We start from the raw sequence: 457879 nt of genomic DNA, 5'->3' as shown, positions 1-457879 counted from the left end.
ATCCAGCGGGAGTTTTTGAATCATCGACACCGCAGCAGGCGAACAGAGGGTCGTTAACACCAGAAAACCAACGAAGCCAGCCAGCGCCGCAGCGCCATCTTTATCTTTCGACATGCCGTAGGCGACACCCACAGCGAACAATACGCCCATATTCTCAATAATGGCGGAGCCGGATTTAATAAAAAACGCCGCCAGCGCATTTTCACCGCCCCAGCCTACAGGATCGATCCAGTAACCGACCCCCATCAAAATCGCTGCCGCGGGCAGCGTGGCGACCGGCACCATCAGCGCGCGGCCAACCTTCTGTAAATAGCCTAAAATACTCACTTTATTCCCCCTATGAGCTCAACGTGAGCCCACTGAAACAGTTGTTTTTTATTGTGCAACGAACCCAGAACTGACGCTTATTTTTCCACTACCTAACGAAGTGTCTGCAAAATTAATTCGCCTCGCAAATTAAACGCGCCTTTTCTGTGATAAAAATCACTAACTATCGTCATCGTTATTCCTCAATACTGGCAAAGGCGAAAAACTTATTTTAAGATCAAAAATATCAAAGCGGATTGCTCCCTTCTTATGACGAAACCAGGTTACGCTTAACGCTGAGCCAGAAGGCGCACCGCCAGTGCTTTTCATTAAACTTTGAGGTGAACAATGAGACTGATTCCCCTGGCGACAGCAGAACAGGTCGGAAAATGGGCCGCCCGCCATATCGTCAACCGCATCAATGCATTTAATCCCACCGCAGATCGCCCCTTCATACTTGGCCTGCCAACCGGCGGCACACCGCTTACTGCCTACAAAGCTTTGGTTGAAATGCACAAAGCGGGCCAGGTCAGCTTTAAGCATGTTGTGACCTTCAACATGGATGAATATGTGGGCCTGCCGAAAGATCACCCGGAGAGCTACCACAGCTTTATGCACCGTAATTTCTTCGATCACGTTGATATTCCGGCTGAAAACATTAACCTGCTCGATGGAAACGCGCCCGATATTGACGCAGAATGCCGCCGTTACGAAGAAAAAATTCGCGCTTACGGCAAAATACACCTGTTTATGGGCGGCGTGGGCAACGATGGTCATATCGCCTTTAACGAACCGGCATCGTCGCTGGCATCGCGCACCCGGATTAAAACATTGACCCATGATACCCGTATAGCGAACTCGCGCTTCTTCGACGGCGATGTCAATCAGGTGCCGAAATATGCCCTGACCGTCGGCGTCGGCACGCTGCTCGACGCGGAAGAGGTGATGATTCTGGTGCTGGGCAACGTCAAGGCGCAGGCGCTGCAGGCTGCCGTTGAGGGTAACGTTAACCATATGTGGACCATCAGCTGTCTGCAGCTGCATCCAAAAGCGGTTATCGTCTGCGACGAGCCGTCCACAATGGAACTGAAAGTAAAAACGCTGAAATACTTCAATGAGTTAGAAGCGGAAAATATTAAAGGTCTTTAAGTTTGTTTCCGCTTCGCAGACAACTGCGGAGCGGCACTCATCGTTAACCGGGGGTTGTTATGTATGCTTTAACCCATTGCCGAATCTTCACCGGCCATGAAATGTTGGATGACCATGCGCTTGTTGTAGCCGATGGCCTGATTGAACGCCTCTGCCCACAGGCTGAGCTGCCAGCGGATATTGAACAGCGATCGCTGAATGGTGCCCTCCTCGCCCCTGGTTTTATTGATGTGCAGCTCAACGGCTGCGGCGGCGTACAGTTTAACGATACGGCTGAAGCCGTCAGTATCGAGACGCTGGAGATCATGCAGCGCGCTAACGAAAAATCCGGCTGCACCAGCTATCTGCCGACGCTTATTACTACCAGCGATGACCTGATGAAACAGGGCGTGCAGGTGATGCGTGACTATCTCGCAAAATACCCAAACCAGGCGCTGGGCCTACATCTGGAAGGGCCATGGCTCAACATCATCAAAAAAGGGACGCACAATCCGGACTTCGTGCGTAAACCTGATGCGGCGCTGGTCAATTTCTTATGTCAAAACGCGGATGTGATCACAAAAATCACCTTAGCCCCCGAAGTGGCAGGCTGCGAGGTGATCCGCAAGCTGGCGGACGCGGGGATTGTGGTTTCCGCTGGGCATTCGAACGCCACGCTGAACGAGGCGAAAGCGGGTTTCCGCGCCGGTATCACCTTCGCCACCCATCTTTATAATGCTATGCCGTACATCACTGGACGCGAGCCGGGTCTGGCGGGCGCAGTGCTTGATGAAACAGATGTTTACTGTGGCGTGATTGCCGACGGGTTGCATGTCGACTACGTTAATATTCGCAATGCGAAGCGGCTGAAAGGAGACAAGCTCTGTTTGGTCACCGATGCTACCGCGCCCGCAGGTGCAGATATTGATCAGTTCATTTTTGCTGGCAAAACAATATACTACCGAAATGGGTTATGCGTAGATGAAAACGGAACGCTGAGCGGCTCGGCCCTGACGATGATCGAAGGGGTGCGTAACCTGGTCGAGCATGTCGGTATTGCGCTCGATGAAGCGCTGCGTATGGCCACGCTCTACCCGGCTCGCGCCATTGGCGTTGACAAAAAGCTGGGCACTCTCGCCGCTGGCAAGGTGGCGAACCTGACCGCATTTACGCGTGATTATGACATTATCAAGACCATCGTTAATGGTAACGAGGTCGCCACTGCATAAAGAGACGGTATGACATCAGGCGGACAAGCTCAAATTGGTAACGTTGACCTCGTAAAACAGCTTAACAGTGCGGCGGTTTACCGCCTGATTGACCAACACGGCCCCATCTCACGCATACAGATTGCCGAGCAGAGCCAGCTTGCTCCCGCCAGCGTGACCAAAATCACGCGTCAGCTAATTGAACGCGGGTTGATCAAAGAAGTCGATCAGCAGGCCTCCACCGGAGGCCGCCGCGCTATCTCCATCATTACCGAAACCCGCAATTTTCAGGCCATCGGCGTGCGCCTTGGACGCAACGACACCACCCTTACGCTCTACGATCTGAGCAGCAAGGTGCTGGCCGAAGAGCACTATCCACTGCCGGAGCGCACCCAGGAGACGCTGGAGCACGCCCTGCTCAACACCATCAACCAGTTTATCGACGCCAGCCAGCGTAAAATCCGCGAGCTGATCGCCATTTCGGTGATCTTGCCGGGGCTGGTCGATCCGGAGAGCGGCGTCATCCGCTATATGCCGCATATTCAGGTGGAAAACTGGGCGCTGGTTGACGCGCTGGAAAAACGCTTCAAATTGACCTGCTTTGTCGGACACGATATCCGCAGCCTGGCGCTGGCCGAGCACTATTTTGGCGCAAGCCAGGATTGTGAAGACTCCATTCTGGTGCGCGTGCACCGCGGTACCGGCGCGGGAATCATCTCCAGCGGCCGCATCTTCATCGGCCGCAACGGCAACGTCGGCGAGATTGGTCACGTGCAGGTGGAGCCGCTCGGCGAGCGCTGTCACTGCGGTAACTTCGGTTGTCTTGAGACCATTGCCGCCAATGCCGCCATTGAGCAGCGGGTCCGTCATCTGTTACAGCAGGGTTATCAGAGCCGCCTGAAAGAGGAAGATTGCTCAATCAAGGCTATCTGCAAAGCCGCCAACAAAGGCGATGCGCTGGCTTGCGAAGTGATTGAGTATGTCGGACGACATCTCGGCAAAACCATCGCTATCGCCATTAACCTCTTCAACCCACAGAAAGTGGTTATCGCCGGTGAGATTGTTGAAGCGGAAAAAATTCTGCTGCCCGCCATTGAAGCCTGTATCAACACGCAGTCACTGAAGGCGTTTCGCAAAAACCTGCCGGTGGTTCCCTCCACACTCGATCACCGCTCTGCGATTGGCGCCTTCGCGCTGGTGAAACGGGCGATGCTGAACGGCCTGCTGCTACAGCGGTTGCTGGAAAACTGACAGGGTTTATAGTTAACACTTATTTTTTTATCCGGACACTCCATGACCATTCAGAATGTAATCTGCGATATTGATGGCGTGCTGATGCACGATAACGTTGCCGTTCCTGGCGCCGCCGAGTTTGTTACCCGCATCCTTGAGAAAGAGATGCCGCTGGTATTGCTGACTAACTACCCTTCTCAGACCGGTCAGGATCTGGCTAACCGCTTTGCCTCTGCGGGGATTGATGTGCCCGCCAGCGTTTTTTACACCTCGGCGATGGCAACGGCGGACTTCCTCAAGCGCCAGGAGGGCAAAAAAGCCTATGTCGTCGGCGAAGGGGCGCTGATTCATGAGCTCTATAAAGCCGGCTTCACCATTACCGACATCAACCCGGACTTCGTGATCGTCGGCGAAACCCGCTCCTACAACTGGGAGATGATGCACCGCGCGGCCTTCTTCGTCGCCAATGGCGCACGTTTTATCGCTACCAACCCGGATACGCACGGTCGCGGCTTCTACCCCGCCTGCGGCGCGCTCTGCGCTGGTATTGAGAAGATCTCCGGCCGCAAGCCCTTTTATGTCGGCAAACCGAGCCCGTGGATCATTCGCGCCGCGCTGAACACCATGCAGGCACACTCGGAGCAGACGGTGATTGTCGGCGATAACCTGCGCACCGATATCCTGGCTGGCTTCCAGGCCGGTCTGGAGACCATCCTGGTGCTCTCCGGCGTCTCGCGGCTGGACGATATCGACAGCATGCCGTTCAGGCCATCCTGGATTTACCCCTCGGTCGCCGAAATTGACGTTATCTGAACGTAACCACGCCTTTGAGCGTGGTTTTTCATTTTTGCTTTACCAAAAACTCGCTTCGTCTAATAAATACCGTTTAATTTTGAAGAATCATCAATAATCCAGCGCAATATATACGCAATTTTCAGCATTCATTAATTACCGTTGCACTTTTTCATTTCCTGCCGCTAAAAGGCTTGCGCCCTGCCCGTCTTTTGCGGCATTTTGGCTACAAGCACACAACATTAAAGCAATGCCCTCAAGGTTAACGGAGAACTCTATGTGTTCAATTTTTGGCGTACTGGATATCAAAACCGACGCAGGCGAATTGCGTAAAAAAGCGCTCGAATTATCCCGTCTGATGCGCCACCGCGGCCCGGACTGGTCCGGCGTTTATGCCAGTGATAAAGCGATTCTTGCTCATGAACGTCTGTCAATTGTCGACGTCAATGCCGGTGCGCAGCCGCTCTATAACGAACAAAAAACGCATGCGCTGGCCGTTAACGGTGAAATTTATAACCACCAGGCGCTGCGCGCAGAATACGGCGACCGCTATGCCTTCCAGACCGGATCCGACTGTGAAGTAATCCTCGCCCTCTATCAGGAAAAAGGGCCAGCGTTCCTCGACGAATTGCAGGGCATGTTTGCTTTCGTGCTTTACGACAGTGAACAGGATGCGTATCTGATTGGCCGTGACCATATCGGTATCATCCCGCTCTATATGGGTCATGATGAGCACGGCAACCTCTATGTTGCCTCTGAAATGAAAGCGCTGGTGCCGGTCTGCCGCACGATTAAAGAGTTCCCGGCGGGTAGCTATCTGTGGAGCAAAGAGGGTGAAATCCGCTCTTACTATCAGCGTGACTGGTTCTCCTATGACGCTGTAAAAGATAACGTTACCGATAAAGACGCGCTGCGCCAGGCGCTGGAAGATGCGGTGAAGAGCCACCTGATGTCCGACGTGCCGTACGGCGTGCTGCTCTCCGGCGGGCTGGACTCCTCCGTTATCTCCGCAATCACCAAAAAGTTCGCCGCTCGCCGCGTGGAAGATCAGGAGAAATCAGAAGCCTGGTGGCCGCAGCTGCACTCTTTCGCCGTCGGCCTGAAGGGCGCACCAGATCTGAAAGCGGCGCAGGAAGTCGCGAACCATCTTGGCACCGTGCACCATGAAATTCACTTCACCGTGCAGGAGGGTCTGGATGCGATCCGCGATGTGATCTATCACATTGAAACCTATGACGTCACCACCATTCGCGCTTCGACGCCAATGTACCTGATGTCACGCAAAATCAAAGCGATGGGCATCAAAATGGTGCTCTCTGGTGAGGGTTCTGACGAAGTCTTCGGCGGCTATCTCTATTTCCATAAAGCGCCGGATGCGAAGGAGCTGCACGAAGAGACGGTGCGTAAACTGCAGGCGCTGCATATGTTTGACTGCGCCCGCGCCAACAAAGCGATGTCTGCCTGGGGCGTGGAAGCGCGCGTACCGTTCCTCGATAAGAACTTCCTCGACGTGGCGATGCGCATTAACCCGCAGGATAAGATGTGCGGCAGCAACGGTAAGATGGAAAAACATATCCTGCGCGAATGTTTTGAATCCTACCTACCGGCAAGCGTGGCCTGGCGTCAGAAAGAGCAGTTCTCCGACGGCGTAGGCTACAGCTGGATCGATACCCTGAAAGAGGTGGCGGCGCAGCAGGTGACGGATCAGCAGCTGGAAACTGCCAGCTATCGCTTCCCGTACAACACGCCGTCTTCGAAAGAGGCCTATCTCTACCGTGAAATCTTTGAAGAGCTCTTTCCGGTAGCCAGCGCTGCCGAGTGCGTGCCGGGCGGTCCATCCGTGGCCTGCTCTTCGGCTAAAGCGTTCGAGTGGGACGAAGCGTTCAAAACCATGAACGATCCATCGGGCCGCGCTATCGGTGTGCACCAGTCGGCCTACTGATGAGCGATGGTTATGCATACAGGCCCTGCGGGGCCTGTTGTTTTTGTGTGGCTGATTTCACGCAGAAAATCGTTTTTTGTTGAATAAAGCAACATGCTGTTCGCAACCTAACCAAACAGTCACATTCCAGCAATTTTCGATGAAAAAGGTGTTGACGCTCTCAGGCTCAATACGCATAATGCGCCCCGCAACGCCGATAAGGTAACGCGAAAAAAAGATGGCTACGTAGCTCAGCTGGTTAGAGCACAGCACTCATAATGCTGGGGTCACAGGTTCGATTCCCGTCGTAGCCACCATCTTTTTTTGCGGGAGTGGCGAAATTGGTAGACGCACCAGATTTAGGTTCTGGCGCCGCAAGGTGTGCGAGTTCAAGTCTCGCCTCCCGCACCATTCCCAAAGAAGCGTTGCACGGATGGGGTATCGCCAAGCGGTAAGGCACCGGTTTTTGATACCGGCATTCCCTGGTTCGAATCCAGGTACCCCAGCCATCTCTTCTTCGACTCCTGCGTGTTAACGCGTTAGTCGTTGGGGTATCGCCAAGCGGTAAGGCACCGGTTTTTGATACCGGCATTCCCTGGTTCGAATCCAGGTACCCCAGCCAGTCGATGACTGGGTAAGCAGTAAAATTTGGCTACGTAGCTCAGCTGGTTAGAGCACAGCACTCATAATGCTGGGGTCACAGGTTCGATTCCCGTCGTAGCCACCATATTCAAGGCGTAATGCTCAGGCATTAAACCGAAAAAGATTTGTTGGGGTATCGCCAAGCGGTAAGGCAGTGGATTCTGATTCCACCATTCCGAGGTTCGAATCCTCGTACCCCAGCCAACTTCAAAGACGTCTGCTCCGGCAAGCGCACTTTTGGGGTATCGCCAAGCGGTAAGGCAGTGGATTCTGATTCCACCATTCCGAGGTTCGAATCCTCGTACCCCAGCCAATCAAAACAAAAAAGCTCGCTTCGGCGGGCTTTTTTGTTTTTTGCCTCCTGACAATCAGTAGCTGTTAAACGCCTGAATGGCATGTTAATTTGAGCCATCTTCCTCCCGTCGGGTGCGCCTCATGAATTATCAAACGACAGCGCTGTGGTTCTACTCCCCCTATCACCTGCTGCTGCTCTTCGCGGTTATTGCCGCCACCTTTCTTGGGCTGAGCGCGCCAATCCTCTATTTTCTGGTTATCGGGGTGCTGTTTCCGGTGCTGGTCTCGATGCGCCTGCATATCCTGAGCGAGAACGGCCAGGCGACATTGATGAAAGAGCGCGAGGAGTGGATGGTCTACGTGCAGGGGATCCCGGTGCATGAGAAGCGCGCCTCGCTGAAAAATCCCTGTTTCTCCACGCCTGAGCGGCTGCGCCAGTTTTTTATGCGCGGTTTTATCGCCAGAGCGCTGATCCAACTCGCGGCCATCGCGATGTTGATCGATCAGGCTCGCGCCAATCCGCTGGTGAGTTATGAAGGGCTGGCGGCAGGCATAATGCTGATTCTGCTACTGATACCGCTCTACCGCACAGCGCGCGCCATTAGCGACGTGCATGCAGAAAAATGGGCATTGCAGGAGATTGACGCGGCGACAGGCTATCAGGCCTATTTCGTTGACAACAAACAGGTGAAGACGGCACTCGACAGGATGCTCGCAGTGCCGTAACGGTGTGCGCGAGCGAAGTCTCGCTCGCGCTTTCTTACAGGCCTAAGGCGTATTTTAGCGCCTGGCGTTTCAACCCTCCGGCGCGCTCTGCCGCCATCAGGCCAATATTGCGTAACACGCGCAGCGGCCCAAGATCGTTACTGAACCCGGCATAAAAGAGATCCATCCCGCTCTGCATAATGAAGTTATCCGCCCTGCGCCGCGCCTGGTAGCGTTGCAGCACTTCGCGGCTGGCCCAGGCTTCGCCGTGGCTGCGGGCGCGTGACAGCACATCCAGCAGCGCATCCACATCACGATAACCGAGATTCACCCCCTGCCCCGCCAGCGGATGAATGGTGTGCGCCGCATCGCCCACCAGCGCCAGCCCCGGCTGCACATATTGCAGCGCATGGCGACGCACCAGTGGGAATGACGCCGCAGAGACCGCTTTGACGCGCCCCAGCCGCGGTGGAAAGTGGCGGGCGATCTCCTGCTCCAGCTGCGTCATGGAGAGGGCTTGTAACTGGCGAATGCGCGCTGGCGTGTCATACCACACCAGCGACGCCCAGCGATCATAAAGCGGTAAAAAGGCGTGCGGCCCGTTTGGCGTAAAGTGCTGCCAGGTTGACTCACCCGCATCCTGCTCACACTCGACGCTTATCAGCATGCAGGATTGATCGTACTGCCAGGCATGAATGCCAATCCCGGCCGACTGGCGCACCCAGGAGTTAGCACCGTCCGCGCCAATTAACAGCTGTGCCGTTAACGTATCGCCATTTTTAAAAATAATGGTTTGGCGGCCATCACGGGCTTCACGCCCGCTCAACGTCTCTGTGCTCAGCGTCACCTGCGGATGCGCCTGCAGCGCTTGCCATAATGCGTACTGCAACACGCTGTTTTCTACCATGTACCCGAGCAGCGGCAGCTTCAGCTCGCGGGCGTCAAACAGCACGTGGGCATTTTCCCACTCCCATGTCTCCAGCTGCCGGTAAGGGTGGCAACGCATCGCTTCGATGCTCTCCCAGACGCCCAATCCACGCAGCAGTTCGACCGAGGCGGCGCTAATCGCCGAGATGCGCACATCCGGCGGTGCGCTGGCATCAAAGGGGGATGGGATCTGTTTATCAACAACTGTGACGGCAAAACCCTGTTGCGCAAGCCCTAACGCCAGCGCCCCGCCGACCATACCGCCGCCAACAATAGCGACCTCTGTGGAGTGATTTGTCATGGCGAAGTGTCCTTTTAGATGAATGGCCTAAGTCTACCGGATTTTTGCGCCCTTGCCCCCCGTCAACCGTCATACTGGTCAGGGCGCAACCAAAGCATTACAATACGCGGCCTGCAATCCTGGCTTATACCCGTCATACTCCGGGTATACGAACTTACGCAAGAGCAAGTCGATGACAAAAAAACTCCATATTAAAACCTGGGGCTGTCAGATGAATGAATATGATTCATCAAAGATGGCCGATCTGCTGGATGCCACCCACGGCTATCAACTGACCGAGGTTGCGGAAGAAGCGGATGTGCTGCTGCTCAATACCTGCTCAATCCGCGAGAAAGCCCAGGAGAAAGTTTTCCATCAGCTGGGCCGCTGGAAGCTGCTGAAAGAGAAAAACCCGGAGCTGATTATTGGCGTCGGCGGCTGCGTGGCCTCACAGGAGGGCGATCATATTCGCCAGCGCGCCCACTATGTCGACATCATTTTTGGGCCACAAACCCTGCACCGTCTGCCGGAGATGATCAACTCCGTGCGCGGCAACCGCAGCCCGGTCGTCGATATCAGCTTCCCGGAAATTGAAAAATTCGATCGCCTGCCGGAACCGCGCGCCGAAGGCCCGACCGCCTTTGTCTCAATCATGGAAGGGTGCAACAAATATTGTACCTACTGCGTGGTGCCTTATACCCGTGGCGAAGAGGTGAGCCGTCCTTCCGATGACATCCTGTTTGAGATTGCCCAGCTGGCGGCGCAGGGTGTGCGTGAAGTGAACCTGCTTGGCCAGAACGTTAACGCCTGGCGCGGTGAAAACTACGATGGCACAACCGGCACCTTTGCCGACCTGCTGCGGCTGGTCGCCGCGATTGACGGCATCGACCGTATTCGCTTTACTACCAGCCACCCGATTGAGTTCACCGATGATATCGTTGATGTCTATCGCGATACGCCGGAGCTGGTGAGCTTCCTGCACCTGCCGGTGCAGAGCGGTTCCGACCGCGTGCTGAACCTGATGGGGCGCACTCACACCGCACTGGAGTATAAAGCGATCATCCGTAAGCTGCGCGCGGCACGCCCGGACATTCAGATCAGCTCTGACTTTATTGTCGGCTTCCCGGGTGAAACCACCGACGACTTTGAAAAGACCATGAAGCTGATTGCCGACGTCAATTTCGACATGAGCTACAGCTTTATCTTCTCAGCCCGCCCGGGTACGCCAGCTGCCGATATGGTTGACGATGTACCGGATGAGGAGAAGAAGCAGCGTCTCTATATCCTGCAAGACCGTATTAATCAGCAGGCGATGGCCTGGAGCCGCCGCATGCTGGGTACCACGCAGCGTATTCTGGTGGAGGGCACTTCGCGTAAGAGCATCATGGAGTTGTCCGGTCGTACCGAGAACAACCGCGTGGTGAACTTCGAAGGCACGCCGGAGATGATCGGCAAGTTTGTCGATGTCGAGATTGTGGATGTCTACACCAACTCCCTGCGCGGCGTGCTGGTGCGTACCGAAGAGGAGATGGGGCTGCGCGTGGCAGAATCCCCGGCCTCGGTTATCGCCCGTACCCGTAAAGAGAATGAGCTTGGCGTAGGCACGTATCAGCCGTAAAACCTCAGGCCTGCCATTTCTGGCAGGCCTTGCTTTTCCCCGCGATCACCCCAACATGCTGTCTGATGCTTGCGACTTCTGGCTATGCCGTAAATACTTGCCAGAGAGGCGCTATGGCGACACATATCAAAGAGGAACAGTTTGAACATAGATACGCGTGAAATCACCCTTGAGCCAGCGGACAACGCACGTCTGCTAAGTCTGTGCGGCCCGTTTGACGACAACATCAAACAACTGGAGCGGCGACTGGGCATCGAAATCAACCGCCGCGATAATCACTTCAAACTCACCGGACGCGAAATTTGTGTCAACGCGGCTGCCGATATTCTGCGCACGCTGTATGTCGACACTGCGCCGATGCGCGGCCAGACCCAGGATATCGAGCCGAATCAGATCCACCTGGCGATCAAAGAGGCCCGCGTGCTGGAGCAGAGCGCCGAGAGCGTGCCGGAGTATGGTAAAGCGGTCAACATAAAGACCAAGCGCGGCGTTATCAAGCCACGCACGCCGAACCAGGCGCAGTACATCGCTAACGTGCTCGATCATGACATCACCTTCGGCGTCGGCCCGGCGGGTACGGGTAAAACCTACCTTGCGGTCGCAGCCGCCGTGGATGCGCTTGAGCGCCAGGAAGTGCGGCGTATTCTGCTGACTCGCCCGGCGGTGGAAGCGGGTGAAAAACTTGGCTTCCTGCCCGGCGATCTCAGCCAGAAGGTCGACCCTTACCTGCGCCCGCTCTATGATGCGCTGTTTGAGATGCTCGGCTTTGAGCGCGTTGAGAAGCTCATGGAGCGTAACGTCATTGAGGTCGCCCCGCTCGCCTATATGCGCGGTCGTACCCTGAATGATGCCTTTATCATTCTCGATGAGAGCCAGAACACCACCATCGAACAGATGAAGATGTTCCTGACGCGTATCGGCTTCAACTCGAAAGCGGTGATCACCGGCGACGTCACGCAGATTGACCTGCCGCGCAGCACCAAATCGGGCCTGCGCCACGCTATCGAAGTGCTGGGAAATGTTGATGAGATCAGCTTTAACTTCTTCCACAGCGAAGATGTGGTGCGCCACCCGGTGGTGGCACGCATTGTTATCGCTTATGAAGCCTGGGAAGAAGCGGAGCAGAAACGGAAAGCAGAACTGGCCGCCGAGCGTAAGCGCGAAGCCCAGGATCAGGAGCAGAAATGAGTCAGGTGATCCTCGATTTACAGCTGGCGTGCGAAGATACCACCGGCCTGCCGGATGAAGCGCAGTTTCAGGCGTGGCTGGATGCGGTGATCCCGCAGTTCCAGCCGGAAGCGGAAGTCACCATCCGGCTGGTCGACAGCGCGGAGAGCCACGAGCTGAACCTGACCTATCGCGGGAAAGATAAGCCGACCAACGTGCTCTCTTTCCCGTTCGAAGCGCCGCCCGGCATCGAAATGCCGCTGCTGGGCGACCTGATCATCTGCCGCCAGGTGGTTGAGCAGGAGGCGATCGAACAGGTTAAACCCCTCGAAGCCCACTGGGCGCATATGGTGATCCACGGCAGCTTACACCTGCTGGGGTATGACCATATCGAGGATGAGGAAGCGGAAGAGATGGAAGGGATCGAGACAGAGATAATGCTTGCTCTGGGCTATGAGGATCCGTACATTTCCGAGAAGGAGTAGTCTGTGCGCCAGTTCGCTGGCGCATTGGCACAAAATGCCGTCCGGCGCTGAGTTTACGCGTGACGAGCGACAATTCAACCAACATGAGAACCCACACGACGCCATGAGCGACGATAACTCACACAGTAGCGACAACACCAACAGCAAAAAGGGATTCTTCTCCCTTTTACTCAGCCAGCTCTTTCACGGCGAACCGAAAAACCGTGATGAATTACTGGCTCTGATCCGAGACTCCGGGCAGAACGAGCTTATTGATGAAGATACGCGCGACATGCTCGAAGGGGTGATGGATATTGCGGACCAGCGCCTACGCGACATCATGATCCCCCGTTCACAAATGATCACCCTGAAACGCAACCAGACGCTGGACGAGTGTCTCGATGTCATTATCGAGTCCGCCCACTCGCGTTTCCCGGTCATTAGCGAAGACAAAGATCATATCGAAGGGATTCTGATGGCGAAGGATCTGCTGCCGTTTATGCGCAGCGATGCCGAAGCATTCAGCATGGAAAAAGTGTTACGCCCGGCAGTGGTGGTACCGGAAAGCAAGCGCGTTGACCGCATGCTCAAAGAGTTCCGTTCCCAGCGCTACCACATGGCTATCGTTATTGATGAGTTTGGTGGTGTCTCCGGTCTGGTCACTATCGAAGATATTCTTGAGCTGATCGTTGGCGAAATCGAAGATGAGTATGACGAAGAAGAGGATATCGATTTCCGCCAGCTGAGCCGTCACACCTGGACGGTACGCGCGCTGGCGCCGATTGAAGACTTTAACGACACCTTCGGTACCCACTTCAGCGATGAAGAGGTTGATACCATTGGCGGTCTGGTGATGCAGGCGTTTGGTCACCTCCCCGCGCGCGGCGAATCTATCGACATTGATGGTTACCAATTCAAAGTCGCTATGGCAGACAGTCGACGTATTATTCAGGTCCATGTCAGAATGCCGGATGATTCTCCGCAACCGAAACTGGATGAGTAATGTAAATGGTATTTGCCGCCTTGTTTGAGCGCCAGCGCGTCCGTCTGCTGCTGGCGTTACTGTTCGGAGCCAGCGGAACGCTGGCTTTTTCACCTTATGACTTCTGGCCCGCCGCGCTTCTCTCCCTGATGGGCCTGCAGGGCTTAACCCTCAACCGCCGTCCGTTACAGGCCGCCTGGATTGGCTACGCCTGGGGGCTTGGCCTGTTTGGCAGCGGCGTGCACTGGGTCTATGTCAGCATCGCGCAGTTTGGCGGCATGCCTGGCCCCATCAACGTCTTTATCGTCGCGCTGCTGGCGGCCTATCTCTCGCTTTATACCGGCCTGTTTGCCGGCCTGCTCTCGCGCCTGTGGCCGAAAACCAGCTGGCTGCGCGTGGCGGTTGCCGCCCCGGTGGTGTGGCAGATCACCGAGTTCCTGCGCGGCTGGGTGCTGACCGGCTTCCCATGGCTACAGTTTGGCTACAGCCAGATTGATGGTCCGCTAAAAGGCCTGGCACCGGTGCTCGGCGTCGAGTCGATTAACATTTTGCTGATGGTGGTGAGCGGCCTGCTGGTGCTGGCGCTGGCAACGCGTAACTGGCGTCCGCTGGTCACGTCGGTTGTGCTCTTCGCCCTCCCCTTCCCGCTGCGTTTTATTCAGTGGTATCAACTGCTGCCGGATCGCACTACCCAGGTGACGATGGTGCAGGGCAACATTCCGCAGTCGATGAAGTGGGATGCGGGCGAGCTGCGCAATACGCTGAAAATTTACGCCGGAGCGACAGAGCAGGTGCTGGGCAAGTCGCAGCTGATTATCTGGCCGGAGTCGGCGATCCCGGATCTGGAGATTAACCAGCAGGGCTTTCTCAGCGAGATGGATAAAACCCTGCGGGCGAACAATGCCACGCTGATCACCGGCATTGTTGATGCGCGCCTCAATCAGCAGAATCGCTACGACACCTACAATACGGCGATTACGCTAGGGACCGGCAGCCCGTACAGCTATCGCTCAACGGATCGCTACAACAAAAATCACCTCGTGCCGTTTGGTGAGTTTGTACCGCTGGAGTCGATTCTGCGCCCCCTCGCGCCCTTCTTTGATTTGCCGATGTCCTCCTTTAGCCGCGGGCCTTACGTGCAGGCACCGCTTTCGGCTCATGGTTTAAAACTGACGGCGGCGATCTGCTACGAGATTATCCTCGGCGAGCAGGTGCGGGATAACTTCCGCCCGGATACCGACTTCCTGCTGACCATCTCCAACGATGCCTGGTTTGGTAAGTCGATTGGGCCATGGCAGCACTTCCAGATGGCGCGGATGCGTTCGCTGGAGCTGGCGCGCCCGCTGCTGCGCAGCACCAATAACGGCATTACCGCCGTGATTGGGCCGCAAGGTGAGATCCAGGCGATGCTGCCGCAGTTCACCCGCGAGGTGCTGACGGCGAAAGTCACGCCTACCAGCGGATTGACGCCATATGCGCGGATGGGTAACTGGCCGGTGTGGATTATCACGGTGCTGCTGGGCTTTGGCGCGCTGGTGATGAGTCTGCGTCAGCGCCGCCGTTAGTTTTTCGCCGCTGTTCGCCGGATGGCGCTGCGCTTATCCGGCCTACAAAATTTCGCACGTCACCGTAGGCCGGATAAGGCGTAAGCCGCCATCCGGCAGTGACCTCATATCTTTGCCGGATGGCGCTGCGCTTATCCGGCCTACAAAACTTCGCGCTTCACTGTAGGCCGGATAAGGCGAAAGCTGCCATCCGGCAGCGACCTCATACCTTTGCCGGAGGGCGCTGCGCTTATCCGGCCTACAAAATTTCGCACTTCCCCGTAGGCCGGATAAGGCGTACGCCGCCATCCGGCAATTTCTTCTGCATCCATCAAACTGGCATGCCGCTTGCTTATATCTACACTGTGACGACCAAATCTGCCCGTGCGTAAACGGGTCGCACCGGCAGGGATCGGTCGCAGCACTATTCTGGTGCAATGTGAGATTTTTGCCTCTAAACGGTGCGGCGCGCCTCGCAAAAATAAACAATACCGCAGCAAATTCTTTACATTAAGCCAGACTAAATGTAACAAACACACACGACACTGCACGAATATGTAGCAGCACATAACAACAACACAACGGGTATCACTGTGCTTTACGCACTGACGATAAAGGAGTCTGGATATGCAATTACGTAAACTGGCCGCCGCCATGCTGGTGATGGGAATTTCCGCCGGTCTGGCACATGCCGAAGAGGCGAAGTCTGCCGACGCAGCGGCTCAGCAATCGACGCTGGATAAAATTGCCAAAAACGGCGTTATCGTCGTCGGTCACCGTGAATCTTCCGTACCGTTCTCCTATTACGACAACGCTCAGAAAGTTGTCGGTTATTCACAAGACTACTCTAACGCTATTGTTGAAGCGGTGAAGAAGAAGCTCAACAAGCCGGATCTGGCGGTTAAGCTGATTCCTGTCACCTCGCAAAACCGTATTCCGCTGCTGCAAAACGGCACCTTCGATTTTGAGTGCGGCTCCACTACCAACAACGTCGAGCGCCAGAAACAGGCGGCCTTCTCTGACACCATTTTCGTGGTTGGCACCCGTCTGCTGACCAAAAAAGGCGGCCCGATCAAAGATTTCGCCGACCTGAAAGGCAAAGCCGTGGTTGTCACCTCCGGCACCACCTCCGAGATCCTGCTTAACAAGCTGAACGACGAGAAGAAGATGGATATGCGCATCATCAGCGCGAAAGATCATGGCGACTCCTTCCGTACGCTGGAGAGCGGCCGCGCGGTGGCCTTTATGATGGATGATGCCCTGCTGGCCGGCGAGCGCGCGAAGGCGAAGAAACCGGACAACTGGGAGATCGTCGGCACGCCGCAGTCGAAAGAGGCTTACGGCTGTATGCTGCGCAAAAACGATCCGGAATTTAAGAAGCTGATGGATGAGACCATCGCGCAGTATCAGACCTCCGGCGCGGCGGAAAAATCCTTCGATAAGTGGTTTAAAAACCCGATTCCACCGAAAAACATGAACCTGAACTTCGATCTTTCTGACGACATGAAAGCGCTGTTCAAAGAACCGAACGACAAAGCTCTGAACTAATTACAACCATTAGGGGCGGGTTTACCTGCCCTCTCGATTGTCGAAGCTGCACGGACAGACTATGCGTTGAGTGGCCGTTCCCCACTCAGCGTGAACATTCGCACTTCACACAATCTTCGAGGGTAGCGCTGCTACCCTTTTTTTTCCGGAGTAGATTTATGTCCATAGACTGGAACTGGGGGATCTTCCTGCAACAGGCCCCGTTCGGCAACACCACCTATCTTGGCTGGTTATGGAGCGGTTTTCAGGTCACCATCGCGCTGTCGGTGACGGCCTGGATCATCGCCTTCCTGGTCGGCTCTCTGTTTGGCATCCTGCGCACCGTTCCCAACCGCTTCCTCTCCGGGATCGGCACTTTATATGTGGAACTGTTCCGTAACGTACCGTTGATTGTGCAGTTCTTTACCTGGTATCTCGTCGTGCCGGAGCTGTTGCCGGAAGATATCGGCATGTGGTTTAAGGCGGAGTTGGACCCCAATATCCAGTTCTTCCTCTCGTCGATGGTCTGCCTGGGGCTGTTTACCGCAGCGCGCGTCTGCGAGCAGGTGCGCGCCGCAATCCAGTCGCTGCCGCGCGGGCAGAAGAACGCCGGCCTGGCGATGGGCCTGACGCTGCCGCAGACCTACCGCTACGTGCTGCTGCCGAATGCCTACCGCGTAATTGTCCCGCCGATGACCTCGGAGATGATGAACCTGGTAAAAAACTCGGCCATCGCTTCGACGATTGGTCTGGTGGATATGGCGGCGCAGGCGGGCAAACTGCTCGATTACTCTGCCCACGCATGGGAATCTTTTACCGCCATTACCCTCGCTTACGTGGTGATTAATGCCGTGATTATGCTGGTGATGAACCTGGTTGAACGCAAAATCCGCCTGCCGGGCAATATGGGAGGCAAATAACGATGTATGAGTTTGACTGGAGTTCAATCGTCCCTTCCCTTCCCTATCTGTGGGCAGGATTGCTGGTGACGCTGAAAATCACCGCCATCGCAGTTGTGTTCGGTATTGTCTGGGGCACGCTGCTGGCGGTGATGCGTCTGTCGACCTTTACGCCGCTGCGCTGGTTCGCAAAAAGCTACGTTAACGTCTTCCGCTCGATTCCGCTGGTGATGGTGCTGCTGTGGTTCTACCTGATTGTGCCGGGTTTCCTGCAAAACGTGCTGGGCCTGTCGCCAAAAACTGATATCCGGCTTATCTCGGCGATGGTTGCCTTCTCGATGTTTGAGGCGGCGTACTACTCGGAGATTATCCGCGCCGGGATCCAGAGTATCTCCCGCGGGCAGTCGAGCGCGGCGCTGGCGCTCGGCATGACACACTGGCAGTCGATGAAGCTGATTATTCTGCCGCAGGCGTTTCGCGCCATGGTGCCGCTGCTGCTTACCCAGGGCATCGTCTTATTCCAGGACACCTCGTTAGTGTATGTCCTGAGCCTGGCGGATTTCTTCCGCACGGCCTCCACGATTGGCGAGCGTGACGGTACGCAGGTTGAGATGATCCTGTTTGCCGGCGCTGTCTATTTTGTTATCAGTTTGAGTGCTTCGCTGTTGGTCAGCTGGCTGAAGAAAAGGACCGTCTAATGATTTCCCTGAAAAATGTTTCGAAATGGTATGGCCACTTTCAGGTGTTGACCGACTGCTCCACCGAAGTGAAAAAGGGCGAGGTGGTAGTGGTTTGCGGCCCGTCGGGTTCCGGTAAATCGACGCTGATCAAAACCGTTAATGGCCTTGAGCCGGTGCAGAAAGGCGAGATCCTGGTTAACGGCACCAAAGTGAATGATAAGAAAACCAATCTCGCGGAGCTGCGCTCCCATGTCGGGATGGTGTTCCAGCACTTTGAGCTCTTCCCGCACCTGTCGATTATCGAAAACCTGACGCTGGCGCAGGTAAAAGTGCTGAAACGCGACAAAGCGGCGGCACGCGACAAAGGGCTGAAGCTGCTGGAGCGCGTTGGGCTGACGGCGCACGCCAATAAGTTCCCGGCGCAGCTCTCCGGCGGTCAGCAGCAGCGCGTGGCGATTGCCCGTGCGCTCTGCATGGATCCGGTGGCGATGCTGTTTGATGAACCGACATCAGCCCTTGATCCAGAGATGATCAACGAAGTGCTGGACGTGATGGTCGAGCTGGCTAATGAAGGAATGACGATGATGGTGGTGACGCACGAAATGGGCTTTGCCCGTAAAGTGGCGAACCGCGTGATCTTTATGGATGAGGGGAAAATCGTCGAAGACTCGGAGAAGGATGCCTTCTTTAACGATCCAAAATCGGATCGTGCAAAAGACTTCCTCGCCAAGATCCTGCATTAATCCCCCTACGCCTGCCCGCATGCTGTGGGCAGGCGCTGGCTGTTAAGGTTCAAACGGACGGCGTTGAAATTGATCGTGGCCGCATTTTGGGCATAACGGCAGCACATCCGGCGTATAGACCGCGAGATGGAAATGACACTTCTCGCACACCAAATTTCCCAGCCCTACGACTTCTCCGCTGTGATAGACACCGTGATGGTTCAGATCCTGAAACACCTCCCGCCACTCCAGCTGGGTTTTATCGGTGATATCTGCCAGCTCCTGCCAGATGCTCTCTTTGATCACCCGCATAAAGACGCCATCGGTGACCTCACTCTGGCTTTCGTTGTAGCTGCGGGCGAACTCTTCCAAATCGCGACGAATGGCGCGCATTAACTCATCCGTCTCGGTTGGCGTTAACTCACCCGTTTGTGTGACCCTCAGGCGAGCCTGTTCAACCAATGCGTCAATATCGCGATCGCCATTACGCAGGCGCTCGGTCAGTGAAGCGACCAGTTCACGGTAAAATTGCGCAACCTTGTTCATCGTTTCGCCTCCGGTTAAGTGATTCATTTTAATGATAGACGTTAATTTCCTCCGCCTCTGCCGGGCCGCCTGTTGCATGGTGAAAAAGTGATGTGGCGCAGAGAAGGGCTATTTCGACGGCGCTTTTCGGAAAGGCTGTTTTGAGGCTGGCGTTTGGGCTATGCTATGCCGACTAAAAACCACCTATTAACGCTACATTTGTAGCTGTAGCAAAAACAGGACTACTGGCTGCCATGCAAGAGCAATACCGCCCGGAAGAGATAGAATCCACCGTACAGCGTCACTGGGAAGAAAAGCGCACATTCGAGGTCACCGAAGACGAGAGCAAAGAGAAATACTATTGCCTGTCGATGCTTCCCTATCCTTCTGGCCGCCTACACATGGGTCACGTCCGTAACTACACCATCGGCGACGTGATCGCCCGCTACCAGCGCATGCTGGGTAAAAACGTGTTGCAGCCGATCGGCTGGGACGCGTTTGGTCTGCCGGCTGAAGGCGCCGCGGTGAAAAACAAAACCGCCCCCGCGCCGTGGACCTACGACAATATCGCCTACATGAAAAACCAGCTCAAAATGCTGGGCTTCGGCTACGACTGGAGCCGTGAAGTGGCGACCTGCACCCCGGAATATTACCGCTGGGAGCAAAAATTCTTCACCGAGCTCTATAAAAAAGGGCTGGTCTATAAAAAAACTTCCGCGGTCAACTGGTGCCCGAATGACCAGACCGTGCTGGCCAACGAACAGGTGATCGACGGCTGCTGCTGGCGCTGCGATACCAAAGTTGAGCGTAAAGAGATCCCGCAGTGGTTTATCAAAATCACCGCCTACGCCGACGAACTGCTGAACGATCTGGATAAGCTGGATCACTGGCCGGATACCGTAAAAACGATGCAGCGTAACTGGATCGGCCGTTCTGAAGGGGTGGAGATCACCTTTGATGTGCAGAACAGCGACGAGAAGCTGACCGTTTACACTACCCGCCCGGACACCTTTATGGGCGTGACCTATCTGGCCGTTGCCGCTGGTCACCCACTGGCGCAGCAGGCTGCCCAGAATAACCCGGAGCTGGCGAGCTTTATCGAAGAGTGTCGCAACACCAAAGTCGCGGAAGCCGAAATGGCGACGATGGAGAAAAAAGGCGTCGATACCGGCCTGAAAGCGATTCATCCGCTGACCGGCGAAGCGATCCCGGTCTGGACAGCGAACTTTGTGCTGATGGAGTACGGCACTGGCGCGGTAATGGCCGTTCCGGGTCACGATCAGCGCGACTATGAGTTTGCCAGCAAATACCAGCTGAACATTAAGCCGGTTATTCTGAATGCCGATGGCAGCGAGCCGGATCTCAGCGCCCAGGCGCTGACCGAAAAAGGCGTGCTGTTTAACTCCGGCGAGTTTGACGGCCTCGACTTCAACGCCGCCTTTAACGCCATTGCTGACAAGCTGGCAGAGAAAGGCGTCGGCGAGCGTAAAGTGAACTTCCGTCTGCGCGACTGGGGCGTCTCCCGTCAGCGTTACTGGGGCGCGCCAATCCCGATGGTGACCCTTGAAGATGGCACCGTGATGCCGACGCCAGAAGACCAGCTGCCGGTGATCCTGCCGGAAGATGTGGTGATGGACGGTATTACCAGCCCGATCAAAGCCGATCCGGAGTGGGCGAAAACCACCGTTAACGGCCAGCCTGCGCTGCGCGAAACGGATACCTTTGATACCTTTATGGAGTCCTCCTGGTACTATGCGCGCTATACCTGCCCGCAGTACAACGAAGGGATGCTGGACCCGAACGCGGCAAACTACTGGCTGCCGGTTGATATCTATATCGGCGGTATTGAACACGCCATCATGCACCTGCTCTACTTCCGCTTCTTCCACAAACTGATGCGCGATGCGGGCATGGTCACCTCTGACGAACCGGCTAAACAGCTGCTGTGTCAGGGCATGGTGCTGGCAGACGCCTTCTACTACCTCGGTGAAAGCGGCGAGCGTAACTGGGTGTCGCCGAAAGAGGCGATCGTCGAGCGTGACGAGAAAGGCCGTATCGTGAAGGCGACCGATGCTGCGGGCCATGAGCTGGTCTACACCGGTATGAGCAAGATGTCGAAGTCGAAAAACAATGGCATCGACCCGCAGGAGATGGTAGAGCGTTACGGCGCGGATACCGTGCGTCTGTTTATGATGTTCGCCTCCCCGGCTGATATGACGCTGGAGTGGCAGGAGTCCGGCGTCGAGGGGGCGAACCGCTTCCTGAAACGCGTCTGGAAACTGGTCTATGAACACACTGCCCGGGGCGTCGTTGCGCCGCTGGATCTGGCCGCGCTGAACGACGATCAGCAGGCGCTGCGCCGCGATGTGCATAAAACTATCGCCAAAGTCTCTGATGATATCGGCCGTCGTCAGACCTTCAATACCGCCATCGCGGCGATCATGGAGCTGATGAACAAGCTGGCGAAAGCGCCGCAGGAGAGCGAGCAGTATGGCGCTCTGATGCAGGAAGCGCTGCTGGCCGTGGTGCGTATGCTCAACCCGTTCACCCCGCATGCCAGCTTCACGCTGTGGCAGGAGCTGGGCGGCGAAGGCGACATCGATCACGCACCGTGGCCGGTTGCCGACGAGAAAGCGATGGTAGAGAACACCACGCTGGTGGTGGTTCAGGTCAATGGTAAAGTGCGCGGTAAAATTACCGTCGCCGTCGATGCAACAGAAGAACAGGTTCGTGAACGCGCAGGCCAGGAGCACCTGGTGGCGAAATATCTTGAGGGCGTTACCGTACGTAAAGTGATTTATGTACCGGGCAAACTGCTCAATCTGGTCGTTGGTTAAGCGCGGGAGGAAGCGTGCGATATCTGGCAACTCTGTTCGTAACCCTGGCGGTGCTGGTCACCGCCGGATGCGGCTGGCATCTGCGCAGTACTACACAGGTGCCACCGGAAATGAAAACGATGATCTTTAACTCCGGCGATCCAAATGGGCCGCTGAGCCGCGCTATTCGTAGCCAGCTGCGCCTGAATGGCGTGACGCTGCTCGATGACAGCACGCTGCGTCAGGATGTGCCGTCCCTGCGTCTCGGCTCGGTGTTAATGGGACGCGATACTGCTTCCGTCTTCCAGAATGGCCAGACCGCAGAGTATCAAATGGTGCTGACCGTACGCGCAAGTGTGCTGATACCGGGTCACGATATCTACCCGATCAGTACTAAAGTGTACCGTTCGTTCTTTGATAACCCGCAGAAGGCGCTGGCAAAAGCGGCTGAGCAGGAGATCATTACACAAGAGATGTATAACAAAGCCGCAGAGCAGCTGATTCGCCAGTTGCCGAGCGTGCGTACGGCGGATGCAAAAAATACGCAAAATAGTGAGGTTTCCTCAAGCGTGGCGCCCGCCCCGGCAACGCCAGGTAGCTGATGCTCAGGCTCTATCCGGAACAACTCCGCGCGCAGCTCAATGAAGGGCTGCGCTCGGCTTATCTGCTGCTCGGTAACGATCCGTTATTGCTGCAAGAGAGCCAGGATGCGGTGCGGCAGGTTGCCGCCACGCAAGGCTTCACTGAACATCACACCTTTCCGCTCGAAGCCAACACCGACTGGGATGCAATCTTCTCTATTTGCCAGGCGCTGAGCCTGTTCGCCAGCCGACAAACCCTGCTGTTACAGCTGCCGGACAACGGCCCAAACGCGGCGATGAACGAACAGCTGGCAAAGCTGGTTGGCCTGCTGCATCAGGATCTGATTCTGATTGTACGTGGTAATAAGCTTACCAAAGCCCAGGAGAACGCCGCCTGGCTTGCCCAGCTTAATACGCACGTGGTGCAGGTTAGCTGTCAGACGCCTGAGCAGGCGAACTTGCCGCGCTGGGTCGCGGCACGGGCAAAACAGAACAAGCTGGAGCTGGACGACGCCGCCAACCAGCTCCTCTGCTACTGCTACGAGGGCAATCTGCTGGCGCTGGCGCAGGCGCTGGAGCGGTTAACGTTACTGTGGCCTGATGGCAAGCTTACCCTGCCCCGCGTTGAGCAGGCGGTTAATGATGCCGCGCACTTTACGCCGTTTCACTGGGTAGATGCCCTGCTGGCCGGAAAGAGTAAGCGCGCGCTACATATTCTGACCCAGCTGCGGCTGGAGGCGTGCGAGCCGGTGATCCTGCTACGTACCGTGCAGCGCGAGCTGTTGCTGCTGGTCACGCTGAAACGCCAGATGACGCAGATGCCGTTGCGCGCGCTGTTTGATAAGCATCGGGTGTGGCAAAACCGCCGCGGCACCACCACGGAGGCGCTAAACCGGCTGAGTGCCGATCAGCTGCGCCAGGCGGTGCATCTGCTGAGCCGTATTGAGCTAATCGTCAAGCAGGATTACGGTCAGTCAGTGTGGGCTGAGCTGGAGGGGCTCTCTCTGCTACTCTGTCACAAAGCCGTCGCTGACATCTTTATTGATGGTTGATATGAAACAGTTACAAGCGCTGTTTGGCGGCACCTTCGATCCTGTCCATTACGGTCACCTGAAACCGGTGGAAGCGCTGGCCGGTCTGATTGGCCTGTCGAAGGTAACGATTATGCCTAATAATGTGCCGCCCCATCGCCCGCAGCCTGAAGCGGACAGCCAGCAGCGCAAAACCATGGTCGAGCTGGCAATCGCTGATAAACCGCTTTTCACGCTTGATGAGCGCGAACTGCTGCGCGATGAGCCCTCCTACAGCGCCGATACGCTACAGGCGTGGCGGCAGCAAGCTGGCGAGCAGGCTCCGCTGGCATTTATTATTGGTCAGGATTCACTCCTCACCTTCCACAGCTGGCATCGCTACGACACCATTCTTGATAACTGCCACCTGCTGGTCTGCCGCCGGCCGGGTTATGCCCTGACGATGCGCGAAGAGGCGCAGCAGCGCTGGCTGGATGCCCATCTGACAACCCGCGTGGAGGATCTGCACACCCTGCCCGCTGGTAAAATCTATCTCGCCGAAACGCCGTGGTTTGATATCTCCGCCACGCAGATTCGCCAGCGGCTAGCGCGCGATGAGCCGTGCGACGATCTGCTGCCCGCCGCCGTGCTCGACTACATCCATCAGCAGAACCTCTACCGCTAACCGCGCTATAAACAGGAGGAGTGTATGCGACTCTGGTTAATACGCCACGGTGAGACCGAAGCGAACGTGGCCGGGCTCTACAGCGGGCATGCCCCGACCCCCTTAACGCTAAAAGGCGTTGCGCAGGCGCAAACTCTTCACCAACTCCTCCATGCCGTGCCGTTCGATTATGTGCTTTGCAGCGAGCTGGAACGTGCGCGCCATACCGCGGCACACGTGCTGGCCTCGCGGAAGATAGAAGTCCACACCACGCCGCTGCTCAATGAGATGTTTTTTGGCGACTGGGAGATGCGCCACCATCGCGATTTAACCCACGACGATCCCGAACGCTACGCCGCCTGGTGTACGGACTGGCAGCACGCCGTGCCCACCAATGGCGAAGGTTTTCAGGATTTCTCGGCGAGGATCGAACGCGTGGTGACGATGTTGCAGGATCTGAACCAGACACATAAAAATGTGCTTATCGCCAGCCATCAAGGGGTTCTCAGCGTGATGATTGCGCGTCTATTGGGTATGCCCGCCTCATCGCTGTGGCATTTCCATATCGCTCAGGGATGCTGGAGCCGGGTAGATATGCGTGACGATTTTGCCACCCTGCGGGTGCTAAACAGCCGCGCGGTCTGGCATCCTGACGAGAAGTAGCCGCTTTTTCATCCATCTTTTAAGCCGGAGTGATTCGGTGATTGACAGCACCCCGCAGGCTGCTATTCTCCGCGCGCAGAAATTGTTTTACAAAATTGGCGATGCAATCGCGCGGCCAGGATGGGATGATAGCCCACTTTTCATGTCGCGAAGCCTGGACTTTTGTCCCGACATTCGCCGTCTTTCAGGTATAATGTCAGGCTGTTTATGACCAGTACATTTTTTACTCACCCAGGGGGAACACTTGCAGGGTAAAGCACTCCAGGATTTTGTTATCGACAAAATTGATGACCTGAAAGGTCAGGACATCGTCGCCATTGACGTTCAGGGCAAATCGAGCATTACCGATTGCATGATCGTCTGTACCGGCACTTCAAGCCGTCATGTTGCCTCTATTGCGGATCACGTGGTTCAGGAGTCCCGCGCGGCGGGCATGCTGCCGCTGGGCGTAGAGGGCGAAAGCGCCGCCGATTGGGTGGTGGTTGATCTGGGCGACGTGATGGTCCATGTCATGCAGGAAGAGAGCCGTCGTCTGTACGAGCTGGAAAAACTCTGGAGTTGATGCGTGAAGCTGCAACTCGTCGCCGTCGGCACAAAAATGCCGGACTGGGTACAGACAGGTTTTACTGAGTATCTGCGCCGCTTTCCAAAAGATATGCCGTTTGAGTTGGTGGAAATTCCCGCCGGCAAGCGCGGCAAAAATGCGGATATCAAGCGGATCCTCGATAAAGAGGGTGAATTGATGCTGGCCGCCGCCGGCAAAAACCGCATCGTCACCCTTGATATCCCCGGCAAACCGTGGGATACGCCGCAGCTGGCGCATGAGCTGGAACGCTGGAAGCAGGACGGACGCGACGTCAGCCTGCTGATCGGCGGCCCGGAAGGGTTGTCTCCCGCCTGCAAAGCGGCAGCTGAACAAAGTTGGTCGCTCTCAGCGTTGACTCTTCCTCACCCGCTGGTGCGTGTGCTGGTTGCCGAAAGCCTGTATCGCGCATGGAGTATTACGACCAACCATCCTTATCACCGTGAGTAACGAGTTTTAGGCGGATTTAGCAGCGGATGAAATTACAGAACTCTTTTCGCGACTATACGGCTGAGTCCGCGCTGTTTGTGCGCCGGGCAGTGGTCGCTTTTACGGGTATATTGCTGCTTTCCGGCGTGCTGATCGCCAACCTGTATAACCTGCAAATTGTCCGCTTTGCGGACTATCAAACCCGCTCCAACGAAAACCGCATCAAACTGGTGCCCATCGCGCCCAGTCGCGGCATTATTTACGATCGCAACGGCACGCCGCTGGCGCTGAACCGCACCATCTACCAGGTGGAGATGATGCCGGAAAAGGTCGATAACGTGCAGCAAACCCTCGACGCGCTGCGCGATGTGGTCGATCTGAACGATGATGATATCGCCAACTTCAAAAAGGAGCGCGCGCGCTCGCACCGCTTCACCTCGATTCCGGTGAAAACCAACCTCACCGAAGTGCAGGTGGCGCGCTTCGCCGTCAACCAGTACCGCTTTCCCGGCGTGGAAGTAAAAGGCTATAAACGTCGCTTCTACCCCTATGGCTCTGCGTTGACGCACGTAATCGGCTATGTTTCGAAAATCAACGATAAAGACGTCGAGCGGCTGGATAAAGATGGCAAACTCGCCAACTACGCCGCGACCCACGATATCGGCAAGCTCGGCATCGAGCGCTACTACGAAGATGTGCTGCACGGCCAGACCGGTTATGAAGAAGTGGAAGTGAACAACCGTGGCCGCGTGATCCGCCAGTTGAAAGAGGTGCCGCCGCAGGCGGGACACGATATCTATCTGACGCTCGATCTTAAACTGCAACAGTATATTGAAACCCTGCTCGCTGGCAGCCGCGCCGCAGTGGTCGTAACGGACCCGCGCACCGGCAGTATTCTGGCGCTGGTCTCGACGCCAAGCTACGACCCGAACCTGTTTGTTGACGGGATCTCGAGCAAGGATTACTCCGGGCTGCTCAATGACCCGAACACGCCGCTGATTAACCGCGCCACCCAGGGCGTCTACCCTCCCGCCTCCACGGTTAAACCCTATGTCGCGGTTTCAGCGCTCAGCGCCGGGGTGATCAACCGTAATACCAGCCTGTTCGATCCCGGCTGGTGGCAGCTTCCGGGTTCCGAAAAACGGTACCGCGACTGGAAAAAATGGGGTCACGGCCATCTGAATGTCACCAAATCGCTGGAAGAGTCTGCCGATACCTTCTTCTACCAGGTTGCTTACGACATGGGCATCGACAGGCTCTCCGAGTGGATGGGCAAGTTCGGTTACGGCCACTACACCGGTATCGACCTTTCGGAAGAGCGCTCCGGCAACATGCCAACCCGCGAATGGAAACTGAAGCGCTTTAAGAAACCCTGGTATCAGGGCGATACCATCCCGGTCGGCATCGGCCAGGGGTACTGGACCGCTACGCCTATCCAGATGAACAAAGCAATGATGACGCTGATTAACGACGGTATCGTAAAAGTGCCGCATCTGTTGATGAGCACCGTTGAGGACGGTAAAAAAGTGCCGTGGAAGCAGCCAACGCAGCCGCCGGTGGGTGATATTCACTCCGGCTACTGGGAAATTGCCAAAGATGGCATGTATGGCGTAGCAAACCGCCCTAACGGTACCGGTCACAAATACTTTGCCAACGCGCCTTACAAAGCGGCGGCGAAATCGGGTACCGCGCAGGTCTTTGGCCTGAAGGCGAACGAAACCTATAACGCTCACCGTATTGCCGAGCGTCTGCGTGACCATAAATTGATGACCGCTTTCGCCCCGTATGATAATCCGCAGGTCGCCGTTGCCATGATTCTGGAAAACGGCGGTGCAGGCCCGGCCGTGGGTACCATCATGCGACAGATCCTCGACCACATTATGCTTGGCGACAACAACACCGAATTGCCGGCGGAAAACCCCTCCACAGCCGCGGCAGAGGACCAATAATCATGACGGATAATCCGAACAAAAAATCGTTCTGGGATAAGATCCATCTCGACCCAGCGCTGCTGCTGATCATCCTCGCGCTGCTGTTTTACAGTGCGATCGTTATCTGGAGCGCCAGCGGCCAGGATATCGGCATGACCGAACGTAAAATCGGCCAGATTACGATGGGGCTGGTGGTGATGGTGGTGCTGGCGCAGGTGCCACCGCGCGTCTATGAAGGCTGGGCGCCCTATCTCTATGTCTTCTGCGTTATCCTTCTGATTGCGGTTGACGCCTTCGGCGCCATCTCCAAAGGGGCGCAGCGCTGGCTCGATCTCGGCGTGGTGCGCTTTCAACCCTCGGAGATTGCCAAAATCGCCGTACCGCTGATGGTGGCGCGTTTTATCAACCGCGATGTCTGCCCGCCGTCGTTGAAAAATACCGGCATCGCGCTGGTGCTGATCTTTGTCCCTACCCTGCTGGTGGCGGCACAGCCGGATCTTGGCACCTCAATTCTGGTGGTGCTCTCAGGGCTGTTTGTGCTGTTTCTTTCCGGCCTGAGCTGGCGGCTAATCGGCATTGCCGCGCTGCTTGTTGCGGCTTTTATTCCGATAATGTGGTTCTTCCTGATGCATGATTATCAGCGCCAGCGCGTGATGATGCTGCTCGATCCGGAAACCGATCCGCTCGGCGCGGGCTACCATATTATTCAGTCAAAAATCGCCATTGGTTCCGGCGGCCTCAGCGGCAAAGGCTGGCTGCACGGCACCCAGTCGCAGCTGGAGTTCCTGCCGGAGCGCCACACGGACTTTATCTTCGCCGTGCTGGCGGAGGAGCTGGGCCTGGTGGGGATTTTGATCCTGCTGGCACTCTATCTGCTGTTGATCATGCGCGGGCTGTGGATCGCCGCGCGAGCGCAAACCACCTTTGGCCGGGTGATGGCCGGCGGTTTGATGCTGATTCTGTTCGTATATGTGTTCGTAAATATTGGTATGGTAAGCGGTATCTTGCCGGTGGTAGGCGTTCCGCTGCCGCTGATCAGTTACGGGGGTTCCGCCCTCATCGTACTCATGGCCGGGTTTGGTATCGTAATGTCGATCCATACCCACAGAAAAATGTTGTCCAAGAACGTATAAGAGGTGCGCAATGCATAAGCTTTGGCCTGGGATCTGTATAGCAGCAGGGTTACTGGCGGCCTGTACGAGTAATGATAATCAGCAGCAGACGATGGTTGCGCCGCAGCCTGCGGTCTGCAACGGCCCGGTGGTGGAGATTAGCGGCGCGGAGCCGCGTTATGAAACGCCTAGCGCCACGGCGAATCAGGATTATGAGCGCGACGGTAAACGCTACACCATCGTGCAGGATCCCTCCCGCTTCAGCCAGGCGGGCTTTGCCGCCATTTATGACGCCGAACCGGGCAGCAATCTTACCGCCTCCGGTGAAGCGTTCGACCCGATGCAGCTCACCGCCGCGCACCCGACGCTGCCGATCCCGAGCTATGCGCGCATTACCAACCTGGCGAACGGGCGCATGATTGTGGTGCGCATCAATGACCGTGGCCCATACGGCAACGATCGCGTTATCTCGCTTTCGCGCGCCTCTGCCGATCGTCTCAACACCTCCAATAACACCAAAGTGCGCATCGATCCGATTATCGTCGCGCAGGATGGTTCGCTCTCCGGTCCGGGGATGGCCTGTACCAAAGTGGCGCAGCAGACCTATGCCCTGCCGGCGCGCCCCGATTTGAGCGGAGGCAGCATGAGCGCTGCGCCGCAGGCGAATGAAGCCCAACCGATGCAGCCGATTGCCGCACAGCCGGGCGACGCTCAGCCAGCGGAAGCACAGGCTAACGTGCAGCCGATCAGTAACGACACGCTGAAAAGCGACGATCCGACCGGCGCCCCGGTGCGCAGCGGTGGTTTCCTCGGCGCGCAAACGCCGCTCGCCTCTGGCGTGCTGGAGAGCAGCGAGGCCGCGCAGCCCGCAATGAACACCAATACTCAGCCTGTCGCCACCACGCCGGTTAACCAGAGCGAGCCGGTCACGCAGACGGCCGCGCCCGCTACCCGTAACTCTCCGGTAACGGCACCTGGCTCGGTGCAGGGCACCGTTCACAGCGCGACACCTGCAGCCAGTGCGCCTGCTGCTGCTGCAGCGGCCAGCGGAAGCTATGTGGTGCAGGTAGGAGCAGTAAGCGATCAGACCCGCGCGCAGCAGTACCAGCAGCGTCTGGCGCAGCAGTTCTCCGTGCCGGGCCGCGTGACGCAGAATGGCGCGGTGTGGCGTATTCAGTTAGGGCCATTCAGCAATAAGTCTGAAGCCAACGCCTTGCAGCAGCGTCTGCAGAGCGAAGCGCAGTTGCAATCCTTTGTGACGCGCGCTCAGTAGTCAGGAAAGGTGTCTGATTTTGTCAATTTGTGTAAGTGTGATTCACACTCTCACGCGCAAAGTCAGATGCCTGCCGGTATAGCTTTTGCTATAGTAAGGCACTTTTTTTTAACTCCATCACGGATGTCGTTGTTCGACCATGAAGACCACTTTTTCCGCTCGTTTCGTGCAGCGCCTGGCGCTCACCACGGCGCTGACCGCAGCTGCCCTCTCCGCTGCGCATGCCGATGACCTGAACATTAAAACCATGATCCCAGGCGTTCCGCAGATCGATGCGGAGTCCTATATCCTGATCGATTACAACTCTGGCAAAGTGCTGGCGGAACAGAACGCCGATGCGCGTCGCGATCCGGCGAGCCTGACCAAAATGATGACCAGTTACGTTATCGGCCAGGCGATGAAAGCGGGCAAGTTCAAAGAGAGCGACCTGGTGACCATCGGTAATGACGCCTGGGCAACCGGCAACCCGGTGTTCCGCGGCTCCTCGCTGATGTTCCTGAAACCTGGCATGCAGGTGCCGGTTTCCCAGCTTATCCGTGGTATTAATCTGCAGTCGGGCAATGACGCCTGCGTGGCGATGGCCGACTACGTCGCCGGCAGCCAGGACGCATTTGTTGGCCTGATGAACAGCTATGTTAACGCGCTGGGACTGAAAAACAGCCACTTCCAGACCGTGCACGGCCTGGATGCTGAAGGCCAGTACAGCTCCGCCCGTGATATGGCGCTGATTGGCCAGGCGCTGATCCGTGATGTGCCGAATGAGTACTCTATCTACAAAGAGAAAGAGTTCACCTTCAACGGCATCCGCCAGACCAACCGTAATGGCCTGCTGTGGGATAACAGCCTCAACGTTGACGGCATCAAAACCGGTCACACCGATCGCGCCGGGTACAACCTGGTGGCTTCGGCAACCGAAGGCCAGATGCGTTTGATCTCTGCCGTAATGGGGGGGCGTACCTTTAAAGGGCGTGAAACCGAGAGCAAAAAACTGCTCACCTGGGGCTTCCGCTTCTTTGAAACCGTCAGCCCGCTGAAAGCCGGGAAAGAGTTCGCCTCTGAGCCCGCCTGGTTCGGCGACAGCGATCGCGCCTCACTGGGCGTGGATAAAGATGTCTACCTGACCATTCCGCGCGGTCGTATGAAAGACCTGAAAGCGAGCTATGTGCTCAACACCAGCGAGCTGCACGCGCCGCTGCAGAAAAACCAGGTAGTGGGGAGCATCAACTTCCAGCTGGATGGCAAAACCATCGAACAGCGTCCGCTGGTGGTGCTGCAGGAGATCCCGGAAGGCAACTTCTTCGGCAAAATCATTGATTACATCAAATTGATGTTCCACCACTGGTTTGGCTAAAACGTGCGCACTTGAAAGTGTGATCTCTGCCCCCATATACTGAACATCTCAAAAAACTCCTGCCCCTGCGGCAGGAGTTGTTATTTTTTACGCCGGAGCTGACATGAAAACCAATCTTAAAGAACTGCTTGAATTCCCGACACCTTTTACTTACAAAGTGATGGGTCTGGCGAAACCTGAGCTGGTTGATCTGGTGGTTGAAGTGGTACAGCGCCATGCGCCAGGTGATTACTCTCCGCAGGTAAAACCGAGCAGCAAAGGCAATTACCACTCGGTCTCGATTACCATCAATGCGACACATATTGAACAGGTTGAAACGCTGTACGAAGAGCTTGGCAATATCGAAATTGTTCGCATGGTGCTGTAATCATTAATGACGTTACCCGGAGCCATTCGGGTAACGTTTTCGCTGTGATATACTCCCCGCACTCTTTTCTCCGCCGGAGATGCCGTTTTGTCTCAGGACATCATTCTTATCCGCAATCTTGGTTTGCAGCCTTACGCGCCTGTTTCACAGGAGATGCACGACTTTACCGATCGTCGCGATGACGACACACCAGATGAGATCTGGCTGGTGGAACACCCGCCCGTATTTACTCAGGGTCAGGCCGGAAAAGCCGAACACGTGCTCGCCGCGGGCGATATTCCGGTCATTCAGAGCGATCGCGGCGGCCAGGTGACTTACCACGGTCCGGGCCAGCAGGTGATGTATGTGTTAATTAACCTCAAGCGTCGAAAAATTGGCGTGCGTGAACTGGTCACGCTGCTGGAAAACACGGTGATCAATACCCTGGCGCAGCTCGGTATTGTGGCGAATGCACGTCCGGATGCGCCAGGCGTTTATGTCGATGGGAAGAAGATCTGCTCGCTCGGTTTGCGCATTCGTAAAGGCTGCTCATTCCATGGCCTGGCGCTCAATATTGATATGGATCTGGCACCCTTCATGCGCATCAACCCCTGTGGTTACGCCGGCATGGAAATGACGCAGGTCAGCAAACTTGTTGAAAACGCGAGTGTGGAGAAAATAAGGACGATTCTTATCCAGCACTTTTTAGCGTTACTAAACAATCCGCCTCATCAATATATGAGCGCTTAATGTATGATGTATCACGGCCCGCAATTTGTGCGGGTCGTTATTTATTTGCCCTGTTAAGGCTTTACAATAGAAGCCATATTCTCTATTTTCAACCTGCCTGACCGTTCTGGCTAATATGCGTTACCATGCTTCGCCAGACTTTGTACATATGCTTCAGGCCAATTGTTTCCCGACTCCATTGCCCGGCATCGCGATGAAAAATCTACGTAATGATGAGACGAGACAGGACGTTAACTCAGTTTGCTGTTAAACAAATAAAACAAATTCAACTATCATTCATATTGCGAATGAAAACGGAGCACAAGCGTGGATAATAAAAGCCTGCCGGAAAAGCGAATAACAGTGCGTCCCCAGGATGATAAGCCGCAAGTCTTCCGAACCCTGCGCAATATTGATCTCAATTTATTGACCATTTTTGAGGCGGTATATGTTCATAAAGGGATCGTTAACGCCGCGAAAGTGCTGAACCTGACGCCGTCTGCTATTAGCCAGTCAATTCAAAAGCTGCGTTCAATATTTCCCGATCCGCTTTTCATTCGCAAAGGCCAGGGCGTCACGCCAACCGCTTATGCCGCCCATCTGCATGAATATATCAGCCAGGGGCTGGAATCGATTCTCGGCGCACTTGATTTAACCGGCAGCTACGATAAGCAGCGCACCATAACAGTGGGCACTACGCCCTCTATCGGCGCGCTGGTGATCCCGGTAGTTTTTCAGGCGATTAAAGAGAGCGCTCCGCATCTGATGATGCGCAACATTCCGATAAATGATGCCGAGAGCCAGCTCAGTCAGTTCCAGACCGACCTGATCATCGATACCCACATTGCCAGCTCACGTACCATCAATCATCACGTTCTCTTTTCCGACCGTTTGATGCTGGTGTGCCGCAAAGATCACCCTTGCCTGAATGAACCGGTTAATGAGCTGGCATTACAGAAATATGAGCACACGCTGTTGATGCTTGAGGGGCAAAACCTGGGTGCGCTGCGCCAACGGATGCAGGATCTCTTCCCTGAACGACAGATCTCTTTTAGTAGTTACAATATGTTCACAATCGCAGCATTGATTGGTAACAGCGATCTGCTCGGGCTAATGCCTTCCCGTTTATATGACCTTTTCCGCCAATGCTGGCCACTGGTCGAGATCCCCTTCCCGCCGGTTAACAATGAGCGGCTGGATATTTCGCTCTATTACAATAAGTTGAGCCTGCGCGACCCGGTGCTGGAGAGCGTGGTAGATGTGATCAGACGGGCGTTTTAACGCGCGCTAGCGCCAGGAAAGGTGATAAAAGGCCTGCGGACATAAAGCACAAAACAACAACTATTTCACAATTTGGCAGCGCGTCAGGCTGCTTTATCCCCGCCAGAGATGGTATACTGCGCCTACGTTAATTCAAAAATAGTTGATAAATACAACTTCTCCTTGAATTGAAATGCCTTCTTCGTCACCCGCAACTGGAACACGCACGCTATGAGTAAACCCATTGTGATGGAACGCGGTGTAAAATATCGCGACGCCGATAAAATGGCGCTTATCCCGGTAAAAAACGTGGCAACAGAGCGTGAAGCCCTGTTAAGAAAACCGGAATGGATGAAAATCAAACTCCCGGCCGACTCCTCCCGTATCCAGGGTATCAAAGCTGCCATGCGCAAAAACGGGCTGCACTCTGTTTGCGAAGAGGCCTCCTGCCCGAACCTCGCTGAGTGTTTCAACCACGGTACCGCCACGTTTATGATCCTCGGTGCCATCTGCACGCGTCGCTGCCCCTTCTGCGATGTGGCACATGGCCGTCCTGTTGCGCCGGATGCGAACGAACCGCTGAAACTCGCGCAGACTATCGCCGATATGGCGCTGCGTTACGTGGTGATCACCTCCGTTGACCGCGACGATCTGCGCGACGGCGGCGCTCAGCACTTTGCTGACTGCATTACCGCGATTCGTGAGAAGAGCCCATCGATCAAAATTGAAACGCTGGTGCCGGATTTCCGTGGCCGTATGGATCGCGCGCTCGATATTCTCACCGCCACGCCGCCAGATGTGTTTAACCACAACCTCGAAAACGTGCCGCGTATCTACCGCCAGGTGCGTCCGGGCGCGGATTACAACTGGTCGCTGAAACTGCTGGAGCGTTTTAAAGAAGCGCATCCGGAGATCCCGACGAAATCGGGCCTGATGGTCGGTTTAGGCGAAACCAATGCGGAAATCATTGAAGTGATGCGCGATCTGCGCCGCCATGGCGTCACCATGCTGACGCTGGGCCAGTATCTGCAACCGAGCCGTCATCACCTGCCGGTGCAGCGCTATGTCAGCCCGGATGAGTTTGAAGAGATGAAAGAGGAAGCGCTGGCGATGGGCTTTACCCATGCCGCGTGCGGTCCGTTCGTCCGCTCCTCTTACCATGCGGATCTGCAGGCCAAAGGGATGGAAGTGAAGTAACACTTACTTACACTGAAAACAGAAAAACCGGCCTGAGAGCCGGTTTTTTTTCGCCTGTCGTGGCGGATTACTCTTTGTGAGAGAGTTTCTCTGCGGTAACGACGTCAGCGTCTTTCTTCGCGGCATCATCATCGTTCATGGCTTTTTTGAAGCCTTTGATCGCTGCGCCAAGATCGCCGCCCAGTGTACGCAGTTTCTTGGTTCCAAACAGCAGAACCACTAACGCGGCCACGACCAGCAGTTTAGTAATACTAATCTCACCCATAGATACCTTCTTTCATAAAACAGGCTGTAAAAAGCACCGTTGATAACCCGACACCATTAACGGTCATTCAGTGCGCGCACACAATAGCAATCTGTAACGAGATGAATCAAGCACTGATTAAAAAAACATCACAACAATTGAGGATGCGCAAAACGGCGATTGCGCAACACGGGCAGCTTCTCCCGCGTTTGTGCCACACGCTCAGCAGACGCTTCGGCAAATATTAGCCGGGCCTCTTCAGCTGCTGCCGCAAGCGTAACACCTTGCGGATCGACAATCCGGCTTTGGCCAATATTCTTGTTGCCGCACTCGCCGGCAGCCACTACATAGCACGTAGTGTCGAGCGCCCGCGCGGCAAGCAGCGTTGCCCAGTGCATCTCTTTTAGTGGCCCGCGCACCCACGCGGCGGGCAGCACCAGCAGTTCAGCCCCCTGCAACGCCAGCGATAATGCCAGCTCAGGGAAACGCAGATCGTAGCAGGTCATCAGACCGACCAGCATGCCCTCCACCTCAATCAGCGGCGGCAATGCGTTTCCGGCATCGACCCGCGCGGACTCCTGCATGCTAAACGCATCATAAAGATGCAGCTTGGCATACTGCGCGATGACCTCCCCGCCGCGCAATACCACCAGCGTATTAACCGCTCTACCCGCCGTCGACGGAACATGCACAGTAAGTATGGTGGTCAGGGTGTTGCGGCGGCTCTCCTCGCAAAGCAGGCTGATAAAGCCCTCATCAAGCCGCTGTGCAGATTTCACCGACATGTGCGGGTCTTTATCATCCCGCGCCAGTAATGCCTCTGGCAGCACCAGCAGTGATGCTTGCTGACGCGCAGCCTCCGCCATCAACTCTACACACGTTCGGGCGTTAGTTTGCCACACCGGTGTGACAGCAAATTGTCCGGCAGCAACAATCATCACGTTTCTCCTTACAGTATTGCCATAGCCAGTTTCCCGGCACAACGGTAAACTCGCCACATTCATTTATCAGATAGCAGGATAGCTCAGTGTTACAACTCCTTTTAGCGGTTTTTATCGGCGGCGGCACGGGCAGCGTGGCGCGCTGGATGCTGAGTATGAAACTCAACCCGGTTCATCAAATCATTCCGCTTGGTACGCTGACGGCTAACTTAATTGGCGCATTTATTATTGGCGCCGGGCTGGCGTGGTTTAACCGTATGGCGCATATCGATCCCGTGTGGAAAGTACTGGTGACCACAGGCTTTTGCGGCGGATTGACGACCTTCTCCACCTTTTCGGCGGAAGTGGTCTTTTTACTTCAGGAAGGGCGCGCAGGGTGGGCGCTGCTGAATATCGCCGTTAACCTGTTGGGATCGTTCGCTATGACCGCCCTGGCGTTCTGGCTCTTCTCAACCGCTAACGCGAACTGAAGGCAATAAAAAACCCGCCTTGCGGCGGGTTTTGGAATTCTTGCTGTACGCGCTGATTAAACAGGCATTACGTTAGCAGCAGATGGGCCTTTGGCACCGTTAGTGATTTCAAACTCAACGCGCTGACCTTCAGCCAGAGTTTTGAAACCATTGCTCTGGATTGCAGAGAAGTGTACGAACACGTCTTTGCTGCCATCTTCCGGAGTAATGAAACCGAATCCTTTGGATTCATTAAACCACTTAACGTTACCTTTAATCTTAGACATCAAAATTACCTTTACATGAAAAAACGACACAAATGCTGTGTCGGGTATCAGTACAACAATTGTCGCGAGTTTTGTCCAGTCGTTATTCGCGAAAAAGTGATAAATGTCGCGAACTTTTTTTCCAATGACGCTTTATTCCGCGTTTTTAGCGTTGTTTACTCTTTGTTCGCTAGCACGCGACAAACCGATCAAAACTGAAAGCGCATCCAGGCGAAGTAAACGTTACCGTTGTTATAAGTGCCGGGGATGTAGGTCATCTGAAACGTCGCCGGTCCATAGCCGATTGAGGCCAACGGCAGCAGCACCGGGATCGGGATGTACTTCCAGTTATCGCGCGCGGTAACGCCGGCGGTGTAACCGAGACCAAGATGGAAGTTCTCATCCGCCAGCGGGCGCCAGGTCTTTTCCCAGCCGTAGCCGCCAATCGGCTCCCATTTGTTAAAGGAGTCTTTAAACGCCATCAGGTAAAGCCCGTGCCAGTTTCCTTTCTCATCCCAGCGATCCTGACCAAAGCCTGCGCCCCACGGACGCTCGTTATAGCGATCGGTTTTATCCTTGTCATAGGCAAAACGCGCATGCCAGGTAATGGCAGGCACATAGAGATCGTAGTTATCTGGCTGCTGCCACGTTTGCTTAACGTTGTCAGCGAAAACGGTGTACCAGGGTTTGTCTGCTGCGTGAAGTGTTGAAATCAGTGAAAGCTGGCAACACAAAAAGACAGCGAAATATTTAAATTTTTTATAAACAGCCACAACAGGTTTTCCATATTACAAATCAACTTCTATTTTCCGACACCTTACCTTAATCGTTCCTTAACGAAATTAGTGTTGTTCTTAAACCTGCCAGGAAGAGTCCCATTTTATGTCTAGTTACAAAACTTAATAAAGTATCAAGCGCCCCGTTGCCGGGGCGCATATTAAGGTCAGCGCTTTCGATGCAGCAGATAATAGAGCGCAGGAATCACCAGCATTGAGAGCAGCGGTGCGGTAACCATCCCACCAATCATCGGTGCCGCGATACGGCTCATCACCTCTGCGCCGCTACCGCCGCCCCACATGATCGGCAGCAGCCCGGCCATAATGGTTGCCACCGTCATTACTTTCGGGCGCACGCGTAATACCGCCCCCTCATGTATTGCGAGACGCAGTTGCTTATTCGGCATAGCGGATTCAGTGATGCGATATTTCTCAAGCGCGTGATTGAGGTAGAGCACCATAATAACCCCAAACTCCGCCGCCACGCCGGCCAGCGCTATAAAACCCACCGCGCCAGCCACCGACAAGTTATATCCCAGCAGCCAGAGCAACCAGACGCCGCCTATTAATGCGAAGGGCAATGTTCCCATAATTAATAAGACATCGCTCACCCGTTTGAAGGTAATAAACAGCAGAACAAAGATAATCATCAGCGTCACTGGCAGAACAATTTTCAACTTCGCCGTCGCGCGTTCGAGATACTCAAACTGCCCGGACCAGCTGAGCGTGACGCCCTGCGGCAGCTTCACCTGCTGCGCAACACGCTGCTGCATCTCCTCTACCGCTGATTTCAAATCGCGCCCGCGCAGATCGACATAGATCCAGTTCGACAAGCGCGCATTTTCGCTCTTCAGCATCGGCGGCCCCTCGGTTATCACCACCTCTGCCAGGTCGCCGAGCGCAATCTGGCTGCCGCTGGCGGTGATCACTGGTAATGCGCGCAGATCGTCGACATTCGCCCGAAGATCCCGAGGATAACGCACATTGATGGGGAATCGCTCGCGCCCCTGTAACACCTCGCCAATCTTCTCGCCGCCGACCAAGGTTGAGACCAGAGACTGCAACTCCTGCACCGGGACGCCATAGCGCGCGGCCTGCTGGCGATTGATGTTGATATCAACATAGCGGCCGCCCGCCAGACGCTCCGCCAGCGCGGAGGTGACGCCCGGCACACTTTTTACCACCTGCTCAATCTGCTGCGCCACGCGCTCGATATCGGCAATATTATTGCCGTTCACCTTAATTCCCACCGGGCTCTTAATGCCGGTCGCCAGCATGTCGAGGCGGTTACGGATTGGCGGCACCCAGACATTAGCGATGCCCGGCACGCTGACGGTTTTATCCAGTTCGTCGATCAGTTTTTCCGGCGTCATACCGGGCCGCCACTGCGTGCGCGGCTTAAAGCGGATGGTGGTCTCCAGCATGGTCAACGGTGCAGGGTCGGTCGCGCTCTCCGCCCTGCCCGCCTTACCAAATACGCTCTCCACCTCGGGCACGCTTTTGATCAGACGGTCCGTTTGTTGCAGCAAGCGCCCCGCTTCACGGGCGGAAATGCCCGGCAGCGTCGAGGGCATATAGAGCAGATCGCCCTCATCCAGCGGCGGCATAAACTCACTGCCAAGGCGGCTGAGCGGCCAGGCGGTCGCCAGCAACAGCAGCAGCGCGATGGCGAGCGTCGCTTTCGGCCACGCCAGTACCCTATCCAGCAGCGGTTCATACAGGCGGATCAGCACGCGATTAATCGGGTTGGCCTTTTCATCAGGGATCTTGCCACGAATAAAGAGCGCCATCAGCACCGGCACCAGCGTAATGCCAAGCCCTGCGGCGACGGCCATCGCCCAGCTTTTGGTGAATGCCAGCGGCGAGAACATGCGCCCCTCCTGCGCCTCCAGCGAGAAAACCGGAATAAACGACAGGGTGATGATAAGCAGGCTGCAAAAGAGCGCCGGGCCGACTTCCACCGCCGCCTGCTCGGAGAAGCGCCAGTAATCACCCCGCGCTGGCAGGCATCCTGGGTTATCGTGCCGCCACTGCTCCATCACTTTGTGCATATTCTCAATCATCACAATCGCTGCATCGACCATCGCGCCGATGGCAATCGCGATTCCGCCAAGCGACATGATATTGGCGTTGATCCCCTGGTAGTGCATGACGATAAACGCGCCGAGAATGCCCAGCGGCAGCGAGACAATCGCCACCAGCGCCGAGCGAAAGTGGAACAGGAACAGCGTGCAGACCAGCGCGACAACAATAAACTCTTCAATCAGCTTGTGGGTCAGCGTGCCGACGGCACTCTCAATCAGCGTCGAGCGGTCGTAAACCGGGACAATCTCCACGCCCGCGGGCAGCGTTTTTTCTATCTCAGCAAGCTTCGCTTTGACCGCATGAATAGTCTCCAGCGCATTCTTGCCATAGCGCATAACAATCACGCCGCCCGCCACTTCGCCTTCGCCGTTATACTCCGCCACGCCCCGGCGCAGCTCCGGCCCGAGGCGCACGGTCGCGATATCGGAAAGCATCACCGGCACGCCGTCGCGGCTGGCGATCACCGTCTGGCGAAAATCCTCCGGCTGGCGCAAATAGCCGCTGGTGCGCAGCATAAACTCCGCTTCGCCCATCTCCAGCAGCGCGCCGCCGCTCTCCTGATTTGCCGCCTGCACCGCGCTTACTAACTGCTGATGGGTGATATTGAGCGCGCGCATTTTTTGCGGGTCCGGCACAATCTGGTACTGGCGCACCATCCCGCCAACGCTGGCAACCTCGGCAACATTGGGCATAGTTTTCAGCTCAAATTTCAGCGTCCAGTCCTGCAGGGCGCGCAGATCGGCGAGGTTATGCTGACCGCTGCGATCCACCAGCGCATACTCATAGATCCAGCCGACGCCGGTAGCATCCGGCCCAAGGCCCACCTCCACCCCGGCGGGCAGCGATGCCTGAATCTGACTCAGGCTCTCCAGCACCCGCGAGCGCGCCCAGTAGAGATCGGTGTCATCGTCAAACAGCACATAGACATAGGCATCACCAAACATCGAGTAGCCACGCACGGTATTCGCCCCTGGCACCGAGAGCATGGCAGTGGTCAGCGGATAGGTCACCTGATCCTCAATCAGCTGCGGTGCCTTGCCCGCATAGCTGGCGCGAATAACCACCTGCACATCCGAGAGATCGGGCAGGGCATCGAGCGGCGCCCGTTGCAGCGACCAGATGCCCCAACCGGTGAGGAGAAGTGCCGCCAGCAGAACCAGCAGGCGGTTACGTAATGACGCACGAATCACGGCAGCAATCATTTCGTCGCCTCCGGCATAAGATGGGTAATGACCGCGCCCACCTCATCATTCAGCGTGAAGCTGAACATCACCTTATCGCCCACCTTCACCTGCGGATCGGGATCTGTAAGCGTAAAGTCCATCGTCATCGCTCCCCAGTTCAGCTCAGGGATCGGTTGATGGCTGAGGGTGATAGTGCCGCTATCAAGCGCCTGCACCACGCCCATGCTTCGATATTCCGGCGTTTTTGGGACAGAAGATGGCTGCTGCGGCAAAGCACTGCGCAGGCTCGCTTCGGAGTCGATCAGGAACTGGCCGGAAGTAACCACCTCATCGCCCTCCTGCAACCCGGAGAGGATCTCCCGCCAGCCCTGCGCCCGCCGTCCGGCCGTCACATTTACCGCGCGGAAATGCCCCTCGCCGCTTGCCAGCAGCACGCGGCTGGCGCGCCCGCTTTCGATCACCGCCTCTTCCGGGATCGTCAGCACCGCAGGCTGCTGTGCTCCTTCCGGCTGGGTGACGGTAAGAAACATGCCGGGTTTCAGCTTCTGTTGCGGGTTTTCCAGCACGATGCGCGCTTGCAGCGTGCGCGTGGCGCTGGCGAGCTGCGGCAACAGTTCGCTGACGCGACCGTGGAATCGCTCGCCCGGCCAGCTGTCGCTGATCGCTTCCACCTCGCTGCCAACCGTCAGCGCCTGCGCCTGGCTTTGCGGATAATCGACCACCAGCCAGACCGGATCGAGGCTCGCCAGTTCAAACAGCGTTTGCGTGGCGACGACTTGCGCCCCTTCTCGGGTATCGAGTTTAGTGACATAGCCGTCGCGCGCGGCGCGAACGATCAGCCGGGTCTGCGCTTTGGCGCTGCGCTCCACCGCGCGAATCACCTCTTGCGGCATAAACTGCAGCGCCAGCCGTTCACGGGCAGCACGCGTCAGTGCGCTGTCGCCGAGTTGGCGCACCGCCAGATACTCCTGCTGCGCGCTGGTCCACTGCGGGATCCAGAGCTGCGCCAGCGCCTCGCCCTTTTTCACCCACTGCTGCGGCGCGCGGACAAAGAGTTTCTCCACCACGCCCGCCGCCGGTGAAGGTACGATTTGCATCGCGCGTTCATCAGTAGCCACGGTGGCAAACGCGCTGAAAGCGCTGGCGAGCGCTCGTCTCTCCACCCTGGCGGTGGTCATGCCGAGGTTTTGCTGCTGTTGAGCACTGACGCGTACACCGCCGTCAACGGGCGCATCATCGGCATATTTCGCCACCAGCGGCATATCCATAAAGGGCGATTTGCCCGGTTTATCGAAGCGCTGATCCGGCACCATCGGGTCGTACCAGTAGAGCACTTTGCGCGCCTGTGGCGGCTGGCTGTTTTCAGCGGGCACGCTCTGCTGGCGACCAGTAAGGTAACCGGCGCTGGCCGCCACGCAGGCAGCAACCGCCACGGCTAACAGCGTTCTTTTCATCACATCACCTCCTGCGGGATAAGCCAACGAATCGCTGCCCACTGCTGCGCCATCGTTTTTTCGGCCTGATTGATCGCCAGTTCACCGTCGAGCACGCTGCGGCGCGCCTCAAGCAGCGCCGGGAGATCGGTCTGCCCGGCGCGGTACTGAGCCGCTAACAGCGAAGCACGGCTGCGCAAAAGCGGCAGCACCTCATCCCGCTGGCGCTGCCAGAGGGTTTGCGCGGCGTTGTACTGGGCAATCAGGGTGTGAAGTTCGGCGAGATGCTCACGCTCGGCGAGTGCCAGTTGGTCATTAGCCTGCAAAGTGCGGGAGACGTCGGCGGCGTGATCTTTATCCTGGCGGCGGGACTGAAACAGCGGCAGGTCGACGGTAAACATCACCCCGGCCATATCTTCATACCCCTCGGCACGCCGCCCATACCACACCTCTACTTCGACATCAGGCAGGGCGGCAATCGCCGACTCTGCCGAGCGGGCTTTGGCGCGGTTGGCAACGCTTGCGGCAGACAGGATGTCGGGATGCTGGCGAATGGCCTCTTCCAGCGTTTTCTCATCGGCGGGCAGACGCTGATAGCGAGGAAGCGCGCCGCTGACGGCGGTAACCGGCTGCCCGGTCAACTGCATCAGCCGGGTTTGTGCCAGCTGTACATCCCGCTCGGCAAGAGTGACTTTATCACGCATCGCGCTAAGGCTAATTTGCAGGGCGAGTACGCTGTCCGGCAAAGCGTTTCCTGTGCCGACGCTGGCGCGTTGCGCACTCTGTTGACGCTCTGTTTCCGCCACGAGTTGCCGGGCGCTATGCAGCGCCTGCTGCGAAAGCGCCAGCTCAAGCCACGCCTGGGCGGTATCACGCTGGAGCGCTGCGCGCACGACGTGGGATTTGGCCTCGACGCTGCGCGCTTCGGCCAGCAAGGTGTCGGCCTTGCGATCGCGTTTTTCCGCGCTGACATACTGCTGCATCACGCCAATGCGCTGCATGGTCATCCCTTCGCGGGTCAAACGGCGGTCGTTACTGCCCTGCACCGGCACATTCTCAATGCCGAATTTGAGTTTGGGGTCGGGCAACTGGCGGGCGGAATCGGCCATCGCATCCAGCGCCAGGGCTTCGTTACGGTTGGCAGAGAGCTCAGCAGAGTAGCGCTCTGCGGCGGCAAGGGTTTGTGTCAGCGTCAGTGACTCCGCCTGCGCGGCGGAGCAGATGAGCGCAAGACAAACCCCGCCGAGCCGCAGGCTCAGCGAGTATCGTTTCATGGTGACTCCCGCTTACGGTAACGGCGTAATGGCGATGAGGGTGTAACCCTGCTCGCTCTGACTAAAGCTGAAGCGAACGTTATCGCCCACCTTCACCTGCGCCAGCGGATGCTCCGGCGTAACCGTGAATTGCATGGTCATCGGCGGCCAGTGCAGCGCGGGAATAGCCTGGTGGGCGATAGTAATCGCCTGCGGGGTCATTTTTTTAACAGTGCCCTGGCTTTGATAAACCTGGGCCGGCATCGCGTGGTGGTGCGCCATGTCGTGCGGTTGCGCGTAAGCGCTGAGGTGCGGGAAAAGCAGGGTGCCTGAGAGCAGGCAGAGAAAATAATTACGCATAATAAAACTCCTGTTAAACATTAATAAGATTTAAATCAATGTGTTAACAGGTCTCTATTCACGAAAACGGCAGAAGCGGATGGTTGCCGGAGGGCCAGCGGCAGGCGGGGTTAATACCCAGCTGCGCGAAGTGATAGCAGAACAAACAGGTTCGGCAATCGCCAGCGTCAGCGTGGCGGGCAGCGCCGCCAGCGAAGGGTAATGGCTCTCTTTTTGCACCTGATCGGGCACGCAGTGCTTCTCGCAGAGCGGCGCTTTCATCGCGTGGGCTTTGGGCGCGTTATCATCCATCGCCAGATGGTGCAGATGCTGCTGCGCCATTGCCTCACCCGGAGCAGGAAGCGCGCAGCCGTGGGAGGCAATCGCCAGCTGGCTCTGGATCAGCAGCCAACCCAATGCGATAAGCAGCATTAATAAATGCCGCTTAATAAAGCGCAATCGGTGGAGCCAGGCTGCGTGCATAACATCGCCATGGGTGAGTGAAGGTAACGGCGAGTATAAGCAGCCCTGTTTTTATTTTTAAAGCCTTTTTTAGTGAAATTTGCTGTCAAATCAATCTGAAGCGAAAAACGCCAAAACAATTAACCAACCGTTATCACGAATAAAACATAACTGCCGAAATTCATTAGCCTGAATTATCGTTTCGCCCGCATTTATTTTTCTGATTTATAACAATTCACGTAATATTGCGCGCAATGCAGCGCTTTGTTGATTTTAATCAGCTATCACGCTGCCGTTATTCGGCACATTGCGATGCAGCCTTTTGCTTACTTTACTTTTATTTGTCCAACCTCCGGGACCCCATATGATTTCAACCCTGATTGAGCTATTGATCGGCGTCGTGGTAATTGGCGGCGTCGCCCGCTACATCATTAAAGGCTACTCTGCCACCGGTGTGCTGTTTGTCGGCGGGCTGGCGTTATTGATCGTCAGCGCGCTGATGGGCCACGCAATATTACCCGCCAGCGCCACCAGCACCGGTTATCGCGCTACCGACATTGTCGAATATATAAAAATCCTGCTGATGAGCCGCGGCGGCGATCTCGGCATGATGATCATGATGCTGTGCGGTTTTGCAGCCTACATGACGCACATCGGTGCTAACGATATGGTGGTTAAGCTGGCCTCGCGCCCGCTGCGCTTTATCAACTCGCCCTATATCCTGATGATTGCCGCCTATTTTGTCGCCTGCCTGATGTCGCTGGCGGTCTCTTCAGCAACGGGCCTCGGCGTGCTGCTGATGGCCACCCTCTTCCCGGTAATGGTTAACGTCGGCATCAGCCGCGGCGCGGCGGCGGCGATTTGCGCCTCCCCGGCGGCGATTATTCTCTCGCCCACCTCCGGCGATGTGGTGCTGGCCGCGAAAGCCGCAGAGATGCCGCTGGTTGATTTCGCCTTTAAAACCACCCTGCCGATCTCTATCGCCGCGATTATCGCCATGGCCATCGCCCACTTCTTCTGGCAGCGCTACCTCGATAAGAAAGAGAATATTGTTAGCGAAATGCTGGATGTGAAAGAGATCACCACCCGTGCGCCTGCGTTTTACGCCATCCTGCCCTTTACGCCGATCATCGGCGTGCTGATTTTTGACGGCAAATGGGGCCCGGAGCTGCACATTATTACCATCCTCGTGATCTGTATGCTGATTGCTGCGGTGCTGGAGTTTCTGCGCGGATTTAATACGCAGAATGTCTTCAGCGGGCTGGAAGTGGCCTGGCGCGGCATGGCCGATGCCTTCGCCGGTGTGGTGATGTTGCTGGTTGCCGCAGGCGTCTTCGCCCAGGGGCTGAGCACCATCGGTTTTATTCAGAGCCTGATCTCCATTGCCACCTCGTTCGGTTCCGCGAGCATTATTTTGATGCTGGTGCTGGTGATCCTCACCATGCTGGCGGCGATGACCACCGGTTCCGGTAACGCGCCGTTTTACGCGTTTGTGGAGATGATCCCAAAACTGGCGCGTGAGGCGAGCATCAATCCGGCCTATTTATCGATTCCAATGTTGCAGGCTTCCAACCTCGGACGCACCATTTCGCCGGTCTCTGGCGTAGTGGTCGCCGTTGCCGGGATGGCAAACATTTCGCCGTTTGAAGTGGTAAAACGCACCTCCGTGCCGATTCTGGTCGGCCTGGTGGTGGTGATTGTCGCCACCGAAATCCTCGTACCTGGCGCAGCGGTTCACTAACCCTGCCGGGTTTCAGAAGTTGAAAAAGCGCCTGCCCGGCGCTTTTTTTATGGTTTAATAACCTATGGCAATTATCTGGACCCATATATCAGGAACTGAAATGTTTAAAAAGGGACTCTTCATCAGCACAGGCATTGCCGCGCTACTCTTCACTTCTGCCTATGCCGCACCGCTGCAACCGAAGCAGTATGGCGATTTTGATCGCTACGTGCTGGCGCTCTCCTGGCAGACCGGCTTTTGTCAGAGCATGCACGACAACGGGCGCGACGAGCCTGACGAGTGCCGTCTGCAAAAATCCCCGGACGATAAAGCCGATAACCTCACCGTGCATGGTTTATGGCCGGGCCTACCGAAATCGATCGCCGCGCGCGGCGTTGATAACCGCCGCTGGATGCGTTTTGGCTGCGCCACGCGCCCGATCCCCAATATGCCGGAAGCGAAAGCCAGCCAGAAGTGCGCGGCGGCAGAGACCGGTCTATCGCTGGAGATGGCGGATAAACTCAACGCGGCCATGCCCGGCTCCGGCGGTAACTCCTGCCTGGAGCGCTACGAATACGCCAAGCATGGCGTCTGTTTCGGCTTCGATCCCGATGACTATTTTGGCGCGATGGTGCGTCTGAACCATGAGATCAAAACCAGCCCGCTTGGGGTATTCCTTGCCAATAATTACGGCAAAGCGATCACCCGCACCGCCTTTGATGCTGCCGTTGCCGAGGCTTACGGTAAGCAGAGCGTGAAAGCGGTGAAGCTCACCTGTAACGGTAACCCGGCCTACCTGACCGAGATGCAGGTTGCCATCAAAGCCGAAGCGATTAATGCGCCGCTCTCTGGCCGCTCGCTGCTGCCACAGCCGCACCCCGGCAACTGTGGGGATCACTTTATCCTCGATAGCGCGGGTTACTGATCGCTGTGGAATAATCATAATTGAGGCAAATGTGCGCCTGGTCACTTCACAGTATGGGGCCGGGTTAGTATCATCAGCTTTAGACAAACCCTCGCTGCCCGTCGGCGAGGGTTTTTCTTTGGATCAATCACCTGACACGGAGTAAGAGATGTCCAGACCTGCCATTATCATTAATGAGCGAGACGCTGAGCGCCTCGACCGCTTGCTGGAGCAGCCTGCACATGCCAGCCTTGCGGTCGCGGATGCGCTGAATGAGGAGTTGGATCGCGCCAATATGTGCGCGCCAGAAGCGATGCCGCATGATGTGGTGACGATGAACAGCACGGTAAAATTCCGCGAGCTGAAAAGCGGTGAAATCCGCGTACGTACGCTGGTCTACCCGGCGCAGATGACAGACAGCGCTACGCAGCTGTCGGTACTGGCCCCGGTGGGCGCGGCGCTGTTAGGTTTACGTGTTGGTGATTCCATTCACTGGACGTTGCCAGGAGGCACCACCACCGACCTTGAAGTGCTGGAGCTACTCTACCAGCCCGAAGCCGCTGGCGATTTCATGCTCTGATCCCCGCCCTGCTTTGTTTTGCAGAGGATGCGCCCGCATCCTCTTTCCGGCACCCGACAGTGTGCAGATTTGCCACCCAGGCAGCAAAATCCCCCCTCTCTTTGTGCTTCAATTCCTGGGACATAATCCACAGGGAGACACGTTTATGTACCAGACAATCATTATGCCGGTCGATATTTTCGAAATGGAGTTGTGCGACAAAGCCGTCCGCCACGCGGAATTCCTCGCCCAGAGCGAAGGTGTTATTCACCTGCTGCATGTGTTGCCCGCTTCTGCCAGCCTGAACCTGCACCGTTTCGCCGCCGATTTACGCCGCTTTGAAGAGCATCTGCACAAGGAGGCGCAGACCCGCCTCGAGAGTATGCGAAGCCATTTCTCCATCGATCCTTCGCGCATTCATACCCACGTGCGCTTCGGCAGCGTGCGCGATATGGTTAATGAGCTTGGCGAAGAGCTGCATGCGGATATGGTGGTGATCGCCTCGCGTAACCCGTCTATCAGCACCCATCTGCTCGGCTCCAATGCCTCCAGCGTAGTGCGCCACGCGCATATTCCGGTGTTGGTGGTGCGGTAGACGCGGCCTATTGCCGGATGGCGGCTCCGCCTTATCCGGCCTACAAACGGCGGCGATCCCCGCAGGCCGGATAAGCGCCAGCGCCATCCGGCAAAATGAGCGCACCGAATCATCCGGGTAAAAAAAAGCTGCCTTGCGGCAGCTTTTTATATGCAGGTGACTCTTACTCTCTTATTTTTGCTTACGCTTTGGTACGGATCAGGTAATCAAACGCGCTCAGTGACGCTTTGGCACCTTCGCCGGTAGCAATAATGATCTGTTTGTACGGCACTGTGGTGCAGTCACCCGCCGCGAACACGCCTTTCACGCTGGTTTCGCATTTGGCGTCGATGATGATTTCGCCCATGCGGTTGCGCTCAATCGCGCCTTCCAGCCAGGTGGTGTTCGGCAGCAGACCGATCTGCACGAAGATCCCCGCCAGCGCAACCTGATGCACATCGCCGCTCACGCGGTCGCGGTACTCAAGACCGGTCACTTTGGTACCGTCGCCTTTCACTTCGGTGGTCTGCGCGTTCAGAACGATATCGACGTTCTTCAGGCTGCGAACTTTATCCTGCAACACCTGATCCGCTTTCATCTCCGGAGCAAACTCCAGCAGCGTCACGTGTTCAACAATCCCGGCCAAGTCGATAGCCGCTTCCACGCCGGAGTTACCGCCGCCGATCACCGCCACGCGCTTGCCTTTGAACAGCGGGCCGTCGCAGTGCGGGCAGTAGGTCACGCCCTTGGTGCGATACTGATCTTCGCCCGGCACATTCATGTTGCGCCATTTCGCGCCGGTCGCAATGATGACAGTACGCGCTTTCAGCACCGCGCCAGAGGCGGTTTCAATCTGATGCAGGCCGCCTTCAACCGACGCCGGAACCAGCTTGCTGGCGCTCTGGCTGTCGATCACGTCAACATCATAATCGGCAACGTGCGCTTTCAGGGCACCCGCGAACTGCTGGCCTTCGGTTTTCGGCACGGAAATGTAGTTTTCGATATCAACGGTATCGAGCACCTGGCCGCCGAAGCGTTCGCCCATCAGACCGGTACGAATGCCTTTACGGGCAGAGTAGACGGAGGCCGCTGCGCCCGCCGGGCCGGAGCCGACAATCAGTACATCGTAAGCGTCACGTTTGTTCAGCTCTTCCGCCGCACGTTTTTCCGCGCCGGTATCAATTTTCGCCACGATCTCTGTCAGCGTCATACGACCCTGACCAAACTCCTGACCGTTAACGTAGACCGCCGGAACGCCCATCACGTTGCGATCGGTGATCTCGTTCTGGAAAGTACCGCCATCAATCGCCGTGTGCTTGATGCGTGGGTTCAGCACCGACATCAGGTTCAGCGCCTGCACCACGTCCGGGCAGTTGTGGCAGGAGAGCGAGTAGTAAGTCTCGAATTCGAAGTCGCCGTCGATATCGCGGATCTGCTCCAGCAGCGCCTGCGCCTCTTTCGACGGATGACCACCGGTCCACAGCAGTGCCAGCACCAGCGAGGTAAACTCATGCCCCAGCGGAGAGCCAGCAAAGCGCGGGCCAGTGTGCGAGCCTGGGTTGGTGATCAGGAACGAGGGCTTACGCACCGCCAGGGTGTTGTCCTCTTTAAAGGTCACTTTGTCAGAGAGCTCGGCGATTTCGCCCAGCAGCTCTTTGATCTCATTCGATTTTTCGCTGTCATCCAGCGTCGCGATCAACTCAACAGGCTTGGTCAGTTTCTCAAGATAAGCCTTGAGCTGGGTTTTCATTGTGGTGTCGAGCATGTCGGTATCCTTCTCTTAAAACATCATCATGCAAGCTGCCTCATTGGAGCCGCCTGGATGCAACTTGAATCATGGTGTGTGGAAGAAAAACGGGTGCATTGCACCCGTTTTACGCCGGGTGGCGCTACGCTTACCCGGCCTACGTTTTGCAGACCGGAAGAGACTTTGCGCCGCCGGAAATTTAGATTTTGCCTACTAAATCTAAGGAAGGAGCCAGGGTCGCTTCGCCTTCTTTCCACTTAGCCGGGCACACTTCGCCTGGGTGAGAAGCAACATACTGAGCCGCTTTGATTTTACGCAGCAGGTCAGATGCGTCACGGCCGATGCCTTCAGCGGTCACTTCGATAGCCTGGATGATGCCCTGCGGGTCAACGATGAAGGTACCGCGGTCTGCCAGACCTTCGTCTTCACGCATGATTTCGAAGTTACGGGTCAGGGCACCAGTCGGGTCGCCGATCATCGCGTATTTGATTTTCGCGATGGTGTCAGAGCTGCTGTGCCATGCTTTATGCGTGAAGTGGGTGTCGGTGGATACAGAGTAAACGTCAACGCCCAGTTTCTGCAGTTCTTCGTAGTGGTCAGCCACGTCGCCCAGTTCGGTCGGGCATACGAAGGTGAAGTCAGCCGGGTAGAAGAAGAAGACGCTCCAGCGGCCTTCGGTATCTTTCTCGGTTACTTCGATGAATTCACCGTTTTTGAACGCCTGGTTTTTGAAAGGTTTGATCTTGGTGTTAATTAAGGACATCTATACTTCCTCCGTGTTTTCGTTGGGGTATAAGTTAACGAACTTTGCTTACGACGGCTAATGCGTTTGCATTATCAAATCAATAAGCGTTAGCTAACAAACGCCAACGAACAACTCTGTGAACAGACATTAGCCAAAAGTAAAAAGGCCACCGGTACGGGTGGCCTCAATATCTGAAATACCCGCGGGTGACTTCAGTGCCAGCACGCTGGCTGTGCGATACGCCTGCCATCTGTCGACGGCAAACAGGGTTGATTACACCACTCCCCTGCGACTTCGACAATCATTATTCCCTGTCTCTTGCCTATGGCTGTGATAGGTTTAGCCTTTGTTAAGTTTACCCACTGAATTAATAAGGATTTTTATGCTCAAGCGCCTGTTAATGCTCACCCTGCTGCCGCTGACCCTGCACGCCGAAGAGCTGCCCGCGCCGGTTAAAGCCATTGAAAAGCAAGGCATTACCATCATTAAATCTTTTGACGCGCCGGGCGGCATGAAGGGCTATCTGGGTAAATATCAGGAGATGGGCGTCACCATTTATGTCACGCCGGACGGTAAACACGCCATCTCGGGCTATATGTATGACGACGCGGGCACCAATCTTAGCGAAAAGTTGTTCAATCAGGAGCTCTATGGCCCGGCCGGACGCGAACTCTGGAAGCGGATGGAGAAAGCAGAGTGGATCCTCGACGGGCAAAAAACCGCGCCGCGCGTGGTGTATGTCTTTGCCGATCCCTACTGCCCCTACTGCAAACAGTTCTGGCAGCAGGCGCGCCCATGGGTGGAGTCCGGCAAGGTGCAGATCCGCACCTTAATGGTCGGCGTGATCAAACCGGAAAGCCCGGCGGCGGCGGCGGCGATCCTCAGCGCGAAAGATCCGGCCAAAAGCTGGCATGAGTATGAGCAGTCGAACGGCAAAATGACGCTGGCGCTGCCGAAAACTATCCCGCCGGCGATCATGCGCTCGCTCAATCTCAATCAGAAAATCATGGACGATCTCGGGGCCAACGCCACCCCCGCTATCTACTATATGAATGAAGAGAATGTGCTCCAGCAGGCGGTCGGCCTGCCGGATGCGGAAAAGCTCAAAACGATTATGGGCGAGAAGTAAGCCGCTACAGCGTGCAGAGGCGCTCTGCCGCCGCCAGCAGCGTCGATTCCTGTTTCGCAAAGCAGAGGCGAATCAGCTTATGCGGGAAGGGATCGGCGCAGAACACCGACAGCGGAATCGCCGCCACCCCCACCTCTTTGGTCAGCCACTGGCAAAACGCGACATCATCGAGATCGGAGATGGCGCTGTAATCCGCCAGCAAAAAGTAGGTCCCTTCGCAGGGCAAAATCTCCAGCTTGCTCTCACGCAGGGCATTCACCAGCACGTCACGACGCGCGCGGTAAAACTCCGGCAACTCGCGGTAGTGCTGTGGCTCGGCACGCAGCATATCAGCCAGCGCCAGCTGCGCCGGGGTGTTCACCGAAAAGGTTAAGTACTGGTGCACTTTGCGCAGCTCGGCGCTGATGGCGGCGGGCGCAATGCAGTATCCCACTTTCCAGCCGGTCATATGATAGGTTTTGCCAAAGGAGGACACGGCAATGGCGCGCTCGCGCAGCTGCGGATGCTTCAGCACGCTGGCATGCCCGCCCTCGGCAAAGCAGATATGCTCGTAGACTTCATCGCTCAGCACATAAATTTCCCGATCGGCAATTTCCTGCCACAGCGCGGCAAAATCCGCCTCCTGCCACACCGTCGCCGACGGGTTGTGCGGCGTATTAACAATCACCAGCCGGGTGCGATCGCTGAGCAGCGCGGCAAAAGCCTGCCAGTCAACGCGAAAGTGCGGTGGTTGCAGGGCGATGCGCTTCAGCACGCCGCCAGAGAGTTCAACCGCAGGCGCGTAACTGTCGTAACTTGGGTCGAAGCAGATCACCTCATCTCCCTCGCGCACCAGCGCGGTGATCGCCGCATAGAGCGCTTCCGTCGCCCCGGCAGTGACAGTAATGTCGCTGTTCACGTCTGGCTGATGGCCATAAAGCGCCGCCGTTTTCTCGGCAATCGCTTCGCGCAGCGCCTGCACGCCGGTCATCGGCGCATATTGATTTGCGCCCTGCGCAACGTGATACGCCAGCCGCTCCTGCAAATAGCGCGGGCCGTCAAAATCCGGGAAGCCTTGTGACAGATTAATCGCCTGATGCTGCTGGGCGAGCGCGCTCATTTGCGTGAAGATGGTAGTGCCTAAAGCGGGGAGTTTACTCTCAGGAATCAAAGGGTTATTGCGCATCTTTTCGTGCCTGCTGTCGAGACTCAAGTTGCCGCCACTATAACACGATGCTAGTATTTGGCAATCAAGACGCTTAGACGTCTATATCACAACGATATTCCTGATAAGGAAACGCGATGACCGACAACCTGCAACTCCAGCAACTTGTTTCTGCCTGCCACTGGATCGGCGCCAAAGGGTGGGCACCCGCGACGGGCGGTAATATGTCCCTGCGCCAAAGTGCCGAATGGTGCTGGCTGAGCGAGTCCGGGAAAGATAAAGGCAGCCTGACGCCGGAGGATTTTTTGCAGGTCTCCATCGCCGATAACCATGCGCCATCCGGGCGCAAACCCTCCGCCGAAACCGGTCTGCATACGCTGATTTACCGTCTTTACCCTGACGCTAACGCAGTGCTGCATGTGCACACCGTCAACGCTACCGTGCTGTCGCGGGTGGAGAAAAGCGCCGCGCTGCAACTAAGCGGGTATGAGATGCAGAAATCCCTCAGCGGGCAGCAGACGCACCTCGATAGCGTGCCGATTGCCATTTTCGATAACGATCAGGATATCGACGCGCTCGCCGGGCGCATCGCCGCTTATGCCGAATCAAACCCGTTACGTTATGGTTTTCTGCTGCGCGGCCACGGGTTAACCTGCTGGGGGCGCGACGTCGCCGAAGCGCGCCGTCACCTCGAAGGGCTGGAGTTTTTATTTGAATGCGAATTGCAGCGCCGACTGCTGGAGAGATTATGATCCGCGCGATTGTCACCGATATAGAAGGCACCACCAGCGATATCCGCTTTGTGCACAACGTTCTCTTCCCCTACGCCCGCGAGCGGCTGGCGGGTTTTGTCACCGCGCAGCAGTACCAGGAGCCGGTCAGCACCATTCTCGATAATCTGCGAGAAGAGATTGCACAGCCGAACGCCACCAGCGCCGAGCTTATCGAGGTGCTATTTTCATTTATGGATGAAGACCGTAAATCGACGGCGTTGAAAGCATTGCAGGGCATTATCTGGCGCGATGGCTACGTGAACGGCGATTTTACCGGTCACCTCTACCCGGACGTGCTGCCCGCGCTGGAGAACTGGAAGGCGCAGGGCTTTGATCTCTATGTATATTCCTCTGGCTCCGTTGCTGCGCAAAAACTGTTATTTGGCTACAGCGACGAAGGTGATATTACTCATCTCTTCAGCGGCTATTTCGACACGCTGGTGGGTGCGAAGCGCGAAGTGCAATCCTATCGCAATATTGCCGCACAGCTCGCGCTACCGCCCTCTTCTATTCTCTTCCTCTCCGACATTCATCAGGAGCTGGACGCTGCCGAAGAGGCCGGTTTTCGCACCACGCAACTGATTCGCGATGATGATGACGCAGCCAGCCATCATCACCAGGTTAACTCATTCAGCACCATCAAGCCGGAGCAGATCCCCTCATGAGCGCACTGACGATTTACACCGACACCGATGCCAGCACGCCGGTATGGCACAGCACCGACGCCACAGAGATTCAGCAGAAGCTGAATGCGAAAGCGGTGCGCTTTGAGCGCTGGCAAGCCGAACGCGATTTAGGCGCTAACCCAACGCCGGAAACGGTGATTAACGCCTATCAGCACGCTATCGACAAGCTGGTGGAGGAGAAAGGTTATCAGAGCTGGGATGTGATCAGCCTGCGCGCTGACAACCCGCAAAAAGAGGCGCTGCGCAGCAAATTCCTCAGCGAACACACCCACGGCGAAGATGAAGTGCGTTTCTTTGTCGAAGGCGCCGGGCTCTTCTGTCTGCATATCGGCAACGAGGTCTACCAGGTGCTGTGCGAGAAAAACGACCTTATCTCCGTTCCCGCCGGCACACCGCACTGGTTTGATATGGGTTCAGAACCGAACTTCACGGCGATCAGGATTTTTGATAACCCCGAGGGGTGGATCGCGCAATTTACCGGTGATGCGATTGCGGACGGGTATCCGCGATTGGCTTAGTTACTTCTTTAGCTCTTTAGCTCTTCCTTTTAGGAAGAGCTAAAGAGCATTAAATTTTTCAAAAAATAGTTAACCTTACTATTTTCACCTCACTATTAATTATTAGCCTTCTTTAAATGCTAACTAACTTTAACATATATAATATATAAAACATTTTTAGTTTCGTTCATTATATTCTCACTGGAATTACCTTGCAAAATAGTAAAGAGAAAAATACTATTAATTACCCATTGATAGTATGGGTATGATTAAAAAATCATTATCTGTTCCATCAAAATACCTATTCCACTAATAATAAAACAACTTAAGGTAAATCATGAAGATTCAGATAGATGTTCAAAACCTCAAGCTACCGCCAGTAAACACAGAAGAAATGTTGAGAAAGATAGGAACCGGAAAAGCAATAATTTTTACCGGAGCAGGCTTTTCTAAAAAAGCACATAACACTTTACATGAAGAACCTCCGCTAGCTCGCGAGCTTTCAAAGAAAATAGGATCATTAGCTAATTTAGGCGATAATAATGAAGATTTAATGTATACGTCTCATCTGTATTTAAAACATGGTGATAGACTCGCCCTCCTAAAGTTGCTCAAAGATTCATTTGTATTGATGGATGTTGATCCTTCGCATGAGAAAATATGCTCTCTACCATGGCGCAGGTTCTATACAACAAATTATGATAATTCCATTGAACTTGCATGCCGGAATATAGGTAAAAGAGTAGACTCTCTCGATATCGAAGCGAAGCCGAAAGATTATATATCTCAAGATGGATTATGTGTTCATTTAAATGGTCTTATTGAAAATGCAAAAGTTGATGACCTTGAATCAAAAATAAAGCTTACTAACTCTTCTTACCTTTCCCCTCAGTCTTTTATTAGCTCTCAATGGAATTACATTTTCAAAAGGGATCTCGAAACAGCAAGCGCGATTATCTTTGTGGGATATTCAATGTATGACATGGATGTACAAAGACTGCTATATCAAACTGATAATTTAATTGATAAGACATATTTTATTGTTCATAACGAAGCGACATTCCAAGAAACATTCCTATTGACAGATTTTGGACATGTTCTCCCTATCGGAGTTGAAGGATTCTCAAGTTTAATCGCTGAAAAATTTGTTCAGCCTAATCCTCAAGACGAAGGTGTACTTCTTGAATGTTTTACAGCACGTGAAGTAAAGCATGTTAATGAAACCATAACAGATACAGAGATTAGAGATTTATTACTTTTTGGAAAATTCAACGAATCACAAGTAGATACTACCTTAAGTAATAATTATCAAGATTTTTTCCTGATTGAACGTGAGTTACTTAAGGACACAATAAGATTAATTGAAAATAAAAACAATATACTTGTGCATAGCGAACTAGGTAACGGAAAGACAATATTCCTGAACCTGCTATCTTCTACTCTAACCCAAAAAGGCTATACTGTTTATAGCTTCAATGAAGCTAGTGAATATGATGATGAGCTAGCGGAAATTGAATTGATTGTAAAGGCACGTAAGCAAACAATAATAATAATTGAGGGCTATAGTCGGGCTGAAAGATTATTGAGACATATAAACATAAACTTTCCAGATGAGTTAACTTTAATCATTGCAGACAGAAGTGCAATTGCTCTAAGAATGACTCAGTTTATAAGTACGCTTGAATTAAAGTTTGCTGAAGTGAGTCTTGATCAATTAACCAATACTGAAATATCAAATTTCATCGATTTACTCGACAATCAGGGTTTATGGGAAGAACTAACAGCGCTGCCATATGATATCAAATTTAAGAAAATAAAAGATGAATATAACGGCCAAATATCAGGCATATTACTCGGCCTATTAAAAAGCCCATCTATACATGAGAGAATAAGAAAGATAACAGATGAATTATTCGAAAACCAATTATTCAAAGATACGATTTTTGCTATAGCACTTTGCGATATAATCGATACACATAAAACATCTTCTTTAATTTCCGAGATATCAGGAAACGACAGTATTTATAAGATGGAATTAAGAAACAATATTTACTTCAAGTCATTGTACCGCTTTGTAGAAAATGGCAACGCCATTGAAACGAAATCAAGCTTAATGTCTTTAGCTATTATTAATAACTGTTACAGTGAATCATATGTCAAACATAAACTATTAAATGTTGTTAAAACATTTGATAACTTAAGAAGCATCTCTCATGAGTCTAATAAGCTTTTCAAATCATTACTAAGGTTTCATGTATTAGAAATACTATTACCTCAAAAACAAAAGGCTCTTGACAGCTATTATATGGAGTTAAAGAAAGTTTGTCCGTGGCTTAAAGACTCGCCTCATTACTGGGTTCAATATGCAATGTGCAGAATTTCTATTGGTGACACTGAATCAGCTCAAACTTATTTGAATGATGCATATACCCTAGCCAGGTCGAAAGATGATTATCATACTGAAAATATCGATACTCAGCAAGCAAGGCTATACCTAGTAAAATGCATTAGAGAACCAGACGGCAACAAAAGTTTTGAACTTTTTATAAATGCTCATAACATTTTAATAGGTTTACCTGATAACGGATATAAATATAGGCAAATAATACCATACAAAGATGTGTATGACTTTAAATTCAAATTGTTTAATAAAGGCAATAAAGTTACATTCGAACATTCTTGCAAAGCTTTGTTGAAACAGATAAATCTAACAGACCATAATTCTGATGACTTAACATTAATAAAAAGAATTTCATTCATTAATAAAAGTAAGTTTATCCTTGAGGATATTATAGAGAAAATTTCATCTACTCGTTTGTAAATAATTAATATCTCATGGCTAATAACCATGAGATATTAACCCACCGAAATTCGCCGTCACCTAAATAATTTATAAAGTTCAATCCAATTTAATTGCCCGTCGATCCAACTCTCTTCGAAGTAATCTCTTTATCCATCCTGCCTTGTTATCATCGCCGTCCTCTTTCATGGCAATGGCTAGTCTTTCGGACAGTTCAGGATCAAGACGAAGTTGTACAACATGCCTTTCTTTTTGGTTGCCATTGGTTGACATTGGTTTTCATCTCTGTATATTAAAAAAGCTGGTGTTCAATGTACACCAAAGCATGGAAGTTAAAAAGCAACGCCTCGAAGTGCGGGAACACTACCGAGGCGTCTAACCACACCATTACTGGAGGTAATGCTATGGCTGTTGCCAATCGTATCATGTACGGATATCTAAAGCCCAACCCCTTATCCGCTAACGCTTTTGCTAGCCTTTCTCTTTCCCATCGCCTTGTTGTACCGGAGGTGCAAAATGCTGCCTGACACAAACATTTTATCCTCGGAACTCCGCGACCTTTTTCTCAAACTTGATGCGTCACATTTGAGTGAGGAAGAAGCGATGGAGTTGTCGTTTTGTTGTGAAGAGAGCATCGCAGGGCTTTGCCATGGACTGCATTTCTTAGGCAAAACCTTTGTCTCTTTTGCTGAGAACGACACATTGCAATTCTCACCAGAGAGCTTGTGCCAAATCGGACATAGCATCCGTACGGCCGCGAGCTTGCTCCCGGCATTGATGGAGCTTAACCGCTCAGCAGAGCGACAAATTCTGACTGGCGAATTACAAGCTTAAGCGTTGATACCGATTCCATCTGCCATTGACTTGGAAGGTGGAGTCTTTCTTTCTAATCATCGGCATTATTTACTTGAATGGATTTAGTTTTAATTAGAATAGTTCCCACCTGGAATTAGAAGTATTTTATATTTACGTTACTGAAATAAAGTTCAGCATTAGTTAAACATTAAAAGAAACCGCACCTAAGATGTAGGATATATCTAAAAAACACATATAGCATTACCTCGATATATTATATAAAGCAATTTTAATCGATTTATTTATGCCCGCTAACCCTTGTATTTAATCATTATTCCTCCGCAATCCGTGCCCAGATCAAAAAAGGCTTAGAAGACCTCTCTTTTTATAATGTTCTGGCTGAAGGTTTCACTTTAGTCGCCGATAAAAATAGCATCCGCGTTGGATATGGATTGCACCTGAGGCCGTTATGACTATTTTAAGAAAATTAATTATTGTTTTTGCTATCACCTTTATTGCGATGCTTGTGCTGGGCGGATTAAGCATCAGGGCATTAGATAATGCGCAAACGCGTTTTGATTATGTTGTGTCAAATAGTCTGCCGAGCATCAGCAAGCTGAGCGAAGCGGTGCAGCACCGCGAAGAGGCAAGACGGCAGATCCTGATGTCGTTGCTGGTGCGCGACGAGGCGGTGTTTACCAAACATATGGCGCAGGCTAAGGATGAGCTAAATAAAACCCGCCAGATCTTTGATGAATATCAGGCCAATCTGGTCAGCGATCCCGTCGACGGTCAACTACTGAAAAAGACACGTGATATTTTTGATGATTATGTGCAAAAGACCGATGCCATGGCTGATGCCTACCATAATCAGGGCATTGAAGCGGCGCGTCTGATGGTCTCTGACGGCGGTGTTACTGCCAATGCGTCAGTGGCATTAAGTGCCGGTTTAAAAGAGATGCTGGCGCATAATTACAGTATTGCGAAAGAATATGCCGAAAATAACCATACGCAATATATCAACACTTTCTGGCTGTTAATTGGCACGATTGTCTTTCTGGTTGCGCTGGTGGCGGTCTTCGCCTCGGCTATTTTACGCTACTTAAGTAAAGGCTTAAAAAGTTTGCAGGATAGCATGGGATTAATCAGCCACTCCCTCGATTTAACCCATAAAGTGGCGCTGGATAATAACGACGAACTCGGGGCGACGGCGAAAAGTTTTAATGCGCTGATGGATAAAATCCGCCACGTGTTAGCCAGCGTAAAAGATGCCAGTAATGAAGTGGATACCGCCGCCAGCGAGATCGCCAAAAGCAATGATGACCTCTCCTCGCGCACCGAGTCGCAGGCATCTTCACTGGAGCAGACCGCAGCCAGCATGAATGAGCTGTCGGTAACGGTGAAACACAATATGGACAACGCCAAAGAGGCGAATACCTATATCGGCCGCGTGCAGACGATGGTTAATGAGAGCCACCGAGAACTCAGCTCGCTGCAAAAATCGATTGATGATATTTCGGCTTCTTCCGCGAAGATCTCAGAAATTACAGACATTATTGATGGCATTGCCTTCCAGACCAATATCCTGGCGCTGAACGCCGCCGTTGAAGCCGCCCGCGCGGGTGAGCAGGGTAAAGGTTTTGCGGTGGTCGCAGGCGAAGTGCGCTCGCTGTCACAGCGCTCATCCGTTGCGGCGCGCGATATTCGTGGTCTGATTGATGAAGCGATTAAGAATGTCGGCCAGGGGGTGAATTACGCCGCCAATGTCACCACGCGCATGAACGATGCCCTCGGCGCGGTGGATGAAACCACGGTGCTGATAAACCAGGTGAATAACTCATCTACTGAGCAGAGCTACGGCATTGAGCAGGTAAACGTCGCCGTCAGCCAGATGGAAGGCAACCTGCAACAGAACGCCGCGATGGTGGAAGAGATGGCCACCGCCGCCAACTCCCTCAGCCATCAGGCCGGTAAGCTGTTGAATGATGTGAATGCCTTTAAGCTATAACTTAATAATTGTTAGATGGGGGGCAAGAACTTGCCTCCAATCTGACAAGCCATTAAACGAAAACATCATTCTCGATAAATATCAAAAAATCGCCTCAACTCCGTCATCATAGTGATACCCTTTACCACAGATACTCATTGTCGATGCTATAGAGTTAATGTAGCGTCGACAGCAAGTCTCTATCAATAATGCTAAGGAAATCTGTTGTATGTAAACGGCAGGCCATAACTACCGGCCCTGCGATGGTAAAGGATATAAATATGTCATATCACTCTCCTCGCGTATTTCGCCTTAACGGTTCTGTAGGCGAATGTGGAACGAATAATCCAGAAGACGTCAAGCTACTACAAAGTATGATCATTGATGCTGGATATAACGATATTTCAGATCAACCGATCCGACCGAATGGCCGATGCGATAAAGAAACTCAATACGCAATCCATTGGTTACAGCGCCTGCAAAACATGGCTCCCTCGGGATTACTACATCCAATGGAGACTTGGTTTTATGGCATGTTCATGAATGCAATTACACCACATTGGCGTCCACGGCATACAACTGGTCCCCTTCATGTTAGAGAAGGGCAACTAACATTTGATGCAGAAGGCGTTGATTACATCACCGCTGTAGCACCTTTTCGTCAGCCTCAACAAATGCCAAATTTTTCACGAATCTTACATTGGCCGGGTTCCGCCTCAGGTGTCACCATTGGGCGCGGATATGACATGAAGAACCGTAGCGCAGGGCAAATACAGATAGAAATGCGGTTAGCGGGGATCGAGGAGTATAAGGCTATAATTTGTTCGAAAGCAGCGCATCTCGCGGGAAGAGAAGCTTCAAATTTTGTTAAGGATTATGGAACATTTGTTGGTGAAATTACGCACATACAACAAATACGTCTATTCGAAACAATTTATCCAGATTACTTAAAACTATCTGCCTATTACTATAAGAAATATACCACTGCCAAATTTTACATACCGGATGCCATACAATGGGATAGGATGGATAAACAAATCAAATCTGTATATGTTGACATATCATATCAAGGTGTTGAAAACATTAGAACTTTGACAGCTTGCGTAGCTCATAACGATAAAAAAAGATTAATAGAGTTTATTCGAAACAGCACCTTCTATATGTCTTATGAATCGAATAGAAAAAGGATTAATTATCTCAAATGAACCATAAAAAAGTAATACTTATCGCATTATCAATATCGGCTTTCAATGCCGAGGCTGTGAATTTCAAATTAAGTAAAGATATTCAGCACTGTCTTTCATTACCAGCTTATGGCAACGAAAAAAACCAAAGTCAATGCAAAGATGAATTAAAGGCTAAATCCGAAAGAAAATTAAATGAAAAAATAACAAAGATTCACTTAATGATAAATACGGACTATGATACTCCTTATCATCTAAATGATATCGAAGGCAGTAAAATCAAAGACGTTTTCTGGGAAAAATTTCTTAAGTCTCAGAAGCTTTGGCAAACCTCTCGTGATGAACTTTGTGCTGCATCATCTACTTTAGTCGGTGAGTGGGCAACGAGCCAAGATGATATAAAGACGCAGTGTATTCTCGCCCAAAACAAGGATCGCGAGGAATTCTTAGAAGAGCTATACCTCAAGTAATAAAATAATTTAAAGAGTAGGGTTATAACGGATAACCCTACTCTTTGTAATAAAAATATCTCATTCAAACACGCATCAAATTAACGATGATGAAACTAAATTGTATGCAGTCTGAGCATACCGAACGATATTGTTTTTTACGCGTGATGAATATTATCCGGTAGCGAATGTTTTGCTTGCTCAAGCATTGCCCAGCTTAATGCCCGGGAAGCACTCTCCTCCTCCGGAGGCAGTAATGTCACCGCGCCAACGCTGTCTCTGCCAATCTCTGCCAGCAGATCAAAAGGTTGTTTAGAGGCAGCGTGATAACGCTTCACGATGCGATCGCGCACACGCGGGTTATCGGGGAGCAGGTTATCAAAGTAGTTAAAGACGGCGTCAGAGGTGATGGCACCAAACTGTAGCGGTAATGATAACGAGAGAGGCCGTGCGCGTTCGCTTTGCAGCCAGCCCTCATCATATTTGAAGGTATGCGCGCCGTTGCTTTGCTTCGTCAACTCGCCGACGCGTTCGTTATTCATCCATGTACTTAACTTGCGCATTACCACTCCAGATCCTGTTGATGGAGGTTATCGACGCCTGCTTCCTTTTTCTCTTGCAAAATTAACGACATCTCAAGGGACTGGAGAATTTTAAACAGGGTCGTCAGCGTGGTTTTATCGGGGTTATTTTCGAAGTTCGAGATCGTGGCCTGCTTGATACCAATCCGTTGGGCCAGATCATTTTGCGTCCAGCCATTTTTCTGCCGGATAAGCTTCATGGCATTGGCAAGTTGTACCGGGCTGTAGATCGCTGGCGTGGTCATAGGCTTCTCGTTTTTCGCAGATTATCCGCAGTAAGGGATAAACAGCGTTTTATACCCTGGAGGGGATATTGTCAACGTCACCATTATCCCCTCTAAGGGATATTTCCTGCATTATCCCTTAGTGGGGATAAACGCCTTTTCACCCCGCATGCTGCTGGCGTCGCAGCTGGCTGAGCTTGCGGTATTTCTGCGGCGGCATGCCGACATACTTCTGAAAGGTGCTGTAAAAGCGGCTGCTGGAGCCGAACCCGGCGGTGAGCGCGATATCAAGGATCGTTTTATCGGTATCGCTCAGCAGCGCACGAACGTGGTTGATGCGCATGGCGGTGATGTACTGCTTCATGGTCAGCTGCATCACGCGCTGAAAAATGCCCATCGCATAGTTGGGATTGAGCTTCACATGCTCGGCGATGGCGTTAATCGTCAGCACCTGATCGTAATTGACCGCAATAAACTCCAGCATCTGGCTAACGTAAAACTGCGCATGGCGCGAGACGCTGTTTTTATGGGTGCGCGAGGTTTTATTAACGAGGATCGGCTGCCAGCCGGAGAGGCTAAAGCGCTTAAGCATCAGGGCGATCTCCTCAATCGCCAGCTGGCGCAACTGCTCGTTGTCGCTGTTGAGTTCATGCTGCCAGCGCTGCACTTCAAACGCGCTCAGCTGCTGGGCGGCGAGGGATTTGATCACCATCCCGTGAGTAACGTGGTTAATCAGTTCACGATCCAGCGGCCAGGAGAGAAACAGGTGCATCGGCAGGTTGAAAATCGCCATCTGCGTACAGTCGCCGGGGCGCGTCAGCTGGTGCGGGGTACAGGCCCAGAACAGGGTGATATACCCCTGCTTGATGCGCACCACCTCGTTATTAATCAGGTACTCGACGTCGCCATCAAACGGCACGTTCACTTCCACCTGGCCGTGCCAGTGGCTGGCGGGCATCGCCAGCGGCGCGCGCAGCTCAATCTCCATGCGCTGATATTCGGAGTAGAGCGACAGCGGGCCGCGCGTGGTTTTCTCATCCCCGCTGCACATATCTGCTCTGATAAGTTCTTTTGCCATCGATCCTTCCCGCATCATCACTTTCGCGCTTCACCGCGCCCTCACCTGCTTTAGTTTAGTGAAAGCCGTTGCCATTAACTCTGCTTAAGCGCCCATTTTCTCCCGGAAACTCAGATCGCGCGCGGCGCATTACGCGATCTGAGTTTTCGGGAATCTCCCGCCGGGAAGAAGGCAGATGGCGAAAGTCTCCCGTGCCACGCTCAGAACGTACAATCACATCAGGGAGAAAGGTTCATGTCTGCACCAAAAATCACCTTTATCGGCGCCGGTTCTACGGTATTTGTTAAAAACATCCTCGGCGACGTGTTCCAGCGCCCGGCACTGAAAAATGCACAGGTAGCGCTGATGGATATTGATGCCACGCGCCTTGAAGAGTCGCACATCGTAGTGCGCAAACTGATGGATTCGGTCGGCGCTTACGGGAACATCACTTGCCATACAGATCAAAAAACGGCGCTAAAAGGGGCCGACTTTGTGGTCGTCGCGTTCCAGATTGGCGGCTACGAACCCTGCACCGTCACCGATTTTGAAGTGTGTAAACGCCACGGTCTTGAGCAGACCATCGCCGACACCCTCGGCCCCGGCGGCATTATGCGCGCCCTGCGCACCATCCCTCACCTGTGGCAAATTTGTGAGGATATGACCGAGGTCTGCCCGAACGCCACACTGTTGAACTACGTCAACCCGATGGCGATGAACACCTGGGCGATCTATGCCCGCTACCCGCATATCAAGCAGGTTGGGCTGTGCCACTCGGTGCAGGGCACCGCGGAGGAGCTGGCGCGCGATCTCGATCTCGACCCGGCGTTGTTACGCTACCGCTGCGCTGGCATCAACCATATGGCCTTTTACCTGTCGCTGGAGAAAAAGCAGCCGGATGGCAGCTATGTCAGCCTCTATCCCGAGCTGTTGCAGGCCTATGAAGACAAACGCGCACCGAAGCCAAACATGCACGGCAACCCACGCTGCCAGAACATTGTGCGTTATGAGATGTTCAAAAAGCTCGGCTACTTCGTTACCGAATCCTCGGAACACTTTGCTGAATATACGCCGTGGTTTATCAAGCCGGGACGCGAGGATTTACTTGAACGCTACCAGGTGCCGCTGGATGAGTACCCGAAACGCTGCGTCGAGCAACTGGAAACCTGGCAGAAGGAGCTGGCGGAGTATAAAACCGCCGATCGCATTGAGGTGAAAGCCTCGCGGGAGTATGCCAGCACCATTATGAACGCCATCTGGACCGGCGAGCCGAGCGTAATCTATGGCAACGTGCGTAACGATGGCCTGATCGACAACCTGCCGGAAGGGTGCTGCGTCGAAGTGCCCTGCCTGGTCGATGCCAACGGCATTCAGCCGACCAAAGCGGGTAAATTGCCTGCTCATCTTGCGGCGATGATGCAGACCAACATCAATGTGCAGACGCTGCTCACCGAAGCGGTGCTGACCGAAAACCGGGATTATGTCTATTACGCCGCGCTGATGGATCCGCACACTGCGGCTGTGCTTGGTATCGACGAAATCTATGCGCTGGTGGATGACCTGATCGCAAGCCACGGCGAGTGGCTGCCCGCGTGGCTGCATCGCTAAGGCATTCGCCGGGCCGCGCGCCCGGCGGTTTTGCAACCCTTCCGACACTGAAAGAGGCAATCGGTACCCTATGAGTATTTCAATGACAACAAAGCTCAGCTACGGATTTGGTGCATTTGGTAAGGATTTTGCGATCGGCATCGTCTACATGTACTTGATGTATTACTACACCGATATTGTCGGCCTGTCGGTCGGCATGGTCGGCACGCTCTTTCTGGTGGCGCGCATTCTCGACGCGCTGGCCGACCCGATTATGGGCTGGATAGTCGACTGCACCCGCACGCGCTGGGGCAAGTTCAAGCCGTGGATTTTAGTCGGCACGCTGACCAACTCGCTGGTGCTCTATATGCTCTTCAGCGCCCACCACTTTACCGGCACCACGCAGCTGGTGTGGGTGTGGGCGACCTATCTGCTGTGGGGTTTCACCTACACGATTATGGATGTGCCGTTCTGGTCGCTGGTGCCGACCATCACTCTGGACAAGCGCGAGCGCGAACAGCTGGTGCCCTACCCACGCTTTTTCGCCAGCCTCGCCGGTTTTGTTACCGCAGGGATCGCACTGCCGTTTGTGAACGCCGTCGGCGGAGCGGATCGCGGGTTTGGCTTCCAGATGCTGACGCTGGTGCTGATCGCCTTCTTTATCCTCTCGACCATCGTCACCCTGCGCAACGTGCATGAGGTCTACTCCTCTGACAAACAGGGCGGTGAACAGAGCGCGCCAATGAACCTGAAAGCGATGCTGCAACTGATCGTTAAGAACGATCAGCTCGCCTGCCTGCTGGTGATGGCGCTGGCCTACAACACCGCCGCCAACGTCATTGAAGGCTTTGCGATCTACTACTTCACCTACGTAATTGGCGATGTCGACCTTTTCCCCTACTACATGTCCTATGCGGGCGTCGCGAACCTGCTGATCCTGATGCTCTTCCCGAAGCTGGTGAAACTCTTCTCACGCCGCGTGCTGTGGGCGGGGGCGTCGGTGCTGCCGATTATCAGCGGCGGCGTGCTGCTGTGGATGGCGCTGCTGGGCCAGACCCACGCATGGGTGATTTTGCTGGCGGGCGTGCTGTTCAGCATCGGCAAAGCCTTCTTCTGGGTGTTACAGGTGATTATGGTTGCCGACACCGTCGATTACGGCGAATACAAACTCAATGTGCGCTGCGAGAGCATCGCCTACTCGGTGCAGACGCTGGTGGTGAAAGCGGGCGCGGCCTTCGCGGCCTACTTTATCGCCGTGGTGCTCGGGGTGATTGGGTATGTGCCGAACGTGGCGCAGTCCGCCAGCACCTTAATGGGCATGCAGTTGATTATGCTGGCGCTCCCCGCCTGCTTCTTCGCCATCTCGCTGCTGGTCTACTTCCGCTTCTACAAACTCAATGGCGATATGCTGCGCCGTATTCAAATTCATCTGCTGGATAAGTATCGCCATGTCGGCAACGCTAATGCACCGCAGACGCCGCCGGTGGTGGGCGACCGGGTGCAGGCGTAAGTGCGCGTTATTGCCGGATGGCGGCTAACGCCTTATCCGGCCTACGCACTTAACCGACATATAATACACCTCCCGTAGGCCCGATAAGCGCAGCGCCATCGGGCATTGCACCGGGCGTTATCCTACCAACGCCTCCCGTAGGCCCGATAAGCGCAGCGCCAGCGGGCAATGCACAGGACCTTATCCGACCAACGCCTCCTGTAGGCCCGATAAGCGCAGCGCCATCGGGCAATGCACCGTGCCTTATCCGACCAACGCTCCCGTAGGCCCGGTAAGCGCAGCGCCATCGGGCAATGCACCGGGCCTTATCAGGTGATCATTTCCCTGCGGGTTGTCACTTTTACGCAACAGGTTGTCAGCTGCGCGGGCGCGCGCATCCGCTGCGGTGTGGAAACTAAAACCACACCCTGTGGAGAGACGAAAATGTTAACGACCCCTGCTGAAAAATATCATCCCCATGCCCCACTGCCGCTGCGCGATCGCCGCTGGCCGGATAACACGCTGACCCACGCGCCGCGCTGGCTGTCGACGGATTTACGCGACGGCAACCAGGCTCTTGCCGAGCCGATGGATGCGGCACGCAAACTAAAATTCTGGGATCTCTTGCTGGAGTGCGGCTTTAAGGAGATTGAGGTCGCCTTCCCCTCTGCCTCGCAAACGGACTTTAGCTTTGTGCGCCAGTTGATTGAGGAGCAACGCATTCCTGAAGATGTCACCATTCAGGTGTTAACCCAGGCGCGTGACGATCTGATTCGCCGCACCTTTGAATCCTTGCAGGGCGCGCGCCGCGCGACCGTACATCTCTACAACGCTACCGCGCCGGTGTTCCGCGAGCAGGTTTTCCGCCAGAGCAAGGAGGAGATCGTCACGCTGGCGGTCAACGCGGCGCGGCAAATCCGCACGCAGTGCGAAGCCGCACCAGAGACGCAGTGGGTGTTCCAGTATTCGCCGGAAACCTTCTGCTTTACCGAAGCGGAGTTCGCGCTGGCGATTTGCGAAGCGGTGGCCGATGTCTGGCAACCGGACGAAACCCGGCCAATGATCATCAACCTGCCGGCCACCGTTGAGGTGAGCATGCCCAATGTCTATGCCGACCAGATTGAGCACTTCTGCCGTCACTTCTCGCGCCGCGAGCAGGTGTGCATCAGCGTACATACCCATAACGATCGCGGCACCGGCATTGCCAGCGCCGAATTGGCGCTGCTGGCAGGCGCAGAGCGGGTTGAAGGCTGCCTGTTTGGCAACGGCGAGCGCACCGGCAATGCCGATCTGGTGACGCTGGCGCTCAATCTCTACACCCAGGGCATCGCGCCGGGCCTTGAGTTTAGCCAGATGAAAAAGGTGGTAGAGGTAGTCGAAGAGTGTAACCAGTTGCCGGTTGCGCCGCGCCACCCCTACGCCGGTGAACTGGTGTTTACCGCCTTTTCCGGCTCGCACCAGGACGCGATTAAGAAAGGATTTGCCGCGCGGCAAAACAGCACGGCGGACGTCTGGCAGGTGCCCTATCTGCCGCTCGACCCGGCGGATATCGGCTGTAGCTACGAAGCGGTTATTCGCGTCAACAGCCAGTCGGGCAAGAGCGGCGCGGCCTGGCTGCTGGAGCAGAACCACGGCCTGGCGCTGCCGCGTAAGCTTCAGCAGGCGTTCAGCGGGCATGTGCAGCAGGCGGCGGACAGCGCGGGCAAAGAGATGTCGCAAATGGCGATCTGGAATCTGTTTCGCCAGACCTACGGCCTGGTGGATCAGCCGCCGCTGGCGTTAATTGAGTATGTCTGCACCAACCAGCCGGGGCAGCGCACCATCCTGCACGCGGAGATCCGCTGGCATAACGAGACGCTGAAGCTGGATGGGACGGGCAACGGTTTTCTCTCGGCGGCGTTAACCGCGCTCTGCCGCAGCCTGCGCGTTGAGATCAATATTGAGAGCTACCACGAACACACGCTCGGCAAACACAGCGACAGCCGCTCGGTGGCCTATGTCTGCTGCGCCAACGCGCGCGGCGAGCGCGCATGGGGCGTCAGTATCGACAGCGATATCACCCGCGCCTCACTGCAGGCGGTGCTTAACGCCGCACAGCCCTTTATCACTGGGTAAAGTAGTCGCCGGGCGGCACACCCATCACCCGGCGAAACATGGCGCTAAAGGCGCTGGGGGTGGCATAGCCGCACTCCAGCGCCACCTGCGTTACCGGCTCGCCGTTCGCCAGCCGCGTCAGGGCGATCAGCAACCGCGCGCGGCGCACCCACTCGCTAAACTGCAACCCGGTCTGCTGATAGAAGTGGCGCGCGAGCGTACGCCCGCTCATATTCACCTGCCGCGCGGCGTGCTCCAGCGTCCACGCCTGCGTCGGCGTTTGCCGTATCGCGTCGCATAAAGGCTTTAAGCGCGCTGAGGTCGGCTCCGGCAGGCAAAACGGCAGCGTATTCATCAGCCGGATCTCATCCAGAATCAGCTCATAGATGCGCTCGGAGCGGCTGCCGGGCTGGTAACTCACATCCAGCCGCAGCGCCTCGACCATCAGGGCGCGCAGCAGATCGTTGACGCGCACCACCTGGCACACCACCGGTAAATCGGCCCTCGCCAGCGGCTCGACAAACACCCCGCGCGCCTGCACATCGCCCTCAATAAAGAGCGTGTGCACCACCTGCGCCGGGATCCACACCCCGCGTCCGGGCGGCACGATCCAGATCCCCTGCTCCGTCTCCACGCGGATCACGCCGCTCAGGGTGTGGATCAGCTGGTCGCAGGGGTGCGAATGCCACGGCTCATGCTCCCCGTGCCGGTAGTCATGGGCGTAGGGGATCAACGCGCGGTGGGAGAAATCGAGTGCAAATGTCTGTTTCACGGCGTGACCGTTGGCGATTTATCAGGAAGCTTTACCATAATCACCGCTGCCCACGCTGTCACCTACTTAACCCGGCAGAGCGGGCAGTTGAGGCAATACTCCACCGGCTGTGAGGCTTTGTAGTAAAAACAGCAGGTGCGGCGAAAACGAACCGCCTCGCCAGCGCCATTGCGCTGCGCCGGGCGGCGAAAACGCTTAAGCGGGTTCCCGTTCAGGCCGAACAGCGCCGGGTCGGCCTCAGCAATCAGCCAGGCGAAATCATCTTGCTGACGCGCGGCCTGCGCCTCATTCAGCCCCTCCATGCGCCCTTCATAGAGCGAGTAGACCCGCACCGCGCAGTTCTCCCAAAGGATTTGCGCAGGCAGGCCGCTCACCGCTGAAAGCGCGTGCCAGAGCGGAGCGATAACGTCGCGAAACAGCCCGCCGACCACCTTTTCGCGCCACGCGTCCCGCGCGCCGGGTGCATAGCCGCTAACGGTAAGCGCGGCGGGCAAGGAGGAGGTCCACAAGCCGTTGTCATGGGCATACTCCAGACGGCTGGCGTCGAGGGAGAGATGCAGCCCTTTATCAAACACGCTCATCCCATAGAGCACGTTTCCGGTCAGCAGAAAGGAGAGCCTTTTTGCCAGCAGCGACGCGGCGATGGCGCGATCCGGTGCGCCAATTAGCGGCATGATCCTATCGAGCACGTCGGCGCAAATGTCGGCGTTAAGCATCTCGCCGCTCACCACGCTGCATGCATCGGCCTCCTCCAGCGCGCGCAGGCGAAACGCCTTATGCAGATAAGCGAATTCGTCAGGGTTCAGCATGGTGATCACCTGGAAACGGAATGCACATCGGCGTATGGAAAAAGGGATCGGCAATGATGCGACAGCGCAGATTAAAGACGTGGCTGACCAACGCTTCCGTCATGATCTGCTGCGGCGCGCCCTCGGCAACAACCTGCCCTTCGCGGATAGCGACCAGATGATCGGCGTAGCGGCAGGCGAGATTGAGATCGTGCAGCACCATAATGATGGTTTTGCCCTGCCGCCGATTCAGATCGCGCAGCAGTTCGAGGATCTCCACCTGGTGCGCGAGATCGAGCCAGGTGGTCGGCTCATCGAGCAGCAGCGTATCCGTAGCCTGCGCTAATGTCATCGCAATCCACACCCGCTGGCGCTGGCCGCCGGAGAGTACTTCCACCGGACGGTGCTGCAATGCCGTGGTCGCGGTTAAGCGCAGCGCCTCATCGACATGATGATCGTCCTCAACGGACCACTGACGCAGCCAGTTTTGATAGGGAAAGCGCCCGAGGCTCACCAGTTGGCGCACGGTGATGCCTTCCGGTGCCACCGGCGTTTGCGGCAAAATCGCCAGCTTGCGCGCCACTTTTGCGCTGGAGGTGGCGTGAATATCCATTCCGTCGAGAGTGACCGCGCCAGATTGCGGCGTGATGAGGCGCGCCATCGCTTTCAGTAGCGTGCTTTTGCCGCAGCCGTTGCTGCCAATCAGTACCGACACTTTGCCCGTCGGCAGGGTTAAATCGAGCCCGTCGATCACCTGCCGCTGCGCGTAGCTGACGCTCAGTTTTTCCGTTATCAGAGACACAATTTCCCCATGGCTTACGAACGCTGCCTTATCAGCAGCCAAAGAAAGAGCGGCGCGCCGGCCAGCGCGACAAAGATCCCGGCGGGCAGATCGGCGGGGCGAAACAGCGTGCGCGCCAGCAGATCGGCGGCCACCACCATACTGCCACCGCTGCACGTCGCGACATACGCCTGGCTGAAGATGCCCTGCGCCACCACGAGACGAGCAAGATGCGGTGCCACCAGCCCGACAAAGGCCATCGCCCCGACCTGCGCCACCGCGCTGCCGGAAAGCACCACGCAGGCCAGCAACAACAGAAGGCGAATCGCATTTACCCGCACGCCCAGCCCGGTTGCCAGCGCATCCTCAAGCTGGAGCGCCTTCAGGTAGCGCAGCAGAACGACCAGCAGCGGGATCGCCCACAGGTAGAAGAGAAGCAAGTGCAGCACCTTCGGCCAGCTGGCGGCATAGACGCTGCCGCTCAGCCACACCCACGCGGAAAAGGTAGTGGTCAGCGGGCTGAAAACGAGGATCAGCGTCACCACCGCGCCCGCCAGCGCCGAGACACCCACTCCGGTCAAAATCATGCGCAGCGGCGTTAACCCGCGCCGTGCGCTTAACAGAAAGATCAGCCCGACGGCACAGGCCGCACCGCCCATTGCCGCATACGGCATGCCCGCGCTGCCGTAACGCAGGCTAAAGAAGGTGAGCCATAGCAGCGCACCAGCGCTGGCACCGGCGGTGACGCCAAGGGTGTCCGGCGAGGCGAGCGGGTTGCGCACCAGAGTTTGCAAAATCAACCCGGCAAGCCCCAGCCCGCCGCCCGCCAGCAGCCCCAGCGCCACACGCGGCAGACGCAGCTCATGCAGAATAAAATGCTCTGCGCTGTTATCTGCCAGCACCAGCAGCTTCAGGGTGTGCAGCAGCGGGATCGGCACATCGCCGACGCTCAGTGCGATAAGCACAATCAGCGCGGTAAGCAGCGTCGAGCTTGCAAGGATCAGCAGCTGGCGGCGCGAGTAGAGACGGGCAAACGCGCCGCAACGCAAGAGTTGGCTATCCGGCATGCGGCCCCCGGCGCTGCGCCAGCAGGATGAAAAAGGGTGCGCCAAGCAGTGCCGTCATCACTCCGACCGGCACCTCTTGCGGCAGGATCACCACCCGCGCGGCGATATCCGCCGCCAGCAGCAGCAACGCGCCCAGCAGCGCGCAGGCGGGGAGCAGGGTGCGTACATCGCTACCAAAAAGTTGCCGGGCGATGTGCGGCACAATCAGCCCGACAAAACCGATATTGCCCGCCAGCGCCACCGCACAGCCCGCCAGCCCGACCACCAGCACGCTCGCCAGCAGCCGCACGCGGGCGATGTTCTGCCCCAGCCCGCGGGCAATCTCTTCACCCGCGTTGAGTACCCCCATCTGCCCGCCGCAGAGCATGGCGACAATCAGCAGTAGAGCGCCCGGCAGCAACATCGGGTAGAGATGCGTGAGATCGTTGCCCGCAAGGCTCCCTGCCAGCCAGAAGAGCATAGTGTCGAGGCTCTCCTGATCCATCACCAGAATCGCCTGGGTAAACGCGTTGCACAGGGCGGTGATCGCCACACCCGCCAGCACCAGCCGCAGCGGGTTAAGCTGGCCGCTGCTTCTCTGGCTGGCAAACCACACCAGCGACCCGGTAATACACGCCCCGGTAAATGCCAGCAGCAGCGTGACCCACGCCTCGCCAATGCTGAACAAGGCACCTGCCAGCACAATCAATAGCGCCGCGCCGGCATTGACGCCAAACAGCCCCGGCGAGGCGAGCGGATTACGTGTTAGTGCCTGCATCAACGCCCCCGCCACCGCGAGGAAGGCACCGACGGCCGCCGCCAGCAGCGTGCGCGGTAAGCGCGAGGTGTGGATAATCACATCCCGCGCAAGGGTGCTATCCGGCTGCCATAGCGCGCGCGCAATCTCGCCCGGTGTATAAATTTGTGTGCCAACCATTACGCTGAGTGCCGCCATCGCCAGCAGCAGCGCAAAGCAGAGCAGAAAGCGCCCCTTCATGCCCCCTCCCCGCGCAGCGCGGCGTCGACATCATCAAGCATGTGATTCGCGCCAAGAATGCCGCCTGAGAGACTCCACGGCACGCTGTCCACCGTCCAGAGCAGCTGCGCCTTCACCGCCCGCAGCTGCTGCCAGAGCGGGTGTGCGGTCAGTGCCTGATAGTGGCGCATAATCGCCGCGCTCTCGGTGCGCAGCAAAATGAAGAAGAGATCGGCATTGAGCAACGGGATATTCTCGAAGCCGGAGAAGCGCAGCGAGGTGCTGCGCGCCTGTTGCGCCGCGCTGTTCCAGCCAAAACCCAGTTCGCTCATCACCGAGCCGGGAAAGCTGGCGGCGACGTAGCTGCGAATATGGTCCGGGCGCACTTCGATAACCGAGACCGTCGGCGGTGCGGCAAAGCGCTGCGCAATGCGCGCGCGCAGGATTGCCACCCGGCGCTGCCACTGGCGCAGCAGCGCGCTGGCACTGTCGGCAAGGCCGAGCCTGTCGCCAACCACGCTGAGCGTTTTTTTGAATTCAAAGACATCATCGAGCAGCGCTACCGGGGCGATTTTCGCCATCAGCGGCGCGACATCCTGGTGGCGAAAACGCGAGGCGAAGATGATATCGGGCTTCAGCAGCACCATCTTTTCCAGCTGCGGCTGTGTCTCCAGCCCCAGTTGCGGCACGTTTGAGAAGCGCGTGCGCAGGTAGCGATAAACCGGCTTTTCCGCCCACGACTCCACCATACCGCAGGGCGTCACGCCGAGGGCGGCCAGGCTGTCCGTCGCCCCCTGAAAGAGTGAGATGGCGCGCGGCAACGCGGGCGGCGCGGCAAACAGACCAGGGGCGATGCCATAAAGCAGCATCGCTTGCAGGCCGCGCCGCCGGGAGAGTGAGATATTCAGGCTATTCATCCGTTACTTTGCCGCTCCCGCGAGGGGAGCGGCGACCATCAGAAGTTGAGGCTGTAACCGAGTGTGGCCGTGCGGCCTCGCCCGGCGAAGTAGCGATCCGGATCGACGGAGGCGCTTTGCGAGTAGTAGGTGACGTACTGCTTGTTAAGCAGGTTGGAGATGCCAAGGCTCAACTGGCCGTAGGGCAGCTTGTAGCCCACCGCCGCATCGACAATCGCATAGCCGGAGAAATCCTTCTCCTCGTCGTCGAACTTTTTACTCAGCGCCCAGTTAGCCTGCAGGAAGGTGCTCAGTTCAGTGTTCCAGTTCGCCGACCAACTGGCGATGATGCGATCCGGGGCGATATTAAGCCCATCGAGTTTGGCATCCAGGCTGCCATTGTCATCGCTGTCGTAGCGGCCGCGCATATGCGACCACGCCAGCGTCAGCTTGTGGTCAGCATTCGGCGCGTAGCCCGCGCTCACTTCAACGCCATCGATCTCGGTCTTTTCACGCCGCGCGACAAAGGCGTCGTTTTGCAACTCGACGCGGCTGCCCAGTTTGGAGGTGGATTTGTAGTAGCTGGCCTCAAAATCGAACGGAGCCTGCTGGACGCGGAAGCCCACTTCGCTGTTTTTGGTAATGATCGGTTGCAGGCTGTTGTAATCACTCAGCTTCACCCCCGGTGTGTCGATACCGCGCAACACGCGGCCGACATCCGGCACGGTAAAGCCTTCACTGTAGCTGGCAAACAGGCTCAGCGGCGTGACCGGCGTCCAGACAATCCCGGCGTTGTAGAGGGTTTCATCAAACGACGGCGTGCCCCCTTCGACCGTGACGCGATCGTTGGCCCACACCGTCTGGTAGCTGTCGATCTTCAGGCGCGCATATTCGTAGCGAATGCCGCCGCTCAGTTTGACCGACTCCACCGGCGCGTACTCCAGTTGCAGGAAAGGCGAGAGATCGGTGTAGTTGATCTCCGGCACATAGGTGCGCCCGGTGCTCCACAGATCCTGTTTTGAGTTATCAAACAGCGTGTCGAAACCCACCGTCGCCTTAATGCGATCGTCCCAGATATCATCTTTCGTCAGGGCGATTTTGCTGCCGTACTTATCGGTATAGGCGCGGCTCTGATCGTAGAGCGTGCCAATGGGCGCAATCTGCGGGTCCTGGAAGGAGGAGGAGTTGGTCGCGCCAAACAGCGCTTCGTAGCGCTGATAGTAGGCCAGCGCGGTCAGCTTCATACCGGCAAGATTGTAGTTGTCGTAGGTGGTGCCCACGGTCCAGACATCGTTATGCGGCGCGCTGCCTTCCGGCGTGCCTTTGCGTGAAGTGGTCAACCTGCCCGCATCGCGATCGCCGGTAACGCTGACATAATTATCCTTATTTTTCAGCCGGTAGCGGTTAAGGCTTAACTGCACGCGCTGGTCGTTATCGAGCCAGTAACCCACTTTCGCCAGCAGATCCCACGCGCGGGAATCCATTAAGTCGCCCTGGGTGTTATCCACGCCAATGGCGTGATTATTCGCATCTTTGAACAACCCCTGGTCTTCATAACTGAGGGCGAAGAGGTAGTCGAGATACTCCTCGCTGCCATTGATGCTGTAGTTGGTTTTGTAGGCCAGGGTATCGTGATTAAGTTCAGAGGTCGGCGTGGTGGTTTCGATGCTGAAGTGCTGGTTGGCGGTGCCCGGCTTCGCCCGTTTAGTGATGATGTTGATCACCCCACCCGTCGCGCCCACGCCGTTACTGGTGTTGGCCCCTTTGATCACCTCAATGCGCTCAATCATGGAGGCATCGACGGTGTGCATTTCACGCCCGGTCGGGCGCAGGGGGTTGGATTGCGGAATACCGTCAATCATCACCAGCGGCGTACGCCCGCGCAGGGTCTCACCGCTGCCGGACATCTTCTGCCGCGACGGCGAAAACGACGGCAGCAGGTTGCTTAAGATCTGCGAAGTATCAGAGGTGAGCTGGCGCTGCTGGGCAATCTCCTTTTCAGTGATCACTTTGATCACCTGCGGGGAGTCGTTGCGCGAGCCGTCGGTGCGCGTCGCGGTGACAACCACATCTTCTTCACTGCTTGTCGCATCCTGCGCATAAAGCGGCGACGCGATGACCAGAGTAAGCGCGCCGTATAAAGGGGAAAATCGCATGCAAACAACCCTCAATGTAATTTCTCGCCGCACGGGCGAAGATCATCCGTAACAACATCAAATAAGAACAATAAGAAACAATTTGAGACCGATTATCATTATCAATAACTCAATGTAAAGTGAATATTCCCACTGCGAAACTTATAACTATGCAGAATGCGTTATGGCGCACAAGGCTGCTAACAAACCGCCGTTTCACATTATTTTGTCTACCCTTGATCAGGCACGTTCTGTGGCTTGAGTCGTGGTCACTTCCCGATCCCCCGTTCACTAAGGAAGACCAATGCAAACTACCTCCGGACCATCGCGGGTCGCCATTGCGCTCTATGAACTGTTAAACCCCCTGCCGCTCGGCTTTTTCACCGCCGCGTGGATCTTCGATATTCTCTACCTCAAATCCTTTCAGATTATGTGGACCGACGCGGCAAGCTGGCTTATCGCCATCGGGCTGGTGCTGGCGATTGTGCCGCGGCTAATAAACCTGGTGCAGGTCTGGTTCACCCAACGCCCGCTGGCGACGGCGGCGGTAAAAATCCACTTCTGGCTCTGGCTGCTTGCCATTGTGCTGGCGATTTTTAACGCCTTTGTCCATAGCCGCGACGCCTACGCCGTGGTGCCGCTGGGAGTGATCCTCTCCACCGCCGTGGTGGCGCTGCTGCTGATTGCTAACGTCCAGCTTGCCCTTCGTACCCGCAAAGGAGTGATCGCATGAGAATCCACCGCCAAACACTCCTCGCCTTGACGCTCACCGCGCTGCTGGCCGGCTGCGATCAGGGTGCGAGCCTCGATCCAGCTAAACAGGTGGGGCCAAACCCTGAACTGCCAAAAGCGCAAAACTTCCTGATGCCGCCGATGCAGGTGCCGGAAGGGGTAGCATGGAAAGAGGGCGAGATGCCAAAAGTGGCGCAGGGGCTGAAGATTGAGAAAGTCGCCGATGGCCTGCAACACCCGCGTCAGGTCTATGTGCTGCCAAATAACGATGTACTGGTGGCGGAAGCTAACGGCCCGGCGAAGCCAACCACCCGTCCGAAACAGCTGATTATGGGCGTGGTGCAGAAAGCCTCCGGCAAAGGCGGCCCTGGCGGCAACCGCATCACCCTGCTGCGCAATGTTGACGGCAAATGGCAGAAGCACACCTTTATTGAAAACCTGCACTCGCCGTTCGGTATCCAGCTGATTGGCAACACCCTGTGGGTGGCGAATGCCGACAGCCTGGTGAAATTCCCCTATCAGGAGGGGCAAACGACCATCACCGCGCCGGGCGAAGTGGTAACAGAGCTGCCGGGCGGGCCGATTAATCATCACTGGACCAAATCCCTGCTCGCCAGCCCAGACGGCAGTAAGCTCTATGTCGGCGTTGGCTCCAACAGCAACATCACCGAGAACGGTATCGGCGCGGAATATCGCCGCGCGGCGGTGCTGGAAGTGGATGCGACAACCGGGGCGAGCCGCATTTTCGCCAGCGGCCTGCGTAACCCAACTGGGTTGCAGTGGGAACCGGAAAGCGGTGCGCTGTGGGCGATCGTTAACGAACGTGACGAGATTGGTTCCGATCTGGTGCCGGATTACATGACCTCGGTGCAGGATAAAGGCTTCTACGGCTGGCCTTACAGCTATTTTGGTCAGCATGTGGATGAGCGCGTCCAGCCGCCGCGCCCGGATCTGGTAAAGCAGGCGATTAAGCCTGACTACGCGCTCAGCTCTCATGTCGCCCCGCTCGGCCTGCTCTTCTACACCGGAGAGAATATGCCGCAATATCGCGGCGGCGCGTTTGTCAGCGAGCACGGTAGCTGGAACCGCAAGCCGCTCAACGGCTACCAGGTGGTGTGGGTGAAGTTTGAAAACGGCAAACCGGTCGGGCAACCGCAGCCGGTGGTGAGCAGTTTTCTGACCGATGACGAGAAGCAGGTACGCGGTCTGCCGGTCGGCCTGGCGATGGATAAGCAGGGCGGCGTGCTGATTGCCGACGATGCGGGCAACACCATCTGGCGGGTCAGCGCGCGCTAAGCTTGTCGCTGCCTGCCGCCTCGCTTATAACATAGCCTCAACATTTTTAAGGAGAGGCGAATGGAGAGCAGGTTGCAGGCAGCGATTGCGCTGCGAAAAGCGGGCGAGCATGAGCAGAGCCGCGCGGCGTTAAAGATACTTGCCGATGAACCAGCGCTGCGCGCGCAGGCGTTGCTCAATATCGCCTGGTCGTTTGATAACCAGGGCCGCGAGCGGGATGCCGAAGGCTATTACCTGGCGGCCATTGAGGCTGGTCTTGGCGATGAAGATGAGTTTGAAGCGCGCTTTGGCCTTGCCTCAACCTGGCGCTGCCTGGGGAAATATCCGCAGGCAAAAACGGAGTTTGAGGAGATTATCGCCCGCTGGCCGCAGGCAACCGAAGTGCCGCCCTTCTATGCGCTCTGTCTGCACAACCTCGGCGAGCATGACGCCGCGCTTGCGGTGCTGCTGGAATCGATTGTACAAACCCCAGACGCCCGCACGGCACCCTACGCCGACGTGCTGCGCCGCTACGCGCAGAACCCGCATCATCGCTGGTAACAAGTGGATGCCTGTCAGCGTCTGGCTGTCAAAGGGGGCACGCAAATAAAAACCTGCCAAATTTGCAGACTTTCCATTTAAGGCAGCTATGTGTAGATTACGCGCACGCTTATTGTTTCCGCTTCCGTTGCCTTCGTGGCAAGAGATCATCTTGTGCTTTATACCTACACGACTTATATCCTTGAATATTTACTCTATTTCAGCATCCTCGTTGCAACGGTTACGGCTACATCTTCCCTTATCGGTATTAAACCACCCGAGCAAAAATACCTGGCGCTTGATGGCCTGCGCGGTGTCTGCGCGGCACTGGTGGCGATATTTCATCTCTTCTGGCGAAATGGCGGCGCAGCAGATGATTACTGGTCGCTCGACTATATCTCTTACAGCCAGATTAAAAGCGCGATTTTCATGACCGGGCAACTGCCCGTCGGTATTTTCTTTATGCTTTCCGGTTTTCTTTTTTTTAAGAAAGCCCTCGCCCCGACCTTTAATTATCGCGGGTTCGCTCTTTCACGACTGGCACGGATCTACCCGCCGGTGATCGCCACGCTGGCGCTTATCTATGCCGCCACGTTTATTATGCATCCAGCTAGCCATACGCCACCGGGCGCGTGGTTTATCTCCTCGCTGCCCTTCCTGTTCGAACCGCCTGCCGCCGTGATCAACGGCACCACGCTGCAAATCGCCACCTCGGGCGTTTTCTGGACACTGGTGTGGGAGCTTCGCTTGTACCTTGCAATCCCTCTCTTATACCTGGTCATGCGCCATATTAAGTACCCGACGCTCTTCGTCATTTTCTTAATAGCGCTGGTCATGGGCGGAAAGTATCTGCTCGGCAGTGACGAACGACTGGCGTATGTGATCTATTTTCTGGTGGGCTTTTTGGTGGCCACCATCAAGTCGGATAAACGCCCGGCGGATCTCATTTGTCTGGCGCTGCTTATTGCCGCCATCGTCTTTACCCGCCATGCCTATAATCCGACGACCGCGCTCTATATGCTGGTGGTCTTCTATACCGTAAAGTGCGGATGCGACTATTTCGGCCTGCTGACCTCTCTCCCGCTACGTATGCTCGGCACCTGTAGTTTTTCGCTCTATCTGGTGCATGGCATTACGCAAACTGTCGCGAAGCACTATCTCTACAGCGCCGGTCACTATATTTGGCAGGTTTGCGCATTGGTGGCGGCAGGCGTGATTGCCCCTGTGATGTATAAATGGGTTGAGAGCAAGTGCATGTGGAAATCTGCACCGGCTTCACAACGGCATCCCTCAAACTAAACCGTCAATAATGACCTGTTTCATACCCTGCGAACAGGGCTCCACCCTCCCGCGCACGCCGTACACCTGAGCCAGCGTATCTGGGGTGATCACCTCCCCCGGATCGCCGTCGGCCACCAGCTGGCCCTTTTTCAGGATCAGCACATGATCGCCGTGGCGCAGCGCGATATTGATATCATGCACCACCACCACGGTGACGATATTGCGGCGCTGGGTTTCGCGCTTCACCAGATCCATTACGTGGAATTGATAATTAAGATCCAGCGCGCTGAGCGGCTCATCGAGCAGCAGCAGCGAGGGCTGGCGGATCAGCGATTGCGCCAGGCCGACCAGCTGTTTCTGCCCGCCAGAGAGCTGATCGAGATAGTGCAGCGCCAGGTGCTCAATGCCCAACTGGCGCAAGAGTGTCATCACCTGCGCCTGCTGCTCGGCGCTGTGCAGCCCGCCGGAGGCGCGCTGCGCGACGATAATCGACTCCAGCACATGCAGATGCACGCCCGCCGGCAGCGACTGCGGCAGATAGACCACCTGCTCGGCGCGTCTGGCGAAGGGCTGAGTGAGCAGATCCTCGCCGTCGAGGCGCAGTTCGCCCTCGGCTCTATTCAGCCCGGCCATCGCGCGCAGCAGCGTCGATTTGCCGCTGCCGTTCGGCCCGAGCAGAATGGTCACTTTGCCGCGCGGCAGAGCGCCGATCGCCAGATCTTCAATAATCTGCTGTTTGTGGTAGCCCGCGCTGAAGCCGCGCAGAGATAAACCGGACTGCGGGTTCATACACTCCCCCGGTGGCGCACAATAATGGTGATAAAGAACGGCACGCCGACCAGCGAAGTGACGATGCCGACCGGGATGATGACGCCATCAATCAGGTTTTTGGAGACAATCGACGCCAAAGAGAGCACCAGCGCGCCCGTCAGCGCACTGCCCGGCAGATAGAAGCGGTGATCTTCGCCAAACAGCATGCGCGCAATGTGCGGGGCCACAAGGCCGATAAAGCCAATCGGCCCGACAAACGCTACCGACAGCGCCGACAAAATACTGATGCGCAGTAGCGTCGTCAGCCGCAGGCGGCGCACGTTAATGCCAAAGCTGATGGCACGATCTTCGCCTAAGCGCAGGGAGGTGAGCTTCCACGAACTGAGCATCGACAGCGGCATGATCACCACCAGCGCGAGCAGCAGAATGCCGAGCTTATCCCACGAGGCGCGGGCAATGCTGCCCATCGTCCAGAAGACCAGCCCCTGCAACGTATCCTCATTGGCGACAAATTGCAGCATCGACACCAGTGCGTTAAAGGTGAAGACCAGCGCAATCCCAAACAGCACCACGCCGGAGGTCGCCACCTGCGTCCAGCGAGTGATGCCATCCAGCAGCAGCGCCGCCAGCAGCGCGAAGATAAAGGCGTTAGCCGAAATAAACCACTGCGCCGGGATGCCGGGAATACCGATGCCGAGCACAATCGCCAGCGCCGCGCCAAAAGCCGCCGCCGAAGAGACGCCAAGCGTAAACGGGCTAGCGAGCGGATTATTGAGGATGGTCTGCATCTCGGCACCCGCCAGCCCCAGCGTTAAGCCAACGACAATTGCCATCAACGCGTAGGGCATGCGGATATCCCAGACAATCACCCGTGTGCCGGCATCCACACTCTGCGGATGCAGTAACGTTTGCCCCAGCACATCCAGCGACAGGCCGGAGGGGCCGAGGGTAAAATCGAGCAGCATGGAGGCAATAATCAGCCCCGCCAGCAGTGCCAGTAAGCCGACGCGACGGCGGACTATCGCGCGGTAGTTGTCCATCAACGCGCCCGCGTCAAGAGTGGTGCTCATGCTGTTTATTTGCCCTGTTGCCAGCTGTAAACAAAGCCGTCATCGGGCAATGTGGTGAAGTTTTTAATGATGTGGTGGTAAGTCGCATCGGGATCGAGATCGGCAAACGCCTGCGGATAGATATCCTTCGCCAGATACTCCATGCCAACGATGTTGTAGGGGTGGTTGTAGAAGTGGTGATAGACACCATACACGTGCTTCTGCGCCACCGCCGGGATCTGGCTGATACCAGTGCGACTCAGCAGCACTTGAGCCTGTTTGTTCACCTCATCTGTCGATGCGTTCAGACCAAGCGGCAGCACCTGGCTATTGCCGCGTTTTGAGCCGGTCATGATATAGACATCCGGCTTAGCGCTGATAAGCTTCTCGAGAGAGATAAAGCCGGTGGCGCCCGGCAGCAGCCCGGAGCCAAGATTGGTTGCGCCTACCGCTTCAACCAGATTGCCCCAGCCGCTGTGGCCATGGGTGAAACAGCAGCTGTCCGCCCGGCCCGCCAGCGCTTCGACAAACACTTTCGGCTTCGGGGAAATGGCGGCGGTTTTCTGCGTAATCGCCTGCTGATGCTGGCGATAGTAAGTGGTGTAGGCTTCGGCGTTGCTTTCACGATTAAGCACTTTGCCCAACAGATCGATGCTTGGGGCGGTATCTTTCGCCGGGTTTACGTTATAGTCGACAAACACCACCGGGATTTTCAGCGCCGTCAGCTTGTCGAGCACGCCGCTGTCTGCCAGCGACGGCTTCGCGCGCAGCTGGGCAATCATCAGGTCCGGCTGCTTCGCCAGCACGCTTTCGAGGTCGACATTTCCTTTGTCGCTAAAGCCCATATCGAGAATGGAGGTCGCTTCCGGCCAGCGGGTTTTCAGCATCTTCCAGCTTTCAATATCCTGCTTTTTCGCCAGGTTATTCCACGCCACCAGCCGCTTAAACGGGTTATCGCGATCGAGCAGCGCCAGGGTCATGATGTCGCGGCCATCCTGCAAAATGACGCGCTGCGGCTCATGATCAAGCGTGACTTTACGGCCGCTGAAATCAGTCACCGTAAGGGGATACTGCGTGGCCTGCACAACAACGGGCAGCGCAAGCAGCGCACCGAGAAGAAGCGTACTGCGGATTTTTCCATGCATGAAAAAGGTGTCCTGATGGTAATGAGAATTTTATACTTTTGATAATTATTATCATGTTTAGCTCAACAAAACCTATACGGATTCAACAAATCCACCCGTTTCTTAACATCCTGATTCTCTTTCTCTTTTTCTGACATATTTTCTTACGGGTTTAAACGCGGCGATGCTTTACCCTCATGCTTTGCGTTATGCCGGACCTGCTGCCATGAAATACTCTCTCTTCCTGCTATTGATGTTTATTGCCACCGCTCGCGCCGACGATGCGGTGAGGCTAAACTGCCCGACCCGCGGCGCGCTGACCGTCTCCTTTTTCGACTACAGCCTGACCACTATGAAATGGGGCGACCATTTTCAAATCGCGGCGGGGAAAGAGAAGGCGCGTACCAAAGCGGGCGTGCCCTTCTGGAGCACCACCTTTCGCAACGGCGACAGCCTGGCCTTCTTCCCCGATTCGCACCAGTACTATCTCTTTTACGCTGGCGACGAAGAGCCGGAGCAGTGCAGCGAGATAGGCAGTTTTGCCTACCCGGCGATCACCCCGCCGCGATATGAAAAGGGACGCGATGAGGTTGCAACGCAGACTCAGGCCAACAGAAGAGATGATGAAGTGATTTTGCAGCACCCGTTTGCGTGATGCGGGAGTGTTGCCGGATGGCGGAGATTTTGCCGGATGGCGCTAACGCTTATCCGGCCTACGCGGTTTCAGCGGCTCCCTACCCGTAGGCCGGATAAGCGTTTACGCGCCATCCGGCAATGATGTTTCAGCGGCTCCCTACCCGTAGGCCGGATAAGCGTTTACGCGCCATCCGGCAACGTTCTATGCACTGTGCGTAAAAAGATCCGCGACCTTGGTGACCACGCCGCTATCGAGCACCCAACCGCTGATAAGCGCGGCGGGCGTAACATCAAACGCCGGGTTATAGACCTGCGCATCTTCCGGCGCCCACTGCACCTCGCCAAAACTCCCCGCCACACCGGTCACTTCCGTGGCGGCGCGCTGCTCAATCGGGATTGCTTCACCGTTCGGGCAATGGGGATCGAGGGTGGTTTGCGGCGCGGCGACATAAAACGGCACGTTGTGAAACTTCGCCAGCACCGCCAGCGAGTAGGTTCCAATCTTGTTCGCCACATCGCCATTGGCGGCAATCCTGTCCGCGCCGACCCACACCGCATCCACCTCCCCTTTCGCCATCAGGCTGGCGGCCATCGAATCGGTAATTAACTGGTAAGGCACGCCCAGCTCGCCAAGTTCCCAGGCGGTAAGCCGACCGCCCTGCAACAGTGGACGCGTCTCATCCACCCACACATTGCTGATATTGCCCTGCTGATGCGCCAGCGCAATCACGCCGAGCGCCGTACCGACGCCCGCCGTCGCCAGCCCGCCGGTGTTGCAGTGGGTCAAAATGCGGCTGCCGGGTGTAATCAGCGCGGCCCCCGCCTGGGCGATGTTGTCGCAGAGCTGTTTATCTTCTTCCACCAGCCGCAGCGCTTCCGTCATTAACGCGTCAGCGTAACTCTCCTGCGCCAGCGCCTGCTTCATGCGGTCGAGGTTGTTCATCAGATTCACCGCCGTCGGGCGCGCCGCGCGCAGGGTTTCCAGCGCCTGCGCCAGCGATTCACGGCTCTCACCGCGGGCGGCCAGCAGCGCCAGCAGCAGGCTGGCAGAGAGGCCAATCAGCGGCGCACCGCGCACGCGCAGCGCGTGAATATGGCCGACAAGGTCCTCTACCGAATCGGCAGCAAGCCAGCGTTTCTCCTGCGGTAACGCCTGTTGGTCGAGAATATATAAACGATTTTCGGCGATGCGCAGGCTGGTGGTCTGTAATGACGGCATATCGTTAAATCCCTGTTGCGTTAATGTGGCGTATTGTGTCAGGATGCAAAGCGGATGTATAGACGTCTAAATGGCTTAAATTGCAAAAAGAGGATCGAGGCAATGTCGCAATACCGTACCTTTTCCGCCCCTGATGCCGTGGCGTATGCACAACAATTTGGCGGTCTTCCCGATCCTTCCGAACTGGTTGACGCGCAGGAAGTGGGCGACGGTAACCTCAATCTGGTCTTTAAAATTTTCGACCGCAGCGGCACCAGCCGCGTCATCGTTAAACAGGCGCTGCCCTATGTGCGCTGCGTCGGTGAGTCCTGGCCGCTGACGCTCGATCGCGCACGCCTTGAAGCGCAAACGCTGGTCGAGCACTATCAGCACTGCCCGCAGCATACGGTCAATATTCTTCATTTCGACCCGGAGCTGGCGGTGATGGTGATGGAAGATCTCTCCGATCACCACATCTGGCGCGGCGAACTGATTCGCAATGTCTATTATCCGCAGGCGGCTTCGCAGTTAGGTGAATACCTGGCGCAGACGCTGTTTCATACCAGCGATTTTTACCTCCACCCGCATGTGAAAAAAGCGCAGGTGGCGAAATTCATTAACCCGGCGATGTGTGAGATCACCGAAGATCTCTTCTTTAACGATCCCTACCAGATCCACGAGCGCAATAACTACCCGGCCGAGCTGGAAGCGGACGTCGCCGCCCTGCGCGAGGATGCGCAGTTGAAAGTAGCCGTCGCGTCGCTCAAGCACCGCTTCTTCTCCCATGCTGAAGCCTTACTGCATGGCGATATTCACAGCGGCTCAATCTTTGTCGCCGACGGCAGCCTGAAGGCGATTGACGCCGAGTTCGGCTATTTCGGCCCAATTGGTTTTGATATCGGTACCGCCATTGGCAACCTGCTGCTCAACTACTGCGGCCTGCCGGGCCACCTCGGCATTCGCGATGCCGCGGCAGCGCGCGAGCAACGACTGATCGATATTCAGACCCTGTGGGCGACCTTTGCCGAGCGCTTCCAGGCGCTGGCAACAGAGAAGACGCAGGACGCGGCGCTGGCGCAGCCGGGCTACGCCTCGGCATTTCTGAAAAAAGTGTGGACCGATGCGATCGGTTTTTGCGGCACGGAGCTTATTCGCCGCAGCGTCGGCCTGTCGCACGTGGCGGATCTCGACACCATCAACGATGAGGAGATGCGCCACGCCTGCCTGCGCCATGCTATTTCCCTTGGCAAAGCGCTGATTGTGATTGCCGATCGCATCGATAGCGTCGATGAGTTAATTGCCCGCGTGCGGCAATACTCGTAAGCCCGATAACGAAGCGCCCTTCGGCGCTTCACTCACCCCAGATACTCAATAATCGACAACCCGCCGTTGTAGTCGGTGCTGTAGATGATCCCCTGCGCATCAACAAACACATCGCAGGACTGGATCACGCGCGGGCGACCAGGGCGGGTATCCATCATTTTTTCCGGTGCCGCTGGCACCAGTGCGCCGGTCTCAACCGGGCGATAGGGGTTGGAGATATCGTAAGCGCGCACACCGGCATTCTGGTAGGTGGCGAAAATCAGCGTTGAGCTGACAAAACTGCCCGGGCGGTTCTCATGCAGGTTGTGTGGGCCGAAGTGCGCCCCTTTCGCCACATAATCGATCTCATCCGGCTGCGGGAAGGTCGCAATGCTGACCGGGTTGGCGGGCTCGCGAATATCAAACAGCCAGATCAGCTTCTCGCCATCCTCCTGATTGTCCAGCACCGCTTCATCCAGCACCACCAGCAGATCGCGATCCGGCAACGGCAGCGCGGTGTGGGTGCCGCCGCCAAAGGGTGGGCTCCAGTTGCGGTGGCTGATAAGCGTCGGCTGGGTGCGATCTTTCACATCCAGCAGCGTCAGGCCGCCGTCGCGCCAGCTACCGTAGGCGGTATCACCGGCAATGATCGCGTGGTGCAGCGCGTAGCGTTTGCCCTCCTCCCACCCCGGCGTTTCACCTGCGGCCTGGTTCATACCCGGCAGCCACCAGCGCCCGGCCACCTCAGGTTTGCGCGGATCTTTGAGATCGATGGTCAGGAAGATGTAGTCGGTAAAGCCGTCGATCAGTGCAGAAACATAGGCCCAGCGCCCGCCCACATACCAGATGCGGTGAATACCGATGCCATTGAGCGACAGGAAGCTGATCTCGCGCGGCTTATCCGGCGTGGAGATATCGAAAATGCGCAGCCCGGCGCTCCAGCCTCTATCCTGCACATCGCTTACAGTTTCGCCGACCGAGCGAGTGTAGTAGACCTTTTCATCAGCAAAGCGGGCATCGGCAAAGAGATCGCGGGCGTTGATCACCAGCAGCAGGTCGTCGTGGGCTTGCAGATGCACATTCCAGGTGCCGGGCGGCGCGGCGACAAAGCCTGCGGGTTTCGGGTTTTTTGGGTCGCGGACATCCACAATCGAGAAGCCCTGCGACACCATATGGCCGATATAGGCAAAGCCGCGGTGTACCATCAGCTGGACACCGTCCGGACGGCCGCCCTGGTCGCTGTGAGCGATCAACCGCATATTGCGGCTATAGTCCGGGCGTGGAAGTTCAGTTGCCATGATTTATCCTTGTTAAAGATCGGCGCACTGCCGGATGGCGGCGTTGCCTTATCCGGCCTACGGGCTCGGCACAATAGCTTAATGCGATACGCCGTTGTAGGCCGGATAAGCGAAGCGCCATCCGGCAAACGGGTTCGGCGCGATAGCTTTTTGCGATATGCCGTTGTAGGCCGGATAAGCGTTAGCGCCATCCGGCAAACGGGTTCGGCGCGATAGCTTAATGCGATACGCCGTTGTAGGCCGGATAAGCGTTAGCGCCATCCGGCAATCAATACCGCACCGGCCGACAAAACCGGCGCGTTTTGAAACTATTTATTCTTCGCTTCCAGCGTCGCAAACCACGGCGCGATAAAGTCCTGCGTCTGGCCCCAGCCGGGAAGGATTTTGCCGAGCGTTGCCACATTCACCGCACCAGGCTGGCTGGCGAGCAGCGCCTGCGGAATGGCGGCGGCTTTAAAATCGTAGGTCGCAGGCGTCGGTTCACCGGCAATCTTATTGGCGATCAGGCGCACATTGGTGGCACCAATCAGTTTTGGGTCCACCGCCACGCTCACCTTCCACGGGCTGCCCGCTTCGCGCATCAGTTGCAGATCCTGGTTCGAGACATCAATGCTGTAGAGCTTGATCTCGGTGCGCCCATTCTCTTTCAGCGCTTTATAGGCTCCCTGGCTGAAGGCATCCCAGGTGCCCCAGATGGCATCAATCTGCCCTTTTGGGTATTTCGCCAGCACTGCGCCCACCTTGTTAGCGGTATCGCCCTGCACATCGGAGGAAACGGCACCAATCGATTCCAGCTCTTTAATGCCCGGGTTCGCTTTCAACAGCTCGGCATAGGCCGCCTGGCGGCGCTCCATCGGTGGGAAACCGGCGACCCACAGTTTGATAATGTTGGCTTTGCCGTTGAAATCTTTCACCAGCTCGCCGAAGGAGAGTTTGGTCAGCGAGGCATCATCCTGCTGCGTCACGGTAACGCCCGGAATTTCGCCCTGCACGGCGGTATCAAACACCGCCACTTTGATCCCGGCAGCGACCGCTTTTTTGATCAGATCCGTTGAGTAGGGATCGCGCCCCTGCGAAAGAATAATGCCGTCATACTTCTGGCTGATCGCCTGGTTAACGAAGTCCTGGAATTTGGCATCATCGCCGTTGCTTAAAAAGGTGCTGATTTTAAAGCCAAGTTTTTTACCCTGCTGCAACGCACCGGCGACAAACTGGGTGGTGTTGTCATCAGAGCCGAGGTTGCGGATCAGCGCAATGCGCACCGGGCCGTTATGGTTGGCGATGGCCTCCGGAACCGGCGCAGGTGTTGCGGCGTGGCCCGGCAGCGCGTTCAGCAATCCCAGCGCCAGCAGTGAAAGTGCTATTTTTTTCATCTCTGTTTTCCCCTGAAAGTTAACGACGCTGGAAGTAAGTCAACGCAAGAGCACCGGCCAGCACCAGCCCCTTAATAATGTCCATCGCGTAATAGGGCACCGACAGCATCACCAGCCCATTCGAGAGCACGCCGAGGATCACCGCCCCGACCAGCGTACCCAGCGCGTTCGGTTTCCCCGATCCCGCCAGCGAGAAGCCGATCCACGCCGCAGCAACCGCATCCATCAAATACCCGCCGCCTGCGTTCACCTGCGAGGAGCCAATGCGCGAGGCGAGCAAAATCCCGCCAAGCCCCGCCAGCAGTGAGGCAATCACATACGCCGCCACTTTGTAGCGCGTGGTACGAATGCCGGAGAGGCGCGCCGCTTCCGGGTTGCCGCCAATGGCGTACATCCGGCGGCCGTGGGTGGTCAGCGAGAGGCCAAGCTGCGCCACCACGGTAACCACCAGCATAATGATGACAATGGTCGGCACCTGCCCGAGCAGCGAAAACGCCGCCGGAATGGTCCCTTCCGCCATATCGCCGCTCGGCAGCACCATGTTTTCAGTAATCGACCCGCCGTAGCTGTAGGTCATCGCCACACCCTGAATAACAAACAGGCTGCCGAGCGTCGCCAGCATGTCGGGAATGCGCAGTACCACAATCAGAAAGGCGTTAAACAGGCCGACCAACGTACAGAGCGCCAGCGTCACGAGGATCGCTTCGGTGGTATCGAAGCCGTGCCAGACAAAGAGCGAGATCACCAGCGCGTTGGCCAATGACGCGGTGGAACCGACGGAGAGATCAAACCCGCCGATGGTCAGCGAGATCGACACACCAACGGCAATCACCGTGACGATGGCGATCGAACGCAGGATATTGATGATGTTATTGGGATCGAGGAAGTTGTCCGAGGCGATGCCAAAAATAGCCACCAGCGCCACCACGGTGAGCAACATGCCCCACTTATAAAGGAAATCGAAAAATTGCTGCCGCGGGGATGCCGCCGCACTGACTGAAAGGGCCTTACTCACGGGCCGTTCCTCCGGTGGAATAGTAAAGGAGTGTCTCTTCGCGGGCATCCTCGCCCTGCACTTCTGCCACAATGCGCCCATCCCACAGCACACAAATCCGGTCACACAAACCCACCAGCTCGGCGAATTCGCCCGACGCGTAAATCACGCCTTTGCCCTCGCGTGCCAGCCCGTCGATCAGCTGGAAGAGGTCGGTTTTCGCCTTCACATCGACGCCTTTGGTCGGCTCGTCAAAAATCACCACGTTCGCCTGGCCGCGCAGCCACTTGCCAATCGCTACCTTCTGCTGATTACCACCGGAGAGGCGGCGCAGCGTCTGGCCTGGCCCACTGGCGCGCACGCCGACGCGGGCAATCACCTCTTGCGCCCAGCGCCACGCCTGGTGATGGGCAAAGATCCCCCAGCGCGAAAAGGTGCGATCCGCGCTGACGGCGAGGTTCATGCTGACCGACTCATCGATAAAGATCCCCTCTTTGCGCCGCTCTTCCGGCACCAGCGCCATGCCGCGCGTCACCGAATCGGCCGGATCGCGCGGACGCCACGGCTGATGGTTCAGCTCACCGCGTGTAACACGACTTTTGCTCGCGCCAAACAGGGCTTTGCACAGCTCGGTTTTACCCGCGCCTGCCAGGCCAGCGATGCCGAGGATTTCGCCTTTACGCAGCCGCAGCGAGATATCTTTCAGCAGCCCCTCGTCGTGCAGGCCATCAATACTGAGCAGCAGTTCGTCGCTGTGCGGCGGGCGCGCCGGCGGGTAGATATCGCTCAACTCATGGCCGAGCATCTTCTCGACAATCTCTTCGCCGCTGAGCGTCGTCATCGGCCCGGATTCGACCAGCCTGCCGTCGCGCAGCACCGTCAGGGTGTCGCAAATCGCTTTCACCTCATGAATGCGGTGAGAGATAAACACCACGCCAATCCCCTGCTGCTGCAGGCGTCTTACCACTGCGAACAGGCGCTCGCTCTCCTGCTGATCGAGCGGCGCGGTTGGCTCGTCGAGGATCAAAAAGCGGCAGTGATGGGAGAGCGCCCGCGCCAGCAAGATGTGCTGTTTTTCCGCCAGCGTGCAGCTGTCGATAGCGCGGGTGACGTTAAACTCAACATCGAGCTGTGCCAGCGCGTCGCGCGCCTGGCGGCGGATCTCGCCCCAGCGAAAGCGGTGCCCGCTCTCTGCCAGCTTATCCAGCATGATGTTCTCGGCGATGCTCAGTCCCGGCACCAGCGCAACGTCCACTTCCTGCTGCACAAGGTGAATGCCGAGCTGTTTCGCATCGCGCGGGGAGCGGATCGACACCACCTGGTGGTTAATGGCGATCTCCCCTTCGTAATGATCATAAGTGCCACACAGCACTGCCATCAGGGTCGATTTGCCCGCGCCATTTGCACCGGTTAAGGCATGGACTGAACCGCCCCGCAAAGTGAAGTCGACATTCGACAGGGCGTTGAAGCCGCCAAAGGCGAGGCGCATGCCACGCATTTCGAGGAGGTTGCTTCCCATAGCGCGTGAATACCTGCGATTAATAGATTGATTTAGCGAATTTTTCACAGCCTCGCTTGACTGGCAACGACAGAAAAGGCATAAGTTAAAGCGAAATAATATTAGCCATCCGGATGTCCAGACATAACATCGGGTTAGCGATCACTTTTAAGGACACCTCATATGAGCAGCACCGATATCCGCGTTGTACCCGGCCCCGCCAACTACTACTCCCACGCAGACAGCCTTGCGCGGCTGGAGGATTTTTACTCCGCTGAGCAGCTTTCCCGCGCGGTGTGGATCTACGGCGAGCGCGCCTTTGCCGCCGCAAAACCGTTTCTGCCACAAGGGTTTAACGCGCCAGGTGCCACGCATCTGCTGTTTAAAGGCCACTGTAGTGAGCGAGATGTGGCGGAGCTGGCTCAGCAGGCGGGCGCGGATCGTAGCGTGGTGATTGGCGTTGGCGGCGGCGCACTGCTGGATACGGCAAAAGCGGTAGCGCGCCGTCTCGGCTTGCCGGTGGTGGCGATCCCGACCATTGCCGCTACCTGCGCGGCGTGGACGCCGCTTTCAGTCTGGTATAACGATGCCGGTCAGGCGCTCCATTTTGAGATCTTTGATGACGCTAACTTTCTGGTGCTGGTCGAGCCGCAGATTATCCTTAATGCCCCGGCGGAGTACCTGCTGGCGGGCATCGGCGATACGCTGGCGAAGTGGTATGAAGCGGTCGTGCTCGCGCCGCAGCCTGAAAACCTGCCGCTAACGGTACGCCTTGGCATTAACAACGCGCTGGCGATCCGCGATGTATTGCTGGAGAGCAGCGAAGCGGCGCTGGCCGATAAGCAGCGTGGGGAAGTGACACAGGCGTTTCGCGATGTGGTGGATGCGATTATCGCCGGTGGCGGCATGGTCGGTGGGCTTGGCGAGCGCTATACCCGCGTGGCGGCGGCGCATGCGGTACATAACGGGCTGACGGTGCTGCCGCAAACGGAGAAGTTCCTGCACGGCACGAAAGTGGCCTACGGCATTCTGGTGCAGAGTGCCCTGCTCGGCCAGGATGAGGTGCTGGCGCAGCTAATTTCTGCCTATCAGCGTTTTAACCTGCCGACCACGCTTGCGGAGCTGGAGGTGGATATTCATAACCGCGTCGAACTGGATAAAGTTATTGCCCATACCCTGCGCCCGGTGGAGTCGATCCACGCTCTGCCAGTGGCTGTCACCGCCGGCAAACTTTATGCGGCGTTTGAGAAGGTGGAGTCGTTTGCGCGGTAAATTGCAAACCGCAGCAATCACCCAGGCCGGATAAGCGGTACGCACCATCCGGCATTATCTCCGCCACACCACTGCCGGATGGCGGCTACGCCTTATCCGGCCTACGGTAACGAAACCGCTGAAACGGCGTAGGCCGGATAAGCGGCACGCGCCATCCGGCAATGGGGTTTGCATGTGGCTTTGGTGGAATGATCCCGTTCACCAGGCGCTGGGGTCAACACCGCCGCTGAGAGACCGCAAATAAAAGCAAAGACGGTATCGCTGGAACTGCGTTTTTGTAGGCCGGATAAGGCGAAGCCGCCATCCGGCAATCGGTGGCGCGGGATCTGGGGTCACGCGGTATTACGGTGAAGATGGTGAAACCCGGCTCGACGGACAGCGATATGAACCCGGCGGATGGCGCGCAGGCGGATGAGCAGCATAGTTTTACGGCGTTAGGCCATTACGGCGAGCCGCAGGATATTGCCGAAGCGGTAGCGTTTCTTGCCAGCCCGGCGGCGAAGCACATTACCGGCGCGGATATTGTGGTGGATGGCGGGACCAACGCCTGACGGCAGGCAAGAAAAAGGCGGCATATTTTGCCGCCTTTTGTCGTTAACAGCAGCGAGCGCCGCCTTTGCCACCGTAGCGCGCATCCTGCCGCTCGCGGAAAAACTCCTCGTAGGTCATCGGCGTCTGATCCGGGTGCGTGACGCGCATATGCTCAACGTAGTTGTCATAATCCGGCACGCCAATCATCATCTTTGCCGCCTGGCCTAAGTATTTGCCCGCTTTTGAGAGCGTATCGAACATATCTGCTCCTTCGCTTAATGCGCGTTTTTAGCGCGCGCCACAACCTGATCAACGTTCTCCGGCATCGCTTCATACGGCGTCTCTTGCGCCGTCGGATGATCCGCTTTCAGCGCCGCCAGCGCGGTCCTCAGCGAGTAGAAGGCGAGAACCACCACCACGACCATAAAGAAGAGCGTTAACCCGGCATCGAGGCGGTTGTTAAACACCAGCTGCGCCAGCTGTGACTGAGTATACTGCGCCGGAATGTTGCCGCTGTCGATCATCGCCTGGAACTTGTTAGCAATCGCCAGAAACCTCACTTTGTTGTCCGGACTGAAGGTTTTCTGCCAGCCGGCGGTCAGCGTACAGACCAGCAGCCAGGCCGTCGGCACTAACGCCACCCACGCATAGCGCTGGCGCTTCATCTTAAACAGCACCACCGCGCAGAGCATTAGCGCCATACCTGCCAGCATCTGGTTAGCGATACCAAACAGCGGCCACAGCGTATTAATTCCGCCCAGCGGATCGACTACCCCCTGGTGCAGGAAGTAGCCCCACGCCAGCACGCAGAGTGCGGTAGCAAGCAGGTTGGCGGGCAGCGATTCGGTGCGTTTCAATGAGGGTGAGATGACCCCCAGCAGATCCTGCAACATAAATCGCGCCGCGCGGGTTCCGGCATCCACCGCCGTCAGAATAAACAGCGCCTCAAACAGAATCGCAAAGTGATACCAGAAGGAGACATCCATCAGACCGCCGAGCGCGCCGTGCAGAATATAGGCCATGCCAACCGCCAGCGTCGGTGCCCCGCCCGCCCGCGAGATGATCGACTGCTCGCCCACTTCATCAGCAATCTGCCGCAGCGCATCCGGCGTAATGGTAAAGCCCCAGTTGCTCACCACCTGTGCCGCAGAGGCCACCACATCGGTAGTACCCGCCGGGGCCAGCACCGCCATCGGGCTGTTCATCGCAAAGTAAACGCCCGGATCGATAATGCAGGCCGAGACCAGCGCCATGATCGCCACAAAGGACTCCATCAACATGCCGCCGTAGCCGATAAAGCAGGCCTGCCCTTCGCTGGCGAGCATCTTCGGCGTGGTGCCGGAGGAGATGAGCGCGTGGAAACCGGAGACCGCGCCGCAGGCGATGGTGATAAAGAGGAACGGGAAGAGATTGCCAGTCCACACCGGGCCGGTGCCATCAACAAATTTGGTTAACGCGGGCATCGTCAGCGTCGGGCGCATAATCAGAATGCCAATCGCCAGGCCAATAATGGTGCCGATTTTCAGAAAGGTGGAGAGGTAGTCGCGCGGGGCCAGCAGCAGCCACACCGGCAGCACCGAGGCGACAAAACCGTAACCGACCAGCATCCAGGTGAGCTGCACGCCGGTAAAATCAAACCACGGTGCCCAGGTCGGGCTTTCGGCGACCCAGCCGCCGGAGATGATGGCAAACACCAGCAGCACCAGGCCAATCACCGACACTTCGCCAATGCGCCCCGGGCGCAGGTAGCGAATATAGATGCCCATAAATACCGCCAGCGGAATGGTGAACGCCACGGTATAGGTGCCCCATGGGCTGTGGGTCAGGGCTTTGACGACAATCATCGCCAGCACCGCAAGGATAATCACCATGATCATAAAGGTCGCTACCAGCGCGATCACGCCGACGGTCGGCCCCATCTCTGCCTTCACCATCTCGCCAAGGGAGCGCCCGTCGCGGCGGGTGGAGATAAAGAGCACCATGAAATCCTGCACCGCACCGGCTAACACTACGCCTGCGAGGATCCAGATCATGCCGGGCAGATACCCCATCTGCGCCGCCAGCACCGGGCCGACCAGCGGCCCTGCGCCTGCAATCGCTGCAAAATGGTGACCGAACAGCACTTTTTTGTCAGTCGGTACATAGTCGAGGCCGTCGTTGTAGCGCACCGCAGGCGTCATGCGCGTCGGGTCAACCTGCAGCACATTTTTGGCGATATAGAGACCATAAAAACGGTAAGCAATGAGGTAAATACAGACGGCTGCGACCACGATCCAGAGTGCGTTGATCGGTTCGCCGCGATGCAGAGCGATGTAGCCGAGGGCAAACGCGCCAACAAGCGAGAGCGCGCCCCAAACAAGGTATTTCCCTGGGTTGTTCATAGCGGTTATCCGTTTGAGAGACAGAGGGATGTTACATTTTGTTTCTATATCAACTCAAAGAACTTAACAACTTTGAAACACAGGAAAGAGGGCCTGCCGCACGGCATTTGGCTGATTGTGTTAACGGGATCGCAAGAATGCCCTCCTGAGCCGGAGGGCGAAGGGTTAGCCAAGTACTGCGGTGCTGAGGCGGCAGGTTGCGCAGCGCCGCCCCTGCTCATCAAATACCACAATCTCCCAACTCTGATTCTGGCGGCCAAGGTGCAGCGGCTGGCAAACGCCGCGCACTTTGCCATGCGCCACCGCGCGGTGATGGGTGGCGTTCAGTTCGGTGCCAACCACGCACTGCCCGTCGCGGGTCATCATAAAACCGGCCATCGAACCGAGGGTTTCCGCCAGTGCCGCCGACGCGCCGCCGTGCAGCAGGCCAAACGGCTGGTGCGTGCGGCTATCGACCGGCATCTCCGCTTCGAGAAAATCATCCCCAATGCGGGTGTAAGTAATCGCCAGATGTTCAATCAGGGTGTTATCGCTGGTGGCGTTCAGCGCCTCCAGCGTTAAGTGACGTTTCCAGATCATCACGCCCCCAGCGTCGAACCGCCATCCACCACAATATCCTGTAGCGTGATGTGGCTGGCGAGATCGGAAGCGAGGAACAAAATGGTATTCGCCACTTCCTGTGGACGGGCGATTTTCCCCAGCGGAATACCGAGCTTAAACTGCTCGCCAAAGCCGCGAATGCGCTGTTGCTCCGCATCGTTGCTCACCCACAGCGTGCGCTGCATATCGGTATCGGTCGACCCCGGAGAAACGATATTGCAGCGCACATGGCTGGCGGCCAGCTCAAGCCCCACGGTCAAAGCCAGGCTTTTCAGCGCCGCTTTCGACGCGCCATAGGCGCTCATGCCGATGCGTGGCGTGTGCGCGGCGTCAGAGCAGACGGTGACAATCGCGCCACGCTGCTGGCGGCGGAAGTGCGCCATCGTCTGGCGAAAGAGGTTAAAGGCACCGCCGACGTTAACAGTGAACGTCTGCTGCCACGCCTGGTCAGAGAGCGCATCCGTTGCGCCCATATGCAAAACACCCGCAGCATTGACCAGCACATCCAGCGGCGCGTTGTTCGAAAGCAGCCGTTCGCAGACGGCGGCGACCTGCGCGGCGTCGGCGATATCCAGCGTCTCGCAGGCAAACGGGTAAGCCTCGCCGTTAAAGGCGAGATCGAAGCCGGTCACCTGTGCGCCCGCCTCAACGAAGGCGAGCGCAGTGGCATAGCCGATCCCCTTCCCTGCCCCGCTCACCCAGACGCTGCGTCCGCTGAAATCGAGGCGCGCCATCACTGCCCCCCGCGCGCGAGCAGCGCCCACCAGGCATCAATGGTCGGGTTTTTCGCCAGCATGACAAAGTCGATATCGCCATGCACTTTGCGCCAGCGGGCGGCGAGCGCCATCATGCGCACCGAGTCGAGGCCGTAATCAATCAGGTTTTCGTCATCCAGCGGCTCGTCGGACTCATCCAGCAGCGGCAGGATAAGTTCACGCAGCGCCGCTTTGCTTGTCGGCAGCGGCAGCAGCTCTTGTGTCAGCACCACGCGACCGGAACGCCCGGCGACATAGTTGAGCGACATTAAGTGCTCTTCGCGGCTGAAATCCGCCAGCGCATCGGCCACCATAAACGGCTTGATATCGCGCATAAAGGCGTCGGTGGCGGTGGTCATACAGCCAATGTGCGAATAGACGCCGGTGATCAGCAACTGATTGCGGCCAGTCTCTTTCAGCATCTGCTCCAGCGGCGAGCGGTGAAACGCGCTGTAGCGCCACTTCACCAGCACGGTGTCGGCCTCGTCCGGTGCCAGTTCGCTGACGATCTGCTGCTGCTCCGGCGAGCGGGTCAGGCCCGGCCCCCACATGTCGTTCAGCAGCGCACGGTCTTCATCGCTCTGCTCTTTCGGCTGCGCGGTGTAGTAGACCGGAATATTGTGCTGCTTGCAGAAGTGACGCAGTGCGGCGATGTTCGCCACCACTTGCTGCATCATCGGACAGTTATCGCCCCAGAAATTAACAAAATAGTCCTGCATATCATGGATCAACAGCGCCGCACGGGCGGGCTCAAACGACCAGTTCACTTTATTGTCCGGGATATCAGCCGCTGCGGGCAGCGCGTAGCCCTGTAGTTTTGGGATTGCCATCTTCTCTCCTTTACGCCGGGATGCGTTGTGCTAACCACTGGCGTAACTGTTTCTTGTCAACTTTTCCTACCGGCGTCAGCGGCAGCGCTTCAAGGCACTCAACGCGATCCGGCAGCTTAAATTCCGCCACGCCCTGCTCGCGCAAAAAGCGGCGGATCGCCACCGCGCGCAGCGGAGTTTTCACCACCAGATAGGCGCAGCTCTTCTCGCCGAGCAGGCTGTCCTCCATGCTGACGAGGGCAGCGTGGATCACCGCGTCATGGCGCAGCAGCAGATTTTCGATCTCCTCGGCGGCAATCTTCTCGCCGCCGCGGTTGATCTGATCTTTTTCCCGCCCCTGCACGGTGATGTAGCCCTGCTCATCAATGGCGATGAGATCGCCCGAGCAGTAGAAGCCCTCAGCATCAAAAGCGCTGGCGTTGTGCTGCGGGCTGTTGAAGTAGCCGCGGAACGTATAGGGGCCACGCGTCATCAGGCGTCCGGTCTGGCCTGCGGGCAGCGGGTTGCCGTTCTCATCCGCAACCCACACTTCATCATCCGGCGACATCGGCCGCCCCTGGGTGTTGATGATGCGCTCCAGCGGATCGTCGAGGCGGGTGTAGTTCACCAGCCCTTCGGCCATGCCGAACACCTGCTGAAGCTGGCAGCCGATCTCCGCCGGTATGCGCGCCGCCAGCGTCGCTGAGAGCCGCGCGCCACCTACTTGCAGCAGTTGCAGCGACGCCAACTGGGCATTGCTGCCCCACTCGGCAATCGCCTGCAACCAGAGGCTGACCGCCGGGGGCACCAGCGCGGTGACGTTAACCTGATGTTTTTCAATCAGTGGGAAACAGAGCGTAGCGCTCGGGTCGCTCGCCAGCACCACACAACCACCGGCGAGGAAGACGCCGAGCGCGCCGGGCGAACTTAACGGGTAGTTGTGCGCCGCCGGTAAGGCGCAGAGGTAACGGGTTTGCGCCGTGAAGTGGCAAATCTCATTACTGCGCACAATGCTGTAGAGATAGTCATTGTGCGTGCGCGGGATCAGCTTCGGCGTGCCGGTGCTACCGCCAGAGAGCTGGAAGAAAGCCACTTCATCCGCCGGGGTTGGCGTAGCGGTAAAGTTATCTGCCGGGCGGGCAATCGCCTGCTCCAGCGACTCGCTACGTAGCAAAATAGCGCGCAGCGAGGAATGTTCGTTTTCCAGCGCGCGGAGGAAAGCGTCATCGGCAAACAGCCCGTGGGCGCGATCGGCAATCAGCAGCGCGGGTTTGATTTGCGCCGCGTAGGCGTTGAGTTCGCTGCGCTGATGGCTGAAGAGCGCATTCACCGGCGCGACGCCGATTTTCAACAGGGCGAAAAAGGTGATGTAAAACTCGGCGACATTGCCCAGTTGCACCAGCGCGGTGTCGCCGCGCGCAATGCCCATCGACTGTAATGCGCAGGCGAGATTGTCCGACGCAGCATGCAGTTGGCGGTAGCTCAACTGGCGATCGCCGTCGATTACCGCAATCGCTTCGCTGGCAGAATGGCGAGCCAGAATGTCGCTCAGCGGCAGATCCTGCCAGTAGCCCTTTTCACGGTAACGACGGGCGAACTCTTCTGGCCAGCGGCTAAAAGGAATGGTCACTGTGGCTCCTTAATGCAGACCGAAGGCGTTTAACATGGTGGTCAGTTTGACGCCGGTTTCACGCCACTCTGCGAGTGGCGATGAGGCAGGGACAATCCCGGCTCCGGCAAACAGGCGAACGTTGTTGTCGCGGATACGCGCGCAGCGGATGGTAACCACCCACTCGCCGTTTCCTTCCGCATCGCACCAGCCGACAATGCCGCCAAAAAGTTCGCGATTAAACGGCTCAAGCTCGGCGATGATTTTCTTCGCAATCTGGTGCGGGAAGCCGCTCAGCGCGGGTGTCGGATGGAGCAGGCAGGCGAGCGTCAGGGCGTTTTCGCCCTCTTTTGCCGTACCCTCAATCGGCGTTGCCAGGTGCCACAACGTCGGTGTATTCACCAGCTGCGGCGACGATGGCAGCGTCAACATACGGCTGCGCGGCTGCAGCACTTTTTTCATCGCCTGCGTCACCAGTTCGTGCTCATGGCGATCTTTTTCGGAGGCCAGCAGTTTATTGCCTGCTTCGCGATCGAGCATGTCATCGGGCTGACGGCGGGCCGAACCGGCCAGCGGCAGAGAGCTAAAACGATCGCCCTCTTTACGCAGCAGCAGCTCCGGGCTTGCGCCAAGCAGCGCGCCGCCATCCGGCAGCGGAACGTGGAAGTTGAAGCTGGCGGGGTTCTGCGCAATTAAGCGCTCGAGCAGCACGCCGCTATCGACCGGGCGGTCTGTTGCGATCTCAATCAGGCGCGAGAGCACCACTTTTTCCACTTCTGGCGTCGCGGTGCGTGCAGATGCGTTCGCCACCATCTCCATAAACAGATCCTGCTCCGGCACCGCTTTTTGCGCCTTCACATTCGGCATCGCGCCACTGTTGAAGTAGCGCGCAGCGCGCTGTTTTTCCGGGCGGGAGAAGCTCTGCCAGCGTTGAGGGATAAAGAGCGCCGAAGGCAGCGTGGTATCAAACGGGATAGCGCCTACCATGATTGGCCGCGCGATGCCCTGCGCTTTGGCATCGGCAAAGGCCTGCGCCATTTTTTGCTGGAAGGCGCTCTCTGGCGCATCGCCCCCCGCTGCTGGCTCTGAGAAACGCGCAACACACCCCAACGTGGTGAAACTGCGGTACGGCGACATAAAGAAAAATTGATCGGCGGCCAGTGTCGTTGCAGACAGCTGGATCTCTTCAGCCAATGACGTATCCATATCATCCTCCGGCAATGATAAATGTATTAAGAATGATTATCATTTTTGTTTGGTGCAGTAAGATAAAAAGTTATTGCCGGTGATGTCAACAGCAGAATCTCCTCTCGCACTGCCACAACTTGCATCCGTGACGCTCAACGATGAAAATGAGAAGCATTAACTTCAACAGAAACAGGACTCACGTTGTGAATTTTCTTAGCTGGTGTCGTAAACACGCTCTGTTAGTGGGCGTTTTCGTTTTAGGACTTAACTCAGCCTGCGCCGCCGACTGGCCGCGCCAGATAACCGACAGTCGCGGCGTGCATCAACTTGCCAGCGCGCCGCAGCGCATTGTTTCCACAAGCGTTACCCTCACCGGCTCGCTGCTGGCGATTGATGCCCCCGTGGTCGCCAGCGGCGCCACCACGCCAAATAACCGTTTCGCCGACGATCAAGGCTTTCTGCGCCAGTGGGGCGACATTGCTAAACAGCGCAACGTCGCGCGTCTTTACATCGGCGAAGCGAATGCCGAAGCCGTTGCCGCGCAGATGCCGGATCTGATTTTGATCAGCGCCACCGGCGGCGACTCCGCGCTGGCGCTCTACGATCAACTCTCGACTATCGCGCCGACGCTTATTATCAATTACGACGATAAGAGCTGGCAGGCGCTGCTTACCCAGCTTGGCGAGATCACCGGCCACGAGAAGCAGGCCGCCGCGCGCATCACTGAGTTCAGCCAGCAGCTGGCGGCGGCAAAAGCACGCATGAAACTGCCGCCGCAGCCGGTCAGCGCGCTGGTTTACACACCCGCCGCGCACAGCGCGAACCTCTGGACCCGCGACTCCGCGCAGGGCCAGTTAATGCAGCAGCTCGGTTTTGCCCTCGCGCCGCTGCCGGCGGGCCTGCAGGCAAGCCAGAGCCAGGGTAAGCGCCATGATATCGTGCAGCTCGGCGGCGAAAACCTGGCCGCCGGGCTGAATGGCGAAGCACTGTTCCTCTTTGCAGGCGACCAAAAAGAGGCCGACGCCCTGAGCGCTAACCCGCTGCTGGCGCATCTTCCCGCAGTACGCAATAAGCAGGTTTATGCGCTGGGTGCAGAGACCTTCCGGCTCGATTACTACAGCGCAACCCGCGTGTTGCAGCGCTTGTCTGCGCTGTTTGGCTGAGGGTTGTTGGCGCAGCCTTTATTGCCGGATGGCGCTGGCGCTTATCCGGCCTACGAAATCCTCACCCTTTGCCGGGTGGCGCTGACGCTTATCCGGCCTACGAAATCCTCACCCTTTGCCGGATGGCGCTGACGCTTATCCGGCCTACAAAATCCTCACCCTTGCCGGATGGCGCTGGCGCTTATCCGGCCTACAAAATCCTCAGCATTGCCGGATGGCGCTGCGCTTATCCGGCCTACAAAGTCTTCAGCATTGCCGGGTGGCGCTGCGCTTATCCGGCCGACGCCCGCCCACTTTGCCGGATTACGTGCGTGACTTATCCGGCCTGTGAAGGCAGCCCGTTGAATCAAAGGGTGATCAGATCGCCGTAACGCTGGAGCTGCGGTGACGTTATCACCACCGCAGCATTTTATGCGCCGGGCTGAACCTGTCGGAAACGGCGCAGCTCGCCGAGTATGAGAACCAGCACTAATCCCACTATCGCTAATGCCAGCCCGCTCAAGCTCGCCGAGGCGGCGGGCGTCAGCATCGATCCCATCGCACCCAGCAGCGCCGCGCCGATGGCGTCGCCTGTGACGTTTTGTGCCGTCCATAAGCCGTTAATGCGCCCGAGCATCGCTTCCGGGGTCTGGGTTTGCAGCAGGGTGTATTGCAGTAGCGAACTCACCGCCGTCAGCCAGCCGCAGAGCGCGAGAAAGAGCACGCCGAGCGGCCAGACGGGCATCAGGCTAAAAAGCGCAATGGCGATAAACGCGCCGACGCTGGTCAGCAACATGATGATGCCGGGCCGTTCGCTGTGCGCCAGCCTGCCGCTGGTCAATGCGCCGATGGCCGCCCCGAGCGGCAGTGCGGCGTACAGCACGCCAATCTCTGCCGCCGACATCTGCCAGCTCATCGCCAGCGCCGGGTAGAGCACACGCACGGCGCTGGCCATCGTCAGCAGACCGCCGAGCAGCGCAATGCCGCCAATTAAAGGGTTACGCAGCAGAAAGTGCAGCGCCGTGGTAAGGGATTTAAGCGGGTGTTCACGCGGTTGCGGCGGCGGCGGGAGCGCGGGCAGCGTCAGCAGCGGCAACAGGGTGATAAAGGTGCCCGCCGCCGCCAGGCCGTAGTTCCACGCCACGCCGCCGGAGGCCAGCAGCAGGCCGCCGACCATCGGCGAGATCACCGAGCCGACGCGCACGGTGAGCATGGTGATCGCCCCCGCCTGCATCAGATTTTCCCGCCCGACCAGCGCAGGCGTTGCCGCCAGCAGCGCCGTTACGCCGAGCGCGCCGAAAAAGCCATCCCATACGCCAAGCAGATAGATCGCCGACAGCAACGGCGCGGGTAACAGAGCATTGAGAAAGAGGCCAATAAAGCCGATACCGCAGGTGGAACGCGCCAGCAGAATCAGCTTTTTACGTTCAAAGCGATCCGCCAGCACGCCGCCGAGCATCAGGCCGACAAACATTGCGCCGCCGGTCAGCGTTACGGCAAGCCCGACCTGCCAGCTGGAGTGGGTCATCGCCTGGATCTGCACCGGCACAGCCACGCCCAGCAAGCCCAGTGATAAGATGGAGATAAAACGCGCAAGGAAAACGGCGCGATAAGCCGGATGTGTCCGCAGCAGGCTGAGATTCAGCAGCCAGGAGTGTTGCTTCATTACAAGACCTTGTATTCCATACTTTCTGTGTCCAATCTCAGGCTGCGCATGGTAACATAACAAAACAGGATCGATAACGATAATTACTATCATTATCAAAATTGGGATTTTTATGTCGTTTTCCGCTTCTCCGGCGCGCGTATTGGTTCTCGTCGGGCTATTGATACTGCTTATATTTGCTGCGGCACTGAGCCTGTTTATTGGCGCAAAACCGATGCCTGCCGCGGTCATCACCGACGCCCTCTTTGGCGCTTGTCACAGCGCAGATTGCACCATTATTCGCGATGCGCGCCTGCCACGCACGCTGGCAGGCTTACTCGCCGGCGGCGCGCTCGGCCTTGCCGGTGCCCTGATGCAAACCCTGACGCGCAACCCGCTGGCCGACCCGGGTCTGTTAGGCGTTAACGCAGGTGCCAGTTTCGCCATTGTGCTCGGCGCCGCGCTGCTGGGTGCAACCACGCCCACGGAGCAGCTGCTGTTCGCCTTTTGCGGCGCTTTCGCCGCCTCGCTGCTGGTGGCGTTTACCGGCAGCCAGGGCGGCGGCCAGCTTAGCCCGGTGCGCTTAACGCTGGCGGGCGTGGCGCTCACCGCCGTGCTCGACGGTCTCTCCAGCGGCATTTCACTGCTCAATGCTGATGTTTACGACCAACTGCGTTTCTGGCAGGCCGGCTCCCTTGATATTCGCACGCTGGCAACCCTGCGCGTGGTGCTGATCCCGGTGCTGCTGGCGGCGGGCGTCGCCTTGATGTTGAGCCGCGCGCTTAACAGCTTGAGCCTCGGCAGCGATACGGCGACGGCGCTCGGCAGCAGAGTGGCGCGTACCCAGTTGCTGGGCCTGCTGGCGATAACCGTGCTCTGCGGCAGCGCCACGGCGGTCGTCGGGCCCATCGCCTTTATCGGTCTGATGATGCCCCACCTTGCGCGCGGGCTGGTTGGAGCCGATCACCGCTGGTCGCTCCCGGTGACGTTGGTTGCCACCCCTGCTCTGCTGCTGTTTGCCGATATCATCGGCCGTGTAATTGTGCCGGGTGAGCTGCGCGTTTCGGTAGTGAGCGCCTTTATCGGCGCGCCGATGCTGATCCTGCTGGTGCGCCGTGTGCGCGGAGGCGGCTTATGATCGCTCCCTCCCGCCGTTTAGTGGCCAGCTGCCTGCTGATGGTTATCACCGCCCTGCTGCTCGCAGCCTGGGGGTTGCGTAGCGGCACGGTGATGCTCACCTTCTCGCAGGTGTTGGACGCGCTAAGCGGTGCTGCGCCGCGCGCGATGCAGCTGGTGGTGATGGAGTGGCGCTTGCCGCGAGTGTTAATGGCGCTGGTGGTTGGCGCGGCACTCGGCGTCAGCGGCGCGATTTTCCAGTCCCTGATGCGTAACCCGCTCGGCAGCCCGGATGTGATGGGGTTTAACACCGGGGCGTGGAGCGGCGTGCTGGTGGCGATGGTGCTGTTTGGTCAGCATCTGACGGCGATCGCGCTGGCAGCGATGGCGGGCGGCATTCTTACATCGCTGGTGGTGTGGCTGCTCGCCTGGCGCAACGGGATTGAAACCTTTCGCCTGATTATTGTTGGGATTGGCGTACGCGCGATGCTGGTGGCCTTCAACACCTGGCTGCTGCTGAAAGCGTCGCTTGAAACGGCGCTCTCCGCCGGGCTGTGGAACGCCGGATCGCTCAATGGCCTGACGTGGGCAAAAACGCTGCCGTCGGTGCCAATTATGCTGGTGATGTTTTTTTTCGCCGCCCTGCTGGCACGGCGCATGCGACTGCTGGAGATGGGCGACGATAGCGCCTGCGCGCTGGGCGTCAACGTTGAGCGCTCGCGTCTGCTGCTGATGCTGGTGGCGGTGGCGCTTACCGCAGCCGCCACGGCGCTTGCCGGTCCCATCTCCTTTATCGCACTGGTGGCTCCGCATATTGCCCGCCGCCTGAGCGGTACAGCGCGCTGGGGGTTAACCCAGTCGGCGCTCTGCGGCGCGCTATTGCTGCTGCTGGCAGATATGATTGCCCAGCGCGGCTTTACGCCTTATCAGCTACCGGTTGGCGTGGTCACCGTCAGCCTCGGCGGTATCTACCTTATCGCCTTGTTAATTCAGGAGTCCCGCAAGAAATGAGCGCCTTATCTCCCCGTCTGCGCGGCGAAACGTTAACCCTGGGCTACGGCAAAAAAGTGGTTGCCGAGCAGCTGAGCGTCGCCATTCCGGATGGCCATTTCACTGCCATCATTGGCCCGAATGGCTGCGGCAAGTCGACCCTTTTACGCACCCTCAGCCGCCTGATGACGCCGAGCGAGGGGCATGTCTACCTGGATGGTGAGCAGATCCAGCGTTTTGCCAGCAAAGAGGTGGCACGACGCATTGGGCTGCTGGCACAAAACGCCACCACGCCGGGTGACATTACGGTGCAGGAGCTGGTGGCGCGCGGGCGTTACCCGCATCAGCCGCTCTTTACCCGCTGGCGTAAAGAGGATGACGAAGCGGTGAAGCGGGCGATGAAAGCCACGGGCGTGGAGAGCCTGGCGCAGCAGAGTGTTGATACGCTCTCCGGCGGGCAGCGCCAGCGAGCGTGGATCGCTATGGTGCTGGCGCAGGAGACGGCGATTATGCTGCTTGATGAGCCGACCACCTGGCTTGATATCAGCTATCAGATCGATCTGCTGGAGCTGCTCAGCGAGCTGAACCGCGAGCAGGGGTATACGCTGGCGGCGGTGCTGCATGATCTGAATCAGGCCTGCCGTTACGCCACCCATTTGATTGCGCTGCGCGACGGGAAGATTGTGGCGCAGGGCGCGCCGAAAGAGATTGTCACCGCCGGGTTGATCGAGGAGGTGTATGGGCTGCGCTGCATGATCATTGACGATCCGGTGGCGCATACCCCCCTGGTGGTGCCGCTGGGGCGCAGCGGGTTATAAACGCGTGTTTGGTCGCTGAAATATTGCCTGATGGCGGCTTCGCCTTATCAGGCCTACAAAAACAGAGCCCGCTGAAACGGCGTAGGCCGGATAAGCGGTACGCGCCATCCGGCAATGGGGTTTTCATGTGGTATTAGTGGAATGATTCCGTTCACCAGGCGCTGGGGAGTTTCATTAATCTTTCATGCGGTGAACGGGATAAGGGAAGCGGCCGCGCTCCCCTTATCAATCCCCGCGGCCCCGCGAGGAAATCGGTGCTGCGCACTGCACTCACCTCCCGCGTGCCTGACTGCGGCCGGCTCGACTCGACTTACTCGTTCCATACTGGAACGAGTCCCTGTCTCGGTTCGCCTCTGTCCGCCATCCATGGCGTCCAGACCTTGTCATTCACGCTTCGGTTCGCCGATTTCAGCGGGGACACAACCCCTCGCTGTGAAACCGCAGATAAAAGCTACACCGGTGTCGCTGTCGGCGCGTTTTGGTAGGCCGGATAAGGCGTAGCCGCCATCCGGCAATCGGTGCCGCAGAATATGCCGGATGGCGCGTAAACGCTTATCCGGCCTACAACGTTTTTACCTCTCTAACAGCGCACTCAACACTGGCCCTATCTGTTCGAACGCCTGCGGCGAGATGATATCGACATGGGCGCAATCCTGCCGATACACCGCCAGCTCGCGCACCCAGGGTGCCCAGGCGCGTTGCGGGTCGGTGCCCGGCGCCAGGGTGCGCTCGGCGACAAACAGCGTGGCTTTACCATCAAACGGCACGCTGCGCGCAGTAGTCAGCAAGCGCACCGCATCAGCGTAATTCCCCTCGATCTGCGAGAAGAGCTCGCTGGAGGCCTGCCCCTGCTGCGCAGCAAGAAAGGCCTGTCGCTCACGCTCAATCTCCGCCAGCACCGCAGGATCGAGACCATTCGCCTCTTTCTCTGCCCAGTTTTGCGTCTCCGGCGGCCAGGTATCGAGCAGCCCGAGGAAAGCCACCCCTTCGCCGCGCTGGCGCAGCCGCGCCGCAATGCCGTGCGCCAGCGTTCCGCCAAGGGAGTAACCGAACAGGTAATAAGGCCCATGCGGCTGCTGTGCCAGCAGCGTTGCTAACTGGTGTTCACAGGCCTCATCCAGCGTTGTCGCTTGTTGTAACGGTCCATCCGGGCGCGGAGACTGAATGCCGGTAATCGACCAGCGCGGCGCAAGATAGCGTGCCAGCACGCTGAACTGCCAGGCAAAACCGGAAGCTGGGTGGAAGCAGAAGAGCGTCGGCCCCGCGCTTTCGCGCAGCGGCAGCACCGCTTCCAGCCCGAGCCGCCCGGCCTGCTCATTTGAGAGCGGCTGATCCAGCAGCGCCGCCAGCTTCTCTACCGTCGGCGCGACCATAATCTGCCCCGGCGTCACCTGGCGGTCAAACTCGCGGCTCAACTGCGCGGCAAGCCGCATCGCTAACAGGGAGTGGCCGCCAAGGGCAAAGAAATCCGCCTGCGCATCATTCACTTCGCAGCCCAGCAGTGCGGCAAAAGCCTGCGCCACCTGCGCTTCCATCCCGGCATTGAGCGGGCGACCGCCCTGCTCTGCCTGCAACGCGGGGAGCGGCAGCGCTTTGCGGTCGAGTTTACCGTTCGCACTGAGCGGCAGCGTGCTCACCTGCATTAACAGCACCGGCACCATGTGCGCCGGTAGCTGCGCGCGCAGCTGCTCCAGCAGTGCAGCCGTATCCAGCGGCTGACCGGAGGCGGAGACGAGGTAGCCAACCAGCTGACGATCATCCCCCCCGCTCGCCGCCGCCTGATTAAAGACGCAGGCATGGGCCACCGCCTGAGCAATATCCGGCAACGCCAGCATTGCCCGGTCAATCTCGCCCAGCTCAATGCGCTGACCGCGAATTTTCAGCTGATCGTCGCTGCGCCCCAGGTACTCCACCGCGCCATTTTCCAGCCAGCGGGCGACATCGCCGGTGCGATACATGCGCTCGCCCGGCGCAAAGGGGTCAGCAATAAAGCGGCTGGCGGTCAGATCCGGGCGGCCGAGATAGCCCTGCGCCAGCTGAATGCCGGTGAGATAGAGATCGCCCGCCACGCCGAACGGCACCGGGCGCATCATCGCATCCAGAATGCGCAGCCCCGTGTTCCACACCGGGTAACCAATCGGCACACTGTTGCCATGCACCTGCGCCAGCGTCTCGCCATACGCCGGATAGAAGCTGACATCCACCGCCGCCTCCGTCGGGCCATAGAGGTTATGCAGCGCCACGCCGGTTAAGGCTTCCCACTCGCGGCAGAGGTCGGCGGGCAGCGCTTCGCCGCTACAGAAGACCTGCTTCAGCGTGCGGCAGCTCTGCTGCGCGCTCTCCGGCGTCAGCGAGGCAACAAAGGCCGCCAGCATCGACGGTACAAAGTGGGTCGTCGTTACTCCCGCTTCAGCAAAGAAAGCCTGGAGTGCCTGCGGATCGCGGTGCGCCTCTGGTTCAGCCATTACCAGGCTGGCCCCGGCGATAAAGGGCCACCAGAATTCCCAAACAGAGACGTCAAAACTGCACGGCGTTTTTTGCGCCACCACATCGTCAGCGCTAAGCGGATAGGCCGCCTGCATCCACAGCAGGCGGTTGACGATGGCGGTATGACCGACCATCACCCCTTTTGGCCGCCCGGTGGAGCCGGACGTAAAGATGATATAGGCCGTCTGCTCCGGGCGGGCCAGATTAAGCGGCTCAGCACCGTCGCACTCCAGCGGCGCGTCATAGCAGAAGTGCGCCAGCCCCGGAATATCGGCGAAGCGCGCATGCTGATCGTCTGTTGTGATCAACAGCCGTGGGCGGGCATCCTCCAGCATCATGCGCAGGCGATCGTCGGGGTAGCCGGTATCGAGCGGCAGCCAGGCGGCACCCGCTTCAACAATGCCATGCAGCGCGAGCGTGAGGAAAACCGAGCGCGGCAGCGCAACCGCCACACTGTCGCCAGGCTGCACGCCCAGCGCCCGTAGCCGGTTTGCCAGCGCGACGACCTGCTCGCGCATCTCCCGGTAGCTGAAGCGCCAGCAGGCATCGGATAACGCCTGGGCATCGGGCGTTTTCGCTGCCTGCTGTGCCACCAGCTCGCTCAGGGTTGTCATGGGTAGCGACACGGCGGTGGCATTGATCTGCGTGAGTTGTTGCCCCTCTTTTGTGGTTAACAGCTCCGCATCGCCACAGCGCAGCGCCGGGTTGTCGGCAAACTGCTGCAACAGCTGCGCAAGGCGCGCAATGTGAGTGTTGAGCGTCGCTTCGTCGTAGCGGCTGCGGTTCGCCAGCACCTCCAGCGACAGCCCGCCCGCCTCATCCGGAAAGAGTGCGATCTCCAGATCGTTCACCGGCCCGGTGGCCAAGGTGTGGGTAATGCCCTGAATGCCGTCGAGCCTGAGCTGGTAATCAAACAGTTTGACGTTCAGCACCGGGCCGAACAGCGGATCACTTCCCGCTGCACGCCCGGCGTCGCGCACGATCTGCTCTGCGTCATAACGCTGATGGCGGCGCATCGATTTCAGCGTCCGGGCGAGCGCACTTGCCAGCTCCGGCAGGGTTTGCGTGCCATCCAGATGCACGCCCAGCGGCAAAACATTGAGCACCGGGCCGGTTGCGGTGAGCGCTGCCGATCCCATGCGGCGCATAAAGATAAACCCGGCGGCGTAATCGGTGCGTCCACAGAGCCGACCCAGCCAGAGCGTCACTAACGCCAGCGCCAGATCGGCGGGGGGCGTGTTTGCCATCGCCTGGCTCAGGCAGCGAAAAGCGTCGCTCTCCATGGCGACATTGAGGCGCAGAATATCGGTGGTTGCCGCACGCCCTGACAGCGGCTCGCTGGAGAGGGACACCGGCGGCGGAAGCGCGCGCCGCTGCTCTGCCCAGAAAGCGGCGTCGCGCGTAAAGGCATCGCTGCCCTGATAGCGTTGATACTCTTCCACGACCTCAGCAAAAGGGGTAAAGGGTGAGGCGGGAGTGGGTTCGCCACGACGCCACGCCGTATAAATGGCGGCAATCTGGCGGGTAATGGCAGGGAAACTGAAGCCATCGACCAGCAAATGGTGATAACGCTGATACCAGTACCAGCGCCGCTCACCAACGCGCATCAGCTGGTGGTGCACCAGCGGTTCGCCACTCTCCACGCGCAGGTTTTGCGCCAGATCGGCCTGCATTAGCGCCAGCGCGGCGCTGTGTGCATCGTCCTGCTGGCGCAGATCGGTAATCGCGGGCGCGGCAAAGGTCAGCGTCTCATCGACCCACTGCCACACTTCGCCGTTATCTTCGGTGAAACGCATGCGTAGCGTGTCAGCCTGCATCAGGCCGGTGACAATCGCCTCGCTAAGCTGTGCGGCGTCAATATCTCCCTCCAGCTCAACATAGTGCGCCACGCTCCAGGCGTTGGGCAGCGAGGAGAGTTTTTCTGCCATCCAGATCCCCGGCTGGGCAGCGATCAGCGGTAAACGTTTGCTCATCTTCCGCTCCTTATTGCGCGTGGGGGTGCGCATAGTGCGCCGGGGTTAAGCTCTGCCAGTGTGCGGCAAGCCAGTCGGTACAGGCTGACTGCGATTGCGGCTCGCAGAGGATGTGCCAGCCTGCGGGCAGCGCGCACTGCGCGGGCCACAAACTGCACTGCTGCGCGCTGTTTTGCAGAATATAAAACCGCCCTTGCGGATGATCGAAGGGGTTGGTGAACTCCATAGCAAACTCCTGTCGTGGAAAAGCGCCCTGGCGTTACCGCGGCTGCCAGAGGGTGATTAACCCCGCCGTCAGCCCGCCGCGCCAGCAAAGCGCATCATGTCCGCCGTCAACCTGACGCCAGAAAACCGGCTGCTGTATGCCTTGTAAGAGGGAAAAAAGGGTCTGGTTGGTGCGAAAAATCAGCGGCTCGCGCACCCCGGCTTCCAGCACAATGCGCAGCCCCTGCGGGCCTATTTCACCCTGTTTGAGTTGTTGGATAAGCAGCCCCTCACCCTCGCCGCCGCGATGGGGCCACCAGTAAGAGCCGGACTGGCTCAGCACGCAGCCAAAGCGCGCCGGCCAGTGCAGCGCGGCATAGAGCGCCGAAAGCCCGCCGAAGCTCTGCCCCGCCACCACCGTGCGATCGGCGCGATCGCTGAAGGGCGCAATCTCCCGCACCAGCGGCAGTAGCTCCTCCTGCACCGCCAGCCAGAAGTCAGGATTACAGGGCAGCTCGCGGCTACGATGAGTGTTATCGATGGTGTCAATCAGCACATAGACCGCGGGCGGCAACTGGCGGGCGTGAGTCAGCGCGGCCAGCGCAGGCCACACTGGCATGCTCTCGGCCCAGAACTGGCCGTCGAGCAGGATCGCCAACGGGCGTTCAGCCCCCTGCGCCTCGCCGGTGGCATAGACCCAAACGCGGCGGCGGTTTTGCAGCCGCGGACTCTGCCAGTGCAGTAACTTAGGAGGGATAAAAGAGGTATCGGTTGCCTGCCAGCCGGGCTGGAGCGGGGCGTCGGGCATCTCCAGCGCCGAAACCGGATGGCCGCGCCCGCCGCGCCAGCTCTGCGCATTGAGCGGGTCGGCAATGGCGCGTGGCAGCAGTTTGCGCCACCCTTCACGCAGCGCCGCGCGATCCGGCGGCACGCTGGCAAATACGGTATCAGCGAAATCGTTATCCTGTTCAGACGGGATCAGGCAGTAGCTGCCGCGCCAGCCCGCTTCCAGAGTGGTTTTCCAGCACCAGACATCGCTTCCGGCGATGCGTGCCAGCGATTGCGGCTGCGCCTGTTGATGGTGATCGGTCACGCCAGTGATGTAGATCCAGACCCGGCGCAGGCGCGAAGCCTGCTCTGACCCCGCCGGATCGCGCCACCAGAAGGTCACTTCATAGCGCCCGTCGGCGGTTTTCACCCACTCCGGCCCCTGTTTTGACGCCCACCAGGCATCGCTTCCCGTCGTTGACGTCACGGTTTAACCCCAAATCGCTGCGGACTTATCTTTGTCGCTCAAAATTTATAGATAATATTATTGATAACTATTCTTATTTGCAATAGCGTATTGGCGCGCTGTGGGAAGCGCGTCTTTCACCTAACTCTGCCAGCCGCAGGCCTTTTTTCTCAGGATTGAGAGGATCGCCGCGCGCGGGCTTCATCACTGCCGTCTCCTCTCCCCTGGGAATGGAGAGTTACGGGGATACGGCAAAGGAACGCAGGTAACATAATGAATAAAAAGATGAAATCCCTGACCTTACTGGTCAACCTCGGGATCTACGGCGCGGCACTGCCCGTGATGGCGGCGGAGGAGAAAACTGGCGACGCCAGCGGCGCAGACACCATCGTCGTGACGGCGGCACAGCAGAATCTTCAGGCGCCCGGCGTGTCGACCATTACCGCAGATGAGATCCGTAAGAACCCGCCCGCCCGCGATGTGTCGGAAATTATCCGTAAGATGCCAGGCGTGAACTTAACCGGCAACGCCACCAGCGGCCAGCGCGGTAACAACCGTCAGATCGATATTCGCGGTATGGGCCCGGAAAACACCTTGATTCTGGTTGATGGCAAACCAGTCACCAGCCGTAACTCGGTGCGCTTAGGCTGGCGCGGCGAGCGCGACAGCCGCGGCGACACCAGTTGGGTGCCGGCAGAGATGATTGAGCGCATCGAAGTGATCCGCGGCCCGGCCGCCGTGCGCTACGGTAACGGTGCGGCGGGCGGCGTGGTGAATATCATCACCAAAAAAGATAGCGCCGACGAATGGCATGGTTCATGGAACGCCTATTTCAACGCGCCGGAGCATAAAGCGGAAGGCGCCACCAAACGCACCGACTTTAGCCTTAGCGGCCCGCTGGGCGATGATGTCAGTTTCCGTCTCTATGGTAACCTGGCAAAAACCCAGGCCGATGCCTGGGATATCAACCGTGATCACCAGTCTGAACGCACCGGGATTTACGCAGATACCCTCGCCGCCGGGCGTGAAGGCGCGATCAATAAAGATATTAACGGCGTGGTGCGCTGGGATTTCGCGCCAATGCAGTCGCTGGAGTTCCAGGCAGGCTACAGCCGCCAGGGCAACCTCTATGCGGGCGATACACAAAACACCAACAACGACAGCCGGAGCAATAACTACGTGCGCGAGAATTACGGCAAAGAGACCAACCGTCTCTATCGTCAGAATTACTCCGTCACCTGGAACGGCGGCTGGGATAACGGCATCACCACCAGCAACTGGATCCAGTATGAGCACACGCGCAACTCGCGCCTCGGCGAAGGGTTGGCCGGGGGAACGGAGGGGCTGTTCAATAGCAATAAATTCACCGATATCGATCTCTCCGATGTGATGCTGCACAACGAGGTTAACCTGCCGCTGGATCTGCTGGTTAACCAGACGCTGACGCTGGGCACCGAGTGGAACCAGCAGCGGATGAAAGATCTGGGATCCAACACTCAGGCTTTCCAGGGCGGGCCAATTAGCGGTCTGAACGGCACCAACCGTAGCCCCTACTCAAGCGCTGATATCTACTCCATTTTTGCCGAAGATAATATGGAGCTAACCGACAGCACCATGCTGACCCCGGCGCTGCGTTTCGATCACCACACCATTGTCGGCGATAACTGGAGCCCGTCGCTGAACCTTTCGCAGGGTTTAGGCGATGATTTCACGCTGAAGATGGGCATTGGTCGCGCCTATAAAGTGCCGAGCCTCTACCAGACCAACCCGAACTACATTCTCTACAGTAAAGGCCAGGGGTGTTACGCCAGCGGTAACGGCGTGGGTTGTTACATGATGGGTAACGACGACCTGAAAGCGGAGACCAGTATCAATAAAGAGATCGGTCTTGAGTTCAAACATGATGACTGGCTGGCCGGTGTGACCTGGTTCCGTAACGATTACCGCAATAAGATTGAGGCGGGTTACTCTCCGATGGCGCAAACGGCGGCGGGTGCGACCAAAACCGATATCTACCAGTGGGAAAATGTGCCGAAAGCGGTGGTTGAAGGGCTGGAGGGTACGCTGAACGTGCCGGTTTCTGAAACGGTGGCCTGGAGCAATAACTTCACCTATATGCTGCAAAGCAAGAACAAAACCACCGGCGAGCGGCTCTCCATCATTCCGGAATATACGCTCAACTCAACATTGAGCTGGCAGGTGACACAGGATGTCTCTCTGCAATCGACCTTTACCTGGTATGGCAAGCAGCAGCCTAAGAAGTATGACTACAAAGGCCAGCGCGTGACCGGATCCGCCACTAACGAAGTGAGCCCGTACAGCATTGTCGGCCTCAGCGGCACCTGGGACGTGAACAAAAACGTCAGCCTCACCGCGGGTGTTGATAACCTGTTTGATAAGCGCCACTGGCGCGCGGGCAATGCCCAAAGCACCGGCGGCAATACTGGCTATATGTATGGCGCGGGTGCAGAAACCTATAATGAATCGGGCCGTACCTGGTTTATGGGCATCAACACCCACTTCTGATGACAGCCTGAGCGGCTAAAAAGAAGAGGCCCCGCCATTACTGACGGGGCCTTTTATTACACTTTACCTGGATGTTGAATATCTGACACTGTTATACCCCGCCCGGCGCTTATCTCCGGCACTCACTCTGAGGTGGTGTTAGCTCTTTGCTGGGGTAAACCCACATTAAGCTATCGGAAAATTCCTAACAAGAGAAAAATAATACCTGTGCGTGAATATATGATTTCGATCATACTTTCTGGCTGCTGTTAACGAGAGGCGTGATAGTCATCACGTTTATTTTTCACCCAGTTGTCAACCGCTATATAAGGGTAGAAGTGAGAGCGCGGCTAACCATACACTTTGCCCATCTCTCAGCACGATCGCCGCAGGTCTGCTTATTTTTTGCTTGAGTTGCCTGGAAATAGAGCAGCAGATATTATTTCGCACTGCGGAATTTGACTTAAATTCTGCAGAAGTTTACAAAAGATATCGCCTTTCCCCTATCCGGCTTGCGTCTTTGCGGTTTTCGTCCAGGCTTCCCTTTCAGGCGCTGGAAAAATAGCACAGGTTCGCCCGGTTCAGGTTTGCGCGCCACCGACGTTTCTATAATTTGCAGGCATCTGTGAGTGGAGTATCGAATGTTCTCTTTTGTCGCCCGCCAGGCGATTTTTGATGCAAATATGAACACAGTCGGCTACGAGTTGTTGTTCAGGGACAGTATGACCAACCGGTTTCCTGACGTCACACCGGAGTATGCGACTGCGCAAATTATTGTTGAACAGTTTCTTGGCGCACCGCTGGGGCGGTTAAAAGAGTACAGTGCGATTTTCGTCAACTTCCCTTATGAACTGCTGGTGCAGGGAATGGCGGAAACGCTGCCAAAAGATCGGGTGATTGTTGAGATCCTCGAAACCGCCGAGCCGACGCCGCTGCTGCTGGAGAGCATCAAAAAACTCTCCGCGCAGGGTTTTCGCATTGCGCTGGATGATTTCGCGCTCGGTGATACGTGGAATGATTTCCTGCCCTTCATTCACATTATTAAATTCGACGTGCGCAACAATACGCCTGAGGAGATCGGCGGTTATATTCAGGGAAAAGCGCATTTACTCCGTAATACTCTTTTTCTCGCCGAAAAGGTGGAGACGCAGCAGGAGTATGAGCGCTACAAAAACCTCGGCTGCACTCTGTTTCAGGGCCACTTCTTCAGCCGCCCGGTGATCCATGCAGCGAACAAGCTGATCCAGAATCAGGCAATCACCCTGAGACTGATGAAAGAGGTGAATGCCGATAAGCCCGATTTCGCCCGTATCGAGGCGCTGCTAAAACAGGATCTCGCCCTCTCCTTTAAGCTGATGCGCTATGCGCAAAATATTGTTTTTAACGCACGCGGAATTAAAAACGTCCGCAGCCAGTCGTTAAAAGATATTATTTTTTATCTCGGTGCCAATGAGCTGCGCCGCTTCGTGCTGGTCTCCTGTCTGACCTCGGTGAATAAAGAGGAGATTGGCGAGATCTACCAGCAGAGCCTGATTCGCGCCAGATTCTGCGAGCTTGCGTCGTCACACTCGATTACGCGCCACTCGGCAGATGACGCCTTTATCGTCGGACTCTTTTCGCAACTCGACAGCATTTTTGAAATGCCGATGGCTGACCTGATAAGCCAGATCGATATTTCCGACAATGTGATGATGGCGCTGAAAGCGCAAAAAGGGCCGCTCTACCCCTATTTGCAGCTGATTGAGCTATATGAAAACCATCAGTGGGAAGAGGTCAGCGCGTTGGGCCATCGCCTCGGTTTTCACCGCGGAACGGTGGCAGAGCTGGTCAAAACCGCGACCGAATGGACGCAGGCAATCCCGTCAAACTACCGCTAATTTTAGTTTCTGCGTCAAAAGGCCGATGTAATTAGCAGAACGCATCCCTTTGGACGAACATGATGGAATCACTCTCGGTATATGGCTACCGTCTCGGCAACAATCATGAGGTGGAGTATCTGCCGTTTAAAAAACGCCTCATTAACTACGCGTTGCCGCGCAAGGCTGACTATTTACGCGCCACCATGGCGAACCTGCTTAGCTTTCTGCTGACGCACGCCGTGGGCCGCGTGGTGGCAGACAGAACGCTGCAAACGCAGGTGTGGGAAAATAATGGCCTGAGCTGCTCAAGCCAGCGGCTGTGGCAGGTGATGAATAACCTGAAGCGCAAACTGGCGGCGTTTGATCTGCCTGAGGATTTTATTCTGCGCGTGGAGGGCAAAGGCTACCTGATCCCCGAAGAGCGCGTGCTGCAACTCTACTGTCGCCGAACCTTTTTTACCGCCTGTGAAGACGCCTCGTGCGCGGGGGTTATGGATTAATTGCCATCAAAGCCCCCTATTTTTATCCGCCTTATCTGCCCATTTATGCTAACGTTGTGCCGCCGCAGGCAATGCGGCGCTCCCACACTCCCCTGCTGGCAAAATTGAATGAGGTTTTATGAGAATTGGTATCGCGTTTCCCGTGCTGGTATTTATTGTCGCCGTGGTATTTCTGACCTGGTTTATCGCGGGCGGCTACGCTACGCCGGGCGTTTAATATTCGGCTATTTCATTCAATACACCGCATCACTCACCGCTCAACCACTTTAATTTGTGATCCTGCTCGCCTTTTGACGGGTGTAGAATGCCCGGCACGCAAGTTCACCGGAGCGGTTAATGAATATCATCGAAATCATCATGTCGGCGGGTCGGGTATCCGTAGATGTCGCCCTCTATACCCTGCTGCCGATCATGGTGGTGATGCTCATCATTATGAAGTACCTCGAGGAGAAGGGTGTGCTGGACGCAATTGTCCGCATTACCTCCCCGGCTCTCAAACCTTTTGGCATTAGCGGGATGGGCATATTTGCCCTTATTCAGCTTAACTTTGTCAGCTTTGCTGCTCCGCTCGCCGCGCTGGCGATTATGGAGCGGCGCGGAACCTCGGATCGTCATCTCGCCGCGACGCTGGCCATGGTGTTTGCCATGGGACAGGCCAATGTCTTCTATCCTCTCACGCCCTTCGGCCTGCACTGGGGCGCTGCGATTGGCATTTCGCTGATTGGCGGGCTGGCGGCTTCATCATTTACCTATTATCTTGCCGGGCGCAAGCTCTCCGGCGCTACGCTGCGCGATGAAGAGGGTGAGCTGTCGCAGGAGAAGCCGCGCGCCGGGCTGATTGCGGTGATTAACGGCGCGGGCGCAGATGCGATTCGTTTATCGCTCGGCTCGTTGCCGATGCTGCTGCTGTCACTGACGGTGGTCGGGATCTTAAAAGCGGCGGGCGTGGTGGAGGCGTTAACCGCCCTGCTGACGCCGCTGATCTCCTTCTTTCACATCTCACCGGTCTATGTGTTGCTGACGCTGACCAAATGCCTGGCCGGCGGCACCGCTTACTTTGGCGTTGCGTCTGAAATGGCGCAGCACGGGCAGTTGACGGCGGCGCAGATTAACGCCTCGGCAGGCTTTCTGGTGCAAACCCTGGATCTCCCGGGGATCGGTATTTTCCTCGGAATCGCCAGCCGCTTTGTCCGCCTCTTCCGCTTCGCGCTTGCAGGCGCGATTGTCGGCATTCTGCTACGTACGCTGCTGCACGCGCTGCTCTTTTAGGAGGCCAGCGCCTCGCCGCTGCGCATTGCGCTGTAGAGCGAGCAGAGCGCCTGCAGACTTTTAGTACCCGTGCGTTTCATCAGGCTGTTACGCTGCACGCTGATGGTGGTGGGGCTGACGCCACGGATGCGGGCAATGTCGTCAAGGGAGTGGCCACCGAGGATCAGCCGCATAATTTGCTGCTCGGCGCGGGTAAATCTGAAGCTGTCGTGGCGATATCCCGGTGAATGATTCTGCCTGCAGAGCATGCTCATGACGTTCAGCGCCTGCCGCAGATCGTCAACACTCACGCTCTCTGCGAGGCAGAGTTTAACCAGCCCCGGAAAGAGTAACGTCAGAGAGTCAAAATGACGCTCGGCGGAGATAAAAATCGCGTAGTGCGTCGGCGGTCGGGAAAAAAAGAGCCCGTACATCTCGACAATATCCATCCCGGCGGTGACATAAATAGCCAGCTCGCGGCTCCGATATGGCTCGCCTCTCTCTTTATGCAATTGCCGGATGATTTGCTCAATGCCAAAGATGAAAAGGCGATCTTTGCCGTAGATTGTCATAGTGCAGCTCCAGAGGTAATTATTTTATTTCCCTGCGAAGCGCGCAGGGTATTTTTTCCTGAGTGTTAAGGATGTCCTGAATCAACGCAATATAGCTTTTTCACTTCGTTTAGGCTTTGTTTAAGTTTCCGGAGTGTGAATCCCGACGCTACTTTTTTTCCTGCAGCCTAGAACTTAAGCCAGGAATAAATTTACTTTTCCTGCGGTCATCCATAAAAAAACCTGAAATAAAAAAACGAGTTAAAATAGATAAACCATTGTTATTTATAAACTTAAAAAGACCAGGATTATCTTTAAAAAAACCAAAAAATAAAAACAACCATGCTTAACAAATGTTCGATCGCAGTCTCAAAACGCTATTTCAAAATGTGTAAAAGTGTGTTCCAAGAGATACTTATTAGAGAGCGCGTTTTACAGATTTTATCTCTGAAGAGCGCTTACACTTTTAACACCGTATTTTGTGTGGTGAATCCCCCTCAGCGGCGGGGTCATGCTGATATACGTCACGCTCAGTAACGTTTCATTTTTATGGACGGATTGGGGTTATTGGCCCCCAATTCACCGGGAGGCACCCGGCACCACACCACTTAATGGTGAACAGAATGACGCATTTTATGCGGCAATCATTAATTCATCATTATATTAAAGAGCATTATTAAGCTTGCTAATAATCCCGGCTCACACCCGGCTGTTTTACTCGAACCATGTTTATTAAAACCGTCTGCGTTACTGCAGAGAACATCTTGCACCTTTGAGAAAAATAATAGGGGATTGTATGTTGCGCACATTATTAATAGCCACATTGCCTTTTATCACTCTTGCTACCCACGCCGTCACCTTTGATTATCGCCACGAAATGAATGACAGTGGAGGAAATAATCACAAAGACCGCTTGTTAATGTCTCACCGCTTCGCTAACGGCTTTGGCCTGTCGCTGGAGGGGAAATGGAAAGGATCGCAGGATAAAGATAAGGCCTACCATGAGACCCTCAGTAACGGCACCGAAGTGGTGGCCAGCTATGTCTACAAGATCAACCCCACTTTTCAGCTTGAACCGGGGTTCTCGCTGGACAGCAGCTCATCGGCTAACAACTACCGCCCCTATCTGCGCGGCAAAGTAAACTTCGACAGCGATGTGAGCGCGACCCTGCGTTATCGTCCCTATTTCAAGCGTAACTCCAATAATATCGGCACTAATAAACAGACCAGCGAGAACGGCTACAACCTGACGGCGGCGATCTCCTGGAAGTTGTTTAAAGATTATCAACTCGATTATGAACTCGACTATAAACATGCCACCTCTGCGGGTGTGTTAATTGCGGATAACGAGAATTACGACTGGACGCATGATGTTAAACTCACCTATAAGCTGGATAAAAACTGGTCGCCTTATGTTGCGATTGGTAATGTCTCTGGCAGTAAATATACCGATGAGCGCCAGACACGTTATCGCGTCGGGGTGAAATATAATTTCTGATAGCCGCATCGCTAAATTAAGGGTTTCTTCTGAAACTCTTATTTTCATAAGGAATAGCCTAATGATGAAAAATAGCAGTGTAGCGCTTGCGGTTGGCATCGCGGCGTTATTCTCCTCGCAGGCGCAGGCACAAGAAAATGTGCGGCTGGAGAGTGTGAAAGCCTTCGCTGATGCGGTTATCGCTAAAGCCAGCGATAAACACCATCCGGATGTTCCCCTGTTGGCCGATGGCGTCGATCCACGCACCGGCAAGCAGCTGGAGTGGATCTTTCCGGATGGCAGAACGGCGGTATTGTCGAACTTCTCTGCGCAGCAAAATTTTATGCGCGTGCTGGTCGGGCTGAGTGAGTTAACTGGCGATCCGCAGTATAAGAAACGCGCGGAGGATAATGTCCGTTACTACTTCCAGCATTATCAGGATGAGAGCGGATTACTGCTGTGGGGCGGGCACCGTTTTATCGATCTCAACACGCTGCAACCTGAGGGGCCGAGCGAAAAAGAGCAGGTGCATGAGCTGAAAAATGCCTATCCCTGGTATGCCCTGATGTTCTCTGTCGACAAGGCGGCGACGGCGCGTTTTATACGCGCCTTCTGGAATGCGCATGTTTATGACTGGAAAATACTCGAGACCAGTCGCCACGGTGAATATGGCAAACCCATGGGCAAATTATGGGCCAGCGAGTTCGAACAGCAGCCCCCCTTTTTCGCCACCAAAGGGCTCAGTTTTCTCAATGCCGGTAATGACCTGATCTACTCCGCCTCTCTGCTCTATCAATATGAGGGCGATCAGGGCGCGCTGACCTGGGCAAAAAGGCTGGCAGAGCAGTATGTCCTGCCGCGCGATAAGAAGACCGGGCTTGGCGTTTATCAATTCACCCAGGCGCTTAAACGTGCGGAAACCACCGATGATAGCGACACCAACTCGAAGTATGGCGACCGCGCGCAGCGTCAATTTGGCCCGGAGTTTGGCGCGGCGGCGCTGGAGGGGAATATGATGCTGAAAGGCAGAACCAGCACCCTCTACTCGGAGAATGCGTTAATGCAGCTGGCGCTGGCAAAGTCGCTGGGCAATAAAGGGGATGATCTCAAAAAATGGACGCTGGATGGTCTGAAGGCTTTTGCTCATTACGCCTACGATGAGAAAACCAATACTTTTCGGCCAATGCTGGCAAACGGCACCGATCTCTCGGGCTATCACCTGAAACGTGACGGTTATTACGGTAAAAAGGGCAGTGAATTGAAGCCCTACCCGGCGGGCAACGAGTTTCTGCTCTCTTATGCCCGTGCCTGGACGCTGGCGCAGGATGATGAGATCTGGGGAGTGGCGCGCGGCATTGCGCGCGGTCAGGGGCTTGGCGATATTGGTGAACCGGGCGGTAAAAACAGCCGGCTCAATCTGCAGACGCAAAATAGCGAGCCGTACACTATTTTCGCGCTGATTGATTTGTCGCAGGCAACGGGTGATAAAGGCTATCTCACGCTGGCAGATAAGGTGGCAGACAATATTTTAGCCAGCAAAAGGCTGAACAACTTCTTCATCGACGATCGCCGCTATGTTTACGCCAATATCGACAACATTGCCCCTTATGCGCTGCTGGCGCTCGAAGCCACGCATCGCGGTAAGCCTGACGCCGTTGCCCCCTTTATTAATGGCGCAGGCTTCACCGAAGGCGCCTATCTGATGGCGGATGGCAGCGTGCGCTACTCCACCCGTGATGATGAGCTATTTAAGTTACAGGCAGGCGAGCAACTGAAGCCGAACGGCAAAAAATAGAGGACTCTGCTTCTTCTCCCCTGTGCGGGCCGATTGGCTACAAATGCAGCAGGTGTGCTATTTTTGGCAGGGGCAAGAAGGGAGGACAGGGTATGAAGTTCAATGATGAGCACACGGGACTCATTGGATTAGCCATTGGTGCAGCGGTGATTGGCCTGGTTGCAGCGCGTCAGCCTCTCAATCGGGACAATATTGTGCGTGAAATTGAGCGTCAGGGACGCGATCGGGGAGATGGCGTTGAAGAAGAGGTTTTCCTCAAAGCCGCGCAACTGGTCAGTAAAGGCGTGTAGCCACGCCCTCTAAGCACACCAGGCGAGTTTGTCACAGCGGCAAACTCGCCTGTTTATTGCTATTTCACCGTACCTTTCACACCGTGCGGCTCAGCGCGCTGATACTGCGGCGCAATATTGACGGCTCCACCCAGTTTTGCGGCAGCGTGCCACGGCCAGCGCGGGTCATAAAGCATGCCGCGCGCCAGCGCCACCAGATCCGCCTCGCCTTGTTGCAGAACCGCTTCCGCCTGCTCTGCTTCGGTGATCAACCCCACGGCGATAACCGGCATCTTTGTCCGTTCGCGCAGCGCTTTAGCAAACGGCACCTGGTAACCCGCTTTGACGCTGATCTGCTGTAGCGGCGAAAGCCCGCCGCTGGAGACGTGCACATAGTCTCCGCCGGCCGCTTCGATCTGCTCGGTGAGCGCTGCGGATTGCTCGATATCCCAGCCGCCCTCCACCCAGTCGGTGGCCGACAGACGGATCCCCACCACCACGGAAGCCGGTACCGCTTCGCGCACCGCGCGGAATACTTCTACGGTGTAACGCAGGCGATTTTCAAGGCTGCCGCCATACTCATCGTCGCGCTCATTTGAGAGCGGGGAGAGGAATTGATGCAGTAGATAACCGTGCGCCGCATGGATCTCAATCACTTCTACGCCAAGCTTCACCGCGCGCAAAGCGCTGTCGACGAAATGCTGCTTGACGCGCGCCATATCCGCTTGGCTCATCGCCTGCGGTGGACGTTCTGTTTTCTCATAGGCCTGAGCGGAAGCGGAGAGCGTCTCCCATCCCCCCTCTTGCAGCGAGAGCTGGTTACCGCCCTGCCACGGCGCACTTGTTGAGGCTTTACGCCCGGCGTGCGCAAGCTGAATACCAATTTTTATTGGCGAATAGCGGCGAATGTCCTCCAGCACTACGCGCAGCGCCTCTTCGGTAGCATCATCCCACAATCCAAGATCCTCAGGCGAAATGCGTCCTTCCGGCTCAACAGCGGTCGCTTCGATAATGAGCAGCCCGGCCCCGGAGAGCGCCAGGTTGCCGAGATGAATGCGATGCCAGGCGGTCGCTCTACCTTCATCAGCCGAATACTGACACATCGGTGCGATTACAATACGGTTATCCAGCGTCACACGCCCCAGGGTCACTTCTGAAAATAGTTTGCTCATATCTCATCCTTTTCCGGCTTTGATCACTGCGCAACAGAAGGCATGCGCGCGCAGTAAAGGGAAGAAACTGTCAGCCAATTACCTTAGCTTGTCTTTGGCGGGATGTGCCGTTAGCAGCATGCAGATCGCTATTCAACTAAACACTGTTTTGGTTAACGCCATGAAAGGTAAGTTGAAAATAATTTTCCGCTTGTGTGATAAAAACACGGCAACAGTACAACTTTTGCATGGGCGATAGCCTGTCGCGAAGAAGGTTATTATTGCAGTGCGCCGTTTTCGACCACTGGCATAACCTGAAGTTAACGTGAAATTTTCTCAGCCTTCGCGTAATGCATATAGAGATTTTTATCGCAATAGTGATGAAAGTGCGCCGGGCAAATATCTTTACCCCGACCGCCTGCAGAAATAACGCTGGCTACGGCACATTAACCTGAGGCGTTTCTCTGCGAAGAATGATCTGAAAGTGAGAATTTGCTTCTAACTGAGAATATTCTCAGTTATGACCGATATAAGTGAAACTTTCTGTCGCTTATTGCGACGTTGTTGAACAAAGTTCATGCTTAATGTTTAAGTGATGCTACAGCGTGACTGAAATCGCCGCACCTCTTACCTATAAGCTATTTTCTTAGTAGTGCTTAAGCTTCCACCAGGGCTTAAGTTAAAAATAACCCTTAAATGACCCGGCCTTTATCACAGCGCAATCTTACTAAATTTCTTAGTACAACAGAGCAACCCAACATCAAGGGTTGCAATTTCCTACGGCTATTTGATAAAACATATAATCCTAAGTTGATTTTTATCTCATTATCACTAAAAATTAATTCCGATCGATTTTCATTTACCCGCACACGGAGTGACATCATGTCAGAAGCACTTAAATCGTTAAATAACATTCGCACCCTGCGAGTTCAGGCACGTGAAGTTACACTCGAAACGCTGGAAGAAATGCTTGAAAAATTGTCCGTGGTTGTAGAAGAGCGCCGCGAAGAAGAATCTTCCTTACGTAAAGAGCAGGAAGAAAAAGAGGCTAAACTAGCGGCATTTCGTCAGAAATTGATGGATGAAGGTATCGACCCAACCGAACTTTTATCCTCATTGAAAGGTCAGACGACTAAAACCAAATCCGTTCGCGCACCGCGTCCTGCTAAATATAAGTATATTGACGAAGACGGTACTGAAAAAAGCTGGACTGGCCAGGGCCGTACGCCGAAGGTCATCGCTAAAGCACTGGAAGAAGGCAAAAAGCTGGAAGACTTCTCCATCTAAGATGGCAGGGCGATAATAATATCGCCCTCTTTTTTTGTCTGCTTTGCAACATCCTCATTTTCTTTGCAAATAGTGCATTAAGCCTGTTTTTACCAGGGCTATATTTAAATATAATGCCTGCAAGAATAGGCCTCCCTCCTTGCCGTATAAGCGTTATACCGATAATGCCGAACTGCGTTCACCGCTGCGCGAGCGCGGCTTTTCGCTGACATCTAAAGTGCGCCAGGCCTCGCTATTAGTGATGATGACGGGAGTCACCGTGTCATAACCTTCAGCAGCGATAGCCAGAAGATCGAAAGTCATTAACAGTTGTCCCTGTTTTACTGCCTCTCCCGCTTTTACCTGGACCCAAAAATAGTTTCCAGCCAATTGCACGGTATTAATGCCGACGTGAATCAGAATCTCAGCCCCGGCGTTAGAGCGGATCCCTATTGCATGCCTACTGGCGTATGTGTTGGAGATATAACCATCCACCGGTGAATAAACGTATCCCTCATCGGGAATAATCGCGAAACCGGGCCCGACGCTGCCAGTAGAAAAGACGCCATCATTGACGTCGGCAAGTGAGATAAGCTCTCCTGAAACCGGGGCTATAATTTGCTCCGTAATATCTGAAACCGGTTTCGGTGGAGGCGGAAGAGGCCTTACTGCTATATTTTCTCCCGCCGAAGATTCGCCCTGGCTTACCAGCAGCGCTCCCTCTTCAAACCCTGTTAGCAGGATTAATCCCAGACTGCCTAAAAATGCGAGGCTGCACGCAAGAATAAAGGTGATAACGCCTTCGCCATAAAAAACCGGGAATGTCAGCACGCCGGGCAAAGCCATTGCGATAGCGAAACTTTTGCCATAGCCAACCATGGCGCCGCCAAATGCCGAGACCATCAGAACGCAAAAAAACATTTTCTTACGTTTTAATGTTACGCCATAAATAGCCGGCTCGCTGAGACCAAAAAGCGAAGGGATAATTGCGGCCCCAGTCAATGCTTTCAATTTACTGTTACGGGTACGCAGATTGACCGCCAGCAACATAGCGGAGCAGGCAAATATTGCCGGGCCGCAGGCCGCCAGCAAAAAACTTTGCCCCATCACCGAAATATCATTAATAAAAAGCACAATAAATGCCTGGTGAAGGCCGAGCATCAGCAGCAGCGGCCATGCTGCGGCCATTAATGCACAGGTAAAAATGGGGCTGATGCTATAAAGCGCGCTAAATAGCGCGCTAATTCCCTGGCTTATGCTCACACCAACCGGAAACAGGATCAGCAAGATAAAGGGTACGACAATAAGAATTAGCAAGCAGGGCGTTGCTATCGCGCGTTTCGCCGCACCACAATAGCGGTCAATGGCCTGCTCAATACGCGACAGTAACCAGACGCCGGCGATAACCGGAATCATTGAGCCGCTATTGTTCATTATCCTGAGAGAAAGGCCAGGAAAAGCCTCCGTTTGCCCGGTTGTAGGTAGCCCCATGCCTAGCGGAGAGAGAGAGGCGCCTGCCATCGCGACGGCAATAAAAAGATTAGCCTTAAATTTGCGCGCGCAGAGGATAGCGAGAAAAATGGGCAGAAAGTTAAAAGGGCTTTCAGCAATGGCAAACAGAGTAGCAGCACTTTGCCTGTCACGGTTCAGCCATCCGGCATCCACACTCATGATAAGAATACCTTTCAGGATCCCTGCGGCCATCATCACCCCGAGAAGGGGCATCGTTAGATCGGTAAGATCATCGACCCACTTCATTAACCGCGCGCAGCCTGCCCTTTTATACTGCATGCTCTTTTGCTCATTGCTTAACGAACCGCAACGCACGCTCAGGGCGTGGAAGACTTTCTCTACGCGATTGCCAATGACGACCTGTAACCGATCCTCTTCACTGACTACAGTGAGCACGCCATCCAGCGCCCTGAGCTCCGCCAGTTTCGCCTTGCGGTTATCAATAATGGTGAACCGTAAACGTGTTGCGCAATGGATTACCGATATGACGTTACTTTCGCCCCCCACCAGCCGCAGAATATTGTCTGCCAGAACATTGCAATTCATTCTTCTTCTTCCGTGTTATCAGACAACCTAAATATGTCTTTTGTCGCCGCTGTCCATTGAGGAGAGAGCAAAAAGGCCATCGCAGTACGGCGATGACCATTTTTAGTGTTTGAGGGCTATCAACTTAAATCGGCTCGCTCAAACTGGCTCCATTGCTATGGATCACATCGCGGTACCAGTAAAAGCTTTTCTTACGCTGACGCACCAGGCTGCCGTTACCGCCATCGTCGCGATCAACATAGATAAAACCGTAGCGTTTTGACATCTGCCCAGCGCTGGCGCTGACCAGATCTATCGGCCCCCAGCTGGTGTAACCAAGCAGTTCAACACCATCTTCAATCGCCTTACGAACCTCTACCAGGTGCGAGTGGAGATAGTGAATGCGATAGTCGTCTTCGATCGAACCATCCAGCTCAGGTACATCTTTCGCCCCGAGGCCGTTTTCCACAATAAAGAGTGGCTTACGATAGCGATCGTAGAGTTCGTTGAGCAGAAATCGTAGCCCCTGAGGATCGATCTGCCATCCCCACTCCGAGGCGGATAGGAAAGGGTTGGGGATCATATTGAGAAGAGTGCCATGACCGCGCTGGTAGAGATCGGGACGTGCGGCGGAGCAACCGCTCATGTAATAGCTGAAGGAGACAAAATCGACTGTCTCTTTAAGATCTTGCCTGTCCTGTGGCGTTATGCAGAGCGTAATACCATTTTCACGGAAGTAGCGCGCAATCCATGCCGGGTATTCGCCTCGCGCCTGAACATCGCCGAAGAAAAGCCACTCGCGGTTCTCCTGCTGCGCTTGCAGGAGATCTTCAGGTTTACAACTAATGGGATAGCGTATCGCCCCTAGCAGCATGCAGCCGATTCTCGCGTCCTCAATAATTTCATGACACGCTTTGACAGCCCGCGCGCTGGCGACCAGTTGATGATGAAGCGCCTGATAAATCTCCTGCTTGCTGCGCTCCCCCATCAAACCTACGCCGGTAAAAGGGGCGTAAAGCGCCATATTGATCTCATTAAAGGTGAGCCAATATTTCACTTTATGACGATAGCGGGTAAATACCGTGCGAGCGTAACGTTCAAAAAGATCGATAACCTGCCGCCCGATCCAGCCGTCATACTTTTTCACCAGGCCAAAGGGCATTTCGTAATGTGAAAGCGTGATCAGTGGCTGAATCCCGTGCTGCGCCATCTCATCAAAAAGACGATCGTAGAACGCCAGCCCCGCTTCGTTGGGTTCTGTTTCATCGCCGTTAGGGTATATTCGCGCCCAGGCAATAGAGGTGCGCAGGATGGTAAATCCCATTTCAGCGAAGAGTTTTATATCTTGCGGATAGCGGTGGTAAAAATCGATGGCAATATCTTTGAGGTTGCCGTTTGTGCCAGGGCGCACTGCAATCTCACCATCGATTCCCCTGGGCTGCAGATCGGCGGTCGAGACGCCTTTTCCACCCTGATTCCATGCACCTTCGATCTGGTTTGCGGCGACCGCCCCGCCCCATAAAAACCCGTCGGGAAATACCATTTTCATCGCTTCTCTCTCCTTGTTGTCATAGCGCCTCGTCGTGGAACGCCGAACGACAGGCGAAAAAAAACCTGATTCCCTTAACGCCTGGCAGGCATTAAGGGGATCAGGTTTCGCTCGGTTTATTGATGACGACCCGGGTGGACTCTTATAACGAATCCCATTATCTGGCTCAAGCGCTCAAAACGTGAATTGTGATGATAATCAAGGATGAGGCGGAGATATAAATGAGGATAAATTGATGAAGTCGCCCATCCGGGCTGCTTCATCAATGCGGGATAAAACGTTAATCTGCTTCCAACGCGTCCTGAATAGCATCTGCAAGGGTAGCGACTTCTTGCGAGACATTACGTAAATCCATCTGGCTGCGAATGCCGGCATTTGCAGTAGTTGCGGAGACAGCCGCTTTCGAAATTTCCAGTGCTGCCTGCACGGCTAATAACCGTTTTCTGTTTTCCAGCGCATCATTGCCGGTTGCGCCATCAAGATCAAAATATCCTTCTAACACTGCTTCCTCCTCAGGTTTCGTGCCCAGTGGGGGGATATAACACCACCAGAGGCGGCAGGATGCAATCACATCCCATTTAAGATATGAATAAAATGCCGCTGAACGGGTTGAAAGGGAAAAAAAAGCCGCTCGGGCAGAGCGGCGCAGAAACATTATCAGGGTTAATAGGGGGTAATGATGATAGCTATTCAAATCATAGCGTTAGATTAAAAAGCCTGCTCAATATTGGGATTTATCCTGGGCTCATCTGCGTGTCTTCGCGATCGTAAAAAGTAATGATATCGAGCTATGCGCAGCAGAATCGTGTATGGTTGCCGGCCATTCATCAGGAAAAAATCTATGTCACAACGCAAAGATTCTAAAAACCGCCGTAACTACCTCGTAAAATGTTCCTGCCCTCACTGCTCACAACATTCCGAACACAGTTTTTCCCGCGTCCAGAAAGGGGCGATGTTAATGTGCCCGCACTGCAGCAAGATTTTCCATCAGGATAAAAACGCCCTCGCTCAGGCGACGAGCTGAGCGTGCCATCACCCCAGGTGATGGTAATAAGGCCCGCGCGGGCGGGCCTTAACAGTTGATTAAGAAAGAAACGTAACAATTATGCCTGGTGCTCAATCACCTTCTGACTATTCTCAATAGCGATTTTACGGGGTTTTTCACTCTCCGGGATCTCCTGATAAATGGAGACCTCTAAAATGCCGCTCTCTAATTTCGCATTGCTCACTTTGGCATGCTCAGGCAGCGAAAAGCTGAGGCGAAAATCCGCACGCCGTATGCCTTTATAGATCCAGCCCTGCTCCTCCTCAGAAGCCTCTTCACTGCGCTTACCGGAAATATGTAGGTTGCCACCCACCGTCTCGATCTCCAGCTCCTCCTCTTTCCAGCCAGGCACGCTGACATGCAACAGGTAGTTGTTGGCATCGACTTTTTTCAGATCATAGGCAGGTGTTGCCGCCACGGGCGTATTGCCGGTGAGCTGGCTAAACAGTGAATCAATACGATTAAAACGATCGGCAAAAAGTGAGTCTGAAAAGCCAGGGAGAGCTGACAAGGTTCTGAGTGCCATAAGTTAACCTCCTGAATAATCGATTCAAAAGTTCAAGTTACAGGCAAGCCTTGCTTGTCCGCTAATAAAAATAATGTCGCAGGCACGTTTTTCAAGAGTGAATAAAAAATTTTTTTGCGGCTACGCGGAGGATAGCTGGCGCTCTATATAGTTCATCGCCGGTGTAGGGAAGCCCATTAATCCCTCCTATGCGCAGGTTCCGATATCGGTTGTCTCCGCCGTCTGTCGCCTTGTCATCGAAGCCCGCCTGATTACGCTCAATCCAAGAATTGGCTTCTTCCCGACTTTCTTGTGATAAATGTTATGTTACCGCACCTTTATGTTTCAACAATACGATTTAATGTTATAATTCACGATTTGACGAATCCATAGCGCAATGAATAAATTATATTCAATACAAATACTTAGAGGTTTAGCTGCTGTAGCTGTAGTTATAGACCACGTTACTCACTACATGCATAAGTCATTCAGCGGAGAATCATGGCTGTTTTCTTCGAACATTTATAATGTTGGCGGTCTTGGTGTAGATCTGTTCTTCTGTATAAGTGGCTTCATTATGGTTATTACTACACATAATAAGCCGAGCGGGGTTTCTCAATCAATTTCATTTCTGAAAAAAAGATTTGTGAGAATATATCCTACTTATTGGTTTTACTGTATTCTTACTCTTGCACTTCCCTTCATTCTATATGGTAAAACCGATCTAATATCAAAGTACGATCCATTTTTTTTATTACAAAGCTTCTTGCTTCTTCCAGCAAAGATTTCTGAGAATTCCTTTAGCCCATTCATTGGACAGGGCTGGACATTGCAGTATGAATTATATTTTTATTTAGTTTTTGCACTCGCGCTTTTGGTATTTAGGGGATGGAAGGTTATAGTCTCGTGCTCTTCTATAATTATAGCCTTACTTATCATTTCAAAATACTTAATATTTAATGAATATATTAATTATCTTACTTCAAATGCAATTGTAATTGATTTTATAATGGGTATGATCGCAGCGAATTTGTACATTTCACTAAGTTACAAAGGAGTTTCCATACCTCCAATAATCGGTAGCATAGCATTATTTGTTACAATCATTCTGATATCTTTCAATGTTATTTATAAATCACCAATTGACAGGGTAATGCTTTTCGGCGTTCCTTCATTTTTTATTGTAACTCTATTCTCACTGGTAAGAGTAAACTCTGAAAAATTCATTAATAAAGTTCTCGTGCAAATTGGCGAAGCTTCATACACTATTTACCTTGCACATATGATATTTATCTGGACTGCAATAAAATATACAAAAAGCCTAAGATGGATCAATACTGACTTGGCTATTACACTTGTTGTCTTTATAATTTGTTTCATTTCCTACATAATGTACATGGTCGTGGAAAGAAAATTAACACTGGCTTTTAATAAGAAAAAAAACAACTAATCGCGCAGCATTTATTAAAGATAATTAATTGCCGAACTTAATCATTAGATTGAGTACAGACATAATTAATTATAGAGCAGATATAGATTTTTTAAGGGCTTTAGCTGTTCCACTGGAAGTTTTTTATCATGCAAAACTTTCAGTTTCCGGAGTTTATCAAATGACATAACATTTAGACAAAAGTTTTCACATTTGAACTATTGTTCTTCATTGAAGATTAGGTAGAGAGTACATTAAGCTCTTAAAAAAACCGCCACAGTAAATCTATGACCGCGATAGTGCGTCCCTAGATATACCTTTCATTGTGAACACTATCGACTCACACATTACATACAGAATGATGTTCACACAAAAGAATCAGTTTTTTATCTAGGGCTAAATGTTAAAATACCTGTTGAGCTAATAACAAATGTGAAATTTCCTCATGGCGTTTTACTACTAAAATTTTCTATTTAGGAAATGCCTGAATATTTCATATTAACAATACCTGGAATGTGAAGGCTGAGGTATCATAAGTAATAGTGTGATCCTCTAATTCGTCAATAAGTTTGATACAAGCAGAAATGGATGACCTTCTTTGATAGAGCATTTCATAGACAGAACACTTTGTTATAACGGAGTTGTAAACCTGGCACGTAATTTTTCCCGCGGCGGGATTATTAAGGTCTCCAGAACCATATGATCTAGGTCCGAATATAGATATTGCTGTTACTGCAGGTTTATTTAAGGCTAGTATTTTAGATGCAGTTGCTGGCAAATCATTCTGTCTAAAAATATTAGTTACATCGCCAGTTGTAGAATTGACATCAATGAGCCTAGAAGATAGCCCATTACTATCAATAAGCAGCCCCCTAGACTGTGATCTCTCATGCAAAGAGTACCTGCCCTGAATCAAAGCTCCTAAATGACTAACTGAAGATAATGGCGTGATACCAAAATACGTTCCCATATCCACTCCCAACCCTGACATCGACGTTCCCTGATAAATTCCAATATAAACAGATCCGTTAGCAATATTTATATCGACTAATACCTTTTAGGTTTCTCAATTTCCAAAGAACCATCAGTAACGTTTATATTTCTATAATTTGAGAATGTGTTATTTACTCTCAGGCCACTGGATGGGGTCAGCTATCCGCATAAAGCAATAAGGTTATTGCCACCTACGTCCGTATAGCTAACATTATTGAATAACATTGCTTTTTTACCCCTCTCAAAGAAGGTGTTAGTTCTTCTAATGCTTACTTAAACTCCATTGTTGACTTTCAAATGATTTTCGCGGGTTGGTATATTAGTTCCTGAATGCATTAGGTTTTCAGAATATACCAGACCTTCTAGCTGCTTAGCAATTAAACCGACCAACTTCAGGAGCCACCCCCTATTATTTGTAAGTTTTGAGCCATTATATGCGTACTTATTGGCATCGCTATGCTTTAACTCAACCATTTCACCAAAATCAATTACAGGCATATTGACAATTATTATAAGTCCAAATGTATGGAAGCCAGTTGTGTTATTCGCCACCCCCTTAATAACTGTGTCTACGTTTGTCGCCATGATGTAAAAAAAATCCATGAAGCGGCCTTTTTTATTTGAAAACCATAATCACCACCCGGCGTTATAGTTTTGAGTGAAACACCATCGTTTTCCTTAATGTATTGCCAGTTATATTTATGATTAGCTTTAAGTAATTAGTGCTCCAGACCCATATATCACATAACTTCCTGACTTTAATTGTCTCTCTACCAAAGTCTAGATCACAACTAATACCTAATGCGACACCAGTGTTAACACATGTATTTGTAGCCTCTAACAGAATAGCTGAGGCATTTATCTGATTATATTTCAAGCCGAAATCACGGGCGTCAACTATTGTCCTGTTATCGAGAATTTCTTTGACCGTCTTATCATCGTATCCAACCATTCCCGCACCTGAAGATGAGGAAAGTATTGAACTTAATGCTGAGCTCCCAACACTCCCTTATGCTCCAACGCCAGTGCCTCCGGTGGAGTTTGGCGTTGAGTTAGCAGGTACATTCTTGGATAGTGCGCCATCCCATCGATAAAATTCATTATCGGTTTCGTCTTTTGAAATCTGATTAGGAAGGGTGATTATGGCCCCCCTCTTGAAATGTACCCAGTGGTATCCAGCCACACTGAGCGATTGCCTGCTGCGCCAGCCAGCCAGGCAGCCAGCCAGGCCTTCTATGGTGTAATGCTCATTCCCGAACCGGTCAATATAAGTGTTTACCAGCGAGGTAACGAACTCATCAATTTTCCCGGCGTTGAATTTCAGATCACGCGAGGTCTCACTCGGAACTGGTAAGTTTGTCGGTGTAGTAGCCATATTTTTTCCATAAAAAACCCGGCTCATTGGCTGGGTTGGATGGTTGGAGGAAAGACTTATGGGTAAATCAGATCTTTATATTCAGTCAGCGTCAGGGAAGTAGTTCCGCCTAGATTTGTTTTTTTCTCGGCTATCGTCCATGAGTCAAGTCGAGTTCTGCTTGGGTGGCTATTACATACCGGGACGGAGACTGCACCGTATAACCGTCAAAGATATTGAGCTGAATGGCTGGTATGGATGCAGAAAAACCGAAGTCTGTATCTGAACGTGGATAAGCTGGATATCGCGCAGTGGTGTTCCCCAACGAGTCGGTGATAACAACCCACATCCCACTGTCAAAGGTGATCCGCTCACTTGTATCGAAGTTGTTACCGGAGCGGGCGATAATGTAGCCTTCCTGCTGGTTGATATCGTACGTGTCGGTGAAGATGATCATGTCGCCAGGATAAACATAGTCCCCGTCGGCAAGTACCTTTCCCGACATCCGCAGGCGGGAGAAAAGCAACTTCCTCACCTCCAGAAGAGCCCTGTCACGCGCCTGAGCCTCATTTCGACAACCGTTCAGCGTTATCTTTAGTGGCGTTTGCGCAGCGGCCTCAACAATTCCCGCTGCTGTAATGCGGTAACGAAGGTAGTTTTTTTATTGGTTAGCGGGCTGACATACTCCACTTCAACGCCGTCATACTGGCCCGGCATACGCATGTCATATGTGAGCCTGAACTCTTCTCCCTTCTTATTTGATCGGTTGAAGAGCGCTGCTGGCGTGGTGCGTTTCTCTTCACGACTGAACGTCAGAACACCGTTATCCCAGAAGGCAATGACGCGAGCTGCGTTGCAGATCATCTCCACGCGCGCGCCGAGAGAGACATCCTCATCGTCAAAGGTGTAATCGAAGTAACCGAGTTCAGCCGGCGTAATGCTCCCAGCGATTCGATAGAGTTCATACAGGTCGATCGTTTTCTCGGGTTGTTCCCCCATGACCAGCCATGTATGCGGGACAGCATCAGCGAAATTGCGCGAAGGGCGCAGTGTATAATCCACCATCCTTGTCGCCAGGTCGTAGCTGATGGTGTGGCGCTTCACCAGCGCATTGTATTTCCTGTCACGAACGCCAGTGGCCTGCTCCGTCGCCTGAACCGTAACCCGGACGAAAGTATCGTCAGCATGCACCTGATTCTGCAGAATCCGCACAGAGTGAATTTCGGCGATCTGCAGGCTATTGCTGTCGCTGGAGTTGTTGGCTTTGAGAATGGTTACAGAGTACCGACCAAACCCGCCGGATGGCGTCACCTTCACAGTCTTGTAAATGACGTCAGATCTGCCGCGGCTGTTAAAAAGATTCCTGTCAGGGTCTGCGTAGTGCCCGGAACCTGGCTGTTATCGTCATACACACTCCAGAGCGTTATTTTGTAATACGCTCCCTCTCCGTCCCCAAGTTGAGCCATGAAATGAATCCACAGCTCACTGCCCGCCAGCGGCGAGAAGAACGGCCCCGCCGCAAGCGCCTGGTTATCATTGAGAATAAACTTGGTGGTGTTAACAGTGGCGTTTGCCGGTGTGTTATTGACATCCGTACCGGTGAGGCTATTGAAATAAAATGTGTAATATTTAACCGGATTCGTCACTGAACCGTCATCTGCCTGAGTGACGTTGATAAGGTCTACCGAAACCTTAATATCCTTTGTTACGCTTCCACTTGCCGTGCCATAGGTAACGTTGACCAGCTCAGGCTGGCTACGTTTCATCTTTCCGGTGAAGGTTTCTTTTGATGTGGTGGTAATGGTGATTTGGTAGGTGTCGGACATGTTATTGCCCTTATGGTTATGCCATTACGATGGGGCTGCCCATTGTGATGGCAATAAAAAACCGCCCGGAGGCGGCTTTGAGGTACGCAGAGTTAGTCGATCATGATTCGGAGTTGGTATAAGTTTCTTATTGGCTGATCTCACTTTTATCTAAAACGAGCTGGTGAACCCTGCCGCTGGTAAGTTCAAAGCCCACGACAACATGTCTTGAAGCACCAGAATTACTTTTTGATAAGGAGGTAAGCAAATATTCGACGATGTAAGGCGTATCAGGTGTAAATGAGTAGAATGTCGGTGGGATGCACAGACTCCCATTTCTGACCTCAAGAGAGGGGTGTTCGCGATACCATCTTTCTTTATGAGGCGTTTTTCTTGGGGCAATAATTATAATAGAAGGTTGAAAATCTTCAGATTCTGGCACGTTAAAACACACGTCATTTGAAATCAGTTTTACTTTTGTTGTTTCACTCGGGGTTAATCTGTCACCTTGTCCAGGGCAGCCACTCAGAAGGAAAATAGAAAACAACCATGCTTTCGAGAATTTAAACATTCGGAAAACCCCTCAGCGTATGTTTGTACCGCCCACTAACAACGGCCTCGTCAAGCTCGCCATCATACGATACGACATCATAGTTTTTACCCCTTAACACCAGCCATTGAGCGTAGCCAAATGTCTCTAAGAAAAATGATCAGCAATTATTTGCGCTTGCTGCTCTAACGGGTACTGTCTGAGGGTTCGTTTATCCAGTCCATACCGATAGCTTACGGCCCAACGGAAAAGACCACGAAGCTTTACATACATTCCTTTCTCACGCTGCCAAACGTGGCTCATTTCATGGATGAAAAGGTATTGCATATCAGCAGCTGCTTTAGAAAAATCGTCCTGGTACCAGTAACGAAAATAAAGTTCCCCATTCGGGGCCAGCGCTGCGTATTGGTTTTGCATCCCTAAAGGCAAATAACTGTCATGATGAATCCAGACTTTATGATATTGGATAGAATCGCCAAACACAGACTTAGCCAGTTTTATCTCACCCAGCCTCAACAATCGTAAGCTACCCTCTTCTTGCGCTTGCTGCGCCATATAAAACTCCTGTTAATGGCCTTACAGAACCAGTAGATGACATTATCATAATGTCATTAAAATCAGACGCATTGTTGAGTTATCCGCAGAACATGCAGAAATGCTGTAGTTGGATATGTCATGGTCGATTCCTTTCAGGAAGATAAACCTGTCGCACAGAACAACCGTCACCCGAAAGGCCGCAATGATGCCATCGGTTGTTCTCAGGCTCAGCTTTCTGAAAGGCTCGGGTTAGTGTTTGCGCGTGCGAGGCGCATAAAAAAGCCCCGCAGAAATTGAACGTGAAAAATGGGTTGATGACCGGGCGAGAGAATTATCGCCCTCTTCCCGGAAACACCGGCACAACTCGTCACCTTCTCTATCCCACCAGCAAACACGCCTTACGCCGGTCTCAGCCACAATAACGCAACCGAAGCTTATAACGACTTCGTGACGGCTGTTGATTACGCCCAGGCGGATTACGAGTGGGAACACCGCACCGGCTACTGGTTAATGACCTCAATGGCGAAGGCTTGCTCATTGCCTGGCGCGCTGAATGGATGAGCCGTGGCGTTCCGACCGGCAAATGGGAATGGATATTCCAAATTGAGGGCATTCAACACGCCGACATTCATATCGTGGAATGGTGTGAATACCCAGAACCTACCCTGTGACGCAAATTAAAGGCGATTCACTGAGTCGCCTGTTGGGTGCTAAGCACCGATAAGAACTATCTATCATTCCTTGATGTTTGCCGCCTGCGGGCGGCTTCTTTTTGCCTGGAGTAAACCATGGTTTCTGAAAAGCAAATCACTGCGCAGCAGGCGGCGGAATTCCTGATCGTGTCTCCTCGCACTATTTACCGGCTGATTGATTCCGGTCAATTGGCCGGGCAGAAGATCGGGAACAAATACCGCACAACCGATGCGGCTTGTATTGCGTATTTACACGCCCGGCGCGATCCTGTTGCAGCGAGCGCGGGTGAACATAAAGGAGAAGTTTTATGTCAATCACCCTCAGGGGCGGCGTCTGGCACTGTCATTTCGTTACGCCGTCAGGGAAAAGAATTAGACGATCTCTTGGTACGGGGGACAAAAAGCAAGCGCAGGAGCTGCACGATAAGTTAAAGGCTGAAGCGTGGCGGGTAGATCAGATTGGTGATTTACCGGCGAGGACGTTTGAGGAGTGCTGCATCAGATGGCTGCGCGAGAAGGAAGATAAACGGTCACTTGACGATGATCGGACAAAGATAGAGTTTTTCCTGCAGCATTTCGCAGGGCGTGACATCTCCACCATTACTGCTGAACAGGTTAATGATGCGGTCTCGAAGATGATCAACCGCCGGCATCTTCGTACCTGGCAAACGCGCCGGGATTCTGCTTTGCGGAAAGGAAGGGAGCCGCCTCCATACGTAGCGAAGCCGGTGAGCCAGGCAACAAAGAGCCAGCACCTGTCATTCATGCGCGAATTACTGCGTGCTGTGGCGTATGTCTGGGGCTGGATTGAAATCAGTGTAACCTGCTGATTTTAAATGCCCTACAGGATTCAATATAGACATATAATTATTTGATTTTTAATATTAAATATAAAATTCACTTTATCAAATACCCCCAGATGTACCCCCATAATATTAAAGCTAACGTTGATCGCCAGTAACAGGGTACAGAGTTATGATGTAGAAATATGCGTATCCACACAAAACCGCTTGTTCCGGTTATTCCATTTGCATATTTGGAACTACTTCATCTCAAAACGCATAATGCCTATGTGGTCGCACGAAAATGAATAACGTGTGATCAACGGCTCACCCTCTCAACGTGTAGTACTCGATGGGTGAGCTACCTGTGCAAAATTACATCACAGGGCAGTAGTCAAACTCCCCAGTCCTGGCATCGTTGATGATGTAGGTGATCACCCCTTTGAATACCAGGCGGCCGTCGTAATCATCACTGGTCATCGGGTAAGTGATTTCTGGTCGATCCAGCTCCTCCAGCCTCGGTCGCGGGTGAAGCCGCAATCGCAGCATACGCATCTGCTCATCCAGATGGCACATCACTATCGACCCGTCTAACGGAGTGACCGACATGTCCAGAATCAGCAAAGCCCCCTTCTTTATTGATTCGCGCCGGGACTCGGCGCCGGCGCGCAGGAAGTATGTCGCGGAAGGTACACGAATCAGCTCATGGTCGAGAGATATCTTTTCATCCATGTAGTCAGTAGCTGGCGAAGGGAATCCCATCACAGACCTCCGTTCGGGTTGTACATCATGAACGTGCGGAGCTCTCCCTCTTGTTGAGAGATATCTTTGAAGGTGCTGACGTGTCCCTCAATCCACTGGTTAGCCTCGCGCGGCGTCCAGTCCCAGTTAAACGTGAGCAAAACCTTCAAAAAATCTGCCGTGGTTACCGTTCGCCGTCCGCTCGGCTCCATCACTATGGCCTGCCTGAATGCTGTCTCAATATCGTCTCTTCTTGGCATGATATGCACCTTCATTAATACTGTTTATATACACAGTATTTTGAATTTCAGAGCTTATCAAGACGAAGCGGCAAGAAGATTTGTCAACGGCTTGAACCGTCGGTAATTTTTCTTAAGTTAAATCGTCTTTCGACTAAAATTAAAACAGCCCCGTAGCCTGCACCAGACAGGCACGGAATGTAACTGCCCCGTCGCCGGGGCTTTTTTACGATCCCTGCGGGTTCAAAGTTTTAATTTCTGCTTCAAGCTCGCTGACGCGCCGCAGAAGTTGTTGCACGACAGGCACCAGGTAAGCCGCGCCGATTTCACCGGGATCTATCATCTTCCCGTCCTGAATTACAATGTCGCTGCCATCCAGCCCTGGAATCGTCAGAGACGTAATTTCAACCAGTTCCGGATCCAGCGCTTCAATGTTCTGGGCTCTGAAACCAACTTTTATCTGCTCCGGTCGCCACTTGAACGCATATCGTATCGGTCTCACTTCGCTGATAAATCTAATCGCCTCTTCTTCCGTAATTTCCCGGACGATATTTTTTACTCGCTCGTCGGACGCCCCCGGGGAAATAGTGCCGTAAGTGGTTTTGATTGCACCATCACTGTTACGGAATATCCATACCCGATCTGTGGAAGATCCATCGGTAGAAATCATTATCGGTCCTGAAGCGTTGAAAGATCCGTCATCACCTACCAGGTAGCCGTATGTGGACTGAATATTCCAGTTATTTGTGGCATTTCCGAGCCGGGTAAGGTTCAGGTTAAAAGGTTTCACTGCCGTGCCCAGAGCGCCACCCAAATCAAGTTTAACTGATGCCCCTCCAGACAAGCGTGAATTGATGGAGCCGCGGGGAGCGATTACTCCGGAAAAACTTGTAACATCATTATTATCACCGGCAGAGGCCGCACCTAAATTTACGCGCGCATCCGTACTGCTTTTTGCACCTGTACCACCAAGTGAAACGGGAACTGTCCCCGTACTGTCCACTATGCCCAGGTTTTTGCGCGCATCATCTGCCGATTTTGAACCGGTTCCGCCCTGCTGGATACTCAGTGCAGTGGTCAGCCCGCCCAGGCTGGTGATGTCAGTGTTAGCCCCCTTCTTCGCCAGCGTCTTCTGGCCGGGAACGGTGACAGGCTGACCGTTAATGGTGATGGTCACATCTCCACTGCCGTTCATCACGTCAGCAAAGCCGCCCATGTACCGCTGGTACATGCTGAACGTCTCGGCAATATCCTGTGCCAGGCCATCCACGCTCAGGCTGTCGCTCAGCAGAATGGCGAATTTAGTACCTGCGGGAATAGCCGGGCTGGCTGCCGGTGATACCGTGAGGGTGGTCGCGTTACCAATGGCTGTGATCTGGAATACCTGCACGGGGCTGGTCATGACCAGTACGGTGCAGCCATTACGGATGAGTGAGCCAGCCTGGGTGAAATTTGTGCCTGTGCCGGTCAGGGTGTTGCCGCTGACCGCGATGGAGCCAGTTGTGTAAATCATGTTTTCTCCGGGCATGGCGCCAGAATACGGCGCGCGTATAAACGATCGATAAAGTCGATCAATCAGGAAATATTGATCTGTTTAATCTATTTAGCGCCTGACCAGGCGGCCAATAGAATGGATTCACATCCATACTGTTCAGGGAATAAAGATGAAAATAATTAACGCTGCGGCGGTTGTGCTGGTTTCGTTAATGGCATCAGGCTGCGCCAGCAACACGCCGCCGCTGTGCTATAACGGGGCGGTGGTGATGAAAAGCCGGGTGGCGGTACCGGTATTCGGCATAAGAAAACCGGTCAGCACCACCGAATATCTCTCCGGCGGCAGCTTTGGTTATCAGTGGGTTGAACGGAGTGCTTTCACGGATACATCGTCCTGCGACAGGCTGCCGCTGACGGAGTGATAATATCAGGCCAGGCCAAGGGCATATCTGTAGTACTGGTCATAGAACTGCGTGTCGATATACCCCACCCCGCCACATGCCCACCCTTTCATTCGCCTGCCCTCGTCGGGACTGCTGATAAAGGTGCTCTGGAATACTTTTCCCACCTGCACCTTATACCGGGTCCCGTCATTTCCCGCTGATGCACACATAAAGTTGCTGTACCCCGTCGGATAAGCCGGGTCCTGCGGCACGAAGATATGCGCCGTGACGCTGGACGACACCGCCAGCGGCGTATCACTGGTGATATCCCCGTTTGTGAGCGGAATAACCTGAAGGGGAAGGCAGTTGCTGTGCCAGACCATCTGCCCGTCGCGGTAAAGATAGAACCCGTAATCCGGAATGTTCGCGAGAATATTTGAAAACACATACACCCGGCATCCGGTCTGGTTGCTGCCGTCCGTGGGAAACTGCAGTGCGTGATACCCGCTGACCGTGGCGGGCTTCCACCAGCAGATATCCATTGCCGCTCCGGTATGCCGGTGAAAGCACATGACCGGGTTACCCGCCGGAACCTGCGTCTGCACGGTCCGCGCGCCGGCCGGCACATCTATAATCTGGCGCAGGCACAGCGGCACATAATTCGGGGCCAGCTTGACCGTCCTCACCCCGTTCAGGTACTGGAAGAGCTGAAAGCCAAAATAGTCACTCTGCGTGCCCGCCACCGGGCTGCCGTACACAATCAGGGTGACGGCATTATTAACGTTCCACGACACGGTTAATCCACTGACACTGACGCTGTAGGTTGCCCCGGTTAACTGCCCTCCCATAAAGTCATTCACGATGGCATACGTCAGTTCCACCCCGGCCAGGGAGTAGGTTTTACTCCCGGTACCGGTGATGGTGATGACATCCAGAACATAACTGGCCGCCATGGCGTTGATGGCGTCAAAGCTGGTACCCGCAATAAACATCTGCATTATAAGCGTTGCCCCATAACGGCTGCCGGCCGGTTTTGTGCGTCAAAAGAAATGATGCGGTTGTTCGTTATCTGCATGCGTCCCTGGCCCGATACGGCGCCGTTGACCTCAAACGTTCCGTCCGCCTTCATGATGGTTCCGGTCTTCCCGGCCACATAGTTGGCGGAATACCACGATCCCACCCGGGCGAGGGTGATTGACGCGTAATTGATAAAGGCTTCGTTGATGAAGGTCTGCCCGTTCTGCACCACGAACGGGAGGCTTACCGTTCCGCCTGCCTGTGTCATGACAGCGAACCGATCTGCCAGAAAGAGCACCTGCGACTGCATGCCCGCCGGTGTGTTCTGCACGCCGATCCCAATCCCGGCGGCATACTGACGCCCGTTCGCATCCACCCCCACCTTGATGCTGTACATTGCATTCAGATTCCCGTTGATGTCAGCCACTGCCTGGGCATTCTGGACGATTGCCGCCTGCTGACCGTTTAACGTCACTGACAGCGAGTTGATTCTTGTCGCGGAGACCTGTGAAAAATCCGCCATGGTTCTGGCAAAATCAGTGGCATTTGCCGTGCCGCCGCCCGCGCTGGCATCCAGCATTCTGAGCGACTCGGCAACGGCCTGGCTGGCATCCGCCATCACGTTGTCGACACGCTCAATCCCGGCCTTGTTGTCGCCGTACTGCACACTGAGCAGATTCCGGGTGTTGACCTGCGCCAGCGTGTTGGTGATCAGCGCGATGGAGTTGCTCTGTATTCCCCCTCTGATGTCACTGCCGTCTATGCCCGCGATCTCTGCCGAAATCTCCTCAAAGCGCGAGGCGGTAGACGAGTCCAGATCCGTCACGGTCTGCGTCAGCGCTGTGACACTGGCCCTGTTCTCTTCCGTCTGCGCGGTAAGCTGATCGACAGCTGTCGCCCGTGCCTCGGTTTCGTTTGCCAGCGCCTGGCGCACCTCGGTGATGCCGGCGGCGTTCTGAGCTGTCTTTGCCTCCAGGCGGATCACATCCGTAACGCGCGCCTCGGTCTCGGTGGCAATCACCTCGCGCAGCTGTTCGAACCGCGCCGAGTTAGCACCCTGCTGGGCTGACTGACGTACCACCACATCAGCGATCGCCAGGGCATTACCGATAATGGCTTCTGCCGTCTGGCGGTTTGCGCCTGCCGCCGCAGCCAGGTCAGCGGCGTTCTGCTTCACTGCCTCTGCCAGGTCTGCGACCGCCTGGCTGCTCTCCACGGCGTTCTCGATGAGGTCTTTGAACAGGTCGGTGTCCTTGATTTGCGCGAGCACCGCCTCTGTAATGTCGGTCACATCGGTGCTGGACTGGCCGCGAACCCAGTCGGTATAACCGGACTCGTTGCCGGTCCTGTCCACCAGCTGGGCGCGGTACCAGAAAATCTGCCCGGCCTTAAGCCCCATCTGCTGATACCTGCGCAGCGGATAAGGCACGTCGGCCAGCAGCATGGCATCGTCTTCACTGCCGGTCAGGCTGTACTGAATTTCCGTCTTAAGCGTGTCGTCCGTGTTTGCCGGGAATCCCCAGGTAAGCTCAATGCCAAACACCACATTTTCGGAGGCGGTAAAACCCACTGGTTTCGGCGGATTGCCCACTTTCCCGGTGAGTATGACCTCGGCAGATGTCGCCCATATCGACGACACATCGCTGGCGTTCACCGCACGCACCCGCACCAGATAGCGCCCGGCGTAGATACCCGGCACTTCAAAACCGAGAGAGGAGGTGCGCGGTACGCTCACCCAGTTGCCGCTGTCACGGCGCCATTCTGCCTCATAGGCAATTGCCCCTTTTACAGAATCCCAGGCCACACGCATGGTGGTGATCGCGATGTTCTGGCTGACCGTCGAGTAACTGTCGACAACGATATTTTCCGGCGGCGCCTGCACGCCGGGCGGAATGACGCTGACCGGCCTTTCATCGAGCCGCGCGCCGTTATCGACCGCGGCGTAAATATCCGGGCTGTACGTCGCTCCAGTGACCTCGAAAGTGCCGTCATCGTTGTCACGGGTGCCGGTCACGCGAAAGAGCGCGATAAACAGATCGTCAGCATCCACTCCCCAGCAGCACTCCGCCTCAGGCGTTTCGCTGTAGGCCGTGGTGACGGTGACGATATTGCCGTTAACCGCCTGCACGGTCCGGGCCTGCGCCACCCCTGACGGCAGGTTGAGAAAGAGCCGGTTGCCGGCGCTGACATCCGCGGCACGGTCGAGCGTGATATTACGACCGCTTACCGCGCTGACCCTGCCGCCAATCACTCTGCCTGCCAGCTCGTTCGCGGCCACGCCAATCACCTCACCGACAGGGGGAACATCCATACCCGTGCTGAAGGTCACCACCTCACCGATGCCGTTGGTGAGCAGCGCCCAGCGCCCGCGCCGGTTTGCCTCTGACTGCCGGGTGCAGCCGATGGCCGTCATTTCGAGCTGGCTGTAATCAAAGCGCATCGCCAGATCTTTGTCATAAACGACTTCGGGCGTGTCTTTGTAGTGATTCGCCGGATCTGACCAGTTAACCAGCGCGGCGGTGTTGCGGGTGGTTTCGCTCGGATCGGCGAAGGTAAACTTTCCGTCGACCACACTGGCGTGGTTATAGATGTGCCAGATATCGCGGGGCATATCGGCCAGCACATACAGCTTGTTGTCGCCCCAGTAGGTCATGCCGCGGAAGATACCGGCAAGGTCGCGCAGCACCGTCCACGCGTCATTGCGCTCCTGAATGTAGACGTTGCAGCGAAAACGCGGTTCCGTGCCGCTGCCACCTTTGCCATCCGGTACCGGCTGATCGCAGTACTGCGCGATGCGGTACAGCTCCCATTTATCAATCTGGGTTGCATCAATCCTCTGACCAAGCCCGAAGCGCTCATTCAGCACGATGTCGTAATAAATCCACGCCGGGTTATCGGTCCATGCCCATTTAAACCCGCCTTCCCAGGTGCCGGAGTAGGTTCGCGTGTCAGGGTCGTAAGTATCAGGCACGCGAATAATGCGCCCCTTCGGATTGCACACGACCTGCGGGATGCCGTTCGGGAACTGCTTCGCATCAAATTCAATGTAGAGCAACGCCGTGTTAGGGTATCGCAGCTTCGCATCGATGATTTCGGTGACCGCCTCAACGCGCATACTGTCCACAACATTTATCGTCGTTGAGTCAGGCGTTATCCGGCGCACGCGCAGCTGCCAGCCGGTGGTGGCTTTTGGCAGGTCGATACGGTGACTGCGCTCATAGAGGGTGGTGGTCTTGTCATCGACAGCGCCGTTGACCACCGTCACATATGTGCCGCCGTCGGCAGACAGGTCGATCGCATACTCAACGCGGGTACCCACCTTATCGCCGTTGTCTTTCTGGTTCAGCAGCGAGGGCCAGCCCAGGCGGATGCGCAGGGCTGAAAGCTGGGTATTTGAGACAGAGCGGACATACGGCACGGCAGCTTTGAGTTCGTAGGCGACCTGCAGCTCATTCTCAACGCCGGGAAAGCCCTGAATATAGCTCTGGTCCTGAGTGCCGGAGCGGAACTCATATTTTACGTTGTTGAAGTTGTAACTGCCGTCGGCATTCTGCAGCGGGGTATACGATGACGCATCGCCAAGATAAATGCTGCGCCCGTCCAGGCCGCCGGCGAACTCCCCCTCGCCGAGCGCGACAAGGATTTTCGCTCTGGCTATCGACTGAATACTGTCCGGGGCTTCTACCGGCGTGCGTGTCTTGGTGCCACCGCCCTTGCGCCCTTTAATCACTGTGTTCGTCATATCGCGCCCATAAAAAACCGCCCGCAGGCGGCTTAAAGTAATCACGTACCGGCTTACTGCTGATCTTCTGCATAAATGCCGGCTGAAATGATGGCTCCCCCGATCTCACGCTGGCCATAGAGCAGAGGGACAGGGTTGCCGCTGGCGGTGGTGTTGACCGGGCCGCCGAACGCATAGGAAGGCTTGTTATCCGGATCCTGACGCATCCTCATCCCCGCCACCTGCGGCGACAGCAGCTGAACCACGCCGCCCAGCGCCATCGATGCGCCGACCAGCGCAACATTCAGCGCGACCCCTTTACCAATAAGCCCGGCCCCGGCAGGGCCAAGGGCGATACCTCCGGCAATCAGGGCAGCCCCGAGCACCGCCTGGAAGATGCCGGCACGCTTGCTGCCGCGGATCACCGGGATAATGCGCAGCTCATCGCCCGGACCGAGAAGCGAAAACTCTTCCTGACCGATGTTCCGGCGATCGCGAAAGATAACGAAGTCGAGTCCTCTGGCACGCGCCTCGCGGAGATAATCCTCAAAGCCGTCCACCGTGCTGGACAACGCCCTGAAAACCTCGCTGGCAGAGGACAGCGCCCGGCGGTGAGTGCGCCCGAAACGCTGCGCCATCGACCCGCTCAGCTTGATAACGGTTCGCTTTTCCATTACATCAGATCCCTGTACCGTAAAACTTTGATGGTGCGGTCACGGTAATAGCCGCCATACGGAATGCGCTGGCTGAGCTGCCCGTACAGGTGGTGCAGCAGCATGTTGCCTTCCAGCAGGACGCCGGCATGATTCGGCACGCTGGCCTGCACCTGCATGATGACCATATCGCCGGGCCGGGAGGGGCCGTCAAACTCCCTGAATCCGCAGTCGTGCCAGTTATCCATATAGAGGTTTTCGCCCTCCTCCCACCAGTGGCGATCGACGCTGTAGTCGGGCAGCGCGATACCGTGTTCAGTGCGGAAGTAATCCCGGATAAGGGACCAGCAGTCAGCATGCCCGAGAACAAACTGACGTCCGGTCAGCGGGCGATCGCCGCGCGGCATGATGGTGCGGATATCGCCTTCAGGCCATGAAGCAATCACCCACGGCACTTCGGTCGCGTCGCACATCAGCATGTCGAGTTCACTCGGCTGCGTCGTGGCACCGTCGCCGGGGTGGCTGTGCACCACAGCAACCACCGTGCCCTGCTCTTCGGCTGCCGCGTAATCCTCCGGTGACAGTTCAAACTGCTCCTCCGGGGAAGTAGCCAGATTGCGACAGGCGACATACTTCTCAACCCGTCCCTTCTGGATCACCACACCGCAGCATTCAGCCGGGAACGCCTGCGCCGCATGCGCCAGAATCGCGCTGATTGTCTTGTCCCGCATGTTACCCCCTCAGAAGTGATGCGCCTGGCATCCCGCCAAAATCGACTTCGTTTTCGGCCCCGAATCGCGGCTTGCACCCGGTGGACAGCAGACCTGAACACACGTCTTTCGAAGGATCGTCGACCGGGTTACCGTCCTTATCAAACCAGCCATTCTGCCCGGCATAGGTACAGCCGCTCCCGGTTTTGTACCAGCCGCGCATGCACCAGGTGCACATGGGCTGGATCTGGCGCGTGGGAATAAGCTGCCCCCGCAGATCTGCCGGGCTGGACAGCTCAAACTCCACAGTTTCATCGTCCGAACTGGATTTACGGTCGATGTAGTAGACCTGCCTGCGCTCCTCTGTCGGGTTAGCGGCAGGATTACCGCCGGCGAAATTACGGGCATCAAGGTAATGGGCAAATGTGTCGTGGATGATCACTTTTGCCTTCGCCATTCCCTGAAAGCGGCGACAGAGCGCACCTATCGTTCCGGAGATATTTGCCACGGTCAGTGTAGGGCGGGCGCTCTGCCCGTCGCTGCTGACGGACAGGCCGGTCAGTTCAAAGGGCCACGCACCGTACTCCAGCCCCTGCCACCAGACCGATTTCGGCTGGAGCTTCGACGCATCGCCGCCCGCAGCAATGATCTCGGCCTCTGTGTGAGGGAGGGTTTCGTTATGAAACCGCAGAATGCCGGCGCCGAAGGCCTCGCCGTCAACCTCGATAAGACGGACGCGGCTGCCCGGCTCCAGCTTCTGGACATCAGATGAAATGCTCATGGATGGTATGCCTGAATGAATGTGGTGCTGAGGGTGTAAAGATCTGCGCCGTGTGTGGCAATCTGAATAGATTCAGACCGCCATAACCCTGCGGGCTCCAGGGGCGGCTTCCAGATGAAGGACTTCCAGCCGGCATGCCGCTTCAGAAACGCCTTTATGGTCAGGATATAGGCTTCATCGCCGGTAAAACTCACGCTCCATTGCGGGGTAACCGGGTTGATGCCGTCCCCGGCCACCTGCGTATAGTTATCCCCGAACTGCGCCTTACGGGTGCGGAAACTGGTATCAGCCTGCGCGGCCACCTTCGGGCACCAGGAGAAGGTCTCAACTGCCATGGTTACGCTCCTTTCAAAAGCCGCCACAAAGGCGAGCCCGGCATGCTGGCCTGCTCATTAATCACCGTCACGATTGCATCCTTGAGTTGCCTGCCGGCAGTGGCGGCTGCTCCCTGCCCTGCCGTGGACTGCGCACCGCCATTGATGTTGATATCGCCAAACGACACGGACGGGCCACCGCCGGAAAACTGCGGCGCGCCGACTGCGCGAACGCCGAGCGAACCATCCGCCGCGCGCGTGAGCGGCATAATTGCCTCCGGACCTGCTTCGCCAAACACCCCGCCCCCTTTCGCAAAGGCAAAGAGCTGTGGGGTCTGGTAGACACCACCGCTGTAGGCACTGAGGGAGGGTGAGTCGTAGACGCCACCTTTGGCGTTGAAGGTGAAGTTTGACGCAGCGCTCTGTATGGCCGTCCCGCTGCTGGCCGTTGCGGCAGATGAAGCACCAAAGCTGAAGAGTGAGCCGAGAGAGCTCGCGGCATTCGCGACCATCATATTAACAAGGACGGTCTCGATAATTTTCAGCACGTTCATGCCCCAGTCTTTCCAGCTGTCGAGATTTCCGTTGAGCATGTCGGTAATGGTGGTCACTGCCCCGCCCATGGCCTGCTTCATCCCGTCCGCAGCCATCGCGGAATAGTCGGTCGCCTCATCCACCCAGTTCGCGTAGCCCTCAGACATGCCTGTCAACCAGTCACCGCGCTGCGCATCGGAAGCGGTGTAATACCCCTCCTGGTCGCGCAGCCGCTCTTCCAGATAGCGTTTGTTGAGTGCCAGCCCCTGCTGGTAGAAGGTTTCATCTATATCCCCGGCCTGCCGCTGCCGGAGCAGATCGGTATTCTTCTGCTCAAACTCCTTGCGGATATTAAACTGCTCCTGCATCCGCTCACGGAACCGGGTGCCCTGACCGTAACCGATGAGCTGTGCATCATTGGCCGCCCGGGCGCTGGCGTTGCTGTCGCCGAGATTCGCCTCGTAATTACGCAGCAGCTCGCGAAGTTTGACCTGATCGATTAACGCAGCGTTGCGCATCAGTTCAGCCTTCTGCGCCTTGTCCAGGGTGGACAGTTCACCTTCAACCACCTGGTATTTCACTCTGGCAAGTTCGGTGCTCTGGCCCTGCAGGGCGATCTGCTCCTTCTGCTGCTTAATCATCCTTTTATAAGCATCAGCGGCCTTTTCTTCATCCGTCTTTGGCCCTTTGGGCTGTTTTTTGTTGGCCTCGTTATTGCGCCATTCTTCAAGCCCGTTATTGATGTACTCAAGGCGGTTGGTCTGGAATTGCGGATCAGCCGTCAGGCCGAGTTCATCAGCAGCATAGCCAAGCCGTGCGCGCTCTTTTGCCTCGCCTTTCAGGCGGGACAGGGCCAGTTCGCGCCGGCTTTTTTCGAGCGCATCGGTCTGTTTCTGCGAGGCTTCAGCCTGAGGAACACGCAGGGGTGCCAGTGTCATTCCCTGACGGGCCATCAGTAACTGATTGCCGAGCCCGAGCAGCTGGTTAAATGTTTGATGCTGACCGTTCATCATCAGCAGAGACTGATAAGAAGCATTCTGACGCCAGGCCTGTTCACGTATCAAATCATTTCGGCGGCGGTCAATCTCTTCCAGCACCTGCTGAATACTGGTTGATTTCTCCCGCATCAAATTAAGCTTATTTTCTTCAACGGTTAATTGGTCGGTAAGAATGGCGAGCGCTCTAACTATATTCAGATCATTCTCTTTAGTAATCCCGGGTTGAGCGCGTGCCTTATTCAGATCATCGATTTGTCTTTTTACCGCTGAAATAGCTTTTTGCTGCTCTCCAATTAAGCGATTTTCCTCAACTAACGCATCAATAGTTTTACCGCGATTTTCATCTGCTTCAGGTAAACTCATTGCTCGCGTTTTTTGGCTCACCTGATCAATAGTTCTGGCATATTCCTGTGCCGACTGCCGGGCCTGCTCCTGAGACTGATACATTGCATACCAGGCTCCCGCACCGAGCATAACGAGCCCCGGAACACCACCTATCAGGCCAAGCGCGCGCCCCATCAGTCGGGTTCCTACAGAGGTGACACTATTCAAGTTATTTTGAGTACTTACGCGGTTAGCTATATTACGATCTCGCGCCGCCTCAGCGCTTGCGAGGCGTCTTTCCGCGGCTGTCTGCGCATCATTATTTCGGATTACAGCAAGTCCAGAACGAGCTCTTTCAAGCGCGGCTCTGGCCCTGACTCTCTCTGCAGCCGTTCCGCTAGCGATAGCAGTCGTTAAACGTGACTCAGCGGCAGTAACTCTGGCTTCAGCTGCAGCTATTTTTTCCTGCTGCGCTGCCTGAACATCAGCGCTCTTTGCTCTCTGTAATCCTTGCTGCGCCCGATAGACATCAGCCCTTGAGGCAGCCACAGCAGACTGGGCCGCTTTGTCCTGTGCTACAGCAAGGGCAACTTCTGATTTTGCGGCAGAGATCAGCGCTGAAGTTGCGCTTGTAGCACTTGTGACAATACCACCTAAATATTTCGCAAGTCCCACACCAATCAAACCACCAGCGACGGTGGTGATAGTGGACATATTATCAGCAACATCATTCAGCGCCCCGCTTACTGCTGACGACGTTAATGAATCCAGCGTACCTGCGACACCATTAAGGCCGCCCGATAAAGCCTGAGTTGCACCCGTTGCCTGATTGATACCGCCAACCCATGCCATAAAGGAGTTTGTCACTTTTTGCAGGGAGCCTGACACGGTTTCAGGCATGGAGCCAAATTCGCTCTGCAGGGTTCCAAGCTGGCTCACTAATGCGGGGACAACCTTGTCGATCGTTAATTTTCCCTGATCTGCCATCCCCTTGAGGTCTTTTCTGGCAACGCCCATTCCAGCAGCAAGAGCGCGAATGACTCGATCACCCGCCTCGTTTACAGCGTTAAACTCTTCCCCCCTCAGAACACCCTGGGCCAGTGCCTGACTAAACTGGGTGATTACTGAACCAGCCTCCGCAGTACTGGCGCCCGAGAGCTTGAGGCCCGTGCTTACTGCCTCAGTTACCTTCAAAACTTCATCTGAGCTGTAGCCGAATTCACGCATTGAAGCGGCGGCACGCGCAAAAAGAGCAGCATTATCAGAAAATGCGGTGCCCGTTCGCTGGCTGATCTCCATCAACTGCCGCTGCGATATCGCAAAATCGTCAGCTGATGAGGATGCCTGTTGAAGGCGAGCATTAACTGAGTTCCACTCATCTGCAATCTGGACGATTTTACCCGTTGCAAAAGCAGCTGCTGCTGCAGCGGCGGCTTTACCTGCAGAGGCAAATCCATCAGTGAGATCTGACAATGCCCTTTCACTTTCTTTAGCGGCAGCTGCGGCTTGCCGCCCTCCGTTTTGCATTGTTCGATAGTAATCTGCACCCATGCGCGAAGCTCGGGTGATCTCAGACTGGAATGAACTGGAATCAGCAGAAATTTTTATAATTAGCTCGCGCAGGGTTGCCACTATTAACTCTCCATAAATAAAAAAACCTGCCGCAGCAGGTTTTATAGTTGATAATAATTACTTTTAATTTGCGTTTTTATCAATAAAGTCTCTTAACTCTTCAGATTTTTTACATTGTTCATCATCAACTGTCATAAAGGTTTTTTTAGAATTCTCGCAAAAATAATGATAATCATCATTAGCCTTTACATACCCCATAACTTTATTAAAACCTTTTATGCATAAATCAGGTTCTGAATGCTCAGAGCAAATAGTTTTTGTAAGTTCATGCATCTCTTCACCAGATAATACAGTGCTAGCTTGTGCTGAAGATGCCATAAAAAGAACAGCCACTAATACTTTTTTCATTATATCAATCCATTAAATAAAAGATTTATAAATATTAGTGTCTTAAATATTAAATGTCACTTAGTTGCCTCTGTAAGCGCCTCCTCAAGCCCGGCAAACGGATCCTTGTCTGTTTGCTGCTCTTCTCCCCCCCACTGCAGAATGGCATCAGTTAACGGCACTTTTGCACCCTGCGAGCCATATACGGCCGAGACGATCTGCGCCGCCTGAATATCCCCGCGGATATCGCCGACCGGACTTATCCTGTCGTATTCAATCCACATCAGCATTTCACTGGCCGTCATGCTCTGCCTGAGTTCTGAAAGCGTGCGCCCCATACGGAGCGCAAGCGACATCAGGAATTTAACACCGGGGGTGGCGACTTTTCCCGGGCATCATCCCCGGATGCGATCAGATCGAGTGCCTGTTTAAGCAGACGGGAATGCACGGGGCCATAGATGGCACGCACTTCCTCTTCATCGTCCCGGGTAAAAACCTGCTGCTTGTCCTCGTCGCAGAGCACATCGAGAAAAAGCGCGACATCAGCGCGCAGGTTACGGTTCGCGCGCTCCGACACCGAAAGCTCTTCAGCCCTGATATCGGTTCCGGCGATCTCCTGCCAGCGCAGCCAGGCTTCACCGGATGGCTCGCGCAGAACAACATTCACACCGCCCCATTCGGGCACAGTGACGGTTTTATGACGAAACCCGGAGTGTTTCGCCAGGGCAAGCTCTTTAATGGACATGATTTTCCTTACGAACCGGGTTCGATGTTTTCAGGTTTGCCTTTCAGGCGCAGAGAGAAGGTGGCCGCGACCACGCCGTTGGTACCGGATGACCAGGTGTGCTGACGCACTTCAGCCAGGAAACGGAAGCCTTTACCGGACGGGAAGATCACCTGAAAGGCATACGTGGTGTCGTTGTCATATGCGTCACGCAGTGCATCCTGCGCCGCATTTTTGAAGAAGTTACCGGACAGCGAAATCTCCGACTGAGCGGGCAGGCCGTTGATGTTCTCCTGTTCGGTCGAGCACAGGGTGGTGACGTCGATGTCCTGTTTCTGGCCACCGGTGAACTGGACCTCTTTGAGCGTGCAGCTCAGATCAAGATAGTCGGCACTTGCTATCGTATCTTTCGTTGCCGGCAGCGAAGAGATCAGGATCTTCGTTAACTGCGATTTTTCATAAAGTGCGGACATAGATGTCTCCGGATATAAAAAAACCGCCTCGCGGCGGCCTGGGGTTGAGTGGGTAGGGATTACTGAAGTACGTGGACTTCTGCCGTTGCACGGCGCAGGCCTGTTTCGGGCTCGTAACCGCCGGTCTTGCTCATGCGGGTGAATCCCAGCGGCGTCAATGCGGCGATCGCCTGTTCACGCAACGCGCGGGCTTCATCCACTGAAGACGCGTAAACATCCACCTGCAGGGCTGTGTCTTCCTCCGCCGGACCGCAGAAGGTGTCGCCATAGGTCTGAACCACCAGCGTGAATGTGATCCACGGCGGCGCAACTGCCGGTTCACCCTGGGTGTTAAGCGGAACCACGCCGGGGTAAACCTGTCCGTCGGCCAGCGCGCCGATCAGCGAGTAAACGTCGGCCTCGGTCATTTTGAAAGCACCCTGTCGATCGCCGCATTGGCTTCGGCGAACGCGGCGTTTACCGCATCCTCTTCACGCGCCTCATAGGCAGGTCTGACGAACGGCACGGGCGGCATGGTCGAGGTACCCATTTCGATAAAGCGCCAGTAGTAGGCATTACGCGGATCGCTGGCTTTCATCGTCTTGTCGCTGGCGCCGGTGCGCGGGTTGGTACCGCGTATATGAACACCGGAAGAGATCGCCCCGTTGCGCTCACGCTGCGTCAGTACGACGATATTCTTTTTGAGTTTCCCCGTTTTCACCGGCGCGCGGCTTACAGCTTCATCTTTGAAAATGGTTGCCCCGGCACGCGTGGCATCGCGCATTACCTTGCGGTTTTCCGCTTTGCTGAGCGTGGCGAGATCTTCCGACAAATCGAGCAGGCCGGAGAAATCAAGGTTAGTGCCGATCATGGTTTTACCCCCTGCTTGCAGAGTATTTCCAGTCGTGTTCCGTTACTGTTGGGTACGGGTGTACCAGAAACATCAAGAATCACGCCTTTAAGCGGTCCACTGGTGCATAAAAGACGAGACGCTGCTGTAATGTCGGATCTAAAACGCATCCAGACACGAACAGTGGCCTCAGCCTTTTCGGCACCGGAAGCTATTAACTCCCTTCCGCTGATTGCCTTTATTTCAGCCGGGCAGCCCACAGCAATGTCGTGCCATTCTTCTACTGGCTGACCAGATGGCGTTCTCCCTTTAGTTGAGTTCTGTATCGTTACTCGGTGGCGAAATCTTCCGGGTTCCATCAGCTGCCGCCCTCCAGAGTTGCTTCAGCTTTTCCACGCCAGTTGCGGTGAATGAACATCATGCGTTCAGCGGCGGCGTTTGTATAAAGCTGGGTCTCGCTCTGCGCGGTGCGGTGTTCGAACATGTCTGCAAAGCTCAACAGGACGGCAGCTTTAACGGCCGCGGGAATATCAGAAGCAATCTTCCAGGCAGGCTCATCGCACCAGCGGTAACAGTAATCGAAAGCAGCCTGGGCATAGAGGGTAATCAGATCATCACGGTCATCCTCTTCAAACTCAATCTGCTGCTTAAACAATTTAAGGCTAATCACGTCCAGAACATCTATCGCCATAGGTTTAAAGGGCGGGTTGCCCCGCCCCCTCCATCATGAGCCTGAAGAGAAAGTGCCCTTGATGATTGCTGTCGGGCGATAGTGCGCCAGCGCCAGGCGCTCTTCACACAGGATGGTAAGCATGTTTTTCACGAAGTTATCACGGTCTTCGCGGCTGACCTCCACAGTGGCATCCATGCGATCCCACACCTGAGATGCCATATCGAAACCACCAACGGTGAAGGTACCGGCCGCCTGCGCCTTGGTCGGGACAACCGGAAGGCCCCACATGATGTTGCTGGTGAAGGCCTGAGGTCCACCGAACAGATAGCGACCTTCGCTGTCCTTCAGCAGCGCGATGTTGTGCCAGTCGCGCGGGTTCAGGACGATACCTGATGCGCTGAATTCGGACTCGGTCACCTGGTAAATAGCATGAGCGATAATGTCCGCGCGGGTGTCACCTGCAGCATTGAGCCCGGTGTCGTATGCGGTTGCTACTTTGTTCAGGCCTTCGAGGTTATCACCGCTGCCATCACCATTGAGCAACTGGCCCTCTTCCTTAAGTGCCAGTCCGTACATGAGACGGTTGTTGACGTATGACTGCAGCATAGGCGCATCGTCCATTACCTGACGCGATGCCTGTACCCAGTGAGCGATAGTTTTAACGTTCGCAGTCTGTTTGCTGAAGGTGATATCCGATTCAGGCTTGAGCGCCTTCTCGGCCACCACGTCGGCGTTATTTGTAAACACCTCTTCGCGAACGTATTCCAGGGAATTACTGGAAATGCGGCCCTGAGCTAACAGGTCACGGATGGTCAGGCGGCGCAGGCCCGGCATGATAATGCCCGGCACCTGCATCGGCTGGATCAGGCTACCTGCTGATGCCGCATCGCTGCCGAGGGATTTGTTAAAGGTTTTCGCTTCGAAGCTGCCTTTGCTGCCATTCCAGGACTTCTGCAGTTCTTCCGCCGCGCGCTCGGAGAAGGATTTCTTTTCCCCCGGATTTTCTGCGCCCGATGCCAGCTTCTGCTCCAGATCGAAAAGGCGGGTGCCGGATTTGGTCAGTTCTTCCTGTACTTTTACCAGGTCGGCCTGCAACTGTTTCGACACCACGCCGGTGCTTTGGATTTCAGCTTTCTGAGCTTCGAAAAGCTGTGACATTTCCTGCTGAGATTTTTCGATAGCTTGTTGAATTTGAGCGAGTTCAGACATGATTAATTACCTAAATTAGAAGGAAAAGATTTAATGCTCTGAAGAAGAGCGTTGATTTCTGCTTCGTTTTTGTCGCCCCCGGACTCGCTCCGAATCGCTGACTTAAACCGGGCTATCAGCCCAACTGCCTGTGATTTGGTGAGCCCAACTGAATCCCTCAGCCAGTTCTCCACATCACGAATCGTTTCAATGCCATCGAGGCTTTTCATAGCGGCGACACCAGCCAGTTCGTTGGCGGGGAACGTGCAGACGCTGATTTCTCGCAACGCCTGGATATTTTTGAAAATGCGACCGGTCGGCATAATGGTGTAATCATCTTTAGCAACGGAAAAACCGACAGACATACCTTCAACCGTGCCGTGCTGCATTGCTGCTTTCAGATCTGTGGCCCCGCTGTGTCCTGGAGTAAGTTGACCTCGCACATACAGGCCTTTCTCGTCCTCGGCGAGGCTGTCCCACTTCCCAACCGGTAATTCCCATGTTTTATGGTTGAAGAACATTGCCACTTTTCGTGTCTGGTTAGTCAGCGCGCTTTTAAAGGCACCGGGCAGGATGATATCGCCGTCAGAATCGGTGTTATTGAAAACCGAAGCGTACCCTTCGAAAATGCCCTGCTTCCCGTCACCAGTGAACTTGATTTCTGTCTCGTCGAAAGACAGCGTTTTTACGATCTCAGGCATCGCGGCCCCCATAAAAATTAAACCCCGTCATTGCGGGGCTCTTTGTTGGTTCCTAAATCGGTGATTGGCACATATTGCGATTGCCGCATTGCCACATCGCCGCCCGGCAATGGCGGAAGGTTGTCAGTTCGTCGCATCTCGTTGATGGTGCGAAGGCCGGCCTCTCCCATAGCCTTCATGAACGCGGCGCGGGAAGCAGAATCACCTCTCAACAGGCCGTCAAGGTTATGCTCAGCGTGAAAACGACCAACGTCTTTGGCCTGAATTAGCCATCGCTGTATGCTGTTTTCCCAGCGGGAGATATAGGGCTGTAGCGTATATTGCAGGAAACCAAGATTTTGTTGCTCTATGCCAGAGCCCCAGCTCGTTGACTTCTCAACGTCCCCGACAAGGTGGGGCGGTACACCAAAGAATCGTGCCAGTTCGCTGACCTGAAACTTCCTTGACGCCATCATTTCTGCATCCTGAGGCGTTACGCCAATTGCCGAGGTTGAAAACCCCGCTTCAAGAATCCAGAGGCGTTTTTTAACCGGGCCGCCGGCAATCTCTTTGAAATTATCTTCGACCTGAGATCGCTGCTGCTCAGTTAACACTTTTTCGCCGGTTGAGAGGATTTGCGGAGACTTAGCGCCATTAGCAAAGAAATCTCGCTGCTGGTCCTCCATCGCCACTGCCACACCTGCCGATTTACAGGCAAAAGCGATGGGTGACAGGCCGACCAGACCGGTAAAGCCGAAGCCTTTAAGGTGAAAAATCTCTCTCTGGGAAAAGTTGGCGTATTCGCTGTCGCGCTGATAGCGATAAACCACCTTTTTACCGTCAAGTTTTACATCCATATTGGCTGACTGGAGCGGGAGAAGGCTGATTACGTCCCCCGCGCTGTTCCGGTCCACCAGCGCATAAGCATTACCGTAAAAACAGAGCTGCATCGTCATAGCCTCCCTGAATTCCTGGGCGGTCATGTACTGATTCGGCGAGTAGCGCAGCAGTCGCGCCAGCGGATTGCTCAAATCAACTTTTTTACGGTTGTCGTTCTGGTCAGTTTCAAAAACGTCAAGCGGGAGGCATGAGGTGAGCGTTGAAATCAGGCTCACGCAGCGCCACACCGTCGAAATTTGTAGTATCCGTTCATCGTTAATGGATGAATCGCCCAGGTGCCCGTGTGCCGAAACGGGCCCCGTCTGGGAGCCCTGATTTGGGGTGACTAAACGCCCGCCGACAAACCAGGACTGCAGCCTTGCCCACCAGCCATTATTGGTTCGCAGGTCAATCGTGTATTTAGGTTCTTCCATCACATGCTCAGCGGTCGGAAAATGAAGTCATCGAAGTCACCACCCTGCTCGGTAACTTCCCCATTAGCAGCACCAACGGACATCGTCATTGCGACCATGCCATCAATACGGCCCGTTGCTTTGGATTTGTCGAGCTTACGGTTGCCAGCAGCATCTTTCACCACCACCGCATTCACGGCGCACATCGTTAATACAGGGTGCATGCCATGCCTGACGCGCCCGTTAAGCATCAGAGACTCCAGCGTGTCTACAGCTGGCCCCATATCCTTAAAGCCCTGGCCAAACTCGATCAGCGGGAGGTTCAGGCCAATGGCATCAGCATCTTTCCTGAACTGGTCAATTCGCCAGCGGTCAAAAGCCATCGAGGCAAGGTCGAAATCACCGATAATTTCAGCGATACCCGCAACGACGAATGAGTAATCCACCGAAGCGCCTGGTGTGGTGCGCAGCAACCCCTCTCTCACCCAGACGTCATAGGGTGCGCGGTCCGTTTTGGTTCGCTCTTCAAGCGTCTTTTGAGGTGTCCAGAAGAAGGGGAAAACATCCCAGACACCATCATCCGCTTCACCAGCGATAACCAGCGCCGTTAAGTCGTTCCTGGCTGACAGATCCAGCCCCGCGTACCACTTCCTCGGCGTATTAATTGGCATCTCCCCGCAAAGCTCCCACACGTTGCGGGAGATAAACGGCGATACGGTAGACACGCGCTGATTGAGGTTGAGGTTTCGGAAGGTGTTTTCGAAGCTTGGCATTCGGCCTGCTTTCTCGGCCTGGCGTGCCATGTCTTTTTCTGATCTGAAGGTTCCCAGCGCCGGGTTCGCAGCCAGCCAGGACTCGCGTTTACTGATATCGGCGTCTTTTGGCGCTTCGTAAACGTGGCAGACGATGTGCGGATCTTTCGATCTGATAGCATCATCAATCCAGATGCTCAGCAGGTCTGCATCGTTTGCCGCCTGCGTGCTGATAACGATCAGCAGCGGGTTTTCGTGCGCCCCCTGCGCGGTAGTTATTGCATCGATAAAATCATCTTGCGGCCCTTTCACCTGTCCTGTTTCATCAAGAATGGCCAGAATAGGCGACAGACCATGAGTGGTCTTACCCTCAGCTGATAAGGCCTTGTATTCGACGTTACAGGGCAAACCAATCAGCTTTTTGCCGCTTGGCGTAATATGCACAATCTCCTGCAGCTTGGGGTTCAGGTTAACCATCTTCACTGCGAGGTTAAAAACGATGGCCGCCTGTTCCCGGCTGAGTGCACCGCTGACAATCTGGGTGTTCTGCACCGCTTCAGGCCCCACCAGGTGAGCCAGCAAGATTCCGGCAATTAAACCTGTCTTACCGTTTTTTCTGGCGAGACTAAGGATCGCCATATCGGTTCCGGCAGGATTGTCGTAAAGATCCAGGATGAAATCTTTCTGGAAGGGATCCAGCCGCATTGGCTGGCCAATAAGCTTGCCTTCCGGCACGATGCAAAAGCGCTCGATGAACGCTATTACACGCTCACCTCGCGTCATAGTCTTTTATCCATGCTTGGGAAAGGCGATCAGGTTGTCGTCCTGGTTCTGATGCTCGTTTTTGGTATTTCGTGCATCACGATCGTTCTGATTGCGTTTCTTCTGGTCCCGGCTTTCACCATTGGTGGCGTGAGAGTGAATCTGGAGGTCACGGCGCTGGGCCAGAATAGTTCGCTGCAACTCCGGGATTTGCTTGCGGAGATCTTTAATGAGCGCCTCATTCCGTTCTTCGCCGCGTATGCGCTCTTCTTTACGCAAATCCTTACGCAAAACGGTGATATAGAGCTGATTATTTGCCAGTTCTACAGCGGCAAGCAGGTCTGCTGGCGTCCAGCTGTCCAGAGCTTTCGATCTGATATTGTCATGCCAGAATGGTTCGGCTTTTTTTTCCAAACCTGCATGGGACGGCGGATCAATGGTGTCCACTGCTGCATTTTTCATGGACTGAACCGCCGCCGTCGAACTGTCGGAACGCGTTCGTTTATCTGCCATATGTCAACACCTTAAAACTAAAAAAATCGGGTTAGCGTTAAAATCAAACTTTGGCGGCGGTCATTTGGGGGAAAGAATTTGAAGATTTACTCTCCCCCTCACAAAAATGAGAATCATTATCATTTATAATTAGTTCAAAATGAAATGATTTCACTTGGTAACATTTTCAGGCTCACCGCACTGAAGCTCTGCGCCAATCAAACCAAGCGCCACGGTTGCCTCACCATCCGGATAAGTTGCAATCATTTCACGAAAAGCCTGCTCAGCTTTCTTCACTTTGGCCTGGCTCTCTTCAGGCAATGAAGCAATGAGCCCCTTGAACATCAGGACTGTCTGTTGGTCTTGTGTCATCACTTGCTCCAGTGAGAGGCCGGGTCGAGAGGATAGCCGCTGGCATCACAGCCAATGACTGAACCGCTCTTCTCCATCCTCTGTTTAGTTGAATCATGATGCGCTTTGCAGAGTGGCTGCCAGTTCTCTTTACTCCAGAAGAGGAGCTGTGCTTTAGATATTTCCAGCGCGTTGCCGGACCTGAGCGCATCTTTGAGTTTGTGGGGTTCGATATGGTCAACAATCGTTGCTGGTGTTATGCGCCCCTGCTGCTCGCACATCACACAGAGCGGGTGCTGCTGTAGGAAACGAAGTCGGGCCTTATCCCATCGACTGCCATATACACGAGGTTCTTTCATATAGCATCCAGGAAAAAAATTGTAGTCTCCTCATCTAAGAATTATCTTAGCTATTCCCTATACAAAGGAGGTAGAAATGACAAGTTACACAGTTCGCGTCGAGCTGCATGATGCTGATGGTAGCGATTACGATGATCTACATGATGAAATGGCTAAGCAGGGTTTTTCAAAAACTATTTTTTTGAATGGTGTGGAGCACGATCTCCCAACTGCAGAATACTCATTGATCGAAAAAGGTACTACTTCGAAAGCTGTTTTAAATAGAGCTGTAGCAGCTGCCAAGGCAGTACAGCCAACCCCCAAGCCTTCAATCGTCGTTACGGAAACTGAAAAGCCACGAATGACTTCGGGATTGCCTAAGACTAAATAATTACAGCCCGAGTGAGGTCGGGCTTTTTTAAGCCAATCTCCAAGCCCGTCTTCGCTCTATTCTTGGCTCGTTGTCCGGGTGATGCTCAACCGTCGGCAGGTCAGCGTGATCCACCAACGAGTAACACGGGTAAATCACCCTTGCACCGAATGCCTCACCGACGGCGTAATCTGCTGCCAGGGTTTTATTCCATGCTCTGAGGATGCCAGGCAATCGGCTCGGTGGGGGGCTATAACATACGCCGTGAACCAACCTGTTTAGCACGATGTGATCTCCGCGCACACGATCGGCATCCACCAGCATTCCGGCTATCTCTTTTTGATATTGTGGCGGTCGGCCAGTACCGAGATAAAAACTCAGCAAGTCGTCGGGAAAGCGCGCTAGCCAGTCACTCACCTTTTCCGCAAACTCCAACACCGGCAGCGCATCATCTTCCAGCACTACCACCCGACATGATTGCCCTTCTGCCCACTCAAGTGCACGGCGGTGATTCCAGTTGGCACCCCTGTCGTGCTCGTCAACCAGCAGGTGAGCGCCAAGAGAGTCAGCAAGCCTTTCGGCCTGCTCTCGCCGGGCATGGTGCGCGACCACAACATACTTAATTTCCATCGGTTTTTACCTTTGGCTTTGGCCTGCACTCACTACAGAATTTCAAAGAAGGCTTAACGTTCTTTCCGCAGCGATGGCATTCAGGAGGGCTTCGGGGACTGCGAGGGGCGAATACAAAAATCAAGAGAGCTATCACTGCCAGGATAAAGCTGATTGCCGTTCCCATTACTGCCTCACTTGTGCTTCCAAAAGGCGCACTCCTTACCGATGCCATTAGATTTGAAAATGGTGTGCACCTGCGGCCCTGTCACGATGCGATCGCCAAAGCGTTTAGCCACAATGCCAAACGCCAGCATATCGCCGACCGCTGCCGTTGCTTTCTCCGTCTTCCAGAAGCGGTGACACTCCAGCAGGTAATACAGCCGCACTATGCCGTGCGCAAACTCCATCACGTCAGTGCGCAGGCCGCCAAGCAGGCCGGCATTCAGCATCACATCGTCGCGATGCTCGTCGAGGAAGTCCTGATAGATTCGCTCCGGGTGGTGCTGGCGTGCCCAGGCATCGGCGTAGGTCTTTGGTTCAGAGCCGACATACACCTTGCCCGGCACCATATCCGACCACGGCTCGCGGATCATTTCGACATCGGTACCGTCAGTACACCAGACGAAATGATACTCAGGGTGATCGCGAAGGTGCTGCCAGATATGAAGCCAGCGCCGGAAGTAAACGTTCATCTTTACGGCAGGAGCGCGACAAAGTTCGACATCTGCCGGTGCGTTAGCCAGCTCATCAGCCAGCACAACCCGTTTGCAACCGCGCAATGATGCAGCCCACTTCGCCAGCAGGTCAGGTGAGGCAGTCATTCTGGTACCGCGCTGCGGGTCAGGCTCACTGGTCAGCAGCGTGGTGATCACTACATTGCGTTGAGGGCGATACGGGGCGTAGCCGGTATATCCGGTGTCCCGCCGTTCATTGTGAATCCTGACGTTGCGCTTAACCTGCTCTTCCCGATCCGGGCGTGGCACCGAACGCTCCACCAGCTCATGCTCATCGAGGGAATGAATCAACTTTTCAGAACCGACCACATCAGCGAACGCCCACGACGTTAGTCCGGCATTGTGGATGCGCAGGGCGAGATCGCTGTGCTCATACATGCCGCGGCCGTAAATCGGGTCAAATCCGCCGACACGCTCGATGGCGCTGCGATGGTAATAAAGCATCACGCCGCGCTGGCCGGTGTAGGCAATATGCTGATCGTCGCGATACAGCACCGCGATATCGTTAAGCTTGCGGGCGCCAGCCAGATCGAGGAACTGATAACTTAAGTGCGGCTCGGGTGACTCGATGTAAGGCAGCCACCAGCCATCAGCAATCGGCCATGCGTCATCGTCCCACAGGAAGAGATGCTCACACCCGGCATCCATCAGCGCGGTAAGACTGGCGTTCTTCGAGGCCACAATACCCAGCGATTTATCGTGCCGGATCAGGTTAACGCCAGCTGGAACCACCGCTGGTGGCTGTGAACCGTCATCAACGGCAACCACCAGCGCGCCGGCAGGGAAATGTCGAAGATGATGCTCCAGCGCCTGGCTGAGTACGCCAGCGCGATTATGTGTTGAAATGGCTATGCCGATACGGCTGGTGGTTGGCGCGCTGGCAGGTGCATACGGGACACCATCAATGATTACATCCATGATGGCCTCCGTCAGCCTTTATTCATAGCCCGCCAGATTGATCCGCCAGGCTTCAACATTAAGTTGATTCGCTCGTCGACGGCTTTGCTAATGGAATCACTTGCCGCCCCACAGTCAGGAGCAACTGAGTGAATATTAATACTGATATTGTTTTTCGGCTCAGAACGCGTGGATTCCTGTTTGGCTTTATATTCAACAACCGGCTCAATTTTCGTCGCCTGGATTTCGCCCCCTTTGAAGAAAGCTTCCTGGATGAAAACTTGTCCATTACTGACCGTAAATGGGGAGAGCTCTTCGAGAGCATCACGCATACTTTTAGCCAGCCGCTGACGCTTGAGGTATTCCTCGATCTCCCGAACTTCTTCAGGCGTGCGAAGTTGAATTCCGAAGGTCACAGCGAAACGGTCGGCTAAAAACTTAACCTGCTGCTGATTACCCTCAATGCCAACTTTCATGCCAGCGGAATGATTTTTACCAGGTTCCTCAATTTCATAGTTCATATTGAGGAACGGTGACGACGCGGCCAGTGAGTCCTGAACATGCTGAACGATGTCTTGAGTGTCAGAAGATGAAGCCCCTTCTAACCAGTCGCTGGCATTCCACGCCGGGCCGTTGCCATCTTTGTCCAGAGGGCGCATGCGAACGTGGATTTTCTCACCCGCTCTGAGCCCGGAGATAACCTTGGCCATAACGGGCCACTCGATAATCTCCACGACCGGAATTCTGTTCTCTCGAACATATTGCAGCTCCACACGGCCAAACCAGAAATAGTTATCAGGCCAGCGCCATTCAACGCGAACAGCAAATACGTACGGATGCGTAGAGATATGCGGTAATTTTTGTTCCATGATTTCTACCTTTTAGATGTGAGCCTGTCGCATGGGACAGCCGCCCGAGAAAGCAGCTTTCCCCAGGCTCACGACTGAAAGACTCTCGATTGTTTAGCGCATGCGAGGCGCGATTAAAAACCATACAGACCGACCACCAATGCCCACAGTGTGATTGTGATAAAATTGAACCTCTAAAACAAAACACCACATACGGAGCATCTATGTCTGAGTTCGGAAATGGCAGCGATCAAGAAAAAATTGATCTATATGCTGAAATTGCAGCTTTAAAGCTGATCGTAAAAGAGCTTGTTCACTTGGCTGGTGAAGATCATCTTAAAGAACTAAAAATGCGAGTTGGCGGAGAATCAGTGCATGAATTACTTGCACCACATGGCTCAGAAGCGATCTCAATCAAAATGAAAGCGCAACGTATAGCAAAAAGCCTTATTGATAGAGTCAAATGGGAAAAGAATAATATCTAATCTTGAAGGGCTCAGTTATGAGCCCGTTTTAATTTAGACATTGTTCTTTGATGTATTCCTGTAGATAGCCAACCTGCTTCGTCACTGTGGCGATCCGCTCTCTGAGGGTGAATATCCTAAGATTTTTCCCAATACCAACCGCTTACGCTTGCTGTATCAGGATATTGTGCAAAATTTAAAGCACCCCAACGTGGCTCCTACCCACCACAGGGGATAGCTCAGGGATGAGCTCGTCGTAGTTTCAAAACGTGACCGTTCAAATCAAGCATGTATTTATTGCGGCCCTCACCTGGAGGGCTTTTTTTATACTCGCGCGACGCACAGCCAACCTGGCAACCACTTAACAACTCGTAACCCTCAACTTACCTCGGGCTTCGATGCCTTGAAATTCCCCCTAAATCGAATTGAAACGACGATTCAATATAAGTTTACATTTACTTAAATGGTGTTTAAGAAAATAAACTACTGCCTCTACCCAAAAAGGGTTAAAGGACTATTATCAACTCACTTGTAATGAAGGGCATTTGCCCTCCCTTCCGAAGTGCTGGATTTCATTTCGGAGGGGACATTTTTTCAAGCCCACCCGCAACATTCTGCCTGCTCTCTTCAATCTGCCGGATGGCAGCACGATCGATATTGCACTGCCCCACCAGCCCGTATAACTGCGCACTGAGTTGAACGCTCTCACCGAACGTCATTCCGTCCGGCGGCTCAGGTGCATCAATACGGGAGGTCAGCTCTGCCGGCAGGCTGATTTGCGGCTGGCTTATTGTCCGGTACTCCACCAGCGGCTTTGGCTGCGTCACGCAGCCGGTCAGCAGCATCAGGGGGGACAGGAGCAACAGCACACTTGTCCGAAGCAAGGTAACGCTTGATTTCATTCTGTAGTTTCCGGTTCTGCTGTGCTGTAACGGCGCGCTGCTCTGCGACCTGAGACATCACCAGGTTCTGCTGCCTGACGGCGGCAACCAGTTCGCCCACGCTAGCGGCGAGGCCATCATTTTTCGATCGCAGATCGTTAATCTGGTCGTCTTTGCTGTTAGCCAGCTTTTCCAGCCGTTCATTAGTGGCTGTTAGCTGGGCGTTACGGGCATTCAGTCCCCACAGCGCAACGCAAATCAGGCCGATAACGATGATGTGCGAATAGTTCTTTATGAAGTTGATCGGGTTCATGTCAGAAACACCTCTCTTTCACGCTGGCGGCGCGGCAGAAGAATATCCGGATCGTTACCGGAGCGTTTCCACATCAGGAAAGCATCGGCCGCGCCGTGATGTTCATGGACATTGAGCCTCTTAAGGACGGTGGAATCTTCAAAAGCCTTTTTGCCGATATTGAAGACCAGACTGCATAGCGCGTCATACTGATTCTGGGTAAGCGGCACCTTAACGCTGGCGTTAATAGCTTTCTCAACCCCGGCGATATCAGACAGTAGCAACGCCGTAGATTTATCTTTGCTGATGGTCAGTGCCGGAGTGATCGGGCGGCCATCCACCAGACCGGTATGACCGACGCCGATCGTCAGAACGCCTTTGGTGTCGCGATACGCTTTCAGGCGCTCGCCTTCTTCGCGCTTAATCAGGGCAATACCGTCAGGACTGATTTTCACTGTTATCTCCCGTTCTGCGGCTGATCCACCCGCGCAGCTTCTCGCTTATATAGTCATTGCCGACATACCCGATGTACACCGCGAAAACCTGAGCGGCTGTATCAGGCACGTTCCAGTTAAGAACTCCCCCGACCACCTGAAGCGTCGGCGCGGCGAAGAATGCCAGCGCGCTGCACGACACGGCGTCAAGAACACGCTTACTCCATGAGGACTGTGCATAGGCGCTGCGCAGCAAAGAAAACATGCCCGCCACGCCCGCATATCCCCATTCTGTTTTGTGGCTGTATAGCCAGGCGATAAGACCTGCCCAGAAACCAGCGTCTTTGTCCGGCATACGTTTCATCTCCACCTCCGCCTGTATAGGGTCGGTGCTGTGTGTGAGTAAAAGGGTCAGGCCATCGGGCTGCATTTAACAACTTGACGTAATAGGTTGATTCCTGCGATCCAAAATCCGGGAAAACCCACATTGGCAAGCCGAGAAAAAATCCATATCTATGGCATGGTTTTGATGAAATTTTGCGGTTTTGATGATTAAATATTGTTCGGAGAAAAGTATTTAATCCCAACTACAGGAAGGGCATATATGATATTTATAAAGAAAGATAAAAGCTTTGAAAGAGTCGATAATTGGGAGGATATAAAAGCTCGTCAAAATTTTCGCCCCAAGTTGGATCTAAAAAATCAGCAACTATCAGATGTGTTCGGTTATTACGACGATCTTCCAGATGAGATACCCTGCGGGAAAGCAAGTTGTCGTGCAGGACATAAAAAAGGGTTCCTAGTAATAACTGAAGATGGTTTTGAAACAAATATTGGTCACATATGTGGAACAAATGCATTTGGCGTAGAATTTGAAGAACTGGCGAGAGATCTCGAGCACAAAGCAGACTTTCACCGATACTTGACTGCGTTGAAAGAAGCAAAAACTAATATTTTTAGATTCTACCAAATGAAAGCCAAGCTAGAAGCCAGTTCGCCACCGTTGGTCTGGTTGGCACATAAAATTCTGGATATGAAAGATCCAAAAGTTATAGGGCGCGCCGCTCATCAATCTCTTAAGAGGATGGCGGGTTCTGGAGATGGGCGCGTCCACTTGGCAAAGATCAAAACCAAGGAAGAAACTGAACTTTTAGATGTTATGTCGCAAAAATCAGTCGATAATGAAAGCTCAACCAGTTCAAAACCATCATTCAAGGATGAAGTTATCGGTGTAGTGCGTTTTCCTGAAAGTTTGCTAAACGATTACGATATTGCTTTGATTTTCGAGCGTGACATTATTCTTGTTTTAGATGAACTAAATAAGTGCAATCCCGACAAAATCTCAGAAAAAAAAGTAATGCAACTCGGATTAAGAGTATTTCGCTTGGGTGAAAGATTCAAATTCATTGAGGATAGATTCGAAAAAGCTAAGATATTTGTTACTAAAGAGAATCTTAAACCTTTAAACATCCAAATTAATATGAAAAAAGCTGTCAGTAATAAAGATAAATCTCTTTTTAGTAGCTTTTACAAAACACTCCCATAAAGAAAAGCCCCGAAAGGGGCTGTCGTACTCTGAAAATGACTAGGCGCAATTTCGCATGATTAGAATCATACAGGGCAACTTTATGCAAAGTCAACACTAACGTGCAAAAAGGTGTCGACATTTGCTCCGATCACGTTAATAAGCTGTTGCCTTATCGAATTCTACAGCCGCATGTCGCTCACCTTCATTCAACGCATCAACTAATCGTTCATAGAATGGCTTCCAGTTGCGCGACCATGAGGATTGATGAAGATCAGGGAGGTTCTTAAGAATGGCGCGGTGTACCGTCGCAGAGGAGACCGCAGAGAAGCCATTGCCTGAGCATCGCTCGCAGGTTTTAAAGACCGGAGCGCCGCGCTCGCTTGTGGCCTTGCGGTCAAGTACCTCGCCTTTACCGCCGCAACGACAACGCGCACTTATTATTCCCTTACCTTCACAGGTTTCGCAAACCGCCGGGATATACTCTGTTATCTCTGTCCATTTCTCCCAGTCAGACGGGCGGGCCGCACGCGAACGACAAGCCCAGTAAGGTGCTTTTCCCCAGGGGTAAGACACCTTGCGGGTAATCTGCATGCGGGTTGTTCTTCCAGTACCGCTGCAGGTGGTGCAGGTGCTGCTGCTGGCTGCTGAACGGGCATACTCAGCAAAGGCAAACTGTGCCAGCACCTGCATGCACCAGCCAAACTCGCCACCAGCTGCTTTACGCACATTCTTCGGGGCAACTTCCATCGCGTGCCGCACCAGCGCCTGCACTGCGATTTGCTCATCCGTTTTGCTGATCCCCGCCTTTCCAAAGAACGCAGCAAGACCGAAGCGCGCGCGGCTGCTGGTGGTGCCAATCGCTGCCATTACATCTGTACCGGTCAGCCTGTCAGGAGAGGTGCCTTTAACGCTGTCGCTGATGTTCATGCCCTGAGGGCTGAAGTGTTTAAGTGATACTTCAAGTTTCATTCCATAGCCCTCTCGTTCTTTGAAATTACAATCTGCCCTTTCTCACCCCAGCGCTTTGTTACCCGCACATCCCAGATATGCGCATCATCGGTAAACAGCGCATCCATGAGCGCCTTAATCATGTTGTCGACATCCGGTTTTTGCTGGTGCGCCTGACCACTCATCGCAGCGCGTTTCTTCAGGCTCCAGCTGGCGGGCATGGGAATGACAAAAGTGATATGTCCTCCGGACTCCGGCATAACCAGTCCATGCAGGCGAACCTCATCGCAAAAGGCCCGGTAACGCAGAACCGCATCCCGCTTTTTCCATTTATCTGCGCGGGTCATGCGTGGCTTACCCATCGGAGTGATATTAAAAATCTTCATATGCCGGGTGGCTCCCTTTCGCATAGCGACGCGCCTGAGCCCTGACCGGCGGCGCAGACCGGGCTTTTGCCTCATCCTGATCGATCGGCAGGAAATGGCCGTTGAAGAACCGGCGGTATACAGTTCCCAGCTCACCGTTGCGCTGCTTGGTAATATTGATCTCGGCAATGTTTTTCGCCGGGGATTCGGGGTTATAAACCTCGTCACGGTAAAGCATCATGATCAGATCAGCGTCGGCCTCGATTTCGCCGGAGTTTTTAAGGTCAGAGTTCATCGGGCGTTTATTGGGGCGCGATTCAACGCCGCGCGAAAGCTGGCTCAGGGCGATAACCGGTGTTTTGTTTGCTTTTGCCAGACGCTTCAGGCCTTTCGACACATCACCGACTGCGAGATCGTACCGGGCGGCGCTCTGGATTTTGATAAGTGCCAGATAATCCACCACCACCAGCGCGATTTCAGGATGGGCAAGTTTCCAGCGGGTTGCCGTCTGGCAAATTTGCTCAACAGTCAGATCGTTAACGTCGACCATCCAGATGTTGCGGCCCGTAAGGTGGCCCACACCGTTCGTAAGCCGCGCCCAGTCTTCATCTTCAAAGCGATCGGCGGCCTTAAGGCGTGAAACAGGCATACCGCCCGCCGCTGAAACCATGCGTTCGCCGATCTGAATGTTTGCCATTTCCATGCTGAAGAACAGCACACCATGCCCCTGAGCAGAAACCTTATCAATGATGTCCAGCGCCAGCTCGGTTTTGCCCATTGACGGCCGCGCGGCGATAAACACCAAGTCGGTGATATCGATCCCGCCCGTTTTCGCGTCGAGGTCGTCAATACCGGTAAGCAGGCTGCGCCCCTCTTCCGTGCCCTCCATGCGCGCTTCAACACGCGCCAGAACCTCAGGAAGCAATTCATCAATGTGAACAGGGTTAACGGTGTCGGCGCTGACATCGATTAACGACATCACCTGCCTGGCAGATTCGAGGGCAGCGACCGCGGCATCACCGGTTTTCGCATCCCGGATGCCGGCAAGTGCTTCTGTCATGGCTTTTTCAGCGTCGCGAACAGCGGCATTGCGGGTCAGCATGGATACGTACGAGATAAGTGCTGATTTAGCCCAGGCAATACTCGACGATGCCATAATCGTGGCGCTCAGATCCGGGAGTACCTCGCAGAGCAACAACGGGTCAATTACCCCGCTGCGCGCCTGGCGACAGATTCCCGCATAGATTTCCCGATACTGATGAACAGAGAACACGCTCCCCGGTACGCGGGAGAGAATATCCAGCACTTCGGGATCTGCACCGCGCAGGAAGATAGCGCCGATAACAGCACCCTCCAGATCGTCATTTCGCCAGACCTGACTCATGCTGCGGCCCCGCGGTTACTGCGGAAACTTTCCCAGCTGAAAGCCAGCTTGTTAATGCCCCCGTCCGTGACCCGGTCAACGATGCGTTCGCCGATGGTTTCCTTCAGTTGCTCAAATGTGAGGTTGCTGATAAGAATCGTCGGGAGGATGCTTTCGTAGCGGGCGTTGATCACCTCCTGGAGGATGGTCATCTCTGTAGGGCTGCCGAACTGCACCCCTACCTCGTCGATGATGAGCAGGTCCAGGGTGGCAAAGTGCTCGATAACCTGTTCCTCACTGCTTTCGGCATTGTGGCGCCAGGTGCTTTTCACCGCACGGATAAGGCGCATGACATCGGTGATCTCCACCTTCGCCAGGTGATCGCGGATAATTTTCTTTGCCAGCGAAACGGCTAAATGGTTTTTGCCGGTACCGCATGTGCCCGTCATGACAAGCCCGGTGCCCGCCTGCAGACGCTCTGGCCATGTGGCGGCATACCGCTGGCAGGCAGCCAGATTTTTCGCCGCGCTGGGGTTAATAGCCTGGTAATTGCCAAACTCACAGGCTTCGAAGCGGCGCGCAATGCCGGCATTGTCCAGCAGGTCGCACACGCGCAGTTCCCGCAGCGCGGCTTCTGCCTGGACAATCTGATCCCTGATGCACGCCGGGCAGGGCGAGTGAACGACGTTTTCAGCGCCACGCAGGGATTTTCCGGACAGCGCCAGACTTTCGTAATCCCCGTGGATGGCGCATGACACCGTGGTAACCCCACCCGCTTCCCAGCTGCCCCACCGCCATGGTTTTTTATGCTCCACGGCAAATTCGAGTTCTTCGGTTAATGCGTCGCGCTTCGCCTGCAGGCTGTCTTTTTCTTCGCGTTGTTTGATAGTCAGCATGTTGTTTCCCCTGAAATTACCAGTTGCAGTCTGAGTCGCCGTAGTTCTGTTCACCGAACCCGGAGACCGGAAGTGCGTTGCGGCGACCACCTCCGTTTATGGATGGTGCCTGCCATGACTCTTCGAAATGACGATCGGGACCGAAAAATGTTGCTGCCTGTTTGACGAATTGCGACCCGGCATTGCCAGTGGCGCTGACGTATGCCGCATAGCGCGTTACGCCTGCCTGCATGTCTGCCGGGCTTACGCCCTCTTTCAGACGTGCTTTCCACGCCTTGAATGCTGCGGCTTTGGGATTGCCACCAGCGCGTTTTGGGTATGCCTGCCAGGCTTCTTCGAATGTAGGAGAATAATCAGTACAAGATTTCACCTTCGGCGTGTCGGCTTCAGCCGATGCACCGAGAGATTTATTCTCTGTATTAATCTTCTGTGTAGTCTCTTGGTAATCTACTGTATGAATGGATGCGGAATTTCCACGTAACTGTTCGTTGGTTTTCCCCACACCTGCATGCTGGTTTTCCACATCACTGTTTGCGGAATTTCCGCATCCTTGGTTGTTGGTTTTCCCCACACCTGCATGCTGGTTTTCACCGACAAGAAGCTCTTCCAAACGCTCCTGATTTACTCTGAAATATAATTTCGCAGGGATGCCGCGCTTCGCTTCTTCCAGAACGCCACAAGTAACCAGTTTTTTACGAGCGCCTTCCTGCTCGTAACGGGTCAGCCCTGTCTCTTCCTCGAGTTCAGCCTGGGTTTTATAAAACCATTGCCCTTCCATACGGTTTTGCCAATAAACAATCTGGGACAGGAGCAAAGCCCCGGTTATACCAACCCCCAAACGCACAAAGGACCGCTGAAAAGCAATCGGACGATCAACGAGCTGTAAGAATTGACTCACTGAATTATCCTCCCAAATTGCTGTTAACAGTTGCTGGTTCTCGATGCATCACTTGCTATCCTTGATGTGCGGAACGGGAAAAAGTCTTGGTTTATCTGGCCTCAGTTCATGTGCTGGAATCCCAGTCACGTCAGCTACGTCAAGAACATAATCGGTACCGACCCTACCAACCTTTTTCCAATAGGAAACGGATGGCTGTTTAACACCAACAGCTCTCGCTAACGCGTGAACACCGCCAGCTATATCGATAGCTTTCTCTACTGCCGTTTTAGTCATTTAGATGCCCCCTCCGAATTGCTATTAATCAATAATAGCAATAGCTATTAACGCGAGCAATAGACATACTTATCATTTGGACATAAAATGCAATAGAGGAGACTATGAGATGAACAAAAACGAATTACTTACGTTGGGCGAAAGACTCAATTACGCAATGTCTCAAGCAGGTATGAGCCAAGGTATGCTGGCTAAGCAAGCAGGAATGGCTCAGCCTACTATTTGGCGAATAGCCACAGGGAGGGCGAATGGTTCGTCCAAGATACTTGATATAGCGAAAGCCCTGAACGTTAGGCCAGAGTGGCTTGTAAGCGGTGAAGAGCCAATGACTGCTGATGATTATTCAAATAAACCTGAGAATAAAAAAAATGAAGACCATCCAGGGGAGAATGGAAGTGACAACACGCCAGTCAGTGAAGACGAAGTTGATGTGGTGCTTCTGAATGATATTGAGTTTGCAGGTTCAGATGATCACCTTGTCAAAGATGGCGATAGTGGCCATAAGGTTAGGTTCTCGAAATCTACCCTTCTCAGAGTAGGCGCTGATCCAAGTGGTAGCAGTATAGTGTGCTTTCCGATTAGAGGCGGCAGCATGGAACCAGCCATGCCTGATGGAACTACCGTTGCAGTCAACTTAGAAGATAAAAAAATCGTTGATGGAAAGATTTATGCCATAAATGAAGATGGGTGGAAAAGAATTAAACTTCTATACCGTACTGGTCCAGATACAGTCAGCATAAGAAGCTATAACAGCGCTGAGTTTCCTGCCGAGGAGAAATCATTGCAAAACCTTGAAATTATTGGACGAGTATTCTGGTACTCAGTACTATTGTGAGTCCAAATCCATAAAAAAACGCCGCGCAAGCGGCTTTTTTTTATTATTAAATTCATGTAATTACGTCAACATCTCATTTCAATAGCAAATTTAATAGATTAATCTATTGATTCAGCCAATAGCATTGTCTATTATCATTTCATCGGCAAAAAACGGAGCCTTGAAATGACAACCTCACCAAAAACCAAAAAGTTTTATCAGCTCGTAGATATTGATGATTTTCGTTATAGCAATAATTGCTCAGGTATCGATTATGGTGATTTAGCTTGTGACTGTGACACTAAAACAATTTCAATTCTCGAAGCCATAAATTATATTGGCCTGAGCATATTCGCGCTTGCAGAAGATGCTGGCGTAGATAAAGAAAAGATTGGAAAACTTTCCTGCATCATCGCAGACCTTGCAGAACTTGGGATTGCAACAAATAAGATATCACATTCAGCCTCATATCTTTCTGGTTTAAAGGATTGTGATCATGGCGCATGAAATGTCTTTAGAACAAGCTAAAGAGAAGGCCTATCAAGCAGAAATTATTTGCCACATGATGCAACTGTACCCAAACAAAATGGATGCACTGAGATTGAAGCTGTAGCCTCTCTGCTTAGCACGTTAACTGGCGACGTATGCGCCTGGCTCATAGAAGAGCAAGCTCTTAAAGATAAAAAATAAATAATATTAATTCAAAGGATTTATTTCAGCTTAATTGCTGTGGAATCTCACAATCTTTTTTATGTCGTTCATCATGAAAAAAAGATGCTTTTAAGACAGCAAAAATGATGTGCAGCGCCGGCTATTGGGTTATCGCAAATTTATATTTAAAGAAAGCATATGGGAGATAACAAATGATTCAGCAGCGTCAGAATATTATGAACGTTAAGATTCAGGCAGAGCAACTTAATTTCCTTATGCAGACAATCCATGCTCACCATGAGCAGTTTGACTGCTTTCAACTTAATGCGCTTTTAGGTCTGGCTTACGATATTGCTGGCTCAGTTTTCGACTGGACAGACAAAGAAGAGCAAATCGTTCTGGCGAACGATGAAGCAGAAAGGAAAGGTAAAACGCATGGATAATTTAATTTCGACTTACCACCGTCGGATATTAAAAGCCGCCCTGATTCGCCACCAGAGAAAAACTGGCAGCACCTGCATTGTTATCAGTCTTCCTAAAGGCGGTATAGCCACGCTGGAGATTACTGAAATTGTTCTGGATGGGCTTCTTGTTCGCTTCGAAAAGATAGCCCGGAAAGAGCATGGAAGCGTCGAGGGCTATAAAGCTATCCGCGATTTGTACCGGAATGCAGTTGATGTGAATGGTCATGGCGAATACCTGACAGAAAGCGGAAAGCTGCTGGTTGATGAGCTTGTGGCTGAGCTGGTCGAACACGCGAAGAAAACAGCGGCCATCACACAGGAGCATTCATGACACTTACTGCGATCCGAATCCCTGAATGGGTTCACGAAAGGGCTGTGAGTGTGCTGCGCCAGCACCGCGCAGGGCGGATCCGCCCCCGCCGCATGCACAAGACAGGCTATCTGAGCCTGAATGTGAATCTCCGCTGGCGCCTGCTTTCCCGCGACGGTGGCCAGAACTGGGAAGTGATGAGCCACGAACGCTATTCAAAACTGAAGGACAGAAAATGACTGACAAACGCATCGCCAGCGCAATCGACCTGGCATTACAGCAACACGACACCCCGGCTGGTCCGTTGTTCGTGGCACGCCGTCACGGCCGCATCAAAAAATGCTTCACCCGCAATACGGCGATCCGCTATCTGGCTTTCTTCATGACCACCTGGGCTTTTGAGCGCTCCGGTTTTCAGCAGCGTCACCCGCGGGTACGCATTGATCGTGACGATATGGAGGTCTGGCGTGACGGTGAGACAAAGCCAGAGTATATGGCAGCCCACAAGCGTTGTGTACGCCGTCTGCGCCGTATTCTGGCTCGAAAGCGTGACATGGAAAAGTGGTGCCAGCAGTGGGATGCCATGCATGATCGCTACGTGAAAGATGTTGAAGCCCTTCAGTCCAGCAAACCGTTTTGAGGATCACGCGATGTTTGACAAAAATTTAGTCCTGAAGCAACTCAGAGCGGTGTACGGGATGGAAACAGAGTAATTGGCTAGAGAAACGCGGATAGGAAGGTGAACGAATAAAAATATGGGGTGGCGCAAGCCACCCCATATTAACGAGACTATAAAACGCCTTCATGCTCGAGTGCCTTGCGGGCGATTTCCCCCACTAAATCTACAAGTTCATGCAACAGCGTCGCCTCTTTCCCAGTAGTGGATAAATATCCTGCAGCAACTGCAAACGCCCTGATTCTCTCAAGTTCATTAACAGGATTGAGTTTTTGCTTATCGCACATTAATGAATCTCCTTATCACGACCGCTACAGATTAAATCAAGCTTCAACTGACTGAGGCTCTCAACCAGCGATTCCGCTTTTTCAAGCAGTACCAAGTCGTCCTGACGTTTACGTAAACGACGGCCAGCGTCACTTGAGTCTTCATCTGAGACCTTACGAGCTCCAGCCACAATTGCTTGCAGTTCTTGCACTGAGTAATTGAGATAGCCATGAGCTTGGCGATCTAACTCTTCCATGTAATCGTAGACCTTAGCCTGCAGTTCGTAGCTATAACTCATTGCCATCAGGCAGGCCTCGCGTTTAGGGAAGTTGTAGCAAGATTGGCCTCGCCCTTTGCCATCAATGTAATCTCCAAAAAATTTTGGAGATTGAGCTTCACCCAAGACTTTTGGCACTTTCGCCATCAAACTGTCGTGGCGAAGCTTGCGATATTTCTTGCATGGGAATGACATTCCCTCCTCTTTAGCTTTCATCTGCCGCTCAGCATTGATGTAATCGACCATTTCCAGACTACTCATGGTTGGCGTAGAAATGCCGTGCTGTACAATTTTAGGTTGAGCGAGATCCTCCCCAGTAGGGGCATATAATTTAATCATGATAATTTACCTGTCTTTAATTCGCTGATAACTGCCGCGACAATCAGATCTTAACCAGATGCTAATTAAACGACACGCAACAAATGCACATAGAGTGTTCTTTATCAGGCAACCTCCTTGCGCGATTCTTCGATGCGCTGGTTAATCCAGTTATCAACTTCACTTTCGACAAAGGCAATTGCGCGAGAACCAATTTTCACGGAGGATGGAAATTTACCTTGTCCCATAAGACGATAAATCCAGGCTTTGCTGTAGCCAGTGCGCCTCTGCACTTCATGAAAACGGATTAGAGATGGTTGTGACATGTAACCCCCAGTATCACTAATGCGCCTTGGTTAGACGCTGGTAGACAACGGTTAAAGGTTACTTTTGTAGACATCACGACTTCGGAATATTCCAATACACACATGGAATATTCCATTTTTCATTTCTTATCGAGATCGACGCCCCGGAGCCATTTATCGATGGTTTTTCCTGATGGAAGTTTAAGCCCGAGCGTATCGAAATCCTTATTGATTTCACTTTGACTGTTATCAAAATGCTTTCGGGGGTTGTTTACAATATCCTCATCTTTATAGCAAAGATAAAGTAATGATTTAATTAGTTTAGCCATTGACGTTAGCGTTTTATTCCCAACATCTTTTGTCAAAACATTTTTAATACGGGCTGATTCATCAGTCAGGCTAAAGAGATCAATCTTCATTCCACCATTCATTAGAATATCCAACTCATCTGCCATTATTACAAAATCATCTGATGAAAAACTTTTCGCCTCATAAAAACAAGGCCCACTCACATCAAATCCTTTTGTTGATAAATCCCATCCTTCGGTGTTTGTATTCAAGTTATTTCGCGGATGTATAAGTTGAGAAACATCAGCTTTTTTAGATTTCTCAAATGCAGGTAATGTTAGCTCAGTATGTGCGATCGCAAACCATCCATTAACATACTCGGCCCAGCACGGATTACCATCCTCGGCAGTGAAGAAATAAGCATTAGAATCCATAGTTATAAGATTATATCTAGAGGAATAATGCATAGTAAAACTTTCTTGATTGTCGTTTAACTCATCTAATAAACTATCAGATAGTGAGGCGTAAAAATAACAATCGCTACCAGCTTTATTGCTGTCCTCATAATGTACGCAGAGTTGTAATACGCCTATTGCTGCATAGTGCAAAAGGTCTTCTATTTCACAACCCGATTTTTTAGCTGCCTGCTGAAGTGTATAATACTCCCTCTTTGGTAATGCCATATACAGCCACCTCGCGTCCTCTTTTTTTGGTGGCTATGCCAACCCGCAGAGGTGTACGGATATTAGAAGAACAGCCTATACATAGCCATTACCTTTGAATGAATTATCGTCTACTGGAGTATACATGTCCATAGTGAACTGTATACATAACCAGCCTTTGTCTAGCCTGACAAACAATCACGTTTATGCATTTGTTCCAACCCGAAAAATCCCCTCCAACTTAAATGTGTAAATATATCTAAAAAACAATGATTTACATTTTTAAATCTAAATATGGAACAAGTGTAATTATTGGAACAACTATTTTTCATCTCAAAGAGTAAAACTCTCAGCCGGTGATTTTATCAGCCAACTCATCCAGATAGTCTGCATACCACTGAAGCATTTCGCGTCGCCCGTCAATGTACTGAGCATGGTTATATGTTCCCCGAATAGTGTTCTTGTCGGCATGAGCGAGTTGAGATTCAATCCATGCGGTATTAAATCCTTGCTCATGAAGAATGGTACTCATGGTATGGCGGAAGCCATGGCCCGTTGCTCTCCCATCGTAACCTACCCTTTTTATGACTTGGTTGATACTAGCCTCACTCATCGGCTTTCCAGCGTCATTGCGCCCTGGGAAAACATATTTACCGCGCCCGGTGATACTTTTGACTTCTAATAGCATAGCTTTAACCTGGCTCGTGAGAGGTACTAGGTGAGGACGGCGCATCTTCATGCGTTCCTTGGGGATCTGCCAGAGATTATTTGAGAAGTCGAATTCCTTCCACTCCGCGGCACGTAGTTCAATGGTTCTGACGCCGGTATACATCAGCAGAAAAGTGGCAGTCCGGGTTATTTTACTTCCACTGTAGCCCATGAGGGCTTCGATAAACCCGCCGAGTTCATCCCATTGTAAATGGGGGTAGTGCTGTTGCTTCGGTGGTTTGAGAGCTCCTGCCAGGTCCGCAACTGGGTTGTTTTCTGCACGGCCGGTGATGATTGCATATGTGAAAATTTGCTTACAGGCTTGTCGTATTTTTTTGAGTTTATCGAGCACGCCCCTTTCTTCCAGCTTCTTCAGCACAGCCAACATATCAACAGGTTTGATATCAGTAATGGCTCGCTTGCCGATATAAGGAAAAATATCTTTCCTTAGGGACTCAAGGATGTCGTCGGCATAACCAGATGACCAGTTTGTTTTTTTATGTTTATGCCATTCAAGAGCGATCAGTTCAAAGCTGTTCTGCATTGCTACAGCTTTTGCGTTCTTGATGGCTTGTTTCACATCAGATGGATCGCTGCCGGCAGCAATGACACGCTTTGCCTCATTACGTTTATCGCGCGCATCAGCCAGGGTGACATCAGGGTACACACCAAGAGCCAGCAGTTTTTCTTTACCTGCATAGCGATATTTGAGTCTCCAGTATCGAGAACCATTTGGGTTTACCAGCAGATACATTCCTCCACCGTCAGAGAGTTTATAGGGCTTGTCCTGAGGTTTGGAAGTGCTTACTTGACGTGCTGTGAGCTTCACTCTGGGGGTATCTCATTTTATTGAACAAAATATACCCCCAAATGTACCCCCACATAACAGTAGATTTCAAGATATGTTAATAGACAATGGGAGATGATAAATAGTTGAGGAATAGCGTGGAGACTGGATTTACTGGACTTATGGAGACGTGAGTAGAAGAAAGGATGGTACGCCCTACAGGGTTCGAACCTGTGACCTACGGCTTAGAAGGCCGTTGCTCTATCCAGCTGAGCTAAGGGCGCATTACGCGATGCCACCACTTTACGGTGGAAACGCCTGGAATTATACGGTCCGCACCAGGTGAGTCAATGTATTTTAGGCTGGTTGCCTGCGAAGTGAACGCGCCTGCGCGTTTTCGCGGCAATCCGCAAGTTTATGCGCCATTACGCCTACGTCCCCGCCTTAATCCTGCCCCACTTCTTGGGAAATATCCCAGATGGCTTTAAGTATCTGTACCTGTTTCTGCATGAATCAGATTGTAAAAATGTTGCTCTTAACAGGGCATAAAGCAGGACATGCAGCATGCGTTTGCTGCTGGCAAAGCCTGAATGGACAGGGCGTTTAAGCCGAAAAATAAAATACGTTGGCGAGGGAAAAATGCGAAAACGTATCCGTAGAGAAAAACATCGCAGCGATAAACCGACGCATCGGGTTCTACCTTACCGGGGCGCAACGCCTCCCCTTTTTGATACGCTGGAACAACTTGTCCAGCAACTCAATTTTGCACTGCCGGAATATATGATTAGCCAGACGCTAATCTCTACCGATCACTACTTAAGTTATGCCTGGCGCTGTTGTCTCTTCTCCGGCAAACGAAACGCAGTCTTTCCATCACTGGAGATGGCCAATCATCAGCTTTGCGAACCCTATCTTTCCCACTTAATTGTTGATATGGAGACCCTGACAACCTCCCGGCTGGAGGCGCTGGAAACCCTGCGGCAGCCTAATTTATGTAATCGCGGTTTGCATATCTATCTCCTCGCCTCAAAAGACGATCCGGCGCAAATGAGTTTTCTGCGCGCAGCGGGCCCTTTTCATGTTATAGCCCGTGACCTCTCCGTTGTTCCGTTCCGCCAGGCACTGTTGGTGCCTCCTGAAAGGAGTATTCACGCTCCGCTCTTTCCAGCAACGGAGTGGAAAATTCTCTCTTCCCTGGCGCGAGGATTAACCATGAAACGCATCGCCCGACAGCTCAACCTCCCTTATCATCGCGTTGTTTACCGACTCAATACCCAGCTTAGGTTACTTGGCCTTCCCGACAGACAAAGTCTTATTCATCTACTTCATCGTCTGACCCTCAACAGGCATCACCAGACGCTATGAATGGAATCACTCTTCACCTTATCTCATGGGTAAAACGGGATAGGAAAGCGCATCTGTTCAGGCATTTGTTCACAAGGCAATAACAATTAAAACTAATCCTGGAGCCAGACAGAGCGGATACCTTTCTTTGGTATCCGCTCTGCACAATGCTTTGCTCATACTTGCTGCGGAAAATGCCACTCATCTTTTTAACAGGCAGAAAACAAATAGCCTGATATTTTGTTTTGCTCGCCGTAAAAATTATAATTCACTAAAACAAGAAAAGTTGATAACAGATAGATTCAAATATCTTTTACGCTCTTTTATCTCTTAGAATTTCCTGTCGGCGAATAACTCACGCTAACTCATAAGACCTCTCCATACATATTTACCAGGTATAATTGATCTAGCGCATTAACCCGCACGCCTTTTCTCTTGCGTTAACACGGAATAGATTATTTCCCCCCTTCGCAGTCTGCGAGGGAAAAAGTCTGGCAGACAAGGATGCTACCGGTTTTCCCATGAAAATTATCTTCGTCACAGAAAACGTCAACGGCAATTACTCTTCTTAACGTCTGTGGCACACCTGCGTAGACGAGGCATAAAAAACAATCAGAGGCTAAAATAGATGAAACCGGCTTCCGTCATTATTATGGATGAGCATCCTATCGTCAGGATGTCGATAGAAGTTCTGTTGCAGAAAAACCAAAATGTGAAAGTCGTTCTAAAAACAGATGACAGCCGCAGCGCGCTCGATTTTATTCGCGCTAATAAAGTGGATCTGGTTATTCTGGACATTGAATTACCGAAGACCGATGGATTCACTTTATTAAGAAAAATCAAAGCAGTACGTGATGATGTCAACGTGCTTTTTCTCTCTTCAAAATCAGAGTCGTTTTATGCCGCACGCGCGATCCGCGCAGGCGCGAATGGTTTTGTCAGCAAAAGAAAAGATCTCAATGATATTTATAATGCGGTAAAGATGATTCTTGCCGGATACTCTTTCTTTCCTTCCGAAACGCTCAATTACATTAATCACCCTGGAAAACGTAAAGGGGAAACTCGGGATATGCCGCTCTCGAATCGCGAAGTCACGGTATTACGTTACCTGGCGAACGGTTTTTCAAACAAAGAGATTGCGGAACAATTGATACTCAGCAACAAAACAATCAGCGCCCATAAATCAAACATCTTCTCCAAACTCGGCGTGCATACCATCGTTGAGTTGATTGATTATGCCAAAGCACATGAACTGTTATAAAAAAAGGCCGCAGTATGTGCGGCCTTTTTAATCAATCGCGTTAAGAGAAAGCTTAATAATAATTAATGGTAAACATAGCATCTGATTTAGCGATGCCAGGCATGGGGTTATTCACCAGCGCAACGTAATTGGCAAAAAAATGTAAAAGCGAATTGCCATTACGATCCACCATTACCGCCTGGCTGGGAGCCTCAAGATCTAAAGGCGATAAGTCGTGGTCACGCAGTTGGATGGCCACCTGCTGCGCCATTTTACTGTCGCCGATCGCCAACCATGCCGGATTGCTGGCGGCTTTTCCTGAAAAGGTGACTGAAACACTTCCTGGCGGGCACCCCTTCAAGGCTAATGAAAAAGCGACCGGCATGGAGATATTCCCCGCCATCTGCAGCTTTCTGACTGACCAGCGCCCTAACGAGACCGTTTTGTGGCTATCGCTGCTTTCTATAGCACACCCTCCATGAATGACCGTGGCCCGGAGTTCAATATTGCTTTGCGCATGTACCGCGCTCATCCCGCAACCGAGCAGGAAAATAAGGTGTAAAAGGCGAGTCATCGCGGCTCCTCAGTTATATTCAACACGCAAAAAACCACGGGCGCTAAATGGCCCTTCCGCCGGTTTCTGGCCTGTAACGCTGACGGGCCACGCGCGAATGGCGACGTGCGCCGCGGCATTTTTATCAAGTTCAAGGGGGACCAGGCTAAAAATATTATTAGGCTTAAACGGTTGTCCCCACTCATTGGCGACCACGAAGCCCAAATCTGGATTATCCGAGACGAGGATATGACCTTTCGCTCGCTCAGCTTCAAGTCGCAGCGAAATGTATGCCCGGGCATGAACATTCGTACAGTTAATAGAAACCGTTCGACTTTGCGGTGTCACGCCGCGCGGGCGATTCCCCGCTCCGGCCTCGCTAAATAACCCAGCGCGAATATCACCAAAATCAAACTCAACGACCTGGCCGGCATTCACTTCGCAGCGCTGCGGCACCTCTACCACGCCGCCAAGGCTAATGGTATAGACCGGTGAAGTCAGCGGATCGTTTATGTCGGTGGTAACGTAGACGGTAAAGAGTGTCTGCTGCGGTATCGTCACCCGGTTCATAAAGCGCTCGGTCACCCGCAGCTTGAGCAGCAGTTGTGAATCCATTACGCCGAATGGCAGCTGCTTCGCCACATTCTCCTCCTGCCCCATGCGGATATAGTTCTCCGGCGGATAAAATTCGCCGGCGTAGCTGTCGCGGATACGCATCGCCGCCTGCAAATGGGGGGAAATTTGTAGATAACGATAACCGTGCGCGGTGAACTCCATCGGGAAACGCGTCACGTAGCTGCGGTAGGTATGGGTTTGTCGGGTTCCCGCAGGACAGATCGCCCGGACGCCGATCCAGGCTGATTTCTCCGATCGCGTAACCACTTTATACAGATGGTTATTGCTGCCATCGAAGCTGTTCGACAAATCGTAATGAATATCGGTAGGTGTGCCTGCGGCGTTATGACAACTGGCGGCGAAGGCCTGCGTTGCCACAAGCCATAACACCCCGGCAAAAAGAGAGCGCATGACGTTTATCCTTTGGTGTCACAGTGTGCGTTGATGAGAGTAATGGGCTGTTTCAGGCTTGCTTCCGGTAATGTGTAAGGGGCGACGCAGCGTTCATGCTCCCCCTCCCCCCACTGCACCAGCAGCTCGCCACGCAGCGGTAACCCACTCAAGAAAATTTGCCCCTCCTCGCCCACCATACTGCTGACACCACTGTCGCGTTCGCGCACCAGCGATCCAAAGGGTACCGGCCGGCCGCCACGCATCACCGTAAGCAGTGCCCGTACACCAATGCGTGTTGTAAAGCTGGCGCGTACCAGCGCACCCTGGGTCGGGACAACGCTGCCGACGTTACTCTCAATATCGATGTGATCGTTCAACGAGCCAGTATCCAGCGCAACGCGATTATGGCGATAGACAGTGGCATAGGGTACGACGGCATAGCCGCGCCAGTCGGTGGTAATCGCGGTATGGTTTTCAATTCTTACCCCTTGTGCGCCCGGAGCGCTGACCAGCACGTTGGTATCGCCAAGCGGCTGGGCAAAGGTAAGCCCATCGGCATGAAGCACTGCGCCGCCGCCGAACTGTCCGTTGTACTCTTGCTGCGCTCTGTCGTAGTTGTAACCAAGATCGAGCCTGCCCCAGGGGGCCTGCCAGTGGAGGTTGGCGCTACCGCTATATCCGCTGCTACCGCTGCCCTGATTGAGGTTATAACTAAGATTGCCCTCTTCCAGTAGCGTGCCGCCAATGCCGGTCTGCCAGCTAGTCTGCCCGCTGCTGCTGTGGTTGAGGTTGGCGCTGGCGTAGGTATTTCCCACCAGCCCTTTAGCGCGCGGGCCTAAACCTAATGCACTAAAGGGGACAGAGAAATTGAGCGCTGCGACGCGTTCCGCCCGCCTGTCGCTGGAAGCGTAGCTCCACGACCACGACAGGGCGTAGCTGATCCCTCGCCAGCCATCCGCGTAGCCAAGCTGCAGCCAGCGTCGATCGGGTGCTTTATCCCAATATGTCTGTTGAATACCGGAGAAATAGAGCGACCCGTAATCGCTGAAATTATGGGTAATGTTGGCCTGTAAGCGCCGTTTTTTATTTGCGCTATCGTCTCCCGACACTCTCTTTTCACCGCCAGCGTTTTTACTGAACGTATAAGCCACCTCGTCAAGCGTGTGAAAACCACGCGTCGAGTAGCGCCACGCCAGAAGCTGAAAGTGCGTACCCAGTTGATTGAGGGATTTGGCATACATGAAGCGCAATGAGTCGCCCTGCCGTTTCCGATTGTTAGCCAGGCGGCTGCGCGCATGGGTAAAATCGAGAGAGAGTGCTCCCAGATCACCCAGATTAACGCCTGCCCCGCTGGCGAACGCAGTGTAATCATCGGCAAGCTGCGTACCACCATAGAGGGTATACCCATCTGCCAGGCCCGCAACGACTGTCCCCTGCGTAAAAAAGGGCGAGCTGTAACGCCTGTTCCCACTGCGGTAGCGTCCGGCCACCACGTCATATTTTATCCGGCCTTCGCGCTGCAAAAGCGGCAACGTTGAGTAGGGCACGCTATATCGCTGCTCGCTGCCATCTTTCTCCTCCAGCACGACCTCAAGATCGCCACTGGAAGAGGTGGGGTTCAGATCGGTAATCGTAAACGGCCCGGCAGCAACACTGCTTTGATAGATGACATAGCCATTCTGCCGAATGGTGACCCTCGCCGGCGTTCGCGCAATGCCACGCACGGTAGGCGCATAGCCTTGCTGGCTCTCGGGATACATGGCGTCCGCAGAAAAGAGACGCAGACCACGAAAGCCCACGCTATCAAACAGCATATTCTGCGTATTGCTGTCACCCAGCACCAGTTCGCTTTTTAGCGGCACAATCGCCCGTTGCAACCAACTGTCTATATTTTCCCAGCGCTGCCTGCCGCCCTGCACCCTGCGCCAGGCCCCGTTATTACGCAGCCGCCACGAACCATAATTCAGCCCGCTCTGTAGCGCGAAAAAGTAGCTGTCACTCCGCGTACTATGGCTGCCGCTGAAGCTGTAATTAAACAAGGCAGCGGGGATGCCTTCATCCCATGCCTCTGGCGGAATGTGGTCACGGGCGCGGATATGCATAGAGGCCTGCGGTAAACCGATATCAAGCCGCATCGTGGAAAAGGTAAAAGTGGTCTGTGCGCCGGGAATCGCTTCACTAACGTCGATACACTCTCTTCCACCCGGTGAGTCAGGAGCGGAAAGCGCGGTCATATTTACCCCAAGACGTTCTAACAACGCATTTGAGAAACAGGGTGTCAGCCCTCCGGAGGCCTTACCTGCTTCGCTCTCTGCTTCCCGCTCGAAGCGGATATCCTGTGTAGCGATAAACTCGTCGTTGCGCCAGATATCAACGCGATAGCTACCCGGGCGCTGGTAGCCGTTTTCCAGCAGAGTTAAATCGGCCACTGAGGCGGGATCGTCTGATAAAAAAGCCGGATTAAAATAGCGCTCAGCATAGAGATCTGCCGGGCACAGCGCGGCCAGCATCGAGAGCGCAAACCGACGCGGAGGAGATTTTATGGTCATAATGGTTTACCACCCGCCGCCCCTTTATTGCAGGCTAACGGTTCTGACTGCCGTAACGGCACCGTAATCATTGACTGTCTGAAAAGTAAGAACGCCCCGGCTTTCGGACGGCAGCGCCATCTGTGTGCTATTTTTTGGTGCCACCATGACGTTATTTAACTTCCGCTGGTTGAGATGCACATTCACTAGCGATAAATAAAAGGGCGACGCGTTGGTGATTTTTAGACTATTTCCCTCGCGGTTAAAGCTCAGCGCCGCCGGAGCCTCTCTCACCGAATCGGTGAGCGTTGAGGGGCGCACGAAGAGCTTGATACGCGACAAAATCGCCAGATGCAGCACGTTTTTGCCCTCGATGCTCTCTTTTTCCACCGCAGGGATCGCTTTTACGTTAAGCCAAAACAGCGATTCCCGATCAGTGGGCAGCGGTGGGCCGACATAAATAATACGCAAGGTATTTTCACTGTTCGGTTCACTCACAAATAAAGGGGGCGTGACAACAAATGTTTTCACCTTCTGCCCCTGGTCATCATCAATCCAGGAATTAATTAAGAACCGGGATTTTTTATCGCTATTATTCACCGCGAGAGAGGTTTGTTTCGCCCCGGCAGGATAAATAACCCGAGTAGCACCTAACGAAATCCCACCATCAGCATTTACGGCATACGGCGTAATAAAAAGAAAGATAGCCGCAACACCACTTTGCAATAATTTGTGCATGGTCAGTATTTATAAAAAAGTAGTCAAGACAAAATTAACAGATGTCCACAAGAACTCGTCCCTGAGAATGTAGCCTCCTGTCCCCCATTTCTTATTCGTACTTTATAATAAACATCGTATCAGCATTTGCCGAACCCGGTGTCACCTGCGCCGTAGTTGCTTTATAACGTGCGGCAAATTGCAACGTATTGCTTCCGGCAGCCAGGTTTCGCGCCACAGAATAAGTTGCCCCGTCAGGTTTCAGCGTATTGGAGCTGCTATCAAGGATCTCAATAGCAACTCCCTTCGCGCTGGTACTGCTGTCGCCGGCCGTAAGCGCTAACAGCGTTGGATCAGCCTCATCAGCCTTACCTGAAAACGCCACAGATGCCTGTGTGGCAACGTTGCGATCGCACTCATTTACGGAGAGGGTGAAAGGCACCAGCGGGGTGGTATCACCGACATTGCTAAACAAGGTCGTGTGGTATTGCCCCATGGCAACGGTCTGGCTGCTCGACTGCACGCTAATTGCGCAGGCAATCTGTACCAGTTCACCTTCAAAATGAATATTCCCTCCCGGAATAGACACTGGCCCGCGGGCCTGAGCTAAACCGGAAAACAACATCAGGCTCGCTGCAAGCGAAATAACTATGGGTTTGGTTTTCATATAATATCCTTATAATTCGCCTGGCGATGTTCATCATCCTGTTGAATTTCGCCAATGACTGAAGGCATTTAATGCCCGAAAGATATTCTCTTCCGTGAAAATATTTACGAAATATTCCTCATTTCGCGTGCCCCCCTGGTCAAGTAAAACGAATTAAAGTTATTTAATTATCATTATTACTTGCTGCCCTATTAAATTAGCCCGATGGCAAAATTTAAAATAGATACAAATGCTGCATTTCCCCTAAGTGGTTTCTTAAGAAGAACTAAGAAATAGCCTTGCCATATTTTATTAGCGGTCGCCGAAATAGTGACACATACCGCATACATGCAGGTCTGCCGGTAGGTTTCTTAAGGGTGATGAGTTGTTTCTATTTTGTTAATTGAAGCCCAGTACCCTTCACCGCTTGCTGCTTCGCAAGTGAAAACCGCAAACGGTAACTGACAGCGCGGCGTGCTTCTGACAGAATAGCGCGCATCCCCTTTAGTCAATTTAACAGATGGAACCCTCTCTCTGATGGCAGCAAAAATTATTGATGGTAAAACGATTGCGCAGCAGGTGCGCTCTGAGGTTGCTGAAAAAGTTCGTGCCCGTGTGGCGGCCGGTTTTCGCGCTCCGGGCCTGGCCGTCGTTCTGGTTGGTAGCAACCCGGCCTCGCAAATTTATGTCGGCAGTAAACGCAAAGCGTGTGAGGAGGTGGGTTTTATCTCCCGCTCTTACGATCTGCCGGAAACCACCAGCGAAGCCGAGCTGCTGGGACTGATTGACGAGCTCAACGCCGATAGCGCAATCGATGGCATTCTGGTGCAGCTGCCGCTGCCTGCGGGCATTGACAACGTAAAAGTGCTGGAGCGTATCGCGCCTGATAAAGACGTGGATGGTTTTCACCCTTACAATGTCGGGCGTCTGTGTCAGCGTGCGCCGCGTCTGCGCCCCTGCACGCCGCGCGGGATTGTCACCCTGCTTGAGCGTTACAACATCGACACCTTCGGCCTGAACGCCGTGGTGGTCGGCGCGTCAAACATTGTTGGCCGCCCGATGAGCATGGAGCTGCTGCTGGCCGGTTGTACCACTACCGTAACGCACCGCTTTACGAAAAATCTGCGCCACCATGTAGAAAACGCCGATCTGCTGATCGTCGCGGTGGGCAAACCGGGCTTTATCCCCGGCGAGTGGATTAAAGAGGGCGCAATTGTCATCGATGTTGGCATCAACCGGCTGGAAAACGGCAAAGTGGTTGGTGATGTGGTGTTTGAGGAGGCCGCCGCGCGCGCCGCTTACATTACGCCCGTTCCCGGCGGCGTCGGTCCAATGACCGTGGCAACCCTGATCCAGAACACGCTGCAGGCGTGTGAAGAATATCACGATGTAAAAGGCAATTAAGATGGCAACATTTTCCCTTGGTAAACACCCGCACGTTGAACTGTGCGATCTACTGAAACTGGAAGGCTGGAGCGAGAGCGGCGCGCAGGCGAAGATCGTTATCGCCGATGGTTATGTGAAAGTCGACGGCGTGGTTGAAACGCGTAAGCGTTGCAAAATTGTCGCCGGGCAAACCGTCAGCTTCGACGGCCAGAGCGTCACCGTTACCGCGTAATCCTCTCTGCCCGATGGCGCTTTGCTTATCGGGCCTACAACTCCTCTGCTTGCATCCTGCGGCGATTCTGCCCGCTGCCGCTTTGCTTATCGGACCGACAATCTCCGCATGGTGATTCGATGCGCGCAGGCCGGATAAGGCGCAGCCGCTATCCGGCAGTGCGCATCCAATGCCTATTTACTACCCCGCATCGATAACGGTTAATTGCCGATCGACCTCAAAGAATCACCAAATCCTCTGGCTGAACCACAAATTTCTATTGCGGCATTTTAAGAGTTATCTCACGATGAGTAGAACGTTCTACTAAAACGTTCTACTTACAAAAATATCGCGCAAAAGGCGCATCTTCGGGGGACATCAGCATGAGTCTGGTATCAGGGTTGGTTAAATCGCTCTCTAAATTGTCGATGATTGGTCGCGCCTTAATGCTGCCCATCTCGCTGCTACCCGCTGCGGGGCTGTTACTGGCCTTCGGCGATAAATTTCACCTGCCGTTAATGATGAATGCTGGTGGCGTCATCTTTGACAACCTGCCGATGCTCTTCGCTATCGGATCTGCGGTCGGGCTTGCCTCGGAATCGGGCATTGCCGCACTGTCTGCGGCTGTCTCGGTATTTATTACCAATATCACTATTGGCACCATGCTCGGCATAACGCCGGAGATGGCATCCCAGGGCGGCAAATATGCGATGGTGGTCGGCATCCCGACCTTACAGATGGGTGTCTTTGGCGGCCTCATCTGCGGTATCCTTGCGGCGTGGTGTTACAACCGCTTCCATACCCTGCAGCTTCCCGAGTTTCTCGGCTTCTTCTCCGGTAAGCGTTTTGTCGCTATCGCCACCGCGTTTCTCTCATTCTTGCTGGGCCTGCTGCTGCCGTATGTCTGGCAACATATTCAGGCCGGTATTGATGCGCTCTCGGTGGTAGTCAACGGCGATAACCAGGCGGCATCAACCTTTATCTTCGGTCTGGTCGAACGCGCGCTGATCCCGCTGGGCCTGCACCACATCTGGTACCCGTCGTTCTGGTATTCGTTTGGTGATTACACGACCCAGGCAGGCCAGCTGATCCACGGCGATCAAACTATCTGGTTCAAGATGCTGGAAGAGGGTGTGAAATCCTTCAGCAGCGACAGCTACCACGACGCCGGTAAGTTTATGCAGGGCGAGTTTCCGCTGATGCTGTTTGCGCTGCCGGCGGCCTGTCTGGCGATGTACCACGAAGCGCATACACGCAACAAAAAGATCGCCTTCGGTATTCTCTTCTCCGCCGCGCTGACCTGCTTCCTGACGGGCATCACCGAGCCGGTCGAGTTCACCTTTATCTTTGTGGCACCGATCCTCTACGTCTTTAACGCCATCATGGCGGGTCTGGCCTATATGTCGATGTACCTGCTGCATGCGCACATTGCCAAATCCTTCTCCGCCGGCTTTATCGACTACCTGTCGTTCGGCATCCTACCGTCGTTTAACGGCTATCAAACCAACTACCTGAATGCAGTGATTGTCGGTATCCCAATGGCGGTGATTTACTACTTCACCTTCCGCTTTGTGATCCGTCGTTTTGATGTCAAAACGCCGGGTCGCACGGACGTGACAGCAACGGCAGATGATAAAACCGACAGCGAACTGGCGGGTGAAATCATCGGCCTGCTGGGCGGCGAGCAGAATATCGCCTCCGTCGGATCCTGCATTACGCGCCTGCGTCTGGAGGTGGCGGATAGCCAGAAAGTGGATAAAGATGGGCTGAATAATCTTGGCGCGCGCGGCGTGGTGTTTGTCGGCGACAGCGGCATCCAGGTCATTTTTGGCGCAAGGGCACAATTTATCGCCCAGAGCATGTCCACACAGATCGGCAAAGCATAAGATAACGGCCTGGCACGCACCGGCGTGTCAGGCCCGGCTGAACAGTGTAAACGACAGGGAGCAGCGTTGAAGAAAGTCAGCATTATTGATGTGGCAAAGCACGCGGGTGTCTCCGTTTCCACGGTCTCGCTGGTGCTGCGCCAGAAAGGGAAAATCTCCGACGCGACCATCGAAAAAGTGCAGGTAGCGATTGCCGCACTCGGGTATGTGCATAACGTCGCGGCGGCGAATCTGCGCGCCAACACCTCCAATCTTATCGGCCTTATCCTGCGCGACTTCAGCGACAGCTTCTCAATCAAAGTGATGGCCAGCATCGTGCAGGAGCTGGAAAAGCACGGCTTTATGGTCTTTCTCGGCCAGCCGCTGAATGATGGCGATCACCTCGAGCGCAGCCTGCTCTCCTTTCAACAACAGGGTGTGGCTGGCGTGATTTACCTCTCGTGTGATACGCGGTCACTCACCCTGCCCGCACAACTGCAACAGTGCGCGCTGCCGCTGGTGGTGGTCTCGCAATCGCTACTGGAGGAGCCTTGTGATCTGGTGATGCGCGATAACCGCCAGGCCGCCGCGCTGGCGACCCGTTACCTGATTGAACGCGGTCATCGCAATATTGCCTATATTGGCGGTATTGAGGGAGATGTGATCCGCCAGCAGCGGCTGCTCGGTTTTCGCCACGCAATGAACCAGCACGGCCTGATGCTGCGCGATGGCGCGACGCCCGCCTGCCGCGGCGACACGGAAGCGGCCAGCCGCGCCACCCGCCAGCTGCTGGAACAGCACAACACCATCACCGCCCTGCTCTGCCACTCGCCCGATGCGATGATTGGCTCAATAAGCGGCATTCATCACACCGGGCGCACCGTCGGGAAAGATCTCTTTTTAACCCAGCAGGTGGCGCTGGTCGGCTTCGAAGATATGCTGCATATCAACCTCACCTCACCGGCGTTTACCTATGTCTCCTCCGCCAGTGAAGAGAGCGGTCGCCAGGCCGCCGGGCTGATGATGCGCAAGCTCAAGGAGCCGCAGTTACAAACGCAGCGCATTACCCTCTCCGGGCAGCTTGTCGTGCGCGAATCTGCCTGACACACAAATCAGGCGTGAAGCGTGCAAATTAGCCGCTATAATCCCTTTTTTCTCAGGGAGATGCTCTATGCCAACCATCATTACGCACGCTGCTGTTCCGCTCTGCCTCGGGCTTGGCCTCGGCAGTAAAGCCATTCCACGGGGTTTGCTGCTGGCGGGAATGGGGCTTGCCATGCTGCCGGACGCCGATGTGCTGGCGTTTAAATTCGGCGTCGCTTACGGTGATGTTCTGGGCCACCGCGGTTTTACCCACTCCCTGCTGTTCGCCTTCGTCGCCCCGCTGCTGGTTGCCTGGCTCGGGCATAAGCGCTTTAAGGCCAGCCTCATGCGCTGTTGGGCTTTCCTCACCGTCTCCCTGCTGTCGCACAGCCTGCTGGACTCCATCACTACCGGCGGGAAAGGGGTTGGCTGGCTCTGGCCGTGGTCGGATGAACGCTTTTTTGCGCCGTGGCAGGTGATCAAAGTCGCGCCGTTCGCCCTGTCGCGCTACACCACGCCCTACGGGCACCAGGTGATCCTCTCAGAGCTGATGTGGGTATGGCTGCCGGGCGTGGTGGTGATGGGATTATTGTGGTGGCGCAGACGGTAAGGTCGCTCAGTAAAAAGAAAAGCCGCCATCCGGCACAGCGCGGATGGCGGCTTCGATAAACGGACAGCGCGAGCGCCTGTCCGGTCAGAGATTACTTACGACGCCAGGTGGTGCCCTGCGGGCCATCTTCCAGCACGATGCCCATCTCGTTCAGGCGATCGCGCGCGGCATCAGCCGCCGCCCAGTCCTTCGCTTTACGCGCATCCAGACGCTGCTGAATAAGCTGCTCAATTTCCGCGACTTCGCTCTCATCCGCCTGCGCACCGCTCTGCAGGAAGAGATCCGGGTTCTGCTCCAGCAGCCCCAGCACGCCCGCGAGTTTACGCATATGCGAGGCCAGCGCGTTTGCCGCATGGGCATCTTCCGTTTTCAGGCGGTTCACCTCACGCGCCATATCAAACAGCACCGAGTAAGCTTCCGGCGTGTTGAAGTCATCATCCATCGCTTCAATAAAGCGCGCTTCAAAGGCTTCACCGCCCTCAGGTGCCACCGAGGCATCGGTTCCGCGCAGCGCGGTGTAGAGACGCTCCAGCGCCGAGCGGGCCTGCTTGAGGTTCTCTTCGCTGTAGTTGAGCTGGCTGCGGTAGTGACCCGACATCAGGAAGTAGCGAATGGTTTCCGCATCGTAATACTTCAGCACGTCGCGCACGGTAAAGAAGTTACCCAGCGATTTGGACATCTTCTCGCGGTCAACCATCACCATGCCGGAGTGCATCCAGTAGTTAACGTACTCGCCATCATGCGCGCAGGTCGACTGGGCGATTTCGTTTTCGTGGTGCGGGAACATCAGATCCGATCCGCCGCCGTGAATATCAAAATGCGACCCCAGCTGTTTGCAGTTCATCGCCGAACACTCAATATGCCAGCCCGGACGCCCTTCGCCCCACGGTGACGGCCAGCTCGGCTCGCCCGGCTTGGACATCTTCCACAGCACGAAATCCATCGGGTTGCGTTTGATATCTGCCACTTCGACGCGTGCGCCCGCCTGCAGCTGATCGAGATCCTGGCGTGAAAGCTGACCATAGTTCGGATCGCTTGGCACGGAGAACATTACATCGCCATTATCCGCGACATAGGCGTGACCGCGCGCCAGCAGGCTCTCGGTGATCTCAATAATTTCGTGAATATGGTGCGTCGCGCGCGGTTCGCTATCCGGGCGCAGAATATTGAGGGCGTCAAAATCGGTGTGCATCTCGGCGATCATGCGATCGACCAGCGCCACAAAATCCTCACCGTTCTCATTGGCACGTTTGATGATTTTGTCGTCGATATCGGTGATATTGCGCACATACTTCAGCTTATAGCCGATGAAACGCAGATAGCGCGCGACGACGTCAAAAGCGACGAAGGTACGGCCATGACCGATGTGACAGAGATCGTAAACAGTGATACCACACACGTACATGCCGACTTCCCCGGCATGGATAGGTTTGAATTCCTCTTTTTGGCGCGTCAGTGTATTAAAAATTTTTAACATCGAAGATTCCATGTAGACGTGTGTGGGCGTGAAAACCGTATATATTACCTGTAATTCAAACCCGAAGCAGCTCACTTTGCAAGGTGATCCCGCCTCGCGCTTATGCTATAACAAGCCACTATATCTGACCCACATCCGGGTCTACGCACCACACTATCAGAACAGGATGCAATAATGGTTACTTTCCACACTAATCACGGCGATATCGTAATCAAAACCTTTGATGACAAAGCGCCTGAAACAGTTAAAAACTTCCTGGACTACTGCCGTGAAGGTTTCTACAACAACACCATTTTCCACCGTGTGATCAACGGCTTTATGATTCAGGGCGGCGGTTTTGAACCGGGTATGAACCAGAAAGTGACGAAAGATCCGATCAAAAATGAAGCCAACAACGGCCTGAAAAACACCCGTGGCACGCTGGCAATGGCGCGTACCCAGGCTCCGCACTCCGCCACCGCACAGTTCTTCATCAACGTTGCGGACAACGACTTCCTGAACTTCAGCGGTGAAAACCTGCAGGGTTGGGGCTACTGCGTCTTCGCAGAAGTGGTTGAAGGGATGGACGTGGTCGACAAGATCAAAGCGGTCTCTACCGGTCGCAGCGGCATGCACCAGGACGTTCCGAAAGAAGATGTGATCATCGAAAGCGTGGACGTCAGCGAGTAATTCGTGGCAACACTCTTTATCGCAGATCTGCATCTGCACACTGAAGAACCGGCGATCACCGCCGGTTTTCTCCATTTTTTAGACGGCGTTGCCCGTCAGGCCGATGCGCTCTACATTCTGGGCGATCTCTTTGAAGCCTGGATTGGCGACGACGATCCCAACCCACTGCACCAGCGCGTCGCAAGCGCCATCCGCGCACTCGTGGACAGCGGCGTCCCCTGCTATTTCATTCACGGTAACCGTGATTTTCTGCTCGGCAAGCGCTTTGCCCGTGAAAGCGGCATGCAGCTTCTTCCGCAGGAAAAGGTGCTCAACCTCTATGGACGTAATGTGCTGATTATGCACGGCGATACGCTCTGCACCGACGATGCAGGCTACCAGGCTTTTCGCGCCAAAGTGCATCAGCCGTGGCTGCAAACTCTCTTTCTCGCCCTGCCGCTTTTTATACGCCATCGCGTGGCGGCAAAAATGCGCGCCGGCAGCCGTGCCGCCAACAGCAGCAAATCGCTGGCGATCATGGATGTCAACCAGCAGGCCGTTATCGAGGCGATGGAAAAGCATCGCGTTCAGTGGCTGATCCACGGTCACACGCACCGCCCTGCCGTTCATCAACTGACCGCGAATGATGCGCCCGCCTGGCGCGCTGTACTCGGTGCCTGGCATAGCGAAGGGTCAATGATACGCGTCAGCGAAAACGACGTAGAGTTAGTGCAATTTCCCTTCTGAAATGCCCTCTGCTCACCCCTCGAATCCGGCAAACTTCACTGCGCAACCGTTTTCCTTGCCTTTTTTCCATGCTATTCTCTCTGCCCTCTGAAGTAGTCTGAAGCACACCCACAGGAGTTTTGAGACGCATGTCTTTAAGCAACCAACCGGCGCGCATCGCCATTGTTATGGGTTCTAAAAGCGATTGGGCCACCATGCAATTCGCCGCAGAAATCCTCGATACCCTGAATGTCCCGCACCATGTTGAAATCGTCTCTGCCCACCGTACGCCCGACAAACTGTTCAGCTTTGCCGAACAGGCGGAGCAAAACGGCTTTCAGGTGATTATCGCAGGCGCCGGCGGCGCGGCGCATCTGCCGGGCATGATTGCCGCCAAAACCCTGGTGCCGGTGCTGGGTGTGCCGGTACAGACCGCGGCTTTAAGCGGTGTCGATAGCCTCTACTCCATCGTGCAGATGCCGCGCGGTATTCCCGTCGGGACGCTGGCGATTGGTAAAGCGGGCGCGTCAAACGCGGCGCTGCTGGCCGCGCAGATCCTTGCCCAGCATGATGCAGAACTGCATCAGCGCCTGGCCGACTGGCGCCAGGGGCAGACGGATGAAGTGCTGGATAACCCGGATCCACGGGGTGCGGCATGAAACAGGTCTGTATATTGGGCAACGGCCAGCTTGGGCGCATGCTGCGCCAGGCGGGCGAGCCGTTAAGCATTGCCGTCTGGCCGGTCGGGCTGGACGACGCACCGGAAGCGGTGCCGTTTCAGCAGAGCGTGATTACCGCCGAGATTGAGCGCTGGCCGGAAACCGCGTTAACCCGCGAGCTGGCGCGCCATCCGGCGTTTGTGAACCGCGACGTTTTCCCGGTGATTGCCGATCGCTTCACGCAAAAACAGCTGTTCGACAAACTCAACCTCGCTACCGCACCGTGGCAGTTGCTGGCGGACAAAAGCGAGTGGCCGGGCGTGTTCGGGCGTCTGGGCGAGCTGGCTATCGTGAAGCGCCGCGTTGGCGGTTATGACGGTCGCGGCCAGTGGCGTTTACGCGCAGCCGATATCGATCAGCTGCCGGATGAGTGCTACGGCGAGTGCATCGTTGAGCAGGGGATCAACTTCTCCGGCGAAGTGTCGCTGGTCGGTGCCCGCGCCCACGATGGCAGCACCGTCTTTTATCCGTTGACCCACAACCTGCATCAGGATGGGATCCTGCGCGCCAGCGTGGTCTTCCCGCAGCCGAATGCCAAACAGCAGCAGCAGGCGGAAGCGATGCTATCGGCGATTATGCATGAGCTGAACTATGTCGGCGTGATGGCGATGGAGTGTTTTGTAACCCCTGGCGGGCTGCTGATCAATGAGCTGGCACCGCGCGTGCACAACAGCGGCCACTGGACGCAAAACGGTGCCTCAATCAGCCAGTTTGAGCTGCATCTGCGCGCAATTGTCGATTTGCCCCTGCCGCCGCCGGTGGTTAACAGCCCGTCGGTGATGATCAACCTGATCGGCAGCGATCTCAATTACGACTGGCTGAAGCTGCCGCTGGTGCATCTGCACTGGTATGACAAAGAGGTGCGCGCCGGGCGTAAAGTAGGCCATCTCAACCTGAATGACAGCGATACCGGCCGCCTCAGCGCGACGCTGGAAGCGCTGGTGCCGTTACTGCCCCCCGAATACGCCAGCGGCATTGCCTGGGCGCAGTCGAAGCTGTAAGGGTAACAGCTGCCGGATGGCGGCTTGCGCCTTATCCGGCCTACATTCGTGATGCTGATGGTTCTGTAGGCCTGATAAGCGAAGCGCCATCAGGCAAAATCCCCCTGCCCCCACACCGTAGGCCGGATAAGCGCAGCGCCATCCGGCAAAAATCCCCACAATCGTCACATTCAGGCGTAAACTCGGCAGCAGTTTTTACAGAAGGACGCCCGATGAACGACGCCACCGATTATCTCGCCATCCTGCGGGATCACACCCCTCTTATTGATGTTCGCGCCCCGATTGAATTTGCCAAAGGCGCGATGCCCGCCGCCATCAACCTGCCGCTGATGAATGACAGCGAACGCGCTGCCGTTGGTACCTGCTATAAACGCGACGGCGCTGAAGCCGCGTTGCGGCTTGGTCATCAACTGGTTAACGGCGACACCCGCGAGCAGCGGATCGCGGCGTGGATCGCAGCCAGTAAACGCGCCCCAAACGCCCTACTCTGCTGCGCGCGCGGCGGTCAGCGTTCGCACATTGTGCAGCAGTGGCTGCATGAACGGCAGATTGACCTGCCGCTAGTCGCAGGCGGCTATAAAGCGCTGCGCCAGGCGGCAATTGAAGCGACTCAGGATCGCATTCAGCGCCCGCTACTGCTAGTCGGCGGCTGTACCGGCAGCGGCAAAACCCTGCTGGTACGCGAGCACCCTAACGGAATCGATCTCGAGGGGCTTGCCCACCACCGCGGTTCATCGTTTGGCCGTACGGCTAAGGCGCAGCACGCGCAGGCGACGTTTGAAAACCACCTGGCGGCCGCGCTGCTCAACGTGTCGCCGCCATTCTGGCTGCTGGAGGATGAAGGCCGGGCGATTGGCGCAAACCATCTGCCCGAAGCCCTGCGCGAACGCATGGCGCAATCGCCGGTGGTAATAGTCGACGATCCGTTTGAGCTGCGCCTTGAGCGGCTGCGCGAGGAGTATTTTGTGCAGACCCTGCAGGCTTTTATTGACCGTGACGGTGAAGAGGCAGGATGGGAGGCTTATGCGGAGTATCTGCGCCACGGGCTGTTTGCCATTCGCCGCCGGCTCGGTTTACAGCGCTATGAGCAATTGACCGTGCATCTGGAAGCGGCACTGGCTGAGCAGCATCATAGCGGCACCACAGAGGCGCATTTCGCCTGGCTCGCTCCGCTGCTGGAGGTCTATTACGATCCGATGTATCGCTACCAGCTGGAGAAACGCGCGCCGATCGTCCATTTTCGCGGCACATTCAAAGAGGTGTCTGCCTGGCTGGCGGCGCAGTGAAGCGTGCCGGATGGCGCTAACGTTTATCCGGCCTACATATCGTGATGTCTATGGGTTTGGTAGGCCTGATAAGCGAAGCGCCATCAGGCGTTTGCCGCACCGAACCCGATTGCCGGATGGCGGCGATGCCTTATCCGGCCTACATACCGTGATGCCGATGGGTTTTGTAGGCCTGATAAGCGAAGCGCCATCAGGCAGTTGTGGCAACCGTGCACAATGCCAGACCGATTGCCGGATGGCGGCGGTGCCTTATCCGGCCTACATTCCTTGCTGCCGATGGATTTGTAGGCCTGATAAGCGAAGCGCTATCAGGCACACTTCCTGAGGTCTTAATGCCGGTCGCGTTTATCGGCGCGTTTCGCCAGCCAGTCGCCAATAACCTGCACAATCTGCACCAGAATAATCAGCGCCACGACGGTGACGATCATCACCTGGGTTTCATACCGGTAATAGCCGAAACGGATCGCAAGATCGCCGACCCCGCCGCCGCCGACAATCCCCGCCATTGCCGAATAGCCAATCAGACTGACCAGCGTAATGGTTAAGCCGCGCAGCAGCCCGGCGCTCGCTTCCGGCAGCAGCACGGTGCAGATAATGCGCAGCGGGCTGGCACCAAAGGCTTCCGCCGCCTCAATAATCCCCTTATCCACTTCGCGCAGCGCACTGTCCACCAGCCGCGCATAAAAGGCGATGGCCGCCACCGATAATGGCACCGAGGCCGCAACAGGCCCAATGGTGTTACCGAGCAGCCACTGCGTCAGCGGCAGGAGCAGCACCAGCAGAATAACAAATGGCACCGAGCGGATAATGTTCACCAGAATGGAGCTCAACAGGTAAACCGCGCGGTTTTGCCAGAACAGATGCCGGTCGGTGACAAAAATCAGGAAACCGAGCGGCAGGCCGCCAATAATCGCCAGCACCGTTGAGATACTGAGCATCTGGAACGTCTCGCCAAACGCGAGGCTTAAATCAGCCAGTAAATCATCCACGGATCACCTCCACCTGCGCCGTCCGGCTGCGAATGTACGCCACGGCATCGCTGACTGCCTGCGGATTTTCCGCCGTCAGCTGTACCACTAAAATGCCCAACGCACGCTCGCCGATATACTCGATTTTGCCGTGCAGGATATTGACCGCCACGCCAAACTTTACCGCCGCATCCGAAAGCACCGGCTGCTCGGCAGAGTCGCCAATAAACAGCACCTTCAGCAGCTGGCCTGGCAAATGTTCATGCAGACGTGCGGGCAGCGTCAGGTTAAGGGTGTGCGACACCAGTTGCTGCGTAAACGGGTGCTGCGGATGGGCAAAGATATCAAACACGTCGCCCTCTTCCACCACTCTGCCCGCCGACATCACCGCCACGCGATCGCAGATAGTTTTGATGACATTCATCTCATGGGTGATCAGCACAATGGTGATCCCCATCCGCGCGTTAATCTCTTTAAGCAGCGCCAGAATGGTGGCAGAGGTTTCCAGATCCAGCGCGGAAGTTGGCTCATCGCAGAGCAGCACATCCGGGTGGTTGGCGATGGCACGCGCAATGCCGACGCGCTGCTTCTGCCCGCCGCTAAGCTGCACCGGATAGCGATTCGCTTTATCGCTTAAGCCTACCAGCGCGAGGATCTCCGCCACGCGTGGCGCAATTTTACTCCGCTCCCAGCCCGCAGCCTTCAGACTGAAGGCGACGTTTTGCGCCACCGTGCGGGTGTGCATCAGGTTGAAGTGCTGGAAAATCATGCCAATGCGCTGGCGCGCCTGGCGCAGCGTCACGCCCTCTAAATCAGAAATGGTGACGCCGTTAATATTGACCCGCCCTTCGCTTGGGCGTTGCAGAGCATTAAGCGTGCGCAGCAGGGTACTTTTCCCCGCGCCGCTGGTACCGACAATGCCGAAAATCTCTCCGGCAGCAATGCGCAGCGAGACCGCCTCCACGGCGCGCGTCGCGCCGCTGCCACCGCGCCCGGCCGGAAAATCGACGCAAACGTTATCTAGTTCAATCATGCCAACCTCAAACGGCAAAAAACAAAAGGCAGGCCGCAGCCTGCCTGGGCACATATCCGCTGTTATTGTTTATCCGCGCTCTGCATCCAGTCGGGTTTCTGGAAAGCGGCAAAGATATTTTTCGGATCGTCAATCACGGCGCGGTAAGCCGGGGATTTCACCGCCGTCACGATATCTTTCGCGAAGGGCTTGTCGGCATCGTCACTGCGCACGGCAATGATATTTTTCAGGTTCTCGTCGAGCTTCTCTTGCTTGATTGCCGAAGAGAGATCCATCCCGGCGGCGACCGCAAAGTTGCCATTTACCAGCGAGGCGGTAACGCCATCAAGCGTACGCGGCAATTGCGCGGCTTCCAGCGGTTTAAACACCAGCCCTTTCGGGTTGCTGGCGATATCGCGCTCCGAGGCTTTGGTCGGATCGATAGCCTCTTTGATGGTAATCAGCCCCAGCGATTGCAGGAAGCGCAGCCCGCGCGCCAGGTTAGTGGGATCGTTTGAGAGGGTAATGATGTCGCCCTTCTTCAGCTCATCGAGGCTTTTGATTTTGTGCGAGTAAAAACCCATCCCGGCGGTCGGCACGGCGATCAGCTTACTGAGCTTGAGGCCTTTATCGGCGGTGAATTTGTCAAAATAGAGGCTGTGCTGAAACAGGTTGGCGTCGATGCTACCGTTAGCCAGCGCCATGTTTGGCTGCACGTAATCGCTGAATTCGCGCACCACAACTTTGTAGCCCTTCTCTTTCAGCGAAGGGGCAATCGCCTGTTTAACCATATCGCCATACGGACCCGGCGCGACGCCGAAAACGATGGTGTGTGGATCGCTGTTGGCCTGCGCGAAAGGCAGACCGCAAACCAGAAGTAGTGCGCCAAAAAGCGCGCGTAAACCGAGACGAGGTCCCATATATTCTCCCTGATGGTAATGATGTGCTGTGTGACGCGGCGTGCAGTGCGTCGCGTTCGGTGTGCGCCTTATAGATAAGACCGGGGAATAAGATGGCACAAAGCCAGCGCAGCGGTAATTGAAAAAAATTCAACTTGTCAGGAAGAAGGAGGGGAAATGCCGGATGGCGGCGATGCCTTATCCGGCCTACGTGGGTGCATTTCCGTAGGCCTGATAAGCGAAGCGCCATCAGGCATTTATGGCAACCGTGCTCGGTGCCAGACCGATTGCCGGATGGCGGCGATGCCTTATCCGGCCTACGCGGGTGCATTTCCGTAGGTCTGATAAGCGAAGCGCCAACAGGCATTTATGGCAACCGTGCTCAGCGCCAGACCGATTGCCGGATGGCGGCAATGCCTTATCCGGCCTACGCGGGTGCATTTCCGTAGGCCTGATAAGCGAAGCGCCATCAGGCATTTATGGCAACCGTGCTCAGCGCCAGACCGATTGCCGGATGGCGGCGATGCCTTATCCGGCCTACGTGGGTGCATTTCCGTAGGCCTGATAAGCGAAGCGCCATCAGGCATTTATGGCAACCGTGCTCAGCGCCAGACCGATTGCCGGATGGCGGCGATGCCTTATCCGGCCTACGTGGGTGCATTTCCGTAGGCCTGATAAGCGAAGCGCCATCAGGCAGTTGCGGCCTGCGCATCAGAAGCAGGCCGACAGGTCGCGGTTAGAAATCGTAACGCAGACGAACCAGGTTCATATCACCCAGGTTGTCGGTGCTGGAGGTGAAGACGTGTTCGTAATCGACACGGAAGCCGTAATCCAACTGCACGGTCACACCCACACCATTATCGATACGCTGATAATTACGACCGCTGGTGAACTCCAGACGGTCACCCATCACGTACGGCTGAATGTATTTCACCGCGTACTGTGCGATCGGGAACTTATACCCGGCAAAATACTCAACGCCCCACGCATCGCCCGCGAAGTAGTTATGCACATCCTTCTTCTTGGTCAGCATGAAGTTTTGATACCAGCCGCCGCCGAGGGAGAAGGTCCAGTTATCCGGGGTCCAGCTCAGCGCGGTGCCAAGGATGTTCTGATCATAGGTTTTGCTGTCGCCGGTAGAAGGCTGACGCATATCCGCACGGGTGTAGTTCCACGCCGCGCCCCAGGTCAGATCGTCGGTCAGGTGATAATCGAGACCCAGGGAGCCGCCGCTCTTACGTTTGTAACGGTTGCCGTCGGTCGCCAGGTAATCATCGCTGAACAGGTAAGAAGCATAGATATCCGCGTCACCCTCGGTTTTCTTATATTTCAGCATCTTGCGTGAACGATAAGAGCCGTCGTAATCGCCTTTAATGCCGTTACCCGGTGCCTGCGCCAGCATGTCGTAGTCCCAGATATCGGTTTTCGCGCCGACAACATCATAGTAAACGCTGTTCTGCTGACCGAAGGTTAACGTGCCCCAGGTCTGGCTTTTCAGGCCGGTGTAGAGCATACGGCGCGTGGTGTTGTGCGCAGTTTCCGCGTAGTGATTATCCCAGTCGAACAGTTTCGGGATATCAACGCCCAGCTCGTAGTAGCTGACCCAGCTGATGTCATCGAACAGGTAGTAATCCGCCGCGAAACGGAAGCGGGAACCGCCGTCAAAACCGTTACGTTTAAAGGCATTTTTGCCATCGTTACCGGTCATATTCTGGAACTGCGGGCGAATCGAGCCGCCGACGGTGAAGTTCAGGCGGCTAAGGGGATCACCCGCCTGCGGGTTTTGTTTCAGAACAGTAATTTCTGCTTGTGCTGTGAAAGACGCCAACGCCACTGCTGCGCCAATGGCTGTCGCCAGGGCGCTTGTTTTTATTTTCATGGTTTTTCCTTGGGAATTGATACAACTAACTGTTAATTAGCGCGGGCATAATATCCCTTATAAGATTCTGGTGGGCGAGGTTTTTTTAATGTTTTGTGCTACTAAACAGCTGCCGGCTGATTGTTTACACGTTGAAACAGAGCGACACCGATTGAATTATCGGTGCCGCTTTTTCAGGCAGGATTAACCACTAAATTGACGGAACAGCGCTTTGCCCTTTAGTAAACGGCTGCCTAACCAACCGCCGCAGAGGGAGAGCAGCAGCGCACCGCAGAGCGGCAACGTGAGCCACAGCCGCCAGTCGGGCTGCCACGGAAAGTCAAACACGCGAGTTTGCAACAGCGCCAGCGCCGTTTCCGCCCCGATGGCGGCGACCAGCCCGGAGACCAGCCCGAGCAGCGCAAACTCACACCACAATGTGGTGCGCAGCAGCCTTTTGCCCGCGCCAAGCGTGCGGTAGACCACCAGCTCCTGGTGACGCTGACGCATGCCGACCTGCACCTGCGCCAGCAGCAGTAGCACGCCGCAGGCGGTCACCAGCACCACCATCACTTCCAGCGCGCGGCTCACCTGCTCCAGCACCTGGCCGACCTGTTTTAAGATCGCGCCAATATCGAGCAGGCTGACGGTCGGAAAGGCGCGGTTAAGCTGCGTTAACATGCCGTTGTTCCCCTCCAGCCGGAAGCTGGTGAGCCAGCTTTGCGGCTGCCCGTCGAGCGCACCCGGCGGGAAGATAAAGAAGAAGTTGGGCCGCAGGCTCTCCCAGTCCACCTTGCGCAGGCTGGAGATTTTGGCGCTGAACGCCTGCGTATCGCCAGTGAAGGTGACCGTATCGCCCAGCTTCAGACCAAGCCGCTCAGCCAGCCCCTCCTCCACCGACACTTCACCCGTTTTTGGCGGCCAGCTGCCCGCAGTAAGCGGGTTGTGGTCCGGCCGCTGCTGCTGCCAGGTGAGGTTAAGCTCGCGATTCAGCGCCTCGTCGGCGTTGCCCTCCGTCGACTGGCCATTAATCTGCGTCATCCTCGCCCGCACAATCGGGTAGAACGCGGCTGGGATCACCTGATGCTCAGCAAGGAAGGTTTTCAGCGGCGCGATCTGCTCCGGGGCGATATTAATCAGAAAGTAATTCGGGCTTTCGGCCGGTAACTGCTGCTGCCAGCGATCGAGCAGGTCGCCGCGCAGCACCAGCAGCATCGCCAGTAACATAAATGAGAGGGAGAAGGCCGACAGCTGGCTGAGCGTCGACCAGGGCTGGCGCAGCAGGCGATTCACCGCCAGGCGCAGCGGCAGCGCTTTCAGGGTCAGGCGCTTCAGCACATTAAGCAGCAGCCAGCCGACCACGCCGCAGAGCAGTGCCAGCACTACCGCCCCCGCCAGCACCGCCCACAGCAGCATGCTGCCGCCCATCAGCCAGGCGAGCAGCAACACGGTGATAATCGCTACCGCCGGAAGATAGAGTTTGAGCGGCCAGACATTCGCCACCGCGTCGCGGCGCAGCACTCGCAGCGGCTGCGTCGCCAGCAGCAAACGATAGGGACGCAGCCCCACCAGCAGCGAGATCACGACAATCGCGCCGATGGCCCACAGCCAGGGCCAGTAGCTTGCGGGCGGCAGCGCGGCGGGCAACACCGGCTTGAGAAGGAGCATCAGCACCTTTTCAAACAGTAACCCCAGCGCGCCGCCGGTGATCACCGCCAGCCCAAGCAGCAGCGCCCACTGGCCGACAATCAGCTTTTGCAGCTGCGTACGACCGGCGCCGAGGGTTTTCAGAATCGCTACCAGATCGTAGCGGCTGCGGCAGTAGTGGCTCATCGCCACCGCGACGGCGGCAACCGCCAGCAGCAGCGTCAGCAGCGCCGATAACAGTAAAAACTGCTGCGAGCGCTGTAGGGATTTACCCAGCGCGCCATCATCCTGCTCCAGCCCGTACCAGCGCTGATCCGCGCCAAGCTGCGGCAGCAGCCACGTCTCATACTTCTCTAACTGCGCCGGCGTGCCGGCAAACTTCACCCGCCAGCTGACGCGGCTGCCTGGCAGGACGGCGCCGGTTTCTGCGACATCCGCGCTATTCATCAGCAGGCGCGGCGCCATCTGAAAGGGGTTAAAGCCGGAATCGGGCTCCTGCGTCACTTCGCCAGCGATGCGCAGCGTGGCGTCGCCCACCTCAATCGTGTCGCCCGGTTTCACATTCAGCAGCGCCATCAGACGCGGGGCGAGCAGCGCCGTGCCCGGCTGCGGCTTCAGCCCGGCAGGCTGCGTTTCCAGCTCGCCATAGAGCGGGTAGCGGCTATCCACCGCTTTCACACTGGCCAGCTGCGGCGTGTCGCCGGCAAACGTCATGGTGCTGAAGCTCACCTGCTCACTCACTTGCAGGCCGCTTTTACGCGCCTCCTCCAGCCAGCCAGGCGGAATTTCATGGGAGCTGCGCAATGCGCGGTCGCCCGCCATAAAATCGCGGCTCTGTTGGCTTAAGCCCTTCTCCATGCGATCGCCGATAGTGCCGAGCGCCAGCACACAGGCTACAGCGAGGCTTAGCGCCATCCAGACAATCAGCAGCGACGGCGAGCGCCATTCGCGCCAGAACCAGCGGGCAATCATGCTTCCTCCTGCAGTTCGCCGTTGACCAGCCGCAGGCGTCTGTCGCAGCGTGCCGCCAGCTGCGCATCATGAGTCACCAGCAGCAGCGTGGTGCCGTAGTGTTGATTCATTGAGAAGAGCAGATCGGCGATTTTGTCGCCCGTTTGCCGATCGAGATTGCCGGTCGGCTCATCGGCGAAGAGTACCGCCGGGCGACCGTTGAAGGCGCGGGCCAGCGCCACGCGCTGCTGTTCGCCACCGGAGAGCTGTGCGGGAAGATGGTCGAGGCGTTTGCCCAGCCCCAACTCCTCGAGTAATGCTTTGGCGCTGCTGCGGCTTTCGCTGCTCTTCTCGCCGCGAAGCAGCGCGGGCAGCTCCACGTTTTCCAGCGCGTTAAGGGTCGGGATCAACATGAAAGATTGAAAAACGAAGCCGACATTTTGTGCGCGTAACTGCGCGCGCGCCTCTTCGTCCATCTTGTGTAACGGCTTGCCGAGCAGGTGCACTTCGCCGCTGCTGCCATCATCCAGCCCGGCGAGAATAGCGAGCAGCGTCGACTTCCCGGAACCGGACTCGCCAATCAGCGCGATGGTTTCAGCTGGTTTGACAACCAGCTCAACTCCGGTAAGGATTGAAAGCTCCTGCTCCCCCTGACCGACGGACTTCTTAAGATGATGAACTTCAACAATGTTTTCCGCTGGCATTTGCCCTTCCTGTTTTTGCTTTTGTTAACCTTTCGCGCCGCGGCGGCGGACACGCTACTGATTCTTGGCGACAGCCTGAGCGCCGGCTATCGGATGGCGGCTACGGCGGCCTGGCCTGCGCTGCTCAATAGCAAGTGGCAGCAGCAGCCTGTGGTGGTGAACGCCAGCATCAGCGGCGACACCTCGCAGCAGGGCCTGGCGCGCCTGCCTGCGCTGTTAAAAGAGCATAAACCACGCTGGGTGCTGGTCGAACTCGGCGGCAACGATGGCCTGCGCGGTTTTCCACCACAGCAAACGGAGCAGACGCTGCGCCAGATTATCGAAACGGTAAAAGCGGCTGATGCGAAGCCGCTGCTGATGCAAATACGGCTGCCCGCCAACTACGGTCGTCGTTATACTGAGGCCTTTGGTGCCATTTACCCGAAGCTTGCCAGCGAGCTGGATGTTCCTCTGCTGCCCTTTTTTATGGAGGAAGTCTATCTGAAACCGCAGTGGATGCAGGATGATGGTATTCACCCCAATCGCGATGCCCAGCCGTTTATTGCCGACTGGATGGCCACGCGACTGGCTCCTTTAGTTAATCACGCCTCCTGAATGTTCAGGCGCGTCCCCAGGTAAAGTTATGCAAAAAACGGTCTTAATAACAGGATGTTCCAGCGGTATTGGTCTGGAGAGCGCCCGCGAGCTAAAGCGTCAGGGGTTTGACGTGCTGGCCGCCTGCCGCAAAGCCGACGATGTTGCGCGGATGGATCAAGAGGGATTTACCGGCGTTTTGCTCGATCTTGATGACGCCGCAAGCGTGGATCGCGCGGCGGATGAGGTGATCGCCCTGACCGGTAATCGCCTCTATGGCCTCTTCAATAACGCCGGTTACGGCGTGTATGGGTCCCTTGACTCCATCAGCAGAGAACAGCTGGAGCAGCAGTTCTCCAGCAACTTTTTCGGTACGCACCAGCTCACGCTACGCCTGCTTCCGGCAATGTTGCCCCACGGCGAAGGGCGCATTGTGATGACCTCGTCGGTGATGGGGCTTATCTCCACGCCCGGTCGCGGTGCCTATGCCGCAAGTAAATATGCGCTGGAAGCCTGGTCAGACGCGCTGCGCATGGAGCTGCGCCACACCGGCATTAAAGTAAGCCTGATTGAGCCAGGCCCCATCCGCACGCGTTTTACCGACAACGTCAACCAGACGCAGCGCGATAAACCTGTCGAAAACCCCGGCATTGCCGCGCACTTTACCCTCGGCCCGGAGGCGGTGGTCGCCAAAGTGCGCCATGCTTTTGAGAGTAAACGGCCGAAATTGCGCTACCCCGTCACGCTGGTGACCTGGGCGGTCAGCCTGCTGAAAAGAGTGCTGCCCGCACGCATGATGGATAAAATTTTGCACGGATGAGTTGAAGGCGCGTGTCGCGTCCCCATCTCATTCTTACTTGTTTAAACAGAGAAATTGCCATGTCCGTACAGAATATCGTCAATATTACCGAAGCGAACCTGCAACAGGTGCTGGAACAGTCCGTTGCGACCCCGGTGCTGTTCTATTTCTGGTCCGAGCGCAGCCAACACTGTCTGCAATTGACGCCGGTCCTGGAAACGCTGGCCGCGCAGTACAACGGGCAGTTTATTCTGGCGAAAGTGGATTGCGATGCCGAGCAGATGGTCGCTTCGCAGTTTGGCCTGCGCGCCATTCCAACGGTCTATCTCTTCCAGAACGGTCAGCCGGTTGATGGTTTCCAGGGCCCGCAGCCGGAAGAGGCGATCCGCGCCCTGCTCGACAAAGTGCTGCCGCGTGAAGAGGAGCTGAAAGCGCAGCAGGCGATGGAGCTGATGCAGGAAGGCAAGCATGCTGAGGCGCTGCCGCTGCTGAAAGAGGCGTGGCAGCTCTCTAACCAGCAGAGCGAAATCGGCTTCCTGCTGGCGGAAACGCTGATTGTGTTAAACCGCGCTGACGAAGCGGAAGCGGTGCTGAAAGTGGTGCCATTGCAGGATCAGGACACACGCTATCAAGGGTTGATTGCGCAGATCGATCTGCTGCGTAAAGCGGCCGACACGCCGGAAATCCAGCAGTTACAACAGCAAGTGGCTGATAACCCGGCAGATGCGGCGCTGGCAACGCAACTGGCGCTGCAGCTGCATCAGGTCGGGCGTAACGAAGAGGCGCTGGAACTGCTGTTTAACCACCTGCGTAAAGATCTCGGCGCGGCCAACGGCGACGCGCGCAAAACGCTGCAAGAGATCCTGGCTGCGCTCGGCACCGGTGATGTGCTGGCCTCGAAATATCGTCGTCAGCTCTACTCACTGCTCTACTGATCACCCTGCTAAATTTGGCGATCGGGCTGCTTTCATCGCCAATTCGGGCTAAGATGGCATCAAATTAAACAGGAGGTTTTTTTGATGCCAATCGTCATTATCGTTCTTATCGTCGTCGCGCTGGTTGTTGTCTTTTCCGGTATAAAAATTGTCCCCCAGGGCTTCCAGTGGACCGTGGAACGCTTTGGTCGTTTTACCCGCACACTGCAACCGGGTCTTAGCCTTGTCGTGCCGTTTATGGATCGCATTGGTCGTAAGATCAATATGATGGAGCAGGTACTCGACATCCCTTCCCAGGAGATCATCTCCAAAGATAACGCCAACGTTACCATTGACGCCGTCTGCTTTATTCAGGTTATCGATGCGCCGCGCGCCGCCTATGAGGTGAGCAATCTGGAGCTGGCGATCGTCAACCTGACCATGACCAATATCCGTACCGTGCTCGGCTCAATGGAGCTGGACGAGATGCTCTCGCAGCGCGACAGCATCAACACCCGCCTGCTGCACATTGTCGATGAAGCCACCAACCCGTGGGGCATCAAGGTAACGCGTATTGAGATCCGCGATGTGCGCCCGCCAGCGGAGCTGGTCTCCTCAATGAACGCGCAGATGAAAGCGGAACGTACTAAACGTGCCTATATTCTGGAAGCTGAAGGAGTGCGTCAGGCTGAGATCCTGAAAGCCGAAGGCGAGAAGCAGTCGCAGATCCTGAAAGCTGAAGGGGAACGTCAATCTGCCTTCCTGCAGGCGGAAGCGCGCGAGCGTTCGGCGGAAGCGGAAGCCCGCGCCACGCAGATGGTCTCTGAAGCGATCGCCTCCGGCGATATCCAGGCGGTGAACTACTTCGTGGCGCAGAAATATACCGAAGCGCTGCAGCAGATTGGTTCCGCCAATAACAGCAAAGTGGTGATGATGCCGCTGGACGCCAGCAGCCTGTTGGGTGCCATCGGCGGTATTGCTGAGCTGGTGAAAGATAGCGCCAACGAGCGTAAAAAATGATCGCCGAACTGCTGATTGAACATACCTACCTCGCCTGGCTGACGCTGGGTGGGTTGCTGCTCGCCGCCGAAATGCTCGGCGGCAATGGGTATCTGTTGTGGAGCGGCATTGCCGCCGTCGCTACCGGTTTGCTGGCGTGGGTCATCCCGTTTAGCTGGGAGTGGCAGGGGGTGCTGTTTGCCCTGCTGACGCTGCTGGCCGCCTGGCTATGGTGGCTGTGGTTGTCAAAACGGGTGAAACAGCAAAACCCCGCCGACGCCTCGCTCAACCTGCGCGGGCAACAGCTGCTCGGCCGCCGTTTCACGCTGGAGAACGCGCTGGTCAACGGCCGCGGGCATATGCGCGTGGGCGACAGCTCATGGCCGGTCTGTGCCGATGGCGATCTCGCCGCCGGTACGCGCGTCGAGGTCATCGCCATTGAAGGTATTACGCTGCGTATCACCCCCGTAAGCGACTAACTTAACGCAAGGATCCCGGCTATGGGCCCGCAAAAACAGCTCGCGCTGGGCATCCTGCTCGCGCTTGGCGCCAGCGCATCCGCGCTGGCCTCTTCCGATATTGATGATTGCACGTGGGGCAGCCCCGGCTGCTACCTCGCCACGCCGCCTGTGATCGCTATCCACGCGGATACCCGCGACAACCTGCTGCGCCTGTTGGGCGATAGAAAAGGTCTCTATCCGCTGCGCCAGCCAATGCCAACGGATATTACCCGTAGCCGCGACGTTTTCTTCGGTGTGCATCATGATGACGTGCCGCCTACCGCCGCGACAGAAGCCTCAACGCTTGCCGCCACCCTGCGCCAGCAGATGAACGCGCTGGGCATCGCGAGCGACAACACACTGCCGCCCGCCCTGCTGCGCCTGATTGCCGAAGGCGGCGACGCGCAAACCGCTCCGGCGGTTGATGACGCGGGCAACGATGGTGAAACCCGCTTTGTTTCACAAAATAACGAGTCGCTCTCGGCCTTCTTCGCTGCCCTGCTTGAGGATAACTCCCTGACCGCGCCGCAGCGCCAGGCGCTGGCAACCGCACGCATCGCCGCCAGTGAATCTTCGCAAACCGAAGAGGCGATAAACGCCCTCGCTTTCCCGGAAAATTCAAGCGCAGCGGGTTTTCGCACCTATCTTCAGGCCACCAACAGCTTCTATGCCGGTGATTATGCCGCCGCCGAACCGCTTTTTACTTCGCTGACAAAGAGCACGCAGCCATGGCTTGCCGAAACGGCAAGTTACATGCTGATGCGTAATGCCCTTAACGCCAGCAGCGAAAACGCCAATGGCGAGTATGGCGACTTTGATGTCGCGAAAATTGATAAACCCCACGCTGAGCAGGCGCGAAGCGCAGCGGAGGGTTACCTCAAGCAGTGGCCGCAGGGGCGTTACGCCGCCTCGACGCAGGGGATGCTGCGCCGCATTGACTGGTATCTTCAGCAGTGGGACAGCCTCGCGGCGCGCTATGAAAAAGCGCTCTCTGCCGCCGCCAGCGGCGATGCGCTGGTGACGTTAATCAATGAGAGCGATAACAAGCTGCTGAGTAAGGATGTTAGCTGGGGAGGCGATGCGTTTGTCAGCGCGCCAAATGCCTCGCTGATGACCTTTATTGCCGCCCTGCGCTGGATGCGCGAATCGCCCTGCCGTGAAAACACGCCCTGTATCGATAAGGCCTGGCTTGAGAGCCATAAAGCGGAATTCGACAACAACCAGCGCGGCGCGCTCTGGAACTACCTTAATCTGCAACTGGCTTACAGTTCGCAGGACTACGCCACGGTGGTCAGCGGTATCACTCCGGCAAAAACGCTGGCGGAGCATGACATTCTCGCCTTTAGTGAACAGGTGTTGTATGGCGATGCGCTGATGGCGCAGAAAACCTGGCCCGAGGCGCAAAGCCACTGGCTGCGCCTGCTCGATTTAAGCCGTGACGCCGAACAGCAGCAGTTGCTACAGGCCAAACTGGCGGCCACGCTGGTGGCAAGTGATAAGGTTGATGAGATCTTCGCCGCCAAAAGCCGGGTGACGAACCTGCGTTTTCGCTCGCTGGTGCTGAAAACCAAAGCCTCGCGCCCGCTGCTATTGGCGCAGGCTGAAAACGGGCCGAATAGCGAAGAGCGCACCATCGCCCTGCACACCTTGCTGATGCGCGATTTGACCGCCGGAAACTACGCCGACTGGTTGCAGGATAAAAAGCTGATCGCCGCCGTTACGCCGCCGGTCACCGACGAGGCGTTTGCGGATGTCGATCTGAAAATCTTTAACTGGCAAGGCAGCGATGAGACAAGCCGCTATACCTGTGCGGCGCTGGAGAAGACCGTCACCGCCCTTAGCAAAACGCCAACGGATGGACATGCGCTGAACTGCCTCGGCGAATTCTTCCGCACTACCCAGGCGAGCGTTTCGCTGGGAGGCGAACGCGGCGGCAATGATGCCCTCGACAATGCGACGGCAATGAAAGCGCTGCCCGGCGTGCCGCAGCGGCTGGCCGCCTATCAACAGGTAATTAACAACCCGAAAGCGGAGCCGGAAGATAAGAGCTATGCCCTCTACCGCGCAGTGATGTGTTATGCCCCGTCGGGTTATAACGATTGCGGCGGCGATGACGTAGAGAAATCGGTGCGCAAAGCCTGGTTCCAGCAACTTAAGAGCCGTTACCCTGGAAGCGTATGGGCCAACGAACTCAAATACTACTGGTAATCGTCCTTGCAGCCCTGCTCTCTCCGTTAAGTCTTGCGAAGGCAGAGGATCGGGCGTTCTGGCTCTGGTCCGGCGTACGCCCCGGCGAGGCGCTGCGCCAGGCCGATGTGGTCTATCTCCATCAGGGCGAGGTGGTGATCCACAGTGGCAAAGCCGTATTTGAACGCAAAGGGCTGCCCGTTAACCGGCTCGCCTTTCCGCGCATCTGGTTAACGGTGCGCTTTGCCACCCTTGATGTACCGGATACGCTGTTGCTGCGCCTTAACCGCCTGTTAGCGCGCTGGCAGGCGGCGGGAAATGAGGTCATTGGCCTGCAGATCGATTTCGATGCCGCCACCTGGCGGCTCGATGAGTACGCCCGCTTTCTGCAACGGCTGCGGCACACGCTGCCCGCGCACTATGCGCTGGGGGTAACCGGGCTGCTGGACTGGGCGAAAACCGGTAGCGTTGCCACGCTGAATGCCTTGCCGGTGGATGAACTGGTCGTGCAGAGCTATCAGGGACGGCGCACGGTGGCAAACTTTAGCGATTACCTGCCAGCACTCGCTGGCCTGCGCGTTCCGTTTAAATTGGGCGTCGTGCCGGGCGGGATTTGCGATGAGCGCGCGATTGAGAAGCTTGCAGACTCGCGCTGGTATCGCGGCACGGTGACCTTTCTGCTTAACCCTTCACGCGGTGATGACAGCAGCCCGAAAGGTTGTCGATAATCGGGCAGTCAGCCCCTTCGTCACCTGGGCAGGCCTCCGCCAGTGTCAACAACTGAGTGCGCATCGCCTGGAGCTCGCTGATATGGCGTTCAATCTCGGCCACTTTCTGTAGCGTGCGGGCTTTCACATCGGCGCTGTGGCGAGCGGGATCGTTAAACAGATTCACCAGCTCACCGCACTCTTCGAGGTTAAACCCCACCTGGCGCGCCTGGCGCAGCAGCGTCAGCTCATTAAGATGTTGCTGGTTGTAGCTGCGATAGCCGTTTTCCCCGCGCAAAGGCGGCGTTACCAGCCCCTTTTGCTCATAAAAGCGGATCGCTTTACTGGTTAAACCGGTCTTTTTTGCCACATCGCTGATATTCATGATCTTCCCCATCATTTACGCAGTCTCAGAGGGCGGCAAATAGTGCGACGCCTGTTATGAGGCCGGAAAATAATATTAATCCCTGAAATCATGCAAAACAAATATATGTCTGTTGTAAATATTTTTATTTGTCGATCCGCCGCTTCGCTATACCATAGCGCGGGATTTTCAAATAATGATAAAAGTTCGACACACAGGAGTTGTTTATGAGTGATATGGCTTTTTGCCGCGGTTGCGGAAAGGAGATACATAAAGAAGCAGTTGCATGTCCGAGCTGCGGCGCGCCGCAGAGCACTGCTGGCAAGAAGAGCCGCATCTCCGCTGCGCTGTTCGCCTTCTTCCTTGGCGGCTTCGGGGCACACAAATTCTATTTAGGTAAACCGGGACAGGGCATTCTTTATCTGCTGTTCTTCTGGACCTGTATTCCGGCAATCATCTCCTTTATCGAATTTATTATTTACCTGTGCAATTCCGACCAGGAATTCGCCCGTAAATATGGCTGAGTCTTAACCGCCAAATGATGTCAGACCCCGCTCAATGCGGGGTTTGTTATTTCTGGCGGCCGGATTGCGCCTGCCCCGCTATTTTGTACCAACGTAGCCTTGACCTTCCCCTCGCGGGAAGGTTTAAGCTTGTTACGTGTTATCAAACGACTCATCCCTGAGGAGAATGCTTATGTCTCAAACCATAGAGCTAAACCTGGATGGCCTCTCCTGCGGCCATTGCGTTAAACGTGTAAAAGAGAGCCTGGAAAAACGCCCCGATGTTGAGGCGGCCGATGTCACCATCGAGCATGCCCAGGTGACGGGCAGCGCTAGCGCCGAATCGCTGATTGCGACAATTGAAGAGGCCGGGTACGGCGCGAGCGTCAGCCACCCAAAGGCTAAACCGCTGGCAGAGTCATCACTCCCGTCGGAAGCACTGACAGCGGCCACTCCAGAGCTTCCGGCAGCAGACGCGCTTGATGACAGCCAGCAGCTGTTGATCAACGGCATGAGCTGCGCCAGCTGTGTCTCCCGGGTACAGAAAGCCTTACAGGCGGTTCCGGGCGTCACGCAGGCACGGGTAAACCTGGCGGAGCGCACTGCGCTGGTGATGGGCAGCGCGCCCGCCGCACAATTAGTTAGCGCTGTCGAGCAGGCAGGCTACGGCGCGGAAGCGATTGAAGATGATATTAAACGGCGCGAACGCCAGCAGGAGACGGCGCTCGCCACCCTGAAGCGCTTTCGCTGGCAGGCGATTGTCGCCCTGCTGGTCGGCGTGCCGATCATGCTCTGGGGGATGATCGGCGACAATATGATGGTCACCGAGGCCAACCGCTCACTGTGGCTTGGCATCGGCGTGCTCACGCTGGCGGTGATGGTGTTTGCCGGGGGGCACTTCTACACTAGCGCGTGGAAAAGCCTGCGTAACGGCACCGCGACGATGGATACGCTGGTTGCCCTTGGTACCGGTGCGGCCTGGCTCTACTCGATGAGCGTCAATATCTGGCCGCAGTGGTTTCCGATGGAAGCCCGTCACCTCTATTACGAAGCCAGTGCGATGATTATCGGCCTGATTAACCTCGGCCATATGCTGGAAGCGCGCGCCCGCCAGCGCTCATCAAAAGCGCTGGAGCGGCTGCTCGATTTAACCCCGCCAACGGCGCGGGTCGTTACCCCTGAGGGCGAAAAAAGCGTTCCGCTGGCTGAGGTGCAGCCGGGCATGACGCTGCGCCTGACCACCGGCGATCGCGTACCGGTGGATGGTGAGATCCGCGAAGGCGAAGGGTGGTTTGATGAAGCGATGCTGACCGGCGAGCCGGTGCCACAGCAGAAAGGCGCGGGCGAGACGATTCACGCCGGCACAGTGGTGCAGGATGGCAGTGTCCTGTTTACCGCCAGCGCCGTTGGCAGCCACACTACGCTGTCGCGCATTATCCGCATGGTGCGCCAGGCGCAGAGCAGCAAACCGGAGATCGGCCAGCTCGCTGACCGTATTTCAGCGATATTTGTCCCGGTGGTCGTTGCTATCGCCCTGTTCAGCGGCGCCATCTGGTACCTCTTCGGCCCGGCACCGCAGATTGTCTATACGCTGGTGATTGCGACAACCGTGCTGATTATCGCCTGTCCCTGCGCCCTCGGGCTGGCGACACCAATGTCGATTATCTCTGGCGTCGGGCGTGCGGCGGAGTTTGGCGTGCTGGTGCGCGATGCCGATGCATTACAACGCGCCAGCACCCTCGATACGCTGGTGTTTGATAAAACCGGCACCCTGACGCGCGGCAAACCGGAAGTGGTGAGCATCACCGCGCTGGAGGGGGATAAAACGAGCGCCCTGCGTCTGGCGGCGGCGCTTGAGCAGGGCTCCAGCCACCCGCTGGCGCACGCGATTCTGGAAAAAGCCGCAACTGATGCGCTGCCGGAAGTGAAGCAGTTCCGCACCCTGCGCGGGCTGGGCGTCAGCGGCGAGATTGATGGGCAGCGCATGCTGCTCGGCAATCAGGCGCTGCTGGCGGAGCAGCAGATCGATACGCGCGCGCTGGATGAGGAGATTGCCGCCCAGGCCAGCCGTGGCGCGACGCCGGTGCTGCTGGCGGTTGAGGGCAAAGCGCGAGCGCTGTTCGCCATTCGCGATCCGCTACGTGACGACAGCGTGCAGGCGCTGCAACGCTTGCACCGCGCCGGTTACCGGTTGGTGATGCTGACGGGCGATAACCCGACCACGGCAAATGCCGTTGCCAAAGAGGCGGGCATTGATGAGGTGATTGCCGGTGTATTGCCGGATGGCAAAGCCGAAGCGATCAAACAACTTCAGCAGCAGGGCCGCCAGGTGGCGATGATTGGTGATGGCATCAACGATGCTCCGGCGCTGGCGCAGGCCGATGTCGGCATTGCGATGGGCGGTGGCAGCGACGTGGCGATTGAGACCGCGGCGATCACGCTGATGCGCCATAGCCTGCTCGGCGTGGCCGATGCGCTGGCGATTGCTAACGCCACGCTGCGTAATATGAAGCAGAACCTGCTCGGGGCGTTTATCTATAACTCCCTTGGCATCCCGATTGCCGCCGGTATTCTCTGGCCGCTGACCGGCACGCTGCTCAACCCGGTGGTCGCCGGCGCGGCGATGGCGCTCTCCTCGATTACCGTGGTGAGTAACGCCAACCGTCTGCTGCGCTTTACCCCGCGCGACTAAGCCCCGCCCCGCCGCTACCTGCGGCGGGGTTTACACCCTCCCGCTTCGCGCGTTAGCATGCCTTTTTACTCTCAGGAAGCGCGTATGAGCCTGTTTCAACGATTGAAAGCTTTTCTTCTCGCGCTTCGTCAGCGCCGCTACCCCTGGCCTGCATTAGACGTTGAGTTGCCCGGTGATCGGCATCTTCACCTGGTCGGCAGCATTCATATGGGCACCCACGGCATGGCACCTCTGCCCGCCGCGCTGCTGCAAAAAGTGCGCGAGGCCGATGCGCTGATTGTCGAAGCGGATATCGCCGGTTCCGATTCGCCGTTTGCTAACCTTCCTGACGCCGACCCGCTCGACACTCGCCTCAGCCCGGCGCTGATCGACGCGCTGGAGAGCACGCTGGAGAGCCTGTCATTAAGCCGTGCGCCGTTTGAGACGCGCCCGGCCTGGCACATTGCGCTGGTGCTACAAGCGACGCAGGCGCAGCGGCTCGGCCTACGATCCGACTACGGCATCGACTACCAGCTGCTTCAGGCCGCGCAGCGTTTTAACGTGGCGATCATGGAGCTGGAGGGCACCACCAGCCAGCTCGATATTTTGCGCCACCTGCCGGATGACGGCAGCGAACTGTTGCAGGACACCCTTACCCACTGGCATGAGAATGCGCGCCTGTTACAGGTGATGATGAGCTGGTGGCTGGAGAGCCCGCCGCGCGACGAAAACCTGAGCCTCCCCTCAACCTTTAGCCAGCCGCTGCACGATGTGCTGATGCATCAGCGTAACCGCGCATGGTGCGACTATCTGTTCCGCCTGCCGCCGGGGCGCTATGTGGTGGCCGCGGGCGCGCTGCATCTCTATGGCGACGGCAATCTTCCCGCGCTGTTAGCAGAAAAAATGGCCCATTAGCGCAAGATGCTACTATTTTCCCGGGCGGCTGCAGGCGTATGCTTACAGCGTGAAAACGCTTGATAAGAAGGATTATTATGACGCCCGCCGTAAAATTACTGGAAAAAAACCGCATCCCTTTTCACCTCCACAGCTATGAGCACGATCCTAATGAGACCAACTTCGGCGATGAAGTGGTGCGCAAGCTGGGGCTGGATGCCGACAGGGTGTATAAAACGTTGCTGGTGGCGGTCAATGGCGATATGAAGCAGCTGGCCGTGGCGGTAACGCCGGTGGCCGGGATGCTCGATTTGAAAAAGGTGGCTAAAGCGCTGGGCGCGAAAAAGGTCGATATGGCAGACCCGATGGTGGCGCAGCGCACCACGGGCTATCTGGTGGGCGGTATCAGCCCGCTCGGGCAGAAAAAACGCCTGCCGACGCTGATCGATGCGCCCGCGCAAACCTTCGACACCATCTATATCTCTGGCGGCAAGCGCGGGCTGGATATTGAACTGGCGGCGAGCGATCTGGCAAAACTGCTTAGTGCGCAATTTGCCGATATCGCCCGCCGCGAGTAAGGCGTTACTGCCAGCTCACTTCGCCTTTCGGTTCGTAAGCATTCACATCCAGCGGTGAGTTGTTCTGGATGAACTCTTTCAGCACTTCAGCGTCGATAAAGCCGGTATTCACATAGCCGGCTTTATCATCCAGACGCGGGTAGCCATCGCCGCCGGTGGCATTAAAGCTCAGGGTTGCCAGACGGTAGCTCTTCGCCTCATCCAGCGGTTCGCCTTTGATCTTCACGTCGCTCAACTGGCCGCCCTTCGCCACAAAACTGACATTGGCAAACTGCGGGTAGGCGCCGGAATCAGGCTTCATCTGCGCTACTGCCGTCAGGTAATCAAGCAGCTCTTTACCGCTAAGATTGACGTAGGCGACGGTATTGCCGAACGGCTGCACTTTCAGCACGTCTTTATAGGTGATATCGCCCGCTTCGATGCTGTCACGCACGCCGCCGCCGCTCATCACCGCCAGATCCGCGCCGGTGCGCGCCATCTGTGCGGCAAGAAGAACCCGCGCCAGGTTGGTCTGCACAAAGCGCACTTTGCTGCGATCCCCCTCAAGACGGCCCGTGGTGCTGCCAATTTTCACGCCCAGCTGCGCTTTACCTTTGTTCTGGAACGGCGTCAGCAGCGAGAGCATCTGCGCGTTTTCGGCAATTTCCGGCGTGTAGAGCACACGTTCGCTCTTGCCGTTGTCGTAGGTCACCTTCTTCTTCAGGTTGACGGGAATGAGCTGGTAGCGCACCAGTTTCATCTCGCCGTTACGGAACTGGAAATCCGCGCGACCGACATATTTGCCCCACTCATGGGCCTGCACAATCCAGGTGCCGTTTTGCTGATCCGGTGCGCACGGCGTGCCGGGCACATAATCGACCTGTTTTTTATTCTCGGAGGCCATGCAGACCGGATCCTGTGAGTGGCCACCCACAATCAGTGCCAGCGCCCCTTTCGGCAGGCTGCGCGCCATTTCGACATCGCCCGGCGCGTTGGAGCCATGCTCGCCGTTGTCGTAATGCCCCATATGGGTAGTGGCGATAATCACATCCGGTTTTTCATTCTGGTTCAGTTCATCGATCACCAGCTTCGCTTCTGTAGCCGGTTTGCGGAACTCGATATCGGTGAAGTACTCCGGGTTGCCGATTTTGGCAGTGTCGTCGGTGGTCAGGCCGATAACGGCAATTTTCAGCCCCTCGCGGTTGAAGATCATCCACGGCTTGAAGAGACGCTGATTGGTGCTCTTCTGGTAGATATTGGCGGAGAGGAAGGGGAATTTCGCCCACTTCTCCTGCTGGCGCAGGACGCTCATCGGATTGTCGAACTCGTGGTTACCGACCGCCATTACGTCATAACCAATAAGGTTCATGCCGCGAAAATCGGGCTCGGCGTCCTGTAAATCGGACTCCGGTACGCCGGTATTGATGTCGCCGCCTGACAGCAGCAGTACGCTGCCGCCCTGCGCCGCCACCTCTTTACGAATGCCGTCCACCAGCGTCTTCTGCGCCGAGAGGCCATATTCGCCATACTCGCTGCGCCAGAAGTGACCGTGGTGGTCGTTCGTGTGCAGGATGGTGATGTTATAGGTTTTATCCTGCTCGTAAGCCTGCGCCGGCAGGCTTAATGCGCCCAGCGCCGCCAGCAGGCTCACCGTAATGCTCTTCTTTAACACGCTCATGCTTCTCTCCCTGACCCCATTGGTGAAAGGAGAAAATACAGCGCTCGTCAATAATAGACAAATAAGTTCTGGTCACTCTGCCATGCAGGTTTTGTTACGCGTCTTTTTTATTTCCCACCTCGCCCCTTACTCTGCAATAAAGGAGTACAAACTCATTATTGTGGGTGCAAGATCGCAACAAGCGCAGCGATGCGCGGTTGTAGGAAATGAGTAGGCCAAAGGGAGACTTCCACCTGCTTGCGCAGGATGATGACCATATTCACTCACCATTATGCTCTCTTCCGCGCCTTTCTAGCCAATGAAAGCCCTGATTTTCAGTATCGCTTATCCTTTAAAACTGCGTCAGCGCCCTTAGTTATGTTATGGCAGAGCCGGTTGGCGATTTTTTTCATCCAAATTGCTGTTTTCTTCATAATTCAACAATTATTAACAAACGCGGCGGGCAAAATTGTCATAAACTGTAACTCAGCTATCGGTCGACGACCGTGGGATCCACGCATCAACGAAAGGAGACGGAATGCATCACGCCACACCGCTTATTACCACCATTGTCGGCGGGCTTGTGCTCGCTTTTATCCTCGGCATGATTGCCAACAAACTGCGCATTTCCCCTCTGGTGGGTTACTTATTAGCGGGCGTGTTATCAGGGCCATTTACGCCAGGTTTTGTGGCGGACACCAAACTGGCACCTGAACTGGCGGAGCTTGGCGTGATCCTGCTGATGTTCGGCGTCGGCCTGCACTTCTCCCTGAAGGATTTAATGGCGGTAAAGGCCATCGCCATTCCCGGCGCGATCGCACAGATAGCCGTGGCGACGCTGCTGGGTATGGCGCTCTCTGCCGGGCTTGGCTGGTCACTGATGACCGGCATCGTCTTTGGTCTTTGTCTTTCAACCGCCAGTACCGTGGTGCTGCTGCGCGCCCTTGAGGAGCGGCAGCTGGTGGATAGCCAGCGCGGGCAGATTGCCATCGGCTGGCTGATCGTTGAAGACCTGGTGATGGTCTTAACGCTGGTACTACTGCCCGCGGTGGCTGGCATGGTGGAAAAAGGTAACGTCGGCCTCGCCTCGCTGGCGGTGGATATGGGTATCACCATCGGTAAAGTGGTGGCCTTTATCGCCATTATGATGCTGGTTGGTCGCCGCCTGGTGCCATGGATCATGGCGCGCAGCGCCGCGACCGGCTCCCGCGAGCTGTTTACCCTTTCGGTGCTGGCGCTGGCGCTCGGTATCGCTTTCGGCGCGGTTGAGCTGTTTGATGTCTCCTTCGCTCTTGGTGCCTTCTTTGCTGGCATGGTGCTTAATGAGTCGGAGCTGAGCCACCGCGCGGCGCACGATACGCTGCCGCTGCGCGACGCCTTCGCGGTGCTCTTCTTCGTCTCCGTCGGCATGCTCTTCGATCCGATGATCCTGCTCGATCAGCCACTGGCGGTGCTGGCAACGCTGGCAATTATTGTCTTTGGTAAATCGGCGGCGGCTTTCCTGTTGGTGCGCATGTTCGGGCACTCGCCGCGCACCGCATTAACCATCGCCGCCAGCCTCGCGCAGATTGGAGAGTTCGCCTTTATTCTTGCCGGGCTGGGGATGGCGCTGGATCTGCTGCCGCAAGAGGGGCAAAACCTGGTGCTCGCCGGGGCGATCCTGTCGATTATGCTCAACCCGATCCTGTTTACGGTTCTGGAGAAGTATCTCGACAAGACCGAGACGCTGGAAGAGCAGACGCTGGAAGAGGCGACGGAAGATGAGAAGCAGATCCCGGTCGATATCTGCAACCATGCGCTGCTGGTCGGCTTTGGCCGCGTCGGCAGCCTGCTCGGCGAGAAACTGATTGCTCAGGGCATTCCATTGGTAGTGATTGAAACCTCACGCACGCGGGTGGATGAGCTGCGCGAGCGCGGTGTCCGCGCGGTGCTGGGCAACGCGGCGAATGAAGAGATTATGAATCTGGCGCATCTGGATTGCGCCCGCTGGCTGCTGTTAACTATCCCGAATGGCTACGAAGCGGGTGAGATTGTCGCCACCGCGCGCGAGAAGTGCCCGAATATTGAGATTATCGCCCGTGCCCATTATGACGATGAGGTGGAGTACATCAGCGAGCGCGGTGCAAACCAGGTGGTGATGGGCGAGCGCGAGATCGCCAATACGATGTTGAATATTTTGGCGAGTACGCCAGCGGGAAATGAAGCCGCTGAAACCGCGTAGGCCGGATGAGCGTGCAGCGCGCCATCCGGCATTATTACCGCGGCATCATTGCCGGATGGCGGCTTCGCCTTATCCGGCCTACAGAAACGCGCTTTCATCGACACCGGCTTTGTTTTTATCTGCGATATGACAGCGGGGGGTTGTGTCCCCGCTGAAATCGGCGAACCGAAGCGGGAATGACAAGGTCTGGACGCCATGGATGGCGGACAGAGGCGAACCGAGACAGGGACTCGTTCCAGAATGGAACGAGTAAGTCGAGTCGAGCCGGCCGCAGTCAGGCACGCGTGAGGTGAGCGCAGTGCGTAGCACCGATTTCCTCGCGGGGCCGCGGGGATTGACAAGGGGAGCGCGGCCGCTTCCCTTGTCCCGTTCACCGCATAAGAGGTCAATGAAACTCCACAGCGCATGGTGAACGGAACCCTTCCACCAATACAACATGCAACTTCTGTTGCCGGATGGCGCTGGCGCTTATCCGGCCTACGCCGTTTCAGCAACATGGGCACAATTACGCGGCTTCGTTACTGGCCTCTTCCTTAACGCTCCCAGTACGCCTCTTCGAGGCTATCTTCCCGCTCCGGCAGGCCGCGGGTTAAGCGCGGGGAGTGCTGGTTCAGCACCTGGTAACTCACGCGGTTGGCGTATTTACACACCTGCGCCAGCGACGAGTAGGTCAACCAACTGAAGTTATGCTTACTGGAGTTCGGCACATTGTTGCGGTGATAGTTATTGGCGGTAATGTCATGCAGCAGCGCTGCCAGCGCGCCATCGCCTGCGCCGTTGGTATTCATGATCTTCTCCGGCCCGCCCATATAAGGCGCGATATGGGAGTAGATGCGCAGCGGATGCTCGCAATCCTTATGGCGGATCGCACGGCTAAACTCATACTGGTTAAATTCGGCAATCGCCCCCGGCAGCAGCGGGTGCTGGGTTTTGCGCTTCGCCTCATCTTCGGTAAAGCCCGCCATATATAAGCCGACCGGCCCGGCGGTGCAGAGCACCAGATCGACCCAGTCCAGCGCTTTATCCGCCGCCATCAGCGGATCGCTCTCACCGGTCAGAGCGTGCCCCTCCTCTTCATTCATCGCCAGGATCGAGACGTTCTCTTTGAGGAAGTCGCGCCACCACGGCACATTGTCAGCGATAACGTATTTGGTCCCCAGCGTCAGCACCACCGGCACGTTGTGCTTTTTGGCATAGGCCACCGCCTGCATGGTCGCCTGCGGCATCGGTTCGCCGGGTTGACAGCGCACTAAATAGGAGGAGAGCACCAGCGCGGAGGCCCCGGCAATCACCTCTTCGGGAATACTTTCCGGGCGCAGCTGGTTCATATGACCGGGGCTGATGGCGAAAGTGCGCTCACCGCTGTCGCTGACCAGCGTAAAGCAGCGGCCAATTGCACCTTCAACGCCCTGCAGGTAGTTGAGATCGGTTCGGCTGGAGGTATTGCAGAGATAACGGTAGGCGTAACTGCCGATCTGCACGTTATCGCACATCACGCCCAGCAAAACCGAGCGGTCATCGGCCAGCACCGAGTAGTTATGCAGCGTGTTGCCAATGGTACCGCCGGCAAACTGGTGGGTAATCAGGTTATTGCTCACCAGCTCCTGATAGAGCGCTTCGGCGACATCATCGGCGATCACCAGCGAATGGCCCGCACTGAGGCCGAAACGTGCGATAAACGCATCATCCACTTTCGCTTCGATATCCACCAGCGTCTGGTCGATACCGACCACCCAGCTGGTGCCGGTTTCGCTCTCAGGCTGAATTTGCTGCAGTAAGGGGTCGCGGGCGTTGACGGGGAAATAGTGTTTGGACTTACGTTTACCGGGAAATTTCATCTTTGTGCTACGTGCAATACATTCGGGCCGTGCATGGTATCACACTCGGCCCGCGCAGCGATCAGCGATATTTGGCCGTTAAGTTGACCATCATCTCAATATGCTCCGGTAAATCATTCAGCGCAGGAATGTATTCATACTTTTCGCCCCCGGCTTCGAGGAAGAATTCGCGGTTCTGCACGGCGATCTCCTCCAGCGTCTCCAGGCAGTCGGCGGCAAAGCCCGGTGACATCACCTGAATGTGCTTCACGCCCTTCTCACCGAGCATTTTCAGCGTCTCATCGGTGTAGGGCGTCAGCCATGGTTCGCGGCCGAAGCGCGACTGGAAGGTCATCATCACCTTCTCCGGCGGTAGATCGAGAGCGGAAACCAGCTCACGCGTGGTGTCGCGGCAGCGCTGCGGGTAGTCATCTCCCTGCGAGGCGAAGCGCTGAGGTATGCCGTGATAGGAGAGCAGGAGCAGATCCGGCTCACCATGCTGCGCAAAGGAGGCACGCACGCGGTTAGCTAACGCCGCGATGTAGTCTGCGTTATCGGCGTAGTCGCGAATAAAGGAGATGCCCGGAATAAAGCGTTTTTTGCCGAGAATACGCGCCAGCTCATCCCAGACAGCAGCGACCGTCGAGCAGGAGTATTGTGGATAGAGCGTAAGCACAACGATATGTTCAACGCCCTGCGCCATCAGCGCTTCAACCGCGCTCTCCAGCGACGGCGAGCCGTAGCTCATGCCGAGCGCCACAGGCACATCCGGCAAGCGAGCGGCTAAGGCTTTTTCCTGCCTGCGACTGTAGACCATTAAGGGTGAACCCTCTTCCATCCAGACGGATTTATAGAGCTTCGCCACGCGGGGAGAACGAATAGGCAGGATCACGCCGCGTAATAGCGGCCACCACAGCAAGCGGGGCGCATCGACCACGCGTCTGTCGCTTAAGAACTGCCGCAGATACCGTTTGACGGCCTGGGGGGTGGGTGCATCGGGGGTGCCGAGATTGGCCAACAAAATGCCCGTTTTTGCCTGACTCATTCGCGCCTCTTAACCATTTAACTGGTTGATTATTGTAGCCGAAAAGCGGGTAAACGGAACCAATTGCTGTGATTGATAGTTTCCCCCGACACATAGCCGGGGGAAATGGAAATTACCCGAGGATCTTTTCCAGTTCAGCGCGTACGTCGCTAACCGCTTTGGTGCCGTCAACTTTAACGTACCGGGTGTTACCCGCTTCCGCTTCTTTCTGATAGTAACCGATCAGCGGAGCCGTCAGCTGATGGTATTCGACCAGGCGCTTACGCACGGTCTCTTCCTGATCGTCTTTACGGGTGGTCAGCTCTTCGCCGGTCACATCATCTTTCCCTTCCTCTTTCGGCGGGTTGTATTTGATGTGGTAAACGCGGCCAGAGGCAGCGTGAACGCGACGACCCACGATGCGATCGACAATCAGCTCGTCCGGTACGGCGAACTCCAGTACGAAATCGACATTGATGCCGGCTTCTTTCATCGCATCCGCCTGCGGAATGGTGCGCGGGAAACCGTCCAGCAGGAAGCCGTTGCGGCAATCTTCCTGGGCGATACGCTCTTTCACCAGCGCAATAACCAGCTCGTCGGTGACCAGCTTGCCGGCGTCCATGATATCTTTCGCCTGTTTACCCAGCTCGCTGCCAGATTTTACTGCAGCACGCAGCATGTCACCCGTAGAGATTTGCGGAATACCGTATTTCTCCATGATGAACTGCGCCTGAGTTCCTTTACCTGCGCCCGGAGCGCCCAGCAGAATAATACGCATTGCGAAAATCCCCTCAAATGTTGGTTCAATTTTTCAAAAGCGCTAAAAGATACCATCAAGAGGAGGCAGGCTCAAGAAAGGCGCGGACGCTGAAACGGTAATGCTACCTTTTTCTTAAGCAGGAAAAGCGGGAATAAAAAAGGGAGGCGCGGTGGCCTCCCTGATGCTGCTTACGAAACCAGCAGCTGGTTCATGCGGCGGATAAACTGGTTTGGATCTTCCAGCGTACCGCGTTCGGCGAACAGCGCCTGGTCCAGCAGCAGCTCAACCCACTGGTTAAACTGCCCTTCGTCCTGGGTATCTGCCGCACGTTTCACCAGCGCGTGATCCGGGTTCAGTTCGAAGATGTATTTCACTTCCGGCGCGCTCTGGCCAGCCGCAGCAAACAGCTTCGCCATCTGCGTGCTCATCTCATCAGCATCGGTGACCACAACTGCCGGCGTATCGGTCAGACGGTGAGTCAGACGCACCTCTTTCACGCGCTCGCCGAGCAGGGTTTTCACGCGCTCAACAAACGGCTCCAGCGCTTTTTCCGCTTCTTTGGTGGACTCATCCACTTCGTCAGCCAGCTTATCCAGCGAGGCATCGGCTTTCGCTACAGACTGGAACGGCTTACCGTCGAACTCGGTCAGGTAGCTCATCATCCACTCATCAATGCGGTCGGAAAGCAGCAGCACTTCGATGCCTTTCTTACGCAGCAGCTCGAGGTGAGGGCTGCTCTTCGCCGCGGCGTAGCTGTCGGCGGTGATGAAGTAGATCTTCTCCTGGCCCTCTTTCATGCGCGAGACGTACTCTTCCAGCGACACGGTCTGTGCAGAGGAGTCGTTATGCGTGGAGGCGAAACGCAGCAGTTTGGCGATGGTTTCCAGGTTGCCGCTGTCTTCGCCGGTCCCCTCTTTCAGCACCAGGCCGAACTGCTGCCAGAAGGTCTGGTATTTTTCCGCGTCATCCTTCGCCAGTTTTTCCAGCATCTGCAGCACGCGTTTGGTCAGCGCGGTACGCAGGCTGCGGGTGACGCTGCTGTCCTGCAGAATTTCACGGGAGACGTTGAGCGGCAGATCGTTGGAGTCGACCAGCCCGCGTACGAAACGCAGGTAGTTCGGCATAAACTGCTCGGCTTCGTCCATGATAAACACGCGCTGAACATAGAGTTTCAGGCCGTGCTTGTGATCGCGGTTCCACATATCCCACGGTGCCTGCGACGGGATATAGAGCAGGCTGGTGTACTCCTGCTTCCCTTCGACGCGGTTATGGCTCCAGATCAGCGGATCGCTGTAATCATGGGAGATATGTTTGTAGAACTCGTTGTATTCGTCATCTTTGATTTCAGACTTGTTACGCGTCCACAGCGCCTGGGCCTTGTTGATCTTCTCCCAGGTGACAACGGTTTCGCCGTCTTTCTCTTCCTGTTTTTCAATCTCAACCGGTAGCGCAATATGGTCGGAGTATTTGCTGATGATGGAGCGCACGCGCCAGTCGTTGAGGAAATCATCCTCCCCTTCGCGCAGATGCAGGGTGATCTCGGTCCCGCGATCGGCCTTGGTGATATCGGCTACGGTATATTCGCCCGCGCCTTCAGACTCCCAGAACACCCCGTTTTCGGCGCTTTCACCCGCCGCGCGGGTGCGCACGGTCACTTTGTCGGCGACGATAAACGCCGAGTAGAAACCAACGCCAAACTGGCCAATCAGCTGGCTATCTTTCGCCTGATCGGAGCCCATCGATTCGAGGAAGGCTTTGGTACCGGATTTGGCAATTGTCCCCAGATGGTCAATCACTTCATCACGGTTCATACCGATACCGTTATCGGCGATGGTCAGGGTACGCTTCTCTTTGTCGAAGGAGACGCGCACGCGCAGGTCGCCGTCGCCTTCATAGAGATCGGGTTTGGAGAGCGCGCGGAAACGCAGTTTATCCGCCGCATCCGAGGCGTTGGAGATAAGCTCACGCAGGAAGATTTCTTTGTTGGAATAAAGAGAGTGGATCATCAAATGCAGAAGCTGTTTTACTTCTGACTGGAAGCCACGTGTTTCTTGTCCTTTCATTGGGAAAACCTCAACAATGCCATTTACAAGGTGGAAAAAGCGTTGAGGGAGAAGTGGGGATAGCGGTGGGGAATTTCAAGCGGAGGCAAAAATTTCTGCCCCCGTCTGGTTAAAAACGAATCTTGTGACGCCCGGCCAGAGAGTGGGAAAGCGTAGTGCCATCCACCATCTCCAGCTCGCCGCCCACCGGCACGCCGTGGGCGATACGGCTGGCTTCCACGCCATATTGCCCGCACAGCTCGGCAATATAGTTAGCGGTCGCTTCCCCTTCCACCGTCGGGTTGGTGGCGAGGATCACCTCCTGAATCTTTTCAGATTCGAGGCGCTGCTCCAGTCGGTCAAGCCCGATATCATCCGGCCCGATACCGTCCAGCGGCGACAGATGCCCCATCAGCACAAAGTAGCGACCAGAAAACTGACCGGTCTGCTCAATGGCGTAGATGTCCGCCGGGCTTTCCACTACGCAGATTTGACCGTTCTCCTGACGTCGCGGGTTGGTGCAGATGTTGCACACCTCCTGCTCGGTAAAGGTGCGGCAATCCGCGCAGTGACCAATCTCCGACATCGCCCGGGTAAGCGCCTGCGCGAGGCGCATGCCGCCGCTGCGATCCCGCTGCAGCAGCATAAATGCCATGCGCTGCGCCGACTTCGGGCCGACGCCCGGCAGCGCGCGCAACGCTTCCATAAGCTGCGTTAACAGCGGACTGGTCTGCATCAGAACGGCATCTTAAAGCCTGGCGGCAGGGACATACCGGAAGAGACAGAGGCCATCTTCTCTTTCTGCGTCTCTTCAATCCGGCGTGCAGCATCGTTGAATGCAGCGGCGACCAGATCTTCCAGCATCTCTTTGTCGTCTTCGAGCAGGCTCGGATCGATCTCCACGCGACGGCAGTTATGCGCGCCGTTGATGGTCACTTTCACCAGACCCGCGCCTGATTCGCCGGTCACTTCCAGCTGCGCGATCTCTTCCTGCACTTTCTGCATCTTTTCTTGCATCTGCTGGGCCTGTTTCATCAGGTTACCCAGACCGCCTTTTCCAAACATAGGCTTCTCTCTTTAGCTGTGGTGACTGACCAGGGTGATAAGTCACATTCAGGGTTGAAAACGGGAAGTATCGCTCTTCCTGTCAAAGGGGGCGGATACTCTCTTCATCCAGATCCGCATCGAAAAAGCGCTGCAGGGTCTGGATATTACTATCCGCAATAATTGACTCGCGCGCCTGCGCGAGCTTCTCTTCATAGATGGCCTGACGCCACTCCAGCGGCGTACGCACCGCCGGATTATCATCTTCAATAATAGTCAGTTCAACCGTCGAACCGTGCAACTCACTGAGCGCCTCGCCGAGCGTCTTTACCGCGCCAGGTGAATGGAGATGGCGCTGGGCGCTGCGAAGGTGCAGAGTGATGCGTGCCCCCTCCTGCTCTTTCCAGGCATTCAGCGCCACCTGCTCGACCAGTTTAGGCAATTTCAGCAGACTCACCTCTTTTGCCCACGCATCGCGCTCGATCGCCTCTTCCGCGAGCTTCTTCGCCAATTCCGGCGTTTTCTCGTGCTCAAGCGCCTTTTTCAGCGCTTTTGGCGTGGCGATGACCTCTTTTACCGTCTCAACGACGGTGGTCGCTTTCCAGCGATAGGCCTCTTTTTTCACCGGCTTTTTGTCGGCCGTTGCCGCCGCCGGACGGGACTGTACGCGCTCGGTGACAGAGGCGAGCCTCTCCAGCGCAGCGTTACTCACCGGCCGCGCGCGGGTTGCGGCTGCCGGTTCACTCTTTTTTGCTTTGTCTGCTCCCTGCGCCTGCTGCAGCTGTCTGCGCGCCGCCAGCACCTGGCTGGTGGCGGGCGGCAGCGGAACATCTTGCTGGGGGGCGGGCTGCGCCTGCGGTGCAGGGGCGACCTGCTGCGGTGACATCACCGCCGTCGGCGCGACGGGCGTAAACGAGGCCTGCTGCGCTTCTGGCGCAGGCAGCGGCGCGCGCGGGTGGAACGCCAGCGCGCGCAGTAAGGTCATCTCCACGCCCATCCTTCTGTCGGGCGCGAAGGGTAACTCTTTGCGGCCAATCAGCAGCGTCTGGTAGTAGAGCTGAATATCGGCAGGCGGCACGGTGCGAGCGAGCTCGCGCAGACGGTGCTCCACCGATGCCATATCGCTGCCCAATGCCGCCGGAGTGAGCTGAACCATGGCAATGCGGTGCAGCAGGCTCTGCATCTCCAGCAGCAGCGCGTCCCACTCGCCGCCGCGCGAGGCGGCATCATGGACCAGCGCCATAGCCCGCTCGCCGTTAGCGGCGATTATCGCTTCCACCAGTGAGAGCGCCTGATCGTCATTCAGCGTGCCGAGCATTGCGCTGACTACCGCCGCGGAAAGCTGGCCGTTGCCGCTGGCAATCGCCTGATCGGTCAGGCTCAGGGCATCGCGCAGGCTGCCGTCGGCGGCGCGCGCCAGCAGTTGCAGTGCGCGCGGCTCGGAGTCGATCTTCTCGTCAGCAAGAATATGCTCAAGCTGGGTGCGGATCTGGTCGACATCCAGTGCTTTAAGATGGAACTGCAGGCAGCGGGAAAGGATCGTCACCGGCAGTTTCTGCGGGTCGGTGGTCGCCAGCAGGAATTTGACGTGGGCGGGCGGCTCTTCAAGGGTTTTCAACAACGCGTTGAAGCTGTGACGCGAGAGCATGTGCACTTCGTCAATCAGATAGACTTTGAAGCGGCCACGCGCCGGCGCGTACTGGACGTTGTCCAGCAGATCGCGGGTATCTTCCACTTTGGTGCGCGAAGCGGCGTCGATCTCAATCAGATCGACAAAGCGGCCCTGCTCGATTTCACGGCAGTTATCGCAGACACCGCACGGTGTCGCCGTAATACCGGTTTCGCAGTTAAGCCCCTTCGCCAGCAAACGGGCAATAGAGGTTTTTCCGACGCCGCGGGTGCCGGAGAACAGATACGCATGATGAATGCGTCCTGATGTTAAGCCGTTCGCCAGTGCGGTCAGCACATGCTCCTGGCCGACGACGTCAGCAAAAGTTTGCGGTCGCCATTTTCGGGCTAAGACCTGATAACTCATTGGCAGGCTCTGAAACGCTGGAAGGTGGATTCACGAGGGGTAATGCTAACACAGCATCGGCTGAGAATGCACTTCATCCCTCAGGCGTGAGGGATGAAGGTACGCGGGATCAATGCCCCGGGAACGAAACCAGGCTGTAGCTAGTAACACCCTGTTTTTTCAGGCGCTCTTCGCCGCCCAGGTCGAACAGATTGATAATGAACGCCGCGTCGGTGACTTCGCCACCCAGACGGCGGATCAGCTTCACTGTCGCTTCGATGGTGCCGCCAGTTGCCAGCAGATCGTCGACCACCAGCACGGTGTCGCCAGCCTGGATCGCATCGACATGGATCTCTAACTGATCGGTGCCGTACTCCAGCTCATAGCTTTCGGCAATGGTTTCACGCGGCAATTTACGCGGCTTACGCACCGGCACAAAGCCAACGCCCAAGCCTAACGCCACCGGCGCGCCGAACAGGAAGCCACGCGCTTCGGTACCAACAACTTTAGTGATCCCGGCATTTTTGTAACGCTCAACCAGCAGTTCAATGCTGAGGGCGTAGGCCTTCGGGTCTTCCAGCAAACTGGTGACATCACGGAACAGGATGCCCGGCTTCGGGTAATCCTGAATGCTTTTGATGCTGTTTTTAAGAAATTCAAGCTGCTGCGCAGTCGCTGTCATGGATATTTGCCTGATAGAAACGGTATTACTCACGGGACATGTGAGAAAGGCTCAATTGGCCTCTGATTAAACTTTAACCAGCCCACCCCGTGCTCGAAAACGCTCGAATTTACTGGCAGTGAGCGAGAATTGCAACTGCCATCGCAGCGCATTAGGTTTTTTGTTGCTTTGCATCAACCACCGGTATCCGCCACAGGAAAATCAGCAGACAGGCGAGGATGATCAGCAGCAAAACGCGCACCCACATCATCTTCACAAAATAGAGCGAGATGGCGAAGGTCAAAAGCGTAATGCCAATCGCCCGCGGCTTGGCGCCGGGCGGCATGGCGCAGTATTGCTGCCAGTGCCGCAGATAACCGCCAAACCAGGAGCGGTAGAGCAGCCAGTGATGAAAACGCGGCGACGAACGGGCAAAACACCAGGCGGCCAGCAGAATAAAAGGGGTGGTCGGTAAAACGGGCAGAACGACACCCAACGTGCCGAGCACTACCGCCAGCCAGCCAATGATGATTAAAATAGTGCGTTGCATAGTGCTAATCGTTGCCGGAATAAGCGGCTAATGTACCATAATCGCCGTGAAAAAGAGGGAATGAGAGATGAAAAGCGATGCGCTTTTAGAGAGGCTGGAGCAGCAACTCGCCCGGTTACGCCAGCAGGCCGCGCCGCTGGCGGATCACTTCACCGTCAGCGCCCGTTTTGATCGCCACCTTTTTCAGACAAAAGATACGCGCATGCGTGCTTATCTTAATGAGACCGATAAAAACCTGGCGGCGCTGCGCGAGACGGTGGCGCGCAACCATCTGCCGCAGGCGCTCTGGCTTGCGGAGCATTTAAGCGCGCAAATCGCCGCGCTGACGCGGGAGAGCGCCGTCTGGCCGCTGCGCCTGTGGGATAACGCCTCGCCCGGCATTACGCGCTGGCAGCGGCGGCGCTTGCAGCACCAGGAGTATGAGCGCCGCCTGCAGGCGATGAAAAATGAGCGTAACGCGCGTTTAGCGTCGGTCACTACCCTGGCCGAGCAGCAGAAGCTGCATAAAGAGGTGGAAGCGCTCGATGCCCGGCTCGGCCGCTGCCGTAAAGCGCTGGAGAATATTGAACGCGTGCTGGCGCGCTTAACCCGTTAACCAAGGAGAGAAGATGTCGCTGGAAAATGCCCCGGATGAGATCAAGCTGGCGGTCGATCTGATCATGCTGCTTGAACAGCATGAGATCGCCCCCGATCTGGTGTTAAAAGCGCTGGAGATCGTCAAACGGGATTTTGAACACAAGCAGTTACAGCAAGCAGCCCCCCTTCCCTGAGGAAGAGGGGCTAGCCATTACGGCGCTTCAGGGGTCGGATCGTCGCCCTTTATCTCGCGCTTCACTTCCGTTAACTCATCACCCTTCTCATTGTGCAGATGCACTTCGAGCTGGTTAAAGGCGATATTGATGTCGTTTTCCCGGCACATGCGATCGATAGTGCGGTTAAGCTCATCCACCGTATAGCTGCGGTCGCGCAGTTCACGCACATAGAGACGCAGCTCGTGATCCAGCGTGCTCGGGCCGAAGGTGGTAAAGAAGACCGCCGGTTCCGGGTCGTGCATCACTTTCGGGTGATCCATCGCCGCTTTCAGCAGCACCTTCTTCACTTTCTCAAGATCGGAGCCGTAGGCCACGCCGATACGGATCACCACGCGGGTGATGGTATCGGAGAGCGACCAGTTGATCAGCCGCTCGGTCACGAAGGCCTTGTTCGGGATAATCACCTCTTTGCGGTCGAAGTCGGTGATGGTTGTCGCACGGATGCGAATCTTGCTGACCGTGCCGGAGAAGGTACCGATGGTAACGGTATCGCCGATGCGCACCGGGCGCTCAAACAGAATAATCAGGCCGGAGACAAAGTTACCGAAGATCTCCTGTAACCCAAAGCCGAGACCGACCGACAATGCCGCTGCCAGCCACTGTAACTTATCCCATGAAACGCCGAGCGATCCGAAGACTGTGAGCGCCCCGACCGCGATAATGACATAGTTCAGAATAGTGGTGACGGCGTAGGAGGAGCCCTGGCGCATATTGAGCCGGGACAGGACTAACACCTCCAGCAAACCCGGTAAGTTGCGGATCAGCGCCCAGGCCACCACGAAGGCGATAATCGCAAACAGCAAGCTGCCGAGGGTGACGCTCCTGGTCACAGCCGCTCCCGCTTCGGTGCCGTTGTAGTGCCACAGTGTAATGCTGTCGAGGTAGGCGAAGACGGTGATCAAATCTGACCAAATTGCCCAGAAGACGACGCCAAACAGCGCCACCATCACCAGCATGGTGATACGCAGTGTCTGCTGGTTAACCTGCTCCAGCGCAATGGTCGGCTCTTCCGGCGGCTCGGCGCCTTCCGCGCCCTCTTTCACCATATTCTGCCGACGCGCCAGCGCGCGGCGATAGGCGATACGCCGCGCCGCCACGCTCAGCCCGCGCAGCACCGTCTGGTAGAGCAGATTCCAGATAATCACCAGATAGACGGTTTCAATCCAACGCCCGGCAAGGCGCAGCGTGGTGTAGAAATAGCCGGTGGCGGTGAGCACCATTAAGGCAATCGGCACAATCGCCAGCACCGTAACGGTGACCAGCCGCAGCGCGTGCGACTCTTTGTCATGCCAGCTTTCGCGGAACATCGGCCACACCAGCGCGGTGATCACCAGCAGGTTCAGCAGAATGACAAACTGCCCGAGCACGTCATCCATCAGATGCAGCGGCGACAGCTCAGAGACGACTGACCAGAAGTGGAGCGGCAGCAGCGCCAGACTGATGCGCACAATTTGCCGCCGCCAGTGGCTGGTCAGTTGAGCAGGCATGCCAAAGTGGCTGACGGCAACGCCCTCTTTCTCCAGCACTTTCCAGCACAGGCCAAAGACCAGCCAGAAGAGCGCCAGCTTCTTACTGAACGCCCACAGCAGCTCGCTGATATTGAGCTGCATGGTCAGCAGAATCAGCCCCGCCGCCAGAATCAGCAGGCAGACCGGCAAGGCGCGGATCAGATCGATAAGGATCGCTTTTGGCGTATGCAGCTGGCTGTCGCTGCGTAGCTGCCCAACCTGCTCCGCCAGCTTCGCCTGGTACTTTTTCAGCCAGCGCAAACGCCAGCGAATAAGCCCGGCAATCAATAGCAGCGGCAACCCGGCGAGGAACGCGATCGCCACCGCCGGCAACGCCTTTTCCCAGTTAACGGTAATGTGGGTGCCCTTGATCTCATCGCGCAGGGTCTGCGGGAAGGCTTTGATCCACTCCCAGTCCATCGGCTTGTTGCTGTTTACCCAGAAGATTTGCTGGGTCAGGATCTCCTGCAAGCTTTTCGACACGCTCATCAACTGCTGCTGATTGACCTGCAGGTTAATGGCCATCATCAGCTGGTTGCCGAGCTGCTTGTTCAGTTGATCGAGCAACTCACGGCGCATATCGACCACCTGCAGTAGCGCGTCGTGCACTTCATCGTTAACTTCGCTCTGGTGGCCCTCTTCCAGTTTGGCGACGAAGTTCTCGTTCTGGAACAGCGCGTCACGCTTCTGGTTGATGTCGAACTGCTCCAGACGCAGATCAGCAATGCGGTTGGTCATGTCCTCCAGCTCATCGGCTGAGGGCAGCGTCTGCTGTTGCTGATAGAGGATGCGCGACAACAGCAGGCTCCCCTTCAGCACCGAAATTTGTTCTTTAATATTGCGCTCGGATTGCAGGGCGCGATCGAGCCAGTTCTTCACTTTGATATTCTGCTGCACCAGCGCGTTGCCGCTTTCGGTGGCTTCAATAAGCTTCTGGCTCAGCTGGTGGTTAATCTCCAGCTCCTGGCTCACCAGCGGGTTCGCCTGAATACGCGCGGTATCGTCCGGCGTCACCGCCTCCTGCGCCGTTTTTTCTGTCAGCGTCAGACGCTTGCTGTTAACCGCTTCCTGCAATAGCTGGAGCTGGTGTTCGAGGCGATTACTGTTTGCGGTGACGTAATCCCGCTGCTTCTGCAGCGTATCCTGCAAGGTGGTATTACCTTCCAGGCTTTTGCGCAGCTGTTCAATCTGCGCATTAAGCAGGGTTTGCTGGGCCTGTAACAGCGTTTGCTGCGTCGGGCGCAATGCGCCTTCACCGGCGACCGTGCCGTTCAGGCGGTTGCGGATCTGCTGCAACTGCTGCGAGGCGCTGTACATCGCGTTCTGCACGCGCTCCGGCTGCGTCTGTAGCGACACCAGTTGGCTATTGTAGTTGGAGAGATCGTTCTGCGCGGTTTGCAGATCTTCAAGCAGTTGCGAAACGCGCGACTCCAGCTGACGTAATGAGAGCGTGGCAAGGGTTTTGCGCGTCTCCTCATCGCTGTCTTTATCATTCAGCGCGTTGAGGGCATCGGTCGCCTGGCGCAACTGTTCCGGTGCCTGCGCCACTTTTTGCTTCAGCAGCGCGGTCTCCTGCTTGACGCGGTCGATCTTATCCAGCGTATCCAGAGTCTCGTTGAGATCCTGAATAACCTGCTTCTCCTGCGCGGAGTGTTCTTTTTGTTTATTGAGTGCGTCGAGCTGATTTTGCACTTCATTGCGCGAAGGCAAATCACTTCCGCTCTGCGCGGACGCCGCCAGGCTTGAGAAGCTAATAAAAAGAAGAAACAGTGCGGCGGCAAATGCTGCGAACGGGTTGGGTGTGCGATTGATGTGCAACATAATTTGAGCGATCGTTGTCTGTTCGGGAAAGCGGCCGGGATAGCCACGCGCGAAGAATATCACGCACGCAGACAACTACCTAGAAGAGTGAGCGGCCTCCAGGAGAAATCCTGGCGGCCGGCTTATGCTTTGAGAGCAGGCGTTTCGTCGCGTAGCGTCGGGCAGAACTGGCACATCTCCAGCAGGATAGCGACGTAGGCGCGCGCCTCTTTTTTCAGATCGAAAGATTGCGGCGCAAAGAGCCAGTTTTCCATAATCCCGGAAACATAGGCGCGCATCAGCACCGCCACGCGGCGCGTTAAAAGATTAGCGGGCAGCAATTTTGCCTGAATACATTCGGTGAGCGTGGTTTCGATACGATCGTAGCTCTCCAGACATAAATCGCGCTGCGCCTCCTGCACCACCGCCATTTCGCCGACAAACTCGCATTTATGGAAGATGATCTCCATCATCAGGCGACGCCGCTCTTCGACAACCGTGGCTTCAAGGATATAAACCAATATTTCTCTTAATACTGAGAGTGGATCGCCAGGGAATTTTGCCCGATACTCAGTTTCAAGATCTCCAATACTGGACTCCGACAGTTCCCAAATTTCATTAAACAAATCTGACTTGTTTTTGAAATGCCAGTAAATCGCGCCGCGAGTTACTCCTGCCGCCTGCGCAATTTCAGCCAGCGAAGTTGATGAAACGCCCTGCCGGGAAAACAGCCGCATGGCGACATCAAGAATGTGTTGTCGCGTCTCAAGCGCCTGTTGTTTGGTTTTTCGTGCCATATGTCGGTGAATTTACAGGAGTCAGATTTACATACATTTGTGAATGTTTGTACCATAGCACGACCATAATATAAACGCAGCAATGGGTTTTTGGGCCTTTGATCCATTGATCAATTTGAAATCGGACACTCGAGGTTTACATATGAACATAAACAGAGGGCTAACGCCTCTGGCGGTCGTTCTGATGCTTTCGGGCAGCTTAGCGCTTACAGGATGTGACGATAAACCTGCGCAACAGCAGCAGGGAGCCGGCCAGGCGCCGGAAGTCGGCGTGGTAACGGTGAAAGCGGAACCTCTGCAAATCACCACAGAACTGCCGGGTCGCACAACTGCTTATCGCATTGCTGAAGTCCGTCCGCAGGTTAGCGGCATTATTTTGAAGCGCAACTTTACCGAAGGCAGTGACGTCGAAGCGGGTGTCTCGCTCTATCAAATTGATCCAGCGACCTATCAGGCCGCCTACGACAGCGCGAAAGGCGATTTAGCCAAAGCGCAGGCGGCGGCGAATATCGCCCAGATGACCCTGAACCGTTATAAGAAACTGTTGGGCACTAAGTACATCAGCCAACAAGATTACGACACGGCGCAGGCGGACGCGCAGCAGGCTAATGCTTCAGTTATCGCCGCGAAAGCTGCGGTCGAGAACGCGCGCATCAACCTGGCTTACACCAAAGTCACTTCTCCGATTAGCGGCCGCACCGGTACCTCTACCGTTACCGAAGGTGCGCTGGTGCAGAGCGGGCAAACTACTGCGCTGACTACCGTGCAGCAGCTTGACCCGATCTATGTCGATGTCACCCAGTCCAGCAACGATTTCCTGCGCCTCAAGCAGGAGATGGCGAACGGTTCACTGAAGCAGGATAACGGCAAAGCGAAAGTGGAACTGGTCACTAACGACGGCGTTAAGTATGACCAGTCCGGTACCCTTGAGTTCTCGGGCGTAACCGTCGATCAGACCACCGGTTCTATCACTCTGCGTGCCGTGTTCCCGAACCCGGACCACACGCTGCTGCCGGGTATGTTCGTGCGCGCCAAGCTGGAAGAAGGGGTTAACCCGAACGCCCTGCTGGTTCCGCAACAGGGTGTGACCCGTACGCCGCGCGGTGACGCAACGGCGATGGTAGTGGGCGAAGGCGACAAAGTTGAAATCCGCAATATCACCGCGACCCAGGCCATTGGCGACAAGTGGCTGGTTACCGATGGCCTGAAAAGTGGCGATCGCGTGATCATCGAAGGGTTACAAAAAGTCAAACCTGGCGTGCAGGTCAAGGCCCAGGAAGTGACATCTGACAAGAAAGAGCAAGCCCAGGCCAACGGCCAGTCAGAGCAACCGAAGTCTTAACTTAAACAGGAGCCGTTAAGACATGGCTAAGTTTTTTATCGATCGCCCCATATTTGCGTGGGTTATCGCGATTATCATCATGCTGGCGGGGGCGCTATCGATCCTCAAATTGCCGGTGGCGCAGTATCCAACGATTGCGCCACCTGCGGTTCAGATCACCGCGTCTTACCCAGGTGCTGATGCGAAAACGGTGCAGGACACCGTAACGCAGGTTATCGAACAGAACATGAACGGTATCGATAACCTGCTCTACATGTCCTCGACCAGTGACTCCTCTGGTACGGTCCAGATCACCATCACCTTTGATTCCGGTACCGATGCGGATATCGCGCAGGTTCAGGTGCAGAACAAGCTGCAGCTGGCGATGCCGCTTCTGCCGCAGGAAGTGCAGCAACAGGGCGTGAGCGTTGAGAAATCGTCCAGTAGCTTCCTGATGGTACTCGGGATGATCAGTACCGATGGCTCAATGACGCAGGAAGATATTGCCGATTACGTGGGCGCGACCATTAAAGATCCGGTCAGCCGTACCACCGGCGTGGGTGACGTTCAGCTGTTCGGCGCGCAGTATGCGATGCGTATCTGGATGGATCCGAACAAGCTTAATAATTTCCAGCTCACGCCAGTAGACGTGATTGCGGCTATTAAAGCGCAGAACGCCCAGGTCGCGGCCGGGCAGTTGGGCGGTACGCCGCCGGTGAAAGGGCAGCAGTTGAACGCCTCGATCATCGCGCAGACCCGTCTCACCTCGACCGACGAGTTCGGCAAAATTCTGCTGAAAGTTAACAGCGATGGTTCGCAGGTTCGCCTGCGCGACGTGGCGAAGATTGAGTTGGGCGGCGAAAGCTATGACGTTGTCGCGCGCTTTAATGGTCAACCCGCTGCCGGCTTAGGTATCAAACTGGCGACCGGTGCGAACGCGCTGGATACCGCAGAAGCGGTCCGCGCCACAATCGCCGGCCTTGAACCCTTCTTCCCGCACGGTCTGAAAGTGGTTTACCCGTACGACACCACGCCGTTTGTTAAGATCTCCATTAACGAAGTGGTTAAAACGCTGGTTGAAGCGATCGTACTGGTCTTCCTGGTAATGTATCTGTTCCTGCAGAATTTCCGCGCGACGCTGATCCCGACCATTGCGGTGCCGGTGGTGCTGCTGGGTACCTTTGCCATCCTTAACGCCTTCGGCTACTCGATAAACACCCTCACCATGTTTGGTATGGTGCTGGCGATAGGCCTGTTGGTGGATGATGCCATCGTGGTGGTGGAGAACGTCGAACGTGTGATGATGGAAGAGGGTCTGCCGCCCAAAGAGGCAACCCGGCGTTCGATGGATCAGATTCAGGGCGCGCTGGTGGGTATTGCGCTGGTGCTGTCGGCAGTATTTATTCCGATGGCCTTCTTCGGCGGCTCTACCGGCGCAATCTATCGTCAGTTCTCCATTACCATTGTTTCCGCGATGGTGCTGTCGGTGATTGTCGCGTTGATTCTGACGCCGGCGCTCTGCGCCACCATGCTGAAACCGGTCGCCAAAGGCGATCACGGCGAGCATAAAAAAGGCTTTTTCGGCTGGTTTAACCGCATGTTCGATAAGAGCACGCACCACTACACCGACAGCGTGGGCAATATCCTGCGCAGCACCGGTCGTTATCTGCTGCTCTATATCGTTATCGTTGCGGGCATGGCGGTGCTGTTTGTCCGTTTGCCGAGTTCGTTCCTGCCTGATGAAGACCAGGGCGTGTTTCTGACCATGGCCCAGCTGCCTGCCGGCGCGACGCAAGAGCGTACGCAGAAGGTGCTGGACGAAGTGACGAAATACTACCTGGAGAATGAGAAAGCCAACGTTAACTCGGTCTTTACCGTTAACGGCTTCGGCTTCTCCGGCCGCGGGCAGAACACCGGTCTGGCGTTCGTTTCGCTGAAAAACTGGGATGAGCGTGCGGGTGACGAGAACAAAGTCCCGGCAATTGCCGGTCGTGCCAGCGCGCACTTCTCGCAGATTAAAGATGCGATGGTCTTCGCCTTTAACCTGCCGGCGATTGTTGAGCTGGGTACCGCTACCGGCTTCGACTTCCAGCTGATTGACCAGGCCAACCTCGGTCACGATAAGTTAACGCAGGCGCGTAACCAGCTGTTCGGCGAAATTGCGCAGCATCCGGATCTGCTGGTGGGTGTCCGTCCGAACGGTCTGGAAGACACGCCGCAGTTCAAGATTGATATCGATCAGGAGAAGGCGCAGGCGCTGGGCGTGTCGATTAGCGACATCAACACCACGCTGGGCGCAGCCTGGGGTGGTAGCTACGTGAACGACTTTATCGACCGCGGTCGCGTGAAGAAAGTTTACGTTATGTCGCAGGCGAAATACCGCATGCTGCCAAATGATATCGGCAACTGGTATGTCCGCGCGACGGACGGTCAGATGGTGCCCTTCTCCGCCTTCTCAACCACGCACTGGGAGTATGGTTCACCGCGTCTGGAGCGTTACAACGGTCTGCCATCAATGGAGCTGTTGGGCCAGGCTGCACCGGGCCGCAGTACCGGTGAAGCTATGGATATGATGGAGCAGCTGGCAAGTAAATTGCCAACCGGCATCGGTTTCGACTGGACCGGCATGTCCTATCAGGAACGCCTCTCCGGCAACCAGGCACCGGCGCTCTACGCCATCTCACTGATCGTCGTCTTCCTCTGTCTGGCGGCGCTCTACGAGAGCTGGTCGATTCCGTTCTCGGTAATGCTGGTGGTTCCGCTTGGCGTTATCGGTGCTCTGCTCGCGGCGACCTTCCGCGGCCTTGGCAACGACGTTTACTTCCAGGTGGGCCTGCTGACAACCATTGGTTTGTCGGCGAAGAACGCGATACTTATCGTCGAATTCGCCAAAGATCTGATGGATAAAGAGGGCAAAGGGCTGATTGAAGCGACGCTCGAAGCGGTGCGTATGCGTCTGCGTCCTATTCTGATGACCTCACTGGCGTTTATCCTTGGCGTTCTGCCGCTGGTTATCAGCTCTGGCGCAGGTTCAGGCGCGCAGAACGCAGTAGGTACCGGCGTAATGGGTGGTATGATCACCGCGACCGTGCTGGCCATCTTCTTTGTTCCGGTATTCTTTGTGGTGGTTCGCCGCCGCTTCAGCCGCCGCAGCGAAGATGTTGAACATAGCCACAAGGTTGAACAGCACTGATCCTCTCTGCTGATATAAGAAAAGGCCGCGCACAGCGGCCTTTTCATTTTTTAACTGTTATGTTTATCAACTCATCGGATCATTAAACACGTTATTGTTTATCTGATTAATTTATGCATTAACCATAAGGCATATAATCACTGTGTATTTTCGAAGCCGCGATATTTTCCAGTATTAATCTTAATTTCTCTTAATGTTACTTTAAGTCAGAAAAATCCTGGCAGGAAAATATTCTTATAACAGGAATAATCCATACTATGCTAACTTAATGAAAGGTAAGGCACTACTATCACTTTCTCTACCTATTGAGCCGTTTCGCATCGTTACTTTTCTCTGTACACGGGCGCTTTTTCCGCAGGAAAAGATATTATTTGTAATTTTTCGTGATAGCTCAATGAAATCCTATTCATAGTGGCTTATAGTTATATCAACGAACATAAATCAGCATTTGTCTCTGGTCAGAGCAGAAGTTCCCATCCTGAAACAGCCTTTGGTTAGTAAAAAAATTACCACTCAGAAGGGGATGCGTTATGGACGAATACTCGCCGAAAAGGCATGATATTGCGCAGCTTAAATTTCTCTGCGAAACGTTGCATCATGACTGTCTCACCAACCTCAAAGAGAGCCATCATGGGTGGGTTAACGATCCAACATCAGCCATTAACCTGCAGTTAAATGAGCTGATTGAGCATATCGCAACGTTCGCGCTGAATTATAAAATTAAGCACGATGAAGATAATAAACTGATTGAATTGATCGACGAATACCTTGATGACACGTTTATGTTGTTCAGCAGTTACGGTATTAATACACACGACTTACAGAAATGGCGTAAAACAGGTAGCAAGCTGTTTCGCAGTTTCGTCAATGTAAGCAAGGCTAATCCAGTAAGTCACTCTTGTTAATTTTTCAACACTAAGGTGAAGACATGTCCGAAAAACCATTAACAAAAATTGATTATTTGATGCGTTTAAGGCGCTGCCAATCAATTGATACGCTTGAACGCGTTATTGAAAAAAATAAATACGAACTCACCGACGATGAGCTTACGGTGTTTTATTCAGCCGCCGATCATCGCCTGGCAGAACTGACCATGAATAAGCTTTATGACAAAATCCCCTCGTCGGTGTGGAAATTTGTTCGCTAATTCTTCTCAATGTTAAGAGATGTTATTTCTGCCACAGTCAATCGTTCAACCTCCGTACCAGGTACACTCTAAAAAATGAATGATGAAAAACAGAAAATGATCGCCGGTCTTCCCTACCGAGCGGGCGATGAGACTCTGCGTGCCGACCGGCTGCGCGCGCGACAGTTGCTGCACCGTTACAATCACTCCAGCCCGGATGAAAAAACAGAGCGTAAAGGGATTCTTGCCGATCTGCTCGGGCAGAGTGAAGGGGCTTATATCGAACCGACTTTTCGCTGCGATTACGGTTACAATATTTTTCTCGGCAAAAACTTTTACGCCAATTTTGACTGCGTAATGTTGGATGTCTGCCCAATTCATATCGGTGATAACTGCATGCTGGCGCCGGGCGTTCATATATATACGGCGACGCACCCGCTTGATCCTGTCGAGCGAAACAGCGGCGTGGAATATGGTAAGCCTGTTAACATTGGTCACAATGTATGGATTGGCGGACGCGCAGTGATTAATCCGGGCGTTACCATCGGCGATAATGCAGTGATTGCCTCCGGTGCGGTGGTGGTGAAAGATGTGCCTGCGAATGTGGTAGTAGGCGGCAACCCGGCACGCATCATTAAACATCTGGCTGAAGTAACCGTACAGTAACTGTTATCTTTTTTTGTGGCAAAACTGTTACTTTTTTCACACTGGACGGCAACTTAAAATAGCGTGTCCACCTGCAAATCAGTATCAATAAAGGCCCAAGATGACAGAAATACAGCGGCTGCTCACCGAAACGATTGAAGAGATCAACCAGCGCGAGAAACGGGACAACCGACCGCGCTTCAGCATCAGTTTTATTCGCAACCATCCGGGTCTGTTTATCGGCATGTATCTCGCCTTTTTTGCGACCCTGGCGGTGATGCTGCTATCTGAAACCCTTATCGGCTCCGTCTGGCTGCTGGTGGTGCTTTTTATCGTGCTAAACGGTTTCTTCTTCTTTGATGTTTACCCGCGCTATCGCTTCGAAGATATCGATGTGCTCGACTTCCGCGTCTGCTACAACGGCGAGTGGTACAACACGCGCTTTGTGCCGCAGAGCCTGATCGACGCCATCCAGAAGTCGCCGAAAGTGAGCGCTGAAGAGAAAGCCCAGCTGGAAAAGATGATTACGCGTAAAGGTAATCTGTCGTTTTATGACATTTATACCCTCACCCGCCCGGCGTCTGCGCAACCCACCGCGTCTGTAGCTCAGCACTCTGCCGGTTAAGCATGCAGCTGCCGCGCGTAAAAGCGCGGCACGCTTTTTCCTCCTCCCTCTTTTTCAGGAATATCTCTCCTTTGCGATTTGTGGTCTGATAAAAACCGACCGCCACCCGCCTTCTCAAGGAGAGCCGATGAACCAGCTCAATCAATATCAACAACCTATCGGCGAGGCCGTGCCCAACTGGCAACCCCGCCCTTTCCCGCAACGTCTCACTTTCGAAGGCCGCTTCTGTCGCCTCGAACCGCTCACCGTCGATCATGCCTCCGCGCTGTTTCAGGCGCACCAGCAGGCTGAAGATAACCGAAGCTGGACCTGGCTTACCCGCGAGCCGGAAAAAAACGAAGCAGAATATCGTCACTGGGTTGAGAGCAACTGCGCGCTGCGCGATCCCATCCAGTTTGCGGTGATTGATCTGCGCACGGGCAAACCAGTCGGCAGCCTGGCACTAATGCGTATTGATACCGAGAATGGAGTGATGGAGGTGGGACACGTGCATTTTTCGCCGCTGCTCAGCCGCACGCCAGCCTCAACGGAAGCGCACTGGCTGTTAATGCGTTACGCCTTTAGTACGCTCGGCTATCGCCGCTATGAGTGGAAGTGCCACAGCCTGAATGAACCGTCGCGGCAGGCGGCGCTGCGGCTCGGTTTTCAGTTTGAGGGACGCTTTCGCCAGGCGATGGTGCGTAAAGGGCATAACCGCGACACGGACTGGTTCTCTATTATTGATGGCGAGTGGCCTGCCGTCGACCTGGCGCTGCAACGCTGGCTTGCCGCCGATAACTTTACCGCCGACGGCAAGCAGCGCGCTTCGCTGGCATCGCTTCGCGCTTAGCGTCTCTTCTTCTTACCCTGCACCGCTTTAAAGCGCGGGTTCGATTTGCAAATCACATAGATGCGCCCCTTGCGCCGGACAATCTGGCAGTCAGGGTGGCGTTGCTTTGCGCTGCGTAATGAATTGAGTACCTGCATGGTTTACGCCTTCTTATCATTAAAGAACCGGCCATAGCGCTGTTGGAATCGCGCCGCGCTACCCTCGTTGGAGATCACTTTCTGCTTGCCGGTGTAATAAGGGTGCGATGCAGAGGAGACCTCAATCGTGACATAGGGGTAGGTCACCCCATCCAGTTCAATTTCACGATCTGTTCGGATCGTCGAGCCCACTTTGAAGTATTCGTTAGCACTGGTGTCGTGAAACACCACGGTGCGGTAATGGGGATGGATATCAGGTCGCATAATTCACTCATCCGTTTTGTTATAACATAACAAAAGTCTATCGAAGATGTGCCACCATTTCAAGCAGCGCGTGTGCCGTTTAGTTGCCCCGCGTAAGCAAAATGTCAGACAGTTTGGCAGAGCAAACGGTAGAGGGAGTCAATGGGTGGGGATGATGAGCGGAAGCGAGGGCGTGAAAATATCGGTGCGCCGCCTGGCGCACCGACGTTAAGCTATTTTTGCGCCTCTTTCGCCAGCAGCAGCGTGGTGAGCGCAAAGGAGAGCACCAGCGCAATTGCTACGCCGGAGAGCGCAAAGATAAAGTAGGGGCCAATGTAGGCCGGCAGGCTGAAGATGCTCGACAAAATATAGCCGTAGAGCCGCACGCCGAAGAAGGCGATAAACGCCGAGGCCAGCGAGCTGGCAACGGTGGCGGCAATAAAGGCTTTTTTGTAGCGCGTTAAGACACCAAACAGCGCCGGTTCGGTAATGCCGAGCAGCGCAGAGATGGCCGCCGACAAGCTGACGCTCTTCTGCTGGCGATCTTTACTCAAGCGCCAGATGGCGAAGGTTGAGCCAGCAATCGCCATATTGGCCATAAACATCATCGGCATCAGCATGTCATACCCGCGATCGCTGAAGTTTTGCAGCGCAATCGGCGTCATGGCGTGGTGCATGCCGGTGAGAATGGCCACCGGGCGAATCGCCCCCACCACCAGCCCGGCGAAACTGGCCGAGATACTGAACAGCCCTTCAATAAACAGCGCCAGCCCTTTGCCGAGCCAGATGCCGATGGGGCCAATCACCACCAGTGCTGCCAGCGCACCGAGAAACAGCGTCAATGTTGGCGTAAAGACGGTTTTCAGCACCTCCGGCATAATGCTGTCCACCCAGCGATGGATATAGCTGAGCGCCAGCACCGAGAAGATCACCGGGATCACGCTTGCCGAATAGTTAAATACCGAGACCGGGATAGCGTTAAGCAGCCAGAAGGCGCTGACCGCCCCCTCCTGATGCGCCGCCAGCGCTTTCGCTGCCTCGATAAGCGAAGGGTACATCAGGCAGGCCGCGACCGCTGCCGCCAGATATTCATTGGTCTTGAATATTTTTGCCGCCGAGACCGCGAGGAAAAAGGGCAGGAAGTAGAAGACGCCGCTGGCAATCAGATCGATAACGATCACCGTATCGCTTTTCGCCGAGATGACGTTGAGGGCAATCAGCCCGGCCAGCAGCCCTTTGATCATCCCCGCACCGGCAATGGCGGGCACAATCGGCCCGAAGACGCCGGAGACCGTATCCATAAACAGCGACACCAGGCTTTTGCGCCCCTTCTCTTTCGCAGCCGGCGCTGCGGGCGCGTCGCCCAGCGCGGCAAGAAGCTGTTCGTACCAGCTATTGACCTGCGGGCCAATCACAATCTGGAACTGGTCGCTTTGCAGCTGCGCGCCCAGCACGCCGGGCACTTTTTTGATCTCCGCCTGCTCCACTTTATTGTCATCCACCAGCGAGAAACGCAGGCGCGTCATACAGTGCCAGACGTTATGAATATTATCTCGCCCGCCCACCAGGCGAATAATATTGGTGATGGCTTCTTGCGTGCCCATAAAAACTCCTGCCGGATGTGGTGTTGTTTTAGTGATTGCTACCAAGGGTAGAGAAATGCCGGGAGCAAAACAAACCAATAAAATATGAAATCCGTCACACTTTGCCACCAGAGAGCACTCAATAACGCAACAAAGCGCAAATTGGTCAGGTTTTTAATTCTATTAAGAGGTCAAAGCTGACCAAAATATTTATTCGAAAAAAGCGTTTACCTCACGGCAAAATTAAGGTGAAGATAGTGACCATTCCCCGCTTATATTTCGCTGTAAAGGAGTTCCCGTGACGCCAACGCTTATCCAGAGTATCGACTGTTTTATTACCCGCCCCGACAGGCATAACCTGGTCGTGGTGCGGGTAACCACCGATAAAGGTGTTATCGGCCACGGCTGCGCGACCTTTCAGCAGCGCCCGCTGGCGGTTAAAACGGTGGTGGATGAGTACCTGAAACCGCTGCTGACTGGACGCGATGCCAATAACATTGAAGATCTGTGGCAGATGATGAACGTTAATGCCTACTGGCGTAACGGCCCGATCCTCAACAACGCCATCTCCGGCGTCGATATGGCGCTATGGGATATCAAAGGCCAGCTGGCCGGAATGCCGCTCTATCAGCTGTTGGGCGGAAAGTCGCGCGATGCCATCGCCGCCTACAGCCACGCCAGCGGCGAAACCCTCGACGAACTCTTCGCCTCGGTCGATAACCTTGTGGCGCAGGGGTATCGCCATGTGCGCTGCCAGCTCGGTTTTTATGGCGGCACGCCTTCGCAGCTGCAAACGCCGGACAACCCGACGCCGGGCGCCTATTTCGACCAGCAGGAGTATATGCGCAACACCGTTGCCATGTTTAAAGCACTGCGCGAGAAGTATGGCGATAGCCTGCATATCCTGCATGACGTGCATGAGCGCCTCTTCCCGCAGCAGGCGGTGCAGCTGGCGAAGCAGCTGGAACCCTGGCAGCCCTACTTTATTGAAGATATTCTGCCGCCCGCGCAGAGCGGCTGGCTCGATCAGGTGCGCCAGCACAGCAGCGCGCCGCTGGCGATGGGCGAGCTGTTTAACAACCCGGCGGAGTGGCACGATCTGATTGTGAACCGCCGCATCGACTTTATCCGCTGCCATATTTCACAGCTCGGCGGCATCACCCCGGCGCTGAAGCTGGCGGTGCTCTGTCAGGCCTTCGGCGTGCGCCTGGCCTGGCACGGCCCGGGGGATATGACGCCCATCGCCGTGGCGGTCAACACCCATCTCAATATCCATCTGCATAACGCCGCGATTCAGGAGTACATTCCGCGCTCCGCCACAACCGATGCGGTCTTCCCCGGCGCACCGCAAGTGAAAGCGGGTTTTGTCTATGCGCCGGAGAAACCGGGCATCGGCGTTGGGTTTGACGAAGAGGAGGCACGCGCCTGGCCCGTCACCTACCGCCCGCACGAGTGGACGCAGAGCCGTCTCACCGACGGCACTATGCACACGCCGTAACTCAGCCGCCGCCCTGGCGGAAGGTCAGGTTTTCGCGGTTATGCGGGATGACATAGGTACAGCTGTAGTTGATATCGATAATGTCGCTGATCTCGTAGACCTGGCCGCCTTCGAGAATGCCGCGGTTGCTGATATGCATCGCCGGGCTGCCCTTTTTGCAGCCCAGCAGCGCGGCCTGCTCGCGGCTGACGTTCACCGCCCGGTAGGTGGTGAGCAGGTGGGAAATTTGATACCCCTTGCTTAATACATACTGTTGCAATGAGCGCTCAATCACCTGCTGATTGAGATCGGCAAACCCCTCGACCGGCATACGTGAAATCTCAATCTGCACCGCCTGTTCATCAACAAAGCGCAGGCGACAAAACTGCCAGATAAAGCTCTCATCGTTCAGGCCAAAGATCTGCTGCTCATCGCGGTTCGGCCGCTTCTTATGCAGGCTTATCATGCGAAAGCGGATCTGATCGAAACGCTTCTCGGTGATGGAGTTGTAGACCAGTGGGTTGTTGCGCGCCTGCTCATTAATCCAGATGCCGGAGCCCTGCACGATGCGCACCACGCCGATGCTGGCAAGCTTCTCCAGCGCCTGGCGGATGGTGAAGCGCGATACGCCATACTCCTGCGCCAGCTGCCGCTCCGGGGGGAGTTTGCGCGGGCCTGGCGCGCTGTTCTGGTAAATTTTGCTGAGCAGATCCTGCGTGACGAACTCTTTTTTCTTCATCCACCCCTTCCCAACGTGAACCGCCACCGGCGCATGTTATAGCCTCAGACCGGTAAAGATACCCGATGTCGTGCGGGAACAACATGCCCGGCGCGGAACGGGCGTCTATGCCTGCTGCCAGCGCAGGCGATAACGCACCCGCTCCTGCTGCAAAATAAACTCCGGCGAGACGCTCGGGCTCCAGGAGTCATCCCCGCCGACGCCCATATGGAAGGCGTCGAGGTGCAGCCAGCACCCCGCCTCTTCGCGCAGCAGATGGTGGTGCGTCGTCTCCCGCAGTTGAGTGTCGCTGTAGCAGCCGAGGGAGAAATGGAACTGCCCCTCCAGCTGATGCGCGCCGCACTGCAACAGCCGGGTGTCGCAGCGCAGGCCATTTTCGCCGGGGAAGATATAGGGCGTATGTAGCGCCGCCAGCGGCTGCGTCCAGCGCCCCTGGCAGGCCGCGAATTTGCGGTCCGGGTAGTTTTCATGGGGGCCAAGACCGAGCCAGCTCACCTCTGCCGGACTCTCGGCAAGCTGGCACACCAGCCCGATGCGCGCCGGCGGCGGAATATCATTTGCCACCTGCACCGCAATATCCGCCTGCAGGCCGCCCGTGGCGTCGATACGCCAGTTCTTATCGCTGATAAAGGCGCTTTTCCCGGCACCGCTCCAGCGGTGAATCGTGCGCAGCGTCACCTCTTGTGCACTCTCCTGCACCTCAAAGCTCAGCAGCTCGGCGCGCAGATCGTACATCCCCGCCGCTTTCCAGCGCTCCACCCAGGCATTGGGATCGATGCGCGTCACTTCACTGACGCCGATATCGTTATCGAGCGGTGCGCGGGTAAAACAGTCAGTCACCGGTGTCAGCAGCGTCTTCTGCCCGTCGCGCCACCACTGCACCAGATTGCCGCTTTGGCGGCAGAAGGCCCAGCGCTGGTTGCCCTGCGTAACGGTGTAAGTTTCATCATTAACCTCGAGCATCGGGCGCTCGCCCTGTTCATCAGATATCGCAAAATAGAGTGGTGCAGGTAAGCGCCACTGATCCCAGGCGCAGCGATGCCAGGCCGCAGACCAGGCCGTCGCTTCGCGCTGGTAAACCTCGACGTTGAGCCACACTTCGCCCGGCGCAGCGGTCAGCTCCGGCAGGTCCAGCGTCATCTGCACTGTGCCCTGCGGCGCAATAACCAGCGCGGTTTCGCCCTGCGCCAGCACCTCGCCGTCCCGCTCAACGCGCCAGCGCAGCACTTCGTTATCGCTGGTGCGGAACAGGTATTCGCTGGTCACTTCCATGGTCAGCGGTGAAGCGCTGAGCAGAGAGAACTGGAAAAACTGCTGCGCGCGCTGCGCTTCGAACAGCACCGGGTGCGGGGTGCGATCCGGGAAAACCAGCCCGTTCATGCAGAACTGTCGGTCATTTGGCGTATCGCCAAAATCACCGCCGTAGGCCCAGAAAGGCTGCCCATCTTCGCCAATTTTTGTCAGCGCCTGGTCAACCCAGTCCCAGACAAAACCGCCCTGCAAACGCGGCGCGGCGCGAAACGCCTGCCAGTATTTGGCGAAACCGCCAAAGCTGTTGCCCATCGCATGGGCATATTCACAGAGGATCAGCGGCCGGGTCTCCTCCGGCAGGCCAATCCACTTTTTGATCGACCACTTCGGCACTTCAGGAAAAGGTTGATCCTGGTCGACGCGGGCATACATCGGGCAGATGATATCCGTCGCTGCGCTGTTCGCCCCGCCCCCCTCGTACTGTACCGGGCGCGTTGGATCGGTGCTCTTCAGCCAGCGGTAAAGCGCATCGTGATTCGCGCCATGTCCAGACTCATTGCCCAGCGACCAGAGAATGATCGACGGATGGTTGCGGTCGCGCTGCACCATGCGCGTCACGCGCTCGCTCATCGCCGGGAGCCAGCGCGGATCGTCCGCCAGGCGGCTCATCGGCACCATACCGTGCGTTTCAATATTGGCCTCATCCACCACATAGAGACCGTAGCGATCGCAGAGGCGGTACCAGAGCGGGTGATTAGGGTAATGGGAGCAGCGCACGGCGTTGAAGTTATGTTGCTTCATCAGCTCAATATCGCGCCGCATGGTCGCTTCATCGACCGCCTGGCCGTGCTCCGGGTGATGCTCGTGGCGGTTAACGCCGCGGATCAGCAGCGGCTGGCCGTTAAGCTTCAATAAACCCTGGTGGATCTCGACGTGGCGGAAACCGACGTCGCAGGCTTCAACTTCTACACAGTTACCCTGCGCATCGAAAAGCGTCAATGTCAGGCGATAGAGGCTCGGCGTCTCCGCGCTCCAGAGCAGCGGCGACTCAACCGGCAGCGTCAGGCTCAGTCGCTCCGCCCAGTTGCCGCGCTCATCGACCACCGCGCTGCCGGGCGTCTGTTCGCCAGAGGCGATCTTTTCGCCATTGCGCCACAGCACTGCCGTCACGCGCGATCCGGCAAACTCCCCGGCCAGTTCCACCGCCACCTGCAAGGTTGCGCGGGTAAACTCAGCGTTGAGCGCGGTGGTGTAGTGATAATCAGCAATATGCAGCGCCGGTTTATGTTGCAGCGAGACGTCGCGGAAGATGCCACTCATGCGCCACATATCCTGATCTTCGAGATAGCTGCCGTCGCACCAGCGCAGCACCATCACCGCCAGGCGGTTCTCGCCTGCGCGCAGTACGGCGCTAAGATCGAACTCCGCTGGCAGGCGGCTATCCTGCGAGTAACCGATCCACTGCCCGTTGCACCAGAGATGGAAAGCGGAGTTCACGCCGTCGAACACAATTCGCGTCTGCCCCTCGGCGATTGCCTCTGCGTCCACGTTAAATGTGAGCGAGTAACAACCGGTTGGGTTCTGCTGCGGAACAAACGGCGGGTTAACGGGGATCGGATAGGTCACGTTGGTATAAACGGGCGTATCGAAGCCCTGCATCTGCCAGTTGGAGGGAACCGGCATCGCCACGGCATCGGCGCAATCCTGCTCGACCCAGCTCTCCGGCACCGCTTCCGGCGAGGCGAAAAAACTAAACTGCCATAATCCGTTTAACGAGCGATGCGCTGTTGAGTCCCCTTCATCGCGCGCGACGGTTTCATCGCGCCAGCTGCGCATTGGGGCATGCGCCGCCAGGCGATGCCACTGGGTAACAACCGGGTTTTCCCAGTCGCGGCGGGAGAGTAATGAAGCAAGGGTAGATGGCATAACAACCTCTTTTGCGAAGCGCTCACAATTTTCAGCACAATGGCGCAAACCGGGCCACAGGTAAAGGCGCATATCGGCTGAAAGCGAAGAGGATCACAAAAGCTTAGCGGCGATCGAGTAAAGCCACCTGCTCCGCCAGCTGTTGCAGACGTCGGGCCAGCGCTTCACCGCTCTCTTTTTGTTGCGAAAGCGGCGCACTGGAGTGGCGCTCGACCAGATGGACCGGCAGGCGCATCTGGTAAAAATCGTCGCCCTGCGCCTGGCTATCCAGCAGCCACTCCACGCTACGCGCGCCCGCCTCTTTGAAGGCCTGGCGCACGGTGGTGAGCGGCGGCGAAAACCAGGCGCTGTCGTCGGTATCGTCATACCCGACCACCGAGATCTGCTCCGGGACGGCAATACCTTTCGCTGCGCAGGCGCGCAGTACGCCAAGCGCCATCTGATCGTTTGCCACCAGCACCGCCTGCGGCAGCTGCGGCCCGGCGAGTAAGCGCTGCGCCTTTTCAAATCCGGAGGCGGCGCTCCACTCTCCGTGCGCGCAGGCGAAGGGAGACAGCTTTACTTCCTCCAGCGCCGCCAGCCAGCCGCTAAACCGGGCGCGCGCCGAGACCGAGCTCTCTGGCCCGCCGAGCAGCGCAATGCGCTGGTGCCCCAATGCGCGCAGGTGCTCAACCCCAAGGCGCGCGCCCTGAAGGGCGTCAAATACCAGGCTGTTGACCAACGCCGTGTCGCTAACATCAAGGAACAGCACCGGCACCGGTGCAGCCTGCGCCGCCAGCTGCTGTGCCAGCGCATCGTCGAGCGGGACGTTAATCAGCACCCCTTCAACCCGTTGCGCCAGTAGCTCCTGCAATGCCGCCGCACAGCTTTGCCCATCGTGCTGTTCAACCATTGAGATCATCACGCTGGCCCCCGCCTGCCCGGCGCGGCTCTTGACCGCCGAAGCGATTTGCGACGGCGCATGCAGCGCCAGATCGGTAGTCATTAAGCCAAGAGTTTTGCTGCGTTTTCCCGCCAGTTGCTGCGCGCCGCGGTTGGGCACGTAGTGCAGCGCCGCCATCGCCGCCTGCACCTTTTCCCGGGTACGCGTGGAGACATGGGCCGCATCGTTGATCACGCGGGAGACGGTCTGGTAAGAGACGCCGGCATGGCGAGCGACGTCATAGAGAGTGATGGTTTTCATAAGCTTCCGGGCCACTGCGAATTGTATGCAGTATACCTACTTCATCGCGCGTTGCCTGCGCGCGGATGCAGGAAGCAAAAAGAAATAACGACGAGCCAGAAACGGCTCGCCGCAAACATCCTCCTTGATGCTTTATTGAGATGGTTGCTCTTATTATTTGAACCATCATCACACTTTTATTTGCAATTAAAGTGATGGTTTCATGACAAGTGCGTTACTGCTGACGGGGAATGGGAAATCCTTTTAGTGAAATAATAAAGCTGTTCCCTTCTTTTTTAATTTTAGCGCCAGCGTCACACCAGTCCGATGCAATACGAAAGAACTCATCTGTGCCAATATTCCAGTCCAGACGAACTTGTTTGACAAACCCCGAGCGCAGCAGCTCGCAAGCTTCACGGTAACTGTGGGCGATGGAAAGCAGTTGTTGGTTCATTTTCTTTTCTTCAGAAGTTTGCGTAGTGCTTTGATTTCTTTGGTTGTAAGTGGCGTTGCGCTCTCTTCTTCCGTGTGCTGGCTGTCGACTTCTTCCTCTGATACGCTCTCCTCTTCTACTGCCTCAAACGCCAGCAGGAGAAGCTTTTGCGCCGCCGAGCCTAAATTCTCATTATTGACTTCGGCATAATGGCGAAGTTTCTCTTTTAACGCTTCATCAATTCTTACGTTTAATACAGCGCTGGTCATGATTATCCCTTCTGGTGTGAATAAACACGCTAATTAATACACGAACTTAGGTAACCGATCCACAAATATATTTCAGGAATATAACAAGCCAAAATACCCCATAAATAATCTGCACGAGAAAGATGACATAAATATTAAATTAATATTTCATTATTATGACAATTTTAATATATGGATGAGAAATTACTTAGAGGAGATAAATAATTGACAGCCCGGGTGGGCTGTCAAAGCAGGTATCAGCCGTACAGGCGGTTCCAGTCGTCGCGGGTGATCTCCCACAACTCGGTCTCTAACTCGCCCGCCACATAGTGGCCCGGTTGACGGCGAACCAGCCGCATACCGCTGCTGTGCGAGATCTTTCTCGACCGATCGTTGGCCACCGCTTTCGGCGCGCGCAACACCTCACGGTTCAGGCCATTGAACCAGTAATCAGTCACCGCGTGGCACGCTTCGCGCATATAGCCCCTCCCTTGCCACTCCGGTGCCAGCCAGAAACCGCGGTTGTTATCCGGCGTGTCCATCAGGCAGATAACGCCCATTAACTCCCCCTCATCCTCTTTGCGCCGCAGCGTCCAGAACCAGCCCTCACCGGCGCGGCTCGCCGCCAGCGCGACGTTGTCGACATAGTGTTGCGCTGCCCCTTCCGGGTAGGGCCACGGTACGCTGGCAATCAGGTAACGGACGACCTCCCAGCGCGGAAAAATGCGCTGGATCTGTTCAGCATCGGCAGATACCAGCGGTAGCAGGCGTAATCTTTCGGTCTCCAGAATGGGTGTGGTCATAGGCTCCTCCCTTTAGGCCGAAAGGGTCGGCCTGTGATTGCCCAGCATCCCGTAACTTCACCTGCCTGTAAACCTGACAGAAATGGCTAGGCGGCCGGTTTTACTTCTGCGACGGGAACAGGGCGCGGTGCGAAGCGAAACCACGGCAGGCAGAGCTGGATCAGCGGCCCGATGGTAAGCGCATAGAGTACCGTGCCGACGCCGAGCGTGCCGCCCAGCAGCCAGCCAATCAGCAGCACCGAGAGTTCAATCACGGTACGGATGCTGCGCACCGACCAGCCGGTACGCGCATGCACGCCGGTCATCAGCCCGTCGCGTGGGCCGGAGCCAAACCCGGCCCCGATATACATCGCGGTGGCGATGGCATTGACCACAATGGCACTGGCCAACAGCGCGCTGCGCGGCAGCAGCTGATCCAGCGTCGGGATCATCGCCAGCGCGGCATCGGCTGCAAGGCCTATCACCACCACATTGCTGATCGTGCCGAGCCCCGGTCGCTGGCGCAGTGGGATCCACAACAGCAGCACCAGCGCGCCGGTGGCGATCATTACCGTGCCGATATCCAGCGACAGCAGTTTTGCCACGCCAAGGTGAAAGACATTCCACGGATCGGCACCGAGATCGGCGCGCACAAACATGGCGGTAGAGAGACCGTAAAGGGATAATCCGAAATAGAGTTGCAGTAATCGACGCAGCATAATTCTTCTCCGCTTGGACAGGCTTTCATCTTCCCCGGAAATGGACTTATGATTAATGTCCAGTTTTCAGATAGTGGACTGCTTATGTCATCCCGTCGCTTTGGTAGCCAGTCGTTGCTGCGCCTGTTAGGCCACTGGCAGCAAGCCTCATCCCGCACCCCGCTCTGGCGTCAACTTGCCGATGCACTGCGCCTGCTGATCCTCGACGGCAGGCTGGCACTGGAGAGCCGCCTGCCTGGTGAGCGGGAGCTGGCGAGCACCCTCGCGGTGAGTCGCACAACGATTGCCAGCGCGCTGGCGCACCTGCGCGAGGAGGGCTACCTGGAGAGCCGCCACGGCAGCGGCTCGCGGGTGATCCTGCCCGATAACCGCGCGATACCGACGCGCAGCACCGCTGGCGCGGCGCTCGATCTCTCCACCGCTGCGCTCAGCGCCGGGCCGGAGATCCACCAGGCTTATAGCCATGCCTTAACGGCGATAACCCCCTATCTTTCACGCACCGGGTATGGGCAACTGGGCGTGCTGGCGCTGCGCGAAGAGATTGCCGCACGCTATACCGCGCGCGGTTTACCGACCCATGTCGATGAAGTGATGGTGGTGAATGGCGCATTGAGCGGGCTGGCGCTGGTGTTGCGTATGCTCACCGGGCCTGGCGATCGCGTGGTGGTCGATCACCCCACCTACCCGCTGGCGATCGCCGCGATTCAGGGAGCGTCGTGCAGGCCGGTTGGCGTCTCGCTGCCGCAGCGCGGTTGGGATGCCGACGGTTTTGCCGCCACGCTGGCGCAAACCGCGCCGCGCCTTGCCTACCTGATGCCCGATTATCACAATCCGACCGGGCGCTGTATGGATAGCGCGACGCGGGAAGCGATCGCCACCATTGCCGCCCGCACGCGTACCACGCTGGTGGTGGATGAGACGATGGTCGATCTCTGGTATGAAAACGCCCCGCCGCCGCCGCTCGCCGCATTTGATAAACATGACTCGGTGATCACGCTCGGCTCGGCGGGGAAAACCTTCTGGGGCGGATTACGGCTGGGGTGGGTTCGCGCCTCAGCACGCACCATCGCCCACCTGGCGCAGACGCGCGACTCGCTGGAGCTGGGCTCGCCGCTGCTGGAACAGCTGGCGACGCAGTGGCTGATGGCGAACGAAAGCGATTTTTTGCCGGCGCGCAGGGCGATGCTGCAAGCACGCCGCGACCGCTGCGGCGAACTCATGGCGGATCTCTTCCCCACGTGGCATTTTCAGCCGCCGAAGGGGGGGCTCTCTTACTGGGTCGAGCTGCCTGACCGGCTGGCGACAGCCTTTGCCGCCCGCGCTGAAACCGAGGGTATCCATCTTGGTGCCGGGACGCGTTTCGGCCTCGATGGCGCGTTTGAGCGCAATTTGCGCATCCCCTTCGCACTGGAGTCTACGGTGCTTGAGGATGCGCTACTGCGTATAAAACCGCTTTGGCATGCGCTCAATCCAGCGATGCCGTCGTTTAAGCGCAACGTGGTGTAAGCATCAGGAGGCGGGCGGCATCAGCGGGGCGAGGGCCTCGCTTTTCACCCAGCCGGTGGTGCTTTTGCCTTCGTCATTGACATACTCAACCTGCGTCCACTCTCCCTGGGTTTGCTGCACGCCGACCACATCATCCTGCACAACAAAGGCCTTTCGCCGCGTCTTCTCATCAGGCTGGCGGTAGAAGTAGAGCCGTTCGGTGCGCACCTGCGCCAGCGACTGCCAGGCAGTGTCGCGGGTTTTACTCAGCGGCAGGCCATCATTAATCATCGGCAACATAGCATTGACGCAGCCGTCATGGGACTGCCCGCCGGGCACGGTGAGCGTCACGCCGTCGGCTGTCGCCGCCAGATGCCCCGGCATGACCTCAGATGACCAGGACGCGATTTTCGCATCGCCCTTTGCCGACACCTCTCCCGCCAGCGAAAAAGCGCAGGTGCGCGTCACGCCCACACCGAGCGTTTCGCTGTAGTAACCGGTTATTTTTCCCTGCGGCGAGACCGCAAGCTTCAACGATTCGTAAATGCCGGAGTGCAGCGAGGCGGCCATACCGGACGTCGAAACAAGGAGTGTTAATAAAATGAAGGGATTACGCATAGTGCTGAGTCTCAGGGCGGTAGGTGCAGGGATTCTACACGCTTGCGCGACGCTTCCGGTATCACCAAAAAAGGCTATGGTTGAGAGTACCGTTACCGGCTGGAGAGATGAGATGAGTGAGAAAAAACGGGGGCAGTGCCACTGCGGCGCGGTGGTGTTTAACGTGACGCTACTCGACGGCTTTAATAATGCGCGGCGCTGCAACTGCTCCTACTGCCGGATGCGCGGCGCGGTGGCAGTTACCGCGCCGCTGTCAGGCATTGATATTATTCAGGGCAGAGAGAAGCTTACCGAGTACCGCTTTAACACCGGCGTCGCGGTTCACTTCTTCTGCTCGGTGTGTGGCATCTACACCTTCCACCAGCGCCGCTCCAACCCCGATCAATATGGCGTTAACGCGGCCTGCATTGAAGGCGTATCTCCGTTCGACTTCGCCGAAATCCCGGTCTCCGAAGGGGTAAATCACCCCTCGGATGGCGGCGAGAACAGCGGCGTCGCCGGGTATCTGCGCTACACCCCCGCCGGGAAATAACGCGCTAACTTACTCCCGCAGCCACCAGCCGCACTCATAGGGTCTGAGCGTGCCGGTGGCGGGCAGCTGCGTGCCATCAGCGTAGTTGCTATAGAGCAGACGCCAGCCCGCCTCACGGGGTAAACATGCTTCATTCAGCGCCAGCGGATCGCCGCTGAGATTGGCAACCACCCGCAGGGTTTGCTCCTCATCCTGCCGCTGATAGCACCAGCTCGCGGGCGAATCGGGATCGAGATCCTGATAGTCGCCAAAGGTGAGCACCGGCAGGGTTTTGCGCAGGGAGATAAGTTCCCGATAGGTGTGCAGCACCGAATCGCTATCAGCCATCTCACTGACTACGTTGATCTGCCGGTAGTTATCCGCGACCTCAATCCAGCTTTCGCCATCGGTAAAGCCAGCGTTCGCGCTGTCATCCCACTGCACCGGCGTTCTGCCGTTATCGCGGGATTTATGCGCCAGCACCGCCAGCACATCCTTTTCATCCTGATGCAGGCGCAGGATTTTGAACATATTCAGGCTTTCGACATCGCGGTATTGATCGATGCGGCTGAAGTGCGGATTGGTCATGCCAATCTCTTCGCCCTGGAAAATATAGGGCGTGCCCTGCATGCCGTGGAGCACCATCGCCAGCATTTTCGCCGAAACGGTGCGCAACGCCCCATCATCACCCAGCCGGGAAACGATGCGCGGCTGATCGTGGTTACACCAGAAGAGCGCGTTCCACGCCAGTTTGTGCATCCCGCGCTGCCATTCGGCGAAGATGCGTTTCAGGGCCACCCGATCCGGTGGTGCAAGCCGCCACTTTTCACCCTGCGGATAGTCGATTTTCAGGTGATGAAAGTTAAAGGTCATCGACAGCTCTTTGCCATCCAGCCGCGCATAGCGCTGGCAGTGCTCAAGCCGGGTGGAGGACATTTCGCCCACCGTCATTAACCCGCGCGGCTGAAAGACGTCACGGCTCATCTCTTCAAGAAAGTCGTGAATCGCCGGGCCGTCGGTGTAGAAACGACGACCGTCCCCCTCATCATCATCCGGCAAATCGGGGTGCTTGGAGACCAGGTTGATGACATCAAGCCGCAGCCCGTCAACGCCCTTATCGGCCCAGAAGTGGCAGACCGCCTTCAGGGCGTTGCGCACTTCCGGGTTCTCCCAGTTGAGATCCGCCTGCTGGGCAGAGAAGGAGTGCAGATAATACTGCTGCGTCTCCTCATGCCAGCACCAGGCGCTGCCGCCAAACTTGGAGTGCCAGTTATTAGGCAGCCGACCCTCTTTGCCGTCGCGCCAGATATAGAAGTTGCGCCAAGGGCTGTTACGGTCGCTGGCAGCGGCTTTGAACCACGCATGCTCCGTGGAGGTATGGTTAAACACCATATCCATCACCATCTTAATGCCGCGCTGATGGGCGGCGTCAACCAGCGCCTCAAAATCAGCCATGGTGCCAAACAGCGGATCGATGGCGTAGTAATCCGCCACGTCATAGCCGTTATCCACCTGCGGCGAGAGGTAAACCGGCGTTAGCCAGATGGCGCTCACACCGAGCCACTGCAGGTAGTCAAGGCGACGCACAATGCCCTGAAGATCGCCGAGGCCATTACCGGTACTGTCCTGAAAACTGCGCGGGTAGATCTGGTAAATCACGCCGTTTTGCCACCACGGAACATTACGTTTGCTCATTGCATCGATCCCTTTTTCACACCACCAGCAGCTTGCCCGCTGCCTGCTTACGTTTATAGATAACCGTGGTCAGCACGAGCGGGATCACAATCGCTACCAGCATCGCCAAACCATAAATCGACCAGTATTGGGTTTTCACCGAGAGGATCGCCGGTAAGCCGCCGACGCCAATGCCATTCGCCATCACGCCGCTCAGCCCACAAATCAGCCCGGCGCAGGCACCGCCGACCATGCCGCAGAGCATCGGGAAGCGATACTTCATGTTGATGCCGTACATTGCCGGTTCCGTCACGCCTAGATAGGCCGAGATGGCGGCGGGCACTGAGATCTCCCGTTCGTTAACCTTCTTGCTCACGAGAATAATGCCGACGACTGCGGAACCCTGTGCAATGTTAGAGAGGGCGATAATTGGCCAGACCGGCGTGCCGCCGAGGTTCTGAATCAGTTGCAGGTCAACTGCCAGCGTGGTCTGATGCACCCCGGTGATCACCAGCGGCGCATAGAGGAAGCCAAACAGCGCCGAGCCAATTGGCGCGAACGGCCCGGTCATCAGATGGCTAACGCCCCAGGCGATGCCGTTACCCACCACACGGCCGAACGGCCCGATGATGGTGTGCGCAAGGAACACCGCAATCAGCAGCGAGAGCACCGGTACGACTACCAGCGTCAGGTAATCCGGCACGATGCGTTTAAGCTTCAGCTCAATCCACGCCAGCGTCAAACCGGCCAGAATCGACGGAATAACCTGCGACTGGTAGCCCACTTTATCGATGGAGAACCAGCCAAAGTTCCACACCTCCGGCGTCTGCTGCCCGAGCAGATAGGCGTTCATCAGCTGCGGAGAGACCAGCGTAATCCCCAGCACAATGCCGAGGATCGGCGTGCCGCCCATCTTCTTCACTACCGACCAGCAGATACCGACCGGAATGTAGAAGAAGATCGCTTCGCCAATCAGCCATAAGAAGTCGTAGATGCTTTTCCACACCGGCGACGCTTCGGTAAGCGGCGCGTCGTTAAACAGCGGCAGATCGCCAATCAGATTGCGGAAACCGAGGATCAGACCGCCGCTGATCAGCGCTGGCAGCAGCGGAAAGAAGATCTCCGCAAAGTGGGAGATGAGGCTCTCATGCCACTTCATATTCTGCCGCGCCACGCGCTTGGCACTCTCTTTGTCGGTGCCGCTCACCTGCGTATGCTGCAACAGCAGTTGATACCAGTCGCCGACATCGGTGCCAATCACCACCTGAAACTGCCCGGCGTTGGTAAAGCAGCCCTTCACCATCGGCAGTTTTTCAATCTCGGCGGGTTTGGCTTTTTTCGGATCGTTAAGCACAAAACGTAAACGGGTAATACAGTGACTGACGGTTGCAACGTTCTCTTTGCCGCCGACCAATTCAATAAGTTTATCAATATCCTGGGGGTTACTTTTTATCGCCATCTTTTCTCTTCCAGCAGGTTTGATGAGTGAGCTGTTGTTATTACAACTTTTCGTAAAAACTCTTACTCTGAACCGAGCGATAGAGACCATAGCGGCAACCTACCCATCCGCCTAGTTGGAACGTTCCAATTTTAGCAGACGATCACAAAATAAACGGTAAAACGCAGCGGCACAGAGAGGTGCCTTAGGGGATTCATTAATGCTAGTATCGCCGGGTCCGATCTTCAGGAGGCCCGTGCGGGTATGAGTGATAAAAAGCTAACGTTAAACGACATCGCCAAACTGTGCGGCGTCGGAAAGTCCACGGTCTCGCTGGTGATCAACAACAGCGATAAAGTGAAGAAAGCGACCCGTGAACGCGTTGAAGCGATTATCAAAGAGCAGGGTTACACGCCGTCGAAAGCCGCTCAGGCGCTGCGCTCGCAGCGGGAAAAGATCATCGGCGTGATTGTCACGCGTCTTGATTCCGCCTCAGAGAATCAGGCCATTCGCGCCATTCTTCCGCAGATCTATCAGCATGAATATGATGCGATTTTAATGGAGAGCCTGCTCGATCCCACCCTGCTTGCCGCGCACCTTAATGTCCTGGCGCAGCGCAATGTCGAAGGGGTGATCCTGTTCGGTTTTTCCGGCGTCGATAAGCACCTGGTAAAGGGCTGGAAAGATAAGCTGGTGCTCATCTCCAGCGCCCTGCCGGAGGTGGCGTCGGTGGTCTACGATAACGTCGGCGCGGTCAATGTGCTGATGGAGAAGATGCGCGACGAGGGCCATCGCAGCGTGGCCTATATCGGTGTCACCACTAACGATCCCACTACCGGGAATATCCGTTACCAAACCTACCTTGAGCGGTGTGAAGCGTTTGGCATGACGCCGCACGCGGCGCTCGGCGATTTGAGCTATCAGAGCGGTTACGACCTGGCGAAAGGGTTGCTTACTGCCGAGAGCGGCGCGCTGATTTGCGCCTCTGACACCATCGCCATGGGCGCGATTAAATATATTCAGCAGCAGGGGTGGAAGATTAAAGTCGGCAGTATTGGCAGCACGCCGCTGATGACCTTCCTGCAGCCCGATGTGTTGAGCGTTAAAATGGGCTACCAGCAGGCGGGGCTGAAAGCCTCGCAGCTGCTGCTGGAGATGCTGCACGGAACGCGTACGCAAGAGCATATTGTTATCCCCTGCACCTTCCAGTAGCGGGCAGTGAAAATGACGCCTTCGTCAGACGAAAGCGTCACTTGCCTGGCCTTAACGGTAGACCAGCCCGCCATCAATCAGGATCGCCTGTCCGGTTACATAGTCGGAATCCGGCCCGGCGAGGTAGGCCACCAGCCCGGCCACATCGTCCGGTGTCTCCGCGCGGCCCAGCGCAATGCCCTCAACATACTTCTTATAGGTCTCTCCCAGCGGCGCGCCGGTGATATCGGAGAAGCGGCGGTCAATCTCCTCCCACATGCCGGTGCCGACAATCCCCGGGCAGTAGGCGTTAACGGTAATACCGCGGCTGGCATACTCTTTTGCCGCCGTCTGGGTTAAGGCGCGAACGGCGAATTTGGTCGCCGAGTAGATGCCCAGCAGCGCGAAACCATCATGCCCGGCAATCGAGCAGGCGTTGATGATTTTTCCCTTCTGCTGACGATCGATAAACTTCTTCGCCGCCGCCTGAATGCCCCACAATGTCCCCTGCACGTTGATGCGCATAATGCGATCCACCTCTTCCGGGGTGACATCGGCAAGCGGCTGCACCTGCGCGATACCGGCGTTATTGACGATAATGTCAAAGCCGCCCAGCGCCTCTTCAGCGTGATCGACAGCCGCATAGACCTGATCGCGTTGTGAAATATCGGCGACAAAGGTCGCCACTTTACGCCCCAGCGCCTGCACCTCTTTCGCCACCGCCTCGAGGTTGGCGGCGTTCATATCCACCAGCATCAGCGACGCCCCCTCTTTCGCAAGGCGAAGCGCAATCCCACGTCCAATTCCCTGGCCTGCGCCGGTGACCAGCGCCACTTTATTATCAATCGTCATACTTTCTCTCTTATGGTTTGATTTACACCTGCGCCGCAACAGAGTGTCGCGGCAAACTTCACTACGTATTCATTGATGCAGCGCGCGCCCGTCGGCGGCAAGGATCGCTTCATGCATCGCTTCAGAAAGGGTCGGATGAGCAAAGATCGCCTGGTGCAGGCTCTCCTCCGTCGCCTCCAGCGTATGGGCAATGCCAAATCCCTGAATCTGCTCCGTAACGTCGCTGCCCACCATATGCGCGCCCAATAACTCGCCGCTCTGCGCATCGAACAGGGTTTTGACAAAGCCCTGTGGTTCGCCAAGGGCCAGCGCTTTGCCGTTGGCCTGGTAGGGGAAAACCCCGACGCGGATCTCGCGCCCGTCGGCACGCGCGCGCGCTTCGGTTAAACCGAGGCTGGCCACCTGCGGCCGGGTGTAGGTGCAGCGGGGAATAAAATCAGGGCTGACGGGTGCCGCGACGGACAGCCCGGCGAGCGCCTCAACGCAGCGCACGCCCTGATAGCTCGCTTTGTGTGCGAGACACGGTGCGCCCGCGACATCGCCGATGGCGTAGAGGCCAAAGACGTTGGTGCGACCACGGTCGTCGACCTGAATAAAGCCTCGCGCCATCTCAACGCCGAGCGCTTCAAGGCCAAGGTTTTCGATATTGGGCTGAATACCGGCGGCGCAGAGTACGCGATCGACCTCCAGCGTCTGCTCGCCGTCGGCGGTTTTCAGCAGGCAACTGACGCGCTCGCCGTTGACCGTCGCCGAGCGGATCTGCGCCCCGGTGAAGATCTGCATTCCGCGCTTCGCAAACTGCTGCTGCACCAGCGCCGAGACATCGCGATCCTCCAGCGGCAGGATCTGATCCGCCAGCTCTACCAGCGTCACTTCACAGCCGAGATCGTTATAGAGACTGGCAAACTCCGCGCCGATGGCACCGGAGCCGATCACCAGCAGCGAGCGCGGCAGCGCGGCGGGGTTGAGCGCTTCGAAGTAGGTCCAGATATGGCTTTTGTCCGCCTCGATGCCCGGCAATGGGCGCGGACGCGCACCGGTGGCGAGGATAATGTGATCGGCGCGATACTCCTGCTCGCCGCCGTCGATACCGCGCACCGCCACCCGCCCCTTCTCCAGCAGGCGGCCTTCGCCGTTGATCACCGTGACATTGTGCTTTTTCAGCAGGAAAGCGACGCCGTCGGTTAGCCGCTGCGACACCGAGCGGCTGTACTCCACCAGACGGCGGATCTCAAACGCGATCTCGCCGACGTTAAACCCCAGTTGATCGGCATGGCGCATGGCATGCCCGACCTCAGCGCCGTGCAGCATCGCTTTGGTCGGGATGCAGCCCCAGTTGAGGCAGATACCGCCAAGATGCGTCTTCTCCACCAGCGCAGTGCGCAAGCCTAACTGCCCGGCGCGGATGGCGGCGACGTAGCCGCCCGGCCCGCCGCCGATGATCAGCACATCAAAGCTGTTATTCACCGCACGCCTCCTCGACCAGCATCAGAGAGGGAGTTTCGATAGCGCGTTGCAGGTGCTGCATAAAGGTCGCGCCGACCGCGCCGTCAATCACGCGGTGATCGCACGACAATGACAGGGTGAGCCGCTCGCGTGGCACAATCTGCCCTTCATGCACCACCGCGCGGGACTCCGCAGCCCCCACCGCCAGAATCGCGCACTGCGGCGGGTTGATAATGGCGTCGAACTGGCGGATGCCAAACATGCCGAGATTTGAGATGCAGAAGGTGCCGCCCTGAAAATCCTCCGCTTTCAGCGTGCCCGCTTTGGTGCGTGTCACCAGCTCATGCAGTTGCCGGGAGATGGCACCTACCGTTTTACGGTTCGCTTCGCGCAGAATCGGCGTATAAAGCCCGCCGGGCAGCGCCACGGCGATGGCAATATCGGCGGTGTGAAAACGACGAATGGTCTGCGATGCCTCGTCATACTGCACGTTCATCTCCGGCACGCTCATCAACGCCTGGGCGCAGGCTTTCACCAGCAGATCGTTGAGCGTCACTTTTAGCGACGGCAGTGCGCTGTTCACTTCCCGGCGCAGCGCCTGAATGCGCGTCAGATCGACCTCGCTGACGAGGCGAAAATGGGGCGCGTTGCGCTTGGACTCCTGCAAACGGCTGGCGATAGTGCGGCGCATGGCGGAGAGCGGCTGGCTATCGTACGCCGCGCGCTCCTCAACCGGTTCCGCTGTTCGGGCAACACTCTTCTCACCGCTACCGCGCAGCGCGGCTAACGCTTCCACATCGGCCCGGCTGACGCGCCCGGCCGAACCTGAGCGGCGGCAATCGTGCAGGTTAATTCCTAGCTGGCTTGCCAGACGGCGCGCGATGGGCGTTGCCGGAATCTGGCTATCATCCTGGGTGGTGTGACGTGGTTTGGCCTTCACCGCTGCGCGCGGCTGTAACTCGGCGCTGCCACCGCCTGCGGTAATCGCCGCCTGGAGATCGGCGACGGAGATACGCCCTTCGCGCCCGCTACCACTCACCTTACTCAGGTCGATGCCCTGCTTTTTCGCCAGACGCAGGGCGTGTGGCGTAGCGTTAACCTGCGCCGCATCAGTCTCGCCGCGCAGTGCCGCCGGGATCGCATCCTGCGCGGCGTTTTTTTCTGGTGCAGGTGTTGAAGGTGCTGGAGCGGAGGCAGCTGGCGCGGGTGTCGATGGTGCGCGCTCTGGCGCGGGTTGGGATGCGCCGCTGTTAAGGGTGGCGGCAAAAGCGTCAAGTTCGCTTTCGCTCACCTGCTCGTCAGCCACAAGCGCCAGCACCGCGCCAACCGGCAGCGTGTCGCCTGGCTGAGCCAGCAACCGGCGCAGTACGCCCTCCCACGGCGCTTCCAGCACGTTGGTTATTTTGCTGGTTTCAATTTCACAAATATCCTGCCCCTGGCTGAAGGCGCTCCCCTCCTTAATCAGCCACTGAGCCAGCGTCCCCTCTTCCATCGAGAGCCCCCATTTGGGGATCTCCAGCGTGCGGATTGTGCTCATGGTTACGCCTCCATCAGTTGTCGAACGGCGGCCTCAATGCGATCCACATCAGGGATCCAGAGTTTTTCCAGCGCGGGCGAGAAGGGAACCGGGGTATGCGGCGGAGTAATTAACGCCACCGGCGCTTTCAGGAAGTGGAACGCCTGCGAAGCGATCAGCGCCGCCACATCATGGGCGAAGCCGAAGCGCGCGGCGGACTCATCGACAATCACCACCCGACCGGTGGAGGCAACGGATTCGAGAATGCCCTCCTCATCCAGCGGCGAGACGGTGCGCGGATCGACCACCTCCACGGAGATGCCCTCCTTCAGCAGTTTGTCCGCCACCTGGTTGGCTTTATGCACCATCGCCGAGAGGGCAATAATGGTGACATCCTCCCCTTCGCGGGTGTAGTTGGCCTGGCCCAGCGGCAGGGTATAGCTCTCGTCCGGCACCTCGCCTTTCATGTCGTAGAGCATCTTGTGTTCGCAGAAGACAACCGGATCGTCGTCGCGAATCGACTGGATCAGCAGACCTTTGGCGTCATAAGGCGATGAGGGCACCACCACTTTCAGCCCCGGCGTGGTGGCGAAAATGTTGTAAGGGGACTGGGAATGCTGCGCGGCGGCAGAGAAACCGGCCCCGATCATGCCGCGCACCACCAGCGGCGCTTTCGCCTTGCCGCCGAACATATAGCGGAATTTTGCCGCCTGGTTGTAGAGCGCATCGTGGCTGACGCCGAAGAAATCCATAAACATCAGCTCCGCCACCGGGCGTAAGCCGGTGACTGCCGCACCGGCAGCCATACCGATAATTGCCGACTCGGTGATCGGCGTATCGATCACCCGCGCCGAGCCAAACTGGGTCCACAGCCCTTTGGTGACGCCGAGCACGCCGCCGAAGGCCTCCACTTTCGCCTCTTCCGGCGCGTTGCCGCCGTGGCCACCGCGCAGATCTTCACCGATCAATACCACGCTTTCGTCGCGCGCCATCTCTTGCGCCAGCGCGTCGCGGATCGCTTCGCGGTAAGTTTTGATTGTCATGACGGGCTCCTCAGTAAGAGACGTAAACGTCGGTCAGCAGGCTTTCCGCCACCGGGTAGCCGGCGGCGCGGGCTTTGATCACCGCATCGTCGACCTGCGCTTTCACTTCAGCATCGATCGCCTCCAGCGCCTCACGCGTCAGCGTTCCAGCCGTTTTACTGGCGAAAATCTTCAGCGGATCGTGATCGGCGCGCAGGCGCTCGATCTCCCCCTCTCCGCGGTAAAGCCCTGGATCGCCCTCGAAGTGGCCGTGCCAACGGAACGCTTTCGCCTCAATCACGCTCGGCCCGCCGCCTTCGCGGGCGCGCTTCACGGCTTCAGCCGTCGCTTCGTAAACGGCAAAGAAATCCGTCCCGTCGACGGTGACCGCAGGCAGACCAAACCCGGCGGCGCGCCCGGCGATATCGCGGCCGCCGACAGCGTAGTTATGCCCGGTTGCTTCACCGTAACCGTTGTTTTCAAAGACGAAGATGGCGGGCAGTTGCAGTACCACCGCCATGTTGATGGCTTCAAACACCAGCCCCTGGTTGGAGCCACCGTCGCCGGTAAATGAGACGGCGACGCCGCCGTTATTACGTGTTTTCGCCGTCAGCGCCGCGCCAATCACCAGCGGCGGCGCGCCGCCGACAATGGCGTTCGCGCCGAGCATCCCTTTTGAGAGATCGGCAATGTGCATCGAGCCGCCCTTGCCGCGACAGAGACCGGCGTCTTTGCCGAAGATCTCCGCCATCATCGCGTGGATGTCGCACCCTTTGGCGATGCAGTGACCATGCCCGCGGTGGGTGGAACCGATATAGTCCGTCTGCTGTAAGTTCTCGCAGACGCCGACGGCGATAGCCTCCTCGCCGGTATACAGGTGGATGAATCCGGGAATGTCACCGCTGGTGTTTTCAGTGTGCAGGCGCTCCTCGAATTCACGTATTTCACGCATTTTGCGATAAGCCTTTAACAGCTGTTGTGTGTTCAGCTCCATAGCTCCGTCCTCAGGTTGTATACCCGCGAGCGCCAGCACGGCGACCGGCAGGGGTTGCGGAAGTGGGGTTACTCTATAAGCGGGTCTTAAGGGGGGATAACCCCCCAATTGGGGGGGAGAGCGGGACTAAAAGAGATAAATGCGATAAAGGTCAAGTTCTGGCAGGTTACAGGCTGATGTCAGTTACTTACACTTAGCATCGACTTTCGTGAACAGGGGCAGGCTCGTATGAAATCGTTGACCTCAACAGACTCTCTGCTTGCGGCCAGCTATCGCGAGGAACCTTTCCGCTTCACGCGTCGGCTGCCGCTGATCCTTACCAAATTAACCCCACCGCGCTCGCCGGGCGTGCTGCTTGAGCGTGACCGCCTGCTGGCATGGCTCGATGAGGCCGCCAACGGCGCGCTGACGCTTATCTGCGCCGCGGCCGGTTCCGGGAAAACAACGTTGCTGGCGCAGTGGTATCGCCGTCGCCGGGAGCAAGGCGACGCCATCGGCTGGCTGAGCCTGGAGGAGGAGGAGAACGACCCGGCGCAGTTTGCGCGCTACCTGGTCACCGCCCTGCAACCGCTCTACAGCGGCTGGAGCGAGGCGCTCGAACCCTTTTTGCAGGGCGATATGACCCCGGATCTCTCGGTACTGCTGGCTGAGCTGACCAACCAGCTGCACCGCAGCCCGCATCCGGTGTGGCTAATCCTTGATGATTACCACGCCCTCACCCACCCCACGCTGCACGAAGGCATAAGCTGGCTTATCAATCACACGCCCGATTCGCTGCACCTGATTATCGGCAGCCGCTTTCGCCCGCCGCTGGCCCTGAGCCGCCTGGCGTTGCAGGATGCGCTCAATGAACTGCATGACGAGGATCTGCGTTTCACCCTCGCAGAAGCGCAGCACTACCTCAGCGACGCCGCGCGCACGGCAATCCCTGGCGCGCAGGATATTCAGCGGCTAATGCTGGCTACAGAGGGCTGGGTGGCCGGGATCAAGATCGCCGCGCTGGCACCGGACTGGCACCACGATCCGCAGCGCTTTCTGGCGCGTATTCCCTCCGGCTCGCGCACGCTGGCACGCTACCTCGATGAGGTGATCTTTACCCCACTCCCGGAGACAGTGGTCGATTTTCTGCTGCAAACCGCCATTCTCAACCGCCTCACTCCGGCGCTGTGCGATGCGCTGACCGGGCGCGAGGACGGCGAAGCGATGCTCGGCTGGATCCAGCAGCATAATCTCTTTATCACCGCTCTGGATGAGCACGGCGGCTGGTTTCGCTACCACCACCTGATGCGCGACGCGCTGCTGGCCCGCTTGCAGCAGAGCGAACCGGCGCGCGTACGGCAGCTGCATGAGCGTGCCAGCAACTGGTTTGCCGGGCAGCAACTCTGGGCCGAGGCGGTGCGCCATGCGCTGGCGGCGGGGAAAAGCGGCGCGCGGCATGCCGAAGCCAGCGCGCAGTCCCTCGCCGAAGAGGGGGATATCGACACGCTGGTGCGCTGGATGCACTTTTTGCCGCTGACGCCCGATCCGTCGCGTATCGATCTGCAGCTCAATCTCGCCTGGGCGCTGGCGCACCATTTCCGCTTTCAGGCTTCGCGCGACCTTCTTGACGGCATTGAAGCGATGGCGCACGACGCCGCGCTGTCGCACAGTGTGCGGGTCAAGCTGCGGGTGGTGCGGGCAATTTGTGAAGCCTTTGCCGAGAACATCGAACTGAGCGTTGCGCTGGTGGAGCCGCTGCTGGCGGAGATCCCCTGCGGCGACCGCTGGGTGGATGGGCTGGTGTGCAACATTCTCAGCTACTGCCACCTCGTCAATGCCCGGCCGGGGCAGGCGCTGGCGGTGCAGAGCCGGTTACCGGAGCTGAAGGTGGCGAACCGTAATCTGTTTGTCGATGTCTGGCGCGCCTTTGTCATCGCCCAGGCCCATTTACGCCAGGGCAATCTGGCTGACGCAAAACGGGTGGCGGCGCAGACGCTGCAGGCCGCCGAGGCGCAAACCGGTAGCAACTCCAGCAGCGGCGCAACGCTGGCACCGATTCTGGCGGAGGTCGCCTGGGAGCGCGACGAGCGGCAGGAGATTGACGCCCTGCTGGCGCTGCGTCTCGAGATGATCGAGACCTTTTGCCCGCCAGAGGGGCTGAGCCGCTGCTTTATCGTGCTCTCACGCCTGGCGGCGCTTAACAGCCAGATTGCGGAGGCGAAACGACTTCTCACCTATGCCGGCGAGCTGACGCGCCAGCGCCACTGGCTGCGCGCGCAGGCGGCGCTGCTGGCGGAAACGGTTGAACTGCATCTGCGTGATGAGGCGCTCTCCCCTGCGCTGGAGACGCTGGACGTGCTCCGGCAGTTAGACAGTGAACATGCTGAAATCGAGGCGATCGGCTTCTATCGGCGGGTCAGCGAAGGCCGCATCGCCCTTGCCGAGGGTCATGCCCATCAAGCCGCCGCTGCCTTTGCGGCGCTGGCAGACGAGCAGCAGCAGCGCGGGGAAGCGCTCTCTGCCCTGCGCTTACGCCTGGCGCAGGCCGCCGCCCTCTGGCACGGCGGGGCGTATGAACAGGCGGGTATGGTCTTTACTACGCCACTGCAACAGGCGCTGGAGCAAGGTTTATTGCGCAGCCTGCTCGACCTCCGTTCGGTGCTGGTGGGGCTGCTTGACGAGCTACTCGCCCGCCAGGCAACGCCGGAGGCGCTCAGACGCCAGGCTGCAACCTTGCGACAGCAGGCAGTCGAACGGTTTGGTTTACCGCCGAAACGGCACGATGAGGCGGAAGAGACACGCTATCTCACCGAGCGCGAGCAGCAGACGCTTGAGCTTATCGCCAGCGGTCACTCGAACAAAGAGATTGCCCGCGTGCTGGGAATTTCGGCGGAGACGGTTAAATGGCACTTAAAACAGATGTATGAGAAGTTGCAGGTCAGCAGCCGGATGCAGGCGGTAAACCAGGCGCGGGAGTGGAAGTTGCTGAAAGTGGAGTAGTGCGGCGCGCTGCGTAACAGCGGCTGAAATGGGTGGGGGCCCTGCCAGCTACATCCCGGCACACACGTCCTTTGCCCTGGCTGCTTCCTTCCGGACCTGACCTGGTGAACAAAGTAGCATTGCGGGAGAACCAACAGGGCCCCCATTGAGAGCGAAGGTTGATAACCAACGCGCTGGCGCATTATCCCCATCCGGCAGGGCAATTGCAACCCATAGGCTGACGGATGCTGGTTTCTTGCGCAATCGCCCCTTCACAGGGGGTAAATCGCTGTTTATGCTGCCCCCTTCTCTGCTCAGGAGCGAGTGATGGATACGCAAGACTCTTTTCCCCGTCGGGTATGGCAGATTGTCGCCGCCATTCCGGAGGGTTATGTCACCACCTATGGCGAGGTAGCGAAGCTGGCCGGCTCGCCGCGCGCGGCACGCCAGGTTGGCGGCGTGTTAAAGCGCTTACCGGAGGGCAGCACGCTGCCGTGGCATCGGGTGGTCAATCGTTATGGCGCTATTTCACTGAGCGGGCCGGATCTGCAAAGGCAGCGTCAGGCACTGCTGGCAGAAGGCGTAGTGGTGTCGGGAAGTGGTGAGATTGATTTAAACCGCTATCGCTGGCGCTATGAGTAGCTCCTCCCCCGCAGGAGAGGAGCAACACGCATGCAGATCAGTACTGGGTCGGCGCCGGGGTGGCGTTAGACGGAGTAACCTGGGTTGGTGAGGTTGACGGTACGGTGTTCGGTGTACCACCGCTCTGCTGCAGCGGAACCGCGGTCTGCTGGACCGGAACCAGCGTCAGGTCGACTTTAGTGCCGCCCTGGTTGATAACTGGCTTAACGGAGTCGGTGATAAAGACCATCTTGTTGTCGACGGTGATCGCCGCACTCAGCAGGATACGCGCGTTAGGCTGGATGTCGGCCGGGTTAAAGGGCAGGACAAAGCTGTACGGCGGCTGTTTGCCATCGGTGCGCACAGCTTTCTGCGCCAGCACTTTCGACGGCGCGTCGGCCTGACTGGCATCAGAAACGGTCACGGTTAACACCGCATCCGGCGGCAACGCCACTTTCTGACGGATCCAGACCGTACCGGTCACGCTTGGCTGAGCAATCGCCGCTTTATGGGTGGCGGACGGCGCATTGGGATTAGGTGCCGGCGTTGGAATATCGCCGCCTTTTTGGGCGCACGCCGATAACGCGACTGCGACTGCTAAACCACTTAACATGGGCACGAGTTTCATTGATCTCTCCTTATCTTCAATGCACCTGCAGGCGCAGCGCCTGCCAGATGTGTGGCTAAACCTTCGTAACCTGAACAAGTGTGGCACATATACCCGATATATTCCTGTAAACACCTATTCATTCAGATTATTGCACCCATCGGACCACTGTCTTTTCCAGGTTATACTCAGGCAATATTCGCTACGTCAGCCGCTATTTATTTGGGGAATTGTATGAGTCAGGCGCTATCTAATCTGCTGGCATTATTGAATCTGGAAAAAATTGAAGAGGGGCTGTTCCGTGGACAGAGCGAAGATTTAGGTCTGCGCCAGGTCTTTGGCGGCCAGGTGGTCGGGCAGGCGCTCTATGCGGCGAAGGAGACCGTGCCGGCAGACCGTCTGGTACACTCTTTCCACAGCTACTTTTTGCGCCCCGGCGATAGCCAGAAACCGATTGTTTATGACGTGGAAGTGCTGCGCGACGGCAATAGCTTCAGCGCCCGCCGCGTGGCAGCGGTGCAGAACGGTAAACCGATTTTCTATATGACCGCCTCTTTCCAGGCACCGGAGCCGGGCTATGAGCATCAAAAAACCATGCCCGCCGCGCCCGCGCCGGATTCACTCAAATCGGAAACGGAGATTGCCCGCGATCTCTCACACCTGCTGCCGCCCGGCGTGAAAGAGAAGTTCCTTAGCGACAAGCCGCTGGAGATCCGCCCGGTCGAGTTCCATAACCCGCTGAAGGGCCATGTGGCCGATCCGGTGCGTCAGGTGTGGATCCGCGCTAACGGCGTGCTGGATGAAGATTTCCGCATCCATCAATATCTGCTTGGCTACGCCTCGGACTTTAACTTCCTGCCGGTGGCGCTGCAGCCGCACGGCGTCGGTTTCCTTGAGCGCGGCATGCAGGTGGCGACAATCGACCACTCGATGTGGTTCCACCGCCCGTTTAATATGAATGACTGGCTGCTCTACAGCGTGGAGAGCACCTCCGCCTCCAGCGCACGCGGCTTTGTGCGCGGCGAATTTTATACCCAGGATGGCGTGCTGGTGGCCTCCAGCGTGCAAGAAGGGGTGATGCGTAACCGCAACTAAACCGGTGACGTTATCGCCAAAAGAGAAGCCTCCGCATGCGGAGGCTTTTTTATGCTCAGGAGATACTCAAATTATCAGGCGTTGTAGGCGTTTTCGCCGTGGCTATTGACGTCCAGCCCTTCACGCTCTTGCTCTTCTGGTACGCGCAGACCAACCGTCATATCCGCCAGTTTGTAACCGATAAAAGCAACCACCGCAGACCAGACGATAGTGATGCCGACGCTCTCCAGCTGTACCAAAACCTGATGGCCCATGGTGACGCCGGAGGCGAAGCCTACGCCGCCAAGGGAGGTGGAGGCGAAGATACCCGTCAGGATACAGCCGATAATGCCGCACACGCCGTGAACGCCAAAGACATCACACGGATCATCGACGCGCAGCATACGTTTCAGCGCCGTCACGCCCCACAGACCGGCCAGACCGCACACCAGACCCACGATCAGCGCGCCGCCGACACCGACATAACCGCACGCCGGGGTGATACCAACCAGGCCAGCAATCGCACCGGAGCAGGCACCGAGCAGCGACGGCTTACCGCGCATTGCCCACTCGCCAAAGACCCAGGAGAGGATTGCGGCAGCAGTAGCAACCACAGTGTTCACAAAGGCCAGCGCGGCAATTTCGTTGGCGCTGCTCGCCGAACCGGCGTTGAAGCCGAACCAGCCAACATAGAGGATCGCGGTACCGATAAAGACCATCGGCAGGTTGTGCGGTTTAAACGCCTCTTTGCCGAAGCCGACGCGTTTGCCAATCAGGTACGCGCCTACGAGGCCTGCAATCGCGGCGTTAATGTGCACCACCGTACCGCCCGCAAAATCAAGCGCGCCGTGGGTTGCCAGCAGACCGCCGCCCCACACCATGTGCGCAATCGGCACATAGGAGAGCGTCATCCACACCACCACAAAGATCAGCACCGCAGAGAAGCGAATACGCTCGGCGAGCGCGCCGACGATAAGCCCCACGGTGATGCAGGCGAAGGAGCCCTGGAAGGCGACATGGATATATTGATAGATGCTGCCCATCACATCGGTGAGGGCGATATTTTTCAGCATCACCCAGTTGAAGCTGCCGAAGAAGCTGTTGCCTTCACTGAAGGCGAGCGAATAGCCGTAGACCACCCAGAGAATGCAGACCAGCGCGAAGGTGACCGCCACCTGGGTCAGCATTGAGAGCACGTTTTTGCCCCGGATCAGGCCACCGTAAAAGAGCGCGATGCCCGGAATGGACATAAACAGCACCAGCGCGGTGCAAATCATCATAAAACCGTTATCTGCTTTATCCGCAACGGCCGGCGCGGCAAGTGCCAGGCCCGGCAGCAAAGCCAGCGAGGCAAGGGTAGCTTTTACTGTTTTCATTCTCATTTTTCCGATCCCTATCACTGTGTGTCAGCTATTACAGCGCCGCTTCGTCGGCTTCGCCGGTACGAATACGGATCACGCGTTCGAGTTCGGCAACAAATATTTTGCCGTCGCCAATTTTTCCGGTGTAGGCCGCTTTGCTGATGATATCGATCACCTCATCAAGCTGATCGTCGGCGATCGCCACGTCGATTTTTACTTTTGGCAGGAAGTTGACGCTGTACTCCGCACCGCGGTAAAGCTCGGCATGCCCCTTCTGACGGCCAAACCCTTTTACTTCCGTCACGGTCAGCCCCTGAATACCAATCGAAGAGAGCGCTTCACGCACATCTTCAAGTTTGAATGGCTTAATCACCACGGTTACCAGCTTCATAGATTCCCCTCACTCGACATTCGCAAATGGACGCAGCCAACATGAGGAAGTTATTGCAAGGGGTGTGCCAGAAATGTGAAGGCGCGCGTTTTCGCGTAAGAAATAGACAAAGCCAGAGGCAGTGATGGGCAGCGCAAGCGCACAGGCAGGACAAGCGTGACGGGAAAAAGAAAAACGCACCATGAGAGTGCATGGTGCGTTACATTTTTGCACCACCAGGCGCAGGCGCGCCCCGGGTGCTTAATTTTGGTGCATCAGGCGCTGAGGGACTCTTCCCGCGCGCTCGCCGCCAGCTCTTCACCAGCTAACTGCAGCTGATACATCTGATAGTAGCGCCCTTTCGCTGCCAGCAACTGCTGATGCGTACCGCGCTCAACCGCCTGGCCGCGGTGCAGCACCAGAATGGTTTCCGCTTCGACAATGGTCGATAAGCGGTGGGCGATCACCACCAGCGTAGTCTTCTCGCGGATCGCCGCCAGTGCCTGCTGGATCGCCTGCTCGGTGCCGGAGTCGATATTTGCCGTCGCTTCATCCAGGATCAGGATCTGCGGAGCATCTACCAGCACGCGCGCCAGCGCCAGCAGCTGTTTCTGCCCGACGGAGAGATTATTCCCCTGCTCGCCGAGGCGGGTGTAGATCCCTTCGCTCATGGTGCGTGCCAGATCGGCAAGCTGGACGATCTCCAGCGCCTGCCAGACGCGCTCTTCGCTGATATCCCGTCCAAGGGTGACGTTGGCGAAGAAGCTGTCGGCCAGCACCACCGGGTCCTGCTGCACCATCGCGACGCCTTTTCGCAGCGCGCTGTGACCGAGGGTGGAGAGCGGGCGACCGTCGAGGCGGATCTCCCCTTGGGTTAACGGGTAGTAGCCCATCAGTAGACTGGCGAGGGTGCTTTTACCGCTGCCGGTATGACCGACCAGCGCGACAAAGCTGCGCGGCTCCACATGCAGGGAGATATCCTGCAATACCAACTGATCTTCGCGGTAGGCGAAGGAGAGGTTTTCAATGTCGATCGCTCCGCTGTGCAGCGGCGTCTCGTCGTCGCCGTAGTTCTGCCGTGGCCGGTCCATCAGTTCGAAGACGCGCTCACCGGCGACCACCGCCTGTTGCAGCATCGACTGCTGCGTCGTCAGCTCGATCAGCGGCTCGTTAAGTCGGCCAAGGTAGCTGATAAAGGCGTACAGCACCCCAACCTCCACCGTGCCGACGGTCGAGAAGCCAAACAGCATCAACAACCCACAGAGCACCAGCGCCGAAAAGAGGCTTAGCAGCGGGCGCAGCAGGAAGCCATCGAGACGCAGGGTTTGCATCCGCGCAAGGTAGTGCGAGCGGCTGGCGTCGCTCATGCGCTCACCGAAGCGCGCTTGCTGGCGAAACTGCTGGATCACGCTCATGCCGTTGATGATTTCGTTAAAGCCGTCATTAATATCGGCAAGGTAAGCGCGCATACGCCGCACAATTGGCGTGCTGAAACGCTGATAGATCAACATCACGATAATCACCGCCGGGAAAATGCCCATCGCCACCAGCGCCATGCGCCAGTCGAGGCTGAACATCGCCACCAGCATTGCGCCAATCAGCGCTGCGCTGCGCAGCACGGTGGCGACCACCGTGACGTAGAGATCGCGGATCACTTCGGTGTCGTTGGTCACGCGCGAAATAATCTGCCCTACCGGCTGCGTGTCGAAAGCGCTGAGCGGCTGGCGCAGCGCGGCATCCATCACATCGGTACGCAGCTGTTGCACCACGCCGACCGCCGCCTGGTTAAAGAGCAACGCCTGGGCGTAGTGCAGCCCCGCCGCCAGCAGTTGCAGACCAACATAGGCCGCTGCCAGCCCGGCGATAAGCCCGAGCGGCAGGTAGCTTTTCGCCACCATATTATCGATAAAGTAGCTGATCAGCGCCGGGCCGGAGACCTCGGCAATCGCCGCTACCCACAGCATCAGCACCGCTTTGCTGAGCGGTTTTCGCCACGGTTTGCCGTAGACCAGCAGGCGCTTCAGCGTCGGCCATTGGCGAGAGAAGTTACGCATCCTGGGCCTCCTGCGGATGGTCGTCCAGCGCCGCTTCCAGCTGCTGATACCGGTACATGTCGCGATACCAGCCCGGCTGGCGCGCGAGCTGCTCATGTTGGCCGCGCTGGGCGATATGGCCATGTTGCATAACGATAATCTCACTCGCTTCCGTCAGCGCCGACAGGCGATGCGCGCTGATAATCACCGTGCGCCCTTCGCCCCACTGGCGCAGATTGTGCAAAATCTGGTGTTCGGTGCGCCCATCCACCGCAGAGAGAGCGTCATCAAGAATAAGGATTTCGGCATTCAGCAACAGCGCGCGGGCAATGGAGATACGCTGTTTCTGCCCGCCGGAGAGCATCACGCCGCGCTCGCCCACTTCGGTCTCGTAGCCCTGCGGCAAGCGCAGAATGTCATCATGCACGCTGGCAAGCTTCGCCACATGCTCAATCTCCTCCTGCGTCGCGCCGGGTCTGCCAAGGGCGATGTTATTGCCGATGGTATCGGAGAAAAGAAATGGCGTCTGGTTGACGACAGCCAGACGGCAGCGCCAGCTATCCAGCTTGAGCTGCGTGAGCGGAATATCGTGGAAGCGAATATCGCCCGCGTCGACATCAAAGTGGCGCTGAATAAGCGCCAGCAGCGTACTTTTGCCCGCCCCGGTCGGGCCGCAGATGCCGAGCATCTGGCCTGGCTTAAGGGTTGCGCTCACATTGGTCAGCGCCGCGCTATCGGTTTGTGGATAGTGAAACTCACGGATAGAGAGCGTTAAGGTGCCGCGTTCGTCGGGCACGGTTTCGGTGCCGTCGTTCACCACCGGCGCTTCCGCCAGCATATCGCGGATGCGGCTATAGGCCGCGCTGCCGCGCTCGACGATGTTGAACATCCACGCCAATGCCAGCATCGGCCAGATCATCAGCCCCAGGTACATGGCAAAACTGGTCAGCTCGCCGAGGGTTAAGGAGCCATGGACCACCATCCAACTGCCGCCGCCAATCGCCAGCATATTTGCCATGCCGATGGCGATATAGATGGTCGGGTCAAAGCGCGCATCAACGCGCGCCACACGCATGTTTTTCGCGCCGGTATCCGCCGCTTCGCTGCCAAAAAGCGCCGACTGACGATCTTCCAGGCCAAAGGCTTTGATCATGCGGATGCTGGTCATGCTCTCCTGGGTACGATCGTTTAGGGCAGAGAAAGCCGCTTGTGCGGCTTTGAAGCGGCTATGCAGCTGATCGCCGTAGCGCTTGATCACCAGCGCCATAATCGGCATCGGCAACAGCGACAGCAGCGTCAGCTGCCAGCTGATCTGGGTTGCCATCACGATCAGCACCACGCAGCCCATCACCAGCGAATCGACCAGCGTTAACACCCCTTCCCCGGCGGCAAACACCACGCGATCCACGTCATTGGTGGCGCGCGCCATTAAATCGCCGGTGCGGTGGCGCAGGTAAAATTCCGGGTGCTGGCGGCTGAGCTGCCGATAAAAATCCTCGCGCAGTTCGACGGCGAGCTGATAGGAGGCCCCGAAGAGCCAGACACGCCAGACATAGCGCAGCAGATAGGTGACGACGGCAATCGCCACCAGCGCCGCTACCCACATCCACACCTGCTGATGGGTAAACTGCTTCTGGGTGACGCCATCCACCACGATCCCCACCACTTTTGGCGGGATCAGCTGCAAGATAGCAATAATGATAAGCAAGGCGACGGCACCGAGGTAGCGCTGCCACTCCCGACGAAAATACCAGCCTAACTGAGCAAATAATCGCACGCGGTTACATCCTGAACGTGAATTGCCGACGGTCGGTTAACCGCCGGAAGGGTTATTCAATGGGCAAAGCCGTGGTGTATTTTATCTGTTCCATGGCGAAGCTGGAGGTGACATCCGAGAGCCCCGGCACGCTGTTGACCAGCTTCTTATAGAAGTCATCATAGCGTTTCATATCTGCCACCTGGACGCGCAACAGGTAATCGTACTCGCCAGCCATACGCCAAAAGCCTAGCACTTCCGGGAGCTGTGTCACTTCGCTGACGAAGCGGTTATACCAGTCGCTGCTGTGATGCTGGGTTTTGATCAGCACAAAGGCCGTCAGCCCCAGCCCGAGTTTTTCCGCATCCAGCACCGCCACGCGGCGCAGTAAGATACCGTCATCTTCCAGCTTTTTCAGCCGTTTCCAGCACGGAGTGGTCGTCAGATTAACGGCATCAGCCAGCGCCTGCAAAGAGAGCGAACAATCCTGCTGCAGTAACGCCAGCAGTTTGCGGTCAATTTTATCTAACATCCCCTACTCCGTTAGAAAATTTTTCTCTAAACAGTCTATCGCAAAGGCGAAATGGCAACCTTTTTTTCTTCGCCTTTCGCTAGACTGGGCACAAAATGACAAACGGAACAGCATCATGAACAACAGCTGGGTCAAATACGCGATTAATGAAATCAATGCCGACGCGCAGCGCTCTGCGGATACCCACCTCATTCGCCTGACGCTGACGGGTTTTCCGGGTATCAACCTCTATTTAAAAGATGAAAGCACGCACCCCACAGGCAGCCTGAAGCACCGCCTTGCGCGCTCGCTGTTTCTCTACGGCTTGTGCAATGGCTGGATTAAGGAAGGCACCACGATTATCGAAGCCTCCTCCGGCTCGACCGCCATCTCTGAGGCCTGGTTTGCCCGGCTGCTCGGGCTGCCCTTTATCGCCGTGATGCCTTACTGCACGGCGAAACGCAAAGTGGAGCAGATTGAGTTTTACGGCGGCCGCTGCCATTTTGTCGACAGCGCCTGCGAGATCTACGCTGAATCAGAGCGGCTGGCGAAAGAGCTGAACGGTCACTATATGGATCAGTTCACCTTCGCCGAGCGCGCGACGGACTGGCGCGGCAATAACAACATTGCCGACAGTATTTTCCGCCAGATGAGGAACGAGCCGCATCCGGTGCCGGAAGCGATTGTGATGAGCGCCGGAACAGGCGGCACCTCGGCAACCATTGGCCGCTATATTCGCTGCCAGGGTTACGACACGCGGCTGGTGGTGGTTGACCCGGAGAACTCCGTCTTCTTTGACTACTGGCAACAGCGCGACAGCACGCTGCGCAGCCCGATCGGCAGCAAGATCGAAGGCATTGGCCGCCCGCGCGTCGAGCCGTCATTTATTGCCGATGTGGTCGACGAGATGCTGCGCGTGCCGGATGCCGCCAGCGTGGCGACCGCGCAGTGGCTGGAGACGCAGCTTGGCCGTAAAGTCGGCGCGTCTACCGGTACCAATATGTGGGGCGCGCTACAGCTTGCGGCGCAGATGCGCAACGAAGGGCGCCATGGCTCGATCGTTACCCTGCTGTGCGACAGCGGCGAGCGCTATCTTGAAACCTACTACAACCCGCAATGGGTGGCGGCGAACCTCGGCGATATCGAACCGTGGAGAGCGCAGCTCGCCCTGCTTACCTCAGCGCAATAGCGACAGGCAAAAAAAGCCGGGTTTTATTAATAAAACCCGGCTCGCTGGCAATATCTTTTCATTCGGGGGAATAAGGAAGATGTGGGGTGTCCAGCCAGTGTGTCAAAAAGTGCGACACCGCCTGATTACGGCAGTGCCCGATAACCGGTAAGTGCGGCAGTGCCGCGCGCAGTTGCGGCATCGCGTTGCCCATGATCATGCCGTAGCCGACGCGCTCTAACATCTCTCTGTCATTCATTGCATCGCCAAACGCCATACACTCTTGCATCGTCAGCCCTAACGACGCGCTGAGCACCGCCAGCGCTGCGCCTTTGTTGCAACCCACCGGCAGAACCTCCAGACAGTCCATCGCCGCGAAGCAGATATGCGCCTGAGTACCAATCTGCTCATCAAGCTGCTGTTGCAAACGGCAGAGATCGTCGTGATCGCCAACAAAACTGATCTTGGCAACGTCACCGGCAGGCAAGCGTTTTAGATCAACAATCTGGTAGCCAAAATCGCTGAAGAGATGCGCCTGCAGCGCTTCAGGCAGCGGCTTATTGGTGAGCCAGCCGGAATCATTAAACACATGCAGCGAAGCATGGGTCTCCCAACGGCTATGCAGTACGCATTCAACCACCTGCGGGTCGAGATCCTGACGATGGAGCAGATCGCCCTCTAAGGAGTGGATCCGCGTGCCGTTGCCGGTGATCAGGAATGCATCAAGGCCAATATGCTGCACAACGCGCTGCATCTCCAGCGCGTGCCGACCGGTGGCAAAGGCCAGGGTGATCTCCCGCTCATGTAAACGGCGCAGCGCCGTCAGCGTTTGATCGCCTAAACGATGGTCGGGCATAAGCAGGGTGCCATCCATATCAAAAGCGGCGAGACGCGCCATGATCTACTCTCCAGTTTTGCTGTCGTTAGGTTGTTTTCCAGTATTGCGTGAGATATACGGAAGTAATAGTGAATAGATAAAAATTATTGTTCCGGTTTATGAGATTACTTAATCGCCTTAACCAGTTTCAGCGTCTCTGGTTACCCTCTGCCGGTGGTGATCAAGCGGTAAGCATTAGCGAGCTGGCTCTACGCTGCTACTGTAGTGAACGCCATATGCGCACCTTGCTGCGCCAGATGCAGGCTGCCGGTTGGTTAACATGGCAGGCGCAATCCGGACGCGGCAAACGCGGTGCGCTACATTTTTGCGTGACGCCGCAGCGGCTACGCCGCGAGATGCTGGAGCAGGCGCTCACTGCAGGAGAGCAACACAACGCGCTGGCGCTCGCCGAGCTGGCTCCTGCGGATCTGCGCGCGCTGCTCAACCCCTATCTCGGCGGACAGTGGCAGAACGAGACGCCGACGCTGCGTATTCCTTACTACCGCCCGCTGGAGCCTTTATTACCGGGCTTTCTCGCAGGCCGCGCGGAGCAGCACCTTGTCGGGCAGATCTTTAGCGGACTGACGCGCTTTATCAGCCGCAGCGCGTTGCCGCAGGCCGATCTGGCGCATCATTGGGAGTACAGTGAGGATGGCCTGGGCTGGCGTTTTCATCTCCACACGACGCTACACTGGCACAATGGCGATGCGGTCACCGCCGCGCAGCTGCATGGGCAGCTTGTCGCTCTGCTCGGCTTGCCCGGTCTACGCATGCTTTTCGCCAGCGTCGAGCACATTACGCTCACTCACCCGTGGTGTATTACCTTTCAGCTCCATCGCCCCGATTACTGGCTGGCGCACCGGCTGGCGAGCTACGGCAGCCGCCTGGCGCACCCGGCGCATCCACAGGTTGGCACCGGGCCGTTTCGTCTTGCCGCCTTCAGCGACGAATTAGTACGCCTTGAGAGCCACGATCACTACCACTTAGGGCACCCACTGCTGAAAGCGGTGGAGTACTGGATTGCGCCGCAGCTGTTTGACGAGGATTTAGGCACCAGCTGCCGCCATCCGGTACAGATTGCCATCGGCGAACCGGAGGAGCTGCGCCACCTGCAACCGGTCAGTAACAGTATCAGCCTCGGTTTTTGCTACCTCGCCCTGCGCCCTGGCGCGCGGCTAAGCCCGGCGCAGGCGCGCCGTCTGGTGCAGATTATTCATCACACCTCGCTTTTACAGACGTTACCGCTGGATGAGGGGCTGATTACCCCCAGCCGGGAATTACTCCCCGGCTGGCATATACCCGGCTGGCCTGAAGAGAACGTCGGCCTGCCGGCGACATTGACGCTTATCTACCATCTGCCAGTGGAGTTGCACACCATGGCGCAGCAGCTTAAAGCCTCTCTTGCCGCGCTCGGCTGCGAGCTGACGGTGATTTTTCATGACGGTAAACAGTGGGAAGGATGCAGAGAGCTTGCGGCAGCGGATCTGGTGATGGGCGACAGGCTAATTGGCGAAGCGCCGGAGTACACCCTTGAGCAGTGGCTGCGCTGCGATCCACTGTGGCCGAATCTGCTTGGCAGCATACAGTATGCGCATCTTCAGGAGACGCTAGATGCGGTGCAGCGCGAGGCCGACGAGCGGGTGCGTATTGCGGCGTTAAAAGAGGTTTTTGATGGACTCATGGAGGGGGCACTGCTTACGCCGCTCTTTAATTACCACTACCGCATTAGCGCGCCGCCGGGCGTCGAGGGGATCGAGGTTAACCGCCGCGGCTGGTTTGAATTTACCGAGGCGTGGCTTCCGGCCCCGTGAAGAAGCTGGTCGCTGGATTGCTCACGCGCTACCATACCTTTTTTGTGTAAATGTCAGGAATAATTATGAAACGTGCCGTTGTCGTCTTCAGTGGCGGACAAGACTCCACGACCTGCCTGGTGCAGGCGTTACAGCAGTATGATGAAGTCCATTGCGTGACGTTTGATTATGGGCAGCGTCATCGCGCAGAGATCGACGTCGCACGCGAGCTGGCGCAAAAGCTGGGCGCGCGGGCGCATAAAGTGCTGGATGTGACGCTGCTTAACGAACTGGCCGTGAGCAGCCTGACGCGCGACAGCATTCCGGTGCCGGATTATGAAGAGAGCGCGGACGGCATCCCGAACACCTTTGTTCCCGGGCGTAATATTCTCTTTCTGACGCTGGCGGCGGTGTACGCTTACCAGGTGCAGGCAGAAGCGGTGATCACCGGTGTATGTGAGACTGATTTTTCCGGCTACCCCGACTGCCGCGACGAGTTTGTGAAGGCGCTTAACCACGCGGTCAGCCTGGGCCTGGCGAAAGATATCCGCTTTGAAACGCCGCTGATGTGGATCGATAAAGCGCAGACCTGGGCGCTGGCGGATTACTGGGGCGCGCTCGATATGGTGCGCAGCGAAACCCTGACCTGTTACAACGGCATTAAAGGTGATGGTTGCGGCCATTGCGCGGCGTGCCATTTACGCGCCAACGGGTTGCAGCAGTACCTTGCCGATAAAGCGGCAGTGATGAGCACAATGAAAGCAAAAATCGGATTGAAATAGGCCCGGCCAACAAACCCGCACCAATCCCGTAGGCCGTATAAGCGCCAGCGCCATCCGGCATGATCTTCGCAGCACATTTGCCGGATGGCGGCTTCGCCTTACCCGGCCTACGCGGTTTCAGCGCACCTAATCCCGCTCCCCGATCATTATCTCCAGCTTCTCCCGCAACTCCCCCTCCAGCGCCAGCGCTTTCTGGGTTTTCAGATCGATGCAGACAAAAGTAACCAGCGCATCGGCAACCACCTGCCCCTCCGGCTCTAATGTCACCACCTGGCTCAACACCCCGCTTTTGCCGTTGATTTGCTGGACATGGCTGGTGACTGTCAACAGATCGCCGAGCACCGCCGGACGGCGATAGTTGATATTGATGTTAACCACCACAAAAGCGATGTTGTGGGCGGTCATCCATTGAAAACTCTCATTATGCTCCAGCCCATCCCAGCGCGCCTCTTCAAGAAATTCGAGATAGCGGGCATTGTTTACGTGCTGATAGACATCAAGGTGGAATCCACGAACTTTTATTTGGGTCTGCATAGCGCGTTAACCTTTACTGTTTATAGTTATAGAGACAGAGGCCATACTGGTATGACCTCCTAATTCTGGCAAAAATTAGCGACTACGCAAGCGGCTTACAGTTTTAGGTTGACCAGATTACGCTCCACCAGCTTGCCACCCATCCCCGGCACCTGCTTTAAATCTTCTACGCTCTTAAACGGCCCATACTCTTCACGATAGCTGACGATCGCCTGAGCCTTTTTAAGGCCAACACCCTTCAGCGCCTTTGATAACTCTTCCGCCGTCGCGCTGTTAATGCTGACTTTAATACCACCCTCCTCTTCCTGAGTGGACTTTGCCGCCTCCTGCGCTTTTGTGTGAGAGGCCGGCGCAGCGGCGTTTGCCACCGGCGGTTTTGCACCGCCTGCGGGCGCGGCAAGCGTGGCGGAACTGAATGTCGCACATGCAAACGCCAGGGGCAGTAAAAGAGCTTTGACTCCATGTTTCATACTGTTATCTCCGTTGTGTTAACTCGCAGCGGAGCATAACCAGAGCAGAAAGGGTCGACAAAGGGCAAACAGCAGAAATGGAAAAGGCCGCGAAAGCGGCCTTTATGTGTTGCAGAGCGTTACCTTTTTTTGGGAGAAGCTTCCCGTTACTGCTGCTCTTCTGCGGTATCGCCCAGTTTGATTTTGGCTTCTTTACGCAGGTTGCTCATCAGCGCTTCAAAGGCAATCTGCGCGTTATTCTGCGTCACGCCCTGCATCATCGCTTTCTTCTGAGCGTCCGGCATCTCGCCCGCTTTCACTTCGTCCAGCGCTATGATCACAACATTACGCAGCTGATCGGTGGTGCTGCCGTAAGAGGGTTTATCCTTCGCCGGCAGTGGCAGGTTGAAGGCTGCGGTGGCAACCGGATCCTGTCCGAGGCGTGCCAGGGTTTTCGCTTCGCCGAAGCTCAGGCCTGCCGCTTTCATCGCTTCGTCGCCTTTGCCCGCTTTCAGGGCTTCGACCAGTTTGTCGGCATCCAGCTTCGCCTGCTGCTCAGCTTTATCATGCTTAACGATGTCCGTGACCTGCGCTTTCACTTCCGCCAGCGGCTTAATCGCTTCCGCTTTATGATCGGTAACACGCAGCACAAATGCGCGATCGCCATCAACGGTGATGATATCGGAGTTGTTGCCCGGCGAGCCGTTCTGCCCGACCAGACCACCATTGAAAATCGCATCGCTGACCGGTTTAAAGTTCAGCTCTTCCGGCAGGTTGTCGCGGGTAAACCACTCGGTCTGCACCGCTTTATTACCTGAAACCTGCTCGGCACCGGCCAGAGATTCGTTATCGTTGGTTGCCGCTTCACTCACTTTACGCTGCAGCGCGAACCAGGCATCCAGCGCATTTTCATGCTTCACCTTCGCCGCCAGTTCATCGCGCACTTCGTTCAACGGTTTGATGACGGCAGGCTGAATGTCATCCAGACGCGCTACCAGATAGCCGACGGAGGATTTGATCGGGCCTGAGAGCTGGCCTTTCTCTTTCAGACCGGCGTTTTTCAGCTCATCCGGCGTGGTGGACTCTTCCAGCCAGCCCATGTCGCCGCCGTTACGGGCAGAGATGATGTCGGCGGATTTCGCCTTCGCCAGGACAGCAAAGTCAGCCCCTTTTTTCAGCTCATCGATAACCGCTTTCGCTTCATCTTCCGTTTTGGTCTGGATGACGCTGTAGCGATTACGCTGCGGCTGAGTGAACTCATCCTGATGCTGGTCGTAGTAAGCCTGAATCTGTGCGTCGGTGGCACTCTCTTGCATCGATGCCGCATCAAGCTTGATATAGCTCACGCGGAACTGCTCCGGCGCGATAAAGCGGCTCTTGTTCTGGTCGTAATAGCTGGCGATCTCGTCATCGCTGACCGTCTGTTTTGCCGCCAGCGCATTGACGTCAATCACCGCCTGGCGCACTACGCGCTGCTGAGATACTAACGCCGCCAGTTCGTCGGTCTCGCCCTTGAGCATAAAATCGGTACCGGCAACGGCATTGATCAGCTGCTGGGAGATTAACTGGTTGCGCAGCGCCTGCGCATATTGATCGGCGCTCATGCCCATACGGTTAACGAGGGAGTTGAAGCGATTATTGTCGAACTTGCCGTTTGACTGGAAAGCATCGGTAGCGAAGATGGCCTTTTTTACCTGCTCATCGCTGATATCAAGACCCAGTTTCTTCGCGTATTGATCGAGCAGAGCTTCGTCAATCATGCGATTGAGCACCTGCTGACGTACGGATTTCATGTAGTTTTCATTTGCGGCCAGCTCCGAGAACTGATCGCCCAGCTTCTCGGCCATACGGTTGCGCTCGCTGGTTACCGCGTTTTCAAACTGCGCGCGGCCAATTTCCTGGCCATTAACTTTTGCGGCGTAATTATTGTTACCGCCAATCAGGTAGTTACCCACGCCAGTCAAAATGAATGACACGATAATCAAACCCAGAATGATCTTGAGCACGACGTGATTCGCCGCCGCGCGTAAATTGTCCATCATGGTGTAACAACACTCCGCTGTAGGTGACTGTAGATCTCAGGCAGCGCACGAGGCCCGCTGCATGTAAGCGCGTATTTTGACAAGAAAACGGCGCAATTGTTAGCCCGCATCGTGCATAAACTCGCAGAAATTGATTTTGCGAAAATAAAAAAGGCACATCTCTCGATGTGCCCTTGTATGTTGCCACCCTCCCCGCGTGGGGAAAATCATTAGTTCACGGCATCTTTCAGCGCTTTACCTGCGCGGAAGCCAGGGACTTTGGCAGCAGCAATAGTAATCTCTTTGCCGGTTTGCGGGTTGCGGCCAGTACGGGCAGCGCGCTCTTTAACCGCAAAAGTACCGAAACCAACCAGTGCTACGTCGTCCCCGGATTGCAAAGATTCAGTAACAGAAGCAATTAACGCATCTAACGCGCGTCCGGCGGCAGCTTTAGAAATGTCAGCGCCAGCGGCAATCTTGTCTATCAGTTGAGATTTATTCACTCTTCTCTTCCTCTCTTTATATTTTATATCGCACCACATCCTTCACAGTGCGACCGCGCAGCAGTTATAACAGGCCTCTCATGCCCTTACAACATCAGTTGATGATGACATAGCCAGCCAGCAATCTAAATTAGCTATACAAAAAAAGACTGGCAAGTGCGAAATCACTCACCAGCCTTATATTTCTCTACGCACTTTGCGCGAGGTCACTATTTTGCAGTGGCTACCTGCATGCCAAACGGCGCATTCTGCAAGGCAAGCGTCAGCACTTCTTCAATACGTTTCACCGGATGGATATCCAGATCGGCAATCACGTTTTCCGGAATTTCTTCCAAATCGCGTTTATTTTCGTAAGGAATCAGCACGGTTTTGATGCCGCCGCGATGCGCTGCCAGCAGTTTCTCTTTCAGACCGCCGATCGGCAGCACCTGGCCGCGCAGGGTGATCTCACCCGTCATCGCAACGTCGGCGCGAACCGGGTTACCGGTCAGGCAGGAGACCAACGCGGTGCACATGGCGATACCGGCACTCGGACCATCTTTCGGCGTCGCGCCTTCCGGCACGTGCACGTGGATGTCGCGTTTTTCGTAGAAGTCGCCGTTGATACCCAGCTTCTCTGCGCGCGCACGCACCACGGTTAATGCAGCCTGGATCGACTCCTGCATCACTTCACCGAGCGAACCGGTGTAAGTGAGCTTGCCTTTACCCGGTACGCAGGCGGTTTCAATGGTCAGCAGATCGCCTCCCACTTCAGTCCACGCCAGACCGGTCACCTGGCCCACACGGTTTTCATCATCCGCACGACCGTAGTCATAGCGCTGAACGCCGAGGTAGTCATTCAGGTTGTCGCCGTTGATCTCGATATGCTTCAGGGAGGGATCCAGCAGCAGCTGTTTCACCGCCTTACGGCACAGTTTCGAGATTTCACGCTCCAGGCCACGCACGCCCGCTTCGCGAGTGTAGTAGCGAATAATGCCGATAATCGCACTGTCATCAACCGTCAGTTCGTTCGGTTTCAGCGCGTTACGCTCAATCTGCTTGGTCAGCAGATGGCGTTTGGCGATGTTCAGCTTCTCATCTTCGGTGTAACCGGAGAGGCGGATCACTTCCATACGGTCCAGCAGCGGTGCCGGAATGTTCATGGAGTTGGAGGTGGCAACAAACATCACGTCGCTCAGATCGTAATCCACTTCCAGGTAGTGATCGCTGAACGCCACGTTCTGCTCAGGATCGAGCACTTCCAGCAGTGCGGAAGCCGGGTCGCCACGCATGTCGGAGGACATCTTGTCGATCTCATCCAGCAAGAAGAGCGGGTTTTTAACGCCCACTTTTGCCATTTTCTGGATCAGTTTACCCGGCATAGAACCGATGTAAGTGCGGCGGTGACCGCGGATTTCTGCTTCATCACGTACGCCGCCCAGCGCCATACGGATATATTTACGGCCTGTCGCTTTCGCGATGGATTGACCGAGCGAGGTTTTACCTACCCCCGGCGGCCCGACCAGGCAGAGAATCGGCCCTTTGAGCTTGTTCATACGGCTTTGAACCGCAAGATACTCAAGGATGCGATCTTTGACGCGCTCTAAGCCATAGTGGTCGGTATCCAGCACTTCCTGCGCCTGGCGAAGATCTTTTTTCACCTTGCTGCGCGCATTCCACGGCACCTGCACCATCCACTCGATATAGCCGCGCACCACGGTTGCTTCCGCAGACATCGGCGACATCATTTTCAGCTTCTGCAGCTCAGACTCGGCCTTCTCTTTGGCCTCCTTCGGCATTTTTGCCGCGTCGATTTTACGCTTCAGCGCTTCGTTTTCGTCCGGCGCGTCGTCCATCTCGCCGAGCTCTTTCTGGATGGCCTTCATCTGCTCATTCAGATAGTACTCGCGCTGGGATTTCTCCATCTGCTTCTTCACGCGGTTGCGAATGCGTTTCTCAACCTGCAGCAGATCGATCTCCGACTCCATCATCGCCATCAGATATTCGAGACGTTCGTTGATGTCGGACATCTCCAGCACCGACTGCTTATCAGCCAGCTTCAGCGGCATATGCGCAGCGATGGTATCAGCCAGACGCGCAGGATCGTCAATGCTGTTCAGCGACGTCAGCACTTCCGGCGGAATTTTTTTGTTGAGCTTGATATAGCCTTCGAACTGGCTGATCGCGGTACGTACCAGCACTTCCTGCTCGCGCTCATCAATGGCCGGCGAGTCCAGGTACTCCGCTTTCGCAGAGAAGTGCTCGCCGTTATCGGCAAGCGAAGTAATGCGCGCGCGCTGAAGCCCCTCGACAAGCACTTTTACAGTGCCATCAGGCAGTTTCAACATCTGCAGAATAGACGCCACGGTCCCGACGGTGAAAAGATCGTTTACACCCGGCTCATCCGTTGAGGCTTCTTTCTGCGCAACCAGCATGATTTTTTTATCATGATCCATGGCTGCTTCAAGACAACGGATTGATTTTTCCCGCCCCACAAATAACGGGATGACCATGTGCGGATAAACCACCACATCGCGCAACGGCAATACGGGGATTTCAATGCGTTCAGAACGCTCAGGATTCATAGAGCTCTCTCTTAGTTTAAAGTCCGCCAGGTAATCAAGGTGACGTGACTGTGCCACACGCACCATTAACATGTAATGGAGTATATGGGGATGTTTCCCACACATTCAACGCCGGGAAGTCGGAAAAATAAAAGGGGAGATAAAATCCCCCCTTTTTGATTAACTGACTGTATAAATTGATGAATTATTCGCCAGATGCCTGCTGCGCTTCCGGCTTGCCGTAAATCAGCAGTGGCTTGGTTTGCCCGTCGATAACCGACTCATCAATCACCACTTTCTCGACATCTTCCAGAGATGGCAGATCGTACATGGTGTCGAGCAGCGCGGCTTCCACGATAGAGCGCAGACCACGCGCGCCGGTTTTGCGGCTCATCGCTTTCTTGGCGATAGCGTTCAGCGCTTCGTCGCGGAACTCCAGATCGACGCCTTCCAGGTTAAACAGCGCCTGGTACTGCTTGGTCAGGGCGTTTTTCGGCTCTTTCAGGATCTGAATCAGCGCTTCTTCGCTCAGCTCGTTCAGCGTGGCGACAACCGGCAGACGACCGATGAACTCCGGGATCAGACCAAATTTGATCAAATCTTCCGGCTCAACCTGCGCCAGCAGCTCGCCCTCTTTCGCTTTTTCGGATTTTCCTTTCACCGTCGCGCCAAAACCGATGCCGGAGCCGGTTTCCACACGGTGAGAGATCACCTTATCAAGGCCTGCGAAAGCACCACCACAGATAAAGAGGATTTTGGAGGTATCAACCTGCAAAAACTCCTGCTGCGGATGCTTACGACCACCCTGCGGCGGAACGGCAGCAACGGTACCTTCGATCAGCTTCAGCAGCGCCTGCTGTACGCCTTCGCCCGATACGTCACGGGTGATGGAAGGGTTGTCTGACTTACGGGAGATCTTATCGATCTCATCAATGTAGACGATGCCGCGCTGCGCTTTCTGTACATCGTAGTCACACTTCTGCAGCAGCTTCTGAATGATGTTTTCCACATCTTCACCCACGTAGCCCGCTTCGGTAAGCGTGGTGGCGTCCGCCATGGTGAACGGAACATCAAGCAGACGCGCCAGCGTTTCGGCCAGCAGCGTTTTACCGGAACCGGTCGGCCCGATAAGCAGAATGTTACTTTTGCCTAATTCAACACCGTTGCTGGTGTCGCCATTACGCAGGCGTTTGTAGTGGTTGTAGACCGCTACCGCCAGCACCTTTTTCGCCTGCTCCTGACCAATAACGTAGTCATCGAGATGGTGGCGGATTTCATGCGGCGTCGGCAGCGCGCTGCGCTCGCGGTGCGGCGCAACTTCTTTAATCTCTTCGCGAATAATGTCGTTACACAGATCCACACATTCGTCGCAGATATACACGGACGGTCCGGCGATCAGTTTACGCACTTCATGCTGGCTTTTGCCGCAAAAAGAGCAGTACAACAGTTTGCCCGATCCATCTTTGCGTTTATCTGTCATGAGTAAAACCTCTTTTCTGTTCTTTGCGCCACACGACGACGCAAATGCCATTCCAGGCGCAAAACGTTACTCAGGCATTACGCCGCTTGCACTGGAAAGTATAGCGGCCAATGCGGACTGAGCATTAGTTACGGTGGGTCAAAATCGAGTCGACCAACCCGTAATCAACTGCTTCTTGCGCGGCAAGGAAGCGGTCACGTTCGGTATCGCGCTCAATTTGTTCTAAAGATTGACCCGTGTGATGTGCCATAAGTTCATTCATGCGCCCTTTCACTTTCAGGATCTCACGCGCGTGGATTTCGATATCCGTCGCCTGACCCTGATAGCCGCCCAGCGGCTGGTGGATCATCACGCGTGAATTCGGCAGGCAGAAGCGCTTGCCTTTTGCGCCAGCCGTCAGCAGAAATGCGCCCATTGACGCTGCCTGGCCCATACAGATGGTGCTGACGTCCGGTTTAATAAATTGCATGGTGTCATAGATAGACATGCCTGCCGTGATCACGCCACCCGGAGAGTTAATGTAGAGATAGATATCTTTTTCCGGGTTCTCTGCTTCGAGAAACAGCATTTGCGCCACGATCAGGTTGGCCATATGGTCTTCGACCTGACCGGTCAGGAAAATTACGCGTTCCTTGAGAAGACGGGAGTAGATATCGAAAGAGCGCTCACCGCGGGAGGTCTGTTCAATTACCATTGGCACCAGGGCCATATGGGGTGCAAAGTTGTCTCGTTCGCCGCTGTATGACATTTCCGTCTCCTGGATAAAAAATTAACAAACTTGCTGCACTGATTGTACTTGAGTCAAAGAGGTCTGACTACGACCCCTCACGGACGGATTATCAGCCAGAGTCTTTCCTGCCACCCTCTTTAGTGGGGATGACCACGCATGTTTTCAAGCATAACAATCTTTTGCTGTTACGCTAACCCTGAAACACGCTTTTAGCACAGTTCTGATAAAGCCAGTGCGATAAAAAAAGCCCGCCACCAGCAAGCAGGTGACGGGCTTATTACTTTTAGCTATCGCAGAAAACGATTAAGCCTGTTGGTTCATCAGCTCGCTGAAGGAGGTTGCTTTCTCCGTCACTTTCGCTTTTTCCAGAACCGCTTCAACCGCTTGTTCTTCCAGCGCGACGTTACGCATGTTGTCCATCAGCTCTTTGTTTTTGCTGTAGAACTCGATCACTTCTTTCGGATCTTCATACGCAGAAGCCATCTCTTCGATCAGGCCTTTTACGCGCTCTTCGTCAGCTTTCAGCTCGTGGGTACGAATCACTTCGCCCAGCAGCAGACCAACGACAACGCGGCGTTTAGCCTGCTCTTCGAACAGCTCGCGCGGCAGTTCCAGAGCCTGTTTTTCGTTGCCACCGAAACGCTGAGCAGCCTGGCGACGCAGAACGTCGATTTCGCTGTCGATCAGTGCAGCCGGTACGTCGATGTTGTTGGCGTTAACCAGACCGTCGATCGCCTGAGATTTAACACGGTTACGCACGGCGCCTTTCAGCTCGCGCTCCATGTTTTTACGCACTTCTGCGCGCAGACCGTCCATAGAACCATCTTCAACGCCGAAACGTTTGATGAACTCTTCGGTCAGTTCCGGCAGCTCACGCTCTTCAACTTTCTTCAGGTTAATGACGAATTTCGCCGCTTTACCTTTCAGATTTTCCGCGTGGTACTCTTCCGGGAAGGTCACGTCGATGGTGAACTCTTCGCCCGCTTTGTGGCCTTTGATGCCCTCTTCAAAGCCCGGGATCATACGACCCTGACCCATCGCCAGTACGAAATCGGTCGCTTTGCCGCCTTCGAACTCTTCACCGTCAACAGAACCGGTGAAATCGACAGTTACACGGTCTTCTGCGTCTGCAGCGCCATCTTTCTCTTTCCAGTCTGCCTGCTGCTTACGCAGGGTATCCAGCATGGTGTCAACGTCAGCGTCAGTCACTTCAACGATCGGTTTTTCAACTTCGATGGTGTCCAGCGCTTTCAGTTCAACTTCCGGATAGACTTCGAATTCAACAGAGTAGGTGAAGTCTTCGCCCAGTTTGTATTCGCCCGGAACATAGTTCGGTGCGCCAGCCGGGTTGATTTTTTCCTGGATGATCGCGTCGATGAAGTTGCGGCTCATCAGGTCGCCCAGCACATCCTGGCGAACAGAGGCGCCGTAACGCTGAGCAACAACGGTCATCGGGACTTTGCCCTTACGGAAACCGTCAATACGTACTTTCTTCGCTACGTTGACCAGCTCGCTCTTCACAGCGGTCTCGATGCTGTCAGCAGCGATTGTAATCGTTACACGGCGCCCAAGGCCCTGAGTGGTCTCAACTGAAACTTGCATCTTGTTACCTCAAAAAATCACAGTGCTCGGTCAACTCTACCCTGCGCAGCAAACCTTTCGCTTTGCAGAACCGGGATGCTCTCTCTAATCAGATATACATTCCCTGTCGTCAGAATCACCCCGAAGACATTCCGAAAAATAAGACGCCGCATTATAGCGGCATCGCAGATATGAGTCGAGAACGGTAATAGCGCAACGGTGCGTCATTTTTCACACTTCTGAAGCAATTTTGCTCACAAAGGGGCGCTTCTCGCTCAAATTTCAGACAAAACAAAACGGCCCGCAGGCCGTTTTCACATTAACTGCATGCAACATACTGGAAAAGTTCAGCCTGTTGCAACCCGGTTTTCTAGGCGAGAGTCCCTGCGCCGCGGCAGGCTGGCGAGGTCAGCAGGGTATCCTGGAGCCCTTCCCACTCTTTCAGAGTGTAGGTATGCAGCGCGAGCGCATGAATTTTCGTCGCCAGCTCATCTGCCAGGGTTCCGTAAATCATGCGGTGGCGATTGAGGAAACGTTCACCGGTGAAGCAGTCGCTCACCAGTACCACTTTGAAATGGCTTTCCGAACCCGCAGGAACGTTGTGACGGTAACTTTCGTCAACAACGTCGAGGAAAACAGGCTCAAATGCCGCCTTCAGTTTTGATTCTATTTGATCACGCATCATCATGGCACGCCTCCGACAACGCTGAGATACCAGCTATCCCTTTAAATGTTAGCCGCTTTTACCGTCTCCGTTACAATAAGACAACAAAAATTTAGCCTTCGTCGCGCTTTTTCGCTCAACGGCACAATCTCAAAGGAAAACTGAGCCATTTGGGGCGAGGATAGCGTTTGAAGATGTTCTGTGCGATGAAAAAAAGCACAACACGATGAATTTACATGCGTTGAGGACTTCCTCTTAACAACGGCAATGTTATGATGGCGACAATTTTTCCCAGAAGTTAGAGCCTTGAGAGCCTGAACATGATTAAGAAACTCCTCTTCCCGTTAGTTGCTTTATTTATGCTGGCTGGCTGCGCAACACCGCCGACCACCCTTGACGTCACACCGAAAATTACTCTTCCGCAACAAGACCCGAGCCTGATGGGCGTAACCGTCAGCATTAACGGTGCCGATCAGCGTCCGGATCAGGCGCTGGCGAAAGTCACGCGTGATAACCAGCTTGTCACCCTCACCGCATCGCGCGATCTGCGCTTCCTGCTGCAGGAAGTGCTTGAGAAGCAGATGACCGCCCGCGGTTACATGATTGGGCCGAACGGCGTGGTTAACCTGCAGATCATCGTTAACCAGCTCTATGCTGACGTCTCTCAGGGCAACGTGCGTTACAACATCGCCACCAAAGCGGATATCGCTATCATCGCCACCGCCGCCAATGGCAACAAGCTGACGAAAAACTACCGCGCCAGCTATAACGTGGAAGGCGCTTTCCAGGCGACCAACGAAAAGATCACCAATGCGGTTAACAGCGTGTTGACCGACACCATCGCGGATATGTCCCAGGACACCACCATCCACGATTTCATCAAGCAGAACGCCCGTTAATCTCTCTGCACTGGCCCGGTTCCGCCGGGCCAGCTGAGCCGCCATGTCCAGTCACTACTTACGCATTTTCACGCAGCCCAAATCAGCGATTTTGCTGATGCTCGGCTTTGCATCCGGTTTGCCTCTCGCCCTCACCAGTGGCACGTTACAAGCCTGGATAACCGTCGCAGACATTGATGTTAAAACCATCGGTTTCTTCTCATTGGTCGGCCAGGCCTACGTCTTTAAGTTTCTCTGGTCACCGGCGATGGATCGCTATACCCCCTCCTTTTTGGGACGCCGCCGCGGCTGGCTGCTGTTGACGCAGATTGCGCTCCTGATCGCCATTGCCGCGATGGGCTTTCTTGAGCCTGCCAGCGATTTACGCTGGATGGCAGCGCTGGCGGTGATTATCGCCTTTTGCTCCGCGTCGCAGGACATTGTTTTCGATGCATGGAAGACAGATGTGCTCTCCGCCGAAGAGCGCGGCGCGGGGGCGGCGATAAGTGTGCTCGGTTACCGCCTGGCGATGCTGATCTCCGGCGGCCTGGCTCTGTGGCTGGCCGATCGCTGGCTGGGCTGGCAAGGGATGTACTGGCTGATGGCGGCACTGATGATCCCCTGTATTATCGCCACGCTGCGCGCACCGGAGCCGGTGGGCACGCTGCCCGCACCGCGATCCCTTGAGGAAGCGGTAGTTGCGCCGCTGCGCGATTTCTTCGGGCGCAACAACGCCTGGCTGATCCTGCTGCTGATTGTCCTTTATAAGCTCGGCGACGCCTTTGCCATGAGCCTGACCACCCTCTTCCTGATTCGCGGCGTCGGTTTCGACCCGGGCGATGTCGGGATGGTGAATAAAAGCTTAGGGCTGGTGGCGACGATTATCGGTGCCCTGTGGGGCGGCGTGTTGATGCAGCGCTTAACGCTGTTCCGCGCCCTGCTGATCTTCGGAGTGTTACAAGCGATCTCCAATGCCGGTTACTGGCTACTCTCGATTACTGATAAAGACATTGTGACGATGGGCGCGGCGGTCTTCTTCGAAAACCTCTGCGGCGGCATGGGGACAGCGGCATTTGTCGCCCTGCTGATGACGCTCTGTAACAGCGCCTTTTCCGCCACGCAGTTCGCGTTGCTCTCGGCGCTATCTGCCGTTGGCCGCGTCTATGTCGGACCGCTGGCGGGCTGGTTTGTTGCCAGCTATGACTGGCCGACCTTCTATCTCTTTTCGATCTTTGCGGCGATCCCGGGGCTGGCGCTGCTGCTGCTGTGCAAACGCACGCTAGAGTATACGCAGCGCACGGAAGCCTTTATGCCACGCACCGAGTTCACGGCGCTTTACCGGCTGGCGCTGCGTACCCTCGGCGCAGGCGCGCTGCTGCTTGCTGCCGGCCTGCTGGTTCTGGCCAGCAATGCTCTCGGCCTTACACAGTGGTCTGTCGATAGCCTGCTGCTGGAGGGCGGTGCTCTACTGGCTTTAGCGGGCATCCTCTTTGGCGGGGCGCTGGATCTGCTGGCCCTGCGCAAAACCGACCTGCTTTAGTAGGGCGAAAGAGGCGCTAACGGGTGCCGATATATTTTACATAGCGTAAGTTAGGGTTATTTTTAAGAGAATAACCCTTTTAAAATCAGATAATAAAAATAAAAAAAGCAGAAAAATAAATTTAGCACCGTTATTATTTCGTTCATTAAACAGGCGTATTTTTGTTTTTTGTCCGTTCGCCCTGAATGGACAAAAAATAAAAAATCTTAATTAATTTGTGCCTTATAAAATAAGGTCTATCCTATAACGATTCAGCACTGTTATTAATTGTTGGGTTTCGTATTCGTTCCAATAATGTTTAATAGTTGCTGGGTAATTGTTAATTATTTGTTTATTTGAATGATTGGTTATACCAATTTACCCTCAACGCAGATTGTAATGTCAGGTTTTCGTTATAATCGCTCTCTCTGGCTGTGCGAACGCCGGTTTTACAGATTGTTGCATTCTGTGTGACATATGCGGCAGAACCCAGTAACACCTTACTGACACAAAGCCAATCATGTTTACAGTAACGTAACCTTTCCGTAAAATGCCCGCACACTTTAAGCGCCACCAGATCCCGTGGAATTGAGGTCGTTAAATGAGACTCAGGAAATACAATAAAAGTTTGGGATGGATGTCCTTAATCGCCGGCACTGTATTACTCAGTGGCTGCGATTCTGCGCTTCTTGACCCCAAAGGACAGATTGGTATGGAGCAACGCTCACTCATCCTGACGGCTTTTGGCCTGATGATGATTGTCGTGGTGCCTGCCATCTTAATGGCCGTAGGTTTTGCCTGGAAGTATCGTGCGAGCAATAAAGATGCGAAGTATAGCCCGAACTGGTCACACTCCAATAAAGTGGAAGCTGTGGTCTGGACGGTGCCGATTCTGATCATCCTGTTCCTTGCCGTGCTGACGTGGAAAACCACCCACTCGCTCGAGCCGAGCAGACCACTGGTACATGACGAGCGCCCGGTTACTATTGAAGTGGTCGCCATGGACTGGAAATGGTTCTTTATCTATCCGGAACAGGGCATCGCTACCGTGAATGAAATCGCCTTCCCGGCGAACACTCCGGTGGAATTCAAAGTGACTTCCAACTCCGTGATGAACTCGTTCTTTATTCCGCGTCTGGGCAGCCAGATCTACGCGATGGCCGGTATGCAGACCAAACTGCATCTGATTGCCAACGAAGCAGGTACGTATGATGGCATCTCTGCCAGCTACAGCGGCCCGGGCTTCTCAGGCATGAAGTTTAAAGCCATTGCAACGCCGGACCGCGCCGCATTTGACCAGTGGGTCGCTAAAGCGAAACAGTCTTCTACTACGGTGCCTGATATGGCGACGTACGAGAAAATTGCCGCACCAAGCGAATACAACAAGGTTGAATACTTCTCCAGCGTGAAACCCGATTTGTTTAAAGATGTCATTAACAAATTTATGGGCCACGGCAAGAGCATGGACATGACCCAACCGGAAGGTGAGCACAAGTCACACGAAGGTATGGAAGGCATGGACATGAGCCACGCGGAAACCTCTCACTAAGGGGCCGAGGAAAACGATGTTCGGAAAACTTACACTGGATGCAGTGCCGTACCATGAACCGATTATCATGGTTACGATCGCTGCGATTGCCGTCGGTGGTCTGGCGGTAGTCGGCCTGCTCTCTTACTTCGGTAAGTGGAAATGGCTATGGAATGAGTGGTTGACCTCGGTTGACCATAAACGTCTTGGCATCATGTATGTCCTCGTAGCGGTTGTTATGCTGCTGCGCGGCTTTGCTGACGCCGTGATGATGCGTAGTCAACAAGCGATTTCGTCAATGGGCGAAGCGGGCTTCCTGCCGCCTCACCACTACGATCAGATCTTCACCGCCCACGGCGTGATTATGATCTTCTTCGTGGCGATGCCGTTTGTTATCGGTCTGATGAACCTGGTGGTTCCGCTGCAGATCGGCGCGCGCGACGTTGCCTTCCCGTTCCTTAACAACCTGAGCTTCTGGTTCACGGTTGTGGGCGTGATTCTGGTTAACATCTCTCTGGGCGTCGGTGAGTTCGCACAGACAGGTTGGCTGGCTTATCCGCCGCTTTCGGGAATAGAGTACAGCCCTGGTGTCGGGGTCGATTACTGGATCTGGAGTCTCCAGCTCTCTGGTATCGGTACGACGCTGACCGGTATTAACTTCTTCGTGACCATCCTGCGCATGCGTGCGCCAGGCATGACCATGTTCAAAATGCCGGTCTTCACCTGGGCCTCTCTGTGCGCGAACGTGCTGATTATCGCTTCGTTCCCAATTCTGACGGTTACTATCGCGTTGCTTACCCTGGATCGCTATCTGGGCACCCATTTCTTTACCAACGATATGGGCGGCAACATGATGATGTACATCAACCTGATTTGGGCGTGGGGTCACCCGGAAGTGTACATTCTGGTGCTGCCGGTGTTCGGGGTCTTCTCCGAAATTACCGCCACCTTCTCGCGTAAACGCCTGTTTGGCTACACCTCGCTGGTGTGGGCAACCGTGTGTATTACCATCCTGTCGTTCATCGTTTGGCTGCACCACTTCTTCACCATGGGTGCCGGCGCGAACGTAAACGCCTTCTTCGGTATTACCACGATGATTATCGCCATCCCGACCGGGGTGAAGATCTTCAACTGGCTGTTCACCATGTACCAGGGCCGTATCGTATTCCACTCCTCTATGCTGTGGACTATCGGCTTTATCGTCACCTTCTCCGTAGGTGGGATGACCGGTGTGCTGCTGGCGGTTCCGGGCGCAGACTTCGTACTGCACAACAGCCTGTTCCTGATTGCGCACTTCCATAACGTCATCATCGGCGGCGTGGTATTTGGTTGCTTCGCAGGTATGACCTACTGGTGGCCGAAAGCGTTTGGTTACACCCTGAACGAAACCTGGGGTAAACGCGCCTTCTGGTTCTGGATTATCGGCTTCTTCGTTGCGTTTATGCCGCTGTACGTACTGGGCTTCATGGGTATGACCCGTCGTCTCAGCCAGCATATCGACCCGCAGTTCCATAGCATGCTGATTGTTGCAGCTTGTGGTGCCGCGCTGATCGCAATGGGTATCCTGTGTCTGCTGATTCAGATCTACGTCTCTATTCGTGACCGCGATCAGAACCGCGACCTGACCGGTGACCCGTGGGGTGGCCGTACGCTGGAGTGGGCAACCTCCTCTCCTCCGCCGTTCTATAACTTTGCCGTTGTTCCGGAAATTCACGAACGTGATGCTTTCTGGGAGATGAAAGAGAAAGGCGAAGCGTACAAGCAACCAGCCCACTATGAAGAGATTCATATGCCGAAAAACAGCGGCGCCGGGATTGTTATTGCCGCGTTCGCAACGGTATTCGGTTTTGCCATGATCTGGCACATCTGGTGGATGGCGATTGCCAGCTTCGCAGGCATCATCATTAGCTGGATTGTGAAAAGCTTCGACGAAGACGTGGACTACTACGTACCGGTTGCAGAAATCGAGAAACTGGAAAAACAGCATTTCGATGAGATCAACAAAGCAGGGCTGACAAATGGCAACTGATACTTTGACCAACGCGCACGCCCATGCGCACGAACACGGGCACCACGATGCAGGGCCGAATAAAGTATTCGGTTTCTGGATCTACCTGATGAGCGACTGCATTCTGTTCAGCTGTCTGTTCGCGACCTATGCCGTTCTGGTGAACGGCACAGCGGGCGGCCCGACCGGCAAGGACATTTTTGAACTGCCGTTCGTTCTGGTAGAGACATTCCTGCTGCTGTTCAGCTCCATCACCTACGGCATGGCGGCGATCGCCATGCACAAAGGCAACAAGAGCCAGGTTATCTCCTGGCTTGCGCTGACCTTCCTGTTTGGTGCGGGCTTTATCGGCATGGAGATTTATGAGTTCCATCATCTGATTGCGGAAGGTATGGGTCCGGATCGTAGCGGCTTCTTGTCAGCGTTCTTCGCGCTGGTTGGTACCCACGGTCTGCACGTCACTTCCGGCCTGATCTGGATGGCGGTTCTGATGTTCCAGATCTCCCGTCGCGGTCTGACCAGCACAAACCGTACCCGCATCATGTGCCTGAGCCTCTTCTGGCACTTCCTTGATGTGGTATGGATCTGTGTGTTCTCTGTTGTTTATCTGATGGGGGCGATGTAATGAGTCATTCAACCGATCACAGCGGCGCATCCCACGGTAGCGTAAAAACCTACATGACAGGTTTTATCCTGTCGATCATCCTGACGGTCATTCCGTTCTGGATGGTGATGAGCGGTACCGCGTCACACGCCGCAATTCTGGGGACCGTACTGGTCACCGCAGTGGTACAGATTTTGGTTCATCTGGTCTGCTTCCTGCACATGAACACCTCTTCTGAGGAGCGCTGGAACCTGACCGCCTTTGTCTTTACCGTGATTATCATCGCTATCCTGGTAGTGGGCTCCATCTGGATTATGTGGAACCTGAACTACAACATGATGGTTCACTAAGAGCGGCGAGTATGTTCAAGCAATACCTGCAAGTAACGAAACCGGGCATTATTTTTGGCAATTTGATCTCCGTGATTGGGGGGTTCCTGCTGGCCTCTAAAGGCCAGATTGATTACCCCCTGTTCCTCTACACGCTGGTTGGCGTGTCGTTGGTGGTCGCCTCTGGTTGTGTTTTTAACAACTACATCGACCGTGACATCGATAAAAAGATGGAGCGGACGAAAAACAGGGTGCTGGTCAGAGGGCTGATCTCGCCAAAAGTCTCGCTGGTGTACGCCGCCTTGTTGGGTATTGCTGGCTTTATGCTGCTGTGGTTCGGCGCAAATCCGCTGGCCTGCTGGCTCGGGGTGATGGGGTTTGTGGTTTATGTTGGGGTGTATAGCCTCTACATGAAACGCCACTCCGTCTACGGTACGCTGATTGGCTCTCTCTCCGGCGCAGCGCCGCCGGTGATTGGCTACTGTGCCGTGACCAACGAGTTTGATAGCGGCGCAGCGATCCTGCTGGCGATTTTCAGCCTGTGGCAGATGCCCCACTCGTATGCCATCGCGATTTTCCGCTTTAAGGATTATCAGGCAGCGAACATCCCGGTTCTGCCGGTGGTGAAAGGTATCTCCGTGGCGAAAAATCACATCACGCTCTATATCGTGGCATTTGCTGTCGCCACCCTGATGCTCTCGCTGGGCGGCTATGCAGGTTACAAATACCTGGTGGTTGCTGCCGCGGTGAGTCTGTGGTGGCTGGGCATGGCGCTGCGCGGATATAAAGTGGCGGATGATAAAGTGTGGGCGCGCAAACTGTTCGTCTTCTCGATTGTCGCCATCACTTCGCTCAGCGTGATGATGTCCGTGGACTTTATGGTGCCGGATTCACATAGCCTGCTGACTTACGTCTGGTGATCCAGACCGTCATCTAAAGGGTGCCCCGGCACCCTTTTTTTATGCCCGCAATCCCATTCACACAGGTAATATTTGTTAATTATCCTGGTGTTTACCCCGCCCAGCCCCCGCACTACACTATGTCCGGTTTTCAACATGAGGTGGTAATGAACGATTACAAGATGACGCCAGGCGAGTTGCGCGCCACCTGGGGTTTAGGGACTGTATTCTCCCTGCGCATGCTCGGCATGTTTATGGTCCTGCCCGTTCTGACCACGTACGGTATGGCGCTGCAGGGCGCCAGCGAAGCATTAATCGGTCTGGCAATTGGTATTTATGGCCTCGCTCAGGCCATCTTTCAAATTCCCTTCGGCCTGCTCTCTGATCGCATCGGCCGCAAGCCGCTGATCGTCGGCGGGCTGGTGATTTTTGTCGCCGGCAGCGTGATTGCCGCCCTCTCCCACTCTATCTGGGGTATTATTCTCGGCCGCGCACTGCAAGGCTCCGGCGCGATTGCCGCCGCAGTGATGGCGTTGCTCTCCGATCTGACCCGCGAGCAGAACCGCACCAAAGCGATGGCCTTTATCGGCGTCAGTTTTGGCGTCACCTTTGCTATCGCTATGGTACTCGGCCCGATCATCACCCATAAACTGGGTCTGCATGCGCTCTTCTGGATGATCGCCGGTCTTGCCACGCTCGGCATTGCGCTGACATTGTGGGTGGTGCCAAACAGCACCCAGCACGTGCGCAACCGTGAATCGGGGATGGTGAAAGGGTGCTTCAGCCTGGTAATGGCTAATCCGAAGCTACTTAAGCTCAACTTCGGCATTATGTGCCTGCATATGCTGCTGATGTCGACATTTGTTGCCCTGCCGGGACAGCTGGAAGCTGCCGGGTTTGCTGCAGCGCAGCACTGGAAAATCTATCTCGTCACCATGCTGGTGTCGTTTGTCTCCGTCGTGCCGTTCATTATCTATGCCGAAGTGAAGCGCAAAATGAAGCGGGTCTTCCTGCTATGCGTCGCCCTGCTGGTGATTGCAGAAATTGTGCTGTGGGGCGCTGGCCCGCACTTCTGGGAGATTGTCATCGGCGTGCAGATCTTCTTCCTTGCCTTTAACCTGATGGAAGCGCTGCTGCCCTCGCTTATCAGTAAAGAGGCACCCGCCGGTTATAAAGGCACGGCGATGGGCATCTACTCCACCAGCCAGTTTCTTGGCGTAGCAATTGGCGGCTCGCTCGGCGGTTGGGTCGATGGCTTTTTCGACTCCCAGACGGTCTTCCTCGCCGGTGCGCTGCTGGCGGTGGTCTGGCTGCTGGTCGCCAGCACCATGCAGGAGCCGCCTTACGTCAGCAGCTTGCGTATCGCCATTCCTGATGATGTTGCGGTAGATAGTGCGCTGCAACAGCGCCTACTGGCAATGGAGGGGGTGAGCGAAGCGATGGTGGTGCCGGAGGAGCGCAGCGTCTATGTGAAGATAGACAGCAAGGTGACCAATCGCTTTGAAGTAGAACAGGTGGTTGCGGGTTAAAAAACATGCGCCCTCCCCCGCACGGGAGAGGGCAAGCGATTAATCGCGGAAGTTCTTAAACTGGAACGGCTGGCCTAAATTACCGCCACGTACCAGTGCCATAGCGGCCTGCAGGTCGTCACGAGCTTTACCGGTCACGCGGATCTCTTCACCCTGAATCTGCGTCTGCACCTTCAGTTTGCTCTCTTTGATCAGCTTGACGATCTTCTTCGCCGTTGCGGCATCAATCCCCTGCTTGAGTTTGGCTTCAACAAACCAGGTTTTACCGCTATGCACAAACTCTTCCGGCACTTCCAGCGAGGTACCTTCGATGCCGCGCTTTAGCAGCTTGGCGCGCAGAATGTCGAGCAGTTGGTTGACCTGGAAGTCAGACTCGCTCAGCACCTTGATGGTTTTGTTGGTTTCGTTTAATTCAAATGTCGCTTCAATGTTGCGAAAGTCGAAACGCGTGGCCAGTTCACGGGTCGCATTTTCAACGCCGTTTTGCACTTCGCGCAGATCAATTTCGGAAACAATATCGAAAGATGGCATCTTTTCTCTCCCTCTGTAATTTCAGCGATGCATAATACCCGCACTGTGTATTAACACAATCTTGAATACTGGAAGCTTAGCTGACAGCGCTATACTTATCGCTGTAACACCTGGCGCAGTTGCAGGTGAGGAGGAATAATGAGAATTACCGTACTGGGATGCGGCGCTTTAGGGCAACTCTGGTTAACGGCACTGTGCAAGCAGGGACATGAGGTACAGGGGTGGCTACGTATCCCGCAACCTTATTGCAGTGTGAACCTGGTTGAAGAAGACGGCACGATTTTCAATGAGTCCTTGACGGCTAACGATCCCGACTTCCTGGCGCGCAGCGATCTGCTGCTGGTCACGCTCAAGGCATGGCAGGTATCCGATGCGGTAAAAGGGTTGGCTTCCTCGCTCTCGTCCACTACGCCAGTGCTTTTACTTCATAACGGTATGGGTACCGTTGAAGAGCTCAAATCCCTGCCTAATCCGCTGCTGATGGGTACCACCACCCATGCTGCGCGCCGCGACGGCAATGTGATTGTTCACGTCGCCAGCGGCATCACCCATATTGGCCCGGCCCGCGCGCAGGATGGCGAGTTCAGCTACCTCGCCGACACACTACAAATGGTGCTCCCGGATGTGGCCTGGCACAACACTATTCGCCCCGCGCTGTGGCGCAAGCTGGCGGTGAACTGCGTCATTAACCCGCTGACGGCGCTGCGCGATTGCAAGAATGGCGATCTGCGCGATGCACCGGATGAGATTGCGAAGATCGCCCGCGAAGTGGCGGCGGTGATCGAGCGCGAAGGCCACCACATTGCGGCCGACGATCTGATTGCCTATGTCCATCAGGTGATTGAGAGCACGGCGGAGAATATCTCATCGATGCTGCAGGATGTGCGCGCGATGCGCCATACCGAGTGCGATTACATTACCGGCTATCTGCTCAGACGCGCCCGCGCGCACGGTATCGCGGTGCCTGAGAATGCCCGGTTGTTCGACCTGATTAAACGTAAGGAGAGTGAATATGAGCGCATCAGCTCTGATATGTCTCGCCCCTGGTAGTGAAGAGATGGAGGCGGTCACCACTATCGATCTGCTGGTGCGCGGTGGCATCGCGGTGACCACCGCCAGTGTGGCCAGCGACGGTGATCGCGTCATCACCTGCTCGCGCGGCGTAAAACTGCTGGCGGACGCGCCGCTGGTCGAAGTGGCTGATGGGGATTACGACGTGATCGTGCTGCCCGGTGGCCTGAAAGGCGCAGAGTGCATGCGCGACAATCCATTGCTGGTAGAGACCGTGCGCCAGTTTCACCTCTCCGGTCGCATCGTTGCGGCGATCTGCGCCGCTGCCGGCACCGTGCTGGTGCCCCATGAGATCTTCCCGATCGGCAATATGACCGGTTTCCCGGGGCTGAAGGAGACGATCCCGGAAGCGCAGTGGCAGGATAAGCGTGTGGTATGGGATCCACGTGTCAATCTGCTAACCAGCCAGGGGCCGGGCACGGCAATTGATTTTGGTCTGAAGATTATCGATCTGCTGGTTGGGCGCGAAAAAGCTCACGATGTGGCCTCACAGCTGGTGATGGCGGCAGGGATTTATAACTACTACGAAGCGTAAGCTTTGGGCTTGATTGCCGGATGGCGGCTTCGCCTTATCCGGCCTACGGGTATGTGCGGTCCGTTTGCCGGATGGCGCTGATGCTTATCCGGCCTGCGGATACGTGCGGTCTGTTTGCCGGATGGCGCTGATGCTTATCCGGCCTACGGGTTCGTGCGATCTGTTTGCCGGATGGCGCTGACGCTTATCCGGCCTACGGCTCGTGCGATCTGTTTGCCGGATGGCGCTGATGCTTATCCGGCCTACGGGTATGTGCGGTCTGTTTGCCGGATGGCGCTGATGCTTATCCGGCCTACGGGTATGTGCGGTCTGTTTGCCGGATGGCGCTGATGCTTGCCCGGCCTACGGGTATGTGCGGTTTTTTTGCATGCTATGCGGCAATCGATTTATGGCATGCTGCACCGCGTAGGCCGGATAAGGCGAAGCCGCCATCCGGCACAAACCACGGTGCTATCCTTGGCACAACGCAAAACTACGGGCGATAAACCTTCACGTTGGTAAAGCCTTGCTCGCGCAGATAGAGCGCTTGCAGGCGGCTCATCACGCCGCGCTCACACCACAACAGCCAGGTTTTGCTCTGATCGAGATCGCCAAACCTGGTGCTCAGCTTGTAGAACGGCAGCGACACCACATCTACCCCTTCCAGCTGCAGCGGCTTCTCATCCTGCTCATCGATGGAACGAATATCGAGGATCGCGTCATTCTCGCCGAAGCCGGTTACCGTCTCGACTTCCACCACCTCTTCCGCGGTCTGCTGCGCGATTTCACGAATATCAATATTGCTCGCTTCCGCGACCACTTTCTCAAGGATCGTGAAATCGAAGTTCGCTTCTTCCGCTTCAATCTTCCCTTTAACCGCTTTTACCGTCGGTTTTTTGGAGATCACGCCGCAATACTCCGGCATGGTGCGGGCAAAATCTTCGGTGCCGATTTTACGCGCCAGATCGATGATGTGCTCTTTATCGTGAGAGATAAGCGGGCGCAGGATCAGCGTATCGGAGACGTTATCAATCAAACGCAAATTGGTCAGCGTCTGGCTGGAGACCTGCCCGAGCGCTTCGCCGGTCACCAGGGCCTGCACGCCGTAGCGCTCCGCGACCTGGGACGCTGCGCGAACCATCATGCGTTTCAGTACTACGCCCATCTGGCCGTCGTCGACTTTTTCGAGGATCTCGCCCACCACCGGCTCAAAGTTGATCGCCACAAAGCGCACGCGATGGGAACTGCCGAAGCGGTTCCACAAATAGTGCGCCACCTGACGTACGCCGATTTCATGCGCTGCACCGCCGAGGTTAAAAAAGCAGTAGTGTACGCGGCAGCCGCGACGCATCAGCATATAGCTGGAGACGCCGGAGTCGAATCCGCCGGAGATGAGCGACAGCACATCTTCCTGCGTGCCGATCGGGAAGCCACCAATACCTTCATAGCGGCCCTTCACTAACAGCAGACGGTCGTCTTCAATCTCCAGATGCACGGTCACATCCGGGTGAGTCAATTTGACCTTTGCCGAGGCAACGTGTTGATTAAGGCCGCCGCCGATGTAGCGTTCTGCTTCAATCGAGCTAAACTCATGTTGCCCGCGGCGTTTTACCCGCACGCAGAAGGTTTTACCTTCAATCGCATCGCGATACTGCGCCAGCGCTTTCTCGAATATGTCGTGCAGGGAGGTAAAGGGAACATCTTCCACCTCCAGCACATGGTGAATACCCGGCACGCGGGTCAGCGCATCGCGGATCGCCAGACGCTGATTTTCGTCTTTGGCGCGCACTTCAATATGGTCCCAGTGGCGCACCACGGCGAGCGCCTCATCGTAGTGCTTCAGAACGTTACGAATGTTCCCGGTCAGAATTTTAATAAAGCGCAAACGCACAGATTGGCTTTTGATGGTGATTTCCGGGAACAATTTAATGATAAACTTCATGGCGGCAATGGTTCGTTGGCAAGCCTGCAAAGGCCTGTAGAGGAAAATTTACAGCAGCCCCTACCCGCGGCTGCATCCAGGCGCGGAAGTATATCACCATCGCGAAGATCATGTGCAACGCATTACCATTGAGCGTTATTTGCTATGTGCCCCGACTTCGCTACCATAACGTAGTCGGAATAATAGAAGAGTCAGACATTCACTATGCCAAAGAAAAACGACGCACCCGCTAGTTTCGAAACCGCACTGAACGAACTGGAACAGATTGTCACTCGTCTTGAAAGCGGTGAACTTCCGCTTGAAGAGGCCCTGAATGAGTTCGAACGCGGCGTTCAGCTGGCCCGCCAGGGACAGGTTAAGCTCCAGCAGGCGGAACAGCGCGTACAGATCCTGCTCTCCGATACCGAAGAGGCGCCGCTAACCCCTTTCGCTCCGGATGCTGAATAGATGGATTTCAATCAACAACTGCAGGCCTGCGTTGAACAGGCCAACGACGCGCTGCGCCGTTTCATTGCTCCCCTGCCCTTTCAGAACACTCCGCTGGTTGAGGCGATGCAGTATGGCGCACTCTTAGGCGGTAAGCGCCTGCGTCCCTTTTTGGTGTACGCCACCGGTCGCATGTTCGGCGTCAGCCAACAGACGCTGGACGCGCCTGCAGCCGCGGTGGAGTGTATTCATGCTTACTCATTAATGCATGACGATCTGCCGGCGATGGACGACGACGATCTGCGTCGCGGTCTGCCCACCTGCCATATTAAATTTGGCGAAGCCAATGCCATTCTTGCAGGCGATGCCTTGCAGACGCTGGCCTTCTCGATCCTCACGGAAGCGCCGATGACAGACGTTGCCGCCGAAGATCGTCTGGCGATGGTCGCCACGCTGGCAAACGCCAGCGGCGTTGCCGGCATGTGCGGCGGGCAGGCGCTGGATCTGGCGGCGGAGAATGAGCAGGTCTCTCTGGAAGGGCTGGAGCAGATCCACCGTCATAAAACCGGGGCGCTTATCTGCGCGGCGGTAAAAATGGGCGCGCTGAGCGCCGGGCAACGCGGTCGCGACGCGCTGCCGCTGCTCGAACGCTACGCGCAGTGTGTCGGCCTGGCATTTCAGGTTCAGGATGATATTCTCGATGTGGTCGGCGATACTGCCACCCTTGGCAAACGCCAGGGTGCTGACCAGCAACTGGGTAAAAGCACCTACCCCGCACTACTGGGCCTTGAGCAAGCCCGCACGAAAGCCCGCGATCTGATTGACGACGCCCGCCAGGCGCTGAGCCTGCTGTCGGCGCAATCGCTGGATACGACGGCACTTGAAGCACTGGCGAATTACATAATCCAGCGTGATAAATAACGATATAACACGATGAGTCCGAGTCTCTGATGAGTTTTGATACTGCCAAATACCCGACGCTGGCGCTGGTTGATACCACGCAAGAGTTGCGCCTGCTGCCGAAAGAGAGTTTACCGAAACTGTGTGACGAACTGCGTCGCTACCTTCTCGACAGCGTAAGCCGCTCCAGTGGACACTTTGCCTCCGGGCTTGGCACGGTTGAACTGACCGTGGCGCTGCATTACGTCTATAACACGCCCTTCGATCAGTTAATCTGGGACGTCGGCCACCAGGCCTATCCGCATAAAATTTTGACCGGTCGCCGCGACAAAATTGGCACCATCCGGCAGAAAAATGGCCTGCACCCTTTTCCGTGGCGCGGCGAGAGTGAGTATGACGTGCTGAGCGTCGGCCACTCCTCCACCTCCATCAGCGCCGGGATCGGCGTGGCCGTTGCGGCAGCGAAAGAGAACAAGCAGCGTCGTACCGTCTGCGTGATTGGCGATGGCGCCATTACCGCAGGTATGGCGTTTGAAGCGATGAACCACGCCGGGGATATTCGCCCCGATATGCTGGTGGTGCTTAACGACAACGAGATGTCGATCTCCGAGAATGTTGGCGCGCTGAATAATCATCTGGCGAAGCTGCTCTCCGGCAAGCTCTACTCCACCCTGCGCGAAGGCGGGAAGAAAGTGCTCTCCGGCGTACCGCCAATCAAAGAGCTGCTGAAACGCACTGAAGAGCATATTAAAGGCATGGTTGTGCCGGGCACGCTGTTTGAAGAGCTGGGCTTTAACTATATCGGCCCGGTAGACGGCCACGATGTGCTGGGTCTGGTGCAGACGCTGCGCAATATGCGCGATCTGAAAGGCCCGCAGTTCCTGCATATTATGACCAAAAAAGGGCGCGGCTATGAGCCGGCCGAAAAAGACCCTATTACTTTCCATGCGGTGCCGAAGTTCGATCCGACCAGCGGTACCCTGCCGAAAAGCAGCGGCGGCATGCCGAGCTATTCGAAAATCTTCGGCGACTGGCTATGTGAAACCGCCGCAAAAGATAACAAGTTAATGGCCGTTACCCCGGCGATGCGCGAAGGCTCCGGCATGGTTGAGTTCTCGCGCAAATACCCCGGGCAATATTTTGATGTCGCCATTGCCGAGCAGCACGCGGTCACCTTTGCCGCCGGGCTGGCGATTGGCGGTTATAAACCCGTAGTTGCGATCTACTCCACCTTCCTGCAGCGCGCCTACGATCAGGTGATCCATGACGTGGCGATCCAGAAGCTACCGGTGCTGTTTGCTATCGATCGCGCCGGGATTGTTGGCGCAGATGGTCAGACCCACCAGGGGGCGTTTGATATCTCCTATCTGCGCTGCATCCCGGATATGGTGGTGATGACGCCGAGCGATGAGAACGAGTGCCGCCAGATGCTCTTTACCGGCTACCACTACATGGATGGCCCGAGCGCCGTGCGCTACCCGCGCGGTAACGCGGTCGGCGTGACGCTGGAGCCGCTGGCGAAGCTGCCCATCGGTAAAGGCGTGGTGAAGCGCAAAGGCGAGAAGGTAGCGATCCTCAACTTCGGGACGTTACTGCCGGAAGCGGCAAAAGCTGCCGAGGCGCTCAACGCGACGCTCATCGATATGCGCTTTGCCAAGCCGCTCGATGAAGCGCTGATTCTGCAGGCGGCTACGCAGCATGAGGTGCTGGTGACGCTTGAAGAGAACGCCATTGCGGGCGGTGCTGGCAGCGGTGTTAACGAAGTGCTGATGGCGAAGCGCAAACCGGTGCCGGTGCTTAACCTCGGCCTGCCGGACTTCTTTATCCCGCAGGGGACGCAGGATGAAGCGCGCGCCGAGATTGGTCTCGATGCTGCCGGTATCGAATCGCGCATCAAAAACTGGCTCGTCTGATTCCGCCCTTTTCCGCTCCTGCTATGCTTAAGCCTAATTCGTGACCAGCAGGAGTGGAACCATGCAATACAACACATTAGGGAAAACAGACCTCAAGGTCTCCCGCCTTTGCCTTGGCTGTATGACCTTTGGTGAGCCGGACCGGGGTAAACATGCCTGGACGCTGCCGGAAGAGAGCAGCCGCCCGATTATCCAACGCGCGCTGGAAGGCGGGATTAACTTCTTTGACACCGCCAACAGCTACTCCGACGGCAGCAGTGAAGAGATCGTGGGCCGTGCGCTGCGCGATTTCGCCCGCCGCGATGAAGTGGTTGTCGCCACCAAGGTTTACCATCAGGTCGGCGATCTGGCGGAAGGCCTCTCCCGCGCGCAGATCCTGCGCTCCATTGATGACAGCCTGCAGCGCCTCGGCATGGAGTATGTCGATCTGCTGCAAATCCACCGCTGGGACTACAACACACCGATTGAAGAGACGCTGGAAGCGCTGAACGATGTGGTGAAGGCGGGTAAAGCGCGCTATATCGGCGCCTCCTCGATGCACGCCAGTCAGTTTGCGCAGGCGCTGGAGTTACAGGAGCAGCACGGCTGGGCGCGCTTTGTCACCATGCAAAACCACTACAACCTGATCTACCGGGAAGAAGAGCGCGAAATGCTGCCGCTCTGCTACAAAGAGGGCGTGGCGATTATTCCGTGGAGCCCGCTGGCACGCGGACGTTTGACCCGTCCGTGGGGGGAAACCACCGCCCGTCTGGTCTCCGATGAGTTTGGCAAAACCCTGTATAGCGAAACGGACGCCAACGATGCACAGATCGCCGAGCGTCTGGCGAGCGTGGCGGAAGAGCTGGGCACTTCGCGTGCGCAGGTGGCGCTGGCGTGGCTGTTGAGTAAGCCAGGCGTTGCCGCACCGATTATTGGCGCGTCGCGTGAGGATCAGCTGGAAGAGTTGTTAGGCGCAGTAGAGGTTACGCTGAAGCCTGAGCAGATTGCCGAGCTGGAGATGCCTTACAAACCGCACCCGGTGGTGGGATTTAAGTAGTTCGCAGAGCGGATAGATTGCCGGATGGCGGCTCACGCCTTATCCGGCCTACGCCCAGATGCCAATGCGGCGTCGTAGGCCTGATAAGCGAAGCGCCGTCAGGCATTTCGCCGCAGCCGGGTAGATTGCCGGATGGCGGCTCACGCCTTATCCGGCCTACGCCCAGATGCCAATGCGGTATCGTAGGCCTGATAAGCGAAGCGCCATCAGGCATTTCGCCGCAGCCGGGTAGATTGCCGGATGGCGGCTCACGCCTTATCCGGCCTACGCCCAGATGCCAATGCGGTGTCGTAGGCCTGATAAGCGAAGCGCCATCAGGCATTTCGCTGCAGCCGGTTAGATTGCCGGATGGCGGCTCACGCCTTATCCGGCCTACGCCCAGATGCCAATGCGGTGTCGTAGGCCTGATAAGCGAAGCGCCATCAGGCATTTCGCCGCAGCCGGATGACGTTAAATCAGCCCAATCGGCCAGTGGTGACCAATCAAGTAGAGCAACCCGGCGGCGACAATCCCGGCGACGATATCGTCGACCATAATCCCCATGCCGCCATGCACATTGCGATCGAACCAGCGGATCGGCCACGGCTTCCAGATATCAAAAATGCGAAACAGCACAAACCCAACGGCAACCCACTGCCAGTCGGTGGTGGGCAGCGCCATCAGGGTGATCCACATCCCGATAAACTCATCCCAGACGATACTGCCGTGATCGTGCACGCCCATATCTTTTGCCGTCTGATGGCAGAGATAGACGCCAAGCGAGATCCCCAGCATCACCAGCAGTGAATAGAGCTGCCAGGGCAAAAAGGTCATTAGCCACCAGAAGGGGATCGCCGCAATTGAGCCCATGGTGCCAGGCATAAACGGAATCAAACCGCTACCAAACCCGGTCGCCAGCAGGTGCCAGGGGTTACGCATATTGAGACGGCTTTTGGCAATATCTTTATCTTTAGTGCGCTGCAAAATGGTCGTATCCTTTCCAGTCGAGGGTGACGGCTTTTCCCTCGCGAGTGAAGTAGAGTCCCTCTCCGTCTGCGCCCATCTGCCCAATGCAGGTAAACGGTGCGCCGAGCTGACCAATCGCTACATCCAGCGCGCCGCGGTTCAGCTCAGGTATGGTAAAGCAGAGTTCATAATCCTCTCCGCCGGACAACGCCCAGCGCAGTGCCTGATCCGGCTCGACATGGCGGCGCATGGCGTCCGATAACGGGATCGCATCAAGATCAATCCGTGCGCCAAAGCCGCTCGCTTTCAGGATATGACCGAGATCGGAGATCAAACCATCAGAGAGATCGATGGCCGAGCTCGCCAGGTTACGTAGCGCCTGGCCCTGCAGCACGCGCGGTGTCGGGCGCAGATGGCGCTTTTTCAGGTAAGCCGCATCTTCGCTGTCACTGACGGTTAAACGGTTTTGCAAAATCGCCAGCCCGGCTGCGCTATCGCCAGGCGTACCGGTTACATAGATCCAGTCGCCCGGTTTCGCACCCGAGCGCTTCATCGCGCGGCCTGCCGGCACGTAACCGTGAATGCCGATGGTCATCGACAGCGGTCCGCGGGTGGTGTCACCGCCGATAAGCTGCATATCGTAATAGCTGATTTGCTCAAACAGGCTATCGCTGAAGGCCTGCAGCCACGCTTCGTCCGCTTCCGGCAGAGTTAACGCCAGCGTCAGCCAGGCAGGATCGGCTCCCATCGCCGCTAAATCGCTAAGATTGGAGGCCATCGCTTTCCAGGCCAGATCGGCAGGATCGATATCGGGTAGAAAATGGTTACCCGCCACCAGCGTGTCGACGCTGATTGCCAGGGTCTGTTTTTCGGGGACATTGAGCAGCGCACAATCGTCACCGATACCGGTTTCGACGTCGCGACGTGAGGTTCGTACGCGGTCAAAATAACGGGCAATCAGGGAGAATTCACCGCATGCCATACGTTATTCCTCTGTAGAAAAAAGAAAAAGCCGGGACCGGCGCGCTGAAAGCATCGCCCGTCACCGGCTTGCGGATCACTTCTTGTGGGGACGGATCGCAGGTGCGGCTTTATCCAGCACGCCGTTCACAAACTTGTGGCTGTCTTCAGCGCCAAAGGTTTTAGCCAGCTCGATAGCTTCGTTGATCGCCACTTTATAGGGCACATCATCACGTTTTGAGAGTTCGAACAGCGCGATACGCAATACCGCTTTCTCAACCTGGCCCAGCTCTTCGAGCAGACGGGAGAGGTATGGCTTCATCAGGCCATCGAGATATGCGCTATTAGTCGCCACCCCGTTCAACAGTTCACGGAAGTACACGACGTCAACATCTTTTACGTCCTGTTCCGCCAGGAACTGGTATTCAACATCAGTGATGTCGTTCTGGGACAACTGCCAGGAGTAAAGCGCCTGAACGGCACACTCACGGGCGCGGCGACGAGCAGCAGGTTTCACGTAATTCCCCTTACAAAATTCAAGCCTTGATGGCTTTCAATACATTAATCATTTCAAGCGCGGTCAGTGCGGCTTCCGCACCTTTATTACCGGCTTTAGTGCCAGCGCGTTCGATGGCCTGTTCAATACTTTCTGTGGTGAGCACGCCGAAAGCGACCGGAATGGCGCTCTCCTGTGCGACATGCGCCAGGCCGTTGCTTGCGCCGCCGGCCACATACTCAAAGTGCGCAGTGCCGCCGCGGATCACGGTGCCGAGCGCAATCACAGCATCATATTTGCCGGTTTTCGCCAGCTCGCCTGCGGCCAGCGGCAGCTCGTAAGCGCCCGGAACCCACACGACGGTGATGTTATCGTCCTGCACCTGACCGATACGTTTCAGGGCATCGACCGCGCCTTCCAGCAGACTGTCATTGATAAAGTTGTTGAAACGCGCAATGGTGATGGCGACGCGAGCGTCCGGAGCAGCAACGTTGGCTTCAATAATGTTCATACACTTCCTTCACAGGTTCAGTTCGGCCCCCGCAGGGGGGCGGATTTTAGCATACTATTTAACGCGCTGCTTCCCTTTTACAGCAGGCTTCACGCGTTGGTAAGGTGCAGGCAAACATCAGGGCCAACCTGCCGTATCTCACTGAAATTAAAGCGCGGCGCATCGGCAAGTGCCGTCAATCCCGGCAGCTTGCACAGCCCGCGCGCATCGCTGCCTAACAGTTTAGGCGCAAGATAGACCACCAGCTCATCAACCAGGCCCGCATTCAGCAGCGCGCCTGCAAGCTCCGCGCCCGCCTCAACCCAGACGCTATTGATCTGCTGTTTACCGAGCATCATCATCAGCATCACCAGATCGCCATGCCCATTATGCTCCGGCACGATAATTTCACGCACGCTCTCAGGCCACGCGCGCGCATCGGCTTTGGTGCGCGCAAACCAGGTCTCTCCCGGCTGGCTGACAACTTTATGCTGCGGCGTCACGCGGTTCTGACTGTCGATAATAATGCGCAGCGGCTGGCGCAGCTCCGCTTCAGGATAGCTCGCCTGAGTATCGCTGTTTAATTCACGCCAGCGCACCGTCAGCGCCGGATCGTCCGCCAGCACCGTGGCGCTGCTGCTGAGAATGGCATGGCTCTGCGCGCGCAGCAGCTGAACGTCGCGGCGCGCCTGTGCGGAGGTGATCCACTGGCTTTCGCCGCTCGCCATCGCCGTGCGCCCGTCCAGCGATGCGCCGAGCTTAAGCTGCACATAGGGAAAACCGGTGCGCATTCGTTTGAGAAAGCCTTTATTCAGCGCTTCGGCCTCGCTCATCATCAGGCCGTGGCTCACCTCAATCCCGGCCTGCTGCAGACGATAGAGTCCACGCCCGGCGACCTGCGGATTGGGGTCCTGCATGGCGGCAACCACCCGCGTTACCCCGGCGGCAATAAGCGCATCGCAGCAGGGCGGCGTGCGCCCGTGATGGCTGCAGGGCTCCAGCGTCACATAGGCGGTGCCGCCGTGCGCGCGGTCGCCCGCCATACGCAGAGCATGCACTTCCGCATGCGGCTCGCCGGCGCGGTAGTGAAAACCTTCGCCGACGATTTCGCCATCGTTAACGATCACGCAGCCGACGCGCGGATTCGGATGGGTGGTAAAGCGGCCGCGCTGCGCCAGTTTCAGCGCGCGTGCCATATAGATTTCATCCTGCATGCTCAGTCCTGTAGACGGGCGATCTCTTCGCCAAATTCGCGGATATCCTCGAAGCTGCGGTAGACGGAGGCAAAGCGCACATAGGCCACTTTATCGAGCTTTTTCAACTGCTCCATCACCAGATTGCCGATCATCTTACTCGGCACTTCGCGTTCGCCGGTTGCGCGAAGTTGCGATTTAATATTGTTTAGCGCCATTTCTACGTCATCGGCGCTGACCGGGCGCTTCTCCAGCGCTTTCAACATGCCGCTGCGCAGCTTCTCTTCATTAAACGGTTCACGCACATCATTGCTTTTCACCACGCGCGGCATCACAAGCTCTGCCACTTCGAAGGTGGTGAAACGCTCATTGCAAACCAGACACTGCCGGCGGCGGCGAACAGATGAACCTTCTCCCACCAGACGGGAATCGATGACTTTGGTGTCCACGGCGAAACAGAATGGGCAATGCATACGGGGTCCTGACGTGAGAGTTGACTGAAATCTATTTTAACCTGAAGTGGCATGACAACAAAGGCAGACCCTTTTTTGAGACAATGGATCGATGGCAAGGCCGCGGTTGCGATCTACCATTACAGCGATCCTCCCCTTCAAGGAAACAGACGCAATGACAAGACGTTACCTAAGAACACTGTTGCTGGGAAGCCTTTTCACCCTCAGCGCCTGCGCGCCGCAAAGCGAAGTCCGCCAGCTCCACCAAAGCGTCAGCACGCTCAATAAAGAGATGAGCAAGCTGAATCAGGAGACGGTTAAAATTACACAGCAAAACAGCCTTAACGCCAAATCCGGCAGCGGCGCCTACCTGCTGCCCGGTGCCAATACGCCTGCGTTACTGAAAAGCCAGATTGGCACACTGCGTATGTCGCTGAAAGATATGGCACCAAACGCCGCCGGAACACGCGTTGTGCTGCACATTCAAGGCCAGTCCAACGATCCGCTGCCCGCTTTTAGCGGCACCATTGAGTATGGCCAACTCCAGGGTACTACCGAGAGCTATCAGGAAGTGAATGTGCAGAATCAGCTGATCAACGCTCCGGCCAGCACGCTGGCACCGAGCGATGTCGATATTCCTTTGCAGCTTGATGGCATTTCGCCTGAGCAACTCGGCTTTGTGCGTATTCACGATATCCAGCCAGCTAACGTTCAGTAACCCCCTTCTGCGGGCGGGCCACTCGCCCGCTCTTTCACGCCTGCGCTTTTCAGTCACTTTTTATTCCTGATACTCATAAATTGGCATTATCAATAAATGCCAGTACAATCGCCGCCGTTCAAACCACGCAAACGTGAACGCAATCGATTACGTATATGTCAATAATGTGAAACACCACATATTTTTGTGAGCGCGGATACTTATAATAGGCGCGCAGAAATATGAAACATTTAGCAATTTAATGCGTGCTTACTTTCACTCCCGTCTGGGATCTTAATCAGTGGCGTAATGATGAAAAAAACTCTCCTCGCAGCCGGTGCCGCACTGGCGCTTACCGCATCTTTCTCTGCCAGCGCAGAGGAAACCAGCAAATCTGAATTTGTCTCCGACTGGTGGCATCAGAGCGTGAACGTGGTAGGCAGCTACCACACCCGCTTCGGGGCTATTCCGCGTAACGATACCTATCTGGAATATGAAGCCTTCGCCAAGAAAGATTGGTTCGACTTCTACGGCTACCTGGATGCGCCGGTCTTCTTCGGCGGTAACTCCGGCGCGAAAGGGATCTGGAACCACGGCTCGCCGCTGTTTATGGAGATCGAACCGCGCTTCTCCATTGATAAGCTGACCAACACCGATCTGAGCTTCGGACCATTCAAAGAGTGGTACTTCGCCAACAACTACATTTACGATATGGGGCGCAACGCTGGCGGTCGTCAGAGCACCTGGTACATGGGTCTTGGCACCGATATCGACACCGGCCTGCCGATGAGCCTCTCGCTGAACGTCTACGCAAAATACCAGTGGCAGAACTATGGCGCAGAGAACGAAAACGAGTGGGACGGCTACCGTTTCAAAGTGAAATACTTTGTGCCGATCACCCCACTGTGGGGCGGCCAGCTGAGCTATATCGGCTTTACCAACTTTGACTGGGGCTCCGATCTCGGCAATCGCCGCTACTACAACAATGGCCAGCAGCAGCGTACCAGCAACTCGATCGCCTCAAGCCACATCCTCGCGCTGAGCTACGATCACTGGCACTACTCCGTAGTCGCCCGTTACTGGCACAACGGCGGCCAGACCAAAGATGATGCGATCCTGAACTACGGCGCGGGCGATTTCAGCGCCCGCACTACCGGCTGGGGTGGCTACCTGGTGGTCGGTTACAACTTCTGATTCTGCTCTCTGCAAAAGCCGACCACGGGTCGGCTTTTTTATCGCCTGAGCGGCGCTGAATAAAAATCCGAAAACAGACCTTTCCAGTACATTAGTACCAATCCTCCCCATCCAATGCTCTACGTCATGCTTTAGAATCCGCTCCTGAGAGGAATTTACTCTAAGGAAAAGAGAACCATGTGGGCCGTAGAAATGGAGGGCATCAGTAAGAAATATTTACTGGGCCAGGTGTGGGTTGATGCCCTTAAAGACGTCACGCTCAATATTGCAGCACATCGCTTTACCGTCCTGTCCGGGCAATCCGGCAGTGGCAAAACAACGCTACTCAATTTAATCGGTGGCATCGATCGGCCCGATAGCGGGTATCTGACGATTGCCGGCCAGCCGATGGCCGAGCTGGATGACGACCAGTGCAGCGACTTTCGCGCCCGCCACCTCGGCTTTATCTTCCAGAATTTCAACCTTATTCCTGTGCTGACCGTGCGCGAGAATGTCGAAGTTCCGCTGCTGATCCACCATAAAAATCCCGCCTGTCGCCAGCAGCTTATCGATGAGATGCTCGATCATGTTGGTCTGGCACATAAGGCCGACTCACTACCCAACCAGCTCTCCGGTGGTCAGCGCCAGCGCGTTGCTATTGCCCGGGCGCTGATCCACCGCCCTGCGCTGATTGTCGCCGACGAACCTACCGCCAACCTCGACAGCAAAACCGGCGCCACCATTTTGCAGCTGCTGCGCCATTTACAGCGTGAATACGCCGTCACGGTAGTTTTCTCCTCTCACGATCCGCAGGTGATTGCCGCCGCGGACGATCTCTATCTGGTGCATGACGGCAGCGTTACGCGCCCGACAACGGTGTAAGGGGGAATAATGCAAACCACAACGCTGATGAAACATGCGCTGCGTAACTTACTTCGCAGCCGCCGACGTACCCTCTCAACCCTCTGCGCCATCGTCGTCGGCGCAATAGGTATTCTGCTTTTCGCAGGCTATAACCAGTCAATTAAGTACAGCCTGCAAACCACCTTTGTACGCGATAAAGGCCATCTGCAGATCCAGCAGCGCGACTATCTTCTGCACGGCACCAGCAATCCTGCGCTTTATAGCATTCATAACTATCAACAAATCGTCGATATCCTCATCCGCGATCCGGTGCTGAAAAAGATGATCGCCGTTACCACGCCGGTTCTCTCCATGACCGGTCTTGCGGGCCACTACGCGGTCGGCACCTCGCGTCCGGTATTGATCTACGGCACAGAGGCCGTTGGGCAAGCACAACTGGATAAATGGGATGAATATCAGATAGGTGCAGACCTCATAGACCGCAAACCGTTGACGGGTACTCAGCCCGAAGCGGCACTGATTGGCCGCGGGCTGGCGCGTCTGCTGCTGCTGTGTGATTTTGTGAAAGATCAGCCCTGCGCACCACCACCGCCGAGAGAGAGTAGCGCCAACGCGCTGCCTGACGATCTGCTGGAGCTGTCACAAAGCGCCCGCGATATACGTCCGCCAGCCACGGGATCGAATATCGAACTGCTCGCCGCCTCCGCTGCCGGTGCGCCGAATATTGTCCGCGTCAACGTGCTGGGCACCCAGCCGCAGCAGGCACGGGAGCTGGATGACACCGTAGTGAGTCTGCATCTGCGCCAGGCGCAGCAGCTACTTTTTGGCCAGGAGATGCCAGGCGTGACGGCGATCCTGCTCCAGCTACACAGTACCAATGAGATGGAGGCCGCGCGTACGCGCCTGCAGAAGCTCTTCGCTAATAAGCTCTCCGGCGAACCGCTGGCGGTGTATGACTTCACTCAGCTACAGCCGCTCTACAACCAGGTGCTGGCGATGTTCGGCAAGATCTTCTCGTTTCTGCTGGCGCTGATCCTCTGCATCGCGCTGTTCACCGTCGGCAACACCATGAATATGGCGGTAATGGAGCGCACGGTGGAGATTGGTACCCTGCGCGCGGTGGGGTTAAAGCGTGGCGACATTCAGCGCCTTTTTCTGAGCGAGGGGGCACTGCTGGGCGCGATTGGCGCGGCCTCTGGCGTGCTTATCGCACTGGCGCTAGCCTGGCTTATCAACCGCTCCGGGATGACATGGCAGCCGCCGGGCGTGACCACGCCGCTGCCGATCCGCATCATTATCTGGGGTGAGTGGCGCATGCTGGCCAGCGTCACGGGCACTCTGTTACTGGTGACCGTGCTCTCTTCCTGGTGGCCCGCACGACGCGCCTCGCGTGTATCGATTGTTGAAGCGCTACGCCATATCTGATGCAACACACTGAATAAAAAGGAGGAATTATGTCATTACGGAAAAAGAGCCTGGCGTCAGCGTGGCTAACCATTCTGTTAATAAGTGCCGCACCAGCATTTGCGGCGCTTAACGCCCAGCAGATCCTGAAAAAAAGCGATGCGGTACGTAACCCGGATCGCTCCTTCAGCCTTGTGACCACGCTTATCAGTTACAAAAATGGCAAACAGCACGAAACCAGCGAACTGATGCTCTACTCCCGCGTCTCGCCGGACGGCGGTCAGTTTCGCAGTCTGCTGCGCTTTATCAGCCCGCAGCGTGATGCCGGTAAACTGACGCTAAAAAGCGGCCGTGATTTATGGCTTTATGATCCCACCAGCCAGGCGAGCGTACCAATCTCACCGCAGCAGCGGCTGATGGGACAAGCCTCCAACGGCGATGTCGTCACCGCAAACTGGGCGGCGGATTACCAGGCAAAGCTGGTGGGGGAAGAGCGGATCCAGGATGGCGAACGGCAGATGCGAGACTGCTACCACCTGCATCTGGAGGCACAAAACAGAGATGCGGCCTATCCGTCGATGGATTTGTGGGTCGATAAAACTGATTTTAAGAGCCGCAAAGCGGAGTTCTATGCCGTCAATGGTAACCTGCTAAAAACTACCTTCTATCGCCGCTTTGCGCCCGTGCTGGGCGGCATTCGCTCGACGGAAGCGGTGATTATAGATGGAGTTAATGCACACTGGGTGACCGTGCTGCGCCAGAAAGATTTTCAGTGGCGCGACGTGCCGGAGTCCTGGCTGCAGCGTGATTTCCTTGCCCATTTCCGGGATGCGAATTCATGACACGATCGACTCTCTCCCTTCTCTGCCTGATGCTGCTGGCCTTAACGCCTGCCGCACCCGTGCTGTCGCAGCAGGATGAGACCCTGGCGGCACTCGATCTGGCAGACAACGCTGAGTTCAACCCCAACACCTACCAGGCGCTGAATATGATGTTTGAAGCGGCCAGCAGCATCAATCACCAGCAGGAGAAAGAGCAGCGGCTGTCGCTTGATATGCGTCTGGATGCGCAGCTTGGTGAGAAGTGGCGGCTGGTGCTCTCTGACCGCCTTGATAACCGTTTCACTCACCGTCTCAGCGGAACGCGTTATACCAACACGCTGCGCGAAGCCTGGCTCAGCTATCACCTGACGCCGCAAGCCATGCTGGATATGGGCCGCATCAACACCCGCTACGGCGTCGCGCTGGGCTATAACCCCACGGACTTTCTCGGCCGGGGTACAGTGCGCTCGATGACCTCTGTCGATCCGGAAACGATGCGCAACAACCGCATGGGCAATGCGATGGTGCGCCTGCAGCACTTTTGGGACAATGCCGCCGTTAGCGCGCTATGGGCACCGGAAATTCGAAGTGGCAGCACCAATCGCAGCGCCAGCCTGGACTGGCAGGCCAGCAATCCGCGCGAACGCCTGCTGCTCAGCGCCAGCTACCGCTTTGCGGAGAATTTCAACCCGCAGTTGCTGCTGTTTAAAGAGCAGCAGCGTGAGCCACAGTTTGGCCTCAACCTCTCGCGCGTGCTCTCCCGCTCAACGCTGATTTACGGCGAATGGGCCGGCGGGCGACAGCCCTACAGCTGGCAGGAGACGCTGCTGCCGGAGAGCCAGTGGGATATCGCCTGGCGCAACCGCGTGGCAGCGGGCCTGACCTGGACCGGCGAGAGCGATCTGACGCTGCGGCTCGAAGGGCACTACAACGGCAGCGCGCAACCAACCGTTGCCGGGCAGGATCTCCGCCGCAGCGTGCTGATGCAGGCTTACTGGAAAGATTTTTTTGAACAGTACGATCTCAACCTGATTGCGCAGCGGGATCTGCAGCGGCATAAAAATATGGGCTTTGCTGAACTTCGCCGCCATCTTGGCTCGCTGGATGTGGCGTTGCAGTGGCAAAAGGTCTATCTGCTGAATCTGAGTGAGCGCCGCTGGCAGCTCTCATTTGATTACTGGCTGTGAACCATCGCCCAGCCGACGCTGGCAATAATAATGGCGGGACCAAATGGAAAGGGCTGCTGACGCGTGGCGCGAAAGAGCAGCAGCCCGCCCGCCAGCCCGATCAGCGCGGCAATCAGCATAATATCGAACAGTGCCGGTAGACCGTGCCATGCGCCGATACCGGCAAAGAGCTTCATATCCCCTCCCCCTATTCCATCGCACCCACGGCTGCGCACAAATACATAGTTAAGCAACCACAGAATCAAAAAACCAACCGCTGCGGCAAGTGCATGTTCCTGCAACGTCAGAAGAAGTGGCTGACGGCTCCAGGCGTAGATCAATGCCAATAGCATAAAGGGGTAAGTGAGCACGTCCGGTAGCAGCATATGGTCGATATCGATAAAGCACATCGCCACCAGCAAACTCAGCAGTGCCAGCATCAGCAACGCCGTCAGGTTGGCACCATCCTGGGCTATCACCACCGCGAACAGCAGCGCCATTAAGGCTTCAATAGCCGGGTAGCGAACGCTTATCCGCTTCTGACAGCAGCGGCTTCTCCCGCGAAGCCACAACCAGCCGACTAGCGGAATATTGTCCCGCGCCTTTATCCGCGCCCGGCAGTGGGGGCAAAACGAGGGCGGCCAGCTCAGGCTTATCGCCTCACCCTGCATTTTTCGCGGTAAACGGTAGATCACGACATTAATAAAACTACCGAAAATCGCCCCGATCAGCGCAAAAAAGAGACTTTCCACGCGATCATCGCTCCGGTTGATTAAGCAGCGATCGGCAGGCGGAAGGCAGCGGCGCGGAGAGCACTTCCGGGGTTTTAAACACCCATTGTTCATAACGCCCGGCCGGTTTGAAGCTCTTTATATCAGACGGGAAGAGCGTACGACGCAGCGGCCTGCCTCGGCCTTTGCTGAAAACACCCACCCAGCGCCCCTGCTTGTCATAACTCATTCCCCAGTCGCGCGAGCCGGTGAGCGGATCGGCAAACCACTGGCGCAGATGCGCGACGTTTTTTTTATCGCGGCTGTCATGCAGCAGATCCTCAAAGCCCAGCGGAAAGCAGCCGCTGCCATTTTTCTGATAACGGTGAATTGCATTGCGGATCTGTACGCCGCGAAAAAAAAGCTCCTCCTCCAGCTGCTGGCGAAAGCGCACCTCGCGCGAGCGGGTCTCTTTCAGCAGGGAGAGCGACAGCGCGGTGAGCATCAGCAGCACCCACAGGTAGGTAAAACCGCCCTGCGCAGAGGGCTTACTCCTCCTCATTGTCCTGCTCCGGCAGAGAGGGCGAAGAGACATCGACGATCTGATCGTTTTCGTCACGCTTTACCTGCCAGTTATCGCGCCGCTGAGTGACGGGATCGAGCGGGATATCAAACAGGTAGCCCTGCTCGACCAGCTCCTCCAGCCGCTCCGGCCCGCTGAGCCGATCGTGACGCCAGGCGGCGATAGCCGAGCGGAGGGCATTGCGGTTATGCTGCAACACCACGATCCTGGCGCGCTCGGTTTGACTGAAAAAACGCGGTGCCACTAGCGTCATCAGCGTGGCGATAATCGCCATCACTACCAGTAACTCAATCAGCGTAAAGCCTTTTTCACCACTGCGCATACGGTACTCCATTCAGCCCGGGCTGCATGCTGGTGGAGCTGACATCCCAGATATCCTTGCCGCCGGTGCTGTCGCCGGGTGCCTGCGTCGAGGCGCGCAGTCGCCAGGTTTCGCTGTTCGGCTTACCTTCACAGTCGCAAAAAGGATCGCGCGGGATGGCGCGTAACAGGTAGATCTTCTCCCGGTTGGCCGACTTTTTATTGATCACGCCCTCCACCAGTTGATTCAGCGACACCGGCCAGTTCGACATATCTGCCTCTTTTTCAATAATCCCCTCTTCGCTCAGTTGGGCATAGCGATCGAGGGCGGTGCGGATCTCGCGCAGCGCCACGCGCAGCGCTTCTTCGTTGCGCTGCTGTATCTGACGCTGATAAATCGGGATCGCGGCGCTGGCAAGCGTAGCCAGCAGCGCCAGCGATACCAGCATCTCAATCAACGTAAAGCCGTTGCGTTGTGCCATTACGGCTGGCCTTTCGCAAGCGTAGGCGCAGGCAGTTTTTTCCTCGCCGGGAAGGTGGCCGGCGGCGTCAGCGGCGGCGGGGCAAAGTGCGAGGCTTCTGGCGTATCCCCTGCGGCTGGCGGCAGATAGGCGCTCTCACCCGGCGCATCTTCGCTGCCCATCTCAATGGTGTTGATATGAGTGCCGGGCAAGTCAATGCTGCGCTCAATGGTAGGCGTAATCAGCAGTACTACCTCGGTCCGCTCGTGGTTGCTTTCATGACTGCCGAAGAGTTTGCCGAGTAGCGGCAGATCCGCCAGTCCTGGCAGGCCGTTCAGCCCCGTGCTGTCGCTCTCTTTGATCAGCCCCGCCAGCATCTGCGTTTCTCCATTCTGGCTGCTGAGCACGGTAGCCGCGTCACGGTTGTTGGTTCGATAATAAGCCACGCCATCTTTCGAGTGTTCAGCGCTGCCGATGGTGCTGAGGTTAAACTTCACATCCATCGATATGGTGTTATCAACGCTGATATCCGGTGTAACCTCCAGTTTCAACCCCACATCCTGATACTCAACCTGCTCTTGTGAAAAGCTCTCGGAGATACTGCTGGTCAGCACCGGGATGCGCTCGCCAATCTCCACCACCGCTTTTTTATTGTTTTTCACGCGGATGCGCGGGTTAGCCAGCACGCGACCATGGGAGCGGATCTTCTGCATATTGGCGTTCAACCCCTGACTGGAACCGAGATTGACAAACATATTATTTTTATTCAGCGCGTTAAGGGCAATATTGCTGCTGCCGGACTCAATGCTGTTAAAACCAATGCCAATCTGCCCAGGGAAGTTGATGCCGAGGGTTTCGACATCTTTGGCATCCACTTCCAGCACCTCTACCGCCAGCGTCACCTCCGCTTCCGGACGGTCAAGGGTTAACAACAGCTGCTCGGCTTTCTCAACGCTTTCACGCGGGCCGCGAAAAGTCACTGAGTTGGTACGCTCATCAACATGAACATCGCGCAGCTTAATCAAATTACGCAGCGCCACATTCAGCTCTTTCGCTTTGGCGTAACCGAGAAAGACCGTTTTCACCACCGTATCGCGGTAGAGCTTCTCTTTCTGCAAGGTGGCGGGATAGATCAGCAGCGTATTGCCATTGAGGATCTTTTTACGTAGCTGGTTAGAGAGTAGCAACAGATTAAGGGCGTTCTCCGCGCTGGTATCGTGGGCGATCAGGCTGGCGGTGGCTGCATCCGGGACATCTTTATCATAGATAATATTGATGCCGGTAATCTGGCTGATGGCGGCGAAGATCTCCTTCAGATTGTGTTTGCTGAAGCTAAAGCTGACGGGCTTGCGCAACTCGCGCTTGATCTTCTTCTCCGGCTGATTCTGCACGGCGATTTCACGCATCAGATGATCGCGCATCTCCGCCGCCTGCGGCCAGCCCGGCGACTCTTCAAGGATCTGCTGGATTTTGGCTAACGCCTGTTCCGGGTCGGTCTGGTATTGCGCCATCGCCTGCTGGTAGAGCTTATCCAGTACGCGTAGCCGGTCAATTTTTTGCAATCCCTGCTGCGCGATAAAATGGCCGGGCTGATAACGCAGCACCGCCCGCCATGCGCGACTCGCGGCGACGTAGTTATTTTTCGCCGTCGCCTGACGCGCGCTCGCGATATAGCCCTCCACCAGTTGCGCCACCAGCAGCTGCCGCTGCGTTCGCAGCTCAACATCCTGCGGATGGCTCTTAAGCTGGCTATCAACACGCTGCAACGCTGCAAGCAGTGACGCCGTATTGACGGGCCTGGCATCTTCCGGCGCAACCGGTTTGCTGCTTACGCAGCCTGCCAGCAGCGCAAGCGCGCATGCCATAGTGAGAATGGGTTTTTTCATTGTGTTGTTACGGCTTGTGTAGTCAAAGAGTTAAGGCTGATGCTGTAAGGCTCATGCCCCGGTAATGATTCAAAAAGCAGACTGCCCTGCGCCATCGCTTGCAGTCGCCAGTCGGGGGTGAGCAGGCCGCCTGGCCGGATATACCCCGCTTTACGACACGCGTCACACAGCAGCCAGTTACGTGCACCATCCGTCAGGATGACGATGCGCATGCCTTCACGGATCCAAAGCCCAACCGCGCGAAAAGGAAAGGTGATGCTCTGCACCTTTGCCACCGGCGCGGGCGCTTTTGTTACCGGCGCGTTATAGACGGGAAAGAGATCGGCAATTGCGCTGGCATCATCCGCGACGCGAAGCGGGCGTTTTTCCTGACGCGGCGGGCGCGTTTCGTCTGGTGCGGCCTGGCTTACCTCGGGTGTAGTTTCAGAACCGTCGTCGGAGATATGCACCCAGATAAGCAACCCGGCGGTCAACAGCAGCAAGATTTTCAGATATCGCGGCAGTTTCATTACGCCTCCAGACCCGATGCAAGGCTCAGCGTTAACTGCAGCGTGATCAGCAGATGCGCGCTCTCCGGGCTGGCACGGCTGATGGCAAGCCTGTCGACATGAAATATCAGGCTTTTACTCATGGTGATAAGCGATCGCGTCAAATTGTTCCACTCGCCCTGCAGCGGAATGGTCAGCGCCAGCGCGCGTTGATGCTCTTTGCCGTTTTTGCCGAATTGATAGCGACTGCCGTCAACCTGCAGGTGGTTCTGCTGAAAAATGTCGAACACCGCTTTCACCTGCTGATACTCGGTATCGTTCAGCGTTCTCTGCAGGGCCACCGCGCTATTTTTAAGCTGAGGAGAGATCGCCAGTGGTTTATCTAACTGCAGCTCCAGCTGCGCATTCTCACCGAGAAGCTGGCGGTTTTCCGGCGCAAGCGCGCACTGCCAGTAACCAACGATAAGAAGTGGAAACAGCGCCGCCAGCAGCGGCATCCTCCCCGTTTTTTCTATAAGAGAGGCCAGCGACCAGCGCAGATAAGGTAAAGAGAGGAAAAATCTCATAAGTTCACTCAAAGCCGGGGGTTATGGGTATAGATGACGATCAGCGTGGCGTTGACCGCCCATTTCTGGCTGAACTCCTTTGACGGCGTATGGTTTTGTAGCTCAACCCGCGCCGGGATCGCTTCCAGCCGGGTGCTGAAATCGAGTAGCGCTTCAAGCGACATCGCTTTCACCTGCAGCCGGACCGTCCTTTTCGCAGGCTCGACGCTGACGTTCATGATCGCCACATCGGGCAAGAGTAATTTCGCCAGCGGATTGAGCATCGCCACAACCTGCATGGCGGCTCGGGCATCCGGTTGATGTTTTTTCATGCGCGCCGACAGGCCGCGGACAATCTCATCCCGCTTCGCCACCCTCTCCAGCAGCTGTTGATGCTGGCGCTGCAGCGCGTCGCGCCGCTGATAATCTTTCATACTTGCCAGCAGCAGCCCGCCTGTCATCAGCAGCACGGCTCCCATGACGGGCCAGGCGGCACGTGGACGATGTTGAAAACAGGGAGCGGCCCAGCCTTTAAAAGCCGATATGGGAAACATGTTTACTCTCCGGGCGCATTGATATTGTTGAGAACGTAGTGCGGGACGGCGGCGTCCAGCCCCATTAATCGCGCCGTTTGTGCGGCCTGCCGCTGTGCGCTCACTCCAGCCTCATTGTGCAGGCACCACGCCTGCTGCCACTGCCCGCGCTGGCGCGAGACAAAAATTGTCGACGGCTCATCACACAGACTAAAGAGCGCATCGGCAGGCAGTGCGCCGCGCCATGCGTGAAGCTTTTGGTGCAGTGCGACATGAATACCGCCTACACGCAGTTTCCATTTACGGGCGGTGAGCAGTAAGGCCTGCCAGAGTGCTTCATCAATGGCTGCCACCAGCGCCGCTGCGCCGAATTGCGCCGAGATAAAAGCGGTTTTGCACGCCAGGACGTTGCGCCAGAAAGGTTGCCTGGCGGCCTCAGTAGCGGCGAAGCTGCGTAACTCCTCCGGCGTGTTCAGACCGGGCTGCCAGGGCACGGTAAAGTAGTAAATCCGGCTACTGCTCAGAGAGAAGCTAAGTTTCCCCCACCAGGGCATCCCTGGGGCGTGGGTGCTTAAAAGCCGGTCGAGCGCCTCATCCAGCGCGACTTGCGTACTTAATGCCTGTTCGCCGAGTACCCTGTTGCCCTGGCGCAGCACCAGCCGTTGCGGGTGAATGTCGCACTGCAACTCAGGCGGGAGGAGTGATAACACGGTTGATCTCCGAAAAAGTGGTTTTACCCTCCAGCACCGCGCGAATGGCAACGATATGCAGCGGAACAAACCCTTCTGCTAAAGCAATTTCACGCATCTGGCGTACCGAGGCCCGCACCTGCAGTGCCTCCTTCATTCTGTCGCTGAATGGCAAAACCTCTGCCAGTGCCAGCCGGCCGCGAAAACCGCTCTGTCGGCAGGCCGGGCAGCCGCGCCCTTTGCGCCACACCGGCGTCAGCGTATGTAACGCGCTCTGCCGCCACTGATGGAGATCCTGCTCGCTTGGCTGCGCCTCCTCCAGGCACTGCGGGCAGATGCCGCGCACCAGCCGCTGGGCCAGCACCCCGCGCAGCGCAGAGAGCAGGCTGTTGGCATCGACGTTCATATAGAGAAAGCGCTCCAGCACGCTGAAGACATCGTTGGCGTGTACCGAGGAGAGCACCAGGTGGCCGGTTAGCGCAGCCTGCACGGCGATGCCGGCGGTTTCGCTGTCGCGGATCTCGCCGACGAGGATGGTGTCCGGATCGTGGCGCAAAATGGCGCGCAGGCCGCGGGCAAAGGTGAGCCCTTTTTTGTCATTGACGGGAATTTGCAGCACATCGTTAAGCTGATACTCCACCGGATCTTCAATGGTGATGATTTTGCTGTCACCGGTGTTCAGCTCGCTCAGCGCGGCGTAAAGGGTGGTCGATTTGCCGCTGCCGGTCGGCCCGGTGACCAACACCATGCCGTGCGGCTGATGAGTCAACAGGCGGATTTCGCGCAGCGTATGGTCGTCAAAACCCAGCGTATCGAGGCTCAGAGTGCTGCTGTGGGACTTGTCGAGCACGCGTAATACGGCATCTTCGCCATGAATACCGGGTACGACTGAGACACGGAAATCGACCGGGCGCTGATGGATCATCGCCTTGAAACGGCCATCTTGTGGGATGCGCCGCTCCGAGATATCCATACTGCTCAATACTTTAATGCGCGAAATAATCTGGCCGGACGCCTGAGTGCCCGGGCAGTGGCGAATGGCGTGGATGACCCCATCGACGCGGTATTTCACCGCCAGGCCATCCGGCGCGGCGCTAAGGTGAATATCGCTGGCGCGGCTCTGGATCGCATCATAAAGCGTAGCGTTCACTAGCTTGATAATCGGGTTACTTTCACTGGCGATATTGCCGGGGGTGATCTCAAGAATCACCTCATCCTCGCCCTCTTCATTCGCCTGCTGTTCCAGTTGATCGAGCGTACGCTGCTGGCGGGCCAGCGCCTCAAGCTGCTCGCGTAACCAGCCGGGGGAAGCAATGGCAAGCGTAAGCGGTAGCTGCTGCGCCCACTGACGTAACGCCAGTGAGAAGGGGTCGCTGAGAAGCAACCACTGTCGGCCGCGCCAGCACACCGGCAGGACATGCATCGCCAGCGCGTCATTAAGGGCGACATGCTGAAAATCGACGGTGACCTCGTCTTCAGCGTCAGGCGTAAACAGCGCGATACCGAGCGCATCAGCCAACGCGGGCAACGCGGCGGGCGCGTCGTCAATCTGCTTCGCAAACGCCTCGCTGCGCTGGGCTTCATCAACTGCCAGTAAGCCATCAATCAGGGCGGAAACTTCCGGCTGTGACATCATCAGGACATACTCCCGGCCATCTCAAAAATGGGCATATAGAGGAGAAAAACCACCAGACCGACGATGCCGCCGACAACCATCATCAGTAATGGCTCAAACACGCGGGTGAAGGTATCGATGGCGCGCTCCAGCGCCTCGTCATAGAAGCCCGCAATGCGTTCGCACATACTGGCTAATTCACCGCTGCGCTCGCCCACCTGGAGTAAACGCATCGCCACCGGTGTGGTTAAGTGCTGACTCTCGAGCGACTCTGAGACGCTTTTGCCTGCCATCACATGCTCCACTACGGTGTTGAGCTGTGAGTGGTGACTGACCGGGATCACTGACTGAGCCAGGCGTAATGCATGGGTAACCGGTACGCCCCCCTCAAGCAGCAGCCCGAGGGTGCGGTAGAAACGGACCAGAATAGTGAGGAACTGCTGCTGGCGAAGCTGGGGGATCTTCATGACGGCTGTCATCATGAGCTGTTTGGTCCAGCTCTGTTTACACACCATAATCAGCGTAGCGATCGTGGTAAGGGTGCCTATCAGCAGCTCCGTTCCTGACTGCTTCACCAGTTGGCCCCACCATAAAATCAGCTCAGCACTGCGGCTAAGGGTATTAACACCCTCGAACACCTGTGAAAAGCTGGGCACGATAAAGCCCAACAGGAAGCAAACAATCAGCCCGCCGACCGTCAGCACAATCAATGGGTAGGTTAGGGTTCCGCGAATGCGTTTGCGCAACTGCTCAAGGCGTTGTTCATAGAAGTGATAACGTTTCAGGGCATTAGCCAGCTGGCCAGTTTGTTCAGAGGAGGCAACTGTGTTAACGAGTAGCGGCGGGAAAATGTCGGGTTGTGCAGCCATCGCCTGCGATAACTGGCTACCGGCGTAGAGCTTCTCCAGCAGTCCTTCCAGCATCTCCAGCGCCTGGTCATCGCTGGAGCAGGCGCAAAGGGTTTCGATCGCTTCCGTCACCACCAGCCCGGCATCCAGCAGCGCCATCAGCTCCTGCGTAAATAGCGTCAGCGAGACGCGCTTTGCCGGGTGCTGCGCCTGTTGCGCGACGCGCAGCACCACATAGCCTGCCTGTTGTAATTGGTGTCTGGCTAAAATGGGCGTATCAGCCTGGGTGCGGATTTTTTTGCGTTTGCCCTTTTCTAAATAGGTCACTTCCCAGGTGTTCATTTTTCCCATGCCGCCAACTCCTTATCGTTCCTTTTCAGCCGCTGATAAATACGCGCTACTTTTTGGCTGTAGCGCAGGCGTGCTAAATGCGTTTTCCTGTTACGGGCGTTCCCGGCGTTATACGCGCCAACCGCTTCCCAGCTATAACCAAACTGGCGTATTTGCCCGGCCAGCACCCAGGCACCCGCTATCACGTTTTGGCAGGGGTTATTTATCAACGAGCGCGCGGTGATGTGGTATCGCTTGAGCTGCGCGAAATGCTGGCTGTTAATCTGCATTAAGCCGACATCCGTCGAGCCATTTCGGTTTTTATGCACCACCGTTGGTGATAACCCCGACTCAACGACAGCAATCGCTTTTAATAATGCCGGCTCAATACCGTAACGCGCTCCGGCACGCTGCCAGCAATGGGCCTCGGCGCTATGCACGGCCAGTAAAGTGAGTACCAGCATTATCCGAATCATTATCAGAAGCCGTAGACAATGGCCTTGCCATTGTTATCAGTGGTAGAAATATCCACTTCGAATACGCTTTGCGATTGTCGGCTCGGGTTATGCCACTGATAGGCTTTCCCCCAGGGATCATGGGGAATTTTTTGTGCCAGATAGGGGCCGTTCCAGTTATTTACGTTGTCAGGCTTCTCAACCAGTACATTTAATCCCTCTGCCTCTGAAGGATAACTGCCGGTATCCAGCCGATATTGTGTTAATGCATCTGCAAAGGCGTGCATCTGGCGTAACGCAGTTTTTTCTTTTGCCTGATCGACATTGGAAAATAATTTCGGACCAACAAAGCCGGCCAGCAGCGCAATAATCATTAATACCACCAGCAGCTCAAGCAGTGTAAATCCTTGCTGCTGACTAATCTTAAGGCGTTGTTGGTTATTCATAATTCAGTTGCTCGCTCAAAGAATTGCCATTTACCGTGACTATTCTCCCCTGATACCACAGAGACGAAAGCTGATTGCTCCCGCTGCATTCAAGAATGCTCTACCCCTGCACGGAAAACTCTTTTCTGTAAAAGACCGCTGATTTTTCTTACTGGTCAGATAGAAATAAAATCAGGAACGCCGTATGGTGCTTTTGTACTCTTCATTCCTACAGGACGTTGGGAGGATAATTAATGCCAATTAATATATTGATTGCCGATGAGCATACGATAATACGCCGGGGGATGACCTCGATGATTAACTCTCTGAAAGCCAGTAATATCAACACAGAGAGATTAGATATAGAGGTTGTTGGCGACACACATGAACAAACAGAATTGTTGAACATTCTCGCAAATAAACAAGTTGATCTGCTTTTCCTTGGCTACGGACTGACGACAATAAAAACCGGCAGCCCCTTATCAGAATTAGATGGCATCGCACTGGTCAAATGGATTTCAGGCCGTTATCCCAAAACAAAAATCATCTTCTTATCCCCGTATAACAATACCAACCTTATTCGAATCGCCCTCGAAGCCGGTGCAAAAGGGTATATCAGCCGTAATACCAGTGAACGCACATTATGGCGCGCGATGGCCACCGTATTAATGGATGAAGTCTATATTGAGCGCGGCTTGATGGACTCTCTTTTCCGCCGCGATGCTATTACGCCGCAGGAGCTTTCGACCCGCGAAAGCGAAGTACTTCGCTTGCTCTGTCGTGGTCTTTCGCTGACCACCATCTCGAGGCGCATGAATATCAGTATCAAAACGGTGAGCGCGCATAAACTGCGGGCAATGGCGAAACTGAATGTGCGGACCGACTGCCAGCTCTACTGCCTGCTGTTTCAGACACGAATGTTTGATATCGCGATGTAATCGCCAAGCCAGCCATTTCACTCCACGCGCCCACTACGCAAGCGTAATAAAACAAGGCCATCCAGTTACTGCATGGCCTTGTTTCGTCTGCTGCGTATTACTTCATTTCGCTCCAGACTTCATGTTCCCCCGGTTGGTTGCCCCGCGTCCACCAGCGTGCCTGATACTCTTTCCCGTTCCACGACACTTTATCGCCGCTAAAATAGATAGCGTCATTGCGCCACTCTGTCGGGAGATCGCTCTGAGGGCCTTCATCCGGTGCAGGCGTGTTATGTCCGCCGAAGTCGACGTCAATCACGTTGTAAAATGTAGCGGCCGTATCGGCAACATCCCATGTTGCGAAGATCACATGATAGCCCTGCCGTTCGGGAACCATGCACTCATGCGCCAGATCCGGGCCGGTACTGGGCTGAATGTTTTTTCCATCGATATGACAAAAGGGTTCTGCCTCAAAGGAGGCGCGCGTTAGGGGCTGCGCGGGATTCCAGTCGCTTTTCGTCAGGTAGTAGTCCCAGGATTTGGTTTTGTGCGGCGCGGTATAGGTCCAGGTAAAGGCATGCTTGCCGACGCTGATAGGGTGCTTCGCCCAACGCGTTTCGCTCTGCTCATCCAGCCGCCCCATAGAGGCTAATCCCGCGCTGGCGAGATGACCATCCGCAGGCCCCTGGTCGACAGCGGGAAAACCATCGGGACCCTCAACGCTTTGCATCTCATACAGCGGACCGCTGCCGCACTCTTTATTTTGATAGCCCATATTGGCGTTACACATATATGCGCGTGACGCCGGGAGTGAGACATAGCCATGTGCCAGCGCACCACCTGCCATACATAATGTAAAGATCGCCAGGCCTATTTTTGAATAAGTCATACGTGCTCCGTTTATTAGTGAATATAAATCCACAGAGCTAAGTTAATTACTTATAGCCCCGGCAGTAATATCAACTTTCCTGTATCTCTACAGAGGCAGAGTAATAAGGCGAGGAAAATTCCCATTGAAAATAAATTAAAAAAAAGCCGCAATGCGAACATTGCGGCAAAACATCAAAAGATTAACTCAACTAGAACTTACTCAACTACCTGCCACACTTCATTCGTTCCTGGCTCATTACCACGGGTCCACCAACGTGCTTTATATTCCAGCCCTTTCCAGGAGACGCTATCACCTCCAACATAGATCTTATCGCTCTGCCACACTTCAGCAACACCCGGGTTATCCGGCTCATCGGGATCTGAGGCACTATCCTCCTCAGGGAGATGCTGAATGGTCAACGTCAATGGCAGCGAGTCATGCACGCCATCATTTACCGTCAGGTTGAAGACCAGTGTGCTCGCCTGCTCCGGCGCATTGAGCGTAAAGCTTGCCTTCTGCTGATTTGTACTGTCCAGCGTTACATGCGGACCTGAAACCTGCGTCCAGCTCCAGCTAAGCGCAGCGCCTTCCGGATCCGTTGATGCAGAGCCATCTAGCACCACGGTGGCAGCACCGGTCACCGTTTGCGGATAAGTGGCTTTCGCCACAGGAATATGGTTCTCCACCTGCGGCGCGTCGCCGTCCGCCGCCTGTTTCATCTCATTGATATAGCTCACCTGGTCGGGAAAACTCATCGACACATTATTGGAACCCAGTGCCCAGACAAAAACGCCGCCGTATCCCTGTTCAGCCTGCCAGGCCGCACGCGCCAGGTTATTCTCTTTAGATTCAACATAGCGGCCTTCCGGCCCCCACTGGGAGTTAATGGTATTACCGAGAATAACCTTCTTCTTATCGCCCACCGCACGCGCATAGTTGGCCATGGCAACGTCATAACGGAAACGCGGACCGGCGTCATAGGTCATGACGTTGAAGAAATCGAACACATCGCGCCCGGCGGTAAGCAGCCCCAGCACTTCCCCGTGGTGGGCCGAGCGAGCATCCTCAATAAACGAGCAGTTCTCCATAACCGATGGGCTGGCACAGGCTTCGGGATCTGCCCCGACGTGATAGGTGGTCAGGCTCAGCACCTTACCGCTCTCCTTTCCGAGCAGCGCTTTAACGCGTTTCGCCAGGATAAGCAGATTTTGGTTCTCCTGCGGCGTCAGGCGGGCCACTTTTTCATAGTCGAAATCGATGCCATCCAGTTGAACCGTACCGGCTTTCTGGTAGCTCGCCATATTGCAGGTTTTATCCCAGTTGGTGCTTAAGCAGTCGCCCACCATCTCTTCCGGCTTCATATCTTTTTTGTAAACGGGGAAGTCGGTTTTCAGCAGTTTAACCAGTCCCTGCGTGATCTTTTCCCGGCTTGCCGCATCGGCGATATAACCCCACATTCTTTCATAGGTCTCCCCCCCGAAAGCCACCAGTATGCGTTTAGATGGCGCTGCCAGCTTGGTCTGCGTCCAGGAAGTATAGGAAGGGGAAAGCCAATAAGGATCGTACTCGACAGGATTAATGATGTTGTCCGAAGAGGAGATTTCACCATTCTGATTCCATCCGCCAAAAGAGAGGAGGAAGGTATCCACATTGGACTTCTCTAACTGGGTTGCGGCATCCTGTGGAAGCCCCCAGGATGTCAGGTAACTCATGATACGGTTATTTTCAGCCGCTAACACAGATTGCGTCAGTAATACCGAGCCAATCAAGGCAGCTAAAGAGAGCTTTTTCAATGTAACCTCCTGTTACAGGGTAAGTAATTATTCTGTCCTCCATCTTAATCCCGGCCGTTAATAATCCTATTAGCGACCTCTTTTCTGGGTTGAGAAGCAAGAGGTATTAACAAGGAAAATTCCTGGCAACAATCGATGCTATTTTTCACTCGCCCATAAGCACCGCGTTTATATTATCCATTGTGCAATCTCCTGCTGGCTGCAAGGTTTAAATAAGCAGCCATCCATGCCCGCATTTTTGCACTCCTCAATAATGTCGCTCTCAGCAATTGCAGTACAACCTAGCAGCGTTGCCGGAAAAATAGCGCGCTGCTGCTCCTGAAAACGAATGGTTCTCGCAAGCTGAAAGCCATCGACCTGCGGCATATTGCAATCCATCAGAATGTAATCAAATCGCTGGGCATGCCATTTTGCCAGCGCCTCCTCTGCGCTTTCCGCTTGCGTCACCTGGTGGCCAAGGAGTTCAAGCTGGTGGCGCAGCAGCAGCAGACTTGGCCGGTAATCATCAACAATCAGCACCCGCTTGCCCCCCGCAGTCGAACCCGCGCCCACGGTCAGGCTTCTCTGCACAGGCTGGGGTTTGTTGGATGCCGGTAAAGTGAGGTGCAACGTAACGCAGGTCCCTTTGCCTGGCGTGCTGGCAAGTATGAGTTCCCCCGACATTAACTCGCACAGCGCCCGGCAGATGGCGAGGCCAAGGCCCGAGCCGTTTTGCGCACCATTCTCACGGGAGCAGAATTGAGTGAAAGGGGTAAAAAGCCGTGCCTGGTGCTCTGGTGCAATGCCTGGTCCGCTATCAATAACGGTCAGTGATACCGCAACCCGCTGCGTTTCTGCCGGGTGGTGAGCGAGCGTAATGCGGATCTCCCCTTCATGGGTGAACTTAATGGCGTTACTCACCAGGTTGGAGAGGATCTGTTTGTAGCGCCAGGGGTCAATCTGCACCGGGCAACGCTCGCCACCCACGACCGAAAAATGGATGGCAAGCTGCTTTTGCACGCTCGCCTCTTCAAAAAGCTGCACCACCGAGCGGGTGAGGCTAACCAACTCTTGCGCAGAGGATTCAAGAGTCATATGGCCCGACTCAATACGCGAAATATCCAGAACATCGCTCACCAATACCAGCAAATCTTTTGCCGCATCGTGGGCTACCTCCAGCATCGGCTGCGCATGCTGCGTCCGGGCATTCTGTTTAATCTGCAGCTCCAGAATGCCGAGGATCGCATTGAGCGGTGTGCGGATTTCATGGCTCATCATGGCGAGAAAGTGGCTTTTCGCAAGGCTTGAGGAGTCTGTCTCTTCGCGCGCGGGGTTGCGCCTACGGACGCACTGTGCGAGCCCGTAAATCAAGGTGAGGAGGAGTACGCCCATAAGAATTACGGCCAGCAAGAATGCGTCGTGCCCACGCGCAGGGGCAGCGGCATACACAGGCAATGAGCAGGAAAGTAGCCCCGGAATAAAAGTAAGCCATAAAAGGCGATAAGAAGAGAGGCTGTGCATGATCTGCTCCGCTTTAAATAGATTCACCATTAAGAGAAGGGAGAGCTATTTAACCGGAGCATCACGCTAATGGTAGCCGGATAAAAGCCTCTTACATTGACGAAGCGACGCAAACAGCACTGAAATAAAATTGATGCGCATCTTTTCGCTCTCCTGCGCGTCTATTACACCGCTCTCCAGAAGCGCGGGCAGGCGCTCCATAATAATGCAGCTTCGTCGGGCACGGCCCATGCCCAGCAAGTGCCAGGAGGATTTCATTCGATGGGCAATATCTGCGATTGCCGTGAACGACATCTGGGCAGGCAAGCTGGTCAGGTGGCAGATATCATCTCTGAGCGTCTGGATAAGCACCGGGATCATCGCATCCATAACCGCCTGCTGCTCGCCTGCCAGTGCATTTAGCTCGCTGAGGTTCATCGCTTGCGGCACGCCACAGGGTATAGCTACGGTTATCGGTAAGGCGATAAGCCAATCAAAGCCATTAAGACGTAACAGAGAAAGATTTAAGTTTTCCGGCGCCGCGCTGCAGGCTAATAGCAGCGCCGGTGGCGTAAAGGTGCCCAACAGTTCGGCCGCCAGCACCCGGCTAATAAACTTCAGGCCGGGGTTAAAATAATGGGTTAAATCAATTATCAAGGCGTTCCAGCGCTGATGGCGCAACGCGCCGATAGCAGATTCGCTATTAATAACGTCAATCTTATTAACAAGATCCTGGCGGCACTGCTGCGTTAAGAGCCGCTGCTGCGATGAGTCAAAGGTGACGAGGAGGTTAGCTGCTTTTTCCATCTTAACTATTGACGATCAGCTGAATAGCCCAAGCTGCTGTAGCTGTTGATAAAGCTCATATTCGGTGGTGACGCCGAGCTTTCGCATCGCGCTCTTCTTTTGTGCGCTAACGGTTTGTTTGGTGCGATTAAGACGGGCGCTGATATCGCTTACCGTTAAGCCACGCAGTAACAGCCGCAGTACTTCGCTCTCTTTGGGTGTCAGACTGATGCCTGTCGAGGCCAGTGCGTCGGCGGTTGGTTTGCTGAACGCAGAGGTGCCGCTAAGCCCTTTAATGAAATGCACTAACTCCGTTGCAAGACCCGCTTTACTGATCACGGCATGCACGCCGAGCTGCCGTAACGCGCGCTGAATACCAGGGTTATGGATCATTGTCACCACAATAATCACCAGAGCGGGCCAGCGCCGTTTAATTAACTGAATAAGCGCGAGGCCATCGTTATATTTATCCCCTGGCATACTGAAGTCTGTAACCAGAATGTCGATATCATGAAATTCGAGCTTGCTTATTACCTCATCGGTTGTGAGAGCCTCATCAACAATATGATATTGACCGGCAAGCGGTGAGAGTAATGCGCGCAGTCCCATTAAATAGATGGGGTGGTCGTCTGCTATCAGGATCCTTTTTTCCATTACCATGCTTATGGATTACTATTGGCATCATTGTCGCGAGAGTGGCGGCTACTCTAACAAAAAAGCTCCCGGCGCAGGATGAATATTTATTAGTAATCAAGGACGAGGCATAAATAAATGCGCATAACCAATATAAACAATAAATGAAAAATAATGGACCGATAAAGATTATATATATTTCAGGCAAAAAAAACCGCAACGTTACGCTGCGGTTTTTTTATTGCCAGTTTGTTACGGCAGAATGGAAGGCTGATCTGCCCCCTCTTTTTCCACTTTCTGCTGCAGGAGATGCTCACGCTTCATCCCAAGTTTCAGCGCCAGCGCCGAAGCAACATAGATGGAAGAGGCCGTACCGATTGCTACACCGATCAGCATCGTCAGCGAGAAGCCTTTCAGCATCGCGCCGCCGAAGAGATAGAGCATCAGGATCACCACAAGCGTTGTGCCAGAGGTGATCAAGGTACGATGCAGCGTCTGCGTCAGTGAGATGTTGAAGATCTCATACGACGTACCGCGACGGATCTTACGGAAGTTCTCACGGATACGGTCCGATACCACGATACTGTCGTTGAGCGAGTAACCGATCACCGACATCAGCGACGCCACGATGGTCAGATCAACCTCGATCTGGAACAGCGACAGCACGCCCATGGTAATAATGACGTCGTGCGCCAGCGCGATAACCACGCCCGCCGCCAGTCGCCATTCGAAGCGGAAACCGACATAGACAAGGATGCTGATCAGCGCCACCAGCAGCGCCATGCCGCCGGTTTGTGCCAGGTCCGCACCCACGCTCGGGCCGACGAACTCAATACGCTTCACGGCAGCATTCTGGCTGGTGGCTTCATTAATCACACTAACCACTTTGCTGCCCAGCATCTGCCCGCCATTATCGCTCTGCGCGGGCGGCATACGTACCATGATGTCGCGGCTGCTGCCGAAGTTCTGCAGCAGCGGATCCTGAAAGCCCGCTTTCTCCAGCGCTTCGCGCATGACGTCCATATCCGCCGGTTTCTCCAGCGAGATTTCGATGACCGTACCGCCGGTAAAATCCAGGCCCCAGTTAAAGCCGCGAACGCCCATCACGATGATGGAGAGGATCAGCAGCGCGCCGGAAATGATAAAAGCCCAGTTATCCCAGCGCATAAAGTCCCAGACTTTACGGCCATGGTTCAATTGTTCAACAGTATAATCCTGTGCCACAACGCACTCCTCAGATAGACAGCTTGTTAATGCGTTTGCCGCCGTACAACAGGTTGACGATGGCACGGGTACCGACAATTGCGGTGAACATGGACGTCGCCACACCGATACCGGTGGTGATTGCAAAGCCTTTGATTGAGCCAGTACCAACCGCGTAAAGGATAAGCACTTTGATCAACGTGGTGATGTTGGCATCGAAAATGGACGAGAACGCGCCCTGATAACCTTCGTGAATCGCCTGCTGTACGGATCGCCCGTTACTCAGCTCTTCTTTAATACGCTCGTTTATCAGTACGTTAGCATCCACCGCTACCGCAAGGGTTAGCACGATCCCCGCAATCCCCGGCATCGTCAGCGTTGCACCCGGCAACAGGGACATGATGCCGACAATCAGCACCAGGTTTGCCAGCAGCGCCGAGGTCGCGATCAGGCCAAACTTCTTATAGAAGAAGATCATAAAGATAATCGACACTGCAAGACCGGCCAGACACGCTTCCAGACCCTGAGTGATGTTCTGCGCGCCAAGGGTTGGACCGATGGTACGCTCTTCCACAATCTGAATCGGCGCAATCAACGCGCCCGCACGCAGCAGCAGGGAAAGCTGACGCGCTTCGGCCGCTTCTTTGATGTCTGTGATACGGAAGCTGTTGCCGAGGCGAGACCGGATGCTGGCGATGTTAATCACCTCTTCCTGCTTCACCAGAATCGCGCGACCGTTGGCATCTTTTTTACCGCTGTCTTTGTACTCCACAAACAGGGTCGCCATCGGTTTATTGATGTTGTCCTTGGTGAAGTTAGACATGATGTTACCGCCGGCGCTATCCAGTGAAATGTTCACCTGCGGCACGTTGTACTCATCCATACTGGAGGTTGAGTCGGTAATGTGGTCGCCGGTGAGGATCACACGTTTGTAGAGCACAACCGGCTGCCCTTCACGCGTCATTTTCACTTCGGAGTCACCCGGAATACGACCATTTGCCGCAGCGGAGGCATCAACATTAGTGTTGACCAGACGGAACTCAAGCGTTGCGGTCGCGCCCAGAATCTCTTTCGCGCGCGCCGTATCCTGAATACCCGGCAGTTCAACCACAATGCGATCAGCACCCTGGCGCTGAACCAGCGGCTCGGCTACGCCAAGCTGGTTAACACGGTTACGCAGGATATTGATGTTCTGCTGAACAGCATATTCACGGGCTTCGCTCAGGCGCGCATCGCTCATCACCACGCGCAGCACGTTGTCGCCCTGGTTAGAGAAGACGAGATCGCGATGACGGCCGGTCAGATAGGTATTCGCCCGATCGCGCGCTGCGCTGTCGCGGAACTGAATGCTAAGACCATAATTATCTTCCTTACGCACGGTGGAGTAAGGAATGCCTTTTTCCCGCAGATCGCTGCGCAGGCTGTCGATATTCTGTTCCTGCAGTTTGCCCAGCGCCGTTTGCATATCCACTTCCATCAGGAAGTGAACCCCGCCACGCAAGTCGAGGCCGAGTTTCATCGGTTCAGCTTTAATGAGGGAGAGCCAGCGAGGCGTAGCTGGTGCCAGGTTGAGTGCGACAACATACTTGTCGCCTAATGCGCTGAGCAGGACTTCACGCGCGCGCAGCTGGGTGTCCGTCGATTCAAAGCGAGCAAGTACCGTGCCCTCTTCCATCGCCACAGATTTCCAGCGAATTTTTTCTTTTGTTAGTTCGTTCCGGACCTGGATCAGAGTTTGTTCGCTGGCGGCGACACCGCGCGCGCCAGAGATCTGAACAGCCGGATCCTCACCATAGAGGTTGGGAAGTGCGTAAAGCAGGCCGACGATAAGAACGACGACCAGCATGATGTACTTCCACAAAGGATAACGGTTTAACACGGCAGTTCCCTTTGGGAAAAACGAAAATTACAGCGCCTTCATGGTGCCTTTCGGCAGAACGGCAGCTACGAAGTCACGTTTGATTACCACTTCAGTGGTGTCGTTCAGTGCGATAGCAATGTAGCCAGTTTCCGCTACTTTGGTTACGCGCCCAACCAGGCCACCATTGGTCAGCACTTCATCGCCTTTCGCGATGGAGTCCATCAGCTTTTTATGCTCTTTGGTACGTTTTTGCTGCGGGCGCAGGATCATGAAATAGAAGATCAGACCAAATACAACCAGCATCAGGATCAGAGACATCGGGCTGCCCTGTGCCGGTGCGCCTGCTGCCGCTACCGCGTCAGAAATAAAAAAGCTCATTCAAATTCCCTCATTATTAAATTAATCAACGTTCAAAGGTGGAACCGGTCGACCCTGACGCTGGTAAAAATCTGCTACGAAGCTCTCTAATTTACCCTCTTCAATAGCCTTGCGTAAACCAGCCATTAAGCGCTGATAGTAGCGCAGGTTATGAATGGTATTGAGACGCGCGCCCAGTATTTCGTTGCAACGATCGAGATGATGCAAGTAGGCGAGCGAATAATTGCGACAGGTGTAGCAATCACACTCAGCATCGAGCGGGCTGGTGTCGCTTTTATATTTTGCGTTACGGATTTTCACCACGCCGTTGGTCACGAACAGATGGCCGTTACGCGCGTTGCGCGTCGGCATCACGCAGTCAAACATGTCAATGCCGCGACGCACGCCTTCGACCAGATCTTCCGGCTTACCTACGCCCATCAGGTAACGCGGTTTGTCTGCGGGGATCTGCGGACAGACATGCTCCAGAATGCGGTGCATATCCTCTTTCGGTTCGCCCACAGCAAGACCGCCGACAGCGTAGCCATCAAAGCCTATCTCTACCAGACCTTTGACGGAGATATCGCGTAAATCTTCGTAAACACTGCCCTGAATAATACCGAACAGCGCATTTTTGTTACCCAACCCGTCAAAGCGGTCGCGGCTGCGTTTCGCCCAGCGCAGGGACATCTCCATTGAGCGTTTGGCGTAATCCCAGTCCGCCGGATATGGCGTACACTCGTCAAAGATCATCACGATATCGGAGCCGAGATCGTACTGAATCTCCATCGATTTTTCCGGATCGAGGAAGATCGGATCGCCGTTGATCGGGTTACGGAAGTGAACGCCCGCTTCGGTGATTTTGCGGATGTCGCCGAGGCTGAATACCTGGAAACCGCCGGAATCGGTGAGGATTGGCCCTTTCCACTGCATAAAGTCGTGCAGATCGCCATGCAGCTTCATGATCTCCTGCCCGGGGCGCAGCCACAGGTGGAAGGTATTACCCAGAATAATCTGCGCGCCGGTGGCTTCGACCTCTTCCGGGGTCATCCCTTTGACGGTGCCGTAGGTGCCAACAGGCATAAACGCCGGCGTTTCTACCACGCCGCGCTCAAACACCAGCCGGCCGCGGCGGGCGCGACCGTCGGTGGTATCCAGTTCGAATTTCATCTTTTCTCCAACACCAGATAGACAGTCTGATGATTACTCTTTGTTGCGGATTCACTCCACAACCTCGAATTGGCCAATCCGCACACGGGCGTTATTGGCGCAGCCACTCTGCACCGACAGCGCGCAGCACGTGGGGCGTGCGAGCACTGCAGGGATGCAGACTGGCAAGTAAAATTTCCCTGTTAAGGGCGCTCTAAAACAGCCTGCGGATTGTACGTGATAAACATCGCGTCCCCGTAACTAAAAAAGCGATATTTTTCAGCAACTGCGGCGCGGTACGCATTCATGGTGTGCTGATACCCCGCGAAAGCAGAGACCAGCATGATCAGCGTCGATTCCGGCAGGTGAAAGTTGGTGACCAGTGCATCAATCACTTTGTATTGATAGCCCGGATAGATAAAGATTTGCGTGTCGCCAAAGAAGGGTGCGATCAGATCTTCTTTTGCCGCCTGCGCCGCGCTCTCCAGCGAGCGCACGGAGGTCGTGCCGACTGCGATTACGCGGTTGCCGCGCGCTTTTGCCGCCAGCACCGCATCAACCACCTCTTGCGGCACTTCGGCATATTCGGAGTGCATAATGTGATCTTCGATGCTATCAACGCGCACCGGCTGGAAGGTACCGGCACCGACGTGCAGCGTGACAAAAGCCATCTCAATGCCTTTGTTGCGCAGGCGATCCAGCAGCGGCTCATCAAAGTGCAGACCCGCCGTCGGCGCGGCAACGGCACCCGGCTTCTGGCTGTAGACCGTTTGGTAGAGTTCACGGTCGGCTTCTTCATCCGGGCGATCGATATAGGGCGGCAGCGGCATATGGCCGATGGCGTTCAGGATATCGAGCACCGGGCGCTCATCATGGAATTCTACTTCAAACAGCGCATCGTGGCGGGCAACCATGGTGGCCTGAATATCTTCCGCATCGCCCAGCAGCAGCTCGGCACCCGGCTTCGGCGCTTTAGACGCGCGAATATGTGCCAGAATACGTTTGTCGTCGAGCATGCGCTCAACCAGCACTTCAATCTTGCCGCCGCTGGCTTTACGCCCGAAAAGACGCGCCGGAATTACGCGGGTGTTGTTGAACACCAGCAGGTCGCCCGGGTTGAGCTTATCGAGCAGATCGGTGAAAGTACCGTGCGTCAGCGCGCCTGTTGGGCCATCCAGCGACAGTAAGCGACAGCTGCTGCGCTCAGGCTGTGGATAGTGGGCAATCAGGGATTCGGGTAACTCAAAGGAGAAATCGGTAACGCGCATGACACTGACTCGAGACATAAAATAAGAGGCGGGTAGTCTAGTGCCCACGCCCCTTCGCTGCAACCGTTAGCCGCTTTTGGATAAATAATAGAGATGAATTTTTTAGCGCACCTGCACCTTGCCCACCTGGCGAACAGCTCTCTTGCCGGCAACCTGCTGGCGGATTTTGTCCGCGGCAACCCGGAAAACCTCTACACACCGGAGGTGGTGGCAGGGATCCATATGCATCGCCGTATTGATGTACTGACCGACAACCTGCCGGAGGTGAAAATCGCCCGCGAGTGGTTTCGCCCCGAAACGCGTCGCGTCGCGCCGATTACGCTGGATGTGATGTGGGATCACTTTCTTTCGCGCCACTGGGCGCAGGTCTCGCCCAACATCGAACTGGCGGATTTTATCCGCTATGCCCATGCGCAGGTGGCGACCATTCTGCCCGATTCGCCGCCGCGTTTTGTCAATCTGAACAATTACTTATGGTCGGAACGCTGGATGGAGCGCTACGGCGAGATGGCGTTTATCCAGAATGTGCTCAACGGCATGGCGAGCCGCCGCCCGCGGCTGGCGGCGCTGCGCGACTCGTGGCAGGATCTTGACGCCAATTATCAGGCGCTGGAGACGCAGTTCTGGACGTTTTACCCGCGCATGATGGCGCAGGCGCAGGCGGGGACGTTGTAAAGGCTGTCACGTTTGGCATTGCATTGCCGGATGGCGGCTAGCATCTTATCCGGCCTACAAGGTGGTGCAACGCAGCTTTTGTAGGCCGGATAAGCGCAGCGCCATCCGGCACTTTATCGGTGTCACACTTTAACGGCTCTGCGCTTCACGCCAGATGCGGATTGCCATCCACGCCAGAACCGCGACGCCCAGCACTAATACGCCCCATACCAGCAGTCTTTTCCACTTTCCTTCCTGTTCGGTAAGGGGGGTTGCCGTCATACGCGCCTCTCCGCCCAGCGTGACCTTATCTCCTGGCAGTGCATCGGGAATCGACGTAGGGTCAAGCTGCTTACGCAACTCCTGCGGGATCAGCGTGTCCGGCGTGACGGCGGCAGGCTGCGCCGCTTTATTTCCCCACGCCAATATAAACGGCTCTTTGCCCTGGGCGTTAAACACCAACGCCAGCCGATCGCGGCTACCGTAGACCTGCGGCAACAGATTGGGCAGACGCGCGTCCAGCGTGGTAATGCGTACAGCCTGCACCGTCTCGCCCGCCAGCTCCACTGCCACGGAGCGCTGCCCATTACGTTGCCAGAGCACAGTTTTAGTCAGCGGCTGCCACGCCGAAGTCGCCGTGCGGCGAATGGCAATCTCTACTGGCAGCACGACATCTTCATGAAACTCTACAGAGAGCGAGCGAAAAGGCTGTGGCTGTGGCCATTGATATTGCGCTTCGGTCGGCGAAACCTGCCGCCCGTTTCCCGCCATCTGTATTTTCTCAAGCGGTGCCGGCTCGCGGCCGGGCATGGCCATTGCCTCGGTGAGAGTTACCGGCAGGTCTGGCGTATCAAACACCAGCAGTAGATAACGCCCGCCGTCGGGCAACTGCCTTTCCGGAAGCTGTATACGATCGAGTTTGAGCTTATCGTTTCCGCTTGCCAGCGCCATCACCGGTGCATCATCCAGCAAAGTATCCCAGCTGCGCATATCGTGGCTTACCAGCACCGAGGCTCTGCTGCGCCAGTTCTGGCTGCTCTCCTGCCAGCCCAGCTTGATCTCGCCAAGCCGGAAGGTATCGGGCAGATCGGGGGGCAGCACCAGCAAATAGCTCTTTCCAACCGGTTTTGAGGCGTCGCCTTCAATACGGATCTCCACTCCGGACGGTGCCTGCAGGCGCACGATATTCTCCTGCTGTGCCGCGCCGCTCACGGGCGTAGCATCCAGCGGAAAGACACGCAGCGGCACTGCTTCAGGAGCCACGGTTTTGGTATTTTGCGTTTCAAGGGCGAACGGTACACGCTCACCGTCATGGTTAAACACCCGCACATCGCGCAGATCTGGCCATGCGCTGTGGGCATAGACCTCCTGCGGCAGATCGACGCGATACCAGGAGGCGGGCTGTGGCACATCCAGCATCACGCCGCGGGCATAATCCTGCGGTTTTTCAGGGAGCTCAGCTGCACTCGCCGTGGCGCAAAACAGCGTACTTAACAGTAATCCGTACAACTTTTTCATTGTCCTTCTCCCTCGCTCTCTTCCCGCACCGCTTTTGGCGGCAAGGGTGAAAAATAGCCCACAATCAGTACCAGTACCGCGACGCCAATAAAGGCGATGGCGCGTGCCAGCCCACCGCCGCCCGCGCTGTCGACCAGCATCAGTTTCACCAGCACAACGCCCAGCAGTCCACCGCCGACCAACCACTGCTGTCGCGCCTGCTGGCGCGTCGCGCGGATCATCACCACCAGCGCAATCAGCATCCAGAAGAGAGCAAATGTTGTCTGAATAAGGCGTGACGCCCACAGGCTTTCTGCACTCCACGTCACCTCGCCATACCAGGAGAGCGCGCGCAGCAGTATGCCATTCAGCCACCAGAATCCCAGCGCAGCGAGCGCCCACGGGCGGGCGCTCCGGAGATCGGGTGCGTAATGCGGATAGTGTTTCCAGGCGAACTGGGTATAGAGCCACACGCCAAGCAGCGCGAACGCCGCGCCCTCCTCCAGCGGATTGAGCAGGGGCAGATATGGCATGCCCATTACCACGCCGTCGTTCAGGTTGGCAAACAGCAAGGCGATAATGAGCAGCGGCACCAGCGGTGCCGGCCCCTGCGCGCCATAGAGCGCAGGCCAGACGCGGAACGGCCACAAATTGCGGCGCACCGCCGCCAGCGTCAGCATAATCACCGCGCCGCCAGCCGCCATCGGCAATCCCCATCGCCACGGCGCATTACCCCACGGCAGTGTGTTCACAAACCACCACAGCTCGCTGCCAGCCGCGATCAGCAGCAGCCAGAAAAGGGAGAGATGTAAACCTTTCGACAGACGCGGTAGCAGCGTGCCGCCCGCTTTACGTAACAGCAATAGCGCAGAAGGCAGCGCCACGCACCAGACCAGGTTTTGCCAGCCGGACGCCAGCAGGTGCCCCTGAGCAACCAGCCGCTCGCCGATTAACAACACCATCGCTGGCCACAGTAACCACTGGGCATACCCGAGCTCCGGCCAGGCAAAACGCATACTCCCAGCGCGCCACAGCCACACGGAGAGCGCCACCAGCAGCAACAGACCAAAGCCCATCTGCATCGCTTGCGGCATCACAAGCTCCACCGCGCCCGCCAGCGCGATAATCCAGTAGAGAATGCCACCCGCCAGCAGCAGCCAGCTTCCCTCGCGTCGAATCGTGCGCCACAGCCCTGCGCCGACCAGCCAGCTGGCGCTGAGGACAGCAAAAATCATCAGCGTGGAGAGCGCGTTGATACCATTGGCTACCGCCCACAGCGCACTGAAGAGCGCCAGCAGCAACAGCGCCGTGCCGCTGTAGCTCATGCGCCGCTGCTGTTGCTGCACGCCGAGCCACAGCACACCAAGCCCTTCCAGCGACCAGGCCATTGCCGTCCAGCGCGCGGACAAGGCCAGCGGAATGGCGAGCGTCGCGAACGCCCCGCCCAGCGCCAGCGCGGCGAGCACCAGCGGCTTACCAGCGGCCGGGAAGCGTTTAAGGGCAACCGCGGCGAGCGTCAGGTAGAAAAGGCCAAAACCGAGGGCACTGAAGGCCGGTCCGTAGGCCCAGTGCTGCGTCATGGCGTACTGCATACCAAAACCCGCCAGCGGAGGGGCAAACAGCAGCACACCGTCGATAATGCGCTCGCCCCGGCGCTGGGCACGTAGTGAAAGCCCCACGCTGAAGACACCGAAAATCAGCAAGTTGGCAACCAGGAAGAGCTGGCAGCTGAGGTAATCTTCCGGGCGATAGCTGGAAATGCCCCACAGGGCGGCCACGCCGAAGGTGAAGAACATGCCGAGGATATTCAGCTCGCGCCAGTGCTGCCAAACACTGATCGCGAGAATGCCAACGGAGAGCAGAAGGTAGAACGAGAAGAGCGCGATATGGCTCCCGCCGCCGGTAGAGAGCAGGATCGGCGCGAGGTAGCCGCCGAGGCTTGCCAGCAGCGCCAGGCTCAGCGCCCGTTGCAGCACCGCAAGGCCGACGCTGGCTGCGCAGATCACAATCAGCAGCGCAAAGGCGAGCGTCATCGGCAGCATTTGCCAGAGGCGAAACGCGCCAAATACCGTGAGATAGAGCGCGCCTACCGCCCCGCCCTGCAAAATAAGGGCAAATACCGTCTGTTTATGCCGCAATCGCCAGCCGAGAACCAGCAGCACCAGCGCGACAACCGCCACGGCGACAAGCCGCAGCTCCAGCGGGAAGAGCGCATATTCCACACTGTAACGCAGCAGGAAAGAGAGACCGATAAAGAGCAGCAGCACGCCGAGTTTCGCCAGCGGGTTGCCCTGCATAAACCAGCGCACCAGCGCGGTAACCACGCCCCAGGATTCGCCATCCGGCGCTTTCGTCTCTTTACGTTCACGCACCGCAGGCGTTGGCGTCGGCTCTGCCGTCGCGACTTTACGCCCCCAGACATTGGGTGCGGGTTGCGGCTGTGCAGGGATAATTTCGCTTGCCGCCATCGGCTGCGGCTCAGGTATTGGCGGCGGCACCTCAGGCGGTGCGCTTACCGGCTCGTTTACCGGCTCAACGGCAAGTTCCTCACTCACCGCAGGGGCAACTGCCCGTTGTTCAAGTATGCTGACGCGCTGGCGCAGCAGTTGCAGCTCGACCTGCGTGGCAAGGCTGCGCCGCCAGGCAACAATCGCCATTATCGGCACCACGACCAGCGCCAGGATAAGCACGATAACACCGAATATCAGAAGACCATCCATGTACTTTCGCCTTCGCTAAAGGGGAGACGTTACGCCCGCCTCCCCTCGCGCAGGCTCAGGAGGCAGACCAGACAGAAGCGCTGATGGCTGAAAGCGTCAGCACGCCATCCTGTAGGTTACCTGTACCTTCCAGAAGCCGCCACTGTTTCGCTTGCAGCAGCGGTGAATCTTCCAGCACTACTTCACACGCTTCGCCGCGGTTAATGGCAATCAGCACCCGCTGCTGGCGATAGACACGCAGAAAAACCAGCACATCCTGCCGGGCAAAGACCACCAGACAGCCACCGTGACGCAGCGCCTGGCTGCGGGCACGCAGCTTCGTCATCCGCTGGTAAAGCGCCAGCAGGTGGCCATCCTGCTGCGCTGTGTGCCACGGGAAGGGTTTGCGGCAGAAGGGATCGTTCGCGCCATCCAATCCTACTTCATCGCCGTAGTAGATGCAGGGCGTGCCGGGCCAGCAAAAGAGCCACACCACCGCCACCGGCAGGCGGGCAATATCCTTGCCGAGAATGGTTTTAAAGCGCGGCGTGTCGTGGCTGTCGAGCTGGTTAAACATCCGCAGTTGCTGCTGGTGCGACAGCGCGGCGCGATAGTTATCCATCCAGGCAGCGCAGGTCTGCGCATCGATACTTTGCGGATCAAGGGAGATATCGGTATTGGCGAGAAACGCCCATACCGGCAGGGTAAAGCCGCGGTAGTTCATCGCTGCATCTTCAGCATCGGCCTGCAGCCACTGGCGCGCATCGCCAAAGTGTTCGCCCACCACATAGGCCTGAGGCTGGGTCTCTTTTGCCGCCCGGGTAATGCCGCTGACGTGATGCAGGTTGTTTCGCGCCCCGCCGTTTTCTCCCAGCATATGCACCACGTCGAGCCGCCAGCCGTCCATATTCCACGGCGCTTTCAGCCAGTGACGCACAACGCTCTCCTCGCCCTGATAGATCTCCTCAATCAGCGACGAAGCGCGGTAGTCGAGTTTCGGCAGGCTGGCGTAGCCCAGCCAGTCATGGGCGTAGCCATTTTCATCAAAGTTGTACCAGCTGCGCCAGCGCGAATCGGGGTTATGACAGGCCCCGCCGGTGGCACGGTTATGACGGTCGAACCAGGCATGGGAGTCGCCGGTATGGTTAAAGACGCCGTCGAGGATCAGCCGCATGCCATTCTCCTGCGTGTTACGGCGCAGACGCAGCAGCGCCTCGTCGCCGCCAAACTGCGGGTCGACGTGGCGGTAATCTTCAGTGTCATACTTATGCACGCTGGGGGCGACAAATACCGGGTTGAGATAGAGCGCGGTGACGCCGAGCTTTTTCAGATAAGGCAGCTTTTCGCTGATGCCGTCCAGATCGCCGCCGTAAAAGGTCGACCCGCCCGCTTCGCCGGTAAGCGGCTCATCCCAGTCGCAAAAACGAATCTCGCGCCCTGCGGCGTGGTGCCAGTAACGCTGGTCCTGCTGCGCAGTGCGCGCCTCGCTGCGGGCAAAGCGATCCGGGAAGATTTGGTAGAAGACCTGATCGGCGACCCACGCCGGGCCTTCGTCGGGCGCATCGATGGCAAACTGCTCAAGCCTGGCGGGCGGGAAGCGGCTAAAGCCCTGCGGCGTAAACCAGAGCTGGCGATCGTCCCACAGCAGTTTAAAGCTGTAGCGGCGGCGCGGCTGGCCGTTGCTGATATCAATAGCGGCGCGCCAGAGGGTGACGCCATTATTAGCGGTGTTGCGCGCGCGGTGCATCGCAACCGGCGTCTCTTCGTTATCGATCTCAATTCGCAGCGTGACGCGCGACGGTAAATCCGTGCCGCGCAGCCAGAGGTTAATGATTAACTGCTGCTGGTGCGCTTTCACAAACGGCGCGACGGGCAGGTGCCATGCATTCAACATCAACGATCCCCTTTACATAATCAGGATCACTGTAGCTAACGTTCGGCCCGGCCCGCCTCATTCTTTCCCTCTTTTTAGGGGGGGGAGAGACGGGGCGCAGAGATAAGACAGAGAAAAGGGGGAATCGTAGGCCTGATAAGCGCAGCGCCATCAGGCATAACGCCGGGTGGCGGCTACGCCTTACCCGGCCTACAAGGGCGAAACAATAACGCCAGAGAATTTACGTCGGCGTTTAAATGCGCAGAGATCGTAGGCCTGATAAGCGTAGCGCCATCAGGCATAACGCCAGGTGCGGCTACGCCTTACCCGACCTACGAAGAGAGATGACGCTACTGGATCTTTATGCCCGGCGTTTAAACGCCCAGCCAATCAGCAGCAGCACAATCCATGCAAAGCCGACATAGAGCGAAATGCGGGTTTCCGGGTGCCAGCCAATCAGCGCAATGATAAATACCAGGAAGATCAGCCCGGCAACGGTGGTCGCCACGCCGCCCGGCACTTTAAACTTCAGCGCTTTCACTTCGTCCACCGAGAGGCGACGGCGGAAACCAATCTGCGACAGCAGGATCATGATCCACACCCACACCGTGGCGAAGGTCGCCAGTGAGGCAATCACCAGGAAGACATTCTCCGGCATGATGTAGTTGAGATAGACCGCCATCAGCAGCGCCAGCGTCATCACCAGCACCGTCACCCACGGAATGCCGCGGCGGGAGGTTTTGGCGAACATCTTCGGCGCACTGCCCTGCTCCGCCATGCCGTGCAGCATACGCCCGACGCCAAACACATCGCTGTTGATCGCCGACAGCGAAGCAGTCAGCACGACAAAGTTCAGGATGCTGGCGGCAAAGGTGATGCCCATATGCTGGAAGGTCAGCACAAACGGGCTACCGTTGGTGCCCACCTGGTTCCACGGATAGATCGACATAATGACGAACAGCGTGCCGACATAAAAGACCAGAATACGCATCGGCACAGAGTTGATGGCGCGCGGAATCGACTTCTCCGGCTCTTCCGCTTCCCCGGCGGTAATACCGATGATTTCGATACCGCCGTAGGCGAACATCACCATTTGCAGCGCCATCACCGTGCCCAACCAGCCGTTACTGAAGAAGCCGCCGTGGCTCCAGAGGTTGCTGATGCCGGTCGGTTGCCCGCCGTTGCCGATCCCCCAGATAATGATGCCAAAACCGGCGGCGATCATGATGATAATGGTGGCGACTTTAAAGAAGGAGAACCAGAACTCCAGCTCGCCGAAGACTTTTACGCTCATCAGGTTGATGGCGCAGATCAGCAGCACCACGCTCAGTACCCAGATCCAGTGCGGCACCGTCGGGAACCAGACGCCCATATAGATGCCGAAGGCGGTGACGTCGGCGATGGCGACAATCAGAATTTCAAAGCAGTAGGTCCAGCCAGTGATATAACCGGCCAGCGGGCCGAGGTTTTCCTGCGCATAGCGTGAGAAAGAGCTGGCGGCCGGATTATGCACGGACATCTCGCCCAGCGCACGCATAATGATATACGCCGCGACCCCGCCGATAATATAGGCCAGCAACACGCTGGGCCCGGCCATTTTGATGGCGTCCGCGGAGCCGTAAAACAGCCCGGTGCCGATCGCTGAACCCAGCGCCATAAAGCGAATGTGGCGGGTGCTTAGCCCACGCTTCAGCTTATTCGTACTTTCCATCGTTTCCACTGCCGTTATTCATCACAAAAAATAAAAAACCACGGAGTGCGCTACCCCGTGGTTCAACAAACCGTGCTTGCTGCTGTTAATGCGCGCTGGAGGTCACCTGACGTCCCGCCGCACGATCCCAGATAGCGGCCAGAACCACCATCACCAGGCTCGGCAACAGCCAGGCCAGGCCCTGCTCCGCCAGCGGTAAGCGCTGTGTCCAGAGAGGAAGGTGCTCAGCAAACGCGGAGGCTTTCACGCCGTCAAGGATACCAAAAAGCAGGCTGATAAACATGGTCGGCGCAATGACGCGGGTGGAACAATGCCAGAAAGGTCGGGTAAAGCTCAAGACCACCAGCACGATACAGGGCGGATAGATCATCGTCAGCACCGGAATCGAAATCTGGATCAGGTGGCTCAGACCAAGGTTTGAGACCGCCATCGAGAAGATACCGAGGATAAAGACCAGCGTGCGGTAAGAGAGCGGCAGGTACTGGGCGAAGAACTCTGCGCAGGCGCAGGTCAGGCCAACCGCCGTCACCAGACAGGCGATGAAAATCAGCGCTGCCAGCAGGAAGCTGCCCGCGCCACCAAAGGTGTGCTGAACGTAAGCATGGAGAATCGCCGCGCCGTTAACGGACTGATCGACCAGCGTCGCGCTGTCAGAACCAAGGCGGAAGAGCGCCAGATAGAGCAGCGTCAGGCCAACGCCGGCCATCAGACCCGCCCAGACGGTATAGCGAGTCAACAGACGCGCTTCAGTCACGCCGCGCGAGCGGGCGGCATTCACGATAACAATACCGAAGACCATCGCACCGAGGGTATCCATCGTCAGGTAGCCATTGACGAAACCGTTAGAAAACGGCGCAGTCTGGTAGGCTTCCAGCGCATGGCTGATAGGACCGGCAGGCCACACCAGCGCAGCGATTGCCAGAATCGTCAGAGCGATAATTTTCAACGGCGCAAGGAAATTGCCGACGGTATCAAGCAGTTTGCCCGGATAGAGAGAGACCAGGATCACCAATGCAAAGTAGACCAGGCTGTAGATCAGCAGCGCCGAAGAGCCGTCGCCGGTCAGCGGCGCAATACCCACTTCAAAAGAGACGGTTGCAGTACGCGGCGTGGCAAACAGCGGCCCAACGGCAAGATAGCAGACCGTTGCCAGCAGCACGCCCGCGACTTTGCCAATCGGTGTGCTGAGGCTATCAATGCCGCCGCCCACTTTTGCCAGCGCAACCACCGTTAGCACCGGCAGGCCCACCGCAGTAATCAGGAAGCCCAGCGCCGCCGTCCAGACGAATTCACCCGCCTGTAAGCCGACCATAGGAGGAAAAATGATGTTACCTGCGCCAACAAACAGCGCGAAGGTCATAAAGCCCAGCGCGATGATGTCACGCGGTTTTAAGTGATGGGTCATAATGTTTACTGCCTGTGGATGTGGTGTCGTAAATATGTTGAATAATTAGCCTCTCCGCACCGGACAATAACGCATCATTAACGCGTTAAATCAGCGGGAAATGCTTAATGCACTGCGTGGCGAAGAATAGTTTTTCGGTTTACCACGCAAACACAGTCGGTCTGACAATGCATGGGGCGCAATTTAAACGCTTATAACGTTTAAAGGCAAGTCGGGATCGCAAAACCAGATAGTTATACTAAACAGCAGAAACCAGCCAGTGAAAAACTCTATTTATCAGAAAAACACGTGGCTGATCGTGCGAACAAAAAAGCAACAACCGTACAAACTACGTTGCAGTCGCACGATGAGGCGAGGCAGAGCGGCTCGCCGCAGCAAGCCGCCGGAAAGATAAGCTGACAAGGTGATTAAGGGTGGGCGTTTTTGGCAATCAGGCGTTCCGGTAAGACAAAGCTAAATCGCGTCCCTTTGCCCGGCGTGCTGCTGATATCAAGCCGGCTGTCATGGTGATTTACCGCGTGTTTGACTATTGCCAGACCAAGCCCGCTGCCGCCGGTCTGCCGGGAGCGCGCTTTATCCACGCGGTAGAAACGCTCAGTCAGGCGCGGAATATGCTCGGCGGCGATCCCTGGCCCATTATCCTCAACGCTAAACTCCGCACCGTGCGCCACCGGCTGCCAGCGCACGATAATATGCGTCCCGGCGGGGGTGTGATTCACCGCGTTATAGACCAGGTTCGAGATGGCGCTACGCAGCTGCTCTTCGCTGCCCAGCACTTTCAACTGGCTGTCAATTTCAAAGCTGAAGCTCTGTTTCTGCTGACTGAGGGTTTGCGCTTCCCGCTCCACCACGCGCAGCATCATCGGCACATCAATCACTTCATTCGCACCGTGCGTCGGCGCGGCTTCGATTTTTGACAGGGTGAGAAGCTGGCGCACCAGCCCCTCCATCCGCGAGGTTTGCTCACGCATGGTGTGTAACGCTTTTTCGCGCGGTGCGCCCTCCAGCGTCTGCTCCTGCATCATCTCAAGGTAGCCCTGCAGCACCGTCAGCGGCGTGCGCAGCTCATGGCTGACGTTGGCAAAAAAGTTGCGCCGCGCCCCTTCCAGCTGGTGCATCTGCGTGACATCGCGCGCCACCATCAGCAGCTGCTGCTCGCTGTAGGGCATTACACGGATCTCTAAGTGGCGACCGTTGTTGAGCACCAGATTGAGGGGCTTACTGAAGGTCTGGCTCTTCAGGTATTGGGTAAATTCGGGGTAGCGCAGCAGGTTAAGGATGTTCTGCCCGTTATCATCGGGCCAGCGCAGCCCCAGCAGCTGTTGCGCAAGGCCGTTACACCAGAAGATCATCCCCTCTTCCGTGGTCAGCACCACCGCATCCGGCAGCGATTCGGCACCGCTGCGAAAGCGTTTGATCAGGTTGCCCAGCTCGCGGCGGCGCTTTTTATTGCGCATCTGCATCTGATGCAGGCCATAGAGCAGCGGCTCCCAGCTGCCGGTGCCGGGCGGCGGCGTCATGCTTTTATCGACCCATAACCACCAGGAGAGACGCAGCAGATTCCAGAAGTGCCAGACCAGAAGCCCGGTCACCGCCGCCAGTAAAAACCACGGCAGATAGCCGAACATCGCGCCCAGAATAAAGGCGGGGATACAACAAAGGAGGAGCTCCAGCACCAGCCTTTTCCATGACAGCCTTTCCAGCACGCGTCACACTCCTGTCAAATTTCAGAAACGGGTCGAAAAACGATATCCCGTGCCGCGTACCGTCTGCACCATCCGGTCGTGTCCACTCCCTTCCAGCGCTTTACGCAGACGACGAATATGCACGTCTACGGTTCTGTCTTCAACATAGACATTGGTGCCCCAGACGTGGTTCAGCAGCTGTTCACGGCTGTAAACGCGCTCCGGGTGGGTCATAAAGAAGTGTAAGAGTTTAAATTCGGTGGGGCCCATATCGAGGGGGTTTTCGCCGGTCATAACACGATGGGAGGAGGGATCGAGGCTTAAGCCCTGCATCTCAATCACCTCTTCCACCGCCATCGGCGAAATGCGGCGCATCACGGCTTTAATGCGCGCCACCAGCTCTTTCGGCGAGAAGGGCTTGGTGATGTAGTCATCTGCCCCCGTCTCAAGACCGCGAACGCGATCTTCCTCTTCACCGCGCGCGGTGAGCATCATCACCGGAATATCGCGGGTCATCGCTTCGCGCTTCAGGTGCTTGATAAATTGAATGCCGGACCCGCCGGGTAACATCCAGTCCAGCAGCACCAGATCCGGCCAGGGTTCATTAAGCTGGTTTACCGCGCTGTCGAAATCTTCAGCTTCAACAGGCTGAAAACCATTTTGTTCGAGCACAAAGCACACCATTTCACGGATCGGTGCTTCGTCTTCCACGACCAGAATTCGTCTCGCCATCATTCGCCCTGTATTAATTAGTCTGCAGTATAAATAGCGTCGCCATTATGCGTCAGTTTTATGACAGATTTATGAATAAGATGACCGCTATATGACCCAGCCCGCGCGAATGTGACAACGCAAATTTGCGCCAGGCGATGTCCCTGACCCGCTTAATGTTTATAATCGCCGTTATGCTTTTTTGCCACGGGATCACTATGCGCATTCTTCACACATCGGACTGGCATCTCGGCCAAAACTTCTACAGCAAAAGCCGCGCCGCCGAGCACAGCGCTTTTCTGGACTGGCTGTTAACCACGGCCGAGCAGCAGCAGGTCGACGCCATCGTGGTGGCGGGCGACATTTTCGATACCGGATCGCCACCGAGCTACGCCCGCGAGCTCTATAACCGCTTTGTGGTCAGTTTGCAGCGCACCGGCTGCCAGTTAATCGTGCTGGCGGGCAACCATGACTCCGTGGCGACCCTCAATGAATCAAAAGAGATCCTCGCGTATCTCAACACCACCGTAGTCGCCAGCGCAGGCGTTGCGCCGTTTCTGCTCTATCGCCGCGACGGCGAACCCGGCGCGGTCTTCTGCCCGGTGCCCTTTCTGCGCCCGCGCGACATTACCGTCAGCCAGGCGGGGATGTCCGGGCAGCAAAAACAGCAGCACCTGCTGGCCGCCATCACCGACTACTATCAGCAGCAGTATCAGGCCGCCTGCGACCTGCGCGGCGATAAGCCGTTACCGATTATCGCCAGCGGCCATTTGACCACCGTCGGCGCGAGTAAAAGTGACGCGGTGCGTGATATCTATATCGGCACGCTGGATGCTTTCCCTGCACAAAACTTTCCCCCGGCGGATTACATCGCGCTTGGCCATATCCATCGCGCGCAGAAAATCGGCGGCACGGAGCATATTCGCTACTGCGGCTCACCGATCCCACTGAGCTTTGATGAGACAGGAAAAAGCAAAGGGGTCAATCTGGTGACATTTGCCGATGGCAAGCTGGCAGAAGTCACCACTATTGACGTGCCCGCCACTCAGCCACTGGCGGTGATTAAGGGCGAGTTTGCCGATATCTGCCGTCAGCTTGAGCAGTGGCGCGATGCCCCCGCCACGCCGCCGGTGTGGCTCGATATTGAGATTGTCAGCAGCGACTATCTGGTCGATATGCAGCGCAAAATCCAGCAGGTAACCGAAGATCTGCCCGTCGAAGTGCTGCTGGTGCGCCGCAGCCGCGAGCTGCGCGACCGTCTGCTCGCCGGTGAGCTGCGTGAAACATTGAGCGAGTTAAAAGTGGAAGAGGTCTTTGACCGCAGGCTGGCACAGGAGGAGCTCGACGAGATGCAGAGTGCGCGCTTACATACGCTGTTCGGCGAGACCCGCCAGGCGCTGGATGAGGAGAACGACGCATGAAAATCCTCAGTTTACGGCTGAAAAATATCAACTCGCTGAAGGGCGAGTGGAAAATCGACTTTACCGAAGAGCCCTTCGCCAGCAACGGGCTGTTCGCCATTACCGGGGCAACGGGGGCCGGGAAAACCACCCTGCTGGACGCTATCTGCCTCGCCCTCTACCACGAGACGCCACGCCTCAGCACGTTGTCGCAGTCACAAAACGACCTGATGACCCGCGACACCGCCGAGTGTTTGGCAGAGGTGGAATTTGAAGTTAAGGGGGTGGCCTATCGCGCCTTCTGGAGCCAGACGCGCGCCCGCGGGCAGGCGGATGGCAACCTGCAGGCACCGCGCGTGGAGCTGGCGCTGTGCGAAACGGGGAAAATCCTCGCCGATAAGGTCAAAGATAAGCTCGATCTCACCGCCTCCCTCACCGGGCTGGATTATGGCCGTTTCACCCGCTCCATGTTGCTCTCGCAGGGGCAGTTCGCCGCATTCCTCAACGCCAAACCGCGCGAGCGCGCTGAACTACTGGAGGAGCTGACCGGCACCGAGATCTATGGGCAGATTTCGGCGATGGTGTTTGAGAAGCATAAAAGCGCCAAAGGCGAGCTGGAGCAGTTGCGCGCGCAGGCCGAGGGCGTCGTGCTGCTGGAAGCCGGGCAGCGGGAGCTGCTTGAGCAACGTTTGCAAGCACTAACTGACGAAGAGCAGACGCTGCTGAACACCCAGCGCAGCGCCCAGGCGCAGGCGCAGTGGCTCACCCGCGAAGCAGAACTACAAGCAGCGCGCGGGCGGGCAAAAGCGACGCTGGCGCAGGCGCTACAGGCGCGTAACGACGCCAGGCCGCAGCTTGCCGCGCTTGAGCTGGCGCAACCGGCGCAGCAGCTGCGCCCGCTGTGGCAGCGGCTTGAGGATCAGCGCAAAACGCTAACGCATACCCGAGCGCAGAGTGAGGAAGTGAATACTCGCTTACAGGCCAGCCTGTTACAGCGCGCGCAGATACGCGCCAGCGCCGCACAGCAGCAAGCCTCGCTGCTTGCCTCGCGGCAAAGCCTGGAGTCGTGGTTAAACGAGCACGCCCGCTTCCAGCGCTGGCAGAGTGAATTAACCGGCTGGCGGGCGCTCTTCAGCCAGCTGGCGGAGGAGAAAAAACAGTGGTTTTCGGCGCAGCAGCGTGTGCAGAGCCAGCAGGAGCGCCTGCGCACGCTACCACTCTCCACTCTTGAGATGAGCCTTGAAGAGACGGCAGCAGCAATGGCGCTCTGTGCGCAAAACCGCCCGCTGCGCCAGCAACTGACCGCTCTGCATGCCCGCTATGCGCCGCTGCGTAAGCAGTTGAACCAGCGCCAGCAGAGCCTGCTGGATCTGAAAGCGGAACAGGAGAAACTGACCGCTGAGCTGGCGCACAAACGTGAACTCTATAAAGAGAAAAATCAGTTACTGAACGAGGTGCGCACCATTTGCGAGCTGGAGAGCCGGATTAAGGATCTCGAAAGCGAGCGCGCGCGCCTCCAGCCCGGTCACCCCTGCCCGCTGTGCGGCGCAACGGAGCACCCGGCGGTCGCCCACTATCAGGCTATCGAACCGGGCGTCAATCAGACGCGCTTTAATGCACTCGATCTCGACGTACGCACGATGAAAGAGGCGGGCGTGGCGCTCGGCGAGCGTCTGAAAGGCCTCGCCGAGCGTTACGAGAAAGATGAGCGCGAAGCGAAACTGCTCCAGGAGGAGGAGCGCAGCTGGCTTGAGGCATGGGCAAAAGCCTGCGCCGCGCTGAACGTCACCCTTGAGCCGCAGCGCGATCTCAACAGCTGGCAAAGCGCGCAGGATGCCTACGAGCATCAGCTTTACCTGCTCAATCAGCGCCTGACTCTGCAGCAGCAGATCAATGAGTTGCGCCAGCAGAGCGAGCACTATCAACAGGCGGTTGAGCGCCGCCGCGAAAGCCTGGCCGCAACCCTTGCAGGACTCGACCTGGCGCTGCCCGCCGAAGATGATGAAACGTCGTGGCTGGCTGCCCGCGCCGATGAAGCGCAGCAGTGGCAGGCGCATCAGCAGCAGCTGACTGCGCTCCAGGAGCAGCTGGCGCAGCTTGCGCCAATCCTCGACACCCTGCCCGCAGAAGATATCGCCGTTGGCGAGGCTCGCGTGGCACTGGAGGGGTGGCGTAAAGTGCACGACGCCTGCCTGGCCCTGCAAAGCCAGTGGCAAACCCTGCATCAGCAGCTGGCGCAGGCGGCAGAGAGTGAGCATCAATCTGAACAGGCGTTTAACGAGGCGCTGGCGGCGAGTATTTTTGACGATCGCGACGCCTTCCTTCGCGCCCTGCTTGATGATGGCGAGCATCAGCGCCTTGCGCAGCTGCGCCAGACGCTGGAGGCCGAGTGCCAGCAGAAACAGGCATTGGCGGCAAATGCAGAGCAGACGCTTACTGACCATCAGCAGCAGCGCCCCGCCGGGCTTGGGGCGGATGCCAGCATAGAGAGTACCAAACCGGCTCTGGAGCAGCTTGCACGTCAGCTGCGCGAGAACGCCACCGGCCAGGGCGAAGTGCGCCAGCAACTGAAACAGGATACGGATAACCGCAAACGCCAGCAGACGGTGCTACAGCAGATTGAGCACGCCAGCGCCCGCTGCGATGACTGGGGACATCTGAATGCGCTGATTGGCTCCAGAGAGGGGGATAAGTTCCGTAAATTCGCCCAGGGGCTGACGCTGGATAACCTGGTCTGGCTGGCGAATAACCAGCTCACCCGCCTGCACGGGCGCTATTTGCTCAAGCGCAAAGAGAGCGACGCGCTGGAGCTGGAGGTGGTCGATACCTGGCAGGCAGATGCGGTGCGCGATACCCGCACCCTCTCAGGCGGCGAAAGTTTCCTGGTGAGCCTTGCGCTGGCGCTGGCGCTCTCCGATCTGGTGAGCCACAAAACGCGTATCGATTCGCTGTTCCTCGACGAGGGCTTTGGCACGCTGGATAGCGAAACGCTCGATACGGCGCTGGATGCGCTCGATGCGTTAAATGCCACCGGCAAAACCATCGGCGTGATAAGCCACGTTGAGGCGATGAAGGAGCGTATTCCGGTGCAGATTAAGGTGAAGAAGATAAATGGGCTTGGCTACAGCAAGCTCGATGGGAAGTATGCGGTGCAGTAGGCCGCAGCACAGTTGTGCTGAAACCGCCCAGGCCGGATAAGCGGTACGCGCCATCGGGCAATGGGTGAGGCATGTTGCCTCGGTGGAAAAGGTTTTGTAGGCCGGATAAGGCGGAGCCGCCATCCGGCAATGGGCCTGGTATGTAGCACGGGTGGAAGGGTTCCGGTCACCAGGCGTTGGGGAGTTTCATTAATCTCTTATGCGGTGAACGGGACAAGGGAAGCGGCCGCGCTCCCCTTGTCAATCCCCGCGGCCCCCTCGCTGCCATATCGCAGATAAAAGCAACGTTGGTGTCGCTGTAGGCTCGTTTTGGTAGGCCGGATAAGGCGAAGCCGCCATCCGGCAATCGGTGCTGCGGTGATAATGCCGGATGGCGCGTAAACGCTTATCCGGCCTACGCCGTTTCAGCGGCTCGATTGGCGCATTACTCCCCCTGCGGCCAGAGCCACGCGGCGCCGCGCACGCCGCTGGAATCCCCGTGCACCGCTTTACGGATCGGTGTTTCACACTCACCGCCGAACACCCACTTCTGCATCAAACCCGGCACCGTCTGGTAAAGGCGATCGACATTACTCATCCCGCCGCCCAGCACGATCACATCGGGATCGAGGATATTCACCACATGCGCCAGCGACTTCGCCAGCCGCATCTCATAGCGGCTCAGCGCCAGCTCGGCAACCGCATCCTGCTCATTCACTAGCCGAATAATTTCGTTGCCCTTCAGAGCCTGGCCGCTCAGACGCTGATAATCGGTGCCAAACCCGGTGCCGGAGATAAAGGTCTCAATGCACCCCTGCTTACCGCAATAGCAGGGCACTTCAGTGCGATAACGCAGCTCATCCTCATCCATCCACGGCAGCGGATTGTGCCCCCACTCGCCCGCCGTACCGTTAGCGCCGATATGGGAGTGGCCATTGAGCGCAATGCCGGAGCCGCAGCCTGTGCCGATAATCACCGCAAACACCGTCTGCGCGCCCGCTGCCGCGCCGTCGACCGCTTCCGACACCGCCAGGCAGTTGGCATCATTCGCGAGGCGCACCTCACGATTAAGCCGCTGGCTCAAATCTTTATCAAACGGTTTACCGTTGAGCCACGTGGAGTTGGCGTTCTTCACCACCCCGGTATAGGGCGAAATAGAGCCCGGAATGCCCATGCCGACTGTGCCGCGCTGGCCGGTCTCTTTTTCCGCTAAATCGACCAGCGAAGCGATAAGCTCAATGGTCTGCTGATAGTCGCGCGGCGTCGGCTGCCGATGGCGGAACAGCGTCTCGCCGCTCTCGTCCAGCGCAATAATCTCTGTCTTTGTACCACCCAAATCGATACCGATACGCACATCAAACTCCTCGTAGTGGACCACGCATTAGCAATGCAAGCGCGGCGACAATTCGCTATTATGCCCGCTGCATTTAACGACAAGGCCGTGGAAAAAATCATGCTGTGGTTCAAAAATTTAATGGTATACCGTCTCAGCCGCGATGTGGCGCTCCGTGCGGAAGAGATGGAAAAACAGCTCGCCCCGCTCTCGTTTACGCCATGCGGTAGTCAGGATATGGCGAAAACCGGTTGGGTTCCACCGATGGGCTCACACAGCGAAGCGCTGACCCATACCAACAACGGCCAGATTATTATCTGCGCGCGCAAAGAAGAGAAAATCCTGCCGACACCGGTGGTGAAACAGGCGCTGGAAGCGAAAATCGCCCGCCTCGAAGCCGAGCAGGCGCGCAAACTGAAAAAAACCGAAAAAGATGCGCTGAAAGATGAAGTACTGCACTCGCTGCTGCCGCGCGCCTTCAGCCGCTACAGCCAGACGATGATGTGGATAGATACCGTCAACGGCCTGATTATGGTCGACTGCGCCAGCGCAAAAAAAGCGGAAGATACGCTGGCGCTGCTGCGTAAAAGCCTCGGCTCTCTCCCGGTGGTACCGCTGACGATGGAAAACCCGATTGAGCTGACGCTGACAGAGTGGGTCCGCTCCGGCACCGTCGCGCAAGGGTTCCAGCTGCTGGACGAAGCCGAGCTGAAAGCGATGCTGGAAGATGGCGGCGTGATCCGCGCGAAAAAGCAGGATCTGGTGAGTGACGAAATCGCCGTACACATTGAAGCAGGCAAAGTGGTCACTAAGCTGGCCCTCGACTGGCAGCAGCGCATCCAGTTTATGATCTGTGATGATGGCTCGGTAAAACGCCTGAAGTTTAGCGATGAGCTGCGCGATCAGAATGAAGATATCGACCGGGAAGATTATGCCCAGCGTTTTGACGCCGACTTTATTCTGATGACCGGCGAGCTGGCGGCACTGATTCAAAATCTGGTGGAAGGCCTCGGCGGCGAAGCCCAGCGCTAACGATTTTAGCGACTCACTATTCCAGGCCCGGTAAGCGCAGCGCTACCGGGCTTTTTTGTCGCCGGACGGCGCAAGTGTTACAGATAACGGCAGAGATAGGCACTCGGCTCGGCGACCTGAAGATGGAATTCGCTATGGCCCGGGACATTGAATACTTCGCCGGCGGCGTGCGTTTTCCACTCGGTTTCACCTGGCAACAGCACATTGAGCGCGCCGCTGACCACCGTCATCTCTTCCGGCTGGGCGGTGGAGAAGGTGTACTCCCCTTCCATCATCACGCCGACGCTGGCGCGGCCGGTGCTGCTGCTGGTAAACCCAATGGACTTCACTTTACCGGAAAAGTATTCATTACTTTGAAGCATAAACAGGCCCTTATAGAGAAATGACTGGAAAACCACTATAGAGGCCGGGCTTAAGTGATGTCACGCGAAATTGCGCCGTTCTGCGGCTACACCAGCAGTTCCGAGGCCAGCCGCGCCACCAGCACATTGGAGAGTAAAACCGGGACATCCAGCGCTTTTTGCAGCAGATCGCGATGCTGCTGATGGAAGCCAAGACAGTCGAGCATCAACACATCAGCACCGCGCTCCAGCAGCGCTTTTCCGGCGTCAATCAGCTCCGTCTCGCTCGCCTGGTAGGGGTGGCAGAGTTCATACAGCGGCTCTTTTTCCAGCACCTGCCACTTCTTCTTCTGCGGCGCCATCAATTCAGGCACCGGCACAATCACGCCGACCTGGTGACCATCGACAATCGAGGCGACCAGCGGGGGAATAATGCGCTGCGGTTCAATCAGGATGGCGTTGCGCGCGTTTAAGCCACGGATATCTGCGGTACTCATCAACAGGATGACGTCATAGGTTCCCTGATTATCGAGCACCTCGATCACGCTTTGCAGATCGCGCTCCACCTTCTCGCGCGACACCAGGCCGAGGCTGTCATCACTGAGGCGCGTCGGGATAGCGGTCTCGCCAGGATCGACGCAATAATCAATCTGAACTTGTGCCGGGTCCATCTTCCCCAGCAGGCTAACATGGGTGATTTGATCTTCTGAAACATGCTCTGCCAGAAGCGGCAGGATCTCTTTTACCGGCACCACACCAATGGTGAGGATCGCCAACGTCGCACTCATCTTCGCTTTCCGCCTTTCAAAACTGCTTCTAGTTATGATTCTCTGTACAACAACCGACGGAGGATGGAGCACCGCCGCCGTGTAAAGAGAATGAGCCACTCCTGTGTTCTAATAAATTCCAGTAACAATGAATATAAACAGTGACTGGCATTAAGCCAGTCAAAAAATGTGATGCAAACGACTTTCTGAAAGGTTCAGGAAATCATGCTGGCGGGATCGCCGGATTAACTTTTATCGGGATCCTCATAACGCTTTTTCGCATCCAGCGCTTCCTGCTCCGTGGGGTGCTCGCTGATCAATGAGTCCGGCTTCGGATGATCCGCGCGCAGTTCATACCAGGTGACAGTCGCGTCGCTGGGTCCCTTCTCAACAGCTACAACACGGGCTTCACGCGGATAGGGCGGTTTAGTCGGCATAGCTTATTCTCCTTTTGCGGTTAGAGAGATAAGTATAGTCAAACGTTTCGCTAACTGGCGCGCGCCAGGCGTAAAGCCGCTTCAATTTCTGCCACTACCGCCTGCGGCGGCTGCGCGGCATCGACCACAAAATGCGCCGCATCGCGATAGAGCGCATCGCGGGTGGCGAGCACGTCGCTCACCTCTTCGCTGATCGGCTTGCCGGTTAACGTCGGACGCAGCCCCTCTTGCGGAGAAGCTTCCAGCCGCCCTGCCAGCACGTCGACCGGCGCACAGAGGTAAACCACGCGCCCGTGCTCACGCATGAAACGGCGGTTGTAGTCGCTGAGAATAATACCGCCGCCGGTGGCGACGACCAGAGCGGGTTCGGTCACGGCTTCCAGTGCCGCCGTTTCGCGGGCGCGAAAACCGGCCCACCCCTCCTGCTCTACGATTTGCGCAACGGTCTGCTGCGCCTCTTCCTGCAACCAGCTATCGGTATCGATAAACTGGAAGCCCTGTGACAGCGCCAGCGCCCGGCCAACAGTAGTTTTACCGCAGCCGCGTGCGCCGATGAGAAAGATGGGTAGCGTCATGAGCAGGTTATTCCTCCAGGCCCCCGGTTGGGGGACAACAATAAGATGGCGATGATAGCACTAAACCAACGGCGCGCGCTGCGTAAGAGTAACGTTACACATTCTCAATTTTGCGTATAAGAACGTTCTGGCGCAGCCATTGAGGCTGTAAAGTTTCTGTGGCATCGCCTGTAGCGGCAACCTTACTGGAGGTGATAAAAACTGACAAGCCCGGTTACGGCGTCTGGCGGCGCTGGCGATCGAGCAGCCACTTATCGAGCTGCGCGGCGAACTGCTGGCGATCGCGCTGCGAAAGGGAATCCGGTCCGCCGGTCTGGATGCCGCTGGCGCGCAATGTATCCATGAAATCGCGCATGGTCAGCCGCTCGCGAATCGTCGCTTCCGTATAGCGTTCGCCGCGCGGGTTGAGCGCTGCCGCCCCTTTTGCAATGACCTCCGCCGCCAGCGGAATATCGGCGGTGATCACCAAATCATCCGCCGCGCAGAGACGCACGATTTCGTTATCGGCGACGTCAAAGCCTGCCGGCACCCTGAGCGAACGGATCACCCTGGATGGAGGTACGCGCAAGTTCTGGTTAGCGACCAGCGTTAACGGCGTCTGTGTCCGCTCCGCGGCGCGAAATAAAATCTCTTTAATCACATTCGGACAGGCGTCCGCATCAACCCATATCGCCATGGTGACTCCTTTTCGTTTCGGCGCATTGTCCCTTTAATTGCCCGCCGGGGAAAGCAGAGATCCTTTCGCCCTCGCCGGAAAAGCGCGTTAAGCTATGAATCACATGCAATAACAAGCAGAGAGGGACGTGATGGAAAAGAAAATCGGTTTTATCGGCTGCGGTAACATGGGTAAAGCGATCGTCGGCGGGCTGATCGCCAGCGGCGAGGTGAAACCGGGGCAGATTTGGGTCTATACGCCAACGCCTGATAAGGTCGCCGCCCTGCAACAGGAGTATGGCGTCAACGCCGCGCAGAGCGCGCAGGAAGTGGCACAGATCGCCGATATTGTCTTTGGCGCCGTGAAGCCGAACATCATGGTGAAAGTCCTTAGCGATATCGCCTCCAGCCTCAACAAAGAGACGCTGGTGGTCTCCATTGCAGCCGGTGTCACGCTCGACCAGCTGGCGCGCGCGCTGGGTCACGATCGCAAAATTATCCGCGTGATGCCAAACACCCCCGCACTGGTTAACGCCGGGATGACCTCTATTACGCCGAATGCACTGGTGACCTCTGAAGATACCGCCGATGTGCTGACCATTTTCCGCTGCTTTGGCGAAGCGGAAGTGGTTTCCGAAGCGATGATCCACCCGGTAGTTGGCGTCAGCGGCTCGGCACCGGCGTATGTCTTCATGTTTATCGAAGCGATGGCCGATGCTGCCGTGCTGGGCGGCATGCCGCGCGCGCAGGCCTATAAATTTGCCGCACAGGCGGTCATGGGTTCGGCGAAGATGGTGCTGGAAACGGGCAAACACCCTGCCGAGCTGAAAGATATGGTCTGCTCGCCGGGCGGCACTACCATCGAAGCGGTGAAAGTACTGGAAGATAAGGGTTTTCGCGCCGCGGTGATGGACGCGATGGCCGCCTGTATGGCGAAGTCGGAAAAACTGAGCGCGTAAAAGGCAGCGCCACGGCGATTCAACCGTGGCGCGAAGCTTACGAGAGGAGTTCGCTGGCCGCACGCATGGTCAACGGCTCCTGCATTTTCAGCACCAACTCCGCCGTGGCGGTGTTCTCGCCGCAGCTCAGTACCGCCTTCAGCATTCCCTCCTGGCCGTAGAGCACGGCGAAGCGCTTATTCTCAAACGATCCCAACATCTTCATGCTGTCCCACTCGCGGGCATAGCCGAGGTACTCAAAGCGCGTGCCGAAGTGGGTAGTCCAGAAAAAGGGCACCCGATCGAAAGGCTGCGTTTCTCCGAGCATATTGAGTGCCGCAATGCGCCCCTGCTGCTGGGCAACGCGCCAGTGCTCAATGCGTCGACGCCCCTCCGGGGCCGGATAGGTAGCGATATCGCCGACCGCCCAGATATCGGGCGCGGCGCGCAGATACTCATCCACCGTCAGGCTGCCATCCTCTTCGCGTGGCAGATCGCCCACCAGATCGGTTGAAGGCTCCACGCCGGTAGCAAACACCACCACATGCGCTGGAAGCGTACGACCATCTTTCAGTGCCACGCGCTGCACGTGATCATCGCCCTGCAACTCCGCCGGCTCGCCGGTGACAAACTTGACGCCATTCTGCTTATGCAGCTCCATAAAGTGGCGGCCAATCTCTTCACCGAACTGCGGCACAAACGGCAGCGCATGGCGCGAAAGCACGGTGACATCGACATCCTGGTTACGCAGCGCGGCCGCCAGCTCCATGGCGATGAAGCTGTTACCGACAATCACCAGTTGCTGCTCATCCTCCACTTCACTTAACAGCGTCTGCGCCTGGTGGATATCACGCAGCACATGCACACCCTCGAGCTGGTTGCCGCGAATCTCCGGCCAGACGGGGCGTCCGCCGGTTGCCAGCAGCAGTTTGTCGAAGGTAATTTCGCGCCCGTCGGCGAGCGTTAACTGGCGTGCTTTGGCATCGAGCTTCGTTACCGCTTGATCAATGTTCTCCACCCCCGGCTGGGCATAAAACGCCTTATCCAGCAGTTGCGGCACTTCGCTGATCTTCATCTTGCCGGAAGGGACAAACTTACTCAGTGCCGTGCGGTCATAGGGTGCTTCGCTCTCTTTATCAATCAGCATCAGATGGCCGTTAAACCCGGCGTCGCGCAGCGTCACCGCCGCAGAACTGCCGGCTGCACCAGTGCCGAGGATCACTACCGTTTGCGGCCCGTCACCGCGAATGGTGTTGTGGGTAGTCGGCGAGAGCGGGCGCGGATTAACCAGCACGCGGTTCTGTTCAATATGCACCGGATACTGCTTCAGGTTTTGGAGTGCCAGCGGCTCGCACCACTCGCCGTTAGTGATATCGAAGTTGGCTTTGTGCCACGGGCAGACCAGCCGACCGTCGCATACCGCGCCCTGCTCAAGCGGTGCACCGGCATGAGGGCAGCGGCTCTGAAACGCACGCACCTGGGTTAAGGTGCGAATGAGAATAAGCGAAGTGCCATCGACATCGAACTTCACCGGCTGGTTTTCAGGTAGATCGTTTAGATCGGTAACATATTGATAGTTCATTACTCTTGCTCCCGTATTGGTGTGGCAAAACGGGCGTAACGTCTGGCGACGTACACTCGCAAAGGAAAAAAAGACAACACAGCTCACAAATTAAGCCTGGCAGAGATTAAGCGGGGAGCAACACAGCGGCAGAAACGCCTTAAGTATGCGGGCGCAAATTACGCCCGCGAAGGGAGGATCACGCCGCTTTTTTCAGACAGGCGCTCATAAATTTACCGCGGTCATCGCCTTTCAGGGATTGCTGCGTCGCCTGGGCGTTGCATTCGCGCATCCGCTGCTGCTGAGGCGTCAGGCTCTTTTGCCCAGGCTCGGTTTTGGTGCTCTTCAGGCAGTCGCTCATGTAACTCTTGCGCGCATCGCCACCAAGGTTCTGCGCCTTAGCCTGCTGGTTGCAGAGCGTCATACGCTGCTGTTGCGGGGTCACTGTTTTCTCGGCGGCGCTTAAGGCCGTCATAAACAGCACACCGAAGATGAGAGTAACGAGAAGTGTGATTTTCATAGCGCCATCCTTCTGTCAATGAACCCTTTAAGGATGGTCCTAATTGGCGAAAAAACCACCCGGCAGCAGAGATTTACCGCCGGGCAGCTGTTACTTGAGGTTCAGCGCCGCTTTCATGGTGTAGAAGAGATCGGTCTGATCCGTCAGCCCGACGACGTTCGCCGCATGCGGGCCGTACGCCGCAATGCGCACCTGCGTGCCGGTATGCTCCATCGACTCCTCTTCCGAGTTGCCGTAGGTCATCGCCATCACCGCGCCATCTTTGGTAGTCAGCGCCTGGCTCAGGCCTGGTGCTTTGGTATCTGCCGGGATGATCTGGCTGGCATGAGCGTGGTCTGCGGTCACGATCACCAGTGTATTGCCATCTTTACGCGCAAACTCCAGCGCTTTTTGTACCGCTTCGTCAAGATCGACTGTTTCACCAATCTGGCCGCACGGGTTCGCCGCGTGATCCTGCTTATCAATCGATGCCCCTTCCACTTGCAGGAAGAAGCCCTTCTCATTTTTGCTCAGTAACTCAATCGCTTTTTCCGTCATCGCCGCCAGCGTCGGCACGCTGTCGGTGCGTTTCGGGTTTGGCGTGCAGGTCACGGCAGGCTTATCCAGGTTACCATGCAGGGAGGCTTTCGGCCCTTCCCAGCGCACCGGCATGTTGCCGTCGGCGAAGAGACCGAGCAGAGGTCTATCCTGGTTCGCCATATTAATTGCCGCAAGCGACGCGGCATCGCTCACCAGCTGGTAACCGCGCGCCTGCGCCTGCTCGCGCAGGGTTTTGCCCTGCCACTCACCGGCGGTGGCGGTTTCACTGAAGGTTTTTGCCCCGCCGCCAAGCGTCACATCCGGGCGTGCATTCAGCAACTGTTCAGTAATCGATCCTCTACCGCCCTTCTCCAGCGCGTTAAGCGCGCATTTCTCGCTGGTGACGCTCGGACCGTAGCAGCGGCGGGAGGTAACATGGGAAACCAGCGCGGCAGGCGTCGCGTCCTGCAATTCGGCGGTGGAGACGTCGCCCGTCGCCAGACCGGCGGTTTTTGCCATCTCAAGGATGGTCATATGATCTTTGTCGTGGATATCGACGCCGAGCGCACCGTTATAGGTTTTTACACCGGTGCTCCATGCAGTTGCCGACGCGGCAGAGTCGGTAACGTAGTCGGGCTTCCCGCTTTTCTTATCCAGCGAGTAGTGGGTGTACTGACCGGTGAGCGGCAGCGCATCAATACCTTTAAAGAAACCACCCGCGCCTTCAGCATAATTTCGCGCAGCGGTAATTTCGGAATCGCCCATGCCATCGCCAATCAGCAAAATAATATTTTTGGCGGGTTTATCATTTAGAGATTCACGCAGCGCAGCGGTTTGATCGCCCGTTAGACGGCGCGCGCCGCCGGGTGCGGAAATATCCCCTTGAGCCGCCCGGCTTTCAAGAACGGGTGCTACAGATGATTCTGCATAAATAGCAGGCGAGGAAAGCAGGGATAATAGTGCAAGATATAACGCGCTCTGTTTCACTTAATATTCTCCATGTACAAATACTTAAAGAAAATAAAACAGAGCGACTATAGGCAGCCCAGATGACAGTGAGATGACAGGTATTACATGCTAACGCGGGGTCAACTGCGTGGGTGCCTTAAAAGCTTTTTTACGTATTGTTGCAGCAGCTCCGAGTCTCTTGACAGGGCCTCGTCGCCCGGAAGAGCCTCTGCCAGCGCACCTTCGACACTTAAAATGAGCGACTGCTGCTCGGATGCCGCCATCTGGCGCAACAGCGCGGTGACGACAATTTCCAGCGCTTCAACCTGGGCGACCAGCTCTTTGGACTCCTCTTCCTTCTCCGCAAGCTTAACCAATAACTCAGCAATGAGATTTTTCATGGCGCTATTTCCTTTTTAGACGTTGCATGAAGTTAGCACTCGATTTAGTAGTTGCAAAGGAGATGCAACTATTATTTTTGCGCATTAATACACACAGTGAGAAAGGTCATCCAGGAAATAACGTCATGGTGGTTGCGAAGTATATAAAGAAACTGGATGCGCAGGCCGGAGATCTATTTCCGGCCTGCGTTTAGCGTGGTTGCCGCACGCGGCGAAATGCCCGCGCCAGCTGGATCAGGTTAATTAGCACCACTACCGCCGTGGCGGCGAAGACCCAGCGAAAGCCGGCCATCGCCGAAACTGACGCGCCCATCAGCGGGCCAGCAACATTACCAAGGTACATAAAGGATTGGTTGTAACCAAAGATGCGCCCGGTAACCTGTTCGCTGGAGTACTTCAGCAGCAGCGTCTGCACGGCGGGCAGCATCGCACCATCGGCAAAGCCGAGCAGAAAGCGCAGAATGCCAAGCTGCAATGGCGAGGTGACAAACGACATGGCAAAGAAGAGCACAATCGCGCAGGCGAGCGTTGCTAACAGAATACGCGAGGTGCCGATGCGATCGCCCAGTTTCCCAAGCCTGGGTGCCGAAAGCAGTGCAGAAACACCCGGCACGGCGGCGATAAGGCCGCTAAGAAAGGCGATATTGGCGGTATCGGGCGACAGGGACTGGATAAAGAGCGCGAGGATCGGGCTAATCGAGCCATTGCAGAGCTGGATCACCAGGGTGGTGACAAAGAGGCTGATCACCAGCCCCGGATAGGGCAGCGTCGAGAAAACCGCTTTACCACTGAGCCGCTCGCCCCTCTTCACCTTCGGTCTGCCCCCCTCTTTAATCAGGAACAGCGTCACCAGGAAGCTCACCATCAGCAGCAGCGCGGTGATAATAAACACCGTGCGCAGGCCTAAGTGGTCAGCGAGAAAACCGCCCATCAGCGGGCCGCCGATCACGCCGCTGATCTGCGCCGTCGAAAGCGTGCTGAGCGCCCAGCCGCTGCGCTCGCGCGGCACCTGCGAAGCCACCAGCGCCATCGCGTTAGGAATATAACCGGAGGTCAGCCCCATCACGCCGCGCAGCAGCAGCAACTGCCAGACGTTGGTGGCGAAGGCTTGCAGCAGAATGGCGATCGCCATCCCCAGCGAAGCACGCAGCAGCATCAGCTTGCGCCCTTTGCGGTCCGCCAGGCTGCCCCACATCGGCGAGACAATCGCCGAGATGAGGAACGTGATACTGAAGGTTAGCCCTGACCACATCGACAGTGCCTCGTGCGAGGTCACCCCCAGTTGTGCCACATAGAGCGGCAGAAACGGCAAAATCTGGCTGATGGCTAGCCCGGTAAAAAAGCAGCCGAACCACACCGAGATAAGATTGACCTTCCAGGATTCCATAAATACGCGTAATCACTCAGGTTTTAAAAAACGGCGCATAGGGTAGCAAGAATGCGCCAGCGATAAGTTACCAGATATGCGCTTAGCCGCACTTTGGCGTTTTATCCCTTAACCACCGCCGAATAACAGCGGTGCAGGAAGGAAAACCGTAAATGCTAAGCGCGATATGCTTAGCGACAAAGGCCGTAACCGCGCATACCGAGATGGAAATGGTCTGCGTGGGCGGCGTTATACTCCGGCCCAAGGCCGTTACCGTAATAACCGCAACTGGCGCTGAGCATCGCGCGCAGCCAGGGTTGAGTGCGCGCCTGCCGCCAGCCGCGCAGGACGGAAACTTGCTCACCATTCGCCAGCCGGAATGCGCTGATATCAAGCGCTTCCGCACTGGCATGTTCGCTGCGCCGGGCATCGGCGCGGTTGTAGATATTGCGGCAGGCGTAGCTCCCCAGATGATCAATACGCGCCAAGGCGCTGCCCATCATCGTTTCGCTTAATGGCCGTGCCTGCTGCTCAACAAACAGCGCCGAGCTGAGCGCCAGCGGGCAGCTTGCCAGAAAGCTGCTGCTCAGCTTCACGGCGCCGAAATCTTTTACCCGCACCACGTTGGTTAGCGGGCAGTCGCCGGCGCTGTCCGCCACCGCAACGGAGGTGATAAGCCGCTGCTGATTCGCCTGCTTCAGCAGCGCTGCGCACTCTTCAGGCGCTAAACGCCGCAGCTTGAACTGGGTGATGCGCCCCGGGGGATCGCTCAGTTGAAGCGGGGCAAAAGGGTTGTACCACGCTGGCAGCGCGCGGTAACCCGCATAGACGCCGCCGATAAGAATAGCGATTACGATCAGGCTCTTCCCGCTCACCTCTCCTCCTCTTTTTTTCTCCAGACATTATGGCAGAAGGCCGCGAATCGTGCGTTTTGACGTGATATCGTATGGGTTTTCTCATCAGTGTGAGTGATTGTTGAAATGGCAAAACTGCGGGTAGGGGTCGTCTTCGGCGGCAAATCGGCGGAGCATGAAGTGTCGTTACAGTCGGCGAAGAACATTGTCGATGCGATGGATACATCGCGCTTTGAAGTGGTGCTGCTGGGTATTGATAAATCTGGGCAGTGGCATATTAGCGATGCGCAGAACTATCTGCAAAACGCCAGCGATCCGGCGCGTATTGCGCTCAATCCGTCGGACAATAGCGTGGCACTGGTGCCGGGCGTCGCCGGGCAGCAGCTGATTGCGGCGGATAACCGCTCGCCGCTGCCGAATGTTGATGTCATTTTCCCGATTGTTCACGGCACGCTCGGCGAAGATGGCTCCCTGCAAGGGATGCTGCGCCTCGCCAACCTGCCCTTTGTCGGCTCCGATGTGCTCGCTTCCGCAGCCTGTATGGATAAAGACGTCACCAAGCGCCTGCTGCGCGATGCCGGTCTGGCCATCGCACCGTTTATCACCCTGACGCGCGCTAACCGCGACAGCTTCAGCTTTAGCGACATCTCATCGCAGCTCGGCCTGCCGCTGTTTATTAAACCCGCCAACCAGGGCTCATCCGTCGGCGTCAGCAAAGTGACCAACGAAGCGCAGTATGCTGAAGCGTTGCGTCTGGCCTTTGCCTTCGATAAAAAAGTGGTGGTGGAAAAAGGGATTGTCGGGCGCGAGATCGAGTGCGCGGTGCTGGGCAATGATGAGCCACAAGCCAGCACCTGCGGTGAAATTGTGCTGAACAGCGAGTTCTACGCTTACGACACCAAGTATATCGACGATCAGGGCGCGCAGGTGGTGGTGCCGGCGGCCATCGATCCCGGGACTAACGACAAGATCCGCGCGATCGCCATTGAGGCGTATAAGACGCTGGGCTGCGAAGGGATGGCGCGGGTAGATGTGTTCCTGACGCCGGAGAACGAGGTGGTAATCAATGAGATCAACACCCTGCCCGGTTTTACCAATATCAGCATGTACCCGAAACTGTGGCAGGCGAGCGGCATGAGCTATAGTGCGCTAATCACTCGCCTGATTGAACTGGCGCTTGAGCGCCACCAGCAAAGCAGCGCGCTCAAGATCTCGATGAACGAGTAAGCGTTACTCGGTACTTTCCGTCGCCTCATCCTGCGTGGGGCGGCGGATAATCAGCCCAGACAGCCAGAACCCGATAAGCCAGGTCACCAGCCCGACGGCATAGGTTTGCCACCCTTTAGCGTCAAACCCCAGCAGCCCTACCACGCCATTGAGAATAAAGATCAGGCCGATCGCGAACGCGTAATAGTGCCAGTCACGGCGAATTTTCTCAGGCAGCTTCATGACAACTCCAGCAGGTAAAGAGCGCATCATCGCACAGCGCGCGGGTTGAGAGTGTGTGCTGTGCGGTAATTCCGAAATGTTACGCAAATAATTAATACGTTACAAAAATGTGATGATTCACAAAAAACGCTTCCCTGGGATCCTTCCCGCTCCGAAATTATCACCATTCTGATGTTGACAAAGCGGGACTGGTGCCAAACTAACCAGGAGTTACGGCTCTGAGCCTATCTTCCCTGAGCGTTTAAAAGTGACGAGTACCGGAGGTCTTATGGCTGACTTTACCCTATCCAAACCCTTTAATAAGGGCGCGAAAAAACGAGACACCTCCAGACCGGGTAATATTGCTTACGCCGTCTTCGTACTGCTCTGCTTCTGGGCAGGCGCGCAGTTGCTTAACCTGCTGGTGCACGCGCCTGGTGTATTTGAACACCTGATGCAGACGCAGGACGTCTCCCGTCCCCACGTTGAAATGGGTATGGGCGTAGGCACGATTTTCGGTCTTGTGCCGTTTATCGCCGGCAGCGCGTTTCTGGGCGTGATTTTTCTCGTCCTGCGCTGGCGTAGCCACAACCTGCGCTAATTGCGCGCCATGCAAGCGGCCCGACGATCGTCAACGCGTTTCGCAAACAATGCCGTGGTTAAGTTACGCGTGATTTTCGGGCTCTCTAACTGAATCCCCGGTAGCATCTCGCGCGGCAGCGCTTTTCCGCTGCGTTTGTCCGCCAGGCGATAAATCTCCCGATAGAGCTTCGTCTCTTCAAACTCCTGGCTGTCACCACGCTCAAGCTGGCGGCGAATATCGCGATCGCTCATCGCAAGCTGCGCGCCCAGCGTCTGCACCGCACGCTCGGTGGTGCCCGCTTCACGGCTGCCATAAAGGATCAGATCGCCATCCAGTGCCAGCTTAATGCCCGTCACTTTACTCACCGCGTTCTGGAACGCCGCGTTACGGCTGGCGTAAAACCCGGCGTTGTAGTCGGCGAAGCGGTAAATCGGCGCGCTGTAGCTGGCCGGGTAGTTAAGCAGATGATAGGTGCCAAACCACAACCCGCCGCGGCGGCTGAAGACCTCCTGGCGCACGGTGCCGGACATCTCCCACGGGTAGCCGTCGGTGTGCTGCTCGGCAAAGGAGACGCTCACCTGCATCGGCCCACCGGTGTGCACCGGGTTATAAGAGCCAAACAGCGTCTGCCCCATCGGCACCATATTGATCATGTCATCGAAGATCGCGCTCAACTCGCGCTCGGTGCGCACCTTATCGAGCCGCTCGCTGTAGCTTTTGCCGTTGGGCGACGGGATTTTCAGCGCCGTGTGCACCAGCAGCGCAGGGATGTGCAGCTGCCCGGCGCGCTTGTCGATCTCTTTCCAGGCAATCTTATTCAGACCCGGCACCACCGGATCGGACTGGTAGTTGGACTCCTGCTGCGCCACCGCTAATACGGAGCAGATGTTCTCCAGCGTCGGCGGCAGCTTCTGGCTCTTAAAGGTGGTCGCCAGATCTTCAGCCCAGCCGTCGCGATCTTTAACGCTTGCGGGAATGGTGTTACGCACCACGCTTGCGACATCCAGCGCCTTCGCCTTTTTAGGCCCTTTCGATGCCTCTTTATCAGAGAGCGAGCCCTGCGAACTACACCCGGCGACAATCAGCGCCGCCAGCAACCAGCTAAAACGGGGTACGTAAGACATAACCTTCCTTTGTTAATGGCCGTGAGAGGCGACAGGAACGAACTCCTGATTATCGACCTCACGCTCAAAACTGCGCAAACGTTTATAGATAGACATCAGCTCTACCAGCGTCGTCCATGAGGTGATCAAATACTGGAACGAGCTGCGCACCTGTTCAAAAACGTTAGTGATCTGCTGCATCAACCCGAAGGTAATCGCCCCAGCCGCCAGCGTCGGGAAGAGCATAACCAGGCCAAACACGGCGTCAACCTGCAGGTAGAGAATGCGCACGACGTTGAAATAGGTGTAGTGGAAATAGAGCCGAAAGTAGTTGCGGCGCACGGCGCTAAACAGCTCCGCCACCGTATGCGGGCGCGCGCGTTCGGCATCATCTTCACCATAGACCAGCTCTTTACGGTACGCCGCTTCGACGCGCTGATTTTTAAATTGCAAACCGGGCAGCTTGATACCCACTGCGCCCAGCACCAGCGTGCCAAACAGCGCCCAACCGATGGCGGCAAACACCAGGCCGTAGGGAACATGCCCAATAATCGGCAGCTCCGGCACATGGGGCGAGAGAATAATCAACACCGGCAGGAAAGCGAACAGCGTCATAATCGCATTGATAAAGCTGGTCCCCATATCCTCCAGCGTGCTGGCAAAACGCATGGTGTCCTCCTGCACACGCTGCGCTGCACCCTCAATATGGCGCAGCTGCTGCCAGTGCGCCATATAGTATTCGTTCATCGCCGTGCGCCACCGGAACACATAGTGGCTGACGAAGAAGTTATTCAGCACCGCCACGGTAACACCGATCAGCGCGATGCCCAGAAAGACCCCGCTGCCGCTGTAAAATTTCTCCAGCGGCACGGTATTCGGCGCGGTGAGCGCTTTTTGGATCAGATCATAAAAGGGTTGATACCAGGCGTTAATGGCGACGCTCACCTCCACCTGAAACCAGGTGACGAAGATAATCAGCGCGGTGCCGAGAATCGACCACCGCTGCCAGCGATGGGGCGAGTAGATAAACCAGAACGCGGCGAAGAGGCCGACGCAGAGCGCATAGTAAGCGTAAAAGAGCAGGAAATTGGGGCACCAGAAGCGCGCGGCGCTGATGGGCACCTCGCTTGATATGCCGGTCAGGTGTAATAACCAGCGCTCGCCGCCTGCCAGCCAGAAAACAATGGCGAGAAGCGTCCAGATAAACGCCGAGGCAAAAAAGGGCGTCGGCCGGGGGAAAAAGGATCGAAACATAGTGCTCTCCTGGGTCTTTCTTATTCTTTACAAAGTATGCTGTGTCACGCTCGCGGCCAGCGACAAAAAAGCGCCGCAAGTGCGGCGCTGGCTCGTTTAATCAGACCTCAGGTTAACCGTTTAGTGGCTTTGCCAGTCATAAACAATTGTATCGACACTTTTCACCTGCAGCGGGTTGTCTGGCACGATAAGCGTGCGCCAGACGTCGTTATAGTGGTCGATAAGCGTGGTCGCCTTTGCCGCCGGGCGGTCGGCGGTGGTGTGCGCATCCTCCGCGACGGTAATCGCGAAGCCTTTGCTGACACCATTTTTCAGCGTGGTATCGACACAGTAATCCGTTGCACAGCCGCAGATGACAAAGCTCTCGATCGCTCGCTCGCGCAGCATCGCCTCAAGATTGGTTTGATAGAAGGCGTCGCAGGCGGTTTTGGTCACGTAAAGCGCGCTCGCTGGCTGGGTTAACTCCGGCAGCAGCGCAAAGCCTGCACTCCCCTCCTCCAGCCCGCCCGCCTCAGCGTGCTGGATAAAGATCACGGTCTCTGCCGCCGCCGTCAGCTGATTGATCCGCGCGACGCACTGCGCGCGCTGATGACGCGGCGTGGCAAACACGCCGTTTTGCATATCGACCACCATCACTACCCGTTGAGCAACCATTACCTGCCTCCTGTTTGGCGAAAAACGGAGCTTATCACACCCCATGGCGGCGGCGGGGGGCAGAAAAAAAGCTCTTATTTACCTGGCGTTACGGATTAGGGCGAAACATTCCGCTTTTCGCCCCTTTGCAACGCCGCACAAGTAGTATAAATACGCTCTATCTTTCCCCGTGATTAATGGATCCTTTCGTTGAAACGTTGTCTGCTTTTCTCCGCGATGTGGTGTGCGCTGGGCCTGACCAGCGTCCGGGCGGCGCAACAATCCCCCGACCCGGTATTTGCTTCTGACATTGTCGATCGTTACGCCAACCATATCTTTTATGGCAGCGGCGCGACCGGCATGGCAATGGTGGTGATTGACGGCAACCAGCGCGTCTTTCGTAGTTTCGGCGAAACCCGTCCCGGCAACAATGTGCGCCCACAGCTCGACTCGGTGGTGCGCATCGCCTCGCTCTCTAAGCTGATGACCAGTGAGATGCTGGTGAAGCTGCTCGATCAGGGCCGCGTGCGCCTGGACGATCCGTTAAGTAAATACGCCCCGCCCGGCGCGCGCGTACCTACCTACCAGGGCGCGCCGATTACGCTCGTTAACCTGGCGACGCACACCAGTGCCCTGCCGCGTGAGCAGCCCGGTGGTGCAGCGGTGCGCCCGGTGTTTGTCTGGCCGACGCGCGAGCAGCGCTGGAACTGGCTTGCCACTGCCACGCTGAAAAGCGCGCCGGGTACTCAGGCGGCTTACTCCAACCTGGCCTTTGATCTGCTGGCGGATGCGCTGGCGCGCGCGGCGGGAAAACCCTATCCGCAGCTGTTTGAAGAGCAGATTACCCGCCCGCTGGGCATGAAAGACACCACCTTTACCCCGTCACCGGATCAGTGCAAGCGACTGATGGTGGCGGAAAAAGGGGCCAGCCCGTGCAACAACACGCTGGCGGCGATTGGCAGCGGCGGCGTCTACTCCACGCCCGGGGATATGATGCGCTGGATGCAGCAGTTCCTCTCATCCGATTTTTACCACCGTGATGCGCAGGCCGATCGGATGCAGACACTGATCTACCCGCGCGAGCGCCTGACGAAAGTGGTGGGCATGGATGTGCCGGGTAAAGCGGATGCCCTCGGCCTCGGCTGGGTCTATATGGCACCGAAAGAGGGCCACCCGGGGATTATTCAGAAGACCGGCGGCGGCGGCGGTTTCATCACCTATATGGCGATGGTGCCGCAGCAGAATGTCGGCGTGTTCGTGGTGATCACCCGTTCACCGCTGACTAAATTCACCAATATGAGCGACGGCGTGAACGATCTGGTGAGTGAACTGAGCAACAATAAACCGGTGGCGATCCCCGCCTCCTGACGGAGTAACAGGCAGGTGCATTGCCGCCTGCCTGTGGCTTAACGGCGATTTTGGTAAAACGGGGGGTTATATTTTCGGCTACAATGCCGCCATCTGTTCCATAAATCTTAGGCATATCATGACCGATTTAATCACCCGTCCCCGCCGCCTGCGTAAAACCCCTGCGCTGCGCGCCCTGTTTGAAGAGACAACCCTGAGCAAAAACGACCTGGTGCTGCCGATCTTCGTTGAAGAGGAGCTGAACGATTACCAGGCGATCTCCGCCATGCCAGGCGTGATGCGCATTCCGGAAAAATATCTTGCCCGTGAAATTGAGCGTATCGCCAAAGCGGGTATCCGCTCGGTGATGACCTTTGGTATTTCACACCATACCGACGACACCGGCAGCGATGCCTGGCAGGAGAATGGCCTGGTGGCGCGTATGTCGCGCATCTGTAAAGAGACGGTACCGGAGATGATCGTGATGTCCGATACCTGTTTTTGCGAATACACCTCGCACGGCCACTGCGGCGTGCTGTGTGAACATGGCGTCGATAACGATGCGACCCTGCTGAACCTCGGTAAGCAGGCAGTGGTTGCCGCAGCAGCCGGGGCGGATTTTATCGCGCCATCGGCGGCGATGGATGGCCAGGTGCAGGCGATCCGCCAGGCGCTGGACGCGGCGGGCTTTAAAGATACCGCCATCATGTCCTACTCCACCAAGTTCGCCTCCTCCTTCTACGGCCCGTTCCGTGAAGCGGCAGGCACCGCGCTGAAAGGCGATCGTAAAACCTACCAGATGAACCCGCTGAACCGCCGCGAAGCGATCCGCGAATCGCTGATTGATGAAGCGCAAGGCGCCGACTGCCTGATGGTGAAACCAGCGGGCGCGTATCTCGATATTCTGCGTGATATTCGTGAGCGTACCGAACTGCCGCTGGGCGCATACCAGGTGAGCGGTGAGTACGCGATGATCAAATTCGCCGCTCAGGCGGGTGCAATCGACGAAGATAAAGTGGTAATGGAGAGCCTTGGCGCCATCAAACGCGCAGGCGCGGATCTGATCTTCAGCTACTTCGCCCTCGATCTCGCTGAACGCGGCCTGATTTAATCCCCACTGACACTCCTTCCCGTAGGCCGGATAAGCGCAGCTCCATCCGGCATACATGGTTCGTGGCCCGCTTTACCGTATGTTCACCTGCCCTGCCTTTGTAGGCCGGATAAGCGCAGCGCCATCCGGCATTTCACTGCACGCACCCATGCCGGATGGCGGCTTGCAGCCTTATCCGGCCTACAGGATCCGTGGCCCGCTTTACCGCATGTTCACCTGCCCTGCTTTTGTAGGCCGGATAAGCGCAGCGCCATCCGGCATTTCACTGCACGCCCCTATGCCGGATGGCGGCTTGCAGCCTTATCCGGCCTACAGGATCCGTGGCCCGCTTTACCGTATGTTCACCTACCCTGCTTTTGCAGGCCGGATAAGCGCAGTGCCATCCGGCATTTCACTGCACGCCCCTATGCCGGATGGCGGCTTGCAGCCTTATCCGGCCTACAGGATCCGTGGCCCGCTTTACCGTATGTTCACCTGCCCTGCTTTTGCAGGCCGGATAAGCGCAGCGCCATCCGGCATTTCACTGCACGCACCCATGCCGGATAACGGCTTACGCCTTATCTGGCCTACAGGATCCGTGGCCCGCTTTACCGCATGTTCACCTGCCCTGCCTTTGTAGGCCGGATAAGCGCAGCGTCATCCGGCATTTCACTGCACGCACCCATGCCGGATGGCGGCTTGCAGCCTTATCCGGCCTACAGGATCCGTGGCCCGCTTTACCGCATGTTCACCTGCCCTGCCTTTGTAGGCCGGATAAGCGCAGCGCCATCCGGCATTTCACAGAAATGCTCATAACGTCATTGTAATGAAATGTAAGCGTCATCTTCCCCCGCTACTGTCAGCGGCAAGACGGGAGGAGAAATCGCCATGTTTAGTCTCGACAATGTACTTGAGGATCTCTGGCCCCAGGCCAGACCGGCCCGCTGGCAAAAGAACCTGCTCAGGCGCCTGCTTTACGAACAGGAGTTCCAGCAATTCGCCGCCCAGCACCGCCACCTGAAAGGGCTGGATATGGTGGAACATGTCCTCGACCATCTGCACATTCGCTGTACCATCCCCGCCCATTGCCTCGAACAGATCCCCGAACATGGCCCGCTGGTGATTATCGCCAACCACCCGACCGGTACGCTGGATGGGCTGGCACTGATGTATGCCGTCTCACGCGTGCGCCGCGATGTCAAAGTGGTCACTAACCGCATGCTGAGCCACCTTGAGCCGCTAAGCTCGCTCTTTATACCGGTGGACAATATCGGCGGTCGTACCACCAAATCGGCGCTACAGCAGATGGAAAATCATCTGCAATCGGGCGGTGTGCTGATCTTCTTCCCGGCGGGCGAAGTGTCACGCCTGACCCGCAAAGGGATTCGCGATAAACAGTGGCACGCCGGGTTTATCAAGCTGGCGAACAAGTTCCGCGCCCCGCTGCTGCCAGCGTGTATCGAAGCCCGCAACAGCGCACTGTTTTACGCCAGCGCGCTGGTCTCTGATAACCTGCCGCTGCTGCTGTTAATGCAGCAGATGTTCCGCCGCCGCAATAGCAGCCTGCCGATTATCCTCGGGCAGCGCATTCCCTGGGAGAACTGGCACACCACCGCCCTTGCGCCGCGCGAGCTGGCCGAGAAGTGTCGCCAGCATCTTCTGCGTCTTGGCAAGGGCGTGCCCGGCACCTTCAAAACCGAATGCGCCATCGCCCGCCCCGAAGACAGAGCCACGCTGCGCCGCGAACTGAGCCGCGCCGAGTGCCTCGGGCGCACGCCGGACGGCAAAACGATCTATCTCTGGCAGCGCAACGGCCAGGAGGATGCACCGCTGCTGCGTGAACTGGGGCGGCTGCGCGAGATCGCCTTTCGCGCGGTGGGTGAAGGGAGCGGCAAACGGCGCGATACGGATCGCTACGATGACCACTATCTGCACCTGATCCTCTGGGATGACGCGGATCTGGAGATTGTCGGCGCCTACCGCTTTATGCCCACCGCGGAGCTTATCGCCGAACAGGGGCCGGAGGGACTCTACAGTCATAGCCTGTTTCACTACGATGCGCGCATGGCAGAGGTGCTGCGCGAAGGTCTTGAGCTGGGGCGCAGCTTTATTCAGCCGCGCTACTGGGGGCGTCGCGGGCTCGATTACCTCTGGTCGGGGATTGGCGCTTATCTGGCGCGCTACCCGCAGTACCGCTATCTCTTTGGCCCGGTCTCCATCTCCGGTGGCCTGCCGCCTGCGGCGCGCGATCTGCTGATTGCCTTCTATCGCCTCTGGTTTCCCGCCGCCTGGCCGCTGGCGTCGTCGCGCCGTCCCTGCCCCGCTACGCTGCCCGAGGTACTGGCGCAGTTTACCGGTGAGGATTACACCGAAGATTTGACGCGGCTGAAATCGCTGCTGGGTAATCTCGGCTGCGGCATTCCCCCGCTCTATAAACAGTATTCCGAGCTGGGCGAGCCCGGCGGCGTGCAGTTTATCGATTTCGGCAGCGATCCCGATTTCAATAACTGCGTCGATGGCCTGGTGTTGGTGGATTTGACGCGCCTGAAGGCGAACCGCTACGAGCGCTATATTGGCGTGCATCAGGTGCAGCAGAAAGCGGGGTAAGTTACGCGCGCCCAGGCTGCGCGTATCCGTCCTCGATCCCGTAGGCCGGATAAGGCGTAGCCGCCATCCGGCAATCGGTGCCGCGGAGATAATGCCGGATGGCGCTCACGCTTATCCGGCCTACGCGGTTTCAGCGGCTTCGGCCTGTATCCCCCTTTCCCCCCGCCTCATCTACACTCTTTTTACGTGGTTTCCACCGACACCGTGGAGGAGAGATGGAGAAGAAGTCGCACCGCTATCCGGTAGCTGACAGTCCGTTCTGGCTGCATGTTGAAACAAAGGTGCAGCGCATTGGCTCTGTAATCCTGTTCGCCGTAGTGATTGCCGGGCTGCTCGGCCTCTTTTCCCAGGGGTGGCTCAGCGCACGAAGCGCCCACAGCATTGATGGCAAACTGACAGTGCAGTATGACCGCTATGCCCGTCTGCAAAGCGATATTGATATGCAACTCACCGCCCACGCCTCGAACGAACGCCGCACCGTTTTTATCCTCGGCGGCAACTTTATGCAGGATTTCGAGATCCGCACCCTGCAACCGCAGCCGGAAAAGATGACCAGCCAGAACGGCGAACTGGTGCTGGAGTATGCCCGCCCTGATCCCGACCAGACTTTTACCGTCTGGCTTGGGCTGACACCGCAAACCCCTGGCAGCAGTGAATTGCGTCTCTCATTAAATGGCACCACCCAACTGGCAGTGAAACAGTTTATCTGGCCCTGAGGAGACGGCGATGGATATGGTATTACGCGCGGTAGCAATCTACCTGGTGTTGATGGTGGTGTTTAAAATCGCCGGTCGGCGAGCCTTATTGCAGATGACCTCCTTCGATCTCATTTTGCTGCTGATCATCAGTGAGGCGACGCAGCAGGCGCTGCTCGGCAACGACTTCTCTGTCACCGGTGCGGCGCTGACCATCATCACGCTGGTGGCGGTGGATATTCTGTTTGGCAAGCTTAAAAAGTACGTGAAAGGAGCAGAAAACTTTATCGATGGCACGCCAGTGGTGCTGGTCGAGAACGGCGAAATGCTGCCGGAGAAGATGCGCGAAGCGGATATCTCCCGCGCCGATATTATGCTCTCGGCGCGCAATAACCAGGGCATTGTCGATCTCGCAGAGATTAAGTTCGCCATTCTGGAACGCAATGGTCATATCTCGATCATTGCGAAAAATTCGCCTTAAAAGTGCGCTGCTATACTTTTGCCAGGCAGAATTTTCTTTCGGATGGAAGGGAGTGAAATGAAGAGCGAAACCACTACCGCATTACAACGCGAGCGCGTCGCCCCGCTGTTAAAGCTTGAGATTAGCGATCTGGCCGACAGGCTGGGTACGCTTCTGTGCGATAAAAACCTGCGCGTCACTACCGCCGAGTCCTGCACCGGCGGGCAGATCGCCACCGCGCTCTGCGCCTGCGAAAGCACGCCGGAGTTTTACGGCAGCGGGTTTATCACCTTTACCGATGAAGCGAAACAGACGCTGTTGCAGGTGAAAAAAGAGACGCTGGCGCGCTGGACGGCGGTTAGCCAACAGACGGCTTTTGAAATGGCGCAAGGTGCCTGTGACGCCAGCCACGAGCCGGTCAGCATTGCCGTGACTGGCTACACCGGCCCCGACGGCGGCGAAGATGGCACGCCTGCCGGCACCGTGTGGTTTGGCTGGGGCCTGCCGGATAGCGAACCGGTCACCGTCAAATGCCTCTTCGAAGGCGACACCACAGAGGTGATTGAGCAGGCGGTGAAATATGGGCTGGCGGGAGTGATTACGCTATTAAGTGATTGATTGCAATTTGCTTCCTGGGTGCGAATGCCGGACGATAGGGTTCGGCATTTTTATTGCGACACTGTCATGACCGAATGGGGAAAAAATGAAAATAGTTGTGCTGGATGGCGGTCTGCTTAACCCCGGCGATCTTAGCTGGGATCCACTGCATGCGCTGGGCGAAGTAACGGTTTATGACACTACGCCAGCCGATAAAGCCGCGCAGCGTCTGCACGATGCGGATATCGCCATCACCAATAAAGTGGCGTTTAGCGAAGAGCTGCTCGCCCACTGCCCACGGCTTAAATGTATCGCCGTCACCGCCACCGGCTACAACATCATCGATCTTGAGGCCGCCCGCGCCCGGCAAATTGTCGTTGCCAATGTGCCTACCTACGGCACCGCTACCGTAGCGCAATTCACCACCGCCCTGTTGCTGGCCCTCTGCAACCGCGTCGGTGAACATGACGCCGATGTGCATGCCGGGGGCTGGAGTAAAGCAGCAAGCTGGTGTTACTGGCTGCAACCGATGGTCGAGCTGGCGGGCAAACGCGTCGGCATTATCGGCTATGGTCGCATCGGTCAGGCATTCGGCGCTATTGCCCAGGCGATGGGTATGACGGTGCTGGCCCACTCTACCCGTTCACGCCCGCAGCCGGAGAGCGCGCAGCTGCGCTATGTCGATCTCGACACCCTCTACGCTGAGGCGGATGTGATCAGCCTTCACTGCCCGCTGACGCCGCAAACCAAAGGGATGATCGGCCGTGAGGCGCTGGCGAAAATGAAGCGCAGCGCGCTGCTGCTCAATGCCTCGCGCGGGGATCTGATTAACGAGGCGGATCTTGCCGCCGCCCTTAACGAAGGGCGTATTGCCGGAGCGGCGGTGGATGTGTTAAGCAGCGAACCGCCCGGCGCAGACAACCCGCTGCTTAATGCGAAAAACTGCATTATCACGCCGCATATCGCCTGGGCATCCGTCGATGCCCGCGGGCGCATTCTCGCCACCACGGTGGAGAATGTGCGGGCGTTTATCAAGGGCGAACCACAAAATCGTGTCGATCAGTAGCTTCAGGATGAGCAGTTCGCACGAAAATAAGCGACTCACGTCACACTTTTACATGATGAGCTACGCTTGATAAATCATTACAAAAATATTGCGCAAGGAGATGCCAATGACAACGATACAGGCTCTTTTTCCACCTCGCCTGCCACAGCAAACCTCTGATGAGAACATAGTTGTAAACTGGGCAAAAAATGCCACGCTGGCACCCGCTCAGGCCGTTGCAACACCGGAAAACGAAGCGCAGTTGCAGCAGATGATTGCTGCCGCAACGGGGCGAATCCGCGTAATGGGCAGCCGCATGTCGCCTGGCAGAATGCTGAAGTTAAGCGAGCCAGGCGATACGCTGATTGACCTTTCACGCCTGCGCGGCGTGCTGGCGGTGACCGACGAGAGTGTCACTTTTGCCGCCGGAACCGTGCTGCATGAGGTGTTTGAAACCCTGACCAGTATGAATCGCATGCTGCACGCTTCTCCGGGCGTGATCGATTCACAAACCCTCGCGGGGGCAGTGTCGACTGGCACCCACGGTCAGGGCATGGGGCAGAGTTCGCTGGCGGATGAAGCGCTCGCTATTCGCCTGATTGATGCCCACGGTGAAGCGCACGACATTGAACGAGACGATCCGGCCTTTGATGCCGCGCAACAGGCGCTCGGCACCCTCGGTGTAATCACTGCCGTGACGCTGCGCACCCGTCCTTCCACGATCTACACCTGCTTTAAGAGCGCAGGCAGCGCCGATAACCTCGCCGAGGATCTCATCGACTGGAACGAGGAGTGGACCTTCAGCAAAGCGTGGTGGTTCCCGGATGAGAACAAGGTTCACACCTGGAACGCGCGCGAAGCGACCGCCGAGGAACAGGCGTTATGGCGTGATAACCACGGCGAGCTGGTGGAGATGGAGGAGACCGACGAGCAGATGAATGCCACGGTGGATAAAACCCTGGCGCAGATGCGCGATGACACCCGCATTGTCGATGAGAATGGCAAACCGTTTCGCACCGTTACGCGCTTTAAAGACTTTACCGATGTGATCGGCGATATCTACCAGGTCTTCTGTCGCGGCATCGCCACACCGCAGATCAATATTGAAATCGGTATTCCGATGTCGCGCGTCGCGGCGGTGATTGCACGCATGAAAGCGTGGCACAGCGAGTCACAGCCGCATATGCACTACCCGATTATCCTGCGCTGCACCGGGGCCTCCAGCGCCTGGCTTAGTCCGGCCGGCGGCGAGCCGACCTGCTTCTTCGGTTTTGTCGTCTATTACGCCGAGGATGGCTCTCTCTCCGAAGAGGGAACCGCCTTTTTACGCGCGGCGGAGCAACTGCTCGCCGAAGAGGGCGGCAGACCGCACTGGGGCAAATATTTTGACCCCTCTCTCTACAACTGGCCCGCGCTCTACCCGCAGTTTGAGGCGTTTAAAGCCGTGCGCCGCCGCTTCGATCCTGACGGGAAGTTTATGAACCGCTTTATGGCCGAGGTGCTGTCATGAGCGCCGCGTTCGCCTGGGTCACGCTATTAACGCAGCCGGGCTACCTTCCCGGCGTGGAAACGTTGCAGCAGTCGCTGCGCGACAGCGGCTCGCCATGGCCGCTGGTGGTAATGGTGACGGAGACTATCGATGCCGCCACGCGCCAGCAGCTGCAGGCGCAAGGGTGTGAAGTGCGTGAAGTGCCGATCGTCGGCCCGAACCCCGCCCTTGCCCATCGCTACGCCAATGCCCGTTTCGCCGAGGTGTGGAGCAAGCTGGCGGTCTGGACGCTGACGGAGTATCAGCGCGTCGCGTTTCTCGATGCCGATATGCTGGTGGTGCAGAACATAGATGAAGTGTTTGAGCTGCCGCTCGCCAAAGGGATGCTTGCCGCCTGCCACGCCTGCCGCTGCAATCCGAACCATATCGCTACCTACCCCGACAGCTGGCAGCCGGATAACTGCTACTACAGCTGGGTTAAAGATGCGCAGATGAACGCCGCACCGCCTGCTTCGGTCGATAACTACCTGAACGGCGGTTTTCTGGTGCTGACGCCGGACCGCGCCGTTTATGACGCGATGATGGCGAAGCTGGCGGCGAAAGAGGATATCGCCGAGTGGGTCTTCGCCGAGCAGGATTTCCTCAACGAGGTGTTCCGCGACCGCTGGCTGCCGCTGCATTATGGCTATAACGCCCTGAAAACGCTGCCGAAGCAGCATCCGCAGATGTGGGATCTCTCGCAGGTGAAGAATATCCATTACATCATCGATAAACCGTGGGACAAATACCCCGAACCGGGCGATAAGTATTACGACCTGCACAAAATGTGGTGGCAACATGCCCCCGCCGAGGCGTAATTGTTGAGAAACAAACCGTAGGCCGGATAAGCGGTACGCGCCATCCGGCATTACCTCCGCGGCACCGATTGCCGGATGGCGGCTCCGCCTTATCCAGCCTACAAAAACGGAGCCCGCTGAAACGGCGTAGGCCGGATAAGCGCCAGCGCCATCCGGCATTATCACCGCCGCACCATTGCCGGATGGCGGCTTCGCCTTATCCGGCCTACAAAACGGAGCCCGCTGAAACGGCGTAGGTCGGATAAGCGCCAGCGCCATCCGGCATTATCTCCGCGGCATCGATTGCCGGATGGCGGCTACGCCTTATCCGGCCTACAAAAACGCATCTACAGCAACACTGATATTGCTTTCACGCAAGATCTCACAGCGATGGGGTTGTGTCCCCGCTGAAATCGGCGAACCGAAGCGGGAATGACAAGGTCTGGACGCCATGGATGGCGGACAGAGGCGAACCGAGACAGGGACTCGTTCCAGAATGGAACGAGTAAGTCGAGTCGAGCCGGCCGCAGTCAGGCAGGCGGGAGGTGAGCGCAGTGCGCAGCACCGATTTCCTCGCGGGGCCGCGGGGATTGATAAGGGGAGCGCGGCCGCTTCCCTTATCCCGTTCACCGCATAAGAGGTAAATGAAACTCCCGAACGCATGGTGAACGGAACCCTTCCACCCATCAAGCATGAGTGCCAACCCCATCGCCGGATGGCGGCTGCGCCTTATCCGGCCTACGGGAACCATTCGACCGAGCCAACCCCATTGCCGGATGGCGCGTACCGCTTATCCAGCCTGAGCCATTTCAGCCGCCCCCTAAACACAGAGAAACACCTGCGGCGTCTGCCCATCCGGATGCGGCGCCACATGCACCTGAGCGCCATACCATTTGGTAATAACCTTTGGTTGCAGCACCTGCACCGGCGTTCCCTGCTCCACTATCTTCCCCTTATGCAACAGCACAATGCGATCGGCCCACAGCGCCGCGAGGTTCAGATCGTGCAGCACTACGCAGACATGCAGCCGGGCACGCTGCGTCAGGGATTTAAGCAGGCGCAGCAGCTGCTGCTGGTGGTAGAGATCGAGCGCCGAGGTTGGTTCATCCAGAAACAGCCACCCTTCCGGCGCGCCGTTGCGCCAGAGCTGCGCCAGGCTACGCGCCAGCTGCACCCGCTGCTGCTCGCCGCCCGATAGAGTGACAAAGCGGCGCCCAATCAGTGTTTCGCAGCCGGTTAAGCGCATCACTTTGCGCACGATATCGCACGCATGCCTCTCCCCCCACGGCGCGCGCCCCATCGCCACCACCGACTCCGCGGCCCACTCCACGCCCAGGGCGTGATGTTGCAGCATCACCGCCCGGTGGCGCGATAGCGCCTGCGAAGGCCAGGCTGCAAGCGATTTCCCTGCCAGAGAGCAGACGCCGTGCGAGGGGGTAAGAAAGCCGGTCAGCAGACGCAGAAGTGTCGATTTGCCCGCCCCATTCGGGCCAATCAGCGCCACCACCTCTCCCGGCGGCAGCGTGAGGGAGATATCATCCACCAGCTGCCGCTGCCCGACCCTGAATTGCACCTGGTGGGCAATAAAACCGTTATCCATAGCGCGCGCTCCGCTGACGAAAAATGAGCCATAAAAGCCACGGCGCGCCGAGCAGGCTGGTCAGTAAGCCGACCGGCATCTCGGCAGGCGCGACCAGCGTGCGGGCGGCGGTATCGGCCAGCAGCAGCAGGCTTGCCCCCGCCAGCAGCGAGCCGGGGATCTGGTGTTGATGATCGGGGCCTAATCCCATGCGTATCAGATGCGGTACGACCAGCCCGACAAAACCGATGATGCCGCTGATAGCGACAGAGGCCGCTACCAGCAGCGCGCTACAAAGCAGCAGCCGCCTCTGTAAACGCCGCACATCAACGCCCAGATAGTGCGCCTCCTCCTCGCCGAGTTGCAGGAAGTTGAGCTGTTTCGCCACCCGCCAGATCCCGAGCATGGCGGGCAGGATCAGGGTCGCCGTAACAATGAGCGTTGGCCACTGCGCCTGCCCGAGGCTGCCCATTCCCCACTGCGAAAGCTGGCGCAGCTGCGCATCGTTGCTGATCCACGCCAGCACGCCAACGCCCGCGCCGCACAGGGCGTTGATGGCGATCCCCACCAGCAGCAGCCGCGACAGCGCGCTTTCGCCCGCTTTGCTGAGTAAAAAGATCACCACCATCACGACCAGGCTACCGATAAAAGCGGCGACCAACGGCGCATAGAGGGCAATCAGTAGCGGTACCGACAGCGGCAGCACCAGCCAGCAGGCGACAACCAGCGCCGCGCCGCTGCTGATACCAAGTAATCCCGGATCGGCCAGCGGGTTACGAAACAGCCCCTGCATGACGCAGCCGGAGAGCGCCAGCGCCGCGCCGATAAGCAGCGCCAGCAGCACGCGCGGCAGGCGAATAGTGAACCAGATCTGGCGCAGCACGTGATCATCCCCCTGCCATAGGCTGGCAAGGGATATCTCCATCGACCCCTGCGTGGAGGCGAAGAGCAAGAGCGCCGCCGTCAGCAGCAAAAGTCCCCACAGGACTCGGGAAGCCGCTCGGGTTATCACGGTAGCTGCTCCGCTTTTTTACGCAGCTCCAGCAGCGCCTGTGGTGTGCGCAGACCAAAGCCCAGTAGCGCGGCTTCATCGACAATCAACAGCTGTTTGTTGCGCCCGGCAGGCGTTTGCGCGAGGCCCGGTAAGAGCCAGATGTTCTCCTCGCCGCCCAGGTGCTTCACGCCGTCGGCAGAGATCAGCACCAGATCCGGCTGGCTGGCGATCACGCCCTCCTGCGACATCGCGCGGTAGTGGGAAAAGCCCTGCATCGCATTATTAAGCCCGGCCGCCTGGATGGCACCATCTGCCGCCGTCTCTCTTCCCGCCACCAGTGTGCCCATGCCGCCGTGGCTGAGAATATAGAGCACTTTTTTATCCAGCGGTGAGGTGGGCAGTGCGGCAATCTCCGTCGCCAGCTTTTTGCGCACCGCCAGGCTCTCTTCGTTTTTGCCAAGCGCGCGGGCGATCACCACGACTTTCTTGTCGATCTCTGAGAGCGTATACCCGCCCGGCACCGGCACCATGTAGACATCGTTATCCTGCACGCTTTTCAATACCAGCGAGGGCTGCGCCTGGCTGCCCGCCAGCACAATGGTGGGCCGCAGCGACAAAATGCCCTCCGCATTCAGCTGGCGAACATAACCGACATTCGGCAGCTGCTTTACCTCAGCAGGCCAGGTGCTGGTGCTGTCGCGCCCGACCAGCTGGCTCTGGGCGCCAAGCCCATAGACGATCTCCGTGACATCGCCGCCAAGGGCAACAATTTTTGGCTCGGCCACCGCCAGCAGGGGCAGTACCAGTAAGAGCATTACGACGATTTTCATGCCTTTTCCCTCCACGGCGTCAGCGCGTTAATTTGTCCGCGCCAGCATGCCTGCTCGCGATCCCCTTCGCTGCGCTGACCATAAAGCTGCGCGATTTGCGTACCATCTTCAGCAAACAGCTCCAGGCTGGTGACATGCCCATCAGCGGTCGGCTTGCGCGTGACCCAGCTTTCGTGGATCCCTCCTTCGCGCAGATGCAGCGTGAAAATTTTATTCATCACCCTTAGCCAGTCGCCCACCGGCGCGCACTTCTCCAGCGCGCCGGTAAAGATCTGGATGCAGCCACGGTTGCCGACAAAGATCATGATTTCGTTGCCCTCTTGCTGCACCTGTTGTAATAGTGCGGGCAGTGCGTCGTTGCTGACCTGACAGGCGAGATCGTCGCCCACCAGTCGGAAAGCTTGCTGGCGCGAGATGTTGTGCTTGCGCAGCAGGTTGAAGAACTGGTGTACATCGGTCATCTCCCGCCAGTCGTGATCGACTGCCTCGGCATCGGGCGCATCGTCGTAAAATTTGCTCTCGGCCGCGAAAATGGAGAGTGGTACCTGACGGCGCACGCTAAAGCGCTCAACGATTTCATCCCACTGGCTGGCGTCGGTGTAGGGCGTAGCGTAGATTTTCAGCAGCGCATCGCCCTGATGATCAAAAAACTGAATACTACGCCGCTCGCCTCTTGGCCCCTGCTCCCGCAGGTAGTAGGCGCAGGCCCACTGGCTCATAAAGAGACGTAGATCGAGGCCGCGCGGGTTGAGCACTACCCCGGCGCGGTCGCTGATATGTTGATTGGTAAAACGCCCGGTCATCTCATGAACGGCGTATTCATTACGACAGATGCTTTTGGCTTCGCCGGCGCTCTCCAGCGCTTTGAAAATATGACGCACCGTGCCCTCGAGGCGTACCGCATCGTAACCAACGCGCGCCTCGGCCAGCTCCGCTTCGCTTATCGCCAGCTGGAAAGCGATATCTCTGGCGCTTTTTGCCGGTTCAAGCGCTCTGATTAACTGATACTCCTGCCAGATGGCGGCATAATCCTTTGAAGATACAGGCATATTTTTCACGTCCTTTATGTGGCTTAACGTCCCCGGCGCATGCCGGGGGTAACAGGCTGCCCGGTCAAAAATCAATATTGACGCCCAGCTGCCAGCTGCGCCCTGGCATTACGGCCAGCGCGTTGTCATAGCTATCCTGAAGGGTGCTCATTTCCTGCGTACGGCTGCTGAGGTAGTCCCAATATTTGCGGTTGGTGAGGTTGTAGACGCCGCCGTTAATCTTCACCTGCTTCGCCACCTGCCACCAGGCGCTCAGGTCGACAACACCATAACCGGGTACGCGCATATAACGGCTTTCGGCGGTAGCGATCGGCATGCCACTGTTCTGGTAAGTTTCGCGGCTGGTGGTGGTAGCGCGCTTGCCTTTGACAAAAGTAGCGGTCAGCGCGGTGCCATAGCGTTTTGCCGGATCGTCCCAGCCGAGGCCGATAATCGCTTTCATCGGCGCGACGCTGTCGAGATCGCGGTAAGCGTCGCCCAGATAGCGTGATTTAGCTTTCCCCTCGGCGTAGCCATAAGCGAGCGTCGCGCGCAGCCCGTCTACCTCTTCAAACCAAGTGCCAACATCAAGCGTGGCGCTGATTTCACCGCCGTAGATAAAGGCTTTGTCGCGGTTTTCCGCCTGATAGCTGGTGTAGATGTTCGACGGCACATTGGCAAAGTTGGCCGGGCTGTCGGCGCGGCGATAGCGGGTGTAAGCGATAAAGTTTTTGTAGCTGTTGTAGAAGAGCGCACTGCGCAGCGTGACGCCCTGCACCATCTCGCCTTTTAGCCCCCACTCGAGGTTATCGCTGGTTTCGGTTTTTAGCGCCGCATTGCCGATCAGCGCATACTGCGCACGCCCGGCATAGTTAGAGCCGAGATTCCAGGAGCCATAGCGCTGGCTGGCATTGGGGAACTGCGCCCCGCGCCGGTATTGCAGATAGCTCATTAAACGAGGGGTGATCTCATACTGGAAAGTCAGTGACGGTAACCACTCAGTGTCACTGTTTTTGTGGTACAGCCCGGCGACGTCTTGCGTGTTCAGCACCCGGCTGGTAGTGGTCAGGCTCGCGAGGTTCTCCGGCTTCATGGACTGATACATCACGCGTACGCCGGGAATGAGGGCAACATTGTGGCCTGCGGCGGCGAAATTGATCTGATCCTGCACAAATGCGCCGAGGATCTCGCTTTTACTGTCGGCTTCAGGCTGCATAATCGCATTGAAGGTATTTGCCGCGGGCTGCTGGCGGAATGGGCGCTGCGTTTTGCTGCTGCTGGCATTGAAGCCGGCGCGTAGCTCGTGGCGGCCGATGCTTTTCGCCAGCGCATGCTGAATGCCGACCGTATCGGTGTTGTAGTTGGAGTAGACGTTGCCCGGAATGCGGGTGGTGCTGTCCGGTATCCACGTCCGGTCATGCGCCTCGGTGTGCTGCAAATAGAGCTTTGTCGAGGCGCTATCGACCCACGCATCAAGGGGGGTCCAGTCATCTTTCAGGCTGATGCCCCAGCGCCGGGTACGGCTATCTTGTTGAGCATTGCCAATGATGGTATTGCCGTCACGGCTCCAGGCATCGAAATGGGTATGCGTCGTTTTGTGGTAATAGTCCGCCGTATAGGTCAGTTTGTGTGCCCCGGAGGCTTGCAGGATACCAGAGAGCAGCAGCGCATCGGAGTGCCAGTTAGCAGGATAAGCGCCAATCCTGTCGCTGTTGTTGCGCGTTTGCTGGCCGTCGCGGCGGCTGTAAATCACCATCCCGCGCGCACTCTCATCCCCTGCCGCTGCCGTTACGCCGTTGTGCCAGCTGCGATTTACAGAGTCATAATCACTCTGGTAGCCCGCGTAGTGCTGCTTCGCTTCATGCAGGTAGTCATCGGCAGATTTTGGCCGAAACGAGACATTGCCACCGATGGCGGTGTTGGCTTGTTCCGCAGAGGTCGCACCCGGTTGGATTGCCACGCTACCGTAAAGGTAGGGGTCAATATAGTCGCGGCCGATGCCAAAGGTGTTAAGCCCGGCGCGCCCGGCGTAGCTGCGTCCGGTCGCTTCCGGCTGGGGAATGCCGTCAACATCAATACCTACGCGGTTACTCTCAAGGCCACGAATGTTATAGCCGGTATAGCCGCCGCGGTCGAAACCGCTTTTACCATTGCCGGAACCACCTCCTGCGCCGGTGGCACCGATCAGCGTTTCATAACGCATAATCGATCCAAAATCATTCGCCCCCTGGTGTTGCAGTGCGTCAGCACCGATGGTGCGATCGCTGCCGGCCTTGAGGCGTGGTGCAGGTGCGGTGATGACCATCTCTTCGGCGCGATCGTGTTCGTCGCGTGGGAGAGTTTCTGCCGCAAAAGTCGCAGTGGGCGTAAGCGTTGTCAGGAATGAGGTAACCAGCACGCGGTTTCTGAAGCGTAGCTGGCAAAAGGGTGTAGTCGTCATAAGTGTGTGCCTTTGAATTATTATCATCGGGCTCACATCAACTCCCAGGAATCAGCGGAACCGTACACCAGCCGCACGGGCCAGGCATCGACTCTCTGTTATGGGCAGGATAATAATGATAACCATTATCACTTGCAACGATTTCATAATCTCATCATATTGCCTACACTTTGCTGACCTTTTTTCCTGCGGGGGATGAAATTATGTCCACTAAACCTGTCATCACGCTGCACTACTGTGCTCAGTGCAACTGGATGCTGCGAGCCAGCTGGATGGCGCAGGAGCTGCTCCATACTTTCAGTACTGATTTAGGCTCTGTCACGCTGACTCCCGGTACCGGCGGCATTTTTGTCATCGAAGCCGATGGCTTTATCATCTGGGATCGTAAGCTGGAGGGCGGTTTTCCCGATGCCGCAGAGCTCAAGCGCCGCGTGCGCGACTGCTGCTTTCCGGAAAAACCGCTCGGTCATGTTGAGAAGCGCAGCGAGTAGTTTACTGCGCCAGGGTCTGCCTTAACGCACGGAACGCCGCCAACTGCTGTGGAATAAGTTGGTGGCGATCGTCGCGGGCAACGAAAATTTTCAGCATCGCGCTGCCGGCAGCGTTGAAAAAGAGGATGGTAGCGGCATCCATTGCCATAAACTTGCGTTCTATAAACGCGATGTTGCAACAGTGCCCGGCCTTGATATGGCCCGATACCTGCTCTTTGCCCTGCAAATTGAAGTAACCGTGGCTGTAAAAACCCGGCGGCAGAGCGATACTGCACTCAAGGATCACATCTTCAGTATGGATCAGTAGCAATACCCTTCCCCAGGTGGTGACCTCTTGCCACACCTCATCAAAGTGGGTACCGGCAATCATCTTACTGCCCGGCAGCTGCCGTACCACTTCCAGCAGCGTGGTCTGGTAATGGCGGGCGACATGTTCAAGTATGCAATCCGGCTCGCTGTGCAGAAACTCCTGTAAGCTCTTCTCCATCATCTCTATCTCCTTTTTGAGTTTTCCTTCGCCACCTCTCCACCGCAGCGATTAATGAGAATAACTATCATTTGCTCTGAAACAAAACTGCGAGCTAGCCCGCATTAAAAAAGGCCGCCGAAGCGACCTTTTGACTATTTTTTAACCGGTTGCGGTTTTTTGTCGCCGGACTCCGGCGCTTCGCGTGGATCATCTTTTTCAATAGTGAACACAAAACCTCCTTTTGCGAATGTATGTTTAGTAAATATAGATAGGTAACGAGGGTTAAACCAGGCGGCAGAGGGTTAAAAATCACTCGTTTGTGGAGAAAAAGTAAGCTGAATCGGTTCAAAAAACCGGCCACATAGCTAAAAATTTCGTATTTTCAAATATTTATTCATGAAATAATTTATTCGTGAAGAGCGTAAAATTTCATTACAAATGCGGGTTTTAGCAGCCTATGCTGGTATTCAAATTGTGCATAGATCGCCAACTCATTGTTAGTAACGAAGATGCATTTGCATACCCTCAGGCGCAGATCGGATTTCCTATACCTGAGGGATTTTTTTGCCCGCAAATACCACTAAAAAAATATATAACAATGAATAACTCAGGAAGGGTTTTTATATATCCTGGCAGAGCCTACCATCAATACAAATAATTAAGCGAGCCGTTTCCGACTCGCTAGCGTTTAAAAATAAATTTTAAACTTTAGGCTAAAACAGCAACGGCACCACTATTTTTTATTGCTGCTGTTGCTATTCTGTCCGCCTTTTTTACCGGCTTCGGACGCGCGCTCTGGGTCGTTTTTGAAGTTCCCACCGCTCTGCTGCCCGCCTTTACGCCCTGCTTCTGAGGCTTTCTCACGATCTTCAGCGAAATTACCGGAACCGCCTCTATGCTCGGCCATGTTATTTCTCCATCTGTCGTTTCAAAAATAATCAATATGACATCAGCGTCATATTAATCGCCTTTCACGATTAAGTCTGGCTATAAACATAATTTATGTCAAAGCGCAGCCGTTAATTTAAACCGCGTTTAACAAACCCTGTTTTTTTAATTCCTCTATCTCTCTGGTTTATGAAGAAAAATAGCGTAGCGTAATGCTAAATTTATTTTACCGCTGCGTTTAGTGTACTAATCACACGGTTTGTCACCCGCCACCTGCTGCCACTCTCCAGTGGGGCTGGTGTTTGTTTTTGTTATAATATAACATTTCAATTTATGACAAACGTAACCAGGGAGTGACACCGATGATGAAGAGAACGGCTTTTGCTTTGGGAATGGGCGCGCTACTACTGAGCGCACAGAGCTTTGCTCATGGGCATCACCACGGCAAACCGCTGACGGAAGTGGAGCGTAAAGCGAGCGAAGGGGTTATTGATGATAAAGACGTGAAAGATCGCCCCCTTTCAGACTGGGATGGGGTGTGGCAATCCGTTAACCCTTACCTGCTGAGCGGCGATCTCGATCCCGTGCTGCAGAAAAAGGCGCAGCATGGCGATAAAACGGTAGAGGAGTACCGCGCCTATTACAAAAAAGGCTATGCCACGGATGTTGATACCATCGGCATTGAAAACAACGTGATGGAGTTTCACACCGGCAAAACCGTTAACAGCTGCCGCTATGATTACGCCGGTTACAAGATCCTGACCTACGCTTCGGGCAAAAAGGGTGTGCGTTATCTCTTCGAGTGTAAAGATGCCAGCTCAAAAGCGCCGAAGTATGTGCAGTTTAGCGATCACACCATCGCCCCGCGCCAGTCTCAGCATTTTCACATTTTCATGGGTAATCAATCCCAGGAAGCCTTGCTGAAAGAGATGGATAACTGGCCAACCTACTACCCTTACAATATGACTAAAGAGCAAATCGTCGACGAGATGCTGCATCACTGATTTCTCTGCGGGCGGCCACCGCTGCCGCCCGCTTCTCCCCCCTGCTCCCCCCGTTTTTCCCGCGCAGATGATTTAGGAGTAATCCTCTGCTGAGTGACGTCTATGCTTAAAGCTTAAAAAAACGATAACACCGTTATAAGCACACCCCTTTTATTCACCCGCATTGATGACTGGAGGCCTGGTATGAGCAACCAAGGCAACACCCCGGACGCGCACCGCGCCCCGGAAATGATCCCGCTGTCCTTAACTGTCAACGGCGAGCGCCGACAGCTTGAGGTTGATACCCGCACCACGCTTCTTGATGCACTGCGTGAAACGCTACACCTGACTGGCACCAAGAAAGGGTGCGATCACGGTCAGTGTGGCGCCTGCACGGTGATCGTTAATGGCCGTCGCATCAACTCCTGCCTCACCCTGGCGGTGATGCAGCAGGGTGCCGAGGTCACCACCATTGAGGGACTCGGCTCGCCGGACGAGCTCCATCCCATGCAGGCGGCCTTTGTTAAACATGACGGCTACCAGTGCGGGTACTGCACGCCTGGGCAGATCTGCTCCTCCGTCGCCATGTTGCAAGAGATTGAGCAGGGCATTCCCAGCCATGTGACCCTCGATCTTGTCTCTCCGCCAGAGATGACGGCAGATGAGATCCGTGAACGCATGAGCGGCAATATCTGCCGCTGCGGTGCCTACGCCAATATTCTGGCAGCGATTGAAGAGACCGCCGGGGAGAAACAATGAAGACTTTCAGCTATGAGCGGGTCACCACCCCTGCCGAAGCGGCTGCCAGCGCGCAGCGCACAGCGGGGGCGAAATTTATCGCGGGCGGCACTAACCTGCTCGACTTGATGAAGCTTGAGATTGAGACGCCGACCCATCTGATTGATGTCAATGGCCTGGCGCTCGATAGCATTGAAGAAACCGCTGAGGGCGGCCTGCGCATCGGCGCGCTAGTGCGCAACACCGATCTCGCCGCCGATGAGCGTGTGCGCCGCGATTATGCCGTGCTCTCCCGCGCCCTGCTTGCCGGTGCGTCTGGTCAATTGCGTAACCAGGCGACCACCGCAGGCAACCTGCTACAACGCACACGCTGCCCCTACTTCTATGATCCCGACCAGCCCTGCAACAAACGCCAACCGGGCAGCGGCTGCTCGGCGCTGGGCGGTTACAGCCGTCAGCTTGCGGTGGTCGGTGCCAGCGAATCCTGCATTGCCACCCATCCGAGCGATATGGCGGTTGCTATGCAACTGCTTGATGCGGTAGTTGAGACCGTCAACCCTGATGGTAGCGAGCGCCAAATCCCGCTGGCGGAGTTTTATCGCGCACCGGGCGATACGCCCCATCTCGAGACGGTGTTGCAGCCTGGCGAACTGATTGTTGCCGTCACCCTGCCGCCGCCCGCGGGTGGAACGCATATCTACCGTAAAGTGCGCGACCGCGCCTCCTATGCGTTTGCGCTGGTATCCGTGGCGGCGATTGTCCACCCGGACGGCAGCGGGTGCGTCGCCATCGGCGGCGTGGCCCACAAACCGTGGCGGCTTGCCGAAGCGGATGCGGCGCTGCCGCAGGGGGCGCAGGCGGTGTATGACAAGCTCTTCGCCACCGCGCAGCCCACGGCTGAGAATGCATTTAAATTGACGCTGGCGAAGCGCACGCTCGCCTCGGTGTTGTCGGAAGCGAGGGCGTAAACGATGAAATTTGAGAAACCGGCAGGTGAGAACCCGATTGATCAACTGAAAGTGGTCGGTCAGCCCCATGATCGCATCGACGGCCCGCTAAAAGTGAGCGGCCGCGCCCACTATGCCTACGAGTGGCATGATGTGCTGCCCAATGTTGCCTATGGCTATATCGTTAGCGCAGGCATTGCGAAAGGCAAGATCAGCGAGATTAACTGTGATGCTGCAGGCAACGCACCGGGCGTGCTGTCGATCATCACCGCCGATAACGCCGGCCCGCTGGGCAAAGGCGAACGCAATGCCGCCACGCTGCTTGGCGGCCCGCAGATTGAGCACTACCACCAGGCCGTGGCGCTGGTGGTGGCTGAAACCTTTGAGCAGGCGCGTGCCGCCGCCGGGCTGGTGGAGGTCACTTACCAGCGCGAAAACGGTGCTTACGATCTGGCAGCGGAAAAACCCAGCGTCAACAGCGCGCCGGAGAGCGCGCCGGATAAAAACAGCGGCGATTATGACGCTGCCTGGGCCTGCGCCGAGGTGAAACTCGACGCCATCTACACCACGCCGGATCAGAGCCATATGGCGATGGAGCCGCACGCCTCAATGGCCGTCTGGGAAGGGGATAAAGTAACGGTGTGGACTTCCAACCAGATGGTCGCCTGGTGCCGAACCGATCTGGCCGCTACCCTCAATCTGCCGGAAGAGAACGTGCGCATCATCTCGCCCTACATCGGCGGTGGCTTTGGCGGCAAACTCTTTCTGCGCAGCGATGCGCTGCTGGCTGCCCTCGCCGCTCGCGCCTTGCAGCGCCCGGTGAAAGTGATGCTGCCGCGCCCGATGATTCCGAACAACACTACCCATCGCCCGGCGACTATTCAGCACATTCGTATCGGTACCGATCGGCAGGGCAAAATCACTGCCATCGCCCACGACAGCTGGTCCGGCAACCTGCCGGGCGGGACGCCGGAGACGGCGGTGAACCAGACCGAGCTGCTCTACGCGGGGGCGAATCGCCATACCGGTTTACGGCTGGCGACCCTCGATTTACCCGAGGGCAACGCCATGCGCGCACCGGGTGAAGCGCCCGGCATGATGGCGCTCGAGATTGCCATTGATGAAATGGCAGAGCGAGCCGGGGTCGATCCGGTTGAGTTTCGCATTCTCAACGACACGCAGGTTGACCCAAAAGATCCACAGCGCCCCTTCTCACGCCGCCAACTGGTGGAGTGCCTGCGTACTGGCGCGGATCGCTTTGGCTGGTCGCAGCGTAATGCGACCCCCGGCCAGACGCGGGACGGAGGCTGGCTGGTCGGCTATGGCGTAGCCGCAGGTTTTCGTAACAACCTGCTCGCCCCGTCCGGCGCGCGCGTACACCTCGACGATGCAGGCCGGGTGACGGTAGAGACGGATATGACCGATATTGGCACTGGCAGCTACACCATCATTGCCCAGACCGCTGCCGAGATGCTCGGCGTGCCGCTCTCCCATGTTGAGGTGCGACTTGGCGACTCCGGCTTCCCGGTCTCTGCTGGTTCCGGTGGGCAGTGGGGTGCCAACACGTCCACTGCTGGCGTCTATGCCGCCTGCGTCAAGCTGCGTGAAGCTATCGCCAAAAAAGTTGGCTTTGACCCTACCTCAGCAGTGTTTGCCGAGCAGACGGTAAGCGTGGGCGATCACAGCGCACCGCTAAAAGCCGCGGGGGCGCTCAGCGCAGAAGACACTATCGAGTTTGGCGATCTGGATGAGCGGTATCAGCAATCCACCTTCGCCGGGCACTTTGTTGAGGTCGCCGTCAACGCGGCAACCGGCGAAGTGCGCGTGCGCCGCATGCTGGCGGTGTGTGCTGCCGGACGCATCCTCAACCCGAAGACCGCGCGCAGCCAGGTGATTGGCGCGATGACCATGGGTCTCGGCGGCGCATTGATGGAGGAGCTGGCGGTGGATACGCGCAAGGGCTATTTCGTCAATCACGATATGGCGACCTACGAGGTGCCGGTGCATGCCGACGTGCCTGAGCAGGAGGTGATATTCCTCGACGACACCGATACCATCTCCTCGCCGATGAAGGCCAAAGGCGTGGGCGAACTGGGGCTGTGCGGCGTCAGCGCGGCAATCGCCAATGCGATCTACAACGCGACCGGCGTGCGGGTGCGGGATTACCCGGTTACGCTCGATAAGCTGCTCGACGCCTTGCCGGATATGGCCTGAGGAGCCGCCATGGAGCAGACCACTCTGGCCCCCGCCACGGCGGATGAAGCGCTGCTGACGCCGCAGCAGGCGCTGCTAACCGATGATAGCGAAGAGATCCTGCGCTTTGCCGTTGACGCGCTCAGCGCGGGCATGGAGACGGCGCTGGTGACACTGACCGGCATTCGCGGCGGCGCAGCACGCGCGACGGGCGCGCAAATGGTGGTGCGGGAAGATGGCGGCTATTGCGGCTTCGTCTCTGGCGGCTGCGTGGAGTCTGCCGCCGCCTTTGAAGCAATGGCGGCCATCGCCTGCGTTGAAGATCGCGTGGTGCGCTACGGCGAGGGATCGCCGTGGTTCGACATTGTGCTCCCCTGCGGCGGTGGCATCACGCTGCACATTCATCGCCTGCGCAGCGCGCAACCGCTGCTGGCGGTGCTGAACCTGCTTGCGCAGCGCCAGCCCGCTGCGCTGCGCTACCATCCCGCCCGTGAGCAGCTCGAGTGCGTGACAGGCGTGACCGAAAGCGGCTGGGAGGAGGGGGTCTTTACCGTCGCCTACCGCCCGCGCGTGCGGGTAATGGTCTTTGGTCGCTCAATTGAGGCGCAGGCTACTGCCAGCCTCGCTCGCGCTTCTGGCTATGATGTGCAACCAGTGGAGACACTAACGGATGGCGCGCAGATCGATACGCAGACGGCAGTGATCCTGCTCTCACACGATCTGCATCGCGAACTGCCAGTGTTAGAGGTGGCGCTCCGCGCGCACCCTTTTTACATCGGCGCGCTCGGCAGCTATCGCACCCATCAAAAACGCACGCAAAAGCTGGGTGAACTCGGTTTTTCGCCCTCTGACATTGCGCGCATCAAAGCACCGATTGGCATTTTCCCGAAAGCGCGCGATGCGCATTCGCTGGCGCTCTCGGTGCTGGCGGATGTCGCCGCCGCGCAGCTTGCAGCGGACGAAAGCTGATGGCTGCACCGGTTGTCATTATTCTTGCCGCGGGTCGCGGCGCGCGCTTTCTCGCCTCCGGCGCGCAACGCCATAAGCTTGATACGCCCCTCGGTGAGCGCACGGTGCTGGAACATGTGATTCATGCAGTAGAGCGCGCCGGACTCAGCTGGCACCTTGTTCGCCCTGCGGGCGGCACGGGCGGGATGGGCGACTCTATCTCACTGGGTGTTAACGCCACATCGACTGCATCCGGCTGGCTGATTCTGCCCGCCGACCTGCCGCTGATCGCACCAGAATCGTTGCTGCGCGTCGCCGAAGGGTTAGGTGAAAAACCGCTGGTGGTGCCGTGGTATCAGCAATGCCAGGGCCATCCGGTCGCGTTTTCCCGCCGCTACTTCCCTGCTCTGCGGGGATTAACTGGCGATAGCGGCGCAAAAAGCATTGTGCAGCAGGCAAGAGCGCGCAGCGAGGTGCTGGATCTGCCGCTAGAGGATGTGGGGATTATTGAGGATATTGATACGCTGGTGGATTTGCGCAGAGTAGAGGTATTAAGTACGCAAGAAAACAATCGCGTTCCACATGTATCTGATAAAGAGGAATTGTGAGAAATAAATGTTCAAAAAAGCAAAATAAAGCGCTGTAAGTCAACCACCTCGCTCTATGCGTGTAAACAAAGTAATCACAATGGTTTTAACTTGTCTATCCAGCGTGCCCTATGAATGATTAGGTGCTTTGCACGTAATGATCTCACCGTGATCATTTTCGCAAATTAACCAGGAGAGATCTTTCGCGACGACGTAATACTCAAAATAGCGACACGCTTCGATAAGAGAGGTTAACACCTTAACAGGAATAGAATATAGGTGACTTATTTCATTATCCATATCGACCACTAAAAAAACATCTTCATCATAAGAACATTGAAAGCGGGTGTTAGCAATTTCTGGAATGCATTTATAGCCTGCGTTATCTTCAAAAAAACGAGCCTCTATTTTATTTTTCAAAGATAGCCACCACGCTCGCGGATCGCCTGCAACAAATTTATGCTTGATGGCATTCAACATAAACTCGGCATTATCAACACTACGCTCATCAATATTCAGCGCTGTGAGAGCACTTTCAATCTCCTTCTTTAATCCTGATATGTTGTCATCCAACATTAGCTCTCCTCTTAATTTCATTTAAATAAAACCTCCCTTTAATCAAAATCGCATTCAACTATTGTATCTTTATAATATATTTCAACTAAGATTTAGCTTATCCTCTCTTGCTTCGGTTGTACGATGAATAATCATAAAACATAACGCTAAAGCCGGGGAGAAGATGTTCGGAAAAAAAACGTTTACTGCCGTTTGTGTGAAACGCCTTAACGAAGATGAGGTGCTCACCCTTGGCGTAGGAGACGATGCACACGACCCGCAGCATTTTTTTATCATCGGGCGATTTGATGAAGATGATCTGGCTATTGATGAGTGCATCGGGTTTCAGAGCGACGACACCGCCTATGAACTGGCGGCGGCAATAGAAGCCGTTACGCTCAGCGTGGATACATTAACGATTAGGCTGAACGAGGCTGCGGCGCATCAGGCAGGTTACAGGGAGTATTGCGCGAAGATTTCTGCTGTTCAAAACAGCGGTGAGTTGAAAACAGCTTTGCTTGAGTTATTTGCGGGCAGCAAAGTGAGGTTGCAACTTTAATAACGCAATGTGTGGGTGTGCAAAGCAGCCTGGCTCAGCGTACGCGCTGGTATTGATTCACCCGGTGGCCCACCGCGATGCATTTCGCCTCGACCATGCTGATGTAGTAATAGCGGGGGTTTGGCAGATGGGTCATCAGCCACGGAAGTTCCGTGGAGTATTCGACATCAGTGGTGGCGATCATCCACACCGGCTCGCCGAATAAGGTGATGACCGTCGCGTGATGAGCGTGCTCATCCCACCCGCGCCCGCTCTGCGCGGCATAGGCTCTTGCGATCTCAATGGCTTGAGTTTCGGAGATCAATGCGGGATCCTTGATTACATAATTCACACGTTGATATAAAAAGAGATGTCGGAATATAGCAAGTCATAAAGCAGGCTTTGCTAAAATATTAAATTAGCTGGTCGCTTATTAAGCGCTGTCACCTGTCATCTCTCGGTTGCAAGTAGCATAATTTTTAACGAGCATTTCATTGTTCTGTTCTGATCTTTGGCTGAAGCTCGAATGTTCAAAAACGCGTTAAAGGCTATAATGAGAGACATGAACAGGCCGTACCATCTAGTGAATATCAGAGCTGCAACAGTACTACAGTTGCAAAAAAGTAGTATTTAGTTGTGACAGCAGCGTCCCTCGATTTAACCGAGCGTTAAGGTTGATGTTGGGATAATTTATCGTCCTTCTTTTTTGGCTGATTTATTTTTCTGCAACCGACTGGCTTTTATACCAAGAGAAACAGAGAACGTCGTCCATATAATAGCGAGCGCGATGACAACACCAACCCCACCAGAAATAATATGGGTGGAATTTCCGCATATCAGCACAACTGACATTACAAATATAAGGAGGATAGTAATCCATACTGAAACCCTGAAACGGCAGGAAAGAGCCGAGATGATCTCCGCAAGGGAGCCCCCTTCATGAGAGCGCCTTCGCTTCAGATTTTCAATATCCTGCTCGCTAAAACCTGCGTTTCTTAAATCTTTCTCATTGACTACCATAAAATTATCCTCTCAAAATAAAAGCGTGTATGCATTATTGTTGCGGCGCAAAAACTCACTATTATATGAATTATCAGACACTCACCTTTTTCAACAAAATACTATTCACGTTCTCTGGTTCATACAGGACGCCTTCACCTCGGTATACATAACACTTTTTCAATATTTCTTCATGCACTTTTTTTCGCTATCTTTAATGAGACGAAAATACTATTAAATCTCTGGTGATTCAGTTTTCAATTGATGATTAAAATCAGGTGACCTTTTAATGTTCAGGTCGCACGCTACCGCCCGGCCGTGTCGCCCTGCAGATGGTCGCCCCGTGCCAGCGCGCTGCATGCCTCATTCGGGTCGTGAATATACGAGCAGCACTGGCCTGCCTGGTGCTGCTTCTGCAGCAGGCGGTAATCCTGCCAGAGAAAACCGCTTACAGTCGATGTTGATAAAACAACGAAGCACAGAGAGATAAACAAACCTGTTGAGGTTAACAGGGATCGTTTACCCGCTGAGTTTAAGGCTGCGCTTTGAATATAAATTTGGCGCGTCCGCCGAGGCCTGTACTCAGGCCTCCGGGACAACACTACTGACAAAAAATTACGACTGGTCTGAAGGTATTAAATCTTTTTAATTAATTTATCGATAGTGCACAAAAATCATTGATATATAGTTTTGCAGGATGGCACGTATTTTCAATTATTTCGTAAACCCAGGATCTCAGCTTTCTATTATTCAAGCTGAAACCGTGGCCATCGCGACAACTCTTTCCTGGCCATATTCAGCGAAAAACTCGCCTGAATTATTCTTTCTCGTTTGATATTATCATTATCCACGCTGTAATAGATTACATACTCTTTGTCAGCTTCAAATCGGTAATCGAATGTGGGTAAGCATTTACCGCTCACAGGATAGAATGGACTTTCATCCAGGATTTTGCGGAAACTATCCTTTTCTCCAGCTGAACTTCCAATTTGAACAGATGAGACACGATCACCGGGCCTAACGGCATAGGTAATACATGGAGTATTTCCATTATTTTTAACCTGTGCATTTTGCCTGTCGGGTAAACGATCCCCTGGGCCGGGGCAACCTGCCAGAAGAAATAATGAGCATAACATCAGTAATTTTTTCATCAATCAGCCTCGCCCGATAAGAATATTTTAGTACAACTTTGGAATATCATTATATTTATCGTCACCTCTGTATTTTTAATGCTTACCTTCTGCCTGATATAACAATCATGTTTTCAATCCATAAACAAATAGGGACATTTTAGCAGGTAAAAAAATATTTAACATCAAGTGTATGTCTATTATTTGGTAGACGCAACACGCCTTACTCGACTCCCTGTCTATGCCGTCCCACAGAGGGTAAGCCCGGAACAGCAGGCTCTAAAGGTAAGTCAGGTCATGAATTATTTTACCCCCTAAATTTAAACAAATATCATGCCTAAATATACATAACATAAAATTTTACGAATCATAAGAATATGCCATACCATTGAGTAATGGTAGTTTTAACAATTCTTTCAAAAAGCTGAAATTTTGAAAAACTATATTCCCACCTACAGCCTCACCTTCTGCAAAATGACCGTTGGTGGCTCTCCTGTCGGGAAGGTAAATATTTCACTGCCAAATGAGCGTAACTGTCGGTTAGCCGTGTTGAGGGGATATAGCTCATAAACCTCCCAGGCGATAAACCACGCATCAGATTATTCACCATTTCTAAAGTCGGTTTCCAGTGGCACTTGCGGCCCGGGCGTGCCTTTGCACTTCTCCGGGTGCTTGACCCATCCATGATGCCCATGCTTTACCTGACCAGAGTGAGTTGTTTGGTTAGTAATTTAACACTTATTTAAATTTAAACTTAACCAAGCCGCTCACTTTTCCGCCAGCCCTTTATTAAAGATGCTACCGTCGTCGTTCAGCGGGTACGGTATGTTTCCGCAGTAGCAGTGATGCCTGTTGCCGTCTCTGGCGTAAAAATCCCTCACCTCTTGAGACGAGAATGTTTTTCCGTGCCGTGGCGTGCGATGCTCTCGTTGTAGGCTTGAGAGCGGATAACGTGGAATTCGGTACCGATCTCACGAACGAACTAGATCGCCGTCGAGTCGCCCACCCCAATATCCCTTAACGTATAAACCGGAAGGTATAAGTTGTCGGGGATTTACCCGATCCTCTTGTTGGTGTAAAGACAGCGGAACTGTTTGGCGTACGTGTTTTGACAGTTCTGAAGATGAATAGCCAAAGGCTCCGAATATCAAATGCCTGGTACCAAAAAACAAGCGCATCCGCGGGCTGACCAAAGAGGAAGCGGCAAGCCTCATTAGGGAGTTACCCGACCATATTAAACTGTCTGGATTTTTGCATTGGCCACTGCTTTACGCCGATCAAACATTGTCGAGCTTGAACGGTCGCAAATCGATGCGTTCCTGGTGGGGAATGGCACAAATATGGCACAAGGCGCTTTTGCTGAACTGGTAAATATCGCGTGAAGCCGCGTTTGAAGTGGTGCCGATAATAGGAGTCGAACCTACGACCTTCGCATTACGAATGCGCTGCTCTACCAACTGAGCTATATCGGCCCTGCGAGGTGTTCACGAGCGTGAATCACGGGTTAGAAGGTTAAAACTAAGCGGGTGATGCGTCAATGCCCCTGTGAATCAAACGGCTACTTTTGCATCACCCGACTTTATTTACGCACGAATGGTATCGTCACCAAAACCGATCCACTTATAGGTAGTCAGCGCTTCGAGGCCCATCGGGCCGCGCGCGTGCAGCTTCTGCGTGCTGACCGCCACTTCCGCGCCGAGGCCAAACTGGCCGCCGTCGGTAAAGCGCGTCGAGGCGTTCACATATACAGCTGAAGAATCGACCTCGTTGATAAAGCGGTTGGCGTTGCGCAGAGTGCGAGTGAGGATCGCATCGGAGTGCTGCGTGCCGTGCTGGCGAATATGATCGATCGCATCGTCAAGATCGGCGACGATCTTCACATTCAGATCCAGCGACAGAAACTCATCGTCATACTGCTCCGCCTTCACCGCTTCAACCTTCGCCGGGCCGCTTTGCAACAGGGCGAAAGACTGCTCGTCCGCGTGTAGCGTCACGCCGCTCTCTGCCATCTGCTGGCTGAGCGCTGGCAAAAAGGTCTTGGCAATGCCCTGATGCACCAGCAGCGTCTCGACGGTGTTACAGGTGCTTGGGCGCTGGGTTTTAGCATTAACGATAATCTTCAGCGCCGGGTCGATCTCTGCCGTCTCGTCGACCAGAATATGGCAAACGCCGATGCCGCCGGTGATAACCGGGATCGTCGACTGCTCGCGGCAGAGCTTATGCAGCCCTGCCCCGCCGCGCGGGATCAGCATGTCGATGTATTTATCCATACGCAGCATCTCGTTGACCAGCGCGCGATCCGGGCTCTCAATCGCTTGTACCGCGCCCGCCGGTAAACCGCACTCCTCCAGCGCTTGCTGAATCACTTTTACTGTCGCGGCGTTGGTGCGCCAGGTCTCTTTCCCGCCGCGCAGGATCGCGGCGTTGCCGGTTTTCAGGCACAGAGAGGCGACGTCGATGGTGACGTTCGGGCGCGCTTCGTAAATCACGCCGATCACGCCGAGCGGCACGCGGCGGCGCTCAATGCGCAGCCCGCTGTCCAGCATGCCGCCATCGATCACCTGGCCGACCGGATCGGCGAGCTTGCACACCTGGCGCACATCGTCGGCGATGCTTTTTAACCGCGCCGGGTTGAGCGCCAGGCGGTCGAGCAGCGCCTCGCTAAGACCATTACTGCGCGCTTCCTGCAGATCCTGTTCGTTGGCGCGCAAAATCGCCTCGGACTGCGCCTCTAAATAGTCGGCAATCTTCTCCAGCACGCGGTTTTTTTCCTGGCTTGTGAGCAACGCCAGCTTGTATGACGCAGCTTTCGCCGCGATGCCCATCTGTTCCAGCATACCTCTGCTCCTTAACGGGTGATCATATCGTCGCGGTGCACCGCGACAGGGCCATACTCATAGCCCAGAATCTCATCAATCTGCTGCGAATGGTGGCCGGCAATCCGGCGCAACGCATCGCTGTTGTAGCGGCTTACGCCGTGGGCGATATCGCGCCCCTGCAGATTACAAATGCGGATCACTTCCCCACGGGAGAAGTTGCCTGTCACGCTCTTGATCCCTTTCGGCAGCAGCGAACTGCCGCGCTCAAGAATGGCGGCGGTTGCCCCTTCATCAACGGAGATCTCACCGGCAGGCGGTGCGCCGAAAATCCAGCGTTTACGGTTCTCCAGCGGCGAAGTCTGGGCATGAAAACGTGTGCCGACCGGCGTGCCGCTCACCACATCGGCGATAACGCCGGGCTTGCCGCCTGCGGCGATAATCGTCTCGATTCCCGCGCGGCAGGCAACGTCGGCGGCCTGTAACTTGGTGCCCATGCCGCCGGTGCCGAGGCCGGAAACGCTGTCGCCCGCAATAGCGCGCAGCGCGTCATCAATGCCGTAGACATCTTTAATCAGCTCCGCCTGCGGGTTGTTGCGCGGATCGGCAGTAAACAGCCCCTGCTGATCGGTCAACAGCAGCAGCTTATCGGCTCCGGCCAGAATCGCAGCCAGCGCCGAGAGGTTATCGTTATCGCCGACTTTAATCTCCGTGGTCGCCACGGCGTCGTTCTCGTTAATCACCGGCACGATGTTGTTATCAAGCAGCGCGCGCAGCGTGTCGCGTGCGTTGAGGAAGCGCTCGCGGTCCTCCATATCGGCGCGGGTCAGCAACATCTGACCAATATGAATGCCGTAAATGGAGAAGAGCTGCTCCCAGAGCTGAATCAAGCGGCTCTGACCAACGGCCGCCAGCAGCTGTTTTGAGGCGATGGTGGCGGGCAGTTCCGGGTAGCCCAGATGCTCACGCCCGGCGGCGATGGCGCCGGAAGTCACGATTACAATGCGATGCCCGGCGGCGTGCTGCTGCGCGCACTGGCGCACCAGCTCCACAATATGGGCGCGGTTCAGGCGACGGGAACCGCCTGTTAAAACACTGGTGCCGAGTTTTACCACCAGCGTCTGGCTGTCACTCATGATTCTCTGCCGTTTTTAGAAAAAATAAGAAGTTTATTAGTAATCAGACGTTGTAACAGGAGTGAGCGCGCTTGCCAACCGCCAGCGTGAATCGACCACTTTTTTGTTGCGCGGGATCAGCAAGCGTAGCGGCAGAGTTTGACAATTTTATGGCAAACACAAAAAAACATAACTTTTTCAAATTACTCTTACTTTGTCATAAATCTTTCATTTCAGAGCGTTACAACCCTTCCTGTTTTTCACGGGGCGAGAGCCCAGCGAATAGTGGCGCGTTAGTTCAATCAGGAATTCAAAATGAAAAAGAGCACTCTGGCATTAATGGTACTGGGCGTTGTTGCATCGGCTTCTTCTGTTCACGCGGCGGAAGTCTATAACAAGAATGGCAACAAACTGGACGTGTACGGCAAAGTGAAAGCCATGCACTACTTCAGTGATGACACCAACAACGACGGTGACAAAACCTACGTGCGTTTCGGCTTCAAAGGTGAAACCCAGATTAACGACCAGCTGACCGGTTTTGGTCGTTGGGAATCTGAATTCGCCGGTAACAACGACGAAACCACTTCGGGCCAGAAGACCCGTCTGGCCTTTGCCGGTCTGAAAATCAAAGATTTTGGTTCTATCGATTACGGTCGTAACCTCGGCGTGCTCTACGACGTGGCCTCCGTGACCGATATGTTCCCGGAGTTCGGCGGCGACTCGCTGACCCGTACCGATAACTTTATGACCAAGCGCACCACTGGCGTGGCGACCTACCGCAACACCGATTTCTTCGGCATGGTGGATGGCCTGGACATGACCCTGCAGTATCAGGGTAAAAACGAAAACGGCCGTAGCAGCATCATCAAGCAGAACGGCGACGGCTGGGGCACCTCTCTGGCCTATGATTTCGGTGGTAGCCCGGTCACGATCATTGGTGCTTACGCCAATTCTGACCGTACCAACGCGCAGAACACCGACCTGGCACTGGGCCGTGGTCAGAATGCGGAAGCCTGGGCGACCGGCGTGAAATATGACGCCAACAACGTCTACCTGGCGACCTTCTACTCCGTCTCATACAACATGACGCCGGTCTCCTCTACCCTGGGCTTTGCCAACAAAGCGCAGAACTTTGAAGCCGTCGCACAGTACCAGTTCGATTTCGGCCTGCGTCCGTCCGTGGGCTACGTGCTGAGCAAAGGCAAAGATATGGAAAACGGTATCGGCGACGAAGATTTGGTGAACTACATCGACGTTGGTGCCACCTACTACTTCAACAAAAACTTCTCGGCGATGGTCGATTACAAAATCAACCAGATCAAAGATGACAACAAGCTGGGCATTGCTGACGACGACGTTGTTGCCGTTGGCGTAACCTACCAGTTCTAAACCCTGTCGTGACCCTCGTTATAGGAAATGCCCTCGGTTGAGGGCATTTTTTTCCCGTCTGATGGGAGAAAGCAGGCCAGTGCCTGTTCATGCCCGGCGTGCGAAGAGCAGCCGGGCATTTTTTATCAGGGGCGTTATGCGGGGAGTTTTAACTTCTCTTTGAAGTCATCGGCAGGTTCAAGCTTTAGCTCAAGGGAGGCTAACAGCGTACGCGCGCGCTCGTGGAAGTCGCGCAGCGTTTTTTCCAGACGGTCGACCACTTCCTGGTCTTTGATGGCGGTGGGTTTCCAGTGCCCCTCTTTGTCGAAGAGCCCAAAGTGGTAGCGATAGGTAAAGCGCTTCTCCTGCGCTTCCATTTCCATCCACCATCCCCAAAACTCGCGTTTTTCCGGCGCGGGTTTCACATTCACGCAAACTGCCAGGCAATCAAAGAAAAAACGGTTTTCTTCGCACTGCTCTTCGCGGATATAAGGTCCTAGCGCAGTAAACTTTTTAATCAACCTGCTTTTCGGATGTCCACTTGGTAACGTCATTGCGATCTCCTTTTGTGATGCAACTGTTTTACCAAATCAATGGAATTTCTCAAAGTATTAACCGAGCTGATGGTTGATCCAGTCAACAATCTTTCTCAGCGCAGCGTCAAAATTGCGATAAACCGGGTTAAACGGGATGTCGAGCAGCTTTCCATTGCTGGATGAAGAGGTGATTAAGCGCGACTCCGCCTCCGGGCTGAAGGGATCGTTTTGCCAGAAACCGGAGAGCATCGGCGTCGGGCAGCGGCGGCCGAGTAACCCCTGTGTTTTTAATGAATAGCGGTTAAGTTCGACGCGCAGCGCCTCATCGGAAGCATCATGCATGCCTAAGCGGCTGGCGAGCACATCGAGATACATCTCCGGCACCTCGCCCTGCCGCAGCGGCTCGCTGAGCAGGGAGTGCACCACCGGCCCGAGGCAGGCCACGGCTTTCAGGCGCGACGCTTCAAGATAGGCCAACCGTACCGCCACATTGGCACCAAAGCGGAAACCAAAGGCCGCCACGCGGGTGTGGTCGATCCACGGAATGTTCGGCAATGCCTGGAGCGCATGCTGATGCAGCAGGCTGGAGTCCTGGGTCAGCTTCCATTTAGTAGAGAAGCCCACCGAGGGCATATCGAGCGTCAGCATGGCAATGCCCCTCGGAGCCAGGTAGCGCTCATAGAGGGTGTAGTAATCGATCTGCAGGCCATCCAACCCGCCGCACATCAGCACCGTTGGAAAGGGGCCCTCGCCTTCCGGCATATGCAGAAAGCCGGTGGCCGGCGCGCCGCCGGGAATAGCGAACTCCAGCTCTTTAATGCTCCCCGGCAGACGCTGAGCAGCCTCTTCATAGGCGCGGTTAGCCAGCGCCTGAGCCTGCTCGGCCAGGCTATCGCCTTTAATATGGGGATAGGCCGCGATGCTATATAAGTTGGAGGCATGCAGCCAGTGGCGGCCGCTCAGCGCACTGTCCGTCTCCTGCATCGCTTTTTGCTGCCAGTTCATCGCCTGCGCGGACCATTCGTAGATCCAGTTGCCGTTGCGGTAGCCGACCACCGTATCGAGCAGTTCCGCATCGGTGCGCTCGGCCTGGCTCATCACGATGCGCGCCTGCACTTCGAGGATCTCGCGCGCGTCAATGCCGCGCCAGATCCACATCAGCCGGTTGATCATCCGGTACCACTGCGGCACGTTGTTGCCATCCAGCGCGGACTGCACGGGCGGCTGCACGCCAGGGTTAAAGCGGCGCACCAGCGTTGAGGTCTCAGGGTATTTAAAGCGGGGTTTGAACAGCGTTTCGCTAAGATTTGACTGGGGCATGGCGCGCAGCTCCTTAAAATTCACCGGAGGGCATTGTAACCCGTGACGCGCCAAAAAGAACAACGCCCGGCAGAACCGGGCGTGTGTACAGCAAGGGAGGATTAACGGCCGCTGATGGGCGGAACGAAGACCACGCCCATATCCCACGGCTGCTCAATCCAGGTATCCTGCGGGATATCAATCACATAATCATTCACCAGCGGGCGACCGGCCGGCTTGGCGAAGATAGTGACAAAATGTGCTTTCGGATACATTTCGCGGATCGCCACGGCGGTGCCGCCGGTATCCACCAGATCGTCAATCACGATAAAGCCTTCGCCGTCGCCTTCCGCGCGCTTCAGCACTTTCAGTTCGCGCTGGTTGTCGTGGTCATAGCTGGAGATACAAACGGTATCGACATGACGAATACCCAGTTCACGCGCCAGCAGCGCGCCTGGAACCAGACCGCCACGGCTTACGGCGATAATGCCTTTCCACTGTTCTGAAGGCATTAAACGGGCAGCAAGTTTGCGGGCGTGAATCTGCAACATGTCCCAGGTGACGACGTATTTTTCGCTCATGTGAAGTGTCCCAGCCTGTGTTTTACGGCTTAAAAAGTGTTCGAGGGGGAAATAGGTTGCGCGAGATTATAGAGATCTGAGGCGCTAAAAACCAGTCTTACCCGGCATCGCCGCCGCTTTTTCCCCAATCCCGTGCTCGCGCTGTCGCGATAAAGTGGTATTCTCAACCGCATCTCGCAAGAGGGTCTTGCGATTCGTTTATCTAACCCGCGACCTGCACGCAACCTGTCCGCAGGCGCTTTTAAGGAGACTCATCGTGTCTGAACTGTCTCAACTATCTCCGCAGCCGCTGTGGGATATTTTTGCCAAAATCTGCTCTATTCCGCACCCCTCTTACCATGAAGAACAGCTTGCCGAACACATTATGGGCTGGGCGAAAGAGCAAGGTCTGCACGCAGAGCGTGATCAAGTGGGCAATATCCTGATCCGCAAACCGGCCACCCCCGGGATGGAAAACCGCAAGCCGGTCGTGCTGCAGGCGCACCTCGATATGGTGCCGCAGAAGAACAACGACACAGAACACGACTTCACCAAAGACCCGATTCGCCCCTATGTTGACGGCGAGTGGGTAAAAGCGCGCGGCACCACGCTCGGCGCGGATAACGGCATCGGTATGGCCTCTGCGCTGGCAGTGCTGGCAGACTCCACCGTGCAACATGGCCCGCTGGAAGTGTTGCTGACCATGACGGAAGAAGCGGGCATGGATGGCGCATTCGGCTTACAGGCGAACTGGTTGCAGGCAGATATCCTGATCAACACCGACTCTGAAGAAGAGGGTGAGATCTATATGGGCTGCGCAGGCGGTATCGATTTTATCACCACCCTGCCCCTGACCCGCGAAGCGGTGCCTGCCGGTTTTGAGACCGTCAAACTGACGCTGAAAGGGCTGAAAGGCGGCCACTCCGGCGCGGATATCCATTTAGGTCTGGGCAACGCCAACAAACTGCTCGCGCGCTTCCTGGCGGCCCATGCTGCCGATCTGGATCTGCGTCTGCTCGACTTCACAGGCGGTACGCTGCGTAACGCCATTCCGCGCGAAGCATTTGCGGTGATCGCCCTGCCAGCGGATAAAGCCGAACAGCTGAAAACCCTGGCGACTGAATACCAGGCGATCCTGAAAAACGAGCTGGAAGCGAAAGAGAAGAATCTGGTGGTGCTGGTCGACAGCGTAAGCAGCGACAAATCGGCGCTGACCGCGCAGTCGCGCGATGCGTTTGTCCGCCTGCTGAACGCCACGCCGAACGGCGTGATCCGCAACTCTGACGTCGCCAAAGGCGTGGTGGAAACTTCGCTGAACGTCGGCGTGGTGACATTACAGGACGACAGCGCTGAGATCATTTGCCTGATCCGCTCGCTGATCGATAGCGGCAAAGATTACGTGGTAAGCATGCTGGAATCCCTTGGCGCGCTGGCCGGTGCGAAGACCGCACCGAAAGGCGGCTATCCGGGCTGGCAACCGGATGCCCAGTCGCCGGTGATGGCGCTGGTGCGTGAAACCTATCAGCGTCTGTTCAACAAGATGCCGAACATTCAGATCATCCACGCGGGTCTGGAGTGTGGTCTGTTCAAAAAACCCTATCCGGAGATGGATATGGTGTCGATTGGGCCGACCATTACCGGCCCGCACTCGCCGGATGAGCAAGTGCATATCGAAAGCGTCGGCCAATACTGGACCCTGCTGACCGAGCTGCTGAAATCTATCCCGGCTAAATAAGCCTGCTGTCCGCGCCGCCCGGCGCGGACATTTTCCTTCCTTTACTGTGCTTTAAACCCCGGCCCCTTAAAGGTGCGCACCGGGTTGCCGCGCGCTATCTGATGATGAAACAGCCTGCGTTCCGACTTAAGCGCCGCGCGCTGGTCATCCTGCGCCTGCTCCAGACGGTGTGAAATCAGTAGCATCGCCAGCCGCTTATTCGCATGCTGGCTGCGCTCCGACTGCACTTTTACGCTGATGCCGGTGGCAATGTGCGTAGCACGCACGGCGGAATCGGTTTTATTCACATGCTGGCCGGCCGGCCCGGATGAGCGCAGCGTCTCAAAGCGAATCGCACTATCCTGCAGCGCCGTCTGCGGAATAAACTCCGCCACGCCGATAAACCAGTTCTTCCGTGCATGATTGGCGCGATAGGGGCTTGAGCAGATCCACTGCACCGTGCCGCACCAGCGCGCACTCAGCGCCTGCGCGTTTTCGCCATCGAGTGAGACCAGCACCGAGCGGTAAGCGCCTGGCTGGCGCGCCGCTTCCGTTTCGATTACCGCCAGCGACACCTTTTGCGCCCCGGCCTCTTCCATCAGCCGCGCTAACGCTTTACCCACCGCCAGGCAGCACTCATCAGGCCCCTGCGCGGAGGAGAGTTGCAACAGTCTCATTCACCCGCCCCTCCGCTCACTTTCAGGGTTAACACCGGGCGCAGGCGTGCAACCGGCGTCACCAGATCGGCGTCGACCAGGCACTCGAGCACGCTCTCAACCGACTTATACGCCTGCGGCGCTTCTTCATAGATCAGTTGACGATCGCGGCAAATCACCCGACTACCGAGCGACGTACGCGCCAGCTGTGCCGGAGTGAATTTCCCGGACAGTCGACCTTTGCACTCGGTGCGCATCCATTTGCGTCCCGCGCCGTGCGCCAGCGAATAGAGGCTCACCTCGCGCACTTTCGGCATCACCAGCCAGCTGTGATCGCCACGTGAACCGGGGATCACCACCAGGCCCTGCCCGTCCGGCGTCGCCCCTTTGCGATGCAGCCAACCGGCTTCACCGCCCACGGTGCAGGCTTCAACAAAGTTATGCGCCACATCGAGCAGCGCTTCGCCATCGGCGTTGAGATGATCGAGGATACGCCGCGCAATCAGCGCCCGGTTGATGCGGGCAAAATTGAGCGCGTCATCGTGCTCGGTAAGATAGTGGCGAGCCGCGTCGCTCCCCTCCTCCAGCCCGGCGTGCGAGAAGGCGTCGACGTGGCGGCGCAAAATCTGCTGTCCCAGCCCGCGCGAACCGCTGTGGGCCAGTAACAGCAGGCGCTGCTCATCGAGGCCGCTTTGCGCAAACAGCGCCGCATCGGTCACGCTATCGACCTGTTGCAGCTCGGCAAAGTGGTTCCCGCCGCCGATCGATCCCAGCGCGGCGCGCCAGGGGTGGTTTTGCCACGCATCCGGCACGGCGTCATCCAGCCAGTCGGCAGATGCCGTATCGCCCAGCGCACTGAGCCGTTTTTCGACCTTATCGGCGTTATATTTGCGCCGTACCAGGTCGGTCTGCCACAGCGCCATGCCGCAGCCGATATCGTTCCCGACCAGCGCCGGGTAGAAACGGCCGATGGAGAAAAAGGCTGCGCCAATCGGGTAGCCGCGGCCGGGGTGAAGATCCGGCATGCCGACGACGCGCGTCATTCCTGGCAGTGCCGCAGTGGTGTGTAATTGCTGGATCGCTGAACCTTCGATCCACAGGTTTTCCGACGCAATATAAGAGATCGCGTCTGAGATATGACAAACAGAATTGCCCATATACCAATCCATATGTAGAGAAATAAAAGGAATTGGCAGACGAAACCAGGGGCAAGTTTTAAAGAATTAAGCCTGGAGAGGTCTGCAAAGAGAAATCAGGGCATGGTGTGTCATGGTGAACCTCCTTTGCAGTTAACAGGGAATGAATAAACGCCGGGGATGATAGAGAAGCGGGCGGGAAATTACCAGCGCAAATTCTGGTAGGGTTACAGCCCGAGTACCAGCTGGCGCTCAAGCTGCGGGTCGAGCAGTGTGACATGTAGACCAACAAGACGGACGCCGCGCCCGCCGCGTCGCTCATCCCAGGCCTGGCGCGCGGTGGCGAGCAGATCCTCTTTATTCAGGCAGGGCCAGACATGCTCCTGAGTGGTGAGCTGGAAGTCGTTGAACTTCAGTTTCACCCCCTGGCGGGCGATGCGCAGATCCGGTTTCACCACCGAAAGCCGCCGCTCGAGCTCCGGGTAGAGCCGCTCGATAATCGCCTCGCACTCCTCCCACTGATGAATATCCTCCACCAGCGTGCGCTCGACGCCGACCGATTTTCGCAGCCGCTCGCTGCTGATCTCCCGCTCATCAATCCCCTGGCTGCGCTCCCATAATACGCGGCCAAACTTGCCAAACCGCTTAAGCAGCATGGCGAGATCGCTCTTCTGCACATCTTCACAGGTGCGCAGCCCAAGGGTCTCCAGCTTGGCCGCCGAAACTTTGCCGACGCCGGGGATTTTGCTCAGTGGCAGCGTGCGCAGAAAAGCTGGCACCTCCGCCGGAGTAATCACATATTGCCCGTCGGGCTTGTTGAGATCGGAGGCGATTTTGGCGAGGAACTTCACCGGCGCGATGCCCGCCGAGGCGGTAAGCTGCGTCTCTTTAAAGATGGTCTGGCGGATCTCCTGCGCCATCAGCGTTGCAGAGCCGTGGCAGTGCGGGCTGTCGGTAACATCAAGATAGGCTTCATCCAGCGACAGGGGTTCAATCAGTGAGGTGTAGCGCGAGAAGATGTCGCGGATCTGGCGGGAGGCTTCTTTATAGGCGTCGAAACGGCCGGGTAACAGCGTGAGATGCGGGCAGAGTTTTAGCGCCATCCCGGTCGGCATCGCGCTGCGCACGCCATATTTGCGTGCCGGGTAGTTGGCGGTGCTGATGACGCCTCGCTGCACGCGGCTGCCGCCAATGGCAATCGGAATGTCGCGCAGGGCCGGGTTGTCGCGCATCTCTACCGCCGCGAAAAAGCAGTCCATATCGACATGTATGATTTTGCGCATGCGTACACCCTCACAGAACACTGGACAAGTATACAGCACGCTCCAGTGAAATGAGAAGCCAGCCGAGAAACCGCCGAAAAGAGGGCAATCGGCTGTTTAATTCTCGCCTTTTACTTTCATAATAGTCGTCGCCAAATCGCGCAGGTGGTTGAAAGGCAAAACAGAACACTTTTTGCTCGATGGCGAAAAGAGAATCAACAGGATCGACGGGCGCGGAATCACCGCTATTCGGGGCTTGCGAAAAAATGTCGGAGTGCTAAGGTGAGCGCTCAAAACAGAATTGTCCGAATTCTGGGCATCTTTTGCCGTTCTGGCAAAGTCGTATCCGTTTTATCAAGGAAACACGTTGTATGCGCAAAATCGCATTGTTCATTGCGATGCTTCTGATCCCGTGCGTCTCCTTTGCTGGCCTGGTTGGCAGCAACAGTGCCACTAAGCCGGTAAGCAAAGAGTTTAAACAGCAGTTGATGGGGTCGCCGGTCTATATCCAGATCTTCAAAGAAGAGCGCACCCTTGATCTCTACGTCAAGATGGGCGAACAGTATCAGCTGCTCGACAGCTACAGAATCTGCAACTACTCCGGCGGCCTTGGGCCGAAACGCCGTCAGGGCGATTTTAAAAGCCCGGAGGGGTTCTATTCGGTACAGCGCAGCCAGCTGAAGCCGGACAGCCGTTTCTACAAAGCGATCAATATCGGCTTTCCGAACACTTTCGACCGCGCCCACGGTTATGAAGGCAAATACCTGATGATTCACGGTGCCTGCGTCTCCATCGGCTGCTATGCCATGACGGATACCGGCATTGATGAGATCTTCCAGTTTGTCACCGCGGCGCTGATTTTCGGCCAGCCGAGCGTGCAGGTGAATATCTATCCGTTCCGCATGACCGATGCAAATATGCAGCGTCACAAATATTCGACTTATGCGGATTTCTGGAAGCAGTTGAAGCCGGGGTATGACTACTTCGCCGCCACCCACCAGCCGCCGATTGTCGCCGTGGTGGATGGACGCTACGTGGTCAGCAAGCCGCTGACCACCTCCGTGCAGCCGCAGCTGGCGTCAAACTATACGCTCACCGAGGCAAAATAAGGCCCACTCGCCTGGCATAATCTTGTGCCAGGTTTCGTTCGCCGTTAACGGCTGCGTTGCAATCACCGTGACCACATCATTGGGTGTGGTCTCGCGCTGAAAATCGATCTCCACATCCTGATCCAGCAGCTTCGCCACGCCAAACGGCGCGCGCCGGGTAATGGAGAAGAGGTTGGTGGAGCAGAACGCCATCACATAGCGCCCGTCCGACAGCAGCATATTGAACACGCCCTTCTCACGCAGCTCCAGCGCCAGCGTCGCAATATACTTAAACACCGCTTCCATGTTGCCCGGCGTGCGCGGGTAGCGCTGCGTCAGCTTGTGCAGCATCCAGCAAAAGGCTTTTTCACTGTCCGTTTCACCCACCGGGCGGAAGTTGCCGGTCTGCAACGATTTATAGCCTGTCAGTTGGCCGTTGTGGGCGTAGGTCCAGTTGCGGCCCCAGAGTTCACGGGTAAAGGGATGGGTATTTTCCAGTGCCACTTCGCCGCGGTTCGCCTGGCGAATATGGGCAATCACCGAGCAGGATTTGATCGGGTACTCCTGCACCAGTTTGGCGACGGGCGAGTTGTAGCTTGGTTGCGGATCTTTGAAGGTGCGACAGCCTTTGCCTTCATAGAAGGTGATACCCCAGCCATCTTTATGCGGCCCGGTTCCCCCGCCGCGCTGGACGAGACCGGTAAAACTAAAGCAGATATCGGTCGGCACGTTAGCGCTCATCCCGAGCAGTTCGCACATAGTCACCTCCACAACCGCCTCACTCTGAGAAGGCGTTATTGTTGCAGCCCGTCAAGCACGGGCAGCGCCGCGATTAACTGCGAAGTCACGCAGGAACGTTGAGCGCTGCCCAGGCTGAACAGGGCAAAGAAAAAGCCTGCTTTACGCCTTAACCATCTCTTTTTCGATCAGCTGAATCAGGATATGGATCACTTTGATATGGATCTCCTGAATGCGATCGGCGTAGCCAAAGTGCGGTACGCGAATTTCGATATCCGCAGTGCCGGCCATTTTGCCGCCATCTTTACCAGTCAGGGTGATCACTTTCATCCCCTTCTCACGCGCCGCAGCAATCGCTTTGATCACGTTGCCAGAATTACCGGAGGTTGAGATCCCCAGCAGCACGTCGCCTTCGCGGCCAACGGCTTCCACATAGCGGGAGAATACATAGTCGTAACCGAAGTCGTTGCTGACGCAGGAGATATGGCTGACATCAGAAATGGCGATCGCCGGGTAGCCAGGACGGTTCTCACGGTAGCGCCCGGTTAACTCCTCCGCAAAGTGCATCGCATCGCAGTGCGAGCCGCCGTTACCGCAGGACAGCACTTTGCCACCGGCTTTAAAGCTGTCGGCCAGCAGCACCGCCGCGCGCTGAATAGCGTGAATATTGGCTTCATCTTTCAAGAAGTTCGCCAGCGTTTCCGCCGCTTCGTTCAGTTCGTTACGAATAAGATCCTGGTACATGAGGATATCCTTCAGCATAAATGTAAATAACATTGCGCAGTGTACCGGATAGCCCTTCAGCCGAGAAGCTAAAGCCACCCCTCCCACCGCCGTTTTCATTTTCCGTGCGCTAAATGGCCTCAACAATGTGAACCAGGTTGTAATTATTTTGTAAACACATTGCTAAAAGAAATGACATCCACTACAAACAATACATCACAAGTGGTCAGACCTCCTACAAGAAGGGAGCTTTTCGTTATGATGATTTTGAGTATTGTCGCAACGCTCGTTCTGCTCGGTGTGCTCTTCTATCACCGCGTCAATCTGCTGCTCAGCAGCGTGATCCTGCTGGCATGGACCGCAGCCCTTGGGCTGGCGGGCATCTGGTCTCTCTGGATGCTGGTGCCGGTGGCGCTTATCCTCCTGCCGCTCAACTTCACGCCGATGCGTAAATCTTTTATCTCCGCGCCGGTGTTCCGCGGTTTCCGCAAAGTGATGCCGCCGATGTCGCGCACGGAGAAAGAGGCCATCGACGCAGGCACCACCTGGTGGGAAGGCGATCTGTTTCGCGGTAACCCGGACTGGAAAAAGCTGCACAACTACCCGCAGCCGCGCCTGACCGCTGAAGAGCAGGCCTTCCTCGACGGCCCGGTTGAAGAGGCGTGCCGCATGGCAAACGACTTCCAGATCACCCATGAGATGGCCGATCTGCCGCCGGAGCTGTGGGCCTATCTTAAAGAGCACCGCTTCTTCGCGATGATCATCAAAAAAGAGTACGGCGGACTGGAGTTCTCTGCTTATGCGCAATCCCGCGTGCTGCAAAAACTCTCCGGCGTCTCCGGCATCCTGTCGATCACCGTCGGCGTGCCTAACTCCTTAGGCCCGGGCGAGCTGCTGCAACACTACGGCACGCAGGCGCAGAAAGATCACTACCTGCCGCGCCTGGCGTGTGGGCAGGAGATCCCCTGCTTTGCGCTGACCAGCCCGGAAGCGGGTTCCGATGCGGGCGCTATTCCGGATACCGGCGTGGTCTGCATGGGCGAGTGGCAGGGCGAGCAGGTGCTCGGCATGCGTCTCACCTGGAACAAGCGTTACATTACGCTGGCCCCGATTGCTACCGTACTTGGCCTGGCGTTTAAACTCTCCGACCCGGACAAACTGCTGGGCGGCGCGGAAGAGCTGGGCATTACCTGTGCGCTGATCCCGACCTCGACGCCAGGCGTGGAGATTGGTCGTCGTCACTTCCCGCTGAACGTTCCGTTCCAGAACGGCCCGACGCGCGGGAAAGATATCTTCGTACCGATTGATTACATCATCGGCGGCCCGAAAATGGCCGGTCAGGGCTGGCGTATGCTGGTGGAGTGTCTCTCCGTCGGTCGCGGCATCACCCTGCCCTCCAACTCAACGGGCGGCGTGAAATCGGTCGCGCTGGGTATTGGTGCTTACGCCCACATTCGCCGTCAGTTCAAAGTGGCGATTGGCAAGATGGAAGGTATCGAAGAGCCGTTGGCGCGTATTGCCGGTAACGCCTATGTGATGGACGCTGCGGCGTCGCTGATCACCTACGGCATTATGCTCGGCGAAAAACCGGCGGTGCTGTCAGCGATTGTGAAATATCACTGTACGCACCGTGGTCAGCAGGCAATCATTGATGCGATGGATATTGCCGGCGGTAAAGGCATTATGCTCGGCGAAGGTAACTTCCTCGCCCGTGCTTACCAGGGCGCGCCGATCGCCATTACCGTTGAGGGCGCGAACATCCTCACCCGTACGATGATGATCTTCGGTCAGGGGGCGATTCGCTGCCATCCCTATGTGCTGGAAGAGATGGCCGCCGCGCAGAACAACGACGTTGATGCGTTCGATAAGCTGCTGTTTAAACATATCGGCCATGTCGGCAGTAATGAGATGCGCAGCCTGTGGCTCGGCCTGACGCGCGGTTTAACCAGCGCCTCGCCGACCGGAGATGCCACTAAGCGTTACTACCAGCACCTGAACCGCCTGAGTGCCAACCTGGCGCTGCTGTCGGATATCTCAATGGCGGTGCTCGGCGGTAGCCTGAAACGCCGCGAACGCATCTCCGCCCGTCTGGGTGATGTGTTAAGCCAGCTGTTCCTCGCCTCAGCGGTGCTGAAGCGCTACGACGACGAAGGTCGCCAGGAAGCGGATCTGCCGCTGGTGCACTGGGGCGTGCAGGATGCGCTCTACCAGGCTGAGCAAGCGATGGTCGACCTGCTGGAGAACTTCCCGAACCGTCTTGTGGCGGGCATGCTGAGCTTTATCATCTTCCCGACCGGTCGCCACTACCGTGCGCCGTCCGACAGGCTCGATCATAAAGTGGCGAAGATCCTGCAAACACCAAACGCTACCCGTTCGCGCATTGGTCGCGGTCAATACCTGACCCCGAGCGAGCACAACCCGGTTGGGCTGCTGGAAGAGGCGCTGGTTGATGTCATGGCCGCCGACCCGATCCATCAGCGCATCTGTAAATCGCTGGGTAAAAACCTGCCGTTTACCCGTCTGGACGATCTGGCTAACCAGGCGCTGGCGAGCGGGCTGATTAACCAGGATGAAGCGGCGCTGCTGATTAAAGCGGAAGCGAGCCGTCTGCGTACCATCAACGTTGACGACTTTGAACCGGATGCGCTGGCGACACAACCGGTGATCCACACGCCGGAAAAGCTGCGCAAGCCCGAAGCCGCCTAAGCGCCTGACGGCTCCCCTCCTCCTTCGACAAAACCCGCAACCCTGCGGGTTTTTTTCGTTTTTTGGCGTGCTACAGTGTGCCGATGCTGTCTGAAGGGGAGTCACGATTGTGCCTGGTTTAAAAATTACGCTGTTACAACAACCGCTGGCGTGGATGGATGGCCCGGCGAACCTGCGCCATTTTGATGTGCAACTGGAAGGGATTAGCGGGCGCGATGTGATTGTCCTGCCGGAGATGTTCACCACCGGCTTTGCGATGGAAGCCGCCACGCGGTCATTATCGCAGGAGGAGGTGGTGAGCTGGATGCGTGATAAAGCGCGGCAGACTAACGCGCTGATCGCAGGCAGCGCGGCGCTGCAAACGGATCGCGGCGCGGTTAACCGCTTCTTGCTGGTCGAGCCGCAGGGCGAGGTGCATTTTTACGATAAGCGCCATCTTTTCCGCATGGCGGATGAGCACCACCACTATCAGCCGGGCGAGACGCGCGTGATATTCGAGTGGCGCGGCTGGCGCATTATGCCGCTGGTCTGCTACGACCTGCGCTTTCCGGTCTGGTCGCGCAACCGCGATGAGTACGATCTGCTGCTCTATGTTGCCAACTGGCCTGCGCCGCGCTCCCTGCACTGGCAGTCGCTGCTGCTGGCCCGCGCGATTGAGAACCAGGCCTGGGTGGCAGGCTGTAACCGCGTCGGCAGCGACGGGAATGGTCACCACTACCGCGGCGACAGCCGGGTGATTAGCCCGCAAGGGGAGATCGTCGCCAGCGCCGACGCGCACCTGGCAACGCGCATCGACGCCGAGATGTCACTCACCGCGCTGAAAGAGTACCGCACCCAGTTCCCCGCCTGGCAGGACGCCGATCCCTTTACTCTGGAATAATTCGTAGGCCGGATAAGCGTTTACGCGCCATCCGGCAATGAGCCTGACATGTGGCATTGGTGGAAGGGTTCCGTTCACCATACGTGGTGGGGTTTCATTGACCTCTTATGCGGTGAACGGGACAAGGGGGGACCGCTCCCCCCTTGTCAATCCCCGCGGCCCCGCGAGGAAATCGGTGCTGCGCACTACGCTCACCTCACGCGTGCCTGACTGCGGCCGGCTCGACTCGACATCCTGTCTCGGTTCGCCTCTGTCCGCCATCCATGGCGTCCAGACCTTGTCATTCACGCTTCGGTTCGCCGATTTCAGCGGGGGTCAACACCACCGCTGTAAGATGGACGCCCAATGAAAAACAGTCGCTGCTGGAACCGCGTAGGCCGGATAAGGCGCAGCCGCCATCCGGCAATGTTACCGCTGATAAAATGCCGGATGGCGCGTACGCTTATCCGGCCTACGGGAACGAAGCGCCCTTAACTCACCAATGCCTGCCCATCCTTGCGGCTCTCGGTGGCGGCAACATACTGCCCCTCCGGCATGCGGTAAATCACCTGCGCGCCGCCAAAGTTGTACCCCGCCTGCGGGTCCTCAACGGTAATCTGATGCCCGCGATCGCGCAGGGCAGCGATCACATTGTGCGAGAGGGTCGACTCGACAATCACCTCCCGCCCGCGCACCACGCGCCAGCGCGGGGCGTCAATCGCCGCCTGCGGGTTCTGCCCGTGCTGCATAATGCGCAGCGCCATCTGCATATGCCCCTGCGCCTGCATCGGCCCGCCCATCACGCCAAAGGACATCAACGGCTTGCCGTCTGCCCCCATCGCAAAGCCGGGAATAATGGTGTGGAACGGACGCTTGCTGCCCGCCAGCGCATTCGGGTGTTTCGGATCGAGCACAAAGCCGCAGCCGCGGTTTTGCAGGCTGATTCCGGTCTCCGGCACCACCACGCCCGAGCCAAAGCCCATAAAGTTGGACTGAATAAACGACACCATCATGCCGTTTGCGTCCGCCGTTGAGAGATAGACCGTGCCGCTCTGCGTCGGCGAACCGTAGACAAAGTCGGAGGCTTTATCAGGATCGATCAGCGCCGCGCGGGTTTTCAGGTAGCTGTCGCTGAGCAGCAGGTCAGCGGCAAACTCGAGGTGATCTTCATCGGCGATATAGCGATCGAGATCCGCCAGCGCCAGCTTCATCGCCTCAATCGACAGATGCAGCGACTGCACCGAATCAGGGTCGTAGCGGCCAATATCGCACTGCTCGAGAATGCCGAGGGCAATCAGCGTCGCAATCCCCTGCCCGTTCGGCGGCAGCTCCTGCACCGAGCCACCGGCAAAGTCGCGCGACAGCAGCGAGACCCAGTTGGCTTCATGATTCGCCAGATCCGCTTTGCTCAGGTGCGCGCCGTGCTGCTGTGCAAAGGCGGCGATCTTCTGCGCCAGCTCGCCGCGATAGAAGGCTTCACCGTTGGTCTCGGCGATCAGCTCCAGCGTGCGGGCCTGCGCCGGGTTACGGAAAATCTCGCCGATTTTCGGCGCACGCCCTTCAGGCGCAAAACATTCGCTGAAGCCCGGCTGATCTTTCAGCTTGTCATAGCCGCGCTGCCAGAGATGGCCAATCAGCGGCGAGACGGGAAAACCGTTGCGGGCATACTCAATCGCCGGTTGCGCCAGCGTAGTGAGCGGCAGCGTGCCGAAGCGCTCTGCCAGCGCCACCCAGCCAGAGACCGCGCCCGGCACCGTCACTGCATCCCAGCCAATCTCTGGTACCGCATCGAGACCGGCAAAGAGATCCGCATGCCAGCTGGCGGGCGAGCGGCCAGAGGCGTTCAGCCCATGCAGCTCTTTGCCATCCCAGACAATGGCAAAGGCATCACTGCCGATGCCGCAACCGGTCGGCTCGACCACCGTTAGCGCCATTGCCGCGGCAATCGCTGCATCCACCGCGTTACCGCCCTGCTGCAACATACGCATTCCGGCCTGCGCCGCCAGCGGCTGCGAGGTTGCCACCGCGTTTTGGCCAATCATCGGCGCGCGGCGTGAGGCGTAACCGACGCTAAAATCAATCGCTTTAGTCATGCAAACTCCTTAGTCGTGGCGCGGATCGAGCGCATCGCGCAGCCCGTCACCGAGTAAATTGAATCCCTGCACGGTGAGGAAGATCGCCACACCAGGAAAAATCGACATCCACGGCGCCTGCTCAAGGAACCCTTTCGCCGTGTTAAGCATTGCCCCCCAGGAGGGGTAAGGTGGCTGCTGCCCGAGGCCGAGAAACGAGAGGCTCGCTTCGGTAATGATCGCCGAGGCGATAGCGAGCGTGGCCTGCACCAGAATCGGCGACATCACGTTGGGCAGCACATAGCGCACGATGATCCAGCGGTCCGGCAGGCCGATGGCCCGCGCGCCGTCGATATACTCTTCATTGCGAATGGCGATCACCTGGCCGCGCGTCAGGCGGGCAAAGATCGGCATCGCCGAAAGGCCGATGGCGATCATCGCGTTGGTCAGGCTTGGGCCGAGAAACGCGCCGAGAGCAATCGCCATAATCAGAAACGGGCAGGCGAGCAGCGCTTCAATAACGCGCGAAATCACCCCATCCCACATCCCCTGAAAATACCCGGCCAGCAGGCCGAGCGGCACGCCAATCACCACGGCGATCACCACCGAGATGCAGCCCGCCAGCAGCGAGGTGCGCGCCCCCCACACCATGCGCGAGAGAATGTCGCGCCCCAGCTCATCGGTGCCGAACCAGTAGAGCACCGAGGGGGCTTTACGCACCGCCATAAAGTCAGCTTTGACCGGATCAAACGGTGCGATCCACGGTGCCAGCAGCGCGATAAGCACAAAGATGCCAACAATCACCGCGCCAAGCACCGCGCTTTTATTGGCGAGAAATTTCTTCAGCACCCGGTTTTCATTGCGCGGCAGCGTAGCCGCCGCACCGACAGAGGTGAGTTCCGCCATTATTCGCTCCGCATTTTCGGGTTAATCAGCACATACAGCACGTCGGCCAGCAGGTTGAGGGCGAGAAAACCGATCGCCACCACCAGCACCACGCCCTGCACCACCGCGTAGTCGCGGTTGAAGACGGAATCGACAATCATTTTGCCGAAGCCGGGGATGGTAAACACCTGCTCGGTGAGCACCGCACCGCCAAGTAACTCGCCGAACAGCAGCGTTGTCAGGGTGATCACCGGCACCAGCGCGTTACGAAAGGCGTGCTTCATGATCACCGCTTTCGGCAGCAACCCTTTGGCGCGGGCGGTACGGATGTAATCGGCTTTCAGCACCGCAATCATCGACGCGCGGGTGTGGCGCATCAGCGTCGCCGCAAGGCCGGTGCCGAGCACCAGCGACGGCAGCAGCAGCGTGCGCAGGTTTTGCAGCGGATCTTCCGCAAAGGGTACAAAGCCGGAAGCGGGCAGCCACTGCAAATTGACCGAGAAGATGAGGATTAACAAAATCCCCAGCCAGAAGTGCGGCACCGAAATTCCCGAGATGGCGACAAAGTTGGTGCCGTGATCGATCCAGCTGTTCTTATTCACCGCCGCAAGGATGCCCATGCTGATGCCAACCAGCAGCGCGATGATCATCGCCAGTAGCGACATCTCCAACGTCACCGGCAGCTTGGCGGCAATCAGATGGGTCACCGGCTCCTGCGTCCGTAAGGAGACGCCCAGATCCCCCTGCAACGCGCGGGTCAACCAGTGGAAATACTGCACCGGAATCGGTGCATCCAGGTTCAGCTCCGCGCGCAGCTGAGCGATCACCGCCGGATCGCGCTCTTCGCCGAGCATGGCGGTGATCGGATCGCCGGGCAGCAGCTTCTGCAACCCGAACACCATCATGCTCACCAGCAGCAGGGTCGGCACCGCGAGCATCAGGCGTTTGCAAATCAGTTCCAGCATGGTCTCTCCTTACGGCTGACGGGTTATTTGGCGAAGCTCAGACCCGCCAGACGCACAATGCCGTCCGGGTAAGGAGTAAAGCCCTGCACTTTTTTGTTCAGCCCGAACAGGCGCGGCTCAAAGTAGAGGTAGGCAATCGGCATATCCGTTTGCAGCTGTTTCACCACTTTTTCGTACAGCGCCTGGCGGGTGGCGGGATCGTTCTGCGTTCGCGCCTCGGTCAGCCATGTATCGACCTGAGCGTTGCTGTAGCGGCCATCGTTGAGCGCGCCTTTGCTGTGGACAAAGCCAAAGATGCTGCCATCAGGATCCGGGCGGCCGGACCAACCGGAGAAGCTCAGCTGATAATCACCGCTCTGCTGTCTGTCGAGCAGGGTGGCAAATTCGGTCATCTGCAGGTTGATGTTGAAGCCCGCTTCGGCGGTCATCGCTTGCAGCACCTGGCCCACCTGCTGCGAGGTTGGGTTATTCGGCACCAGCAGCGAGACGGTCAGCGGCGTTTTCACCCCGGCGGCCTGCAACAGCGCTTTTGCTTTCTCCACATCGCGCGGCGCAACCGGCAGCTTGACGTGATAGGGGCTGACCGGCGAGAAGGCCTGGTTTGCCGGAGTATAAAGCCCCTCGAATACCACCTGGTTGAGCGCCTCGCGGTCGATAGCCAGCGAGAAGGCTTCGCGCACGCGTGCATCTTTAAACGGATCGTTGGCCGGTACTTTGCCGTTATTGATATTAAACGTGATGCCCTGGTAACCGAGGCCGGTCACCTTCGCCAGTTGCAGCTTGCTATCGCTCTGCACGGTTTTCACATCGCTGGCAGCAACGCCTTCCGTCAGATCGAGATCGCCCGCGCGCAGGTTTGCCAGCCGCACGGAGGCATCCGGGATCGGCAGATAGACCACTTTGTCGAAGTGGTATGCGCCTTTGTTCCAGTAGTTATCGAAGCGGGTCAACACAATGCGATCCTGCGCGACGCGGCTGTCGAATTTATAAGGGCCAGAGCAGACCGGGTGCGCGGCGAAATTGGCTTTCTTCGCCGCCTCCGGTGCCAGCATCGCGCCGGCACGGTCGGTGAGCTGCATCAGCAGCGCCGAGTCCGGCGTTTTCAGGTGCAGAGCGATCTGCATCGGCCCGGTCACTTCAACGGACTCCACCGACGAGAGTTCGCTTTTACGCAGCGAGCCTGGCAGCGTCAGGGCGCGATCGAGGCTATATTTTGCCGCCGTGGCGTCAAACTTCTCGCCGTCGTGGAAGGTGACGCCTTCGCGCAGGGTCATGGTCAGGGTTTTGCCATCCTCGCTCCATGTCCACGCCGTGGCGAGGCCGGGCACCACCTTCAGGTTGGCGTCGACATCCACCAGCCGATCGCAGAGCGAGGCAAAGACAAAACGCCCGTAGTAGGTGCGCGCCAGATGCGGATCGAGCATATCGGGATCGGCGCCGAGGCCCACTTTCAGCACACTTTCAGCGTGGGTCGGCAGCGCCGCGCCCAGCAACATAACGCTTCCCAGAACGGTCAACAGAGAATTTCGCACAATCATTATTGTTTCCTTTAACGTGACGAGTGAGAGGCTGCCTGTTCAAACAGCGCACGGCGGCGCAGGAAGGCGGCGGAAGGCGGAGCAATCTGGATAACGCTGCGATCGCGGTTAATCTCCTGCCAGCGATGGCAGGCCACCTGGCGACCGCCGTCGAGCAGCTGGTTAATGGGTTCAAGCTGGCGGCACTCATCGCTGACATAGGGGCAGCGGGTGTGAAAACGGCAGCCCTGCGGCGGGTTGGCCGGGTTGGGCAGATCGCCCTGCAACAGCGGCGTTTGCCGCTCAAGGCCCGGCTGTGTCTGCGGCGCGGAGGCGATCAGCGCCTGGGTGTAAGGATGTAACGGGGCGTCGAAGATCTCTTCAACCGTCGCCATCTCGACAATCTGCCCGAGATACATCACCGCCACCCGGTCGCTCATATGGCGGATCACCGCCAGACCGTGGGCGACGATAATCATCGTCAGGCCAAACTGCTGCTTTAGGTTCTCCAGCAGGTTGACCACCTGCGCCTGCACCGAAACATCGAGCGCTGATACCGGCTCATCGCCGAGCAGCAGTTTCGGCCCCGAGGCCAGCGCACGGGCGATGCCGATACGCTGGCGCTGGCCGCCGGAAAACTCATGGGGGTAGCGACGCGCCCAGGCGGCGGGCAGCCCGACGGTGGAGAGCAGTTCCGCCACGCGTAGCTGGCGATCGCTTTTGCCCATCTTCTGGTGCAGCCACAGCGGCTCGCCGACGATCTGCTCAACGGTCATGCGCGGGTTAAGGGAGGCAAAGGGGTCCTGAAAGATAATTTGCAGCTCGCGGCGCAGCTGGTTTACGCGCGCGCCGCTGGCATGGGTGATCGCCTCGCCCTGGTAATACACCTCGCCTTCGGAAGCGGCGAGCAGACGTAGCAACAGGCGGCCGAGGGTCGACTTACCGGAGCCGGACTCGCCAACAATCGCCAGCGTTTCGCCGGGGTAAACCGCCAGCGAGACGCGATCGACGGCGGTGACATACCGTTTTGGTGCAAAGAGGCGCGACGGCCCGGCAAAGCGTTTACTGAGATCGTGGGCTTCAAGGATCGGGGTGCTCATGCGGTTTCTCCCAGCGCGATATGCTGTTCAAGGGGCGCGCGGAAACAGGCCACCAGGTGACCTGGCCCCTGCGGCTGTAAGGTCGGTTTTTCCTGATGGCATCGCGTCTGCGCAAAGGGGCAACGGGTGGCGAAGCGGCACCCTTTCGGCATCGCTTCCGGTAGCGGCACCGCGCCGGGAATGGTGGAGAGCGGGCCTTTGCGTGCGCCGAGGGACGGAATCGAGCCCATCAGGCCGATGGTGTAGGGGTGCTGCGGATCGGCAAAAATTGCCTCGACGCTCCCCTGCTCCACCACCTGTCCGGCATACATCACCGCCACCTGCTGCGCCACTTCTGCTACCACGCCGAGGTCGTGGGTGATCATCAATACCGCCGTGCCGGTATCGGCCTTCAGGGTGTTGAGCAGGGCGAGGATCTGCGCCTGGATGGTGACATCGAGCGCGGTGGTCGGTTCGTCGGCAATCAGCAGCCGGGGATTATTAATCAGCGCCATGGCGATCATCACGCGCTGGCGCATACCGCCGGAGAGCTGGTGCGGATAGGCTTTAAGGCGCATCTCCGGGGCGGGGATCTGCACTTTTTCGAGAATTTGTAGCGCTGCGGCCATCGCCTCGCTGCGCGAGACGTTCTGGTGGCGCATCACCGCTTCACTGAGCTGATCGCCTAACGTGAACGCGGGGTTGAGGGAGGTCATCGGCTCCTGAAAAATCATCGCCAGCGCGTTGCCGCGCAGGTCGGCATAGTCACGCGGGGCGAGCTGGCGCAGATCCTGGTCGCGAAAGTGCATCTCGCCGCTGACAATCTGCGCGCTGGTGGGCAGCAGCCCCATTAACGCCAGCGAAGTAATGCTCTTCCCGCAGCCCGATTCGCCCACCAGCGCCAGCGTCTCACCGCGTTTTACGCTCAGAGAGATGCCATCTAATACGCTGACCGGCGATCCGGCAAACTGCACCTTCAGGTTGGTTATCCGCAGCACCGGCGCGGGATCGTGAAACGGGATCGTCGTCATGGCATATCGTCCTCAATGTGGATGGCCTGGATCAGGGCGTATTGCAGATCGAGCAGGTGTTCGCGCATTGCCATGGCGGCCGCGGCTGGCTTGCGATCGCGGATCGCCTGCATAATGCGGTGATGATGATCGTTGTAGCGGTCCACCTTCGCCGGAGTACGTGCCAGCTCGCGCAGATGGTGCCAGGCGGGTTCGCGGCGCACGGCGTCGAGGGTGTCGAACAGGCCAAGCAGCAGGCGGTTGCCCGCCGCTTCGGCAATCGCCCGGTGAAAGGCGCTATCCCACAACTCATTGAGATCCGGATCTTCGGCGCTGACGTTATCGATACGCTCAAGCATGCGCTGCATCAGCGCCAGCTGCTCCGGGCTTGCCCGCAGCGCCGCCAGCCGCGCCAGGCCGGGTTCAATCTGTAAGCGCGACTCCATCACTTCCAGCATGTTGGTTTGCTGAACCAGGCCCTGCAGCGCAACGGGCGAGGCAGGCGCAGTCGGGCCGGTAAAGGTCCCTTTGCCCTGCTTGCGCCAGATGCGCCCCTCCTCCTCCAGCACGTCGAGGGCGCGGCGGATCTCGCGCCGCCCGACGCCAAACATTTCAGCTAGCTCGCGCTCTGTCGGCAGAGGAGTCCCTGGTGTTGACTCATACTGGTGGATAAGGCCACGAAGCTGTTCGAGCGCTGTGCTGGAGTTCGCCAGATAGCGTGAGGGTTTTTCCATATTGGTTCATCCGCGTTTCGCGTTATCTTTTTATTTCATAACAGCAAGTTATGGTTTTTATGCCTGCTGCCGCTCACGGTTTATTAAGCAATTTGCGAACCAATAGATCATTGGTTCAGTTATATTTTTGAAATATTTGTTAATACATTGATTTAAAGATGTTTATTTTTTGCCGGGAGTGGCGGGAAAAGCAGCGCTTCCGAGAATGAAATACGGGTAATGCACAGTTTTTGTGCAACGTGCGCACCAAAAAAGAGCAAAACGTTCACAAATGCACCGCCCGATGGCGCGATGGCTGAAAGGGGATGAAGTCGTTTGTATTACCCGATGGCGCTGCGCTTATCGGGCCTACGGGTGCCGTGCCTGTGAGAGATGTGGGGTTTGTATTGCCCGATGGCGCTGCGCTTATCGGGCTTACGGGTGCCGTGCCTGAGAGGGAGGTGGGTTTTTATTGCCCGATGGCGCTGCGCTTATCGGGCCTACGGGTACCGTGCCTGAGAAGGAGGTGGGGTTTGTATTGCCCGATGGCGCTGCGCTTATCGGGCCTACGGGTACCGTGCCTGAGAGGGAGGTGGGGTTTGTATTGCCCGATGGCGCTGCGCTTATCGGGCTTACGGGTTCGATGTCTGAGTGAGCTGGGTGTGCCAGGCCTGATAAGGCGCAGCCGCCATCAGGCAACGGCTGACGGGCGCGCAATAAGCTGCCCGACCGCGAGGCTAAAGGCGCGCAGCGCCTGGGCGACATCCTCCTCCGCCACGCTCTCCGCCGGATGGTGGCTGATGCCACCTGCACAGCGCACAAAAAGCATCGCCGACGGCCAGCGCTCGGCAATGGCGATGGCGTCATGCCCGGCACCGCTCGGCAACAGTAGCGCGCGCCCCTGCACTTCCCGTACCGCGTCGGTTAACTGCGCGCGCAGATCACCATCGCAGGGCGTGGCGGCGATGGTATAAAAAATCTCATGGCTAAAACCTACGCCGCGCCGCGTCGTAATCACCTCCGCCTGCGCCAGCAGGCGCTGCAGCAGCGCGTCGCGCGCCGCATCCTGCGGGCTGCGAATATCGAGCGTCAGGCTTACCGCGCCAGGGATGACATTCACCGCACCGGGTTCACACTGCAAGGTGCCGACGGTAGCAACAATATCCGGCGCGAAGGCCTGGGTGGTCTGCTCAATAAACAGCAGCCATTCGGCGGCGGCGGCCAGCGCATCGCGGCGATGGCGCATCGGCACTGTCCCGGCATGACCGGCCTCACCGGTAAAGCGGGCATGCAGACGGTGCGCACCATTAATCGCGCTCACTACCCCGAGGGCGAGATCCTCCTGCTCCAGCACCGGCCCCTGCTCAATATGCAACTCCAGATAGGCCGAGAAAGCCGCCGCCGGGCGTTGGGCGGCAAAAATCTCATCGGCGCTCAGCCCGGCAAGAGCTAACGCCTGCGCCACGCTGACTCCCTGCGCATCCTCGCAGGCGAGCCATGAGGCGGGCCAACTACCGGTCAGGCCGCGGCTGCCGAGCAGAGCGATGTTAAAGCGCGTCCCCTCCTCATCGGCAAAGCCGATAATCTCAATCGCCTGCGCCCCGCGAAGCCCGGCACGGTTCAGCGCATCGACCACTTCAATCGCCGCCAGCACACCGAGCATCCCGTCGTAGCGCCCGGCGTTGCGTACCGTGTCGAGATGGGAGCCAAGCAGCAGCGCCTGCGCCCCCGGCTGCGCGGCCTCATAGCGCCCGCAGATATTGCCGACCGCATCCTGCCAGGTGTGCATGCCCGCCTGCTGCATCCACTGCGCGACCAGCGCATTGGCCTGCAAATGCTCTGACGAGAGATAAACGCGGGTCAGCCCCTCGCTGCTTTCGCTCAATTGCGCCAGCGCGTCGCAGCGCGCCATCACCCGACCGGCAGCGCGCGCCGCCTCCTCTTCACCCATCATGCGCGCGCTCCTTCATAAACATCCCACGCCGCCTGCATCGCTGCGCCCTGCACCGTGCGAAAACCGAGGCGGTTGAGCACCGCTTCCAGCGCGGTGAGGGTTTGCAGGACGCAATCTTTGCGCGCGTTATAGCCCATGGTGCCAATGCGCCAGATCTTGCCCTGTAGCGGGCCGAAGGAGGTGCCAATCTCAATATGGAAATCGTTCAGCAGGCGCTGGCGCACCTCTTCACCGTGCACCTCAGGCGGGATCATCACCCCGAGCACGTTATTCATCTTGTGGCGGATGTCGCCAAACACCCCAAGCCCCATTCCCTGGATACCGGCGAGCAGCGCACGACCGTGCAGTTCGTGGCGGGCAATCAGGTTATCGATCCCCTCCTCCAGCATAATGCGCGCGCATTCGCGGGCGGCGAAGAGCATGCTGGTGGCTTCGGTGTGATGGTTCAGGCGCTCCGGCCCCCAGTAATCCATCACCATGCCGAGATCGAAATAGTTGGAGTAGATCATCTCCTCGCTGCCGTCTTCGTGGGCCTCGGTGCGGATCCCCTGCTCAACGCAGCGGCGGGCGCGGATCGCCGCCTCCATGCGCGGGCTTAAGGTAACCGGCGCGCTGCCGGACGGCCCGCCAAGGCACTTCTGTAACCCGGCAGAGACCGCATCCAGCCCCCAGGCATCACACTCTAGTGGGTTGCCGCCAAGCGATGCGGTGGCATCGGTGTAGAAGAGTACATCGTGGCGGCGGCAGATCTCGCCCAGTTGATCGAGGGGTTGCAGCATCGTTGTCGAGGTGTCGCCCTGCACCGTCAGCAGCAGGCGCGGCTTAACGCGCTTGATCGCCTCTTCAATCTGATCCGGGGTGAAGACTTCGCCCCACGGCACCTCAATGGTATGCACCTCGGCGCGGCAGCGGCGGGCGATTTCACATAACAGGTGACCAAAGCGGCCAAACACCGGCACCAGTACGCGGTCGCCGGGGCGAATGGCAGAGACGAGGATCGCCTCAATACCGGCGCGCGAGGTGCCATCCACCAGCATCGTCCAGCGGTTTTCGGTGCGAAAGACGCCGCGATAGAGCGCCATCACCTCGTTCATGTAGCCAGTCATTACCGGATCGTACTGGCCGATAAGCTGGCTCGCCATCGCGCGCAGCACGCGCGGGTCGGCATTGATCGGCCCCGGCCCCATTAACAGGCGCTGCGGCGGGTTGATTTGTGAACTGCTGGAGAGATCAAACATTGGCACGTCCTTTATCCGGATCAATGAAACAAAAGGTTCTTATTTGCTATTTCTGCAACTAATGTGCCATAGATGAAAGGGGCAGGACTGGGGGGTAAACCACAAAATCGGGGGCACAGCGTGCCCCGCGTGGAGTCATCAGCGTGGTGCGAAAGCACCAAAAAAGTGCATCAGCGCGGTTCGAGTTCGTCGAGATCCTGATAGAGCGCGGCGATGGTATGGATGCGCTGGCGCCCTTCGCTGAGGGTAGTGTGTAGCAGCGCGTTGGCGAGCAGGTTCACCAGGCTCATGGCGCTGCTGTAGCTGTCGAACGCCGAGACGCTCTCCAGCGGCAGGCCGATATGCCAGCGGCTAACGGCTTTCAGCCCGCTGGCCTGCGCTTCGCTCAGCACCAGCACCGGCACCCCGCGGCTTTGCAGCGTCTCCAGCAGCGGACGCACGCCGCGCGGACGGCGGCGAAACGCCACCATCACCACCATATCCTCCCCGGTAAGATCGACAATTTCTTCTGCCAGCGTCTGCCCCGGCTGCGGCATCACCGCCACCTGCCCGCGGCTTTGCAATAACTGCTGGCGCAGATGCAGCGCCACCGGCGCGCTGTTGCGAAAGCCGATAATCACCACCCGCCGGGCAGCGCTCAGGGCAGTGATAATGGCGGCAAACTGCGCCGCATCGAGGCTATTGATCCACTGGGTCAGGTTCGCCATCTCCTGCTTATAGTGGCGCGCCAGCAGCGTATTGCCCTGCACCGCCTCGCGGCTTTCCGCCAGCGGCATTCCGCTCTGGCGCAGGGTGCGCAGCTCATCGCGCATCGCTTTAAAGTTGTCATAACCGAGCCGGCGAAACAGGCGGCTGACGGTCGCTTTCGACACGCCGCTTAAGCGCGCAAGCTCGGCGCTGTTGTAGCTCACCAGGTCGTCGAAGTGGTCGAGAATAAAGGCGGCCACCCGCTGCTCCTGCGGCGAGAGGTGGTCGTAACACGCGCGTAAGCGCATATCGAGCTGCTGCATAACGCCTCCTGCAACTTTTGTTTCAGCTAAAGCTGACACAGTGAAACGTATCGCGTCAATCTGGAACAGCTCTTGCTTAACACTCTGCTATACCCGCAAAAAAGGAAGCGTGACGATGCAGAGTAATATGGCCCCCTCCGGTATGGCGGTAACGCCGCACCACCTTGCCAGCGAGTCGGCGCTCTCGGTGCTGCGCCACGGCGGCGACGCGATTGAAGCGATGGTCGCGGCGGCGGCCACCATTGCGGTGGTCTACCCGCATATGAACGGTATTGGCGGTGATGGCTTCTGGCTGATCGTGCCGCCGAACGGTGAACCGCTGGCGATCGATGCCAGCGGTGCGGCGGGCCAGCATGCGACCACCGTCTTTTACGACGGGCATGCGCATATTCCCCATCGCGGCCCGCTGGCGGCGTTAACCGTGCCCGGCACACTGAGCGGCTGGGAGGAGGCGCTGGCGGTCTCCGCCTCCCTCGGCGGTGGGCAGCTTCCGCTGTCGCGCCTGCTGGCGGATGCTATTCGCTACGCCGCCGACGGCATTCCCGTCACCCAGTCGCAGGCCAGCGCCACCCAGGCGAAATACGCCGAACTGGTCGATGTGCCCGGTTTTGCCGACACCTTCTTACCAGAGGGCATTGCGCCCGCGGCGGGGAGCCGCTTTTGCCAGCCGAAACTGGCGCGCACCCTGACCCGGCTTGCCACTGAGGGGCTGGGCAGTTTTTATCGCGGCCCGCTGGCAACGATTATCGCCGCTGAAATGGCAGCTTTAGGTTTGCCGGTAACTGCACAGGATCTGGCTAACCATCGCGCCCAGCGCCGCGTGCCGCTGCGGCTGGCGCACAGCCAGGGTGAGGTGTTCAACATGACGCCGCCCACTCAGGGGCTGGTATCGCTGGCGATCCTCGGCATTACCGATCACCTGGCGATGGAACAGGCCAGCGAAGTGCAGACCATCCACCGAATTGTCGAAGCGACCAAAAAAGCCTTTGGCCTGCGCGACCGCTATATCACCGATCCGCGCCACGTCACGCTGCCGGTGCAGAGCCTGCTGGAGCAGGCACCGCTGGAACAGCTCGCCGCCAGCATCGATGAGCAGCGTGCTGCACCCTGGGGCCCAGGCAAAGGGCCGGGGGATACGGTGTGGATGGGCGTGGTGGATAAAAACGGGCTGGCAGTGTCGTTTATCCAGAGTATCTATCACGAGTTTGGCAGCGGCGTGGTGCTGCCGGAGAGCGGCGTGCTGCTGCAAAACCGCGGCGCGGCCTTCAGCCTCGACCCGCAACACCTGCTCGCGCTGATGCCGGGCAAACAGCCGTTCCACACCTTAAACCCTGCGGCGGCGCGGCTTAACGATGGTCGCACCATGGTCTACGGTACGATGGGCGGCGACGGGCAGCCGCAGACCCAGGCGGCGATCTTTACCCGCCACGTGTTGCAAGGGATGGGATTGCAGGAGGCGGTCTGCGCCCCGCGCTGGCTGCTCGGCCGTACCTGGGGGCAGACTTCCGACAGCCTGAAACTGGAGAGCCGCTTTAGCGAAGAGACAGCGCAGGCGCTGCGCGCCATGGGTCATGAGGTGGAGTGGCTGCCCGGTTTAAGCGAAGCGACCGGCCATGCCGGTGCGATTGTGCGCCATGCCAACGGCATGCTGGAGGGGGCGTTTGATCCGCGCAGCAATGGCAGCGCGGCGGGTTTCTAAGGAGCGATGATGAACAACGACGCAGTAGAGTGGAAAACGTGGGTTCGGCTGATGGAGCAGATACTTGATGTGCCGCTTGATGACGCGCGCCGCACGGAGCTTGAGGTGCAGCTGGCCCGCATCGCGGCGATGGCACAGCCGTTAATGCAGTTTCCCCTGCCCCCTCGTCAGGAAGGCGCGGGAGAGTATCGCTTATGAATCTGTCGATAGAGGATATTCAGCGCGGGCTGCGCGAGAAGTGGTTCAGCGCCCATGAACTGGCGCAGCAGACGTTATCGCGCATCGATCAGCTTAACCCAGGCATTAACGCCTTTACTGAAATCACCGCCCCGCGCCTGCTTGCAGAGGCGGCGCAGATTGACCGCCAGATCGCGCAGGGCGAGCCGCTGCCGCCGCTGGCGGGGGTGCCGTTTGCGGTGAAAAACCTGTTTGATATTGCGGGCGTGACGACGCTGGCTGGCGCGGAGCTGTTCAGCAACGACCCGCCCGCCGCGCAGGATGCCTTTGCCCTGCGCCAGCTCCATCGCGCCGGGGCGCTGCTGGCAGGCGCGCTTAATATGGACGCCTATGCCTATGGCTTCACCACCGAGAACAGCCACTACGGCGCGACGCGTAACCCGCGTGACCGCACACGTGTAGCGGGCGGCTCCTCCGGCGGCTCGGCGGCAGCGGTCGCGGCGGGGATGGTCAATTTCGCCCTTGGCACCGACACCAACGGCTCCATCCGCGTGCCCGCCTCGCTCTGCGGCGTGAATGGCCTGAAACCGACCTTCGGGCGTTTGTCGCGCAGCGGCAGCCACCCTTTTGTGCCGAGCCTCGATCATATCGGCCCACTGGCGCGCACCGTCGACGATCTGGCGCGGGTTTATGACGCCATGCAGGGCCACGATCCGGAGGATCGCGCGCAGGCGGATCGCCCTGCCGAGGCGGCGATGTCGCAGATTAGCCGCGACGATCCGCTGCGCTGCGCGGTACTGGAGGGGTTCTTCACCACCTGGTGCGATACCGATGCCCGTAGCGCCTTAAGCCAGGTGGCGCATGCGCTGGCCGCAGATCACGCGATAACGCTGCCGCAGGCGGAGCTGGCACGTTCGGCGGCCTTTGTGCTGACCGCTGCCGAAGGGGGAAATGCGTACCTGCCTGCCCTGCGCACGGCGGCGGATAAGTTTGAGCCGAACTCGCGCGAGCGCCTGCTGGCGGGGGCGATGACGCCGTCGGCGTGGTATACGCAGGCGCAGCGCTTCCGGGCCTGGTTTCGTGATGAGACGCTGGCGCTGTTTAAGGATGTCGATCTGCTGCTCGCTCCCGCCACGCCATGCAGTGCCACGCAGATCGGAGACGCGACAATGCGCATCAACGGCTGTGACCTGCCGGTCAAAGCGAGCATGGGGATGCTGACGCAGCCGATTTCGTTTCTCGGCCTGCCGGTGGTGACCGTGGCGTTGAAGAGTAAGCGCGGGCTGCCGATTGGCGTACAGATTATTGGCGCGCCGTGGCAGGAAGCGCGCTGTTTACAGGCGGCATGGCGGCTGGAGCAGGCCGGGCTTCTTTATCCGCAGGAGGGGGCATGAATCGGGACAATATTGACCGCCCGCTGATCCTCAATGAGGTGACGGCGGCGTTTTATCGCTATGAGCAAGCGTTGATCAGTAATGATGTGGCGGTGCTGGATGAACTGTTCTGGGATGACGGGCGCACGGTGCGCTACGGAGCGACGGAGAATCTTTACGGCATGGCGGCAATCCGCGATTTTCGCCAGGCGCGCCCGTCGGTCGGGTTAGAAAGAGTGTTACGTAATACCACCATTACCACCTTTGGGGATGAGATGGCGGTGGCGAGCACCGAGTTTACCCGCGAAAACAGCGAGCGCATCGGCCGCCAGATGCAGACGTGGGTGAAGTTCCCGTTCGGATGGCGGATTGTCGCCGCCCATGTCAGTGTGATGCAGTAAGTCGGTGCGGTTTGATTGCCGGATGGCGGCTGCGCCTTATCCGGCCTACAAAAACAGCGCCCGCAGTACGTAGGCCGGATAAGCGTTAGCGCCATCCGGCAGTGTGATGCCGTAAACCGGTGCGGCCTGTTTGCCGGATGGCGGCTGCGCCTTATCCGGCCTACAAAAACAGCGCCCGCAGTACCCAGGCCGGATAAGCGCTAGCGCCATCCGGCAGTGTGATGCCGTAACCGGTGCGGTCTGTTTGCCGGATGGCGGCTGCGCCTTATCCGGCCTACAAAAACAGCGCCCGCAGTACGCAGGCCGGATAAGCGCTAGCGCCATCCGGCAGTGTGATGTCGTGAGCCGGTGCGGTCTGTTTGCCGGATGGCGGCTGCGCCTTATCCGGCCTACAAAAACAGCGCCCGCAGTACGCAGGCCGGATAAGCGCTAGCGCCATCCGGCAGTGTGATGCCGTAACCGGTGCGGCCTGTTTGCCGGATGGCGGCTGCGCCTTATCCGGCCTACAAAAACAGCGCCCGCAGTACGCAGGCCGGATAAGCGCTAGCGCCATCCGGCAGTGTGATGCCGTAACCGGTGCGGTTTGATTGCCGGATAGCGGCTGCGCCTTATCCGGCCTACAAAAACAGCGCCCGCAGTACGTAAGCCGGATAAGCGTCAGCGCCATCCGGCAGTGTGATGCCGTAAGCCGGTGCGGCCTGTTTGCCGGATGGCGGCTACGCCTTATCCGGCCTACAAAAACAGCGCCCGCAGTACGCAGGCCGGATAAGCGTCAGCGCCATCCGGCAGTGTGATGCCGTAACCGGTGCGGCCTGTTTGCCGGATGGCGGCTACGCCTTATCCGGCCTACAACACCGGCAAAATCGCGGTGGACATCCGGTAATGGAGTTACCCTTCGTGCAGCCCGCATTCGCGCTTAAGGCCGAAGAAGCGCGTCTCCTCCTCTGCCATGCCCGGCTCCCATTTGCGGGTGGTGTGGGTGTCGCCCACCGACAGATAGCCCTCATCCCACAGCGGATGGTACTTCAGCCCCTGTTTTTGCAGATACTGGTAGACCGTGCGGTTATCCCAGTCGATGATCGGCAGCACTTTGAACACGCCGCGCTGAATGCCCAGCACCGGCAACGCCGCGCGGCTACCCGACTGCTCGCGGCGCAGGCCGGCAAACCAGGTTTGCGCATTCAGATCTGCCAGCGCCCGGTTCATCGGCTCGACTTTGTTAATCTGGTTGTACTTCTCAATCCCCTCCACGCCCTGCTCCCACAGCTTGCCGTAGCGCGCCTCCTGCCAGGCCGGGCTCTGCTCGGCGCGATAGACCTTAAGGTTTAAGTTGAGCTTCTCCGTCAGCTCATCAATAAACTGGTAGGTCTCCGGGAAGAGATAACCAGTATCGGTCAGGATCACCGGAATATTGGGGCAGACCTGGTTGACCAGGTGCAGGCTGACCGCCGCCTGAATGCCAAAGCTGGATGAGAGCACATACTCACCCGGCAGATTCTCCAGCGCCCACGCCACGCGCGCTTCGGCGGTGAAGGTTTCAAGCTGGGCGTTGGTGTCGGCCAGCTGCTGGTCACGTTCCTCTTTCGCCAGCGCGTTGAGCGCGTTCAGATCGAGTATGGACATAGATTCCTCACAGTGTTGTTGCCGGGTGGCGTGTTCAGTGCCGGATGGCGGCTTCGCCTTATCCGGCCTGCAACGCTTACTCCCAAAAATCGCGCGCTGGATCTAATACCGGGCGGATAATGCCGCTGCGCACGGTGAAATCGCCGAAGCCTTCACCCGCTTCGCGCTCCTGCGCCCAGCGACCGACGAGGGTGTCGATCTCGCCTAAGATCTCCGGCTCGGTGATGTTTTCACGGTACATACGCGGAATACGCGTGCCGCTGCGGTTGCCGCCGAGGTGCAGGTTGTAGCGACCCGGCGCTTTACCCACCAGGCCAATCTCCGCCAGCATGGCGCGACCGCAGCCGTTCGGGCAGCCAGTGACGCGCAGCACGATATGCTCGTCGCCAACGCCATGTTTCGCCATCAGCGCTTCCACTTTATCGACGAAGGAAGGCAGGAAACGCTCCGCTTCCGCCATCGCCAGCGGGCAGGTCGGGAAGGAGACGCAGGCCATTGAGTTTTCGCGCTGCGGCGTTACCGCATCCATCAGGCCGTGGCTGCGCGCCAACTGCTCGATCGCCGCTTTCTGGCTCTCCGGCACACTGGCGATGATCAGGTTCTGGTTGGCGGTGATGCGGAACTCGCCCGCGTGGATCTTCGCGATCTCCAGCAGGCCAGTTTTCAGCGGGCGTCCCGGATAATCGAGGATACGGCCGTTTTCAATAAACAGCGTCAGGTGCCAGTTGTTGTCGATCCCTTTAACCCAGCCGATGCGATCGCCGCGGCCGGTAAACTCATACGGGCGGATCGGCTCAAACTTGATCCCTGCGCGGCGTTCCACTTCCGCTTTGAAGGTCTCAACGCCGACGCGCTCAAGGGTGTATTTGGTTTTGGCGTTTTTACGATCGGTACGGTTACCCCAGTCGCGCTGGGTAGTGACCACCGCTTCCGCCACTGCCAGCGTATGCTCCAGCGGCAGGTAGCCAAACTCGCTCGCCGTGCGAGCGTAGGTTTTCTTGTTACCGTGCTCAATGGAGAGCCCACCGCCGACCAGCAGGTTAAAGCCGACCAGCTTGCCATTCTCGGCAATCGCCACAAAGTTCATGTCGTTAGCGTGCAGATCGATATCGTTCTGCGGCGGGATCACCACCGTGGTTTTGAACTTACGCGGCAGATAGGTCTGGCCGAGGATCGGCTCTTCATCGGTGGTGGCCACCTTCTCCTGATCGAGCCAGATCTCCGCATAGGCGCGGGTACGCGGTAGCAGATGCTCGGAGATCTTCTTCGCCCACTCATACGCTTCGGCATGCAACTGCGATTCGAACGGGTTCGAAGTGCAGAGCACGTTACGGTTCATGTCGTTGGCGGTCGCCAGCGCATCCAGACCGACGGAGTGCAGCATCTGGTGCACCGGCTTCACGTTCTTCTTCAGAATGCCGTGAAACTGGAAGGTCTGGCGGTTAGTCAGACGGATGCTGCCGTAAATAGTGTTGTCATGGGCGAACTTATCGATCGCCTGCCACTGTTTGGTGGTGATGACGCCGCCCGGCAGGCGGCAGCGCAGCAACATTGCGTGGCGCGGCTCAAGCTTCTGCTCGGCGCGCTCGGCGCGAATGTCGCGGTCATCCTGCTGGTACATGCCGTGAAAACGGATCAGCAGGAAGTTGTCGCCGGTGAAACCACCGGTCAGACCGTTATTTAAATCTTCGGCGATGGTGCCGCGCAGATAGTTACTCTCAAGCTTCATGCGCTCGGCATCGGCCAGTTTGCCTTCGACCACCAGAGGGCCAGGATGTTTTTCGCTCATTAGTAGACATCTCGCTGATAACGGCGCTCAACGCGCAGCTCACTTAAAAATTCATCCGCCGCTTCGGTATCCATGCCACCGAATTCGGCAATCACGTCCAGTAAAGCCTGCTCAACGTCTTTCGCCATACGATTGGCATCGCCGCAGACATAAATGTGGGCGCCATCATTGATCCAGCGCCACAGCTCTGCGCCCTGTTCGCGCAGTTTATCTTGTACGTATATTTTCTCTTTTTGATCCCGCGACCAGGCGAGATCGATACGGCTCAGCACACCCTCTTTCACATAGCGCTGCCACTCCACCTGGTAGAGGAAATCCTCGGTAAAGTGCGGGTTGCCAAAGAAGAGCCAGTTTTTGCCCGGTGCTTCATCGGCGGCGCGCTGCTGCATAAAGGCGCGGAACGGCGCGATACCGGTGCCAGGGCCAATCATAATCACCGGCGTTTCCGGGTTGGCCGGCAGGCGGAAGTGGTCGTTATGCTCGATAAAGACGCGCACTTCGCCTTCCTCTTCCACGCGATCGGCGAGGAAGCTCGAGGCACCGCCAGCACGCGGGCGGCCTTCAATCTCATACCGCACAACGCCAACGGTGACGTGCACTTCGCTCTCCACTTCCGCCTGCGCAGAGGCGATGGAGTAGAGGCGCGGGGTCAGCGGGCGCAGCAGGCCAACCAGCGCGTCGGCATCGAGTTGCGCCGGCGAGAAGCGCACCATATCGACAATCGGCGTGGTCGCGGCATAGTGCTGCAACTGCGCTTTATCACCCACCAGCGGCAGCAGGGATTCGCTGCGCGTCAGGGTGGCGTAGTTTTCAACGATATTGGCGGTGTTAACGGTCAGCTCGAAATGCCACTGTAAAGCTTCAGCCAGCGGCAGGGTTTTACCGTCAACGGTGACCGGCTCATCGCCCTTCAACCACAGCAGCTCCACCAGCTCTTGCACCAGCGCCGGATCGTTCTGGTACCAGACGCCGAGCGCATCACCAGGCTGGTAGCGCAGGCCGGAGTCGCCGAGATCGATTTCGATATGGCGGACATCTTTTTCCGAGTTACGGCCGGTGATTTTCTGATTAACGGAGAGCGTCGCGGCAAGCGGTGCTTCTTTGGTGTAGGGGCTGGAGGTGACTTCATTCACCGCGCCGCTGGTGCTGGCTGCGGTCTGCGCAGGCGTAGCGGCCGGGGCGCGGGCTTTCAGCACCTCGACCACGCGCGCGCGCCACTCGGCGGCGGCGGCCTGGTACTCGACGTCGGCATCAACGCGGTCGAGCAGACGCTCGGCGCCCAGCTCAGCCAGCTTGCTGTCGAAATCTTTCCCTGCCTGGCAGAAGAACTCATAGGAGCTGTCACCCAGACCAAAGACCGCAAAGGCGGTGTCGGTAAATTTCGGCGCTTTTTTCGAAAAGAGGAACTTATGCAGTGCTACCGCTTCTTCCGGCGCATCCCCCTCGCCCTGCGTCGAGGCGACAATTACCAGCAGCTTCTCGTTGGCAATCTGTTTGAATTTGTAGTCGCCCGCGTTGACCAGGTTGACGCTCAGTTTCGCCGCCAGCAGATCGTCGCGCAGCGCTTCAGCGACGCGGCGCGCATTGCCGGTCTGCGAGGCGGAGATCAGAGTAATCGACGGGGTTTCGGCAACGGGTGCGGTAGTGGCAACGGCCGCCGCGCCGGGCTGCTGATTGAGCACGCCCCAGAAGTAGCCGGAAACCCAGGCGAGCTGGGTGGGAGTCAAATCGGTGGTGGCCGCCTGGAGGCGCGCCAGTTGCTCCGGGTTTAACGGGAGCAACGCGGAAGATGGGGCCTGGGTTGTCATGCGTCGTTATGTTCCAGTAGCAAAGCTGTTTTTATGTTTGGAAAAACAGAAGAGAAAGTAAGGTTAACGGCGGGGATAATAACAATTAAAGAAAGGTTGGAAATAATAAATAACCAAAAGGACTAACCTGTTTTAGCTATCATCGTTAACAGTAAAACAGATTGAATAACCGTATGAATTTAATAGATAAATAGATGACACCGTTTAGCGCGTGAAGCGGTAATCGTTTTTAGCGGTTTTAGTTAATGCTAAAAAAGGTCATTTCCGCTACCATTCGGCGGTTTTTGTAGCCTGAGAGTGCATTATGTCGACCACCTTGTTTAAAGATTTCACCTTCGAAGCCGCGCACCACCTGCCCCATGTTCCTGAGGGACATAAGTGCGGTCGCCTGCATGGCCACTCCTTTATGGTGCGCCTGGAGATCACCGGCGAGGTGGACCCTTATACCGGCTGGATTATGGATTTCGCCGAGCTGAAAGCGGCGTTTAAACCCCTCTACGACAGACTGGATCACTACTATCTCAACGAGATCCCGGGGCTGGAAAACCCGACCAGCGAAGTGCTGGCGAAATGGATTTGGGATCAGATGAAGCCGGTTGTGCCGCTGCTGAGCGCGGTGATGGTGAAAGAGACCTGCACCGCCGGATGCGTCTACCGCGGCTGATCCTCTGCGTAAAACAATAAACCCGCCGCTGGCGGGTTTGTTTTATCAGGCGATGTTGAGATATTTGTGCGTCTGCATCGACAGCCGCCAGTTGCGCGCAATGCAGGTTTCAATGCACAGCCGCGTGGCGTCCTCTTTCTGGCTGATCGGTTGCAGGGCGATAACCCGCTGCTTCTGATCGTGCAGTTGCGCCAGCAGCTCATCCAGCGCTTCGATATCGCGCATGCGCCCGACAGGGTGCTTGATCTCATCGGCCCGCTCCAGCGCCTGCTGTAACACATCATACCCACCGCGCATATTCACCTTCGGCGAAACCGTTACCCAGGTGGAGTGGGAGGTGCGCACTTCGTGGGTGCCGCTGGTTTCAATCTGGCAGCTAAAGCCATGCTTCTCCAGCAGTGCGGTGAGCGGAATAAGATCGTGAATGCAGGGTTCGCCGCCGGTGATCACCACGTGGCGTGCCGTCCAGCCCTGGCGCTCAATAATGGCGAGCAGATCTTCGCTACTGGCCGCGCCCCACTTGTCGCTCTCTTTAGTCTTGGCAAGAATGCTGTAGAGCGACACCTCCCGATCCGCGAGCTTATCCCAGGTGTGTTTGGTGTCGCACCAGGCACAACCAACCGGGCATCCCTGTAGACGAATAAAAATGGCGGGAACGCCGGTGAAGTAACCCTCGCCTTGCAGGGTCTGGAACATCTCGTTAATCGGGTACTGCATGCTGGCTCTTTATCGAAGTGAAAAAAGGGATTATTGCAGATAACCCGCCGACGATCATGTGCCATTTGCGCCCTGACGGCAGCGATTTTAGGTGCTGGCCCAACCTTTGCCTCTGTAACTCTCATTTCCAGGCAATTGGCAACCTATCAGCAGGCGTTTACTATGGCGCGGGATTTTTTACTCACATATAAGGATAAATAGGTGATGAACTGGAGTGCGGTGCGCCGTCTGGTGCTGTTGTGTACGCTGCTCTTTGGCCTGACAGGCTGCGGCTACAATGATATGCAGTCTCAGGATGAGGCCGTCAATGCCGCCTGGTCGGAAGTGCTAAACCAGTATCAGCGCCGCGCCGATCTTATCCCTAACCTGCTGTCGGTGGTGAAGGGCTACGCCGAGCATGAGCAAACGGTGCTGGAAGCCGTGACGCTGGCGCGCAGCCAGGCGCAACAAGCAACTGCCGCGCTGCAAAATGCGCCGGAGAGTGACAACGCGCTGCAATCCTGGGGCACGGCGCAATCCAATTTGAGCCATGCTCTACGCCAGATGATGGTGGTCAATGAGCGCTACCCTGAGCTGAAAAGCCAGGCGCTGTTCCAGGCGCTCTCCGTGCAACTCGAAGGCACTGAAAACCGCATCGCCGTAGCGCGCGGGCGCTACATCAAAGCAGTGGAGCGCTACAACGTGACGGTGCGACAATTTCCGGCATCTCTGACGGCTAAAGTGATGGGCTATAGCAAAAAGCGCAACTATTTACCCGATGAAGCGACGGCCAGCCCCCAGGCTCCGCGCATCGATTTCAGTCCGGCTCGCGCGCACTAATCTCATGGCAATAATGAGAGCAATGAAAAGCATAGCCGTATTATGGCTGGTGCTAACCGGCTTTGCTGTCAAAGCAAATGCCCTCCCCGTCCCCGATATGCACGGATTCGTTAATGATCCGACCGGGCTTTTAAGCGATGCGGATCGCGCAGCGTTGAGCGAAAAAGTGACGGCACTCAACGCCCGCACTGGCACGCAGACCGGGGTGCTGCTGCTACCGACTACCGGGGAGGAAAGCATTGAGCAGTTCGCCTCCCGTATCTTTGAGCACTGGAAGCTCGGCGATCGTCAGCGCGATGATGGCGTGCTACTGCTGGTTGCCTGGCAAGACCGAAAAGTGCGCATTGAGGTGGGCTACGGGCTGGAAGGCACCTTGACTGATGTGTTGGCCAACCGCATTATCCGCCAGGCGATTATTCCTGCCTTTAAAACAGGCGATCTGGCGGGCGGTGTTATGCAAGGCGTCGAGGGGATTAGCCAGCTTCTCGACGGGCAAACGCAGCCGCAACCACACAATCCGGAAAGCGACGCGCAGCCGATCCCCTTTTCTGCCTGGTGGGCATTTATTGCCGTGGTTGTGCTTATTGCGGTGCTGGCACTGCGTGAAAAGCATAGCTGCCTGATGACCCTCTTTATTGGCGCCTTCCCACTCAGCTTTGCACTAATCTTTTTCAGCGCGCGGCACATGTGGTTGCTGCCCTTTTGCCTGGTCAGTTTTTCAACGCCCTTTATAGTGATGATTGTGCTGTTAACACCGCTCGGGCGAAAACTACGCGTCCGCTATGCGCAGGAAAATCGGCGCAGCGGGCGAAGCGGTTCGGGCTGGGCATCGCGCAGCAGCTCAGGCAGCAGCAGCTCTGCGGCGACCCGCTCGCGTGGAAGCAGTTCCGGCGGCGGTGGCTCGAGCGGCGGCGGCGGATCTTCAGGAAGCTGGTGAGAAAATGAGACAGATAATCCTTCTACTACTGGCATTGTCGGCCCTTGCTTTTCAGGCCCACGCACTGCCGGTTCCGTCGATGTTCGGCTTCGTCAACGATCCGCAGCATCTGTTTTCATCCCATGAGAAATTGTCGCTTATCGACGAGGTCTCAGATATTAACAAGCGAACCGGCGCGCAGGTCGCTGTGCTGGTGTTGCCTTCCCTGGAGGGTGAGAACCTCGAAACGTTTGCCACGCAAACCTTTAATACGTGGCGGCTGGGCAATGCGCAGCGCAATGATGGCGTGCTGATCCTTGTGGCCTGGCAAGATCGCCGGGTGCGCGTGGAGGTCGGGCGTGGTCCTGAAAGCGTGATCACTGATGCGCTGGCAAGCCAGGTGATCAAAGAGCAGATGCTGCCCTACTTCAGAGAGGGCGATCTGCTCTCCGGCCTGAACCACGGACTTGCGGGGGTTGATGCGCTGCTGAGCGGGCAACCGCTGCCGTCGCCCGCCTCCGCTTCGTGGGCATGGGTGCGCGGAAAGCTGGTTAACTTCTCTTACTGGCAAGGGTTGCCCTTTCTCGCCGTCGGCCTCTTTTTACTGGTTCTCAAACGCAAAAAGAGAACGGTGCGGGTGCTCTTTTTTGGCTCTCTGCTGCTAACCCCGGCACTCGCCATCACCTCTGAGTTTGTCTCCTGGGTGATGCCTTTTGTCTGGCTCAGCTTGTCTGTTCCTTTTATCAGCATCTTTTCGGGATTGTTCTTTCTGTGGCTCTACCCGCAGCGCTTGCTGGCTGTAGGCGGCAGCACGTTGCGTGATGACAGCGCCACCTGGAACTCGACCTCCACCAGCCATCTTCACCACCATTCGGGCGGTGATAGCGGTAGCCACAGCAGCGACAGCTCAAGCTCCGGCGATGGCGGCTCCAGCGACGGCGGCGGCTCGTCAGATAGCTGGTGATCTTATTGCGTCGGTAAAACGGCGCGTGATCTGTTGCGGGCGGGTGATGGCACCGCCCACCACCACTGCATGGGCACCGAGGGCGAGGCAGCGCGCCGCGCGCTCGGGCGTATCGACATTTCCTTCCGCAATGACTGGAATATCAACCGCTGCCAGCACCCCTTTAAGCAGGGCAAAGTCACTCTCCGGCAGCGTATGGCCCTCCGTCTGCGCCGTATAACCGTAGAGCGTGGTGCCGACGCAATTGAAACCAAGCTCCTCTGCTATCACCGCTTCTTCAATGCTTGCGACATCCGCCATCAGTCGCAGCGCAGGCCAGCGGGCGCGGATCCCGGCGACCAGTTGCGCGAGCGTTTCGCCGCCGGGGCGCGGACGGTCGGTGGCATCAAGCGCAATCATCTCTGGCGCGGCGGCCACTAACTCCTCCACTTCGCGCAGCGTGGGCGTAATAAACACTTCGCTGTCGGGGTAGTCACGCTTTAACAGGCCAATCACCGGTAGCGCGACCTGCTCTTTGATGGCTTCAATATCGACCACGCTGTTAGCCCGAATTCCCGCCGCGCCACCCTCTGCGGCTGCCAGCGCCATCCTCGCCATAATAAACGGACTGTGTAGCGGCTCATTTTCCAGCGCCTGGCATGAGACCACCAGCTTGCCTTTGATTTGCTCTAACATTGTCGGCCCCCTCTGACTGTTTAGAGTTACGTTTATTATTATCGTTAAAAGCGAAAGTGCCTGTCCGCGATTAGCACATGCGAATCATCTAATATGATTTTTAAAGGGGAAAAAGGATGTAAGCAGAGATTATTTATTTTACACATGGAAATGATTTACGCTTTTATTTCATGTTGTCGCAAGACAATTAAAAATAAATAAAATCATGCACATATATAATTTATTTATCTTGTCCGGATTTTTTTCCCGGCTTCGCTGTCTTATAAAAATCCCCCACAAGACTTTCCTTAAATTAAGCTTAATTTTCGCTTTTTTACCCCGCGCGTTTATTTATCTGGCGTTTACTTTTCTACTCCTACAATCCGCCCATTCAAACAGAATGGGATAGCACACATGACCACACTATTAATAACGGGCGCAACGGGTTTTCTGGGCGGAGCAGTATTAGAAAAAATCCTGCAGCGTAATGAAAAGGTCAATCTGTTACTGCTGGTGCGCGCCGCCGATCGCGAAACCGGGCTGGCACGCATTGTCACCAATATGCGCAAATTTAATCTCAGCGAGGCGCAGCTTGCCGCGCTTAACACCGGGCAGATCCTCTGCGGTGATTTGGGCGAGCCGGAGAGCTTTCTCAACGATCTGCGCCTTGAGCAGGTGACCCATGTGGTCAACTGCGCGGCGGTAGCCTCCTTTGGCAGCAATCCGCTGATCTGGAAAGTGAATGTGGAAGGTACGCTCGCCTTCGCGCGCCGGATGGCGCAGGTAACGGGCTTGCAGCGTTTCCTGCATGTCGGCACGGCGATGTCGTGCACCCCGGAGCCGGATTCGCTGGTGGCCGAGAGCGCAGAGTTCCGTGAAAATGCGGAGCACCTTGTGGCGTATACCCACTCCAAATCGACCATTGAACAGCTGATGCGCCAGCACTGCCCGCAGCTACCGCTGGTTATTGCCCGTCCCTCTATCGTAGTTGGGCATACGTGCCACGGCTGCCAGCCGTCGACCAGTATTTTCTGGGTCTTCAGTATGGGGCTGATGCTGCAAAAATTTATGTGCTCGCTGGAGGATCGCGTGGATGTGATCCCGGTTGATTACTGTGCTGATGCGCTGCTGATGCTGTTGGAGAACGAGATGGCGCACGGAGAGGTCGTGCATATCTCTGCCGGCGAGGAGAACAGTGTGCGCTTTGTGGATATCGACAGCGCAATGGCGCAGGCGCTGGAGAAAGCCCCGATTGCCGATAACTACGCGCAGGTAAGCTATGAGACGCTGGTAAAGATGCGCCGCGAGCTGAAGGGTATCTTCGGGCCATGCAATGAGCGGCTGATGCTGAAAGCGATGCGCTTATATGGCGCCTTCGCTACGCTCAACGTGCGTTTCAGTAATGATAAGCTGCTGAGCATGGGCATGCCGAAGCCGCCGCGCTTCACCGACTATATCGCCCGCTGTGTGCAGACGACGCGCGGTTTATCTATTCCGCAGCAGATGGAAGTCGATTTTAAGTAAAAAAAATGCCAGTCATTCGACTGGCATTTCTCTAAGACAAACGCGCAGGGATTATGCCTGGCCTTTGATCTCTTTACGACCGTTGTACGGTGCTTTTTCACCCAGCGCTTCTTCGATACGAATCAGCTGGTTGTATTTAGCAACGCGGTCAGAACGGCTCATGGAACCGGTTTTGATCTGGCCAGCCGCAGTACCTACCGCCAGGTCAGCGATGGTTGCGTCTTCAGTTTCGCCAGAGCGGTGAGAGATAACGGCAGTGTAGCCCGCATCTTTCGCCATCTTGATTGCAGCCAGGGTTTCGGTCAGGGAACCGATCTGGTTGAATTTGATCAGGATGGAGTTAGCGATACCTTTTTCGATACCCTCTTTCAGGATCTTAGTGTTGGTTACGAACAGGTCGTCGCCCACCAGCTGGATTTTGTCGCCCAGCACTTTGGTCTGGTATGCAAAGCCGTCCCAGTCGGATTCGTCCAGGCCATCTTCGATGGAGACGATCGGGTACTGTTTGGTCAGCTCTTCCAGGAAGTGAGTGAACTCTTCAGAAGAGAAGGCTTTGTTGCCTTCGCCAGCCAGCACATATTTGCCGTCTTTGTAGAATTCAGACGCTGCGCAGTCCATCGCCAGGGTGATGTCTTTGCCCAGTTCGTATCCTGCTGCTTTTACCGCTTCAGCGATAACAGCCAGTGCTTCGGCGTTGGAACCCAGGTTCGGCGCGTAGCCACCTTCGTCACCCACAGCGGTGTTCATGCCTTTAGACTTCAGCACTTTCGCCAGGTGATGGAACACTTCAGAACCCATGCGGATTGCTTCTTTAACGCTGGAAGCGCCAACCGGCTGGATCATGAACTCCTGGATGTCGACGTTGTTGTCAGCGTGCTCGCCGCCGTTGATGATGTTCATCATCGGAACCGGCATGGAGTATTTGCCCGGGGTGCCGTTCAGTTCAGCGATGTGCTCGTACAGCGGCTGGCCTTTAGAGGCAGCAGCAGCTTTCGCAGCAGCCAGGGAGACGGCGAGGATTGCGTTGGCGCCGAAGTTAGATTTGTTCTCAGTACCGTCCAGATCGATCATGATCTTATCGATGCCAGCCTGGTCTTTGGCATCTTTGCCAAGCAGCGCCTGAGCAATCGGGCCGTTAACTGCGCCAACTGCTTTGGTTACGCCTTTACCCAGGAAACGGGATTTGTCGCCATCGCGCAGTTCCAGCGCTTCGCGGGAACCAGTGGAAGCACCTGACGGAGCGGCAGCCAGACCAACGAAACCACCTTCCAGGTGAACTTCTGCTTCAACAGTCGGGTTACCACGGGAGTCGATGATTTCACGACCGATGACTTTAACGATTTTGGACATTAGGTTTTCCTCAGTACAAGTTAAACTAAAACTCCAGACAACAATGCACCCATCGGGGTGCACTGTCTTTGTATATTTTACTTCGCCTGGCGCTTTTGATACTCGCTGGCGGCTTTCACAAAGCCGGCAAACAGCGGATGTCCGTCACGCGGCGTAGAAGTAAACTCCGGGTGGAACTGGCAAGCAACAAACCACGGATGGTTCGGCACTTCGATGATCTCGACCAACTGATCATCCCCGGAACGGCCCGCAACGCGCAGGCCCGCAGCTTCAATCTGTTTCAGCAGCATGTTGTTGACTTCGTAGCGATGGCGATGGCGCTCAACAATCGTTTCTGCGCCATACAGCTGGCGAACCAGGCTCTCATCCGTAAGCTGGCACTGCTGCGCGCCGAGGCGCATGGTGCCGCCGAGATCGCTCTTCTCAGAACGCTGCTCAACGTTGCCCTCTTCGTCACGCCACTCGGTGATCAGCGCCACAACCGGGTACTTACAGTCTGGCACAAATTCCGTGGAGTTGGCGTTCTCCATCCCGACAACGTGGCGCGCATACTCAATCAACGCAACCTGCATACCCAGGCAGATGCCGAGGTAAGGAATATTGTTTTCACGCGCAAAACGCGCGGTGGCGATCTTGCCTTCTACACCGCGGTAGCCGAAGCCGCCCGGGATCAGAATGGCATCGAGGCCTTTGAGGATCTCAACGCCGCGCGTCTCAACATCCTGCGAATCAATCAGCTTGATGTTGACGGTTACGCGGTTTTTCAGACCACCATGTTTCAGCGCTTCAATCACCGATTTATAGGCATCCGGCAGCTCAATGTACTTGCCGACCATACCAATCGTGACTTCGCCCGACGGATTCGCTTCCTGATAAATCACCTGCTCCCATTCGGCGAGATTCGCTTCCGGGCAGTTCAAGCTGAATCGTTTACAAATATAATCGTCCAGCCCCTGAGATTTCAACAGGCCCGGGATTTTATAAATGGAATCGACGTCTTTCAGAGAAATCACTGCTTTTTCTGGAACGTTACAGAACAAAGCAATTTTCGCTCTTTCGTTGGCCGGAACGGCGCGATCGGAGCGGCAAATCAGGATATCTGGCTGAATACCGATGGAGAGCAGCTCTTTCACAGAGTGCTGAGTCGGCTTGGTTTTCACTTCACCGGAAGCGGCCATATAGGGCACCAGCGTCAGATGCATGTAGAGGGTGCGCTCGCGGCCCACTTCTACCGCCATCTGGCGGATCGCTTCGAGGAATGGCAGGGATTCGATATCACCCACGGTACCGCCGATCTCAACCAGCGCAACGTCGTGGCCTTCGCCGCCGGCAATAATGCGCTCTTTGATGGCGTTGGTGATATGGGGGATAACCTGCACGGTCGCACCGAGATAGTCGCCGCGGCGCTCTTTACGCAGCACCTCGGAGTAGATACGACCGGTGGTGAAGTTGTTGCGACGGGTCATCTTAGTGCGGATAAAACGCTCGTAGTGACCCAAATCAAGATCGGTTTCTGCGCCATCTTCGGTAACGAACACTTCACCATGCTGGATAGGGCTCATTGTGCCCGGATCGACGTTAATGTACGGATCCAGTTTCATCATGGTGACCTTGAGGCCACGGGCTTCAAGAATAGCTGCCAGGGAGGCTGCGGCAATGCCTTTACCCAGAGAGGATACGACCCCGCCGGTCACAAAAATATAGTTCGTTGTCATGCTGAACCTGAGAAGTTAGGTTTAAAAGACGGTGGAATAACCAGGACGGGAAAGCAGTATACCGGATGATGAGTTGCGCCACAAACTTTCATTCCCCCTCCCCTTCTCTCTTCAGGCCGCATTAGCGTTAGCTCTCTTGGCTGACGCCGCTTGTACAACAATTCTGAACGTTTGCGGATTCGTGCTGTTGCCGCCCGGAAGCCCTCTGGATGAGCCGAAGCGGCGATAGCGGAAACGTTTCAACAATCGTAATGAGTGTGAAAATAGCCCCTTTCCAGCAAATGTTTTTGACGTAAATCAAGCGCTTGCTATTTAAAAAATCACACAAATTACGCTTATTACCACAAATGCCTTAAAGATCATGTTCCTGGCGCTTTACCTGCTGCCAGATAGTTTCCATTGTTTCCAGATCTACGCCAGTCATTTCCAGACCGCGCTCCTGAACCATGCGTTCGACTTCGCGAAAGCGGCGCTCAAATTTGAGGTTCGCTTTTTGCAGCGCCACTTCCGCTTTAACGCCCAGGTGGCGAGAGAGATTCACGGTGGCAAAGAGCAGATCGCCCATCTCCTCTTCCACGCGCGCCTGGTCGACGACCGCCTGTTTGGCTTCGTCCATCACTTCGTCGATCTCTTCATACACTTTGTCGAGCACCGGGCCGATGGTGGTCCAGTCAAAGCCCACGGTTGAACAGCGCTTCTGGATTTTGTGGGCGCGCATCAGCGCTGGCAGGCTGTGGGGGATATCATCCAGCGCCGAGTGCTGCGCTTTCTCCGCCCGCTCGGCGGTTTTGATCTGCTCCCAGCGCTCAAGCACTTCGGCGCTGTTGCCCGCCTGCGCGTCGCCAAAGATATGCGGATGGCGGCGCTCCAGCTTGTCGCTGATGGCGGCACAAATATCGTTGAAATCAAAACGCCCCTCTTCCTGCGCCATCTGCGCGTAGAAGACCACCTGGAAGAGCAGATCGCCCAGCTCGCCGCGCAGATCGTCGAAGTCTTCGCGCGAAATGGCGTCGAGCACTTCGTAAGTCTCTTCCAGCGTGTAGGGCGCGATGGTGGCGTAAGTCTGCTCTTT

General features: G+C 56.3%; 435 protein-coding genes, 9 tRNA genes, 1 other RNA gene, 6 pseudogenes and 1 other annotated feature (2 of these 452 cut by a window edge). Of the genes and pseudogenes, 192 read left to right on the top strand and 259 right to left on the bottom strand.

The features are described 5' to 3' along the window. Positions 1-327, bottom strand: the 5' portion of a protein-coding gene (nagE, locus tag HF650_RS07160) for an N-acetylglucosamine-specific PTS transporter subunit IIBC (RefSeq protein WP_187801777.1). 1701 nt of this gene lie to the left of the window's left edge; the window shows 327 of its 2028 coding nt (coding positions 1-327); its start codon is at positions 325-327; its stop codon lies off the left edge, out of view. A gap of 327 nt (positions 328-654) precedes the next feature. Here nagE and nagB point away from each other — a divergent pair, with 327 nt between their 5' ends. The 13 genes from nagB (at position 655) to HF650_RS07095 (ending at position 8250) form a co-directional block, all read left to right on the top strand. Next, the gene (nagB, locus tag HF650_RS07155; RefSeq protein WP_187801776.1) at positions 655-1455 is read left to right on the top strand and encodes a glucosamine-6-phosphate deaminase; all 801 of its coding nucleotides are present in this window, start codon (positions 655-657) and stop codon (positions 1453-1455) included. A gap of 59 nt (positions 1456-1514) precedes the next feature. Beyond that, positions 1515-2663: an N-acetylglucosamine-6-phosphate deacetylase gene (gene nagA, locus HF650_RS07150; protein WP_187801775.1), complete on the top strand. Its 1149-nt coding sequence runs from the start codon at positions 1515-1517 to the stop codon at positions 2661-2663. A 9-nt stretch (positions 2664-2672) separates the two neighbouring features. Continuing rightward, complete coding sequence (locus tag HF650_RS07145) at positions 2673-3893, top strand: N-acetylglucosamine repressor (protein WP_187801774.1); 1221 nt, start codon at positions 2673-2675, stop codon at positions 3891-3893. Positions 3894-3935: 42 nt separating this feature from the next. Continuing rightward, on the top strand, positions 3936-4688 hold the full coding sequence (locus HF650_RS07140; protein ID WP_023479994.1) for an HAD-IIA family hydrolase: 753 nt from the start codon (positions 3936-3938) through the stop codon (positions 4686-4688). Between the two features lie 256 nt (positions 4689-4944). Beyond that, positions 4945-6609 (top strand): asparagine synthase B, encoded by a 1665-nt coding sequence (gene asnB, locus HF650_RS07135; RefSeq protein ID WP_187801773.1) that lies wholly within the window; start codon positions 4945-4947, stop codon positions 6607-6609. A 219-nt stretch (positions 6610-6828) separates the two neighbouring features. Beyond that, a tRNA-Met gene (locus tag HF650_RS07130) sits at positions 6829-6905 on the top strand. Between the two features lie 9 nt (positions 6906-6914). Next, positions 6915-6999 (top strand) — tRNA-Leu (locus HF650_RS07125). Between the two features lie 23 nt (positions 7000-7022). Continuing rightward, positions 7023-7097, top strand: a tRNA-Gln gene (locus HF650_RS07120). Positions 7098-7135: 38 nt separating this feature from the next. Continuing rightward, positions 7136-7210: transfer RNA gene (locus HF650_RS07115), tRNA-Gln, on the top strand. A gap of 28 nt (positions 7211-7238) precedes the next feature. Beyond that, positions 7239-7315 (top strand) — tRNA-Met (locus tag HF650_RS07110). A gap of 44 nt (positions 7316-7359) precedes the next feature. Beyond that, positions 7360-7434, top strand: a tRNA-Gln gene (locus HF650_RS07105). Positions 7435-7468: 34 nt separating this feature from the next. After that, positions 7469-7543 (top strand) — tRNA-Gln (locus tag HF650_RS07100). A gap of 122 nt (positions 7544-7665) precedes the next feature. Next, the gene (locus HF650_RS07095) at positions 7666-8250 is read left to right on the top strand and encodes a hypothetical protein (RefSeq protein WP_187801772.1); all 585 of its coding nucleotides are present in this window, start codon (positions 7666-7668) and stop codon (positions 8248-8250) included. Positions 8251-8284: 34 nt separating this feature from the next. Here HF650_RS07095 and ubiF read toward each other — a convergent pair whose 3' ends face one another. Then, positions 8285-9457 carry a 3-demethoxyubiquinol 3-hydroxylase gene (gene ubiF, locus HF650_RS07090; RefSeq protein ID WP_187801771.1) on the bottom strand — a complete coding sequence of 391 codons (1173 nt, stop codon included), beginning with the start codon at positions 9455-9457 and terminating at the stop codon, positions 8285-8287. Between the two features lie 172 nt (positions 9458-9629). Between ubiF and miaB the strand changes: the two genes are divergently transcribed. From miaB to HF650_RS07045, 9 genes are all read left to right on the top strand, one after another. Continuing rightward, positions 9630-11054 carry a tRNA (N6-isopentenyl adenosine(37)-C2)-methylthiotransferase MiaB gene (gene miaB / locus HF650_RS07085; RefSeq protein ID WP_187801770.1) on the top strand — a complete coding sequence of 475 codons (1425 nt, stop codon included), beginning with the start codon at positions 9630-9632 and terminating at the stop codon, positions 11052-11054. A gap of 141 nt (positions 11055-11195) precedes the next feature. Then, positions 11196-12242 (top strand): PhoH family protein, encoded by a 1047-nt coding sequence (locus HF650_RS07080; protein ID WP_187801769.1) that lies wholly within the window; start codon positions 11196-11198, stop codon positions 12240-12242. Next, positions 12239-12706: an rRNA maturation RNase YbeY gene (gene ybeY / locus HF650_RS07075; protein WP_187801768.1), complete on the top strand. Its 468-nt coding sequence runs from the start codon at positions 12239-12241 to the stop codon at positions 12704-12706. Before HF650_RS07080 ends, ybeY begins: the two co-directional genes overlap by 4 nt. A 103-nt stretch (positions 12707-12809) precedes the next feature. After that, on the top strand, positions 12810-13688 hold the full coding sequence (corC, locus tag HF650_RS07070; RefSeq protein WP_187802628.1) for a CNNM family magnesium/cobalt transport protein CorC: 879 nt from the start codon (positions 12810-12812) through the stop codon (positions 13686-13688). Between the two features lie 5 nt (positions 13689-13693). After that, the gene (gene lnt, locus HF650_RS07065) at positions 13694-15232 is read left to right on the top strand and encodes an apolipoprotein N-acyltransferase (RefSeq protein ID WP_187801767.1); all 1539 of its coding nucleotides are present in this window, start codon (positions 13694-13696) and stop codon (positions 15230-15232) included. Positions 15233-15838: 606 nt separating this feature from the next. Further along, positions 15839-16759 carry an amino acid ABC transporter substrate-binding protein gene (locus HF650_RS07060; RefSeq protein WP_187801766.1) on the top strand — a complete coding sequence of 307 codons (921 nt, stop codon included), beginning with the start codon at positions 15839-15841 and terminating at the stop codon, positions 16757-16759. Positions 16760-16917: 158 nt separating this feature from the next. Further along, positions 16918-17658, top strand: a complete 741-nt coding sequence (gltJ, locus tag HF650_RS07055; protein ID WP_023480005.1) for a glutamate/aspartate ABC transporter permease GltJ — start codon at positions 16918-16920, stop codon at positions 17656-17658. Between the two features lie 2 nt (positions 17659-17660). Beyond that, on the top strand, positions 17661-18335 hold the full coding sequence (gene gltK, locus HF650_RS07050) for a glutamate/aspartate ABC transporter permease GltK (protein ID WP_187801765.1): 675 nt from the start codon (positions 17661-17663) through the stop codon (positions 18333-18335). After that, positions 18335-19060 carry an amino acid ABC transporter ATP-binding protein gene (locus tag HF650_RS07045; protein WP_023479949.1) on the top strand — a complete coding sequence of 242 codons (726 nt, stop codon included), beginning with the start codon at positions 18335-18337 and terminating at the stop codon, positions 19058-19060. The genes gltK and HF650_RS07045 overlap by 1 nt, the downstream gene beginning before the upstream one ends. A 42-nt stretch (positions 19061-19102) precedes the next feature. Here the strand turns inward: HF650_RS07045 and HF650_RS07040 are convergent, their stop codons facing one another. Further along, positions 19103-19585, bottom strand: a complete 483-nt coding sequence (locus tag HF650_RS07040; protein WP_187801764.1) for a zinc ribbon-containing protein — start codon at positions 19583-19585, stop codon at positions 19103-19105. Between the two features lie 233 nt (positions 19586-19818). On the opposite strand from HF650_RS07040, the gene leuS reads away from it, so the two are divergent. The 15 genes from leuS to lipA all read left to right on the top strand — a co-directional run bounded on the left by leuS (position 19819) and on the right by lipA (position 35509). Continuing rightward, complete coding sequence (gene leuS, locus HF650_RS07035; protein ID WP_187801763.1) at positions 19819-22401, top strand: leucine--tRNA ligase; 2583 nt, start codon at positions 19819-19821, stop codon at positions 22399-22401. A 14-nt stretch (positions 22402-22415) separates the two neighbouring features. After that, positions 22416-22982 (top strand): LPS assembly lipoprotein LptE, encoded by a 567-nt coding sequence (lptE, locus tag HF650_RS07030; protein WP_187801762.1) that lies wholly within the window; start codon positions 22416-22418, stop codon positions 22980-22982. Continuing rightward, positions 22982-24013: a DNA polymerase III subunit delta gene (gene holA / locus HF650_RS07025; RefSeq protein WP_187801761.1), complete on the top strand. Its 1032-nt coding sequence runs from the start codon at positions 22982-22984 to the stop codon at positions 24011-24013. The genes lptE and holA overlap by 1 nt, the downstream gene beginning before the upstream one ends. Then, positions 24006-24656 carry a nicotinate-nucleotide adenylyltransferase gene (gene nadD, locus HF650_RS07020; RefSeq protein WP_187801760.1) on the top strand — a complete coding sequence of 217 codons (651 nt, stop codon included), beginning with the start codon at positions 24006-24008 and terminating at the stop codon, positions 24654-24656. The genes holA and nadD overlap by 8 nt, the downstream gene beginning before the upstream one ends. A gap of 24 nt (positions 24657-24680) precedes the next feature. Continuing rightward, positions 24681-25298 carry an adenosylcobalamin/alpha-ribazole phosphatase gene (locus HF650_RS07015; protein WP_187801759.1) on the top strand — a complete coding sequence of 206 codons (618 nt, stop codon included), beginning with the start codon at positions 24681-24683 and terminating at the stop codon, positions 25296-25298. Between the two features lie 244 nt (positions 25299-25542). Continuing rightward, on the top strand, positions 25543-25860 hold the full coding sequence (rsfS, locus tag HF650_RS07010; RefSeq protein ID WP_187801758.1) for a ribosome silencing factor: 318 nt from the start codon (positions 25543-25545) through the stop codon (positions 25858-25860). Between the two features lie 3 nt (positions 25861-25863). Further along, positions 25864-26331, top strand: a complete 468-nt coding sequence (gene rlmH / locus HF650_RS07005; RefSeq protein WP_003858701.1) for a 23S rRNA (pseudouridine(1915)-N(3))-methyltransferase RlmH — start codon at positions 25864-25866, stop codon at positions 26329-26331. A 26-nt stretch (positions 26332-26357) separates the two neighbouring features. Next, a complete protein-coding gene (gene mrdA, locus HF650_RS07000) occupies positions 26358-28259 on the top strand; it encodes a peptidoglycan DD-transpeptidase MrdA (RefSeq protein WP_187801757.1) in 1902 nt (633 codons plus the stop codon). 2 nt (positions 28260-28261) lie between these two features. Beyond that, positions 28262-29374, top strand: coding sequence for a peptidoglycan glycosyltransferase MrdB (gene mrdB / locus HF650_RS06995; RefSeq protein ID WP_124969163.1), 1113 nt, complete (start codon positions 28262-28264; stop codon positions 29372-29374). Between the two features lie 10 nt (positions 29375-29384). After that, positions 29385-30626: an endolytic peptidoglycan transglycosylase RlpA gene (gene rlpA / locus HF650_RS06990; protein ID WP_187801756.1), complete on the top strand. Its 1242-nt coding sequence runs from the start codon at positions 29385-29387 to the stop codon at positions 30624-30626. A 139-nt stretch (positions 30627-30765) separates the two neighbouring features. Further along, positions 30766-31977 (top strand): D-alanyl-D-alanine carboxypeptidase DacA, encoded by a 1212-nt coding sequence (gene dacA, locus HF650_RS06985; protein ID WP_187801755.1) that lies wholly within the window; start codon positions 30766-30768, stop codon positions 31975-31977. A gap of 103 nt (positions 31978-32080) precedes the next feature. Continuing rightward, complete coding sequence (gene ybeD, locus HF650_RS06980; RefSeq protein WP_017455881.1) at positions 32081-32344, top strand: DUF493 family protein YbeD; 264 nt, start codon at positions 32081-32083, stop codon at positions 32342-32344. 87 nt (positions 32345-32431) lie between these two features. Next, a complete protein-coding gene (lipB, locus tag HF650_RS06975; protein ID WP_187801754.1) occupies positions 32432-33073 on the top strand; it encodes a lipoyl(octanoyl) transferase LipB in 642 nt (213 codons plus the stop codon). Positions 33074-33379: 306 nt separating this feature from the next. After that, positions 33380-34333, top strand: a complete 954-nt coding sequence (locus tag HF650_RS06970) for a YbeF family transcriptional regulator (RefSeq protein WP_187801753.1) — start codon at positions 33380-33382, stop codon at positions 34331-34333. A gap of 210 nt (positions 34334-34543) precedes the next feature. Next, positions 34544-35509 (top strand): lipoyl synthase, encoded by a 966-nt coding sequence (lipA, locus tag HF650_RS06965; RefSeq protein WP_187801752.1) that lies wholly within the window; start codon positions 34544-34546, stop codon positions 35507-35509. A gap of 67 nt (positions 35510-35576) precedes the next feature. On the opposite strand, the gene tatE is transcribed toward lipA, so the two are convergent. Beyond that, positions 35577-35774, bottom strand: coding sequence for a twin-arginine translocase subunit TatE (tatE, locus tag HF650_RS06960; protein WP_023479962.1), 198 nt, complete (start codon positions 35772-35774; stop codon positions 35577-35579). 128 nt (positions 35775-35902) lie between these two features. After that, positions 35903-36691 (bottom strand): deaminated glutathione amidase, encoded by a 789-nt coding sequence (locus HF650_RS06955; protein WP_187802627.1) that lies wholly within the window; start codon positions 36689-36691, stop codon positions 35903-35905. Between the two features lie 89 nt (positions 36692-36780). Here HF650_RS06955 and crcB point away from each other — a divergent pair, with 89 nt between their 5' ends. After that, positions 36781-37164: a fluoride efflux transporter CrcB gene (gene crcB, locus HF650_RS06950; protein WP_187801751.1), complete on the top strand. Its 384-nt coding sequence runs from the start codon at positions 36781-36783 to the stop codon at positions 37162-37164. A 56-nt stretch (positions 37165-37220) separates the two neighbouring features. Here crcB and cspE read toward each other — a convergent pair whose 3' ends face one another. The 7 genes from cspE to HF650_RS06915 all read right to left on the bottom strand — a co-directional run bounded on the left by cspE (position 37221) and on the right by HF650_RS06915 (position 44911). Continuing rightward, the gene (cspE, locus tag HF650_RS06945; protein ID WP_007373839.1) at positions 37221-37430 is read right to left on the bottom strand and encodes a transcription antiterminator/RNA stability regulator CspE; all 210 of its coding nucleotides are present in this window, start codon (positions 37428-37430) and stop codon (positions 37221-37223) included. A 188-nt stretch (positions 37431-37618) separates the two neighbouring features. Beyond that, entirely contained in the window at positions 37619-38125 is a 507-nt protein-coding gene (pagP, locus tag HF650_RS06940) for a lipid IV(A) palmitoyltransferase PagP (RefSeq protein ID WP_249118867.1), read from the bottom strand. Between the two features lie 227 nt (positions 38126-38352). Continuing rightward, on the bottom strand, positions 38353-41472 hold the full coding sequence (locus HF650_RS06935; protein ID WP_187801749.1) for an efflux RND transporter permease subunit: 3120 nt from the start codon (positions 41470-41472) through the stop codon (positions 38353-38355). Further along, positions 41469-42908, bottom strand: a complete 1440-nt coding sequence (locus HF650_RS06930) for an efflux RND transporter periplasmic adaptor subunit (protein WP_187801748.1) — start codon at positions 42906-42908, stop codon at positions 41469-41471. Before HF650_RS06930 ends, HF650_RS06935 begins: the two co-directional genes overlap by 4 nt. After that, on the bottom strand, positions 42908-44161 hold the full coding sequence (locus HF650_RS06925; RefSeq protein WP_187801747.1) for a TolC family protein: 1254 nt from the start codon (positions 44159-44161) through the stop codon (positions 42908-42910). Before HF650_RS06925 ends, HF650_RS06930 begins: the two co-directional genes overlap by 1 nt. A gap of 12 nt (positions 44162-44173) precedes the next feature. After that, positions 44174-44500 carry a copper-binding protein gene (locus HF650_RS06920; RefSeq protein WP_223284282.1) on the bottom strand — a complete coding sequence of 109 codons (327 nt, stop codon included), beginning with the start codon at positions 44498-44500 and terminating at the stop codon, positions 44174-44176. A 54-nt stretch (positions 44501-44554) separates the two neighbouring features. Next, positions 44555-44911 carry a DUF2946 domain-containing protein gene (locus HF650_RS06915; RefSeq protein ID WP_346014252.1) on the bottom strand — a complete coding sequence of 119 codons (357 nt, stop codon included), beginning with the start codon at positions 44909-44911 and terminating at the stop codon, positions 44555-44557. A gap of 397 nt (positions 44912-45308) precedes the next feature. Between HF650_RS06915 and dcuC the strand changes: the two genes are divergently transcribed. The 4 genes from dcuC (at position 45309) to uspG (ending at position 48719) form a co-directional block, all read left to right on the top strand. Beyond that, positions 45309-46682, top strand: coding sequence for an anaerobic C4-dicarboxylate transporter DcuC (gene dcuC / locus HF650_RS06910; RefSeq protein WP_187802625.1), 1374 nt, complete (start codon positions 45309-45311; stop codon positions 46680-46682). Positions 46683-46782: 100 nt separating this feature from the next. Continuing rightward, positions 46783-47586: a ribonuclease I gene (rna, locus tag HF650_RS06905; RefSeq protein WP_187801745.1), complete on the top strand. Its 804-nt coding sequence runs from the start codon at positions 46783-46785 to the stop codon at positions 47584-47586. Positions 47587-47734: 148 nt separating this feature from the next. Next, positions 47735-48145 (top strand): nucleoside diphosphate kinase regulator, encoded by a 411-nt coding sequence (rnk, locus tag HF650_RS06900; protein ID WP_042715712.1) that lies wholly within the window; start codon positions 47735-47737, stop codon positions 48143-48145. Between the two features lie 145 nt (positions 48146-48290). Further along, positions 48291-48719: a universal stress protein UspG gene (gene uspG, locus HF650_RS06895; RefSeq protein ID WP_187801744.1), complete on the top strand. Its 429-nt coding sequence runs from the start codon at positions 48291-48293 to the stop codon at positions 48717-48719. A gap of 181 nt (positions 48720-48900) precedes the next feature. On the opposite strand, the gene ahpF is transcribed toward uspG, so the two are convergent. Further along, positions 48901-50463, bottom strand: a complete 1563-nt coding sequence (ahpF, locus tag HF650_RS06890; RefSeq protein WP_187801743.1) for an alkyl hydroperoxide reductase subunit F — start codon at positions 50461-50463, stop codon at positions 48901-48903. 181 nt (positions 50464-50644) lie between these two features. Continuing rightward, a complete protein-coding gene (ahpC, locus tag HF650_RS06885) occupies positions 50645-51208 on the bottom strand; it encodes an alkyl hydroperoxide reductase subunit C (protein ID WP_023479935.1) in 564 nt (187 codons plus the stop codon). Between the two features lie 364 nt (positions 51209-51572). Here ahpC and dsbG point away from each other — a divergent pair, with 364 nt between their 5' ends. Beyond that, the gene (gene dsbG / locus HF650_RS06880; protein ID WP_187801742.1) at positions 51573-52319 is read left to right on the top strand and encodes a thiol:disulfide interchange protein DsbG; all 747 of its coding nucleotides are present in this window, start codon (positions 51573-51575) and stop codon (positions 52317-52319) included. 4 nt (positions 52320-52323) lie between these two features. On the opposite strand, the gene HF650_RS06875 is transcribed toward dsbG, so the two are convergent. Beyond that, complete coding sequence (locus HF650_RS06875) at positions 52324-53484, bottom strand: pyridoxal phosphate-dependent aminotransferase (protein WP_187801741.1); 1161 nt, start codon at positions 53482-53484, stop codon at positions 52324-52326. Positions 53485-53600: 116 nt separating this feature from the next. Between HF650_RS06875 and HF650_RS06870 the strand changes: the two genes are divergently transcribed. The 4 genes from HF650_RS06870 to HF650_RS06855 all read left to right on the top strand — a co-directional run bounded on the left by HF650_RS06870 (position 53601) and on the right by HF650_RS06855 (position 58240). After that, complete coding sequence (locus HF650_RS06870; RefSeq protein WP_023479934.1) at positions 53601-54215, top strand: methylthioribulose 1-phosphate dehydratase; 615 nt, start codon at positions 53601-53603, stop codon at positions 54213-54215. Next, positions 54212-54901, top strand: a complete 690-nt coding sequence (mtnC, locus tag HF650_RS06865; protein ID WP_187801740.1) for an acireductone synthase — start codon at positions 54212-54214, stop codon at positions 54899-54901. Before HF650_RS06870 ends, mtnC begins: the two co-directional genes overlap by 4 nt. After that, positions 54898-55440: an acireductone dioxygenase gene (locus HF650_RS06860; protein ID WP_187801739.1), complete on the top strand. Its 543-nt coding sequence runs from the start codon at positions 54898-54900 to the stop codon at positions 55438-55440. Before mtnC ends, HF650_RS06860 begins: the two co-directional genes overlap by 4 nt. A 316-nt stretch (positions 55441-55756) precedes the next feature. Next, positions 55757-58240 (top strand): SIR2 family protein, encoded by a 2484-nt coding sequence (locus HF650_RS06855; protein WP_187801738.1) that lies wholly within the window; start codon positions 55757-55759, stop codon positions 58238-58240. Positions 58241-58318: 78 nt separating this feature from the next. Here the strand turns inward: HF650_RS06855 and HF650_RS06850 are convergent, their stop codons facing one another. Continuing rightward, positions 58319-58492 (bottom strand): hypothetical protein, encoded by a 174-nt coding sequence (locus HF650_RS06850; RefSeq protein ID WP_187801737.1) that lies wholly within the window; start codon positions 58490-58492, stop codon positions 58319-58321. A gap of 243 nt (positions 58493-58735) precedes the next feature. Here HF650_RS06850 and HF650_RS06845 point away from each other — a divergent pair, with 243 nt between their 5' ends. The 4 genes from HF650_RS06845 (at position 58736) to HF650_RS06830 (ending at position 62655) form a co-directional block, all read left to right on the top strand. Further along, complete coding sequence (locus HF650_RS06845) at positions 58736-59053, top strand: hypothetical protein (protein WP_187801736.1); 318 nt, start codon at positions 58736-58738, stop codon at positions 59051-59053. A gap of 430 nt (positions 59054-59483) precedes the next feature. Beyond that, positions 59484-61022 (top strand): methyl-accepting chemotaxis protein, encoded by a 1539-nt coding sequence (locus tag HF650_RS06840; RefSeq protein ID WP_187801735.1) that lies wholly within the window; start codon positions 59484-59486, stop codon positions 61020-61022. A 260-nt stretch (positions 61023-61282) separates the two neighbouring features. After that, the gene (locus tag HF650_RS06835) at positions 61283-62206 is read left to right on the top strand and encodes a peptidoglycan-binding protein (RefSeq protein ID WP_187801734.1); all 924 of its coding nucleotides are present in this window, start codon (positions 61283-61285) and stop codon (positions 62204-62206) included. Then, positions 62203-62655, top strand: a complete 453-nt coding sequence (locus HF650_RS06830; RefSeq protein WP_187801733.1) for a lysozyme inhibitor LprI family protein — start codon at positions 62203-62205, stop codon at positions 62653-62655. Before HF650_RS06835 ends, HF650_RS06830 begins: the two co-directional genes overlap by 4 nt. Positions 62656-62873: 218 nt before the next feature. Here HF650_RS06830 and HF650_RS06825 read toward each other — a convergent pair. The 3 genes and pseudogenes from HF650_RS06825 to melR form a co-directional block, all read right to left on the bottom strand. Further along, positions 62874-63197 (bottom strand): annotated as a pseudogene (locus tag HF650_RS06825) (HipA N-terminal domain-containing protein); the annotation flags it as partial. Further along, a complete protein-coding gene (hipB, locus tag HF650_RS06820) occupies positions 63197-63460 on the bottom strand; it encodes a type II toxin-antitoxin system antitoxin HipB (RefSeq protein WP_187801731.1) in 264 nt (87 codons plus the stop codon). The pseudogene HF650_RS06825 and the gene hipB, both read right to left, overlap by 1 nt. A 139-nt stretch (positions 63461-63599) precedes the next feature. Then, positions 63600-64517, bottom strand: a complete 918-nt coding sequence (gene melR / locus HF650_RS06815; RefSeq protein ID WP_042715696.1) for a transcriptional regulator MelR — start codon at positions 64515-64517, stop codon at positions 63600-63602. 234 nt (positions 64518-64751) lie between these two features. Between melR and HF650_RS06810 the strand changes: the two genes are divergently transcribed. From HF650_RS06810 to leuA, 3 genes are all read left to right on the top strand, one after another. Beyond that, the gene (locus HF650_RS06810) at positions 64752-66104 is read left to right on the top strand and encodes an alpha-glucosidase/alpha-galactosidase (protein ID WP_187801730.1); all 1353 of its coding nucleotides are present in this window, start codon (positions 64752-64754) and stop codon (positions 66102-66104) included. A 70-nt stretch (positions 66105-66174) separates the two neighbouring features. After that, entirely contained in the window at positions 66175-67593 is a 1419-nt protein-coding gene (melB, locus tag HF650_RS06805; protein WP_187801729.1) for a melibiose:sodium transporter MelB, read from the top strand. Between the two features lie 423 nt (positions 67594-68016). Then, positions 68017-69687, top strand: coding sequence for a 2-isopropylmalate synthase (gene leuA / locus HF650_RS06800; RefSeq protein ID WP_187801728.1), 1671 nt, complete (start codon positions 68017-68019; stop codon positions 69685-69687). Here the strand turns inward: leuA and HF650_RS06795 are convergent. The 7 genes from HF650_RS06795 to HF650_RS06765 form a co-directional block, all read right to left on the bottom strand. Further along, the gene (locus HF650_RS06795; protein WP_187801727.1) at positions 69677-70438 is read right to left on the bottom strand and encodes a helix-turn-helix transcriptional regulator; all 762 of its coding nucleotides are present in this window, start codon (positions 70436-70438) and stop codon (positions 69677-69679) included. The genes leuA and HF650_RS06795 overlap by 11 nt on opposite strands. A gap of 62 nt (positions 70439-70500) precedes the next feature. Continuing rightward, positions 70501-71247, bottom strand: a complete 747-nt coding sequence (locus tag HF650_RS06790) for an IucA/IucC family C-terminal-domain containing protein (RefSeq protein ID WP_187801726.1) — start codon at positions 71245-71247, stop codon at positions 70501-70503. Then, positions 71234-72031, bottom strand: a complete 798-nt coding sequence (locus tag HF650_RS06785) for an ABC transporter ATP-binding protein (RefSeq protein ID WP_187802624.1) — start codon at positions 72029-72031, stop codon at positions 71234-71236. The genes HF650_RS06790 and HF650_RS06785 overlap by 14 nt, the downstream gene beginning before the upstream one ends. Positions 72032-72042: 11 nt before the next feature. Further along, a complete protein-coding gene (locus tag HF650_RS06780) occupies positions 72043-73074 on the bottom strand; it encodes an iron ABC transporter permease (RefSeq protein WP_187801725.1) in 1032 nt (343 codons plus the stop codon). After that, positions 73064-74050, bottom strand: a complete 987-nt coding sequence (locus HF650_RS06775) for an iron ABC transporter permease (RefSeq protein WP_187801724.1) — start codon at positions 74048-74050, stop codon at positions 73064-73066. The genes HF650_RS06780 and HF650_RS06775 overlap by 11 nt, the downstream gene beginning before the upstream one ends. Then, a complete protein-coding gene (locus HF650_RS06770) occupies positions 74047-74946 on the bottom strand; it encodes an iron-siderophore ABC transporter substrate-binding protein (protein WP_187801723.1) in 900 nt (299 codons plus the stop codon). Before HF650_RS06770 ends, HF650_RS06775 begins: the two co-directional genes overlap by 4 nt. 38 nt (positions 74947-74984) lie before the next feature. Beyond that, positions 74985-77081 (bottom strand): TonB-dependent receptor, encoded by a 2097-nt coding sequence (locus HF650_RS06765; protein WP_187801722.1) that lies wholly within the window; start codon positions 77079-77081, stop codon positions 74985-74987. Positions 77082-77364: 283 nt separating this feature from the next. Between HF650_RS06765 and HF650_RS06760 the strand changes: the two genes are divergently transcribed. The 4 genes from HF650_RS06760 to HF650_RS06745 all read left to right on the top strand — a co-directional run bounded on the left by HF650_RS06760 (position 77365) and on the right by HF650_RS06745 (position 80906). Further along, the gene (locus HF650_RS06760; protein WP_023479947.1) at positions 77365-77793 is read left to right on the top strand and encodes a DUF2231 domain-containing protein; all 429 of its coding nucleotides are present in this window, start codon (positions 77365-77367) and stop codon (positions 77791-77793) included. After that, positions 77790-79088 (top strand): sorbosone dehydrogenase family protein, encoded by a 1299-nt coding sequence (locus HF650_RS06755; RefSeq protein WP_187801721.1) that lies wholly within the window; start codon positions 77790-77792, stop codon positions 79086-79088. Before HF650_RS06760 ends, HF650_RS06755 begins: the two co-directional genes overlap by 4 nt. Positions 79089-79148: 60 nt before the next feature. Then, positions 79149-79628 (top strand): tetratricopeptide repeat protein, encoded by a 480-nt coding sequence (locus tag HF650_RS06750; protein WP_187801720.1) that lies wholly within the window; start codon positions 79149-79151, stop codon positions 79626-79628. A gap of 153 nt (positions 79629-79781) precedes the next feature. Then, positions 79782-80906 carry an acyltransferase gene (locus HF650_RS06745; protein WP_187801719.1) on the top strand — a complete coding sequence of 375 codons (1125 nt, stop codon included), beginning with the start codon at positions 79782-79784 and terminating at the stop codon, positions 80904-80906. Here the strand turns inward: HF650_RS06745 and HF650_RS06740 are convergent. Genes HF650_RS06740 through HF650_RS06730 form a run of 3 tightly spaced genes read right to left on the bottom strand, consistent with a single transcriptional unit; the run spans position 80898 to position 83853 of the window. Then, positions 80898-81677, bottom strand: a complete 780-nt coding sequence (locus tag HF650_RS06740; RefSeq protein WP_187801718.1) for an ABC transporter ATP-binding protein — start codon at positions 81675-81677, stop codon at positions 80898-80900. The genes HF650_RS06745 and HF650_RS06740 overlap by 9 nt on opposite strands. After that, positions 81674-82702, bottom strand: coding sequence for an iron ABC transporter permease (locus HF650_RS06735; RefSeq protein WP_187802623.1), 1029 nt, complete (start codon positions 82700-82702; stop codon positions 81674-81676). Before HF650_RS06735 ends, HF650_RS06740 begins: the two co-directional genes overlap by 4 nt. Before the next feature lie 32 nt (positions 82703-82734). Further along, positions 82735-83853: an ABC transporter substrate-binding protein gene (locus HF650_RS06730; RefSeq protein WP_187801717.1), complete on the bottom strand. Its 1119-nt coding sequence runs from the start codon at positions 83851-83853 to the stop codon at positions 82735-82737. 205 nt (positions 83854-84058) lie between these two features. On the opposite strand from HF650_RS06730, the gene HF650_RS06725 reads away from it, so the two are divergent. Then, entirely contained in the window at positions 84059-84487 is a 429-nt protein-coding gene (locus tag HF650_RS06725) for a hypothetical protein (RefSeq protein ID WP_187801716.1), read from the top strand. Positions 84488-84670: 183 nt separating this feature from the next. Here the strand turns inward: HF650_RS06725 and mtnA are convergent, their stop codons facing one another. Further along, positions 84671-85687, bottom strand: a complete 1017-nt coding sequence (gene mtnA, locus HF650_RS06720; protein WP_187801715.1) for an S-methyl-5-thioribose-1-phosphate isomerase — start codon at positions 85685-85687, stop codon at positions 84671-84673. A gap of 102 nt (positions 85688-85789) precedes the next feature. Between mtnA and mtnK the strand changes: the two genes are divergently transcribed. Beyond that, entirely contained in the window at positions 85790-86989 is a 1200-nt protein-coding gene (mtnK, locus tag HF650_RS06715) for an S-methyl-5-thioribose kinase (protein ID WP_187801714.1), read from the top strand. 32 nt (positions 86990-87021) lie between these two features. On the opposite strand, the gene HF650_RS06710 is transcribed toward mtnK, so the two are convergent. The 5 genes from HF650_RS06710 to HF650_RS06690 all read right to left on the bottom strand — a co-directional run bounded on the left by HF650_RS06710 (position 87022) and on the right by HF650_RS06690 (position 92152). Next, the gene (locus tag HF650_RS06710) at positions 87022-88266 is read right to left on the bottom strand and encodes an LVIVD repeat-containing protein (protein ID WP_187801713.1); all 1245 of its coding nucleotides are present in this window, start codon (positions 88264-88266) and stop codon (positions 87022-87024) included. Between the two features lie 78 nt (positions 88267-88344). After that, a complete protein-coding gene (locus HF650_RS06705) occupies positions 88345-88527 on the bottom strand; it encodes a hypothetical protein (protein ID WP_187801712.1) in 183 nt (60 codons plus the stop codon). A gap of 47 nt (positions 88528-88574) precedes the next feature. After that, positions 88575-89639: a sugar ABC transporter substrate-binding protein gene (locus tag HF650_RS06700; protein WP_187801711.1), complete on the bottom strand. Its 1065-nt coding sequence runs from the start codon at positions 89637-89639 to the stop codon at positions 88575-88577. Between the two features lie 19 nt (positions 89640-89658). After that, a complete protein-coding gene (locus HF650_RS06695; protein ID WP_023479978.1) occupies positions 89659-90654 on the bottom strand; it encodes an ABC transporter permease in 996 nt (331 codons plus the stop codon). Next, on the bottom strand, positions 90647-92152 hold the full coding sequence (locus HF650_RS06690; protein ID WP_187801710.1) for a sugar ABC transporter ATP-binding protein: 1506 nt from the start codon (positions 92150-92152) through the stop codon (positions 90647-90649). The genes HF650_RS06695 and HF650_RS06690 overlap by 8 nt, the downstream gene beginning before the upstream one ends. Before the next feature lie 162 nt (positions 92153-92314). On the opposite strand from HF650_RS06690, the gene HF650_RS06685 reads away from it, so the two are divergent. Further along, positions 92315-93403 (top strand): oxidoreductase, encoded by a 1089-nt coding sequence (locus HF650_RS06685; RefSeq protein ID WP_187801709.1) that lies wholly within the window; start codon positions 92315-92317, stop codon positions 93401-93403. Between the two features lie 299 nt (positions 93404-93702). Next, positions 93703-93954: pseudogene (locus HF650_RS06680) on the top strand (SDR family oxidoreductase); the annotation flags it as partial. Positions 93955-93997: 43 nt separating this feature from the next. On the opposite strand, the gene HF650_RS06675 reads toward HF650_RS06680, so the two are convergent. The 7 genes from HF650_RS06675 to entC all read right to left on the bottom strand — a co-directional run bounded on the left by HF650_RS06675 (position 93998) and on the right by entC (position 101294). Then, positions 93998-94195 carry a YbdD/YjiX family protein gene (locus tag HF650_RS06675; RefSeq protein WP_000460621.1) on the bottom strand — a complete coding sequence of 66 codons (198 nt, stop codon included), beginning with the start codon at positions 94193-94195 and terminating at the stop codon, positions 93998-94000. A 14-nt stretch (positions 94196-94209) separates the two neighbouring features. Continuing rightward, positions 94210-96315: a pyruvate/proton symporter CstA gene (gene cstA / locus HF650_RS06670; RefSeq protein ID WP_187801708.1), complete on the bottom strand. Its 2106-nt coding sequence runs from the start codon at positions 96313-96315 to the stop codon at positions 94210-94212. Between the two features lie 165 nt (positions 96316-96480). Then, positions 96481-96894, bottom strand: coding sequence for a proofreading thioesterase EntH (gene entH / locus HF650_RS06665; protein WP_187801707.1), 414 nt, complete (start codon positions 96892-96894; stop codon positions 96481-96483). After that, the gene (entA, locus tag HF650_RS06660) at positions 96894-97649 is read right to left on the bottom strand and encodes a 2,3-dihydro-2,3-dihydroxybenzoate dehydrogenase EntA (RefSeq protein WP_187801706.1); all 756 of its coding nucleotides are present in this window, start codon (positions 97647-97649) and stop codon (positions 96894-96896) included. The genes entH and entA overlap by 1 nt, the downstream gene beginning before the upstream one ends. Further along, on the bottom strand, positions 97649-98500 hold the full coding sequence (locus HF650_RS06655; RefSeq protein ID WP_187801705.1) for an isochorismatase: 852 nt from the start codon (positions 98498-98500) through the stop codon (positions 97649-97651). The genes entA and HF650_RS06655 overlap by 1 nt, the downstream gene beginning before the upstream one ends. 10 nt (positions 98501-98510) lie before the next feature. Continuing rightward, positions 98511-100109 carry a (2,3-dihydroxybenzoyl)adenylate synthase EntE gene (gene entE / locus HF650_RS06650; protein WP_187801704.1) on the bottom strand — a complete coding sequence of 533 codons (1599 nt, stop codon included), beginning with the start codon at positions 100107-100109 and terminating at the stop codon, positions 98511-98513. A 9-nt stretch (positions 100110-100118) separates the two neighbouring features. Then, entirely contained in the window at positions 100119-101294 is a 1176-nt protein-coding gene (gene entC, locus HF650_RS06645) for an isochorismate synthase EntC (RefSeq protein ID WP_187801703.1), read from the bottom strand. A 218-nt stretch (positions 101295-101512) separates the two neighbouring features. Here entC and fepB point away from each other — a divergent pair, with 218 nt between their 5' ends. After that, entirely contained in the window at positions 101513-102439 is a 927-nt protein-coding gene (fepB, locus tag HF650_RS06640; protein ID WP_223284321.1) for a Fe2+-enterobactin ABC transporter substrate-binding protein, read from the top strand. A 409-nt stretch (positions 102440-102848) separates the two neighbouring features. Here fepB and entS read toward each other — a convergent pair whose 3' ends face one another. Further along, complete coding sequence (gene entS, locus HF650_RS06635) at positions 102849-104084, bottom strand: enterobactin transporter EntS (protein ID WP_187801701.1); 1236 nt, start codon at positions 104082-104084, stop codon at positions 102849-102851. A 112-nt stretch (positions 104085-104196) separates the two neighbouring features. On the opposite strand from entS, the gene fepD reads away from it, so the two are divergent. From fepD to fepC, 3 genes are read left to right on the top strand one after another with little or no spacing between them, the layout of a single operon-like run. Further along, a complete protein-coding gene (gene fepD / locus HF650_RS06630; RefSeq protein WP_187801700.1) occupies positions 104197-105201 on the top strand; it encodes a Fe(3+)-siderophore ABC transporter permease in 1005 nt (334 codons plus the stop codon). Beyond that, positions 105198-106190, top strand: a complete 993-nt coding sequence (gene fepG / locus HF650_RS06625) for an iron-enterobactin ABC transporter permease (RefSeq protein ID WP_187801699.1) — start codon at positions 105198-105200, stop codon at positions 106188-106190. The genes fepD and fepG overlap by 4 nt, the downstream gene beginning before the upstream one ends. After that, complete coding sequence (fepC, locus tag HF650_RS06620; RefSeq protein WP_187801698.1) at positions 106187-106987, top strand: iron-enterobactin ABC transporter ATP-binding protein; 801 nt, start codon at positions 106187-106189, stop codon at positions 106985-106987. The genes fepG and fepC overlap by 4 nt, the downstream gene beginning before the upstream one ends. A gap of 572 nt (positions 106988-107559) precedes the next feature. On the opposite strand, the gene entF is transcribed toward fepC, so the two are convergent. The 3 genes from entF to fes are packed head-to-tail and all read right to left on the bottom strand — an operon-like array spanning position 107560 to position 112906. Beyond that, on the bottom strand, positions 107560-111447 hold the full coding sequence (gene entF, locus HF650_RS06615) for an enterobactin non-ribosomal peptide synthetase EntF (RefSeq protein WP_187801697.1): 3888 nt from the start codon (positions 111445-111447) through the stop codon (positions 107560-107562). 10 nt (positions 111448-111457) lie between these two features. After that, positions 111458-111673 (bottom strand): MbtH family NRPS accessory protein, encoded by a 216-nt coding sequence (locus HF650_RS06610; protein WP_187801696.1) that lies wholly within the window; start codon positions 111671-111673, stop codon positions 111458-111460. A gap of 33 nt (positions 111674-111706) precedes the next feature. Next, positions 111707-112906, bottom strand: coding sequence for an enterochelin esterase (fes, locus tag HF650_RS06605; protein WP_187801695.1), 1200 nt, complete (start codon positions 112904-112906; stop codon positions 111707-111709). A gap of 252 nt (positions 112907-113158) precedes the next feature. On the opposite strand from fes, the gene HF650_RS06600 reads away from it, so the two are divergent. The 5 genes from HF650_RS06600 (at position 113159) to HF650_RS06580 (ending at position 119018) form a co-directional block, all read left to right on the top strand. Beyond that, positions 113159-115411, top strand: coding sequence for a TonB-dependent siderophore receptor (locus HF650_RS06600; protein ID WP_187801694.1), 2253 nt, complete (start codon positions 113159-113161; stop codon positions 115409-115411). 620 nt (positions 115412-116031) lie between these two features. Beyond that, entirely contained in the window at positions 116032-117267 is a 1236-nt protein-coding gene (locus HF650_RS06595; RefSeq protein ID WP_187801693.1) for an HDOD domain-containing protein, read from the top strand. A 59-nt stretch (positions 117268-117326) separates the two neighbouring features. After that, a complete protein-coding gene (locus HF650_RS06590; protein ID WP_223284281.1) occupies positions 117327-117749 on the top strand; it encodes a helix-turn-helix domain-containing protein in 423 nt (140 codons plus the stop codon). A gap of 118 nt (positions 117750-117867) precedes the next feature. Continuing rightward, a complete protein-coding gene (locus HF650_RS06585; RefSeq protein WP_023479085.1) occupies positions 117868-117966 on the top strand; it encodes a YoaK family small membrane protein in 99 nt (32 codons plus the stop codon). A gap of 119 nt (positions 117967-118085) precedes the next feature. Beyond that, positions 118086-119018 carry a nucleoside recognition domain-containing protein gene (locus HF650_RS06580; RefSeq protein ID WP_187801692.1) on the top strand — a complete coding sequence of 311 codons (933 nt, stop codon included), beginning with the start codon at positions 118086-118088 and terminating at the stop codon, positions 119016-119018. On the opposite strand, the gene HF650_RS06575 is transcribed toward HF650_RS06580, so the two are convergent. After that, the gene (locus HF650_RS06575; protein WP_187801691.1) at positions 119015-119569 is read right to left on the bottom strand and encodes a LuxR C-terminal-related transcriptional regulator; all 555 of its coding nucleotides are present in this window, start codon (positions 119567-119569) and stop codon (positions 119015-119017) included. The genes HF650_RS06580 and HF650_RS06575 overlap by 4 nt on opposite strands. Before the next feature lie 775 nt (positions 119570-120344). Here HF650_RS06575 and HF650_RS06570 point away from each other — a divergent pair. The 3 genes from HF650_RS06570 (at position 120345) to HF650_RS06560 (ending at position 123110) form a co-directional block, all read left to right on the top strand. Continuing rightward, positions 120345-121046: an oligogalacturonate-specific porin KdgM family protein gene (locus HF650_RS06570; RefSeq protein WP_187801690.1), complete on the top strand. Its 702-nt coding sequence runs from the start codon at positions 120345-120347 to the stop codon at positions 121044-121046. 64 nt (positions 121047-121110) lie between these two features. Beyond that, positions 121111-122820: a pectate lyase gene (locus HF650_RS06565; protein ID WP_187802621.1), complete on the top strand. Its 1710-nt coding sequence runs from the start codon at positions 121111-121113 to the stop codon at positions 122818-122820. 92 nt (positions 122821-122912) lie between these two features. After that, positions 122913-123110, top strand: coding sequence for a hypothetical protein (locus HF650_RS06560; protein ID WP_187801689.1), 198 nt, complete (start codon positions 122913-122915; stop codon positions 123108-123110). A gap of 59 nt (positions 123111-123169) precedes the next feature. Here the strand turns inward: HF650_RS06560 and HF650_RS06555 are convergent, their stop codons facing one another. Next, on the bottom strand, positions 123170-124261 hold the full coding sequence (locus HF650_RS06555; RefSeq protein ID WP_187801688.1) for an NADH:flavin oxidoreductase/NADH oxidase: 1092 nt from the start codon (positions 124259-124261) through the stop codon (positions 123170-123172). Between the two features lie 861 nt (positions 124262-125122). Between HF650_RS06555 and HF650_RS06550 the strand changes: the two genes are divergently transcribed. Then, positions 125123-125527, top strand: a complete 405-nt coding sequence (locus HF650_RS06550) for an H-NS family nucleoid-associated regulatory protein (RefSeq protein ID WP_187801687.1) — start codon at positions 125123-125125, stop codon at positions 125525-125527. Positions 125528-125680: 153 nt separating this feature from the next. Here the strand turns inward: HF650_RS06550 and HF650_RS06545 are convergent, their stop codons facing one another. The 3 genes from HF650_RS06545 to HF650_RS06535 all read right to left on the bottom strand — a co-directional run bounded on the left by HF650_RS06545 (position 125681) and on the right by HF650_RS06535 (position 129594). Then, positions 125681-127564 carry a glucose PTS transporter subunit IIA gene (locus HF650_RS06545; RefSeq protein WP_187801686.1) on the bottom strand — a complete coding sequence of 628 codons (1884 nt, stop codon included), beginning with the start codon at positions 127562-127564 and terminating at the stop codon, positions 125681-125683. 124 nt (positions 127565-127688) lie between these two features. After that, positions 127689-129092 (bottom strand): 6-phospho-beta-glucosidase, encoded by a 1404-nt coding sequence (ascB, locus tag HF650_RS06540; RefSeq protein ID WP_187801685.1) that lies wholly within the window; start codon positions 129090-129092, stop codon positions 127689-127691. A gap of 280 nt (positions 129093-129372) precedes the next feature. After that, the gene (locus tag HF650_RS06535) at positions 129373-129594 is read right to left on the bottom strand and encodes a hypothetical protein (protein WP_187801684.1); all 222 of its coding nucleotides are present in this window, start codon (positions 129592-129594) and stop codon (positions 129373-129375) included. Positions 129595-129882: 288 nt separating this feature from the next. Here HF650_RS06535 and HF650_RS25230 point away from each other — a divergent pair, with 288 nt between their 5' ends. Next, positions 129883-130116, top strand: coding sequence for a YnfU family zinc-binding protein (locus HF650_RS25230; protein ID WP_346014251.1), 234 nt, complete (start codon positions 129883-129885; stop codon positions 130114-130116). A gap of 79 nt (positions 130117-130195) precedes the next feature. On the opposite strand, the gene HF650_RS06530 is transcribed toward HF650_RS25230, so the two are convergent. Next, positions 130196-130663 (bottom strand): Hsp20 family protein, encoded by a 468-nt coding sequence (locus HF650_RS06530; RefSeq protein WP_187801683.1) that lies wholly within the window; start codon positions 130661-130663, stop codon positions 130196-130198. Positions 130664-131039: 376 nt separating this feature from the next. On the opposite strand from HF650_RS06530, the gene HF650_RS06525 reads away from it, so the two are divergent. Beyond that, positions 131040-132092: an acyltransferase gene (locus HF650_RS06525; protein WP_187801682.1), complete on the top strand. Its 1053-nt coding sequence runs from the start codon at positions 131040-131042 to the stop codon at positions 132090-132092. Between the two features lie 472 nt (positions 132093-132564). On the opposite strand, the gene HF650_RS06520 is transcribed toward HF650_RS06525, so the two are convergent. From HF650_RS06520 to HF650_RS06485, 8 genes are all read right to left on the bottom strand, one after another. Beyond that, a complete protein-coding gene (locus HF650_RS06520; RefSeq protein ID WP_187801681.1) occupies positions 132565-133062 on the bottom strand; it encodes a hypothetical protein in 498 nt (165 codons plus the stop codon). A gap of 275 nt (positions 133063-133337) precedes the next feature. Beyond that, positions 133338-133667, bottom strand: coding sequence for a hypothetical protein (locus HF650_RS06515; protein WP_187801680.1), 330 nt, complete (start codon positions 133665-133667; stop codon positions 133338-133340). 406 nt (positions 133668-134073) lie between these two features. Further along, positions 134074-134439, bottom strand: a complete 366-nt coding sequence (locus HF650_RS06510; protein WP_223284279.1) for a hypothetical protein — start codon at positions 134437-134439, stop codon at positions 134074-134076. A 130-nt stretch (positions 134440-134569) separates the two neighbouring features. After that, positions 134570-135004, bottom strand: coding sequence for a hypothetical protein (locus tag HF650_RS25500; protein ID WP_256433038.1), 435 nt, complete (start codon positions 135002-135004; stop codon positions 134570-134572). Positions 135005-135012: 8 nt separating this feature from the next. Further along, complete coding sequence (locus HF650_RS25495) at positions 135013-135729, bottom strand: host specificity factor TipJ family phage tail protein (RefSeq protein ID WP_187801678.1); 717 nt, start codon at positions 135727-135729, stop codon at positions 135013-135015. A gap of 2 nt (positions 135730-135731) precedes the next feature. Further along, complete coding sequence (locus HF650_RS06495; RefSeq protein ID WP_187802817.1) at positions 135732-136244, bottom strand: hypothetical protein; 513 nt, start codon at positions 136242-136244, stop codon at positions 135732-135734. A gap of 127 nt (positions 136245-136371) precedes the next feature. Next, a complete protein-coding gene (locus HF650_RS06490) occupies positions 136372-136794 on the bottom strand; it encodes a putative T6SS immunity periplasmic lipoprotein (RefSeq protein ID WP_187801677.1) in 423 nt (140 codons plus the stop codon). 126 nt (positions 136795-136920) lie between these two features. Further along, positions 136921-137328 (bottom strand): type IV secretion protein Rhs, encoded by a 408-nt coding sequence (locus tag HF650_RS06485; protein ID WP_346014250.1) that lies wholly within the window; start codon positions 137326-137328, stop codon positions 136921-136923. Between the two features lie 464 nt (positions 137329-137792). Here HF650_RS06485 and HF650_RS06475 point away from each other — a divergent pair, with 464 nt between their 5' ends. The 3 genes and pseudogenes from HF650_RS06475 to HF650_RS25225 all read left to right on the top strand — a co-directional run. Further along, positions 137793-137981 (top strand): hypothetical protein, encoded by a 189-nt coding sequence (locus HF650_RS06475; RefSeq protein WP_187801676.1) that lies wholly within the window; start codon positions 137793-137795, stop codon positions 137979-137981. 117 nt (positions 137982-138098) lie between these two features. Continuing rightward, positions 138099-138434, top strand: coding sequence for a helix-turn-helix domain-containing protein (locus HF650_RS06470; protein WP_187801675.1), 336 nt, complete (start codon positions 138099-138101; stop codon positions 138432-138434). Then, positions 138317-138820: pseudogene (locus tag HF650_RS25225) on the top strand (integrase); the annotation flags it as partial. The gene HF650_RS06470 and the pseudogene HF650_RS25225, both read left to right, overlap by 118 nt. 339 nt (positions 138821-139159) lie before the next feature. Here HF650_RS25225 and HF650_RS06465 read toward each other — a convergent pair. From HF650_RS06465 to HF650_RS06455, 3 genes are all read right to left on the bottom strand, one after another. Continuing rightward, entirely contained in the window at positions 139160-139516 is a 357-nt protein-coding gene (locus HF650_RS06465; RefSeq protein ID WP_249118866.1) for a hypothetical protein, read from the bottom strand. A gap of 29 nt (positions 139517-139545) precedes the next feature. Beyond that, positions 139546-139785 (bottom strand): DNA polymerase V, encoded by a 240-nt coding sequence (locus HF650_RS06460; RefSeq protein ID WP_187801673.1) that lies wholly within the window; start codon positions 139783-139785, stop codon positions 139546-139548. A 205-nt stretch (positions 139786-139990) separates the two neighbouring features. After that, on the bottom strand, positions 139991-141277 hold the full coding sequence (locus tag HF650_RS06455; RefSeq protein WP_187801672.1) for a tail fiber domain-containing protein: 1287 nt from the start codon (positions 141275-141277) through the stop codon (positions 139991-139993). Between the two features lie 151 nt (positions 141278-141428). Between HF650_RS06455 and HF650_RS06450 the strand changes: the two genes are divergently transcribed. Next, complete coding sequence (locus HF650_RS06450; protein WP_187801671.1) at positions 141429-141680, top strand: hypothetical protein; 252 nt, start codon at positions 141429-141431, stop codon at positions 141678-141680. A gap of 5 nt (positions 141681-141685) precedes the next feature. On the opposite strand, the gene HF650_RS06445 is transcribed toward HF650_RS06450, so the two are convergent. From HF650_RS06445 to HF650_RS06340, 22 genes and pseudogenes are all read right to left on the bottom strand, one after another. Next, a complete protein-coding gene (locus tag HF650_RS06445) occupies positions 141686-142639 on the bottom strand; it encodes a hypothetical protein (RefSeq protein WP_187801670.1) in 954 nt (317 codons plus the stop codon). Further along, positions 142639-146400 (bottom strand): phage tail protein, encoded by a 3762-nt coding sequence (locus HF650_RS06440; RefSeq protein ID WP_187801669.1) that lies wholly within the window; start codon positions 146398-146400, stop codon positions 142639-142641. Before HF650_RS06440 ends, HF650_RS06445 begins: the two co-directional genes overlap by 1 nt. Before the next feature lie 53 nt (positions 146401-146453). Further along, positions 146454-147053, bottom strand: coding sequence for a tail assembly protein (locus HF650_RS06435; protein ID WP_128482559.1), 600 nt, complete (start codon positions 147051-147053; stop codon positions 146454-146456). Continuing rightward, complete coding sequence (locus HF650_RS06430) at positions 147053-147763, bottom strand: C40 family peptidase (protein WP_187801668.1); 711 nt, start codon at positions 147761-147763, stop codon at positions 147053-147055. Before HF650_RS06430 ends, HF650_RS06435 begins: the two co-directional genes overlap by 1 nt. Before the next feature lies 1 nt (position 147764). Continuing rightward, positions 147765-148523 carry a phage minor tail protein L gene (locus HF650_RS06425; RefSeq protein ID WP_187801667.1) on the bottom strand — a complete coding sequence of 253 codons (759 nt, stop codon included), beginning with the start codon at positions 148521-148523 and terminating at the stop codon, positions 147765-147767. After that, positions 148520-148858: a phage tail protein gene (locus tag HF650_RS06420; RefSeq protein ID WP_187801666.1), complete on the bottom strand. Its 339-nt coding sequence runs from the start codon at positions 148856-148858 to the stop codon at positions 148520-148522. The genes HF650_RS06425 and HF650_RS06420 overlap by 4 nt, the downstream gene beginning before the upstream one ends. A gap of 2 nt (positions 148859-148860) precedes the next feature. Beyond that, positions 148861-152325, bottom strand: coding sequence for a phage tail tape measure protein (locus HF650_RS06415; protein WP_187801665.1), 3465 nt, complete (start codon positions 152323-152325; stop codon positions 148861-148863). 63 nt (positions 152326-152388) lie between these two features. After that, positions 152389-152673 (bottom strand): hypothetical protein, encoded by a 285-nt coding sequence (locus HF650_RS06410; protein WP_187801664.1) that lies wholly within the window; start codon positions 152671-152673, stop codon positions 152389-152391. A 56-nt stretch (positions 152674-152729) separates the two neighbouring features. Beyond that, positions 152730-153008: a DUF4035 domain-containing protein gene (locus HF650_RS06405; RefSeq protein ID WP_187801663.1), complete on the bottom strand. Its 279-nt coding sequence runs from the start codon at positions 153006-153008 to the stop codon at positions 152730-152732. After that, positions 153008-153397: a phage tail assembly chaperone gene (locus HF650_RS06400; RefSeq protein WP_187801662.1), complete on the bottom strand. Its 390-nt coding sequence runs from the start codon at positions 153395-153397 to the stop codon at positions 153008-153010. Before HF650_RS06400 ends, HF650_RS06405 begins: the two co-directional genes overlap by 1 nt. A 32-nt stretch (positions 153398-153429) precedes the next feature. Further along, positions 153430-153849 (bottom strand): annotated as a pseudogene (locus HF650_RS06395) (hypothetical protein); the annotation flags it as partial. A 59-nt stretch (positions 153850-153908) separates the two neighbouring features. Continuing rightward, the gene (locus HF650_RS06390; RefSeq protein WP_187801660.1) at positions 153909-154256 is read right to left on the bottom strand and encodes a DUF3168 domain-containing protein; all 348 of its coding nucleotides are present in this window, start codon (positions 154254-154256) and stop codon (positions 153909-153911) included. After that, the gene (locus HF650_RS06385) at positions 154253-154699 is read right to left on the bottom strand and encodes an HK97-gp10 family putative phage morphogenesis protein (RefSeq protein ID WP_187801659.1); all 447 of its coding nucleotides are present in this window, start codon (positions 154697-154699) and stop codon (positions 154253-154255) included. The genes HF650_RS06390 and HF650_RS06385 overlap by 4 nt, the downstream gene beginning before the upstream one ends. Then, entirely contained in the window at positions 154696-155037 is a 342-nt protein-coding gene (locus HF650_RS06380) for a phage head closure protein (RefSeq protein WP_187801658.1), read from the bottom strand. Before HF650_RS06380 ends, HF650_RS06385 begins: the two co-directional genes overlap by 4 nt. Then, positions 155037-155369, bottom strand: a complete 333-nt coding sequence (locus HF650_RS06375; protein WP_187801657.1) for a head-tail connector protein — start codon at positions 155367-155369, stop codon at positions 155037-155039. The genes HF650_RS06380 and HF650_RS06375 overlap by 1 nt, the downstream gene beginning before the upstream one ends. A 33-nt stretch (positions 155370-155402) precedes the next feature. Next, a complete protein-coding gene (locus tag HF650_RS06370; protein ID WP_187801656.1) occupies positions 155403-156560 on the bottom strand; it encodes a phage major capsid protein in 1158 nt (385 codons plus the stop codon). Positions 156561-156562: 2 nt separating this feature from the next. Then, complete coding sequence (locus HF650_RS06365) at positions 156563-157240, bottom strand: HK97 family phage prohead protease (RefSeq protein ID WP_187801655.1); 678 nt, start codon at positions 157238-157240, stop codon at positions 156563-156565. Positions 157241-157257: 17 nt separating this feature from the next. Then, on the bottom strand, positions 157258-158532 hold the full coding sequence (locus HF650_RS06360) for a phage portal protein (protein ID WP_187801654.1): 1275 nt from the start codon (positions 158530-158532) through the stop codon (positions 157258-157260). Further along, complete coding sequence (locus HF650_RS06355) at positions 158532-160046, bottom strand: terminase TerL endonuclease subunit (RefSeq protein ID WP_187801653.1); 1515 nt, start codon at positions 160044-160046, stop codon at positions 158532-158534. Before HF650_RS06355 ends, HF650_RS06360 begins: the two co-directional genes overlap by 1 nt. Before the next feature lie 6 nt (positions 160047-160052). Beyond that, positions 160053-160538 (bottom strand): terminase, encoded by a 486-nt coding sequence (locus HF650_RS06350; protein ID WP_187801652.1) that lies wholly within the window; start codon positions 160536-160538, stop codon positions 160053-160055. Positions 160539-160688: 150 nt separating this feature from the next. Beyond that, positions 160689-160889, bottom strand: coding sequence for a hypothetical protein (locus HF650_RS06345; protein ID WP_187801651.1), 201 nt, complete (start codon positions 160887-160889; stop codon positions 160689-160691). After that, on the bottom strand, positions 160889-161227 hold the full coding sequence (locus HF650_RS06340) for an HNH endonuclease signature motif containing protein (protein WP_187801650.1): 339 nt from the start codon (positions 161225-161227) through the stop codon (positions 160889-160891). Before HF650_RS06340 ends, HF650_RS06345 begins: the two co-directional genes overlap by 1 nt. Positions 161228-161303: 76 nt before the next feature. Between HF650_RS06340 and HF650_RS06335 the strand changes: the two genes are divergently transcribed. Continuing rightward, entirely contained in the window at positions 161304-161597 is a 294-nt protein-coding gene (locus tag HF650_RS06335) for a type V toxin-antitoxin system endoribonuclease antitoxin GhoS (protein ID WP_187801649.1), read from the top strand. A gap of 27 nt (positions 161598-161624) precedes the next feature. Here HF650_RS06335 and HF650_RS06330 read toward each other — a convergent pair whose 3' ends face one another. From HF650_RS06330 to HF650_RS06320, 3 genes are all read right to left on the bottom strand, one after another. Further along, positions 161625-162206 carry a hypothetical protein gene (locus HF650_RS06330; RefSeq protein ID WP_187801648.1) on the bottom strand — a complete coding sequence of 194 codons (582 nt, stop codon included), beginning with the start codon at positions 162204-162206 and terminating at the stop codon, positions 161625-161627. 173 nt (positions 162207-162379) lie between these two features. Next, positions 162380-163840 (bottom strand): glycosyltransferase family 2 protein, encoded by a 1461-nt coding sequence (locus HF650_RS06325; RefSeq protein ID WP_187801647.1) that lies wholly within the window; start codon positions 163838-163840, stop codon positions 162380-162382. A gap of 11 nt (positions 163841-163851) precedes the next feature. Next, on the bottom strand, positions 163852-164688 hold the full coding sequence (locus HF650_RS06320; RefSeq protein WP_187801646.1) for a hypothetical protein: 837 nt from the start codon (positions 164686-164688) through the stop codon (positions 163852-163854). A 203-nt stretch (positions 164689-164891) separates the two neighbouring features. Here HF650_RS06320 and HF650_RS06315 point away from each other — a divergent pair, with 203 nt between their 5' ends. Then, complete coding sequence (locus HF650_RS06315; protein ID WP_187801645.1) at positions 164892-165152, top strand: hypothetical protein; 261 nt, start codon at positions 164892-164894, stop codon at positions 165150-165152. Between the two features lie 28 nt (positions 165153-165180). Here HF650_RS06315 and HF650_RS06310 read toward each other — a convergent pair. The 4 genes and pseudogenes from HF650_RS06310 to HF650_RS06295 all read right to left on the bottom strand — a co-directional run. Beyond that, positions 165181-165264, bottom strand: a pseudogene (locus HF650_RS06310) (lysis protein); the annotation flags it as partial. 608 nt (positions 165265-165872) lie between these two features. After that, the gene (locus HF650_RS06305; RefSeq protein ID WP_187801644.1) at positions 165873-166325 is read right to left on the bottom strand and encodes an Rz lytic protein; all 453 of its coding nucleotides are present in this window, start codon (positions 166323-166325) and stop codon (positions 165873-165875) included. Next, the gene (locus HF650_RS06300; RefSeq protein ID WP_187801643.1) at positions 166322-166759 is read right to left on the bottom strand and encodes a lysozyme; all 438 of its coding nucleotides are present in this window, start codon (positions 166757-166759) and stop codon (positions 166322-166324) included. Before HF650_RS06300 ends, HF650_RS06305 begins: the two co-directional genes overlap by 4 nt. Beyond that, complete coding sequence (locus HF650_RS06295) at positions 166743-167102, bottom strand: phage holin, lambda family (protein WP_223284278.1); 360 nt, start codon at positions 167100-167102, stop codon at positions 166743-166745. Before HF650_RS06295 ends, HF650_RS06300 begins: the two co-directional genes overlap by 17 nt. 240 nt (positions 167103-167342) lie before the next feature. On the opposite strand from HF650_RS06295, the gene HF650_RS06290 reads away from it, so the two are divergent. Further along, positions 167343-168284 (top strand): hypothetical protein, encoded by a 942-nt coding sequence (locus tag HF650_RS06290; RefSeq protein WP_187801642.1) that lies wholly within the window; start codon positions 167343-167345, stop codon positions 168282-168284. A gap of 135 nt (positions 168285-168419) precedes the next feature. Here HF650_RS06290 and HF650_RS06285 read toward each other — a convergent pair whose 3' ends face one another. The 6 genes from HF650_RS06285 to HF650_RS06260 are packed head-to-tail and all read right to left on the bottom strand — an operon-like array spanning position 168420 to position 173012. Next, positions 168420-169235 (bottom strand): antitermination protein, encoded by an 816-nt coding sequence (locus HF650_RS06285; RefSeq protein WP_187801641.1) that lies wholly within the window; start codon positions 169233-169235, stop codon positions 168420-168422. Next, complete coding sequence (locus tag HF650_RS06280) at positions 169232-169600, bottom strand: RusA family crossover junction endodeoxyribonuclease (protein WP_187801640.1); 369 nt, start codon at positions 169598-169600, stop codon at positions 169232-169234. Before HF650_RS06280 ends, HF650_RS06285 begins: the two co-directional genes overlap by 4 nt. Then, complete coding sequence (locus HF650_RS06275; protein WP_187801639.1) at positions 169587-170963, bottom strand: DnaB helicase C-terminal domain-containing protein; 1377 nt, start codon at positions 170961-170963, stop codon at positions 169587-169589. The genes HF650_RS06280 and HF650_RS06275 overlap by 14 nt, the downstream gene beginning before the upstream one ends. Next, complete coding sequence (locus tag HF650_RS06270; protein ID WP_187801638.1) at positions 170960-171838, bottom strand: ATP-binding protein; 879 nt, start codon at positions 171836-171838, stop codon at positions 170960-170962. Before HF650_RS06270 ends, HF650_RS06275 begins: the two co-directional genes overlap by 4 nt. A gap of 16 nt (positions 171839-171854) precedes the next feature. Next, a complete protein-coding gene (locus tag HF650_RS06265; protein WP_223284277.1) occupies positions 171855-172736 on the bottom strand; it encodes a hypothetical protein in 882 nt (293 codons plus the stop codon). Positions 172737-172784: 48 nt separating this feature from the next. Continuing rightward, positions 172785-173012, bottom strand: coding sequence for a YdaS family helix-turn-helix protein (locus HF650_RS06260; protein ID WP_187801637.1), 228 nt, complete (start codon positions 173010-173012; stop codon positions 172785-172787). 109 nt (positions 173013-173121) lie between these two features. Here HF650_RS06260 and HF650_RS06255 point away from each other — a divergent pair, with 109 nt between their 5' ends. The 6 genes from HF650_RS06255 to HF650_RS06230 all read left to right on the top strand — a co-directional run bounded on the left by HF650_RS06255 (position 173122) and on the right by HF650_RS06230 (position 175891). Beyond that, a complete protein-coding gene (locus tag HF650_RS06255) occupies positions 173122-173847 on the top strand; it encodes a S24 family peptidase (protein WP_187801636.1) in 726 nt (241 codons plus the stop codon). A 165-nt stretch (positions 173848-174012) separates the two neighbouring features. Next, positions 174013-174333, top strand: a complete 321-nt coding sequence (locus HF650_RS06250) for a hypothetical protein (protein ID WP_187801635.1) — start codon at positions 174013-174015, stop codon at positions 174331-174333. A 356-nt stretch (positions 174334-174689) separates the two neighbouring features. Then, positions 174690-174920 carry a hypothetical protein gene (locus HF650_RS06245; RefSeq protein ID WP_187801634.1) on the top strand — a complete coding sequence of 77 codons (231 nt, stop codon included), beginning with the start codon at positions 174690-174692 and terminating at the stop codon, positions 174918-174920. Then, positions 174913-175272 carry a hypothetical protein gene (locus HF650_RS06240; RefSeq protein ID WP_187801633.1) on the top strand — a complete coding sequence of 120 codons (360 nt, stop codon included), beginning with the start codon at positions 174913-174915 and terminating at the stop codon, positions 175270-175272. The genes HF650_RS06245 and HF650_RS06240 overlap by 8 nt, the downstream gene beginning before the upstream one ends. Then, positions 175269-175490, top strand: a complete 222-nt coding sequence (locus HF650_RS06235) for a hypothetical protein (RefSeq protein ID WP_187801632.1) — start codon at positions 175269-175271, stop codon at positions 175488-175490. Before HF650_RS06240 ends, HF650_RS06235 begins: the two co-directional genes overlap by 4 nt. Then, positions 175487-175891 carry a hypothetical protein gene (locus tag HF650_RS06230; RefSeq protein ID WP_187801631.1) on the top strand — a complete coding sequence of 135 codons (405 nt, stop codon included), beginning with the start codon at positions 175487-175489 and terminating at the stop codon, positions 175889-175891. The genes HF650_RS06235 and HF650_RS06230 overlap by 4 nt, the downstream gene beginning before the upstream one ends. A 149-nt stretch (positions 175892-176040) precedes the next feature. Here HF650_RS06230 and HF650_RS06225 read toward each other — a convergent pair whose 3' ends face one another. From HF650_RS06225 to HF650_RS06200, 6 genes are all read right to left on the bottom strand, one after another. Beyond that, positions 176041-176214 carry a hypothetical protein gene (locus HF650_RS06225; RefSeq protein ID WP_187801630.1) on the bottom strand — a complete coding sequence of 58 codons (174 nt, stop codon included), beginning with the start codon at positions 176212-176214 and terminating at the stop codon, positions 176041-176043. Then, the gene (locus HF650_RS06220) at positions 176214-176810 is read right to left on the bottom strand and encodes a Rha family transcriptional regulator (protein ID WP_187801629.1); all 597 of its coding nucleotides are present in this window, start codon (positions 176808-176810) and stop codon (positions 176214-176216) included. Before HF650_RS06220 ends, HF650_RS06225 begins: the two co-directional genes overlap by 1 nt. 104 nt (positions 176811-176914) lie before the next feature. Then, on the bottom strand, positions 176915-177115 hold the full coding sequence (locus HF650_RS06215) for an AlpA family transcriptional regulator (RefSeq protein WP_187801628.1): 201 nt from the start codon (positions 177113-177115) through the stop codon (positions 176915-176917). A gap of 119 nt (positions 177116-177234) precedes the next feature. Then, positions 177235-178065, bottom strand: a complete 831-nt coding sequence (locus HF650_RS06210; protein WP_187801627.1) for a hypothetical protein — start codon at positions 178063-178065, stop codon at positions 177235-177237. 328 nt (positions 178066-178393) lie between these two features. Continuing rightward, on the bottom strand, positions 178394-179581 hold the full coding sequence (locus tag HF650_RS06205) for an integrase arm-type DNA-binding domain-containing protein (RefSeq protein WP_187801626.1): 1188 nt from the start codon (positions 179579-179581) through the stop codon (positions 178394-178396). Between the two features lie 165 nt (positions 179582-179746). Then, a tRNA-Arg gene (locus HF650_RS06200) sits at positions 179747-179823 on the bottom strand. 280 nt (positions 179824-180103) lie between these two features. Here HF650_RS06200 and HF650_RS06195 point away from each other — a divergent pair. Both HF650_RS06195 and fimZ read left to right on the top strand, forming a co-directional pair. Next, a complete protein-coding gene (locus HF650_RS06195; RefSeq protein WP_223284276.1) occupies positions 180104-180904 on the top strand; it encodes a DNA-binding response regulator in 801 nt (266 codons plus the stop codon). Between the two features lie 607 nt (positions 180905-181511). Next, positions 181512-182144, top strand: coding sequence for a fimbria biosynthesis transcriptional regulator FimZ (fimZ, locus tag HF650_RS06190; protein WP_187801625.1), 633 nt, complete (start codon positions 181512-181514; stop codon positions 182142-182144). A 52-nt stretch (positions 182145-182196) separates the two neighbouring features. Here the strand turns inward: fimZ and sfmF are convergent, their stop codons facing one another. From sfmF to fimA, 5 genes are all read right to left on the bottom strand, one after another. Then, positions 182197-182697, bottom strand: a complete 501-nt coding sequence (gene sfmF / locus HF650_RS06185; RefSeq protein ID WP_223284275.1) for a fimbria assembly protein — start codon at positions 182695-182697, stop codon at positions 182197-182199. Positions 182698-182706: 9 nt separating this feature from the next. Then, positions 182707-183702: a type 1 fimbria D-mannose specific adhesin FimH gene (fimH, locus tag HF650_RS06180; protein ID WP_187801624.1), complete on the bottom strand. Its 996-nt coding sequence runs from the start codon at positions 183700-183702 to the stop codon at positions 182707-182709. 5 nt (positions 183703-183707) lie between these two features. Further along, the gene (fimD, locus tag HF650_RS06175; protein WP_187801623.1) at positions 183708-186233 is read right to left on the bottom strand and encodes an outer membrane usher protein FimD; all 2526 of its coding nucleotides are present in this window, start codon (positions 186231-186233) and stop codon (positions 183708-183710) included. A gap of 24 nt (positions 186234-186257) precedes the next feature. Then, positions 186258-186950, bottom strand: coding sequence for a type 1 fimbria chaperone FimC (gene fimC / locus HF650_RS06170; protein WP_187801622.1), 693 nt, complete (start codon positions 186948-186950; stop codon positions 186258-186260). A 91-nt stretch (positions 186951-187041) separates the two neighbouring features. After that, a complete protein-coding gene (gene fimA, locus HF650_RS06165) occupies positions 187042-187596 on the bottom strand; it encodes a type 1 fimbrial major subunit FimA (RefSeq protein ID WP_187801621.1) in 555 nt (184 codons plus the stop codon). Between the two features lie 516 nt (positions 187597-188112). Between fimA and folD the strand changes: the two genes are divergently transcribed. The 5 genes from folD (at position 188113) to HF650_RS06140 (ending at position 192730) form a co-directional block, all read left to right on the top strand. Next, positions 188113-188979 (top strand): bifunctional methylenetetrahydrofolate dehydrogenase/methenyltetrahydrofolate cyclohydrolase FolD, encoded by an 867-nt coding sequence (folD, locus tag HF650_RS06160; RefSeq protein WP_187801620.1) that lies wholly within the window; start codon positions 188113-188115, stop codon positions 188977-188979. A gap of 1 nt (position 188980) precedes the next feature. Further along, positions 188981-189193, top strand: a complete 213-nt coding sequence (gene ybcJ / locus HF650_RS06155) for a ribosome-associated protein YbcJ (RefSeq protein WP_187801619.1) — start codon at positions 188981-188983, stop codon at positions 189191-189193. A 362-nt stretch (positions 189194-189555) separates the two neighbouring features. Then, positions 189556-191058: a PTS transporter subunit EIIC gene (locus HF650_RS06150; protein ID WP_187801618.1), complete on the top strand. Its 1503-nt coding sequence runs from the start codon at positions 189556-189558 to the stop codon at positions 191056-191058. Between the two features lie 66 nt (positions 191059-191124). Then, complete coding sequence (locus HF650_RS06145) at positions 191125-192141, top strand: substrate-binding domain-containing protein (RefSeq protein WP_187801617.1); 1017 nt, start codon at positions 191125-191127, stop codon at positions 192139-192141. Between the two features lie 67 nt (positions 192142-192208). Further along, a complete protein-coding gene (locus HF650_RS06140) occupies positions 192209-192730 on the top strand; it encodes a metal-dependent hydrolase (RefSeq protein WP_187801616.1) in 522 nt (173 codons plus the stop codon). Between the two features lie 91 nt (positions 192731-192821). On the opposite strand, the gene cysS is transcribed toward HF650_RS06140, so the two are convergent. Next, the gene (gene cysS / locus HF650_RS06135) at positions 192822-194207 is read right to left on the bottom strand and encodes a cysteine--tRNA ligase (protein WP_187801615.1); all 1386 of its coding nucleotides are present in this window, start codon (positions 194205-194207) and stop codon (positions 192822-192824) included. 174 nt (positions 194208-194381) lie between these two features. Between cysS and ppiB the strand changes: the two genes are divergently transcribed. From ppiB to mnmH, 5 genes are all read left to right on the top strand, one after another. After that, positions 194382-194876, top strand: a complete 495-nt coding sequence (gene ppiB, locus HF650_RS06130) for a peptidylprolyl isomerase B (protein WP_187801614.1) — start codon at positions 194382-194384, stop codon at positions 194874-194876. A 3-nt stretch (positions 194877-194879) separates the two neighbouring features. Continuing rightward, complete coding sequence (gene lpxH, locus HF650_RS06125) at positions 194880-195602, top strand: UDP-2,3-diacylglucosamine diphosphatase (RefSeq protein WP_187801613.1); 723 nt, start codon at positions 194880-194882, stop codon at positions 195600-195602. A 128-nt stretch (positions 195603-195730) separates the two neighbouring features. Then, complete coding sequence (purE, locus tag HF650_RS06120) at positions 195731-196240, top strand: 5-(carboxyamino)imidazole ribonucleotide mutase (protein WP_094419569.1); 510 nt, start codon at positions 195731-195733, stop codon at positions 196238-196240. After that, on the top strand, positions 196237-197301 hold the full coding sequence (gene purK / locus HF650_RS06115; RefSeq protein ID WP_187801612.1) for a 5-(carboxyamino)imidazole ribonucleotide synthase: 1065 nt from the start codon (positions 196237-196239) through the stop codon (positions 197299-197301). The genes purE and purK overlap by 4 nt, the downstream gene beginning before the upstream one ends. A gap of 212 nt (positions 197302-197513) precedes the next feature. Continuing rightward, a complete protein-coding gene (mnmH, locus tag HF650_RS06110) occupies positions 197514-198587 on the top strand; it encodes a tRNA 2-selenouridine(34) synthase MnmH (RefSeq protein WP_187801611.1) in 1074 nt (357 codons plus the stop codon). Between the two features lie 329 nt (positions 198588-198916). On the opposite strand, the gene HF650_RS06105 is transcribed toward mnmH, so the two are convergent. The 6 genes from HF650_RS06105 to ybbA all read right to left on the bottom strand — a co-directional run bounded on the left by HF650_RS06105 (position 198917) and on the right by ybbA (position 206626). Continuing rightward, positions 198917-199576 (bottom strand): methionine ABC transporter permease, encoded by a 660-nt coding sequence (locus tag HF650_RS06105; RefSeq protein WP_187801610.1) that lies wholly within the window; start codon positions 199574-199576, stop codon positions 198917-198919. Next, positions 199569-200588, bottom strand: coding sequence for a virulence-associated ABC transporter ATP-binding protein SfbB (sfbB, locus tag HF650_RS06100; protein ID WP_187801609.1), 1020 nt, complete (start codon positions 200586-200588; stop codon positions 199569-199571). Before sfbB ends, HF650_RS06105 begins: the two co-directional genes overlap by 8 nt. 62 nt (positions 200589-200650) lie before the next feature. Further along, positions 200651-201487: a MetQ/NlpA family ABC transporter substrate-binding protein gene (locus tag HF650_RS06095; RefSeq protein ID WP_187801608.1), complete on the bottom strand. Its 837-nt coding sequence runs from the start codon at positions 201485-201487 to the stop codon at positions 200651-200653. 715 nt (positions 201488-202202) lie between these two features. Next, complete coding sequence (locus HF650_RS06090) at positions 202203-203345, bottom strand: porin (RefSeq protein ID WP_128483466.1); 1143 nt, start codon at positions 203343-203345, stop codon at positions 202203-202205. A 183-nt stretch (positions 203346-203528) separates the two neighbouring features. Further along, positions 203529-205943: a putative ABC transporter permease subunit YbbP gene (gene ybbP / locus HF650_RS06085; protein WP_187801607.1), complete on the bottom strand. Its 2415-nt coding sequence runs from the start codon at positions 205941-205943 to the stop codon at positions 203529-203531. After that, positions 205940-206626, bottom strand: a complete 687-nt coding sequence (ybbA, locus tag HF650_RS06080) for a putative ABC transporter ATP-binding protein YbbA (RefSeq protein WP_187801606.1) — start codon at positions 206624-206626, stop codon at positions 205940-205942. The genes ybbP and ybbA overlap by 4 nt, the downstream gene beginning before the upstream one ends. On the opposite strand from ybbA, the gene tesA reads away from it, so the two are divergent. The 7 genes from tesA to HF650_RS06045 all read left to right on the top strand — a co-directional run bounded on the left by tesA (position 206597) and on the right by HF650_RS06045 (position 213326). Then, positions 206597-207220 carry a multifunctional acyl-CoA thioesterase I/protease I/lysophospholipase L1 gene (gene tesA, locus HF650_RS06075; RefSeq protein WP_187802617.1) on the top strand — a complete coding sequence of 208 codons (624 nt, stop codon included), beginning with the start codon at positions 206597-206599 and terminating at the stop codon, positions 207218-207220. The two genes, ybbA and tesA, sit on opposite strands and share 30 nt — an antisense overlap. 28 nt (positions 207221-207248) lie before the next feature. After that, the gene (locus HF650_RS06070; RefSeq protein ID WP_187801605.1) at positions 207249-208019 is read left to right on the top strand and encodes an SDR family oxidoreductase; all 771 of its coding nucleotides are present in this window, start codon (positions 207249-207251) and stop codon (positions 208017-208019) included. A gap of 59 nt (positions 208020-208078) precedes the next feature. Next, positions 208079-208933: a co-chaperone YbbN gene (locus HF650_RS06065; protein WP_187801604.1), complete on the top strand. Its 855-nt coding sequence runs from the start codon at positions 208079-208081 to the stop codon at positions 208931-208933. A gap of 84 nt (positions 208934-209017) precedes the next feature. Further along, positions 209018-209932, top strand: coding sequence for an SPFH domain-containing protein (locus HF650_RS06060; protein WP_187801603.1), 915 nt, complete (start codon positions 209018-209020; stop codon positions 209930-209932). Further along, entirely contained in the window at positions 209929-210390 is a 462-nt protein-coding gene (locus tag HF650_RS06055) for an NfeD family protein (protein ID WP_187801602.1), read from the top strand. The genes HF650_RS06060 and HF650_RS06055 overlap by 4 nt, the downstream gene beginning before the upstream one ends. Before the next feature lie 21 nt (positions 210391-210411). After that, entirely contained in the window at positions 210412-212619 is a 2208-nt protein-coding gene (locus HF650_RS06050) for a hypothetical protein (RefSeq protein ID WP_187801601.1), read from the top strand. Next, positions 212589-213326, top strand: coding sequence for a DUF3142 domain-containing protein (locus tag HF650_RS06045; RefSeq protein ID WP_187801600.1), 738 nt, complete (start codon positions 212589-212591; stop codon positions 213324-213326). Before HF650_RS06050 ends, HF650_RS06045 begins: the two co-directional genes overlap by 31 nt. On the opposite strand, the gene cueR is transcribed toward HF650_RS06045, so the two are convergent. Beyond that, complete coding sequence (cueR, locus tag HF650_RS06040) at positions 213280-213690, bottom strand: Cu(I)-responsive transcriptional regulator (protein WP_187801599.1); 411 nt, start codon at positions 213688-213690, stop codon at positions 213280-213282. The genes HF650_RS06045 and cueR overlap by 47 nt on opposite strands. 206 nt (positions 213691-213896) lie before the next feature. On the opposite strand from cueR, the gene HF650_RS06035 reads away from it, so the two are divergent. The 4 genes from HF650_RS06035 (at position 213897) to ybaK (ending at position 218315) form a co-directional block, all read left to right on the top strand. Further along, a complete protein-coding gene (locus HF650_RS06035; RefSeq protein WP_187801598.1) occupies positions 213897-214193 on the top strand; it encodes a TM2 domain-containing protein in 297 nt (98 codons plus the stop codon). Between the two features lie 172 nt (positions 214194-214365). Next, positions 214366-216864, top strand: coding sequence for a copper-exporting P-type ATPase CopA (copA, locus tag HF650_RS06030; RefSeq protein ID WP_187801597.1), 2499 nt, complete (start codon positions 214366-214368; stop codon positions 216862-216864). Positions 216865-216948: 84 nt separating this feature from the next. Then, complete coding sequence (locus tag HF650_RS06025) at positions 216949-217758, top strand: TraB/GumN family protein (protein WP_187801596.1); 810 nt, start codon at positions 216949-216951, stop codon at positions 217756-217758. Positions 217759-217835: 77 nt separating this feature from the next. Beyond that, a complete protein-coding gene (gene ybaK, locus HF650_RS06020) occupies positions 217836-218315 on the top strand; it encodes a Cys-tRNA(Pro)/Cys-tRNA(Cys) deacylase YbaK (RefSeq protein WP_187801595.1) in 480 nt (159 codons plus the stop codon). Between the two features lie 4 nt (positions 218316-218319). Here the strand turns inward: ybaK and ushA are convergent, their stop codons facing one another. Then, complete coding sequence (ushA, locus tag HF650_RS06015; protein ID WP_187801594.1) at positions 218320-219972, bottom strand: bifunctional UDP-sugar hydrolase/5'-nucleotidase UshA; 1653 nt, start codon at positions 219970-219972, stop codon at positions 218320-218322. A 517-nt stretch (positions 219973-220489) separates the two neighbouring features. Here ushA and ybaL point away from each other — a divergent pair. Beyond that, on the top strand, positions 220490-222172 hold the full coding sequence (gene ybaL, locus HF650_RS06010; protein ID WP_187801593.1) for a YbaL family putative K(+) efflux transporter: 1683 nt from the start codon (positions 220490-220492) through the stop codon (positions 222170-222172). A 533-nt stretch (positions 222173-222705) separates the two neighbouring features. Here the strand turns inward: ybaL and HF650_RS06005 are convergent. The 9 genes from HF650_RS06005 to HF650_RS05965 all read right to left on the bottom strand — a co-directional run bounded on the left by HF650_RS06005 (position 222706) and on the right by HF650_RS05965 (position 232084). Then, complete coding sequence (locus tag HF650_RS06005; RefSeq protein ID WP_187801592.1) at positions 222706-224010, bottom strand: inosine/guanosine kinase; 1305 nt, start codon at positions 224008-224010, stop codon at positions 222706-222708. 61 nt (positions 224011-224071) lie between these two features. Further along, positions 224072-225034, bottom strand: a complete 963-nt coding sequence (gene hemH, locus HF650_RS06000) for a ferrochelatase (protein WP_187801591.1) — start codon at positions 225032-225034, stop codon at positions 224072-224074. Between the two features lie 112 nt (positions 225035-225146). Continuing rightward, entirely contained in the window at positions 225147-225791 is a 645-nt protein-coding gene (gene adk, locus HF650_RS05995; RefSeq protein ID WP_187801590.1) for an adenylate kinase, read from the bottom strand. A 170-nt stretch (positions 225792-225961) separates the two neighbouring features. Then, the gene (gene htpG, locus HF650_RS05990) at positions 225962-227836 is read right to left on the bottom strand and encodes a molecular chaperone HtpG (RefSeq protein ID WP_094419554.1); all 1875 of its coding nucleotides are present in this window, start codon (positions 227834-227836) and stop codon (positions 225962-225964) included. A gap of 109 nt (positions 227837-227945) precedes the next feature. Then, on the bottom strand, positions 227946-228551 hold the full coding sequence (recR, locus tag HF650_RS05985; RefSeq protein WP_187801589.1) for a recombination mediator RecR: 606 nt from the start codon (positions 228549-228551) through the stop codon (positions 227946-227948). Further along, positions 228551-228880 (bottom strand): YbaB/EbfC family nucleoid-associated protein, encoded by a 330-nt coding sequence (locus tag HF650_RS05980; RefSeq protein WP_023478246.1) that lies wholly within the window; start codon positions 228878-228880, stop codon positions 228551-228553. The genes recR and HF650_RS05980 overlap by 1 nt, the downstream gene beginning before the upstream one ends. 82 nt (positions 228881-228962) lie before the next feature. Further along, positions 228963-230894: a DNA polymerase III subunit gamma/tau gene (gene dnaX, locus HF650_RS05975; RefSeq protein ID WP_187801588.1), complete on the bottom strand. Its 1932-nt coding sequence runs from the start codon at positions 230892-230894 to the stop codon at positions 228963-228965. Then, positions 229566-229630: a sequence feature (DnaX frameshifting element), on the bottom strand. Its footprint overlaps the gene before it by 65 nt. A 109-nt stretch (positions 230895-231003) precedes the next feature. Beyond that, on the bottom strand, positions 231004-231555 hold the full coding sequence (gene apt / locus HF650_RS05970) for an adenine phosphoribosyltransferase (protein WP_187801587.1): 552 nt from the start codon (positions 231553-231555) through the stop codon (positions 231004-231006). Between the two features lie 151 nt (positions 231556-231706). Next, entirely contained in the window at positions 231707-232084 is a 378-nt protein-coding gene (locus HF650_RS05965; protein WP_187801586.1) for a DUF454 family protein, read from the bottom strand. A gap of 67 nt (positions 232085-232151) precedes the next feature. On the opposite strand from HF650_RS05965, the gene priC reads away from it, so the two are divergent. Continuing rightward, positions 232152-232679, top strand: a complete 528-nt coding sequence (priC, locus tag HF650_RS05960) for a primosomal replication protein N'' (RefSeq protein ID WP_187801585.1) — start codon at positions 232152-232154, stop codon at positions 232677-232679. Between the two features lie 13 nt (positions 232680-232692). Continuing rightward, a complete protein-coding gene (gene rsmS, locus HF650_RS05955; RefSeq protein ID WP_187801584.1) occupies positions 232693-232854 on the top strand; it encodes a pleiotropic regulatory protein RsmS in 162 nt (53 codons plus the stop codon). Between the two features lie 17 nt (positions 232855-232871). On the opposite strand, the gene mscK is transcribed toward rsmS, so the two are convergent. Next, positions 232872-236225 carry a mechanosensitive channel MscK gene (mscK, locus tag HF650_RS05950; RefSeq protein WP_187801583.1) on the bottom strand — a complete coding sequence of 1118 codons (3354 nt, stop codon included), beginning with the start codon at positions 236223-236225 and terminating at the stop codon, positions 232872-232874. A gap of 122 nt (positions 236226-236347) precedes the next feature. Continuing rightward, on the bottom strand, positions 236348-237001 hold the full coding sequence (acrR, locus tag HF650_RS05945; protein WP_187801582.1) for a multidrug efflux transporter transcriptional repressor AcrR: 654 nt from the start codon (positions 236999-237001) through the stop codon (positions 236348-236350). A gap of 142 nt (positions 237002-237143) precedes the next feature. Here acrR and acrA point away from each other — a divergent pair, with 142 nt between their 5' ends. The 7 genes from acrA (at position 237144) to HF650_RS05910 (ending at position 244740) form a co-directional block, all read left to right on the top strand. After that, on the top strand, positions 237144-238343 hold the full coding sequence (gene acrA, locus HF650_RS05940; protein WP_187801581.1) for a multidrug efflux RND transporter periplasmic adaptor subunit AcrA: 1200 nt from the start codon (positions 237144-237146) through the stop codon (positions 238341-238343). A 22-nt stretch (positions 238344-238365) separates the two neighbouring features. Then, complete coding sequence (acrB, locus tag HF650_RS05935) at positions 238366-241515, top strand: multidrug efflux RND transporter permease subunit AcrB (RefSeq protein ID WP_187801580.1); 3150 nt, start codon at positions 238366-238368, stop codon at positions 241513-241515. 530 nt (positions 241516-242045) lie between these two features. Continuing rightward, positions 242046-242420, top strand: a complete 375-nt coding sequence (gene tomB, locus HF650_RS05930; protein WP_187801579.1) for an Hha toxicity modulator TomB — start codon at positions 242046-242048, stop codon at positions 242418-242420. A 23-nt stretch (positions 242421-242443) separates the two neighbouring features. After that, complete coding sequence (locus HF650_RS05925) at positions 242444-242662, top strand: HHA domain-containing protein (protein WP_023478287.1); 219 nt, start codon at positions 242444-242446, stop codon at positions 242660-242662. A 75-nt stretch (positions 242663-242737) separates the two neighbouring features. Continuing rightward, on the top strand, positions 242738-243307 hold the full coding sequence (gene maa / locus HF650_RS05920) for a maltose O-acetyltransferase (RefSeq protein WP_187801578.1): 570 nt from the start codon (positions 242738-242740) through the stop codon (positions 243305-243307). A 100-nt stretch (positions 243308-243407) separates the two neighbouring features. Further along, positions 243408-243911: a YlaC family protein gene (locus HF650_RS05915; protein WP_187801577.1), complete on the top strand. Its 504-nt coding sequence runs from the start codon at positions 243408-243410 to the stop codon at positions 243909-243911. Positions 243912-244038: 127 nt separating this feature from the next. Beyond that, positions 244039-244740, top strand: coding sequence for a GNAT family protein (locus tag HF650_RS05910; protein WP_187801576.1), 702 nt, complete (start codon positions 244039-244041; stop codon positions 244738-244740). On the opposite strand, the gene ykgO is transcribed toward HF650_RS05910, so the two are convergent. From ykgO to HF650_RS05895, 3 genes are all read right to left on the bottom strand, one after another. Beyond that, positions 244737-244877, bottom strand: a complete 141-nt coding sequence (ykgO, locus tag HF650_RS05905) for a type B 50S ribosomal protein L36 (RefSeq protein WP_023478279.1) — start codon at positions 244875-244877, stop codon at positions 244737-244739. The genes HF650_RS05910 and ykgO overlap by 4 nt on opposite strands. 3 nt (positions 244878-244880) lie before the next feature. Next, on the bottom strand, positions 244881-245141 hold the full coding sequence (locus tag HF650_RS05900) for a type B 50S ribosomal protein L31 (RefSeq protein WP_187801575.1): 261 nt from the start codon (positions 245139-245141) through the stop codon (positions 244881-244883). A 212-nt stretch (positions 245142-245353) separates the two neighbouring features. Next, positions 245354-246724, bottom strand: coding sequence for a PTS transporter subunit EIIC (locus HF650_RS05895; RefSeq protein WP_187801574.1), 1371 nt, complete (start codon positions 246722-246724; stop codon positions 245354-245356). A gap of 277 nt (positions 246725-247001) precedes the next feature. Between HF650_RS05895 and HF650_RS05890 the strand changes: the two genes are divergently transcribed. Further along, positions 247002-248201, top strand: a complete 1200-nt coding sequence (locus HF650_RS05890) for an enolase C-terminal domain-like protein (protein WP_187801573.1) — start codon at positions 247002-247004, stop codon at positions 248199-248201. A gap of 1 nt (position 248202) precedes the next feature. On the opposite strand, the gene HF650_RS05885 is transcribed toward HF650_RS05890, so the two are convergent. The 7 genes from HF650_RS05885 to HF650_RS05855 all read right to left on the bottom strand — a co-directional run bounded on the left by HF650_RS05885 (position 248203) and on the right by HF650_RS05855 (position 255440). After that, the gene (locus HF650_RS05885) at positions 248203-248919 is read right to left on the bottom strand and encodes a GntR family transcriptional regulator (protein WP_187801572.1); all 717 of its coding nucleotides are present in this window, start codon (positions 248917-248919) and stop codon (positions 248203-248205) included. 105 nt (positions 248920-249024) lie between these two features. After that, a complete protein-coding gene (locus tag HF650_RS05880; protein WP_187801571.1) occupies positions 249025-252096 on the bottom strand; it encodes a beta-galactosidase in 3072 nt (1023 codons plus the stop codon). 103 nt (positions 252097-252199) lie between these two features. Further along, a complete protein-coding gene (locus HF650_RS05875; protein WP_187801570.1) occupies positions 252200-253279 on the bottom strand; it encodes a LacI family DNA-binding transcriptional regulator in 1080 nt (359 codons plus the stop codon). A 214-nt stretch (positions 253280-253493) separates the two neighbouring features. After that, on the bottom strand, positions 253494-253712 hold the full coding sequence (locus tag HF650_RS05870; protein WP_023478265.1) for a hypothetical protein: 219 nt from the start codon (positions 253710-253712) through the stop codon (positions 253494-253496). After that, positions 253709-253960 (bottom strand): hypothetical protein, encoded by a 252-nt coding sequence (locus HF650_RS05865; RefSeq protein WP_187801569.1) that lies wholly within the window; start codon positions 253958-253960, stop codon positions 253709-253711. The genes HF650_RS05870 and HF650_RS05865 overlap by 4 nt, the downstream gene beginning before the upstream one ends. Before the next feature lie 236 nt (positions 253961-254196). Next, positions 254197-254742, bottom strand: a complete 546-nt coding sequence (locus HF650_RS05860) for a GNAT family N-acetyltransferase (RefSeq protein WP_187801568.1) — start codon at positions 254740-254742, stop codon at positions 254197-254199. A gap of 86 nt (positions 254743-254828) precedes the next feature. Further along, positions 254829-255440 (bottom strand): hypothetical protein, encoded by a 612-nt coding sequence (locus tag HF650_RS05855; protein WP_187801567.1) that lies wholly within the window; start codon positions 255438-255440, stop codon positions 254829-254831. A gap of 84 nt (positions 255441-255524) precedes the next feature. On the opposite strand from HF650_RS05855, the gene HF650_RS05850 reads away from it, so the two are divergent. Next, positions 255525-256946, top strand: a complete 1422-nt coding sequence (locus tag HF650_RS05850) for a PLP-dependent aminotransferase family protein (RefSeq protein ID WP_187801566.1) — start codon at positions 255525-255527, stop codon at positions 256944-256946. Between the two features lie 3 nt (positions 256947-256949). On the opposite strand, the gene HF650_RS05845 is transcribed toward HF650_RS05850, so the two are convergent. Beyond that, positions 256950-257543: a hypothetical protein gene (locus tag HF650_RS05845; protein ID WP_187801565.1), complete on the bottom strand. Its 594-nt coding sequence runs from the start codon at positions 257541-257543 to the stop codon at positions 256950-256952. Positions 257544-257655: 112 nt separating this feature from the next. Between HF650_RS05845 and HF650_RS05840 the strand changes: the two genes are divergently transcribed. Further along, positions 257656-258075, top strand: a complete 420-nt coding sequence (locus HF650_RS05840) for a GFA family protein (RefSeq protein WP_187801564.1) — start codon at positions 257656-257658, stop codon at positions 258073-258075. Positions 258076-258084: 9 nt separating this feature from the next. Here the strand turns inward: HF650_RS05840 and treC are convergent, their stop codons facing one another. Next, positions 258085-259749, bottom strand: a complete 1665-nt coding sequence (treC, locus tag HF650_RS05835; protein WP_187801563.1) for an alpha,alpha-phosphotrehalase — start codon at positions 259747-259749, stop codon at positions 258085-258087. Between the two features lie 16 nt (positions 259750-259765). Beyond that, positions 259766-261187 carry a PTS trehalose transporter subunit IIBC gene (gene treB / locus HF650_RS05830; RefSeq protein ID WP_187801562.1) on the bottom strand — a complete coding sequence of 474 codons (1422 nt, stop codon included), beginning with the start codon at positions 261185-261187 and terminating at the stop codon, positions 259766-259768. A 243-nt stretch (positions 261188-261430) separates the two neighbouring features. On the opposite strand from treB, the gene treR reads away from it, so the two are divergent. After that, a complete protein-coding gene (treR, locus tag HF650_RS05825; protein ID WP_187801561.1) occupies positions 261431-262378 on the top strand; it encodes a trehalose operon repressor TreR in 948 nt (315 codons plus the stop codon). Between the two features lie 51 nt (positions 262379-262429). On the opposite strand, the gene HF650_RS05820 is transcribed toward treR, so the two are convergent. The 5 genes from HF650_RS05820 to HF650_RS05800 form a co-directional block, all read right to left on the bottom strand. Beyond that, positions 262430-263209, bottom strand: coding sequence for an acetoin reductase (locus HF650_RS05820; RefSeq protein ID WP_187801560.1), 780 nt, complete (start codon positions 263207-263209; stop codon positions 262430-262432). Between the two features lie 69 nt (positions 263210-263278). Next, on the bottom strand, positions 263279-264676 hold the full coding sequence (gene lpdA, locus HF650_RS05815) for a dihydrolipoyl dehydrogenase (RefSeq protein ID WP_187801559.1): 1398 nt from the start codon (positions 264674-264676) through the stop codon (positions 263279-263281). After that, positions 264669-266192 carry a 2-oxo acid dehydrogenase subunit E2 gene (locus tag HF650_RS05810; protein WP_187801558.1) on the bottom strand — a complete coding sequence of 508 codons (1524 nt, stop codon included), beginning with the start codon at positions 266190-266192 and terminating at the stop codon, positions 264669-264671. Before HF650_RS05810 ends, lpdA begins: the two co-directional genes overlap by 8 nt. A 2-nt stretch (positions 266193-266194) precedes the next feature. Beyond that, entirely contained in the window at positions 266195-267214 is a 1020-nt protein-coding gene (locus HF650_RS05805; protein WP_187801557.1) for an alpha-ketoacid dehydrogenase subunit beta, read from the bottom strand. A gap of 10 nt (positions 267215-267224) precedes the next feature. Then, on the bottom strand, positions 267225-268187 hold the full coding sequence (locus HF650_RS05800) for a thiamine pyrophosphate-dependent dehydrogenase E1 component subunit alpha (RefSeq protein ID WP_187801556.1): 963 nt from the start codon (positions 268185-268187) through the stop codon (positions 267225-267227). Between the two features lie 228 nt (positions 268188-268415). Here HF650_RS05800 and HF650_RS05795 point away from each other — a divergent pair, with 228 nt between their 5' ends. After that, positions 268416-271166, top strand: a complete 2751-nt coding sequence (locus HF650_RS05795; RefSeq protein ID WP_187801555.1) for a LuxR C-terminal-related transcriptional regulator — start codon at positions 268416-268418, stop codon at positions 271164-271166. A 39-nt stretch (positions 271167-271205) separates the two neighbouring features. Here HF650_RS05795 and ffs read toward each other — a convergent pair. Then, positions 271206-271302: signal recognition particle sRNA small type (gene ffs, locus HF650_RS05790), an RNA gene on the bottom strand. 170 nt (positions 271303-271472) lie between these two features. On the opposite strand from ffs, the gene HF650_RS05785 reads away from it, so the two are divergent. Further along, positions 271473-271787, top strand: coding sequence for an MGMT family protein (locus HF650_RS05785; protein WP_187801554.1), 315 nt, complete (start codon positions 271473-271475; stop codon positions 271785-271787). Positions 271788-271824: 37 nt separating this feature from the next. On the opposite strand, the gene HF650_RS05780 is transcribed toward HF650_RS05785, so the two are convergent. Next, positions 271825-272394, bottom strand: a complete 570-nt coding sequence (locus HF650_RS05780; protein ID WP_187801553.1) for a YbaY family lipoprotein — start codon at positions 272392-272394, stop codon at positions 271825-271827. A gap of 213 nt (positions 272395-272607) precedes the next feature. Here HF650_RS05780 and tesB point away from each other — a divergent pair, with 213 nt between their 5' ends. Beyond that, the gene (gene tesB / locus HF650_RS05775; RefSeq protein WP_023478293.1) at positions 272608-273468 is read left to right on the top strand and encodes an acyl-CoA thioesterase II; all 861 of its coding nucleotides are present in this window, start codon (positions 272608-272610) and stop codon (positions 273466-273468) included. 74 nt (positions 273469-273542) lie between these two features. Here tesB and amtB read toward each other — a convergent pair whose 3' ends face one another. From amtB to HF650_RS05750, 5 genes are all read right to left on the bottom strand, one after another. Further along, on the bottom strand, positions 273543-274829 hold the full coding sequence (gene amtB / locus HF650_RS05770) for an ammonium transporter AmtB (RefSeq protein ID WP_023478272.1): 1287 nt from the start codon (positions 274827-274829) through the stop codon (positions 273543-273545). A gap of 31 nt (positions 274830-274860) precedes the next feature. After that, positions 274861-275199, bottom strand: coding sequence for a P-II family nitrogen regulator (gene glnK, locus HF650_RS05765; protein ID WP_023478250.1), 339 nt, complete (start codon positions 275197-275199; stop codon positions 274861-274863). Between the two features lie 254 nt (positions 275200-275453). After that, complete coding sequence (locus HF650_RS05760) at positions 275454-277232, bottom strand: SmdB family multidrug efflux ABC transporter permease/ATP-binding protein (protein WP_187801552.1); 1779 nt, start codon at positions 277230-277232, stop codon at positions 275454-275456. Continuing rightward, positions 277225-278988, bottom strand: coding sequence for a SmdA family multidrug ABC transporter permease/ATP-binding protein (locus HF650_RS05755; RefSeq protein ID WP_187801551.1), 1764 nt, complete (start codon positions 278986-278988; stop codon positions 277225-277227). The genes HF650_RS05760 and HF650_RS05755 overlap by 8 nt, the downstream gene beginning before the upstream one ends. Before the next feature lie 52 nt (positions 278989-279040). Next, positions 279041-279499: an Lrp/AsnC family transcriptional regulator gene (locus HF650_RS05750; RefSeq protein ID WP_023478271.1), complete on the bottom strand. Its 459-nt coding sequence runs from the start codon at positions 279497-279499 to the stop codon at positions 279041-279043. A 115-nt stretch (positions 279500-279614) separates the two neighbouring features. Here HF650_RS05750 and HF650_RS05745 point away from each other — a divergent pair, with 115 nt between their 5' ends. Beyond that, the gene (locus HF650_RS05745; protein ID WP_187801550.1) at positions 279615-280667 is read left to right on the top strand and encodes a PLP-dependent cysteine synthase family protein; all 1053 of its coding nucleotides are present in this window, start codon (positions 279615-279617) and stop codon (positions 280665-280667) included. Positions 280668-280725: 58 nt separating this feature from the next. On the opposite strand, the gene cof is transcribed toward HF650_RS05745, so the two are convergent. Further along, positions 280726-281544, bottom strand: coding sequence for an HMP-PP phosphatase (gene cof / locus HF650_RS05740; RefSeq protein WP_187801549.1), 819 nt, complete (start codon positions 281542-281544; stop codon positions 280726-280728). Between the two features lie 98 nt (positions 281545-281642). Here cof and HF650_RS05735 point away from each other — a divergent pair, with 98 nt between their 5' ends. Together HF650_RS05735 and queC are read left to right on the top strand one after the other, a co-directional pair. Next, a complete protein-coding gene (locus tag HF650_RS05735; protein ID WP_187801548.1) occupies positions 281643-283334 on the top strand; it encodes an SgrR family transcriptional regulator in 1692 nt (563 codons plus the stop codon). A 65-nt stretch (positions 283335-283399) separates the two neighbouring features. Next, positions 283400-284095 carry a 7-cyano-7-deazaguanine synthase QueC gene (gene queC / locus HF650_RS05730; RefSeq protein ID WP_187801547.1) on the top strand — a complete coding sequence of 232 codons (696 nt, stop codon included), beginning with the start codon at positions 283400-283402 and terminating at the stop codon, positions 284093-284095. A 126-nt stretch (positions 284096-284221) separates the two neighbouring features. Here the strand turns inward: queC and HF650_RS05725 are convergent, their stop codons facing one another. From HF650_RS05725 to bolA, 9 genes are all read right to left on the bottom strand, one after another. Then, positions 284222-284629, bottom strand: coding sequence for a YbgC/FadM family acyl-CoA thioesterase (locus tag HF650_RS05725; protein ID WP_124969411.1), 408 nt, complete (start codon positions 284627-284629; stop codon positions 284222-284224). 95 nt (positions 284630-284724) lie between these two features. Beyond that, positions 284725-285099: a helix-hairpin-helix domain-containing protein gene (locus HF650_RS05720; protein WP_187801546.1), complete on the bottom strand. Its 375-nt coding sequence runs from the start codon at positions 285097-285099 to the stop codon at positions 284725-284727. 146 nt (positions 285100-285245) lie between these two features. Next, complete coding sequence (gene ppiD, locus HF650_RS05715) at positions 285246-287120, bottom strand: peptidylprolyl isomerase (protein ID WP_187801545.1); 1875 nt, start codon at positions 287118-287120, stop codon at positions 285246-285248. 209 nt (positions 287121-287329) lie between these two features. Then, positions 287330-287602: a nucleoid-associated protein HU-beta gene (hupB, locus tag HF650_RS05710; RefSeq protein ID WP_010428111.1), complete on the bottom strand. Its 273-nt coding sequence runs from the start codon at positions 287600-287602 to the stop codon at positions 287330-287332. 209 nt (positions 287603-287811) lie between these two features. Further along, complete coding sequence (gene lon, locus HF650_RS05705) at positions 287812-290166, bottom strand: endopeptidase La (protein WP_187801544.1); 2355 nt, start codon at positions 290164-290166, stop codon at positions 287812-287814. 184 nt (positions 290167-290350) lie between these two features. Beyond that, positions 290351-291625 carry an ATP-dependent protease ATP-binding subunit ClpX gene (gene clpX / locus HF650_RS05700; RefSeq protein WP_187801543.1) on the bottom strand — a complete coding sequence of 425 codons (1275 nt, stop codon included), beginning with the start codon at positions 291623-291625 and terminating at the stop codon, positions 290351-290353. 124 nt (positions 291626-291749) lie between these two features. Next, a complete protein-coding gene (gene clpP / locus HF650_RS05695) occupies positions 291750-292373 on the bottom strand; it encodes an ATP-dependent Clp endopeptidase proteolytic subunit ClpP (protein WP_007373538.1) in 624 nt (207 codons plus the stop codon). A gap of 285 nt (positions 292374-292658) precedes the next feature. After that, a complete protein-coding gene (gene tig, locus HF650_RS05690; RefSeq protein WP_124969419.1) occupies positions 292659-293957 on the bottom strand; it encodes a trigger factor in 1299 nt (432 codons plus the stop codon). Between the two features lie 349 nt (positions 293958-294306). Further along, positions 294307-294624, bottom strand: a complete 318-nt coding sequence (gene bolA / locus HF650_RS05685) for a transcriptional regulator BolA (protein ID WP_042713623.1) — start codon at positions 294622-294624, stop codon at positions 294307-294309. 296 nt (positions 294625-294920) lie between these two features. Between bolA and HF650_RS05680 the strand changes: the two genes are divergently transcribed. The 8 genes from HF650_RS05680 to HF650_RS05645 all read left to right on the top strand — a co-directional run bounded on the left by HF650_RS05680 (position 294921) and on the right by HF650_RS05645 (position 303894). Further along, a complete protein-coding gene (locus tag HF650_RS05680; RefSeq protein WP_187801542.1) occupies positions 294921-295499 on the top strand; it encodes a lipoprotein in 579 nt (192 codons plus the stop codon). A 43-nt stretch (positions 295500-295542) separates the two neighbouring features. After that, positions 295543-297018 carry a muropeptide MFS transporter AmpG gene (gene ampG, locus HF650_RS05675; protein WP_187801541.1) on the top strand — a complete coding sequence of 492 codons (1476 nt, stop codon included), beginning with the start codon at positions 295543-295545 and terminating at the stop codon, positions 297016-297018. A gap of 580 nt (positions 297019-297598) precedes the next feature. After that, positions 297599-298546, top strand: a complete 948-nt coding sequence (gene cyoA / locus HF650_RS05670; protein WP_187801540.1) for a cytochrome o ubiquinol oxidase subunit II — start codon at positions 297599-297601, stop codon at positions 298544-298546. 16 nt (positions 298547-298562) lie between these two features. Then, positions 298563-300554: a cytochrome o ubiquinol oxidase subunit I gene (cyoB, locus tag HF650_RS05665; RefSeq protein ID WP_187801539.1), complete on the top strand. Its 1992-nt coding sequence runs from the start codon at positions 298563-298565 to the stop codon at positions 300552-300554. Further along, entirely contained in the window at positions 300544-301158 is a 615-nt protein-coding gene (locus tag HF650_RS05660) for a cytochrome o ubiquinol oxidase subunit III (RefSeq protein WP_187801538.1), read from the top strand. The genes cyoB and HF650_RS05660 overlap by 11 nt, the downstream gene beginning before the upstream one ends. Then, positions 301158-301487 carry a cytochrome o ubiquinol oxidase subunit IV gene (locus tag HF650_RS05655; protein WP_187801537.1) on the top strand — a complete coding sequence of 110 codons (330 nt, stop codon included), beginning with the start codon at positions 301158-301160 and terminating at the stop codon, positions 301485-301487. Before HF650_RS05660 ends, HF650_RS05655 begins: the two co-directional genes overlap by 1 nt. Positions 301488-301498: 11 nt before the next feature. Continuing rightward, positions 301499-302386: a heme o synthase gene (cyoE, locus tag HF650_RS05650; RefSeq protein ID WP_094419519.1), complete on the top strand. Its 888-nt coding sequence runs from the start codon at positions 301499-301501 to the stop codon at positions 302384-302386. Positions 302387-302532: 146 nt separating this feature from the next. Continuing rightward, positions 302533-303894 (top strand): MFS transporter, encoded by a 1362-nt coding sequence (locus HF650_RS05645; protein WP_187801536.1) that lies wholly within the window; start codon positions 302533-302535, stop codon positions 303892-303894. A gap of 39 nt (positions 303895-303933) precedes the next feature. On the opposite strand, the gene HF650_RS05640 is transcribed toward HF650_RS05645, so the two are convergent. Next, complete coding sequence (locus HF650_RS05640; RefSeq protein WP_187801535.1) at positions 303934-304425, bottom strand: YajQ family cyclic di-GMP-binding protein; 492 nt, start codon at positions 304423-304425, stop codon at positions 303934-303936. 138 nt (positions 304426-304563) lie between these two features. Here HF650_RS05640 and panE point away from each other — a divergent pair, with 138 nt between their 5' ends. Together panE and yajL are read left to right on the top strand one after the other, a co-directional pair. Then, positions 304564-305475, top strand: a complete 912-nt coding sequence (panE, locus tag HF650_RS05635) for a 2-dehydropantoate 2-reductase (protein ID WP_187801534.1) — start codon at positions 304564-304566, stop codon at positions 305473-305475. Beyond that, on the top strand, positions 305438-306031 hold the full coding sequence (gene yajL / locus HF650_RS05630; RefSeq protein WP_187801533.1) for a protein deglycase YajL: 594 nt from the start codon (positions 305438-305440) through the stop codon (positions 306029-306031). The genes panE and yajL overlap by 38 nt, the downstream gene beginning before the upstream one ends. Before the next feature lie 472 nt (positions 306032-306503). Here the strand turns inward: yajL and thiI are convergent, their stop codons facing one another. Beyond that, positions 306504-307952, bottom strand: coding sequence for a tRNA uracil 4-sulfurtransferase ThiI (thiI, locus tag HF650_RS05625; RefSeq protein WP_187801532.1), 1449 nt, complete (start codon positions 307950-307952; stop codon positions 306504-306506). 204 nt (positions 307953-308156) lie between these two features. Here thiI and xseB point away from each other — a divergent pair, with 204 nt between their 5' ends. The 4 genes from xseB to HF650_RS05605 all read left to right on the top strand — a co-directional run bounded on the left by xseB (position 308157) and on the right by HF650_RS05605 (position 312227). After that, positions 308157-308399, top strand: a complete 243-nt coding sequence (gene xseB / locus HF650_RS05620; protein ID WP_187801531.1) for an exodeoxyribonuclease VII small subunit — start codon at positions 308157-308159, stop codon at positions 308397-308399. Then, positions 308400-309299, top strand: coding sequence for a (2E,6E)-farnesyl diphosphate synthase (ispA, locus tag HF650_RS05615; RefSeq protein WP_187801530.1), 900 nt, complete (start codon positions 308400-308402; stop codon positions 309297-309299). Positions 309300-309328: 29 nt separating this feature from the next. Continuing rightward, positions 309329-311191, top strand: a complete 1863-nt coding sequence (gene dxs, locus HF650_RS05610; RefSeq protein ID WP_187801529.1) for a 1-deoxy-D-xylulose-5-phosphate synthase — start codon at positions 309329-309331, stop codon at positions 311189-311191. Positions 311192-311252: 61 nt separating this feature from the next. Next, complete coding sequence (locus HF650_RS05605; protein ID WP_187801528.1) at positions 311253-312227, top strand: aldo/keto reductase; 975 nt, start codon at positions 311253-311255, stop codon at positions 312225-312227. 450 nt (positions 312228-312677) lie between these two features. On the opposite strand, the gene pgpA is transcribed toward HF650_RS05605, so the two are convergent. The 6 genes from pgpA to nrdR form a co-directional block, all read right to left on the bottom strand. Beyond that, positions 312678-313145, bottom strand: coding sequence for a phosphatidylglycerophosphatase A (gene pgpA / locus HF650_RS05600; RefSeq protein WP_187802616.1), 468 nt, complete (start codon positions 313143-313145; stop codon positions 312678-312680). Positions 313146-313176: 31 nt separating this feature from the next. Continuing rightward, on the bottom strand, positions 313177-314154 hold the full coding sequence (thiL, locus tag HF650_RS05595) for a thiamine-phosphate kinase (protein ID WP_187801527.1): 978 nt from the start codon (positions 314152-314154) through the stop codon (positions 313177-313179). 75 nt (positions 314155-314229) lie between these two features. After that, the gene (gene nusB, locus HF650_RS05590) at positions 314230-314649 is read right to left on the bottom strand and encodes a transcription antitermination factor NusB (protein WP_023481929.1); all 420 of its coding nucleotides are present in this window, start codon (positions 314647-314649) and stop codon (positions 314230-314232) included. Between the two features lie 19 nt (positions 314650-314668). Continuing rightward, positions 314669-315139: a 6,7-dimethyl-8-ribityllumazine synthase gene (gene ribE / locus HF650_RS05585; protein WP_023481903.1), complete on the bottom strand. Its 471-nt coding sequence runs from the start codon at positions 315137-315139 to the stop codon at positions 314669-314671. 89 nt (positions 315140-315228) lie between these two features. Beyond that, a complete protein-coding gene (ribD, locus tag HF650_RS05580; RefSeq protein ID WP_187801526.1) occupies positions 315229-316332 on the bottom strand; it encodes a bifunctional diaminohydroxyphosphoribosylaminopyrimidine deaminase/5-amino-6-(5-phosphoribosylamino)uracil reductase RibD in 1104 nt (367 codons plus the stop codon). A gap of 2 nt (positions 316333-316334) precedes the next feature. Next, a complete protein-coding gene (nrdR, locus tag HF650_RS05575; protein ID WP_187801525.1) occupies positions 316335-316784 on the bottom strand; it encodes a transcriptional regulator NrdR in 450 nt (149 codons plus the stop codon). Between the two features lie 154 nt (positions 316785-316938). On the opposite strand from nrdR, the gene HF650_RS05570 reads away from it, so the two are divergent. From HF650_RS05570 to HF650_RS05545, 6 genes are all read left to right on the top strand, one after another. Then, positions 316939-317481 carry a DUF3251 domain-containing protein gene (locus tag HF650_RS05570; protein ID WP_187801524.1) on the top strand — a complete coding sequence of 181 codons (543 nt, stop codon included), beginning with the start codon at positions 316939-316941 and terminating at the stop codon, positions 317479-317481. 291 nt (positions 317482-317772) lie between these two features. Further along, positions 317773-318654, top strand: a complete 882-nt coding sequence (locus HF650_RS05565) for a nucleoside-specific channel-forming protein Tsx (protein ID WP_187802615.1) — start codon at positions 317773-317775, stop codon at positions 318652-318654. Between the two features lie 177 nt (positions 318655-318831). After that, positions 318832-319515: an ABC transporter ATP-binding protein gene (locus tag HF650_RS05560; RefSeq protein WP_187801523.1), complete on the top strand. Its 684-nt coding sequence runs from the start codon at positions 318832-318834 to the stop codon at positions 319513-319515. Positions 319516-319524: 9 nt separating this feature from the next. After that, positions 319525-320922: an FtsX-like permease family protein gene (locus HF650_RS05555; protein WP_187801522.1), complete on the top strand. Its 1398-nt coding sequence runs from the start codon at positions 319525-319527 to the stop codon at positions 320920-320922. A 29-nt stretch (positions 320923-320951) separates the two neighbouring features. Beyond that, the gene (locus tag HF650_RS05550) at positions 320952-321743 is read left to right on the top strand and encodes an outer membrane lipoprotein-sorting protein (RefSeq protein WP_187801521.1); all 792 of its coding nucleotides are present in this window, start codon (positions 320952-320954) and stop codon (positions 321741-321743) included. Next, positions 321740-322909, top strand: coding sequence for a hypothetical protein (locus HF650_RS05545; RefSeq protein WP_187801520.1), 1170 nt, complete (start codon positions 321740-321742; stop codon positions 322907-322909). Before HF650_RS05550 ends, HF650_RS05545 begins: the two co-directional genes overlap by 4 nt. On the opposite strand, the gene HF650_RS05540 is transcribed toward HF650_RS05545, so the two are convergent. Genes HF650_RS05540 through gspG form a run of 13 tightly spaced genes read right to left on the bottom strand, consistent with a single transcriptional unit; the run spans position 322897 to position 332777 of the window. Continuing rightward, positions 322897-323640, bottom strand: coding sequence for an A24 family peptidase (locus tag HF650_RS05540; protein ID WP_187801519.1), 744 nt, complete (start codon positions 323638-323640; stop codon positions 322897-322899). The two genes, HF650_RS05545 and HF650_RS05540, sit on opposite strands and share 13 nt — an antisense overlap. Before the next feature lie 4 nt (positions 323641-323644). Further along, a complete protein-coding gene (locus HF650_RS05535) occupies positions 323645-324160 on the bottom strand; it encodes a type II secretion system protein (protein ID WP_187801518.1) in 516 nt (171 codons plus the stop codon). Then, positions 324147-324503: a prepilin-type N-terminal cleavage/methylation domain-containing protein gene (locus HF650_RS05530; RefSeq protein ID WP_187801517.1), complete on the bottom strand. Its 357-nt coding sequence runs from the start codon at positions 324501-324503 to the stop codon at positions 324147-324149. The genes HF650_RS05535 and HF650_RS05530 overlap by 14 nt, the downstream gene beginning before the upstream one ends. Further along, the gene (locus tag HF650_RS05525) at positions 324490-324963 is read right to left on the bottom strand and encodes a type II secretion system protein (protein WP_187801516.1); all 474 of its coding nucleotides are present in this window, start codon (positions 324961-324963) and stop codon (positions 324490-324492) included. Before HF650_RS05525 ends, HF650_RS05530 begins: the two co-directional genes overlap by 14 nt. Next, entirely contained in the window at positions 324963-326828 is a 1866-nt protein-coding gene (locus HF650_RS05520; RefSeq protein ID WP_187801515.1) for a secretin N-terminal domain-containing protein, read from the bottom strand. The genes HF650_RS05525 and HF650_RS05520 overlap by 1 nt, the downstream gene beginning before the upstream one ends. Then, positions 326825-327337: a hypothetical protein gene (locus HF650_RS05515; RefSeq protein ID WP_187801514.1), complete on the bottom strand. Its 513-nt coding sequence runs from the start codon at positions 327335-327337 to the stop codon at positions 326825-326827. Before HF650_RS05515 ends, HF650_RS05520 begins: the two co-directional genes overlap by 4 nt. Beyond that, positions 327337-327882 carry a hypothetical protein gene (locus HF650_RS05510; RefSeq protein WP_187801513.1) on the bottom strand — a complete coding sequence of 182 codons (546 nt, stop codon included), beginning with the start codon at positions 327880-327882 and terminating at the stop codon, positions 327337-327339. Before HF650_RS05510 ends, HF650_RS05515 begins: the two co-directional genes overlap by 1 nt. Positions 327883-327890: 8 nt before the next feature. Next, entirely contained in the window at positions 327891-328415 is a 525-nt protein-coding gene (locus tag HF650_RS05505) for a hypothetical protein (RefSeq protein WP_187801512.1), read from the bottom strand. Between the two features lie 2 nt (positions 328416-328417). Then, on the bottom strand, positions 328418-329104 hold the full coding sequence (locus HF650_RS05500; RefSeq protein WP_187801511.1) for a hypothetical protein: 687 nt from the start codon (positions 329102-329104) through the stop codon (positions 328418-328420). Next, the gene (locus HF650_RS05495) at positions 329082-330719 is read right to left on the bottom strand and encodes a GspE/PulE family protein (RefSeq protein ID WP_187801510.1); all 1638 of its coding nucleotides are present in this window, start codon (positions 330717-330719) and stop codon (positions 329082-329084) included. The genes HF650_RS05500 and HF650_RS05495 overlap by 23 nt, the downstream gene beginning before the upstream one ends. Beyond that, on the bottom strand, positions 330719-331897 hold the full coding sequence (locus tag HF650_RS05490) for a type II secretion system F family protein (RefSeq protein WP_187801509.1): 1179 nt from the start codon (positions 331895-331897) through the stop codon (positions 330719-330721). The genes HF650_RS05495 and HF650_RS05490 overlap by 1 nt, the downstream gene beginning before the upstream one ends. Beyond that, the gene (locus tag HF650_RS05485) at positions 331885-332340 is read right to left on the bottom strand and encodes a lytic transglycosylase domain-containing protein (protein ID WP_223284273.1); all 456 of its coding nucleotides are present in this window, start codon (positions 332338-332340) and stop codon (positions 331885-331887) included. The genes HF650_RS05490 and HF650_RS05485 overlap by 13 nt, the downstream gene beginning before the upstream one ends. Positions 332341-332354: 14 nt before the next feature. Next, complete coding sequence (gspG, locus tag HF650_RS05480) at positions 332355-332777, bottom strand: type II secretion system major pseudopilin GspG (protein WP_187801507.1); 423 nt, start codon at positions 332775-332777, stop codon at positions 332355-332357. A 233-nt stretch (positions 332778-333010) separates the two neighbouring features. Here gspG and HF650_RS05475 point away from each other — a divergent pair, with 233 nt between their 5' ends. Then, positions 333011-333694 (top strand): response regulator transcription factor, encoded by a 684-nt coding sequence (locus HF650_RS05475; RefSeq protein ID WP_034814117.1) that lies wholly within the window; start codon positions 333011-333013, stop codon positions 333692-333694. Positions 333695-333791: 97 nt separating this feature from the next. Here the strand turns inward: HF650_RS05475 and HF650_RS05470 are convergent, their stop codons facing one another. The 10 genes from HF650_RS05470 to queA all read right to left on the bottom strand — a co-directional run bounded on the left by HF650_RS05470 (position 333792) and on the right by queA (position 345073). Next, complete coding sequence (locus tag HF650_RS05470; protein ID WP_187802614.1) at positions 333792-334562, bottom strand: lytic polysaccharide monooxygenase; 771 nt, start codon at positions 334560-334562, stop codon at positions 333792-333794. A 197-nt stretch (positions 334563-334759) separates the two neighbouring features. Then, on the bottom strand, positions 334760-336337 hold the full coding sequence (locus HF650_RS05465) for a glycosyl hydrolase family 18 protein (RefSeq protein WP_187801506.1): 1578 nt from the start codon (positions 336335-336337) through the stop codon (positions 334760-334762). Positions 336338-336505: 168 nt separating this feature from the next. After that, positions 336506-337708 (bottom strand): ATP-binding protein, encoded by a 1203-nt coding sequence (locus HF650_RS05460; RefSeq protein WP_187801505.1) that lies wholly within the window; start codon positions 337706-337708, stop codon positions 336506-336508. 195 nt (positions 337709-337903) lie between these two features. Beyond that, positions 337904-338623, bottom strand: coding sequence for an Hpt domain-containing protein (locus HF650_RS05455; RefSeq protein ID WP_187801504.1), 720 nt, complete (start codon positions 338621-338623; stop codon positions 337904-337906). 15 nt (positions 338624-338638) lie between these two features. Beyond that, complete coding sequence (locus HF650_RS05450) at positions 338639-339256, bottom strand: response regulator (protein ID WP_223284272.1); 618 nt, start codon at positions 339254-339256, stop codon at positions 338639-338641. A 231-nt stretch (positions 339257-339487) separates the two neighbouring features. Next, on the bottom strand, positions 339488-340459 hold the full coding sequence (gene secF, locus HF650_RS05445; protein WP_187801502.1) for a protein translocase subunit SecF: 972 nt from the start codon (positions 340457-340459) through the stop codon (positions 339488-339490). A gap of 10 nt (positions 340460-340469) precedes the next feature. Beyond that, positions 340470-342317 (bottom strand): protein translocase subunit SecD, encoded by a 1848-nt coding sequence (gene secD / locus HF650_RS05440; protein WP_187801501.1) that lies wholly within the window; start codon positions 342315-342317, stop codon positions 340470-340472. 27 nt (positions 342318-342344) lie between these two features. Continuing rightward, positions 342345-342677: a preprotein translocase subunit YajC gene (gene yajC / locus HF650_RS05435; protein ID WP_187801500.1), complete on the bottom strand. Its 333-nt coding sequence runs from the start codon at positions 342675-342677 to the stop codon at positions 342345-342347. A 21-nt stretch (positions 342678-342698) separates the two neighbouring features. Beyond that, on the bottom strand, positions 342699-343826 hold the full coding sequence (gene tgt / locus HF650_RS05430; protein ID WP_023481912.1) for a tRNA guanosine(34) transglycosylase Tgt: 1128 nt from the start codon (positions 343824-343826) through the stop codon (positions 342699-342701). Positions 343827-344008: 182 nt separating this feature from the next. Next, the gene (gene queA / locus HF650_RS05425; protein ID WP_187801499.1) at positions 344009-345073 is read right to left on the bottom strand and encodes a tRNA preQ1(34) S-adenosylmethionine ribosyltransferase-isomerase QueA; all 1065 of its coding nucleotides are present in this window, start codon (positions 345071-345073) and stop codon (positions 344009-344011) included. 93 nt (positions 345074-345166) lie between these two features. Between queA and acpH the strand changes: the two genes are divergently transcribed. Continuing rightward, a complete protein-coding gene (gene acpH, locus HF650_RS05420; protein WP_187801498.1) occupies positions 345167-345748 on the top strand; it encodes an ACP phosphodiesterase in 582 nt (193 codons plus the stop codon). A gap of 129 nt (positions 345749-345877) precedes the next feature. On the opposite strand, the gene HF650_RS05415 is transcribed toward acpH, so the two are convergent. The 7 genes from HF650_RS05415 to phoB form a co-directional block, all read right to left on the bottom strand. Next, positions 345878-347245 carry a DUF3999 domain-containing protein gene (locus tag HF650_RS05415; protein WP_187801497.1) on the bottom strand — a complete coding sequence of 456 codons (1368 nt, stop codon included), beginning with the start codon at positions 347243-347245 and terminating at the stop codon, positions 345878-345880. Next, positions 347242-349944 (bottom strand): DUF2339 domain-containing protein, encoded by a 2703-nt coding sequence (locus tag HF650_RS05410; protein ID WP_187801496.1) that lies wholly within the window; start codon positions 349942-349944, stop codon positions 347242-347244. Before HF650_RS05410 ends, HF650_RS05415 begins: the two co-directional genes overlap by 4 nt. Positions 349945-349999: 55 nt before the next feature. Next, on the bottom strand, positions 350000-351817 hold the full coding sequence (gene malZ / locus HF650_RS05405; protein ID WP_187801495.1) for a maltodextrin glucosidase: 1818 nt from the start codon (positions 351815-351817) through the stop codon (positions 350000-350002). 340 nt (positions 351818-352157) lie between these two features. Further along, positions 352158-353507, bottom strand: a complete 1350-nt coding sequence (proY, locus tag HF650_RS05400; RefSeq protein ID WP_187801494.1) for a proline-specific permease ProY — start codon at positions 353505-353507, stop codon at positions 352158-352160. An 85-nt stretch (positions 353508-353592) separates the two neighbouring features. Beyond that, positions 353593-354912: a branched-chain amino acid transporter carrier protein BrnQ gene (brnQ, locus tag HF650_RS05395; protein WP_187801493.1), complete on the bottom strand. Its 1320-nt coding sequence runs from the start codon at positions 354910-354912 to the stop codon at positions 353593-353595. 407 nt (positions 354913-355319) lie between these two features. Beyond that, on the bottom strand, positions 355320-356618 hold the full coding sequence (phoR, locus tag HF650_RS05390) for a phosphate regulon sensor histidine kinase PhoR (protein ID WP_187801492.1): 1299 nt from the start codon (positions 356616-356618) through the stop codon (positions 355320-355322). A 21-nt stretch (positions 356619-356639) separates the two neighbouring features. Then, positions 356640-357329, bottom strand: coding sequence for a phosphate response regulator transcription factor PhoB (gene phoB, locus HF650_RS05385; protein ID WP_023481914.1), 690 nt, complete (start codon positions 357327-357329; stop codon positions 356640-356642). Positions 357330-357526: 197 nt separating this feature from the next. On the opposite strand from phoB, the gene sbcD reads away from it, so the two are divergent. Continuing rightward, positions 357527-358729 (top strand): exonuclease subunit SbcD, encoded by a 1203-nt coding sequence (gene sbcD, locus HF650_RS05380; protein WP_187801491.1) that lies wholly within the window; start codon positions 357527-357529, stop codon positions 358727-358729. Next, positions 358726-361866: an exonuclease subunit SbcC gene (gene sbcC, locus HF650_RS05375; protein WP_187801490.1), complete on the top strand. Its 3141-nt coding sequence runs from the start codon at positions 358726-358728 to the stop codon at positions 361864-361866. The genes sbcD and sbcC overlap by 4 nt, the downstream gene beginning before the upstream one ends. Before the next feature lie 424 nt (positions 361867-362290). Here sbcC and mak read toward each other — a convergent pair whose 3' ends face one another. Then, entirely contained in the window at positions 362291-363199 is a 909-nt protein-coding gene (gene mak, locus HF650_RS05370; protein WP_187801489.1) for a fructokinase, read from the bottom strand. 99 nt (positions 363200-363298) lie between these two features. On the opposite strand from mak, the gene rdgC reads away from it, so the two are divergent. Beyond that, entirely contained in the window at positions 363299-364210 is a 912-nt protein-coding gene (rdgC, locus tag HF650_RS05365) for a recombination-associated protein RdgC (RefSeq protein WP_023478948.1), read from the top strand. Positions 364211-364287: 77 nt separating this feature from the next. Here the strand turns inward: rdgC and ppnP are convergent, their stop codons facing one another. The 5 genes from ppnP to HF650_RS05340 form a co-directional block, all read right to left on the bottom strand. Further along, the gene (gene ppnP, locus HF650_RS05360) at positions 364288-364572 is read right to left on the bottom strand and encodes a pyrimidine/purine nucleoside phosphorylase (RefSeq protein WP_054804570.1); all 285 of its coding nucleotides are present in this window, start codon (positions 364570-364572) and stop codon (positions 364288-364290) included. Between the two features lie 86 nt (positions 364573-364658). Continuing rightward, complete coding sequence (locus HF650_RS05355) at positions 364659-365339, bottom strand: AroM family protein (RefSeq protein ID WP_187801488.1); 681 nt, start codon at positions 365337-365339, stop codon at positions 364659-364661. Positions 365340-365563: 224 nt separating this feature from the next. Next, positions 365564-365755 carry a protein YaiA gene (gene yaiA / locus HF650_RS05350; protein WP_187801487.1) on the bottom strand — a complete coding sequence of 64 codons (192 nt, stop codon included), beginning with the start codon at positions 365753-365755 and terminating at the stop codon, positions 365564-365566. Positions 365756-365805: 50 nt separating this feature from the next. Beyond that, on the bottom strand, positions 365806-366330 hold the full coding sequence (aroL, locus tag HF650_RS05345; protein ID WP_187801486.1) for a shikimate kinase AroL: 525 nt from the start codon (positions 366328-366330) through the stop codon (positions 365806-365808). Positions 366331-366544: 214 nt separating this feature from the next. Next, positions 366545-367006 (bottom strand): YaiI/YqxD family protein, encoded by a 462-nt coding sequence (locus tag HF650_RS05340; protein ID WP_187801485.1) that lies wholly within the window; start codon positions 367004-367006, stop codon positions 366545-366547. A 130-nt stretch (positions 367007-367136) separates the two neighbouring features. Here HF650_RS05340 and proC point away from each other — a divergent pair, with 130 nt between their 5' ends. Beyond that, complete coding sequence (gene proC / locus HF650_RS05335) at positions 367137-367943, top strand: pyrroline-5-carboxylate reductase (RefSeq protein ID WP_187801484.1); 807 nt, start codon at positions 367137-367139, stop codon at positions 367941-367943. Between the two features lie 37 nt (positions 367944-367980). Here the strand turns inward: proC and HF650_RS05330 are convergent, their stop codons facing one another. From HF650_RS05330 to HF650_RS05305, 6 genes are all read right to left on the bottom strand, one after another. Continuing rightward, entirely contained in the window at positions 367981-369504 is a 1524-nt protein-coding gene (locus HF650_RS05330; RefSeq protein WP_187801483.1) for an FAD-dependent oxidoreductase, read from the bottom strand. A gap of 178 nt (positions 369505-369682) precedes the next feature. Next, the gene (psiF, locus tag HF650_RS05325) at positions 369683-370003 is read right to left on the bottom strand and encodes a phosphate starvation-inducible protein PsiF (protein ID WP_187801482.1); all 321 of its coding nucleotides are present in this window, start codon (positions 370001-370003) and stop codon (positions 369683-369685) included. Between the two features lie 90 nt (positions 370004-370093). Beyond that, positions 370094-371509: an alkaline phosphatase gene (gene phoA / locus HF650_RS05320; RefSeq protein WP_187801481.1), complete on the bottom strand. Its 1416-nt coding sequence runs from the start codon at positions 371507-371509 to the stop codon at positions 370094-370096. A 101-nt stretch (positions 371510-371610) separates the two neighbouring features. Continuing rightward, complete coding sequence (gene iraP, locus HF650_RS05315) at positions 371611-371871, bottom strand: anti-adapter protein IraP (RefSeq protein WP_042712200.1); 261 nt, start codon at positions 371869-371871, stop codon at positions 371611-371613. Positions 371872-372061: 190 nt separating this feature from the next. Continuing rightward, complete coding sequence (locus HF650_RS05310; RefSeq protein ID WP_187801480.1) at positions 372062-373258, bottom strand: multidrug efflux MFS transporter; 1197 nt, start codon at positions 373256-373258, stop codon at positions 372062-372064. 170 nt (positions 373259-373428) lie between these two features. Further along, complete coding sequence (locus HF650_RS05305; RefSeq protein ID WP_187801479.1) at positions 373429-374112, bottom strand: extensin family protein; 684 nt, start codon at positions 374110-374112, stop codon at positions 373429-373431. 105 nt (positions 374113-374217) lie between these two features. Here HF650_RS05305 and ddlA point away from each other — a divergent pair, with 105 nt between their 5' ends. After that, positions 374218-375318: a D-alanine--D-alanine ligase gene (gene ddlA / locus HF650_RS05300; RefSeq protein WP_187801478.1), complete on the top strand. Its 1101-nt coding sequence runs from the start codon at positions 374218-374220 to the stop codon at positions 375316-375318. A 3-nt stretch (positions 375319-375321) separates the two neighbouring features. Here ddlA and HF650_RS05295 read toward each other — a convergent pair whose 3' ends face one another. After that, positions 375322-375540 carry a DUF2754 family protein gene (locus HF650_RS05295; RefSeq protein ID WP_187801477.1) on the bottom strand — a complete coding sequence of 73 codons (219 nt, stop codon included), beginning with the start codon at positions 375538-375540 and terminating at the stop codon, positions 375322-375324. Positions 375541-375808: 268 nt separating this feature from the next. On the opposite strand from HF650_RS05295, the gene HF650_RS05290 reads away from it, so the two are divergent. Continuing rightward, positions 375809-376120 carry a DUF2755 family protein gene (locus HF650_RS05290; protein ID WP_034812308.1) on the top strand — a complete coding sequence of 104 codons (312 nt, stop codon included), beginning with the start codon at positions 375809-375811 and terminating at the stop codon, positions 376118-376120. Here the strand turns inward: HF650_RS05290 and HF650_RS05285 are convergent. The 3 genes from HF650_RS05285 to HF650_RS05275 form a co-directional block, all read right to left on the bottom strand. Next, positions 376117-377226: a DUF1615 domain-containing protein gene (locus tag HF650_RS05285; RefSeq protein ID WP_187801476.1), complete on the bottom strand. Its 1110-nt coding sequence runs from the start codon at positions 377224-377226 to the stop codon at positions 376117-376119. The two genes, HF650_RS05290 and HF650_RS05285, sit on opposite strands and share 4 nt — an antisense overlap. 12 nt (positions 377227-377238) lie before the next feature. Next, positions 377239-378459, bottom strand: coding sequence for a peptide antibiotic transporter SbmA (sbmA, locus tag HF650_RS05280; RefSeq protein WP_187801475.1), 1221 nt, complete (start codon positions 378457-378459; stop codon positions 377239-377241). Positions 378460-378579: 120 nt separating this feature from the next. Further along, on the bottom strand, positions 378580-379113 hold the full coding sequence (locus HF650_RS05275; protein WP_187801474.1) for an isochorismatase family protein: 534 nt from the start codon (positions 379111-379113) through the stop codon (positions 378580-378582). A 189-nt stretch (positions 379114-379302) separates the two neighbouring features. On the opposite strand from HF650_RS05275, the gene ampH reads away from it, so the two are divergent. From ampH to HF650_RS05230, 9 genes are all read left to right on the top strand, one after another. Then, on the top strand, positions 379303-380460 hold the full coding sequence (gene ampH / locus HF650_RS05270; protein WP_187801473.1) for a D-alanyl-D-alanine-carboxypeptidase/endopeptidase AmpH: 1158 nt from the start codon (positions 379303-379305) through the stop codon (positions 380458-380460). 118 nt (positions 380461-380578) lie between these two features. After that, positions 380579-381550, top strand: a complete 972-nt coding sequence (hemB, locus tag HF650_RS05265; RefSeq protein WP_034812298.1) for a porphobilinogen synthase — start codon at positions 380579-380581, stop codon at positions 381548-381550. A gap of 867 nt (positions 381551-382417) precedes the next feature. Next, positions 382418-384136 carry a GNAT family N-acyltransferase gene (locus tag HF650_RS05260; RefSeq protein WP_187801472.1) on the top strand — a complete coding sequence of 573 codons (1719 nt, stop codon included), beginning with the start codon at positions 382418-382420 and terminating at the stop codon, positions 384134-384136. A 215-nt stretch (positions 384137-384351) separates the two neighbouring features. Then, positions 384352-384852, top strand: a complete 501-nt coding sequence (locus HF650_RS05255) for a hypothetical protein (RefSeq protein ID WP_187801471.1) — start codon at positions 384352-384354, stop codon at positions 384850-384852. 10 nt (positions 384853-384862) lie between these two features. Next, positions 384863-385312 (top strand): YetF domain-containing protein, encoded by a 450-nt coding sequence (locus HF650_RS05250; RefSeq protein ID WP_187801470.1) that lies wholly within the window; start codon positions 384863-384865, stop codon positions 385310-385312. 57 nt (positions 385313-385369) lie between these two features. Then, the gene (locus tag HF650_RS05245) at positions 385370-385909 is read left to right on the top strand and encodes a 2-oxo-tetronate isomerase (RefSeq protein ID WP_187801469.1); all 540 of its coding nucleotides are present in this window, start codon (positions 385370-385372) and stop codon (positions 385907-385909) included. Between the two features lie 85 nt (positions 385910-385994). Further along, positions 385995-386954 carry a D-2-hydroxyacid dehydrogenase gene (locus HF650_RS05240; protein WP_187801468.1) on the top strand — a complete coding sequence of 320 codons (960 nt, stop codon included), beginning with the start codon at positions 385995-385997 and terminating at the stop codon, positions 386952-386954. A gap of 106 nt (positions 386955-387060) precedes the next feature. Continuing rightward, entirely contained in the window at positions 387061-388443 is a 1383-nt protein-coding gene (locus HF650_RS05235; protein WP_187801467.1) for a D-arabinono-1,4-lactone oxidase, read from the top strand. Further along, the gene (locus HF650_RS05230) at positions 388440-389279 is read left to right on the top strand and encodes a glycosyltransferase family 8 protein (protein ID WP_187801466.1); all 840 of its coding nucleotides are present in this window, start codon (positions 388440-388442) and stop codon (positions 389277-389279) included. The genes HF650_RS05235 and HF650_RS05230 overlap by 4 nt, the downstream gene beginning before the upstream one ends. 799 nt (positions 389280-390078) lie before the next feature. Here the strand turns inward: HF650_RS05230 and HF650_RS05225 are convergent. From HF650_RS05225 to HF650_RS05205, 5 genes are all read right to left on the bottom strand, one after another. Continuing rightward, positions 390079-390858, bottom strand: a complete 780-nt coding sequence (locus HF650_RS05225) for a heme ABC transporter ATP-binding protein (RefSeq protein WP_187801465.1) — start codon at positions 390856-390858, stop codon at positions 390079-390081. After that, on the bottom strand, positions 390851-391846 hold the full coding sequence (locus HF650_RS05220; RefSeq protein ID WP_187802613.1) for an iron ABC transporter permease: 996 nt from the start codon (positions 391844-391846) through the stop codon (positions 390851-390853). The genes HF650_RS05225 and HF650_RS05220 overlap by 8 nt, the downstream gene beginning before the upstream one ends. Beyond that, positions 391846-392661: an ABC transporter substrate-binding protein gene (locus HF650_RS05215; RefSeq protein WP_187801464.1), complete on the bottom strand. Its 816-nt coding sequence runs from the start codon at positions 392659-392661 to the stop codon at positions 391846-391848. Before HF650_RS05215 ends, HF650_RS05220 begins: the two co-directional genes overlap by 1 nt. Further along, positions 392658-393710 (bottom strand): ChuX/HutX family heme-like substrate-binding protein, encoded by a 1053-nt coding sequence (locus HF650_RS05210; protein WP_187801463.1) that lies wholly within the window; start codon positions 393708-393710, stop codon positions 392658-392660. Before HF650_RS05210 ends, HF650_RS05215 begins: the two co-directional genes overlap by 4 nt. Positions 393711-393774: 64 nt before the next feature. Then, a complete protein-coding gene (locus HF650_RS05205; RefSeq protein WP_187801462.1) occupies positions 393775-396129 on the bottom strand; it encodes a TonB-dependent receptor in 2355 nt (784 codons plus the stop codon). Positions 396130-396332: 203 nt separating this feature from the next. Between HF650_RS05205 and HF650_RS05200 the strand changes: the two genes are divergently transcribed. Beyond that, on the top strand, positions 396333-396620 hold the full coding sequence (locus HF650_RS05200) for a SelT/SelW/SelH family protein (RefSeq protein ID WP_187801461.1): 288 nt from the start codon (positions 396333-396335) through the stop codon (positions 396618-396620). 1 nt (position 396621) lies between these two features. Here HF650_RS05200 and hutX read toward each other — a convergent pair whose 3' ends face one another. Both hutX and HF650_RS05190 read right to left on the bottom strand, forming a co-directional pair. After that, complete coding sequence (gene hutX / locus HF650_RS05195) at positions 396622-397110, bottom strand: heme utilization cystosolic carrier protein HutX (RefSeq protein ID WP_187801460.1); 489 nt, start codon at positions 397108-397110, stop codon at positions 396622-396624. A gap of 712 nt (positions 397111-397822) precedes the next feature. Continuing rightward, a complete protein-coding gene (locus HF650_RS05190; RefSeq protein WP_023478999.1) occupies positions 397823-397996 on the bottom strand; it encodes a general stress protein in 174 nt (57 codons plus the stop codon). A gap of 346 nt (positions 397997-398342) precedes the next feature. Here HF650_RS05190 and zinT point away from each other — a divergent pair, with 346 nt between their 5' ends. From zinT to HF650_RS05160, 6 genes are all read left to right on the top strand, one after another. Further along, positions 398343-398981, top strand: a complete 639-nt coding sequence (zinT, locus tag HF650_RS05185) for a metal-binding protein ZinT (RefSeq protein ID WP_187802612.1) — start codon at positions 398343-398345, stop codon at positions 398979-398981. Between the two features lie 183 nt (positions 398982-399164). Further along, a complete protein-coding gene (gene paoA / locus HF650_RS05180; protein ID WP_187801459.1) occupies positions 399165-399719 on the top strand; it encodes an aldehyde dehydrogenase iron-sulfur subunit PaoA in 555 nt (184 codons plus the stop codon). Further along, complete coding sequence (locus HF650_RS05175; protein ID WP_187801458.1) at positions 399716-400666, top strand: xanthine dehydrogenase family protein subunit M; 951 nt, start codon at positions 399716-399718, stop codon at positions 400664-400666. Before paoA ends, HF650_RS05175 begins: the two co-directional genes overlap by 4 nt. A 3-nt stretch (positions 400667-400669) precedes the next feature. After that, entirely contained in the window at positions 400670-402859 is a 2190-nt protein-coding gene (gene paoC, locus HF650_RS05170; RefSeq protein ID WP_187801457.1) for an aldehyde oxidoreductase molybdenum-binding subunit PaoC, read from the top strand. 9 nt (positions 402860-402868) lie between these two features. Next, positions 402869-403807 carry an XdhC family protein gene (locus tag HF650_RS05165; protein WP_187801456.1) on the top strand — a complete coding sequence of 313 codons (939 nt, stop codon included), beginning with the start codon at positions 402869-402871 and terminating at the stop codon, positions 403805-403807. Next, positions 403807-404394, top strand: coding sequence for a nucleotidyltransferase family protein (locus HF650_RS05160; RefSeq protein ID WP_187801455.1), 588 nt, complete (start codon positions 403807-403809; stop codon positions 404392-404394). Before HF650_RS05165 ends, HF650_RS05160 begins: the two co-directional genes overlap by 1 nt. 108 nt (positions 404395-404502) lie before the next feature. Here the strand turns inward: HF650_RS05160 and HF650_RS05155 are convergent, their stop codons facing one another. Next, positions 404503-404949, bottom strand: a complete 447-nt coding sequence (locus tag HF650_RS05155; protein WP_187801454.1) for a DUF6756 family protein — start codon at positions 404947-404949, stop codon at positions 404503-404505. 163 nt (positions 404950-405112) lie between these two features. Between HF650_RS05155 and HF650_RS05150 the strand changes: the two genes are divergently transcribed. Then, positions 405113-405487 (top strand): Imm10 family immunity protein, encoded by a 375-nt coding sequence (locus HF650_RS05150; protein WP_187801453.1) that lies wholly within the window; start codon positions 405113-405115, stop codon positions 405485-405487. A gap of 34 nt (positions 405488-405521) precedes the next feature. Here the strand turns inward: HF650_RS05150 and HF650_RS05145 are convergent, their stop codons facing one another. The 7 genes and pseudogenes from HF650_RS05145 to proB form a co-directional block, all read right to left on the bottom strand. Further along, positions 405522-405791, bottom strand: coding sequence for a hypothetical protein (locus HF650_RS05145; RefSeq protein ID WP_187801452.1), 270 nt, complete (start codon positions 405789-405791; stop codon positions 405522-405524). Between the two features lie 365 nt (positions 405792-406156). Then, a complete protein-coding gene (locus tag HF650_RS05140) occupies positions 406157-406486 on the bottom strand; it encodes a hypothetical protein (RefSeq protein WP_187801451.1) in 330 nt (109 codons plus the stop codon). 725 nt (positions 406487-407211) lie between these two features. After that, positions 407212-407616 (bottom strand): putative T6SS immunity periplasmic lipoprotein, encoded by a 405-nt coding sequence (locus tag HF650_RS05135; protein ID WP_187801450.1) that lies wholly within the window; start codon positions 407614-407616, stop codon positions 407212-407214. A 746-nt stretch (positions 407617-408362) separates the two neighbouring features. Continuing rightward, positions 408363-408546, bottom strand: a pseudogene (locus tag HF650_RS25215) (phage head morphogenesis protein); the annotation flags it as partial. 445 nt (positions 408547-408991) lie between these two features. Next, a tRNA-Thr gene (locus HF650_RS05130) sits at positions 408992-409067 on the bottom strand. Between the two features lie 111 nt (positions 409068-409178). Beyond that, complete coding sequence (proA, locus tag HF650_RS05125) at positions 409179-410432, bottom strand: glutamate-5-semialdehyde dehydrogenase (RefSeq protein WP_187801449.1); 1254 nt, start codon at positions 410430-410432, stop codon at positions 409179-409181. Positions 410433-410443: 11 nt separating this feature from the next. Beyond that, positions 410444-411547 (bottom strand): glutamate 5-kinase, encoded by a 1104-nt coding sequence (proB, locus tag HF650_RS05120; protein ID WP_023479003.1) that lies wholly within the window; start codon positions 411545-411547, stop codon positions 410444-410446. A gap of 294 nt (positions 411548-411841) precedes the next feature. On the opposite strand from proB, the gene phoE reads away from it, so the two are divergent. Continuing rightward, positions 411842-412915, top strand: coding sequence for a phosphoporin PhoE (gene phoE, locus HF650_RS05115; protein WP_187801448.1), 1074 nt, complete (start codon positions 411842-411844; stop codon positions 412913-412915). Between the two features lie 134 nt (positions 412916-413049). On the opposite strand, the gene crl is transcribed toward phoE, so the two are convergent. The 3 genes from crl to gpt all read right to left on the bottom strand — a co-directional run bounded on the left by crl (position 413050) and on the right by gpt (position 415310). Next, positions 413050-413448, bottom strand: coding sequence for a sigma factor-binding protein Crl (gene crl, locus HF650_RS05110; protein ID WP_187801447.1), 399 nt, complete (start codon positions 413446-413448; stop codon positions 413050-413052). 57 nt (positions 413449-413505) lie between these two features. Further along, positions 413506-414750 (bottom strand): esterase FrsA, encoded by a 1245-nt coding sequence (frsA, locus tag HF650_RS05105; protein ID WP_187801446.1) that lies wholly within the window; start codon positions 414748-414750, stop codon positions 413506-413508. A 101-nt stretch (positions 414751-414851) separates the two neighbouring features. After that, positions 414852-415310 (bottom strand): xanthine phosphoribosyltransferase, encoded by a 459-nt coding sequence (gpt, locus tag HF650_RS05100; RefSeq protein ID WP_137849249.1) that lies wholly within the window; start codon positions 415308-415310, stop codon positions 414852-414854. A gap of 256 nt (positions 415311-415566) precedes the next feature. On the opposite strand from gpt, the gene pepD reads away from it, so the two are divergent. Then, complete coding sequence (gene pepD / locus HF650_RS05095) at positions 415567-417024, top strand: cytosol nonspecific dipeptidase (RefSeq protein WP_187801445.1); 1458 nt, start codon at positions 415567-415569, stop codon at positions 417022-417024. A 41-nt stretch (positions 417025-417065) separates the two neighbouring features. On the opposite strand, the gene prfH is transcribed toward pepD, so the two are convergent. The 3 genes from prfH to dinB all read right to left on the bottom strand — a co-directional run bounded on the left by prfH (position 417066) and on the right by dinB (position 420078). Continuing rightward, positions 417066-417680 (bottom strand): peptide chain release factor H, encoded by a 615-nt coding sequence (gene prfH, locus HF650_RS05090; protein WP_187801444.1) that lies wholly within the window; start codon positions 417678-417680, stop codon positions 417066-417068. Next, a complete protein-coding gene (locus HF650_RS05085) occupies positions 417677-418816 on the bottom strand; it encodes an RNA ligase RtcB family protein (protein WP_187801443.1) in 1140 nt (379 codons plus the stop codon). Before HF650_RS05085 ends, prfH begins: the two co-directional genes overlap by 4 nt. A gap of 206 nt (positions 418817-419022) precedes the next feature. Beyond that, on the bottom strand, positions 419023-420078 hold the full coding sequence (dinB, locus tag HF650_RS05080) for a DNA polymerase IV (protein WP_187801442.1): 1056 nt from the start codon (positions 420076-420078) through the stop codon (positions 419023-419025). Positions 420079-420428: 350 nt separating this feature from the next. Between dinB and dpaA the strand changes: the two genes are divergently transcribed. Continuing rightward, positions 420429-421166 (top strand): peptidoglycan meso-diaminopimelic acid protein amidase, encoded by a 738-nt coding sequence (dpaA, locus tag HF650_RS05075; RefSeq protein WP_187801441.1) that lies wholly within the window; start codon positions 420429-420431, stop codon positions 421164-421166. On the opposite strand, the gene HF650_RS05070 is transcribed toward dpaA, so the two are convergent. Both HF650_RS05070 and lpcA read right to left on the bottom strand, forming a co-directional pair. After that, a complete protein-coding gene (locus HF650_RS05070) occupies positions 421137-421904 on the bottom strand; it encodes a class II glutamine amidotransferase (protein WP_187801440.1) in 768 nt (255 codons plus the stop codon). The two genes, dpaA and HF650_RS05070, sit on opposite strands and share 30 nt — an antisense overlap. Positions 421905-422045: 141 nt before the next feature. Then, positions 422046-422627, bottom strand: coding sequence for a D-sedoheptulose 7-phosphate isomerase (gene lpcA, locus HF650_RS05065; protein ID WP_023479022.1), 582 nt, complete (start codon positions 422625-422627; stop codon positions 422046-422048). A 237-nt stretch (positions 422628-422864) separates the two neighbouring features. Between lpcA and fadE the strand changes: the two genes are divergently transcribed. Further along, a complete protein-coding gene (gene fadE / locus HF650_RS05060) occupies positions 422865-425312 on the top strand; it encodes an acyl-CoA dehydrogenase FadE (RefSeq protein WP_187801439.1) in 2448 nt (815 codons plus the stop codon). A 109-nt stretch (positions 425313-425421) separates the two neighbouring features. Continuing rightward, positions 425422-426192 (top strand): amidohydrolase, encoded by a 771-nt coding sequence (locus HF650_RS05055; RefSeq protein ID WP_023478982.1) that lies wholly within the window; start codon positions 425422-425424, stop codon positions 426190-426192. Between the two features lie 470 nt (positions 426193-426662). Here the strand turns inward: HF650_RS05055 and HF650_RS05050 are convergent, their stop codons facing one another. From HF650_RS05050 to HF650_RS05005, 10 genes are all read right to left on the bottom strand, one after another. Continuing rightward, positions 426663-428264 (bottom strand): gamma-glutamyltransferase family protein, encoded by a 1602-nt coding sequence (locus HF650_RS05050; protein WP_187801438.1) that lies wholly within the window; start codon positions 428262-428264, stop codon positions 426663-426665. A gap of 9 nt (positions 428265-428273) precedes the next feature. Next, positions 428274-429149 (bottom strand): ABC transporter permease, encoded by an 876-nt coding sequence (locus HF650_RS05045; protein ID WP_187801437.1) that lies wholly within the window; start codon positions 429147-429149, stop codon positions 428274-428276. Further along, complete coding sequence (locus HF650_RS05040) at positions 429149-430093, bottom strand: ABC transporter permease (RefSeq protein WP_187801436.1); 945 nt, start codon at positions 430091-430093, stop codon at positions 429149-429151. Before HF650_RS05040 ends, HF650_RS05045 begins: the two co-directional genes overlap by 1 nt. Positions 430094-430116: 23 nt before the next feature. Beyond that, complete coding sequence (locus HF650_RS05035; protein WP_187801435.1) at positions 430117-431631, bottom strand: ABC transporter substrate-binding protein; 1515 nt, start codon at positions 431629-431631, stop codon at positions 430117-430119. Between the two features lie 11 nt (positions 431632-431642). Beyond that, complete coding sequence (locus HF650_RS05030; RefSeq protein WP_187801434.1) at positions 431643-432710, bottom strand: oligopeptide/dipeptide ABC transporter ATP-binding protein; 1068 nt, start codon at positions 432708-432710, stop codon at positions 431643-431645. Beyond that, positions 432707-433720, bottom strand: a complete 1014-nt coding sequence (locus HF650_RS05025; protein ID WP_187801433.1) for an ABC transporter ATP-binding protein — start codon at positions 433718-433720, stop codon at positions 432707-432709. The genes HF650_RS05030 and HF650_RS05025 overlap by 4 nt, the downstream gene beginning before the upstream one ends. Then, positions 433717-434433, bottom strand: coding sequence for an FCD domain-containing protein (locus HF650_RS05020; protein ID WP_023479491.1), 717 nt, complete (start codon positions 434431-434433; stop codon positions 433717-433719). The genes HF650_RS05025 and HF650_RS05020 overlap by 4 nt, the downstream gene beginning before the upstream one ends. A gap of 670 nt (positions 434434-435103) precedes the next feature. After that, positions 435104-436366, bottom strand: coding sequence for an allantoate amidohydrolase (gene hpxK / locus HF650_RS05015; protein ID WP_187801432.1), 1263 nt, complete (start codon positions 436364-436366; stop codon positions 435104-435106). Continuing rightward, positions 436363-437604 (bottom strand): alanine--glyoxylate aminotransferase family protein, encoded by a 1242-nt coding sequence (locus HF650_RS05010; protein ID WP_187801431.1) that lies wholly within the window; start codon positions 437602-437604, stop codon positions 436363-436365. The genes hpxK and HF650_RS05010 overlap by 4 nt, the downstream gene beginning before the upstream one ends. A gap of 170 nt (positions 437605-437774) precedes the next feature. Next, complete coding sequence (locus HF650_RS05005) at positions 437775-438614, bottom strand: MurR/RpiR family transcriptional regulator (RefSeq protein WP_187801430.1); 840 nt, start codon at positions 438612-438614, stop codon at positions 437775-437777. Between the two features lie 115 nt (positions 438615-438729). Between HF650_RS05005 and HF650_RS05000 the strand changes: the two genes are divergently transcribed. The 4 genes from HF650_RS05000 to hpxZ are packed head-to-tail and all read left to right on the top strand — an operon-like array spanning position 438730 to position 442264. Then, the gene (locus HF650_RS05000; protein ID WP_187801429.1) at positions 438730-440313 is read left to right on the top strand and encodes a gamma-glutamyltransferase family protein; all 1584 of its coding nucleotides are present in this window, start codon (positions 438730-438732) and stop codon (positions 440311-440313) included. A 9-nt stretch (positions 440314-440322) separates the two neighbouring features. Continuing rightward, positions 440323-440511: an oxalurate catabolism protein HpxX gene (gene hpxX / locus HF650_RS04995; RefSeq protein WP_187802611.1), complete on the top strand. Its 189-nt coding sequence runs from the start codon at positions 440323-440325 to the stop codon at positions 440509-440511. After that, on the top strand, positions 440508-441884 hold the full coding sequence (locus tag HF650_RS04990; RefSeq protein WP_187801428.1) for an AtzE family amidohydrolase: 1377 nt from the start codon (positions 440508-440510) through the stop codon (positions 441882-441884). Before hpxX ends, HF650_RS04990 begins: the two co-directional genes overlap by 4 nt. After that, positions 441881-442264: an oxalurate catabolism protein HpxZ gene (gene hpxZ / locus HF650_RS04985; RefSeq protein ID WP_042717656.1), complete on the top strand. Its 384-nt coding sequence runs from the start codon at positions 441881-441883 to the stop codon at positions 442262-442264. The genes HF650_RS04990 and hpxZ overlap by 4 nt, the downstream gene beginning before the upstream one ends. A gap of 888 nt (positions 442265-443152) precedes the next feature. Here the strand turns inward: hpxZ and cysH are convergent. The 3 genes from cysH to cysJ all read right to left on the bottom strand — a co-directional run bounded on the left by cysH (position 443153) and on the right by cysJ (position 447484). Continuing rightward, entirely contained in the window at positions 443153-443887 is a 735-nt protein-coding gene (cysH, locus tag HF650_RS04980; RefSeq protein ID WP_187801427.1) for a phosphoadenosine phosphosulfate reductase, read from the bottom strand. Positions 443888-443963: 76 nt separating this feature from the next. Continuing rightward, positions 443964-445676: an assimilatory sulfite reductase (NADPH) hemoprotein subunit gene (gene cysI, locus HF650_RS04975; protein WP_187801426.1), complete on the bottom strand. Its 1713-nt coding sequence runs from the start codon at positions 445674-445676 to the stop codon at positions 443964-443966. Continuing rightward, the gene (gene cysJ, locus HF650_RS04970; protein ID WP_187801425.1) at positions 445676-447484 is read right to left on the bottom strand and encodes an NADPH-dependent assimilatory sulfite reductase flavoprotein subunit; all 1809 of its coding nucleotides are present in this window, start codon (positions 447482-447484) and stop codon (positions 445676-445678) included. Before cysJ ends, cysI begins: the two co-directional genes overlap by 1 nt. 304 nt (positions 447485-447788) lie before the next feature. Here cysJ and queD point away from each other — a divergent pair, with 304 nt between their 5' ends. Continuing rightward, entirely contained in the window at positions 447789-448148 is a 360-nt protein-coding gene (gene queD, locus HF650_RS04965) for a 6-carboxytetrahydropterin synthase QueD (RefSeq protein ID WP_023479478.1), read from the top strand. Between the two features lie 45 nt (positions 448149-448193). On the opposite strand, the gene queE is transcribed toward queD, so the two are convergent. Beyond that, a complete protein-coding gene (gene queE / locus HF650_RS04960; RefSeq protein WP_187801424.1) occupies positions 448194-448865 on the bottom strand; it encodes a 7-carboxy-7-deazaguanine synthase QueE in 672 nt (223 codons plus the stop codon). Positions 448866-449069: 204 nt separating this feature from the next. Between queE and HF650_RS04955 the strand changes: the two genes are divergently transcribed. Genes HF650_RS04955 through HF650_RS04945 form a run of 3 tightly spaced genes read left to right on the top strand, consistent with a single transcriptional unit; the run spans position 449070 to position 451564 of the window. Then, positions 449070-449684 carry a LemA family protein gene (locus tag HF650_RS04955; RefSeq protein WP_187802610.1) on the top strand — a complete coding sequence of 205 codons (615 nt, stop codon included), beginning with the start codon at positions 449070-449072 and terminating at the stop codon, positions 449682-449684. Positions 449685-449706: 22 nt separating this feature from the next. Next, entirely contained in the window at positions 449707-450621 is a 915-nt protein-coding gene (locus HF650_RS04950) for a YgcG family protein (RefSeq protein WP_187801423.1), read from the top strand. Between the two features lie 4 nt (positions 450622-450625). Continuing rightward, positions 450626-451564, top strand: a complete 939-nt coding sequence (locus tag HF650_RS04945) for a TPM domain-containing protein (protein ID WP_187801422.1) — start codon at positions 450626-450628, stop codon at positions 451562-451564. On the opposite strand, the gene HF650_RS04940 is transcribed toward HF650_RS04945, so the two are convergent. Beyond that, complete coding sequence (locus HF650_RS04940; RefSeq protein ID WP_187801421.1) at positions 451550-452239, bottom strand: N-acetylmannosamine-6-phosphate 2-epimerase; 690 nt, start codon at positions 452237-452239, stop codon at positions 451550-451552. The genes HF650_RS04945 and HF650_RS04940 overlap by 15 nt on opposite strands. Before the next feature lie 393 nt (positions 452240-452632). Between HF650_RS04940 and HF650_RS04935 the strand changes: the two genes are divergently transcribed. Continuing rightward, positions 452633-453742 carry an SDR family oxidoreductase gene (locus tag HF650_RS04935; protein ID WP_187801420.1) on the top strand — a complete coding sequence of 370 codons (1110 nt, stop codon included), beginning with the start codon at positions 452633-452635 and terminating at the stop codon, positions 453740-453742. Between the two features lie 51 nt (positions 453743-453793). On the opposite strand, the gene eno is transcribed toward HF650_RS04935, so the two are convergent. The 3 genes from eno to mazG form a co-directional block, all read right to left on the bottom strand. Beyond that, a complete protein-coding gene (gene eno / locus HF650_RS04930) occupies positions 453794-455092 on the bottom strand; it encodes a phosphopyruvate hydratase (RefSeq protein ID WP_187801419.1) in 1299 nt (432 codons plus the stop codon). 77 nt (positions 455093-455169) lie between these two features. Then, positions 455170-456807 (bottom strand): CTP synthase (glutamine hydrolyzing), encoded by a 1638-nt coding sequence (gene pyrG / locus HF650_RS04925; RefSeq protein WP_187801418.1) that lies wholly within the window; start codon positions 456805-456807, stop codon positions 455170-455172. Positions 456808-457159: 352 nt separating this feature from the next. Next, positions 457160-457879 carry the 3' portion of a nucleoside triphosphate pyrophosphohydrolase gene (gene mazG / locus HF650_RS04920; protein ID WP_187801417.1) on the bottom strand. 72 nt of this gene lie beyond the right edge of the window, so 720 of the gene's 792 nt are visible here — the last part of the coding sequence; its start codon lies off the right edge, out of view; it ends in the stop codon at positions 457160-457162.

Origin of the sequence: Kosakonia sp. SMBL-WEM22, assembly GCF_014490785.1 — a bacterium.
Classification (GTDB): Bacteria; Pseudomonadota; Gammaproteobacteria; order Enterobacterales; family Enterobacteriaceae; genus Kosakonia.
Note: the sequence above shows the minus strand (reverse complement) of the source record. Positions and strands in the feature narration are given on the sequence as shown.

What these genes read in the sequence shown, in the direction of transcription:
- HF650_RS06225 (WP_187801630.1), bottom strand. Translation starts at nt 176,214, where the DNA reads ATGTGCGATAAGCAAAAACTCAATCCTGTTAATGAACTTGAGAGAATC.
- rdgC (WP_023478948.1), top strand. Translation starts at nt 363,299, where the DNA reads ATGCTGTGGTTCAAAAATTTAATGGTATACCGTCTCAGCCGCGATGTG.
- HF650_RS05295 (WP_187801477.1), bottom strand. Translation starts at nt 375,540, where the DNA reads ATGAAGCTGCCTGAGAAAATTCGCCGTGACTGGCACTATTACGCGTTC.
- HF650_RS05020 (WP_023479491.1), bottom strand. Translation starts at nt 434,433, where the DNA reads ATGGAAAAACCCTCACGCTATCTGGCGAACTCCAGCACAGCGCTCGAA.
- HF650_RS06430 (WP_187801668.1), bottom strand. Translation starts at nt 147,763, where the DNA reads ATGCGGGACAAGACAATCAGCGCGATTCTGGCGCATGCGGCGCAGGCG.
- ppiD (WP_187801545.1), bottom strand. Translation starts at nt 287,120, where the DNA reads ATGATGGACAATTTACGCGCGGCGGCGAATCACGTCGTGCTCAAGATC.
- HF650_RS05900 (WP_187801575.1), bottom strand. Translation starts at nt 245,141, where the DNA reads ATGCGACCTGATATCCATCCCCATTACCGCACCGTGGTGTTTCACGAC.
- HF650_RS06445 (WP_187801670.1), bottom strand. Translation starts at nt 142,639, where the DNA reads ATGCAGATGTTTATTGCGGGTACCAGCTTTGACGCCATCAACGCCATG.
- HF650_RS05525 (WP_187801516.1), bottom strand. Translation starts at nt 324,963, where the DNA reads ATGGCACAACGCAACGGCTTTACGTTGATTGAGATGCTGGTATCGCTG.
- HF650_RS06245 (WP_187801634.1), top strand. Translation starts at nt 174,690, where the DNA reads ATGATTCAGCAGCGTCAGAATATTATGAACGTTAAGATTCAGGCAGAG.
- HF650_RS05030 (WP_187801434.1), bottom strand. Translation starts at nt 432,710, where the DNA reads ATGAGCACCCCGATCCTTGAAGCCCACGATCTCAGTAAACGCTTTGCC.
- melR (WP_042715696.1), bottom strand. Translation starts at nt 64,517, where the DNA reads ATGGCAAAAGAACTTATCAGAGCAGATATGTGCAGCGGGGATGAGAAA.
- ybeD (WP_017455881.1), top strand. Translation starts at nt 32,081, where the DNA reads ATGAAAACCAATCTTAAAGAACTGCTTGAATTCCCGACACCTTTTACT.
- HF650_RS06840 (WP_187801735.1), top strand. Translation starts at nt 59,484, where the DNA reads ATGACTATTTTAAGAAAATTAATTATTGTTTTTGCTATCACCTTTATT.
- HF650_RS06930 (WP_187801748.1), bottom strand. Translation starts at nt 42,908, where the DNA reads ATGAAAAGAACGCTGTTAGCCGTGGCGGTTGCTGCCTGCGTGGCGGCC.
- gspG (WP_187801507.1), bottom strand. Translation starts at nt 332,777, where the DNA reads ATGAATAACCAACAACGCCTTAAGATTAGTCAGCAGCAAGGATTTACA.
- psiF (WP_187801482.1), bottom strand. Translation starts at nt 370,003, where the DNA reads ATGAAAATCACACTTCTCGTTACTCTCATCTTCGGTGTGCTGTTTATG.
- HF650_RS05680 (WP_187801542.1), top strand. Translation starts at nt 294,921, where the DNA reads ATGATTAAGAAACTCCTCTTCCCGTTAGTTGCTTTATTTATGCTGGCT.
- HF650_RS06045 (WP_187801600.1), top strand. Translation starts at nt 212,589, where the DNA reads ATGGGCCAACGAACTCAAATACTACTGGTAATCGTCCTTGCAGCCCTG.
- HF650_RS05780 (WP_187801553.1), bottom strand. Translation starts at nt 272,394, where the DNA reads ATGAAACTCGTGCCCATGTTAAGTGGTTTAGCAGTCGCAGTCGCGTTA.
- HF650_RS05805 (WP_187801557.1), bottom strand. Translation starts at nt 267,214, where the DNA reads ATGACAATCAAAACTTACCGCGAAGCGATCCGCGACGCGCTGGCGCAA.
- HF650_RS04935 (WP_187801420.1), top strand. Translation starts at nt 452,633, where the DNA reads ATGACCACACTATTAATAACGGGCGCAACGGGTTTTCTGGGCGGAGCA.
- HF650_RS05165 (WP_187801456.1), top strand. Translation starts at nt 402,869, where the DNA reads ATGGAGCAGACCACTCTGGCCCCCGCCACGGCGGATGAAGCGCTGCTG.
- HF650_RS05520 (WP_187801515.1), bottom strand. Translation starts at nt 326,828, where the DNA reads ATGAAAAAACCCATTCTCACTATGGCATGCGCGCTTGCGCTGCTGGCA.
- HF650_RS06070 (WP_187801605.1), top strand. Translation starts at nt 207,249, where the DNA reads ATGCAAAAAACGGTCTTAATAACAGGATGTTCCAGCGGTATTGGTCTG.
- HF650_RS06790 (WP_187801726.1), bottom strand. Translation starts at nt 71,247, where the DNA reads ATGCTGAACCCTGACGAATTCGCTTATCTGCATAAGGCGTTTCGCCTG.
- HF650_RS06240 (WP_187801633.1), top strand. Translation starts at nt 174,913, where the DNA reads ATGGATAATTTAATTTCGACTTACCACCGTCGGATATTAAAAGCCGCC.
- HF650_RS05150 (WP_187801453.1), top strand. Translation starts at nt 405,113, where the DNA reads ATGTTCGGAAAAAAAACGTTTACTGCCGTTTGTGTGAAACGCCTTAAC.
- HF650_RS06610 (WP_187801696.1), bottom strand. Translation starts at nt 111,673, where the DNA reads ATGGAGTTCACCAACCCCTTCGATCATCCGCAAGGGCGGTTTTATATT.
- HF650_RS05785 (WP_187801554.1), top strand. Translation starts at nt 271,473, where the DNA reads ATGGATACGCAAGACTCTTTTCCCCGTCGGGTATGGCAGATTGTCGCC.
- HF650_RS05275 (WP_187801474.1), bottom strand. Translation starts at nt 379,113, where the DNA reads ATGGTTGCTCAACGGGTAGTGATGGTGGTCGATATGCAAAACGGCGTG.
- HF650_RS05800 (WP_187801556.1), bottom strand. Translation starts at nt 268,187, where the DNA reads ATGGAGCTGAACACACAACAGCTGTTAAAGGCTTATCGCAAAATGCGT.
- tatE (WP_023479962.1), bottom strand. Translation starts at nt 35,774, where the DNA reads ATGGGTGAGATTAGTATTACTAAACTGCTGGTCGTGGCCGCGTTAGTG.
- ddlA (WP_187801478.1), top strand. Translation starts at nt 374,218, where the DNA reads ATGGCAAAACTGCGGGTAGGGGTCGTCTTCGGCGGCAAATCGGCGGAG.
- HF650_RS06450 (WP_187801671.1), top strand. Translation starts at nt 141,429, where the DNA reads ATGAAAATAATTAACGCTGCGGCGGTTGTGCTGGTTTCGTTAATGGCA.
- HF650_RS06275 (WP_187801639.1), bottom strand. Translation starts at nt 170,963, where the DNA reads ATGAGTCAGGTCTGGCGAAATGACGATCTGGAGGGTGCTGTTATCGGC.
- HF650_RS05455 (WP_187801504.1), bottom strand. Translation starts at nt 338,623, where the DNA reads ATGGAAAAAGCAGCTAACCTCCTCGTCACCTTTGACTCATCGCAGCAG.
- HF650_RS06810 (WP_187801730.1), top strand. Translation starts at nt 64,752, where the DNA reads ATGTCTGCACCAAAAATCACCTTTATCGGCGCCGGTTCTACGGTATTT.
- pyrG (WP_187801418.1), bottom strand. Translation starts at nt 456,807, where the DNA reads ATGACAACGAACTATATTTTTGTGACCGGCGGGGTCGTATCCTCTCTG.
- sbcC (WP_187801490.1), top strand. Translation starts at nt 358,726, where the DNA reads ATGAAAATCCTCAGTTTACGGCTGAAAAATATCAACTCGCTGAAGGGC.
- iraP (WP_042712200.1), bottom strand. Translation starts at nt 371,871, where the DNA reads ATGAAAAATCTCATTGCTGAGTTATTGGTTAAGCTTGCGGAGAAGGAA.
- HF650_RS05160 (WP_187801455.1), top strand. Translation starts at nt 403,807, where the DNA reads ATGGCTGCACCGGTTGTCATTATTCTTGCCGCGGGTCGCGGCGCGCGC.
- dnaX (WP_187801588.1), bottom strand. Translation starts at nt 230,894, where the DNA reads ATGAGTTATCAGGTCTTAGCCCGAAAATGGCGACCGCAAACTTTTGCT.
- HF650_RS06780 (WP_187801725.1), bottom strand. Translation starts at nt 73,074, where the DNA reads ATGCCGGATAGCCAACTCTTGCGTTGCGGCGCGTTTGCCCGTCTCTAC.
- tig (WP_124969419.1), bottom strand. Translation starts at nt 293,957, where the DNA reads ATGCAAGTTTCAGTTGAGACCACTCAGGGCCTTGGGCGCCGTGTAACG.
- treB (WP_187801562.1), bottom strand. Translation starts at nt 261,187, where the DNA reads ATGGCGATAAAAAGTAACCCCCAGGATATTGATAAACTTATTGAATTG.
- HF650_RS06140 (WP_187801616.1), top strand. Translation starts at nt 192,209, where the DNA reads ATGCCAACCATCATTACGCACGCTGCTGTTCCGCTCTGCCTCGGGCTT.
- HF650_RS05820 (WP_187801560.1), bottom strand. Translation starts at nt 263,209, where the DNA reads ATGACGATTGATAATAAAGTGGCGCTGGTCACCGGCGCAGGCCAGGGA.
- HF650_RS06510 (WP_223284279.1), bottom strand. Translation starts at nt 134,439, where the DNA reads ATGGCTACTACACCGACAAACTTACCAGTTCCGAGTGAGACCTCGCGT.
- cof (WP_187801549.1), bottom strand. Translation starts at nt 281,544, where the DNA reads ATGGCGCGTCTCGCCGCTTTTGATATGGATGGCACCCTGCTTATGCCC.
- glnK (WP_023478250.1), bottom strand. Translation starts at nt 275,199, where the DNA reads ATGAAGCTGGTAACCGTGGTGATTAAGCCATTCAAACTTGAAGATGTG.
- HF650_RS06220 (WP_187801629.1), bottom strand. Translation starts at nt 176,810, where the DNA reads ATGATTAAATTATATGCCCCTACTGGGGAGGATCTCGCTCAACCTAAA.
- gpt (WP_137849249.1), bottom strand. Translation starts at nt 415,310, where the DNA reads ATGAGCGAAAAATACGTCGTCACCTGGGACATGTTGCAGATTCACGCC.
- HF650_RS05235 (WP_187801467.1), top strand. Translation starts at nt 387,061, where the DNA reads ATGACAACGATACAGGCTCTTTTTCCACCTCGCCTGCCACAGCAAACC.
- HF650_RS06440 (WP_187801669.1), bottom strand. Translation starts at nt 146,400, where the DNA reads ATGACGAACACAGTGATTAAAGGGCGCAAGGGCGGTGGCACCAAGACA.
- HF650_RS06090 (WP_128483466.1), bottom strand. Translation starts at nt 203,345, where the DNA reads ATGAAAATAAAAACAAGCGCCCTGGCGACAGCCATTGGCGCAGCAGTG.
- HF650_RS06835 (WP_187801734.1), top strand. Translation starts at nt 61,283, where the DNA reads ATGTCATATCACTCTCCTCGCGTATTTCGCCTTAACGGTTCTGTAGGC.
- cysH (WP_187801427.1), bottom strand. Translation starts at nt 443,887, where the DNA reads ATGTCCATACTCGATCTGAACGCGCTCAACGCGCTGGCGAAAGAGGAA.
- HF650_RS05860 (WP_187801568.1), bottom strand. Translation starts at nt 254,742, where the DNA reads ATGACCACACCCATTCTGGAGACCGAAAGATTACGCCTGCTACCGCTG.
- HF650_RS05175 (WP_187801458.1), top strand. Translation starts at nt 399,716, where the DNA reads ATGAAGACTTTCAGCTATGAGCGGGTCACCACCCCTGCCGAAGCGGCT.
- HF650_RS05840 (WP_187801564.1), top strand. Translation starts at nt 257,656, where the DNA reads ATGAGTGAGAAAAAACGGGGGCAGTGCCACTGCGGCGCGGTGGTGTTT.
- mtnK (WP_187801714.1), top strand. Translation starts at nt 85,790, where the DNA reads ATGTCGCAATACCGTACCTTTTCCGCCCCTGATGCCGTGGCGTATGCA.
- HF650_RS05200 (WP_187801461.1), top strand. Translation starts at nt 396,333, where the DNA reads ATGTCCACTAAACCTGTCATCACGCTGCACTACTGTGCTCAGTGCAAC.
- HF650_RS06830 (WP_187801733.1), top strand. Translation starts at nt 62,203, where the DNA reads ATGAACCATAAAAAAGTAATACTTATCGCATTATCAATATCGGCTTTC.
- HF650_RS25230 (WP_346014251.1), top strand. Translation starts at nt 129,883, where the DNA reads ATGCGCAGCAGAATCGTGTATGGTTGCCGGCCATTCATCAGGAAAAAA.
- HF650_RS06675 (WP_000460621.1), bottom strand. Translation starts at nt 94,195, where the DNA reads ATGTTCGATACGCTCTCAAAAGCGGGCAAATACTTAGGCCAGGCGGCA.
- hpxK (WP_187801432.1), bottom strand. Translation starts at nt 436,366, where the DNA reads ATGATGGGTGAAGAGGAGGCGGCGCGCGCTGCCGGTCGGGTGATGGCG.
- HF650_RS05915 (WP_187801577.1), top strand. Translation starts at nt 243,408, where the DNA reads ATGACAGAAATACAGCGGCTGCTCACCGAAACGATTGAAGAGATCAAC.
- xseB (WP_187801531.1), top strand. Translation starts at nt 308,157, where the DNA reads ATGCCAAAGAAAAACGACGCACCCGCTAGTTTCGAAACCGCACTGAAC.
- HF650_RS05555 (WP_187801522.1), top strand. Translation starts at nt 319,525, where the DNA reads ATGCAAACCACAACGCTGATGAAACATGCGCTGCGTAACTTACTTCGC.
- HF650_RS07015 (WP_187801759.1), top strand. Translation starts at nt 24,681, where the DNA reads ATGCGACTCTGGTTAATACGCCACGGTGAGACCGAAGCGAACGTGGCC.
- HF650_RS06555 (WP_187801688.1), bottom strand. Translation starts at nt 124,261, where the DNA reads ATGAGCAAACTATTTTCAGAAGTGACCCTGGGGCGTGTGACGCTGGAT.
- HF650_RS06345 (WP_187801651.1), bottom strand. Translation starts at nt 160,889, where the DNA reads ATGACACAAGACCAACAGACAGTCCTGATGTTCAAGGGGCTCATTGCT.
- mtnA (WP_187801715.1), bottom strand. Translation starts at nt 85,687, where the DNA reads ATGCCGTCATTACAGACCACCAGCCTGCGCATCGCCGAAAATCGTTTA.
- HF650_RS06750 (WP_187801720.1), top strand. Translation starts at nt 79,149, where the DNA reads ATGGAGAGCAGGTTGCAGGCAGCGATTGCGCTGCGAAAAGCGGGCGAG.
- HF650_RS05040 (WP_187801436.1), bottom strand. Translation starts at nt 430,093, where the DNA reads ATGCTGGAACTGATTTGCAAACGCCTGATGCTCGCGGTGCCGACCCTG.
- HF650_RS05880 (WP_187801571.1), bottom strand. Translation starts at nt 252,096, where the DNA reads ATGCCATCTACCCTTGCTTCATTACTCTCCCGCCGCGACTGGGAAAAC.
- HF650_RS05050 (WP_187801438.1), bottom strand. Translation starts at nt 428,264, where the DNA reads ATGACTAAAGCGATTGATTTTAGCGTCGGTTACGCCTCACGCCGCGCG.
- eno (WP_187801419.1), bottom strand. Translation starts at nt 455,092, where the DNA reads ATGTCCAAAATCGTTAAAGTCATCGGTCGTGAAATCATCGACTCCCGT.
- HF650_RS06195 (WP_223284276.1), top strand. Translation starts at nt 180,104, where the DNA reads ATGCGTTTGCTGCTGGCAAAGCCTGAATGGACAGGGCGTTTAAGCCGA.
- HF650_RS06285 (WP_187801641.1), bottom strand. Translation starts at nt 169,235, where the DNA reads ATGAAACTTGAAGTATCACTTAAACACTTCAGCCCTCAGGGCATGAAC.
- HF650_RS06350 (WP_187801652.1), bottom strand. Translation starts at nt 160,538, where the DNA reads ATGGCAGATAAACGAACGCGTTCCGACAGTTCGACGGCGGCGGTTCAG.
- paoA (WP_187801459.1), top strand. Translation starts at nt 399,165, where the DNA reads ATGAGCAACCAAGGCAACACCCCGGACGCGCACCGCGCCCCGGAAATG.
- asnB (WP_187801773.1), top strand. Translation starts at nt 4,945, where the DNA reads ATGTGTTCAATTTTTGGCGTACTGGATATCAAAACCGACGCAGGCGAA.
- HF650_RS06845 (WP_187801736.1), top strand. Translation starts at nt 58,736, where the DNA reads ATGCTGCCTGACACAAACATTTTATCCTCGGAACTCCGCGACCTTTTT.
- phoE (WP_187801448.1), top strand. Translation starts at nt 411,842, where the DNA reads ATGAAAAAGAGCACTCTGGCATTAATGGTACTGGGCGTTGTTGCATCG.
- HF650_RS07095 (WP_187801772.1), top strand. Translation starts at nt 7,666, where the DNA reads ATGAATTATCAAACGACAGCGCTGTGGTTCTACTCCCCCTATCACCTG.
- ybeY (WP_187801768.1), top strand. Translation starts at nt 12,239, where the DNA reads ATGAGTCAGGTGATCCTCGATTTACAGCTGGCGTGCGAAGATACCACC.
- HF650_RS06320 (WP_187801646.1), bottom strand. Translation starts at nt 164,688, where the DNA reads ATGGAACAAAAATTACCGCATATCTCTACGCATCCGTACGTATTTGCT.
- ampG (WP_187801541.1), top strand. Translation starts at nt 295,543, where the DNA reads ATGTCCAGTCACTACTTACGCATTTTCACGCAGCCCAAATCAGCGATT.
- copA (WP_187801597.1), top strand. Translation starts at nt 214,366, where the DNA reads ATGTCTCAAACCATAGAGCTAAACCTGGATGGCCTCTCCTGCGGCCAT.
- maa (WP_187801578.1), top strand. Translation starts at nt 242,738, where the DNA reads ATGAATGATGAAAAACAGAAAATGATCGCCGGTCTTCCCTACCGAGCG.
- HF650_RS06315 (WP_187801645.1), top strand. Translation starts at nt 164,892, where the DNA reads ATGTCTGAGTTCGGAAATGGCAGCGATCAAGAAAAAATTGATCTATAT.
- HF650_RS05980 (WP_023478246.1), bottom strand. Translation starts at nt 228,880, where the DNA reads ATGTTTGGAAAAGGCGGTCTGGGTAACCTGATGAAACAGGCCCAGCAG.
- tomB (WP_187801579.1), top strand. Translation starts at nt 242,046, where the DNA reads ATGGACGAATACTCGCCGAAAAGGCATGATATTGCGCAGCTTAAATTT.
- fepD (WP_187801700.1), top strand. Translation starts at nt 104,197, where the DNA reads ATGTCGTTTTCCGCTTCTCCGGCGCGCGTATTGGTTCTCGTCGGGCTA.
- HF650_RS06525 (WP_187801682.1), top strand. Translation starts at nt 131,040, where the DNA reads ATGAATAAATTATATTCAATACAAATACTTAGAGGTTTAGCTGCTGTA.
- HF650_RS06425 (WP_187801667.1), bottom strand. Translation starts at nt 148,523, where the DNA reads ATGAGCATTTCATCTGATGTCCAGAAGCTGGAGCCGGGCAGCCGCGTC.
- HF650_RS05850 (WP_187801566.1), top strand. Translation starts at nt 255,525, where the DNA reads ATGTCATCCCGTCGCTTTGGTAGCCAGTCGTTGCTGCGCCTGTTAGGC.
- proA (WP_187801449.1), bottom strand. Translation starts at nt 410,432, where the DNA reads ATGCTGGAACAGATGGGCATCGCGGCGAAAGCTGCGTCATACAAGCTG.
- HF650_RS06725 (WP_187801716.1), top strand. Translation starts at nt 84,059, where the DNA reads ATGAAATACTCTCTCTTCCTGCTATTGATGTTTATTGCCACCGCTCGC.
- rna (WP_187801745.1), top strand. Translation starts at nt 46,783, where the DNA reads ATGTTTAAAAAGGGACTCTTCATCAGCACAGGCATTGCCGCGCTACTC.
- HF650_RS05255 (WP_187801471.1), top strand. Translation starts at nt 384,352, where the DNA reads ATGGAGAAGAAGTCGCACCGCTATCCGGTAGCTGACAGTCCGTTCTGG.
- thiL (WP_187801527.1), bottom strand. Translation starts at nt 314,154, where the DNA reads ATGGCATGCGGTGAATTCTCCCTGATTGCCCGTTATTTTGACCGCGTA.
- treC (WP_187801563.1), bottom strand. Translation starts at nt 259,749, where the DNA reads ATGAGCAAACGTAATGTTCCGTGGTGGCAAAACGGCGTGATTTACCAG.
- HF650_RS05045 (WP_187801437.1), bottom strand. Translation starts at nt 429,149, where the DNA reads ATGGCGGAACTCACCTCTGTCGGTGCGGCGGCTACGCTGCCGCGCAAT.
- HF650_RS06340 (WP_187801650.1), bottom strand. Translation starts at nt 161,227, where the DNA reads ATGAAAGAACCTCGTGTATATGGCAGTCGATGGGATAAGGCCCGACTT.
- HF650_RS05135 (WP_187801450.1), bottom strand. Translation starts at nt 407,616, where the DNA reads ATGAAAAAATTACTGATGTTATGCTCATTATTTCTTCTGGCAGGTTGC.
- rlpA (WP_187801756.1), top strand. Translation starts at nt 29,385, where the DNA reads ATGCATAAGCTTTGGCCTGGGATCTGTATAGCAGCAGGGTTACTGGCG.
- HF650_RS05155 (WP_187801454.1), bottom strand. Translation starts at nt 404,949, where the DNA reads ATGTTGGATGACAACATATCAGGATTAAAGAAGGAGATTGAAAGTGCT.
- cyoB (WP_187801539.1), top strand. Translation starts at nt 298,563, where the DNA reads ATGTTCGGAAAACTTACACTGGATGCAGTGCCGTACCATGAACCGATT.
- yajC (WP_187801500.1), bottom strand. Translation starts at nt 342,677, where the DNA reads ATGAGCTTTTTTATTTCTGACGCGGTAGCGGCAGCAGGCGCACCGGCA.
- HF650_RS05205 (WP_187801462.1), bottom strand. Translation starts at nt 396,129, where the DNA reads ATGACGACTACACCCTTTTGCCAGCTACGCTTCAGAAACCGCGTGCTG.
- entC (WP_187801703.1), bottom strand. Translation starts at nt 101,294, where the DNA reads ATGGATACGTCATTGGCTGAAGAGATCCAGCTGTCTGCAACGACACTG.
- HF650_RS05490 (WP_187801509.1), bottom strand. Translation starts at nt 331,897, where the DNA reads ATGGGAAAAATGAACACCTGGGAAGTGACCTATTTAGAAAAGGGCAAA.
- HF650_RS07045 (WP_023479949.1), top strand. Translation starts at nt 18,335, where the DNA reads ATGATTTCCCTGAAAAATGTTTCGAAATGGTATGGCCACTTTCAGGTG.
- queC (WP_187801547.1), top strand. Translation starts at nt 283,400, where the DNA reads ATGAAACGTGCCGTTGTCGTCTTCAGTGGCGGACAAGACTCCACGACC.
- mrdB (WP_124969163.1), top strand. Translation starts at nt 28,262, where the DNA reads ATGACGGATAATCCGAACAAAAAATCGTTCTGGGATAAGATCCATCTC.
- melB (WP_187801729.1), top strand. Translation starts at nt 66,175, where the DNA reads ATGAGTATTTCAATGACAACAAAGCTCAGCTACGGATTTGGTGCATTT.
- HF650_RS05470 (WP_187802614.1), bottom strand. Translation starts at nt 334,562, where the DNA reads ATGACTTATTCAAAAATAGGCCTGGCGATCTTTACATTATGTATGGCA.
- HF650_RS06470 (WP_187801675.1), top strand. Translation starts at nt 138,099, where the DNA reads ATGGTTTCTGAAAAGCAAATCACTGCGCAGCAGGCGGCGGAATTCCTG.
- treR (WP_187801561.1), top strand. Translation starts at nt 261,431, where the DNA reads ATGAGTGATAAAAAGCTAACGTTAAACGACATCGCCAAACTGTGCGGC.
- HF650_RS05140 (WP_187801451.1), bottom strand. Translation starts at nt 406,486, where the DNA reads ATGGTAGTCAATGAGAAAGATTTAAGAAACGCAGGTTTTAGCGAGCAG.
- dxs (WP_187801529.1), top strand. Translation starts at nt 309,329, where the DNA reads ATGAGTTTTGATACTGCCAAATACCCGACGCTGGCGCTGGTTGATACC.
- mtnC (WP_187801740.1), top strand. Translation starts at nt 54,212, where the DNA reads ATGATCCGCGCGATTGTCACCGATATAGAAGGCACCACCAGCGATATC.
- HF650_RS06490 (WP_187801677.1), bottom strand. Translation starts at nt 136,794, where the DNA reads ATGTTTAAATTCTCGAAAGCATGGTTGTTTTCTATTTTCCTTCTGAGT.
- HF650_RS05215 (WP_187801464.1), bottom strand. Translation starts at nt 392,661, where the DNA reads ATGAAAATCGTCGTAATGCTCTTACTGGTACTGCCCCTGCTGGCGGTG.
- HF650_RS05810 (WP_187801558.1), bottom strand. Translation starts at nt 266,192, where the DNA reads ATGAGCACAATCCGCACGCTGGAGATCCCCAAATGGGGGCTCTCGATG.
- htpG (WP_094419554.1), bottom strand. Translation starts at nt 227,836, where the DNA reads ATGAAAGGACAAGAAACACGTGGCTTCCAGTCAGAAGTAAAACAGCTT.
- uspG (WP_187801744.1), top strand. Translation starts at nt 48,291, where the DNA reads ATGTACCAGACAATCATTATGCCGGTCGATATTTTCGAAATGGAGTTG.
- fadE (WP_187801439.1), top strand. Translation starts at nt 422,865, where the DNA reads ATGATGATTTTGAGTATTGTCGCAACGCTCGTTCTGCTCGGTGTGCTC.
- HF650_RS05565 (WP_187802615.1), top strand. Translation starts at nt 317,773, where the DNA reads ATGAAAAAAACTCTCCTCGCAGCCGGTGCCGCACTGGCGCTTACCGCA.
- HF650_RS05605 (WP_187801528.1), top strand. Translation starts at nt 311,253, where the DNA reads ATGCAATACAACACATTAGGGAAAACAGACCTCAAGGTCTCCCGCCTT.
- ppnP (WP_054804570.1), bottom strand. Translation starts at nt 364,572, where the DNA reads ATGCTTCAAAGTAATGAATACTTTTCCGGTAAAGTGAAGTCCATTGGG.
- HF650_RS05505 (WP_187801512.1), bottom strand. Translation starts at nt 328,415, where the DNA reads ATGTTTCCCATATCGGCTTTTAAAGGCTGGGCCGCTCCCTGTTTTCAA.
- nadD (WP_187801760.1), top strand. Translation starts at nt 24,006, where the DNA reads ATGGTTGATATGAAACAGTTACAAGCGCTGTTTGGCGGCACCTTCGAT.
- HF650_RS05515 (WP_187801514.1), bottom strand. Translation starts at nt 327,337, where the DNA reads ATGAAACTGCCGCGATATCTGAAAATCTTGCTGCTGTTGACCGCCGGG.
- cspE (WP_007373839.1), bottom strand. Translation starts at nt 37,430, where the DNA reads ATGTCTAAGATTAAAGGTAACGTTAAGTGGTTTAATGAATCCAAAGGA.
- ppiB (WP_187801614.1), top strand. Translation starts at nt 194,382, where the DNA reads ATGGTTACTTTCCACACTAATCACGGCGATATCGTAATCAAAACCTTT.
- HF650_RS06335 (WP_187801649.1), top strand. Translation starts at nt 161,304, where the DNA reads ATGACAAGTTACACAGTTCGCGTCGAGCTGCATGATGCTGATGGTAGC.
- yajL (WP_187801533.1), top strand. Translation starts at nt 305,438, where the DNA reads ATGAGCGCATCAGCTCTGATATGTCTCGCCCCTGGTAGTGAAGAGATG.
- bolA (WP_042713623.1), bottom strand. Translation starts at nt 294,624, where the DNA reads ATGATGATGCGTGATCAAATAGAATCAAAACTGAAGGCGGCATTTGAG.
- cstA (WP_187801708.1), bottom strand. Translation starts at nt 96,315, where the DNA reads ATGAACAACCCAGGGAAATACCTTGTTTGGGGCGCGCTCTCGCTTGTT.
- ubiF (WP_187801771.1), bottom strand. Translation starts at nt 9,457, where the DNA reads ATGACAAATCACTCCACAGAGGTCGCTATTGTTGGCGGCGGTATGGTC.
- HF650_RS06925 (WP_187801747.1), bottom strand. Translation starts at nt 44,161, where the DNA reads ATGAAACGATACTCGCTGAGCCTGCGGCTCGGCGGGGTTTGTCTTGCG.
- HF650_RS06730 (WP_187801717.1), bottom strand. Translation starts at nt 83,853, where the DNA reads ATGCATGGAAAAATCCGCAGTACGCTTCTTCTCGGTGCGCTGCTTGCG.
- HF650_RS05870 (WP_023478265.1), bottom strand. Translation starts at nt 253,712, where the DNA reads ATGAACCAACAACTGCTTTCCATCGCCCACAGTTACCGTGAAGCTTGC.
- HF650_RS06585 (WP_023479085.1), top strand. Translation starts at nt 117,868, where the DNA reads ATGAGAATTGGTATCGCGTTTCCCGTGCTGGTATTTATTGTCGCCGTG.
- sfmF (WP_223284275.1), bottom strand. Translation starts at nt 182,697, where the DNA reads ATGACTCGCCTTTTACACCTTATTTTCCTGCTCGGTTGCGGGATGAGC.
- HF650_RS05415 (WP_187801497.1), bottom strand. Translation starts at nt 347,245, where the DNA reads ATGAAAAAGTTGTACGGATTACTGTTAAGTACGCTGTTTTGCGCCACG.
- holA (WP_187801761.1), top strand. Translation starts at nt 22,982, where the DNA reads ATGCTCAGGCTCTATCCGGAACAACTCCGCGCGCAGCTCAATGAAGGG.
- queD (WP_023479478.1), top strand. Translation starts at nt 447,789, where the DNA reads ATGTCGACCACCTTGTTTAAAGATTTCACCTTCGAAGCCGCGCACCAC.
- HF650_RS06390 (WP_187801660.1), bottom strand. Translation starts at nt 154,256, where the DNA reads ATGACCGAGGCCGACGTTTACTCGCTGATCGGCGCGCTGGCCGACGGA.
- HF650_RS05460 (WP_187801505.1), bottom strand. Translation starts at nt 337,708, where the DNA reads ATGGGCGTACTCCTCCTCACCTTGATTTACGGGCTCGCACAGTGCGTC.
- HF650_RS06485 (WP_346014250.1), bottom strand. Translation starts at nt 137,328, where the DNA reads ATGGCGCAGCAAGCGCAAGAAGAGGGTAGCTTACGATTGTTGAGGCTG.
- fepC (WP_187801698.1), top strand. Translation starts at nt 106,187, where the DNA reads ATGAGCGCCTTATCTCCCCGTCTGCGCGGCGAAACGTTAACCCTGGGC.
- HF650_RS05910 (WP_187801576.1), top strand. Translation starts at nt 244,039, where the DNA reads ATGAACCAGCTCAATCAATATCAACAACCTATCGGCGAGGCCGTGCCC.
- HF650_RS05240 (WP_187801468.1), top strand. Translation starts at nt 385,995, where the DNA reads ATGAAAATAGTTGTGCTGGATGGCGGTCTGCTTAACCCCGGCGATCTT.
- HF650_RS05725 (WP_124969411.1), bottom strand. Translation starts at nt 284,629, where the DNA reads ATGCAGACCCAAATAAAAGTTCGTGGATTCCACCTTGATGTCTATCAG.
- queE (WP_187801424.1), bottom strand. Translation starts at nt 448,865, where the DNA reads ATGCAGTACCCGATTAACGAGATGTTCCAGACCCTGCAAGGCGAGGGT.
- HF650_RS06235 (WP_187801632.1), top strand. Translation starts at nt 175,269, where the DNA reads ATGACACTTACTGCGATCCGAATCCCTGAATGGGTTCACGAAAGGGCT.
- amtB (WP_023478272.1), bottom strand. Translation starts at nt 274,829, where the DNA reads ATGAGAATGAAAACAGTAAAAGCTACCCTTGCCTCGCTGGCTTTGCTG.
- fimC (WP_187801622.1), bottom strand. Translation starts at nt 186,950, where the DNA reads ATGCACAAATTATTGCAAAGTGGTGTTGCGGCTATCTTTCTTTTTATT.
- acrB (WP_187801580.1), top strand. Translation starts at nt 238,366, where the DNA reads ATGGCTAAGTTTTTTATCGATCGCCCCATATTTGCGTGGGTTATCGCG.
- HF650_RS06775 (WP_187801724.1), bottom strand. Translation starts at nt 74,050, where the DNA reads ATGAAGGGGCGCTTTCTGCTCTGCTTTGCGCTGCTGCTGGCGATGGCG.
- nagA (WP_187801775.1), top strand. Translation starts at nt 1,515, where the DNA reads ATGTATGCTTTAACCCATTGCCGAATCTTCACCGGCCATGAAATGTTG.
- nagB (WP_187801776.1), top strand. Translation starts at nt 655, where the DNA reads ATGAGACTGATTCCCCTGGCGACAGCAGAACAGGTCGGAAAATGGGCC.
- HF650_RS04950 (WP_187801423.1), top strand. Translation starts at nt 449,707, where the DNA reads ATGAAAAGCATAGCCGTATTATGGCTGGTGCTAACCGGCTTTGCTGTC.
- HF650_RS06520 (WP_187801681.1), bottom strand. Translation starts at nt 133,062, where the DNA reads ATGTCAGGGTTGGGAGTGGATATGGGAACGTATTTTGGTATCACGCCA.
- HF650_RS05510 (WP_187801513.1), bottom strand. Translation starts at nt 327,882, where the DNA reads ATGAGATTTTTCCTCTCTTTACCTTATCTGCGCTGGTCGCTGGCCTCT.
- HF650_RS05250 (WP_187801470.1), top strand. Translation starts at nt 384,863, where the DNA reads ATGGATATGGTATTACGCGCGGTAGCAATCTACCTGGTGTTGATGGTG.
- HF650_RS05290 (WP_034812308.1), top strand. Translation starts at nt 375,809, where the DNA reads ATGGCTGACTTTACCCTATCCAAACCCTTTAATAAGGGCGCGAAAAAA.
- HF650_RS07145 (WP_187801774.1), top strand. Translation starts at nt 2,673, where the DNA reads ATGACATCAGGCGGACAAGCTCAAATTGGTAACGTTGACCTCGTAAAA.
- phoB (WP_023481914.1), bottom strand. Translation starts at nt 357,329, where the DNA reads ATGGCGAGACGAATTCTGGTCGTGGAAGACGAAGCACCGATCCGTGAA.
- HF650_RS06255 (WP_187801636.1), top strand. Translation starts at nt 173,122, where the DNA reads ATGAACAAAAACGAATTACTTACGTTGGGCGAAAGACTCAATTACGCA.
- HF650_RS07140 (WP_023479994.1), top strand. Translation starts at nt 3,936, where the DNA reads ATGACCATTCAGAATGTAATCTGCGATATTGATGGCGTGCTGATGCAC.
- HF650_RS05560 (WP_187801523.1), top strand. Translation starts at nt 318,832, where the DNA reads ATGTGGGCCGTAGAAATGGAGGGCATCAGTAAGAAATATTTACTGGGC.
- HF650_RS04955 (WP_187802610.1), top strand. Translation starts at nt 449,070, where the DNA reads ATGAACTGGAGTGCGGTGCGCCGTCTGGTGCTGTTGTGTACGCTGCTC.
- mnmH (WP_187801611.1), top strand. Translation starts at nt 197,514, where the DNA reads ATGAACGACGCCACCGATTATCTCGCCATCCTGCGGGATCACACCCCT.
- fimA (WP_187801621.1), bottom strand. Translation starts at nt 187,596, where the DNA reads ATGAAAACCAAACCCATAGTTATTTCGCTTGCAGCGAGCCTGATGTTG.
- HF650_RS06025 (WP_187801596.1), top strand. Translation starts at nt 216,949, where the DNA reads ATGAGCCTGTTTCAACGATTGAAAGCTTTTCTTCTCGCGCTTCGTCAG.
- HF650_RS06590 (WP_223284281.1), top strand. Translation starts at nt 117,327, where the DNA reads ATGATGGAATCACTCTCGGTATATGGCTACCGTCTCGGCAACAATCAT.
- gltJ (WP_023480005.1), top strand. Translation starts at nt 16,918, where the DNA reads ATGTCCATAGACTGGAACTGGGGGATCTTCCTGCAACAGGCCCCGTTC.
- adk (WP_187801590.1), bottom strand. Translation starts at nt 225,791, where the DNA reads ATGCGTATTATTCTGCTGGGCGCTCCGGGCGCAGGTAAAGGAACTCAG.
- HF650_RS05190 (WP_023478999.1), bottom strand. Translation starts at nt 397,996, where the DNA reads ATGGCCGAGCATAGAGGCGGTTCCGGTAATTTCGCTGAAGATCGTGAG.
- HF650_RS06295 (WP_223284278.1), bottom strand. Translation starts at nt 167,102, where the DNA reads ATGAAACGTATGCCGGACAAAGACGCTGGTTTCTGGGCAGGTCTTATC.
- HF650_RS06260 (WP_187801637.1), bottom strand. Translation starts at nt 173,012, where the DNA reads ATGACTAAAACGGCAGTAGAGAAAGCTATCGATATAGCTGGCGGTGTT.
- miaB (WP_187801770.1), top strand. Translation starts at nt 9,630, where the DNA reads ATGACAAAAAAACTCCATATTAAAACCTGGGGCTGTCAGATGAATGAA.
- HF650_RS06050 (WP_187801601.1), top strand. Translation starts at nt 210,412, where the DNA reads ATGGGCCCGCAAAAACAGCTCGCGCTGGGCATCCTGCTCGCGCTTGGC.
- HF650_RS06955 (WP_187802627.1), bottom strand. Translation starts at nt 36,691, where the DNA reads ATGATTGTTGCTGCCGGACAATTTGCTGTCACACCGGTGTGGCAAACT.
- crl (WP_187801447.1), bottom strand. Translation starts at nt 413,448, where the DNA reads ATGACGTTACCAAGTGGACATCCGAAAAGCAGGTTGATTAAAAAGTTT.
- HF650_RS06560 (WP_187801689.1), top strand. Translation starts at nt 122,913, where the DNA reads ATGAAGTTCAATGATGAGCACACGGGACTCATTGGATTAGCCATTGGT.
- HF650_RS05660 (WP_187801538.1), top strand. Translation starts at nt 300,544, where the DNA reads ATGGCAACTGATACTTTGACCAACGCGCACGCCCATGCGCACGAACAC.
- HF650_RS05760 (WP_187801552.1), bottom strand. Translation starts at nt 277,232, where the DNA reads ATGCGTAACTTCTCTCGCCAATGGCCGACGCTGAAGCGCCTGCTGGTC.
- HF650_RS06855 (WP_187801738.1), top strand. Translation starts at nt 55,757, where the DNA reads ATGAAGATTCAGATAGATGTTCAAAACCTCAAGCTACCGCCAGTAAAC.
- HF650_RS06250 (WP_187801635.1), top strand. Translation starts at nt 174,013, where the DNA reads ATGACAACCTCACCAAAAACCAAAAAGTTTTATCAGCTCGTAGATATT.
- HF650_RS06365 (WP_187801655.1), bottom strand. Translation starts at nt 157,240, where the DNA reads ATGCCTGAGATCGTAAAAACGCTGTCTTTCGACGAGACAGAAATCAAG.
- HF650_RS06385 (WP_187801659.1), bottom strand. Translation starts at nt 154,699, where the DNA reads ATGATCGGCACTAACCTTGATTTCTCCGGCCTGCTCGATTTGTCGGAA.
- HF650_RS06765 (WP_187801722.1), bottom strand. Translation starts at nt 77,081, where the DNA reads ATGCGATTTTCCCCTTTATACGGCGCGCTTACTCTGGTCATCGCGTCG.
- ybaK (WP_187801595.1), top strand. Translation starts at nt 217,836, where the DNA reads ATGACGCCCGCCGTAAAATTACTGGAAAAAAACCGCATCCCTTTTCAC.
- ybbA (WP_187801606.1), bottom strand. Translation starts at nt 206,626, where the DNA reads ATGCCAGCGGAAAACATTGTTGAAGTTCATCATCTTAAGAAGTCCGTC.
- HF650_RS05640 (WP_187801535.1), bottom strand. Translation starts at nt 304,425, where the DNA reads ATGCCATCTTTCGATATTGTTTCCGAAATTGATCTGCGCGAAGTGCAA.
- HF650_RS06495 (WP_187802817.1), bottom strand. Translation starts at nt 136,244, where the DNA reads ATGTCCGACACCTACCAAATCACCATTACCACCACATCAAAAGAAACC.
- HF650_RS06405 (WP_187801663.1), bottom strand. Translation starts at nt 153,008, where the DNA reads ATGTCGCTTGCGCTCCGTATGGGGCGCACGCTTTCAGAACTCAGGCAG.
- HF650_RS06915 (WP_346014252.1), bottom strand. Translation starts at nt 44,911, where the DNA reads ATGCTGCTTATCGCATTGGGTTGGCTGCTGATCCAGAGCCAGCTGGCG.
- HF650_RS06740 (WP_187801718.1), bottom strand. Translation starts at nt 81,677, where the DNA reads ATGAACCCGCAGTCCGGTTTATCTCTGCGCGGCTTCAGCGCGGGCTAC.
- hutX (WP_187801460.1), bottom strand. Translation starts at nt 397,110, where the DNA reads ATGATGGAGAAGAGCTTACAGGAGTTTCTGCACAGCGAGCCGGATTGC.
- ascB (WP_187801685.1), bottom strand. Translation starts at nt 129,092, where the DNA reads ATGAAAATGGTATTTCCCGACGGGTTTTTATGGGGCGGGGCGGTCGCC.
- ribD (WP_187801526.1), bottom strand. Translation starts at nt 316,332, where the DNA reads ATGCAGGATGAAATCTATATGGCACGCGCGCTGAAACTGGCGCAGCGC.
- HF650_RS06375 (WP_187801657.1), bottom strand. Translation starts at nt 155,369, where the DNA reads ATGGCGATAGATGTTCTGGACGTGATTAGCCTTAAATTGTTTAAGCAG.
- HF650_RS06565 (WP_187802621.1), top strand. Translation starts at nt 121,111, where the DNA reads ATGAAAAATAGCAGTGTAGCGCTTGCGGTTGGCATCGCGGCGTTATTC.
- HF650_RS06035 (WP_187801598.1), top strand. Translation starts at nt 213,897, where the DNA reads ATGAGTGATATGGCTTTTTGCCGCGGTTGCGGAAAGGAGATACATAAA.
- HF650_RS05655 (WP_187801537.1), top strand. Translation starts at nt 301,158, where the DNA reads ATGAGTCATTCAACCGATCACAGCGGCGCATCCCACGGTAGCGTAAAA.
- ybaL (WP_187801593.1), top strand. Translation starts at nt 220,490, where the DNA reads ATGCATCACGCCACACCGCTTATTACCACCATTGTCGGCGGGCTTGTG.
- HF650_RS06595 (WP_187801693.1), top strand. Translation starts at nt 116,032, where the DNA reads ATGTTCTCTTTTGTCGCCCGCCAGGCGATTTTTGATGCAAATATGAAC.
- HF650_RS05485 (WP_223284273.1), bottom strand. Translation starts at nt 332,340, where the DNA reads ATGCTGGTACTCACTTTACTGGCCGTGCATAGCGCCGAGGCCCATTGC.
- HF650_RS05450 (WP_223284272.1), bottom strand. Translation starts at nt 339,256, where the DNA reads ATGGAAAAAAGGATCCTGATAGCAGACGACCACCCCATCTATTTAATG.
- frsA (WP_187801446.1), bottom strand. Translation starts at nt 414,750, where the DNA reads ATGCCCCAGTCAAATCTTAGCGAAACGCTGTTCAAACCCCGCTTTAAA.
- HF650_RS06705 (WP_187801712.1), bottom strand. Translation starts at nt 88,527, where the DNA reads ATGGCGCTAACGCTTATCCGGCCTACAACGGCGTATCGCATTAAGCTA.
- corC (WP_187802628.1), top strand. Translation starts at nt 12,810, where the DNA reads ATGAGCGACGATAACTCACACAGTAGCGACAACACCAACAGCAAAAAG.
- purE (WP_094419569.1), top strand. Translation starts at nt 195,731, where the DNA reads ATGTCTTTAAGCAACCAACCGGCGCGCATCGCCATTGTTATGGGTTCT.
- HF650_RS06770 (WP_187801723.1), bottom strand. Translation starts at nt 74,946, where the DNA reads ATGAATAGCCTGAATATCTCACTCTCCCGGCGGCGCGGCCTGCAAGCG.
- HF650_RS06270 (WP_187801638.1), bottom strand. Translation starts at nt 171,838, where the DNA reads ATGCTGACTATCAAACAACGCGAAGAAAAAGACAGCCTGCAGGCGAAG.
- HF650_RS06455 (WP_187801672.1), bottom strand. Translation starts at nt 141,277, where the DNA reads ATGATTTACACAACTGGCTCCATCGCGGTCAGCGGCAACACCCTGACC.
- HF650_RS06690 (WP_187801710.1), bottom strand. Translation starts at nt 92,152, where the DNA reads ATGGGAAGCAACCTCCTCGAAATGCGTGGCATGCGCCTCGCCTTTGGC.
- lon (WP_187801544.1), bottom strand. Translation starts at nt 290,166, where the DNA reads ATGAATCCTGAGCGTTCTGAACGCATTGAAATCCCCGTATTGCCGTTG.
- HF650_RS05895 (WP_187801574.1), bottom strand. Translation starts at nt 246,724, where the DNA reads ATGGGCACGCAAGAAGCCATCACCAATATTATTCGCCTGGTGGGCGGG.
- HF650_RS05225 (WP_187801465.1), bottom strand. Translation starts at nt 390,858, where the DNA reads ATGGATAACGGTTTTATTGCCCACCAGGTGCAATTCAGGGTCGGGCAG.
- HF650_RS06700 (WP_187801711.1), bottom strand. Translation starts at nt 89,639, where the DNA reads ATGAAAAAAATAGCACTTTCACTGCTGGCGCTGGGATTGCTGAACGCG.
- HF650_RS06600 (WP_187801694.1), top strand. Translation starts at nt 113,159, where the DNA reads ATGAATAAAAAGATGAAATCCCTGACCTTACTGGTCAACCTCGGGATC.
- HF650_RS05340 (WP_187801485.1), bottom strand. Translation starts at nt 367,006, where the DNA reads ATGGCGATATGGGTTGATGCGGACGCCTGTCCGAATGTGATTAAAGAG.
- HF650_RS04990 (WP_187801428.1), top strand. Translation starts at nt 440,508, where the DNA reads ATGAATCTGTCGATAGAGGATATTCAGCGCGGGCTGCGCGAGAAGTGG.
- prfH (WP_187801444.1), bottom strand. Translation starts at nt 417,680, where the DNA reads ATGAGACTGTTGCAACTCTCCTCCGCGCAGGGGCCTGATGAGTGCTGC.
- entH (WP_187801707.1), bottom strand. Translation starts at nt 96,894, where the DNA reads ATGATCTGGAAACGTCACTTAACGCTGGAGGCGCTGAACGCCACCAGC.
- dpaA (WP_187801441.1), top strand. Translation starts at nt 420,429, where the DNA reads ATGCGCAAAATCGCATTGTTCATTGCGATGCTTCTGATCCCGTGCGTC.
- HF650_RS06465 (WP_249118866.1), bottom strand. Translation starts at nt 139,516, where the DNA reads ATGGATGAAAAGATATCTCTCGACCATGAGCTGATTCGTGTACCTTCC.
- HF650_RS06570 (WP_187801690.1), top strand. Translation starts at nt 120,345, where the DNA reads ATGTTGCGCACATTATTAATAGCCACATTGCCTTTTATCACTCTTGCT.
- hpxZ (WP_042717656.1), top strand. Translation starts at nt 441,881, where the DNA reads ATGAATCGGGACAATATTGACCGCCCGCTGATCCTCAATGAGGTGACG.
- hemB (WP_034812298.1), top strand. Translation starts at nt 380,579, where the DNA reads ATGACCGATTTAATCACCCGTCCCCGCCGCCTGCGTAAAACCCCTGCG.
- fimZ (WP_187801625.1), top strand. Translation starts at nt 181,512, where the DNA reads ATGAAACCGGCTTCCGTCATTATTATGGATGAGCATCCTATCGTCAGG.
- HF650_RS05745 (WP_187801550.1), top strand. Translation starts at nt 279,615, where the DNA reads ATGAACAACAGCTGGGTCAAATACGCGATTAATGAAATCAATGCCGAC.
- aroL (WP_187801486.1), bottom strand. Translation starts at nt 366,330, where the DNA reads ATGACGCTACCCATCTTTCTCATCGGCGCACGCGGCTGCGGTAAAACT.
- HF650_RS06355 (WP_187801653.1), bottom strand. Translation starts at nt 160,046, where the DNA reads ATGACGCGAGGTGAGCGTGTAATAGCGTTCATCGAGCGCTTTTGCATC.
- HF650_RS05550 (WP_187801521.1), top strand. Translation starts at nt 320,952, where the DNA reads ATGTCATTACGGAAAAAGAGCCTGGCGTCAGCGTGGCTAACCATTCTG.
- HF650_RS05865 (WP_187801569.1), bottom strand. Translation starts at nt 253,960, where the DNA reads ATGACCAGCGCTGTATTAAACGTAAGAATTGATGAAGCGTTAAAAGAG.
- thiI (WP_187801532.1), bottom strand. Translation starts at nt 307,952, where the DNA reads ATGAAGTTTATCATTAAATTGTTCCCGGAAATCACCATCAAAAGCCAA.
- HF650_RS05230 (WP_187801466.1), top strand. Translation starts at nt 388,440, where the DNA reads ATGAGCGCCGCGTTCGCCTGGGTCACGCTATTAACGCAGCCGGGCTAC.
- HF650_RS05545 (WP_187801520.1), top strand. Translation starts at nt 321,740, where the DNA reads ATGACACGATCGACTCTCTCCCTTCTCTGCCTGATGCTGCTGGCCTTA.
- clpP (WP_007373538.1), bottom strand. Translation starts at nt 292,373, where the DNA reads ATGTCATACAGCGGCGAACGAGACAACTTTGCACCCCATATGGCCCTG.
- HF650_RS06435 (WP_128482559.1), bottom strand. Translation starts at nt 147,053, where the DNA reads ATGGAAAAGCGAACCGTTATCAAGCTGAGCGGGTCGATGGCGCAGCGT.
- HF650_RS06290 (WP_187801642.1), top strand. Translation starts at nt 167,343, where the DNA reads ATGATATTTATAAAGAAAGATAAAAGCTTTGAAAGAGTCGATAATTGG.
- HF650_RS06710 (WP_187801713.1), bottom strand. Translation starts at nt 88,266, where the DNA reads ATGGCAACTGAACTTCCACGCCCGGACTATAGCCGCAATATGCGGTTG.
- HF650_RS05330 (WP_187801483.1), bottom strand. Translation starts at nt 369,504, where the DNA reads ATGAACTATCAATATGTTACCGATCTAAACGATCTACCTGAAAACCAG.
- HF650_RS05875 (WP_187801570.1), bottom strand. Translation starts at nt 253,279, where the DNA reads ATGAAAACCATCACTCTCTATGACGTCGCTCGCCATGCCGGCGTCTCT.
- mrdA (WP_187801757.1), top strand. Translation starts at nt 26,358, where the DNA reads ATGAAATTACAGAACTCTTTTCGCGACTATACGGCTGAGTCCGCGCTG.
- acrA (WP_187801581.1), top strand. Translation starts at nt 237,144, where the DNA reads ATGAACATAAACAGAGGGCTAACGCCTCTGGCGGTCGTTCTGATGCTT.
- queA (WP_187801499.1), bottom strand. Translation starts at nt 345,073, where the DNA reads ATGCGCGTTACCGATTTCTCCTTTGAGTTACCCGAATCCCTGATTGCC.
- HF650_RS05010 (WP_187801431.1), bottom strand. Translation starts at nt 437,604, where the DNA reads ATGTTTGATCTCTCCAGCAGTTCACAAATCAACCCGCCGCAGCGCCTG.
- HF650_RS07040 (WP_187801764.1), bottom strand. Translation starts at nt 19,585, where the DNA reads ATGAACAAGGTTGCGCAATTTTACCGTGAACTGGTCGCTTCACTGACC.
- HF650_RS06065 (WP_187801604.1), top strand. Translation starts at nt 208,079, where the DNA reads ATGTCCGTACAGAATATCGTCAATATTACCGAAGCGAACCTGCAACAG.
- HF650_RS05845 (WP_187801565.1), bottom strand. Translation starts at nt 257,543, where the DNA reads ATGCGTAATCCCTTCATTTTATTAACACTCCTTGTTTCGACGTCCGGT.
- HF650_RS06575 (WP_187801691.1), bottom strand. Translation starts at nt 119,569, where the DNA reads ATGACAATCTACGGCAAAGATCGCCTTTTCATCTTTGGCATTGAGCAA.
- cysJ (WP_187801425.1), bottom strand. Translation starts at nt 447,484, where the DNA reads ATGACAACCCAGGCCCCATCTTCCGCGTTGCTCCCGTTAAACCCGGAG.
- lipA (WP_187801752.1), top strand. Translation starts at nt 34,544, where the DNA reads ATGAGTAAACCCATTGTGATGGAACGCGGTGTAAAATATCGCGACGCC.
- HF650_RS06305 (WP_187801644.1), bottom strand. Translation starts at nt 166,325, where the DNA reads ATGAACCCGATCAACTTCATAAAGAACTATTCGCACATCATCGTTATC.
- hipB (WP_187801731.1), bottom strand. Translation starts at nt 63,460, where the DNA reads ATGACCACGCCAGCGATCTACAGCCCGGTACAACTTGCCAATGCCATG.
- rsmS (WP_187801584.1), top strand. Translation starts at nt 232,693, where the DNA reads ATGTCGCTGGAAAATGCCCCGGATGAGATCAAGCTGGCGGTCGATCTG.
- leuA (WP_187801728.1), top strand. Translation starts at nt 68,017, where the DNA reads ATGTTAACGACCCCTGCTGAAAAATATCATCCCCATGCCCCACTGCCG.
- ispA (WP_187801530.1), top strand. Translation starts at nt 308,400, where the DNA reads ATGGATTTCAATCAACAACTGCAGGCCTGCGTTGAACAGGCCAACGAC.
- proB (WP_023479003.1), bottom strand. Translation starts at nt 411,547, where the DNA reads ATGAGTGACAGCCAGACGCTGGTGGTAAAACTCGGCACCAGTGTTTTA.
- yaiA (WP_187801487.1), bottom strand. Translation starts at nt 365,755, where the DNA reads ATGCCGACTAAACCGCCCTATCCGCGTGAAGCCCGTGTTGTAGCTGTT.
- HF650_RS06580 (WP_187801692.1), top strand. Translation starts at nt 118,086, where the DNA reads ATGAATATCATCGAAATCATCATGTCGGCGGGTCGGGTATCCGTAGAT.
- HF650_RS06215 (WP_187801628.1), bottom strand. Translation starts at nt 177,115, where the DNA reads ATGTCACAACCATCTCTAATCCGTTTTCATGAAGTGCAGAGGCGCACT.
- clpX (WP_187801543.1), bottom strand. Translation starts at nt 291,625, where the DNA reads ATGACAGATAAACGCAAAGATGGATCGGGCAAACTGTTGTACTGCTCT.
- HF650_RS05000 (WP_187801429.1), top strand. Translation starts at nt 438,730, where the DNA reads ATGCAGAGTAATATGGCCCCCTCCGGTATGGCGGTAACGCCGCACCAC.
- HF650_RS05310 (WP_187801480.1), bottom strand. Translation starts at nt 373,258, where the DNA reads ATGGAATCCTGGAAGGTCAATCTTATCTCGGTGTGGTTCGGCTGCTTT.
- cueR (WP_187801599.1), bottom strand. Translation starts at nt 213,690, where the DNA reads ATGAATATCAGCGATGTGGCAAAAAAGACCGGTTTAACCAGTAAAGCG.
- brnQ (WP_187801493.1), bottom strand. Translation starts at nt 354,912, where the DNA reads ATGACCCATCACTTAAAACCGCGTGACATCATCGCGCTGGGCTTTATG.
- HF650_RS05495 (WP_187801510.1), bottom strand. Translation starts at nt 330,719, where the DNA reads ATGATGTCACAGCCGGAAGTTTCCGCCCTGATTGATGGCTTACTGGCA.
- HF650_RS05210 (WP_187801463.1), bottom strand. Translation starts at nt 393,710, where the DNA reads ATGCCTGTATCTTCAAAGGATTATGCCGCCATCTGGCAGGAGTATCAG.
- HF650_RS05260 (WP_187801472.1), top strand. Translation starts at nt 382,418, where the DNA reads ATGTTTAGTCTCGACAATGTACTTGAGGATCTCTGGCCCCAGGCCAGA.
- rnk (WP_042715712.1), top strand. Translation starts at nt 47,735, where the DNA reads ATGTCCAGACCTGCCATTATCATTAATGAGCGAGACGCTGAGCGCCTC.
- HF650_RS06870 (WP_023479934.1), top strand. Translation starts at nt 53,601, where the DNA reads ATGACCGACAACCTGCAACTCCAGCAACTTGTTTCTGCCTGCCACTGG.
- lpcA (WP_023479022.1), bottom strand. Translation starts at nt 422,627, where the DNA reads ATGTACCAGGATCTTATTCGTAACGAACTGAACGAAGCGGCGGAAACG.
- HF650_RS05645 (WP_187801536.1), top strand. Translation starts at nt 302,533, where the DNA reads ATGAACGATTACAAGATGACGCCAGGCGAGTTGCGCGCCACCTGGGGT.
- paoC (WP_187801457.1), top strand. Translation starts at nt 400,670, where the DNA reads ATGAAATTTGAGAAACCGGCAGGTGAGAACCCGATTGATCAACTGAAA.
- malZ (WP_187801495.1), bottom strand. Translation starts at nt 351,817, where the DNA reads ATGTTGAATGCATGGCACCTGCCCGTCGCGCCGTTTGTGAAAGCGCAC.
- HF650_RS06325 (WP_187801647.1), bottom strand. Translation starts at nt 163,840, where the DNA reads ATGGATGTAATCATTGATGGTGTCCCGTATGCACCTGCCAGCGCGCCA.
- ahpC (WP_023479935.1), bottom strand. Translation starts at nt 51,208, where the DNA reads ATGTCCTTAATTAACACCAAGATCAAACCTTTCAAAAACCAGGCGTTC.
- gltK (WP_187801765.1), top strand. Translation starts at nt 17,661, where the DNA reads ATGTATGAGTTTGACTGGAGTTCAATCGTCCCTTCCCTTCCCTATCTG.
- acpH (WP_187801498.1), top strand. Translation starts at nt 345,167, where the DNA reads ATGAATTTTTTAGCGCACCTGCACCTTGCCCACCTGGCGAACAGCTCT.
- lnt (WP_187801767.1), top strand. Translation starts at nt 13,694, where the DNA reads ATGGTATTTGCCGCCTTGTTTGAGCGCCAGCGCGTCCGTCTGCTGCTG.
- HF650_RS05570 (WP_187801524.1), top strand. Translation starts at nt 316,939, where the DNA reads ATGACAAGACGTTACCTAAGAACACTGTTGCTGGGAAGCCTTTTCACC.
- HF650_RS06460 (WP_187801673.1), bottom strand. Translation starts at nt 139,785, where the DNA reads ATGCCAAGAAGAGACGATATTGAGACAGCATTCAGGCAGGCCATAGTG.
- HF650_RS06360 (WP_187801654.1), bottom strand. Translation starts at nt 158,532, where the DNA reads ATGGAAGAACCTAAATACACGATTGACCTGCGAACCAATAATGGCTGG.
- HF650_RS04940 (WP_187801421.1), bottom strand. Translation starts at nt 452,239, where the DNA reads ATGTTAGAGCAAATCAAAGGCAAGCTGGTGGTCTCATGCCAGGCGCTG.
- HF650_RS06210 (WP_187801627.1), bottom strand. Translation starts at nt 178,065, where the DNA reads ATGGCATTACCAAAGAGGGAGTATTATACACTTCAGCAGGCAGCTAAA.
- HF650_RS06530 (WP_187801683.1), bottom strand. Translation starts at nt 130,663, where the DNA reads ATGGCACTCAGAACCTTGTCAGCTCTCCCTGGCTTTTCAGACTCACTT.
- HF650_RS06875 (WP_187801741.1), bottom strand. Translation starts at nt 53,484, where the DNA reads ATGCGCAATAACCCTTTGATTCCTGAGAGTAAACTCCCCGCTTTAGGC.
- entS (WP_187801701.1), bottom strand. Translation starts at nt 104,084, where the DNA reads ATGAAGCAACACTCCTGGCTGCTGAATCTCAGCCTGCTGCGGACACAT.
- purK (WP_187801612.1), top strand. Translation starts at nt 196,237, where the DNA reads ATGAAACAGGTCTGTATATTGGGCAACGGCCAGCTTGGGCGCATGCTG.
- folD (WP_187801620.1), top strand. Translation starts at nt 188,113, where the DNA reads ATGGCAGCAAAAATTATTGATGGTAAAACGATTGCGCAGCAGGTGCGC.
- sbmA (WP_187801475.1), bottom strand. Translation starts at nt 378,459, where the DNA reads ATGTTTCGATCCTTTTTCCCCCGGCCGACGCCCTTTTTTGCCTCGGCG.
- pgpA (WP_187802616.1), bottom strand. Translation starts at nt 313,145, where the DNA reads ATGCGTAACCCCTGGCACCTGCTGGCGACCGGGTTTGGTAGCGGTTTG.
- HF650_RS06005 (WP_187801592.1), bottom strand. Translation starts at nt 224,010, where the DNA reads ATGAAATTTCCCGGTAAACGTAAGTCCAAACACTATTTCCCCGTCAAC.
- HF650_RS05750 (WP_023478271.1), bottom strand. Translation starts at nt 279,499, where the DNA reads ATGTTAGATAAAATTGACCGCAAACTGCTGGCGTTACTGCAGCAGGAT.
- priC (WP_187801585.1), top strand. Translation starts at nt 232,152, where the DNA reads ATGAAAAGCGATGCGCTTTTAGAGAGGCTGGAGCAGCAACTCGCCCGG.
- HF650_RS05035 (WP_187801435.1), bottom strand. Translation starts at nt 431,631, where the DNA reads ATGATTGTGCGAAATTCTCTGTTGACCGTTCTGGGAAGCGTTATGTTG.
- cysS (WP_187801615.1), bottom strand. Translation starts at nt 194,207, where the DNA reads ATGTTAAAAATTTTTAATACACTGACGCGCCAAAAAGAGGAATTCAAA.
- HF650_RS07060 (WP_187801766.1), top strand. Translation starts at nt 15,839, where the DNA reads ATGCAATTACGTAAACTGGCCGCCGCCATGCTGGTGATGGGAATTTCC.
- HF650_RS05965 (WP_187801586.1), bottom strand. Translation starts at nt 232,084, where the DNA reads ATGCAACGCACTATTTTAATCATCATTGGCTGGCTGGCGGTAGTGCTC.
- HF650_RS06410 (WP_187801664.1), bottom strand. Translation starts at nt 152,673, where the DNA reads ATGAAAAAAGTATTAGTGGCTGTTCTTTTTATGGCATCTTCAGCACAA.
- ybbP (WP_187801607.1), bottom strand. Translation starts at nt 205,943, where the DNA reads ATGATTGCCCGCTGGTTCTGGCGCGAATGGCGCTCGCCGTCGCTGCTG.
- HF650_RS04945 (WP_187801422.1), top strand. Translation starts at nt 450,626, where the DNA reads ATGAGACAGATAATCCTTCTACTACTGGCATTGTCGGCCCTTGCTTTT.
- HF650_RS05535 (WP_187801518.1), bottom strand. Translation starts at nt 324,160, where the DNA reads ATGAGGAGGAGTAAGCCCTCTGCGCAGGGCGGTTTTACCTACCTGTGG.
- leuS (WP_187801763.1), top strand. Translation starts at nt 19,819, where the DNA reads ATGCAAGAGCAATACCGCCCGGAAGAGATAGAATCCACCGTACAGCGT.
- panE (WP_187801534.1), top strand. Translation starts at nt 304,564, where the DNA reads ATGAGAATTACCGTACTGGGATGCGGCGCTTTAGGGCAACTCTGGTTA.
- dsbG (WP_187801742.1), top strand. Translation starts at nt 51,573, where the DNA reads ATGCTCAAGCGCCTGTTAATGCTCACCCTGCTGCCGCTGACCCTGCAC.
- HF650_RS06685 (WP_187801709.1), top strand. Translation starts at nt 92,315, where the DNA reads ATGAGCAGCACCGATATCCGCGTTGTACCCGGCCCCGCCAACTACTAC.
- HF650_RS06230 (WP_187801631.1), top strand. Translation starts at nt 175,487, where the DNA reads ATGACTGACAAACGCATCGCCAGCGCAATCGACCTGGCATTACAGCAA.
- HF650_RS05795 (WP_187801555.1), top strand. Translation starts at nt 268,416, where the DNA reads ATGAAATCGTTGACCTCAACAGACTCTCTGCTTGCGGCCAGCTATCGC.
- HF650_RS05025 (WP_187801433.1), bottom strand. Translation starts at nt 433,720, where the DNA reads ATGACGACGATCCCGTTTCACGATCCCGCGCCGGTGCTGCGGATAACC.
- HF650_RS05005 (WP_187801430.1), bottom strand. Translation starts at nt 438,614, where the DNA reads ATGCAGCAGCTCGATATGCGCTTACGCGCGTGTTACGACCACCTCTCG.
- entF (WP_187801697.1), bottom strand. Translation starts at nt 111,447, where the DNA reads ATGAGCAAACGTTTACCGCTGATCGCTGCCCAGCCGGGGATCTGGATG.
- acrR (WP_187801582.1), bottom strand. Translation starts at nt 237,001, where the DNA reads ATGGCACGAAAAACCAAACAACAGGCGCTTGAGACGCGACAACACATT.
- HF650_RS06055 (WP_187801602.1), top strand. Translation starts at nt 209,929, where the DNA reads ATGATCGCCGAACTGCTGATTGAACATACCTACCTCGCCTGGCTGACG.
- HF650_RS05855 (WP_187801567.1), bottom strand. Translation starts at nt 255,440, where the DNA reads ATGCTGCGTCGATTACTGCAACTCTATTTCGGATTATCCCTTTACGGT.
- entA (WP_187801706.1), bottom strand. Translation starts at nt 97,649, where the DNA reads ATGGCGCGCCTCGATTTCAGCGGACGCAGCGTCTGGGTGAGCGGGGCA.
- HF650_RS05070 (WP_187801440.1), bottom strand. Translation starts at nt 421,904, where the DNA reads ATGTGCGAACTGCTCGGGATGAGCGCTAACGTGCCGACCGATATCTGC.
- HF650_RS05475 (WP_034814117.1), top strand. Translation starts at nt 333,011, where the DNA reads ATGCCAATTAATATATTGATTGCCGATGAGCATACGATAATACGCCGG.
- HF650_RS06935 (WP_187801749.1), bottom strand. Translation starts at nt 41,472, where the DNA reads ATGATTGCTGCCGTGATTCGTGCGTCATTACGTAACCGCCTGCTGGTT.
- dacA (WP_187801755.1), top strand. Translation starts at nt 30,766, where the DNA reads ATGAAGACCACTTTTTCCGCTCGTTTCGTGCAGCGCCTGGCGCTCACC.
- nrdR (WP_187801525.1), bottom strand. Translation starts at nt 316,784, where the DNA reads ATGCATTGCCCATTCTGTTTCGCCGTGGACACCAAAGTCATCGATTCC.
- cyoA (WP_187801540.1), top strand. Translation starts at nt 297,599, where the DNA reads ATGAGACTCAGGAAATACAATAAAAGTTTGGGATGGATGTCCTTAATC.
- apt (WP_187801587.1), bottom strand. Translation starts at nt 231,555, where the DNA reads ATGACAGCGACTGCGCAGCAGCTTGAATTTCTTAAAAACAGCATCAAA.
- HF650_RS06380 (WP_187801658.1), bottom strand. Translation starts at nt 155,037, where the DNA reads ATGGAACCCGGAAGATTTCGCCACCGAGTAACGATACAGAACTCAACT.
- HF650_RS06550 (WP_187801687.1), top strand. Translation starts at nt 125,123, where the DNA reads ATGTCAGAAGCACTTAAATCGTTAAATAACATTCGCACCCTGCGAGTT.
- fimD (WP_187801623.1), bottom strand. Translation starts at nt 186,233, where the DNA reads ATGACCATAAAATCTCCTCCGCGTCGGTTTGCGCTCTCGATGCTGGCC.
- HF650_RS05410 (WP_187801496.1), bottom strand. Translation starts at nt 349,944, where the DNA reads ATGGATGGTCTTCTGATATTCGGTGTTATCGTGCTTATCCTGGCGCTG.
- ribE (WP_023481903.1), bottom strand. Translation starts at nt 315,139, where the DNA reads ATGAACATTATTGAAGCCAACGTTGCTGCTCCGGACGCTCGCGTCGCC.
- HF650_RS06850 (WP_187801737.1), bottom strand. Translation starts at nt 58,492, where the DNA reads ATGTCAACCAATGGCAACCAAAAAGAAAGGCATGTTGTACAACTTCGT.
- HF650_RS05735 (WP_187801548.1), top strand. Translation starts at nt 281,643, where the DNA reads ATGAGATTACTTAATCGCCTTAACCAGTTTCAGCGTCTCTGGTTACCC.
- HF650_RS06920 (WP_223284282.1), bottom strand. Translation starts at nt 44,500, where the DNA reads ATGCGTAATTATTTTCTCTGCCTGCTCTCAGGCACCCTGCTTTTCCCG.
- cyoE (WP_094419519.1), top strand. Translation starts at nt 301,499, where the DNA reads ATGTTCAAGCAATACCTGCAAGTAACGAAACCGGGCATTATTTTTGGC.
- HF650_RS05245 (WP_187801469.1), top strand. Translation starts at nt 385,370, where the DNA reads ATGAAGAGCGAAACCACTACCGCATTACAACGCGAGCGCGTCGCCCCG.
- HF650_RS06755 (WP_187801721.1), top strand. Translation starts at nt 77,790, where the DNA reads ATGAGAATCCACCGCCAAACACTCCTCGCCTTGACGCTCACCGCGCTG.
- HF650_RS06515 (WP_187801680.1), bottom strand. Translation starts at nt 133,667, where the DNA reads ATGGATTTTTTTTACATCATGGCGACAAACGTAGACACAGTTATTAAG.
- HF650_RS05885 (WP_187801572.1), bottom strand. Translation starts at nt 248,919, where the DNA reads ATGAAGAAAAAAGAGTTCGTCACGCAGGATCTGCTCAGCAAAATTTAC.
- HF650_RS05925 (WP_023478287.1), top strand. Translation starts at nt 242,444, where the DNA reads ATGTCCGAAAAACCATTAACAAAAATTGATTATTTGATGCGTTTAAGG.
- dinB (WP_187801442.1), bottom strand. Translation starts at nt 420,078, where the DNA reads ATGCGCAAAATCATACATGTCGATATGGACTGCTTTTTCGCGGCGGTA.
- tesA (WP_187802617.1), top strand. Translation starts at nt 206,597, where the DNA reads ATGAACTTCAACAATGTTTTCCGCTGGCATTTGCCCTTCCTGTTTTTG.
- mscK (WP_187801583.1), bottom strand. Translation starts at nt 236,225, where the DNA reads ATGTTGCACATCAATCGCACACCCAACCCGTTCGCAGCATTTGCCGCC.
- proC (WP_187801484.1), top strand. Translation starts at nt 367,137, where the DNA reads ATGGAAAAGAAAATCGGTTTTATCGGCTGCGGTAACATGGGTAAAGCG.
- recR (WP_187801589.1), bottom strand. Translation starts at nt 228,551, where the DNA reads ATGCAGACCAGTCCGCTGTTAACGCAGCTTATGGAAGCGTTGCGCGCG.
- HF650_RS05530 (WP_187801517.1), bottom strand. Translation starts at nt 324,503, where the DNA reads ATGCGCAGTGGTGAAAAAGGCTTTACGCTGATTGAGTTACTGGTAGTG.
- cysI (WP_187801426.1), bottom strand. Translation starts at nt 445,676, where the DNA reads ATGAGCGAAAAACATCCTGGCCCTCTGGTGGTCGAAGGCAAACTGGCC.
- proY (WP_187801494.1), bottom strand. Translation starts at nt 353,507, where the DNA reads ATGGAAAGTACGAATAAGCTGAAGCGTGGGCTAAGCACCCGCCACATT.
- fimH (WP_187801624.1), bottom strand. Translation starts at nt 183,702, where the DNA reads ATGCGCTCTCTTTTTGCCGGGGTGTTATGGCTTGTGGCAACGCAGGCC.
- zinT (WP_187802612.1), top strand. Translation starts at nt 398,343, where the DNA reads ATGAAGAGAACGGCTTTTGCTTTGGGAATGGGCGCGCTACTACTGAGC.
- ykgO (WP_023478279.1), bottom strand. Translation starts at nt 244,877, where the DNA reads ATGCAGGTACTCAATTCATTACGCAGCGCAAAGCAACGCCACCCTGAC.
- sfbB (WP_187801609.1), bottom strand. Translation starts at nt 200,588, where the DNA reads ATGATTGAACTAGATAACGTTTGCGTCGATTTTCCGGCCGGGCGCGGT.
- ahpF (WP_187801743.1), bottom strand. Translation starts at nt 50,463, where the DNA reads ATGCTCGACACCACAATGAAAACCCAGCTCAAGGCTTATCTTGAGAAA.
- HF650_RS05355 (WP_187801488.1), bottom strand. Translation starts at nt 365,339, where the DNA reads ATGAGTGCGACGTTGGCGATCCTCACCATTGGTGTGGTGCCGGTAAAA.
- HF650_RS06760 (WP_023479947.1), top strand. Translation starts at nt 77,365, where the DNA reads ATGCAAACTACCTCCGGACCATCGCGGGTCGCCATTGCGCTCTATGAA.
- HF650_RS06400 (WP_187801662.1), bottom strand. Translation starts at nt 153,397, where the DNA reads ATGTCCATTAAAGAGCTTGCCCTGGCGAAACACTCCGGGTTTCGTCAT.
- HF650_RS06655 (WP_187801705.1), bottom strand. Translation starts at nt 98,500, where the DNA reads ATGGCAATCCCAAAACTACAGGGCTACGCGCTGCCCGCAGCGGCTGAT.
- HF650_RS06330 (WP_187801648.1), bottom strand. Translation starts at nt 162,206, where the DNA reads ATGGAAATTAAGTATGTTGTGGTCGCGCACCATGCCCGGCGAGAGCAG.
- HF650_RS06280 (WP_187801640.1), bottom strand. Translation starts at nt 169,600, where the DNA reads ATGAAGATTTTTAATATCACTCCGATGGGTAAGCCACGCATGACCCGC.
- HF650_RS06150 (WP_187801618.1), top strand. Translation starts at nt 189,556, where the DNA reads ATGAGTCTGGTATCAGGGTTGGTTAAATCGCTCTCTAAATTGTCGATG.
- sbcD (WP_187801491.1), top strand. Translation starts at nt 357,527, where the DNA reads ATGCGCATTCTTCACACATCGGACTGGCATCTCGGCCAAAACTTCTAC.
- ybcJ (WP_187801619.1), top strand. Translation starts at nt 188,981, where the DNA reads ATGGCAACATTTTCCCTTGGTAAACACCCGCACGTTGAACTGTGCGAT.
- HF650_RS06860 (WP_187801739.1), top strand. Translation starts at nt 54,898, where the DNA reads ATGAGCGCACTGACGATTTACACCGACACCGATGCCAGCACGCCGGTA.
- HF650_RS06095 (WP_187801608.1), bottom strand. Translation starts at nt 201,487, where the DNA reads ATGGGACCTCGTCTCGGTTTACGCGCGCTTTTTGGCGCACTACTTCTG.
- tgt (WP_023481912.1), bottom strand. Translation starts at nt 343,826, where the DNA reads ATGAAATTCGAACTGGATACCACCGACGGTCGCGCCCGCCGCGGCCGG.
- HF650_RS06370 (WP_187801656.1), bottom strand. Translation starts at nt 156,560, where the DNA reads ATGTCTGAACTCGCTCAAATTCAACAAGCTATCGAAAAATCTCAGCAG.
- ushA (WP_187801594.1), bottom strand. Translation starts at nt 219,972, where the DNA reads ATGAGCGTGTTAAAGAAGAGCATTACGGTGAGCCTGCTGGCGGCGCTG.
- HF650_RS05285 (WP_187801476.1), bottom strand. Translation starts at nt 377,226, where the DNA reads ATGTCTTACGTACCCCGTTTTAGCTGGTTGCTGGCGGCGCTGATTGTC.
- fepG (WP_187801699.1), top strand. Translation starts at nt 105,198, where the DNA reads ATGATCGCTCCCTCCCGCCGTTTAGTGGCCAGCTGCCTGCTGATGGTT.
- hpxX (WP_187802611.1), top strand. Translation starts at nt 440,323, where the DNA reads ATGAACAACGACGCAGTAGAGTGGAAAACGTGGGTTCGGCTGATGGAG.
- HF650_RS06060 (WP_187801603.1), top strand. Translation starts at nt 209,018, where the DNA reads ATGCCAATCGTCATTATCGTTCTTATCGTCGTCGCGCTGGTTGTTGTC.
- HF650_RS06545 (WP_187801686.1), bottom strand. Translation starts at nt 127,564, where the DNA reads ATGAATTGCAATGTTCTGGCAGACAATATTCTGCGGCTGGTGGGGGGC.
- tesB (WP_023478293.1), top strand. Translation starts at nt 272,608, where the DNA reads ATGAGTCAGGCGCTATCTAATCTGCTGGCATTATTGAATCTGGAAAAA.
- HF650_RS06420 (WP_187801666.1), bottom strand. Translation starts at nt 148,858, where the DNA reads ATGGCAGTTGAGACCTTCTCCTGGTGCCCGAAGGTGGCCGCGCAGGCT.
- HF650_RS05085 (WP_187801443.1), bottom strand. Translation starts at nt 418,816, where the DNA reads ATGGGCAATTCTGTTTGTCATATCTCAGACGCGATCTCTTATATTGCG.
- hemH (WP_187801591.1), bottom strand. Translation starts at nt 225,034, where the DNA reads ATGAGTCAGGCAAAAACGGGCATTTTGTTGGCCAATCTCGGCACCCCC.
- HF650_RS05720 (WP_187801546.1), bottom strand. Translation starts at nt 285,099, where the DNA reads ATGAAACATGGAGTCAAAGCTCTTTTACTGCCCCTGGCGTTTGCATGT.